At 65.5% G+C, this 457,290-nt stretch carries 419 protein-coding genes, 7 tRNA genes and 5 pseudogenes (2 of these 431 running past the window's edge); 241 read left to right on the top strand and 190 right to left on the bottom strand.

The window, feature by feature from the left end; all coding sequences use genetic code 11:
* The 3 genes from hisN to aroA all read right to left on the bottom strand — a co-directional run.
* On the bottom strand, window positions 1–728 hold the 5' portion of the coding sequence (hisN, locus tag FPY90_RS06635; protein WP_071213118.1) for a histidinol-phosphatase. It extends 73 nt beyond the left edge of the window; the window shows 728 of its 801 coding nt (coding positions 1–728); its start codon is at window positions 726–728; its stop codon lies beyond the left edge, outside the window.
* A 116-nt stretch (window positions 729–844) separates the two neighbouring features.
* The gene (rsgA, locus tag FPY90_RS06630) at window positions 845–1,948 is read right to left on the bottom strand and encodes a ribosome small subunit-dependent GTPase A (protein WP_071213119.1); all 1,104 of its coding nucleotides are present in this window, start codon (window positions 1,946–1,948) and stop codon (window positions 845–847) included.
* A gap of 4 nt (window positions 1,949–1,952) precedes the next feature.
* Window positions 1,953–3,278 (bottom strand): 3-phosphoshikimate 1-carboxyvinyltransferase, encoded by a 1,326-nt coding sequence (gene aroA / locus FPY90_RS06625; protein WP_498684613.1) that lies wholly within the window; start codon window positions 3,276–3,278, stop codon window positions 1,953–1,955.
* A gap of 427 nt (window positions 3,279–3,705) precedes the next feature.
* On the opposite strand from aroA, the gene FPY90_RS06620 reads away from it, so the two are divergent.
* Both FPY90_RS06620 and rsrA read left to right on the top strand, forming a co-directional pair.
* Window positions 3,706–4,359 (top strand): sigma-70 family RNA polymerase sigma factor, encoded by a 654-nt coding sequence (locus FPY90_RS06620; protein WP_498684612.1) that lies wholly within the window; start codon window positions 3,706–3,708, stop codon window positions 4,357–4,359.
* On the top strand, window positions 4,359–4,625 hold the full coding sequence (gene rsrA / locus FPY90_RS06615) for a mycothiol system anti-sigma-R factor (protein ID WP_071213122.1): 267 nt from the start codon (window positions 4,359–4,361) through the stop codon (window positions 4,623–4,625). Before FPY90_RS06620 ends, rsrA begins: the two co-directional genes overlap by 1 nt.
* 164 nt (window positions 4,626–4,789) lie before the next feature.
* Here rsrA and FPY90_RS06610 read toward each other — a convergent pair whose 3' ends face one another.
* From FPY90_RS06610 to FPY90_RS06600, 3 genes are all read right to left on the bottom strand, one after another.
* Entirely contained in the window at window positions 4,790–4,864 is a 75-nt protein-coding gene (locus FPY90_RS06610) for a 50S ribosomal protein bL37 (protein ID WP_370664980.1), read from the bottom strand.
* A 104-nt stretch (window positions 4,865–4,968) separates the two neighbouring features.
* A complete protein-coding gene (locus FPY90_RS06605) occupies window positions 4,969–5,574 on the bottom strand; it encodes a GDSL-type esterase/lipase family protein (protein ID WP_071213123.1) in 606 nt (201 codons plus the stop codon).
* Between the two features lie 143 nt (window positions 5,575–5,717).
* Window positions 5,718–9,497, bottom strand: a complete 3,780-nt coding sequence (locus FPY90_RS06600; protein ID WP_498684608.1) for a multifunctional oxoglutarate decarboxylase/oxoglutarate dehydrogenase thiamine pyrophosphate-binding subunit/dihydrolipoyllysine-residue succinyltransferase subunit — start codon at window positions 9,495–9,497, stop codon at window positions 5,718–5,720.
* Window positions 9,498–9,979: 482 nt separating this feature from the next.
* On the opposite strand from FPY90_RS06600, the gene FPY90_RS06595 reads away from it, so the two are divergent.
* The 6 genes from FPY90_RS06595 (at window position 9,980) to FPY90_RS06570 (ending at window position 15,919) form a co-directional block, all read left to right on the top strand.
* Window positions 9,980–11,359: a hemolysin family protein gene (locus FPY90_RS06595; RefSeq protein ID WP_071213125.1), complete on the top strand. Its 1,380-nt coding sequence runs from the start codon at window positions 9,980–9,982 to the stop codon at window positions 11,357–11,359.
* Window positions 11,356–12,423 carry a hemolysin family protein gene (locus tag FPY90_RS06590; RefSeq protein WP_071213126.1) on the top strand — a complete coding sequence of 356 codons (1,068 nt, stop codon included), beginning with the start codon at window positions 11,356–11,358 and terminating at the stop codon, window positions 12,421–12,423. Before FPY90_RS06595 ends, FPY90_RS06590 begins: the two co-directional genes overlap by 4 nt.
* A gap of 68 nt (window positions 12,424–12,491) precedes the next feature.
* Window positions 12,492–13,451 (top strand): metal ABC transporter solute-binding protein, Zn/Mn family, encoded by a 960-nt coding sequence (locus FPY90_RS06585; protein ID WP_498684606.1) that lies wholly within the window; start codon window positions 12,492–12,494, stop codon window positions 13,449–13,451.
* Complete coding sequence (locus tag FPY90_RS06580) at window positions 13,441–14,304, top strand: metal ABC transporter ATP-binding protein (protein WP_307582853.1); 864 nt, start codon at window positions 13,441–13,443, stop codon at window positions 14,302–14,304. Before FPY90_RS06585 ends, FPY90_RS06580 begins: the two co-directional genes overlap by 11 nt.
* 5 nt (window positions 14,305–14,309) lie before the next feature.
* Window positions 14,310–15,188 (top strand): metal ABC transporter permease, encoded by an 879-nt coding sequence (locus FPY90_RS06575; RefSeq protein ID WP_071213129.1) that lies wholly within the window; start codon window positions 14,310–14,312, stop codon window positions 15,186–15,188.
* A 227-nt stretch (window positions 15,189–15,415) separates the two neighbouring features.
* Window positions 15,416–15,919 carry a cupin domain-containing protein gene (locus FPY90_RS06570; protein ID WP_498684604.1) on the top strand — a complete coding sequence of 168 codons (504 nt, stop codon included), beginning with the start codon at window positions 15,416–15,418 and terminating at the stop codon, window positions 15,917–15,919.
* An 84-nt stretch (window positions 15,920–16,003) separates the two neighbouring features.
* Here the strand turns inward: FPY90_RS06570 and FPY90_RS06565 are convergent, their stop codons facing one another.
* Window positions 16,004–16,441, bottom strand: coding sequence for a Fur family transcriptional regulator (locus FPY90_RS06565; protein WP_071213131.1), 438 nt, complete (start codon window positions 16,439–16,441; stop codon window positions 16,004–16,006).
* Window positions 16,442–16,674: 233 nt separating this feature from the next.
* Here FPY90_RS06565 and FPY90_RS06560 point away from each other — a divergent pair, with 233 nt between their 5' ends.
* A complete protein-coding gene (locus FPY90_RS06560) occupies window positions 16,675–17,355 on the top strand; it encodes an MBL fold metallo-hydrolase (protein ID WP_498684602.1) in 681 nt (226 codons plus the stop codon).
* A gap of 26 nt (window positions 17,356–17,381) precedes the next feature.
* Here FPY90_RS06560 and FPY90_RS06555 read toward each other — a convergent pair whose 3' ends face one another.
* Window positions 17,382–18,404 carry a PLP-dependent cysteine synthase family protein gene (locus FPY90_RS06555; RefSeq protein WP_498685525.1) on the bottom strand — a complete coding sequence of 341 codons (1,023 nt, stop codon included), beginning with the start codon at window positions 18,402–18,404 and terminating at the stop codon, window positions 17,382–17,384.
* Between the two features lie 243 nt (window positions 18,405–18,647).
* Between FPY90_RS06555 and FPY90_RS06550 the strand changes: the two genes are divergently transcribed.
* From FPY90_RS06550 to FPY90_RS06540, 3 genes are all read left to right on the top strand, one after another.
* The gene (locus FPY90_RS06550; RefSeq protein ID WP_083410955.1) at window positions 18,648–19,505 is read left to right on the top strand and encodes a sulfurtransferase; all 858 of its coding nucleotides are present in this window, start codon (window positions 18,648–18,650) and stop codon (window positions 19,503–19,505) included.
* 66 nt (window positions 19,506–19,571) lie between these two features.
* On the top strand, window positions 19,572–20,732 hold the full coding sequence (locus FPY90_RS06545; RefSeq protein WP_498684600.1) for an NAD(P)-dependent alcohol dehydrogenase: 1,161 nt from the start codon (window positions 19,572–19,574) through the stop codon (window positions 20,730–20,732).
* Window positions 20,729–21,157 carry an HIT family protein gene (locus tag FPY90_RS06540; RefSeq protein ID WP_071213134.1) on the top strand — a complete coding sequence of 143 codons (429 nt, stop codon included), beginning with the start codon at window positions 20,729–20,731 and terminating at the stop codon, window positions 21,155–21,157. Before FPY90_RS06545 ends, FPY90_RS06540 begins: the two co-directional genes overlap by 4 nt.
* A 140-nt stretch (window positions 21,158–21,297) precedes the next feature.
* On the opposite strand, the gene hrpA is transcribed toward FPY90_RS06540, so the two are convergent.
* On the bottom strand, window positions 21,298–25,308 hold the full coding sequence (hrpA, locus tag FPY90_RS06535) for an ATP-dependent RNA helicase HrpA (RefSeq protein WP_498684598.1): 4,011 nt from the start codon (window positions 25,306–25,308) through the stop codon (window positions 21,298–21,300).
* 415 nt (window positions 25,309–25,723) lie between these two features.
* Between hrpA and FPY90_RS06530 the strand changes: the two genes are divergently transcribed.
* From FPY90_RS06530 to FPY90_RS06520, 3 genes are all read left to right on the top strand, one after another.
* Window positions 25,724–26,731 (top strand): ABC transporter substrate-binding protein, encoded by a 1,008-nt coding sequence (locus FPY90_RS06530; protein ID WP_498684597.1) that lies wholly within the window; start codon window positions 25,724–25,726, stop codon window positions 26,729–26,731.
* A 96-nt stretch (window positions 26,732–26,827) separates the two neighbouring features.
* Complete coding sequence (locus FPY90_RS06525) at window positions 26,828–27,754, top strand: ABC transporter permease (RefSeq protein ID WP_071213137.1); 927 nt, start codon at window positions 26,828–26,830, stop codon at window positions 27,752–27,754.
* On the top strand, window positions 27,747–28,538 hold the full coding sequence (locus FPY90_RS06520) for an ABC transporter ATP-binding protein (protein ID WP_071213138.1): 792 nt from the start codon (window positions 27,747–27,749) through the stop codon (window positions 28,536–28,538). Before FPY90_RS06525 ends, FPY90_RS06520 begins: the two co-directional genes overlap by 8 nt.
* Before the next feature lie 125 nt (window positions 28,539–28,663).
* On the opposite strand, the gene cls is transcribed toward FPY90_RS06520, so the two are convergent.
* Window positions 28,664–30,172, bottom strand: coding sequence for a cardiolipin synthase (gene cls, locus FPY90_RS06515; protein WP_498684595.1), 1,509 nt, complete (start codon window positions 30,170–30,172; stop codon window positions 28,664–28,666).
* Between the two features lie 162 nt (window positions 30,173–30,334).
* A complete protein-coding gene (locus tag FPY90_RS06510; protein WP_498684594.1) occupies window positions 30,335–31,801 on the bottom strand; it encodes a carboxylesterase/lipase family protein in 1,467 nt (488 codons plus the stop codon).
* A gap of 207 nt (window positions 31,802–32,008) precedes the next feature.
* Between FPY90_RS06510 and FPY90_RS06505 the strand changes: the two genes are divergently transcribed.
* Window positions 32,009–32,383: an iron chaperone gene (locus FPY90_RS06505; protein WP_498684593.1), complete on the top strand. Its 375-nt coding sequence runs from the start codon at window positions 32,009–32,011 to the stop codon at window positions 32,381–32,383.
* Here the strand turns inward: FPY90_RS06505 and FPY90_RS06500 are convergent.
* Window positions 32,380–32,967 carry a M15 family metallopeptidase gene (locus FPY90_RS06500; RefSeq protein ID WP_498684592.1) on the bottom strand — a complete coding sequence of 196 codons (588 nt, stop codon included), beginning with the start codon at window positions 32,965–32,967 and terminating at the stop codon, window positions 32,380–32,382. The genes FPY90_RS06505 and FPY90_RS06500 overlap by 4 nt on opposite strands.
* A 220-nt stretch (window positions 32,968–33,187) precedes the next feature.
* Here FPY90_RS06500 and FPY90_RS06495 point away from each other — a divergent pair, with 220 nt between their 5' ends.
* Window positions 33,188–34,564, top strand: a complete 1,377-nt coding sequence (locus tag FPY90_RS06495; protein ID WP_498684590.1) for a sensor histidine kinase — start codon at window positions 33,188–33,190, stop codon at window positions 34,562–34,564.
* Window positions 34,549–35,226, top strand: coding sequence for a response regulator (locus tag FPY90_RS06490; protein ID WP_071213144.1), 678 nt, complete (start codon window positions 34,549–34,551; stop codon window positions 35,224–35,226). Before FPY90_RS06495 ends, FPY90_RS06490 begins: the two co-directional genes overlap by 16 nt.
* Before the next feature lie 296 nt (window positions 35,227–35,522).
* Here the strand turns inward: FPY90_RS06490 and FPY90_RS06485 are convergent.
* A tRNA-Arg gene (locus tag FPY90_RS06485) sits at window positions 35,523–35,595 on the bottom strand.
* A 195-nt stretch (window positions 35,596–35,790) separates the two neighbouring features.
* On the opposite strand from FPY90_RS06485, the gene argS reads away from it, so the two are divergent.
* The 21 genes from argS to FPY90_RS06380 all read left to right on the top strand — a co-directional run bounded on the left by argS (window position 35,791) and on the right by FPY90_RS06380 (window position 57,543).
* On the top strand, window positions 35,791–37,431 hold the full coding sequence (argS, locus tag FPY90_RS06480) for an arginine--tRNA ligase (protein ID WP_498684588.1): 1,641 nt from the start codon (window positions 35,791–35,793) through the stop codon (window positions 37,429–37,431).
* Window positions 37,432–37,441: 10 nt separating this feature from the next.
* A complete protein-coding gene (gene lysA, locus FPY90_RS06475) occupies window positions 37,442–38,863 on the top strand; it encodes a diaminopimelate decarboxylase (protein WP_498684586.1) in 1,422 nt (473 codons plus the stop codon).
* Between the two features lie 8 nt (window positions 38,864–38,871).
* The gene (locus FPY90_RS06470) at window positions 38,872–40,158 is read left to right on the top strand and encodes a homoserine dehydrogenase (RefSeq protein ID WP_071213147.1); all 1,287 of its coding nucleotides are present in this window, start codon (window positions 38,872–38,874) and stop codon (window positions 40,156–40,158) included.
* On the top strand, window positions 40,159–41,259 hold the full coding sequence (gene thrC / locus FPY90_RS06465; protein WP_498684584.1) for a threonine synthase: 1,101 nt from the start codon (window positions 40,159–40,161) through the stop codon (window positions 41,257–41,259).
* A gap of 35 nt (window positions 41,260–41,294) precedes the next feature.
* Window positions 41,295–42,230 (top strand): homoserine kinase, encoded by a 936-nt coding sequence (thrB, locus tag FPY90_RS06460; protein ID WP_071213149.1) that lies wholly within the window; start codon window positions 41,295–41,297, stop codon window positions 42,228–42,230.
* 345 nt (window positions 42,231–42,575) lie between these two features.
* Complete coding sequence (rho, locus tag FPY90_RS06455; RefSeq protein WP_498684581.1) at window positions 42,576–44,855, top strand: transcription termination factor Rho; 2,280 nt, start codon at window positions 42,576–42,578, stop codon at window positions 44,853–44,855.
* Window positions 44,856–45,005: 150 nt separating this feature from the next.
* Complete coding sequence (gene prfA / locus FPY90_RS06450) at window positions 45,006–46,088, top strand: peptide chain release factor 1 (protein ID WP_071213151.1); 1,083 nt, start codon at window positions 45,006–45,008, stop codon at window positions 46,086–46,088.
* A gap of 9 nt (window positions 46,089–46,097) precedes the next feature.
* Window positions 46,098–46,967, top strand: coding sequence for a peptide chain release factor N(5)-glutamine methyltransferase (prmC, locus tag FPY90_RS06445; protein WP_498684579.1), 870 nt, complete (start codon window positions 46,098–46,100; stop codon window positions 46,965–46,967).
* 21 nt (window positions 46,968–46,988) lie between these two features.
* Window positions 46,989–47,915 carry an L-threonylcarbamoyladenylate synthase gene (locus tag FPY90_RS06440; protein ID WP_498684578.1) on the top strand — a complete coding sequence of 309 codons (927 nt, stop codon included), beginning with the start codon at window positions 46,989–46,991 and terminating at the stop codon, window positions 47,913–47,915.
* Window positions 47,912–49,030, top strand: coding sequence for an MraY family glycosyltransferase (locus FPY90_RS06435; protein ID WP_498684576.1), 1,119 nt, complete (start codon window positions 47,912–47,914; stop codon window positions 49,028–49,030). The genes FPY90_RS06440 and FPY90_RS06435 overlap by 4 nt, the downstream gene beginning before the upstream one ends.
* A gap of 167 nt (window positions 49,031–49,197) precedes the next feature.
* A complete protein-coding gene (locus tag FPY90_RS06430) occupies window positions 49,198–49,695 on the top strand; it encodes a hypothetical protein (RefSeq protein ID WP_498684575.1) in 498 nt (165 codons plus the stop codon).
* Window positions 49,682–49,930 (top strand): hypothetical protein, encoded by a 249-nt coding sequence (locus tag FPY90_RS06425; protein WP_071213155.1) that lies wholly within the window; start codon window positions 49,682–49,684, stop codon window positions 49,928–49,930. Before FPY90_RS06430 ends, FPY90_RS06425 begins: the two co-directional genes overlap by 14 nt.
* Before the next feature lie 78 nt (window positions 49,931–50,008).
* Window positions 50,009–50,815 (top strand): F0F1 ATP synthase subunit A, encoded by an 807-nt coding sequence (atpB, locus tag FPY90_RS06420; protein WP_071213156.1) that lies wholly within the window; start codon window positions 50,009–50,011, stop codon window positions 50,813–50,815.
* Between the two features lie 94 nt (window positions 50,816–50,909).
* Window positions 50,910–51,125 (top strand): ATP synthase subunit C-like protein, encoded by a 216-nt coding sequence (locus FPY90_RS06415; protein WP_071213157.1) that lies wholly within the window; start codon window positions 50,910–50,912, stop codon window positions 51,123–51,125.
* Between the two features lie 74 nt (window positions 51,126–51,199).
* Window positions 51,200–51,754 carry a F0F1 ATP synthase subunit B gene (locus FPY90_RS06410; RefSeq protein ID WP_071213158.1) on the top strand — a complete coding sequence of 185 codons (555 nt, stop codon included), beginning with the start codon at window positions 51,200–51,202 and terminating at the stop codon, window positions 51,752–51,754.
* A complete protein-coding gene (locus FPY90_RS06405) occupies window positions 51,754–52,566 on the top strand; it encodes a F0F1 ATP synthase subunit delta (RefSeq protein ID WP_498684571.1) in 813 nt (270 codons plus the stop codon). The genes FPY90_RS06410 and FPY90_RS06405 overlap by 1 nt, the downstream gene beginning before the upstream one ends.
* A 120-nt stretch (window positions 52,567–52,686) precedes the next feature.
* Window positions 52,687–54,324, top strand: coding sequence for a F0F1 ATP synthase subunit alpha (gene atpA, locus FPY90_RS06400; RefSeq protein ID WP_071213160.1), 1,638 nt, complete (start codon window positions 52,687–52,689; stop codon window positions 54,322–54,324).
* A 78-nt stretch (window positions 54,325–54,402) separates the two neighbouring features.
* Window positions 54,403–55,296 (top strand): F0F1 ATP synthase subunit gamma, encoded by an 894-nt coding sequence (locus tag FPY90_RS06395; RefSeq protein WP_071213161.1) that lies wholly within the window; start codon window positions 54,403–54,405, stop codon window positions 55,294–55,296.
* 57 nt (window positions 55,297–55,353) lie between these two features.
* A complete protein-coding gene (gene atpD / locus FPY90_RS06390; protein WP_071213162.1) occupies window positions 55,354–56,811 on the top strand; it encodes a F0F1 ATP synthase subunit beta in 1,458 nt (485 codons plus the stop codon).
* Between the two features lie 2 nt (window positions 56,812–56,813).
* A complete protein-coding gene (locus FPY90_RS06385) occupies window positions 56,814–57,098 on the top strand; it encodes a F0F1 ATP synthase subunit epsilon (protein WP_498684568.1) in 285 nt (94 codons plus the stop codon).
* 7 nt (window positions 57,099–57,105) lie between these two features.
* Complete coding sequence (locus tag FPY90_RS06380; protein WP_498684567.1) at window positions 57,106–57,543, top strand: DUF2550 domain-containing protein; 438 nt, start codon at window positions 57,106–57,108, stop codon at window positions 57,541–57,543.
* A gap of 147 nt (window positions 57,544–57,690) precedes the next feature.
* On the opposite strand, the gene FPY90_RS06375 is transcribed toward FPY90_RS06380, so the two are convergent.
* From FPY90_RS06375 to nucS, 3 genes are all read right to left on the bottom strand, one after another.
* Complete coding sequence (locus FPY90_RS06375) at window positions 57,691–57,894, bottom strand: cold-shock protein (RefSeq protein WP_068735141.1); 204 nt, start codon at window positions 57,892–57,894, stop codon at window positions 57,691–57,693.
* Between the two features lie 414 nt (window positions 57,895–58,308).
* Window positions 58,309–59,532, bottom strand: coding sequence for an N-acetylglucosamine-6-phosphate deacetylase (locus FPY90_RS06370; protein ID WP_498684565.1), 1,224 nt, complete (start codon window positions 59,530–59,532; stop codon window positions 58,309–58,311).
* A gap of 145 nt (window positions 59,533–59,677) precedes the next feature.
* Window positions 59,678–60,373, bottom strand: a complete 696-nt coding sequence (gene nucS / locus FPY90_RS06365; protein ID WP_498684563.1) for an endonuclease NucS — start codon at window positions 60,371–60,373, stop codon at window positions 59,678–59,680.
* A 104-nt stretch (window positions 60,374–60,477) separates the two neighbouring features.
* Between nucS and FPY90_RS06360 the strand changes: the two genes are divergently transcribed.
* Window positions 60,478–60,828 (top strand): Rv1322 family protein, encoded by a 351-nt coding sequence (locus FPY90_RS06360; protein WP_071213167.1) that lies wholly within the window; start codon window positions 60,478–60,480, stop codon window positions 60,826–60,828.
* Between the two features lie 33 nt (window positions 60,829–60,861).
* On the opposite strand, the gene FPY90_RS06355 is transcribed toward FPY90_RS06360, so the two are convergent.
* On the bottom strand, window positions 60,862–62,187 hold the full coding sequence (locus FPY90_RS06355) for an AI-2E family transporter (RefSeq protein WP_498684562.1): 1,326 nt from the start codon (window positions 62,185–62,187) through the stop codon (window positions 60,862–60,864).
* 225 nt (window positions 62,188–62,412) lie between these two features.
* On the opposite strand from FPY90_RS06355, the gene FPY90_RS06350 reads away from it, so the two are divergent.
* The gene (locus FPY90_RS06350; RefSeq protein WP_498684561.1) at window positions 62,413–64,125 is read left to right on the top strand and encodes a DUF8094 domain-containing protein; all 1,713 of its coding nucleotides are present in this window, start codon (window positions 62,413–62,415) and stop codon (window positions 64,123–64,125) included.
* A 199-nt stretch (window positions 64,126–64,324) separates the two neighbouring features.
* On the opposite strand, the gene FPY90_RS06345 is transcribed toward FPY90_RS06350, so the two are convergent.
* A complete protein-coding gene (locus FPY90_RS06345) occupies window positions 64,325–65,485 on the bottom strand; it encodes a calcium:cation antiporter (RefSeq protein WP_498684558.1) in 1,161 nt (386 codons plus the stop codon).
* 341 nt (window positions 65,486–65,826) lie between these two features.
* Here FPY90_RS06345 and FPY90_RS06340 point away from each other — a divergent pair, with 341 nt between their 5' ends.
* The 5 genes from FPY90_RS06340 (at window position 65,827) to FPY90_RS06320 (ending at window position 71,579) form a co-directional block, all read left to right on the top strand.
* Window positions 65,827–66,744, top strand: a complete 918-nt coding sequence (locus FPY90_RS06340; RefSeq protein WP_498684556.1) for a co-chaperone YbbN — start codon at window positions 65,827–65,829, stop codon at window positions 66,742–66,744.
* Between the two features lie 244 nt (window positions 66,745–66,988).
* Window positions 66,989–67,768 carry an ABC transporter ATP-binding protein gene (locus tag FPY90_RS06335; protein ID WP_071213171.1) on the top strand — a complete coding sequence of 260 codons (780 nt, stop codon included), beginning with the start codon at window positions 66,989–66,991 and terminating at the stop codon, window positions 67,766–67,768.
* Window positions 67,750–69,318 carry a transporter gene (locus FPY90_RS06330; RefSeq protein WP_071213172.1) on the top strand — a complete coding sequence of 523 codons (1,569 nt, stop codon included), beginning with the start codon at window positions 67,750–67,752 and terminating at the stop codon, window positions 69,316–69,318. The genes FPY90_RS06335 and FPY90_RS06330 overlap by 19 nt, the downstream gene beginning before the upstream one ends.
* A 73-nt stretch (window positions 69,319–69,391) precedes the next feature.
* Window positions 69,392–69,688 (top strand): DUF3039 domain-containing protein, encoded by a 297-nt coding sequence (locus FPY90_RS06325; RefSeq protein ID WP_071213173.1) that lies wholly within the window; start codon window positions 69,392–69,394, stop codon window positions 69,686–69,688.
* A 94-nt stretch (window positions 69,689–69,782) separates the two neighbouring features.
* Window positions 69,783–71,579 carry a DEAD/DEAH box helicase gene (locus FPY90_RS06320; RefSeq protein WP_498684550.1) on the top strand — a complete coding sequence of 599 codons (1,797 nt, stop codon included), beginning with the start codon at window positions 69,783–69,785 and terminating at the stop codon, window positions 71,577–71,579.
* A gap of 123 nt (window positions 71,580–71,702) precedes the next feature.
* Here the strand turns inward: FPY90_RS06320 and FPY90_RS06315 are convergent, their stop codons facing one another.
* Window positions 71,703–72,335 carry an isochorismatase family protein gene (locus tag FPY90_RS06315; protein WP_498684549.1) on the bottom strand — a complete coding sequence of 211 codons (633 nt, stop codon included), beginning with the start codon at window positions 72,333–72,335 and terminating at the stop codon, window positions 71,703–71,705.
* Between the two features lie 19 nt (window positions 72,336–72,354).
* On the bottom strand, window positions 72,355–73,668 hold the full coding sequence (locus tag FPY90_RS06310; RefSeq protein ID WP_139194678.1) for a nicotinate phosphoribosyltransferase: 1,314 nt from the start codon (window positions 73,666–73,668) through the stop codon (window positions 72,355–72,357).
* Between the two features lie 311 nt (window positions 73,669–73,979).
* Between FPY90_RS06310 and clpS the strand changes: the two genes are divergently transcribed.
* From clpS to FPY90_RS06275, 7 genes are all read left to right on the top strand, one after another.
* Window positions 73,980–74,276 carry an ATP-dependent Clp protease adapter ClpS gene (gene clpS / locus FPY90_RS06305; protein WP_071213262.1) on the top strand — a complete coding sequence of 99 codons (297 nt, stop codon included), beginning with the start codon at window positions 73,980–73,982 and terminating at the stop codon, window positions 74,274–74,276.
* Between the two features lie 2 nt (window positions 74,277–74,278).
* Window positions 74,279–74,848 (top strand): DUF2017 domain-containing protein, encoded by a 570-nt coding sequence (locus FPY90_RS06300; RefSeq protein ID WP_498684548.1) that lies wholly within the window; start codon window positions 74,279–74,281, stop codon window positions 74,846–74,848.
* A 65-nt stretch (window positions 74,849–74,913) separates the two neighbouring features.
* Window positions 74,914–75,843 carry a glutamate racemase gene (gene murI / locus FPY90_RS06295; protein ID WP_498684547.1) on the top strand — a complete coding sequence of 310 codons (930 nt, stop codon included), beginning with the start codon at window positions 74,914–74,916 and terminating at the stop codon, window positions 75,841–75,843.
* Window positions 75,840–76,751, top strand: a complete 912-nt coding sequence (locus tag FPY90_RS06290; protein WP_498684546.1) for an MBL fold metallo-hydrolase — start codon at window positions 75,840–75,842, stop codon at window positions 76,749–76,751. Before murI ends, FPY90_RS06290 begins: the two co-directional genes overlap by 4 nt.
* 74 nt (window positions 76,752–76,825) lie before the next feature.
* Entirely contained in the window at window positions 76,826–77,575 is a 750-nt protein-coding gene (gene rph / locus FPY90_RS06285; protein WP_498684545.1) for a ribonuclease PH, read from the top strand.
* Window positions 77,576–77,577: 2 nt separating this feature from the next.
* Window positions 77,578–78,213: an RdgB/HAM1 family non-canonical purine NTP pyrophosphatase gene (gene rdgB, locus FPY90_RS06280; RefSeq protein WP_498684543.1), complete on the top strand. Its 636-nt coding sequence runs from the start codon at window positions 77,578–77,580 to the stop codon at window positions 78,211–78,213.
* A 143-nt stretch (window positions 78,214–78,356) separates the two neighbouring features.
* Entirely contained in the window at window positions 78,357–78,866 is a 510-nt protein-coding gene (locus FPY90_RS06275; protein WP_139194679.1) for a hypothetical protein, read from the top strand.
* 106 nt (window positions 78,867–78,972) lie between these two features.
* Here the strand turns inward: FPY90_RS06275 and FPY90_RS06270 are convergent, their stop codons facing one another.
* The 3 genes from FPY90_RS06270 to FPY90_RS06260 all read right to left on the bottom strand — a co-directional run bounded on the left by FPY90_RS06270 (window position 78,973) and on the right by FPY90_RS06260 (window position 80,841).
* Entirely contained in the window at window positions 78,973–79,227 is a 255-nt protein-coding gene (locus FPY90_RS06270; RefSeq protein WP_071213183.1) for a DUF6458 family protein, read from the bottom strand.
* Between the two features lie 130 nt (window positions 79,228–79,357).
* Window positions 79,358–80,116, bottom strand: a complete 759-nt coding sequence (locus tag FPY90_RS06265) for a metallophosphoesterase family protein (protein ID WP_498684540.1) — start codon at window positions 80,114–80,116, stop codon at window positions 79,358–79,360.
* 308 nt (window positions 80,117–80,424) lie between these two features.
* Window positions 80,425–80,841, bottom strand: coding sequence for a DUF4259 domain-containing protein (locus FPY90_RS06260; RefSeq protein ID WP_498684538.1), 417 nt, complete (start codon window positions 80,839–80,841; stop codon window positions 80,425–80,427).
* A gap of 456 nt (window positions 80,842–81,297) precedes the next feature.
* Here FPY90_RS06260 and FPY90_RS06255 point away from each other — a divergent pair, with 456 nt between their 5' ends.
* Both FPY90_RS06255 and FPY90_RS06250 read left to right on the top strand, forming a co-directional pair.
* Window positions 81,298–81,360 (top strand): hypothetical protein, encoded by a 63-nt coding sequence (locus tag FPY90_RS06255; protein ID WP_498685523.1) that lies wholly within the window; start codon window positions 81,298–81,300, stop codon window positions 81,358–81,360.
* Window positions 81,361–81,434: 74 nt separating this feature from the next.
* Entirely contained in the window at window positions 81,435–81,758 is a 324-nt protein-coding gene (locus tag FPY90_RS06250) for a hypothetical protein (protein WP_498684537.1), read from the top strand.
* 358 nt (window positions 81,759–82,116) lie between these two features.
* Here the strand turns inward: FPY90_RS06250 and FPY90_RS06245 are convergent, their stop codons facing one another.
* Window positions 82,117–82,971, bottom strand: a complete 855-nt coding sequence (locus FPY90_RS06245; RefSeq protein ID WP_498684535.1) for a S1 family peptidase — start codon at window positions 82,969–82,971, stop codon at window positions 82,117–82,119.
* A gap of 350 nt (window positions 82,972–83,321) precedes the next feature.
* Complete coding sequence (locus tag FPY90_RS06240) at window positions 83,322–83,591, bottom strand: hypothetical protein (protein ID WP_498684534.1); 270 nt, start codon at window positions 83,589–83,591, stop codon at window positions 83,322–83,324.
* 321 nt (window positions 83,592–83,912) lie between these two features.
* On the opposite strand from FPY90_RS06240, the gene FPY90_RS06235 reads away from it, so the two are divergent.
* The 4 genes from FPY90_RS06235 to FPY90_RS06220 all read left to right on the top strand — a co-directional run bounded on the left by FPY90_RS06235 (window position 83,913) and on the right by FPY90_RS06220 (window position 86,841).
* Complete coding sequence (locus FPY90_RS06235) at window positions 83,913–84,440, top strand: hypothetical protein (protein WP_498684532.1); 528 nt, start codon at window positions 83,913–83,915, stop codon at window positions 84,438–84,440.
* A gap of 226 nt (window positions 84,441–84,666) precedes the next feature.
* On the top strand, window positions 84,667–85,074 hold the full coding sequence (locus tag FPY90_RS06230; protein ID WP_498684531.1) for a hypothetical protein: 408 nt from the start codon (window positions 84,667–84,669) through the stop codon (window positions 85,072–85,074).
* 364 nt (window positions 85,075–85,438) lie between these two features.
* A complete protein-coding gene (locus FPY90_RS06225; RefSeq protein ID WP_498684529.1) occupies window positions 85,439–85,990 on the top strand; it encodes an RNA polymerase sigma factor in 552 nt (183 codons plus the stop codon).
* 5 nt (window positions 85,991–85,995) lie between these two features.
* Window positions 85,996–86,841 carry a hypothetical protein gene (locus FPY90_RS06220; protein ID WP_498684527.1) on the top strand — a complete coding sequence of 282 codons (846 nt, stop codon included), beginning with the start codon at window positions 85,996–85,998 and terminating at the stop codon, window positions 86,839–86,841.
* 733 nt (window positions 86,842–87,574) lie between these two features.
* Here FPY90_RS06220 and FPY90_RS06215 read toward each other — a convergent pair.
* Window positions 87,575–90,367 (bottom strand): aconitate hydratase, encoded by a 2,793-nt coding sequence (locus FPY90_RS06215; protein ID WP_498684525.1) that lies wholly within the window; start codon window positions 90,365–90,367, stop codon window positions 87,575–87,577.
* Window positions 90,368–90,777: 410 nt separating this feature from the next.
* Here FPY90_RS06215 and FPY90_RS06210 point away from each other — a divergent pair, with 410 nt between their 5' ends.
* Window positions 90,778–91,113 carry a cupin domain-containing protein gene (locus tag FPY90_RS06210; RefSeq protein ID WP_071213189.1) on the top strand — a complete coding sequence of 112 codons (336 nt, stop codon included), beginning with the start codon at window positions 90,778–90,780 and terminating at the stop codon, window positions 91,111–91,113.
* A 42-nt stretch (window positions 91,114–91,155) separates the two neighbouring features.
* Here FPY90_RS06210 and FPY90_RS06205 read toward each other — a convergent pair whose 3' ends face one another.
* Entirely contained in the window at window positions 91,156–92,178 is a 1,023-nt protein-coding gene (locus FPY90_RS06205) for a sugar phosphate isomerase/epimerase family protein (RefSeq protein ID WP_498684523.1), read from the bottom strand.
* Window positions 92,179–92,288: 110 nt separating this feature from the next.
* Entirely contained in the window at window positions 92,289–92,957 is a 669-nt protein-coding gene (locus FPY90_RS06200; RefSeq protein WP_498684521.1) for an ROK family protein, read from the bottom strand.
* Window positions 92,958–93,073: 116 nt separating this feature from the next.
* Here FPY90_RS06200 and FPY90_RS06195 point away from each other — a divergent pair, with 116 nt between their 5' ends.
* The 5 genes from FPY90_RS06195 (at window position 93,074) to FPY90_RS06175 (ending at window position 98,494) form a co-directional block, all read left to right on the top strand.
* A complete protein-coding gene (locus FPY90_RS06195) occupies window positions 93,074–93,550 on the top strand; it encodes a hypothetical protein (protein WP_498684520.1) in 477 nt (158 codons plus the stop codon).
* A 77-nt stretch (window positions 93,551–93,627) separates the two neighbouring features.
* The gene (locus FPY90_RS06190; protein ID WP_498684517.1) at window positions 93,628–95,166 is read left to right on the top strand and encodes a sugar ABC transporter ATP-binding protein; all 1,539 of its coding nucleotides are present in this window, start codon (window positions 93,628–93,630) and stop codon (window positions 95,164–95,166) included.
* The gene (locus FPY90_RS06185; RefSeq protein ID WP_498684516.1) at window positions 95,163–96,191 is read left to right on the top strand and encodes an ABC transporter permease; all 1,029 of its coding nucleotides are present in this window, start codon (window positions 95,163–95,165) and stop codon (window positions 96,189–96,191) included. Before FPY90_RS06190 ends, FPY90_RS06185 begins: the two co-directional genes overlap by 4 nt.
* A 47-nt stretch (window positions 96,192–96,238) precedes the next feature.
* Window positions 96,239–97,300, top strand: a complete 1,062-nt coding sequence (locus FPY90_RS06180; RefSeq protein WP_498684514.1) for a substrate-binding domain-containing protein — start codon at window positions 96,239–96,241, stop codon at window positions 97,298–97,300.
* A 54-nt stretch (window positions 97,301–97,354) separates the two neighbouring features.
* Entirely contained in the window at window positions 97,355–98,494 is a 1,140-nt protein-coding gene (locus FPY90_RS06175) for a Gfo/Idh/MocA family protein (protein WP_498684512.1), read from the top strand.
* Between the two features lie 97 nt (window positions 98,495–98,591).
* On the opposite strand, the gene FPY90_RS06170 is transcribed toward FPY90_RS06175, so the two are convergent.
* Window positions 98,592–99,077 (bottom strand): immunity protein CdiI family protein, encoded by a 486-nt coding sequence (locus FPY90_RS06170; RefSeq protein ID WP_498684510.1) that lies wholly within the window; start codon window positions 99,075–99,077, stop codon window positions 98,592–98,594.
* A 166-nt stretch (window positions 99,078–99,243) separates the two neighbouring features.
* Between FPY90_RS06170 and FPY90_RS06165 the strand changes: the two genes are divergently transcribed.
* The 5 genes from FPY90_RS06165 to FPY90_RS06145 all read left to right on the top strand — a co-directional run bounded on the left by FPY90_RS06165 (window position 99,244) and on the right by FPY90_RS06145 (window position 103,341).
* A complete protein-coding gene (locus tag FPY90_RS06165; RefSeq protein ID WP_498684509.1) occupies window positions 99,244–99,945 on the top strand; it encodes a DedA family protein in 702 nt (233 codons plus the stop codon).
* 248 nt (window positions 99,946–100,193) lie between these two features.
* Window positions 100,194–100,586 carry a GntR family transcriptional regulator gene (locus FPY90_RS06160; RefSeq protein WP_498684508.1) on the top strand — a complete coding sequence of 131 codons (393 nt, stop codon included), beginning with the start codon at window positions 100,194–100,196 and terminating at the stop codon, window positions 100,584–100,586.
* Window positions 100,583–101,506 (top strand): ABC transporter ATP-binding protein, encoded by a 924-nt coding sequence (locus FPY90_RS06155; protein WP_498684507.1) that lies wholly within the window; start codon window positions 100,583–100,585, stop codon window positions 101,504–101,506. Before FPY90_RS06160 ends, FPY90_RS06155 begins: the two co-directional genes overlap by 4 nt.
* Complete coding sequence (locus FPY90_RS06150; RefSeq protein WP_498684506.1) at window positions 101,503–102,198, top strand: hypothetical protein; 696 nt, start codon at window positions 101,503–101,505, stop codon at window positions 102,196–102,198. Before FPY90_RS06155 ends, FPY90_RS06150 begins: the two co-directional genes overlap by 4 nt.
* A 144-nt stretch (window positions 102,199–102,342) precedes the next feature.
* Window positions 102,343–103,341 carry a 3'-5' exonuclease gene (locus FPY90_RS06145; protein ID WP_498684505.1) on the top strand — a complete coding sequence of 333 codons (999 nt, stop codon included), beginning with the start codon at window positions 102,343–102,345 and terminating at the stop codon, window positions 103,339–103,341.
* A gap of 65 nt (window positions 103,342–103,406) precedes the next feature.
* On the opposite strand, the gene FPY90_RS06140 is transcribed toward FPY90_RS06145, so the two are convergent.
* Together FPY90_RS06140 and FPY90_RS06135 are read right to left on the bottom strand one after the other, a co-directional pair.
* Window positions 103,407–105,512, bottom strand: coding sequence for a bifunctional lysylphosphatidylglycerol flippase/synthetase MprF (locus tag FPY90_RS06140; protein ID WP_498684504.1), 2,106 nt, complete (start codon window positions 105,510–105,512; stop codon window positions 103,407–103,409).
* Between the two features lie 10 nt (window positions 105,513–105,522).
* Window positions 105,523–106,524, bottom strand: a complete 1,002-nt coding sequence (locus FPY90_RS06135) for an ADP-ribosylglycohydrolase family protein (protein WP_498684502.1) — start codon at window positions 106,522–106,524, stop codon at window positions 105,523–105,525.
* Between the two features lie 79 nt (window positions 106,525–106,603).
* On the opposite strand from FPY90_RS06135, the gene FPY90_RS06130 reads away from it, so the two are divergent.
* The 3 genes from FPY90_RS06130 (at window position 106,604) to FPY90_RS06120 (ending at window position 112,319) form a co-directional block, all read left to right on the top strand.
* The gene (locus tag FPY90_RS06130) at window positions 106,604–107,770 is read left to right on the top strand and encodes an exonuclease SbcCD subunit D (RefSeq protein ID WP_498684500.1); all 1,167 of its coding nucleotides are present in this window, start codon (window positions 106,604–106,606) and stop codon (window positions 107,768–107,770) included.
* Window positions 107,767–110,940, top strand: a complete 3,174-nt coding sequence (locus FPY90_RS06125; protein WP_498684498.1) for an AAA family ATPase — start codon at window positions 107,767–107,769, stop codon at window positions 110,938–110,940. The genes FPY90_RS06130 and FPY90_RS06125 overlap by 4 nt, the downstream gene beginning before the upstream one ends.
* Before the next feature lie 107 nt (window positions 110,941–111,047).
* A complete protein-coding gene (locus FPY90_RS06120) occupies window positions 111,048–112,319 on the top strand; it encodes an MFS transporter (protein WP_498684496.1) in 1,272 nt (423 codons plus the stop codon).
* Between the two features lie 88 nt (window positions 112,320–112,407).
* On the opposite strand, the gene FPY90_RS06115 is transcribed toward FPY90_RS06120, so the two are convergent.
* Window positions 112,408–113,124: an IclR family transcriptional regulator gene (locus FPY90_RS06115; protein WP_071216688.1), complete on the bottom strand. Its 717-nt coding sequence runs from the start codon at window positions 113,122–113,124 to the stop codon at window positions 112,408–112,410.
* Between the two features lie 190 nt (window positions 113,125–113,314).
* Here FPY90_RS06115 and FPY90_RS06110 point away from each other — a divergent pair, with 190 nt between their 5' ends.
* From FPY90_RS06110 to FPY90_RS06100, 3 genes are all read left to right on the top strand, one after another.
* Window positions 113,315–113,854, top strand: coding sequence for a flavin reductase family protein (locus FPY90_RS06110; protein WP_498684494.1), 540 nt, complete (start codon window positions 113,315–113,317; stop codon window positions 113,852–113,854).
* An 81-nt stretch (window positions 113,855–113,935) separates the two neighbouring features.
* Window positions 113,936–115,387: a 4-hydroxyphenylacetate 3-monooxygenase, oxygenase component gene (hpaB, locus tag FPY90_RS06105; RefSeq protein ID WP_498684492.1), complete on the top strand. Its 1,452-nt coding sequence runs from the start codon at window positions 113,936–113,938 to the stop codon at window positions 115,385–115,387.
* Between the two features lie 233 nt (window positions 115,388–115,620).
* Entirely contained in the window at window positions 115,621–116,991 is a 1,371-nt protein-coding gene (locus tag FPY90_RS06100) for an MFS transporter (protein ID WP_071216651.1), read from the top strand.
* Window positions 116,992–117,130: 139 nt separating this feature from the next.
* Here the strand turns inward: FPY90_RS06100 and FPY90_RS06095 are convergent, their stop codons facing one another.
* Entirely contained in the window at window positions 117,131–117,799 is a 669-nt protein-coding gene (locus FPY90_RS06095) for a phosphoribosyltransferase (RefSeq protein ID WP_498684490.1), read from the bottom strand.
* A gap of 101 nt (window positions 117,800–117,900) precedes the next feature.
* On the opposite strand from FPY90_RS06095, the gene FPY90_RS06090 reads away from it, so the two are divergent.
* A complete protein-coding gene (locus FPY90_RS06090) occupies window positions 117,901–118,473 on the top strand; it encodes an META domain-containing protein (protein WP_498684488.1) in 573 nt (190 codons plus the stop codon).
* 72 nt (window positions 118,474–118,545) lie between these two features.
* Here the strand turns inward: FPY90_RS06090 and FPY90_RS06085 are convergent, their stop codons facing one another.
* The gene (locus FPY90_RS06085; protein ID WP_498684487.1) at window positions 118,546–120,180 is read right to left on the bottom strand and encodes an ABC-F family ATP-binding cassette domain-containing protein; all 1,635 of its coding nucleotides are present in this window, start codon (window positions 120,178–120,180) and stop codon (window positions 118,546–118,548) included.
* A gap of 279 nt (window positions 120,181–120,459) precedes the next feature.
* Window positions 120,460–120,726 carry a GlsB/YeaQ/YmgE family stress response membrane protein gene (locus FPY90_RS06080; RefSeq protein ID WP_498684486.1) on the bottom strand — a complete coding sequence of 89 codons (267 nt, stop codon included), beginning with the start codon at window positions 120,724–120,726 and terminating at the stop codon, window positions 120,460–120,462.
* 261 nt (window positions 120,727–120,987) lie between these two features.
* Here FPY90_RS06080 and FPY90_RS06075 point away from each other — a divergent pair, with 261 nt between their 5' ends.
* On the top strand, window positions 120,988–122,460 hold the full coding sequence (locus FPY90_RS06075; RefSeq protein WP_498684484.1) for an MFS transporter: 1,473 nt from the start codon (window positions 120,988–120,990) through the stop codon (window positions 122,458–122,460).
* Between the two features lie 15 nt (window positions 122,461–122,475).
* Here the strand turns inward: FPY90_RS06075 and FPY90_RS06070 are convergent, their stop codons facing one another.
* On the bottom strand, window positions 122,476–123,147 hold the full coding sequence (locus FPY90_RS06070) for a phosphoribosyltransferase (protein WP_498684483.1): 672 nt from the start codon (window positions 123,145–123,147) through the stop codon (window positions 122,476–122,478).
* Window positions 123,148–123,258: 111 nt separating this feature from the next.
* A complete protein-coding gene (locus tag FPY90_RS06065) occupies window positions 123,259–124,086 on the bottom strand; it encodes a GAP family protein (RefSeq protein WP_175475556.1) in 828 nt (275 codons plus the stop codon).
* Window positions 124,087–124,396: 310 nt separating this feature from the next.
* Between FPY90_RS06065 and FPY90_RS06060 the strand changes: the two genes are divergently transcribed.
* From FPY90_RS06060 to FPY90_RS06050, 3 genes are all read left to right on the top strand, one after another.
* Complete coding sequence (locus FPY90_RS06060; RefSeq protein ID WP_498684482.1) at window positions 124,397–125,713, top strand: sensor histidine kinase; 1,317 nt, start codon at window positions 124,397–124,399, stop codon at window positions 125,711–125,713.
* Window positions 125,710–126,423, top strand: coding sequence for a response regulator (locus FPY90_RS06055; protein ID WP_498684480.1), 714 nt, complete (start codon window positions 125,710–125,712; stop codon window positions 126,421–126,423). Before FPY90_RS06060 ends, FPY90_RS06055 begins: the two co-directional genes overlap by 4 nt.
* Before the next feature lie 194 nt (window positions 126,424–126,617).
* Window positions 126,618–127,178 (top strand): dihydrofolate reductase family protein, encoded by a 561-nt coding sequence (locus FPY90_RS06050; RefSeq protein WP_071216644.1) that lies wholly within the window; start codon window positions 126,618–126,620, stop codon window positions 127,176–127,178.
* Window positions 127,179–127,185: 7 nt separating this feature from the next.
* Here FPY90_RS06050 and FPY90_RS06045 read toward each other — a convergent pair whose 3' ends face one another.
* The 6 genes from FPY90_RS06045 to FPY90_RS06020 form a co-directional block, all read right to left on the bottom strand.
* Window positions 127,186–127,923, bottom strand: a complete 738-nt coding sequence (locus FPY90_RS06045; RefSeq protein WP_498684478.1) for a hypothetical protein — start codon at window positions 127,921–127,923, stop codon at window positions 127,186–127,188.
* Window positions 127,924–128,139: 216 nt separating this feature from the next.
* Window positions 128,140–129,249 (bottom strand): 3,4-dihydroxyphenylacetate 2,3-dioxygenase, encoded by a 1,110-nt coding sequence (gene hpaD / locus FPY90_RS06040; protein WP_498684476.1) that lies wholly within the window; start codon window positions 129,247–129,249, stop codon window positions 128,140–128,142.
* Window positions 129,250–129,296: 47 nt separating this feature from the next.
* Window positions 129,297–130,802, bottom strand: coding sequence for a 5-carboxymethyl-2-hydroxymuconate semialdehyde dehydrogenase (gene hpaE, locus FPY90_RS06035; protein ID WP_498684474.1), 1,506 nt, complete (start codon window positions 130,800–130,802; stop codon window positions 129,297–129,299).
* A gap of 52 nt (window positions 130,803–130,854) precedes the next feature.
* Window positions 130,855–131,514, bottom strand: coding sequence for a GntR family transcriptional regulator (locus FPY90_RS06030; protein ID WP_071216640.1), 660 nt, complete (start codon window positions 131,512–131,514; stop codon window positions 130,855–130,857).
* Between the two features lie 7 nt (window positions 131,515–131,521).
* Window positions 131,522–133,027, bottom strand: coding sequence for a fumarylacetoacetate hydrolase family protein (locus FPY90_RS06025; RefSeq protein WP_498684472.1), 1,506 nt, complete (start codon window positions 133,025–133,027; stop codon window positions 131,522–131,524).
* A 234-nt stretch (window positions 133,028–133,261) separates the two neighbouring features.
* Window positions 133,262–134,425, bottom strand: a complete 1,164-nt coding sequence (locus tag FPY90_RS06020; RefSeq protein ID WP_498684470.1) for a glycosyltransferase — start codon at window positions 134,423–134,425, stop codon at window positions 133,262–133,264.
* Window positions 134,426–134,531: 106 nt separating this feature from the next.
* On the opposite strand from FPY90_RS06020, the gene FPY90_RS06015 reads away from it, so the two are divergent.
* Entirely contained in the window at window positions 134,532–135,398 is an 867-nt protein-coding gene (locus FPY90_RS06015) for a glycosyltransferase family 2 protein (RefSeq protein WP_498684468.1), read from the top strand.
* Window positions 135,399–135,406: 8 nt separating this feature from the next.
* Here FPY90_RS06015 and FPY90_RS06010 read toward each other — a convergent pair whose 3' ends face one another.
* The 8 genes from FPY90_RS06010 to FPY90_RS05975 form a co-directional block, all read right to left on the bottom strand.
* Window positions 135,407–136,462, bottom strand: coding sequence for a glycosyltransferase (locus FPY90_RS06010; protein WP_175475555.1), 1,056 nt, complete (start codon window positions 136,460–136,462; stop codon window positions 135,407–135,409).
* A complete protein-coding gene (locus FPY90_RS06005) occupies window positions 136,459–137,568 on the bottom strand; it encodes a glycosyltransferase (protein ID WP_498684466.1) in 1,110 nt (369 codons plus the stop codon). Before FPY90_RS06005 ends, FPY90_RS06010 begins: the two co-directional genes overlap by 4 nt.
* A gap of 1,384 nt (window positions 137,569–138,952) precedes the next feature.
* Window positions 138,953–139,429 (bottom strand): pyridoxamine 5'-phosphate oxidase family protein, encoded by a 477-nt coding sequence (locus FPY90_RS06000; protein WP_071216634.1) that lies wholly within the window; start codon window positions 139,427–139,429, stop codon window positions 138,953–138,955.
* A gap of 343 nt (window positions 139,430–139,772) precedes the next feature.
* Window positions 139,773–140,585: an alpha/beta fold hydrolase gene (locus FPY90_RS05995; protein ID WP_498684464.1), complete on the bottom strand. Its 813-nt coding sequence runs from the start codon at window positions 140,583–140,585 to the stop codon at window positions 139,773–139,775.
* Entirely contained in the window at window positions 140,531–140,986 is a 456-nt protein-coding gene (locus FPY90_RS05990) for an antibiotic biosynthesis monooxygenase family protein (RefSeq protein WP_498684463.1), read from the bottom strand. The genes FPY90_RS05995 and FPY90_RS05990 overlap by 55 nt, the downstream gene beginning before the upstream one ends.
* A gap of 125 nt (window positions 140,987–141,111) precedes the next feature.
* Window positions 141,112–141,558, bottom strand: a complete 447-nt coding sequence (locus tag FPY90_RS05985) for an SRPBCC family protein (protein ID WP_498684462.1) — start codon at window positions 141,556–141,558, stop codon at window positions 141,112–141,114.
* A gap of 27 nt (window positions 141,559–141,585) precedes the next feature.
* Window positions 141,586–142,554, bottom strand: coding sequence for a TIGR03086 family metal-binding protein (locus FPY90_RS05980; protein ID WP_498684461.1), 969 nt, complete (start codon window positions 142,552–142,554; stop codon window positions 141,586–141,588).
* Window positions 142,555–142,575: 21 nt separating this feature from the next.
* Complete coding sequence (locus tag FPY90_RS05975; RefSeq protein WP_071216629.1) at window positions 142,576–142,875, bottom strand: ArsR/SmtB family transcription factor; 300 nt, start codon at window positions 142,873–142,875, stop codon at window positions 142,576–142,578.
* 156 nt (window positions 142,876–143,031) lie between these two features.
* Here FPY90_RS05975 and FPY90_RS05970 point away from each other — a divergent pair, with 156 nt between their 5' ends.
* From FPY90_RS05970 to FPY90_RS05940, 7 genes are all read left to right on the top strand, one after another.
* Window positions 143,032–143,760 carry an NUDIX hydrolase gene (locus FPY90_RS05970; RefSeq protein WP_286135742.1) on the top strand — a complete coding sequence of 243 codons (729 nt, stop codon included), beginning with the start codon at window positions 143,032–143,034 and terminating at the stop codon, window positions 143,758–143,760.
* The gene (nadA, locus tag FPY90_RS05965) at window positions 143,757–145,025 is read left to right on the top strand and encodes a quinolinate synthase NadA (protein WP_498684458.1); all 1,269 of its coding nucleotides are present in this window, start codon (window positions 143,757–143,759) and stop codon (window positions 145,023–145,025) included. The genes FPY90_RS05970 and nadA overlap by 4 nt, the downstream gene beginning before the upstream one ends.
* Window positions 145,022–146,704, top strand: coding sequence for an L-aspartate oxidase (gene nadB / locus FPY90_RS05960; RefSeq protein ID WP_498684454.1), 1,683 nt, complete (start codon window positions 145,022–145,024; stop codon window positions 146,702–146,704). The genes nadA and nadB overlap by 4 nt, the downstream gene beginning before the upstream one ends.
* Window positions 146,697–147,632 (top strand): carboxylating nicotinate-nucleotide diphosphorylase, encoded by a 936-nt coding sequence (gene nadC, locus FPY90_RS05955; protein ID WP_498684451.1) that lies wholly within the window; start codon window positions 146,697–146,699, stop codon window positions 147,630–147,632. The genes nadB and nadC overlap by 8 nt, the downstream gene beginning before the upstream one ends.
* Window positions 147,629–148,774 (top strand): cysteine desulfurase family protein, encoded by a 1,146-nt coding sequence (locus FPY90_RS05950; protein WP_498684450.1) that lies wholly within the window; start codon window positions 147,629–147,631, stop codon window positions 148,772–148,774. Before nadC ends, FPY90_RS05950 begins: the two co-directional genes overlap by 4 nt.
* Window positions 148,775–148,856: 82 nt before the next feature.
* Window positions 148,857–149,360 (top strand): ATP-dependent endonuclease, encoded by a 504-nt coding sequence (locus FPY90_RS05945; RefSeq protein ID WP_498684448.1) that lies wholly within the window; start codon window positions 148,857–148,859, stop codon window positions 149,358–149,360.
* Between the two features lie 532 nt (window positions 149,361–149,892).
* Window positions 149,893–151,251, top strand: coding sequence for a M20/M25/M40 family metallo-hydrolase (locus tag FPY90_RS05940; RefSeq protein WP_498684447.1), 1,359 nt, complete (start codon window positions 149,893–149,895; stop codon window positions 151,249–151,251).
* Between the two features lie 44 nt (window positions 151,252–151,295).
* On the opposite strand, the gene FPY90_RS05935 is transcribed toward FPY90_RS05940, so the two are convergent.
* Both FPY90_RS05935 and FPY90_RS05930 read right to left on the bottom strand, forming a co-directional pair.
* The gene (locus tag FPY90_RS05935; RefSeq protein WP_498684446.1) at window positions 151,296–151,709 is read right to left on the bottom strand and encodes a YybH family protein; all 414 of its coding nucleotides are present in this window, start codon (window positions 151,707–151,709) and stop codon (window positions 151,296–151,298) included.
* A gap of 161 nt (window positions 151,710–151,870) precedes the next feature.
* Window positions 151,871–152,359, bottom strand: coding sequence for a GNAT family N-acetyltransferase (locus FPY90_RS05930; RefSeq protein WP_498684445.1), 489 nt, complete (start codon window positions 152,357–152,359; stop codon window positions 151,871–151,873).
* A gap of 134 nt (window positions 152,360–152,493) precedes the next feature.
* Here FPY90_RS05930 and FPY90_RS05925 point away from each other — a divergent pair, with 134 nt between their 5' ends.
* Window positions 152,494–154,014 carry a sensor histidine kinase gene (locus tag FPY90_RS05925; protein ID WP_498684442.1) on the top strand — a complete coding sequence of 507 codons (1,521 nt, stop codon included), beginning with the start codon at window positions 152,494–152,496 and terminating at the stop codon, window positions 154,012–154,014.
* Between the two features lie 12 nt (window positions 154,015–154,026).
* Here the strand turns inward: FPY90_RS05925 and FPY90_RS05920 are convergent, their stop codons facing one another.
* Window positions 154,027–154,755, bottom strand: a complete 729-nt coding sequence (locus FPY90_RS05920) for a response regulator (RefSeq protein ID WP_498684440.1) — start codon at window positions 154,753–154,755, stop codon at window positions 154,027–154,029.
* Window positions 154,756–154,912: 157 nt separating this feature from the next.
* Window positions 154,913–155,368, bottom strand: a complete 456-nt coding sequence (locus FPY90_RS05915) for an HD domain-containing protein (RefSeq protein ID WP_498684438.1) — start codon at window positions 155,366–155,368, stop codon at window positions 154,913–154,915.
* A gap of 160 nt (window positions 155,369–155,528) precedes the next feature.
* Here FPY90_RS05915 and FPY90_RS05910 point away from each other — a divergent pair, with 160 nt between their 5' ends.
* Complete coding sequence (locus FPY90_RS05910) at window positions 155,529–156,164, top strand: hypothetical protein (protein ID WP_498684436.1); 636 nt, start codon at window positions 155,529–155,531, stop codon at window positions 156,162–156,164.
* A gap of 9 nt (window positions 156,165–156,173) precedes the next feature.
* Here FPY90_RS05910 and FPY90_RS05905 read toward each other — a convergent pair whose 3' ends face one another.
* The 6 genes from FPY90_RS05905 to FPY90_RS05880 form a co-directional block, all read right to left on the bottom strand.
* Complete coding sequence (locus FPY90_RS05905; protein WP_498684434.1) at window positions 156,174–156,725, bottom strand: DUF488 domain-containing protein; 552 nt, start codon at window positions 156,723–156,725, stop codon at window positions 156,174–156,176.
* A 116-nt stretch (window positions 156,726–156,841) separates the two neighbouring features.
* Complete coding sequence (locus tag FPY90_RS05900) at window positions 156,842–157,432, bottom strand: GNAT family N-acetyltransferase (RefSeq protein WP_498684432.1); 591 nt, start codon at window positions 157,430–157,432, stop codon at window positions 156,842–156,844.
* A 38-nt stretch (window positions 157,433–157,470) separates the two neighbouring features.
* Entirely contained in the window at window positions 157,471–158,286 is an 816-nt protein-coding gene (locus FPY90_RS05895) for a carbohydrate ABC transporter permease (RefSeq protein WP_498684430.1), read from the bottom strand.
* Window positions 158,283–159,203, bottom strand: a complete 921-nt coding sequence (locus tag FPY90_RS05890; protein ID WP_498684425.1) for a carbohydrate ABC transporter permease — start codon at window positions 159,201–159,203, stop codon at window positions 158,283–158,285. Before FPY90_RS05890 ends, FPY90_RS05895 begins: the two co-directional genes overlap by 4 nt.
* Entirely contained in the window at window positions 159,178–160,542 is a 1,365-nt protein-coding gene (locus FPY90_RS05885; RefSeq protein ID WP_071216614.1) for an ABC transporter substrate-binding protein, read from the bottom strand. Before FPY90_RS05885 ends, FPY90_RS05890 begins: the two co-directional genes overlap by 26 nt.
* Window positions 160,543–160,629: 87 nt before the next feature.
* Entirely contained in the window at window positions 160,630–161,745 is a 1,116-nt protein-coding gene (locus tag FPY90_RS05880; protein WP_498684422.1) for a PfkB family carbohydrate kinase, read from the bottom strand.
* Between the two features lie 172 nt (window positions 161,746–161,917).
* Here FPY90_RS05880 and FPY90_RS05875 point away from each other — a divergent pair, with 172 nt between their 5' ends.
* Window positions 161,918–162,667, top strand: coding sequence for a DeoR/GlpR family DNA-binding transcription regulator (locus FPY90_RS05875; protein WP_498684419.1), 750 nt, complete (start codon window positions 161,918–161,920; stop codon window positions 162,665–162,667).
* Window positions 162,664–164,016 carry a 6-phospho-beta-glucosidase gene (locus tag FPY90_RS05870; RefSeq protein ID WP_498684417.1) on the top strand — a complete coding sequence of 451 codons (1,353 nt, stop codon included), beginning with the start codon at window positions 162,664–162,666 and terminating at the stop codon, window positions 164,014–164,016. Before FPY90_RS05875 ends, FPY90_RS05870 begins: the two co-directional genes overlap by 4 nt.
* Window positions 164,017–164,243: 227 nt before the next feature.
* Here the strand turns inward: FPY90_RS05870 and FPY90_RS05865 are convergent, their stop codons facing one another.
* The 6 genes from FPY90_RS05865 to FPY90_RS05840 all read right to left on the bottom strand — a co-directional run bounded on the left by FPY90_RS05865 (window position 164,244) and on the right by FPY90_RS05840 (window position 169,676).
* Complete coding sequence (locus FPY90_RS05865) at window positions 164,244–165,326, bottom strand: carboxylate-amine ligase (RefSeq protein WP_498684415.1); 1,083 nt, start codon at window positions 165,324–165,326, stop codon at window positions 164,244–164,246.
* A gap of 13 nt (window positions 165,327–165,339) precedes the next feature.
* Window positions 165,340–165,807 carry a hypothetical protein gene (locus FPY90_RS05860; RefSeq protein ID WP_498684414.1) on the bottom strand — a complete coding sequence of 156 codons (468 nt, stop codon included), beginning with the start codon at window positions 165,805–165,807 and terminating at the stop codon, window positions 165,340–165,342.
* A gap of 164 nt (window positions 165,808–165,971) precedes the next feature.
* Complete coding sequence (locus FPY90_RS05855) at window positions 165,972–167,618, bottom strand: ABC-F family ATP-binding cassette domain-containing protein (RefSeq protein ID WP_498684413.1); 1,647 nt, start codon at window positions 167,616–167,618, stop codon at window positions 165,972–165,974.
* 57 nt (window positions 167,619–167,675) lie between these two features.
* Window positions 167,676–168,653 (bottom strand): D-alanyl-D-alanine carboxypeptidase family protein, encoded by a 978-nt coding sequence (locus tag FPY90_RS05850; protein WP_498684411.1) that lies wholly within the window; start codon window positions 168,651–168,653, stop codon window positions 167,676–167,678.
* An 81-nt stretch (window positions 168,654–168,734) separates the two neighbouring features.
* Window positions 168,735–169,436: a VC0807 family protein gene (locus FPY90_RS05845; RefSeq protein WP_498684409.1), complete on the bottom strand. Its 702-nt coding sequence runs from the start codon at window positions 169,434–169,436 to the stop codon at window positions 168,735–168,737.
* A 30-nt stretch (window positions 169,437–169,466) separates the two neighbouring features.
* Window positions 169,467–169,676 (bottom strand): DUF4287 domain-containing protein, encoded by a 210-nt coding sequence (locus FPY90_RS05840; RefSeq protein WP_498684407.1) that lies wholly within the window; start codon window positions 169,674–169,676, stop codon window positions 169,467–169,469.
* 387 nt (window positions 169,677–170,063) lie between these two features.
* On the opposite strand from FPY90_RS05840, the gene FPY90_RS05835 reads away from it, so the two are divergent.
* Window positions 170,064–170,429 carry an SPW repeat domain-containing protein gene (locus tag FPY90_RS05835; protein ID WP_071216605.1) on the top strand — a complete coding sequence of 122 codons (366 nt, stop codon included), beginning with the start codon at window positions 170,064–170,066 and terminating at the stop codon, window positions 170,427–170,429.
* A gap of 86 nt (window positions 170,430–170,515) precedes the next feature.
* Window positions 170,516–171,028: a GNAT family N-acetyltransferase gene (locus tag FPY90_RS05830; RefSeq protein ID WP_071216604.1), complete on the top strand. Its 513-nt coding sequence runs from the start codon at window positions 170,516–170,518 to the stop codon at window positions 171,026–171,028.
* Between the two features lie 102 nt (window positions 171,029–171,130).
* Here the strand turns inward: FPY90_RS05830 and FPY90_RS05825 are convergent, their stop codons facing one another.
* Both FPY90_RS05825 and FPY90_RS05820 read right to left on the bottom strand, forming a co-directional pair.
* The gene (locus FPY90_RS05825; RefSeq protein WP_071216603.1) at window positions 171,131–171,583 is read right to left on the bottom strand and encodes a MarR family winged helix-turn-helix transcriptional regulator; all 453 of its coding nucleotides are present in this window, start codon (window positions 171,581–171,583) and stop codon (window positions 171,131–171,133) included.
* Window positions 171,576–172,679 (bottom strand): LLM class flavin-dependent oxidoreductase, encoded by a 1,104-nt coding sequence (locus tag FPY90_RS05820; RefSeq protein WP_071216602.1) that lies wholly within the window; start codon window positions 172,677–172,679, stop codon window positions 171,576–171,578. The genes FPY90_RS05825 and FPY90_RS05820 overlap by 8 nt, the downstream gene beginning before the upstream one ends.
* Window positions 172,680–172,826: 147 nt before the next feature.
* On the opposite strand from FPY90_RS05820, the gene FPY90_RS05815 reads away from it, so the two are divergent.
* Window positions 172,827–174,323, top strand: a complete 1,497-nt coding sequence (locus FPY90_RS05815) for an MFS transporter (protein WP_498684405.1) — start codon at window positions 172,827–172,829, stop codon at window positions 174,321–174,323.
* A 105-nt stretch (window positions 174,324–174,428) separates the two neighbouring features.
* On the opposite strand, the gene FPY90_RS05810 is transcribed toward FPY90_RS05815, so the two are convergent.
* Both FPY90_RS05810 and FPY90_RS05805 read right to left on the bottom strand, forming a co-directional pair.
* A complete protein-coding gene (locus FPY90_RS05810) occupies window positions 174,429–176,417 on the bottom strand; it encodes an Rv1352/Rv1906c domain-containing protein (RefSeq protein WP_498684404.1) in 1,989 nt (662 codons plus the stop codon).
* A 273-nt stretch (window positions 176,418–176,690) separates the two neighbouring features.
* On the bottom strand, window positions 176,691–178,619 hold the full coding sequence (locus FPY90_RS05805) for an HNH endonuclease signature motif containing protein (RefSeq protein WP_498684402.1): 1,929 nt from the start codon (window positions 178,617–178,619) through the stop codon (window positions 176,691–176,693).
* A gap of 338 nt (window positions 178,620–178,957) precedes the next feature.
* On the opposite strand from FPY90_RS05805, the gene FPY90_RS05800 reads away from it, so the two are divergent.
* A complete protein-coding gene (locus FPY90_RS05800; protein WP_498684400.1) occupies window positions 178,958–179,878 on the top strand; it encodes an ATP-binding cassette domain-containing protein in 921 nt (306 codons plus the stop codon).
* Complete coding sequence (locus tag FPY90_RS05795; RefSeq protein ID WP_498684398.1) at window positions 179,875–180,717, top strand: ABC transporter permease; 843 nt, start codon at window positions 179,875–179,877, stop codon at window positions 180,715–180,717. Before FPY90_RS05800 ends, FPY90_RS05795 begins: the two co-directional genes overlap by 4 nt.
* Window positions 180,718–180,765: 48 nt before the next feature.
* On the opposite strand, the gene FPY90_RS05790 is transcribed toward FPY90_RS05795, so the two are convergent.
* From FPY90_RS05790 to FPY90_RS05780, 3 genes are all read right to left on the bottom strand, one after another.
* A complete protein-coding gene (locus FPY90_RS05790; RefSeq protein ID WP_498684396.1) occupies window positions 180,766–181,218 on the bottom strand; it encodes a pyridoxamine 5'-phosphate oxidase family protein in 453 nt (150 codons plus the stop codon).
* 399 nt (window positions 181,219–181,617) lie between these two features.
* Window positions 181,618–184,980, bottom strand: coding sequence for an efflux RND transporter permease subunit (locus FPY90_RS05785; protein ID WP_498684394.1), 3,363 nt, complete (start codon window positions 184,978–184,980; stop codon window positions 181,618–181,620).
* A 1,133-nt stretch (window positions 184,981–186,113) separates the two neighbouring features.
* Window positions 186,114–186,584 carry a hypothetical protein gene (locus FPY90_RS05780; protein ID WP_498684392.1) on the bottom strand — a complete coding sequence of 157 codons (471 nt, stop codon included), beginning with the start codon at window positions 186,582–186,584 and terminating at the stop codon, window positions 186,114–186,116.
* Window positions 186,585–186,899: 315 nt separating this feature from the next.
* Between FPY90_RS05780 and FPY90_RS05775 the strand changes: the two genes are divergently transcribed.
* From FPY90_RS05775 to FPY90_RS05765, 3 genes are all read left to right on the top strand, one after another.
* Window positions 186,900–187,901: a helix-turn-helix domain-containing protein gene (locus FPY90_RS05775; RefSeq protein WP_498684390.1), complete on the top strand. Its 1,002-nt coding sequence runs from the start codon at window positions 186,900–186,902 to the stop codon at window positions 187,899–187,901.
* Window positions 187,902–188,107: 206 nt separating this feature from the next.
* Window positions 188,108–188,374 carry a DUF7218 family protein gene (locus FPY90_RS05770; protein WP_071216592.1) on the top strand — a complete coding sequence of 89 codons (267 nt, stop codon included), beginning with the start codon at window positions 188,108–188,110 and terminating at the stop codon, window positions 188,372–188,374.
* 27 nt (window positions 188,375–188,401) lie between these two features.
* Window positions 188,402–188,626: a hypothetical protein gene (locus FPY90_RS05765; RefSeq protein ID WP_498684387.1), complete on the top strand. Its 225-nt coding sequence runs from the start codon at window positions 188,402–188,404 to the stop codon at window positions 188,624–188,626.
* 204 nt (window positions 188,627–188,830) lie between these two features.
* On the opposite strand, the gene FPY90_RS05760 is transcribed toward FPY90_RS05765, so the two are convergent.
* Window positions 188,831–189,913: a carboxylate-amine ligase gene (locus tag FPY90_RS05760; protein WP_498684386.1), complete on the bottom strand. Its 1,083-nt coding sequence runs from the start codon at window positions 189,911–189,913 to the stop codon at window positions 188,831–188,833.
* Window positions 189,914–190,397: 484 nt separating this feature from the next.
* On the opposite strand from FPY90_RS05760, the gene FPY90_RS05755 reads away from it, so the two are divergent.
* Window positions 190,398–191,429, top strand: a complete 1,032-nt coding sequence (locus FPY90_RS05755; RefSeq protein WP_498684385.1) for a helix-turn-helix domain-containing protein — start codon at window positions 190,398–190,400, stop codon at window positions 191,427–191,429.
* A gap of 167 nt (window positions 191,430–191,596) precedes the next feature.
* Here FPY90_RS05755 and FPY90_RS05750 read toward each other — a convergent pair whose 3' ends face one another.
* The 8 genes from FPY90_RS05750 to bcp all read right to left on the bottom strand — a co-directional run bounded on the left by FPY90_RS05750 (window position 191,597) and on the right by bcp (window position 198,489).
* Entirely contained in the window at window positions 191,597–191,782 is a 186-nt protein-coding gene (locus tag FPY90_RS05750; protein WP_071216585.1) for a CsbD family protein, read from the bottom strand.
* Between the two features lie 165 nt (window positions 191,783–191,947).
* On the bottom strand, window positions 191,948–192,538 hold the full coding sequence (locus FPY90_RS05745; RefSeq protein WP_498684384.1) for a hypothetical protein: 591 nt from the start codon (window positions 192,536–192,538) through the stop codon (window positions 191,948–191,950).
* Between the two features lie 78 nt (window positions 192,539–192,616).
* Window positions 192,617–193,249, bottom strand: coding sequence for a PRC-barrel domain-containing protein (locus FPY90_RS05740; RefSeq protein WP_498684383.1), 633 nt, complete (start codon window positions 193,247–193,249; stop codon window positions 192,617–192,619).
* A 451-nt stretch (window positions 193,250–193,700) separates the two neighbouring features.
* A complete protein-coding gene (locus FPY90_RS05735; protein WP_498684382.1) occupies window positions 193,701–194,036 on the bottom strand; it encodes a hypothetical protein in 336 nt (111 codons plus the stop codon).
* A 228-nt stretch (window positions 194,037–194,264) separates the two neighbouring features.
* Window positions 194,265–195,746, bottom strand: a complete 1,482-nt coding sequence (locus FPY90_RS05730; protein WP_498684379.1) for a malate:quinone oxidoreductase — start codon at window positions 195,744–195,746, stop codon at window positions 194,265–194,267.
* Between the two features lie 93 nt (window positions 195,747–195,839).
* The gene (locus tag FPY90_RS05725; RefSeq protein WP_498684378.1) at window positions 195,840–197,681 is read right to left on the bottom strand and encodes an ABC transporter substrate-binding protein; all 1,842 of its coding nucleotides are present in this window, start codon (window positions 197,679–197,681) and stop codon (window positions 195,840–195,842) included.
* Window positions 197,682–197,819: 138 nt separating this feature from the next.
* Window positions 197,820–197,901: transfer RNA gene (locus FPY90_RS05720), tRNA-Leu, on the bottom strand.
* 90 nt (window positions 197,902–197,991) lie between these two features.
* Complete coding sequence (bcp, locus tag FPY90_RS05715) at window positions 197,992–198,489, bottom strand: thioredoxin-dependent thiol peroxidase (protein ID WP_498684376.1); 498 nt, start codon at window positions 198,487–198,489, stop codon at window positions 197,992–197,994.
* A 393-nt stretch (window positions 198,490–198,882) separates the two neighbouring features.
* Here bcp and FPY90_RS05710 point away from each other — a divergent pair, with 393 nt between their 5' ends.
* Both FPY90_RS05710 and FPY90_RS05705 read left to right on the top strand, forming a co-directional pair.
* Window positions 198,883–200,181, top strand: a complete 1,299-nt coding sequence (locus tag FPY90_RS05710; protein ID WP_498684374.1) for an ApeA N-terminal domain 1-containing protein — start codon at window positions 198,883–198,885, stop codon at window positions 200,179–200,181.
* 155 nt (window positions 200,182–200,336) lie between these two features.
* Window positions 200,337–201,119: an HpcH/HpaI aldolase family protein gene (locus FPY90_RS05705; protein ID WP_498684373.1), complete on the top strand. Its 783-nt coding sequence runs from the start codon at window positions 200,337–200,339 to the stop codon at window positions 201,117–201,119.
* A 344-nt stretch (window positions 201,120–201,463) separates the two neighbouring features.
* Here the strand turns inward: FPY90_RS05705 and FPY90_RS05700 are convergent, their stop codons facing one another.
* Together FPY90_RS05700 and FPY90_RS05695 are read right to left on the bottom strand one after the other, a co-directional pair.
* Window positions 201,464–202,933: an AAA family ATPase gene (locus tag FPY90_RS05700; protein ID WP_498684372.1), complete on the bottom strand. Its 1,470-nt coding sequence runs from the start codon at window positions 202,931–202,933 to the stop codon at window positions 201,464–201,466.
* A 95-nt stretch (window positions 202,934–203,028) separates the two neighbouring features.
* Window positions 203,029–203,101: transfer RNA gene (locus tag FPY90_RS05695), tRNA-Lys, on the bottom strand.
* Between the two features lie 234 nt (window positions 203,102–203,335).
* On the opposite strand from FPY90_RS05695, the gene FPY90_RS05690 reads away from it, so the two are divergent.
* Entirely contained in the window at window positions 203,336–203,458 is a 123-nt protein-coding gene (locus FPY90_RS05690) for a hypothetical protein (RefSeq protein ID WP_498684370.1), read from the top strand.
* A 143-nt stretch (window positions 203,459–203,601) separates the two neighbouring features.
* Window positions 203,602–206,169 carry a hypothetical protein gene (locus FPY90_RS05685; protein ID WP_498684368.1) on the top strand — a complete coding sequence of 856 codons (2,568 nt, stop codon included), beginning with the start codon at window positions 203,602–203,604 and terminating at the stop codon, window positions 206,167–206,169.
* Between the two features lie 314 nt (window positions 206,170–206,483).
* On the opposite strand, the gene FPY90_RS05680 is transcribed toward FPY90_RS05685, so the two are convergent.
* The 3 genes from FPY90_RS05680 to FPY90_RS05670 all read right to left on the bottom strand — a co-directional run bounded on the left by FPY90_RS05680 (window position 206,484) and on the right by FPY90_RS05670 (window position 207,704).
* A complete protein-coding gene (locus FPY90_RS05680) occupies window positions 206,484–206,783 on the bottom strand; it encodes an MGMT family protein (RefSeq protein WP_498684366.1) in 300 nt (99 codons plus the stop codon).
* A complete protein-coding gene (locus FPY90_RS05675) occupies window positions 206,780–207,337 on the bottom strand; it encodes a DUF488 domain-containing protein (RefSeq protein WP_498684364.1) in 558 nt (185 codons plus the stop codon). The genes FPY90_RS05680 and FPY90_RS05675 overlap by 4 nt, the downstream gene beginning before the upstream one ends.
* 294 nt (window positions 207,338–207,631) lie before the next feature.
* Window positions 207,632–207,704: transfer RNA gene (locus FPY90_RS05670), tRNA-Lys, on the bottom strand.
* A 244-nt stretch (window positions 207,705–207,948) separates the two neighbouring features.
* Here FPY90_RS05670 and FPY90_RS05665 point away from each other — a divergent pair.
* Both FPY90_RS05665 and FPY90_RS05660 read left to right on the top strand, forming a co-directional pair.
* Complete coding sequence (locus FPY90_RS05665; RefSeq protein WP_307583813.1) at window positions 207,949–208,884, top strand: 2-hydroxyacid dehydrogenase; 936 nt, start codon at window positions 207,949–207,951, stop codon at window positions 208,882–208,884.
* Window positions 208,885–209,125: 241 nt separating this feature from the next.
* Window positions 209,126–211,258, top strand: a complete 2,133-nt coding sequence (locus FPY90_RS05660) for a catalase (RefSeq protein ID WP_498684362.1) — start codon at window positions 209,126–209,128, stop codon at window positions 211,256–211,258.
* 86 nt (window positions 211,259–211,344) lie between these two features.
* Here FPY90_RS05660 and FPY90_RS05655 read toward each other — a convergent pair whose 3' ends face one another.
* Entirely contained in the window at window positions 211,345–211,827 is a 483-nt protein-coding gene (locus FPY90_RS05655; RefSeq protein WP_071216566.1) for a GNAT family N-acetyltransferase, read from the bottom strand.
* 334 nt (window positions 211,828–212,161) lie between these two features.
* Window positions 212,162–212,578 carry a CBS domain-containing protein gene (locus tag FPY90_RS05650; RefSeq protein WP_071216565.1) on the bottom strand — a complete coding sequence of 139 codons (417 nt, stop codon included), beginning with the start codon at window positions 212,576–212,578 and terminating at the stop codon, window positions 212,162–212,164.
* Window positions 212,579–212,982: 404 nt separating this feature from the next.
* On the opposite strand from FPY90_RS05650, the gene FPY90_RS05645 reads away from it, so the two are divergent.
* Complete coding sequence (locus FPY90_RS05645) at window positions 212,983–215,496, top strand: ATP-dependent DNA ligase (protein ID WP_498684361.1); 2,514 nt, start codon at window positions 212,983–212,985, stop codon at window positions 215,494–215,496.
* Between the two features lie 585 nt (window positions 215,497–216,081).
* Here FPY90_RS05645 and FPY90_RS05640 read toward each other — a convergent pair.
* Complete coding sequence (locus FPY90_RS05640) at window positions 216,082–216,384, bottom strand: DUF4193 family protein (protein WP_071216563.1); 303 nt, start codon at window positions 216,382–216,384, stop codon at window positions 216,082–216,084.
* A 204-nt stretch (window positions 216,385–216,588) separates the two neighbouring features.
* A complete protein-coding gene (locus tag FPY90_RS05635; protein WP_498684358.1) occupies window positions 216,589–217,713 on the bottom strand; it encodes a glutamate--cysteine ligase in 1,125 nt (374 codons plus the stop codon).
* Between the two features lie 541 nt (window positions 217,714–218,254).
* Between FPY90_RS05635 and FPY90_RS05630 the strand changes: the two genes are divergently transcribed.
* On the top strand, window positions 218,255–218,899 hold the full coding sequence (locus FPY90_RS05630; protein ID WP_071216560.1) for a carbonic anhydrase: 645 nt from the start codon (window positions 218,255–218,257) through the stop codon (window positions 218,897–218,899).
* Between the two features lie 215 nt (window positions 218,900–219,114).
* Here FPY90_RS05630 and FPY90_RS05625 read toward each other — a convergent pair whose 3' ends face one another.
* From FPY90_RS05625 to FPY90_RS05580, 10 genes are all read right to left on the bottom strand, one after another.
* On the bottom strand, window positions 219,115–220,035 hold the full coding sequence (locus FPY90_RS05625; RefSeq protein WP_083411505.1) for a carbohydrate ABC transporter permease: 921 nt from the start codon (window positions 220,033–220,035) through the stop codon (window positions 219,115–219,117).
* Window positions 220,028–220,957 carry a carbohydrate ABC transporter permease gene (locus FPY90_RS05620; RefSeq protein WP_083411504.1) on the bottom strand — a complete coding sequence of 310 codons (930 nt, stop codon included), beginning with the start codon at window positions 220,955–220,957 and terminating at the stop codon, window positions 220,028–220,030. The genes FPY90_RS05625 and FPY90_RS05620 overlap by 8 nt, the downstream gene beginning before the upstream one ends.
* A gap of 11 nt (window positions 220,958–220,968) precedes the next feature.
* Complete coding sequence (locus tag FPY90_RS05615) at window positions 220,969–222,429, bottom strand: ABC transporter substrate-binding protein (protein ID WP_083411503.1); 1,461 nt, start codon at window positions 222,427–222,429, stop codon at window positions 220,969–220,971.
* Window positions 222,430–222,711: 282 nt separating this feature from the next.
* On the bottom strand, window positions 222,712–223,140 hold the full coding sequence (locus FPY90_RS05610; protein ID WP_071216559.1) for a hypothetical protein: 429 nt from the start codon (window positions 223,138–223,140) through the stop codon (window positions 222,712–222,714).
* A 23-nt stretch (window positions 223,141–223,163) separates the two neighbouring features.
* Window positions 223,164–223,523, bottom strand: coding sequence for a lipopolysaccharide assembly protein LapA domain-containing protein (locus FPY90_RS05605; protein ID WP_071216558.1), 360 nt, complete (start codon window positions 223,521–223,523; stop codon window positions 223,164–223,166).
* Between the two features lie 133 nt (window positions 223,524–223,656).
* Entirely contained in the window at window positions 223,657–224,412 is a 756-nt protein-coding gene (locus tag FPY90_RS05600; protein ID WP_071216556.1) for a glycosyltransferase family 2 protein, read from the bottom strand.
* On the bottom strand, window positions 224,405–225,778 hold the full coding sequence (locus FPY90_RS05595) for a PIG-L family deacetylase (RefSeq protein WP_498684353.1): 1,374 nt from the start codon (window positions 225,776–225,778) through the stop codon (window positions 224,405–224,407). Before FPY90_RS05595 ends, FPY90_RS05600 begins: the two co-directional genes overlap by 8 nt.
* Window positions 225,772–226,839 (bottom strand): acyl-CoA dehydrogenase family protein, encoded by a 1,068-nt coding sequence (locus FPY90_RS05590; protein WP_071216554.1) that lies wholly within the window; start codon window positions 226,837–226,839, stop codon window positions 225,772–225,774. Before FPY90_RS05590 ends, FPY90_RS05595 begins: the two co-directional genes overlap by 7 nt.
* Before the next feature lie 6 nt (window positions 226,840–226,845).
* The gene (locus FPY90_RS05585) at window positions 226,846–227,523 is read right to left on the bottom strand and encodes a DUF6766 family protein (RefSeq protein WP_498684351.1); all 678 of its coding nucleotides are present in this window, start codon (window positions 227,521–227,523) and stop codon (window positions 226,846–226,848) included.
* A 315-nt stretch (window positions 227,524–227,838) separates the two neighbouring features.
* Entirely contained in the window at window positions 227,839–228,099 is a 261-nt protein-coding gene (locus FPY90_RS05580) for a GlsB/YeaQ/YmgE family stress response membrane protein (protein WP_071216551.1), read from the bottom strand.
* A gap of 458 nt (window positions 228,100–228,557) precedes the next feature.
* Here FPY90_RS05580 and FPY90_RS05575 point away from each other — a divergent pair, with 458 nt between their 5' ends.
* From FPY90_RS05575 to FPY90_RS05565, 3 genes are all read left to right on the top strand, one after another.
* Window positions 228,558–229,196: a cysteine hydrolase family protein gene (locus tag FPY90_RS05575; RefSeq protein WP_498684347.1), complete on the top strand. Its 639-nt coding sequence runs from the start codon at window positions 228,558–228,560 to the stop codon at window positions 229,194–229,196.
* A gap of 17 nt (window positions 229,197–229,213) precedes the next feature.
* Window positions 229,214–229,477 carry a hypothetical protein gene (locus FPY90_RS05570; protein WP_498684346.1) on the top strand — a complete coding sequence of 88 codons (264 nt, stop codon included), beginning with the start codon at window positions 229,214–229,216 and terminating at the stop codon, window positions 229,475–229,477.
* 69 nt (window positions 229,478–229,546) lie between these two features.
* Window positions 229,547–229,909, top strand: coding sequence for a hypothetical protein (locus tag FPY90_RS05565; RefSeq protein ID WP_498684344.1), 363 nt, complete (start codon window positions 229,547–229,549; stop codon window positions 229,907–229,909).
* Here the strand turns inward: FPY90_RS05565 and FPY90_RS05560 are convergent.
* The 4 genes from FPY90_RS05560 to FPY90_RS05545 form a co-directional block, all read right to left on the bottom strand.
* Complete coding sequence (locus FPY90_RS05560; protein WP_498684342.1) at window positions 229,906–230,784, bottom strand: transposase; 879 nt, start codon at window positions 230,782–230,784, stop codon at window positions 229,906–229,908. The genes FPY90_RS05565 and FPY90_RS05560 overlap by 4 nt on opposite strands.
* Window positions 230,785–230,887: 103 nt before the next feature.
* Window positions 230,888–231,313, bottom strand: a complete 426-nt coding sequence (locus FPY90_RS05555) for a hypothetical protein (RefSeq protein WP_071216544.1) — start codon at window positions 231,311–231,313, stop codon at window positions 230,888–230,890.
* Between the two features lie 62 nt (window positions 231,314–231,375).
* On the bottom strand, window positions 231,376–231,567 hold the full coding sequence (locus FPY90_RS05550) for a LapA family protein (RefSeq protein WP_498684340.1): 192 nt from the start codon (window positions 231,565–231,567) through the stop codon (window positions 231,376–231,378).
* 498 nt (window positions 231,568–232,065) lie between these two features.
* Window positions 232,066–232,530, bottom strand: coding sequence for a hypothetical protein (locus tag FPY90_RS05545; protein WP_071216543.1), 465 nt, complete (start codon window positions 232,528–232,530; stop codon window positions 232,066–232,068).
* A gap of 118 nt (window positions 232,531–232,648) precedes the next feature.
* On the opposite strand from FPY90_RS05545, the gene ilvD reads away from it, so the two are divergent.
* The 4 genes from ilvD to ilvC all read left to right on the top strand — a co-directional run bounded on the left by ilvD (window position 232,649) and on the right by ilvC (window position 238,102).
* Window positions 232,649–234,352, top strand: coding sequence for a dihydroxy-acid dehydratase (gene ilvD, locus FPY90_RS05540; RefSeq protein WP_498684337.1), 1,704 nt, complete (start codon window positions 232,649–232,651; stop codon window positions 234,350–234,352).
* 282 nt (window positions 234,353–234,634) lie between these two features.
* Complete coding sequence (locus FPY90_RS05535; RefSeq protein ID WP_071216541.1) at window positions 234,635–236,512, top strand: acetolactate synthase large subunit; 1,878 nt, start codon at window positions 234,635–234,637, stop codon at window positions 236,510–236,512.
* A 7-nt stretch (window positions 236,513–236,519) separates the two neighbouring features.
* The gene (ilvN, locus tag FPY90_RS05530; RefSeq protein WP_071216540.1) at window positions 236,520–237,038 is read left to right on the top strand and encodes an acetolactate synthase small subunit; all 519 of its coding nucleotides are present in this window, start codon (window positions 236,520–236,522) and stop codon (window positions 237,036–237,038) included.
* Between the two features lie 41 nt (window positions 237,039–237,079).
* Window positions 237,080–238,102, top strand: a complete 1,023-nt coding sequence (gene ilvC / locus FPY90_RS05525; RefSeq protein ID WP_498684333.1) for a ketol-acid reductoisomerase — start codon at window positions 237,080–237,082, stop codon at window positions 238,100–238,102.
* A 1,000-nt stretch (window positions 238,103–239,102) separates the two neighbouring features.
* Here the strand turns inward: ilvC and FPY90_RS05520 are convergent.
* Entirely contained in the window at window positions 239,103–239,414 is a 312-nt protein-coding gene (locus FPY90_RS05520) for a hypothetical protein (protein ID WP_071216535.1), read from the bottom strand.
* A 480-nt stretch (window positions 239,415–239,894) separates the two neighbouring features.
* Between FPY90_RS05520 and FPY90_RS05515 the strand changes: the two genes are divergently transcribed.
* Complete coding sequence (locus tag FPY90_RS05515; protein WP_498684331.1) at window positions 239,895–240,611, top strand: GAF and ANTAR domain-containing protein; 717 nt, start codon at window positions 239,895–239,897, stop codon at window positions 240,609–240,611.
* Here the strand turns inward: FPY90_RS05515 and FPY90_RS05510 are convergent.
* The 3 genes from FPY90_RS05510 to FPY90_RS05500 form a co-directional block, all read right to left on the bottom strand.
* On the bottom strand, window positions 240,608–240,799 hold the full coding sequence (locus tag FPY90_RS05510; RefSeq protein WP_498684328.1) for a hypothetical protein: 192 nt from the start codon (window positions 240,797–240,799) through the stop codon (window positions 240,608–240,610). The genes FPY90_RS05515 and FPY90_RS05510 overlap by 4 nt on opposite strands.
* Window positions 240,800–241,207: 408 nt before the next feature.
* Window positions 241,208–242,680: a phytoene desaturase family protein gene (locus tag FPY90_RS05505; protein WP_498684326.1), complete on the bottom strand. Its 1,473-nt coding sequence runs from the start codon at window positions 242,678–242,680 to the stop codon at window positions 241,208–241,210.
* 26 nt (window positions 242,681–242,706) lie between these two features.
* The gene (locus FPY90_RS05500) at window positions 242,707–243,210 is read right to left on the bottom strand and encodes a hypothetical protein (RefSeq protein WP_498684324.1); all 504 of its coding nucleotides are present in this window, start codon (window positions 243,208–243,210) and stop codon (window positions 242,707–242,709) included.
* A gap of 352 nt (window positions 243,211–243,562) precedes the next feature.
* Between FPY90_RS05500 and FPY90_RS05495 the strand changes: the two genes are divergently transcribed.
* From FPY90_RS05495 to FPY90_RS05485, 3 genes are all read left to right on the top strand, one after another.
* On the top strand, window positions 243,563–245,719 hold the full coding sequence (locus tag FPY90_RS05495; RefSeq protein WP_498684323.1) for an amylo-alpha-1,6-glucosidase: 2,157 nt from the start codon (window positions 243,563–243,565) through the stop codon (window positions 245,717–245,719).
* Window positions 245,720–245,743: 24 nt separating this feature from the next.
* Window positions 245,744–246,787, top strand: a complete 1,044-nt coding sequence (locus FPY90_RS05490) for a glycosyltransferase family 4 protein (RefSeq protein ID WP_498684321.1) — start codon at window positions 245,744–245,746, stop codon at window positions 246,785–246,787.
* A 92-nt stretch (window positions 246,788–246,879) separates the two neighbouring features.
* Window positions 246,880–247,719 carry an HAD-IIB family hydrolase gene (locus tag FPY90_RS05485; RefSeq protein WP_498684318.1) on the top strand — a complete coding sequence of 280 codons (840 nt, stop codon included), beginning with the start codon at window positions 246,880–246,882 and terminating at the stop codon, window positions 247,717–247,719.
* Window positions 247,720–247,795: 76 nt separating this feature from the next.
* On the opposite strand, the gene FPY90_RS05480 is transcribed toward FPY90_RS05485, so the two are convergent.
* On the bottom strand, window positions 247,796–248,029 hold the full coding sequence (locus FPY90_RS05480; RefSeq protein WP_498684316.1) for a hypothetical protein: 234 nt from the start codon (window positions 248,027–248,029) through the stop codon (window positions 247,796–247,798).
* 313 nt (window positions 248,030–248,342) lie between these two features.
* Here FPY90_RS05480 and FPY90_RS05475 point away from each other — a divergent pair, with 313 nt between their 5' ends.
* The 4 genes from FPY90_RS05475 (at window position 248,343) to FPY90_RS05460 (ending at window position 253,510) form a co-directional block, all read left to right on the top strand.
* The gene (locus FPY90_RS05475) at window positions 248,343–248,840 is read left to right on the top strand and encodes a universal stress protein (protein ID WP_498684315.1); all 498 of its coding nucleotides are present in this window, start codon (window positions 248,343–248,345) and stop codon (window positions 248,838–248,840) included.
* A 189-nt stretch (window positions 248,841–249,029) separates the two neighbouring features.
* The gene (locus FPY90_RS05470) at window positions 249,030–250,061 is read left to right on the top strand and encodes a GTP-binding protein (RefSeq protein ID WP_498684312.1); all 1,032 of its coding nucleotides are present in this window, start codon (window positions 249,030–249,032) and stop codon (window positions 250,059–250,061) included.
* 55 nt (window positions 250,062–250,116) lie between these two features.
* Window positions 250,117–250,239, top strand: coding sequence for a type B 50S ribosomal protein L36 (gene ykgO / locus FPY90_RS05465; protein WP_071216524.1), 123 nt, complete (start codon window positions 250,117–250,119; stop codon window positions 250,237–250,239).
* 367 nt (window positions 250,240–250,606) lie between these two features.
* On the top strand, window positions 250,607–253,510 hold the full coding sequence (locus tag FPY90_RS05460; protein WP_498684310.1) for an SH3 domain-containing protein: 2,904 nt from the start codon (window positions 250,607–250,609) through the stop codon (window positions 253,508–253,510).
* A 57-nt stretch (window positions 253,511–253,567) separates the two neighbouring features.
* Here the strand turns inward: FPY90_RS05460 and FPY90_RS05455 are convergent, their stop codons facing one another.
* Window positions 253,568–253,804: a hypothetical protein gene (locus FPY90_RS05455; protein ID WP_498684308.1), complete on the bottom strand. Its 237-nt coding sequence runs from the start codon at window positions 253,802–253,804 to the stop codon at window positions 253,568–253,570.
* A gap of 216 nt (window positions 253,805–254,020) precedes the next feature.
* On the opposite strand from FPY90_RS05455, the gene FPY90_RS05450 reads away from it, so the two are divergent.
* The 9 genes from FPY90_RS05450 (at window position 254,021) to FPY90_RS05410 (ending at window position 267,214) form a co-directional block, all read left to right on the top strand.
* The gene (locus tag FPY90_RS05450; RefSeq protein WP_498684306.1) at window positions 254,021–255,613 is read left to right on the top strand and encodes an ABC-F family ATP-binding cassette domain-containing protein; all 1,593 of its coding nucleotides are present in this window, start codon (window positions 254,021–254,023) and stop codon (window positions 255,611–255,613) included.
* A gap of 704 nt (window positions 255,614–256,317) precedes the next feature.
* Window positions 256,318–257,913, top strand: a complete 1,596-nt coding sequence (gene serA, locus FPY90_RS05445) for a phosphoglycerate dehydrogenase (protein ID WP_498684305.1) — start codon at window positions 256,318–256,320, stop codon at window positions 257,911–257,913.
* A gap of 309 nt (window positions 257,914–258,222) precedes the next feature.
* Entirely contained in the window at window positions 258,223–259,281 is a 1,059-nt protein-coding gene (locus FPY90_RS05440; RefSeq protein ID WP_498684303.1) for an NYN domain-containing protein, read from the top strand.
* Between the two features lie 47 nt (window positions 259,282–259,328).
* Entirely contained in the window at window positions 259,329–260,879 is a 1,551-nt protein-coding gene (metG, locus tag FPY90_RS05435) for a methionine--tRNA ligase (RefSeq protein WP_498684301.1), read from the top strand.
* 314 nt (window positions 260,880–261,193) lie between these two features.
* Window positions 261,194–262,330 carry a non-hydrolyzing UDP-N-acetylglucosamine 2-epimerase gene (wecB, locus tag FPY90_RS05430; protein WP_498684300.1) on the top strand — a complete coding sequence of 379 codons (1,137 nt, stop codon included), beginning with the start codon at window positions 261,194–261,196 and terminating at the stop codon, window positions 262,328–262,330.
* A 1-nt stretch (window position 262,331) separates the two neighbouring features.
* Window positions 262,332–263,966: a stealth conserved region 3 domain-containing protein gene (locus FPY90_RS05425; protein ID WP_498684299.1), complete on the top strand. Its 1,635-nt coding sequence runs from the start codon at window positions 262,332–262,334 to the stop codon at window positions 263,964–263,966.
* Window positions 263,967–264,145: 179 nt separating this feature from the next.
* Window positions 264,146–265,708 (top strand): stealth family protein, encoded by a 1,563-nt coding sequence (locus FPY90_RS05420; protein WP_498684295.1) that lies wholly within the window; start codon window positions 264,146–264,148, stop codon window positions 265,706–265,708.
* 94 nt (window positions 265,709–265,802) lie between these two features.
* Complete coding sequence (locus FPY90_RS05415) at window positions 265,803–266,390, top strand: SGNH/GDSL hydrolase family protein (protein ID WP_498684293.1); 588 nt, start codon at window positions 265,803–265,805, stop codon at window positions 266,388–266,390.
* Window positions 266,387–267,214 (top strand): hypothetical protein, encoded by an 828-nt coding sequence (locus FPY90_RS05410; RefSeq protein WP_498684292.1) that lies wholly within the window; start codon window positions 266,387–266,389, stop codon window positions 267,212–267,214. Before FPY90_RS05415 ends, FPY90_RS05410 begins: the two co-directional genes overlap by 4 nt.
* A gap of 429 nt (window positions 267,215–267,643) precedes the next feature.
* Here FPY90_RS05410 and FPY90_RS05405 read toward each other — a convergent pair.
* The 4 genes and pseudogenes from FPY90_RS05405 to FPY90_RS05390 form a co-directional block, all read right to left on the bottom strand.
* Window positions 267,644–268,124: pseudogene (locus FPY90_RS05405) on the bottom strand (transposase family protein); the annotation flags it as partial.
* A 785-nt stretch (window positions 268,125–268,909) separates the two neighbouring features.
* A complete protein-coding gene (locus FPY90_RS05400) occupies window positions 268,910–270,130 on the bottom strand; it encodes a Stealth CR1 domain-containing protein (protein ID WP_498684290.1) in 1,221 nt (406 codons plus the stop codon).
* A gap of 433 nt (window positions 270,131–270,563) precedes the next feature.
* Entirely contained in the window at window positions 270,564–271,184 is a 621-nt protein-coding gene (locus FPY90_RS05395; RefSeq protein WP_498685521.1) for a response regulator, read from the bottom strand.
* Window positions 271,185–271,258: 74 nt separating this feature from the next.
* Window positions 271,259–272,446, bottom strand: a complete 1,188-nt coding sequence (locus FPY90_RS05390) for a sensor histidine kinase (RefSeq protein ID WP_498684288.1) — start codon at window positions 272,444–272,446, stop codon at window positions 271,259–271,261.
* 170 nt (window positions 272,447–272,616) lie between these two features.
* Here FPY90_RS05390 and FPY90_RS05385 point away from each other — a divergent pair, with 170 nt between their 5' ends.
* From FPY90_RS05385 to thiL, 12 genes are all read left to right on the top strand, one after another.
* Window positions 272,617–273,675, top strand: a complete 1,059-nt coding sequence (locus FPY90_RS05385) for a 3-isopropylmalate dehydrogenase (protein ID WP_498684286.1) — start codon at window positions 272,617–272,619, stop codon at window positions 273,673–273,675.
* 99 nt (window positions 273,676–273,774) lie between these two features.
* Entirely contained in the window at window positions 273,775–274,869 is a 1,095-nt protein-coding gene (locus tag FPY90_RS05380; protein ID WP_498684285.1) for a branched-chain amino acid aminotransferase, read from the top strand.
* A 95-nt stretch (window positions 274,870–274,964) separates the two neighbouring features.
* Window positions 274,965–276,080, top strand: coding sequence for a UDP-glucose 4-epimerase GalE (galE, locus tag FPY90_RS05375; protein ID WP_498684283.1), 1,116 nt, complete (start codon window positions 274,965–274,967; stop codon window positions 276,078–276,080).
* Between the two features lie 3 nt (window positions 276,081–276,083).
* Window positions 276,084–276,845 (top strand): fumarylacetoacetate hydrolase family protein, encoded by a 762-nt coding sequence (locus tag FPY90_RS05370; RefSeq protein ID WP_498684282.1) that lies wholly within the window; start codon window positions 276,084–276,086, stop codon window positions 276,843–276,845.
* A 222-nt stretch (window positions 276,846–277,067) separates the two neighbouring features.
* The gene (gene gltX, locus FPY90_RS05365) at window positions 277,068–278,573 is read left to right on the top strand and encodes a glutamate--tRNA ligase (protein WP_071215209.1); all 1,506 of its coding nucleotides are present in this window, start codon (window positions 277,068–277,070) and stop codon (window positions 278,571–278,573) included.
* Window positions 278,574–278,592: 19 nt separating this feature from the next.
* The gene (locus tag FPY90_RS05360) at window positions 278,593–279,363 is read left to right on the top strand and encodes an HAD family hydrolase (RefSeq protein ID WP_498684280.1); all 771 of its coding nucleotides are present in this window, start codon (window positions 278,593–278,595) and stop codon (window positions 279,361–279,363) included.
* A gap of 115 nt (window positions 279,364–279,478) precedes the next feature.
* Window positions 279,479–279,550, top strand: a tRNA-Gln gene (locus FPY90_RS05355).
* Between the two features lie 68 nt (window positions 279,551–279,618).
* Window positions 279,619–279,691 (top strand) — tRNA-Glu (locus FPY90_RS05350).
* A 49-nt stretch (window positions 279,692–279,740) separates the two neighbouring features.
* Window positions 279,741–279,816: transfer RNA gene (locus tag FPY90_RS05345), tRNA-Glu, on the top strand.
* A gap of 184 nt (window positions 279,817–280,000) precedes the next feature.
* Entirely contained in the window at window positions 280,001–281,740 is a 1,740-nt protein-coding gene (locus FPY90_RS05340) for a dynamin family protein (protein ID WP_498684277.1), read from the top strand.
* The gene (locus tag FPY90_RS05335; RefSeq protein WP_498684276.1) at window positions 281,737–283,377 is read left to right on the top strand and encodes a GTPase; all 1,641 of its coding nucleotides are present in this window, start codon (window positions 281,737–281,739) and stop codon (window positions 283,375–283,377) included. The genes FPY90_RS05340 and FPY90_RS05335 overlap by 4 nt, the downstream gene beginning before the upstream one ends.
* Window positions 283,349–284,383 carry a thiamine-phosphate kinase gene (gene thiL / locus FPY90_RS05330; protein ID WP_498684274.1) on the top strand — a complete coding sequence of 345 codons (1,035 nt, stop codon included), beginning with the start codon at window positions 283,349–283,351 and terminating at the stop codon, window positions 284,381–284,383. Before FPY90_RS05335 ends, thiL begins: the two co-directional genes overlap by 29 nt.
* 80 nt (window positions 284,384–284,463) lie before the next feature.
* On the opposite strand, the gene FPY90_RS05325 is transcribed toward thiL, so the two are convergent.
* Window positions 284,464–285,183, bottom strand: a complete 720-nt coding sequence (locus tag FPY90_RS05325; RefSeq protein ID WP_498684271.1) for an IclR family transcriptional regulator — start codon at window positions 285,181–285,183, stop codon at window positions 284,464–284,466.
* Window positions 285,184–285,295: 112 nt separating this feature from the next.
* Between FPY90_RS05325 and leuC the strand changes: the two genes are divergently transcribed.
* From leuC to FPY90_RS05295, 6 genes are all read left to right on the top strand, one after another.
* Window positions 285,296–286,753, top strand: a complete 1,458-nt coding sequence (gene leuC / locus FPY90_RS05320) for a 3-isopropylmalate dehydratase large subunit (protein WP_498684269.1) — start codon at window positions 285,296–285,298, stop codon at window positions 286,751–286,753.
* A gap of 9 nt (window positions 286,754–286,762) precedes the next feature.
* Complete coding sequence (gene leuD / locus FPY90_RS05315) at window positions 286,763–287,365, top strand: 3-isopropylmalate dehydratase small subunit (RefSeq protein ID WP_498684268.1); 603 nt, start codon at window positions 286,763–286,765, stop codon at window positions 287,363–287,365.
* Window positions 287,366–287,574: 209 nt separating this feature from the next.
* On the top strand, window positions 287,575–288,903 hold the full coding sequence (murA, locus tag FPY90_RS05310; RefSeq protein ID WP_113763599.1) for a UDP-N-acetylglucosamine 1-carboxyvinyltransferase: 1,329 nt from the start codon (window positions 287,575–287,577) through the stop codon (window positions 288,901–288,903).
* Between the two features lie 19 nt (window positions 288,904–288,922).
* Window positions 288,923–289,690: a lysophospholipid acyltransferase family protein gene (locus tag FPY90_RS05305; RefSeq protein WP_498684265.1), complete on the top strand. Its 768-nt coding sequence runs from the start codon at window positions 288,923–288,925 to the stop codon at window positions 289,688–289,690.
* A complete protein-coding gene (locus tag FPY90_RS05300) occupies window positions 289,691–290,722 on the top strand; it encodes an NAD(P)H-dependent glycerol-3-phosphate dehydrogenase (protein WP_498684262.1) in 1,032 nt (343 codons plus the stop codon).
* Window positions 290,719–291,843, top strand: coding sequence for a D-alanine--D-alanine ligase family protein (locus tag FPY90_RS05295; protein WP_498684261.1), 1,125 nt, complete (start codon window positions 290,719–290,721; stop codon window positions 291,841–291,843). The genes FPY90_RS05300 and FPY90_RS05295 overlap by 4 nt, the downstream gene beginning before the upstream one ends.
* Window positions 291,844–291,924: 81 nt before the next feature.
* Here FPY90_RS05295 and FPY90_RS05290 read toward each other — a convergent pair whose 3' ends face one another.
* Window positions 291,925–292,467, bottom strand: coding sequence for a DUF3515 domain-containing protein (locus tag FPY90_RS05290; RefSeq protein WP_498685519.1), 543 nt, complete (start codon window positions 292,465–292,467; stop codon window positions 291,925–291,927).
* A gap of 74 nt (window positions 292,468–292,541) precedes the next feature.
* Here FPY90_RS05290 and FPY90_RS05285 point away from each other — a divergent pair, with 74 nt between their 5' ends.
* Genes FPY90_RS05285 through rsmD form a run of 4 tightly spaced genes read left to right on the top strand, consistent with a single transcriptional unit; the run spans window position 292,542 to window position 297,383 of the window.
* Window positions 292,542–293,588, top strand: a complete 1,047-nt coding sequence (locus FPY90_RS05285; protein ID WP_498684259.1) for an LCP family protein — start codon at window positions 292,542–292,544, stop codon at window positions 293,586–293,588.
* Between the two features lie 22 nt (window positions 293,589–293,610).
* Entirely contained in the window at window positions 293,611–294,573 is a 963-nt protein-coding gene (locus tag FPY90_RS05280; RefSeq protein ID WP_498684257.1) for a DAK2 domain-containing protein, read from the top strand.
* Window positions 294,563–296,776, top strand: coding sequence for an ATP-dependent DNA helicase RecG (locus FPY90_RS05275; RefSeq protein ID WP_498684255.1), 2,214 nt, complete (start codon window positions 294,563–294,565; stop codon window positions 296,774–296,776). Before FPY90_RS05280 ends, FPY90_RS05275 begins: the two co-directional genes overlap by 11 nt.
* Window positions 296,777–296,783: 7 nt before the next feature.
* Window positions 296,784–297,383 (top strand): 16S rRNA (guanine(966)-N(2))-methyltransferase RsmD, encoded by a 600-nt coding sequence (gene rsmD / locus FPY90_RS05270; RefSeq protein WP_498684254.1) that lies wholly within the window; start codon window positions 296,784–296,786, stop codon window positions 297,381–297,383.
* Here rsmD and FPY90_RS05265 read toward each other — a convergent pair.
* Window positions 297,345–298,124: a spermidine synthase gene (locus FPY90_RS05265; protein ID WP_498684253.1), complete on the bottom strand. Its 780-nt coding sequence runs from the start codon at window positions 298,122–298,124 to the stop codon at window positions 297,345–297,347. The genes rsmD and FPY90_RS05265 overlap by 39 nt on opposite strands.
* Before the next feature lie 2 nt (window positions 298,125–298,126).
* Window positions 298,127–299,338 carry an aminotransferase class I/II-fold pyridoxal phosphate-dependent enzyme gene (locus FPY90_RS05260; RefSeq protein ID WP_498684251.1) on the bottom strand — a complete coding sequence of 404 codons (1,212 nt, stop codon included), beginning with the start codon at window positions 299,336–299,338 and terminating at the stop codon, window positions 298,127–298,129.
* A 117-nt stretch (window positions 299,339–299,455) separates the two neighbouring features.
* Here FPY90_RS05260 and coaD point away from each other — a divergent pair, with 117 nt between their 5' ends.
* The 10 genes from coaD to FPY90_RS05210 all read left to right on the top strand — a co-directional run bounded on the left by coaD (window position 299,456) and on the right by FPY90_RS05210 (window position 308,729).
* Window positions 299,456–299,932 (top strand): pantetheine-phosphate adenylyltransferase, encoded by a 477-nt coding sequence (coaD, locus tag FPY90_RS05255; protein WP_498684250.1) that lies wholly within the window; start codon window positions 299,456–299,458, stop codon window positions 299,930–299,932.
* Between the two features lie 49 nt (window positions 299,933–299,981).
* Window positions 299,982–300,878, top strand: a complete 897-nt coding sequence (galU, locus tag FPY90_RS05250; protein WP_498684248.1) for a UTP--glucose-1-phosphate uridylyltransferase GalU — start codon at window positions 299,982–299,984, stop codon at window positions 300,876–300,878.
* Between the two features lie 140 nt (window positions 300,879–301,018).
* A complete protein-coding gene (locus tag FPY90_RS05245; protein ID WP_498684246.1) occupies window positions 301,019–302,074 on the top strand; it encodes an LCP family protein in 1,056 nt (351 codons plus the stop codon).
* Between the two features lie 110 nt (window positions 302,075–302,184).
* Window positions 302,185–303,054, top strand: coding sequence for an ABC transporter permease (locus FPY90_RS05240; RefSeq protein ID WP_498684243.1), 870 nt, complete (start codon window positions 302,185–302,187; stop codon window positions 303,052–303,054).
* Complete coding sequence (locus tag FPY90_RS05235) at window positions 303,038–303,901, top strand: ABC transporter ATP-binding protein (RefSeq protein ID WP_498684240.1); 864 nt, start codon at window positions 303,038–303,040, stop codon at window positions 303,899–303,901. Before FPY90_RS05240 ends, FPY90_RS05235 begins: the two co-directional genes overlap by 17 nt.
* The gene (locus FPY90_RS05230) at window positions 303,898–304,944 is read left to right on the top strand and encodes a glycosyltransferase family 2 protein (protein WP_498684239.1); all 1,047 of its coding nucleotides are present in this window, start codon (window positions 303,898–303,900) and stop codon (window positions 304,942–304,944) included. The genes FPY90_RS05235 and FPY90_RS05230 overlap by 4 nt, the downstream gene beginning before the upstream one ends.
* A complete protein-coding gene (locus tag FPY90_RS05225; RefSeq protein WP_498684238.1) occupies window positions 304,941–305,765 on the top strand; it encodes a CDP-alcohol phosphatidyltransferase family protein in 825 nt (274 codons plus the stop codon). The genes FPY90_RS05230 and FPY90_RS05225 overlap by 4 nt, the downstream gene beginning before the upstream one ends.
* A gap of 55 nt (window positions 305,766–305,820) precedes the next feature.
* Window positions 305,821–306,663, top strand: coding sequence for a glycosyltransferase family 2 protein (locus FPY90_RS05220; protein WP_498685517.1), 843 nt, complete (start codon window positions 305,821–305,823; stop codon window positions 306,661–306,663).
* Between the two features lie 53 nt (window positions 306,664–306,716).
* On the top strand, window positions 306,717–307,178 hold the full coding sequence (locus FPY90_RS05215; protein WP_498684237.1) for an FAD synthase family protein: 462 nt from the start codon (window positions 306,717–306,719) through the stop codon (window positions 307,176–307,178).
* Window positions 307,179–307,304: 126 nt separating this feature from the next.
* Window positions 307,305–308,729 carry an SDR family NAD(P)-dependent oxidoreductase gene (locus FPY90_RS05210; protein WP_498684236.1) on the top strand — a complete coding sequence of 475 codons (1,425 nt, stop codon included), beginning with the start codon at window positions 307,305–307,307 and terminating at the stop codon, window positions 308,727–308,729.
* Between the two features lie 76 nt (window positions 308,730–308,805).
* Here FPY90_RS05210 and FPY90_RS05205 read toward each other — a convergent pair whose 3' ends face one another.
* The 3 genes from FPY90_RS05205 to FPY90_RS05195 form a co-directional block, all read right to left on the bottom strand.
* Entirely contained in the window at window positions 308,806–310,344 is a 1,539-nt protein-coding gene (locus FPY90_RS05205) for a CDP-glycerol glycerophosphotransferase family protein (protein ID WP_498684235.1), read from the bottom strand.
* Window positions 310,341–313,832 (bottom strand): CDP-glycerol glycerophosphotransferase family protein, encoded by a 3,492-nt coding sequence (locus FPY90_RS05200; RefSeq protein ID WP_498684233.1) that lies wholly within the window; start codon window positions 313,830–313,832, stop codon window positions 310,341–310,343. Before FPY90_RS05200 ends, FPY90_RS05205 begins: the two co-directional genes overlap by 4 nt.
* Before the next feature lie 619 nt (window positions 313,833–314,451).
* Window positions 314,452–315,648 carry a CDP-glycerol glycerophosphotransferase family protein gene (locus FPY90_RS05195; RefSeq protein ID WP_498684231.1) on the bottom strand — a complete coding sequence of 399 codons (1,197 nt, stop codon included), beginning with the start codon at window positions 315,646–315,648 and terminating at the stop codon, window positions 314,452–314,454.
* 215 nt (window positions 315,649–315,863) lie between these two features.
* Between FPY90_RS05195 and FPY90_RS05190 the strand changes: the two genes are divergently transcribed.
* The 4 genes from FPY90_RS05190 to mutM are packed head-to-tail and all read left to right on the top strand — an operon-like array spanning window position 315,864 to window position 318,265.
* The gene (locus tag FPY90_RS05190; RefSeq protein WP_083411287.1) at window positions 315,864–316,427 is read left to right on the top strand and encodes a YceD family protein; all 564 of its coding nucleotides are present in this window, start codon (window positions 315,864–315,866) and stop codon (window positions 316,425–316,427) included.
* Window positions 316,428–316,429: 2 nt separating this feature from the next.
* Window positions 316,430–316,633 (top strand): 50S ribosomal protein L32, encoded by a 204-nt coding sequence (rpmF, locus tag FPY90_RS05185; RefSeq protein WP_007273166.1) that lies wholly within the window; start codon window positions 316,430–316,432, stop codon window positions 316,631–316,633.
* Window positions 316,634–316,642: 9 nt separating this feature from the next.
* Window positions 316,643–317,344 (top strand): ribonuclease III, encoded by a 702-nt coding sequence (gene rnc, locus FPY90_RS05180; RefSeq protein WP_498684229.1) that lies wholly within the window; start codon window positions 316,643–316,645, stop codon window positions 317,342–317,344.
* Window positions 317,345–317,347: 3 nt separating this feature from the next.
* Window positions 317,348–318,265, top strand: coding sequence for a bifunctional DNA-formamidopyrimidine glycosylase/DNA-(apurinic or apyrimidinic site) lyase (gene mutM / locus FPY90_RS05175; protein WP_498684228.1), 918 nt, complete (start codon window positions 317,348–317,350; stop codon window positions 318,263–318,265).
* 26 nt (window positions 318,266–318,291) lie between these two features.
* Here mutM and FPY90_RS05170 read toward each other — a convergent pair whose 3' ends face one another.
* Window positions 318,292–319,110 carry a serine hydrolase domain-containing protein gene (locus FPY90_RS05170; RefSeq protein ID WP_498684226.1) on the bottom strand — a complete coding sequence of 273 codons (819 nt, stop codon included), beginning with the start codon at window positions 319,108–319,110 and terminating at the stop codon, window positions 318,292–318,294.
* Window positions 319,111–319,246: 136 nt separating this feature from the next.
* On the opposite strand from FPY90_RS05170, the gene smc reads away from it, so the two are divergent.
* Window positions 319,247–322,831 (top strand): chromosome segregation protein SMC, encoded by a 3,585-nt coding sequence (gene smc / locus FPY90_RS05165; protein WP_498684224.1) that lies wholly within the window; start codon window positions 319,247–319,249, stop codon window positions 322,829–322,831.
* 52 nt (window positions 322,832–322,883) lie between these two features.
* Here the strand turns inward: smc and FPY90_RS05160 are convergent, their stop codons facing one another.
* A complete protein-coding gene (locus FPY90_RS05160) occupies window positions 322,884–324,092 on the bottom strand; it encodes an MFS transporter (protein ID WP_498684222.1) in 1,209 nt (402 codons plus the stop codon).
* A gap of 99 nt (window positions 324,093–324,191) precedes the next feature.
* On the opposite strand from FPY90_RS05160, the gene ftsY reads away from it, so the two are divergent.
* Entirely contained in the window at window positions 324,192–325,385 is a 1,194-nt protein-coding gene (gene ftsY, locus FPY90_RS05155) for a signal recognition particle-docking protein FtsY (RefSeq protein WP_498684220.1), read from the top strand.
* A 6-nt stretch (window positions 325,386–325,391) separates the two neighbouring features.
* On the top strand, window positions 325,392–327,545 hold the full coding sequence (locus FPY90_RS05150) for an acyltransferase family protein (RefSeq protein WP_498684218.1): 2,154 nt from the start codon (window positions 325,392–325,394) through the stop codon (window positions 327,543–327,545).
* A 1,066-nt stretch (window positions 327,546–328,611) separates the two neighbouring features.
* On the opposite strand, the gene FPY90_RS05145 is transcribed toward FPY90_RS05150, so the two are convergent.
* Entirely contained in the window at window positions 328,612–331,824 is a 3,213-nt protein-coding gene (locus tag FPY90_RS05145; RefSeq protein WP_498684217.1) for a CDP-glycerol glycerophosphotransferase family protein, read from the bottom strand.
* A 237-nt stretch (window positions 331,825–332,061) separates the two neighbouring features.
* Complete coding sequence (locus FPY90_RS05140; RefSeq protein ID WP_498684216.1) at window positions 332,062–333,540, bottom strand: glycosyltransferase; 1,479 nt, start codon at window positions 333,538–333,540, stop codon at window positions 332,062–332,064.
* A gap of 1,358 nt (window positions 333,541–334,898) precedes the next feature.
* Between FPY90_RS05140 and FPY90_RS05135 the strand changes: the two genes are divergently transcribed.
* Together FPY90_RS05135 and FPY90_RS05130 are read left to right on the top strand one after the other, a co-directional pair.
* A complete protein-coding gene (locus FPY90_RS05135) occupies window positions 334,899–336,227 on the top strand; it encodes an ammonium transporter (protein ID WP_498684214.1) in 1,329 nt (442 codons plus the stop codon).
* A complete protein-coding gene (locus FPY90_RS05130) occupies window positions 336,224–336,562 on the top strand; it encodes a P-II family nitrogen regulator (RefSeq protein ID WP_498684213.1) in 339 nt (112 codons plus the stop codon). The genes FPY90_RS05135 and FPY90_RS05130 overlap by 4 nt, the downstream gene beginning before the upstream one ends.
* A gap of 94 nt (window positions 336,563–336,656) precedes the next feature.
* Here the strand turns inward: FPY90_RS05130 and FPY90_RS05125 are convergent, their stop codons facing one another.
* The 11 genes from FPY90_RS05125 to FPY90_RS05075 all read right to left on the bottom strand — a co-directional run bounded on the left by FPY90_RS05125 (window position 336,657) and on the right by FPY90_RS05075 (window position 350,954).
* Window positions 336,657–337,925, bottom strand: coding sequence for a CDP-glycerol glycerophosphotransferase family protein (locus FPY90_RS05125; protein WP_498684210.1), 1,269 nt, complete (start codon window positions 337,923–337,925; stop codon window positions 336,657–336,659).
* Between the two features lie 249 nt (window positions 337,926–338,174).
* Window positions 338,175–339,899, bottom strand: coding sequence for a glycosyltransferase (locus FPY90_RS05120; RefSeq protein WP_498684208.1), 1,725 nt, complete (start codon window positions 339,897–339,899; stop codon window positions 338,175–338,177).
* A gap of 941 nt (window positions 339,900–340,840) precedes the next feature.
* Entirely contained in the window at window positions 340,841–341,671 is an 831-nt protein-coding gene (locus FPY90_RS05115; protein WP_498684206.1) for an SGNH/GDSL hydrolase family protein, read from the bottom strand.
* A gap of 925 nt (window positions 341,672–342,596) precedes the next feature.
* Window positions 342,597–343,625: an NAD-dependent epimerase/dehydratase family protein gene (locus FPY90_RS05110; protein WP_498684205.1), complete on the bottom strand. Its 1,029-nt coding sequence runs from the start codon at window positions 343,623–343,625 to the stop codon at window positions 342,597–342,599.
* Window positions 343,622–346,210 carry an alpha/beta fold hydrolase gene (locus tag FPY90_RS05105; RefSeq protein WP_498684203.1) on the bottom strand — a complete coding sequence of 863 codons (2,589 nt, stop codon included), beginning with the start codon at window positions 346,208–346,210 and terminating at the stop codon, window positions 343,622–343,624. Before FPY90_RS05105 ends, FPY90_RS05110 begins: the two co-directional genes overlap by 4 nt.
* Entirely contained in the window at window positions 346,207–347,232 is a 1,026-nt protein-coding gene (locus tag FPY90_RS05100; protein WP_071215254.1) for a 3-oxoacyl-ACP synthase III, read from the bottom strand. The genes FPY90_RS05105 and FPY90_RS05100 overlap by 4 nt, the downstream gene beginning before the upstream one ends.
* Window positions 347,233–347,545: 313 nt before the next feature.
* On the bottom strand, window positions 347,546–348,304 hold the full coding sequence (locus tag FPY90_RS05095) for a hypothetical protein (protein ID WP_498684202.1): 759 nt from the start codon (window positions 348,302–348,304) through the stop codon (window positions 347,546–347,548).
* 98 nt (window positions 348,305–348,402) lie between these two features.
* Window positions 348,403–349,173, bottom strand: coding sequence for a hypothetical protein (locus FPY90_RS05090; RefSeq protein WP_498684200.1), 771 nt, complete (start codon window positions 349,171–349,173; stop codon window positions 348,403–348,405).
* A gap of 69 nt (window positions 349,174–349,242) precedes the next feature.
* On the bottom strand, window positions 349,243–349,956 hold the full coding sequence (locus FPY90_RS05085) for a hypothetical protein (protein WP_498684198.1): 714 nt from the start codon (window positions 349,954–349,956) through the stop codon (window positions 349,243–349,245).
* Window positions 349,957–350,025: 69 nt separating this feature from the next.
* On the bottom strand, window positions 350,026–350,772 hold the full coding sequence (locus FPY90_RS05080; protein WP_498684197.1) for a hypothetical protein: 747 nt from the start codon (window positions 350,770–350,772) through the stop codon (window positions 350,026–350,028).
* A gap of 47 nt (window positions 350,773–350,819) precedes the next feature.
* Window positions 350,820–350,954, bottom strand: coding sequence for a hypothetical protein (locus FPY90_RS05075; RefSeq protein WP_498684195.1), 135 nt, complete (start codon window positions 350,952–350,954; stop codon window positions 350,820–350,822).
* 374 nt (window positions 350,955–351,328) lie between these two features.
* On the opposite strand from FPY90_RS05075, the gene FPY90_RS05070 reads away from it, so the two are divergent.
* The 5 genes and pseudogenes from FPY90_RS05070 (at window position 351,329) to FPY90_RS05050 (ending at window position 354,758) form a co-directional block, all read left to right on the top strand.
* Window positions 351,329–352,165: a transposase gene (locus tag FPY90_RS05070; RefSeq protein ID WP_498685516.1), complete on the top strand. Its 837-nt coding sequence runs from the start codon at window positions 351,329–351,331 to the stop codon at window positions 352,163–352,165.
* Window positions 352,051–353,037 (top strand): iron-containing redox enzyme family protein, encoded by a 987-nt coding sequence (locus tag FPY90_RS05065; protein ID WP_498684194.1) that lies wholly within the window; start codon window positions 352,051–352,053, stop codon window positions 353,035–353,037. The genes FPY90_RS05070 and FPY90_RS05065 overlap by 115 nt, the downstream gene beginning before the upstream one ends.
* Window positions 353,034–353,150, top strand: a pseudogene (locus FPY90_RS05060) (CDGSH iron-sulfur domain-containing protein); the annotation flags it as partial. The gene FPY90_RS05065 and the pseudogene FPY90_RS05060, both read left to right, overlap by 4 nt.
* A 156-nt stretch (window positions 353,151–353,306) precedes the next feature.
* The gene (locus tag FPY90_RS05055) at window positions 353,307–353,480 is read left to right on the top strand and encodes a hypothetical protein (protein WP_498685648.1); all 174 of its coding nucleotides are present in this window, start codon (window positions 353,307–353,309) and stop codon (window positions 353,478–353,480) included.
* A 195-nt stretch (window positions 353,481–353,675) separates the two neighbouring features.
* The gene (locus tag FPY90_RS05050; protein ID WP_498684192.1) at window positions 353,676–354,758 is read left to right on the top strand and encodes a carboxylate-amine ligase; all 1,083 of its coding nucleotides are present in this window, start codon (window positions 353,676–353,678) and stop codon (window positions 354,756–354,758) included.
* 845 nt (window positions 354,759–355,603) lie between these two features.
* On the opposite strand, the gene FPY90_RS05045 is transcribed toward FPY90_RS05050, so the two are convergent.
* Entirely contained in the window at window positions 355,604–356,047 is a 444-nt protein-coding gene (locus FPY90_RS05045) for a DUF1003 domain-containing protein (protein ID WP_498684189.1), read from the bottom strand.
* A 79-nt stretch (window positions 356,048–356,126) separates the two neighbouring features.
* A complete protein-coding gene (locus tag FPY90_RS05040; protein WP_498684186.1) occupies window positions 356,127–357,545 on the bottom strand; it encodes a glucose-6-phosphate dehydrogenase in 1,419 nt (472 codons plus the stop codon).
* A 115-nt stretch (window positions 357,546–357,660) separates the two neighbouring features.
* On the opposite strand from FPY90_RS05040, the gene ffh reads away from it, so the two are divergent.
* The 6 genes from ffh (at window position 357,661) to FPY90_RS05010 (ending at window position 362,958) form a co-directional block, all read left to right on the top strand.
* Entirely contained in the window at window positions 357,661–359,211 is a 1,551-nt protein-coding gene (gene ffh, locus FPY90_RS05035) for a signal recognition particle protein (RefSeq protein ID WP_071215264.1), read from the top strand.
* Window positions 359,201–360,412, top strand: coding sequence for a hypothetical protein (locus FPY90_RS05030; RefSeq protein WP_498684185.1), 1,212 nt, complete (start codon window positions 359,201–359,203; stop codon window positions 360,410–360,412). The genes ffh and FPY90_RS05030 overlap by 11 nt, the downstream gene beginning before the upstream one ends.
* Before the next feature lie 36 nt (window positions 360,413–360,448).
* Window positions 360,449–361,357, top strand: coding sequence for a hypothetical protein (locus tag FPY90_RS05025; RefSeq protein ID WP_498684183.1), 909 nt, complete (start codon window positions 360,449–360,451; stop codon window positions 361,355–361,357).
* Between the two features lie 67 nt (window positions 361,358–361,424).
* Window positions 361,425–361,763, top strand: a complete 339-nt coding sequence (locus FPY90_RS05020) for a hypothetical protein (RefSeq protein WP_139194870.1) — start codon at window positions 361,425–361,427, stop codon at window positions 361,761–361,763.
* Between the two features lie 189 nt (window positions 361,764–361,952).
* Window positions 361,953–362,738, top strand: a complete 786-nt coding sequence (locus FPY90_RS05015; RefSeq protein WP_498684181.1) for a hypothetical protein — start codon at window positions 361,953–361,955, stop codon at window positions 362,736–362,738.
* Between the two features lie 79 nt (window positions 362,739–362,817).
* The gene (locus tag FPY90_RS05010; RefSeq protein WP_498684179.1) at window positions 362,818–362,958 is read left to right on the top strand and encodes a hypothetical protein; all 141 of its coding nucleotides are present in this window, start codon (window positions 362,818–362,820) and stop codon (window positions 362,956–362,958) included.
* A 573-nt stretch (window positions 362,959–363,531) separates the two neighbouring features.
* Here the strand turns inward: FPY90_RS05010 and FPY90_RS05005 are convergent.
* Window positions 363,532–363,735 (bottom strand): hypothetical protein, encoded by a 204-nt coding sequence (locus FPY90_RS05005; RefSeq protein ID WP_071215268.1) that lies wholly within the window; start codon window positions 363,733–363,735, stop codon window positions 363,532–363,534.
* 737 nt (window positions 363,736–364,472) lie between these two features.
* Between FPY90_RS05005 and FPY90_RS05000 the strand changes: the two genes are divergently transcribed.
* The 4 genes from FPY90_RS05000 (at window position 364,473) to FPY90_RS04985 (ending at window position 367,627) form a co-directional block, all read left to right on the top strand.
* Complete coding sequence (locus FPY90_RS05000; protein ID WP_071215269.1) at window positions 364,473–365,138, top strand: hypothetical protein; 666 nt, start codon at window positions 364,473–364,475, stop codon at window positions 365,136–365,138.
* On the top strand, window positions 365,135–365,593 hold the full coding sequence (locus tag FPY90_RS04995; protein WP_071215270.1) for a phage holin family protein: 459 nt from the start codon (window positions 365,135–365,137) through the stop codon (window positions 365,591–365,593). The genes FPY90_RS05000 and FPY90_RS04995 overlap by 4 nt, the downstream gene beginning before the upstream one ends.
* A complete protein-coding gene (locus tag FPY90_RS04990) occupies window positions 365,590–366,204 on the top strand; it encodes a DUF3618 domain-containing protein (protein WP_071215271.1) in 615 nt (204 codons plus the stop codon). The genes FPY90_RS04995 and FPY90_RS04990 overlap by 4 nt, the downstream gene beginning before the upstream one ends.
* 250 nt (window positions 366,205–366,454) lie before the next feature.
* On the top strand, window positions 366,455–367,627 hold the full coding sequence (locus FPY90_RS04985; protein WP_071215272.1) for an alcohol dehydrogenase catalytic domain-containing protein: 1,173 nt from the start codon (window positions 366,455–366,457) through the stop codon (window positions 367,625–367,627).
* A gap of 86 nt (window positions 367,628–367,713) precedes the next feature.
* Here the strand turns inward: FPY90_RS04985 and FPY90_RS04980 are convergent, their stop codons facing one another.
* From FPY90_RS04980 to FPY90_RS04925, 12 genes and pseudogenes are all read right to left on the bottom strand, one after another.
* A complete protein-coding gene (locus FPY90_RS04980; RefSeq protein ID WP_071215273.1) occupies window positions 367,714–367,923 on the bottom strand; it encodes a hypothetical protein in 210 nt (69 codons plus the stop codon).
* Between the two features lie 341 nt (window positions 367,924–368,264).
* A pseudogene (locus FPY90_RS04975) lies at window positions 368,265–368,661 on the bottom strand (Hsp20/alpha crystallin family protein); the annotation flags it as partial.
* A 258-nt stretch (window positions 368,662–368,919) separates the two neighbouring features.
* Window positions 368,920–370,041 carry a YihY/virulence factor BrkB family protein gene (locus FPY90_RS04970; RefSeq protein ID WP_498684175.1) on the bottom strand — a complete coding sequence of 374 codons (1,122 nt, stop codon included), beginning with the start codon at window positions 370,039–370,041 and terminating at the stop codon, window positions 368,920–368,922.
* 635 nt (window positions 370,042–370,676) lie between these two features.
* The gene (locus FPY90_RS04965) at window positions 370,677–371,669 is read right to left on the bottom strand and encodes a DNA topoisomerase IB (protein WP_498684173.1); all 993 of its coding nucleotides are present in this window, start codon (window positions 371,667–371,669) and stop codon (window positions 370,677–370,679) included.
* On the bottom strand, window positions 371,670–372,647 hold the full coding sequence (ku, locus tag FPY90_RS04960; RefSeq protein ID WP_071215277.1) for a non-homologous end joining protein Ku: 978 nt from the start codon (window positions 372,645–372,647) through the stop codon (window positions 371,670–371,672). It abuts the gene before it with no gap.
* Between the two features lie 80 nt (window positions 372,648–372,727).
* Complete coding sequence (locus tag FPY90_RS04955) at window positions 372,728–374,278, bottom strand: FAD-dependent oxidoreductase (RefSeq protein ID WP_498684170.1); 1,551 nt, start codon at window positions 374,276–374,278, stop codon at window positions 372,728–372,730.
* 19 nt (window positions 374,279–374,297) lie between these two features.
* Window positions 374,298–374,819, bottom strand: coding sequence for an amino acid permease (locus FPY90_RS04950; RefSeq protein ID WP_353615481.1), 522 nt, complete (start codon window positions 374,817–374,819; stop codon window positions 374,298–374,300).
* Window positions 374,820–375,437: 618 nt separating this feature from the next.
* Complete coding sequence (locus FPY90_RS04945; RefSeq protein ID WP_286135423.1) at window positions 375,438–375,596, bottom strand: hypothetical protein; 159 nt, start codon at window positions 375,594–375,596, stop codon at window positions 375,438–375,440.
* 199 nt (window positions 375,597–375,795) lie between these two features.
* Window positions 375,796–375,999: pseudogene (locus FPY90_RS04940) on the bottom strand (MBL fold metallo-hydrolase); the annotation flags it as partial.
* Complete coding sequence (locus FPY90_RS04935) at window positions 375,993–376,181, bottom strand: MBL fold metallo-hydrolase (RefSeq protein ID WP_286135404.1); 189 nt, start codon at window positions 376,179–376,181, stop codon at window positions 375,993–375,995. The pseudogene FPY90_RS04940 and the gene FPY90_RS04935, both read right to left, overlap by 7 nt.
* A gap of 108 nt (window positions 376,182–376,289) precedes the next feature.
* Window positions 376,290–376,757, bottom strand: a complete 468-nt coding sequence (locus FPY90_RS04930) for a DUF4383 domain-containing protein (RefSeq protein ID WP_071215279.1) — start codon at window positions 376,755–376,757, stop codon at window positions 376,290–376,292.
* 202 nt (window positions 376,758–376,959) lie between these two features.
* Window positions 376,960–377,157: a hypothetical protein gene (locus FPY90_RS04925; protein ID WP_498684167.1), complete on the bottom strand. Its 198-nt coding sequence runs from the start codon at window positions 377,155–377,157 to the stop codon at window positions 376,960–376,962.
* A gap of 418 nt (window positions 377,158–377,575) precedes the next feature.
* Here FPY90_RS04925 and FPY90_RS04920 point away from each other — a divergent pair, with 418 nt between their 5' ends.
* From FPY90_RS04920 to FPY90_RS04905, 4 genes are all read left to right on the top strand, one after another.
* Window positions 377,576–378,307, top strand: coding sequence for a GAF domain-containing protein (locus FPY90_RS04920; protein WP_498684166.1), 732 nt, complete (start codon window positions 377,576–377,578; stop codon window positions 378,305–378,307).
* A 17-nt stretch (window positions 378,308–378,324) separates the two neighbouring features.
* Entirely contained in the window at window positions 378,325–378,600 is a 276-nt protein-coding gene (locus tag FPY90_RS04915; protein ID WP_071215281.1) for a hypothetical protein, read from the top strand.
* Complete coding sequence (locus FPY90_RS04910; RefSeq protein WP_498684163.1) at window positions 378,600–379,319, top strand: GAF and ANTAR domain-containing protein; 720 nt, start codon at window positions 378,600–378,602, stop codon at window positions 379,317–379,319. The genes FPY90_RS04915 and FPY90_RS04910 overlap by 1 nt, the downstream gene beginning before the upstream one ends.
* A 73-nt stretch (window positions 379,320–379,392) precedes the next feature.
* Window positions 379,393–380,163 carry an ANTAR domain-containing protein gene (locus FPY90_RS04905; RefSeq protein WP_498684162.1) on the top strand — a complete coding sequence of 257 codons (771 nt, stop codon included), beginning with the start codon at window positions 379,393–379,395 and terminating at the stop codon, window positions 380,161–380,163.
* Here FPY90_RS04905 and FPY90_RS04900 read toward each other — a convergent pair.
* Window positions 380,160–380,462, bottom strand: coding sequence for a hypothetical protein (locus tag FPY90_RS04900; RefSeq protein ID WP_498684160.1), 303 nt, complete (start codon window positions 380,460–380,462; stop codon window positions 380,160–380,162). The two genes, FPY90_RS04905 and FPY90_RS04900, sit on opposite strands and share 4 nt — an antisense overlap.
* Window positions 380,463–381,079: 617 nt before the next feature.
* Between FPY90_RS04900 and FPY90_RS04895 the strand changes: the two genes are divergently transcribed.
* From FPY90_RS04895 to FPY90_RS04850, 10 genes are all read left to right on the top strand, one after another.
* Complete coding sequence (locus FPY90_RS04895; RefSeq protein WP_498684158.1) at window positions 381,080–381,604, top strand: hypothetical protein; 525 nt, start codon at window positions 381,080–381,082, stop codon at window positions 381,602–381,604.
* 208 nt (window positions 381,605–381,812) lie between these two features.
* A complete protein-coding gene (locus tag FPY90_RS04890; RefSeq protein ID WP_498684156.1) occupies window positions 381,813–382,685 on the top strand; it encodes a Rieske (2Fe-2S) protein in 873 nt (290 codons plus the stop codon).
* Between the two features lie 116 nt (window positions 382,686–382,801).
* Window positions 382,802–383,725, top strand: a complete 924-nt coding sequence (locus FPY90_RS04885; RefSeq protein WP_498684153.1) for an SDR family oxidoreductase — start codon at window positions 382,802–382,804, stop codon at window positions 383,723–383,725.
* Between the two features lie 35 nt (window positions 383,726–383,760).
* A complete protein-coding gene (locus FPY90_RS04880) occupies window positions 383,761–384,039 on the top strand; it encodes a DUF6480 family protein (RefSeq protein ID WP_498684152.1) in 279 nt (92 codons plus the stop codon).
* Window positions 384,040–384,248: 209 nt separating this feature from the next.
* Window positions 384,249–384,716 carry a phage holin family protein gene (locus FPY90_RS04875; RefSeq protein WP_498684150.1) on the top strand — a complete coding sequence of 156 codons (468 nt, stop codon included), beginning with the start codon at window positions 384,249–384,251 and terminating at the stop codon, window positions 384,714–384,716.
* Between the two features lie 416 nt (window positions 384,717–385,132).
* Window positions 385,133–385,771 carry a hypothetical protein gene (locus FPY90_RS04870; RefSeq protein WP_498684149.1) on the top strand — a complete coding sequence of 213 codons (639 nt, stop codon included), beginning with the start codon at window positions 385,133–385,135 and terminating at the stop codon, window positions 385,769–385,771.
* A 78-nt stretch (window positions 385,772–385,849) separates the two neighbouring features.
* A complete protein-coding gene (locus FPY90_RS04865) occupies window positions 385,850–386,212 on the top strand; it encodes a hypothetical protein (protein WP_498684148.1) in 363 nt (120 codons plus the stop codon).
* A 73-nt stretch (window positions 386,213–386,285) separates the two neighbouring features.
* A complete protein-coding gene (locus FPY90_RS04860; RefSeq protein WP_498684146.1) occupies window positions 386,286–386,519 on the top strand; it encodes a metallothionein in 234 nt (77 codons plus the stop codon).
* Window positions 386,520–386,793: 274 nt separating this feature from the next.
* Entirely contained in the window at window positions 386,794–387,354 is a 561-nt protein-coding gene (locus FPY90_RS04855) for a Dps family protein (protein WP_498684144.1), read from the top strand.
* Between the two features lie 53 nt (window positions 387,355–387,407).
* Window positions 387,408–387,677, top strand: coding sequence for a GlsB/YeaQ/YmgE family stress response membrane protein (locus tag FPY90_RS04850; RefSeq protein ID WP_071215296.1), 270 nt, complete (start codon window positions 387,408–387,410; stop codon window positions 387,675–387,677).
* On the opposite strand, the gene FPY90_RS04845 is transcribed toward FPY90_RS04850, so the two are convergent.
* Window positions 387,638–388,504 carry a molybdopterin-dependent oxidoreductase gene (locus tag FPY90_RS04845; RefSeq protein WP_498684142.1) on the bottom strand — a complete coding sequence of 289 codons (867 nt, stop codon included), beginning with the start codon at window positions 388,502–388,504 and terminating at the stop codon, window positions 387,638–387,640. The two genes, FPY90_RS04850 and FPY90_RS04845, sit on opposite strands and share 40 nt — an antisense overlap.
* Before the next feature lie 460 nt (window positions 388,505–388,964).
* Here FPY90_RS04845 and FPY90_RS04840 point away from each other — a divergent pair, with 460 nt between their 5' ends.
* From FPY90_RS04840 to FPY90_RS04830, 3 genes are all read left to right on the top strand, one after another.
* On the top strand, window positions 388,965–390,083 hold the full coding sequence (locus tag FPY90_RS04840) for a hypothetical protein (RefSeq protein ID WP_498684140.1): 1,119 nt from the start codon (window positions 388,965–388,967) through the stop codon (window positions 390,081–390,083).
* 84 nt (window positions 390,084–390,167) lie between these two features.
* On the top strand, window positions 390,168–390,419 hold the full coding sequence (locus FPY90_RS04835) for a DUF4235 domain-containing protein (RefSeq protein ID WP_498684137.1): 252 nt from the start codon (window positions 390,168–390,170) through the stop codon (window positions 390,417–390,419).
* A 63-nt stretch (window positions 390,420–390,482) separates the two neighbouring features.
* On the top strand, window positions 390,483–390,701 hold the full coding sequence (locus FPY90_RS04830) for a hypothetical protein (protein WP_498684136.1): 219 nt from the start codon (window positions 390,483–390,485) through the stop codon (window positions 390,699–390,701).
* 118 nt (window positions 390,702–390,819) lie between these two features.
* Here the strand turns inward: FPY90_RS04830 and FPY90_RS04825 are convergent, their stop codons facing one another.
* From FPY90_RS04825 to FPY90_RS04805, 5 genes and pseudogenes are all read right to left on the bottom strand, one after another.
* On the bottom strand, window positions 390,820–391,302 hold the full coding sequence (locus tag FPY90_RS04825; RefSeq protein WP_498684134.1) for a DUF421 domain-containing protein: 483 nt from the start codon (window positions 391,300–391,302) through the stop codon (window positions 390,820–390,822).
* On the bottom strand, window positions 391,302–391,850 hold the full coding sequence (locus FPY90_RS04820; RefSeq protein WP_071215301.1) for a hypothetical protein: 549 nt from the start codon (window positions 391,848–391,850) through the stop codon (window positions 391,302–391,304). The genes FPY90_RS04825 and FPY90_RS04820 overlap by 1 nt, the downstream gene beginning before the upstream one ends.
* A gap of 653 nt (window positions 391,851–392,503) precedes the next feature.
* Window positions 392,504–393,263: pseudogene (gene speB, locus FPY90_RS04815) on the bottom strand (agmatinase).
* Window positions 393,260–394,090, bottom strand: a complete 831-nt coding sequence (locus FPY90_RS04810; protein WP_498684133.1) for an MFS transporter — start codon at window positions 394,088–394,090, stop codon at window positions 393,260–393,262. The pseudogene speB and the gene FPY90_RS04810 overlap by 4 nt, the downstream one beginning before the upstream one ends.
* A 117-nt stretch (window positions 394,091–394,207) precedes the next feature.
* On the bottom strand, window positions 394,208–395,944 hold the full coding sequence (locus FPY90_RS04805; protein ID WP_498684132.1) for an ATP-dependent nuclease: 1,737 nt from the start codon (window positions 395,942–395,944) through the stop codon (window positions 394,208–394,210).
* 763 nt (window positions 395,945–396,707) lie between these two features.
* Here FPY90_RS04805 and FPY90_RS04800 point away from each other — a divergent pair.
* Entirely contained in the window at window positions 396,708–397,577 is an 870-nt protein-coding gene (locus FPY90_RS04800) for a VOC family protein (RefSeq protein WP_498684130.1), read from the top strand.
* A gap of 85 nt (window positions 397,578–397,662) precedes the next feature.
* Here the strand turns inward: FPY90_RS04800 and FPY90_RS04795 are convergent, their stop codons facing one another.
* The gene (locus FPY90_RS04795) at window positions 397,663–397,944 is read right to left on the bottom strand and encodes a helix-turn-helix domain-containing protein (protein ID WP_498684129.1); all 282 of its coding nucleotides are present in this window, start codon (window positions 397,942–397,944) and stop codon (window positions 397,663–397,665) included.
* A gap of 32 nt (window positions 397,945–397,976) precedes the next feature.
* Here FPY90_RS04795 and FPY90_RS04790 point away from each other — a divergent pair, with 32 nt between their 5' ends.
* The 3 genes from FPY90_RS04790 to FPY90_RS04780 all read left to right on the top strand — a co-directional run bounded on the left by FPY90_RS04790 (window position 397,977) and on the right by FPY90_RS04780 (window position 400,491).
* Window positions 397,977–398,552: an isochorismatase family protein gene (locus FPY90_RS04790; protein WP_498685515.1), complete on the top strand. Its 576-nt coding sequence runs from the start codon at window positions 397,977–397,979 to the stop codon at window positions 398,550–398,552.
* Between the two features lie 9 nt (window positions 398,553–398,561).
* Complete coding sequence (locus tag FPY90_RS04785; RefSeq protein ID WP_498684128.1) at window positions 398,562–399,356, top strand: CatB-related O-acetyltransferase; 795 nt, start codon at window positions 398,562–398,564, stop codon at window positions 399,354–399,356.
* Window positions 399,357–399,552: 196 nt separating this feature from the next.
* Window positions 399,553–400,491, top strand: coding sequence for a hypothetical protein (locus FPY90_RS04780; RefSeq protein WP_498684127.1), 939 nt, complete (start codon window positions 399,553–399,555; stop codon window positions 400,489–400,491).
* Here FPY90_RS04780 and FPY90_RS04775 read toward each other — a convergent pair.
* Together FPY90_RS04775 and FPY90_RS04770 are read right to left on the bottom strand one after the other, a co-directional pair.
* Window positions 400,488–400,922 (bottom strand): arsenate-mycothiol transferase ArsC, encoded by a 435-nt coding sequence (locus tag FPY90_RS04775; protein WP_071215317.1) that lies wholly within the window; start codon window positions 400,920–400,922, stop codon window positions 400,488–400,490. The genes FPY90_RS04780 and FPY90_RS04775 overlap by 4 nt on opposite strands.
* Window positions 400,919–401,311 (bottom strand): ArsR/SmtB family transcription factor, encoded by a 393-nt coding sequence (locus FPY90_RS04770; RefSeq protein ID WP_498684125.1) that lies wholly within the window; start codon window positions 401,309–401,311, stop codon window positions 400,919–400,921. Before FPY90_RS04770 ends, FPY90_RS04775 begins: the two co-directional genes overlap by 4 nt.
* A gap of 116 nt (window positions 401,312–401,427) precedes the next feature.
* Here FPY90_RS04770 and arsB point away from each other — a divergent pair, with 116 nt between their 5' ends.
* The 6 genes from arsB to FPY90_RS04740 all read left to right on the top strand — a co-directional run bounded on the left by arsB (window position 401,428) and on the right by FPY90_RS04740 (window position 406,974).
* Window positions 401,428–402,519, top strand: a complete 1,092-nt coding sequence (arsB, locus tag FPY90_RS04765; protein ID WP_071215318.1) for an ACR3 family arsenite efflux transporter — start codon at window positions 401,428–401,430, stop codon at window positions 402,517–402,519.
* Window positions 402,516–402,932, top strand: coding sequence for an arsenate reductase ArsC (locus tag FPY90_RS04760; protein ID WP_071215319.1), 417 nt, complete (start codon window positions 402,516–402,518; stop codon window positions 402,930–402,932). Before arsB ends, FPY90_RS04760 begins: the two co-directional genes overlap by 4 nt.
* A gap of 30 nt (window positions 402,933–402,962) precedes the next feature.
* Complete coding sequence (locus FPY90_RS04755) at window positions 402,963–404,384, top strand: FAD-dependent oxidoreductase (RefSeq protein WP_498684123.1); 1,422 nt, start codon at window positions 402,963–402,965, stop codon at window positions 404,382–404,384.
* Window positions 404,385–404,523: 139 nt separating this feature from the next.
* Window positions 404,524–405,357 (top strand): alpha/beta fold hydrolase, encoded by an 834-nt coding sequence (locus FPY90_RS04750; protein WP_498684121.1) that lies wholly within the window; start codon window positions 404,524–404,526, stop codon window positions 405,355–405,357.
* Window positions 405,358–405,655: 298 nt separating this feature from the next.
* The gene (locus tag FPY90_RS04745) at window positions 405,656–406,804 is read left to right on the top strand and encodes a glycosyltransferase family 2 protein (RefSeq protein ID WP_071215322.1); all 1,149 of its coding nucleotides are present in this window, start codon (window positions 405,656–405,658) and stop codon (window positions 406,802–406,804) included.
* Window positions 406,805–406,833: 29 nt separating this feature from the next.
* Window positions 406,834–406,974, top strand: a complete 141-nt coding sequence (locus FPY90_RS04740) for an LPXTG cell wall anchor domain-containing protein (RefSeq protein ID WP_286135408.1) — start codon at window positions 406,834–406,836, stop codon at window positions 406,972–406,974.
* Window positions 406,975–407,046: 72 nt separating this feature from the next.
* Here the strand turns inward: FPY90_RS04740 and FPY90_RS04735 are convergent, their stop codons facing one another.
* The 4 genes from FPY90_RS04735 to FPY90_RS04720 all read right to left on the bottom strand — a co-directional run bounded on the left by FPY90_RS04735 (window position 407,047) and on the right by FPY90_RS04720 (window position 411,426).
* Window positions 407,047–408,168 carry a hypothetical protein gene (locus FPY90_RS04735; protein ID WP_286135409.1) on the bottom strand — a complete coding sequence of 374 codons (1,122 nt, stop codon included), beginning with the start codon at window positions 408,166–408,168 and terminating at the stop codon, window positions 407,047–407,049.
* A gap of 191 nt (window positions 408,169–408,359) precedes the next feature.
* Entirely contained in the window at window positions 408,360–409,262 is a 903-nt protein-coding gene (locus tag FPY90_RS04730) for a diacylglycerol/lipid kinase family protein (protein ID WP_498684118.1), read from the bottom strand.
* A complete protein-coding gene (locus tag FPY90_RS04725) occupies window positions 409,259–410,833 on the bottom strand; it encodes a glycerol-3-phosphate dehydrogenase/oxidase (protein WP_498684116.1) in 1,575 nt (524 codons plus the stop codon). Before FPY90_RS04725 ends, FPY90_RS04730 begins: the two co-directional genes overlap by 4 nt.
* Window positions 410,830–411,426 (bottom strand): TetR/AcrR family transcriptional regulator, encoded by a 597-nt coding sequence (locus FPY90_RS04720; protein ID WP_498684114.1) that lies wholly within the window; start codon window positions 411,424–411,426, stop codon window positions 410,830–410,832. The genes FPY90_RS04725 and FPY90_RS04720 overlap by 4 nt, the downstream gene beginning before the upstream one ends.
* A 17-nt stretch (window positions 411,427–411,443) precedes the next feature.
* On the opposite strand from FPY90_RS04720, the gene FPY90_RS04715 reads away from it, so the two are divergent.
* The 3 genes from FPY90_RS04715 (at window position 411,444) to FPY90_RS04705 (ending at window position 415,518) form a co-directional block, all read left to right on the top strand.
* Window positions 411,444–413,135, top strand: coding sequence for an FAD-binding oxidoreductase (locus tag FPY90_RS04715; protein WP_071215326.1), 1,692 nt, complete (start codon window positions 411,444–411,446; stop codon window positions 413,133–413,135).
* Complete coding sequence (locus FPY90_RS04710; RefSeq protein ID WP_083411300.1) at window positions 413,132–413,965, top strand: SDR family oxidoreductase; 834 nt, start codon at window positions 413,132–413,134, stop codon at window positions 413,963–413,965. Before FPY90_RS04715 ends, FPY90_RS04710 begins: the two co-directional genes overlap by 4 nt.
* Before the next feature lie 221 nt (window positions 413,966–414,186).
* Window positions 414,187–415,518 (top strand): DUF222 domain-containing protein, encoded by a 1,332-nt coding sequence (locus FPY90_RS04705; RefSeq protein WP_498684113.1) that lies wholly within the window; start codon window positions 414,187–414,189, stop codon window positions 415,516–415,518.
* A 545-nt stretch (window positions 415,519–416,063) separates the two neighbouring features.
* Here the strand turns inward: FPY90_RS04705 and FPY90_RS04700 are convergent.
* The 4 genes from FPY90_RS04700 to FPY90_RS04685 form a co-directional block, all read right to left on the bottom strand.
* A complete protein-coding gene (locus FPY90_RS04700) occupies window positions 416,064–416,813 on the bottom strand; it encodes a DUF4386 domain-containing protein (RefSeq protein ID WP_498684112.1) in 750 nt (249 codons plus the stop codon).
* Between the two features lie 261 nt (window positions 416,814–417,074).
* Window positions 417,075–417,797 (bottom strand): DUF4386 domain-containing protein, encoded by a 723-nt coding sequence (locus FPY90_RS04695; RefSeq protein WP_498684111.1) that lies wholly within the window; start codon window positions 417,795–417,797, stop codon window positions 417,075–417,077.
* 216 nt (window positions 417,798–418,013) lie between these two features.
* Window positions 418,014–418,370: a DUF4389 domain-containing protein gene (locus tag FPY90_RS04690; RefSeq protein WP_498684109.1), complete on the bottom strand. Its 357-nt coding sequence runs from the start codon at window positions 418,368–418,370 to the stop codon at window positions 418,014–418,016.
* Between the two features lie 29 nt (window positions 418,371–418,399).
* On the bottom strand, window positions 418,400–418,732 hold the full coding sequence (locus FPY90_RS04685) for a DUF4389 domain-containing protein (RefSeq protein ID WP_498684107.1): 333 nt from the start codon (window positions 418,730–418,732) through the stop codon (window positions 418,400–418,402).
* Between the two features lie 221 nt (window positions 418,733–418,953).
* Between FPY90_RS04685 and FPY90_RS04680 the strand changes: the two genes are divergently transcribed.
* The 3 genes from FPY90_RS04680 (at window position 418,954) to FPY90_RS04670 (ending at window position 421,395) form a co-directional block, all read left to right on the top strand.
* Window positions 418,954–419,262: a helix-turn-helix transcriptional regulator gene (locus tag FPY90_RS04680; protein WP_498684106.1), complete on the top strand. Its 309-nt coding sequence runs from the start codon at window positions 418,954–418,956 to the stop codon at window positions 419,260–419,262.
* Between the two features lie 665 nt (window positions 419,263–419,927).
* Complete coding sequence (locus FPY90_RS04675; protein ID WP_498684105.1) at window positions 419,928–420,998, top strand: 2,3-butanediol dehydrogenase; 1,071 nt, start codon at window positions 419,928–419,930, stop codon at window positions 420,996–420,998.
* A gap of 55 nt (window positions 420,999–421,053) precedes the next feature.
* Window positions 421,054–421,395, top strand: a complete 342-nt coding sequence (locus FPY90_RS04670) for a DUF5655 domain-containing protein (RefSeq protein ID WP_498684103.1) — start codon at window positions 421,054–421,056, stop codon at window positions 421,393–421,395.
* A 597-nt stretch (window positions 421,396–421,992) separates the two neighbouring features.
* On the opposite strand, the gene FPY90_RS04665 is transcribed toward FPY90_RS04670, so the two are convergent.
* The gene (locus tag FPY90_RS04665) at window positions 421,993–422,394 is read right to left on the bottom strand and encodes a hypothetical protein (protein WP_498684101.1); all 402 of its coding nucleotides are present in this window, start codon (window positions 422,392–422,394) and stop codon (window positions 421,993–421,995) included.
* 35 nt (window positions 422,395–422,429) lie between these two features.
* Window positions 422,430–423,275 carry a hypothetical protein gene (locus tag FPY90_RS04660; protein WP_498684099.1) on the bottom strand — a complete coding sequence of 282 codons (846 nt, stop codon included), beginning with the start codon at window positions 423,273–423,275 and terminating at the stop codon, window positions 422,430–422,432.
* Between the two features lie 494 nt (window positions 423,276–423,769).
* Here FPY90_RS04660 and FPY90_RS04655 point away from each other — a divergent pair, with 494 nt between their 5' ends.
* Window positions 423,770–424,234 carry a hypothetical protein gene (locus FPY90_RS04655; protein ID WP_498684096.1) on the top strand — a complete coding sequence of 155 codons (465 nt, stop codon included), beginning with the start codon at window positions 423,770–423,772 and terminating at the stop codon, window positions 424,232–424,234.
* A gap of 39 nt (window positions 424,235–424,273) precedes the next feature.
* On the top strand, window positions 424,274–425,014 hold the full coding sequence (locus FPY90_RS04650; RefSeq protein WP_498684094.1) for an alpha/beta fold hydrolase: 741 nt from the start codon (window positions 424,274–424,276) through the stop codon (window positions 425,012–425,014).
* Window positions 425,015–425,026: 12 nt separating this feature from the next.
* Here the strand turns inward: FPY90_RS04650 and FPY90_RS04645 are convergent, their stop codons facing one another.
* Window positions 425,027–425,347 carry an AzlD domain-containing protein gene (locus FPY90_RS04645; protein WP_498684092.1) on the bottom strand — a complete coding sequence of 107 codons (321 nt, stop codon included), beginning with the start codon at window positions 425,345–425,347 and terminating at the stop codon, window positions 425,027–425,029.
* Entirely contained in the window at window positions 425,344–426,030 is a 687-nt protein-coding gene (locus tag FPY90_RS04640) for an AzlC family ABC transporter permease (RefSeq protein ID WP_498684091.1), read from the bottom strand. Before FPY90_RS04640 ends, FPY90_RS04645 begins: the two co-directional genes overlap by 4 nt.
* Before the next feature lie 64 nt (window positions 426,031–426,094).
* On the opposite strand from FPY90_RS04640, the gene FPY90_RS04635 reads away from it, so the two are divergent.
* Window positions 426,095–426,670 carry a helix-turn-helix domain-containing protein gene (locus FPY90_RS04635; protein WP_498684090.1) on the top strand — a complete coding sequence of 192 codons (576 nt, stop codon included), beginning with the start codon at window positions 426,095–426,097 and terminating at the stop codon, window positions 426,668–426,670.
* A gap of 112 nt (window positions 426,671–426,782) precedes the next feature.
* Entirely contained in the window at window positions 426,783–427,337 is a 555-nt protein-coding gene (locus FPY90_RS04630) for an isochorismatase family protein (protein ID WP_498684089.1), read from the top strand.
* Between the two features lie 74 nt (window positions 427,338–427,411).
* On the opposite strand, the gene FPY90_RS04625 is transcribed toward FPY90_RS04630, so the two are convergent.
* The gene (locus FPY90_RS04625) at window positions 427,412–428,287 is read right to left on the bottom strand and encodes a class I SAM-dependent methyltransferase (protein ID WP_498684087.1); all 876 of its coding nucleotides are present in this window, start codon (window positions 428,285–428,287) and stop codon (window positions 427,412–427,414) included.
* A 47-nt stretch (window positions 428,288–428,334) separates the two neighbouring features.
* Between FPY90_RS04625 and FPY90_RS04620 the strand changes: the two genes are divergently transcribed.
* The gene (locus FPY90_RS04620) at window positions 428,335–428,922 is read left to right on the top strand and encodes a helix-turn-helix domain-containing protein (RefSeq protein ID WP_498684086.1); all 588 of its coding nucleotides are present in this window, start codon (window positions 428,335–428,337) and stop codon (window positions 428,920–428,922) included.
* Here FPY90_RS04620 and FPY90_RS04615 read toward each other — a convergent pair.
* Complete coding sequence (locus FPY90_RS04615; protein ID WP_498684084.1) at window positions 428,919–429,833, bottom strand: LysR family transcriptional regulator; 915 nt, start codon at window positions 429,831–429,833, stop codon at window positions 428,919–428,921. The genes FPY90_RS04620 and FPY90_RS04615 overlap by 4 nt on opposite strands.
* Before the next feature lie 119 nt (window positions 429,834–429,952).
* Here FPY90_RS04615 and FPY90_RS04610 point away from each other — a divergent pair, with 119 nt between their 5' ends.
* From FPY90_RS04610 to FPY90_RS04600, 3 genes are read left to right on the top strand one after another with little or no spacing between them, the layout of a single operon-like run.
* The gene (locus FPY90_RS04610) at window positions 429,953–431,995 is read left to right on the top strand and encodes an oxidoreductase (protein ID WP_498684083.1); all 2,043 of its coding nucleotides are present in this window, start codon (window positions 429,953–429,955) and stop codon (window positions 431,993–431,995) included.
* A gap of 54 nt (window positions 431,996–432,049) precedes the next feature.
* Complete coding sequence (locus FPY90_RS04605) at window positions 432,050–433,354, top strand: aromatic ring-hydroxylating oxygenase subunit alpha (protein WP_498684080.1); 1,305 nt, start codon at window positions 432,050–432,052, stop codon at window positions 433,352–433,354.
* Window positions 433,351–434,451 (top strand): flavin reductase family protein, encoded by a 1,101-nt coding sequence (locus FPY90_RS04600; protein ID WP_498684078.1) that lies wholly within the window; start codon window positions 433,351–433,353, stop codon window positions 434,449–434,451. The genes FPY90_RS04605 and FPY90_RS04600 overlap by 4 nt, the downstream gene beginning before the upstream one ends.
* Before the next feature lie 21 nt (window positions 434,452–434,472).
* Here FPY90_RS04600 and FPY90_RS04595 read toward each other — a convergent pair whose 3' ends face one another.
* The 3 genes from FPY90_RS04595 to FPY90_RS04585 form a co-directional block, all read right to left on the bottom strand.
* Window positions 434,473–436,098 carry a peptide chain release factor 3 gene (locus FPY90_RS04595; protein WP_498684077.1) on the bottom strand — a complete coding sequence of 542 codons (1,626 nt, stop codon included), beginning with the start codon at window positions 436,096–436,098 and terminating at the stop codon, window positions 434,473–434,475.
* 121 nt (window positions 436,099–436,219) lie between these two features.
* Window positions 436,220–437,584: an MFS transporter gene (locus tag FPY90_RS04590; protein WP_498684075.1), complete on the bottom strand. Its 1,365-nt coding sequence runs from the start codon at window positions 437,582–437,584 to the stop codon at window positions 436,220–436,222.
* A gap of 112 nt (window positions 437,585–437,696) precedes the next feature.
* Window positions 437,697–438,932, bottom strand: a complete 1,236-nt coding sequence (locus FPY90_RS04585; RefSeq protein ID WP_498684074.1) for an MFS transporter — start codon at window positions 438,930–438,932, stop codon at window positions 437,697–437,699.
* Between the two features lie 169 nt (window positions 438,933–439,101).
* On the opposite strand from FPY90_RS04585, the gene FPY90_RS04580 reads away from it, so the two are divergent.
* Entirely contained in the window at window positions 439,102–439,245 is a 144-nt protein-coding gene (locus FPY90_RS04580; RefSeq protein WP_286135414.1) for a hypothetical protein, read from the top strand.
* A 13-nt stretch (window positions 439,246–439,258) separates the two neighbouring features.
* On the opposite strand, the gene FPY90_RS04575 is transcribed toward FPY90_RS04580, so the two are convergent.
* Complete coding sequence (locus tag FPY90_RS04575) at window positions 439,259–440,176, bottom strand: DUF4389 domain-containing protein (RefSeq protein WP_498684072.1); 918 nt, start codon at window positions 440,174–440,176, stop codon at window positions 439,259–439,261.
* Between the two features lie 80 nt (window positions 440,177–440,256).
* Entirely contained in the window at window positions 440,257–441,219 is a 963-nt protein-coding gene (locus FPY90_RS04570) for an NAD(P)-dependent alcohol dehydrogenase (RefSeq protein ID WP_498684071.1), read from the bottom strand.
* Between the two features lie 165 nt (window positions 441,220–441,384).
* Here FPY90_RS04570 and FPY90_RS04565 point away from each other — a divergent pair, with 165 nt between their 5' ends.
* From FPY90_RS04565 to pstS, 3 genes are all read left to right on the top strand, one after another.
* Entirely contained in the window at window positions 441,385–442,095 is a 711-nt protein-coding gene (locus tag FPY90_RS04565; RefSeq protein ID WP_498684069.1) for a TetR/AcrR family transcriptional regulator C-terminal domain-containing protein, read from the top strand.
* Window positions 442,096–442,399: 304 nt separating this feature from the next.
* On the top strand, window positions 442,400–443,869 hold the full coding sequence (locus FPY90_RS04560; RefSeq protein WP_498684067.1) for a 13E12 repeat family protein: 1,470 nt from the start codon (window positions 442,400–442,402) through the stop codon (window positions 443,867–443,869).
* Between the two features lie 149 nt (window positions 443,870–444,018).
* Window positions 444,019–445,149: a phosphate ABC transporter substrate-binding protein PstS gene (gene pstS, locus FPY90_RS04555; RefSeq protein WP_498685513.1), complete on the top strand. Its 1,131-nt coding sequence runs from the start codon at window positions 444,019–444,021 to the stop codon at window positions 445,147–445,149.
* 67 nt (window positions 445,150–445,216) lie between these two features.
* Here the strand turns inward: pstS and FPY90_RS04550 are convergent, their stop codons facing one another.
* From FPY90_RS04550 to FPY90_RS04535, 4 genes are all read right to left on the bottom strand, one after another.
* Complete coding sequence (locus tag FPY90_RS04550; protein ID WP_498684066.1) at window positions 445,217–446,257, bottom strand: hemolysin family protein; 1,041 nt, start codon at window positions 446,255–446,257, stop codon at window positions 445,217–445,219.
* Window positions 446,254–447,573, bottom strand: coding sequence for a hemolysin family protein (locus tag FPY90_RS04545; protein WP_498684064.1), 1,320 nt, complete (start codon window positions 447,571–447,573; stop codon window positions 446,254–446,256). Before FPY90_RS04545 ends, FPY90_RS04550 begins: the two co-directional genes overlap by 4 nt.
* Before the next feature lie 249 nt (window positions 447,574–447,822).
* The gene (locus FPY90_RS04540; protein WP_498685511.1) at window positions 447,823–448,488 is read right to left on the bottom strand and encodes a potassium channel family protein; all 666 of its coding nucleotides are present in this window, start codon (window positions 448,486–448,488) and stop codon (window positions 447,823–447,825) included.
* A gap of 25 nt (window positions 448,489–448,513) precedes the next feature.
* Window positions 448,514–449,881: a TrkH family potassium uptake protein gene (locus FPY90_RS04535; protein WP_498684062.1), complete on the bottom strand. Its 1,368-nt coding sequence runs from the start codon at window positions 449,879–449,881 to the stop codon at window positions 448,514–448,516.
* A gap of 158 nt (window positions 449,882–450,039) precedes the next feature.
* On the opposite strand from FPY90_RS04535, the gene FPY90_RS04530 reads away from it, so the two are divergent.
* Both FPY90_RS04530 and FPY90_RS04525 read left to right on the top strand, forming a co-directional pair.
* Window positions 450,040–451,257: an amidohydrolase gene (locus FPY90_RS04530; RefSeq protein WP_498684061.1), complete on the top strand. Its 1,218-nt coding sequence runs from the start codon at window positions 450,040–450,042 to the stop codon at window positions 451,255–451,257.
* Between the two features lie 154 nt (window positions 451,258–451,411).
* Complete coding sequence (locus FPY90_RS04525; protein ID WP_281070103.1) at window positions 451,412–451,540, top strand: hypothetical protein; 129 nt, start codon at window positions 451,412–451,414, stop codon at window positions 451,538–451,540.
* A 120-nt stretch (window positions 451,541–451,660) separates the two neighbouring features.
* On the opposite strand, the gene FPY90_RS04520 is transcribed toward FPY90_RS04525, so the two are convergent.
* Together FPY90_RS04520 and FPY90_RS04515 are read right to left on the bottom strand one after the other, a co-directional pair.
* On the bottom strand, window positions 451,661–452,545 hold the full coding sequence (locus tag FPY90_RS04520; protein ID WP_498684058.1) for a uracil-DNA glycosylase family protein: 885 nt from the start codon (window positions 452,543–452,545) through the stop codon (window positions 451,661–451,663).
* Between the two features lie 96 nt (window positions 452,546–452,641).
* Window positions 452,642–453,316 carry a uracil-DNA glycosylase family protein gene (locus FPY90_RS04515; RefSeq protein ID WP_498684056.1) on the bottom strand — a complete coding sequence of 225 codons (675 nt, stop codon included), beginning with the start codon at window positions 453,314–453,316 and terminating at the stop codon, window positions 452,642–452,644.
* Between the two features lie 467 nt (window positions 453,317–453,783).
* On the opposite strand from FPY90_RS04515, the gene rpsP reads away from it, so the two are divergent.
* The 4 genes from rpsP (at window position 453,784) to trmD (ending at window position 456,036) form a co-directional block, all read left to right on the top strand.
* Window positions 453,784–454,197: a 30S ribosomal protein S16 gene (rpsP, locus tag FPY90_RS04510; RefSeq protein ID WP_071215357.1), complete on the top strand. Its 414-nt coding sequence runs from the start codon at window positions 453,784–453,786 to the stop codon at window positions 454,195–454,197.
* 3 nt (window positions 454,198–454,200) lie between these two features.
* On the top strand, window positions 454,201–454,440 hold the full coding sequence (locus tag FPY90_RS04505; RefSeq protein WP_071215358.1) for an RNA-binding protein: 240 nt from the start codon (window positions 454,201–454,203) through the stop codon (window positions 454,438–454,440).
* Window positions 454,441–454,678: 238 nt separating this feature from the next.
* Window positions 454,679–455,224 carry a ribosome maturation factor RimM gene (rimM, locus tag FPY90_RS04500; protein ID WP_071215359.1) on the top strand — a complete coding sequence of 182 codons (546 nt, stop codon included), beginning with the start codon at window positions 454,679–454,681 and terminating at the stop codon, window positions 455,222–455,224.
* 5 nt (window positions 455,225–455,229) lie between these two features.
* On the top strand, window positions 455,230–456,036 hold the full coding sequence (gene trmD, locus FPY90_RS04495) for a tRNA (guanosine(37)-N1)-methyltransferase TrmD (RefSeq protein WP_498684054.1): 807 nt from the start codon (window positions 455,230–455,232) through the stop codon (window positions 456,034–456,036).
* A gap of 21 nt (window positions 456,037–456,057) precedes the next feature.
* Here trmD and FPY90_RS04490 read toward each other — a convergent pair whose 3' ends face one another.
* The gene (locus FPY90_RS04490) at window positions 456,058–456,810 is read right to left on the bottom strand and encodes an ankyrin repeat domain-containing protein (RefSeq protein WP_498684052.1); all 753 of its coding nucleotides are present in this window, start codon (window positions 456,808–456,810) and stop codon (window positions 456,058–456,060) included.
* A 95-nt stretch (window positions 456,811–456,905) separates the two neighbouring features.
* Window positions 456,906–457,290, bottom strand: the end of a protein-coding gene (gene thiC, locus FPY90_RS04485; protein ID WP_498685510.1) for a phosphomethylpyrimidine synthase ThiC. The gene runs 1,400 nt beyond the window's last position; the window shows 385 of its 1,785 coding nt (coding positions 1,401–1,785); its start codon lies beyond the right edge, outside the window; its stop codon occupies window positions 456,906–456,908.

The following is a 457,290-nucleotide window of genomic DNA, read 5'->3' as shown; positions in this document are numbered from 1 at the left end:
TTGCAGCCATCGACGCCCTCCACCGAGGTGAAGCGGCCCCCGGCCTCGCGCACGATCGGCACCAGGGCGGCCATGTCGTAGAGGTTCAGTTCCGGCTCGGCGGCCAGGTCCACGGCGCCCTCGGCGACCATGCAGTAGGACCAGAAGTCCCCGTAGGCGCGGGTGCGCCAGAGCGAGTCGGTCAGCTCGATGAAGTTCTCGCGCTGCCCGCGTTCCTTCCAGCCGGTCAGCGAGGAGTAGGACAGCGAGGCGTCCTCGAGCTTGGCCACCGAGGAGACCTTCAGCTTGTGGGCGCTGGCCATGGAGCGGCCGGTGTAGGCGCCCATGTCCTTCGCGGCCCACCAGCGGCGGTTCAGTGCCGGGGCGGAGACCAGCCCGACGACCGGCTCCCCGTCGTCGATCAGCGCGATCAGCGTGGCCCAGACCGGCACCCCGCGCACGAAGTTCTTGGTTCCGTCGATCGGGTCGATGACCCAGTGCCGGTTGGACTTGCCGGTGGTGCCGAATTCCTCGCCGGTGATCGCATCGCGGGGCCGGGCGCGGGAGATGTGCGAGCGGATGGCTTCCTCGGCCGCCTTGTCCGCGTCCGAGACCGGGGTCAGGTCCGGCTTGGTCTCCACCACCAGGTCCACGGCGTTGAAGCGCGAGAGGGTCAGGGCATCGACCGAGTCGGCGATGACGTGGGCCAGTCGCAGGTCATCGTTATAGGTCATCACGTCGGTGTTCATAGGCTTAAACCTATCCCACCGAGCCCCGCCCGCCTCGCAGGATGCCGCCGGGGGCGGCCGCACCTGCGGCGAACGGTCGGTGCCCGGGCCCGGAGGGACGCCCGGGCGGCGCAGGCTCAGGGCGCCCCGAGCTCCTTGGCCTCGGCGGTCTCGTCCTGGCCCAGCAGCCGGCGGTAGGACTCCAGTCGGGCAATGCCCACCGGACCGGCCTCCCCGGAGGCCACCCACGCATCCAGCGCGCACTTCGGCTCGGTGGCCTTGTGCGTGCAGCCGCGGGCGCACCGGTTGGCGACCGGGACAAGGTCGTCGAAGGCGTTGAGGATGTTCTCCGGGTCCACCAGGGCGAGTCCGAAGGAGCGGATGCCGGGGGTGTCGATGATCCAGGAGCCGGCCGGGGCATCGTCGATGCGCAGCGCCAGCGCCGAGGAGGAGGTGTGGCGTCCGCGCCCGGTGACGGCGTTGACGTTGCCGGTGGCGCGCTGGGCGCCGGTGAGCGCGTTGACCAGCGTGGACTTGCCCACGCCCGAGTGCCCGATGACCACCGAGACCTTCGAGGCGAGCATCTCGCGCAGTTCCTCCACCGGGGTGCCGGCCAGCCGGGCCGAGAGCCCGTCGGCGCTTCTGGCGTCGATGCCGGTGGCGGACTCGTCGGTGGTGCGCGAGACCACGATGTCGATGTCAAGGTGCCGGTAGTTCTCCAGGAACGGTTCCGGGTCCCGCACGTCGGCCTTGGTGATGCACAGCAGCGGGTGGATGCCCGCGTCGAAGGCCGCGACGATGGCCCGGTCGATGAACCCTGTCCGCGGCTCCGGGTTGGCCGCGGCCACCACGATCACCAGCTGGTCGACGTTGGCCACCACGACGCGCTCCACCGGGTCGGTGTCGTCCGCGCTGCGGCGCAGCAGGGTGGAACGGTCCTGGATGCGCACCAGCCGGGCCAGGGTGTCAGGCTCCCCGGAGGTGTCTCCGACCAGGGCCACGAAGTCCCCGGGGACCACCGGGTTGCGGCGCAGCTCGCGGGCGCGGGCGGCGATCACGATCCGTTCCTCGGGGGTGTCCTCGTCGAGGATGGCGCGGTAGCGGCCGCGGTCCACCGTGATGATCCGCCCGATCAGCGCATCCTCGTAGGCGGGGCGGTCCTTGGTGCGGGGTCGTGTGCCTTTTTTGTTGGGGCGGATGCGGACATCCGATTCGTCCCAGTCCCGTGTGCTGCGTGTCATGTGCTTAGTGTGCGGCCTTTCCGCTGGCGGCCAGCGTGGTCCAAAGTTCGGGGAAGTCGGGCATGGTCTTGGCGGTGGTCCCGATGTCCAGGACCTTCACCCCGGGCACGGCCAGGCCGATGATGGCCCCGGCGGTTGCCATGCGGTGGTCGGCATAGGTCGCGAACGCCCCGCCGTGCAGCGGGGCCGGTTCGATCAGCAGCCCGTCGTCCAGCTCGGTGGCCCGGCCACCGAGGTTGTTGATCTCGGTCACGAGCGCGGCGAGCCGGTCGGTCTCGTGCCCGCGCAGGTGCGCGATGCCGGTGAGCCTGGAAGGGCCGGTGGCCAGGGCGCAGATGGCCGCCAGCGTCGGGGCGAGCTCGGAGGCGTCCGCGTAGTCGATGCCGGAGATCTGCGCCGGGCCGGTCAGTTCCAGGGTGCCGTCCGCATGGTGCGTCACGCTCGCGCCCATGCGGGTCAGGATGGTGCGCCACTGGTCCCCGACCTGGGTGGTGGAGGCGGGCCAGTGCGGAACGCGGACAGTTCCGCCGGTGACCATGGCGGCGGCCAGGAAGGGCCCGGCGTTGGACAAATCCGGTTCCATGGTGCGCTCGAAGGCGCTGATGCTCCCGGGCTCGACCTTCCAGCTGCGCTCGTCGGGGCGGGTGATCACCACGCCGAGCTCGCGCAGCGTCGCCACGGTCATCTCGATGTGGTCGGGGCTGGCGATGCGGCCCTCGGCGGCAGTGATTTCCAGGCCGTGTTCGGTGCGGGCGGCCACCAGCAGCAGGGCGGAAATGAACTGCGAGGAACCCGAGGCATCGACCGTGATCCGCCCCCCGGCCAGGGACCCGGTGCCGGTGACGGTGGCCGGCAGCAGGCCGGGTTCGCCGTGTTCGGCCAGCGGGACGCCGAGGTCGGACAGCGCGTTGAGCACCGGGGCCATGGGGCGCAGCCGGGCGTGCGGGTCGCCGTCGAAGGTGAAGGAGCCGCGGGCCAGCGCGGCCAGCGGGGGAACAAAGCGCATGACGGTCCCGGCCAGCCCGCAGTCGATGTCGACCTGTCCCATGTCGGCACCCAGGTCCATGGGGGTGATGCGCAGCTCCAGGGTGCCGTCCGCCGCCTGGCGGGTTTCGATGCCGGTGCCCAGGGCGCGCAGGGCGCCGATCATCAGGTCCGAGTCGCGGGAGGCCAGCGCGTTGGAGATGCGCGACGGGCCGTCGGCCAGGGCTGCAAGCAGAAGATACCGGTTGGTCAACGACTTGGACGCCGGAACGATGACGGTTCCGTCAACGGGGAGTTCGGGGTGCGGGGCGTCCCACGCGGTGTCCAGGGTGTCTTGGGTGCTCAACGGCTGCCTCCGGGTCTCGGGTGTGCCGCGGGAGTTGGCCCGCGGCGGGGGATGTGGGTCGGGAATGGGGGTCATGGGCGGTGGCGGCGCCGTTGCCGCCGGCGGTGGATTCGCGCCGGCTGCGCAAAACCACCTGCGAAGGGGCAACACCTGGCACCGTTGCCGCTGGGGCCGTGGGCCGGCGATCGGCGTGCCCTCGTGGCCCCAATTCTAGCCGCAGGCGGGGCCCGGGCGTGGAATAGAGTCGCGGGCTTGCGTGTTACCCCCTGTAAGGCGTGAACCGCGCAACGGGCAAGAACCGCTGGCGTGGTCGGTTGCGCCTGCATCGTACAAGAATTCCTAGGCAAGAGGCGGAGGACATATGGGAGTACTGCAGCTCGAAGCTCCGGCCCCGAGTGCATCGCGGCTACGCGTAGACTTGGCCGTGATGACCGAGAATATACAGGGCACCGACACTGTACCGGTAGCCGATGAGACCGAAGCACAACGCCGCGAGCGCTTCGAGCGCGACGCACTGCAATATGTCGACCAGCTCTATTCCGCGGCCATGCGCATGGCGCGCAACCCCGCGGATGCCGAGGACCTGGTCCAGGAGGCCTACACCAAGGCGTATTCGGCCTTCCACCAGTACAAGCCCGGGACCAACCTGAAGGCCTGGCTGTACCGGATCCTGACCAACACCTACATCAACCTCTACCGCAAGCGCCAGCGCGAGCCGCTGCGCACCGGGACGGACACCGTAGAGGATTGGCAGATGGCCAAGGCCGCCGAGCACACGCCCGCGGGGCTGCGTTCGGCCGAGGTCGAGGCCTTGGACCACCTTCCGGACTCGGACGTGAAAAACGCGCTGCAGTCCATTGCCGAGGAATTTCGGTTGGCGGTGTACTTCGTGGACGTCGAGGGTTTCCCCTACAAGGATGCCGCGGAGATCCTCGGTGTGCCGATCGGCACGGTGATGTCGAGGTTGCACCGGGGACGAAAACAATTGCGAGAATTGCTCGCCGACTATGCGCATGAGCGCGGGATCGGTGCGGCAAAAAGGACTCAAGGGGCACCCACGCCCGGAGCGGAGAAGAAATAATGGGGGACTGCCAGTCATTGGGAGACTGCGACGACAAGCGCATCGTGCGTCTGTACGAGTACCTTGACGGAGCGTTGTCGCTGCAGGACCTCTCGGAGGTCAAGGCCCACCTGGAGCACTGTGCCGAATGCACCGAGGAATACGACCTGGAGTGCATCATCCGCTCCGTCGTGCGACGCAGCTGCCAGGAGATCGCGCCGGACACGCTGAAGTCGAAGATCATCACGCGGATTTCCGAGATCCGGGTCGAATCGGGCCACGCCTAGAAACGCCGGGGCCACGCAGGAACGCCCGCCACCAGGCACGGGGCACGCAAGAGGGCCGGAGTCCGTTTCACCGTCAACTGACGATCAACGGGCTCCGGCCCTCTGGTCTTTCCGGGTGCGGCGTTCCTGCGGTCTGTGCCCGCTGCAACGCCGCCGCGTCCGGCCTAGGTGTTGGGGCGCTTGCCGTGGTTGGCTCCGCCGCGCTTGCGATCCTTACGCTTACGTGCACGTTTGCTCATGTGAGGACTCCTTTGCAATTCCTGGTCCCAAGTTGGACTTTCCCCAGTCTGTCATAGACACCCGGCCGGACCCAAGAATACAAGTACGCCGCGAGAAAAATGTGTCAGCCGGCCCCTGGCTCGGGCAACCCCAGCCAGGAGTACCAGCCGCGGTGCAGCACCAGCCAGGCCATCAGCCCGTAGCCGGCCTGCCCGGGCAGCCCGCCGTTGACCGAGAGGTCGTTGCGCCACTGCGCGTGGTTCTGCAGCGGGGTGAAGGTGTCCACGTAGTGGTGCTTGCGGCGCGTGGCCACGTCGGCATAGACGTGGGAGAGCTCGGCCAGGCGCGCGTTGCGTTCCGGGTCGAGCCCGGGGGCCGGGCCCACGACCAGGGCCTTGATGCTCATTTGCGAGGCGGAGTCCAGGATATTGGCCAGGTTCAGCCGGGAACGGGCCGTGGACAGCCCCAGGTCCAGGTCGCGGTCCGAGAGCGCGATGACCAGGCGGTTGTCGACGTTCTCGCCGAAGCGGCGGGAAGCCTCGTCGAACCAGCGGGTGCTCAGGGCCTCGGTGCCCTCCCCGGGCGCGGCCAGCGTGTAGCTCTCGATGCGGACCTCGGTGTTGGAGGTGCGTGCCAGCACCCGTCCATACCAGCCCAGTGCCCGCGGATCCCCGTGACCGGCCAGGAGCTCGTCGCCGATGGCGGTAAGTCGAATAGTGCGGTATTCCACGAAAGACCTTTCTCAGGGCGCGTACGCACCAACATTAGCAGTCGGTTAAGCGACCTCGGGGCGGGACACCGTCGATGTCCCGCCCCGAGGGCAATTTCCGCGGTCACATCACCCTTTTGGATGCGGACCGCCCGGCGCCGACCCTAGCGGGTGAACGCCTCGGTGATCAGGCGCGCCTGCTGGACCTCGTGGCGCTTGTGCGTGCCGGTGGAGGTCGCCGCCGAGGCCTTGCGCGAGACCAGGCGCACGGCCTTGCCCAGCTCGGCCGGCAGGTTCAGGCCGACAAACGGCCACGGACCCTGGTTGGCGGGCTCGTCCTGCGCCCAGACGACCTCGGCGTTCGGGTACTTGGCCACCTCGGCCGCGATCGCCTCGGCGGGCAGCGGGTAGAGCTGCTCGACGCGCACGATTGCGGTCTTGGTGTCGTTGGCCTTGGTGCGGGCCGCATCCAGGTCGTAGTACAGGCGCCCGGAAACCAGGAGCACGCGGTCCACGTCGGCCGGGTTCAGGCTTGCGGTGTCCGGAATCACTTCCTGGAAGGTGCCGGTGGTGAAGTCCTCCACAGACGAGGCGGCGGCCTTCAGGCGCAGCAGCTGCTTCGGGGTGAAGATGACCAGCGGCTTGCGCGGACGGGCGTAGGCCTGGCGGCGCAACAGGTGGAAGTGGTTGGCACCGGTGGAGGGCTGGGCCACGACCATGTTGTTTTCCGCGCACATCTGCAAGAAGCGCTCGATGCGGGCCGAGGAGTGGTCCGGGCCCTGTCCCTCGTAGCCGTGCGGAAGCATCATGACCAAGCTGGAGCGCTGGCCCCACTTCTGCTCGGCGGAGGAGATGAACTCGTCGATGACGGTCTGGGCGCCGTTGACGAAGTCGCCGAACTGGGCCTCCCAGAGCACCAGGGCGTCCGGGCGCTCGACCGAGTAGCCGTATTCGAAGCCCAGGGCCGCGTATTCGGAAAGCAGCGAGTCGTAGATCCACAGCTTGGCCTGGTCTTCGGCCAGGTTCAGCAGCGGGTACCACTCGTCGCCGTTGAGGCGGTCGTGGAAGACCGCGTGGCGCTGCACGAAGGTGCCGCGTCGCGAGTCCTGGCCCGCCAGGCGGACTGGCACGCCTTCCATGGACAGGGTGCCGAAGGCGGCGATTTCCGCCATGCCCCAGTCGATCCCGCCCTCGCGGCTCATCTTCTCGCGGCGCTCCAGGAGCACCTTGAGCTTCGGGTGGACGGTGAAGTCCTCCGGGATGGCCAGGTGCGCGGCACCGATGTGCGCCAGGGTCTCGGCGGTGATGGCCGTGTCCTTGGCGTCGATCGAGGCTGCCTCGTCCTCGCGCTGGGCCGTGGGCAGCTCCAGGTCGTGGATGGCCGAGGTGCCCGGGGTGATGACCGGGATCGGGGAGGTCTGCGCCGCGTGGGTCTCGGCGAAGACGCGCTCCAGGCGCTGCTGGTAGTCGCGCAGGGCCTGGTCGGCCTCGTCCTGGGTGATGTCGCCGCGGCCGACGAGGGCCTCGGTGTACAGCTTGCGGGTCGAGCGCTTGGCCTCGATGAGGTTGTACATCATCGGCTGGGTCATCGACGGGTCGTCGCCCTCGTTGTGGCCACGGCGGCGGTAGCACACCATGTCGATGACGACGTCCTTGTTGAAGCGCTGGCGGTAGGCGAAGGCCAGCTGCGCCACGTGGACCACGGACTCCGGCTCGTCGCCGTTGACGTGGAACACCGGTGCCTGGACCTGCTTGGCCACGTCGGTGGCGTACACCGAGGAGCGCGAGTCGGTCGGTGCGGTGGTGAAGCCGACCTGGTTGTTCACGATCACGTGGATCGTGCCGCCGGTCTTGTAGCCCTCGAGCTGGGAGAGCGTGAGGGTCTCGCCGACCACGCCCTGGCCCGCGAAGGCCGCGTCGCCGTGCACCAGGATCGGCAGGACGTTGAAGTCCTTGGATCCGGCGCGGTCCTGCTTGGCGCGCACGATGCCCTCGAGCACCGGGTTCACGGCTTCGAGGTGCGAGGGGTTGGCGGCCAGGTAGACCTTGGTCTGGTTGCCCTGGTCCGAGGTGAAGGAACCCTCGGTGCCCAAGTGGTACTTCACGTCGCCCGAGCCCTGGACCGAGCCGGGGGTCGCGGTGCCCTCGAATTCGCGGAAGACCTGTGCGTAGGTCTTGCCGGCGATGTTGGTAAGCACGTTGAGGCGGCCGCGGTGCGCCATGCCGATGGCGACCTCGTCCATGCCGGCGTCCGCGGCGTCGGACAGGATCCCGTCGAGCAGCGGAATCAGGGATTCGCCGCCCTCCAGGGAGAAACGCTTCTGGCCGACGAACTTGGTCTGCAGGAAGGTCTCGAAGGCCTCCGCGGAGTTCAGCTTGGCCAGGATGCGCAGCTGCTCTTCGCGGGTCGGCTTGGTGTACGGGTGCTCCAGCTCGTCCTGGAACCACTTGCGTTCCACCGGATCCTGGATGTGCATGTACTCGATGCCGATGGTGCGGCAGTAGGCGTCGCGCAGCACCCCGAGGATGTCGCGCAGCAGCAGGCGGTCTGCCCCGCCGAAGCCGCCGGTGACCCATTCGCGGTCCAGGTCCCACAGCGTCAGGCCGTAGGTCTGGATGTCCAGGTCCGGGTGGCGGCGCTGCACGTATTCGAGCGGGTTGGTGTCGGCCATCAGGTGGCCGCGCACGCGGTAGGAGTGGATCAGCTGCTGGATGCGGGCGATCTTGTTGACCTGAAGCTCGACGTCGACCTGGTTGTCGACGGCCCAGCGGACCGGCTCGTAGGGGATGCGCAGCGCTTCGAAGATCTCGTCGTAGAAGCCCTGCTCGCCCAGCAGCAGCGACTCGACGAGCTTGAGGAACTCGCCGGAGCCGGCGCCCTGGATGACGCGGTGGTCGTACGTGGAGGTCAGGGTGATGACCTTGCCCACGCCCTGCAAGGCAACGGTGGACTCGGCGGCGCCGCGGAAGGCGGCCGGGTACTCGAGGGCGCCGACGCCCACGATGGTGGCCTGGCCCTTGGAGAGGCGCGGGACCGAGTGCACGGTGCCGATGCCGCCGGGGTTGGTCAGCGAGACGGTGGTGCCGGCGTAGTCGTCGGCGGTGAGCTTGTTGGCGCGTGCGCGCTTGATCAGGCCCTCGTAGGTGTCCCAGAATTCGGAGAAGGACAGGGTTTCGGCGGCCTTGATGTTGGGAACCGCGAGCATGCGCGAGCCATCGGGCTTGGGCATGTCGATGGCGATGCCGAAGTTCACGTGGGCCGGCTGGATCGCCATCGGCTTGCCGTCGATCTCGGCGTAGGTGACGTTCTGCGAGGGGAAGAGCTTCAGGGCACGGATCACGGCGAAGCCGATGATGTGCGTGAAGGAGATCTTGCCGCCACGGGCGCGCTTGAGGTGGTTGTTGATGACCACGCGGTTGTCGATCAGGGCCTTGGCCGGGACTGCACGGACCGTGGTGGCCGTCGGAACGGTCAGGGACTGTTCCATGTTGGTGGCGATGGCCTTGGCCGGGCCGCGCAGCTGGGTGCGCTTCTCTTCGCCCAAAGCCGAGCTTGAGGCGGCCTTGGGCAGCTGCGCCGGGATCGGCTGCGCCTTGGTGGCCGGGGTCGGGTCGGCCGGGACACGCGGGATCGAAGCGGTTGCGGGAGTGGCCGTCGAGGACTCGGACGAGGACGCCGGGGTGTTGCCCGAGACGTCAACGACGCGGGCCTGTGTTGCGGCGCGCGGTGCGGCCGGAGGGGCAGCCGGTGCCGGGGTCGCCGCGACCGGTGCCTCCGCTGCCGGGGGTGCGGCGGCCTGATCCGAATTGAGGGACGCGAAGATGTCCCACCATTTCTTGTCTACCGAGTTCTTGTCCTTGAGGAACTGTTGGTACAGCTCATCGACTAGCCATTCGTTCCCGCCGAACTCTTCGGTGAGTCGGTGGTGCGATTGATCTGGCACGGTATTACGCCTCTTCTCCCTGTATTTCCGTTTGTCCAAGCGCCTTCGAGCGGAAACCCATCCCGAGGGCATAGTTCTAGACCTGCTAAGTAGTCTAGTGACTAATCCGCGCCGGGTGGAAACCAATGAGCCGGTTATCACATGCGTGGCGCGCCGAACGGCGATTCACGCGACCGGGCTCACACCCGACGCCCGCGGTGCCCGATTCGGAGCGCCGGGGGACTGCGCGAGGGGGGTGCCCGACCCGGGGCACCTCGCATGTGCTCAAGTCGCGGTTCGGATACACTGACATTGTTATGGACAGCCACTCTCTGTGCCGGCCAGTCGTGAAATCACGCGGTGCCGGCCACACATGTCATTGCTCGCCCAGTTCGGTCTCCCCATCGGAGCCTTCTTGTTGCCGACGCACACACCCTAGATTTCCGGGCCGCGGCGTTTCCGCCCCCCGATTCCCCTCCGCCCGCGGGGCGGTGAAACACTAGATGGAATGGTTGCTGCTGGCCCTTGGCCTGCTGCTGATCCTGGGCACTGGCTTCTTCGTCGCCGTCGAATTTTCCCTCGTCGCCCTCGACCAGGCCAACGTGCAGGAAGCGGTGGATGCGGGGGACACCAAGGCCATTGCCTTGCTGCACTGCCTCAAGTCGCTCTCCACCCAGCTTTCCTCCTGCCAGCTGGGCATCACCCTGACGACGCTGCTGACCGGCTATGTCATCGAACCCTCGGTGGGCAAGCTGCTCCAGGGCCCGCTGCTGGCCCTCGGGCTCGGGGACTCCGCGGTGCCGGTGTCCCTGGTCGTGGCGATGCTGCTGGCCACGCTGCTGTCGATGGTCATCGGAGAACTGGTCCCGAAGAACCTGGCCATCGCCAAGGCCTTCGACATCGGCCGCGCGCTCGCCCGGCCGCAGTTGATCTTTACCGCCGTCTTCAAGCCGGCCATCGTGCTGCTCAACGGCTTCTCCAACAAGGTCCTGCACCTGTTCGGGCTCGAGGTCAAGGAGGAGATCTCCGGTGCGCGCTCCCCGGCCGAGCTGGTCTCGCTGGTGCGCCGCAGCGCGGAAATGGGCACCCTGGACAAGGATGCGGCGCTCTTCGTTGACCGCACCGTGCGCTTCTCCGAACGCTCGGCCGCCGACGTGATGACCCCGCGCACCCGGATGCAGACCATCGAGCACACCGCCCACGTCCAGGAGGTCATCGAGCTGGCGAAGCAGACCGGGTACTCCCGCTTCCCGGTCACCGACGGCTCCTCGGACGAGATCAAGGGCGTGTGCCACGTCAAGACCATCATTGCCATCCCGCGCGACAAGCGCGCCGGCAAGGAGGTCGGCGAAAACAAGACCCCGGTGATCTTCGTCCCGGAAACCGTGCACCTGGACACGCTGCTGGTGCAGCTGCGCGGCGCAAACCTGCAAATGGCGATCGTGCTTGACGAATATGGCGGAACCGCCGGAATGGTCACCTTGGAAGACCTTATAGAGGAAATCGTCGGCGAAGTCGCCGACGAGCACGACTCCGCGGGCCCCGAACTGCGCCACCTGCCCGACGGCTCCTGGATGATCCCGGGCATGTTCCGCCCGGACCAGCTCAACGAGCTCATCGGCGAGGTCGAGATCCCCGACGACGCCGCCTACGAAACCGTGGGCGGGTTCGTCATGGCCGAACTGGGCCGGATCCCGTTCCTCGGCGACGAGGTCGACACCGAGGGCGGCGCCTTCACCGTCACCGCGCTGGACAAGCGCCGCGTCGCGGAACTGCACTTCGTGCCGCGCCCGCCGCGGCCTTCCAAGGATTCCAGGTCGGCCAGCGCCTCGAGCGCTGCCTCGGCCCCCAGCCCCGACGAAGCAGTGGGGGGACGGGCATGAGCGACTTTTCCGGCTTGCTCTGGTTGGTCCTGCTGTTGCTGGGCAACGCGTTCTTCGTCGCGGCGGAATTCGCCGTGATGTCCGCCCGCCGCTCCCAGATCGAACCGCTGGCCGACGCCGGGGACAAGCGTGCGATCCGTGCCCTGAAGGCCATGGAGCAGGTCTCCATCATGCTCGCGGTGTGCCAGCTGGGCATCACCGTGTGCTCGCTGCTGATCCTGAACGTCGCCGAACCGGCCATCCACCACCTCTTCGTGGTGCCGCTGCAGTTCCTGGGCCTGACCGAGGCGCTGGCCGGGTCCATCGCCTTCCTGCTGGCCCTGTTGATCGTCACCTTCCTGCACGTGACCTTCGGCGAGATGGTGCCGAAGAACATCTCGGTGTCGATGGCCGACAAGGCGGTGCTGCTGCTGGCCGGGCCGCTGTTGTGGCTTTCGGTGGGCGTGCACCCGATCGTGGTCTCGCTGAACTGGATCGCCAACCGCTTCCTGCACCTGATGGGCATCGAACCCAAGAACGAGGTGAACTCCGCGTTCACCGCCGCCGAGGTGGCCTCGATCATCGCCTCCTCGGCGCGCTACGGCACGCTGGAGGCCGACGACGCGATCATGCTGCGCAAGGCGCTGGAGTTCTCCGACCTCACCGCCGCCGGCACCATGGTCGGCCGCGACCAGGTCGTCGCCCTGGAGCAGGGGACCACGGTGCAGGAGTTCGAGCGCACCGTGGGCCGGACCGGCTTCTCGCGCATCGTCATCTCCCGGGACGGGGAATTCGTGGGCTACTGGCACATGAAGGACGTCATGGCGCTGCCCGACGAGCGGTACCGCGAACCGGTCACCGACATCGAGTTGCGCCCCATGGGCGTGGTGGCCGGCGACGCGGAGATCGAGGATGCGATGGAGCAGATGCGTGCCGACGGCAAGCACCTGGCCCGCGTCGTCGACGGAACCGGCGCCACCCTGGGGATCCTGTTCCTCGAGGACGTGCTGGAGCAACTGGTCGGGGAAATCGACGACCAGAACCAGAAGCGCGGCATCCGCCGGGAAAACCGCAGCGCCCAATAATGCGAATGACTCGCAATTGAGATAGTCTGGGTCTGCTGGTTTTCCCCGAAAGGTCCCGTACCCACCGCATGAACACACCACTTCGCGCCCTCGCCGCCGCAGCCTGCCTCCTGCTGCTTTCCGCCTGCGCCTCCGCGCCGGCGGGCCAAGGCGCGCAACCCGGCGGCGAGGCGGTGCTTGAGGTGGTCGCCTCGACCTCGGTGTATGCCGACGTGGCCCGCGCGGTCGGCGGGTCTGACGTGCATGTGGTTGCCCTGGTGGACAAGACCTCCCAGGACCCGCACTCCTACGAGGCCACCGCCCGCGACAAGCTTGCGGTGTCCAAGGCAGACATCGTCATCGCCAACGGCGGGGGATACGACCCGTTCATGGACGCGCTGGCCCAGGGCCTGTCGCTTCCCGGCGGCGCGATGATCCACGCAGTGGACTTCCAGGCCGGGCACGGGGAGGCCGCTGGCGCGGCCGGATCCGCCGCGCAGGACCATGCCGGGCACGACCACGCGGAGGGCAACGAGCATGTCTGGTACGACGTGCACACCGTCGGCGCGCTGGCCCGCGGCCTGGCCGCCGAGTACTCCAAGCTCCTTCCCGCCAAGTCCGCGGAGTTCACCGCCGCGGCCGGCGCCTTCGTGAAGCGCATCGACGCGCTGGCCGGGCGCATCGACGCGTTGCGGGCCACCGCCGAGGGCAAGAAGTTCGCCATGACCGAACCGCTGGGCTTCTACCTGCTCAGCGAGGCCGGGATGGTGGACGGAACCCCCGCCGGCGTCAGCGCCGCGATGGAAGCCGGCGAGGACGTGCCCCCGCTGCTGCTCAAGCAGCTGGCCGAGGGGCTCGAATCGCACGAGTTCGCCGTGCTGGCCCTGAACACCCAGACCTCCGGGCCGCAGACCGAGAAGGTGGCCGCGCTGGCCAAGGCCGCCGGGGTCCCGGTGCTGGATTTGACCGAAACCCTGCCCGATGGGCTCAACTACATCACCTGGATGGAATCGAACGTGCAGCAACTCGAGGTGGCCCTTGGCCGCTAGCCCCAGCCCCGCGCCGGGCGCCCCGGCCAAACCCGCACCCGAACCGGTGGTGCGCCTGCGCGGCGCCTCGCTGCGCTTCGGGAACCGCCTGCTCTGGGACGGACTGGACCTGGACATCGCCCCGGGCGAGTTCCTGGCCGTGCTGGGTCCCAACGGGTCGGGCAAGACCACCATGCTGCGCACCCTGATGGGCCTGCAGGAACTGTCCTCCGGCACCGTCGAGGTCGCCGGCAGGCCCGCGACCCGCGGGTCGCGGCAGGTCGGCACCATTCCGCAGCAGCGATCCTTCGACGACAACACCCCGCTGCGCGCCCGCGACCTGGTCGCCCTGGGCATCGACGGGCACAAGTGGGGGATCCGGCTGGGCCGGGCGAAGATGCGCAAGCGCGTGGACGAGCTGCTGGAGCTGGTCGGAGCCACGTCCTACGCCGAGCGCCCCGTCGGAGTGCTCTCCGGGGGCGAGCAGCAGCGCCTGCGCGCGGCCCAGGCACTGGCCGACGACCCGCGGCTGCTGCTCTGCGACGAGCCGCTGCTCTCGCTGGACTTGCACCACCAGCAGGCCATCTCCTCACTGATCCACCGGCAGGCGTGTGACCACGGCGCCGCGGTGGTCTTCGTGACCCACGAAATCAACCCGATCCTGCAATACGTGGACCGGGTGCTGTACCTGGCCGGCGGGCGCTTCCACGTCGGGACCCCCGAGGAGGTCATGCGCTCCGAGGTGCTCTCGGAGCTCTACGGCAGCCCCATCGAGGTCTTCGAGTCCAACGGCCGCATCGTGGTCGTCGGCATGCCCGAGACCGTCACCCACGCCGACCCGCAGCATCGCGCGCACCCGCTTCAAGGAGCCTAGGAACCATGGACCTATCCGAGATCTGGAGCACCGTCTTCAGCTTCGAAGACTACGCCGAGATCCTGCCGCTGGTCTCCAACTCGCTGATCGCCGGGGCCCTGCTGGGCCTGGTGGGCGGGATGATCGGCATCTTCGTGATGCTGCGCGACATGGCCTTCGCGGTGCACGGCATCGCCGAGCTTTCCTTCGCCGGGGCCGCGTTCGCGCTGCTCATCGGCGCAAACGTGGTCGTCGGATCCCTGGTCGGATCGGTGCTGGCCTCGCTGGTGCTGGGCCTGATGGGCGCCGCGGCCAAGGACCGCAACTCCATCATCGGGGTGCTGATGCCCTTCGGGCTGGGCCTGGGGATCCTGTTCCTGGCGCTCTACCAGGGCCGCAGCGCCAACAAGTTCGGGCTGCTCACCGGGCAGATCGTTGCCGTCGACACCGTCCAGCTGGGCGTGCTGGCGGTATGCTCCCTCATCGTGATGGTGGCGCTGGTGGCCATGTGGCGCCCGCTGACCTTCATTTCCGTGGACCCCGCCGTGGCGGCGGCGCGCGGTGTCCCCGCCGGCCGGCTTTCGGTCGCGTTCATGGTGGTCCTGGGCCTGGCCGTCGCGCTGTCGATCCAGGTGGTCGGCGCACTGCTGGTCCTGGCCCTGCTGATCACCCCGGCCGCGGCGGCCATCCGGGTGACCTCCAACCCCGTGCTCACCGTCAGCCTCTCGGTGGCCTTCGCCATGACGTCGGTGGTGGGCGGCATCCTGCTGGCGTTGGCCGGGTCGCTGCCGATCAGCCCCTACGTCACCACGATCTCGTTCCTGATCTACGTGGTGTGCCGGCTCATCGCCTGGCGCCGGGAGAAGGTGCGGCACTCCGAGAAGATGGCGGCCATGGCCGCCTGAGGCCCTCGCCGGGCCGCGGGCCCGGCGAACCGCCAGGCGAAGGCGTGTGCCCGGTTCCCCCGTTGCGGAGGTCCGGGCACACGCCTTCGCCGTATCCGGTGCCCGGGGCAGCGGGACCGCGGCCAGGGGGCGGGAAAAGGTGTTGACTCCGCGGCCGCGGCACCCCAGTCTTGTCGTGGGATTCGGGTCCCGAATCCGGTGCCACATCAGTGAACGAGGCGAGTCCCGTGGACACGAACAAGGAACTGCAAGCCATCATCCGCCAACCCGGGGAGGGGGAGCGCCGTTGGTTCTCCGGCGGCGGGGTGCACATCTGGAAGGCCACCGAGGCGCAGACCGCGGGCGCCTTCCTGCTCTTTGAGGACCGGTTGGAGAAGGGCAAGGACACGCCTCTGCACACGCATCCGGAGTCGGACGAAACGATGATCGTGCTCAGCGGCGAGATCGTGATGCACCTGGACGGCCGGGAATCGAGGATCGGTGCCGGCGGCCTGGTGATGGCGCCGCGGGGGATGCCGCATGCGTTCAAGGTGACCGAGGAGGGAACGCGGGTGCTGTGCCTGCACACCCCCGGGGTCTGCCAGGCGTTCTACCTGGAGGCCAGCGTGCCGCTGCAAGACGGCGATCCGGGCACCGGCGAGGTCGATTTCGGCAGGGTCATGGAATCCGCACGGCGCAACGGGGGCATCGAGATCCTCGGTCCCTCGCCGTTCGCCGCCCCGGAGGCCTGAGCGGGATCCGGGTCTCCCGGCATGCGGGAACCGCCACGGCACCGGGGGACGTCCCCGGTGGCGCCGGGCCGGCGGGTTGCGGACCTAGCTGGTCCCGGCGGCCTTGCTTGCCGAGCAGGCAGGGCACAGCCCGTAGATCTCCACGGTGTGGGTGGGTTCGGTGAAGCCGTTCTCCTCGGCCACCCGGGCCGCCCACTTCTCCACCGCGGGGGCCTCGACCTCGACGGCCTTGCCGCAGGTCCGGCACACCAGGTGGTGGTGGTGGTGCTCGATGACGCACTGGCGGTACATCGCCTCGCCCTCGTTGTTGCGCAGCACGTCGACCAGGCCGTCCTCCGCCATGGAGAGCAGCAGCCGGTAGACGGTGGCCAGGGAGACCTTGTCGCCCTCGTCGACGAGCCATCGGTGAAGTTCCTGTGCCGTCACGAAGTCATCGACCTGGCCCAGCGCGGCATTCACTGCCAGGCGCTGCTTGGTCACCCGCTGTTCGGTTCCTCGCCGCGTGGTCGCAGGATTCGTCATGTGTTGGAGCACTCCTTGAAAGATGGGCACTGCGTCCGCACGCTGCGCGCCTCGGGCCGGCTGAAGAACAGCACCCGGGGCACGCCCCGATCGGACACCTTGAGTTTACCAGCGGGCCCGCGCGCCGGGTGGTTCCGCGCCCGGCACCGCGGGGCGGTCGGCCATCCACGGGTCCCGCGGCGCGCAGCGCGGGCCCCTATGCATCACCCGCGCCACCTGCCTAGGCTGGGGCCATGGAGATTACCAAGTTCAACCATTCATGCATCCGCGTCAGCTCCGGGGGCAGATCGCTTCTCATCGACCCGGGAACCTTCTCGCCGCTGGAGCGGGCTCTCGAGGGGGCCGAGGCCATCCTGGCCACCCACGTGCACGCCGACCACCTGGATGTGGAAGCCGTGGTGGCGGCCATGGGGCGCGATGCGAAGCTGTCTTTCCGCGGACCGGCGGCACTGGCCGCCAGCGTGCTGGCCGCCGCCACCCAGGCATCGGTTCCCGATGCCGCGGCGCGGATCCACGGGCTCGGGCCGGGCGAGGTCTTCGAGGCCGCGGGGATGGAGATCTCCACGCACGGCGGGATGCACGCGGTGATCCACCATTCGCTGCCGGTCGTGGCCAACATCGGCTACTTCATCGACCGGACGCTCTACCACCCGGGCGACAGCTACCAGGTGCCCGAGGGGATCGCCGTCGAAACGCTGCTGGTCCCGGCCCATGCCCCGTGGGCGAAGATCGGGGAGACCATCGAGTTCCTGGCCATGGTCAACGCGGCGGACAACATCCCGATCCACGACGGCCTGCTCAACGAGCGCGGCCTGTCCCTGGTGGACGGGCACCTGGGCCGGGTCGCCGCGGAGCACGGGTTGGGCTACCGCAGGATCCCCAACGAGACCCCGGTGGTGCTGGGGCAGCGCTGAAGGCGGCGGGCCGGGGCCCCGGGCGGCTACTCCCAGCGCCCGGTTTCCAGCAGGCGTTCGATCCGGCCCGCGTAGGGTTCCGGGTCCAGTCCCGCGGCCTTGAGCCAGCCGGCGTCGTAGTAGGAGGTCGCGTAGCGCTCCCCGTTGTCGCACAGCAGCGAGACGACCGACCCCGTTTCGCCCGCGGCGAGCATGTTCGCCACGACCTGCCAGGCCAGCCAGAGGTTGGTCCCGGTGGAGGGCCCGGCGCACAGGTGCGCGAAGTCCTGCAGGTGGCGCATCGCGGCGACCGAGGCGGCATCGGGCACCGTGGCCATGAAGTCGATGACCCCCGGCACGAAGCTGGGTTCCGGGCGGGCCCGGCCGATGCCCTCGATGCGGCTGGCGGTGCCGGTGGCCGTGCTCGCATCGCCGCCGGAAACCGCGGCCTGCCAGGCCGGCAGGAACGCCGAGCCCTCGGGGTCAGCGACCGCCAGCCGGGTGGCGTGGCGGTGGTAGCGGGCGTAGCGGCCGATGGTCGCCGAGGTGCCGCCGGTTCCGGCGCCCACCACGATCCAGGAGGGCACCGGGTGCTCCTCCATGGCCAGCTGCTGAAAAATCGACTCGGCGATGTTGTTGTTCCCGCGCCAGTCCGTGGCCCGCTCGGCGTAGGTGAACTGGTCCATGTAGTGGCCTCCGGTGGCCGCGGCCAGCCGCTCGGATTCCGCATACACGGCCGAGGGGTCCTGCACCAGGTGGCAGGTGCCCCCGGTGGCCTCGATCAACGCGATCTTCTCCGGGGAGGTTCCCGCGGCCATCACCGCGATGAACGGCAGGCCCAGCAGCTTGGCGTAGTACGCCTCGGAGACCGCGGTGGACCCGGACGAGGCCTCCACGATCGTGGTGCCCTCGGTGATCCACCCGTTGACCAGTCCGTAGAGGAACAGGGAGCGGGCCAGCCGGTGCTTGAGGCTGCCGGTGCGGTGCGTCGACTCGTCCTTCAGATACATCTCGATGCCCCACTCGCGGGGCAGCTCGAGCTTGTGCAGGTGGGTGTCGGCCGAGCGCATCGACTCGGCCTCGATGGTGCGTACCGCCGCATCGACCCAGTCACGGGTTCCGGAGGGGCGGGGCAGCGAAATCAAAGGCGTTGTATCCACCCGAGCAAGCCTACCGAACCGCCGTGTGGCGCGGTGCCCGACGCGCGGCCGGTGGCGGGAGGCGTGGGCAGGCGGGGAACCGGGTGGGAAACTAGGCTGGACCACACGAGGGGCCCGCGGGCCGAAGCCGCAAGCGAAGGGACACCGCCGCACATGGGCGAGGAACGAAAGACATTGATCCAAGCCGGGGAACTGGCCGCACTGCTGGCCTCCGGGGCCGACACCGTGCTGCTGGATGTGCGCTGGGCCCTGGGCGACGCGCATGGCCGGGAACACTACGAGGCCGGGCACATCCCCGGTGCGCTCTTCGTCGACCTGGAAACCGAGCTCTCGGCGCCTCCCGCCCCGGAAGCCGGCCGCCACCCGCTTCCCGAGGTGCACGACTTTGCCGCCACCGCCCGCCGCTGGGGCATCAACGAGGATTCGACCGTGGTGCTCTACGACGGAACCGGCGGATTGGCCGCGGCCCGCGGCTGGTGGCTGCTGCGCCACGCCGGTGCCGCCGACGTTCGGGTGCTGGACGGGGGAGTCCAGGGGTGGGAGGCCGCCGGGCACGGGCTGGAAACCGGAACCAACACCGCGGCCCCGGGCAACGTCCGCCTGGGCTGGGGCCACATGCCGGTGATCGACATCGATGCGGCCGCCGCGTTCCCCGGCCACGGGGTCCTGCTCGATTCCCGCGCCGCGGAGCGCTACCGGGGAGAGCTCGAGCCGATCGACCCGCGCGCCGGGCACATCCCGGGGGCACTCAACCGCCCCACCACCGAGAACCTGGAGGCCGACGGGCACCTGCTGGCACCGGGCCCGCTGGCCGCGGCGCTGGAGGCGCTTGGCGTGCAGCCCGGTGCCGGGGCGCAGGATATTGCGGCATATTGCGGTTCGGGCGTCACCGCCGCGCACCAGGTCCTCGCGTTGGAAACCATCGGCGTGCGCGCGGCGCTCTACCCCGGGTCGTGGTCGCAATACAGTTCCGATGCCGCCCGGCCCGCCGCCACCGGACCCACCCCGTGAGCTGCCGGATCCCGGCGTGAAGCGCGGCCGCTGGCTCCGGGCCCGGGGCAGAGGTAGGTTCGAAGCATGATCGGTCGACCGAAACCCCCGCCCCTTGACACCGCCGCCAGGCTGCACGCGCGTGAACGCACGAAGGTGCCCGCCGCGGCCATGGCCCCGGAGGCGGTGCCGGCGCTGGGCATCGCACAGCCCGGCGGGCCGGTGGTGCCCATGCTGATCCACCGCCGCGAACCCGGTCCGCGCGACGTGGTCATCGAGATCGAATTCTGCGGGCTGTGCCACTCGGACGTGCACACCGGGCGCGGGGAATGGGGCGCCAAGCGCCTGCCGCTGGTCCTCGGGCACGAGATGGTCGGCACCGTCTCGCAGGTCGGCGACGCGGTCGCCGACCTGCCCGTCGGCTCCCGGGTGGGGGTCGGCTGCCTGGTGGACTCCTGCCGCGAATGCGAGGAATGCCGCGCGGGCCTGGAACAGTTCTGCACCAAATCGGTGGCGACCTACGGCGGGCACGACGCCCGCACCGGCGAATACACCCAGGGCGGGTACTCCACGCGCATCGTGGTGGACGCCGGCTACGTGCTGCGGATCCCCGCGGCGCTGGATCCGGCCGCGGCCGCCCCGCTGCTCTGCGCCGGGATCACCACCTACTCGCCGCTGCGCCACCACAACGTGGGGCCCGGCAGCCGCGTGGGGGTCCTGGGCCTGGGCGGGCTGGGGCACATGGCCGTGAAGCTGGCCGTCGCGATGGGCGCCGAGGTCACCGTGCTGACCCGCGGCGACGCCAAGCACGACTCGGCGCTGGCCCTGGGCGCGCACACGGTCATCGACACGCTGGATGCGGCCGCGCTGCGGGGGATCCGCGACACCCTGGACCTGGTCATCGACACGGTCTCTGCCCCGCACGAGGTGGGCCCCTACCTCAAGGCGCTGCGCCGCGACGGCGCGTTGGTCCAGCTGTCGCTGCCCGAGGGCCCGATGCCGGGGTTCGACACCCGGGAGCTGGTCCACAAGCGGCTGAGCTACACCGGGTCGTTGATAGGCTCGATCGCGCAGACCCAGGAAATGCTCGACTTCTGCGCCGAACACCAGGTGGCGTGCGAGATCGAGCTGACCGGGGCGCAGCACATCAACGAGGCGTGGGACCGGATGGTCGCCGCCGACGTGAAATACAGGTTTGTCCTGGACGCCGCCACCTTGCGCGGCAACGACCACATGGAGGGTGCATGAGCACGCTGTTTACCAAGATCATCGACGGCCAGATCCCCGGGCGCTTCATCTGGAAGGACGAGCACTGCGTGGCGTTCCTGACCATCGGGCCGATCACGCACGGGCACACCCTGGTGGTTCCGCGCGAGGAACTCGACAAGTGGACCGAGGCACCGGCCGAACTGATGACGCACCTGGTCGAGGTGGCGGGCAAGATCGGCCGCGCCCAGGTCCGCGCATTCGGGTCCGAGCGCGCGGGGCTGATGATTGCCGGGTTCGAGGTCCCGCACCTGCATGTGCACGTGTGGCCGACCAACTCGCTGGCCGACTTCGACCTGGCACGGGCCGACACCGACCCGGATCCCGCCACGATGGACGCCAACGCCCAGAAGCTGCGGGCGGCGCTGCGCGAAGACGGCCACGGGGACCTGGTTCCCGAGGCCTGAGGCCGCGGCCCGATGTCCGGGGGACCGGCGCCCTGGGCTGGTTCCTGCGGCCGGCACCCGCAACGCAGAAGAGGCTGCCCGGTTCGACCACATGGCCGAACCGGGCAGCCTTTGTCGTGCACCGCTTTGCCGTCCAGCGGCTACTTGGCCGCGGCCAGCCCCTCGCGCATGGCCGTGCGGATCCGCTTGGCGGAGACCGAGTAGGCGGTCCCCAGCTCCTGGGCGAAGAGCGAGACCCGGTACTCCTCGAGCATCCACTTCACCGCGGCCAGTTGCGCCGGGGTGCGGGAACCGGGAACCAGCTGACCCAGGGCCGCGTCGTACTCGTCCTCCAGCGACTGGATGTCCAGGGTCGCGGCGTTGTCCCGCGCCAGGTGCCCGGTGCCGAGCTTTTCCAGGCGCTTTTCGATGGCGGAGATGTAGCGCGGCAGCTGGGCCAGCTGCGCGTAGCCGGTCTTGGCCACGAACCCCGGGTAGACGAGCTGCTCGAGCTGGGACTTCACGTCGTTCAACGCATTGACCAGCGCCAGCGAGGAGGCGGACTTGATGTCCTTGTTGATCCGCCGGGTCCCGGAAAGCACCTTCTCCACGATCGCGGTCACGGTGAAGACCGTGTCGATCAGCTCCGCGCGCACCTTCTCGTACAGGGCGTCGAACGCCGCCTTGGTGAAGGGCAGGGCGGCCGGGACCAGCTTGTCCACCGCGGCCATGGTGCAGTCGCGGATCAAGGCCTCGACGCTGCCGTGCGGGTTCTGCGTGAAGACCAGCTTTTCGGTGTTGTTCAGGTGGTCAAGGACGTACCGGGAGGGCGAGGGGACCTTGAGCAGCAGCAGCCGGATGACCCCGGTGCGGTGGGCGGCCAGTTGCTCGGCCGGGTTGCGGAAGACCGTCAGGCGCACGTCGGTGCCCGTGTCCAGCAGTGCCGGGTATGCGGTGACCTGTTGCCCGGCGACCTCGGTGACGACCTTTTCGGTGATGGTCCCGGCCAGGCCGAGCCCGGTGTCCCAGTCGGTCAGCCCGGTGCGTTCCCACACCGTGGTGGCCACGGCCGTGGCTCCGCCGGGACGCGAGGCGGACTTCTGCCCGCGGCCCTTCTCGTTGCCGGCCGTGCCCCTTGCCTGGCTTGATGCAGCAGCCGGGGCCCGGCCCGTGGAGTTGCCGGAGGCGGCCGTGGAGGGCAGCGCGGCGCCGGGCTTGATGCCCAGCGAGCGGGCCAGGGCCGAGCGGTTGGCCGCCGCCAGGATCTGCTGCAGCACCGCCAGATCCTGGGATTCGTCCAGGATCTTCGCCTCGGCGTCGATGACGGTGAAGGTGAAGCGCAGGTGCGGCGGCAGCGCGTCCCAGTTCCAGGAACCGGGCGGGATGACCACGCCCTTGAGCCGGCGCAGCACCAGCTCCAGGGATTCGGCCAGGTCGTCGGTCTCCGGGTTGAAGTCGGCCTCCAGCGCTGCCACGGCGGTGCGGGCCACGTCGGGGGCCGGGACGAAGTTCTTCCGGATGGCCTTGGGCAGCGACTTGATCAGCGCGGTGACCAGCTCCACGCGCAGCCCCGGGATCAGCCAGCGGAAGCGCACCGGGTCCAGCTGGTTCAGGAAGAGCACCGGCACGCGCACCGAGACGCCGTCGGATTCCCCGGCGCGGGCCGCCGGGTTGTACTCGTAGACCAAATCCAGGTCCAAGGTGCCGTGGCGCCAGGTGCGCGGGTAGGCGGCCTCGTCCAACTCCGTGGCGTCAGCGGCCAGCATGTCCTCCGGGTTGAAGTCCAGCAGGGTCGGGTCCTCGTGCCGGGCGGCCTTCCACCAGCGGTCGAAGTGCCGCTCGGAGAGGACCTCGGGACCCAGGCGGGCATCGTAGAACTCGAAGAGGTCCTCGTCGGACACGCGCAGGTCGCGGCGGCGCATCCGGGTCTCGAGCTCCTCGATGTCCTCGAGCACCCGGCGGTTGCGGGCGAAGAACTTGTGGTGGGTCTTCCAGTCGCCCTCCACCAGCGCGTGGCGGATGAACAGCTCGCGGCAGAGCTCCGGGTCGACCTTCGAGTACTGGATGCGGCGGCGCGGCACGATGGTCAGCCCGAAGAGCGTGAGCTTCTCGTAGCCCATGACCGCGCCGGAGTTCCGGGACCAGTGCGGCTCGGAGTAGCTGCGCTTGAGCAGCTCCCCGGCGACCTCCTCGACCCACTTGGGGTCCAGGCGCGCCACGGTGCGGGCCCAGAGCCGGGAGGTCTCCACCAGCTCGGCGGCCATGACCCACTCGGTGTTCTTGCGCGACAGCGCCGAGCCCGGGAACACGGAGAACCGGGTGCCGCGGGCGCCGACGTATTCGCGCTTGCGTTCGTCCCAGGAGCCCACGTGGCCCAGCAGCCCGGACAGCAGCGAGATGTGGATGGCGTCCTCGTTTGCGGCGGCGTCCACCGGCTCGGGGGAGATGGTGATGCCCAGCGGCTTGGCGAGCTGGCGCAGCTGGGTGAACAGGTCCTGCCATTCGCGCACGCGCAGGTAATTGATGAATTCGTTCTTGCACAGCCGGCGGAAGGCCGAGGAGGAGAGCTCCTTCTGCTTCTCCTGCAGGTAGCGCCAGAGGTTCAGCAGCGAGGAGAAGTCGGACTTCGCGTCGGTGAAGCGCTTGTGCATCTCCGCGGCGCGTTCGCGCTTGCCGGTTTCCTCGCTGGGGCGCTCGCGCGGATCCTGGATGGACAGCGCCGCGGCGAGCACCATGACCTCCTTGGCGCATCCACGGTTCCCGGCCTCCACGATCATCCGGCCCAGGCGCACATCCACCGGCAGCTGCGCCAGCGACTTGCCGATCTTCGTGATGGTGGCCTCGGTGCCGGTGTCCAGGGCGCCGAGCTCGCGCAGCAGCGCCACGCCGTCGTTGATCGACTTGGCATCCGGCGGCTGGACGAAGGGGAAATCGGCGACGTCGCGCGCGGTGCGGACCACGCCCATCGAGCTCATCTGCAGGATCACCGCGGCCAGGTTGGTGCGCAGGATCTCCGGATCGGTGAACTCGGGGCGGGTCTCGAAGTCCTCCTGCGAGTACAGGCGGATGGCGATGCCGTCACTCACGCGCCCGCAGCGGCCCGAGCGCTGGTTGGCGCTGGCCTGCGAAACCCGTTCGATGGGCAGGCGCTGGACCTTGGTGCGGTGGGAGTACCGCGAGATGCGGGCGGTGCCGGTGTCGATCACGTACTTGATGCCCGGAACCGTCAGGGAGGTCTCGGCGACGTTGGTGGCCAGCACGATGCGCCGGTTGCGCCCCGGCTTGAACACCTGGTGCTGTTCGGCCAGCGAGAGCCGGGCAAACAGGGGCAGGATCTCGGTGCCGGCCAGCCGCTTGTTGGTTTGCACGCGGGCCCGCAGCACCTCGGCGGCGTCGCGGATCTCGCGCTCGCCGGGGAAGAAGATCAAGATGTCCCCGGGGGCCTCCTTGGCCAGTTCGTCCACGGCCTCGGCGATCGCGTCCAGCGGGTCGCGGTCCTCGACCTGGGAATCCGGGTCCAGCTCGTCCTCGTCCATCCCGTCGGCCGGGTTCAGCGGGCGGTAGCGCAGTTCGACGGGGAAGGTGCGCCCGGAAACCTCGATGATGGGTGCCGGAACGGGCTCTTCGCCCTGGGGCCCGGGTGCGGCGAAGTGCTCGGCGAAGCGCTGCGGATCGATGGTGGCGGAGGTGATCACGATCTTCAAATCCGGCCGCTTGGGCAGGATCCGGCGCAGGTAGCCCAGCAGGAAGTCGATGTTGAGGCTGCGCTCGTGGGCCTCATCGATGATGATCGCGTTGTACTTCTTGAGCAGCTTGTCGCGCTGGATCTCGGCCAGCAGGATGCCGTCGGTCATGACCTTGACCTTGGTGGAGCGGGAAACCTCGCCGGTGAAGCGGACATGGAAGCCGACTTCGGCGCCGATGGTGGTGCCCAGTTCCTCGGCGATGCGTTCGGCCACGGTGCGGGCGGCCAGGCGGCGGGGCTGGGTGTGCCCGATCATGCCCTTCTCGCCAAGGCCCAGCTCCAGGAGCATCTTGGGCAGCTGGGTGGTCTTGCCGGAGCCGGTTTCTCCGGCGACGATGACCACCTGGTTGCCCTGGATGGCTTTCATGATGTCGTCGCGGCGGGCGGAAACGGGCAGGGCTTCGGGGTAGGAAATCGTCAGGGCCATGATGACCCAAGTCTATGCCAGCGCCACCGGCGATTCCTCCGGCCGCCGACCCGGTGTCCGCGGCGCGCAAAGCGGGCCGCAAACCCCGGGTCGACCGGCCGTGGCGGGGTGTGCGCAGTGTCAAAACACGGCTTTGTCCACGGTACCGTCTGATTCTCAAGTCGCAGGGATACCAATTGTCTGATTTGCGGGGACTTTCCATGAAAGATGCATGATGGCAAGATGAATGGTCGATGGTTTGTCTTGCATTTCATACCAGATGGAAGAAATGTGAGTAGGTTCACATGTAGTATCAAAGGAATTCATGAGGAGAACTTCCTGCCGATCGGCCGAGGTTGGGCTAATCCTGAAAACCCCCTGGTGCGCCCCTGGTGGCGCACCCGGAATGACACTCGCACGTCGTGAAAGGAACACAATGAAATTCATCAAGTCCGTACAGATCGCAGCCGGGGTGGCTGCCACCGCATTGGTGCTCACCGCATGCGGCGGATCCACCACCCCCGAGGCCACCGGCTCCTCCGAAGCCGCCGGCCCGGTCACGATCGGCATCGCCCAGTACGTGTCCCACCCGTCGCTGGACGCCGTGGTCACTGGCTTCAAGAAGGGGATGGCGGACGCCGGCTACACGGGCGACGACAAGGTCAAGTACGACTTCGCCAACGCCCAGGCCGACCAGGCCACCAACACCTCGATCGTGGGCAAGTTCGCCTCCGACCAGGACATGGACCTGGTCCTGGCCATCGCCACCCCCACGGCCCAGGCCGCCGCCCAGTCGATCACCAAGATCCCGGTGCTCTTCTCAGCGGTCACCGACCCGATGGAAGCCAAGCTGGTTTCCAGCCTCGAGGCACCCGGCGCCAACGTCACCGGCACCTCGGACAAGAACCCGGTCAAGGAACAGCTCGAACTGCTCAAGAAGATCAAGCCCGACGCCAAGACCGTGGGCATCGTCTACTCCTCGGGCGAGGTCAACTCCGGCGTCCAGGTCCAGTGGGCCAAGGACGCCGCAGCCGAATTGGGCCTGACCATCGAGGAGAAGGCCATCTCGGCTTCCTCCGAGGTCCAGCAGGCGGCCTCGGGCCTGAACGTCGACGCGTTCTACGTCCCGACCGACAACGCCGTGGTATCGGCACTCGAAGGCCTGCTGCAGACCGCACAGGACAAGAAGATCCCGGTGATCTCCGCCGACGGCGAGTCCGTCAAGCGCGGCGCGACCGCCACCTACGGCCTGAACTACGAGAAGCTCGGCGAGCAGACCGCGGCCATGGCAGTGAAGCTGCTCAAGGGCGAGGCCAAGCCGGAGACCATGCCGGTTGAGACCATCACCAAGGTCGAGCTCTACCTGAACACCACCGCGGCGGAGAAGATCGGCCTGACCTTCCCGGCAGACATGCTCTCCGAAGCAGCGGAAACCTACAAGTAAACACGACCGCAACACGGTCCAACCACCGGTGGCCGGTCGGTCAACCCCGACCGGCCACCGCCATTAGCCCAACACTCGAAACGCAAGGATCCACCCATGATCACCGCGGTTGAACTAGGCCTGATCTACGCGATCATGGCACTCGGGGTCTACCTGACCTTCCGCATACTTGACTTCCCCGACCTGACCGTCGACGGAAGCTTCACCACCGGCGCGGCAGTCGCGTCCATATCGATCGTCAATGGCATCAACCCGTTCATTGCCACGATCCTCGCCTTCTTCATCGGCGGCCTCGCCGGTGTCATCACCGGTCTGCTGCACACCAAGGGCAAGATCGATGGGCTGTTGGCCGGCATCCTGACCATGATCGCCTTGTATTCGATCAACCTGCGCATCATGGGCAAGGCCAACACCCCGCTGTTGGGCGAGGACACCGTCCTGTCCTTCATGCGCGAAAACCAGCTGCTGGGCACCTGGACCTCCGTCGGCCTGATGTTCGCCGGATGCCTGGTCGCCGTGGCGCTCATCGTCTGGTTCCTGCGCACCGACGTCGGGCTGGCCATGCGCGCCACCGGCGACAACGAGGAAATGATCCGGTCCTTCGGGGTGAGCACCGACAACCAGAAGATCCTGGGCCTGGCACTTTCCAACGGCCTGGTCGGCTTCTCCGGCGCCATCATCGCCCAGTTCCAGGGCTTCGCCGACATCGGCATGGGCATCGGCGTGATCCTCATCGGGTTGGCCTCGGTCATCGTGGGCCAGGCCATTTTCGGGCAGAAGTTCATCTGGATCGCGGCCCTGGCCGTGGTCTTCGGCTCGGTCGTCTACCGCCTGGTCATCCAGCTGGCACTGAACGCCGGCCTGGAGGTCAACGACATGAAGCTGATCTCCGCGGTTCTGGTGGTCGTCGCGCTGATCCTTCCGCAGTGGAAGGGCTTCGGGAAGTTCGCCAACCGCATCCGCATCCGCGGCAAGGCCGTGCAGCCCAACGGCGTGAAGGAAGAGGTGGGAACCAATGCTTGAGATCAGGAACCTGAACAAGACCTTCTTCCCCGGAACCGTCAACGAACGCAAGGCGCTGCGCGACATCAACCTGGAACTCACCTCGGGCGAGTTCGTCACGGTGATCGGTTCCAACGGCGCGGGCAAGTCGACCGTGCTGAACATGGTCGGCGGCAAGCTGCAGCCGGACTCCGGGACCGTGCGCATCGGCGGCAAGGAAGTCACCCGGCTTCCGGACCACGCGCGCGCCAAGTACATCGGGCGGGTCTTCCAGGACCCAATGGCCGGCACCGCGCCGAACATGTCCATCGAGGAGAACATGTCCCTGGCCCTGGGCCGGGGCAAGTTCCGCGGGCTGAACCCCGGGGTGAACAAGCGCAAGCGCGAGCTGTTCGTCGAGGAGCTGCGCTCCCTGGAACTCGGGCTGGAGAACCGGCTCAAGGCCAAGGTCGGGCTGCTTTCCGGCGGCCAGCGCCAGGCGCTGAGCCTGCTGATGGCCACGTTCTCCGGTCCCCAGATCCTGCTGCTCGACGAGCACACCGCCGCCCTTGACCCGCAGCGCGCCGCCCTGGTGGCCCGTTTGACCGAGGAAATCGTGGAGCGCCACAAGCTGACCACGTTGATGGTCACGCACAACATGGAGCAGGCACTGCGCCTGGGGTCCCGGCTGATCATGATGCACGACGGGCAGGTCATCCTGGACCTGGACTCGGCGCAGAAGGCGAAGATGACCGTTCCGGACCTGCTGCACGAGTTCGAGAAAATCAAGGGCGCCCAGCTCGACGACCGGACCATGCTGCAGTAGCGGCCCGCCGCGCCGGTTTGGCTGGAAGCAAGCGACGAAGGAGCCGCACGCCCCTGAAGGGGGGAGTGCGGCTCCTTCCTCGTCCCACGCACCCCGGCAGTTCAGGCAGGGGCAGGGATCCGGGGCTACTGCAGGGCGGAGGTGAGCCGGGCCAGGTTGTCCAGCACCGTGGAGCGCAGCGGCTGGCGCATCCATTCCTCAAGCGTCAGCATCCGGCTGACCTCGCGGTACTCGTCCTCGACGGCGCGCAGCCGCGCCACGAATCCGGCATCGCGCACCAGCATCGAGACCTCCATGTTCAGGCTGAAGGACCGCATGTCCATGTTGCTGGAGCCGATCATCGCCACCTCGTCGTCGATGGTGAAGTGCTTGGCGTGCAGGATGTACGGGGCGGGATAGAGGAAGATGCGCACCCCGGCGCGCAGCAGCTGCTCGTAGTAGGACCGTTGCGCGTGGTGGACCAGCGCCTGGTCGCCGATCTCCGAGACGAACAAGTCCACCGGCACCCCGCGCGCCACCGCGGAGCTGATCGCATACAGCAGCGACTCGTCGGGCACGAAGTACGGGGAGGTGATCACGATGCGCTGCTGGGCCGCGTGGATCAGCCCCAGGAAGAGCCGCAGGTTGTTCTCGCGCTCGAACCCCGGGCCCGAGGGCACCACCTGGATGAGCATGGTCCCGGCATCGGCACGGTGGTCGATCAGTGCGCCGCTCACCCGCGAGAGGTTTTCGCCGCCCGAGACCAGCTCGGCCCGGCGCACGCCCTGGAGGATGACCTCGCCGGTCTCGGAGTACCAGTCGGAGATGAACACCGCGTCCAGGGTCGAGACGCCCGGGCCGCGCAGTTCCACGACCAGTTCCTTCCACTTCAGCCCGCGCTTGATGTTCTTCTTCACGTTGTAGTCCCGGGAAATCATGTTCAGCGAGCCCATGTAGCCCACGGTGCCGTCGATGACCAGGATCTTGCGGTGGTTGCGCAGGTCGGGGCGCTGGAACTTGCCCTGCAGCGGCAGCAGCGGGAGCATCAACGTCCAGTTCGCACCCATTGCATCCAGCCGGGCCTTGGTGGCCGCATAGTCCCTCTTGCCGCGCGAGGCCCAGTGGTCGAGCATCACGTTCACCGTCACCCCGCGCTCGATGGCCCGCTCCAGCGCGTCGAAGAAGCCGGCGGTGGTCGCATCGACGCCCAGGATGTAGAACTGCACGTGCACGTAGTCGGTGGCGGAGTCCACGGCGTCGGCCATTGCGGCGATGGTCTGCTCGTAGTCGCCCAGCAGCGTCCCGGAATTGCCAGCCAGCAGCGGCAGGCCCCCGTACGTGGCGTTCATCCGGACCAGCGAGTTGAACCACTCCGGGTTGTTTCCATGGGTGTCCTCGAGGCGCTCCTCCGCGCTGACTGCGCGCATGAACGTGTTGATCTCCTCCTGCACCTCGCGGCGCTTGCGCGGCAGCTTGGGGGAGCCGATCAGCAGGAAGGCGATGACCCCGAAGTAGGGGATCAGGAAGATCGCCAGCAGCCACGCCATCCCGGAGGTCGGGCGCCGGTTCCGCGGCACGAAAATGATCGCCAGGACGCGAATGGCCAAATCGACGACCACCAGCGCGGTCGCCCACCACCAGGCACTTGTAAACATGTATGCAACTTTCCCGAAGCCGGACCGATCGTCCGAACCATGCGTTCCACTAGGTACGCTAGCGGATCAGCGGTTCCCGCGGTGTTCACCCGGCCCCGGAGCCGCCGGCGCGTTGCCAGCAGGTGCCGCGGGGCAGGGCACCGGCGACCCGAATCCGGGGCCTCAGCCCAGGGACTCGGCCTCGTCCTCCCGCGGGGAGAGGACCACCTTGTTGTCCAACCCGTTGAAGGTCTTCACCGGGCGACTCATGTCCCAGGCCGGCCACTCGGCGATCCCCATGGTGGCAAAGCACACCCACGCCTCGTGCATGGCGCTGGCCAGCGCCTGCGGTGCCGAATTCCCCACCAGCCCGATGGCATCGGCCGTGGCCAGGTTGTCAAAGACGAAGGGCAGCTCGGTGCCGTGCGCCGCACCCAGTTCCTCCACGGGGCTGTGCCACGCAAACTCATACACCTGGGTCTGCGCCCCGGCGTAGTGCCGGGCATCGGCCAGCTTGTACATCGGCACCCGCAGGAGCTTGTCGGTGGCCAGCGCACCGAGCAGCTCGCCCGGGCCGGCACCTGGGCGGTTGTGCGCGAAGAGCTTTTGCGCCGCATGCGGGATCCCGGCCTTGCGCCGGGCCAGCGCCAGGTGGACCTTGGTGATCTTTTCCGCCCGGCCGGAGGGCACCAGCCACAGCCGGGCCTCCTCGGCGGTGGTGCCGACCAGCAGCGGGATCTGCTTTCCGGCGCCGGCGACCATTGCCTCCAACGGGTCCTCGGGGACCAGCTGCCCATCGATCGCCAGCGTGTAGGAGGATCCGCCCTCCAGCGGGCCGGCCCCGGTGGAGACCCGCTGGAGGGAGGCCAGCAGCTCGGCGGGGGTGCGGGCAGCGAATTCCTCGCGGGTTGCCCCGATGCCCAGGTCGGTGGCGAGCTTCTGCGTCATCCGCCGGGCCCGGTTCACCGGCTGCGCCGACAACGGGGCACTTTGGATGATGGCCCGGGAGACCAGCGACGCCGCACGCGGGTGGGCCAGCAACGCGGCCACCAGGGAGCCGCCGGCCGAATGCCCCATCACCGTGACCTGTCCCGGGTCCCCGCCGAAGGAGGCGATATTGGCCTTGACCCACTCCAGCGCGGCGATGACATCGGCCAGCCCCAGGTTCAGCGGGGCATCCTCCAGCACCGAGAACCCCTCGGCGCCCAGCCGGTAGTTGGCCGCGACGAAGACCACCGCGTCGCGCGCGAAGGCCGTGCCGTCGTAACCATCCAGGGAGTTGGAGCCGTGCTGCAGCGCCCCGCCGTGGATCCACACCAGCACCGGGCGCAGCGCCGGGGAATGCCTGTCCGGGGCGTACACGTCCACGTTCAGGCACCCGTCCCCGGGAATGTTTTTCGTGGGCAGCAGCCGTCCCAGCGCCCCGGCATATGGGAGCTGCCAGGCGGTGGGTCCGTGGGCGGTCGCGGGCAGGGGGCCGGTCCACGGTTCCGGCAGCGTGGGAAGGGCGAAGCGGTTCTCCCCGACGGGTGCCGCGGCATAGGGGACGCCCAGGAACCGCTGCACGCCACCGACCAGCATTCCCTCCACCGGGCCGCTGGGCGTGGCACGGATCAGTGAGACACCGTGCGGATCATTGCCGACACCCATGGATTCCACCTCGTCATCGCGCCACCACCGCCATGAATCCAGATTAGCGGCGCAACGTCAGCAATGGCAGGGGGTGTTCAGGTTCCGCGGCACCCGCCGCGGCCATGGGGCACAATGGGTGCCAGGGGCAGGCAGGCCCCCCGCCGGGGCCCGTCCGCCGCAAGCAATGCCGCAAGCAACGCCGCACCCGACGCCGCAAGGAGCACCATGGCCAAGATCAGGGGCACGACGCCCGAGGAGTACTTCGCGAACGTCCCGGCCGAACTCCGCCCCAGGGCCATGGAGCTGCACCGGACCCTGGCCCAAGCGCTGCCGCGGGCGCAGGTGCAGATCAAGTGGGGGCAGCCGGCCTACGTCGACGGCACCATCCTGGTCTCCTACGCCGTGTTCGCCAAGCACATCAACCTGTACACCACGCCGAGTTCCCGCGAGGCGCTCGCCGGGGAACTGGCCGGCCACAAGACGGGCAAGGGCTCGATCCAGCTGCCGCACGATGAGCCGCTGCCGATCGGGCTCGTCAAGCGCGTCGCCGCCGCGCGGGCCCAAGAGTACCTGGAGCACGGGGTGTTGTGGATGTCCTAGCGCGCCCCCACGTAGGTCCAGTGCCAGGGTTCGCCGGCCACGGTGTTGACGAATTCGTGGCGTGCGGCATGCGACTCCATCCAGCGCAGCGCCTCACCGGAAAGCGTCATGTCCACGCTGATGCCCAGCCCGTGCTCGCTGGTTCCCTCCGCGGCCGCCGTGCCGCCCTCGGAGAGCAGCCCGTAGCGCTTGATGAGGCCTTCCTGTTCGGCCAGGCTGCGGTAGGCCGAATTCACCTGCACCTCGTGCCCGGCCCGGCGCAGCCCCACGGCCAGCTCGGTGAACGCGGCCGCGGCCTCCGGCGCCAGGTAGCGGCCCGGTCCGATGCGCACCAGCTCATCGAGCGGGATCTGGCCGTTGCCGTACGTGGCACCGAGGCTTGTGCTCTCCGCGGATGCGGCAGCCGGCCGCAGCGCGGACCCGGCCGAGAACCCCGCCTCCGGTTCCGGCTCCGCGAAGGGCTTCAGTGCAAAGGCGATCCCGAGGACGGAAGCGGTGAGCATGGCCAGCGCGGTGAGCACGGCGGCCAGGCGCATGGCCCGGGCCATCGGCGAGGGCGGGAGTTGGGAGGGAAAACTCATCATGACACCAGTCTTCGCGGATCCGGGGCCGTGCGCATCGGGCCGCGGGCCGATTCCCGTCGCGGCGATGCGGTACCTGCGTCTGAGCAGTGCGGTACCTGCGGGTGACCCGCCGCCGCGCGGGGACGTCTAACGTAGTGGGCATGCACAATTGCGTTTCCCGTCGTTCGGCGGCAGCTGCCCCGGCGCGAGCCCGCGCCGGGACCGGGCCGGAGGGCGCCCGGTGAGCGCGCCGGTGGACGCACCCGAACCGGACTACGAACCGATCCGCTGGCGCGGGCGGTGGGGATGGCGCTCCGATGTCACGGCGGCGTTCATGTTCCTGGCCCTGGTGGTGCTCTGCCACGAATTCCTCTTCATGGCCAGGATCTCGGGCAGCTACCTGGCGGACATCGCGCTCTTCGTGCTGGCCGCGGCCGTGGCCATCGGCTGCGCGCGGGTGCTGCCCGGGGTGGCGCTGTCCCTCATCTGGGTGGGGACGCTGCTGCAGATGCTCGGCGGATTCGACGTCGACCTGGCCCAGCTGGCCGCGCTGTACGTGGTGGGGATGGTTGCCCGCTTCGGCACCCGGCTCTGGGTCTTCATGGCCGGGGCCTCGATCGCGGTGGGCTCGGTGCTGGGCACCTTGTACATCGCGCGCGTCGGCTCCTGGGTCTCCGGGCCGCTCTTCGCCGCCATGGACTCCAATGCCTGGCCCGAGCGCAACCAGGTGGTCGCGATCTTCGTGGTGGTCGCCTCGGTGATGACCCTGCCGTGGCTGCTGGGGTTGCTGGTGCGGCTGTTCGCCGGCAAGCAATCCGCCGAGCGCGGCTCCGCCCAGGCCCGCGAGGAGGCAGACAGCGCGCTGGAGCTCGCCCGGCTGCGGGCCGAGAACGCGGCGCTGGCCCGCGACGTGCACGACGTGGTGGGTCATTCACTGGCCGTGATCATCGCGCAGGCCGACTCGATCCGCTTCATCCCGGACCACGACGTCGCCCGCATCCGCGAGACCACCGGCACGATTGCCGACGCGGCTCGCCGATCCCTGGGCGAGGTGCGCCAGGTGCTCTCGCAAACCGCCGAAACCAGGCCCGCGGACACCCGGGCGACGCAAACCCCGCCGTCCGATTCCGGGGCGGCGGCCGCGCGTCCCGGGCACCCGGTGACGCGCAGCCTGGCGCTGGCGACCGCGCAAATGGGGCTGCTGCCCCCGCGGACCTCGGAGATCTCCGCGATCCTGGCGAACGTGCGCGGCACCGGGTACGAGGTGAGCGAGGAAACCCTCGGGGAGCCGGTCCCGCTGCCGGCGGACATCGTTCCGGCCACCCGGCGGATCATCCAGGAGATGCTCGCCAACGCGCTGCACCACGGCTGCTCCACCACCCCGATCTACGTGCGGCACTACTGGGGTGCCACCAGCTACACGCTGAGCGTGACAAACTACTTTGAGTCCTCCGCCGCCTCGGCGCGGACCGGGACCGGGATCGCGGGCATGCGCCAGCGCCTGGCCAGCCTCTCCGGAACCCTGAGCATCGACTCCGAGGACGGGGTCGCCGGCGCCCCCGACCTGTTCACGATCGCCGCAACCTTCCCGATCAACACCGAATGGATGAGCCGTTGACCCACCCCAAGATCCGCGTGGCCCTGGTCGATGACCAGCAGCTCTTCCGCTCCGGCCTGGCCGTGATCATCGGCGCCCAGCCCGACATGGCCGTGGTGGCGCAGGCCGCCGACGGCACCGAGGCGCTGGGGGAGATCGCCGCCCACGGCCCGGACGTGGTGCTGATGGACGTGCAGATGTCGCCCATGGACGGGGTTGAGGCCACCCGCAGGATCTTCGAGGATGTATCCGGGCGCTTCGCCACGGTCCCGAAGGTCATCATGCTGACCACCTTCGACTGGGACGAGCACGCCGCCACCGCGGTCCGCCACGGCGCCAGCGGGTTCCTGCTCAAGGACAGCACCCCGGAGTTCGTCTGCGAATCGATCCGTGCGGTGCACGGCGGTTCCGCCGTGATCGCCCCGCAGTCCCTGGCCGCGCTGCTGCGCGACGAGCCCGAACCGGTGCCCGAGGTCCCGGTGCCGTACCTGGAACTGACCGAGCGGGAGCGCGAGGTCTTCAACGCCGTCGCGCTGGGGCTGACCAACCAGGAGATCTCCGGGCGGCTGTTCCTGAGCGAATCCACGGTCAAGACCCACATCGGGTCGATCCTGCGCAAGCTCGCGCTGCGCGACCGGGTGCAGATCGTGGTGTACTCCTACGAGAACGGCATCTGCCGCTAGCGCCGTGTGCGTTCCCGACGGGCCTCCGGCCCGCTTTGCGCATGCTCCGGCCGCGGCCTGTGGGGCAAGACACGTGGTGCCAATTGGTGGCCGCGGCACCATTGGCTGTAGTCTCATCCGTAGCCAATGCACCTTTTCTCAAAGGAGCGGCGGTTAGGCCCCCGTGGAGATTCGCCGTCACCACGGGGGTCGCTTAATTTAACGTGCGGCCCGCATTTTTCCGTGCGGGCCCGGGTTCCGGGCATGAAAAAAGCCCCCGTCCGCCAGGCTGGCCTGGCAAACGGGAGCTTTCACGGTGCCCTCGAAAGGATTCGAACCTTCGACCTTCCGCTCCGGAGGCGGACGCTCTATCCCCTGAGCTACGAGGGCAATGCCGGAGTGCGAAACTTGCCCGCAAAACGAATTCCGGCTGGGAACGTAGACGAGCTTAGCAGGTGTGAAGCGGGGAATGACAAATCGGCACCCGCGCCGCACTCCGGCGGTGCCCAAAAGCGCCCCTGATGTGTGCGACGTCGCTCCGTCACATCGGCGGCAGCGGCCCGCGGGCGCGGTTATCCTTGAGTGGTGACTCCTGAAGAACTCTCCACAGCCATTTCCGCTTGCCTCCGCGATGCCGTCGCCGCCGGCCAGATTTCCGTCGACGTACCCGAGAGCGTGCGAGTGGAGCGACCCAAGAGCCGCGACCACGGGGACTGGGCCACCAACATCGCCCTGCAGCTGGGCAAGAAGGCGTCCATGAACCCGCGCGACTTCGCCCAGGTCCTGGCCACCCGCCTGGCCGATGCCGACGGGGTCGCCAAGGTCGAGATCGCCGGACCGGGCTTCCTGAACATCACCCTCGAGGCCGGGGCCGCCGGCGAACTGGCCCGGTCAATCGTCGAGGCCGGTGCCGCCTACGGCACCAACGAGGCCCTGGTCGGCCACGAGATCAACATGGAGTTCGTCTCCGCGAACCCCACCGGCCCGCTGCACATCGGCCACACCCGCTGGGCGGCCCTGGGCGACTCGATCGCCCGCGTGCTCAAGGCCAGCGGCGCGTCCGTCACCTCCGAGTACTACATCAACGACGCCGGCAACCAGATGAACATCTTTGCCCTGTCGGTCTACAACCGCCTGCACGGGCTGCCGGTGCCCGAGGGCGGCTACCCGGGCGGGTACATCAAGGAACTCGCCGACGCGGTGGCCGACGCGCACCCGGACATCCGCACCCTGACGCAGGAAGCGGCCCTGCCGATCGTCCGCCACGCCGCCTACGTGGCGCAGATGGCCGACATCAAGGAGACCCTGAACGACTTCGGCGTCGAGTTCGACGTGTTCTTCTCCGAGCAGGAACTGCATGCCGGCGGAGCGGTCGAGGACGCCGTGGCGCGCCTGCGCGAGCAGGGCCACATCGACGACACCGACGGCGCGGTCTGGCTACGCACCACCGACTTCGGCGACGACAAGGACCGCGTGCTGATCCGCGCCAACGGCGAGCCGACCTACTTCGCCGCCGACGCCGCCTACTACCTGTCCAAGAAGGACCGCGGCTTCACCGAGAAGATCTACCTGCTCGGCGCCGACCACCACGGCTACGTCAACCGCCTCAAGGCCATCGCTGCCGCGGCCGGGGACGACCCCAAGGTCAACATCGAGGTGCTGATCGGCCAGCTGATCTCCGTGAACGGCGCCCGCCTGTCCAAGCGCGCCGGCAACATCATCGAGCTGCGCGACTTGATCAACTGGCTCGGCGCCGACGCGCTGCGCTACTCGCTGGGCCGCTACCCGGCCGATTCGCCGATGACCATCGACCCCGAGCTGCTCAAGAAGAACACCAACGACAACCCGGTGTTCTACGTCCAGTACGCCCACGCCCGCTCGCGTGCCGCCAGCCGCAATGCCGTGGAGAAGGGCGTGGAGCGCACCGACTTCGACGCCACGCTGCTGGTCCACGACACCGAAAACGACCTGCTCGCGGCCCTGGGGCAGTTCCCCTCGGTCGTCGCCCAGGCCGCCACGCACCGCGAACCGCACCGCGTGGCCCGCCACCTCGAGCTGCTCGCCGGCGCCTACCACTCCTGGTACGCCGCTTGCCGCGTGACCCCCGTGGGCGACGGCACCGTCGAGCCCATCCACCGCACCCGCCTCTGGCTCAACGACGCCACCACCCAGGTCCTGGCCAACGGCCTTGACCTGCTGGGCGTGTCCGCACCGGAAAAGATGTAAGGACCCCACCATGGCCGTTTCACCACTTGCCCCTTCCTGGCTGTCCTTCCCCGAAGACGCCAACGCGCTGCGCCCCATCGAGTGGGCCGCCGGCGTGGCCCGGGCCCAGGACGGCGAGCTCGCCGTCCAGGGCATCGGCGTCGCCGAGCTGGCCCGCGAGTTCGGCACCCCGCTGTTCGTGCTCGACGAGGACGACTTCCGCGCCCGCGCGGCCGGCTTCAAGCAGGCCTTCGACGCCGCGTTCAAGGACCTGTGCGGCGGGGTCGATGTCTACTACGCCGGCAAGGCGTTCTTGAGCACCGAGGTCGCCCGCTGGGTCACCGCCGAGGGCCTGCGCCTGGACACCTGCTCCGGCGGGGAAATGGCCGTGGCCCGGGTGGCCGGGGTGCCCGCCGCGAACCTGTCGCTGCACGGGAACAACAAGTCCGTCACCGAGATCCGCACCGCACTCGAGGCGGACCTGGGCCGCATCGTCGTGGACTCGCTCGACGAGCTGCAGCGCGTCGCGGACCTGGCCAGGGACACGGGCAAACGCGCCAACGTGATGCTGCGCCTGACCCCGGGCGTGCACGCCAGCACCCACGAATTCATCGCCACGGCCCACGAGGACCAGAAGTTCGGGCTCTCGATGATCCCGGCGGGCGACGACGAATCCCCGGCCGCCGCCGCGGTGCGCTTCGCGCTGGAGCACGCGGAGCTGAACCTGTTGGGCCTGCACGCGCACATCGGCTCGCAGATCTTCGAATCCGAGGGCTTCGCGCTGGCCGCGCAGAAGATGCTCGGCTTCCTGGCACAGGTCAAGAAGGACCACGGCGTCGAGCTGCCCGAGCTGGATTTGGGCGGCGGCTACGGCATCGCCTACACCGAGGCCGACACCCCCAGCAAGCCGGCCGTGCTGGCCGCCGCGATGGCCGAGGTCGTGGGCAGCACCGCCGCCGAGCTGGGCCTGGCGGTCCCGCGGATCTCCATCGAACCTGGCCGCGCCATCGCCGGTTCCTCCACCTTCACCCTCTACGAGGCCGGGGTGCGCAAGAGTGTCCAGGTGGAGACCGCCGACGGCACCCTGGTGCCGCGCCGCTACATCTCGGTGGACGGCGGGATGAGCGACAACGCCCGCCCGGTGCTCTACGACGCGGACTACACCGCGGTGCTCGCCTCCCGTGTGACGGAAAGCGACCCGATTGTTTCCCGCGTGGTTGGCAAACACTGCGAATCCGGTGACATAGTCGTACGGGACGTTTACCTGCCCGAGGATGTTGCCGCAGGCGACCTGCTCGCGGTGCCCGGCACCGGGGCGTACTGCTGGGCATTGGCCAGCAACTACAACTACCTGGGACGCCCGGCCGTGGTGGCGGTGCGCAACGGCGCAGCCCGCGCCATCATCCGCAGGGAAACCGAAGCCGATCTGTTGGCCCGCGACTTGGGAGCATAGTAATAAACGTGAAGACATTGAAGGTGGCCCTGCTGGGCTGCGGCAACGTGGGAGCACAGGTTGCCCGCATCCTGACGGACGACGCGGCGGTGCTGGCCGACCGCGCCGGCGCGAAACTTGAACTGGCGGGCATTGCGGTGCGCAACACCGCCGCCACGCGAGACGTGGTTCTCCCGGCGGACCTGTTCACCACCGACGCCGAGGCGCTGGTCGACGGCGCAGACATCGTCATCGAGCTGCTCGGCGGCCTCGAGCCGGCCGGTGCGCTGATCCGCCGGGCGCTGTCCCGCGGCGCCTCGGTGGTCACCGGCAACAAGGCGCTGCTCGCGGCCCAGGGCGCGGAACTGAACGCCCTGGCCTTCGAATCCGGGGCCCAGCTGCGCTACGAGGCAGCCGTCGCCGGCGCCATCCCGATCCTGCGCCCGATCTCCGACTCCCTCTCCGGGGACCGGATCACCAAGGTGATGGGCATCGTCAACGGCACCACCAACTTCATCCTCGACGCCATGGACACCACCGGTGCCGCGTTCGAGGACGTGCTGGGCCAGGCCCAGGACCTGGGCTACGCCGAGGCCGACCCGACCGCCGATGTCGAGGGGCACGACGCCGCCGCCAAGGCCGCGATCCTCGCCTCCCTGGCCTTCCACACCGACTTCGCCTACGCGGATGTCCACTGCGAGGGCATCACCAAGATCACCGCGGCAGACGTCGCGGCGGCCAAGGACGCCGGCATGGTCATCAAGCTGCTGGCCATCGCCGAACGCGGCGCCAAGGGCATCGGGGTGCGCGTGCACCCGACGCTGCTGCGCCGCACCCACCCGCTGGCCGCCGTCCACGGCGCGTTTAACGCGGTCTTCGTCGAGGCCGAGAATGCCGGGGAGCTGATGTTCTACGGCGCCGGCGCCGGGGGAGCCCCCACCGCCTCGGCCGTGCTGGGCGACACCGTCGCGGTGGCCCGCCGCGTGGTCTCCGGCGGCCCGCTGCCGGCCATCGCCGCGCAGCAAAAGGTGCAGGTCATGGACCTGGCCGACATCGCCACCAGCTACTGGATCGGGCTGCGCGTCACCGACGAGCCCGGTGTGCTGGCCGCGATCGCCGCGATCTTTGCCCAGCACGGTGTTTCCATCGAGACGCTGCGCCAGACCGTGAAGCCGGAAGGCAACGGCGGGGTCGCGGACCTGCGCATCGTCACCCACCGCTCCACCGAATCGGCGCTTGCCGCCACCGTGGCCGCCGTCTCCGCGCTGGCCGCCGTCCAAGAAGTAACCTCTGTCCTGCGAGTTGAAGGAAACTAAGTGGCCCACCAGTGGCGCGGAGTCATCCGCGAATATGCCGAACGCCTGCCCGTCGACGAAAACACCAGGGTCATCACCCTGGGCGAGGGCGGTACGCCCCTGGTGTTCGCCCCGGCCCTGAGCGAGCTCACCGGCTCCGAGGTGTACCTCAAGGTCGAGGGCATGAACCCGACCGGGTCCTTCAAGGACCGCGGCATGACCATGGCGATGACCGCCGCGGTCGCCGCCGGCGCCAAGGCGGTGGTCTGCGCCTCCACCGGCAACACCTCCGCCTCCGCCGCGGCCTACGCCACCCAGGCCGGGCTCAAGTGCGCGGTGCTGGTTCCGGACGGCAAGATCTCCATGGGCAAGATGTCCCAGGCGATCGCGCACGGCGCGGACATCATCCAGATCGACGGAAACTTCGACAACTGCCTCGAGGTCGCCCGCAAGCTGAGCGAAAACTACCCGGTGTTCCTGGTGAACTCGGTGAACCCGGCCCGCATCGAGGGCCAGAAGACCGGCGCCTTCGAGGTCGTGGACTTCCTGGGCGACGCCCCGGACTACCACGTGCTGCCGGTGGGCAACGCGGGCAACATCACCGCGTACTGGAGGGGCTACAAGGAGTACTCCTCCGAGTACACCAACCAGGCCGGCGAGAAGCTCGCACCGGTGTCCACCAAGACCCCGATCATGTGGGGCTTCCAGGCCGCGGGCGCCGCACCCATCGTGCTGGGCCACCCGGTGACCGAGCCGGACACCATCGCCACCGCCATCCGCATCGGCAACCCCGCCTCCTGGCAGCAGGCCGAAGAGGCCCGCGACGAATCCGGCGGAATCATCGACTCGGTGACCGACGAGGAAATCCTCGCCGCGCACCGCTGGCTCTCGAGCCGCGAGGGCGTCTTCGTGGAGCCGGGCTCCGCAGCCGGCGTCGCCGGGCTCATCAAGCACCACGCCGCGGGCGACGTTCCGTCGGGTAAGAAGATCGTCATCACGGTGACCGGCCACGGCCTGAAGGACCCGGACTGGGCCCTGAAGACCGCCGACGGCTCGCCCGTCACCCCGACCAAGGTCGAGTTCGACGTCGTGGCAGTGGCCTCGGCCCTCGGCCTGGCCTAGGCCGAGCACTCCAGAGTAGGGAAAACAAGCACAAGATGGCGCAGATCCAAGCCGGACAATCAATAGCCGTCCACGTGCCGGCCACGAGCGCGAACCTGGGGCCCGGATTCGACGTGCTGGGCCTGGCGCTGGGCGTGTACGACACCCTGGTGGTCCACACCCTTGCCTCACCCGGGGTCAGCGTGGAAGTCACCGGGGAGGGCGCCGACACGTTGCCCACAGACGAATCCCACCTGATCGCCCGGACCATCCTGGAGCGCTGGGAGGAACTCGGCTTCGAGCCGGCCGGCCTGCGCATCGAGGCCACCAACAACATCCCGCACGGCCGCGGCATGGGATCCAGCGCCGCGGCCATGGTCAGTGCGCTGGCCGCCGCCAACGCGCTGCTTCCCGCCGCGTCACAGGTCGGACTGGATGAGGTCTTCCAGGCCGCCTCGCGCTGGGAGGGGCACCCGGACAACGTGGCCCCTGCGGTCTACGGCGGCCTGACGCTGTCCTGGAGCACCGAGGCCGGTTTCGGCACGGTGCAAGGAAAGCTGCACCAAGACATCGTCCCGGTCATCGCGATTCCCGATGTCGAACTGTCCACCGCCACGGCACGCGGGCTGCTGCCGGCGACCGTGCCGCACGCTGTGGCTGCGGCCAACGGGGGACGGGTGGGCCTGCTCATCCACGCCCTGGCCCACGACCCCTCGGTCCTGCTGGTCGGCACCGAGGACTTCCTGCACCAGGGCTTCCGGGCACCGGCCATGGAGCCCAGCGCCGCGCTGATTGCCCGGCTGCGGGCGGCGGGGCATGCGGCCGTGGTCTCCGGCGCCGGACCCACGGTGCTGGTGCTGTGCGCCGGGCAGGCCCAGGCGCAGGAGGCCGCCGCGGCCGTTTCAGCGTTCGCGGCAAGCCACGGCGAAACAACCTGGCGTGTCCGGATTGAGTCAGTACCGCCAACGGGTGTTAGAGTAGAAGTGCTTTAGCACCCGCCTGAAAAGAAACATCCGGATTCCAGTGGATGGTTCATTGCGTTTCGTGCAGCCATCAATTCCTTCCCTCGCCGCGGCGGGCGGATCTTGGGGAATTCGATCACCACAAACCATTTTCGCCGAGGCGAGCAGGCACACCCACACCATCCGATTGAAACCGTCAACCATGTTGGTGATTCGATCCCTTGGTGTGTCTTACGATCGACCGACGCACATGCCCCGTTTTTGCGAGGCTGTGCACGGCCGAACCTTTTCCCGCATCTGACGCGGGAACAAGGGGTAGTCAATAGTTGCGGATCTCTCTGATGAGATCCGCCCGACGAGGGGGAAGGAACCTTCGTGACCGAAACCACCAGCCTTACTGCAGGCGTGGAAGAAAACAACGCATCCAAGGGCGGCGGACTTGCCGGCCTGAAACTTGCACAATTGCAGGTGCTTGCGTCCCAGCTGGGTATCACCGGCGGTTCGCGGATGCGCAAGAACGATCTTGTCACCGCGATCTCGAACCACCAACGTGGCGGTTCCGTGGCCGACCGTGACGCCAAGGCCAAGGCGGAGCCCAAGGCCGACGCCAAGACCGAGGCACCCGCCAAGGCCGACTCCAAGGCCCCCGCCAAGGCAGAGTCGAAGGCACCCGCCAAGACCACCGCGAAGGCCCCGGCCAAGGGCGCCGCCAAGACGGCAAGCAAGCCCGCCGAAACCGAGACCGCCGCGGCCCCGGCCGCCGAGGCCAAGGACGAAGCGCCTGCCCGCCGCACCCGCAGCCGTCGCGCCGATTCCTCCGGAACCGCGGCCCCGGCCGTGGAAACCGCACCGGTCGCCGCCGAGCCGAAGGCCACCGAGGCTCCGGCTTCCGAGGCCAAGGCCGTCGAGGCCCCGGCCAGCGAAGAGCGCGCACCGCGCCGCAACACCCGCAACCGCCGTGCCGAGTCGACCGGCGCTGCAGCAGCCGAGGCCCCGGCCGAGGCAACCGCTGCGCCCGAGCAGGCCGCTGCCGAGTCCACCGACTCCTCCGAGTCGAGCCAGGACACCAACGAGTCACGCAACGACCGCGGCGACCGCCACGAGCGCAACCGCAACCGCCGCGACCGCAACCGCAACCGCCGCGAGTCCAACAACAACAACGACTCCTCCGAGCACGGCGAAAACGCCGAGGCCCACGAGGAGAAGCCGGCCGAGGTTCGCTCCAACGACCGTTCCAACGACCGCTCCAATGACCGGTCGAACGACACCAAGTCGTCCGACCGCTCCGAGGACCGGGCCCGCGAAGGCTCCGAGGACCGTGCGGCCAACCGCCGCGAACGCAACCGCGAACGCAACGAGCGCAACCGCGACCGCAACCGCGACCGGAACGACCGCCAGGACCGCGGCAACGACCGCAACGATCGCAATGACCGTACGGACCGCAACAACCGCCGCGGCCGCAACCGCAACCAGCCCGATGTCGATGACACCGAGTTCAGCGACACGGACGTGCTGCTTCCGGTCGCCGGCATCCTGGACGTGCTGGACAACTACGCGTTCATCCGCACCTCCGGCTACCTCGCCGGCCCGTCGGACGTCTACGTCACCCTGAACCAGGTCAAGAAGTACAACCTGCGCAAGGGCGACGCCGTGGTCGGCGCCATCCGCGCCCCGCGCGAAAACGAGAACGCCAACTCGCGCGCCAAGTTCAACGCCCTGGTCAAGCTCACCGCGATCAACGGCAAGGCCCCGGAGGAGAACACCAACCGCGTCGACTTCTCCAAGCTGACCCCGCTGTACCCGACCGAGCGCCTGCGCCTGGAGACCGACCCGAAGCTGGTCGGCCCGCGCGTCATCGACCTGGTCGCCCCGATCGGCAAGGGCCAGCGCGGCCTGATCGTCTCGCCGCCGAAGGCCGGCAAGACGCTGATCCTGCAGTCCATCGCCAACGCCATCACCATCAACAACCCAGAGGTCCACCTCATGATGGTGCTGGTTGACGAGCGTCCCGAAGAAGTCACCGACATGCAGCGCACGGTCAAGGGCGAGGTCATCGCCTCGACCTTCGACCGCCCGGCGGACGACCACACCACCGTGGCCGAGCTGGCCATCGAGCGCGCCAAGCGCCTGGTGGAAATGGGCATGGACGTCGTGGTCCTGCTGGACTCGATGACCCGCCTGGGCCGTGCCTACAACCTGGCCGCCCCGGCATCCGGGCGCATCCTCTCCGGCGGCGTCGATTCCTCGGCGCTGTACCCGCCCAAGCGCTTCTTCGGTGCTGCCCGCAACATCGAGAACGGCGGCTCGCTGACCATCCTGGCCACCGCGCTGGTGGAGACCGGGTCCAAGATGGACGAGGTCATCTTCGAGGAGTTCAAGGGCACCGGCAACATGGAACTGCGCCTGAGCCGCAAGCTCGCGGACAAGCGCATCTTCCCGGCGGTCGATGTCAACGAGTCGGGCACCCGCCGCGAGGAGAAGCTGCTCTCGCCGGACGAGGTGCGCATCATGTGGCGCCTGCGCCGCGTGCTCTCGGGCCTGGACACCCAGCAGGCGCTGGAGACCCTCACGGGCAAGATCCGCGAGACCTCCTCGAACGCCGAGTTCCTGATGCTCATCAACAAGACCACGCTGGGCTCCAAGAACGACGCCTAGCTGCCCTACACGCCCAGTTTCACCGTGCCCTTCATTTCCGGCGCCGGTGAGGCTGGGCGTTGGTCGTTAACACCGGCATCGGCATCCGCCCCCCCAGATCCTCCTTCGTTCCCTACACTGGGAACCAGTCGTAGTGAAAGAAGTTGAAACATGTTTGAGTCCGTACAGGGCCTTCTCGATGAGCACGCAGCCCTCCAGGCGCAGCTCTCGGACCCCGCCGTCTACCAGGACCAGGCGATGGCCCGAAAGCTTGGGCGCCGCTCGGCCGAACTCAACGGCATCGTCGAGGCGCACAAGCGCTGGAAGCAGGCCACCGAGGACCTCGAGGCGGCCCGCGAGATGGCCGACGAGGACCCCGACTTCGCCGCCGAGGTCGCCGAGCTCGAGGAGAAGCTGCCCGCGCTCGAGGAAAGATTGCGCAGGCTGCTGATCCCGCGCGACCCCAACGACGCGCGCGATGTGATCCTCGAGGTCAAGGGCGGTGAAGGTGGGGACGAGGCCGCGCTGTTCGCCGCGGACCTGCTGCGCATGTACACCCGCTACGCGGAGCACATGGGCTGGAAGACCGAGCTGATCTCCTTCAACGAGTCTGACCTCGGCGGCTACAAGGACGCCCAGATGGCCATCAAGGGCAAGTCGAACGACCCGGCCCAGGGCGTCTACGCGCACCTGAAGTTCGAGGGCGGGGTGCACCGCGTCCAGCGCGTGCCGCAGACCGAGTCCCAGGGCCGCATCCACACCTCGGCCGCCGGCGTGCTGATCCTGCCCGAGGTCGACGAGCCCGAAGAGGTCGATATCCACCCGAACGACCTGAAGGTCGATGTCTACCGCTCCTCGGGACCGGGCGGCCAGTCGGTGAACACCACCGACTCCGCGGTGCGCCTGACCCACATCCCCACCGGCATCGTGGTGGCCATGCAGAACGAGAAGTCGCAGATCCAGAACCGCGAAGCCGCGATGCGCGTGCTGCGTTCGCGCCTGCTGGCCCACCAACAGGCCATCATCGACGCGGAGAACTCCGACATCCGCAAGTCCCAGGTGCGCACCATGGACCGCTCCGAGCGCATCCGCACCTACAACTACCCGGAAAACCGGATCGCGGACCACCGCACCGGCTACAAGGCGTACAACCTCGACCACGTGATGAACGGCGAGCTCGAGCCGCTGATCAACTCCTGCATCGAGATGGACGAGCAGCAGCGCCTGGACGCCATCGGCGGGGACAAGGGCTAGGCGCGGCAGGTGAGCGAACCGGTTTTCGGCAGGCCGCTGGCGCAGGTGCTCGGCGCGGCGACCGCCGCCCTTGAGGCGGCGAAAGTCCCCTCCCCGCGGGTGGACGCCGAGCTGCTGGCAGCCCACGTGCTGGGCATCTCCCGCGGCCGGCTCGCCTCGATGGTGATGATGGGGGAGTGCCTCGGCGCCGGGGACGCCGAGGCGTACGCGCACCTGGTCTCCAGGCGCGCCACCCGCATCCCGCTGCAGCACCTCACCGGGCTCGCCCACTTCCGCTACCTGGAGCTGGCGGTGGGACCCGGTGTGTTCGTGCCGCGCCCCGAGACCGAGTCGGTGGTCCAGCTGGCCATCGACTTCGCCGCCGGCCTGCAGCACCCGCTGCTGGTGGACCTGGGCACCGGCTCCGGGGCCATCGCCGGGTCCCTGGCCCACGAGCTGCCCGGCGCCCGCGTGCATGCGGTGGAGCTGTCCGAGGACGCGTTCGGTTATGCGGCGCGGAACCTCGAACCGCTGGGCGTGCACCTGGTCAAGGGGGATTTGTCCGACGCGTTTGCCGAGCTCGACGGCACCTGCGACGTGGTCGTGTCCAACCCGCCCTACATCCCGGCCAACGCGGTCCCGCGCGAGCCCGAGGCCCGCGACCACGACCCGGCCATGGCGCTGTACGGCGGCGGGGAGGACGGCATGGTCTTGCCCCGGGCCGCCGAGGCCTCCGCCGCACGGCTGCTGCGTCCCGGGGGCTTCTTCGTCATGGAGCACGCCGAGGTCCAGGCCGAGGCCATGGCGGCCATGTTTGCCGCCTCCGGGAACTGGGAGAAGATCCAGACCCATCTGGATCTGACCGGCAGGGACCGGGCCACCAGCGGCGTCCGCCGCTAACACCACCCGAAACATGGAAGAATGAATCACGTGACTTCACGTTTTGATGCCCGCGACAGCCAGGAACTAGAGACTGGACTCGAGGCCGCACGCGCCGCACTGGCCGAAAACCGGTGCATCGTGATGCCCACCGACACCGTCTACGGCATTGCCGCCGACGCCTTCTCCGCACAGGCGGTCGCCACGCTGCTGGCCGCCAAGGGCCGCGGACGCAGCATGCCGCCACCGGTGCTGATCCCGCAGGCCGCGACGCTGGACGGACTGGCCGCCGACATCCCGCACTTCGCCCGCGAGCTGGCCGCGCGGTTCTGGCCCGGCGCGCTGACCCTGATCCTGCATGCCCAGCCGTCGCTGACCTGGGACCTGGGGGAGACCCGGGGGACCGTCGCCCTTCGGGTGCCCGACGACGAAATCGCCCGCGACCTGCTCAAGCTCACCGGCCCGCTCGCCGTCTCCTCGGCCAACCGCACCGGCCAGCCCGCCGCTGACACCGCCGAAGCGGCCTTCGACCAGCTCGGCGAAACCGTCGAGGTGTACCTCGAGGCCGGGCCCCGCCCGGTCTCCGGCGAAGCGCTGGGCTCCACCATCATCGATTGCACGCTGACCCCGCCGCGGGTGGTGCGTGCCGGCGCGTTGGCGCTCGAGCTGCTGCGCGAGGTGGTCCCGGAACTGCTGGACGCCGACGGGCAGCCGGATCCGGCGACCGCCGCCGCGGAAGCGCCGGGGACGGGCCCCGCCGACGAGTCCGAAGCCCCCGAGGCCGGCACCGCCGAAGCGCCCCACGCGGCCGAATCCGCCGACGCCGACACCTCTGCGGCACCCGAGGACTCCACCCGGGCCGCGGCACCCGAGGCAGCGGCCGACTCCGGTGCACCCCTGGACACAACCGCGAAGCAGGCACCGCCCCGGGGCGAGGACGCGGCAGGGGAGTCCGCCCGCGCGTCATGAGAAGCTATCTCCTGCTGATCGGGATCACCTTCATGACCTCGTATCTGCTTACCCCGGTGCTCCGCGTCGCGGGCGTGCGATTCATGCCCAAGGCCCCGGTGCGCGAACGGGACTTCCACCAGAAGCCCACCCCCAAGCTCGGCGGGGTCGCCATTATCGGCGGCCTTTACCTCGGGATCCTGGTTGCCTCGCAGATTCCGTTCTTCGCCGGGATCTTCCGGTCGACAGAATCGATCCAGGGCGTGCTGATCGCCCTGGGCATCATCCTGGTCATGGGGGTTTTTGACGACCTCTTGGACCTGCGCTGGTGGATCAAGCTCATCGGGCAGGTCGCGGTGGGCCTGGTCATCGTCAAGCACGGGATCCTGCTCAAGGCCCTGCCGGTGGGTTCCCTGCAGATCGAATCGCCGATGGTCCAGGTCGTGGTCACGGTGTTGATCATCGTGGGCACGATGAATGCCATCAACTTCGTCGACGGCCTGGACGGACTGGCTGCCGGCATCTCCGCCATCGGGGCGGCAACCTTCTTTGTATACAGCTACCTGCTCGCCACGCGCGTCAGCGCCGAGGACAACGCGAACTTCTCCGCCCTGCTGTGTGCCGTGCTGCTGGGTGCCACGCTGGGCTTCCTGCCGCACAACTTCCAGCCGGCCTCCATCTTCATGGGGGAGACCGGGGTGCTGGCCATCGGGATGCTTTTTGCGGTGGCCACCCTGGCCGTGACCGGGGACGTGCTGGGGGAGGACGCCTTCCGTTTCCGCAACGTCCCGGCCTTCATGCCGGTGATTCTTCCGGTGGCTGTGATCGTGCTGCCGTACGTCGACCTGTTGCTGTCGGTGATTAGGCGAACCGCCAAGCGCAGGTCCCCCTTCAGCGCCGACCGCGGGCACATCCACCACCGCCTGGTCGATCTCGGGCACAGCGCCCGCGCCGTGGTCATCATCCTTTACCTGTGGGCGTTGCTGGTCGCTTCCGGCGTCGTGGTCATCTCCCTGACCAACAGGAATATCGCCATTCCCCTTTATGTTGCGGCCTTTGTTTGCGTGACTTTGGTCACATGGTGGCCACTGCTCAAGCGCGCCCGGGGCAAGGCCCAGACGCCCGGCGCAAACTAGCTGCGCCCGCCGTGCGCCGGTCCGCCAACAACCGGTTCGGACCCCCGTTCTATCTCATGTAGAATTCAAGGGTCGCCTTCACCGGGGACATCCCCCATTCAAGCCTCGATACCAGGCAGGCGCCCGCAGCAAGCGGGCCCTTCTGTATACAAGGGAACTGGAATTACATGATCAAGCCGGAACGCGGTTCCAAGGCCAGCGGTGCATTGGTTGCATCGTCGGCTCCGCGTTCCCCTTGGCTGGGGATCCTCAAGACCTGCGTTGCCTACACCGTTGGTATCGGCGCACTTGCGTCCCTCGCCGCGTGGCCGATCCTTGGCGCACGCGAGGCCGGCTCGCTGGCCTTCGGTTGCGCCTTGATCGTTGTGTTCTTCGGCGTCAGCCTGCTGGTGGCCGAATGGGCCGGGCGCTATCGCAGCACCTGGGCACTGCCGGCGTTCTTGTTCATGTACATCGCCAAGATCCTGGCAATGGGCTTCCTGGTGCTTTTCTCCGGGCTGCCCGATTGGGTGCTTGCGCCCTATTTCATGTGGGGAGCGCTGGGTTCCCTGGTGCTGTGGCAGTTTGGCCAGATCCGCGCCTTCTCCCGGGCACGGCTTCCCATTTTCAATTCCGACGATCCATCGCCGACCCCATCCGCTGGAGGGGAAAATGGACAACCCTGAAACCAGTCCCGTCCAAGGGCCGAAACAGCCTCGCGTCCGCGAGTACGTCAACTACATTGTTGGCGGGCTCATCGCGTGGGGTTTGATAGGCTGGGGTTTGGATCTTTTGCTGGACACCCGCTGGATAGTTTTCCTCGGAGCGCTGCTTGGCGCAACCGCAGGAATGTTTCTGGCTCGCCACCATTTGCGGCATCGACGCCGCGGGTTTTCACCAGACGATGAGATCGACCAATAGAACTTCACACGGTGGGCGGCGCCTTGCGCCGAATCACCGATTTTGCCCCACGACCGAAACTGCAGAGAGGACAGCGCGTTGACCGCGTTTGCGCTTCCGACGGCCACTGAACCTTATGTCCCGCCGTCGATTTCCGACACCCACCTTCCCGAGGTGCTGCCATGGTTAGCCGAGTACGGGACCGGTTTCGGCAAGCAGATGGTCATGATCATCCTCTCGATCATCTTGATCGTGTGGTTCTTCAAGTCGGCCATCAAGAACCCGAAGCTCGTTCCAGGCAAGGTACAGTTCCTGGCTGAAAGCGCCTACGGCTTCGTCCGTAACGGCATCGGCCGCGACATCATCGGCGAAAAGAACTTCGCCCAGTGGGTCCCGCTGTTGTTTGCGACCTTCTTCTTCGTCTTGCTGAACAACCTGTTCGGGGCCATCCCGTTCCTTCAGCTCCCGTCCTTCTCCCACGCCGGTGCAGCATACGCCATGGCCATCATCATCTATGGCACCTGGATCGCTGTCGGGGTGAAGAACCACGGTATCCGCTACTTCAAGCTGGCCGTCGTTCCCTCGGGCGTCCCGGGCTGGATCATGCCGCTGATGGTGCCGTTGGAAATCATTTCCAACTTCATCGTCCGCCCGTTGACCCACTCCTTGCGTCTGATGGCCACCATGCTTGCCGGCCACATGATCGTGATGCTGGCAGCCACCGGCGCCCGCCACCTGATCATGGTCCAGGAGTCCCTGGCCATGAACGCCATCGGCGTTGCGGTCATCGCGGGTTCCGTTGCGATGTACTTCCTCGAACTCTTGATCATGGTCCTGCAGGCGTTTGTCTTCGCCCTGCTGACCGCCATCTACATCCAGGGTGCCCTGGATGCAGACGCCCACTAATTCGGGCTCGCACCAAAAAAACAAAGTTTTCCCCTTCATCAGGGAATGACCTCACAACCTGCCGACAAAGTGTCGGTATCTTGAAAGGAACGAAATGGAACTCCACGGCTCCCTTAACATGATCGGCTACGGCCTGGCTGCAATCGGCTCGGCCATCGGCGTGGGCATGATCTTCGCTGCCTACATCAACGGCGTTGCACGCCAGCCGGAAGCACAGCGCATCCTGCAGCCGATCGCCATGCTGGGCTTCGCCCTTGCAGAAGCACTGGCCATCTTGGGCTTGGTCTTCGCCTTCGTCGTCGGCGCCTAGTTCCCCTCGTAGTGGCCCTGCCACTGTCGCAGGCGCCATTGCAATTGGAACTTAAGAGATAAGGAAGAGTGAGAATGATCAGCAACGAATTGATCCTCGCTGCAGGTGCGGGCGCAAACCCGCTGCTTCCGAACCCGTGGGAAATTCTTGTCACTGCCGCAGGCTTCGCTGTCCTGTTGTTCATCGTGGTCAAGTACATTGCCCCGGCATTCGAGAAGTCCTACCAGGACCGTGTCACGGCCATCGAGGGTGGACTTGAGAAGGCAGAGGCCGCACAGGCCGAAGCCAACGCCACCCTGGAGCAGTACAAGGCACAGCTGCTGGAAGCACGCACCGAAGCCAACCGCATCCGTGAGGAAGCGCGCGAAGAAGGTGCACAGATCCTCGCGGATCTCAAGACCAAGGCCGCCGAAGAGTCCGCTCGAATCACCGAGCAGGCACACCGCCAGATCGAATCCGAGCGCGTCGCAGCAGTTACCTCGCTGCGTGCCGAGGTCGGCACCCTGGCAACCGCTTTGGCCAGCAAGATCGTCGACGACGCTCTTGAGAACGATGACCGCGCTTCCCGCGTGGTCGACAAGTTCCTGGCAGACCTGGAAAACCAGCAGAACGCAGGTGCATCGAACTAATGGCAGGTGTATCGAGCGAGTCACTGTCCGCGGCGCTGGCGTCGTTGGAAACCAAGCTTGCACACGCGTCCTTGGAATTGTCCGCCGAGCTATTTGGAACGGTTGACGTTCTGGATGGCAACGCAGGCCTGCGTCGCGCACTGACTGATCCGGCCCGTGGGGCCTCGGACAAGGCTGGCCTTGTGGCCAAGCTGTTGCACGGGAAGGTGTCGGCGGAAGCCGAAGCCACCGTCGCGTCTCTGGCATCCTCGCGTTGGAGCTCGGCACGAGACATTGGCGATGCATTGGAAACCCTGGCGGCAACTGTCGCCATCGTGGTGACCGAGCGTCAGGGCGGTTCCGCAGGACTGGAGAGGCTCGAAGAAGACCTCTTCGCGTTCATCCGTGTGGTTGGATCCAGTCATGATCTGCAGCGTGCACTCGATGATTCCAAGGCATCGGACGAAGCCAAGGGCGCCCTGGCGCTCAAGCTGGTTCCGAACGCCTCGGATGCATCGGCACTGCTGATCCGCCAGGCCGTCGCTTCGCCGCGCGGGCTCAAGCCCGTTGCACTTCTGGAGCGCTTCGTGGAATTGGTGGCTAAACGCCAGGACCGCTGGATTGCCCAGGTGAGCGTCACCCGTGACCTCACCGCCGAGCAAACAGCGCGCCTGCAGGCAGGCCTGAACAACCTTTACGGCCGGGACTTGAAGATCAATGTCGAGATCGACCCGGCACTAGTTGGCGGCATCCGCATCAAGGTGGGTGACGAGGTTGTTGACGCAACCATCGCCACCCGCGTCGCGGATCTTCGCCGCCAGTTGGCAAGCTAGGCAGCCCCCCACCACAACGGGGGGCCTGCCTTGCAGGCCAGTCACCATAGACTGAATCAAATTTCGGTTGCCGCAAGGATCCATCGCGGCAATCACAACTTAGGAGAGCAGGGACTGCAGATGGCCGAATTGACCATCAACGCCGACGACGTCCGCAATGCCTTGAATGAGTTCGCAGCGTCCTACGAACCGGGCAAAGCTGAGCGCACCGAGGTCGGCCGCGTAACCACGGCAAGTGACGGCATCGCCAAGGTGGAGGGTCTTCCCTCCGTCATGGCCAATGAGCTGCTTCGCTTCGAAGACGGCACTCTGGGCCTGGCCCAGAACCTTGATACCCGCGATATCGGTGTTGTTGTCCTTGGCGACTTCACCGGCATTGCCGAAGGCCAGCGCGTAGAGCGCACCGGCGAAATCCTTTCGGTTCCGGTGGGCGACGCCTTCCTGGGCCGCGTGGTGGACCCGTTGGGCGAGCCGATCGATGACCTTGGCCCGATCGCTTCCACCGCACGTCGTGCGCTGGAAACGCAGGCTCCTGGCGTGACGCAGCGCAAGTCGGTTCACGAACCGCTGCAGACCGGCATGAAGGCCATCGACGCGATGATCCCGATCGGCCGTGGCCAGCGCCAGCTGATCATTGGTGACCGCCAGACCGGCAAGACGGCCCTGGCCGTTGACGCCATCATCAACCAGAAGGCCAACTGGGCTTCGGGCGATACCAACAAGCAGGTCCGCTGCATCTACGTGGCAATCGGTCAGAAGGCTTCGACCATTGCCGCAGTGCGCCAGACTCTCGCCGACAATGGCGCCCTGGAGTACACCACTATCGTGGCCTCCCCGGCATCCGACCCGGCTGGTTTCAAGTACCTGGCACCGTACGCCGGCTCGGCCATTGGCCAGCACTGGATGTACGACGGCAAGCACGTTCTGATCGTCTTTGATGATCTGTCCAAGCAGGCCGAAGCCTACCGCGCCGTATCGCTGCTGCTGCGCCGTCCGCCAGGACGCGAGGCATACCCGGGTGACGTGTTCTACCTGCACTCCCGTCTGCTCGAGCGTTGTGCCAAGCTCTCCGACGAGCTCGGTGCCGGTTCGATGACCGGTCTGCCGATCATCGAGACCAAGGCAAACGACGTCTCGGCATTCATCCCGACCAACGTCATCTCGATCACCGATGGCCAGATCTTCCTGCAGTCGGACCTCTTCAACGCCAACCAGCGTCCGGCCGTCGACGTGGGCATCTCCGTGTCCCGCGTGGGTGGCTCGGCCCAGGTCAAGGCCATGAAGAAGGTTTCCGGTACGTTGAAGCTGGAATTGGCCCAGTACCGTGACATGCAGGCCTTCGCCATGTTTGCCTCGGACCTGGATGCCGCTTCCAAGCAGCAGCTGACCCGTGGCGCGCGTTTGATGGAACTGCTCAAGCAGGGCCAGTACGCACCGTTCCCCGTTGAGGACCAGGTTGTTTCCATCTGGATGGGCACCAAGGGTTACTTGGACGATGTCCCGGTTGAAGACGTTCGCCGCTTCGAGACCGAGTTCCTCGCTCACCTTCGTCACCGCACCAACGCGTTGACCGTGATTGCCGAAACCGGCAAGCTCGAGGACGAGACCGCGCAAACGCTCGAGACGAACATCGTCGAGTTCAAGGCCGGTTTCTTTGGCCAGGGCGACGACAGGCTTGTCGCCGCAGGCAACGAAGAATTCGATGCCTTGTCCGAGGGTTCCGTCGACCAGGAAAAGATCGTCAAGCAAAAGCGCTGACATCACCTTTGAGTAGGGGTTGCCGCGTCGCCACGTGTGGCGCGGCAACCACTGCAAAGGGATAAGGAAAGGACAAACATGGGAGCCCAGATTCGGGTCTACCGCCAGAAGATTGCATCGACGACGTCGATGGGCAAGATCTTCAAGGCGATGGAACTGATCGCCTCTTCCCGTATTGGCAAGGCACGTGCGCGTGTCTCGGCATCGCTGCCGTACGCCAATGCGATTACCCGTGCTGTTACTGCCGTCGCGTCACAGTCCGAGGTCGAGCACCCACTGACCACCGAGCCGGAGTCAATCCGTCGCGCGGCAGTCTTGGTCATGACTTCGGACCGCGGTCTCGCCGGGTCCTACTCCGCCAGCGTCTTGAAGCAGGCAGAGCACCTCGTTGAACTGCTCCATTCAGAAGGCAAGGACGTCAAGACCTATCTGGTCGGCCGCAAGGCCCAGGCGTACTTCGACTTCCGTGGACGGGACTACGCGAAGGTGTGGACCGGTGGAACCGACGCTCCGGAGTTTGCAACCGCACGCGAACTGCGCGAAGTCCTGCTGAAGGACTTTGCCGACGAGTTTGAAGCTGGTGGCGTGGACGAGATCCACGTTGTTTTCACCCAGTTCAAGTCGATGGTCGTTCAGGAGCCGACGGTCATTCGTTTGCTGCCGCTTGAGGTTGTCGAGGAGGAGTCCGAGACTCCTGCCGACGAGCTGTTGCCGCTCTACGAATACGAGCCGGAACCGGAGCAGGTCTTGGATGCACTGCTCCCGCGCTACATCGAGTCACGTATCTTCAACGCAATGTTGCAGGCGGCGGCTTCCGAGCTCGCAGCCCGCCAGCGTGCCATGAAGTCCGCAGGCGACAACGCCAAGGACCTCATCAAGAAGTACACGCGTCTTCGTAACAACGCCCGCCAGGCCGAGGTTACCCAGGAACTTTCCGAAATTGTTGCCGGCGCTGACGCGCTGAACGGCTAACCGGATTTTCCTACCAACACTTACATCCACGCCATCTACACAAGTGAAGTGAGAGAGATGACTGCCCAACTTAACGAGCAGGGTACCGCTGCCTCGACCGGTGCAACCGGTCGCATCGCACGCGTTATCGGCCCGGTTGTCGACGTTGAATTCCCCGCCGACTCCTTGCCTGCAATTTACAACGCTCTTTCCGCTGAGATTACCCTCAACGGCGAGACCAAGACCATCACCTTCGAAACCAGCCAGCACCTCGGTGACTCAATGGTTCGCGCGATCTCCCTGCAGGCCACCGACGGACTTGTCCGCGGTACCTCGGTGGTCGACTCCGGTGCCCCGATTTCCGTACCCGTTGGCGATGTCGTCAAGGGGCACATCTTCAACGTCCTGGGCGAGCCCCTCGACGTGGAAGCCTCGGAACTCGAGATCACCGAGCGCTGGCCGATCCACCGCAAGGCACCTGCTTTTGCAAGCCTTGAGGGCTCGACTGAAATGCTCGAAACCGGCATCAAGTCGATCGACCTTTTGACCCCTTACATCAAGGGCGGCAAGATTGGTCTGTTCGGCGGCGCCGGCGTTGGCAAGACGGTTCTGATCCAGGAAATGATCACCCGTGTGGCCCGCAACTTCGGTGGTACCTCGGTATTCGCCGGTGTTGGCGAGCGCACCCGTGAAGGTAACGACCTCTGGGTCGAAATGGAAGAAGCAAACGTTCTGAAGGACACCGCCTTGGTGTTCGGCCAGATGGATGAGCCGCCAGGCACGCGTCTGCGCGTGGCACTGTCGGCGCTGACCATGGCGGAGTACTTCCGCGATGTGCAGAACCAGGACGTGCTGCTCTTCATCGACAACATCTTCCGCTTCACCCAGGCCGGTTCCGAGGTGTCGACCCTGCTGGGCCGCATGCCTTCGGCCGTGGGTTACCAGCCGAACCTTGCCGACGAGATGGGTCTCCTCCAGGAGCGCATCACCTCGACCAAGGGCCGTTCGATTACCTCGATGCAGGCCGTTTACGTGCCTGCCGATGACTACACCGACCCGGCACCGGCAGCGACCTTCGCCCACTTGGACGCGACCACGGAACTTTCCCGTGAAATCGCTTCCCGTGGCCTGTACCCGGCCATCGATCCGCTGACCTCCACGTCGCGAATCCTTGACCCGCAGTACGTCGGCCAGGCTCACTACGAGACCGCGGTTCGCGTCAAGCAGATCCTTCAGAAGAACAAGGAACTGCAGGACATCATCGCGATCCTCGGCATCGACGAGCTCGGCGAAGAAGACAAGATCGTCGTGGCTCGCGCCCGTCGCATCCAGCAGTTCCTTTCGCAGAACACCTACACCGCAAAGCAGTTCACCGGTGTCGAGGGTTCGACGGTTGCCATCAAGGACACCATCGAGGGCTTCAACGCGATCTGCAACGGCGACGTTGACCACATTGCCGAGCAGGCATTCTTCAACATCGGCGGCATGGACGACGTTGAGCGCCAGTGGGCCGACATCCAGAAGTCGACCCGCTAGTCATGGTCGAACTCCAAGTCGAAATCGTTGCAGCCGACCACTTCGTGTGGTCGGGAGCGGCGAAACTGGTCAAGGGACGCACCAGCAATGGCGAGATCGGGATCCTTCCCGGCCACGTGCCGATGCTGGCCGTCCTGGCTGCCGGGGATCTGGAAATCGTTCCGGTCTCCGGGTCACGGTTCTCGGTCCAGGTTGATGGCGGGTTCTTCTCCGTTGACGCCGACCGCGTGGTGATCGTAGCGGACAACGCCGTCATGGCCGACTCCGTCCCGGCGGGAACTCGATAGTCCTGCCTTGAACGAACTCGGCATTCCTGTACTCATCGTGTTGGCAGCCCTGCTGCTTGTGGTGATGTTCTTGGGTGCCATGGGAGTGCGCCGCATTCAGTTGCGGCGCACTCTTGGCACTTTCGACGCTTCCATCTGCATGTCCTCCGGGAAATGGATGATGGTGATTGCGCGTTATGCTCCTGGAGAGCTTGAGTTCCTCAAGCTCTTTTCGGTCTCCCCGATACCGGTGCATCGATTCCAACGGTCCTCCATCCTGCTCAAGGGCTGGAGAAAACCCGAGGAAGAGGAAAAGCACCTGGTGCAGCCCGGAAGCGTCATCGTGATGATGAGCTATGAAGGCCGAGACGTCTTGATTGCCATGGATTACCAGACCTACAACGGCCTTTCGGCCTGGTTGGAGGCCGGCCCCGTTGCGGGCGTTGGCACCTGGCGGCAAGACTGATCAAGCAAGACAATAGCCTGGGGCGGGATGAATAAATCATCCCGCCCCAGGCTTTTGTATTCTTTTAGCGTTTCCGCCTATCCAACCGGCTGCGCCATGCGAGCCGGGCACGAAAGGGCGGGAAGTTCAAAGAGTCTGTGAAGTCCTTTAGAGACCGACCACGCCGGTGGCCTGCGGCCCCTTGGCGCCCTGTCCAACTTCGAATTCCACGCGCTGGTTCTCTTCCAGCGTGCGGAAACCGTTGGTCTGGATTTCCGAGTAGTGCACGAAAACGTCAGCCTCGGCGCCATCGGGAGTGATGAAGCCGAATCCCTTTTCGGCGTTAAACCACTTCACGGTTCCCTGAGCCATGTATATCTCCTCATTTAGTGCGAAAATCTGGCCGCTGCACCGTGCAACGGCCATGGGTGGTACTCAAGTGAGAAGATCACTGGCGTGGGTTTAACCCCGCCGCAGTCACTTCACACCCGCAGCACTGCTTTGGCGGGTATGACTAACCAACACAAAGACTGAGTCAAGCATCACACAATGGTGTGACTTGGGTCAATACCTTGGACTCAGATGGCAAGCAAAGAGTTCATACGGGCTCGCGCGGACCGGAGCCGTGATAAGGACTGCCGGCGGAGAGCGGTGCCGTCGTTCCGGGGGAGTCGCGGGGTCTTGGGGGGCTGCAAGGCTCGGCCGGAGGGCACGGCTGGTGCGGCAGCGGGCCGAACCCGGCAACCACCGGGCCCGGCGGATGCCGCGTGGGGAAGGGGTGGACCGTCAGAGCAGGTATTTGCCGTTGCGGACAACCTGCTGCAGCACCAGGTCCGCGTCCAGGACCAGCAGGTCCGCCGCAAAACCCTGGTGGAGCCGACCGGCCTCGTCGATCAGGCCCAGCACGCTCGCCGGCACCTTGGTGGCGGAAACGAGGGCGTCGCGCAGATCCACCCCTGCGGCCACCGTGAAGCGCAGGACGTCAAGCATGCTGGCGGTACCCCCGGCCAGCGATCCGTTCGATGCCAGGCGGGCTTCCCCGTTGGACACCATGACTTCTGCCGGGCCCAGCTCGTAGGTGCCGTCCGCCAGTCCGGTGGCTGCCATCGAGTCCGTGACCAGCGCGATGGACTCGGCCCCCACCAGGTTGAACATGGCACGGACCATGTCCGGGTCGAGGTGCACGCCGTCGGCGATGAGCTCGACGATGATCTTGCCCTGGGCAGCCATTTCCAGGCAGGCAGCGACCGGACCGGGTGCCCGGTGGTGCATCGGCGGCATCCCGTTGAACAGGTGGGTGACGGTGGGGCGCTCGGTGAAGCCGTCGACACCGGCGCTGGCCAGTTCCTCGCGGGCCAGGGCCAGCGAGGCGGCGGTGGTGGACGCATCGGCATCGGTGTGTCCCAGGGAGGGGACAACTCCCTGGGAGACCAGCTGCTCGAGGAGCGCGTCGGCCCCGGGAAGTTCCGGCGCGTAGGTCATGGTGCGCAGCTGGCCGGCCGAGGCGTCGATCAGTTCATCGACGAAGTCCGGTTCCGGGTCGGAGAGGAATGCCGGGTCCTGGGCGCCGCAGCGCACGGTGGACAGGAACGGCCCCTCCGCATGGATCCCGGCGATGTCCCCGCGCTGGGCGAACTCGGACAGCACGGTGGCGGAGGCCAGCATGTCGGCGCGCGATGCGGTGACCAGCGATGCCAAGAATGAGGTGGTGCCCGAGCGGTGCAGGTGCTCGATGGCGGTGGCGATCTTCTCGCGGTCCCCGGAGGGGAAATCGCCGCCGGCCGCGCCGTGGCAATGCAGGTCGATCAGGCCGGGGATGATGATGGTTCCCTCGGGGCTTTCACGCAGCTCAAAGGCGCCGGCTTCGTCGAAGAAGGAGAACTCGCGCACGTCGCCGGCGAACGCAATCCGGTTGCCCTCCACGGCGATGATGCCCTTGGTGATGTCCCTGCCGGGGGACACCAGTCGTCCGGTCAATGCGTAACGGTCGGGTGAGTCGGTGGAAGTCATGGACCCATTCTAGGTCCGAGCGCCCGCGTACCGGGGTAGCCGCGGCACAAGGTTGCGCCTCCCGCCTGTCGGGCCGGGCCAAGCCGGTCCGGCGCCGCCGAGGGATGTGGTCCCGAAGGCGGGGTCAAGCGGTGCCGCTGGGTCCCTAGAAGAGCCGCGCTGCCACGTCGTCGACGCCGCGCATCGCGTCGTAGTCCAACACCAGGCAATCGATGCCGCGGTCGGTGGCCAGCGTGCGGGCCTGTGGCTTGATCTTCTGGGCGGCGAAGATGCCGCGCACCGGCTTGAGCAGCGGGTCGCGGTTGAGCAGCTCGAGGTAGCGGGTGAGCTGTTCGACGCCGTCGATGTCGCCATTGCGCTTGAGCTCGATGGCCACGGTGGCGCCGCCGGCGTCGCGTGCCAGGATGTCCACGGGGCCGATGGCTGTCATGTACTCGCGGCGGATCAGCGTGTAGCCGACGCCGACGGTCTCGATCTGCTCGGCCAGCAGGCGCTGCAGGTCGGCCTCGGCCCCGTCCTTGATCAGCCCGGGGTCGATCCCGAGGTTGTGCTCGGTGTCGTGGATGATCTCCTTGATGTGGACCACCAGGCGGTCGTCGGACTTCTGGTGGGCGACGTGCCAGAGTTCGATGTCTCCCTCGGCGGCCTGTTCCTCGTCGGGCTCGACGACCCGCATCACCGCCGGAGGGCTCATCCAGTTCAGCGGCTTGTAGCTGCCGCCGTCGGAATGCACCAGCACGGAGCCGTCGGCCTTGACCATCAACAGACGGGTCGCCAGGGGGAGGTGGGCCCGAAGGCGGCCCTCGTAATCAACTGAACACTTGGCAATCACTAAACGCACAACAGGCACTCTACCGGGTTTCGCCGCGTCCCCGGGCCCGGCTGCGGCGGGCCGCGGGTGCGCCGCGGGCACGGCCCGCCACGGAACTGGGGCAGAATTGGACCATGGCCCGCTCGAATCGACCTTCTCGTTCCTCCACGCCCGCACCCCGTTCCGGCCGGGTCAACAAGTGGACCCGACCCGAGGCCGCGGGCGACGACGCCTGGCTGGAAAAGGCGCGCTACGGGGTCCAGCGCCTGCAGGACGCGCCGGACGGGCAATGGCACGTGCGGCGGATTTCGGCCGTCGGCGCGTCCAAGACCTACAAGTGCCCGGGTTGCGGGCGCTTCATCTCCCCGGGGACCGAGCACCTGGTGGCGTGGCGGGCGGACCACTGGTCCGGCGACGACGCCTCGGCCGCGGCGCGGCGCCATTGGCACCCCAAGTGCTGGGAATCACGCTCCTACCGGTACTAGGCCGGCGCCGGCGGCCGGCGGGCCCGGAAGACCCTAGCGGTTGTCCTGGCGGGCGATGAAGACCTCGCGCAGGATCAGCATGATCGCCGCGGCCAGGGGAATCGCCATCAGTGCGCCGATGACCCCCAGCAGCGAGCCGCCGGCGATCACCGAGATCACTGCCACCGCCCCGGGGACCGAGACGGCCTTCTGCATCACGCGCGGGGAGACGAAGTACGCCTCGATCTGCAGGTACCCGAAGTAGCAGATCGCGTAGATGGCGGTGGTCTGCCACCCCAGGGTCAGCGAGATCAGGGACACCAGGATTCCTGCGATCACCGCGCCGACCAGCGGGATGAACGCCAGCATGGCAACGAGCAGGGTCAGCAGCGCGGCAAAGGGCACCCCGAGGATGCTCATCAGGATCAGTGCAACGGTGGCATTGAGCAGTGCCACGAACGCCTGGCCCATGACGTAGTTGCCCACCGACCGGGTGATGGTGTCGCCCAGCTCCTCGACCCGTGCCCGGCGCGAGCGCGGGGCCATGCGGTAGAAGAAGGACTTCATCGCCGGCAGCGAGGCCAGGAAGTAGATGGCCAGCACCAGCACGATCAGCACGCCGAACATGCCCTGGGCGATGACGCTGCCCACGCCCAGCACGCCGCCGAAGATCCCGCCCACGGCACCGGTGTCGGAGAAGAACTTCCCGATCTCCTGGCTGATTCGGTCCGAGACGTGGTACTGCGCATCGAGGGTGACAAAAAGCTCGGACTTCAGGAAGTCGTCGACCAGCTTTGGGGCGCGCTCGATGAACTGGGCCGTCTGCGAGGTGAGTGTGGGGATGATGCTGCCGATGAACCCGGCGGCCACGCCCAGCAGGGCCAGCATCGTGACCAGCACCCCGACGGTCCGCGAGGTCCCGTGCGACACCAGGAAGCGCACGACCGGGTCCAGTCCCAGGGCAATGAACAGGGCGATGGCGATCCAGATGACCAGCGAACCCACGTTGGTCAGCAGGAAGAAGCCCAGCAGGGCCAGTCCCACGCCGACCGTGAACAGGAATCCGAAGGCGATCGGGTTGGTGGCCGGGGAAACATCCGCCCCCGGAATGCCCGTGCCTGCCTCGTGCTTCGGCTCGGGGGGGAAACCGAAGTTCGCCGGCGGCTTGATCCGGGCATCGAGCGTCTGCTGCGCGGTGCCCAGCAGACGGCGCCACCACCGCCGCGGGCCCGCCGGCGGTGCCTGAATCGGGGTGTCGTCCCGGGAAACGTCCCCGGTGCCCGGGGTTCCCGGGGATTGGGGGCCGTCGGCTCCGGGCGCGGTCCCGTGGCCGCCGGTTGCTTCCGGAGGCACTGCGTCGTCCCCGTCTTGAGTAGTCACAACCCCGAGCTTAATACCCGGGGCGGGTTCTTGTCGGCATTGGGCCCCGATGTCGGATGCGGCAAATGGTGGCCGATGCCTCACCGGTGCGCAGCGTGGTGCTACCCACATCAAGGAACCCGGATGCGGAACAACTCGTTAGACTTATGGCGTGCCACCCTTAGTCCACGACGCGGGGCGGCAGCCCGAGGCCGAATCTCGACTCCCCATCCGTTAGGTGTAATTGTGCGAAAGATCTTATCAGCGATCGCTATCATTCTTGGGCTTGCAGCCCTGGTGGTGGGGATCGGCCAGCGTACCGTCTGGGCCCCGCCCGAGACGCTGACCGCCCACCTTGCCGAAGCCCCTGCGGCTGCGCCGGTGACGTTGCTCGAATCCGGCATCGGAACCGTTGCCGGGCACCCCACGGAGATCACCATCAAGGCCGAGGGCAAGTTCAGCGCCTCCCTGGTGCGATCCGCCGATGCACAGGCGTGGGTCGGCAAGGCCGCACACACCACCATCTCCGGCATCAACACCGCCGACACCGTGCTTGAATCCACGTCGGAAACCGGCGAGGCCGAGGTCCCGAATCCGGCCGGCGCGGACCTGTTCCAGGCCACCGAGAACGCCGACAAGACCATGACCTACCGCTGGACGGACCCCGACGAGGGCTCCTGGACGCTGCTGCTGGCAGCCGACGGCAAGGCCGCTGCACCCACCGACATCTCGGTGACCTGGCCCGGCGACACCGCCACCCCCTACTCCATGCCGCTGATCATCATCGGAGCCCTGCTGCTGGTCGCCGGGATTGCGCTGGCCGCCGTGCGCGCCACGCCGCGCGGGGGCTCCACCGGCGGAGGACGCCGCGCCGCCGACCGTGCCGGTGCCCCGCAGACCGGTTCGCTCCCGACCACGCCCCCGGGGAAGAGCGGGCCGAACACCGTGGCCAAGGTCGTTGCGACCGCCTCGATCCTGGCCCTGGCGCTGGTTCCCTCCGTGCCGGCGCTGGCCGCAAGCCCGTCGTCCTCCCCGGCCGAGGGCACCGTCCAGGACGCCGAGAAGGTCTTCCCGGTGGTGCTGCAGGCCCAGCTCGAGCGCATCCTTTCCGAGGTTTCCAGCTCCGTGGCCAAGGCCGACAAGTCCAAGAACGCCAAGGACCTCGAGGACCGCACCACCGGCGCCCTGAAGACGCTGCGCGGCCAGAACTACAAGCTCCGCAACGACAAGGTCAAGCTCGACGGCCCCTCGGCCATCGACACCACCGTCATCCGCTCGGCCGCCGTGCCGACCGACGACGGTGCCCACTTCCCGCGTTCGCTGATGGTCGTCACCGCGAAGGACTCCGGCGCTTCCACCATCCCCACCGCCATCACGCTGACCCAGGCGGGGCCGCGGGACAACTACAAGGTCGCCTTCGCCACCCCGATGCTGCCCGGTTCGACGTTCCCCGGGATCGCCGTGGGGGACCAGTCCGTGAAGCTGCTCAAGGACAACGCCGAGGGCCTGGAAATGACCCCGAAGTCGGCGCTTGAGCGCCTGGCCGGGCTCATGGACAACGAGAAGTCCAAGGACGCGGACAAGTTCGCCAAGAACGCGTTCCTGACGCTCAACGCCAAGGACCAGAACGCTCTGGTCAAGGCCAACAAGGACGCCAAGATCACCTTCAAGCGCCAGGTGAACGCCAAGGACACCGTCGTGTTGGCGACCCCGGACGGAGGGGCGCTGGTCTCGGGCAACTTCACCGCCACGACCACCGCGAAGCCCAAGGAAACCGGCGGCACCATCGGCCTGGACGACACCACCGCCACGATCGTCGACGCAAAGGAAACCAAGAAGGGCATCGAGATCACCTACGGCGAGCCGATGCTCATCTACATCCCGGCCGCCGACTCCAAGGACAAGGTCTCGGTGGTCGCCGCCGAGGTCATCACCAAGGGGGCGAAACTGCTGAAGTAGCCACAAGCCCCCTTCGGCGGGGGAGCGGGGGGACCTGTGGGTCCCTCCATGCAAGGCGCGGTGCCACCGGCACGGGGTAACGGATCCCGTGCTAGGCGGCACCGCGCCTTTTTGCGTGCCGGCGTCCGTCGCCCCCGGATTGCCGGACCCTTCCGGCCCCGGCCCGGTGAACCAGGACGCGGGAGCCGGCGGGGGCGCCTTAGGAGAATACGGCGATGCCGTAGACGGCAAAGAGCACCAGGTGCGCGGCCCCGTGCATCGCGGTGACCTGCTTGGCCGCAAAGGTCGACACCGACAGCAGCAACGTCACGCCCAGCAGCATGAGGTTGACCGGGGTTTCGGCCAGCACGACCGCCTGGCCGGTGAGCAAGCCGATGACCAGGACCGCGGGAATGGTCAGGCCGACCGTGGAGACCAGGGCCCCGTGGCAGAGGTTGCTGACCCGCTGGATCTCCCCGTTCAGGGCCGCGCGCACCGAGGTGATCGACTCGGGCAGGAAGACGATCATGGCGATGAGGATGCCCGACAGGGCCACCGGCGCACCGACCCGGCCCAGCCCGTCGTCCAGCAGCGTGGCCATGTCGTGCGAGAGCAGCACGATCGGCAGGACCGTGACGACCAGCAGGCCCAGTCGCAGCCCGAGCTCGGTGCGGTGCCCGGCAATGACGGCGGTGATCGATTGGCGCTCCGCCGCGGGGCCCGCGGCGGCCGGCGAGTCGGCGGGCGGGGCCGCGCGCGGATCGACTTCCCGGAAGTCATCGGCCTGACGGCCCATCTGCCGGACCAGGAAGAAGCCGTACAGGCCCAGGGCCAGCACGATGATGGGGATTTCCTGCCCCCGGGTGTAGGCGCCGGCCTTCCCGATCAGTGCCGGCAGGACGAAGGCCAGCGAGGCCAGGACGATGAGCATCCCCAGGTAGGCGGAGGTGCCGGTGCGGTTGTGCCCCAGCCCGCCGTGCTCGAGGCCCCCGGCCAGCAGGGAGAGCCCGATCACGGCGTTGAGGATGATCATCGACACCGCCATCACCGAGTCCCGGGCGATGGTGGCGTGCTCGCCGGGCCCGAGCATCACGGCGGAAATCAGCACCACCTCGATCAGCACGATCGAAAGCGTCAGGACCAGGGACCCGTAGGGATCGCCCAGCCGGCGGGCCAGGTGTTCGGCCTCGTGGACCACCCCGAAGGAGCACAGCAGGATGACGCCGATGATCAGGACCAGCGCGCCGACCAGCAGCGGCGCGGAAACAGGCGGTTCCAGCAGGGGGCCGGCCAGGAGCAGGCCGAGGACGGCGCCCCAGCCGACGGCGAGGCGCACGATGGCGGGGCGTGTGAGGATGGAGCGTGCAGTGGGGGAAACCACGGGATGGACCCTATTCCACGGGGCCGTCCCCGTGTTCGATCGATCGAACGGGCCGTCCCGTCCGCAACTGGGCTGCCACGCTGCCGTCGGGATGTGCCTGGAGGCAGGGATCGGTGCAGCGGGAGATTTCCAATCACTAGGATATGCCACCGGCGCGGCCCGGGTGGATTTGGCGTGGCCCGCCCCCTCCGCGCCCTCCCCGCGGGGCGCCGGAGCCGGTCCCGGCATCGTCCCGCGCCCCCGCCCCCGGGACCCGCCGCGCCGGTGTGCTTGTCAGCGGGAAGCGGACGGGTTTTCCACCCGGGCGCCAAGCGGCCTAAAGTAGAGGAATGACCACCAGCATGCCTGAACCCACTGCACCCTCCTCGCGCGGCGCCATTGATCTGGCAGCCTTCAAGACGCCCCACCCGGAGCCGGTCACCGGCACGGCGGACGCCGGCGCCCCGACCTGGGTGCGCTCCGTCAACCAGGAACTCTTCCCGGAAATCGTTGCGCTCTCGCAACAGGTTCCGGTGATCGTCTCGCTGGGCAGCCCGCGTTCCCCGGCCTCGGTCCAGCTCGATGCGACACTCGCCTCGCTGGTCGACGCGAAGGGCGGAACGCTCGCGCTGGCCACCGTGGACGCGGAGGCCGAGCCCGCCATCGCCCAGGCCTTCCAGGTCACGCAGGTGCCCGCGGTCATCGCGCTGGTCAACGGCCAGCCGGTGCCGCTGTTCCAGGGCAGCGCCGACGTCCAGCAGATCCAGTCGCTGATCGAGGAATTGCTGGGCCTGGGTGTCCAGCACGGCGTCGCCGGGACCATCGCGCCGCTGGGCACCACCGCTGCCGCAACCGCGCCGGCCCCGCTGCCGCCGCTGCACCAGGCGGCGCTGGACGCCATCGAATCCGGCGACCTGCCGACGGCGGAAAACGCCTACAAGCAGGCGCTGAACGAGAAGCCCAACGACAACGACGCGGCCATCGGCCTGAACCAGGTGCGCCTGCTGATGCGCACCCAGGACAAGGACCTGGCCGCGGTGCGTGCCGCAGGGGCAGCGAACCCCGACGACCTGGCCGCGCAGCTGGACGTTGCCGACATGGACCTGATTGGCGGGCACGTCGAGGACGCCTTCTCCCGGCTGGTGGGCTTCATCGGCCGACACGCGGGCGAGGAGAAGGAGGCCGCCCGGGCCCGCTTGGTCGAGCTGTACTCGGTGGTCGGGGTGGCCGACGAGCGCGTGGTTGCCTCGCGCCAGAAGCTGGCCCGCGTCCTGTTCTAGGATCCCTTGCCGAGCCGGTCCCGCGCGCTGCCGCCCGCGGACCCGGCTCGGCGAGCAGGGAGTGTCTTTCGCGAACCCGTCCGGGTCCGCGGTGGGCACTCCCTTTTTCGTCCCGCCGGCCAGCAGGGCAGCGGGCCCCGGCGGGCGAAATTCCAGGCCCGTCATCCCCGGGGGCGGCACCTTCGGCGGGATTAGTCCGCAGGGATGACGGCAAAACCACGTGCCGACTGCTAATTTCGATTCCATGAGCAACTCCACTGCGGAACCCGGCACCCCGGCCCTGTCGATCCGATCGCTGGGCAAGCGCTTCGGCGACAAGGTCGCGGTCAACGGCATCTCCCTCGACGTCCCCGCCGGGTCGTTCTTCGGCCTGGTCGGGCCCAACGGCGCCGGCAAGACCACCACGCTGTCCATGGCCACCGGACTGCTGCGCCCCGACGCCGGACAGGCATGGCTGGCCGGCATCGACGTCTGGGCCGAACCGCTGAAGGCCAAGGCCGCCATGGGCGTGCTGGCCGACGGGGTGCGGCTCTTCGACCGGCTCTCCGGGCGCCAGCTGGTCACCTACTCCGGCCTGCTGCGCGGCATGGACCGCGACACGGTCGCCGAGCGCACCGAGGACCTGCTGCGCGTGCTTGACCTGCAGGACGCCGGGGCCAAGCTGGTCGTGGACTACTCCGCGGGCATGACCAAGAAGATCGCCCTGGCCACGGCGCTGATCCACTCCCCGCGGGTGCTGGTGCTCGACGAGCCCTTCGAGGCCGTGGACCCGGTCTCCGCGGCCAACATCCGCGAGATCCTTGCGGACTACGTCGCCCACGGCGGCACCGTGATCGTCTCCTCGCACGTCATGGACCTGGTCCAGCGCATGTGCAGCCACGTGGCTGTCATCGCCGAGGGCAACCTGCTGGCCGCCGGCACCGTGGATGCGGTGCGCGGCGGCGTCTCCCTGGAGGAACGCTTCGTGCAATTGGTCGGCGGGCGCGGGAACAGCGAGGGCCTGTCATGGTTGCACACCTCCTGAGGTTGAAGCTGGCGCTGCTGCGCAACTCCTTCCGGCGCAGCCCCTGGCAGCTGGTGGGCGTGTGCATCGGCGGCCTCTACGGGCTGGGCATGGTCGTCTTCGCCGTCGCCGGCACGGCCCTGCTGGCCGACGCGGACACCGCGCTGGCCAACACCATCCTCATCTGCGCGGTCTCGCTGATCACCCTGGGCTGGGCGATCGTGCCGCTGGTGGCCTTCGGCGTCGATCTGACCCTGGACCCGGCACGCTTCACCACCTTCACGATCTCCCGGCCCAAGCTGGCCACGGGCCTGCTGCTCTCGGGCTTCATCGGCGTCCCGGGGCTGCTGACGCTGCTGCTGCTCGGCGGGCAGCTCCTGGCCTGGCGCCGCGATCCGTTGGCCCTGCTCGCGGCGCTGGCCGGGGGCGTGGCCGGCGCCTTGATGTGCCTGGCCCTGGCGCGGCTGACCACCACCTCGATGGCCCGGCTGACCGGTTCGCGGCGCTTCCGCGACGTCGCCGGGATCATCGCGATCATCCCGCTGATCCTGCTGGGCCCGATCATCGGCACCGCGGCCGAGGGCATCGAATCGGTGCTGGACTGGCTGCCGCGCCTGGCCGCGGTGCTGGGCTTCACCCCGCTGGGCGTCTTCGCCGCGCTTCCCGGGGACCTGGCCGCCGGGGCCTGGGGGCTGGGCGCGGCGCGCCTGGTCCTGGGACTGGCGTACCTGGGCGCGGTGCTCTGGGCGTGGGAGCGCGGGCTGCACAAGTCCATGGAAAACCCGCTGGCGCCGCACACCGGCTCCAAGCCCGTGGGCATGGGCGCCTTCGGCATCTTCCCGGCCACCCCGCGCGGCGCGGTGGCCGCCCGCGCCCTGACCTATTGGCTCAAGGACCCCCGCTACGCCGCCTCCATCGTGGTCGTCCCGCTGATGCCGGTGTTGATCTGGTTCACCTCCACCAACTCCGGGAACCCGCAGCTGATGCTGGTGCTGGGGCCGCTGCTGGGGATCCTGATGGCGTTCGCGATCTCCGCCGACGTCTCCTACGACTCCACCGCGTTCTCGCTGCACGTGCTCACCGGGGTGCGCGGGGTGGACGACCGGGCCGGGCGCGTGCTGGCCTGCGCCGTGTTCGCGCTGCCGGTGACGCTGCTGGCCGCGATCCTGCCGCCGGTGTTCCTGGGCCGCACGGACCTGCTGCCGGCGATCCTGGGGATCTCGCTGTGCGGGCTGCTGTCCGGGTTCGGCGTGGCCTCGGTGGCCTCGGCACGCTTCACCTACGCGGTCCCGCTGCCGGGGGAGAGCCCGTTCAAGACGCCACCGGGTGCCGGGGCGCGGATGGCCGTGGTGCAATTGGCGACGTTCGCGATCATGTCCGTGCTGCTGCTGCCGGCCCTGGGTCTGCTGGTGGCCCAGGTGCTCACGCACCACGCGCTCTTCGGCTGGCTCGCCCTGGCGGTGGGCGTGGTGGAGGGCGCGGTGCTGCTGGTGGCCGGAATCCGCCTCGGCGGGCGCTGGCTCGACGCCCGGGCCCCGGAGCTGATGCAGGCGGTCGCGGCCAACCGCTGATGTGCCCCACGCGATGCGCCGCGGACCCCCGGGTTCGACCGACCCGGGGGATTAGCTTGTTAGACTGGAGGACATGAGCATGCCCCTTGATCCGTTCCGCAATGATCCCCGCACCACCTCCGGCGGCGGTGCCACCACCATCGAGCGCACCGAAGCGGCCCAGGAAGTCGAGGCCGGGGACCACGAACGCTTTGCGCACTATGTGCGCAAGGAAAAGATCATGGAGTCGGCGCTCTCCGGGGACCCCGTGATCGCCCTGTGCGGGAAGGTCTGGATTCCTGGCCGCGACCCGCAGAAGTTCCCCGTGTGCCCCGAGTGCAAGGAAATCTACGAGGGCCTCACCGGCGGCGGCGACAAGGGCAAGAAGTAGTTCCTTCCACGCAACACGTCTTGACCCGAACCCGCCCGGGCGCGCCGGCACGCGCCCTGGCAGGGAAGATTTTTAGCGCCGTGGAGGTGTATGCATGACCGATACCTTGTTCTCACTTGCAGACAAGCTGCCCATGGAGGACCGGCTTCCTCCCGCCTACCCGGAACGGGCGGCCTGGGGCACCGGACCGAAGCTGCGTGCGTGGCAGGCCGAGGCGCTGGACAAGTACTTCACCGACAACCCGCGCGACTTCATGGCCGTGGCAACGCCCGGCGCCGGCAAGACCACCTTCGCGCTGCGCCTGGCCAAGGTGCTGGTCGACGCGAAGACCATCAACCGCATCATCGTGGTCGCCCCCACCGACCACCTCAAGAAGCAGTGGGCCGACGCCGCGGGGCGCGTGGGCCTGGCCCTTGACCCGAACTTCAAGAACTCCGACGGACGCCACGGCGCTGACTACATCGGCGTCGTGGTCACCTACGCCCAGGTCGCCTCCAAGCCGATGCTGCACCGGGCCAAGGTCGAGGCGGCCCGCACCCTGGTGATCCTCGACGAGATCCACCACGGCGGCGACGCCCTGTCCTGGGGAGACGGCATCCGCGAGGCCTTCGAGCCCGCGCTGCGCCGCCTGGCGCTGACCGGAACCCCCTTCCGTTCCGACACCGCCGCGATCCCCTTCGTCGAATACGCCGAGGGTCCCGACGGCATCCGCCGCTCGAAGGCCGACTACACCTACGGCTACGGCCAGGCGCTGCGCGACCACGTGGTGCGCCCGGTGCTGTTCATGGCCTACTCCGGGAACATGCGCTGGAAGACCAGCGGCGGCGAGGAGATGGAGGCCCAGCTCGGCGAGGGCTTCACCAAGGACATCACCGCCCACGCCTGGCGCACGGCGCTGGATGCGGCAGGAGACTGGATCCCCTCGGTGCTCCAGGCCGCCGACAAGCGGCTGACCCAGGTCCGCCGTACCGTCCCCGACGCCGGCGCCCTGGTGATCGCCACCGACCACGAGGACGCGCGCGGCTACGCCGAGCAGCTGGAGAAGATCTGCGGCGAGAAGGTCACCGTGATCCTCTCCGACGATGCCGGCGCCTCGAAGAAGATCGACGAGTTCTCCGCCGGGGACTCGCGCTGGATGGTCGCGGTGCGCATGGTGTCCGAGGGCGTGGACGTGCCCCGGCTTTGCGTGGGCGTCTACGCCACCTCGACCTCCACCCCGCTGTTCTTCGCCCAGGCCATCGGCCGCTACGTGCGCAGCCGAAAGCGCGGGGAGGTCGCCTCGATCTTCCTGCCCTCGGTGCCGGTGCTCATGGCCCTGGCCAACGAGATGGAGACCGAGCGGGACCACGCGCTGGACCGCCCGGAGAAGCACTTCCAGGACCCGGACTACAACCCCGAGGACGAGCTGGTCGCCGCGGCCAACCGCGAGGAAAAGGCCAGCGACGAGCTGAACAAGCAGAAGTTCGAGGCGCTGAACTCCGACGCCTCCTTCGACCGGGTGCTCTTTGACGGCGGCGAGTTCGGCACCGGCGGCGCCGTGGGCTCGGAGGAGGAACAGGACTTCCTGGGCATCCCGGGGCTGCTGGACGCCGACCAGGTGGGCGTGCTGCTGCGCCAGCGCCAGGCCGAGCAGGTTTCGCGGCGCAAGGTGCGCAAGGCGCACGAGGAGAGCGCCGAGGCCCCGGTCATGGACCACCGGGCGCTGATGGAGATGCGCTCGACGCTCTCGAAGAACGTCTCGGCGTGGAGCGCGCGCACCGGGACCCCGCACGGGGTCATCCACACCAAGCTGCGCGAGGTCTGCGGCGGGCCCGCGGTGGCCCAGGCCAACGCCGAGCAGCTGCAGACGCGGCTGGACAAGCTGCAGGGCTGGTTCATCGGCAAGAAGTAGCCGCCCGCCTCCCCGCCGCCGTGCGGGGGACATGCGGCGCGGGGAACGACAAAGGCGCGGTGCCTGGCTTGGGAGCAGTTCGCATCCCGGGCAGGCACCGCGCCTCCTTGGGCAGGGGGCCGGTCAGCCGAGGGTCAGCACGGTCACTCCCGCGGCCCGCAGCTGCTCGAAGACCGCGTCGTTGTTCTGCGGGTGCACCGCTGCGGTGAGCGGGGCGATGACGGTGGTCTCGAAACCCTGGGTGCGGGCGTCCAGCGCCGTGGCCCGCACGCAGTGGTCGGTGGCGATCCCTGCCACGTCCAGGGACGTGATGCCCCGCTCGCGCAGCCAGTCGCCCAGCAACGGCCCGGACTCGTCCTCCACCGCCGCACCCTCGAGGGCCATCCGGCCCTCGAAGCCGGAATAGGCCGCGGTGAAGCGGCCCTTGCGGAACGCCGCGTCCAGGTGGGCCGTGGCCGGGGCGAGGTTGGGGTGCAACGCAGCCCCGGCGGTTTCCGCCACGCAGTGCACGGGCCAGGAGTCGATGTAGTCGGGTGCCTCGGAAAAGTGGCTTCCCGGGTCGATGTGCCAGTCCTGGGTGGCGACGAGCACCGCGTAGCTCTCGTGCCGCGCGGCCACCAGCTCGGCGATGGCCGTTGCCACCGCGGCCCCGCCGGCCACGGCCAGCGAGCCACCCTCGCAAAAGTCGTTCTGCACATCGACGATGATCAGGGCACGCGTCGAGGCGTTTTCCGGTGTGCTGCTTGGTTCGCTCATGGTGTGCTTCTCCTCGTGGTCAGTTTTCGTCGATGAAACGTGTGGGGATCACCGGTTCGCCGCGCTGCAGCCGCCGCGAGCTGCCGGGCATCTCCAGGATCGAGTCGCGGTGGCGCTTCGCGGCGCGGCGCACCCCGGCGGCGCCGGTGAAGGCCTCGTCGATCCGGCCCCCGGCCACGAATTGTTCCAGCAGCGGGCGGTCGTTGGCATCCGTTGCGGGCACCTCGCCCACGCCGATGAGTTCCTCGGTGGCCCGGCCGCGCTCGTTGAGCCGGCGCACCGCGTACTTGCGCCCGCCCACCGAGACCTTGTTCTTCGCGGCCTTGGCGACGTCGACGTAGTTTCCGGCGTCGTCGTGGCGCGAGACCAGCTTGTAGACCATCGAGGCGGTCGGGTGCCCGGAGCCGGTGACCAGCGAGGTGCCCACCCCGTAGGCGTCCACCGGGGCCGACTGGAGGGCGGCGATGGCGTATTCGTCGAGGTCGGAGGTGACCATGATGCGGGTGTTCTCGTTGCCCAGGTCATCGAGCAGCACGCGGACCCAGCGGGCCTGTTCGACCAGGTCCCCGGAATCCAGGCGCACGGCGCCCAGGCCCGGGCCGGCCACCTCCACGGCGGTGCGCACGCCCTGCTCCACGTCGTAGGTGTCGACCAGCAGGGCCGTGCCCACGCCCATCGAGGCGACCTGCGCCTCGAAGGCGGCGCGCTCGGTGTCGTGCAGCAGCGTGAAGGAGTGGGCGGCGGTGCCCACGGTCTTGATCCCGTAGCGGTGCCCGGCCTCGAGGTTGGAGGTCGAGTCGAACCCGGCGATGATCGCCGCGCGTGCCGCGGCGACGGCGGATTCCTCGTGGGTGCGCCGCGAGCCCATCTCGATGCAGGGGCGGGAGCCGGCCGAGGCGATCATGCGCGAGGCGGCGGAGGCAATGGCGGAGTCGTGGTTCAGCGCGGAGAGGATGAAGGTCTCCAGCACGCAGGCCTCGGCGAACGTCGACTCGACGATCATCACCGGCGAGTAGGGGAAGTAGATTTCCCCCTCGGCGTAGCCGTGGATGTTTCCGCTGAACTTGAAGTCCTCCAGGTACTTGATCGTGGCGGCGTCCACGACCTTGGTGTCGGAGAGGAAACGCAGCTGCTCGTCGCCGAAGCGGAACTCCTTGATGCCTTCCAGGATGCGGCCGGTGCCGGCCAGCACGCCGTAGCGCCGGCCCTCGGGCAGACGGCGGGCGAAGGCCTCGAAGACGCTGGGGCGGTGCGCGGCACCGGAGTGCAGGGAGGCCTGCAGCATCGTCAATTCGTAGTGGTCGGTGAACAGTGAGGTGGGCTGCTGCCACATGGCCGTTGGGCTCCTCGCGATGGGTATCGGGGGTGATGAAAGCGTGCTCGGGCGGTTCGCACCGGCGTCGGGAGCCTGGTCCCGGGGCCCGTCCCGCCGCAGGTGGCGGCGGAATGGGCCGGCAACGGCGGTGCAAACGTTAGTAGATACTCTAGACCCGGCATCGGCCCGTTGCCGCCTTCGGGTCGGCCCGGCGCGCTCCGGGGCGTGGGGCTTGGCGCCCGGGGCAGGGGGGAAGGGCCCGGCACGCGCCGGCACCGATCCGGTTCGCTTCGGTGGCGCACCGTCGTAGAATGGGAGGTATGCCAACCATGACTGCGATGCCCGATGTGCTTGAGCACGTGGAGCAGGCACAAGCACACGAACTGGACCAGCCCTACCTCCTGATCATCTGGAACGACCCGGTCAACCTGATGAGCTACGTCAGCTACGTCTTCCGCTCCTACTTCGGGTACCCCGAGGCGAAGGCGGAGAAGCTGATGATGCAGGTCCACCAGGAGGGACGCAGCGTCGTCGCCACCGGGAACCGCGAAAAGATCGAGGCCGACGTGTCCGCGATGCATGGCTTCGGCCTGTGGGCCACCCTGTCGAAGGCGGACGCAGCCTAACCGTGGCACGAGCATTCAAGAGCACCCTGCGCGGTATTTCCGCCTCCCTGGAAGCCGCCGAGCGCAAGTTGCTCCGCGGCCTGTTTCAGGACGTCATCACCCTGCTCGAGCCGGAGCGCGCCGCGGACGAGGATCCGCTGTGGGCCATGGTCGGGCTGGACCCCCACGCGCACCGCGCGGACTTCGCGCCCCCGTCCGACCCCGCCACCAAGCGGCTGCTGCCGGACGCGGATCCGGACGACGCAGCCGCGTCGCTGGAATTCCGCAGGCTCTCCGAGCGCGGGATCCGCGAACGCAAGATCGGGGCGCTGCGCGAGGCCGCACTGCTGATGGAATCCGGAACCATCCTGCTGTCCGACGAAACCGCACCGCGCTTCGCCGCCGCGGTCAACGACGTGCGCCTGGTGCTGGCGCAGCGGCTGGGCCTGGCGACCGAGGAAGACGCCGAGCGGATCCACGCGCAGGACGACTGGTCGAAGGCCGAAACCGTCGACGAATACCTGGCACTGGTCTACAACTTCGTCACCTGGCTGCAGGAATCCCTGATGCAGGCCATGCTCAAGTCCTTGTGAGCTGGGATACAGTGTGTCGCGCGTGCTGGCCGTTCGCGCGCAAAACCACGTAGGCTTCGTACACCATGACAAGTGCGTCCTCCAGCGATAAGCGACCATCCGAGCGGCCCCGGGCAAACGCCCCGTTGGGGATCTTCGACTCCGGGGTCGGCGGCCTGACCGTTTCACGCGCCATCATTGACCAGCTTCCCGGGGAATCGACGATGTACGTCGGGGACACCGCGAACTCGCCCTACGGCCCGCTTCCCATTGCCGAGGTCCGCGCCAATGCGCTGGGGGTGATGGACGAACTGGTCGACGCCGGGGTCAAGCTGCTGGTCATCGCCTGCAACTCCGCCTCCGCCGCGGTGCTGCGCGACGCCCGCGAACGCTACACCGCCCGCTACGGCATCCCCGTGGTCGAGGTCATCCAGCCCGCGGTCCGCCGCGCCGTCTCCGCCACCCGCAACGGCAGGATCGGGGTCATCGGCACCCTGGCCACGGTCGGCTCGCGCGCCTACGAGGACGCCTTCGCCGCGGCCCCGCACTACTCCATCACCTCGGTGGCCTGCCCGCGCTTCGTCGAGTTCGTCGAAAACGGCATCACCACCGGCAAGGAGCTGATGGACACCGCCGAGGAATACCTGGCCCCGCTCAAGGCCGCCGGCGTGGACACGCTGGTGCTGGGCTGCACGCACTACCCGCTGCTCACCGGGGTGATTTCCTACGTCATGGGCGAGGACGTCACCCTCGTCTCCAGCGCCGAGGAGACCGCGAAGGACGTCTACCGCGCGCTGGTGGGCCACGACCTGGCGCGCACCGCCGACGCGGCCCCCACCCACCAGTTCCTCGCCACCGGCGATGCGGCAAATTTTGAGATCCTGGCCCGACGCTTCCTGGGCCCCGAGGTCCTCGCGGTCGAGCAGGTCCACAACGTGGCCGCCCACTACCCGACCGGCTCCATTGCGATGGTTACCCCGCAGATGGTGGCCCTTTCGAAAGCGAGTGCCTCATGAAGCTGACCATCATCGGCTGCACCGGCTCGTTCCCCGGCCCGGGGTCGCCAGCCTCCTGCTACCTGGTCACCGCGTTCGACGGGACCCGCGACTGGAAGATCCTGCTGGATTTGGGCTCCGGCGCGCTGGGCGTGCTGCAGCGCTACGTCGACATCAAGGACCTGGACGGGATCTTCATCTCCCACCTGCACCCGGACCACTGCATGGATCTGTGCGGCATGCACGTGGCGATCCGCTGGGACCCCAACGGCTGGGGCCGCGAGCGGATGCTGGTGCACGGCCCGGCGGCCACCGCCGACCGGATGGCCACCGCCTACGGGCTGCCGCTGGAGGAGGGCATGCACCCGGACTACGACTTCCAGCACTGGAAGTCCCGCCAGCCGGTGAAGATCGGCCCGTTCTCCATCACCCCCTACCCGGTGCTGCACCCCATCGAGGAGTCCTACGCGCTGCGCGTGGAGGCCACCGAGCCGGTCGCCGACGGGTCGCCGCAAACCAGCGTGCTGACCTATTCGGGCGACACCGACTCCTGCCCCGAACTCATCGAGGCGGCGCAGGGAGCTGACATGTTCCTCTGCGAGGCAGCCTTCGAGGAGGGCCGCGACGACGGGATCACCGGCGTGCACCTGACCGGCAAGCGGGCCGGCCAGGCCGCCACCGATGCCGGGGTCGAGCGCCTGCTGCTGACCCACATCCCGGTGTGGACCGACATCAACACCGTGGTCAACGAGGCCAAGGAGACCTACGACGGCGGGATCGCCGTGGCGGTCTCCGGGGTCACCTACGGGGTGTTCTCCGGCTCGCAGCTGGGCACCCCGAAGTCGCTGCCCACCGCGCCGGTGTCCATCGTGCGCTCGGCGCCGAACCGGGAGTGGCCCGGGACCAAGACCAGGAACCCGCGCAGGTAGCCGCGAGGCGGCGGGCGCGCTCCGCTGCCGCGGGCGTGCCCGGCCCCGGCCACGCGCCGACTAGACTTGAAGCCATGACTTCAGCATCCACCACAGCAGCAGTGCGCGCCGACGGGCGCGGCGTCGACCAACTCCGTGAGATCACCATTACCCGTGGCTGGTCCAAGCAGGCCGAGGGCTCGGCCCTGATCGAATTCGGCAACACCAAGGTGCTGTGCACCGCCTCCTTCACCGAGGGCGTGCCGCGCTGGCTCAAGGGCCAGGGCACCGGCTGGGTCACCGCCGAGTACGCGATGCTGCCGCGGGCCACCAACACCCGCAACGGCCGCGAGTCGGTCAAGGGCAAGATCGGCGGGCGCACCCACGAGATCTCCCGGCTGATCGGCCGCTCGCTGCGCGCGGTCATCGACACCAAGGCGCTGGGCGAGAACACCATCGTGCTTGACTGCGACGTGCTCCAGGCCGACGGCGGCACCCGCACCGCGGCGATCACCGGCGCCTACGTCGCGCTGGCCGAGGCCATCGAGTGGGCCAAGGAGAACAAGCTGGTGAAGAAGAACGCGACCGTGCTCACCGACTCGGTGGCCGCGATCTCCGTGGGCATCATCGACGGTGTCCCGATGCTCGATTTGCCCTACGAGGAGGACGTGCGCGCCGAGACCGACATGAACGTCGTGGTCACCGGCACCGGCGACTTCGTCGAGGTGCAGGGCACCGCCGAGGGCGTGCCGTTCAAGCGCGCCGAACTCGACTCCCTGCTTGACCTCGCCCTGGTGGGCACCACGGAGCTGACCCGTATCCAGTCCGAAACCCTGGGGCTCTGAGTATGGGTGCCGCCCCGCGTTTGGTGCTGGCCACCCACAACCAGGGCAAGCTGCGCGAGTTGCGCGAGCTGCTGCGCGGGCAGGTGCCGGGCCTGGACGTGGACACCCAGGTCGTCGATGCCGGTGCCGTCGGCGCCCCGGATGTCGTTGAGGACCAGGTGACTTTCGAGGGCAACGCCCTGCTCAAGGCCCGCGCGGTGTGCGAGGCCACCGGCCTGGTCGCCATCGCCGACGACTCCGGGCTGGCTGTCGACGTGCTCGGCGGGGCCCCGGGGATCTTCTCGGCACGCTGGTCCGGGAAGCACGGCGACGACGAGGCCAACATCGACCTGCTGCTGGCCCAGCTCGGCGACATTGCCGAGGATCACCGCGGCGCCTCCTTCGTGTGCGCCGCGGCCCTGGCGACCCCGGGCGGCCACGTCGCGGTGGAGCTGGGGCACCTGGCCGGCACGCTGCTGCACGAACGCCGCGGGAGCGGCGGCTTCGGCTACGACCCGATCCTGCGCCCCGAGGGCCACGAAATCTCCGTGGCGGAGCTGACGGCCGAGGAAAAGAACGCGATCAGCCACCGCGGGCGCGCGTTCCGCGGCCTGCTGCCGCAGATCATCAAGGCACTGGCGGAGCAGGACACGAAGTAGGGTCCGGGCCCGGCCTGGGCCCGCACCCACCACCGGCCGGCAGCGATGACGCCCGGGATTGAAGCACAACAAACGTACACAGAGGGAACGGAGCAGGGGTGGACACCTTTATCAAGGGGCCGTCAAAGCGGGATGTTGCGGGCATGAAGGCCGCCTTCGCACTGGTGGAGAGCGAGGAGGTGGTCTCCGTGTTGTTCAAGAACGCGCGTTACGGCAACTTCCTGGTCACCGGGGCGGCACACCTGACAGTGCTCGACGACCTGATGGTCGGCGGGTTGAACGCCGCGGCCGCGGCGAAGGCGGCCAAGTCCGCGGACGGCGAGCCGCTGCGGCAGCGCCAACCGGATGCGGGGGTCAGGGCCTTTCCCGCGGTCTTCGAGGGTGACTTCGAGCCGACCCCGATTGCGGCCGGGAAGATCGCGCACGGCGATCTGGTGGTTGCGGCATTCACCCAGGCGCCCTATGGCGACTTCGTGGTCACCGGCGTGGCCACCGCCGCGGAAGGGGATGCCGCCTACCTCATGGTCGGGCCGTGGATCCTGCATTCGGCCGACGGACCCGCACCGCGGATGAACGAAGTCCAGCTGGTGGCCGCTGCCGGCGACCACATCGCTCCGGTTCCGCCGCGCCGCGGACAGGTGGATTTCGAATAGTCCTATTGGTTCCTTCGACATGGCCAGAGAAACGACCCCGCCGGCGGCTCCGCACAGGAACCGCGCACGGGGTCGTTTCCTGATTACAAGGGCGGTGCGGCGGCGCCTAGAGGTTGGTGTCGTCGACCTCGCGGGTGGTCTTGGTGATCCCGTCGGCCCCGCCGCCGTTCACGGTCCGGCGCGTGGCAACCGTACGGCGACGGCGGAAGGCGAAGACAAGCCCCAGCACAAAGACCAGGACTCCGGCTCCCATCAAGAGGTTCCCGACCAGCGGCAGATCCAGCCAGTCCACCTCGACGTTCAGTGCGAAGCGAATCACCGCACCAATGACAAAAAGAAAAATTCCGGCGCCGATACTCATGATGTTTCCGCCTTCCCGGGCGATTCCACAAAGATGTACGTCTTCATCCGTGATTCCAGCTTACCGTTTTCCCCCGGCCACGCCACCGATTGTGCACGCATAGCGGGCCGGTGGTTGCTGCGGCCCCGCCCTAAGGGGTACGCCCGTCGCGCGGGCCGAACACCGCCAGTGCCTCCGCGTCGCTCGCGGCCGAACGGATGAAGAACTCGGCCCATTTCCGGCGCCCCGGGTACGTCGAACCCGCGACCACCTGGGCGATGGTCTCCTCGACGTCGATGATGCTCCGGTGCAGGGACACGGCGCCTTCGCTCAGCAGCGCCCAGTTGCCGCCCGACCGGCCATAGGGCATGCCCACGCTGCCGGGGTTGATCACCAGGCGGCGGTCGACCAGCCGCACGAAGGGCATGTGCGTGTGCCCGCAGACCACGGTCCGGACCTCGTCGGGCAGCTCGGCGAAGGCCTCGGCCCAGCGCTCCAGCCGGGTGTCCACCAGTACGACCTCCTCGTCGTCGCGCGGGGTGCCGTGGCAGAACACCACGGGGCCAAAGCTCTCAAGCTCGAGGGTGACCGGATGCGGCAGCTGCTCCAGCATCGTGATGTGCTTCGGGCCCAGCTGGGCGGCCGCCCACGGGACGACGTCGTCCGGAACCTCGATCGAAGCGCCCCGGGCGACGGCCGCCAGCTCGCGGTCGGCATTGCCGCGCACCAGCACGGCCCGCTGCCCCAGGGCCGCCAGCCGGTCCAGGACCGCGACGGGTTGCGGTCCGGCGGCGTGGTCCCCGGTGACGACGATGAGGTCGGCGGCCGCCACCGCGGGCTCGGCCAGGATCGCCTCGAGCACCGGAAGCACCCCATGGATGTCGGACAAGACCGCAACGGAACGGATCATTCCTCGAGTATGCCCAGGTTCTCAGGCCCTGCGCAATGGGTTCCGGAGCCGGCGCCGGTGGTCCGGGTTGCCGCTTGCGCGCGCAGGAATGCAGCTTCCGCGGCGTGGTTGGTGAAACGTGGGAAGCAGGGGGGCGATCTTACCAGGGATGTCCCAGAGGGGTGATTGCCATGTCGTTTTCCGGAGGCGGCGGTCCCGGGTTCGAAGCGTTTTGCCCGGCCAAGGCATCCGCTACGGGAATCCCAACCGGGACAAAGGGAAAGGCTTGTTCTTGGGCGCATGGGGGGAGTTGCCCGAGGTAGTGGTGATTATGAGAGCCGCGTGCGCCAGCGGGAGAGCTCCGTGGTGAAGTCTTCCCATTGGCCCGATTCCGACCAGAGTTCACCCAGCTCGTTGTCCTCAGGGTCCTTCATGCGGTCCAGCACTGCCGCGGCCTTGGCGGCAAGGTGTTCGGGCAGGGGGTCCGTGCTGCGTGGCCAGGGCTGGGGGGCGTAGTTTTCATCCTCAGCCAGCAGCTCCGGTTCACTCCACGCGACAACCAGTGCGGCGGCCGCCAATCCCGTGGCCCCGTCCGAGCCCTCCACCTCGCCTGAGGAGCGAAGGACCGTGTCCAGGGCCTCCTCGATCACCGATGCGACCTCGGTTGCGGTGTTCGCCTCATCGAATTCGTACCCAAAGTCGGCGGCGTCGTCATTCCCGAAGACCGATACATCCCATGCGCCCATGTGCAGTGCTCCCTAGTTGATCCCCCCGCCGACGGACTGCCGGCTTAGGTGAGATTCTTGCATACCACCTCCGTCAACACGAGCCGAAAACGCGCGGGCCCTTCGGCTCGTTGGTGGTCATCAGCCGCGCCGCTCCAGACTCTCAGGCATCCGGGCCGTCGACACCGTAGGGGTCCGCGAGTGGTCTTGCACAACGGGCAAGGTCATTCACCGTGTCCGGTGTAGCCGTTTCAATCCTCTTCGTCCCGGTGTTGGTCCTCCGAGCCCGGAAGCAATCTATGTTCCGGAGCGTGGAAGAAGCACGCCCAATCCGCCGGCTTGTCATCCCATGCTTCGACGAGTCATTTGGTTGGACTGGAACTAAAACCGATCCACTCCGCAACGCGCTGGGCTTCTTGACCGGAAACGCTGAACAAGACCCCGCGCAGCGGTTGGCCAAATCCCGACACAAGATCAATGGAGAATCAGTTCTACTGCCACTTCGATGTTGTGAGCTTGCGTGCGCCAAATAAGGAATAATGCGGCTTGGACTCAAAGTTGCCCGACCGGGGCTGCTGGTGCTTCGTCAGGAACAGCTGTAACTAGGAGTGCAAATGTCAAAAAGTATCAAGAAGATTCTGGCGGTCCTCAGCGGCTTGACCCTGCTGGGGCTAAATGTTGCGGTCGTGGCATTTTTCGTTCTCTGGCAAATCGCGGACAGCTCAGCCATCGATCGAATGGAGACATCCGCCGGTATCGATCCCGCCCAGATGCTTCCGGATGCTAATTTGATGTGGATGGCAGCTCATGCCTCATTCATCATGCTGATGATTGCTGATGTGCTGGCTATCCTGTTCGTCGTGATGCTGGTGAAATCACGCAAGTCCTCCGACTCGACGCTTGGCGTACCTTCCCGAGAGTCCGTATTGAAGCGCTGATTCAGGTAAGCAGACAGCGAGGAACTCCGTGGAATTCGCATCCGCGGAGTTCCTCGCCATCTGTGTATTGGCCTTCAGCGCTGCTGCACCGGAATTTTTCAAGTCACGCGGTACCAGGATGAGTTAGGCAGCAGTTAAGTGGCTTCCCTTCGGGTCGACGCAGAAAACGGAAAATATCGTAGGCCAGGGGTGAGATGAGCCAGGTGGCCACTGGACTGCAGCTGGCGAGTGGAAGCCACCCAGAGCCAGTCCGTAGGGGAACCCTCACCAGACAGGTTGGGTCAATGACCAAGACATTCGCCTCGTGCTGGTGTGGCCAGAAAATCAGGCTTCTCCCATGCCCTGCGCAGCGGGGCAGTTACAGGTAAGGGGCCAGCCAATCCTGCACCACGGGGATGTCCACCCGCTGATACCCACCGAGGTAACGGCAGTTCGAGGTATAGGTGTAACTGGTCACTGCCACGAGATAGCCGTTGAGGAAGACAGGACCACCGGAGTCTCCGAAGCAGGTCCCGCCACCGCCGCGGTTATCGTTGGGGTTGCCTTGAAGCTGGAGGATCTGCGGAGTGAGCTTCTGTCCAGGAGATGTGGTGTAGCGGCGGATCAACGGGTAGGACATCGGCTGCGGCTTCTGCGGACCGGTCTCCGGCTTGCGCACCTCGGTGCCGTAGCCGACGACCTCGAAGATCGTCCGGTTCAAAACGGGCTGCCCGAACCGGTCCAGGTAATTCACCGGAGTGAGCGCTGCCGGGGCGATGTTGGTGACCGGCTCATCGAGCACGATGATTCCCACGTCGTTCCAGTTGGCCATATCCGTGAAATCCGAATATTCGGGATGCGCTATCGGTGTTCCCCACAGATAACCGGCCGCTTCGAGGTCTGCAGGGGTGTAGCCGATTCCCGGATCCGCTGCCGCGGGTAACGGACTCGGTGGTTCCTCCGCGATCACTGATTCGAAGGTCACCAGCGTCACCCCGGCGGTTCCCTCGGTGCAGTGCGCCGCTGTGATCAGCACAGTCGGTGAAATCAGGGTCGCCGAGCAGCGATACCGCAGGCCGTCCGCCATGTCGTAGAAAACGATCAGGCCGACGTTGGGGTGATTGCTGCCGTCCGGCTGGCCGCCCGTGACGGCCGGTGCCGGCAACGCACCGCCCATGACGAGCGCGAGAGTTGCCGCCACGACAAGCGCCAACCTTCTGAGGGGATGTTTCATCATCTTGGCCTTTCCATCGAGTAACTGGACGTTTCAATTGACGGGCTGGCCTTAAGAAGAGCACAGATCATCGCGTTTGGCGAGACTTTGACAGCCCGCTGCAGTCGGGAAACCACGAAGCGCGCATCTTCGTAGCCGAATCCGTTTCTTCGTCCCGCAATCGGTTTGTCCGGCTCGGAATTTCGGAGCGTTCCGCTAGGGGTCGCCAAACGGGCAAGTCAATCGTTGACCCGTGGAATCTTCCGAAGGCGACTGCGCTGAGTGTCCGAAGTCCGCTGCACAGATCTGGTGCGCCCGTAAGCCGAGCCTCCTGCTGGAGGAGCGGGGCGTACGAAACGAAACCTGTTTGACTAGATCTCAAGGCATCCCTGCAGCGATGTGAGACTGGTCGTTTGTGGGCAATCCTGGTGCATCCACATCGTCGACCCATATCTGTCGAACTCACCATCGGTGAATACTTCCACCCCTGGAACGCCTGTTGAAGTGCGATAGAAATCCACAATCGGATCCCCTTCGATGGTGAGAGAGACGACGGCGAGCTCCGCATCCAGACGGCCTATTGCGGAATCCACGCAGTCGACCGCATCAGCAGGAATCCGTTCGCCCTGATCGAGCGTCACCTGTCCGCACGATTTTCGGCGTACATCGTCTCGGAATCCAACTGGTGCTCGCTCTGACTGGCGAGCCGCGTTGAAAAGGTCCTGAGGCAGCTTCTGATCGCCCGGAAACGACCTGACACACCCAGAAACTGCCAGCGTCCCAATGAGGAGGCCAGCGAAGGCGATTCGAGGTCTCATTTGCAGAATCTCCCACATCGTCAGCCTCGGGGTGCCCACCGTCATCACATCGTGATGTAGGCGGGCTGCCTGGCGCAGATGAAATCATGCGTGGGCGCCGTTAGAGGAACGCTATGTGCGAATCGCCCACTATAAGCTGAACGTGTGCATGACTTAGACACTCGTCCCGATGGCGGTTCGCTTGAAGTTGCGGTTGGTGGGCTTTCTCGGTGTGACCTTATCGCCGCACTCAGCTTGCAGCAGATACAGCTCAACGTCCATGCACAGATTTTGCTCGACGATGCGGTGTTTTGCGATGCCAATACGCAACTCGTTATTAGCGTGGTTGAACGCAGCGTGAGTGATTTAGGCTTGCCAGATGGCGGAACACTTTCGCAAGTATTCGACGCGGCTCAAACGCACGGATTGAAACTTTGTCCTCCGACCGCTGGCCCATATCTACGTCTAGCGATGGCCAAACAGGAATCGTCTACAGACCTCCTGATGAGTCGAGGCCATGCACCCGATGGTTCTTACACAGTGGCCGCCCCGACGCTTAGCGACGACGATGAGTATCCAAAAGGTTTCTACCTCCGTGCAGTAAAAGGGCAGCTTTGGCTACGCGGTTACCGTTGCGATGACCTGCATCTTTGGTCTCCCGATGATCGATTCATTTTTCAATTACATCCGTAGTTACGCGACTTTCGGTTCAGTGTTCAGATCCGAAGATGGCGGCACTGCGCTGGCACGTCCGTAAGGGGAAGGTTAACGGACACGAACTCACGGGTGGCAGGGCCCCGCGTATGTATAGCCGATGCCTCTGCGGAACGAAAGGGGTTCCGAAGCAGCGCTGCGGTCCCGAAGCCATCAACCGCCGTCAAAGCCTGTTGAACACTGACCATTGAAATAGGCTTAGGCGATGACGAGGCCAATTGCGTTCCTAAAAATGATCGCCCTGCTTCTGGGGATTGCCTTTTTGGCGGTGGGCATATCGGCAGGACTCGCCGTGATCGTGGCCAAGGAAAACCCCGAGCCGCTGAGGCATACGGGCACATTGATTTCCGCTGTGTCGCTAAGCGAGGAAGAAAAAATGCAGTGGATCGTGAACCGCATCGAAAAGGTTGAAACGGTCGAATCTGTTGGAACTCGGGAAATCGTGGACCAGGACTATACCGATATCAGGGTCTCCGTGCTGACGACGGTTCCACACGATGACGGCACTTCCCAGGAGGTCAAGCGCATCTGCTGGGAGGCGCGAAACCTCTGGCTTTCTTTGGCGCCCCGCAGCATCACCTGCACGATATCGACTCGGCCCGCCGCACCCTGATCGCCCGCGCGGTTTCCACCGCGATGCCCCGGAAACCCCACGAATCCAGGATGCGATTGCGATTAGCTGAAATTCGTTTCTTGGGTTCAACGCGCACGTTCCGCAAGCTGGACGCTCTACGGGACGGCAAAGCGCCAGAGTAAATCTGCAGACGAGGTAAGGGATATCATCGATACCGATTCTCGGACCGTGGTGAGGTCCGGCTATATTGACCAGTGGGATTCCTGGGCTTGCAGCGTGCGCCGGCTTCGGGAATGAGCGGTTTCGTCAACGGTCCGTGGCCCGCTCATGGGCATGGACCGGGTCCACAAAAATTGGATCCCGTCTCGGGGTAACAACGCTGGCCGGACGGACATGTATAGGTATGAGCACCCCAGAAACGAAGCAGGACCGGGAGGCACGGTTCTCCAGATTGTATGAACTGGCCTATACCGATGTTCTGCGGTTTATCCAACGCCGGGCCGGTCCAGACCACGCTGAGGACATCGTCCATGAGGCTTTCCTGGTCGCATGGCGGCGCTTGGACGACCTTCCGGCCAAGCCCGGCGACGCCAGGGCCTGGCTGTTTGCAACCGCGCGCAACTGCCTGCTCAACAACCAACGCGGACAGATGCGCCAAGGAGCACTGGCGGTCCGGGTCGCGGCCCAGACACCGACCTTCACTGACGCCGAAGCCGACCTGACGCACCAACGCATCGACCTGGCCGCGGCCTGGCAACGACTGCGCCCCGAAGACCAAGAAGTCCTGGCCCTTGCCATTTGGGAAGACCTTCCCTCGCCGCAGGCGGGCCAGGTGCTCGGGATATCTTCGGCGGCCTACCGCATCCGGCTTCATCGTGCGCGCAAATCGTTGCGCCGCGAACTCGACGCATCTCCCTTCCCGGCACCTCTCGCCGAACCCCTCATGACGGAGTGACTGACATGGATAAGAACAAGTACGCGGAACTAGACGCATTTCGACTCCTCGATTCTGCGCCCCAAGGCGATTTGGACGAGGCCGGACAGATCAGGGCAAATGCAAGATTGCAGCAAATTCTCGCGAGCGATCCGGAAACCGGGAATGCCCCGATCGGTGCTATCGGCAAACGCCGATCCAGACGTGCACGTCGGATGGCGGCCCCACTTGCCCTGGCCGCGGTGGCTGCCATCACCGCAACCGTGGTGCTCCTACCGGGGGCGGGTGGCAACGATGCGGCGTATGCGTCATGGAACGCTGTGCCGGGTTCCATCAGTAGCCCCGATAGGGCCGTGGCCGATGCGGCCTGCCGTGGCCGCCTGGACCTGGCCTCCCCGCAATTGGACCTTGCCGAACGACGGGGTGAATGGGTGGTCTTGCTGTACACCACTACAGAACACATGGCAGGTATGTGCTTGGCCCACCTGCCTGTCGGGGCCGCGAAAGCCAACGACATTGATGTCAGCCAAGGTGGCGGCGACCAGGGTTTCCTCCCGGTTGCCGGGGAATTCTCCGAGGGAAGCATGGCGGAGTTTCGCGGTGGCAGCATCTTCGGGTTCGGTGATCGCCCCGAGATTGCCCTGACCCACGGGAACGTGGGGGAGGACGTGGCCGCCATAACGATTACGACCCCCGACGGCCAATTGGTCGAAGCCACCATACAGGACGGCCGATACGCCGCTTGGTGGCCGGGAAGGGCCTTTGGCGACGAGGTGGAGGGCAACGGCGGACCCGCTCCGGCGATTTCCTACATCATCACTCTGAAGGACCAGACGGTGATCAAGGATGCAACCCCCAGGATGCCGTCGTAGAGTCACCGGTGACAGTGTGGGCGCGACGAGCAACTCGGCATTATTGTGGAAGCCTCGTCGCGCCTGTTACCTCTGGCATTGCTTCGCTTTGGGCATCAGAAAGAGCGTCTCATTGCCACGGGGGCAGTCGTTTCCCGTAAGGGGGGTATCCGGAAAAGGCTTCTGCAGCGTTCCGTAAGGGGGTCCCCAAACGGGCAAATCGAACGTTGACCTGCATTGTTGGAATCACTCAATTTCTGGTGTTCCGTATACCCTACCCGAGAAAAAGCCCGGTGATGGCGGGGGCTAAACGATACACCCAAAACCATGATCGGACGTCCGATTGGATACCCGCTCGTTTCCCACCAATGACCAAGACCGCACAACCCGAAAAAATACATTGGTTGCCTTGCACGCGACACCGGGGGGCTCCCCAAGCCACCTATATAGGTGGGGGTCGATCTTTTTTGCCAGGATCCCCGACGCCGACTGCTCGATGGCTTGGGAAACCGCGCGTTGCACCGGGATGGATTCCGGGCAGTCGTCGTTGCGCTGTGGCAGGACGTCCTTCCATTTGTCGAACCCGTCTGCCGTGGCCCGTGCGTGGGCCTCCCGGCTCGCCGAGCAGCCCGCGTGCAGCGAAGCCGGCATGCGGCGGACGGGGGAGTCGGCGGGTTCTTACGGCCGGCCGGATGGTGCCAGGGGCGCGGGCGGGCATCCTTCGCGATGAAGGAAGCCCGCCCGAAGATACCGCTCAGGCGTCGAGCAGCTGGCGCAACACGTATTGCAGGATGCCGCCGTGGCGGTAGTATGCCTCCTCGGCCGGGGTGTCGATGCGCACGGCCATGGTGATCTCACGGGCGGCGTCGCCGTCCTGGACGGTCACGGAGACCTCGCCGGGCAGCTTCTCGGTGCCCGCCAGCCCGGCGATCGAGTAGACTTCCTCGCCGGTCAGGCCCAGGGAGTCGGCGGTTTCCCCGTCGCGGAACTGCAGCGGAAGCACGCCCATGCCGATCAGGTTGGAGCGGTGGATCCGCTCGTAGGAGGTGGCCAGCACGGCCTTGACCCCCAGCAGCAGCGTGCCCTTGGCCGCCCAGTCCCGGGAGGAACCGGAGCCGTAGTCGGATCCGGCCAGCACCACCAACGGGGTGCCCTCGGCCAGGTAGGCGCTCGAGGCATCGAAGATGGTCGTGGTCTCGGTGCCCGGCAGATGCCGGGTGAAGCCGCCCTCGACGCCCGGGACCAACTTGTTGCGCAGGCGCACGTTGGCGAAGGTGCCGCGGATCATCACGTGGTGGTTGCCGCGCCGCGAGCCGTAGGAGTTGAAGTCCGCCGGGGCCACGCCCTTTTCCTGCAGGTACTTCCCGGCAGGGGAGTCCTTGCGGATCGCGCCGGCCGGGGAGATGTGGTCGGTGGTGACCGAATCGCCCAGGTTCACCAGCACCCGGGCGCCGGAGATGTCCTTGATGGGCTCGGGCTCCGGGCCCACCCCGTCGAAGTACGGCGGGGACTGCACATAGGTGGAGGACTCGTCCCAGGCGAATTGGTCACCCTCCGGGATGTGCATGGAGCGCCAGTTCTCGTCCCCGTGGTAGACGTCCGCGTACCCCTTGGTGAACATGGAGGCCTCGAGGTTCGCGTCGACGACCTCCTTGATTTCCGCGCTCGTGGGCCAGATGTCACGCAGGTACACCGGGTTGCCCTCGGTGTCCTCGCCGAGGGAGTCGTTGAGCAGATCCACGTGCATCGAGCCGGCCAGCGCGTAGGCGATGACCAGCGGCGGGGAGGCCAGGAAGTTCATTTTCACCTCCCCGTGGATCCGGCCCTCGAAGTTCCTGTTGCCCGAGAGCACCGAGGCGACCGAGAGGTCGTGGGAGTTCACCGCCTCGCTGATTTCCGGGATCAGCGGGCCGGAGTTGCCGATGCAGGTGGTGCAGCCGTAGCCGACCAGGTTGAAGCCCAGGGTTTCCAGGTAGGGGGTCAGCCCGGAGCGGTTGTAGTAGTCGGTGACCACGCGGGAGCCCGGGGCCAGGGTGGTCTTGACCCACGGCCTGGAGCGCAGCCCCTTCTCGACCGCCTTCTTCGCCAGCAGCGCCGCCCCGAGCATCACCGTGGGGTTGGAGGTGTTGGTGCAGGAGGTGATGGCCGCGATGACGACCGAGCCGTGGTCAAGGGTCTCGGAGTTGCCCCCGAGGTGGATCTTGGTGGGCTTGGACGGCCAGGTGATGGCCGGTTCCTCGTCGGCGTAGTTGTGCGGCGGCTCGTCGCGTTCGATCCGGGTGCTGATCGCCACCGGGTCGCTGGCGGGGAAGGATTCGGCCGAGGCGTCGTCCAGCCCTCCGGCGATGGCCTCCTCATGGGTGTCACCGGCCAGCAGCCGGCGCACCGCGCCCTGGGCCGCGGCCAGCGGGATGCGGTCCTGCGGGCGCTTGGGCCCTGCCAGCGAGGGCACCACGGTGCCCAGGTCCAGTTCGACGACCTGGCTGAAGTCCGGCACGTGCTCTGGATCGTGCCAGAGCCCCTGTTCCTTGGCGTAGGCCTCGACCAGCTTGACCTGGTGCTCGGCACGTCCGGTGAGCCGCAGGTAGTCAAGGGTCTCGGCGTCGATGGGGAACAGTGCACCGGTGGAGCCGTATTCGGGGGACATGTTCCCCAGCGTGGCGCGGGTGGCCAGCGGGACGTTGGCGACCCCGGGGCCGAAGAAGTCCACGAACTTGCCCACCACGCGGATCTTGCGCAGCAGCTCCGCGACGGTGAGCACCAGGTCGGTGGCGGTGGTGCCCTCGGCCAGTTCGCCGGTGAGCTTGAGCCCGACGACCTGCGGGATCAGCAGGCTCATGGGCTGGCCGAGCATCGCGGCCTCGGCCTCGATGCCGCCCACGCCCCAGCCCAGCACGCCCAGGCCGTTGACCATCGGGGTGTGCGAGTCGGTGCCCACCAACGTATCCGGGTAGGCGGCGGTGCCGTCGGGTCCCTCGCGGGTGAACACCACGCGGGAGAGGTATTCGAGGTTGACCTGGTGGCAGATCCCGGTGTCCGGTGGGACCACCAGGAAGTCGTCGAAGGAGTGTTGGGCCCAGCGCAGCAGCTGGTAGCGCTCCTGGTTGCGGGCGAACTCATAGTCGGCGTTGACGGAAAAGGCGTCGGAGCGGGCGAAGACGTCGGCGATTACCGAGTGGTCGATGACCAGCTCGGCCGGGATCAGCGGATTGACCTTTTTCGCGTCCCCGCCCAGGGCGGTCATCGCGTCGCGCATGGCGACCAGGTCCACCACGCAGGGCACCCCGGTGAAGTCCTGCATCAGCACCCGGGCCGGGGTGTACTGGATTTCGTTTGCCGCCTCGGCGGCCGGGTCCCAGGAAGCCAGCGCGTTGATCTGGTCCTTGGTGACCAGCCGTCCGTCCTCGTTGCGCAGCAGGTTTTCGAGCAGCACCTTGAGGCTGTAGGGCAGGCGTGCGGAGTTTTCGACGGCGTCGATGCGGTGGATCTGGTAGCTTTGCCCGTCGACGTCAAGGGTTGAGCGGGAATTGAAGGAGTTGCTGGACATGGAAGCGCGGTCCTCTCGGGAATGCCGCCGGCCGCCGTGCCGGAGGCCGGGTGCTGTGTGCTCGGTGGATGATGCCGGGTGCGTGCCTTGTTCCCTCGCCACCTCCAATCCCTGCATCGTGCCCGGAACATGCACCGGTGTCGGTCCGGGCCCCGACGCCGGGTTGCGCGGCACGAGGGGCCCGGGGGCACCGTGGGCCGACCCGCTCGCCGTGCCGTTGTTTGTGGTTCGCCGTGCCGCTGGAAATACGCGGCGGTTGCTTTCAACCTACCTCCGAAGCGGGGAATTGGCCATGGATCGCCGGGCCGGGCCGGGCCAGGCGCGCAGGGCGTTCCGGAAATGTTTCCTTGACCGGCCCGGGTCGCCCGGGCCATCCTTGGGCAGGAGAGATTGCCGGGGGAAGAAGGAACATGAAAAAGTTTTCGTTGACGGCCATCGCGCGCACCCAGATGCAGACCGCGGCCACGGTCTCGAGCGGGCGGGCGGCCAGCACCGTGTTCGGCGGGCACGAGCATACGCTGCGCCAGACGGTCATCGGCCTGGCCGCCGGCACCGAGCTGAAGGAGCACATCAATCCGGGGGAGGCGACGGTCATGGTGCTCAGCGGCCGGATCCGCCTGAACTCGGGAGGCGAGTCCTGGGAGGCGCGGACCGGGGACCTGCTGGCGATGCCCCCGGGCTATTCGCAGATCACCGCGCTGGAGGAATCGGGGCTGTTGCTCAGCGTCGCCAAGACCGACCGATAGGCCGGCGCGGGCGGCGCGCCCACCGGGGCGCCCCGGGACCGGCTAGCCCTGGTTGCTGAAGGCCGCGTCGAAGGAGGCCTCGGGCAGCTTCCACAGCAGCGAACGGACGAATTCCACGGCCTGGCCGGCCCCGTGCAGCCGGTCCATGCCGGCGTCCTCCCATTCGATGGAGATCGGCCCGGTGTAGCCGATCGACTTCAGCGCCCGGAACGCGTCCTCCCACGGCACGTCCCCGTGCCCGGTGGAGACGAAGTCCCAGCCGCGGCGCGGGTCTCCCCACGGCAGGTGCGAGCCCAGCACCCCGGCCCGCCCGTTGGGGGTGCGCATCCGGGTGTCCTTGCAGTCCACGTGGTAGATCCGTTCCTTGAAGTCCCAGATGAACCCGACCGGGTCGATATTCTGCCACATCATGTGGCTGGGGTCCCAGTTGAAGCCGAAGGCCTCCCGGTGCCCGATGGCCTCCAAGGCGCGGACGGAGGAGTGGTAGTCGTAGGCGATCTCCGAGGGGTGTACCTCGTGGGCGAAGCGCACACCCTGCTCGTCGAACACGTCCAGGATCGGGTTCCAGCGGTCGGCGAAGTCCTGGTAGCCGGCGTCGATGACCGAGGCGGGGACCGGCGGGAACTGCGCCACGTACGGCCAGATCTTTGACCCGGTGAATCCCACGACGGTGTCGACCCCGAGCTTGCGGGCGACCCGGGCGGCACGTTTCATGTCCTCGGCGGCGCGTTGGCGCACCCCCTCCGGATCCCCGTCGCCCCACGTGTAGTCGCGCACCAGCGCCTGGTGGCGGAAGTCGATGGGGTCGTCGCACACCGCCTGGCCGGTGAGGTGGTTGGAGATCGCGTAGACCGCCAGCCCGTGGCGCTGCAGGATCTCCAGCCGCGACCGGGCGTAGGCGTCATCCTCGTCGGCCCGCTTCAGGTCCAGGTGGTCGCCGGAGGCCGCGATCTCCAGGCCGTCGTAGCCCCAGGCGGCGGCATGCTCCGCCACCTGTTCGAAGGGCAGGTCGGCCCATTGGCCGGTGAACAGGGTGACGGGGTGGGTTGAACCGGTGGCGGTCATGTCGGTGATCTCCTGTGGCCTGGCCGTTTCCGGCCCCTGGGTGGTGGGTATGGTTCGGTGCGGCGGGTGGTTTCGGGTGGTTCCGGTGCCCGGTGCCCGGGGCGCTGCGGCTACCGCGCCGCGGCGGTGGGCTGCGGGGCCCCGTGCTGCTGGACCAGTTCGTCGACGGCGGCGGCCGAGAGCACGTGCTGGACCACCAGCATGCTCGCCCCGCGCACCCCGGCCATTTCCCGTGCGGCCGATCCGACGATGACCAGGTGCTGGGTGGCCAGCGGGGTGGAGCGGAAGTAGACCAGCTCGCGGACCCCGGCGATCACGTGTTCGCCGGCGTTGGCCAGCCGCCCGCCCAGCACGATCACCGAGGGGTTGAGCAGGTTCACGCACATCGCCAGGACGGAGCCGATGTCGCGCCCGGCCTGGCGCAGCACCGCGATGGCCGCGGTGTTGTTCGCCTCGGCCAGCTTCCCGACCTCCGAGGCGGTGGCCACCTCGATGCCGTAGCCGGCCAGGTTCCTGGCCACGGCCGGGCCACCGGCCAGTGCCTCGAGGCAGCCGGTGTTGCCGCAGCGGCACGGGGTGTTCGCGCCTCCCGGGACCTGGACGTGCCCCAGGTCGCCGGCGGAGCCCTGGGCACCGCGCTGCAGCTCGCCGCCGCTGATGATCCCGACGCCGATGCCGGTGGCGGCCTTGACGAAGATCAGGTTTTCGGTGTCCGGCCAGCTGAAGGACTGCTCGCCCAGGGCCATGATGTTCACGTCGTTGTCCACCAGCACCGGCACGTCGAAGGTGCTGGTGGATGGTGCCGGGGATGTCGTAGTCGTTCCAGCCGGGCATGATCGGGGGCTTGGTGGGCCGGCCGGTGGAATGCTCGACGGGGCCCGGGACGCCGATGGCGATGCCCGAGAGCGTCGCGGCGTCGCGTCCGTTGCGCTTCAGCAAGTCGCTGAAGCAGCGCACCACCCAGTCGAGCACCGGCACCGGGCCGGCAGTGATGTCGACGTCGGCGCGCAGGTGGTCGATGACGTTTCCGGCCAGGTCCGTCAGCGCGACGATGCCGTGGGCCGCACCAAGGTCGGCGGCCAGCACGGAGCGCGAGTCCGGGGCGAAGGCGAAGGTGGAGGGCGGGCGCCCGCCGGAGGAAACGGCGGGGCCGACGGCGCCGATGAGCCCGATGTCCAGCAGTGCGTCGACGCGTGCGGCGATCGTGGAACGGGAGAGGCCGGTGAGGCCGGCCAGCTCCGAACGGGTGCGGGGGCGCCCGTCGCGCAGATACTGGAACAGCTCTCCGGCACCCGTGCCGGGGATGGGTGGCTTGGGGGGAATCATCGACAATGCCATGGGACAAGTGAAGCATATCGGGCAGAAGATGTAGTCGCGGAAGCGACTAATGACGAATGTCTGGCAACTTTTGCTCGACAATAATCATAAGTCCGTGTAACGTCCATCACTATGAGCGACGACGAAGCCACAGGCACCGCCCCGCAGGGTGCGCACCTGCTCGAAATGCGGGGGATCGAAAAGCGGTTCCCGGGCATCATCGCCCTGCAGGACGTCTCTTTCGAGGTGTCCGCGGGCGAGGTCCACTGCCTGCTGGGACAAAACGGAGCCGGCAAGTCCACGCTGATCAAGGTGCTCGCCGGAGCCCACCAGCCCAACGAGGGCCAGATCCTGCTCGACGGCATGGAGGTGGGCTTCTCCAGCCCGGACGATGCGATCAAGGCCGGCATCGGCACCATGTACCAGGAGCTCGACCTGGTCGAATCCCTCACCGTGGCCGAGAACATCTTCCTGGGCCACGAGAAATCCCGCGGCGGCTTCAGCTCGCGCCGGGCCGAGCAGCTCGAGGCCGCGCGCCTGCTGGCCAGCCTCGGGCACCCGGAGATCTCACCCCTTCTCGAGGCCGGCGCACTCTCCGCGGCCGGCCAGCAGATCGTCTCCATGGCCCGGGCCCTGTCCCGGGAGGTGCGGCTGATCATCATGGACGAGCCCTCGGCGGTCCTGGACTCCGAGGAGGTGCGCAACCTCTTCGACACCGTCCGCAGGCTCACCGCCAGCGGCGTCGCGGTCATCTACATCTCGCACCGGCTCGAGGAGATCCGCGTGATCGGGGACCGCATCACCGTCCTGAAGGACGGCCGGGCCGTGGCCTCGAACCTCCCGGTGTCCGAAACCCCGAACGTCGAGCTCATCAAGCTCATGACCGGCCGCTCGATCACCAGCGTCTTCCCGCCGGTGGCGGCACCCGCGCCGGATGCCACCGAAATCCTCGCCGTCACCGACCTGGTCGTGGCCCCGGGGCACGACCCGATCTCCTTCTCCGTGCGCGCCGGGGAGGTGCTGGGGCTCGCCGGGCTGGTCGGCTCGGGCCGCTCGGAGATCCTGGGCGCCATCTACGGCACCACCAAGCCAGCCTCCGGAACCGTCGCCATCGACGGCAAGAGGCTGCGCCCCGGCTCGACGGTCTCGGCGGTGAACGCCGGCATGGGGCTGTGCCCCGAGGAGCGCAAGAGCCAGGCGCTGCTGCTCGATGACACGCTGGTCGCCAACTTCACCCTGGCCAGCATCGGGCGCTACGCCACCGCCGGGTTCACCAGCCAGCGGCGCGAATACCAGGCCAGCATGGAGCAGGTGCGGAACCTGGAACTGCGCCCGGCCGACCCCGCCCGCGAGGCCCGCACGCTCTCGGGCGGCAACCAGCAAAAGGTCGTGCTCGGGCGCTGGCTCTCCCACGGCTGCCGTGTGCTGCTGCTGGACGAACCCTCCCGCGGCGTCGACGTCGGGGCGCGCAGCGAAATCTACAACCTCATCGCCGGGCTTTCCCGCGCCGGCATCGCCATCGTCGTGGTCTCCAGCGAACTCGAGGAAGTCCTCGGGCTGTCCCACGAGGTGCTGGTCGTGTCCGAGAACCGGATCGTGCACCGGGCACCGGCCAGTGAATTGAGCGAACACCAGATTCTTGACCTCGTGATGGAAGGGACCACACTATGAGCACCTCGGCCCGAACCGAGCTGAAACCGGCGCCAAGCCTGCCTCCGCGGCGCAGCGCGATGAAATGGCTGCTGGATGCGGGCCTGCGCCGGAACATGGGGCTGATCCTGGCCCTGGTCCTGCTCGCGGTGCTGGGCACCGTCACCGCGGGGGACAGGTTCGCCGACTCCAACAACGTGATGACCATCGTGCGTCTGGCCGCGGTCACCGGAGTGGTCAGCATCGGCGCCACGTTCGTGATCACCATCGCCGGCATCGACCTGTCGGTCGGCGCGATCCTGGCGCTCTCGGCGGTCTGGGCGACGACCCTCTCCGGGCAGGCCTTCGCCGATTCCACCTCCTGGATCTTCATGGCGCTGACCGCCATGGGGGTGGGCGCCGCCGCGGGGCTGGTCAACGGCATCCTCATCGCCTACGGCAAGGTCGTCTCCTTCATCACCACGCTGGCCATGATGGCCGCGGCCCGCGGGCTGGCGGAGATCATCTCCGACAAGAAGACCCAGATCATCACCGTCGAGCCATTCCTCGAGGCGGTGGGCGGAAACCTCTTCGGGCTCCCGGTCATCGTGCTGGTCTTCATCCTCGTGGCGATCGGCGGGTGGGTGCTGCTGAACCGCACCACCTTCGGCCGGCGCACCTTCGCCATCGGAGGCAACCCGGAGGCCGCACGCCTGGCCGGCATCAAGGTCGAACGCCACACCATGGCCATCTACGCGCTCGCCGGGCTCTGCGCCGGCATCGGCGCGTTCATGCTCATGGCCCGCACCACCACCGGCAGCGCCACCCACGGCACCGGGCTGGAACTCGACGTGATCGCCGCGGTGGTCATCGGCGGCACCCTGCTCACCGGCGGCCGCGGCTCGATCTTCGGCACCGTGCTCGGCGTGCTGATCTTCTCCACGCTGACCAACATCTTCGCCCTGAACAACCTCTCGCTCTCGGTCCAGCTCGTCGCCAAAGGCGCCATCATCGTGATCGCCGTGCTGATCCAGCGCCAGCTGGCTGCCCGGCAGTCCCGCACCTGACCCGCACCACCCACACCCGCACCACACGCCGTTTCAAAGGAGAAGCAATGTTCAAGCCCACCGCAAGCCCGAAGAAGATGCTCGGGGCCGCAGCCCTGCTGGCCACCTCGGCGTTCATGCTCACCGCATGCGTCTCCAACGCCCCGGCCGAGTCCGCGCCCACCACCGGCGCCCCGGCCGCCGCAGCCGCCGCCGGCTCCAACGCCGAGGAAGGCAAGAAGGTCACCATCGGCTTCTCCGTTCCGGCGGCCGACCACGGCTTCATGGCCGCGATGACCGACCTGGCGGTGGAAACCGCCAAGGAATACCCGGACGTGGAGCTGAAGGTCGCCGAGGGCACCAACGACGTCAGCGTGCAGATCAGCCAGGTCGAGACCATGATCAACGACAAGGTCGACGCCATCGTGCTGCTGCCCTTCGACGGCGCCGCGCTGACCCAGGTGGCGCAGAAGGCCATGGACGCGGGCATCCCGGTCATCAATGTCGACCGCGAATTCAGCACCGCCCAGTCCTCCCGCGTCACCGTGCTGGGCGACAACTACGGCGTGGGCGTCTCGGCCGGGGACTTCATCTGCAAGGAGCTCGACGGCAAGAAGGACGCCAAGATCGGCGAGATCCCCGGCATCGACTCGCTGCCGCTGACCCAGGACCGCAGCCGCGGCTTCAAGGACGCGCTGAAAAAGTGCGGGCTGGAGGTCTCCAACAGGGTGCCCGCGGAATTCACCGTGGAATCCGGCGAGAAGGCCGCCTCCAACCTCTTGCAGGCCGCCCCGCAGCTCGACGCCATCTGGAACCACGACGACGACCAAGGCGTCGGGGTGCTGGCAGCCATCAAGGCCGCGGACCGCGACGAGTTCTTTATGGTCGGCAACGGCGGCTCGGCCAACATGATGCGCGAGATCCAGTCCGGCGACTCGGTGGTGAAGGCCACCACCGTCTACCCGGCCTACCAGGCGGCCGACGGCGTGCGCGTGGCCCGGCTCGTGGCCCAGGACAAGGCCCTCGGCGACCTGCTGGACATCGAGATCCCGCGCGAGATCGTGCTGTACGCGGCAGTGGTGACCAAGGAGAACGTCGAGAAGTACCTGCCGACGGCCTTCGAGTCCTAGGCACCGACGCAACACCGCACCACACACCGGCAGCACCGCACCTAGGAGTAATTGATGTCCAGAACCAGCCCGGCCCTCGGCGTGGCGGTGATCGGCCACTCGTTCATGGGCAAGGCCCATTCGCAGGCCTGGCGCAATGTCAACGCGACGTTCGAGACCCCGGAAGTGGCCATGCGCGTGCTGGTCGGGCGCAATGCCGCATCGCTCGAGGAGTCGGCACGGCGCTACGGATGGGAGGAATCAAGCACCGACTGGCGCGCGAGCATCCTGCGCGACGACGTGGACATCGTCGACATCTGCACCCCCGGGGCGCTGCACGCGCAGATCGCGCTCTTCGCCCTGGAACACGGAAAGCACGTGCTGGTGGAAAAGCCCTTGGCCAACACCGTGGCCGAGGCGCAGGCGATGGCCGGGGCGGCCGCCGCCGCGGCCGCCTCGGGGGTGGTCTCGATGCTCGGGTTCAACTACCGCCGGGTCCCGGCCCTCGCACTGGCCCGGGACCTGGTGGCTGCGGGCCGGCTCGGCGAGCTGCGCCAGCTGAACATCCGCTACTACCAGGACTGGCTGGTCGACGAGGCCGCGCCCATGAGCTGGCGGCTGCGCAGGGAAGAAGCCGGGTCCGGCGCCCTGGGGGACCTGGGCTCCCACGCGGTGGACCAGGTCCGCTTCCTGACCGGGGCGAATGTCAGCTCGGTCTCCGCCACCAGCCGGACCTTCGTCACCCGGCGCCCCGGCACCGCGGGGACGGAGGACGTCACGGTCGACGACGCGACCTGGTCGACGCTGGAACTGGACAACGGGGCGGTGGCCACGGTGGAGGCCACGCGCATGGCCACCGGGCGCAAGAACTCCTTCAGGATCGAGGCCTACGGCTCGCGCGGCTCCCTGGCCTTCGACCTGGAATCGCTGAACCACCTGCAGGTCTGCGACGCCGATGCCCCGACCGGCGAGCAGGGGTTCAAATCCATCCTGGTCACCGAGCCGGAACACCCCTATCTCGCGGGCTGGTGGCCGACCGGCCACGTGCTGGGCTGGGCCGACACCTTCATCCACGAGGTCCGTGACCTGCTGCTGGCCATCGAGGGCGGCACCCCTGCCTCCCCGTCCTTCGCCGACGGGCTCGAGGTCCAGCGCGTGCTGGCCGCGATCGAGGCCAGCGCCGCGGCCGACAGCGCCAGGATCCCCGTGTCTTGAAGCCCGCGGTTCCGGCGGCGAGACCGGGGCACGCGGATGGGAGTACGCCCGGCTAGTGTTCCGGGTTCCACCGGTCACCGGTGCGTGGGGCCTGCTTCTAGCCCCGGCGTTCACAGGGCTCGAGTTCCGTGCCGGACTGCGGGGCGACGGCTCGCAACCCTCCGTCCTCGGCCACGGAGGCACGTTCGAGGGCCCGGGCCTGCTCGGCTTCGCACAGCGCGGCGAAACAGGCGGCCGACGCCGGATTCGCGGCGTCCATCGGGCTATGGAAGTAGCGCGGCCTGGACCATTTCTCGTAACTGCGGAATTCGACGGCAAAACCGCTGCCCACTTCCGCGGCCAGGAGCCCGGCCAGTCGGTTGCCTTCAGCGGTGTAGGCCCGTGCGTGCGCCTTGGTGCGGAAGGCCTGGTCCTCGTCGAGGGATTCGTAGTACGCGAGCTCCCAGGCGCGCAACGCGGCCACGAGCTGCGCACCGAGTGCCGTGTCGGAGTAGTCGAGGGGTTCACCGAGCCACAGGACGGTGTCGGCGTGGTCCGGAAAAAGTCGAATGACCGGTGGACGGTTCGTGCGTTGGAGTGCCATCGGGCCAGCCTAACAAGTCTGCCGGCTCCGGAAGGTGCACCCTCCGTGAACGCCTGCGCGGACAGCTCCGGGGAGGCCCTTGCGCTGGTCCGCCACGTGAGGCATTGGACACATCGGGGCGTTGACCCCAGCGATTCTTCAGGGCCTTAAGAGACACTGAAACACAATGACTACCTTGATTGCGCTACAGGCCGCGACCGCCGACCCCTCCGGCGGAAGCCTGATCACCCGATTCGCCGACTGGGCGGTGCACCTGATGGAGGTCATCGGGGCGCCCGGCGCCGCGCTGGCCATCGCGCTGGAGAACCTCTTCCCGCCGCTGCCCTCCGAGGTCATCCTGCCTTTGGCCGGATTCACCGCCAGCCGCGGGTCCTTCACGCTGTTCGAGGCGTTGCTGTGGACCACGATCGGGTCGATCTTCGGTGCCTACGCGCTGTACTGGGTCGGCCGGGCGCTGGGCCGGGCGCGCACCCGGGCGATCTTCGGCTGGCTGCCGTTGGTGGACCTGGACGACGTGGACAAGGTCGAGGGCTGGTTTGACCGCAACGGATCCAAGGCCGTGTTCTTCGGCCGGATGATCCCGATCTTCCGCTCGCTGATCTCCATCCCCGCCGGCGTGACCAAGATGAACCAGGCCAAGTTCCTGGGCCTGACCGCGGCCGGGTCGCTGATCTGGAACTCCATCTTCGTGCTCTCCGGGTTCTACCTGGGCGAGAACTGGCACGTGGTGGAGGCCTACGCCGACGTCTTCCAGAAGCTCGTGATCGTGGTGGTCGCGGCGCTCGTCGTGCTCTGGGCCGTGCTGAAGATCCGCAAGTCGAGGGCGAAAAAGGCCGCGGCGCTGCAGGATGCGGACGCCGCCGAGTAGCAGCACCGCCCCACCGAGCCCCGGGCCCGGTCGCATGTCCCTGGAACCCCGAAAGGAATGCCAGGGACGTGCGGCCGGGCTTTTTGCTGCCCGGCGGGAGGCGGCGCGCGATGTCGCCCGCGTTTGGGCAGGTGGCCCGATTCCTGTTGACAACCGGTTCCCGCCGCCCTAGGTTAGTTACATGAGTAATGAACCACTGAACCAATCAGGCTCGTGGGATCGTTGCGTGTCAAGAAAGGCTGGTCGTCGTGAGCGCCATTGATGATTCGCGGCCGATCTTCATCCAGATCGCGGAACTGGTCGAGTCCGAGATTGTCGCCGGCACGATGGCCGAGGAAACGCAGGTCCCCTCGACCAACGAGTTCGCGGCCTACTACCGCATCAATCCGGCCACCGCGGCCAAGGGCGTGAACCTCTTGGTTGAGCGGGGAATCCTGTACAAGAAACGAGGCATCGGCATGTTCGTCTCCAGCGGCGCCCGCGAGAAATTGCTCCAGATCCGGCGCAGCGCCTTCCAAGTCCAATACATCCAGCCGCTGGCCCGCGAGGCGAGGAAACTCGGCATCGACGGGGACCAGCTCAGCGACATGGTCCGCCAATCACTGGCTGCGGCTGCAGCCGAAGGGAGTGTCATCCAATGAGGCACCCATCCGAGCCCGCCATCGAGGTGCGGAACCTGAAAAAGTCCTTCCGCGACGTCACCGCCCTTGACGGCGTCACGCTGGCCCTGGAGCCGGACCGCATCTACGGCCTGCTCGGGCGCAACGGGGCGGGCAAGACCACCCTCATGTCCATCCTCACCGGCCAGGGATTCCCCAGCAGCGGGGAGGTGCTGATCCACGGGACCGACCCCTACGAGAACGACGGGACACTCGCGCGGATCTGCTTCATCCGCGAATCCCAGAAGTACCCCGAGGACTTCACGCCCGCGCAGGCTTTCAAGGCCGCTGCGCTGTTCTTCGCGCACTGGGACCAGGAGCTGGCCGACGGTCTCGTGGCGGACTTCGCGCTGCCGCTGACGCGAAGGATCAAGAAGCTCTCGCGCGGGCAGCTCTCGGCCGTGGGCGTCATCATCGGCATGGCCTCGCGGGCGGAAATCACGGTCTTCGACGAACCCTACCTGGGGCTCGACGCGGTGGCCCGGCAGATCTTCTACGACCGCCTGGTCGAGGACTTCGCCCGGCACCCGCGCACCATCGTGCTCTCCTCCCACCTGATCGACGAGATCGCGAACCTGTTGGAGCATGTGGTGGTGATCGACAAGGGCCGGATCCTGCTCGACGAGGACGCCGATTCGCTGCGCGGTTCGGCCGTGGCGGTGACCGGGAACCGGGAGGCCGTCGAGGGCTTCATCGGCGGCTACCGCGTGCTGCACCGCGATGCGCTCGGCTCCCTGGCCTCGGTCACCATCCAGGGCAGGCTGGGGCAGACACAGCGCTCGATGGCCGCCGAGCTCGGGCTCGAGCTGTCCCCGGTGCCGCTGCAGCAATTGGTCGTGCGCACCACCATGGCCGCCCAGGCCGAAACCCCCCTCGAGAACCACCAGGAGGCCCTGAAATGAACCGCGTCATCAAGGTTGCGCGCATGCAGCTGATCAACAAATGGACGTTCCTGGGGATCCCGATGGCGATCCTGCTCGGATCGACCCTGCTGACCTTCGCCATTTGGGCGATGCTGCCTCCCGGTGCCCGGGAAGGGACCCTGTATTCCGGGTCCGGCCAGGCGGTCATGTGGTACTTTCTGGCGCTGGGCATCCAGTCGCTGACCTACACCTTCCCGTTCTCGCAGGCCATGAGCGTGTCCAGGAGGACCTTCTACCTGGGCACGCTGGGGCTGTTTGCCGCGATCGCGATGGCCTACTCGATCCTCTATTACCTGCTGGGGCTGGTGGAAAAGGCCACCGGCGGCTGGGGCTTCAACGGCCAGCTCTTCGCGCTGGACTGGATTGCCGGCAACCACCCCGTCATCCAGGTCCTGTTCTACTTCGTGGCGATGGTGCTGCTGTTCATGATCGGGTTCTGGGGCGCCACGGTGTACCTGCGCTGGAAGGCCACCGGCCTGCTGGTTGCGGGCATCGGGGTGGCGGCGCTGCTGCTGGGCGTGCTCGCGGCGGTGGGCCTGAACGACGCCTGGCCCCAGGTGGGAGCCTGGTTCGCCGCCATGCAGGTGCTGGGCCTGTCGATCGTGCTGGGCCTGGTGTGCGTGGCGCTGGCCGGCGGCTCCTACCTGACGCTGCGCCGGGCCACGACCTAGGCGAGGCGCACCGTGCGAACCCCGGCGGGACAAGGGCTGCGACCCTTCTCGCCGGGGTTCGCCGTGCCGTGTGCGGTGTCATTCGCGCCACATGCCCGGGTCGCGGTGCCCGAGGTGCGGGGGATCGACGGTATCCTTTGGTGCGTGGCCCTGGACTTTACATCGATCGACTTTGAAACCGCCAACGGATTCCGTGGCTCCGCCTGCAGCGTCGGGCTCAGCCGGGTGCGCAACGGCACCATCGTCGAGGAGGCCTCCTGGCTGATGCGCCCGCCGGAGGGATTCGACCACTTCGATCCGCGCAACGTGATGATCCACCGCATCACCGCGGACATGGTCGCCGAGGCCCCGCGCTTCGGGGAACTGTTCACCCCGATGGCCAACTTCATCGGCACCGACACCCTCGTGGCGCACAACGCCGCCTTCGACCTCGGCGTGATCCGCTCCGCGCTGGAGGTCTCCGAACTGGCCGGCCCGGCCTTCGACTACGCCTGCACCGTGAAGATGTCCCGGCGCACCTACGAGCTCTCCTCCTACTCGCTGCCCTTCGTGGCCGAGGAGGCCGGCTCGCCGATGGAAAACCACCACGACGCGCTGGCCGACGCCCGGGCCTGCGCCAACATCATGATCGACATCGCCCGCCGCCAGGACGCCGGGGATGTGGCCGCGGCCGCCGAGGCGCTGAAGGTGAAGATGGGCTTCGCCCCGGCCTACGTGCCCGGCGACCAACTGTCCAAGGCCACCCGCGACGCCCGGGGCTGGGCCGCCAGCGGGAACCGCGTGCCGGTGCAGCCCGAGTGGGCCGCGTGGCCGCAGGAGGGCGAGGACCGCACCGCAAACCCGCAGGCCGACCCGGCGCACCCGCTGTACGGGGAGATGGTGGTGTTCACCGGGAACCTGCGCATCTCGCGGCAAGTCGCCAAGGACCGCTCCGCCGAGCGCGGGGCGAACACCGCCAGCCGGGTCACCCGCGCCACCACGGTGCTGGTGGTCGGCGACGGCTTCGTGCCCGAGGACCTGTCCACCGGCCGGCTCACCGGCAAGGCCAAGCGGGTGCTGCGCCTGCAGGAGGCCGGGCAGCGCGTGGCGATCCTGTCCGAGGGCGAATTCCTGCAGCTGATCGACGGCTTCGACGCCGCCTGAGCCGGCCGGCTCCGCGCGCGTGCGTGTCCTCGCGCGCGGGCGCGCGCGCGAGTGGCCGCCGCTGCCTAGCGCCTTCCGCGCAGCACGCGCAGCGCGCCGAACCCCTCGCGCGCCAGCTGCCCCACGCTGGCCTCGGGCAGGTATGCCCGGGCCAGCGCCCCGGCGATCCGCGGCAGATCCGACTCGTCGCGGTACACCAGGTACATCGGCACGATGCGCGGGGAAAACTTCGCCTTGAACGCGTGCAGGGACCCGAACCCGTAGACCGGTTCCAGGGCCCTGGCCAGCGCGGCGAGCACCCGGTCCACCGGTTCGGTCCCCGCGCCGTGCACGGCATGGGCCAGCGGCGCCCCGGACAGCGAGGCGAAGGCGGCTCCCTCGGCGGAAAACGTGCGCAGCGAGGAGGCGATGAGGAACTCCATGACCGGCCCGAACCCGCCCTCGCGCCGGCGCATCAGATCCAGCGTCCACCCGACCACGGTTCCCCCGGCGCCATGCACCGGCAGCCAGGAGAGGAATCCCTGGACGGTGCCGTCGGGATCCTGCGCCAGGGCCACGCGCACCGCCGGGTCCGCGGCCTCGGCCAGGGTGCCCAGGGTGAAGCGCATCGGCGGCAGCGACTTGTCCCCGGCCCAGGACTCGGAGATCTCCTCCAGCGCAGCGCGCACCGGCTCCGGCTCGTCGATCAGCGCCGTCAGCCGGAAGGACACCTGTTCGCGGGCCGCGCGGTTCAGCGCCGTGCGCACATCGGACCACGCCTTGCCGGCGAATTCCAGGTGCGCCAGCTCGATGACGGTGTCCTCGGCGATCTGCATGCTGCGGAAGGCATCGACCGGCGCCGCCGGGGCCGCGGTGACCGAGAAGAAGCAGGGGACCAGCCCGGCTCCCTCGGCCGCCCGGGCGAAGTCGAGCATCGCCGCATCCCGGTCGGCGGCCGGGCCCACCGGGTCGCCCAGGGCGATCGCGCAGCCGGCATGCACCTGGTAGGCCAGCAGCGATCCGCCCGGGGATCGGCGGTGCGCGTTCCCCTCCCAGGTCCCCATCCAGGACAGCGTGCCCCCGCCGTGGCGCTTGAGCTCGGTGACCACCTCGGGGCGGGAGATCGGTTCGGCATGCGCATCGGCCGGCAGCTTCCGCACGGGCCGCAGGCCAAAGGCCCGCCAGCAGACCACCAGGTAGCCGAGCATCAGCACCCACAGCCCGGCCAGGGCGGCGGCCAGCGAGGCCAGGTGCGCCTGGGGCAGCTGCGGGCCCATGGTCACCACCAGGGTGATCCCCAGGGCGCCGCGCAGCACGTTGAGCACCGCCAGCACCAGGGCGCCGACCAGGGCGATGCGCCGCCCGTTGCGCAGCCCGCGGGCCAGGGCGATGGCCAGCGCCGCGTCGATGAGCACCGCGATGTGCCCGCCGCCGGCCCGGGTGGGCCCGAAGGGTCCGTGCGTGGGCACCACGAGGGTCAGGATCTGGACGAAGACCAGGCCCAGCAGGCCCGCCCAGGCGATGAAGCGCTGCTCGCGCACATTGGGCCGGGACATGCTGCGGTGCTTGAGGATCAGCACCAGCAGGATCGCGGCACTGTGTTCCAGGTCGGAGATCTCTCCCACCAGCGTGGTGCCCAGCACCGCGAAGGCCAGCAGCAAGAATTGCCAGCGGCCGCGCCATGGCTGGCGCACGTGGCAGGCCGCGAGGGCCAGGCAGGCGAACATGCCCCCGGAGGGCCCGGCGTCGACGTCGTTGGCCAGCGCATCGATCCACTCGGAGCCCAGGTCGCGGAAGAGCAGCAGGACGGCGGCGGTCAGCAGGACCGAGGCGATGTGGCCGCCGAAGAATGCCAGCACCGCGGTGCGCGTGCCTCGGGTGGCTTCGAGCCAGCCCACGGACAGCGGGATCAGCAGCAGCACGCTGAGGTAGGCCACGGGTTCGGCCAGGAAGAACATGCCGCTGAGCGTGGTCAGCCAGTTCCCGGAGCTGAAGGAGGGCAGCCCGTAGGACAAGGCGGCGAACCATGCCCGGTGCGAGATGTCTTCGAGCAGGGCGCCGGTCGCGATCCCGCCGCCCAGCACCACCAGCCACAGCACCGCGGTGAACGGGGCCGCGGCGATGGCCCCGCGCACCGCGCGCAGCATCGAGCCCCACCGGGTGGGGGCGGCTGCCGGGTGCGCGGTCGGCATCGGTGTTCCGCTACTGCCCGGCGGTCAGGGCCATCCAGCGCTCGTGCATGGCGTCGAGGACCGGGTCGATCTCCGAGGCCGGGCGGTGGGCCACCGCATCGGTGCCCAGCACCGCTGCCAACAGCGTGGTGGCAAACGCGGCGGTCTCCACGTCGGGCTCCTCGCCCAGGGCCTCGAAGAGCGCGTCGTAGGCGGCCTTCGGTGCGGTGTGTGCCAGCGCGTTGCGCACGTACGTGACGGCCCGGAAGAGCCCGGCCCCGGCGGTGTTCACCGGTTCCCGGTCCGGCGTTTCGCCGGCCGTCGCTTCGTCGCTGTGCCGCTCGGCGGAGTCCGACGCGTTGGCGTCCGCCTCGGTGCCCTGCGCCTCGTCGTCGGCGGGTTCCTCGAGGGCGAATTCCTGCACCAGGGCCGCCCAGCGGTCCACGGAACTGGTCCCGGATTCCAGGGCGGCGCGCACCACCAGGGCCGCGGCCCCGGCAGCCCGGTGGGCGGCGGGCGACCCGTGGGTCAGTGCCGCGGCGTCGGTGGCGATCTTGGCCGTGGTGGCCTCATCGACCCGCGGCAGCAACGCCACGAACGCGGCGCGGGTGAGCACCCCGGTGGTGTCGGCCTGCGGGAAGAGCGGGCGGCCCACCGAGGCCATGTCGCGGTTGTCCAGGGCCAACAGGTTCTGCGAGTCGCCCGTGGCCAGGGCCGGGGAGCCGGCGAAGGCCTCATCGATCCAGCGCGGCTGCGGCTCGGGTGCGCCCTCGGGGAAGGACTTGTTCACCAGCTTGTACCAGCGCAGCGCGGCCAGCCACATGCACGCGGCCTCGTCGGAGGCCACGCCGTCGTGGGCCCATTCCAGGGCCTCGAGCAGCCCGTCGAGCAGGTACAGGGCCAGGGTCTCGGTTTCGCCGGGCTCCTGCGCATCGCGGGCATGGGCCGCGCCGTCGGCCGCGGCCAGCAGGACCCCGAAGACACGGTCGGAAAAATCGGCGGGAAGCGCGTACTGATCAGTTGATTCACTCACGGAAGCAAGTCTAGTGGTTTTGCACCGGCGGGCCGGGCCGAATACCAACTCGTGGCCGCCGCTGGCTACTGTGGAACCCATGCGTATCTTGCACACCTCCGACTGGCACCTGGGCCGCTCCTTCCACCAGGCCTCGCTGCTTGGGGCCCAACGTGAATTCGTCGACCGGCTCGTGGCGACCATCGAGGCCGAGGCGGTCGATGTGCTGCTGGTGTCCGGGGACGTCTACGACCGGGCGCTGCCCTCGGTGGACGCGGTGAAGCTCTTCGACGACACCCTGGTGCGGCTGCGCGACACCGGGGTGCGCATGGTCGTCACCAGCGGGAACCACGACTCGGCGCTGCGCCTGGGCTTCGGCTCGGCGCTGCTGGAACATGCCGGGCTGCACCTGCGCACCCGGGTCGCGGACATCGCCAAGCCCGCGGTGTTCGCCGGCGACGGGTTTGAGGTGGCCGTCTACGGGCTGCCCTACCTGGAGCCGCGCATGGTCGCCGAGTCCCTGTCGGTCACCGAGCCCGGGCACCCGCCGGTGGTTTCCGCCGCCCTCGAACGGGTCCGCGCGGACCTGGCCGAACGCCAGGAAGCCGCAAGCGTCCCGGTGCACGGGATCGTGCTGGCGCACGTCTTTGCCGCCGGGGGCGCCGGATCGGATTCGGAGCGCGAGCTGAGCATCGGCGGGCTGGACATCGTGCCCACCTCCTTCTTCTCCGACTTCGCCTACGCGGCCCTGGGCCACCTGCACGGTCGGCAGACCCTGGGGCACAACGTGCGCTATTCCGGTTCCCCGATCCCCTACTCGTTCTCCGAGGCCGGGCACTCCAAGGGCGCCTGGCTGCTGGAGCTGGGCCCTAAGGGGCTGGGGGAGGTGCGCGGCATCGACTGGCCCGCATCCAAGGAGCTGCGCATCCTCAGGGGCAAGATCGATGAGCTGCTCACCGAGCCGGCCTACGCCTCGGCGCAGGACGCCTGGTGCCAGATCACCCTGACCGACACCCACCGGCCCGCCGGTGCCATGGAGCGGCTGCGCGGCCGCTTCCCGGACACCCTGGTGCTGAACTTCGAACCCGAGGACAGGGCGGAGGATCCGCACCACTCCTATGCGCAGCGGCTGGCCGCCGCCACCTCCCCGGTCCAGGTCTGTGCCGGATTCGTCGACCACGTGCGGATGCGGCCCCTGAGCGAGGCCGAGGAAGAACTGGTGGTCTCCGTGCTGGACCAGGTCAAGAGCGAAAAGGTGCAGGCATGAGGGTGCATTCGCTGCAGCTGCAGGCCTTTGGCCCCTTCGCCAAGCGCGCCACCATCGACTTCGACGCGCTCTCCGAGGCCGGGATCTTCCTGCTCAACGGGGAGACCGGCGCCGGGAAGACCAGCGTGCTGGACGGGATCTGCTACGCGCTCTACGGCTCGCTGCCCGGGGTGCGGACCGGGTCCAAGTCGCTGCGCAGCGACCACGCGGCCCCCGATGCGGTGCCGGAGGTCATCTGCGAGTTCTCCACCGGCGGGAGGCGCTTCGAGGTCACCCGCTCCCCGGCGTGGGAACGGCCCTCGGCCCGCAGCAAGAACGGCTTCACCACCGCCCAGGCCCAGTCCCGGCTGCGCGAACGCATCGACGGGACCTGGGTGGAGAAATCCACCCGCAACGACGAGGTCGGGCAGCTGCTCACCGAGGTGCTGGGGCTGGACCGGGAGCAGTTCACCAAGGTCGCGATGCTGCCCCAGGGCGCCTTTGCCGCGTTCCTGCGCGCCAAGGACAAGGACCGCGAGGACCTTTTGCGCTCGCTCTTTGACACCAGCGAGTACGCGGCGACCGAGCGGATCCTGGGCGAGCGGCTCACCGCCGCCCGCGCCGAGGCCGAGGAGGCAGCGCGCGCCCGCACCACCACGCTCCAGGCGCTGGTGGCCGACGCCGAGACCACGCTGTTCGCGGGTGTCCACGACGCCGAAACCGGGAAAACCGTCGAGGACCACGGGCAGGACCCCGGGGAAGGCACGGCACCGGATGCCGGGCTGCCGCCCGAGGCCCGCGAACACCTGCAGGCCGGGGAAGACGCGGAGCTAGGCGCCGTGCTGCGCGAACGCGTCGCCACCACCCGCACCGCGCTGGGCGAGGCGCGGGCCTCGGCCGAGGCTGCGCTCGCCGCGGCCCACAAAGCCCGGACCGCACTGGATGAGCGGGCCACCCGGCACCGCCAGCTGGCCGAGCTGTCAATCCTGCGCGCATCCCACGAGGACCGCGCCGAAGAGATTTCCGCACTCGGGGCGCTGCTGGAGGCCGACGCCCGCGCCGTAGGCCTGCGCCCGTACCACCAGCAGCTGCTCGACGCCCGGAGCAAGACCGAGAAGGCCCAGCACCGGCTGGCCGACGCGGTGTCCGCGATCGAATCCGGCGAGGCCCGGACGGCACTGGATGCCCGGGACCCCGTCATCGAAACCCTGCTCGCCGCCGCGCACAGCGAGGAGCCAGAAGCCCAGTCGCTCGAGGCCCTGGGCGGGCATGCCGGCGACGCGGCCAAGGACTCCCGTGCCGCTGCGGCCCTGATCGAGGCCGCGCTGCCCGAGGAAGCCGAACTGGCCCAGGCACGCCGGGACATCGACACCCTGCAGGAGGACATCGAGGCCGGCACCCTCAAGCAGGCGGAGCGTTCCACCCGCATCCAGGCACTCGGGGACCAGCTCCCGGTCCTGCGCACCCGGAACGCGGAACTGGCCGCGCTCGCCGAATCCGCACCGGGCCTGGAATCCGCGGTCCGGCTTGCCACCGAACGCCGTGACGCCGTCGCCGCACGCACCGAGGCGGAAAAGGCGCAGGTCACCGCGCACAGCGCCTGGAACAAGGCACGCACCTCAACCCTTGAGGCGCGGGAGCGGGTCGCCGCACTGGTCGCGCTGCGGCTGGAGCAGTCGGCCGCGGCACTGGCCTGGGAACTGGTCGACGGGGAACCCTGCCTGGTGTGCGGATCGACCACGCACCCGGAACCGGCCATCCTGCCAGAGGGCGAACTGATCGGGGCCCAGGACATCGAGGCGGCCCAGGCGCTGCTGGCCACGGCGGAAAAGACCGAGGAGAAACACCGCACGGCGCTGAAGCAGGCGGACACCGCCCTGGATGTCGGCCGCGGCAAGATCGGCGAGCTCTCGACCCAGGAGGCGGAGGCCGAGCTGAAGACGGCCACCGACGCGCACGCCCAGGCGTTGGCCTCGACGGGAGAATCCGCCGCCGCGGCCCGGGCGCTGGAAACGGCCGAAACCGAACTCGAAGCCCTGAAAGCGGCACTGGCCTCGGCCGCCACCGCACTTGAGGTCGCGGCCGCCAGGAAGCAGGCCGAGGAGGCGAAGGCCACCAATCTCGCCGCACGGCTGGCCAAGCTGGGCAGGGACGGCCAGTCCCTCACCGAACGCCACCTGGCCCTGTCCGCAGCCGCGAAGTCCCTGGAAACGGTGGCCGGCGCGGTGCAGGTGCGCCTCGACGCGGGCACCGCCCTGGAGGATGCGCGGCTCCTGTGGGCGGGCAAGCTGGCCGAGATCGGCGCGGCGGACACCGCCGCCTGGAAGGAGCTGCAGCTGGACGATGCCAGGAGATCCACCGAGCAGGCACGGGTGCGCGAGCACAACGACGCGGCCGTGCGCATCAAGACCCTGGCCGAGGCGCCGGGGATCGAGCTGGCCCGCACCGAGGCCGCCGAAGGCATCGGCGCCCCGGACGAGGATGACATCGAGGCCGCCGGCCAGGCCATGGCCCGGGGCGCGGCGGCACGCGACGGCCTGCTGGCCCGCGAGGCGGTGCTCGCCAGCTACGCCGCACGCCTGGAAACCGCCCTTGAACGCCTGGCCGCGCTGGCCGTGGAGGCCGGACCGGTCGTCGAACGCTTCGAGACGCTCAAGGGCATCGCCGACCTGGCCCGCGGCGCGGGGGAGAACCGGCTGAAGATGACGCTGAGCACCTACGTGCTGGCGGCCCGGCTGGAGTCGGTGGCGCTGGCGGCGACCGAGCGGTTGCTGGCGATGACCGGCGAACGGTACTCGCTGGTCCACGACGACACCCCGCGGGGCAACAACAAGTCCGGGCTGGGCCTGCAGATCCTTGATTCCTGGACCGGGGTGCGGCGCGACACCCAGACGCTCTCGGGCGGGGAGTCGTTCATGGCCTCGCTGTCCCTGGCCCTGGGGCTGGCCGACGTGATCCAGCACCAGAGCGGCGGCATCGACATCGAGACGCTCTTCGTCGACGAGGGCTTCGGCTCCCTGGATGCCGAGACGCTCGAGGAGGTCATGGACGCGCTGGAGAACCTGCGCAGCGGCGGACGGGTCATCGGGGTCGTCTCGCACGTTGCGGACATGAAGCAGCGCATCACCACCCAGCTCAATGTGCACAAGTCACGCACGGGTTCCACGGTGTCGATGCAGGCGGGGGTGTGACCGGGACCCTTGCGGCGCTCCGCTAGACTGGTTGGTGTTTGTCAAGGGTTTTGTGTAGCGGGAGGCAGGGACGGTACACGCGTGTATGTGGAGTGCCCGTCATCACCATGAGTAATTCCGTTTCCAGGAAAAAAACGCCCCAGCCCTCGCCCTATGCGGCGCTTCCGCCGCTGGTCGGCTGGGCCTTCTTCCCCCTGGGCTTCTTTGCCCGCCTGCCGCTGGCCATGCTGACCATCGGCTCCATGACCCTGCTGATCGATTCGACCGGCTCCTACGCCGCCGGCGGCATGGCCGCCGCCATGGTCGGGATCGGCTCGGCCGTGGGAGGGCCGACCATCGGCTACCTCTCGGACCGATTCGGCCAGCGCCGCGTGCTGGTCCCGGTGGCGGTGGCCCAGACCATCTTGATCACCGCGCTGCTCTGGTTCGGGGGTGCCGGTCCGCTGGCGCCGCTGGGCGTCATAGTGCTGCTGGCCATCCTGGCCGGTGCCACCGGCCCGCAGGTTGGCCCGCTGGCCCGTGTGCGCTGGATGGCGCTGACCCGCAAGCGCGACACCGGGGGACGCGAGCTCTCCGCCGCACTGAGCTACGAGTCGATGGTCGACGAGCTGGGCTTCGTGCTCGGCCCGGCGGCCGTGGGCCTGTTCGCCGCGCTGGTCGCACCCTGGCTGCCGCTGGCCATCGCCGCGGTCCTGACCATCGTGCTGGTCCCGCTTTTCGCGGTGCACCGCACCGAAAAGGCCGTGCTGCCCGCGGCGCGGAACGCCGTGAAGGTGAAGCTCAGCGCCAACCAGGTCACCGGGATTTCCTTCGCCGTGGCCGGCATGATCGGCATGGGGACCTTCTTCGGCGCGAGTGCCGCCGGAACCCTGGCCTTTGCCGGGGCGCTGGGCAACGCGAACATCGGCGGGCTGCTGTACGCCGCGGTCGGGTTCACCTCCGCGATCGCCGCGCTCTCGGTGGCCTTCTGGCCCAGCGGATGGCCGCAAGCCAGCCGCTGGCTCGCCGCGGCGATCTTCATGGTCCCGGCAGCGCTGGCCCTGCAGCTTCCCGGGGACCTTGCCCCGATGATTGCCGCACTGCTGATCGTGGGCATCCCCGTGGGCCCGGTGCTGGTCACGATCTTCACCCTCGGCGGGGAAATCGCCCCGCGCGAGCGCCTGTCCACGGTCATGACGCTGCTGTCCTCGGGGATCGTGGTGGGCACCGCCATCGGCAACTCGCTGGCCGGGCTGCTGGCCGATTCCCACGGCTATGCCGGAGCCTACGCGGTGGCCGCCGGGGCCGCCGGGTTGATCCTGGCCGCCGGCATCGCCATGGCGATCCTGCGCCAGCGCCAGCGCCGCATCATGATGTCCGGCAACGGCCCGCGCGCCTGACCGCACCGGCCCGGAAACCTCGAGCGGGCGCCGGCACCACGGATTTTTCCGGGTGCCGGCGCCCGCTTTTTCGCGTGCTGGGAACTTCCTAGGCCAGTTCGGCCTCGATCGCCAGCGCCGCGGCCTTCATCCTCTCGCCGATGGCAGCGACCTCGCTGGTGTTCGACCCGGTGCTGTAGACCACCGCAACGGCCGCCGGAAGCCGGCCCGGCACGTTGATGGGCGCGGCCACCGAGGACAGGCCGGGGATCACCTCGTCGATGCTGGTGGCGTATCCCTGGGCACGGGCGACGGCGGCGTTGTCCCGGTACGGCGTCTCGTGGTTGAGTTCGTTCCACTGCTCCGCGGTGAGCGTGGACTGCATGGCGATGCCCGGCGCCCCGTGCCCGAAGGGGTGCCGGGTTCCCGGGTGCTGCACCACCGTGGCGTGCACGTGGCGCGGCTCGACCGTCACCAGCGTGGTGCAGTCCGGCTGGTCCCACACGGCGATGAACGCACACATCTTCAACTCATTGGCCAGCACCGTCAGCTCGGGCAGCGCCGCGCTTTGCAGGTCGCGCTGCACCCCGCGGGCCAGTACCGCAAGCCCGGGGGCCCCGTGCACCCGCCCGGACTCGTCGCGGGTGACCAGGCGGTGGGATTCCAGGGTGCGCAGGATCCGGTAGGCAATCGAGCGGTGCACACCCATGTCGGCCGCGAGTTCCGCAATGGTCCGCGGTCCGTCGGCCTCGGCCAGGATCTCGAGCATGCGGATGCCGCGGGACAGGGTTTGCGATGCCGGGGCGGGGGCGCTGGTGGCAGTCATGGGTTTGGTGGCCATCCTCTGGGGAATCGTGCTGATGTGGCGTGCCGGTTGCTTCCGGGGGTTGTTGGCCAACCGGTGCTGGGCTATGGTGCAAATAGAGTTCTTTATTGGAACTATACGTTCGATATTAGAACATTTCCTCCTCCGTTGCGAGGAACCGAACGGCTGGAAATGGATCCGGGAGCACGCCATGATCGTTCCGCGCAGCAGGGGAGCCGCAGAGGGCGGACTCCCGCGCAGGATCGATGCCTCAACATTGCCACATTTCCGCGGCAGTCTCGGGCGTTTTGCCACCGGCGTCGCCATCGTGACCTTCGACGGGGCAACCCGCCGGCACGGGATCACCGTCAATTCCTTCACTTCCGTCTCCATGGACCCGCCGCTGGTGCTGGTGTCCATCGCCCGCAAGTCCAGGGCCCACGACGAACTGGCCAACACGCCGTTCACCGTGAACATCCTGGGTGCCGAGCAAAAGGCGCTGGCCCTGCACTTCGCCGGCCGCCCGAGCCACGAGCCGGTCTGGGTCGAGGGGGAGACCGCCCCGCGTCTGGCCGGGGTGCTCGCCTATTTCTCCTGCACCCCGTGGGCCGCCTACGACGGCGGGGACCACACCCTGTACCTGGGCGAGGTCCAGGACTTCAACTACCGCCGCGGCGACGCCTTGGCCTTCGCCAACTCCGCCTTCACCACCATCCCCGAAAGCCAACTCGGCGTCGAGGAGCTGCTCTAGGTCCGCGCCCGCCGCATGTCCCTTCCCGCACACCGCCGCCACATCCGAAGAAAGCCCACCACGCAAAAAGAGGTCCTCACCATGGGAATCCGAACCGGCCAACAGTTCCTGGACAAGCTCGATGCGATGTCCCCGCACCTGGTGATCGACGGGGAGGTGGTGTCGAAGAACCTCACGCAGCACCCCGCCTTCAAGAACCTGGCGCAGACCTACGCCCGGCTCTTTGACATGCAGCACGACCCGGCGTACCAGGACGCCCTCACCTGCATCTCGCCCACCACCGGAGAGAGGGTCAATGCCTCCTTCCTGATTCCGCGCACCCCGGAGGACCTGGCCCAACGCCGGGCCGCCACCAACACCTGGGCGCAGTACTCCCATGGATTCCTGGGCCGCACCGCCGACTACATGAACTCCGCGCTCACCGCCCTGGCCAGCGCCAAGACCTTCTTCGCGAAGGGCGACCCGGTCTACGGGGAACGCATCGAGGCGTACTACGAGTTCGCGCGCGAAAACGACCTGCTGGCCACGCACACGCTGATCCCGCCCCAGGTCAACCGCTCGGTTTCGGGATCCGAGCAAATGGGCGGTCAGCTCACCGCCCGCATCGTGGAGGAACGCTCCGACGGGGTGATCATCAACGGGGCCAGGATGCTGGCCACCGTCGCCCCGATCGCCGACGAGCTTTTGGTCTTCCCCTCCACGGTGCTGCGCGGAACCCCGGAGGACGCCCCGTACTCCTTCGCCGTGGCGGTGCCCAACGACGCCCCGCGGCTGCGCTACCTCTGCCGCACCGGGTTGCACAACGGGGGAAACATGCACGACGAGCCGCTGGCCGCACGCTTCGACGAGATCGACGCGGTGGTGGTCTTCGATGACGTGTTCGTCCCCAACGACCGGATCTTCATGCTCGGGCACCCGGAGCTGTGCAACGCGTGGTACACCGACACCGGCGCCGGCGCGCTGATGACCCACCAGGTCGTCACCCGCACCGTGGCCAAGTCCGAATTCTTCCTCGGCCTGGCCTCGGAGATCGGCGCGGCCATCGGCATCGACGGCTTCGCGCACATCCAGGAGGACCTGGCCGAGCTGATCCGCAACGTGGAAATCGGCAAGGCGCTGGTGGTGGCCGCCGAGGCGCAGGCAGCCATGAGCGTCGACGGGGTGCTGCTGCCGCATTGGGAGACGCTGAACGCGGCACGGAACTGGTACCCGAAGGTCTCCCAGCGCTACCCGGAGATCATCCGCAAGATGTGCGCCTCGGGGCTGATGGCGCTGCCGGGGCAGGCGGACCTGGAGGTGGCGGGCGAGGACATCGCCAAGTACCTGCAGGGCAAGTCGCTGACCGGGCCCGAGCGCATCGCGCTGTTCAAGCTCGCCTACGACGCCTCGATCACCGGGTTCGCCGGGCGCCAGTCGCTCTACGAGTACTTTTTCTTCGGGGACCCGGTCCGGATGGCAGGGGCCATGGTCAACGGCTACGACCGCGAGCCGGTGCGGGCCAGGGTGCGCGAATTCCTGGCCCGCGACCACTGATTCCTGAACGGATTCCCCTGGCCGGTCGCCCCGTTGCGATGCCGTGCTCCTGTGCGGTGCAGGCACCGGCCCGCCACGGAGCCGGTGCCGGAGGAGGTGCGCGGACGAACCCCGGCAGGTGGGACGTGAGTGAACTCACGATCATGGGTTACCATGGTCACAGCCGCTTACCGTCCGAACGGTCGGTATAACCACACTCACACCGCGCCTAGCGCCAACCGCTGGAGATCCCCATGGCCCGCACCTCCCTGGCTGCAAGCAAGAAACGTTCCGAGGAACGCCGCGTCCTTGCCGGCACGCTGGTCGGCACCACCATCGAGTGGTACGACTTCTTCATCTTTGCCCAGCTCACCGCCACCCTCCTGAGCCCGCTGTTCCTCGAACCCCTGAGCAAGTCGAACCCGGGCTTCGGGCAGATCCTGGCCTTCGCCATGATCGGCATCTCCTTCCTCTTCCGCCCGCTGGGCGCCATCGTGGCCGGCCACCTGGGGGACAAGTACGGGCGCAAGCGCATCCTGGTCGCCACCCTGATCATGATGGGGGCGGCCACCGCGCTGATCGGCATGCTGCCGACCTACGCGCAGATCGGCGTGGCGGCCCCGCTGCTGCTGGTGCTGCTGCGCATCGTCCAGGGCTTCTCCGCCGGCGGGGAATGGGGAGGCGCGGCACTGATGGCCGTCGAGCACGCCCCGAAGAACAAGCGCGGCTACTTCGGCGCCTACCCGCAGATCGGCGTCCCGATCGGCATGATCCTGGCCACCGGCATGCTCTACATCCTGCGCACCTCGATGACCCCCGAACAGTTCGGCGCCTGGGGCTGGCGCATCCCCTTCCTGCTCTCGGTCGTGCTGATCGTGGTCGGCTACCTGATCCGCAAGGCCGTCGAGGAATCCCCGGTCTTCAAGCAGCTGGCGCTGCGCAAGGCATCCGAGCACACCCCGCTGAAGCAGCTGTTCCAGACCAACACCAAGGAAGTCATCCAGGCCGCGCTGATCTTCATCTCCAACAACGCCGCCGGCTACCTGGTCATCGCGTTCTTCATCTCCTACACCACCAAGGTCCTGGGCATGCCGGTCGCACCGGTGCTGCTGGCCACCACCATCGGTGCCGTCGGCTGGCTGATCTTCACCCTGGTCGGCGGCTGGCTCTCCGACCACCTGGGACGCCGGAACACCTTCGTGATCGGCTACGGCATCGTCTTTGTCTGGATGATCCCGATGTTCATGCTCATCGACACCGGATCCATCTTCCTTTACGGGCTCTCGGTCTTCGTGCTGACCACCGGGCTGGGGCTGTCCTACGGACCGCAGTCGGCCATGTACGCCGAAATGTTCCCGGCGCACATCCGATACTCGGGCATCTCCATCGGCTACGCCCTGGGTGCAATCCTTGGCGGTGCCTTCGCGGCGACCGTCGCCCAGATCCTGCTGGAGGAAACCGGCAAGTCGATCTCCATCGCCATCTACATCATGGTGCTGACCGTCATCTCGGTCGCCGCGGTGCTGTGGGTCGGGGAAACCAAGGGCAACAACCTGCACGTCGAGGACGTGGACCCGGAACTGCAGGCCACCCACGACGCGGCGCAGCGCGACCAGCTCACCTAGACCGCGACCGGTGCGCCGTCCGCGCACCGCGCAAGCGACGAACAAGCAAGGGGTCCAGCGGCTCCCGGTCCCCGGTATGGGGAGCGGGAGCAACTGGGCCCCTTGCTGCTTGCGCCCGGGCACCGCGCGGCGTTGCCGGCTAGAGGTGCGGGACCAGGGCCAGGATCTCGTAGTCGGCCAGCGAGTCGAAGCGCGAGTAGAAGGCGCTGACGGAGTGGAAGACCCGCGGGGTGATGGCGCAGATGAATTCGTCGACCAGCGGCTGGACCGCCTTGTGTGCCGGGGCCGGGGCCACCGGGACGGCCACCACGATGCGTCCTGCCTTGGCTTCGCGCATCAGCTCCACCGCGGCGAGCATGGTCGCCCCGCTGGCCATCCCGTCGTCGACCAGGATCACGGTGCGACCGGCCACCGGCAGCACGGACTGGCCCACCAGGCGGGCCCGCAGCTCGTCCAGCTCCTTGCGGGCGTCGGTTTCGACCTCGTCCAGGATCTCCTTCTCGAAGCGCAGCTGCGCCGAGTCCCAGACCCCTTCGATGTACTTCAGCGAGGTGTGCTCCCCGTAGGCGGCCAGCGCGGCAAAGGCGATGTCGGTGCGTTCGGGCATCACCAGGCGGCGCACCGCCAGGGCATCGAGCGGCAGCCCCAGCCGCGCGGCGATTTCCGCGGCCACCGGGACCCCGCCGCGCAGCAGGCCGAGCACCAGCGCGTTCGGGTCCCGGGAATGCCGCTGCAGGTCGACCGCCAGGAATTCGCCGGCGGCCGTGCGGTCCGCGAAGCGGTTGGGGGCAATGTGTTCGGGTGTCATGTCTCTTAGTGTGCACCAGTGCGGGCCCCGGAGGCACCGCAGCCACGATCCCGCGGCCGCATTGCGGGCCAAACACCTGATATTGCGGCTAGCATGTGGGCATGAAGCGATCTCCGGCCCTCGTCCTGGCCGCGGCGTTCGCCCTGGCCCTGGCCGGGTGCGGGGCCGAGCCCGGCGCATCGACCCTCGAAAGCCCAGCGCCCGGTGGGTCCCTGCACCTGGAGATCATCGAACCCACCGACGCCAACGGCGGGCCGCGGGCCATGCCGACCAGCGCGGTGCCCGCACCGACCCCTACGCCGCCAACACCTTTGCCGGAGTCGGGAGCCTGGGTGCCGACGATCGCCGTGCCGATGCCGTACCCAAGCGGCCCGGCCGCCGCCGCGGTCACGGAGCAGTGGGGCGGGGCGACCGAGGGGTCCCCGGTGCTGTGGTTCTCCGACACCGGACGCTTCAACGGCAACGACGGGTGCAATTCGCTTGCAGGATCCTGGGTGGTGGACGGGGCGCGCATCGAGCTGAATGACGAGATCATGACCCTGGTGGCCTGTCTTGGGATGGATACCTGGCTGTCTTCGGCCGCGGTGGTGCAGGTGAAGGGCGACATCCTCCACGTCACCAACGCCGACGGGCGGGAGATCGGCACGCTGCCGCGCCTCAACGTCGCCCACTGACCCTTGCGATGCGGGCCGGGAGGTGCGAGGGGGCATCGACCAGGCCGGTTCCGGCGATTGCCGATTCACCGGCTACGGCACGACCTTCCCGTTTTCCAGGTGGATCCGGCGCCCGTCGAATGCGGAGCGCAGCGCCCGGTCGTGGCTGACCATCACGACGGTGCCGGCGAAGGCCTCCAGTGCCTGCTCCAGGTCGTCGGCCAGGGCGGGGGACAGGTGGTTGGTCGGCTCATCGAGCAGCAGCAATTCCGCCGGCCGGGCAAAGAGCCGCGCCACGTCGAGCCGGCGCCGCTGGCCCAGCGACATGGCCCCCACGCGCGCGACCAGTTCCCCGGGCCGGAACAGGCCCAGGGACAGCAATTGCCCCAGGTCCTCGTCGAGATCCCGCCCCGAACCCTGGCAGAAGGCCTGGGCAGCCAGCCAGTGCGCGGGGAACTCGGTGGGCTGCTGGCGCAGGTATCCCACCGCCTGGTTGACCGAGCAGGTTCCGGAGGTCGGCTCCAGCACCCCGGCGATCACCTCGAGCAGCGTGGATTTCCCGGCGCCGTTGGGACCGGTGACCAGGACCCGTTCCCCGGCGCGAACCTGCAGCAGGTCGATGCCCAGGCGTCCGGGAACACGCACATCGGCCAGCTCCAGCACCATGGGACGGAGCTCGTCCCCGTGGCTGGCGGCGTGAACCGGGCCGGGGGTGAACCGCAGGGGCTCGACGGGAACCGCGGCCTCGTTGGCCCGCAGCCGGGCCACGCGGGTCTTGGCCCGGCGCAAGGCCCCGGAGGAACCGTGCGAGCGGTCGCGGGCCCGAAACGCCCCGTGGCCGAATCCGGGCTTCTCGGCCTTCCGCGGGATCGCGGCCACGGAGGTCCCGGAGTGCTGCCCCAGGCGCGCGGCCTGCGCCAGGTCTTCCTCCCACTGCTCCCGGGACAAGACGACGGCCCGGCGCTCGGCGGCCTTGGCCCGAAGGTATCCGTCGTAGCCGTCGGCGTGGCGGGTGGGCACACCGCCGTCGAGCTCAAGGATCGCCTCGGCGATCCGCCCCAGGAACAGGCGGTCGTGCGTGCAGAACACCACCGTGCCGCGATGGGTGGACAGGCGCTGCTCCAGCCAGTGCAGGCCCGCCGCGTCCAGGTTGTTGGTGGGTTCGTCGAGCAGCAGCACCTCGGGGTTGGCCGCCAACGTGGCCGCCAGCGACAACCGCGACTGCTCCCCGCCGGAAAGCGTGGACATCGGCCGCTTGCCCGGGAGCCGGCCCAGGCCCAGCCGGTGCGCCGAGGCGGCCAGGCGGCGTGCGGCACCGGCACCGTCGCGGGCCTCGTGCTCTGCTGCCAGGCGCGCGTAATCCTCCAGGGCCGCGGGCAGCCGGTCCTCGCGTGCGCGCGCTAGGGCCTCGGCCGCGGCGGAGATCTTGGCTTCGAGCTCGCGCACCGGGGCCAGGGTATGGGACGTGAAGTCCGCGACGCTCCATCCCGGTTCGACGCGGGGTTGCTGCGGCAGGTAGGCGATTCCGCCGGCGGCCTGCCGGATGGCCGTCCCGCGATCCGGGGTGAGCTCGCCGGCCAGCAGGCGCAGCAACGTGGTCTTGCCGGCGCCGTTCTCGCCGATCAGGCCCAGCCGTTCGCCGGGGCGCACGGCAAGGTCCAGCTCGCGGAACACGGTCCGCGCGGGGAAGGAAAAGGCGATCCCGTGCAGGGAAAGTTGGGTTTTCATGATGGTGTCCCAGGTATTTGCGCGCAGTTGCCGGTTGCGGGCCTGGACCGCTGCGCTTGCTGTCATCGGGGTTAGGGTGCGCGGGCGCGGATGCCAGGACCGCCGGTACGGCGATGGACAGGGCAGGGGTTGCGCACCGGGCGGCCCGGCGGACGCGCCCCATGGGGGCAAGCGCCGGGAGGCGAACCGATTACAGGTAGACAACCATCATGGGCCAAACCATAGCAACGGATGGCGCGGGCTGTCGAGCAGTGCGAGAGAGGCAGGCACCTGCCGGGACTAGCGGTCCAGGCGCCGTTGGCGGATGGCGCCGTAGACCCCGGCGACAATCACCGCGCCAACGATGGCCAGGACCCAGGTGCGCAGGTTGAGGAGCCCGCCGAGCCCGGTGTGGAAGACGAGGCTGCCGATCCAGCCGCCGACGATGGCGCCGGCCACCCCCAGGGCCAGCGAGGTGAACCAGCCGCCGTTGACGCGCCCGGGCATGATGTTCTTGACCAGGGCGCCGACGATAAGGCCCAGGATGATCCAACCAACCAGCCCCATCGGGTGCTCCTTCGAGACATTGGGCGCCCGGGTCCCGGGCCGTCCGTGCGGACGGCGCACAACCCCGGACGAGCAACAATTTACGGCGCAAGCCGCCGGTACGCAATGCGCGGCGGGCGGCGAATCCGCGCGGGAGTCCGCACCACGCCACCCGCAACCGGGCCGGCGCCGGGGCCCGGCATCAATCCCAGCTGTGGCGTGGGTCTTTGGCGCCGGTGCCGGCAGCGCGTATGAATAGAGGGAGAAGCGAAGGAGGACACGATGCGCGGCGAGGTGCCGGAAGCTCAGAGCCACGTGCCGGACCCCGGGCGCTGGCGGATCCTGGCGGTCCTGCTGGTCACCATGTTCATGTCGCTCGTGGGGGTGTCCATCGTCAACGTCGTGCTCCCGGCGATCCAGGCGGGCCTCGGCGCCTCGCAATCGGACATCCAATGGGTGCTGGCCGGTTACGCGCTGACCTTCGGGGTCGTGCTGGTGGCCGCCGGGCGCGCCGGGGACGTCTATGGCCGCGGCGCCCTGTTCATCGCCGGGGTCGCGATCTTCACCCTGTCCTCGGTGGCCGCCGGGCTGGCACCGGATCCGCTGAGCCTGAACATCGCCCGGTTCATCCAGGGCGTGGGATCGGGGCTGGTCAACCCGCAGGTGCTGGGCATGATCCAGCAATACTTCCGCGGCCCCGAGCGGGGGCGGGCCTACGGCGCCATGGGCACCGTGGTCGGCTTCTCGGTGGCGATCGGCCCGCTGCTTGGCGGGGCGCTGATCGCGCTGCTGGGTCCGGATGCCGGATGGCGGGCGACCTTCCTGGTCAACGTCCCGGTCGGGGCGCTGGCCATCGTGCTGGCGCTGCGCTGGTTCCCGCGGCCGATGTTCACCCAGGCCGCACGCCCGGAACCGCAACCCGCACCCGGTGCCGGGCGCCGCAGCCGGCGGGCCACCGACCTGGACCCGGTAGGCAGCACGCTGCTGGGACTCGGAGTGCTGGGAATGCTGCTGCCCTTCGTGCAGGGACGCGAGAGCGCCTGGGTGTGGTGGCTGCTGCCCGGCGGGCTGGCCGTGGTCGCCGGATGGGTGCTGTGGGAACGGAGCTACGCGGCCCGCGGGTACGCCCCGATGGTCGACCTGGACCTGTTCCGCATCGGCTCCTTCACCTTCGGCACGCTGATCGCCGGCTTGTACTTCGTGGGGATCTCCAGCGTGTGGGTGCTGGTGGCCATCTACGTCCAGGACGGTCAGGGGTTCACGGCGCTGGATGCCGGGCTGCTCGGGTTGCCGGCGGCACTGTGCGCGGCGGCCAGCTCGCACCTGGCCGGGCTGCGGGTAATGGAATACGGGCGCAAGATCGTGATCCTCGGGATCCTGTGCGCGCTTCTCGGACTGCTTTCCAGCATCGTGGTCATCGAGCTGCACGCGAGCGGGCGCGTGGGGCTGTGGTGGCTGCTGGGCACGCTCGCGTTCGTGGGCATCGCCCAGGGCGCGATCATCGCCCCGAACCAGGCCCTGACGATGCTCGAGGTGCCCGCCGAGCACTCCGGCAGCGCCGGGGGAGTGATGCAGACCTCCCAGCGCATCGGCACGGCCGTGGGCATCGCCATGATGACCGCCATCTTCTTCGCCACGCTGTCCGCCACGGCCTGGGACACGGCCATGAGCGTGGGCCTGGCCTCGATTGCCGCGGTGGTGCTGATCACGCTGCTGGTGGCGCTCGCCGACCAGCGCCGGCGCACCCGGGGGTAGCCGCCGGCCGGACGGCTACGCGTCGGGGTTCCGCGAACCGCGCAGCAGCGCCGCCACGGTCTCCTCCTGGACCTGGGAGAAGTCCTCGTAGTGGCTGCCGACGGCGGAGAAATCGCGCGGGGAGTGGAGGACGACGATCGCCGATGCCCCTTCCATGGCGTGCGCCCGCTCCCGCGGTGCCACCGGGACCGCGACGACGACCTGGTCCGCCCCGCACCGGGTGACCACGTCCAGGGACGCGTGCATTGTGGCACCGGTGGCCAGGCCGTCGTCGCACAGCACCACGGTGCGCCCGGCCAGCGGCGGCGCGAAGTCGGCGAAACGCGCGGCCAGCACCTCCAGCTCGGCTGCAGCCCTCTCTTCCACGGCCCGAAGCCCGGCGGTCCCGGCCGAGGCCAGCGCGTGGTGGTGGACCGAGGGCACCAGGTAGCGTCCGGCCACCCGGCGGTAGGTGGCGATGGCGCCGAAGGCTACCTCCTCATGGCCCGGGACCCCGAGCTTGCGCACGGCCAGCGCGCCGAGCTCGGCGCCCAGCCTGTGGGCCAGCGGCGCGGCGACCGGCAACCCGCCGCGCAGCAACCCGAGCACCACGGTGTCGGCACCCAGGCCCTGGGCGGCCAGGACCTCGCCGAGCAGCTCGCCGGCCTGCGCCCGGTCGTGGAACTTCACCGCTGCATGCCTGCCCATGCCTCCAGTGTGCCCGTGTTCGGGGCCGGGGTGAATACCGGACAGCTCAGCCGGCCGCCCGATCCGGCGCCGCCGACGGCCGGGGCATGCCCGGATGCCAGGGGAATCCGGTCACTTGAAGGGGTTCCACCCGGCGGTGGGAAACAGGAACGCCAACGAGGACCGCATCATCAGGAACCCGAGGATGCCCACAACCCACGGCAGCCACTGAGAGGACGACTTGGCCAGCCACGCCGAGAGCCGCCCCAGCGGGCCCTGCACCCTCGGTCCGGCAACCGCCCGGATGCCGATGACCACCGCTGCCGGAAGCAGCATCACCAGGCAGTAGAGCACCAGCAGCCCGGATTGCGCCGGCAGGGGGTACGGACTTTGGGTCAGCAGTCCGATGGCCCCCAGATAGGGAAGCATGGTGGGCAGTTCCAGGAGCCCGGCGGTGACGCCCAGCCCCGCAATGCCCCACGGGCTGGCCAATGCCGCGTCCAGCCGACGTGCCCAGCGGCCCTCGGAGCCCGGCCCGGCCTGGTGTGCGGCGCCCCGCGCGGGAGCCGGTGCGCGGCCGGTTTCGGCGGCCGGGCGGCCCGCACCCGCACCCGCAGGCACGGCCCCGGATGCCGCCGTGGCCTTGTCCGGGTTCTTCCTGAAGGACCAGGCGAGCATCCCGGCGCCAAGCAGCAGCACCGCCCACCGGAAGGTCGAGGAGCCCAGCAGCGCGCCGGTGAATTCCTTGCTGACCAGGTCCACGCCGCCGAGCAGCAGCAGCCCGACGGCCAGGTAGAAGCTCCCCACAACGCCCAGGTAGCCCAGTGCCGGGCGCAGGTTTCCGCGCGACTTCGCCCGCAGCACCAGCCACACCGGGATCACCAGGGTGCCGATGCTGGTGGCATCGATCAGGGCCAGCACGGCCAGGGAGGCGAACAATCCGGTGGTTCCAAGCATCATGCTTCCAGCTTCCCCCGGGCACCGGTGCATGGGCGTCGCTCCATGGGAGCATCCGGGGTCATCCCTTCGTAGGACACCGGGTGCCGACGCCAGGGCGCCGCGTCGCGCATCCGCCATATCCGCTGCCCCCGCTGCCCCGGGCCTCGCGCGCGCGATGCCTGCCGCCACACCGGGTTTGCGGCGCGTCGCCCCCGGGTCTCGGTCTCGCGCGGGCGCGCGCGAGACGCCCGGAACGCCAGCGACGGACCCGGCAGGGGTACTACGTAGTGTCGCCCTTGGTAAAAGCGCCCCGACGTACCACGATGAAAGGGTGCTAGACGATGAGAACGCCACCGCGACGCCCGGGCCCGGCCGCCGCGCACGGGTGCGACCCCAGGACCTGGCCCTGGCGCTGGGCTATGCCGGAGTCACCTGGCTGTTGCACGCGCTGGCCATGAACAACGAGGGGGCCTGGGGGCTGCACCGGTACAACGGGTGGTGGCCGCTGCCCCTGGCCATCGGCTGCCTGGCCGTCGCACTGAGGCAACGCCAGGTCCTGGCCGCCTCGGCCACCATGGCGGCGGCCGGGATCGGGCTGTTGCTGGTGGGCAGCAGCGGCGGGTTCTTCCTGGTCTTCGAGTCCGTCTTCACGCTGGTGCTCTTCGGCGGGGCCAGGGTTTCGCGGGCCGCCGAGCACGGCTCGCTGGTCCTCACGGCGTTGCTGACCATCGTGATGTACTTCGTGACCGGTTCCGCCGCGATCAGCGTGACCCTCGCCCTGGTTGCGGCGATGGTCCTGGTGATGCCGGCGCAATGGGCGGGAAACATCCGCCACGCCCGGGAGCTGGCGGCCAGCGAGGCCCGCACCGCGGCGGCCAGGGCGGAGGCCGCGGAGGCGCGCTCGGCGGCGCAGGCGGCCGAACACGAACGGATGCTGGTGGCCGAGCGCACCACCATGGCCCGCGAGGTCCACGACGTGCTCTCCGCCCGGCTCGCCGCGATTGCGCTGCAAAGCGGTGCGGCGCTGAACTCCCCGCAGAACCCGGAGCTGGCCGCCCGCGCCATGGACGCCATCCGTACACAGAGCGTCAACGGGATCGAGGAGCTGAACACCATGATCCGCTTGCTGCACCGCGGCACCCCGCTCGCGCCGGCCGGGTCGCTGGGCGATGTCCCGGCCCTGGTCCGGACCTACAGCGGCGCGGGGCTCCGCGTCGCCTACCGCAACGAGCTGCCCGGAAGGGGAAGCACCCTGGATGCCGTGACGCAGGCAACCATCTACCGCAGCGTCAACGAGTCCCTGGTCAACTTCGCCAAGCATGCCCCGGACGGCGAACTCGCGCTCTCGCTGGTGCCCCGCGACGGGTCGGTGCTGTTCTCGGCCTCCAACCCGGCGGCCGCCGGGCACCCGGGCGATGGCGGGGCCGCCGGCGTCCACGGCACGGGCACGGGCACCGGGCTGCAGGGCATGCGGGCCCGAAGCGCCGAGCTGGGCGGCTCGTTCCGGATCTCGACGGCCAACGACACCTTCGCAATCTTCATGCTGCTGCCGATGGGCCACCGCCCGCCGGCAGCGGCCGCGGCGCCCGGGATAGCGGATAGGCCCCTCGGCCACGCACCTGCCCACCTCAACGAAGGAACCACGTGAGCGCACACCAGGGGCCGGTTCCCGGCCACGAACCCCGCGAGGCCCCGCCCCGGCCAACGATCACCGTGCTGCTGGCCGACGACCACGCCGCGGTCCGGCTCGGCATGCGCATGGTCGTGGAATCGGCACCGGGTTTCACCGTCGTCGGCGAGGCCGGGAACGGTGCCACGGCGGTGTCGATGGCCCGCGCCCTGCGCCCGGACGTGGTGCTCATGGACCTGCGCATGCCCGTCATGGACGGGGTTGCGGCCACCGGGCGGATCGTGGCCGAGTCGCTGTCCAAGGTCCTGGTGCTCACCACGTTCGACCACGACGAGTACCTCTTTGGCGCGCTGGCCGCGGGCGCCCAGGGTTTCCTGCTCAAGAGCGCGTCCCCGTCCTCCATCATCGCCGCCATGCACGCGGTGCTCGGCGGCGACCAGGTGCTGGCCCCGGAGGTCACCGCCAAGATCGTGCACGCGGCGCTCGAGGCGGCGCCCGCGCCCGCGCCGCAGTTCCCGGGCATCGACCCCCGCCTGGTGCTGACCGGGCGGGAACTGCAGGTCCTGCGGGAACTCGGTGCGGGCCTCACCAACCACCGGATCGGGCGGAACCTGGGCATCGGCGAGACCACCGTGAAGACGCATGTCTCACGGCTCATGGGCAAGCTGGGAGTCTCATCCAGGGTCCAGGCCGCCCTGGTCGCGCACCGTGCGTTCGCACAGGAATAGGAGTCCGCACGGAGCAGCCGGGCCCGATCCAACCATCACCCGCGGCGCATCGCGCTGTCCGCGTGCGGGACTGGTTGCCCCGCCGCGGTCCGCCGGTGACTTCACGGCCGGCGGGGAGTAGCCTGAACCCGATGCGCCGCAGGACCCCCGTCCGCCGTTCGGGGACACCCGGGGCGCTCGGGAAGGGTAGCACCATGGCCAAGCTGATCTACGCATACCTCGCCTCGCTGGATGGCTACGTCGCCGACACAACGGGGGACTTCGGCTGGGCCTACCCGGGCGAAGAGGTCATGGACTTCATCAACGCCAAAGAGCGCGACGTGGGCACCTACCTTTACGGGCGCACCATGTACGAAATGATGGCCGGCTGGGAAACCGACCCCGGCTATGCCGCCGGGTCGCCCGGGGACGCGGAATTCGCCAGGCTCTGGCAGGCCGCCGACAAGGTCGTCTTCTCGCGCACCCTTGAAGCGGCAAGCACGAAGCGCACGCGGATCGAGCGCAGCTTCGATGCCGGTTCGGTGCGGGCCTTGAAGGAAAGCGCGGCAAAGGACCTGAACGTCTCCGGCGCGACGATCGCGGCCGAGGCGTGGCGCGCGGGGCTCATCGACGAGTGCCAGGTCTATGTGGCCCCGATGCTCGTCGGGGGAGGGAAGCCGATGTTCCCCGATGGGATCCGCCAACCGCTGGAACTGCTCGAGGAACGCCGCTTCGCCAACGGCATGGTCTTCATGCGCCACCGGGTGCTGCACTAGCCGGCTGCTATCCCCGGCCGAAGAAGCGTTGGAAAAAGCCCGCCTTGCGGCTTTCCGACACTTCTGGTTCATGCTCGATAGGGTCAACGTCCAAATACCCGGTCTCTAGGAGTTCCAGTTCGATTTGAAGCTCAGCCTCGGGAGTCGTGGGAGCCTGCCTTGCATGGTGCTCAAGCCGCTCGAAATAGTGGATCGAGCGTGCCCTGACAGGTGCTTCTTCAGAGATCTTCAGTAGCCCGATTTTCGAGGAGAGAAAGAGCCCTTGCTCAAATTCCTCGCCCATCACGTCTATCGAGTCTTCGTACATCAGATGATCAGAAAGGATTGGCAGAGTTGCATTGGGATCGGTTTTCCAGACGCCTGACAGACGATGCCGACCATTGACCAGGTTATCCAGCCATGGATCTCCTTGAGAGGCTTCGGCGTCGCTAAACCAAGACGTGACGATCTTGCGTTCAACCTCGCTCAGCTCCAACCTGTCATCGGCAACCAGCTCAAATTGGCCTTCGTCCTCGTCATCTTGCCTATGGAACTCTTGACGGGCCAGCTTTCCACCTAGCTCTTGGATTATTTCCCCCACGGCACCCCAGCGGATGGTGTCACGATCCGCATGGCGTTGACCTCCGTCTGCCTCGTCAGGGTCCACGAACCAGGGCATCTCCGACACGCGGGCGAACCAGAACCGTTCCGGATGCTGAAGCTGAATTCGGATCTCGTGGGATCGGCCTAAGCCTGAAGTCGTCATAGGCCGACAGTCTACGAGCTGACCACCGGTCCACCAGGACTCCTACCGAGGCTTTCCCATTCCTCAAGATCCACCCAATCGGCCGCCCGGACAGCGGCGGGATCCTTCGAACGCCAAAGGGGCCGGCGCGCACGCCCCATCGCCAGGATGGTGCATGCACGCCGGCCCCCGATCGGACGCGAAGGTCCGGTTATGCGGCGGGTTGCCGGGTGCCGGCTAGAGCTGGTGGCCCATCTTGAAGCCGACTTCCTCGCCCGGGTCGCCGGTCAGCGCGTCGCCCGGTGCGCGGGTGTAGGAGAAGCCGTCGGCCCCCACGGTCACAGCCATCTCCGAGGAATCGGTGCGCTTGATGACTTCCTGCGGGTTGCCGTCCAGGTCCAGGACCAGGGAGGCCTCGGTGTACCAGGACGGGACCACGGGGTTGCCCCACCAGTCGCGGCGCTGGTTGTCGTGCACGTCCCAGGTGATCACCGGGTTGTCCGGGTCCCCGGTGTAGTAGTCCTGGGTGTAGATCTCGATGCGGTGGTCATCGGGGTCCAGGATGTAGAGGTAGAACGCGTTGGAGACGCCGTGGCGGCCCGGTCCGCGCTCGATGCGGTCGGACATGCGCAGCGCGCCCATCTTGTCGCAGATCTGGATGATGTTGTGCTTCTCGTGGGTGGAGAATGCCACGTGGTGCAGGCGCGGTCCGTCGCCGCCGGTCAGGGCGGTGTCGTGCACGGTGCCCTTGCGGTGCATCCAGGCGGCGTAGGTGGTGCCCTCCTCGTCCTGGATGTCCTCGGTGACCCGGAAGCCCAGGTCCTCCAGGTAGGCGCGGCCGCGCGGGACGTCAGGGACGACCTGGTTGAAGTGGTCCAGGCGGACCAGCTCGCCGGCCGAGTAGATGTCGTAGCGCTGGTGCAGGCGCTCGACGTGGTCGGTCTCGAAGAAGAACTCGTACGGGAAGCCCATCGGGTCCTCGACGCGGACCGAATCGCCGATGCCCTTCACGAAGCCCTCGGTGCGGCGTTCGGTGCGGCAGCCCAGTTCCTTGTAGTACGCCTCGGCGGCATCCACGTCGGCGTTGGAGCGCACGCGGAAGGCCATGGCCTTCAGTGCGGCGACCGGTCCCTGGGTCAGCACCAGGTTGTGGTGGATGAACTCCTCGAAGGAGCGCAGGTAGATCTGGTTCTCGTCTTCCTCGGTGACGTGCAGTCCCAGCACATCGACGTAGAACTTGCGCGATGCGGCCAGGTCGGTGACGACGAGTTCGGCGTAGGCGCAGCGCAGGATGTCCGGGGCCGGAACCGAGGGGGTGGGAATGGGGTTTGCTGGGGTCTTGGTCATGACGGGTTCGCTCCTTCGCGAATAAAGCTGGAAAGTTGTGGAAGTGCCTAGGCGCCGAACTTGGGGGTGTGGACCTCACCGAGGGTGATGTGCACGGCCTGCTGGTCGGTGTAGAAGTCGATCGAGCGGTAGCCGCCCTCGTGGCCCAGGCCCGAGGCCTTCACGCCACCGAACGGGCTGCGCAGGTCGCGCACGTTGTGGCTGTTGAGCCAGACCATGCCGGCCTCGACATCCTGCGCGAAGTTGTGCGCGCGCTTGAGGTCGTTGGTCCACACGTAGGCGGCCAGCCCGTACTTGGTGTTGTTGGCCAGGGCCAGGGCCTCCTCGTCGGTGTCGAACGGGGTGATCGCCACGACGGGGCCGAAGATCTCCTCCTGGAAGATCCGGGCGTCCGGGGCGACGTCCACGAACACGGTCGGGGCGACGTAGGAGCCGTTTTCCTGGCCCTCGGGCAGGTTCTCCGGGCGGCCGCCGCCGGCCACGACGCGGGCCTCGGTCTTGCCGATCTCCACGTAGCTCATGACCTTGTCGTAGTGCTCGGGGTGGACCAGCGCGCCGACCTGGGTTTCGGGATCGTGCGGGTCCCCGACCTTGATGTTCTTGGCACGCGCGGCGTAGGCCTCGATGAACTTCTCGTAGATCGGGCGTTCGACCAGGATGCGGCTTCCGGCGGTGCAGCGCTCGCCGTTCAGCGAGAAGACGCCGAAGAGGGTCGAGTCGATGGCCGCGTCGAAGTCCGCGTCGGCGAAGACGATGGCCGGGGACTTGCCGCCCAGCTCCATGCTCATGCCCTTGAGGTTCTCGGCGCAGTTGCGGAAGATCAGCTGGCCGGTGGAGGACTCCCCGGTGAAGGAAATCAGCGGCACGTCCGGGTGCTTGACCAGCGCGTCGCCGGCTTCCTCGCCGATGCCGTTGACCAGGTTGAAGACGCCGGCCGGCAGGCCGGCCTCCTCGAAGATGGTGGCCCACAACGAGGCGGACAGCGGGGTGAACTCGGCCGGCTTGAGCACCACGGTGCAGCCGGAGGCGATGGACGGGGCGAGCTTCCAGGACTCGAGCATGAACGGGGTGTTCCACGGGGTGATCAACCCGGCGACGCCGATCGGCTTGCGGTTCACGTAGTTCAGCTGCGATCCGGGGACCTTCAACGCGGTGTCGTGCTGGGCGACGATGAGGTCGGCGAAGAAGCGGAAGTTCTCCGCGGCGCGCTGCGCCTGGCCGCGGGCCTGGGTGATCGGCAGGCCGGTGTCGAAGGTTTCCATCTCGGCCAGGCGGTCTTCCTGGGCGACGACGGCGTCGGCGATCTTGTACAGCACCTTGGCACGGGCCCGGGGGCTCATGGTCGGCCACGGGCCGTTCTTGAACGCCTCGGTGGCCGCGTTGACGGCTGCATCGATGTCGGCCTTCTGGCCGGCGGCTGCCGTGGCGTAGGTCGTGTTGGTCACCGGGTCCAGGACCTCGAAGGTCTCCCCGCCGATGGAGTCGACGAACTTGCCGCCGATGTAGTGCTGGATGGTCGTGGGAAGGTTCTCGGGAACGAAGTGCTTGCTCATTTACTGGCTCCTTGTGGGGGATTGCGGGGGAAGGTGGTGTGCTGCGGAAGTGCTAGAGCGGGGAGGCCGGGAGGTTGGCCGCCGCGAGGTAGGCGTTCAGGGTGGTGGTCCGGTGGGCCCGGGCCGCCTGCTCGATCTGCGCGGCCGGGGCATTGGCCTCGATCAAATCCAGCAGGTTTGCATGTTCCTTCACCGATTCCCGGGCGCGGCCCGGGATGTGGGTGAAGGAGGAGGAGCGCATCGCGGCCAGGCGGTTCCAGCCGCGCTGCACCAGTTCCAGGATGTGCGGGTTGGGGCAATTGCGGTAGAGCACCTGGTGGAATTCGTTGTTCAGTTCGGTGAAGCGCACCGCATCGAAGTCGACCAACAGGTCGGCCATGGCCTGGTTGATGGACCGGGCCGCGGCCAGCTGGTCGGCGTCGATGAACGGGGCGCTCAGCGCGGTGGCTGCGCCCTCGATGATCGCCAGGGTCTGCATGGTGTGCAGGTAGAGCGTCATGTCGGCCGCGGCCACCATGGCCCCGACGTTGCGTTCGAAGGTCACCAGGCCCTCGGCCTCCAGGCGGCGGATGGCCTCGCGGACCGGGACCACCGAACAGCCAAGCTCGGCGGCGATGGCGCCCAGCACCAGCCGGTAGCCGGGGGTGAAGGTTCCCTCGGTGATCTTCTCGTGCAGCAGCCGGTAGGCCGACTCTGACTTGCTCGGGGCCATCGCCGGCCTAGATTTCCGGTTCGCCGTCGGCGACCCACTGGTTGTACTTGGCCTTCCAGGACGCGTTCATCGGGAACAGGCCCTCGATCTTGCTGCCCTTGGACACGTTCAGGAAGACGAAGGTGTCCTGGCGTTCGGATTCGACGACCTCCTCGGCGATCTCGGCGGCCAGGTGCGGCGGGATGACCAGGATGCCGTCGGCGTCGGCGATCACGATGTCCCCGGGCACGATGGTGGTCCCTCCGCAGCCCACGGCCACGTCGGTGTCCCACGGCACGTGCTTGCGCCCCAGGACCGCCGGGTGCGCCCCGTTGTGGAAGGTGGGGATGTCCAGGGCCGCGACGGCGTCCAGGTCGCGGACCCCGCCGTCGGTGATGATGGCCTCGGCGCCGGCCACCTGGGTGCGCATGGCCAGGATGTCGCCCAGGGTGCCGGAGCCCTTCTCGCCGCGGGCCTCCATGACCAGTATCTCGCCCGGGCCGATGTCGTCGATGACGCGCTTCTGCGCGTTGTAGCCGCCGCCGTGGGTCTTGAAGAGGTCCTCGCGGTTCGGTACGTAGCGCAGCGTGCGGGCGGTGCCGATGACCTTCCTCATGCCCTTGGTGGCCTGCAGACCGTCGACCGAGACGTTGTTCAGCCCGCGCTTGCGCAGGGCGCCGGAGATGGTGGCGGTGGCCACCGACATGAGCTTTTCCTTGACGTCGTCGGTCAGCGCCTGCTTGCCGGTGACCGGCAGCTCGATGCCCGCGCCGGCGGCGGTGCCGAAGGCGTCGATGCGGTCCGCGTCGGTGATCTTGGGCTGGTTGCCGAAGGCCGCGAAGTCGGCGGTGCCTTCCACGACGGTGGTGGCCAGGCGCCCGGTGGACAGGCCGGCGGCCTCGTCGTCGACCTGCACCTCGACCAGGTCGCCCGGGACGATCACGGAGGATCCGGCCGGGGTGCCGGTGAGGATCACGTCCCCTGCCTTCAGCGTCATCTGCTGGGAGAGGTCCGCGACGATCTGCGCGAAGGAGAAGATGAGTTCTTCGGTCGTGGCGTCCTGGGCGAGCTCGCCGTTGACCCAGGTGCGGATGCGCAGGGCCGCCGGGTTCACGGCCGCCGCAGGAAGCAGCACCGGGCCCATCGGGGTGTAGCCGTCGCCGGACTTGGAGCGGATGTTCGATCCCTTGTCGGCGTACTTCATGTCGTACACGCCCAGGTCGTTGGAGGCGGTCACGGACCCGACGTGGGACCAGGCGTCCTCGACCGAGACGCGGCGCGCATCGGTGCCGATGACCAGCGCGATCTCGCCCTCGAAGGCGAGCAGCTCGGTGCCGGCAGGACGCTCGACGGTGGACCCGGAGGCTGCCAGTGAGGAGGAAGCCTTCATGAAGTAGGACGGGAAGGCCGGGGTGCGGCCGCGCTGGGCGGCACGCGAGGAGTAGGAAAGATGTACAGCAAGAACCTTGCCGGCCGCCTCGAAGATGGACTGGTCGACCTGCACCGGTTCGGTGGTGGTGGCGTCGCTGCTCACGGTTTCCTCCTGTTGTGTATGAAATCGTATACGATCTAGTGTGATGGAGATCTCCGCGATTGTCAACACGTGTAGCGCGAGACGGTCGGTCCCGCCCGGTCGGGCGGAGGAAAAGCGGATACACCGCGCGAACGCGGAAGGCCCGTGGCGGTTCCCGCCCCGTCGACGACGTCCACCCGGGTGGGGCAGGGGCCTGCGGACCCAGCCTTCCCCGGTCGGCGGCACCATGGGGATTCATCGCGCCGGAGGGATACCGGCGACGAGCGTTTCGTAGATTTCGCGGTGGGCCCGCGCGATCCCGAGGCGCTGCCTGCGGCGCCCCGCCGCGTCAAGTCCCGGCAGTCCCCGACGCAGCAACAATGTCCGGACCGCCTCAAGAAGCGAATCTTCATCCACCCCGCCGGGGGCCAGCCGGAACGTGGCAACCGAGGCATCTTGGCCGGAATAGTGCCCGCAGTCGGGCACCGCGACGGGCGTGCCCACGTCCAGTGCCGCTTCGAGCCAGCCCGAGTGGGTGCCGAAGCGGTAAGGCAGGACACAGGCATCCAGCGATGCGAGGTAGGCGAAGAGCTCCGGCTCGCTGAAGTACTCGTGGGTCTGCAGCTCCCAGAGTCCCGACTTCGCGCCGGCGTGCAACTTATTCGCCAGCGCCGGCCGGTATTCGGCGTGGCCCGGATCCAGGGGCTGCGCGTGGATATTGACCTGGAGCCCGGCGGAGGGGATCTTCCCCACGACTCGCGCCAGTGGATCAAGGATTCCCGTGTCCATGTTGGGCCGCAAGCCCTTGAAGTGCACGCCGATCCGCTTCATAGACCCGGCGGGCCGTGTTTCGGCCCGCCGTTGGCGTGCGGCACGGATCCGTTCCATGGACGCGCAGTCCACGACGTGCGGATGCGGGAGCACCTGGGCATCGACGGCCCAGCGCCGGCGGATCTCCGCCGCCGCGGCCTCGGTCAGCGTGATCAGCTTGTCCGCCGCCGGAATCAGCACATCGAGCAGCTCCAGGTGCGCGGCTGGGTCGGGCTGGTGCGGGTTGACGAGATCGTGCACCGTGTAAACTAGGGGCTTGCTGAGGCGGCGCAACTCGGAGACCAGGTCACGCAGCCGTGCCGGGGTTGCAGCGTCAAAGCCGAAATGAATGTGCATCAAGTCAAAGGCGTCATGGTTGGCCCGCACCCAGTCGGCCGAAAGCATGGCAGGAGGCCACCACCCGGATTGAACGGATCGCACGCCGGTTTCGGGCGGAGGATCGGGCAGCCGGAGCACCTGCGGCGAGGCCGAGGCCTCTGGGTCCTCAAGATGGCGAATATAGATCTGGTTACTCGGGATGGATGCGACCCTGACAGGTCCGGTGATGCGTGCGCGGTTCAAGTATTCCTCCCGGGAGTTGGCGAACATGGGCGGGGTGCCCGAGGGCCCATTGGACGTGGACGTATGCTGGTGCAGTACGGCGGACGGCAGCCGGTGCCTTCCCGGCACGACCGCGGGAAGTGGAGGAGGATGGATGGAATCTCGGAGCTTTTCGGTTCTCGTGATCGCCCACGGGAGGGCAGGACACTTGCGCAACCTGCTGGCTGGCGTGGAACGCTCGGCCGAGCTCCCTGGCGAAGTGGTCCTCGTCTACATGAATGAGCCGAATCCGGCCCCTGTTTCGTGCTGCGTGCCGTTGCGCATCCACCATGTTTCCTCGCGTCCGGGCGAAGCGGGCCTGCCGCTGGCACGGGCCCGCAACACGGCCGCACGTGCGGCGGCTGGCCCGAATCTGGTGTTCCTGGACGTGGACTGCATCCCGTCGGCCACGCTGTTCACAGCACTGCTCGATGCCATCGACGCGGGACCGGCGCTGGCCATGGCGACCCCCCGGTATCTTACGGCTGCGCTCCGCGACGGTGCCGGTGACGATGATGCAGCATTGCTTGCCGCTTCCGTCCCGCACCATGCCCGGTGGGACCTGGCGGCGAGCGGGACCGGCTGGCGCCACGAGATGTTCTGGTCGCTGGGCTTTTCCATCGAGTCCGAGCAATTTTTCCACTTGGGCGGATTTGACGAGGGCTATTCCGGTTACGGTGCCGAGGACACCGATTTCGCCTTCAAGGCGCGCGAGCGCCTGGTACCCGTGAGATTTGTGCCCGAACCGCTGTTCCACCAGCACCACGGGGTGCACAAGCCGCCGTTGAACCACTTCGAGGCCATCATTGCCAATGCCCGAAAGTTTTACGCACGTTGGGGCACCTGGCCCATGGAAGGCTGGTTGGGAGCATTTGCCGAGAGGGGATTGATTCAGTGGGACCCCGCCGGCTCCGGGATCGGGGTCCAGCGGATGCCGACCACAGCGGAAGTCGCGGCAACCCGCAGCAACGATCCCTACTGAATCCTGGATCATGTCCCTGCCGTTTCGAGGCAAGCGGCGAGCATCGACTCCAACGCCTCGGAGAAGCATGAGGGGGTGACCAACAAGGTGCTGGCCAATGTCGCGGGATCCGTGCCGACCGCCCGTTCCAGCAGATCCGGCCAATCGACGGTGGTCTCCCATGATCCGAGTACCGGTACTCCCGCTTTCTCCTCAAGCGCCCGGGCAAAATGAAGTTGCTCGCCGTGGGGCCGGTCCTCGGGGACCAACAGCACCGGGCGCCCGCTCGCGGCGGCTGCCACGACTGCGTTGTGGCCCGCCGAGCTAATGACCAAGTCCGCTTCGCTCATCGTCCGAGTCGGATCGGACAGGACCCCGTGCAGTCGGAGGTTAGGCGGCAGCGGGGTCCCGTCCTGGTCCACCGCACCGGCAACCTCCCATTGCCAACCACTGGATGCGGCAGCCGCGTCCGCCAACTGCCGCAGCGGAATCGAGGACGCCAGCGATGTCTGCACCACCACGCGACGGCGGCGGGATCGAGCGGCACGGGGAACCGTTGGCGCAGGCATGGATCCCGGCGCGCCCAGGTAGTGGCTCTTCTCGCCGAAGTCCCTTAAGTGGGCGGGGTCCTCGAGAGCTGCCGGAAAATACCCAAAGATTCCGTCGGAGACCTCATAGGCAAGTCGATGCGCAGGGTCGGTGCGGTCCCCTGGCATTCGCCGGAAGGCTACGGGGTAGCCGCTGAGCCTGGCAAACAAGGCGACTTCCACGGAGACATCCACCATGACCACGTCCGGGGCAAACCGCGCCCAGGCCTGGTTCAACATGGTGAAGCGCCGTTGGATGCCAGGCCCGACCGGGGCATAGTGCAGGGCGTCCCCGGAACGCATCTTTCCGTGCTTCTGCAGAGGACCTGCATCCGCGGGCAATGCCACGTATTCCAGGTCCCCTGACAACAGATCAAGCCGGCGCTCGCCGGTGCTGGCGACCTGCAATTCCATTCCGCCCAGTTCCGCCAGGCGCTGTGCATGACGCAAGTGCCCGGTGCCATGGTGGTGGGCGTAGTAAGAGACCTTGTACTTCACGAGAGCCGCCCCGGGGTGCATTGCGGCATGGGCACAACTGAACGCAAGTGCCCTTCATAAGCGTCGATCATCGAGTCCAACGAAAAAGAGCGCACACTGGCGCGTACCTTCCCACGGTCCAGTTCCCGGGCCCCGAGGACGGCCCTGGCCAGGGATCCGGCGTCGGGGCCCGTGGCAAGGACACCGGAGTGCCTGTTGATGATTTCGGTCATCGCGCCGAACGGAAGCGCGGCAACCGGGGTGCCGCAAGCGATCGCCTCCAGGGTGGTGAGTCCAAAGGGTTCCTCCCACAATGGCGAGGAAATGAACACCTGGGCCGACGCAATCATGGCGCCCAGTTCCCCTTGATCCAGATGCCCGAGATAGATGATGTCTGCGTCCAGTTCCGGTTCGACCAATGCACTGAAGTAGTCTCGGTCCTGGATCGGGCCGGCGATCTTCAGCTTCATGTTGGTTGCACGGGCAGCGGCGATGGCCAAGTGGGTACCCTTTTCCGGCGTGATGCGCCCGGTCCAAGCAGCGGTGCCGCGCAGTGGGCCAGCACCGGCCCGCCAGCTATCCAGCGTGATGCCGTTGTGGACCACGTCGACCTCAGGCAACCATTGGCGCCAGGCGCTGGCGTTGGCATGCGAGACGGTGACGTGGCGGTGCGCCGAGTCCGGACTCCAGCCCGGGGCACCGAATATCTCGGCCAGGCGGGGCAAGACCGGGGTGTGCAGGACATGCAAGGTCGGTACCCCGGCGAGTTCCCGGTGGGGTACGGGGCTGAGGGAATTATTCAACACTGCATCAAATCGTTCTCCGCGGATACGCCTGACGGCCCGGGCCATGGCGCTATCGAGGACGAGGTGTTGCCGGTCGCGCCCATCGCTGTCGGGGTAGCCGTCCACCGCATAGGAACGCGCGAGCACGGGTTCGACCCGGCATGTGGCTTCGCTGCCCTGTTTTGCAAAGAGCGTGACATCATGTCCGCGAGCAGCGAGTCCGTCGACCAGATGGGCGGTGTGGGATTCCATGCCGCCGGCAAATGGCGGGACCACCGGGTGGTGCAAGTGCGCCAGGACCGCGATCCGAAGGCGGTCGTCTGCGGGGAGGGCTCGGATCATGTACGCATCCGCATGGAAAGCTATCTCCTTCGTCAGGGCGCTGGCAGGTGGGCGCCTTCCGCCTATGTATCGGGAAGTGTGGTGTTCTGTCAGGATATGGTCAGAAGTTCGGTCTCGGATAGCTTTTTGCAACCCCAGGAAGAATCCGCGGGGTGCGACCGCCCATTCCCCGGCGCAGGGCAGACCGGGCAGCGGGCGGGGCCAACGTGAAAGGAAGCAACATGCCCGGCCGATCCCTTCGGATTCGCTACCACTCGAGACGCTCCGTGACGGGGTTCGGCACGCCATGTCGCCGCCGCAGGGCACACGCAGTGCCCGGCATGGCGGCGATGGCCCAGCAGCGTGAGGAACACGGCGGCGAATCGGAAGCCTGCCGCAAGTCGTAGAGCTCCGCACAGGCCGGGCGGCAGAAACGGCTGGAGTGGCTACCGGAGCCAGGACCGGACAAAGACCGCGCTGATCACGTCACTGAGGAATTCCGGGGGTTCCCCGGCAACCAAGGAGGAACGACATTCCAACCACACCACAAAACGCCGGTACCGAACATGCGGACGATTATTCCGAGGTCGTCTTGGGATCACATACCGATGGGTAGTCCCATGGGGACCCCCAACGGTCCGGCGAAGCCGGGAATGGTCGACCCGTTCCGGGGCCCCGAATGCTTCAGCGCCCAATTTCCTGACGAGGCGGAAGCCGGGTCGGGGATCGGCAATGTTCCGACTATCGGCGCATCCGGTCCGGGGTCGGGTCGCGACCGGGGCAGTCCGAGCTTGGCCGCGCCCGCTGTCGATCCTGAAGCGGACGGTACTGGATTGGAGGCGCCGCCAGAGGGCCAGGACCACTTCGACGCAGGTATACCCAACCATCTCGCAATCGGACCGAAAAACCGGCGTTGGCTTGGTCTCGGTGCCCGATGCGGGACAACGCCGCTGCGCCGTGCCGCAACACGGCGAACCCGAGCAGGATGCCAGAGACCGTGAAGCCGAAGCCGACCCGTTGAACCTACGGCCGAAAGATCTGGAACGCTCAGGCATCTACGATGGTCCGGCCAGGCACACCGGGTCGGCAACGACCAAACCTGGAAGCTGAATTCGAAATCGCTGGACATGAGAATATCCCACGGCCAAGAAATCAGGTTTCGAGCCGGAGGTCGAGCAGACCTCGGCGCCCGGGGAAGCAGCAGGGGACAAACCCCCGCAATGCCGGGACCATGGGTACGAGGCGTAGCGTCGCACCGCGCGCAGTCGCGGGTGTTCCCGTGGCTTGATTCGTCCCCGGCGGGATGCCACGACATCATGCACCGCAAACGCGTGCCGGGTCCCTGGCTTCCGGAAAGCCAGGGACCCGGCACGTCACGTTGGTGGAGCCAGAGCCAGAGCCTGAGCTAGAGCTCGACCGTGGCGGAGTCGCCGGGGGCGCTGCCCTTGCCGGTGACCTTTTGCTTGACCCAGCTGGCCACAACACTTGCCGCACCGCCGGGGTTTTCCCAGTACTCCGCGGAATCCGATTCGACATGGAGCAACACGGTGTTCGGTGAATCGACACCGTCGGGGGCGAAGGTCTCGACCATCGAATTCCACAACTCGCGCTTCTTCTCGACTTCCTGAACCACTGTCGCCCGGCCGCTGACAGACACCCACTTCTTTGCGCCCGCAAAGGAGACGTTGACGCTGTGGTTGGCCTTGACCTCTCCGACGATCTCGGAGCTAACGGTGGAGAAAAACCAGAGGTCCCCGTTCCCGTCCACCTCCGTAACCGTGAGTGGACGGCTAAGCAGCGCGTCCCTTCCGTGCGTGGTGAACATGCCGATCCGCACGTCCTTGATGATCTCGAGAACCTTTTCTACCTCTTCGTTGGCCATGCTGTAGCTCCTTTGATATCTGGGTTTGCCCCACGCTACCGGTTATCTGTCGAGATGGAAGGAATTGGCAAACATCGGCCAGCGACTTGCTTCGGCGTGAGGGGTTAGGTCCGGATGCAGGTTCGGGCGATTACCGCTTCCTCGGGGCACCATCTACGACGGCCCGATGAAAAGCGCCGTCGCGCGGTGGCCGATGCACCCTGGCCGGTCCAGGAATGGGTCCGCGACATCCGCGCGCGACGGATGACGTTGCCGCCGTGGGTCCTGTGGAACACCGGGGCCCTGGTCCGTGCAACACCACGGCCATGCCGAAGCAGGGGCGCCGTGCCCTCGTCGTTCCCGATCAGTCGGCCAGGAACGATACGGCCGCGTTTCTGAATTCCCGGCTGGTCACCGCGTTGGCATGGTCGCGTCCGGCCAGCCAGAGCACGGACTTCTCGGTGTTGCGGGCTGCCAGCAGCTCGGTCAGCCGCGGCATCGTCGTGGCCAGCGCGTCCCCGTCCCCGGCCACCAGCAGCGTGGGCATGGCGGGGACCATCTGCTCGGGGGAGAAGGGCTCGGTCTTGATGGCCTGGATCATGCTCATGAGCGAGAACATGTCGTTGGATTCCACGGTCATCGACATGCGCAGCAGATCCGCCGTCGACTCGTCGGCGATCGAGGTGCCGTCGGCCAGGAATTGCTGTGCGGCGTCCAGGTCGAAGGCGGCCAGCGGGTCGATGCTCGCCGGCCCGCCGAGCACCAACCGGTTGACCAGCTGCGGCTGGGTGCCCCCGAATTCCCAGGCCAGGCGCGCGCCCAGGGAATAGCCGACCACGTCGACGCCGCTGAGCGGGTCGTTGTCCGACAGGGTTTTCGCCCCGTGGTCCATCAACAGCTGCAGCAAATCCGCGCGCATGCGGCTGGGCGTGTAGGCATCCAGGTCCTCGGGCGCCGGGGAGGTGCCGTGGCCGGGAAGATCGACGGCCAGCACCTTGCGGCCGGCCTCGGTCAGCGAGCGGATCCACCCGGATTTCACCCAGTTCAACTCGCTGGAGGAGGCAAAGCCGTGCAGCAGCACGACGGGTCGCAGCGCCGAGGCGGTGCCGGGTTCGTAAACCGTCAGGCCCAGGGCGTTGGCGGTGCCTTCGACGAGGTGCTCGTGTGTGGATTCCATGTGGCAGATCCTTTCAGATCCGTAAGGGCTTGGCGAATGCCCGGGCCGTGGGCGGGGCGTGTGTCCGGGGCGCTGCCGCCTTGCGGGGCGGGGTGCGGGGCGGTGGTTGCCGGTTCAACGGCCTGAAAGTGTTCGACCACCGGGAATGGCTCGTAGAAGCGATGCAGCAGGGCCTTCCAGTGGCCGTAGTTCCTCGAGCCGCGGAAGCCCACGGTGTGCGCCTCGACGGATGCCCAGGAGACCAGCAGCAGGAAATGGTTGGGCGTCTCGATGCTGCGGGACAGCTGCAGGCCGCCGAAGCCCTCGGTGGCGGAAATCAACGGGCGGGCCTGCTCGAAGGCTGCCATGAATTCGTCCTCCATGCCGGCGATGACCGGCAGCAATGCGTGTTCGGTGATCATGCATCCCAGTGTGCACCACCCCGGCACGCCGAGGCGAAATAGTGCCGCGGCCCCTCTCGTCCGCGGCACTGTGCCGCTGCACCCAATGGGGCGGGGGAGCCTGGGTGGGCGCAGCGGTTCGCGGGTCAGCCGTCGGCTGCTCCGGCCTCGAGCAGGGCCTTGAGCTTGCGCAGGTCCTTGCCCATGGCCCGGCGCATCATCGGCGCCATCAGGAATCCGGCAACCTTCGAAAACCCGGCGGGTTCGCCGGTATTGGCCAGGACCATGCGCGTTGCCGTTCCCACGTCGTCCCACGTGTAGGTGGTCTTCATGGGGAAGGGGCCCTGGGCGGTGCGCATGACCAGCCTGCTGCCGGGCACCCAGCCGGTGAACTTGTAGGTGTATTTCAGCTCCCGCCCCAGGAAGCGGGCGCCGAAGTCCGCGAGCGTGCCCACGCCCAGCGGCGGGCCGCCCCGGTGGTCGGCCGAGCCGATGTTCGCGTACCACGACGGGGCGTTGGAAGGATCGGCCGCATACCCGGCCACGACTGCTCGCGGCCGCTGGATCACGATCTCGCACCTGGGATCGACCATCTTGCCTCCTTGGGCCGCGGACGCGCCTCAGCGGGCCGCGATGTTCCGGCCGGTGAAGGCCACCAGGCGTTCGAGGCTGGCGGCGGATTCGTCGACCAGGGTCTCCTCGGCAAAGCTGTTGCCGCGCATCTTGGGGCCGATGGTGTTCCGGGCGAGCCCCAGCACGTAGTCGGACAGCCCCGGGTGGACCTCCAGCGACCGGCCGGTGGCCGTGGCCAGGTCCCAGGCATGCACCAGGAACTCGAGGTTCAGGATGTTCGCGACGACCGGGGCCGGAAGCTGGGCGAAGCCCATGTCGATGGTGCCCTCCAGCCCGCGCCTGGTGAGGGCCTCGAGCGTCGCCTGCGCGGCGTCGGCCACGCGGGCCTCGGCGGGGGCGGAGGGGTCGTCGAGCAGCTGCAGGCCCAGCGCCTTGCCGATGCCGTGCACCGAACCGACCAAGTGGTCCAGCAGCTGCGTGACGCTGAAGTTCTCGCAGGGCGTCGGCAGCCCGTTGTCGGCGGGCTTGAGCTGGTGCAGCACCCGCTGGACAACGGCCAGGGTTGCCTCGGCGCTGCTGAGCTCGTTGAGCGGATCCGGGATCGCGGCCCAGTCGTCGGCCCCGGCGTCTCCGTCGGTGGCCAGGCGGACCAGGCGCTCGAGGAAGTGGTTCCAGCCCTCGGTGTGCCCGGCAACTTCCCCGGCGGCCAGCCCCTCATGCATGAGGGCGAGCCGGGTGCCGCCGTCGGCAGGCTCCAGGGTGATGGTGACGGTCGAGGCCGCGGAATCGCTGCCTTCCCAGCCCCAGTCGAAGACCAGGTGCTTGCCGGGGTCGACCTCCTTGATGGTTCCGGCCGCCCAGTGGCCCGGCGTGACGGTCCAGCGGTATTCGCCGCCGGCGCGCAGGTCCATGCGCGCCGCGACCACTTGCCAGCGGCGGAGCCGGTCCGGGCGGGTCACCAGCTCGAAGGCGGCCTCGGGATCGATGGGGAGGAACACTGATTTTTCAATGGACATGGGAGTCTCCTAGGGGTGTGTTCATGATTGCGGTCCCGTGGCCTCGTCGACCAGCAGCTCGAGCTCCGAGGTCCAGAAGGACTCCAGCGATCGGCGCAGTGTGGCCATCCCGGACGGGTCGAGGCGGTAGAACCGGTTGCGGCCGTCCTTGCGGGCGGTGACCAGCCCGACTTCTGCCAGCAGCAATAGGTGTTGGGAGATGGCCGAGCGGGTCACGGGGAAGCGTTCGGCCAGTTCGGTGACGGTGTGTTCCCCGTTGGCCAGGATGTGGAGCAGGGCGCGCCGGGTGGGTTCGGCAGCGGTTTCCAGGACGTCGGGCACACAAGATACGTTAGTCGCCACTAACGCATTGCGCAAGGGGTCTGGGCGGTGGTTCGACATGCCGGAAACCTTTCGCGTCACAGGGCTTGTGAACGGGAGGGCCGGGCCGTATTCTTAGTTCTGGTCAAGATGACACTAACTAGGAAGGTGGATCGGTTGCCGTTTTCGAATGTGGCCGAGCGCCGCGAACAACCACCGGCACTGGCCGTGTCCACGGTGATCTTCTCGCTGCGCGACGACGAGCGGACCGGGCGCAAGGGCCTGTGGCTGCCCCTGGTGCGCCGCACCCGCGAACCCTTCCGCGGCCAGTGGGCACTGCCCGGCGGCCCGCTGGGGCCACGCGACTCGCTGCTCGACGCCGCGGCGAACAACCTGCGCGACACCACCGGACTGATCCCGCGCTACCTCGAACAGCTCTACGCCTTCGGGGACCTTGACCGCTCGCCCACCCGCCGGGTGGTTTCCATCGTCTACTGGGCGCTGGTCCGCGAGGACGACCCCCACGACACCGCCACCTCGGTGCTGCTCGATGACCCCAACGTCGCCTGGTTCCGCGCGGAGGACCCCGAGGTGCTGGGCAACCTGGCCTTCGACCACCGGCACATCATCGAATACGCACTCTGGCGGCTGCGCAACAAGGTCGAATACGGTTCCATCGCCCACCGCCTGCTCGGCGAGCGCTTCACCCTCGCCCAGGTCCGCGAGGTCTACGAGGCGGTGCTGGACAAGGCACTGGACCCGGCGAACTTCCGCCGGACCCTGCGCAGCACCCCCGACATCGAGGAAACCGACGAATTCCTCTCCGGCGGCAAGCACCGCCCCCCGCGCCTCTATCGCTACACCGGCTCAACCACCCACCCCCTTGAGAGCGAGAACATCTCATGAGCAGCATCAACGCCACCCTGCAGACCCTGAAGCTCGTTTCCCCCGAAGCAAGCTGCAACACCGACCTGACCAAGGGCCCCTGGCTCTTCGACACCGGGGAGGCCGACTACGGGCCGGGCTCCTCGCAGGAGGACGTGGCCCCGGCCGACACCCCGCGGCAGGGCGAGATCCCGGCCGAGTACCGCGAAGCCTCCGACGCGGAACTGACCGCCCGGATCCTGGCCGCCAAGGAAACCCTGGGAGACGAGCTGGTGGTCCTGGGCCACCACTACCAGCGCGACGAGGTCGTGGCCTTCGCCGACTTCGTGGGGGACTCCTTCCAGTTGGCCAACGCGGCGCTGACCCGCGAGCAGGCCAAGTACATCGTCTTCTGCGGCGTGCACTTCATGGCCGAGACCGCCGACATTCTCTCCACCAAGGAGCAGGCGGTGATCCTGCCGAACCTGGCCGCGGGCTGCTCGATGGCCGACATGGCCGACGAGTCCTCCGTGGAGGAGTGCTGGGAACAGCTCATGGACCTCTACGCGGACGAGGACTCCTCCGACGGGCTGGCCCCGGTCATCCCGGTGACCTACATGAACTCCTCCGCCGCGCTGAAGGCCTTCGTCGGCAAGCACGGCGGGATTGTGTGCACCTCCTCGAACGCCGCCACGGTGCTTCGGTGGGCGTTCGAGCGCGGACGCCGCGTGCTCTTCTTCCCCGACCAGCACCTGGGCCGCAACACCGCCAAGGCCATGGGCATACCGCTGGAGGCGATGCCGATGTGGAACCCGCGCAAGCCGCTGGGCGGTTCCGACGAGGCCACCCTGCACGATGCCAAGGTCATCCTGTGGCACGGCTTCTGCTCGGTGCACAAGCGCTTCACCGTCGCGCAGATCGAGCGCGCCCGGGCCGAGCACCCCGGCGTGCAGATCCTGGCGCACCCCGAGTGCCCGATGCCGGTGGTCGACGCCGCCGATGCGGCAGGGTCCACCGACTACATCCAAAAGGCCGTCGCCGCGGCCCCGGCCGGTTCGGTCTTCGGCATTGCCACCGAGATCAACATGGTCAACCGGCTGGCCGCGCAGCACCCCGAGCACACCGTCTTCTGCCTGGACCCGGTGATCTGCCCGTGCTCCACGATGTACCGCATCCACCCGGGCTACCTCGCCTGGGTGCTCGAGTCCCTGGTGGACGGGGTCGTGCTGAACCGGATCGACGTGCCCGCGGACGTGGCGGCCGACGCCAAGGTCGCCCTGGAACGGATGCTGGCGGCACGGCCGTGAACGCCACCGACCTGGTGGTCGTCGGCTCCGGGGTCGCCGGGCTCTACGCCGCGCTGACCGCCGCGGTCCGCGGGCTGGATGCCACCCTGCTGACCAAGGACGCGCTGGCGGACTCCAACTCCTGGTACGCCCAGGGGGGATTGAGCGCCGTGGGTCCGGCCGGGGCCGCGGCGGGGGATTCGATCGCCAGCCACATCGCCGACACGCTTACCGCCGGGGCGCACTTGAACGACGCGAATGCCGTGGCGATCATGTGCTCCACCGCCTGGGGCCACGTCACCCGGCTCATCGAGGCCGGTGCGCACTTCGACACCGATGCCTCCGGCGCCTTCGCCCTGGGATTGGAGGCCGCGCACGCCCACCCGCGGATCCTGCACGCCGGCGGGGACGCCACCGGCAAGGGGCTGGCCGGCGCGCTGATCGCCGCCTGCCGCGTCCAGCAGGCGGCCGGCCGGCTGGTAATCCGCGAACACGCCTTCGTCACCGAGCTGCTCACCGAGGCCAACCCGTTGGCCCGTGCCCAGCGGGACCCGGCCGCGACGGTCACCGGGGTGCGGGTGCTCGGGCCCGACGGGCAACACGAGGACCTCTTCGCCAAGGCCGTGCTGCTGGCCACCGGCGGGGCCGGGCAGCTCTTTGCCGCGACCACCAACCCGTTGGGCGCCACCGGAGACGGGGCCGCCCTGGCCTACCGGGCCGGCGCGGCGCTGGCCGATGCCGAATTCATCCAGTTCCACCCGACCCTGGTGTCCCCGGGCGGCTTCATGGTCTCCGAGGCGGTGCGCGGCGAGGGCGCGGTGCTCATCGACGGCCACGGCGAACGCTTCATGTCGAAGGTCCACCCGGATGCCGAACTGGCGCCCCGCGACGTGGTGGCCCGCGCCATCCACGCCGTGCGCGCCAACGGCGGCACCGTTCACCTGGATGCCCGCGGCGTGGAGGCCACCCACGGGCCCGGGTTCCTGGCCCGGCGCTTCCCGTCCATCACCGCCGAACTGGCCAAGCTGGGCTGGGACCTGGCCGCCGAACCGGTGCCCGTCACCCCGGCCGCCCACTACTGGATGGGCGGGATCCTCACCAACGACACCGGCGCCACCACGCTGCCCGGGCTCTACGCCGCCGGGGAGGCCGCCTGCACCGGGGTGCACGGCGCCAACCGGCTGGCCTCCAACTCGCTGCTCGAGGGCCTGGTCTTCGCCTGGCGCACCGTGGCGAACCTGCCGGCCAACCCGCCGGGCGCCGCCGCGGCAAGCAGCGCGGACACCAGCAGCGCGCTCATGAACGTGATCGTGACCCAGCCCGCCGCCGCCGGGGATGCCGACGACGCGGACGCGCGCGCGCGAGGCGAAGCACGCCGGGAAATGGAACTGTCCGCGCTGCAGGCCCTGGCCCAGGCGCACCTGGGTGTCGAACGCACCGCGCAGGGCCTGCGCACCGCGCTGGCCCAACTCGCACGCTGGCGCGTCACAACCCATGACCGCGCCTCCCACGAGCGGGCCAACCTGCTTGACCTCGCCAAACTCATCGCCACCGCCGCGCTGAACCGGGAAAACTCCCTCGGCGCGCACTACCGCTCCGACGCCCCCGAGGCGCCGCAGCCGCTCAACGGGCACCTGCCCCGCTACGCCCAGGTGCCGGCCACCACGAACCTGAACCTAAGGATCTCCTCCCTTGTCTGACTTCACCAGCACCGCCACGGCCACAGTCGCCCCGGCCCGCCCCGCCACCCTTCTTCCGGTCCCAGCCCGCGCCATCGAGAAGATCGTGCTCGCCGCCCTGGAGGAGGACAACCCGCGCGGGGACGTGACCGGCAACGTGCTGATCCCCGAAGGCACCACCGCCACCGCCGCGGTCATCGCCCGCGAACCGGGCATCTGCGCCGGGCTTCAGACCTTCATCGCGGCCATGAAGCTCACCGACCCCGCCCTGGAACTGCGCCCGGCGCTCGCCGACGGGGACGCCTTCACCACCGGCGACACCCTGGTCACCGTGTCCGGCCCGGCCCGCGGGCTGTTGGCCGGGGAACGCGTGGGGCTGAACCTGCTCCAGCGCCTGAGCGGCATCGCCACCGCCACCGCGGCCTTCGTGGAGGCGGCCGCGGGCACCAACGCGCGCATCGTGGACACCCGCAAGACCACCCCGGGGCTGCGCGTGCTTGAACGCTACGCGGTGCGCTGCGGCGGCGGGCACAACCACCGCGACAACCTCTCCGAGGCCGTCATGGCCAAGGACAACCACCTGGCGCTGCTGGGCACCGGCTCCGAGCTGACCGCCGCGCTGCGCGCCGCCCGGGCCAACCTCGGGCACACCGTGCACTTCGAGGTGGAAATCGACTCGCTGGACCAGCTCGACGCGGTGCTGGCCGCCGGGGTCGACACCATCATGCTTGACAACTTCTCCGTCGCGGACCTGGCCGCCGGGGTGCGCCGGATCGCCGGCGCCGCGCTGGTCGAGGCCTCGGGCAACGTGAAGCTGGAGACCGTGGCGGCCATCGCCGCCACCGGGGTCGATGTGATTTCCTCCGGCGCGCTGACCCACTCGGTGCGCGCCCTGGACCTCGGCCTGGACATCGCCATCGATCGCGGCCGCGGGGCGGACACCCCGTGATCTACCTCGATGCGGCGGCCACCACGCCCGTGCGCCAGGACGTCCTGGACGTCATTATCCCGCTGCTGACCAGCGACTACGGCAATCCCTCCAGCACCCACTCGATGGGCCAGACCGCCGCGCGCGCGTTGGACTACGCCCGGGGAACCGCGGCCAAGGTGCTCGGGGTGCGCACCGGGGACGTGGTCTTCACTTCCGGCGGCACCGAGTCCAACAACCTGGCCATCAAGGGCCTGGCGCTCGGAAACCCGCGCGGGCGCCACCTCATCCATTCCGCCATCGAGCACCCCGCCGTGGCCGAGGCCTGCGCCTACCTGGTCAAGCACCACGGGTTCGAGCTCGACGTGGCCCCGGTCGACGGCCTCGGGATCCTGGACCTGGACGCGTTCGCCAAGCTGCTGCGCCCGGACACCACGCTGGTCTCGGTGATGGCGGTGAACAACGAGGTCGGCACCGTCCAGCCGGTCGCCGAGGCGGCAGCGGCCGCCCGCGCGGTCGGGGCCCTGGTGCATTGCGACGGGGTGCAGGCCGCCGGCTGGCTGGACATGGCCGAGATTGCCGCGCATGTCGATGCGCTGAGCATCTCCGGGCACAAGATCGGCGGGCTCAAGGGCGCCGGGCTGCTGATGGTCCGCGGCAAGCTGGCCCTGGAGCCGTTGATCCACGGCGGCGGGCAGGAACGCGAACGCCGCTCCGGGACCGAAAACGTGGCCGGGGCCGTGGCCACCGCCACCGCACTGTCCCTGGCCGCCGAGGCCAACGCCACCGGGACCGCGCAGGGCCACGGCAGGCACCTCATCGACACCGTGCTGGGCGGGCTGAACACCGACGGGCGGATCCGCGCCCGGCTCACCGGGGATCCGGAGCGCCGCGTGCCCGGCATCGTCTCCTTCGTGTTCCCCGAAACCGGCGGCGAGACGGTGCTGCTGGAACTCGAGCGCCGCGGGGTGGTGTGCTCCTCCGGGTCGGCCTGCGCCGCCGGGTCCACCGATCCCTCGCACGTTTTGCTGGCCATGGGGTACGACGAGGACACCGCGCACACCGCGGTGCGGCTGAGCTTCACCCGCACCGTGAAGGAAGCGGAAATCGCCACCGCCGCCCGCGCCGTGGTGGCGGCGGTCAAGGCCATAGCCGGCCGGTAGCTCCCGGACCCGGCGGACCGTGGGTTCGCGATCCCGGCCGGATCCCTTGGGCCGGGGACTCCCTTCGTGATTTCATGGCCCCATGTCGATTGTGCTGGTTGAAGGCGACTCCGACGCCGTCGCCGTGCGGACCCTGGCCGGGAGGCTCGGCCTGCCCACCCCGCGCGTGCTGCCCGTCGGCGGGTCCAAGGGCGCCCGCCGCGCGGCAGGTCAGCTGGACGGGCAGCGGCTGCTTGGCCTGGTGGATGCGGCCGAGCGGCGCGACTTCGAGCGGGTGCTTGCCACCGTGTTCGTCTGCGACCCGGACCTGGAAGCCGAATTCGTCCGCGCCCTGGGCATCGAGGGAATCGAAGCGGTGATCGCCGGGCAGGGCGAACTCGAATCCTTCCGCCGCCTGCAGGCCCAGCCCAACCTGTCCGACAAGCCCGTCGAACACCAGCTGGCCCGGTTCTTCGGCGGCCGCAGCGGCAACAAGGTGCGCTACGCCCGGCTGCTGGCCGAGGCGGTGCCCCTGGACGCGATTCCCGCCCCGCTGGCCGGTCTGCTTGCCGCGCTCGACGACGGGGATCCGGCTGCCGGAGCCTGATGGGCGGCAATTTCCCTTCCCCCAGGCTTGCGGGGGACGGGGAACCTCTCCTTGACGCCCTTCACAACCTTGGGGTTGTGCGATAAACATGGATGCCTGGAAGAAGACGCGAGCGCAGCAGCCCCGATGACACCGGCGGCCATCACGGCCAGGGCACAGGTCCTGGCGCGCGAACACCGGTTGATGCGCGCGGAACTGGTTGATCCGGCGTCCGGCGGGACTGTCGCAGGGTGAGGTCGCCGAGCGCATGGGGGGTTACGCAGCAGGCAGTTTCAAAGTTCGAGTCGTACGATGCCGACCCCAAGCTATCGACCCTCCGGCGCTACGCCAATGCGGTGGGAGCGCTTCTCGGGCACCGGGTTGAGCGGGACCACGGGCAGTCCGAAGCGCTGGCCGGTGATGCTTGCGCGCGCGTGAGCGCGCGAGGCAACGCCGGTTCCGCCGACCAGCCGTAACCGATCCTGAAAGACGCCTGCGGGCGCACGGCTGTGGACAGGTAGACTGCCCGGCGTCGCGGCATAGACTATCAAGCATGTCGCCCACCTCACATCCGGCAGAAATCCCCGGCCAGGCCGCGCAGCAGGTGGCGGCCAAGTTGGCGCAGCTGGTCTCCTGCCGGACGGTGTCGCATCCGGACCGCGACGACGAGGACCGGGCCGAATTCACCAAGCACGCCCACCTGCTCAGCGGACTCTTCGGGTACATCGCCGGTGCTGTCGAGAAGCGCACGCTGGGGATCACCGGGCAGCTGTGGCACTGGCGGGGCACCGAAAGCAGCAAGCCCGTGGTGCTGATGGCCCACCAGGACGTGGTCCCGGTTCAAGGCGAAGCGGACTGGGAGCACCCGCCCTTCGCCGGGGTCATTGCGCAGGGGCGCGTCCACGGACGCGGCACCCTGGATGACAAGGGTGACCTGGCCTGCATCCTGCAGGCGGCCGACGACCTGGCCGCCGCGGGCTTCGTCCCGGGGCAGGACGTGTACTTCTTCTTCGGGGACTGCGAGGAGATCTCCGGGCCCACCGCCATGGAGGCCGTGGACTTCCTCACCGCGGCCGGGGTGCGACCTTGGATGGTCCTGGACGAGGGCGGTGCGGTGGCCCACCAGGCGTTCCCGGGGATCGACGCCCCGGCCGGGGTGATCGGGGTGAGCGAGAAGGGGATCCTTGACCTGCTGCTGGAAGCCGAGGACTCCGGCGGGCATGCCTCAGCTCCTCCCCGCTTTGGGGCCGTGCAGCGCATCGCCCGGGCCGTGGGCAGGCTGCAGGCCAAGCAGTTCCCTGCGGCCCTGCACCCGGTCACCCAGGAGACCTTCCGCCGCCTGGCCGCCACCGCCCCCGGGATCACCGGCACCTTGCTGAAGCTGGCGTCCCGCCCCGGGCGGCTTGCCGGCGAGGTTCTGGCACGTGCCGGGGCGGAACCGGCAGCCATGGTGCGCACCACCGTCGCCGCCACCCGGCTCGAGGGAAGCGACGGCATCAACGTGCTGGCGCGGCGGGCCGCGGTGGGGTTGAACATCCGCATCAACGTCACCGAATCGGTGGAGTCGGTGATTGCCGGGGTGCGCAGGCGCGTGCGGGATGCGAAGATTTCCTTCACGGTGCTGGGAGCCACCGAGCCCTCGCCGATCTCACCGACGGACTCCGATGGCTTCGCCCTGCTGGAATCGGCGCTCGGCCATTCGCATCCCGAGGCGCGCCCGGTCCCGTACATCATGATGGCGGCCACCGATGCGCGCCGCTTCACCGGAATCTGCGAGCAGGTCTACCGCTTCGCGCCGCTGGGCATGGACAAGGCCCAGCGCGGGGCCATCCACGGTGCCAACGAATCGGTGGAGGTCGCCGAGCTGGGAAAGGCCGTGCGGTTCTACACCTTCCTGATCCGGTCGCTGTAGCTCTCTGAGCTCCGGATGCTGCAAGGGGGGGCGCGCGGGGATGCTCAGGGGCCGTCGGCAGTCGGGGGCGCGGTGTCCGCGTGCCGGTGCACGACCTTCCACTGGCCGTCCTCGCGGCGGTAGACCTGGGTCACGCGCAACGCGTAGGCGCTGGGTTCGCCGTTGATGTGGGTCGAGGTGATTTCCCGATGCACCGTGTAGGCCAAATCGCCGCTAACATCCGCCGCGATCAGCTCGATGTCGCCGGACACGGAACTGGAGAAGCTGTCGGCCAGCTTCAGGAAGACCTCCCGTGCCGCTTCGGGATCCAGGGCTTCGAGCCAGGCACCGAAGAGCGTGACCGGCTCGCGGTCCGACCACGTCGTGAACCTGCCGCTCGAATCCCCGTTGTGCAGCGCGTCCTCGGCCCGGCGCCACGTCGTGTTGAACCACTGCAGGAAGTCATTGTGCTCGTCCATGACAGTGGTATACACCCAAGGCCCGGGCCAGGGAAGAGCACGGCCGAAGCGGATCGATCCGAGGTTGCCCGCACGCCGCGGCAGCCCCGAAGGCGTCACGCAATACACTGGATTCGAAACTATGTTCTGGTCCGGTTCGGGCAGCGCCGGAGGCGGGGTGGCTAGAGGGCCCGATGCATCACGTTCAGGCCCACCAGTCCGTGGACCGGGTGGTTGAAGGCCTGCGGGATCACGGCCAGGACCTTGAAGCCCAGCGACTCCCAGAGCCGGATGGCATGGATGTTGGTGGAAACCACGGCATTGAACTGCATGGCCGTGAAACCCTGCCCTGAAGCCGCCTCGAGGACATGGGTCGCCAGGGCCCGGCCCAGCCCCCGCCCGGAGGCGTGCGAGGCGACCATGAAGCCGGCGTTTGCCACGTGGGAACCGGCGGCGGGCTGGTTCGGGTGCAGCTCCGCGGTGCCGGCCACCGCGCCGTCGTCGTCAATCGCCACGAACACCGTCCCGCCGGACTTGCCCATCCACCACGCACGGCACTGCTCTTCGGTCGCATCCACGGGCCAGCAGTAGGTCCCGCCCTGGCGCACGACCTCCTCGATGACGGGCCACAGGCCCGGCCAGTCTTCCTGCGTGGCAACACGAATATCCATCCAGCCAATCTATTCCAGATTCCCCTGTCACCGGCCACGCCCGCGCGGGTAGTGTGGCGCATAGCGGGAGGGAAGGCGGGGAATGCCGCCGGCGACGGGGGAACCAGGCAGGGAACCGGGAAGGGGCGGGGCAGATGTCCAAGCGCAGCGACGCCCGGGTGCGCGAACTGCTCGCCTCCATGGCCTCCATCGCCAGCGACCTCTCCGTCACCGCCATCACCCACCGCGTGCTGGACGAGGCGATGAAGATCTTCGGCGCCACCTCCGGGGTGCTGGAACTGACCAACGCCTCCCACCAGCAGGGGCACCTGGCCAAGGGCAAGGACGCCGCAAGCCTTCTCGAGGCCGCGGGCAAGGACGAGGCCAAGCGCCTGCGCCTGGCGTTGAAGAGCCGCCAACAACACTTCGCCCGCCTCACCCTGGGGCCCAAGCACGGCAAGGACCGCTACTCCCGGGCCGACCGGGAACTGGGGGAGGCGCTCGCCGGAAGCGCCGGGGTGGCCCTGGAGAACGCCCAGCTCTACCAGGACGCCGCGGACCGCGCCCGATGGCTGGCGGCCTCCGCCCGCATCGGCACCCTGCTGGGCGGCGAATCCCGGCACCACACCCAGGGCCTGAACGACGTCGCCGAACTGGCCCGCCGCGAATCCCGGTCCAAGTACGCGCTGCTGCTGACCCCCATCACCGGCCAGGAACCCGAGAACACCGGATACCGGATTGCCGGGATCAGCGAACACGTCCACCCGCACCTGGCCGGACGGGTGCTGCTGCAGGTGGGCGTGCGCCACCAGCTGGTGCTGCGCAACAGCCAGCCGCTGCTGCTGGCGGCCCCCGAGGCCATCCTCCCGCTGGGCGAACTGGCCGACGGGGAAGCCACCCTGGTCGCCGAGCTGCTGGCACGCGGCATCCACTACGGGCTGCTGGTCATGGTCAGGGAACACGGGGCGCCGGGCTACCGCCCCGTCGAGGCCCAGATGGCAGGGATCTTCGCCGCCAACATTGCCCAGGGGCTCGGCCTGGTCCAGATGCACCACCTGCGCGAGGAGGTGCTGCTCTACCTGGAACGCGAACGCATCGCCCGGGACCTGCACGACATCGTCATCCAACGCATCTTCGCCGCGGGCCTGGGCATCAGCGCCCTGCGCAAGCAACTGCCCACCCCCGCCGCCCGGGAGCGGGCCACCGGGCTGGCCGGGGAACTGGACACCACCATTGCCGAGCTGCGCGCCACGATCTACTCGTTGCGTGCCGACGCGGGGGAGACCGAGACCCCCAGCTCGCGGATCCTGCGCGCCATCCGGCTGGCCTCCGAACCGCTGGAGTTCACCCCGGTGCTGCGCCTGGGGGACGAAGTTGACGCCTTGACCGACGAAACCACGCTCACCCACCTGCTGGCGGTCATCACCGAGGCCCTGAGCAACGTGGTCCGCCATGCCCGGGCCCGCGCCGTCGAACTCACGGTGGAACGCACCGACGGAACCTTGGCCCTGACGCTGCGCGACGACGGGGCCGGCTTCGTCCCCGGCGGACCCGAAAGCGGGCTGGCGAACATGCGCCAGCGCGCCGGGGAACTGGGCGGAACCCTGGAGATCGACTCGACCCCGGGGGAAGGCACCATGCTGCACTGGGTCGTGCCGATGCCCGCCGAAGACTAGGCGCCCTGCGGGCTAGGTGCCTCCGTCGTTGGGCCCCGGCAGCGGATGGGTCACGAACACCGCCGCCTGCGTGCGCGACTCGAACCCCAGCTTCGCCAGCATCGAGGAGACGTAGTTTTTCACGGTCTTTTCCGCCAGGCGCATGCGCTCGCCGATCTGCCGGTTGCTCAGCCCCTCGCCGACCAGTTCCAGCACGCGGCGTTCCTGGACGGTCAGCTGGTTCATCCGCGGGTCAGGGTTTTCGTGGGTGATCAGCCCCGAGACGATGCGCTGCTTCAGGCCCGGGGTGAACAGCGATTCCCCGCGGGCGGCCCTGCGCAGCGCACGGATCAGGTCGTTGCCGGCGATCTGCTTGAGCACGTAGCCCACGGCCCCGGCCAGCACCGCCCCGCGCAGTGCCTGCTCGTCGTCGTAGCTGGTCAGGATCAGGCAGTTCAGCGATCCGTCGATGGAGCGCACGTCCCGGCAGACCTCGATGCCGGTGCCGTCGGGCAGCCGGGCGTCGAGCACCGAGACGTCCGGGCGCAGCGCGGGGATCTGCTTGCGGGCATCACGGGCCGTCCCCGAGGTGCCCACGACCTCGAAGCCCTCGCCCTCCAGCAGCTCGCGCAGGCCGCGGCGCACCAGTTCGTGGTCATCGAGGATGAAGACACGGATGGGGGTCGCGGGCTCCGGGCCGGTGGCGGGCTCGGGGCCGGTGGCCTGCCCCGGGGCGTTCCCCGTTGCCGCTGCGTGGTCCATGACGGTCCCTCCCGATCCCGTGGGTGCGTGCCGGTGCCCCTGCACCCTTCCATTCTTGGCCGCCGAACCGGCTTCGGACAAGGGGCCAAAGGCCCGTGGTGGATTCCGGTTGGCGGCAGGAACCTGCCCGGGGGACACCGGTCGGAGTCCCAGGGGGCTAGGCGGGCTGCGGGAATCCGAGCAGGGCCCGGACGCGGGCGTACTTCGCGGCCAGGCGGACACGGAGTTGCTCGGGCAAGAGCGCGGTGCGGGCCGGGTCGGTGTTGTCCTCGATGTCGGCGCGCTTGACCAGCATCCCGACGGGGTTGGCGCGCACCCGTGCGCAGTAGTCCTCCAGCGTTTCGCCCTCGGTCTTGGTGACGGCGCGGACCGCCTCGATCACAGGAGCCGGGATGCCTGCTTCCAGCAGGTCCCCGGCGGTGACGTCGCAGTCCTCGAGCACGTCGTGCAGCCAGGCCGCGGCCACCGCGGTGTCGTCCCCGCCGTGGCTGGCAACGCCGGCGGCCACGCGCGCGGGGTGGGTGATGTAGTCGACGCCGGACTTGTCGAGCTGTCCGGCGTGGGCGCGGCGGGCGATGTCTTCGGCAACCTGCACGAATGCGTGGCTGGTCATGGGGTTCTCCTCTATTGGATGCTGGAATGCTCCGGCTCCCAGCGTAACGAGGACCGGTGACGGTTGGTCCACCCGGCAGTGCGAGGTGCGGGTGGAGCCGGCGGTGCGCATACGCGCCGCTGTCCCGGAACGGGCACGGGAATGCGGAACAATGGATGTCGTGAGACGAAAACGACGCAAGAGGAGCCGCTCGGCCGGCAGGGCGCTGAAGCGCCAGCGCAAGAAGTTGACGCCGCGCCAGCGGTGGGGCGTGTTCCTGTGGACGATCGGACTCCTCCCTGCCCATGTCGGGTTGTTGCTGGTGATCGGCGGCCTCATCTACCTGCCCTCCGCCGCCTCCGCCCAGCGTGCAGACGTCGAAGTGCGCCAAAACGGGGCCCCGGCCACCGGGGAAGTCGTTCAGATCGGGCGCGCGTCCGCGCTCAGCAGCGGACGCAGCAGCGGGAGCACGACCTACTACCCGGTGACCGAGCAGGAAATCCGCGGTGTGCAATCGAGAACCGAATGGAAGCACTACGACTCGACGGACAGCGGGCTCTGGGTCGTGGGGCAGCAGCTGCCCCTGCTGTACGACATGGGCGGTTCCACGCGCATGGTCATCGACACCCCCGAGGCCACGGCGCTCCTGGGGCGGAAGGTCAGCTCATTCCAACGCGCGATGCTCATCGGCGCCCCGGCATCGGTGGTCGGGTTCGCCGTGGTCTACACGGACCGGCGCATGAATCCCGATGCCCGCGAAAAGCGGGCCCGGGCCCGGGCCCTGCGGAGCAAGCAGCTGCGGCGCCGAACCCCCTGACGTTCCCGGCTAGGGGGTGCCCTCTCCCGGGTCCTGCGCGGTCGGCGGGTAGGTGATGGCGGTGCCCTCGACGCGGGCGAAGGAGGTCAGCGTGTGCGCGGTGGACTTGGTCCTGGAGAAGATGTCCAGCACCTCGACGCCGCGCACCAGCAGCGCGTCGCCGACCAGCGAGCGGTGGCAGCGCCACGGCACCGCCTCGGCGCACATGATGGCCGTGCCCTCGCCCCGGGCCAGATCGAGCAGGTCCTCGATGGCCGCGGCGAACTCCTCGGTCTGCATGTAGTCGGCGTAGCCGCGGAAGGAGTCGTTGCGCCATGCGCCGTTGACGCTGTCCCGATGTGTGGGGCGCAGCCCGCCGAGGTCCTTGGCGCGGTGGTAGCCGATGCCTCCGCCGGCCAGGGACGCGGCCAACTCGTCGCCGTTGAACTGGGGGTTGTGCCGGGACTTGGGGATGGTGCGGATGTCGATAACCCGGGTGATGCCGTGGGCCCGGAGGATCTCGATGAATTCATCGATGGCGTGCGTGGAATGCCCGATCGTGTGAATGCGGGTGGTGCCCATAATGTGTTCCCCTTTCTCGCGGTCGGGATCCGCAGCGCGCCAGCGGCACCCTGGTTTTCATCGTAGGCGATGTGGCGGCCCAAGCCCACGGCCGAAGCCCGCCGGGCATCGGGGGATCACGTCATGGGCATGGCTTCTTGCGGCCCGGGTTCCAAAGCCAGCCACTGATCGCGGGTGATGGCGTATTCGACGTCGCCGAGCTCGTCCCCGTCGATGTGCACCGGCCAGTCGGCGGTGAAGTGGCGCACCAAATCCATCCCGCATTTTTCCATGACCAGCCGCGAGGCGGTGTTCACCGCCATGGTGTTGGCATGGATGCGGGTGACCGAGGGAACGGAGAAGCCGTGGGCGATCAGCGCACGGGCGCCCTCGGTGGCCAACCCGCGGCCCCAGAATTCGTGCTTGAGCCGGTAACCGAGCTCGGGGTCCGTGGCCGGGAACCCGAGCTCGGGGCGCAGGTGGAACCAGCCGGTGAAAGCGCCGGTGCCGCGCAGCTGGGCCACCCAGAACCCGAAGTCCGGACCAGCCCGGTGGTAGGCCAGGTAGGCGGGGATGTGCTCGGAAGTGATCTCCTCCCGCGGGGTGGGAACGCCGTTGGAGATGTAGCGCATGACCCGCGGGTCCGAGTCCAGCTCGACCAGCAGCCCTGCATCGTCGGCGGTAAATTCGCGCAACACCAGCCGCGCGGTCTGCAGCAGGATCCTCATGCACCCATTGTGCGCCGGTTGTGCCCTATGGGCGCCGGTTATTCCTTGACGGCTCCCTCGAGCATGCCCTTGATGAAGTGGCGCTGCATCAGGAAGTAGAGCACGACCACGGGCAGCGCGACCATCACCGCGGCGGCGGCCAGCAGCGCGGTGCCCTGGGTGTACTGGCCCTGGAAGAAGGCCAGGCCCAGCGGCGCGGTGCGGAATTCCCCGGAGGGGGACATGACCAGCGGGATCAGGAACTCGTTCCAGGTCCACATGAACATCAGCACCACCATGGTGGTGATCGCCGGGCGGCCCATGGGCACCAGGATGGAGAAAAGGATCCGGCCCTTCGAGGCCCCGTCCACGCGTGCCGCATCCATGATCGAGGGGTTCACGGACTTGAAGTAGGCGCGCATCCAGTAGGTGCCGAACGCCACGGACTGGGCGACCTGCGGCAGCGCCACGGCCCAGACGGTGTCGGTGAGCCCGAAGGTGCGCAGGTCGAAGAACAGCGGCACGATGATGGCCTCGGCCGGCACCATGATGCCCAGCAGGAAGAGGTAGAACAAGGCCTGTTCGCCGCGGAACCTCATGGTCCCGAAGGCGTAGCCGGAGAGGATCGAGAGCACCACGGCCAGGGACACCACGACCACCGCCACCAGCACCGAGGTGCCCATGTACTGCCCGAAGCGCCCCTCCACCCAGGCGGTGGCGAAGTTCTCGGGGTGGAAGGCCCCCTCGCGGGCGGCCGACGCGTTGGCCGGGCCGAACGCGGCGGCCAGGATGGAGGCCACCGGGGTGAGCACGACCAGCGAGAAGCCGATGAGGATCGCGTAGTTCAGCGTCCGCTCGGTGGCCGAGACCCTCATGCTCCGCGCTCCGAGACCCGGTTCACGGCCAGGGTGACCAGGAAGATGATGATGGTCAGGGTGACGCCGATGGCCGCGGCGGAGCCGACCTGACCGGTCTCGAAGGCCCGCCGGTAGACCTCGTAGCTGGGCACGGTGGTGGAGGAGCCGGGTCCGCCGGAGGTGGTCATGTAGATCAAATCGAAGGTCTTCAGCGAGGCGACGATGGTCAGCGTGAGGGCCACGGTGAGTTCGGCGCGCACCGAGGGGACGATGATGTAGAGGAACTCGCGCACCGCGCCGGCGCCGTCCAGCCGGGCGGCCTCGAACAGCTCGGTCGGGATGCGGGCCATGCCGGCCAGCAGCAGCACCGTGACCAGGCCGGTGGACACCCAGGAGCCAATCAGGCCGACGGCGGGCAGCGAGAAGACGTAGTCCCCGAGCCACGCGCGCGTGAGCCCGTCCAGCCCGATGGAGCGCAGCCCGGAGTTCAGCAGACCGTCGGGCGCGTAGATCTGCTTGAAGGCCACCGAGACCACGACCATCGCGATGACCTGGGGCAGGAACACCAGGGTGCGGAAGAGGGCCAGCCCGCGGGCCTTGGCCCGGGTCAGCACCGCGGCCAGCACCAGCCCGAGCCCGCACGGCAGCACCGCGTAGAAGAAGATGAAGGCGCCGGCATGGCCGAAGGCGGCGCGCAGCCGGGCATCGGCCAGGATGCCGGTGTAGTTCCCCGCGCCGACGAAGGTCGCCAGGGTCAGCCCGTCCCAGTCGTAGAGCGAGAGGTGCACGGCGCGGGCCAGCGGGTAGAGCATGAACGCCGCGTAGATGATGAAGGCCGGGGCGATGAAGAGGTAGGGGGTGATGGCGTGCCCCTGGCGGGCCGTGTGCCGGCCAGGGGCGCCGCTGGTGCTACTTGCCCTGGGTAAAGCCCGCATAGTCCGCTTCCATGGCCTCGGTGAAGGCCTTCGCGTCGATCCGGCCGTCCAGCAGGCCCTGCAGCGAGTCGCCGAGGGTGTCGCCCATGGTCGGGGTCGCGTAGTCCAGGTACGGCAGCAGCACCCCGTCGGTGGTGACGGACTCGAATGCGGTGTACACGTCCTTGAGCACGCCCGATGCCGGGGCGTGCGCCGCGGTGTCGAGCACCGGCAGGTTCCCGGTGTCGGCCAGGACCTTCATCGCGTCCTCGTTGGTGATGAAGTCGATGTAGGCCGCGGCCAGGTCCGCGTTTTTGGTCTTGGCGGTCACGGTGAACGGCAGTCCGGTGCCGCCGGTGGTGTGCGCGCCTTCCCCTGCGGTGGCCGGCGGGGCGAAGAACCCGACGTCCTCGCCCATGGCGTCGGCCAGGTCCGCGGCCATCCAGGAGCCTCCCATCAGGAACACTCCCTCGCCCTTGGCCAGCTTCTGCCAGGCGGCATCGTACTCGGTGCCGTTGACGCCCTTGTTGAAGTAGCCCTTGGCGCTCCAGTCGGCCAGTTCCGCCGCCGCGGCCTGGTTCTCCGGGGTGGTCCAGGAGGCGCCGGCGTTGCCGAAGCCGAGTTTCTCGATCTGTTCCGCGGGCACCTTGGCGCCCTGGATGGGGCCGAAGACGTGCCCGGCGGGCCACTTTTCGATGTTGCCCAGCAGCAGCGGGGTCTCGCCCTTCTCCTTGGCGGTGGCGATGGCCGTTTCGAAGGCGGCCCAGTCGGCCGGGACCTCCAGGCCCAGGGATTCGAGCTTCTTCTTGGAGTAGAAGACGCCCACGACCTCTCCGACCTGCGGCAGCCCGTAGGTCGAGCCGGAGCCGAAGGTGGTGCCGTCGGTGGAGTACTGCGAGTACTTCAGCACCGAGGCCGGGTAGCGATCGGTCCAGCCGTAGGCCTTGGCCCAGTCATCCAGCGGCAGCAGCTGCCCGGCCTTGACGAACGCGCCCATGGTGTTGCGGGCGTTGTTGGCCTGGACCACGTCGGGGGCGTCGGTGCCGGACAAAGCCAGACGCAGGGTCTTGCCCAGGTCCTCGAAGGACTGGGAGTTGCGCTTGATGGTGATGTTCGGGTACTTGGCCTCGAAGGCGTCGTTGAGCTTGGTCATCTGCTCGTTCTGCCCGCCGCGGACCTCCTGGTCCCAGACGGTGAGGGTTTGCTCGCCCATCTTGGCTACGTCCGTCTCGATGGTCGCGCCGCTTTGCGGGGCCGACGGGGCCGGGGCCTCGGAGCCGGGGGCGCAGGCCGAAAGCAGCAGGGCGAGGGCGGCCGTGGCGGCCAGCGCCAGCGTGCGGGTTTTGCCTCTCGGTGACATGGTGTGTGTCCTTTCATGCAAGGTGCGGTGGAAATCGGTGTGCGGCCGGCTGCGGCGGAAGGCGGCGGCCGCGGGTGGAAGCGGGGTTCAGCGCGAGGGCGGCAGCGGCCCGTGCCCGTGCGGGCGGTAGTGGGCCTCGGCCTCGGTGAGCAGCCCGAAGGTGGCCTCGGCGCGGCGCACGGCATTGGGCTTGTGCTGCGGCAGCACCTCGTCGAGGAAGCCGTAGCGCTTGGCGACGTCGGCGCATTCGGCGTTTTCCCGGGCGCGCAGCTTCGTCGATTCCCACCAATCGGCGATGTCGCCCCAGCCCGGGGAGGCCAGGGAGCCGCCAAAGTGCTTCACGGCCAGGGCCGAACAGAGCGTGGAGAAGAGCAGCCGCCGTTCCAGCGGCCAGCCGGCCAGGGTGCCCAGCACGATGCCGGCCGAGAACACGTCCCCGGCGCCGGTCGGGTCGATGGCCGCCACGCGCAGGCTGGGCACGCTGGCCTGTTCCCCGGTGGAGGAGTCGATGGCGATGGCACCGTCCACGCCCCGGGTGATGACCACCAGGGGTGCGCGGGAGGAAAGCGCCTTGAGCGCGGCGTCGGGCGAGTCGGTGCGGGAGTAGGCCATGGCCTCGACGTGGTTGGGCAGGAACCCGTGGCAGAGTTCCAGGTCGTTGAGCGTGGAGGTGTCCCACTTTTCGGTCGGGTCCCAGCCGACCGCGGCGAAAACCTTGCCCTGCTTCGGGTGCGTGGCGATCCACCACGGTTCCTCGTGCCCCGGCATGGCCAGTTCGGCGATCATGGCCTTGGAGGTGGGCGGGGTGCCGATGAGCTCGGCGGCGCCGATGGGCATCGGGTGGCCGTGGGTGATCATGGAGCGGTCCCCGCCGCGGGCCAGGGAGACGGTGAGCGCCGAGTGCCAGCCCTCGAAGATGCGCGAGCGGCTCAGGTCGATGCCCTCCTGCTCCTCCAGCAGCGACCACGACCAGGCGCCGTAGGCGTCGTCCCCGAAGCCGGCCGACAGCCCGGTGCTCAGGCCCAGCCGGGCGGCGGCCACCGCGAGGTTGGCGATGCCTCCGGGCACCGACCCCATGCCCTCGGCCCAGACCTCGGTGCCGGGCTGCGGGGCGGTGGGCAGGCCGGTGAAGATGATGTCGAAAAAGAGCGAGCCGGTGAGGAACAGGTCGAGTTCGGTGCCGGGCTCGGATGCGGTGTTCACCTGTGGGTTCCTCTTGCTTGCGCCGCCAGCGGCGGTCCGGGACGCGCGCCGGTTTCCCGGTGGCATGCGGGCGCGCGGCGCACCCTTGATTGGACGTTAGCACGCACCAGGGGGTGGTACAAGTGATTGAAAATGCTCGGTTCTGCTCATTGGTGACTGTTAGTCTGGGGGCATGCTGATAAGTGCGAGGCAGGGCTCGATCCTGCGCCGGATCCAGGAGGCCGGGGACGTCTCGGTCCAGGAACTGGCCAACGACCTGGGGGTGAGCCCGTCGACCATCAGGCGGGACCTGAACCTGCTCTCCGCCGAGGGGCACCTGCGCCGGGTCCACGGGGGCGGGTCGCTGGACTCGGACAAGATCGACTTCCGCGAGGTGCTGGCCAGAAGCTCGCCGGCCAAGGAAAAGATCGCCAACCGCGCCGCCGAGCTCGTCGAGGACGGAGACGTGGTGCTGCTGGACATCGGCACGACCACCGCGATGCTGGCCCGGGCACTGCGCGGGCGCAGGATCACGGTCATCACCTCCAGCCTGGCGGTGCTCGACGAGCTGCGCACCGACCCCGAGGTGGAACTGGTCATCCTCGGCGGGGTGCTGCGCCGCTCCTACCATTCGCTCGTGGGCTCGCTGACCCTGGCGTCGCTGGCCAACATCCGGGCGAGCATCAGCTTCCTGGGCTGCAGCGGCATCAGGGAAGACACCACGGTGCAGGACACCACCGGCATCGAGGTGCCGGTCAAGCAGGCCATCTTGGACTCCAGCGCGAAGATCGTGCTGCTGGCCGACGAGACCAAGTTCCCCGGGGTGGGTGTCCGCGACGTCTGCAACGCCGCACGGATCACCACGCTGGTGACCAGCCGGGGTGCCGATCAGCGCACCCTCGAAGAATTCAGGAAATCAGGAAGCGAAGTGGTTCTGGCATGAAACTGACCATCATCGGCGGGGGCGGATTCAGGGTTCCGCAGATCTTCGAGGCGCTGTCGGCCGGGAACGAGGCCGTGCGCATCACGCAGCTGTGCCTCTTCGACTCCGACCCGGTGCGGGTGGCGGCCATCGAGGCCGTGCTGGCGCAGCTGGCCCCCTCCCTGCCCGCGCCCCCGACGGTCACCACCGCCGCCTCGCTGGACGAGGCTGTCACCGGGGCCAGGTTCATCTTCTCCGCCATGCGCATCGGCGGGACCGAGGGACGGATCCAGGACGAGCGCGTCGCGCTGGAAATGGGCGTGCTCGGCCAGGAAACCACCGGGCCCGGCGGCCTGGCCTACGCCCTGCGCACCCTGCCGCACGCCCGTGACCTGGCCGAACGCGTGGCCAGGCACGCACCGGAGGCAACCGTCATCAACTTCACCAACCCCGCCGGCATCGTCACCGAGGCGATGCGCGAAGCGCTGGGGGACCGGGTCGTGGGGATCTGCGACACCCCCATCGGGTTGATGCGCCGGGCCGTGGCCGCCATCGGCTCCACCCCGGAGCAGGTGGACTTCGACTACGTGGGGCTGAACCACCTGGGCTGGCTGCGCGCGCTGCGCGTGGACGGGGTGGACAGGCTCCCTGCGCTGCTGGCCGACGACGCGGCGCTGGAGGGGATCGAGGAGGCCCGGCTGATGGGCCCGGAGTGGGTCCGGGCGCTGGGCGCGATCCCCAACGAGTACCTGTACTACTACTACTTCCAGCGCGAGGCCACCGCGCGGCTGCGCGGCCCGGAACCCACCCGCGGGGAATTCCTGCACCGCCAGCAGTCCGGCTTCTACACGGATGCCGCCGCGCACCCGGAGCGCGCGCTGAAGTCCTGGCTGGCCACCAAGCACGAGCGCGAGGCCAGCTACATGGCCGAGAGCCGGCCCGAGGACCAGCGCACCAACCGGGAGGCCGCGGACATCGAGGGCGGGGGCTACCAGCAGGTCGCCCTTGACCTGATGGCGGCGCTGCTGGGCGGGACGCCGGCCACCATGATCCTGAACGTCGCCAACCGCGGGGTGGTTCCCCAGCTTCCCGACGACGCGGTGATCGAGGTGCCGTGCACCGTCAGCGCCGCCGGCATCGTGCCCAAGGCCATCGCGCCGGTGACCGGGGAGATGCTCGGGCTGCTGCAGCAGGTCAAGGCCGTGGAGCGGCTGGTCATCGCCGCATCGCGCGAAAGGAGCGAGACGCTGGCCTGGCGGGCGCTGGCCGCCCACCCGCTGGTGGACTCGATCTCCGTCGCGCGGCAATTGCTGCAGAACTACCGGGAACGGATCCCGGGGGTGGCCGAAGCACTGTCCGGCGGGGCCTGAGCCCCGGGCAGGGCTTCAGTCGCATGGAGCGGATACACGCGCCCGCGCGAGGACCGCGAGGGCGCGTTTGCCGGCCGGCATCCCGGCCGATGACCAAGATCGTGGGTCGCCTTCACGCACGGAAAAGGAATCTTCGCCGGGAACCAAGCCGAAACCCCATCCGATAGCCTGGCGGGCGGCGAGAACCACCGGGAGGCCTCGCGTGCGCGCGGGCCTGCGGGACGGGTTCAGTCCAGGAGCCGGGCCCCGGCCTCGGAAATCAGCGCATCGAACCCGCCGGCACGGAAGAAGCGCCGCTGGGCAGCCGCCCCGTTGCCCTCGCCGGCGATGCGCGCCAGCCCGGCACCCACGACGTCGGTGTCGCCGCTGGCCTCCAGTTCCGGGCCGATGTAGTCCAGCAGGGCCTCCAGACGCCGGTCCAGGCTGCACTTGGATCCTGCGGCCAGGTCGTAGTGGTTTCCCCGGGTCCCGAACTTCGCCGCCTGCCACTGGGCGATGTCCAGCGCCTCGGGTGCGGGATCCGGGATGCGGGCGGGGCTGTGGATTCCGGCGGACACCAGGGCGCGCATCACCAGCGCCAGCACCACGACGTCGGAGGCACACAGCTGGGCGTCGGCCACCCGGATCTCCACGGTCGGGAAGCGGGTCGAAAGGCGCGCGCCCCAGCCGATGTGCCCGGCATCCAGCACCACGTCGGAGGCCAGCAGGTACTCCATGCGCGCCAGGTAGTCCCGGGCATCGGCGAAGCGCGGGGGGATGCCGTGCACCGACCAGCGCAGGTACTGGATGGTGCGCCAGGAGGCGAAGCCGCTGTCGGCGCCGCGCCAGAACGGCGAGTTGGCACCCAGCGCCGTGAGCAGCGGCAGCCACGGGCGCAGGGAGTTCATGGCCTGGACACCGGCCTCGAGGTCCTCGATGCCCACGTGCACATGCGTGCCGCTGACATACTGGTCCGCGGCGATGCCGGGACAGAACCGGTTGATCGCGTGGTAGCGGTCCGAGGCGTGGACGGCCGCCGGGCCCGCGGGGATCCGCGGCGGGGTACCCAGCCCGACCAGCTGCAGCCCGGCTTCGTGGGCCACCTTGGACAGGCCGCGGCGGGCGCCGGCCACCGCATCGAGCACCTCGGCGCCCGTGGTGCAGACCGGGGTGCTGCTTTCCACCTGGCAGGCCAGGAACTCCGGGTGTGTGAGGGTGCCGCCGCCGACCACGGCCATGAGTTCGTTGTGGACGTGGCGACGGGGCACCGCCGGTTGCCCGGTGGCGGGGTTGATGAGGAAGAATTCCTGCTCGATTCCGAAGGTGCGCACCGCGGGCACCGTGCTACTCGAGGGCGCCGCTGAACCGGTCGGTGGACCGGTCGAGGTGGAAGGCGGCGACCGGCGCGGCACCATCAAGGCCGGGAACCTGCGTGCGCGCGTCCCGGGACACCTTGGTGCCGGCCCCGGATTCCGGCGCGGGCCCGGGGTAACTGACGTAGCGGGGGTTCTCGGAGGCCAACCGCACGGCTCGACGGTCATCGGGCACCTGGGTGGTGAGCATGCCGTAGAACGACTCGCATTTCCCACACCAGAACTCGACGTCCCAGCAGGGAGGCTGGACTCGCCGCCGGTCCAGCAGCAGCTCGACGTGCTCGTAGACCAGGTAGTCGCCGGAGCCACAGGAACCACAGGTGGGTGCCTCGTTGGCCGGCACCCGGGAGGGGTGCACCGTCAGCTCAAGCGCGGGAGGGTTGTCCGGCGCGGAGCGCAGCATGGACTGGGAGGTGCGTTTGCCAAAGGACTTCTTCATGGGAGCACTTTCGACGAACCGGCCTGAAGGGGGTGGGCAACGTCATCGCGTGCCCAAACCATCTTGCTCCGCGGCGCCGCACCGGCACAATAGGCCGCCGGTTTCATCGAGCGTCCTGCCATGAAGTTCCATGGCAGGACGTTGGGAAATCTGCAACGGAAACTTTAGGAATTGATGCCGATGCGCACCTTCCCGGCGTCGACCTCCCAGCGGGCATCGAGCCGGACGTTGTCCAGCAGCCGGCGGTCGTGGGTCACCAGCAGCAGCGCGCCATCGTAGGATTCCAGGGCCTCTTCGAGCTGCTCGATGGCCGGCAAATCCAGGTGGTTGGTCGGCTCGTCCAGCACGAGCAGGTTGACCCCGCGGGCCTGCAGCAGGGCCAGGCCCGACCGGGTGCGTTCGCCGGGGGACAGGTCGCGGACCAGCGAGGCGCTCTGGTGCGCCTTGAGCCCGAACTTGGCCAGCAGCGTGCGGGCCTCGGCCGGGTTCATCTCGGGAACCGCGAGCTCAAACGCATCGCCCAGCGCGGCGTCCTCGGGCAGCTGGCTGCGCGCCTGGTCGATCTCGCCGATCGCCACCGAAGACCCCAGCGAGGCCGAGCCGGCATCCGGGGCCAGGTGCCCCAGCAGCAGGTTCAGCAGCGTTGACTTGCCCGCGCCGTTGGGTCCGGTGATGCCGATCCGCTCCCCGGCGTTGACCTGGGCGGAGACCGGGCCGAAGGTGAAGTCCCCGCGGGTGACGGTTGCCTCGTTGAGCGTGGAGACAACGGAGGAGGAACGCGGTGCGGCGGCGATCTCGAATTGCAGCACCCATTCCTTGCGCGGCTCGGCGACCTCGTCCAGGCGCTTGATGCGCGATTCCATCTGGCGGACCTTCTGCGCCTGCTTCTCCGAGGACTCGTTGGAGGCCTTGCGCCGGAGCTTGTCGTTGTCCGGGTTTTTCTTCATGGCGTTGCGCACGCCCTGCGAGGACCATTCGCGCTGGGTTCGGGCGCGGGAGACAAGATCCGCCTTCTTGTCGGCGAACTCGTCATAGGCCTCGCGGGCGTGCCGGCGGTTGATGGCCCGCTCTTCCAGGTAGGAGTCGTATCCGCCGTCGTAGACAGCGACCTGGTTCTGCGCCAGGTCGAGCTCGACGATGCGGGTCACGCAGCGGGCCAGGAATTCGCGGTCGTGGGAGACCAGCACCACGCCGGTGCGCAGCGAGGAGACGAAGGATTCGAGGCGTTCAAGCCCGGCCAGGTCCAGGTCGTTGGTCGGCTCGTCGAGCAGCACCAAGTCGAAGCGGCTCAGCAGCAGCGCGGCCAGGGCCACGCGGGCAACCTGCCCGCCGGACAGCGCGGTCATCAGTGTGTCGGTGGGCAGGGTGAGGCCCAGCTCGGCCAGCGTGGCCGGGGCGCGGTCCTCGAGGTCCGCGGCGCCGGAGGCCATCCAGTGGTCGAAGGCCGCCGCATAGGCGTCGTCGGCACCCGGAGCCCCGGAACCCAATGCCTCGGCGGTGGATTCCATGGCGTGCGTGGCCGCGGCGCAGCCGGTGCGCCGGGCCAGGTAGGCATCGATGGTTTCACCGGCGATGCGCTCGTGTTCCTGCGGCAGCCAGCCGATGAATGCGCCGTCCGGCGCGGAGGAGACGGTGCCGCCCAGCGGCTCGTCGACCCCGGCGAGCAGCCGCAGCAGCGTGGACTTGCCGGCGCCGTTGGCCCCCACCACCCCGATGACGTCCCCGGGGGAGACGGTGAAGCTGAGGGAGGAGAAAAGGGTTCGGTGGGCGTGGCCGCCGGCAAGGTCCTTGGCCACGAGTGTTGCAGTCATTGTTCCAGTTTAGATTCCCCGGGCGCACTCCCGGTCATCGGGTCGCGGCAGGGGCGTTCAGCGCAGGTACCGCAAGCTCATCCACCCGGTCGCGCCCCGGTGCGTCGCCTGGACCCAGGGCCCGGATTTCTTGCCGGTCAGCCGAACCATCGAGCCCCTGGGGACGGTCTTGATGATGGTGGTTCCGGTGGACGGTCCGCGGCGCAGGTTCAGGTTCGCGGTGGTCGTCTTGGTGCCCTTCACTGTTCCGGATTTGGGTGCCGAAGGCTTGGAAGCGGTGGATTTGGGCGCCTGGGCCACGTCGTAGAAGTGCTCGAGGGTCTTGGACTTGGACCCAGCCATGGCCTTGGCCTGGGCGGTGCCGACGTAGCGGAAGTGCCACGGCTCGTAGGCGTAGCCGGTGGTCGATTCCATCCCCTTGGGGTAGCGGAGGATGAAGCCGTGCCTCGGGGCGTTCTTGGCCATCCACTTGCCGACCTTGGTGGTGGCGAAGCAGGCTTGCAGGGCGCATGCACGGTTGCGGTTTCCCACGTCGATGGCCAGCCCGGTCTGGTGCTCGGAGGTGCCGGGCTTGGCCGCGATGCGCTGGGCGTAGGCCGGGCCGTAGGCGCGGGTGTATTTCTCGAGTAGTCCCTTTTGCACTGCATAGGATCGATATCCGGAGGTGAGCCTGATGTCCACCCCGTCGCGGCGGGCCGCGGCAACCAGCTTCTTGTAGGACTTGGAGGCCTGTGGCTGCAGGCGGATCCCCGTGCCCGGCACCTCGGTGAGCCTTGGCACGTACTTGCGGGGGACCAGCGGGTATTTCTTGTTGACCAGGACATCGGCCCTGGCTGGGTCCCGCGGGGGCTTGGGCTTGGTGGCCAACAGTGCCGTGGGGGTCAATGCCGGTGTGGCTTCATGCTGCGGTCGCGCCACCTGGTGCATGGGGGTTGGCGTGGCCAGCGCGGGCGGGGCCGCCAACGGGGAGATGGCCAATGCCAGTGCGAAGGCCGCGGCGCCGAATGCGACCGGGCGGTGGTGCCGTTTGCTCATGTGGGCGAACTCCGTTGGCTGGGTGGTGGGTTTCCGAATCGGAACCGGGCCGCGGACGGGCAAGGAATCGATTGGCCCATCCTAGCCATCTGCCGGGGCAAAGAGAATGGAGCGGGGATTGAGCATTCCCGAGGAGATGTAGAAGACGTTGCTCAGCAGGATCAGGACGAGGTTTGTCGCCAGGTACATTGCGGTGGTCGCCGCGGGTACCGCGTCGGGTTCCAGCGAGTAGGCCAGGATCACGCGCAGCACCGCGTCAAGCAGGAATCCGCACCCCCACATGATTGTGGAGATGCGCCACATCCGCCGGAAACGCGGTGCTTGCTCCCAATGCGTTTCCCAGCCCCCGGGCCAGTGAAAGCGGCCCTCGAGGACGGGCTTGGTCAAGGTGTAGACCAGGGGCCGTGCACCCCGCAGCGTGGAGATGAACCAGATGCCGGTTCCGGCGGTGATCAGCGCGTCGCGGGCCAGCAGGAATTGCGGGCTGCCCGGGACGAACGCCAGAACGACCGCGGCCACGGAGGCGAGGGAAAAGTAGGTGGCTATCACGTGCTTCTTCGGGCCGCGCCGGGCGAGCGAGCCCAGGGCCGGCAGTCCGGTGGCCACCGCGACAACCACCAGGGACACGTAGATGGACAACCCGGCATGGCGCAGGAGGTAGAACAACAACGGGGGTGCCGCAATGGCCGAGACCATGCCCAGGAAACCGCGCAAGCGGCCCGCGGCCCGACGAACGGCGTCCGGGGCACGCTTGCCGGTTTCCTTGCGTTGCCTTCGTGTCATTTCGGGACTGCCACCGAGGGCGGCTTATGTCTATGGCTGGTGTTCGGCGCGGTAGACGTGGACCAGGGCATTGGCATGACCGTGGCCGATCCCGTGTTCGGTCTTGAGCCAGTTCACCTGCTCCAGGTGCTTTTGGTCCGCCACCTGGTCCAGGAGTTCCATCCAGTGGCCAATGGGGTGGCCGTACTTTGACTCGATCGACGGGAAATAGGATTTGGGGCCCTTGACGGATTCGCTCATGCTTTCCATCAAACACAGCCGGGCGGGACGCCGCAAGGGTGGGTGCGTGCCTCACCCAAAGTGCTCGCGAAACACTACTGGTGCCTCACCTGGATTTGCTCGCGAAATTTCCGGTCGTCGAATGGGTACCGGGTTGGCGCCCGCATGCCTCACCACAAGTGCTCGCGACCGGTGGGAGGGGCACCGCCCTGGCTGTCGTTCTCGGCACCGTGACTTTGGACCCTACCCGAGGACGGGCGCTACGGGCACGATGGGATTACAGCCGAAGGGACAGCGCGGCAGGAAGGTTGGGGCCAGCTGAACCGTCGGTACGGCAAGGGCATCCTGTGCGATTGCGGAACATCCGCGATCGGGGGGGTGCGTAGAAGACAAAAGGAGATCTGGACCATGAAGCGATGGACTGCATGGCAGAATTGGCTCGCCGTGGCTGCTGGCCTTTACACCGTCTTGGCCATGACGTGGACTACGGCTGTGGGATCCTCGGATGCCTACATGCTGACCGGCGGCATCGTCTTGATTGTCATCGGTGTAATCAACTTGGCGGCCCCGGGCATGCCCGTGGCCGAATGGGTGCAGCTGGTTGTGGCCGCGCTCGTTGTCGCATCTCCCTGGATGGGCAGCTTCGCCTCGGGTATGCCGGGCGTGGCATGGAATACCTGGATCCCGGGAATTGTGGCACTGATTGCCTCGATCATGGCAATTCAGCCCGCGATGAAGGTCTACCACGAGCATCACCCAATCGGCTCGCACTAGACAACCAAAATTCAAGGGCCCGGTCGTTGACCGGGCCCTTGGCCTGCTCCGGAAAGTGATCGTGTGCGGAAAGCTAGGCTGGGGAGATGAAGATTCGAAGCGAGGTTCCGGCCGATCGTCAGACTATCCGTCAACTGACCGTTCGGGCATTCGCCGACCCGGACTCGCATAGGGAGCCCGGGGAAGCCGTATTGCTCTCCGAGCTCTACTCCTGCGACGGATACCTGCCCGAGTATTCCGTGGTGGCTGAGATCAACGGCCACTTGGTGGGCCACGCGATTGCCACCCGCGGGTGGCTCGATGGCGACATCCCCCTGCTGGGCATTGGGCCGGTGTCGGTTGAACCCGGCCACCAAAGGCAAGGCGTGGGCACGGCGCTGCTGGACGAAATCCGGAACCGCGCGGCCAAGCATGGAGAGCGGGCGATCGTGCTGTTGGGGAACCCGGAGTACTACGGTCGATTTGGCTACGGGCCAGCCATTCCCGCTGGCATCATCCCCTCGGACCCGTCCTGGGGTGACTACTTCATGGTGCTGAATCTGTCGGACATGCCGCTGCCAAAGGGCAACTTCCGATACGCCGAACCGTTCGGGGTCTGAGCGGCCCCGCCGAGTTGATCCCTGGCACAGGCAGGGGCCCGCCGGCCAGGGAATAAGATCCTTGGTTGGCGGGCCCCTGCTTCGTGCCTGGGGATTCGGTGGTTAGCGCGCTTCCATGTGCAGGCGCAGCTTGGTCGTCAGCTCCGCCAGCGTTGCGAACTCTTCGGCCGTCAGCGCGGTGCCGATCAGGGCGTGGATGCCTTTGACGTGCTCGCGGCCGATGGCCTTCTGCAATCGGGTGCCCTCGTCCGTGAGCGTAAAGAGCACCGCCCGCTGGTCGGTGGGATCCGGCTTGCGGGTGACCAGACCCTTGGCCTCGAGGCGCTCGGCCATGCGGCTGAGGCTTGGCTGGGAGATCAGCAGGTGCTGGTTCAGGTCCTTGAGGCGGCTGGTTCCAGCCTCGCAGCGCGAGAGGTTGAAGAGCACGTCGTATTCGCGGGTGCTGATTTCCTTGAACTCCGGCAGCTTCTGGATCTCGCGCATCACCGTGACCTGCGCCCGGAACAGCGCCTCCCAAGCGGCGTTGGAGGTGCGCAGCGAGGCCGGGCTAGGCATTGTCACTCCCGGCGGCCAGCTTCGCGTCGCGGGCGGCGACGCGGTTGGCGTGGGTCGGCGAATCCGGGTGGTCGGCCGGCTTGCGGCTGGCCAGTTCCTTGCGCAGCGTCGGCAGCACCTCTTCGCCGAAGAGGTCAAGCTGCTCCAGGACGGTCTTGACCGGCAGGCCCGCGTGGTCGACCAGGAAGAGCTGGCGGTGGTAGTTGCCGAAGGCCTCCTGGAAGGTGAGGGTCTTGTCGATCATTTCCTGCGGCGATCCCACGGTGAGCGGGGTCTGGTCGGTGAAGTCCTCCATGGAAGGCCCGTGGCCGTAGACCGGGGCGTTGTTGAAGTACGGGCGGAATTCGTTCTTGGCATCCTGGGAGTTCTTGCGGATGAAGAACTGTCCGCCCAGGCCCACCATGGCCTGGTCGGCGCGGCCGTGGCCGTAGTGCTCGTAGCGCTCGCGGTAGAGGTTGATCAGCTGGATGTAGTGTTCCTTGGGCCAGAAGATGTTGTTGGCGAAGAAGCCGTCGCCGTAGTACGCGGCGATCTCGGCGATCTGCGGGGTGCGGATCGAGCCGTGCCAGACAAAGGGTGCCACGCCGTCGAGCGGGCGCGGGGTCGAGGTGAAGTTCTGCAGCGGGGTGCGGAACTTGCCCTCCCAGTTCACCGTGTCCTCGTCCCAGAGGCGGCGCAGCAGGTTGTAGTTTTCGATGGTCAGGTTCACCGAGTCCTGCATGTTCTTCCCGAACCACGGGTAGACCGGGGCGGTGTTGCCGCGGCCCAGCACCAGGTCCACGCGGCCGTCGGCCAGGTGCTGGAGCATCGCGAAGTCCTCGGCGATCTTCACCGGGTCGTTGGTGGTGATCAGCGTGGTGGCGGTGGAGAGGATGATCTTCTCGGTCTGCGCCGCGATGTAGGCCAGGGTTGTGGTCGGGGAGGACGAGAAGAACGGGCGGTTGTGGTGCTCGCCGATGGCGACGACATCCATGCCGACCTCTTCGGTCTTCTTGGCGATGGCCACGATGTCCTTGATGCGCTGGGCCTCGGACGGGGTCTTGCCGGTGGTGGGGTCGCGGGTGATGTCGCTGACCGAGAAAATTCCGAACTGCATGGTTGCCTCCTGTGTGCTGGTCTCTGGTATCCATTGTGCCAGAGTTGCATGCGTTTGCATGTAATAGCGCGTGCCGCAGCGGAATAATTCCCCGGTACCCGCGTGAGGTGCCTCACCTCCGGTGCGGCTTCGCGATAGGCTCCCGCTATGGACACCCCGCTTTCCGCCCACGAGGACCCGGCCAGGGCGCAACCGGTGCGCTGGAGCGCGGTGGCGGGGATCGTCGGGTTCCTGGCCATCGTCGAACTGACCAGCGGGATCCTGCAGGGCTATTACACGCCGCTGATGACCGATATCGCCCGCCACCTGGGGATCCACGACGCGGACGTGAACTGGTTCGAGGCCGCCCAGCTGATGGTCTCCGCGCTGGCCGTGCCGCTGCTTGCCTCGCTGGGGGACATCTTCGGGCACAAGAAGATGCTCTTGCTCTCGGCCGTCGTCACCGCGATTGCCTCCTGGGCCGTGGTGTTCTCCGGTTCCTTCACCACCTTCCTCGTCGCGTGGGCGCTTCAGGGCTTCTACGCGGTGTGGCTCCCGCTGGAAATCGCGATCGTCTTCTCCCGCGCCCGAAAGCTCGGCGTGCCCGGGCCGATGACCAGGCGCGCCGCGGGCCTGCTGGTCGGCGCGCTGGAGGTCGGGGTGATCGGCGGGGCGCTGGCCGGCGGCGCACTGATCGGGGTGTTCGACGGGAACATCGCACTGACCCTGGCCGTCCCCGCCGTCGCCACCACCGCGTGCATCTTCGCGGTGGCCTTCGGGGTGCCCGACGACGGGGACCGCAACGGGGCCAGGATCGACGGCGGGGGCTTCACCTACCTGGCCGTGGGACTGCTGCTGCTCACCAGCGGCCTGAGCTTCCTGCGCATCAACGGGCCTTCCAGCCCGCTGGTGTGGGCGTGCCTGGTGCTGGGGCTGGCGGTGCTCTACGTGTTCTACCGCCACGAGAACAAGCAGAAGGACCCGCTGATCGACTTCAAGGTGCTCTTCGCCCGGGCGATGTGGCCGGTGCAGCTGACGGCAGGGCTCTTCGGGGTCTCGGTGTTGGGAGCCCAGATCCCGATGAGCACCTTCGCCCGCACCGACCCGGTCGTGAACGGCTACGGCCTGGGGCTGAGCGCCTCCGGGGTCTCGGTCATCATCGGTGCCTACGTGTTGGCGCTGCTGATCGGCGCGCTGCTCTTCCCCGTCGTGGCCCGCTGGGCCGGGACCCGGATGACGCTGGTTGCTGCCAGTGCCCTGGTCGGGATCGGATACCTGCTCTTCCTGCCGTTGCACGATTCGCTGGCGCAGGTGCTGGCGAACATGATGGTGGCGGGGATCGGCTCCGGGGCCTTGGTCGCGGCACTGCCGGCTGCGGCGGCGGCCGCAGCGCCATTCAACCGGACCGGCATGGCCACCGGGTTAACCAACGCGATCAAGACCGTTGGCGGGTCCTTCGCCTCGGCAATCTTCGGGCTGGCCTTGATCGGACAGGTTGCCGGGGCTGCCTCGGACGGGGCGAGCGAGAACTTCGCCGCGCCGCTGGCCGGCTACATGATCGTGTGGGCGATCTGCGGCGGCACAGCCATCGGCTGTGCGCTGGTGCTCTTTGCGGTTCCGCGCGATGCGCTGGAGGACGTCCGATCGGACCGGGGCGCGGCGTAGTGGCATGAGGTGAGGTGAAGAGCGAAAGGCGACGGGGTGCCTAGGGAATCGAGTGATTCCGTGGCACCCCGTGGCTTCAATGCTTGGTCGGTCTAGAATTTCGAATTAGCGCGTCAGCGTCCCGCAGCCGGAAACCTCGAAGCCCTTGGCGGACGCCGGAACATCGATGACCAGGCGTCCTGCCGTGAAATCATTGTTGACCAGGTCCCCGAAGTCTCCGGTGAAATCCCGATAGGTGGCCCAATAGCAGGAGGACGTGCCCTTCCCGAAGTATCGGCCCGGCTTGATGTCGATGCCCACGCGGTACGAACCGTCCTTGGTGATCTTCGAAGCCTTGGTGCCGGAGGATGGCACCGTGGTCCATTTGCCGCAGCCGCTGGTCTTGAAGCCCTTGTCGCCGGAAACGATACGCACGTAGGTGTTGGCGGTGCCGAAATAGTTGGCCTTGATCTGCGAGAAGCTGCCGCTAAAGCCGCTGCTGCGCTCCCAATAGCAGCCCTTGCCCGATCCAGTGGCCTTGTAGAGGCCGGGCTTCACGTCCTTGCCCACGCGATAGGTGCCGTTGTCTGGCATCACGGTCTTGAGCGGAACCGGGATCGTGACAGCAGCACTGGTGGCGGACTTGTTGTCGTGGCCCTTCTTCTTGGCGGTGACCTTGACACTGATCTTTTTTCCGTTGTCCGACGACGTGAGCTTGTACGAGGACTTGGTGGCCTTGGAAATGGACTTGCCGTTGCGCAGCCACTGGTAGGAGTACGAGGTCGGCTTCGGCGAGTACGATCCCGTGCTGGCCTTCAGGGTCTTGCCGGCCTTCTTGGTGCCGGAGACCTTGGGTGTGGACTTCACTGCAAAGGTTGGCTTTCCGATCTTCACGGTGTTCGAGTTCACGTTCAGCTTGGAGTAGCCGGCGCGGGTGAACGACATGCGCACCTGGTACTTGGCCCCGATGTCCTTGGACGAGAGCTTGTGGCTCTTCTTCGTCGCCTTGGAGACCTTCTTGCCGTTCTTGTACCACTGGTAGGCGGCCTTGGCGCCGGCGGGTGCCTTGACCGAGGCCGAGATGGTGCTGCCCGATCGTGCCGTGCCGAAAATGGTCAGCTTGGATCCGGTCTTCAGGGTTCCGGCGGTGACCTTGCGCGCCGGCGAGGTGCGCTCCGTGGTGGGGTAGCCGCTGCGCTTGGCCGTGACGCGGACCTTGAGCGACTTGTTCACGTCGGTCGAGGTCGTGGCGAAGGTGGACTTCGTCGCGCCCTTGATGGCCGCGTTGTTGCGGTACCACTGGTAGCCAAACGTCGGAGCAGGGGACCACTTGCCGGTGGAGACCTTCAGCGTGTTGCCCACGCGAGTGGTGCCGGTGACCGACGGGGTGGGTGCCGCGGTGAACCTTGCGGCGGCGATGGAGCTTTCGGCGGAGAACTTCTCAACGGTGGTGACACCGGCGGCCGTGGCGCGGGTGCGCACCTTGATCCTCCGGCCGGCGTCTGTGGCCGCCAAAGTGTAGGTCTGCTTGGTTGCCCCGGGGATCGGGGTGCCGTTGCTGAACCACTGGTAGGCGATCGACGCCTTGGGTGCCCAGGAGCCGGCCGAGGCGGTGAGCTTGTTGCCTACCGTCGTCGTGCCGGAGATCGTGGGGGCCGGTGCCTTGGTGAACGCGTTGGCCTTGACGATGCCCAGGTCGAACTCGTCAACCCAAGAATTGCCAAGAACGTCATCCATGTGGACGCGCACGACCAGGTGTTTGCCGATGGCGGAGACAGGAACGACAAATGGGCTGCCACCGATCATATCCGTACCGAATTCTTCACCCTCCGACCGCTGGACGGGTTGCTTGACGTCGCCGAGTAGCCATTCGATGACGCTGGACCACGCATTGAGCCAGCCGTCGGCGTCCGGCATGATGGACATTCCCGCGGTGACGGTACTGGGCTTGGGGTACGTCGCCGGGTATTCCTTCACCGGTGGCTGGACCGGATCCTCTTCATAGCATCCGCCCTCTTCAGGCGAGATGTCGCAGTAGCCACTGTCACCTATTGGCAGGGCCGTGGCCGGCAACGCCGATGCGGTCAGCGATACTGCGACGGCGGCAGCGGCCAAGAAGCCGAAGATTCGGTGTCGTATTTTTGCGCGTGAAGTCAGGTCCCCACGCTGCGCGAGTGTTTGGTGCATTTTTCCCCCGGTGAAGTTTTCAAAAAAGTGGGCGCTCCATCAATTCGTCGGTGCGCCAGCGAGCTCAATACAGACTATGCGCAGCGGCAGGTTTTCAGCTCTCCGTGGCGCCTTGGGGTACCAAGATGACATACGTACAAGTCACGGAGCTGTTGTGGAAGGCAGCTTGCTTGCCCGCCGAGGGATGTGGGGAAATGCCGTTCAGAAGAGTGGAGGCTGTTCGCCCTGCCAGTGCTTGTTGCGGCGGGGAAGCTGTTCGGGGTCCTCGAACGGGGCAAGCTTCACCCACGGGACGCCGTCCTTCATGACGACCTCGAAGTCGCCCTTGTCGGCGCCGCGGTGCTCGGAGGGGCAGAACATGCCCAAGTTCCACACGCTCGTGGTTCCGCCCTCGGACCACGGTTTGATGTGGTGGTAGTCGCAGTGTTCGGGCGGCACGACGCAGGCGGGCTTGAGGCAGCCGCGGTCGCGGGCACGGATCGCCTGTTTCATGGACTCGGGTGGATAGCGTCGCTCGCGCCCATAGTCCAGGATCTGGCCCTCGCCGCCGAGCGTGATGGGGATGAACCCGAACTCTGCGAGTCGTTTGCGCACCTCGGCGACCGAGATCTCCAGGCCGTGTGCGCTCCATCCGGCGCCTCGGGCCAGCCCCAGCAGGACTTCCAGGGTGATGTAGACGAAGAGCTTTGCCGTGGGCAATCCGGTGGCGCCGTTGGCCGAGGTCCTTGGAGTGCGCATCAAATTCAGCAGGGTTTGCAGGTGCCGTTGGGCCGGGGTCGGTTCCTCGAGGTCCGTGCCGGTGCCGGTTTCCAACGGCGGCGGATCGTCGAAGCTTTCCGCGTCGGGCGGGTGGTCGAACCAATCGGGTCCGTCCGCGGGTTCCGGTGGCAGGAACAAGGAATCCTGGGTGGGGTCGGGGTCCGTGGCCGGGAACGGTGGAGAACCGGGTGCCGGTTCAGGGTTGGAACCGGGGTTGTCAGGGGTTGACGGGGTGCCGTTTGCGGTGGGAGAGGCGCCGTCGGTTTCGACCGGCGTAGCACCTGTCCCTGCCTCGCAATCGGGGTCAGTGGCTGTGGAGGACGTTGCGCCGTCCGCGCTGCCTGTATCCCCATTGTCCGTAGTGCCGGTTCCTTCATCGTCTGTGCTGTCGGCAGGAGTGCTGCCGGGCTGGGCGGTGGAGGGGCCGGTGGCGGGTCCGCGGCCCGGGACCTTGGCGGCCGCGGCGATGGCCTGGCGGTTTCCGGCCAGGGTGCGGGCATTGTCGGACTCGGCGAAATGCGAGAGAAAGAGCTCAGCGTCGGCATTGAGCATGCAGGCGGTGAAATAGGTGAAGTGCCGGGTGCGCTTGGTGACGGAGATGCCGGTCTTGTTGCGGATTTCCTTGGGCGTGGGGGCGGAGTCGGCGCCATCGAGCTCGTCGCTGATCTTGTCGAAGAGCTTGGTGGTGTTCTTCGCGTCGCCCTCGGCCAGGGATTCGGCCACGCGGGTCTCGATCTGCTCGGCGAATTGTGCGGCGTCGGGTCGGGACTCGATGGCGGGGCGCAGCTTCTCCAGCTTGCGCGCCGCGGCGGCAACGGTGCTCGGCGCGCTCTTGCCGGTGGCAAGCTGCTGCGCCAGCTGCGGGTAGCGGGGGCCGCGCGGCATGCCATGCTCATCAACGCCCGGCAGCAGGTCATCGCCCGCTTGCATGCGGTTGAGGGCCTCGAAGTAGTCGATGCCTGCCATGCCGGCGAGGCAGTCGGCCGGTGTCTTGAACTGCAGCTTGCCGGTGGGAACCGTGCGCGGGTCTTCGGGCAGCTGCGCTTCTCCGGCCATGAAGGCGGTGGGATCTTCGGCGATGGCGCGCAGCTCGGTGAGGGTGTTGGCGGGCAACTCGTGCACCAAGGATTGCCGGGCCAGCTGCGCGGTCTTGAGCTGCGCGACGGCGATGGCGTGCTTGGCCTGCTCAATGGTCATGGCGGTGAGCAGAGCCCGGGTGGGGGAAGCTGGACGGGAGGCGATCCGGGCGACGAGGGCGTCGATCTGGTGGATGTCCTCGATCAATGCGCGCAGTTCATCGTCCGGGGTCGGTGAGTACCCCGGATAGTCGCTGTGTCCAGCGAGGTTGGCGATGAAGGCGTCTGTTTGCATGCCTCCAGTGTGCGGGGCTCGGGAGTGCGATGGGGGCCGGGCCGGGAAATTGTGGATAACCGGGGGTTGGGTGATTCCGGGAGTGCCTTGACGGCGGGTTCCGGCGGGGGCGGGTCCCCGGTGGGCCACGAGGTCGCACGCGTGCGCGTGTGTTCGCGTGGGCGCGGCGCATGCCAAGGGGGCGGTTCGTGCGGGGTCTGGTCGAGGAAAAACCAGGGGCGTCTCGGGGCGGACCCTGAGGGATTTTGCTGGGAATGGCGCGGGGCCGGGCCTAGCGTGGAAGGCAGGGAAAAGCACGCGGAGAAACGGGCGGGAAACTGCCCAGGAAGGAGGGAATCGTGATCACGCTGGAGAACCTGGGCATGGACTTCGGATCGGTCAGGGCCGTGGATTCGCTGAGCGTTACGGTGGCGCCGGGGAAGGTCACCGGGTTCCTGGGTCCCAACGGAGCGGGGAAAACCACCACCATGCGGATGCTGCTGGGCCTCGATGCCCCGAGTTCCGGCCGGGCGCTGGTCAACGGGGTGCGCTATGCGCAGCTGGCCGCTCCGCTGCGCACCGTCGGTGCGCTGCTCGAGCCGCGCACCGGGCACCGCGGGCAACGTGCGGATTCGCACCTGCGGGGACTGGCGCGCAGCAACCGGATCCCGGTGGCCCGCGTGGATGCGGTGCTGCAGGAAGTGGGGCTGGGGGAGGCCGGGCGCCGGCGCATCGGCACCTATTCGCTGGGCATGCGCCAGCGCCTGGGCATTGCCGCGGCGTTGCTGGGCGAGCCGGAGGTGCTGGTGTTCGACGAACCGGTCAACGGTCTGGACGCCGACGGGGTCGCGTGGATCCGCGACCTGATGCGGGCCAAGGCGGCAGCCGGGGCGACGGTGTTCGTCTCCAGCCACCTGATGAGCGAGATGCAGTCCACCGCCGACCACCTGGTGGTGATCGGGCGCGGGAAGCTGCTGGCCGACCAGTCGATGGACGCGGTGCTGGCCGCCAGCGCGCAGACGGCCGTCGTCGTCTCATCCCCGCAGGCCGGGGTGCTGGCGGCGGGGTTGGAGCGGGCCGGGTACCTGGTGGCGGTGGCGGGGCCGGACTCGCTGCGGGTCACCGGTGCCACGACGCAGGAGGTCGGCGGCGTCGCCCATTCATTGGGCGTGCGGATCAACGAACTGGGCCTGCGGCGGGCGTCGCTGGAACAGGCCTACACGGAGCTGACGGCCCAGTCCCTGGACTACGTGCCGACACGGATCGGGGAGGAACCATGAGCGGGACGAAGGCAACACAGGTGGACAGCATGAAGCAGGCCGCGAGGGCCGGGGCAGGCGGTGCGCGCACGGTGGAGGCGGGGCCAAGGCCCGGTTTCCGGGCGGCTATGGCGTTCGAGTTCACAAAGCTGTGGGCGGTGCGTTCCACCCGCACCACGCTGGCTGTGGCCCTGGCCGCGCAGCTGGCGATGGCGTGGCTGATCGGTTTCTCCGCGTGGGCCAGCGGGGTCAACGGCTACGAGTCGGCGATGCCCGCGCCGTTCATGGCGCTGGCCTGTTTGCAGCTGGCGCAGCTGATCATCGCCACGCTCGCCGCCCTGGCGATCACCTCGGAGTATTCGAACGGGACGATCATTTCCTCGCTGCAGGCCGTGCCGGTGCGCTCCCGGCTGCTCGGTGCCAAGGCCGCGGTGCTGGGCATCGTCGGCCTGGGAAGCGGCGTGGTGCTGGTGGGGTCCGGGACGCTGGTGGCGGCGCTGGCGGCAGGGACCTATGGCGCCTTCACGGTGTCCGACCTGCTGCTCGCGCTGGCCGGCGGCGGGGCGTACCTGGGGATGCTCGCGCTGGTGATGCTGGGCATCGGGGCGCTGCTGCGCAGCACCGCCGGGGCGATCACCGGCGCGTTCGTGCTGCTCTTCGGGCTGCCGCAGCTCCTGCCGTTGTTCGCCGTCGACTGGGTGCAACGCGTCGTGGTCTACCTGCCGACGACGGCCGGGCAGGTGCTGGGCACCGGGGCGGTGGAACCCTACGGCTCGGCGACGGCGATCGCCGTGCTGGTGGCCTGGGCCGGTGTGCTGCTGGGTGCCGGGATGTGGGTTTTCACGCGCCGGGACGCCTGAGCCAAGGGGACGGGCATCGACCCGGGCATCGACTCCGGTCGCGGCGGCTTAGCCGTGGCGCATGTGCTTCCACCAGGTCAGCGGGTCGGCGACCTTGAAGCGCCGGCCCGTCATCGAGGTCGGGACGATGCGCACGAACTGGTCCTTGGGGCCGGACTCCCACGGGAAGAGCATCAGGTTGAAGGAGTCCAGGGTCTCCTCGATGCCGCCGAAGAGCTCGGCCTTGCCCTGGATCATGACCGACCAAGCGACGCCTGTCTCCTGGTTGACGCCGTCGGCCTGGAATGCGACCTGGGGCTGGGCACGCAGCGTCTCGAGCTTGGTGCCCTCCCCGGTGCGGAACACCACGGTCCCGTGGTCGACGGTGAAATTGACCGGGAAGATCTGCGGCATGTCATCGTGGCTGACGGCCAGATGGCCGAGTGAAACCGCCCGCAGCAGTTCCAGGCACTGGTTCGATTCGAGTGCTTCGACGTCCGTGTGGGTCTGGTTCTCTTCCATGGATTGAGCGTACGTCGGCGCGCGCCATGTGGCCAGAGCTGGACTGCGCCTCTCGGGGGCCCTGCCCGGCCGGGCGCCCGGAATGGATGGACCCGGTTGCGTCGGGGCCGATACCGAGACGGTTTTTCGTGGGTTGCCGGCGCGAACATCGTGCGCCCCTGCCTGCAGGGTTTCCGATGTTGGCCGGTAGGGCCACAGCGTCTTCCCGAGCGGTCCCGACATCTCCGAGGATACGCTTCGCGCGCGGGTGCGCGCACGCGCACGCGAGAAACTCCGGGGTGGAGTGGTGTTGGGGAATCCGGCCGCCGCGCGTGGATGGGGAAAAGTTGCCAGGAAAATACGCGGGGAGGCCGGAACCAATGGTTCCGGCCTCCCCGCGTTTGGCCCGTGGTGCCCGCGCTAGGAGTCCTTGGGCTTGTGCTTGAGCTCGCCCTCGATTTCCTTGCGTTCCCGGCGGGTCAGCGGAATCGATCCGGTGGCCGGGTTGATCAGCACCCCGGGTGCCGGTGCCGGTGCCGGTGCCGTGGGATCGGTGGGTGCCGGCGCCGGGATGGCTCCCGCGCCCGGCCCCGAGATCGGGGTCGAGGTCACCTTGGGGGCAGCCTGCGCCGCGGGCACCTCCATGCGGGCACCCACCAGCGCCGTGACCTCCTCGGTGACCGGGTGGGCACCGTGCCTATCGGCCCGGCGCGCGGCGGCACGCTCCTTGGCGCCCTCCACCAGGTGGTAGAGCACCGGAACCAGGATCAGCGTCAGCGCGGTGGAGGAGACCAGCCCGCCGATGACCACCACGGCCAGCGGCTTGGAGATGAACCCGCCGCCGCCGGTCAGGCCCAGGGCCATCGGCACCAGGGCGAAGATCGTGGCCAACGCCGTCATCAGGATCGGGCGCAGGCGCTGCCTGGCTCCGTGGTAGATCGCGTCCTGCAGGGTCATGGCCGGATGGCCGTCGCGCGGCAGGCGGTACTGGTTGATCAAATCGATCAGCACGATCGCGTTGGTGACCACGATGCCCACCAGCATCAGCATGCCGATCAGCGAGGGCAGGCCCAGCGGGACATTGGTGAGCAGCAGCAGCCCGATGGCGCCGGTGGCGGCGAACGGGATGGAAACCAGCAGGATCAGTGGCTGGATGAGCGACTTGAAGGTCGCGACCATCACCACGTAGACGATGGCGATTGCGGCCAGCAGCGCCAGGTAGAGCTGGGCGAAGGACTCGGCCTGCTCGGTGGCGGCCCCGCCCAGCTCGGCGGTGGCGCCCTCGGGCAGGGCGAGTGCGTCGAGCCGCTTGGCGACCTCCGCGGAGACCGAGCCGAGGTCGTTCTCGCCCGGGGTGATCGAGACCGTGGCGATCCGCTCCCCGTTCGAGGAGGTGATGGTGGCCGGGGACTCGGAGCGCTCGACCTTCGCCACGTCGCCCAGTCGCACCGTTCCGGTGGCGGTGGGCAGCTTGAGGTCGCGCAGCTGGTTCAGGTTGGTCAGGTCGGTTCCCTCACCGATGCTCACCGGGTAGTCGGTGTAGCCCACGCGCACGGTGCCGGCGGGTACGGGGGAGAGCGTGCCGGCGGTGAGCGCGCCGATCTGCGCCTCGGAGAGCCCGGCGGCCGCGGCCTTGGTCCGGTTGATGGACACGGAGACCTGCGGGCGGGCGGTGGACAGGTTGTCGCTGAGATCGGTGGCACCCTCGATGCCGGCCATGGCCTCGCGGGTGGCCTCGGTGGCCTCGGTGAGGATCTCGGGGGTGGGAGCGCCGACCTGCACGGTGACGGCGGAGGATCCGCCCATGCCGCCCTCGGAGGCGGAAATGGAGATCTCGGAGTCCTTGGCCAGGGGCTTGACCGCGGCGCGGGCCGCGTCCTGGATCGCTTCCTGGTCGGCATCGGCATCGGTCATCACGGTGAAGGAGGCCGAGTCGGTGCCGCCGGCCAGGAATGCGGCGAACCCGCCCGAGGGGGTGCCGGCGGTCAGCTGCACGTCGACCACGGAATCGAGGTTGCGCAGGGCCTTCTCGACGGGGGCGGCGGCCTTCATGGTGGTATCCAGCGAGGATCCGGCCGGAAGCTTCTGCGTGACCGAGAAGGTGTTTTGCCCGGTGCCGCCCAGCAGGTTGGTGGGCACCAGCGGGACCATGATGACGGTCAGACCCAGCAACGTCACGGAGGCGACAAGCGTGATCACCGGGTGCCTCTGGGTGCCCTTGAGGACGGGGGAGTAGCCGCGCTGCAGCCAGGAAGCCGCTTCCTTCTTCTCCGCCTTCGCGCGCGCGGCGGCGAGGTCCGCGGCGCCGGGCCGGGTGTGGCCCAGGAACCAGTAGGCCAGCACCGGGACGATGGTCAGGGAGACCAGCAGCGAGGCGAGCAGCGCGATGGTCACGGTCAGCGCGAAAGGCCGGAACAGCTCCCCGGCCATGCCGCCAACCAAGGCCACGGGCAGGAACACCGCCACGGTGGTCAGCGTCGCGGCCGTCACGGCGGTGGCGACCTCGCGCACCGCGGTGAGGATGGCCTTGGACTTTTCCTCGCCGTAGGCCAGGTGCCGCTTGATGTTTTCGATGACCACGATGGAGTCGTCGACCACGCGGCCGATGGAGATGGTCAGCGCGCCCAGGGTCAGCATGTTCAGCGAGTAGCCGCCCATGCGCAGCCCGATGAAGGTGACCAACAGGGACAGCGGGATGGAGATCGCGGTGACCAGGGTGGAGCGCACCGAAAGCAGGAAGATGAGGATCACCACGACGGCGAAGCCCAGGCCCAGCAGGCCCTCGACGGTGAGGTCGTGGATGGACTGCTCGATGAACGGGGCCTGGTCGAAGACCGTGGTGAACTTCGCGTCCGCGCCCAGCTGCTCGGCCAGGGCCGGCAGCGCGGCGGCCACGGCGTGGGAGATGCCCACGGTGTCCCCGGCGGGCTTCTTGGTCACCGACACGGCCAGGGTCTCGACCCCGTTGGTGCGGGTGATGGAGGTCGCGGTGTCATCGACCATCTTCACCTCGGCCAGCTGGGAGAGGTCGTACACCCCGGAGGCCCCGCGCACCGGCAGGGACTTGACGGCGTTCAGCGAGTCGACCAGCGAGCCGGAGGTGACCGGCAGGTCCAGGCCTTCGGTGTCCAGCCGGCCCACGGGCATCAGCCCGGAGCCTTCCTCGATGACGGTCTTCAGGTCGTTGACGCCCAGGCGCTCGGAGGCCAGCGTGGCGGCGTCCGGCAGCACGGCGATGTGCTGGGAGGTGCCGCCCGAGACGTCCGCGGTGCGCACGCCGTCGATCTTGGAGAGCTTGGGCAGCACCAGGCGCTCGACGTCGGAGCGCAGCGAGTTCAGGTCCTTGCCGCCGGAGACGGCCAGGTAGACGATGGGGAAGTCGGAGATGGAGCCGGCGAACGCGGAGGGTTCCACGTCCTCGGGCAGCGTGGCCTTGGCGTTGGAGATGGCCTTGTCGACCTGGGCGCGGGCGCGGTCCAGGTCGGTGCCGTAGGCGAAGGACAGCGAGATCGTGGTGAAGCCGGTCTGCGAGGTCGAGGAGGAGGACTCCAGGCCCTCGACGGCCTGCAGCGCGCCCTCCAGCGGCTGGGCCACCTGCTTGTCGATGACCTCCGGGGATGCGCCGGACTGGGATGCCACCACGGAGATCCGCGGGAACTCGAGCGCGGGAATGAGTTCCTGCTTGAGTTGCCCCATGGTGATCACGCCGAAGACCGCCACAAACACGGTGATCAGTGCGATGAGGGCACGGTTGCCCAGGGAAAGTGCGGCCAGCCGATGCATCTGCCATCCTAGAAAGATTGTCTTGTTCGCTATTGCTCCGCAACCCACTCTAGTTGGCGCCGGAGGCCGCCGGGTCCATCCAAAGGCGTACCTTGCCCCGGGAGGGCACCGGGTGTCAAAAGGGTGTACTTGGCGTGCGCGTCCGTGCAACGATGGGCCAACGGCCCGCAGCTGCCGCCGCCGTCCGGGACCGGCCCGCCGCCGGGAACCCGCGGCACGAACGAGCGTCAACTCCCACCAGCAGAGGAGAAAGCATGTTCCAGAATTCCCCCGATGGATCCAGCCCCCGGATGGTGCCGGTCAGCGACTCCACCATGCCGCCCGAACACGCCCCGTCCCCGGAACCGCCGCCGGGCCCGCCGCCCGGGCCGGATCCGGACTATCCGCCCGCACCGCCGTCGACCCCGGAGCCTGAACCGGATCCCGGGCCGTACCCGGTTCCCCCTGGCCCCGGGCCCGATCCGTATCCGCCGGGCCCGGTTCCGGACCCCGCCCCGTTCCCGAACCCGGTGCCGGGCCCGGATCCGATGCCCCATCCGGATCCGACCACCAGGCCTCCGGGCTGAGCAAACTGCGCGTGGGTCCGCTCCCCTTGCGGAGCGGACCCACGCGCAGGTCTTGGTGTGTACCTTCGCGGGTGCCGGGAATCCCCCGATTCGAGTATTCTTTCCCGGCACCCGTGAAGGGGGCATGGCTGGTTCATGTTCCCGGCGGTGGCCCACCGTGGTTGGCGCGGACGGCCAGGGAACATGCTCTTGGCTAGGTGGCGGCCTGCCGGGTTGCCGCGGCCGGAGTCCCGGCTCCCGGGCCCGAGCCCAGGCGCCGGTCTCCGCGGGGCGCAGGCCCGGCCCGGCCGCGGGGCCGCCGGCGCTCTAGGTGCTGGACCGGTCGCGGATCGTTGACGGGAACCCCCATTGCCGTCAACGATCCGCCGCGCACACCGGGAACGGCCTTGTCGACCGATGCGAATCCTGCCTGGGCCATGGGCCGTCCCTCCTGCTTGGTGTGCTACCCGAGAGGTTACCGAAGCGGCAGGTCAGGCGGGAGTGGATGGCGGGTTTCGGGGAGGGATTTCTTGGGACGCTGCCCGGGGTGTTGGGAAAATCCAGACAGGCGCCGCTTCGCGCTTCGGGTTACGGCGCCTCTCCGGTGCGCAGGTCGATGGTGGCGACATGGATGCCGCCGACGTAGACGTTCAGGTCCCCGCCGGCCGCCGGGGCCTCTGTGCCAAGGCTCGCGCCGGAGATCTCGAGGCGAAATCCCGGGGCACGGGGCGCCGGGAAATCGAGCATCCGGTACATGCCGTCGCTGGATTCGGCTTCCGGGGCCGGGGACATGGTCAACGTGCCCAGCCGATCCAGGTAGCCCTGGTCGATGCACAGCGTGAGCGGTTCGTTGATTCCTGCGGTCGAGCGGATTTCGATGGCCAGCGTGGCCGGGCCGCCGGGAAGGTCGGAGCCGTGGGTGTGCACGGTGACCGAGTAGCCGCTGCCCCGGCTGGCCTCCATGCCGCCCAGCCCGTCGATCCCGGGGAGCTCCGGATCCAGCGGGGTCGAGTCGGGCAGTTCGGGCTCCTGCGCCGGAGCTCCGGGGAACGTGTCCATTGTGCTTCCTCTCGTTCCCGCCCGCGGGGGCTTCGATGCGGTTGGTGGGTGGATTCCCTCCCTGCCACCGTCTCGCTCCGCGCCCCGGGCGTCAAGTGCCCGCGACGCCGAAAACTTGGTCCGGATTCCGTTCCGGAGTGGATGGGCCGGCGGGGTGCAGGGGGACGTAGGGGTGGTGGCCTTCCTTTACACGCCGCTGGTGGGTGGTGGATGCTGTCCCTAGTGCCGCAACGGCAGTTCCGCCGGCCACGGACCGAGGCCGCGGGCCGCAGGACGAATGCATGAGGGGTGTGAAGACTTGTGGATGGGATCCGCTTGCGCGTCCAGGACGCCATGCAGTCGCACAACGACGGCCTGACGCAGGCGAAGGTCGCCCGGCAAATCGGCATGAGCCGCGATGCGCTCAGCCGTTCCCTGAGCGGGCAACGCAACTTCAGCGCCACCGAGCTGGCGAAACTTTCCAAGGTGCTCAAGGTGTCGCTGAGCTGGCTGATCACCGGGGATCCGCGCCCCGAGGGCGCCACTGGCCGGGACGGACAGGGCGCGGGCTGGAAGCACGATTCCGTGGCGGAGACCGTGGCTTTCCCCGCCGGGGCGTATCGGGAGGTGGGGCTGGGCACCGGGACGGTGCCGCATCTTGAGCCCGGCCTGGACCCCGAGGAGGGTGCGGCGCGGGTTGCGAGGGTGCTGGATGAGGCCCTGGGGCAGGCGTTCGTGCATGACCTGCCCGCGGCCATTGAACAGGCCTACGGGATCGGGGTGTTCGTGGCCGCCGAGGGACCGGCGTTCGACGCCCGGGCCATGCGGACGGACGAGGTCACCTACATCATGGTGCGAGGCACCGGGGCCTGGTACCAGGCGAACCTGGCGCTGGCCCGCGAGCTGGGCGCGCTGCTGGGCGGGCGGCACGAAGGCATCGGCATCCGCACGCAGGCCGAGGACGGCTGGGCCCTCGACTTCGCGTTGGCGCTGCTGCTGCCCGCCGCCCGGTTGAGGTCGATCGACTGGAACAGGCAGACCCCGCGCGAGCTGGCCGGGTTCCTGTGGGAGTCCGGGGCCTCGGCCAAGGCGTTGGCGCACCGGCTCGACGCATTGGGCATCGCCCGCGGCCCGGCGATGGTGCATGCCGACGAGGGAACCTTGCAGCTGCTGGTCTGGCAGGATCCCGAGTGCCTGAGCCACCACCGGGCAAGGGCGTATCGCGCCCCGCGGATTCCGGCGGACCTGTTCGGCGCGCACCTTTCGGGCATGCGCCGCGGCGTGGTCGACGGGTCATCGCTGGCCTGGATGCTCGACACGCCGCTGGCGGAACTCTGAGCTCCCGGCCCGTTGCCAAAAGGTTGGAAACCGGCGGCGCGGGCAGTAGCGTGGCACACACGGACACGGGCGTCCGGTGCGCATTCAGGCAATGCGGAACCGGTGTCGCGCCCGGGCCCGCAGCAAGGTGCCGGCCCGCCTGCGGCCTCGTGCGCGAGGCCGCAGGGCCCCGGACCGGCACAAACCATCGGGAGGGGAGGAACACCATGCCCAGGGACAAGACTCCGCAGATCAAGGACGACGAACTCTACGAGAAGCTGCGCGATGAAGGGAACTCGAAGCAGAAGTCCGCACGGATCGCCAACGCCGCCGCCAAGGACGGCCGTTCGGCGGTGGGAGAGCGGGGCGGGGAATCCGGAAAATACGAGGATTGGACCGTTCCGGAATTGAAGAACCGGGCCAAGGAAATCGGCCTGCACGGGTATTCGAAGCAGACGAAGGACGAACTGATCGAGTCCCTGCGCAATTCGTGAGGGCGGGGCACGGAAGGAGGAACCCACATGGTCGATTCGAAGCCCGGGCGGCAACCCCCTGAACAGCCCGGGGGATACAAGAGACTCGACAGTTTCGATCCGTTGCGGGACGCGGAGACCCTGCTGGCCGACGAGGAAACCCAGGATGCCTCCACCCCTGTTCCGGGGGATGCCGCCGGCGACCAAGCCGCCGGGCAGGACCCTGCGGCGGCACCAGGCACGGAGGAAGACCAGAACCAGGGCGAGCGCTGAACCGCGGGCCGCGGCCGGCGGCCACGCCTGTGCCATCGGAGCCGGGGGGCCCACAGCAACCAGTCGCGGCCCCGAACCCCCGCAGGTGCGCAGCTACCCCCGCAGGTGCGCAGCGCAGGTGGCGGCGGGGAAGCCACCGGCAAGGCGTTGCCATTCAACGAGTTGTTGTTCCACTACGTCGTTGAGCAAGGTCATTCAACAAGTTCATTCCACCATGAGTGCGGCCGCACGGCCGACCACGCCTTCCAGGCCGCCGAAGGCGAGGCTGTTTCGCTGGAGCCGCGCACCATTGCCATCGGCCAGCAGGCGGCCGAACGCCGTTTCCACCTCCTCCTTGTCCCCGTTTTCCTCCAGGGCATCGCCGATGCGCCGCAGCAGGGCCCCCACCATTTGCTCGGGGGACACCGACCGCCCGGACTCGGGGTCCAGCTGGCTTCCGTCCAGGCCGTGTTTGGCTCCCTGCCAGTAGGCGAGATCGAGCATTTCGCTGCGCAACCCGGATTCGGGCAGAGGCTGGTGGACGCATGTTTCCACCAGTGCCCTGAGGGCCAGGGCCAGGGCCACCGAATCCGCGGCCCTCAGTTGAGCATCGGCGACGCGGATCTCGATGGTTGGATAGTTTTGGGAGAGGCGCGCCGCCCAGCCGATGTGGCCGGCATCCAGGACCACGTCGGATCCCAGGACCTGGGAAAGGAACCTGTAGTAGTCCTCGGGATCGGCGAAGTGGGGCTGGATCCCCTGGACCGACCACATCCGGTAGTGGATGCTGCGCCAGGAGGCAAAACCGGTGTCCATGCCCCGCCAATATGGAGAGTTCGCACCGATCGCCACCAGCATGGGCAGCCACCTGCGCACGCCGTTCAACGCCAGGACCCCGGCCTCCGAATCCGCGATCGACACATGCACGTGCATGCCCGAGACATATTGCTGGCTGCTGATTCCAGGCAGGTAGCGGTGTATCTGCCGGTACCTGTCCACCGGGGCGATGGTTGCCGGGCCTTCGGGTATCAGGGGAGCGGCGCCCACCGAAACCGCCACCAGGTTGCTGGCGGACGCGGTGGTCGCCAGGTTCCGGCGGAACCCGCGCAATGAGGCCAGTGCCTCGTCGGATGCGGAACACACCGGTGTCGCCATTTCCACTTGGCAGTCCAACAGCTCATGTTGCGGTGTGCTGGCCCCGGCCCGGATCGACATCAACCGCTCCCGGGTGCCTTCGTCGGGAACGGCAGGAAGTCTCGAGGCGGGATCCAGCAGGAAGAATTCCTCTTCGATGCCAAAGGTGCTCATGGGCTATGCCTTTCCTTGAAACGAGGCGTGAAGCCGCTGTCCGCCGTCGGCCCCCGCGTGGCAAAGGGACCTGGGGCACGACGGGGCCCGGCGGGCCCGCGCCGGCCCGTCGGCGCCGTGGATGCAGCCTATGCGCCGCATCGATCAATGACACCGGGGGGCGGAGACGGGCCGGTGCTCCTGGCGCCAAAGGTGGTTCATGCTGTTCTCCTTCGTCGGGACCGCCGGCACCCATATGGCCAATGCCGGGCCGGATCTCTCCGGCATGGTGCTACTGTGCCGCGTCCCGGTGGCACCGTCAAGGATTCCGACACCCACCTGCCCGATCCCGGGACCGACGTTGCCGGCGCAAAGCGGCAGGAGGGGAAAATGCCTTTACATGGAGGCCCTGGTGCGGCAATGCTGTGCATGGGACGTGAGCGGTGCGTGCACCAAGGTGGCCGCTCTGCCGGGAAACCATCCAGGATTGGGGAAGGCAGGGGCAATGGAACAAATCCGTCTGCGGGTCATGGATGCCATCAGGTCGAACGACGGGGGTCTGAACCAGGCGGCGATTGCCCGGCAGGCTTCCATGACGCAGGATGGCTTGAGCCGGTCGTTGAGTGGACAGCGGAATTTCAGCGCGGGGGAGCTGGCCGCGTTGGCCAAGATCCTGCGGGTTTCGTTGCAGTGGCTGGTGACGGGCGACCCGCGAGGCACCGGGCACGAGCCGGCGGATTGGGACCGCGGAAGTCCGCCCATCGGCACCGAACGCCCGGACCGGGTGGCCGAGACGGTGGCGTTTCCGGCAGGGGCCTACCGTGAGGTCGGGCTGTCCACCCCGTCGGTGCCCGCCGTCGAACCGGGAACGCCGCCGGAGGTCGCAGCTGCCGAGGCGGTTCGCGGGCTTGCCGCGAATTCGCCGGGCCCCTTCATCTACGATCTTCCCGCTGCGATCGAGCACACCTACGGCATCGGGGTGTTCGTGGTGGGCGAGGGCCCGGCCTTCGACGCCCGGGCCATGGCCACCAGCAAGGTGACGTATGTGGTGGTGCGCGGCACGGGTGCGTGGTACCAGGCCAACCTGGTGCTGGCGCGCGAGCTGGGGGAACTGGTCGGGGGCAGGCAGTCGGACATCGGACGCCGCCGGCCCTCCTCGGATAACTGGTCCACCGACTTCGCCTTTTCCCTCCTGCTGCCGGAAGCGGCGCTGCGCTCGATCGACTGGAACAGGCAGACCCCCCGGGAGCTGGCCGACTTCCTGTGGGAAGCGGGGGTCTCGGCCAAGGCGCTGACCCAGCGGCTGGAGTCCCTGGACATCCAACCGGGGCCGGCACTGGTGCATGCGGACGAAGGAACCCTGCAATTGCTGGTGTGGCAGAACCCCCGGTGCCTCAGCCATCCCCGGGCACGGGCCTACCGGGCGCCGCGCATCCCCTACGACCTTTTCAACGCCCACCTGAAGGGCATGCGCGAGGGCCACGTGGACGGCACCTCCTTGGCCTGGATGCTGGACACGCCGCTGTCGGAACTCTAGGTACGCCGGCCAGATGGGCCGTGTGGTGCACCGACGCCGTTGACCGGGGCCGCGTGCCTCGGGTGGCTGCAGTGCTCGGGTGGCTGCAGTGGAAGGGAACCGCAGGTGTCCGGACGGCAAGGGGAGCCGGCCCGTCACCGGGCCGACTCCCTGCCGTTCGCCGTGGCCTACTCGCGATTGATGTCCTTGGCTGCGTCCTTGGCCCGTTCTGCGGCCTGCTTCGCCTTGGCCACCGCCTGGTCCTTCAAGCCCTCGGCCTGCATTTCTTCGTTGTCGGTCGCGTCACCGGTCTTTTCCTTAATCTTGCCGGCGGCTTCCTTGGCCTTGTTGCTGATCTTGTCTCCGAGTCCCATGGGGATTCCTCCTTGCTGTGGTTCAACGGTGCATTGCCGGGCCGCTTAATGCGTGCACCGGTATGGTCCCGCACATCCCGGGTTCAGTGGTGGGGCCTTTCGTACCCCTCCCTTCCTGGGGTGGCGGAATTCGTGGCGGCCGGAGCCGATTTCGGCTCGGCCGGACTAGAGACTTCTGTCGATGCGGCGGTGGTAGCGCATGCCCGCGTGTCCGCCCAGGACGGCGGCAACCAGCGGGATCACCAAGGCGATGGCGAGCACGATCCACCCCAGCAACCCCATGTTCCATTGCTGCGGAACCAATGGGCTGCCGTTGAGCTGGCGCCAGGCGTCGAAGTTGATGTCGGGAGCCATCGTCAGGGCGGCCACCACGATTGCGGCGACTATGGCCCAGACCCATACAGCCACGCCCTGGCGGCCACCATGGAAGCGGGCCATGCGTCCCGCCACGTAGCCGCCGCAGAAGTAGGCGATGAACAGCACCAAGACCAAGGCCGCTGCGGAAATCCACGCCGCCGCGTCCGGGTTGCGTGCCATGTTTTCGGCCGCGGAGCCCAAGTCGTTCTTCGTGGCAAGTCCGACGCCGGCACCGAACGCGGTGAGGAGCGCTGTCAGCAGCACGCTCATCCCCATCGCAACGACCCAGCCAAAGAAGGTGCTTCCGACCTTGACGCCACCGAATTCCTGGCTCTCGCGGGAGAGCCGTTCATTGCTGCGGTAGTCGGCGGTGCTTGATCCGGATCCTGTGGTTTCCATCGAACGACCTCTTTCTCAAGTGAAAACGGACAATGGCTGGTGGTTGCGCTCTCGCCGGTTGTTGCGGCGGGTGCGCGCTCAGGGGTCCATGCGGTGCAGGGGGCCCGGGCCCCTCGCCTCGGGTCCCTCTTCGGTTGTCGTGCGCGGTCCCTCTGCCAGCTGCTCTTCCTCGACCCTGGCCTTCGTGTTCCGGGCATTGTCCCTGGTCCCTTGGAAATCTGCGTCGCCAGGTGAACCGGGCCCTGCCCCGCGGCCGGGGTCCTCCACGTTTTCCTCCCGGCGGGTCGCATCCGCGGAATCGTACCGGCGGATGCGGGAGGTCGTTGGCTCCCGGTGCCCCCGGACCAGGTCCGGCTCTGCTTGCCCGGCGTCCACGGCGCGACCCTGGCCAAGGCCTGCCTGGGAATAGTATTCAAAGAGCCGGTCTTCGTCTTCGGGGCTCAGATGGCCGGTTGGGCCGATGTCCGGAGCGTCCTTGACGAAATGCTTGGTGTATTTGACGTAGAGGTTGCCATTGGTGATTTCCGCATCGGTGAGCGGAACGAAGTTCTCCTTCGAGCCGAAAAGCCCGGTGTTGACGGTGGCAAAGTGCGGAAGATCGGTTCCGTCGTCAAGATAGATCTGACCGAGCGTGCCAATCTTTTCGCCGTCGGAACCAAACACGTTCGTCTTGGATTCCAGCAAGGGCTTGAAGTTTTCGTGTTGCAACATGGTGTTTTCCCTTCCTTGCAGGCTCCGGAGGAACTTGGCGCCTGACCCGGCACCGGGCTGGCCCCTCCAGCGGTGTGCCCCTGGGCTGCGCAGCTGCCGGTACCTCCTGGCCGGTCCGCTGGTGTGCGGCGGCCGGCGGAGGCATCCGAGCCATCCGTGGCCTCCTTCCGGTCCCGGCACCGTGCCCCGGCACCGCTGCAGCAGCGTCGGTTCGACCGGTAGTTCCTGACAATAGCCAAACACCGTTGCCGATCCGGTTCAAGGAAGTGTCAAGCCGTTGGGGGCAAGCCGGCGTATCGGGCGGACGAGTATCGCGAAAATACCAAGACTCGGTGCCGCAGCCCTTCGGAAACGCATGATTGCACGGGCCGGCCCGGCGCCAGCCCGGGACGACGGGGACCAAGGCGCGGTGCATGGGCGGCTTGCGGGTGATGCCGGGTGTTGGCGGGCGCTACGAACCGTTGCCGGGATCCATGGCCGCATAGTATTCATCGAGCATGGATTTGGCCTCGTCGCCAAGCTCCGCGGCGGGATCGATGTTCGGGGCGTGCTTGATGACGTCCTTGGGGTAGCGGACCTGGAGATGTCCGTCGGTGAACACCGCGCCGTTGAGGGAAACCAAGGCTTCCTCGGAGCCAAACAACCCCAGGTGGACGCTGACGAAGTCCGCATCCCCGGTGCGCACATCCATGAAGATGTTCCCCAGCGTGCCGACCTTCTCCCGCCCCGGCCCGTAGACGGTGCTCTTGGCCTTCTTCAAAGCGTTCAGGTAGCCGTGTCCCAGCATGACGTGGTCCTTACCGGATGGTCCTTCCGGGTGCTGTTCACCGACGGACCGGATTGGCTGCCTGCCGTCGTGTCGGTCCCCGTGTGGCGGCGCAACGTCGGCGGGCAGAAGCACCGGGCATCCACAACAAGCAAAGCACCCGGGCACGTGCCGTTCAAGGGAATTGCACGACGGACAAGGACGGCCCGGACTCCCTTGCGGGAATCCGGGCCGGAGCGTGCACGGGCCTTATGCCAGCTTGAGCAGCCTGTCGGTTTCGGCGCGCACCTCTGCGTAGAGCGAGGGGTTCTCGTTGAGCTTCACGCCGTAGGACGGGATGATCTCCTTGAGCTTGGACTCCCAGCCGGAGAACTGCTTGGGGAAGCAGCGGCCCAACAGGCCGATCATGATCGGGGTCGCGGTCGAGGCACCCGGCGAGGCGCCGAGCAGGCCCGAGATGGTGCCGTCGGCGGAGGTGATGACCTCGGTGCCGAACTGCAGCACGCCGCCCTTTTTGGCGTCCTTCTTGATGACCTGCACGCGCTGTCCGGCGGTGATCAGTTCCCACTTCTCGCCCGTGGCCTCGGGCAGGTACTCGCGCAGCGCGTCGTCCTTCTTGGACCGGGACTTGAGCACTTCCTTGATCAAGTACATGGTCAGGTCCAGATTGTCCTTGCCCACGGCGAGCATCGGCAGGATGTTGTGCGCGCGGATGGAAAGCGGCAGGTCCAGCAGCGAGGAGGTCTTGAGGAAATTGGTGGAGAATCCGGCGTAGGGGCCGAACATCAGCGAGCGCTTGCCGTCGACGAAGCGGGTGTCCAGGTGCGGCACGCTCATCGGCGGGGCGCCGACCGAGGCCTGGCCGTAGACCTTGGCGTGGTGCTGGTCGATGATCGCGTCGTCGGTGCAGCGCAGGAACTGGCCGGAGACCGGGAAGCCGCCGAAGCCCTTGATTTCCTCGATGCCGGCCTTCTGCAGCAGGCCCAGGGCGCCGCCGCCGGCGCCGACGAAGACGAACTTGGCCTTGACGGTGCGGGCGGCCTTGGTGGCGTTGTTGCGGACCGTGACGGTCCAGCCGGCGCCGTCGCGCTTGATGCCCTTGACGCGGTGGCCGTAGTTGACCTCGGCGCCCTTGGCGGCGAGGTCGTCGGTCATCTGGCGGGTGAGCGAACCGAAGTCCACGTCGGTGCCGGAGGTGACGCGGGAAGCTGCCACGCGCTGGGACTCGTCGCGGCCGTTGGCCACCAGCGGGGTCCAGGACTTGATGGTGTCCAGGTCCTCGGTGTGCTCGATCTCGTTGAACAGCGTGTTCGGCTTCAGGGCCTCATAGCGTGTCTTGAGGTACTTGGCGTTGTCCTCGCCGATGACGAAGCTCATGTGCGGCAGCGGATTGATGAAGCTGGACGGATCGCCGACCTGCTTGTTCTTCACCAAGTGGGAGAAGAACTGGCGCGTGACCTGGAACTGCTCGTTGATGCCGATGGCCTTGGCCGGGTCGACGGTGCCGTCGGGGCCCGCGGCGGTGTAGTTCAGCTCGCACAGGGCCGAGTGGCCGGTGCCGGCGTTGTTCCAGGGTGAGGAGGACTCGAGGCCGGCCTGGTCCAGGTTCTCGAAAAGTCCAATGCTCCACCCCGGCTCCAGCTGCTTGATCAGGGTACCGAGCGTTGCGCTCATGACACCGGCGCCGATGAGGACGACGTCGAATGATTGGCTGGTGGATTCAGAAGGCACGAGGGGTTCTCCATTGAAAGTTCTTCTAGACTCTACGCAAGGCTAGCTTGATGCGGGGGTCTGGATGAAATTGGTGGCTTGACACCAGTGGTATTAAGTGTTGAGTTTCACATCCGAGAAGACTTCATCCAGCACCGGGGAAGAAGGATAGTTCTTCACGGTGTCGTTGAAGGCCAGCCCGGAGATCGGGAAGGCCAGCGGCAGGGCCGGCAGGTCCCGGGCCAGGGTGTTGGACAAATCCTCGTAGGCGGCCACGCGTTCCTCGCCGGCGGGCATGGAGCGGGCCAGCAGCACCTGGGCGGTGAGGATGGGGGAGTCGTAGTCGAATTGCCGGTTGTTCGAGGCGAACAGCGCGCCCATGAAGTCGTCCGGGTCCCGGTAGCCGCCGTTGAAGCCCAGCAGGTGCAGCCCCGGGATGTTCCCCGAGCGGACCTTGGACACGTAGCCGTCCGTCCAGTCGATGGGCACCGGCCGGATCTTGATGCCGACCAGGGCCAGCTGCCGGGAGAGCTCGGCATAGATGAGCTCGGGCAGCGGCAGGTAGGCCCGGGAGATGTTCAGCGGGTACAGGAACGGGATGGGGGTCCCGTCGTAGCCGCAGGATTCGAGCAGCTCCTTGGCGCGCTTGGCGTCGGGCCCGTAGTACGTGTCGGAGGTCTTGATGCCCAGCGAGGCCGGCAAAAAGCCGCGGGCCTCCTTGGTGCCGGAGATGAAGAACTGCTCGATGATCCTGTTCCGGTCGATGCCGTGGGCGATCGCGCGGCGGAACTCGTCCTTGGCCAGCCACTCGTTGGACCGGTTCATGCCCAGGTAGGTGACCGAATACGGGTCGCGCTGCACGATCAGCTTGCCCTCGCGCACCAGCTCGCGCAGGCCCGTGACGGTGACCATGTCGAAGCCGTCGATTTCCTTCCGGCCCAGCGCGCCCAGGCGCCCGGCCGGCGTGCTGATCTCCTGGAAGACCACGATCGTGGGGGCGGTGGTGTTGGCCGCGACGGCGTCGGCGTCCCAGTAGTCGGGGAAGGAGCGCAGCGTGATGGCCCCGTCCTTCCAGGCCATGAACTTGTAGGGCCCGGTGCCCACCGGTTGCGCGGAGAGCGCCGAGTCCGTCCGCCCGGACTCCGGCGCGGTGGCCAGTGCCCGGGGCGAGGCGATGGCCAGGCCCGGCAGCGTGAGTGCCTCGATGAGCCCGGTGATGGGCTTGCGCAGCGTGAGCACCACGGTGTGGGTGTCGGCGGCCTTGATGGATCCGAAGTAGCTGGCTGTCCCGCCTGTGTTGGCGCCCACGAAGGGGTCGTCCTTGAGTTGCTTGCGCAGCGACTCGAGCAGTTCGAGCTGGGCGGCGTGGTGGGCAGCCTGCTGCGGGTCGACAATTTCCTCGCCGTTGGCATCGAGCGTCGGCTCGGGCTTGGGGATGGTCTTGGGCAGCACCGGCAGCTGGTCGTTGTGCCGGAAGACCTGGGTGAAGCCCTGGTCGGAGTTGGCGCGCACGTCGGCGGGCAGGGCCACCCAGTGTTCGAAGTTGGTGACCACGGCCGCCGCGTTGAAGTCGGTGCCGTCGTGGAACTTGACCCCGTGGCGCAGGACGAATGTGTATTGGAGCCTATCGGGGCTGACGATCCAGTCGGTGGCCAGCAGCGGGATCGGGGCGCCGGTCTCGCGGTCTACCCCGATGAGCCCCTCGTAGATCTGGCGGGTGACGCGGAAGGTCTCGTTGTCCCCGGAGATTGACGGGTCCAGGGTCACCGGGTCGGCGGCGGAGCCGAAGTGGAAGGTACGGATGGCCGGTTCGGAACTGGCGGTGGGGCTGGGGGGTGCTGGGGTTTCCTTCGGGACGCAACCGGCCAGGGCCAGGGCGCCAAGCCCCAGGCCCCCGGCCAGGAAGGCGCGGCGGCTGGCGCTCGGTGGTTGAAGGCTGTGCGGCTGGCTTGGCACCAAAGACTCCTCGTCAGTGTTTTGGGCTCCACGGTCGTGGCTGGCCGCTGCAGGTTGTTAACGAGCAGGGCCCCCGAAATCATCCGGGGGCCCTGCGCGATGCCGCTGGTCCCCGAGGGGAGGTCTGCGGCTCAGGAGTGCGAGCGGGGGGACTTGAACCCCCACGTCCGAAGACACTGGAACCTAAATCCAGCGCGTCTACCAATTCCGCCACGCTCGCAAGGCAGCGAACCGCTTTCGAAGTTCGGCAGGAATCAGTCTAGCGGAGATTTTCGGCCCGATTTATCGCTTTTGGGCTGAGGGCGAAACTTTATTTGGGGTCGATTCCCAAATCACGACGCAATTTCGCCACGTGCCCGGTGGCGCGCACGTTGTACTGAGCCACCTCAACGATTCCGTTCTCGTCAACCACGATCGTGGAGCGGATCAGGCCCTCGTAGGTGCGGCCGTAGTTCTTCTTCTCGCCCCAGGCGCCGTAGGCCGCGGCCACGGCGTGGTCCTCGTCGGCCAGCAGCGGGAAGGTCAGCTCTTCCTTCTCGGTGAACTTGGCCAGCTTGGCCGGGGCATCGGGGGAGATACCCACGACCTGGTAGCCGGCGGAGGCCAGGGATTCGAGGGAATCACGGAAGTCGCAGGCCTGCTTGGTGCAGCCCGGGGTGGAGGCGGCCGGGTAGAAGTACACGATGGTCTTCTTCCCGCGCAGCGAGGACAGGGTCAGTTCCTGGCCGCGGGCATCGATCAGGGTGAAGTCCGGGGCGGCGTCGCCGGCGGACAGGCGGACGGCTTCGGCGGTGGTGTTATCACTCATCGGTGTGGGTGCTCCCTAGGCATGGGGGCCGGAGTCCTCGGGGCATTGGCATGCCCGACGGAAACCGACGGGGTGGATGGAGGTCTGCCTACGAGCCTATCGAACGTACACACCGATTGCGTTGTCTTGTTGCAAGTGAATGTTTTTACGAACGGGAAACATGAAATGTTCGGATGTTGTGTGTTTCAATTTCAGGCGTTGAGAATTTCACCGGTCTTTCCATCAGGCCTCGATGCAACAGGGGCCAAAAGGAGGGGAGCCACTACTCATTCCTGTTGGTTCGAAGGGATGCATTGACAAAACGATGTTCTCATTCTGGTGGCACTGTAACGTGTCAGGTCAGCTGAGAGTGGAAGTCAAAGCGGGGGACATTGCAACTTCTATAATCACAGCATGGCCAATGAACTCAGTATCGGTACCCGTCGGATGGGCAGCCTGATCGACTTTGATAAGAACACTCATCCAGTCAATGTTGTCTTAGAACGCGATGAGCGCGGCATCAGCATCGTCGTTCCCTGGCCGAGCCTCGATGACCCATATGCAAAGTGGTTTGTACGGGATTCTCATTCAAAAGTTTACGAGCGGAAAGTCCCCAAGAGGCTACTATTTTCTGATTCATATGGCGAGGTCATGCTCGTTGACTGTTGGCCGCGGGGCTACCACCACAACTTAGATTCTGGATCTGGCCGGGTTTGGGCAAAATACGCCATTATCGGGGTTGACGACGATATTGATTTCTTGGTTGTGCATGGGATTCGGTCAGAAGTGTCAGGCCTGCGGCAATGGCTCGGCGTTAGCAGTCTCAGTGAAGATTTCGACAGGAAAGCCGGAGTATTCACCCTCAAAGCAAAAGCCGCGGAGCCGGTGCGGATTGGTGCTGAACTTACTTTGAACCCGAGTTGGAAGACTGAACGGGCTCAGGACGACGAAAGCATTACCGTTCGAGATATCGTCTACTGCGAAAGCCGTATGGAAAAGCCGACAACGTGGCACGACTCTTTGGGTATGCATCTTGGGCTTCGTGATCTCTTGATGCTGTCAAGATGGGTGGAAGAGACATGTGAAGTCGTTAGCGTTTTGCGTTTGGATGACCCAATTCGGACTTTGGATGGCAAAACGCATGGAGAGCAGTGGCGGACAGTAATTCCCGCCGAAGCCAACGATAGTGAGGCCACGAAGCCGTCGGGGTATCGACCGCACTTGATCCAGTTCGATGAGATTGGGCAAAATGGACTCGAGAAATGGCTCCAACTGCGCGAAGAATTTGGACGCGCACTGGATCCTATTATTTCCGATCGATTTCTCAAGGGAGTTGGAGCGGTTACACATATGGCTGAAGTTGGGCCCGGGCTTGAAGCTCTTGGATTCCTGCTCCTCCTACGAGACGGACTCAGTGAGGCAGCCGCAGGTAAGGCGAGTTTGCGCCGCAGGTTTGAACGCATTCATGAAGATGTGAGTGAAGCGATCCCCTTCGATGGCCTCGACTGGATCAATGGAACGGTTAGTGCGTACAACGGTATAAAGCATGCGAATCGAGAACTACCAACGGAACTCGAATTGCTAAATCGTTGGAGGGAAAGCCTTCTGACCGTTCGAGTTTGGGTTGCAACGGAGTTGGGCGTGAACGCGTCGGATATTTTGGAACGTCTCAGATACGATCCACAGACATCTGCCTTCGTCCAGCTAAACTAGGGCGGCCCAGTGTTAGGCAGTCGAGGCGGACTGGACCTAGTAACAATCGGGAGCAAACTCAAAAATGTTCCCTAGCTTGGGATTTCTTGCGTGATTGGCGGACGACGCCGACAAAGCCTTTCAGTCGTCAAACAAATGCCCAAGGAGTCCTCTCTATGCGCACGAACATCATCAAGCAGTCCCTTCTCGCCCGAGCCCCCAGCACCGGCGCGTGGCTCACCCTGGGTTCCCCGGCCGTGGCCGAGGTCATGGCTCACTGCGGTTTTGATTGGCTGGTCATCGACCTCGAGCATGCCCCCAGCAACCCGGCAAGCGCCACCGAGCAGCTGCGAGCCCTGGGTGCCGCACGCGACGCCGGTGCCAGGGCTGAGGCGCTGATCCGCATTGCCGAGCTCGGCGCGATGCTAGTCAAGCGCGCCATGGACATTGGCTGCCAGAGCATCGTGGTTCCCAACGTCAACACCGCCGAGCACGCCGAACTCGCGGTGCGCTCCATGCGCTTCCCGGACGGTGGAAACGGAGGCATCCGCGCGGTTGCCGGGCTGGTGCGCGGCGGGACCTTCGGGCTTGACCCCGAATACGTCAACGGCTCCAACGCCCAGGCGTGCACCATCGTGCAGATTGAGTCGGCCGAGGCGCTGGGGAACGTCGAGGCGATTGCAGCCGTCGACGGGGTTGATTGCCTGTTCATCGGCACCGCGGACCTCTCGGCCCGCATGGGCCTGCTCGGGCAGCCGACCCACCCGGCGGTGCGCGAGGCGATCGCCAGGATCATTGCCGCGGCACGCGCTGAAAGCAAGGCCGTGGGTGCCTTCGCCGTCAGCGTCGAAGATGCGCGTTGGTATCGCGAGCAGGGTGCCGAGTTCATTGCCCTGCATTCGGATGTCGCGTGGCTGGCCCGTGGTTCCATGGGGGCCCTGGCGGAGTTGGACGCCTGAGGGGTCCGACAGCACGGCTTGGCATTTGGGAGTGTGAGCCCTACCGATAGTGATTGAAAACATTCAATCACTAACGGTAGGGCTCTTTCCATGTCGAAGTAAAACCGCCAGGCAGCGTCACCGGGCTTCGCCCTGCCCGAGGCACTCGTCGCCAAGCGCGTGGCGTTTGCGGCATCGGGTGCCGCCGGGACGCCTGAAGACCAGCTGTCCCGCATCCATCGCACCGGCTCGACCAACCGGGTGGGCTCGCGCTCCGCGCGCACGCGTGCCGCCATTCGCAACGACGGCTGGTGACGGACTCGGTCAGCGGATGATGGTGCCGCCGCGGAAGGGGCTTCAGGGAATCAGGACCAGCCCATGGATGCGGGTCCGTGGCCTCCCGGAGCGATCCCGGGCCCGGCTCCAAAGTATCCGTGGCTCGATTCGGGATCCGGCTCCGATCCGTTCTCCCCGGTCCCTCCCAGCAGGCTGCGGGTCAACGACGCGGCATCCGACATGAGCTCGGTGGCGGCCGCCGAGAGATGCGCATCTGAAGGCTCCTCGCCGGCAATTGCAGCAAGCAGGATGGCGCGGCGGGTCAGTTCCTTGGCAAATGAGGCGGTGGTCCCCTCGATCTGCTCGGCGACGTCCTTGATGGTGCGTGCCGAGGGGTTGAGCCTGGATCCGTAGAGTTCCAGCAGCGCGCGCCGGGCCGCGCTATCGGGCCTCGGCACCGACACGGCAAGGTCGACGCGTCCGGGACGCTGCACCAGGGCCTCCTCGAGCAGCTCAACCCGGTTGGTGGTGAGCAGGAACGCCACATCCGCATCGGTATCCAGCCCGTCCATGGCATCGAGCACCTCGAAGAGCAGTGGCTGGGGCCCATGGCCGAAGCTCCTGTCCTCGGCAACGAGGTCGCAGTCCTCGAGCACCACGATGGCCGGCTGCAGGGCACGTGCCATTCGCGCGGCCTCGCTGACGAAGGCAAGGGTGTTGCCCGAGAGCAGGATGACGGTGTGCCGTGCCGCCGCCGAGGCCAGGTAGCGCACCGTGTGCGTCTTGCCGGTGCCCGGAGGACCGTAGAGCAGTACTCCGCGTTTCAGGTGAGCCCCGTGTGCCAGGAGCTTCTCGCGGTGCTCGCCGACGCCCAGGACCTGTGCCTCGATCCGCTCGAGGGTCCCCGGCGGCAGCACCACGTCCCCGGCCGCCACGTTGGCCCGGCGGTGGAAGGTGATCCCCGCGGCGGAAGAGGAATAGTCGTTGGCGGTGAAGGAAATGACGTGGCCGCGGAAGATGCTGTTTTCGCGAAGGGACGTCTTGAAGTGCTTGAGGAACTCATCCACCGCATCCGGGCTGGCGCCGAGGACTTCCACGGTGGCGAGTTCGCGGCCGTACTGGGGATTGGCTTGCCGCATCAGCACCGCCAGGGGGGTTCCGGCGCGGGTGAAAAGGAAGAGTCCGAAGGAGACGATTCGGCGTTCCTCGTCCGGGCCGACCGAAACTGTCTCGTAGTCCGGCTCGCCGAGCCACCCGGCATGCATGCCGTTGCTGGAGACCAGGTCCGAAAGGTCCATGTGGTGGCGCTGCTGGCCGGTCAGTCCGTGGATCCGTGCGCCGGGGTCGGCTTCAACCAGATCGTTCAGGATTCCCGAGGCGTCCGCCAGCCGATGTGCGGGAAAGGATTCGACCACCACGGGCAGTCGCCCCGGCTCCGTGCCGAGGTGCGCCGCGACAGCCGGCAGCAGCGGGGTGCCGCCGGTGACGTCGGAGGCCATGGAGGCCAGGGTCGTGAGCTTGGAAAAATCGCGAAGGAAGGATGCCAGCTGTTCGTCCATGAGCGGAGCCTATCAGCGGGCTCCCATGATTTGGGCGACGTCAGCGGGAAAACGAAAGACCCGACCTGTCGAAACAGATCGGGTCTTTCTCACCGTGCACCCCTCGGGACTTGAACCCGAAACCCATTGATTAAGAGTCAATTGCTCTGCCAATTGAGCTAGAGGTGCTTAGTCGCTTCGGTCAGCGCCCCGTGCGGAGCCCGTCCTTGCGACGCAGACAATCATAACCAGAAAGTGCCGTGGAAATAAAATCAGTGATTCCATGAACGCGCGGCATGCCAAATACCTTGATTTCATGCGGATTTCAGCGTCTTTCCAGGTGTGAAACTTGATGCTTTGGCGTCTTCGGGGAAGAAAAGCATTTTGTGATGGTGGGCACAATTCACGATTCGGGCCGCTTTCGTGACTGAACAGCTCGAACGCGTCGCATCCGAGGTGTTGTCCGAGGCCGCGTTTTTCGCCCACGAGACCGTAATATTGCACCCCGTCATCTCATTTCTGGCCTTCATCATTGTCCGTGAATAATTCGTTACTAGTCAGCCGGTGAAAGTGCCGGGAATTGTAGTAATGTTCGTGACGGTCGGCCTGGGGATAGTGCTCGTGCGGGCCAACCGACTCGCAGGAACAGTACGGGGCAACGGCCTCTTGGGGGAATCATCTTGAGAAGAATGACAGCAATTTTGATGGCGATGCTCGTCGGTTTGGCGGGGGTTCTTGCCGCCGGCGGCCCGGCCGCCGCCGTGACGGGCTCGTTGAGCCTGAGTGTCCAGTCGGCTTCGCCCGGCGACAGCTGGGTGCAAATGACGGTCACGGCAGAAGGGGTGATCGGCAAAAAGGTCACCCTGCAGATGCAGTCGGGGACAACATGGAAAACGGTTCAGACTTCGGATTGGACGGTGGATTTCGACGGTGAAGAAATCGTGTTCGATCACGATTTCACCGATTCCGGTTCCAAGACCTTCCGGGCAGCCCTCAGCTCCGGGACCACTGCCTCTAGGACAATCACTGTCGCATCACCGATTCCGGCGCCCCATTTGAAGCTGACCGCCACGGCTCCAGGCCCCGGCGAAGCAATTGTTTCGTTCAACGTGCTCGGCAACGGGTTGGAAGGACATCAGGCTCGGCTTCAGGTGCTGCGCGGGTCCACGTGGGCGACCGTCGCCACGAGCGAACAGTTCTACGGCCACTTTGACGAGGAGGTCAACCTCGAGCACGAGCTAACTTCTTCAGGAAAGTTCACCTACCGCGCAGTCGCCTTTCAGGGCACCACAGCCAAGCCGGTTTCAAACATCGTGACGGTCACCTCGTCGATCCCGGTGCCCAGCCTCAAATTGACGGTGCAGCAGCCAACCAAGTGGGACACTTCTGCAAGCTTTAATGTCCAGGGTCGAGGGCTGGCAGGGAAGAACGTCAGCCTTCAGGTGCTCCAAGGCACAGCGTGGAAAACGGTGGCGACAACTGGAGCGTTCGACAACCACTTTGATTCCCAAGAGGAATTGACCCACGATGTGACCGCTCCAGGAAAGTTCACTTACCGTGTGGTGGCTCTCGCCGGGAGCAAGGTCGCAGCAGTTTCCAATAACGTGGTCGTCCTCTCGTCGATTCCGGTGCCAACACTGAAGCTCGCATCCGCTCCCCGCAAGACGTGGGAGAACCAAGCCACGTTCACCGTGGTTGGGTCGGGCCTGCTGGGGCAGGCCCCGGTCCTTCAGCGGCTCGTCGGCAAGACCTGGACAAAGGTTGAAGTCGGGGCAAGGTTTGGTGACCACTACGCGGAAGCCATGGAAATGCCCTACAAGCTCACCGGCAACGGCACCCATTCCTTCCGGGTCGCCGTCCTGTCCGGCACGAGCGTGAAACACACATCGCCGATCCTGAAGCTCGCCTATGATGCGCCAACAAAACCTCGGCTCCAGCTTGTCATCCCCGACAAGAACATCAATGTGGCTGTCGTCAAGGTGACCGACGGACGCGGACTGACCGTCAGGCTGAAGCAGGTTGCCGGCAAGGACGTGACGCTGTGGCAGGCTTCGAAGCCCGCCACAGCCAGCAGCTACACGCTGCGCATCCCGTTCAAACTTGCCAAGACCGCGAACATTGAACTTCGGGCCGAAGGCGCCAAGCCCGGCCAGGGAACCGCGTACTCGTCTGCGGCGGGGTACCGCGCCCTCGCCGGCACGGGGCCGTCGAAGCCCTTCGTCAGCCTTCATGCCAGCGGGCAGCAGCACAACCCCAAGAAGACGTTGAAAATTCAAGGCGACCTGCCCGAGGGCAGCGTTCTATCCGTCCAGGCGCTGAAGGGCAAGACCTGGAAGCAGGTATGGACGCGCAAGATCGCCGTCGAGGGGTATTCCGCCAACGCCAGCTTCACCATTGGGAAGGAAGGAACCGTTGCCCTGCGCGCGGTAGTCACTCGAGCCGGAAAAATCCAGGCGACTTCCAAGGCAACGACCGCGAAGTACGCGAGGAAGACCACCAAGGGCTACCTGGGTGGATGGGGGAACCTGTTCCAGGATGCCGAGGGGCACATTGCCGCCGGAGATCGGCGTTCGGATTCGGTGCAACTCAGCTACATCCTCTCCACAAGGACCGCCTACCTCCAGCAATACCGCGGCGGCAAATGGAAGAACGTGCAGAAGATCATCCTGAAAAAGGGCAAGTATGGCGATGCCACCGGCCGTTTCACGACTCCGAAGGAATCGGCAACCGTCTCCGTCAAGTACCGGGTCCGGGTGTCCGAGACTGCCTACGAAAAGGCCTGGACCAGCCCGTCCACGAAGATCAAGCACATGAACCCGAAGCACTACAAGGGATACATCAAGACTGCCCATGACTACATGAAGCGTTACTGCCCGAACCAGGTAGTGGTCTATGCCCCGAAGAAGTACGGGGGACAGCTGAACTACTCCAGCACCGCTTGGTACCCGTCCTACCGCATTGAAATGTCCCCGAACTATTCCAAGGGCGGCGGCATGAAATTCGTGGCCCTGCACGAATGCGCCCACATCCGGACATTCAAACTCGCGGTCAAGCTTCACGGGGTAAACGGCATGGGGAAAATGGAGGCCCGGCTGAACAAGATCTATGGCCGGAACAATGGCGGCGGCACCGAGCAGGTGGCCGACTGCATGGCCAAGGCCATGGGCGGAGACATCAGGAACGCCGGCTACACCAAAAAATGCTCCGGGAATCGCGGGACCGCCGCCAAGAGAATCCTTGCCGGCAAGATGCCGTAGCCAGGGGGTGCCGTGAGGCCCGGAGCGGTGTGCTGGAGCCCGAGGCGACCCGGGGCCGGCGCGGCCAAAGGGAAACCCGTCACGTACCGACCGGAGGGTCGAGGCCACCGGCACTGCCCGGTACCCCGGGGAGGCCGTTTCATCCTCGGCCCAGAAGATCCGGCAACAGGCCGGTTCTGGATTGAAGCCGGCCCTGAAACCGCGCAAAACGCGGTCTGCACCCACGCGACGGGCCGAATCCCGAGCGGCTTTCGATCCCGCCGGGGGATCGGCAGCACCGTCGACACCGCGTCGAGAACGCCTTGCCGCTGCGCCTATTCCTGACCGGGGATTCCACCGCCGCGGATCTTCCCGATGTCGACGCGACCGTCGCGGAACGGGACGCCTTCGGCCTCCAGCAACGCCCGCGCGCCTCCGTCGTGGCAGGTCGCCGGCGTGCCGTCGGCATACACCACCCGCCACCACGGCACATCCTCGTCGAGCCGGGCAACCAGGCGGCCGGCCTGGCGCGGACCGACGCCCGCCAAGCGTCCGATCTCGCCGTAGCTTGCCACGGTTCCCGCAGGGATCGACACCACGATTGCGCGGACAACCTCCACCGGTTCCATGCTCATTCCCCTTCGGGTGAGGGATAGGTGATCTTCCCGTCGTGCACCTGGGCAAAGGCCGTCAGCTTCGCGTGCCGGGTGGAGCTGGGCGACATGATGTCCAGGACTTCGGCCCCCGCAACGATCAACGCATCGGTGACCAGTCGGCGGTGGCAGCGCCACGGGACCGCTTCGCTGCACATGATTGCCGGCACCGAGTGCCTCGCGACGGCCAGGAGTTCAGCGAGCCCGGCGGCGAAAGCGTCGGTGGACATGTAATCGGCATAGTCTCGGAAGGCCTTGACCTTCCACCCGTCGTTGGGGGTTTCCGCGCCGGCGGGTGTGTGCCGGCGCCCGCCCAGATCCCTGATCCAGTGGTAGCCGATGCCGACAGGCAGTTCCGCTTCGATCGATGCCTGGTTCCACTGCGGGAACTTCCTCGAGTTCGGAAACGAACGCACGTCCACCAGTTCGGTGACGCCGTTTGAACGCAGCATCTGCACCACGTCGTCAAACTCCCGGGTTGAATGGCCTATCGTCATCACCCGGGGGGCCGCCTGCCCCATGCTCTTCGTTCCCATTGTTGCCACCCTGTCGCCGGTCGTCCCGGAAGCGTCCTTCAAGGCAGCGTCGCATGCCGTCGGCGTCGGCGCAACCGTTGTGCGCCAGTGCCGAGGGCAGCCTCCCATCCGTGTTGCGGGGCGCGCAATGGGTGCAACGGGCTTTGCGGGACAGTGGCCGGCCCGGAAAAGCCCCGTCATCCGGCGGGCAGGGGAGTGCGGCCCACGCCGTGTCGCGTGCTGCGGATGCCTCGTGCGGGTTCCGGGAAAAGCAGAAGGCCCGGTTCGCTATGGCTAACCGGGCCTTCGTGACTGTGCACCCCTCGGGACTTGAACCCGAAACCCATTGATTAAGAGTCAATTGCTCTGCCAATTGAGCTAGAGGTGCGGCTGTTGTTTCGCTGGAAGTTCGTGGCTCCCGCGCTCTGCAACGACATGAAACTCTACCAGCTTGACGGCCGAATGCAAACCGAAACGGTAGTTTGCGATTGACGTCACAAACATCGACTTGAGTTGGGACGTTGCAGGGTTCCGGATGTCGGCGGCGGTGCCGCGTCATATGCGCACGCATTTATGTCCATGCAGCGTTTCATCCTTGGGTCGGCCCCCGGCGGCGACCTACGCTGATGGACATGAACCCGATTCGCGTTGTGAGCTTTCCCAGTACCCAACTCCTCGAGGCCGTTGGCCCGTTGCCCGCAGGCATCGTGGCCGGCGTCTGGGACATCGAAGGGGAGCCCGCGGGGGTGAAGCTGGAGGAGATCGACGTCGCGATTTTTCCCTACATGGCGAACTTCTCGATGCTGCAGGGAATCGGGCGGGCCAGGAACCTGAAGCTGGTCCAGACGCAGACCACCGGATACGACGGCGTGCACGACCTGGTCGGTCCCGGCGTTTCCGTCGCCACCGCGGCCGGCGTGCATGCGGCCTCGACGGCCGAACTGGCCGTGGGCCTGGCCATCGCCTCGCTGCGCGGCATCGGGGAGTCGGTGCGCGACCAGGCCGCCAACAGATGGAACCCGGCGCGCTGGCCCGGGCTGGCCGACCGCAAGGTCGCCATCGTGGGCGTCGGGGGAATCGGCGAGGAAATCCGCAAGCGGCTCGATCCATTTGAAGTCGAGTTGAGCCGCTTCGGCACCCGTGCCCGCACCGACGAGCACGGGGAAATCCTGGCGGTCGGCAACCTGCTGGACCACGCCAAGGACATCGAGGTGCTGATCCTGATCGTTCCGCACAACGCGAGCACCCACCACCTGGTTGACGCCGAGCTGCTGGCCGCCCTGCCCGATGGTGCGGTCATCGTGAATGTCGCCCGCGGCCCGGTCGTGGACACCGATGCATTGGTCGCCGAGCTGCAGACCGGACGGCTGCGCTGTGCCTCGGATGTTTTTGATCCCGAGCCGCTTCCGGCCGACCACCCGATCTGGCAGTTGCCCAATGCCCTGGTCGTGCCGCACAACGGCGGGAACACCGAGGCGTTCCTGCCGCGCATGACCGCGTTGCTCAAGCGGCAGCTGGTCGCGTGGGCCACGGGAACGACGCCGGAAAACCTGGTCCAGGCCCCGTAGGGCCGCCCTCCCTCCGGGCGTCGGGATGCCGACGGCGGGGACGGGGCCCGCGGCCCGCTTCATCCGGCGGGGCCTGCGTGGTGCACTTCCCTTGACTCGGGCCGGGTGCACGGGCCTACGGTGGATGTGTCGCGACCGCCGCCAGGGTGCCGAACACGAGGTGCTTGCAGTGGCACCGGCGCAATGCCCATGTTCCATCGACCGTGTCCCCCGCGGGCACCGAGCGAAAGCGAGTCCTGGCATGAACAGCCCCAACCCCAAGCCCGTCGTTCCCCAACCCCTCCAGGCCGGCAAGGCCAACGCGAACGCAAACCCCGACCACCCGCAGGGCAGCGACCTGACCACCAGCCAAGGCGCACCGCTGCGCGACACCGACCACTCGCTGAAGGCCGGCCCGCGCGGCCCGATCCTGCTCCAGGACCACCACCTGCGGGAGAAGATCACGCACTTCGACCACGAACGGATCCCCGAACGCGTGGTCCATGCCCGCGGCGCCGGCGCCCACGGGGTGTTCACCAGCTACGGCACCGGCTCGCGCATCTGCAGCGCAGGTTTCCTCGCCGAGGGGGCCACCACCCCGGTCTTCGTGCGCTTCTCCACCGTCGCCGGGTCGCGCGGCTCGGCCGACACCGTCCGCGACACCCGTGGCTTCGCCACCAAGTTCTACACCTCCGAGGGCGTCTTCGACCTGGTCGGCAACAACATCCCGGTCTTCTTCATCCAGGACGGCATCAAGTTCCCCGACGTGGTCCACGCGGTCAAGCCACACCCGGACCTGGAAATTCCCCAGGCGCAATCGGCCCATGACACGTTCTGGGACTTCGTCTCGCTGCACACCCAGGCCCAGGCGCACACCATGTGGTTCATGAGCGACCGGGGGATCCCGCGCTCCTTCAGGATGATGGAGGGCTTCGGGGTGCACACCTTCAGGATGAGCGGCCCGGACGGGTCGACCTCGTTGGTGAAGTTCCACTGGAAGCCACGGCTGGGCGTGCATTCGCTGGTCTGGGAAGAAGCGATGCTGGCAAACGGCGCGGATCCCGACTTCCACCGCCGCGATTTGGCCGAGGCCATCAAGGCCGGGGCCTTCCCCGAATGGGAGCTGGGCGTGCAGGTGTTCGAGGACAACGAGGAACAGATGTTCCAAGGCATCGACCTGCTCGATCCGACCAAATTCGTGCCCGAGGAGCTGGCACCGGTGATGACAGTGGGCAAGATGGTGCTGGACCGCAACCCGTCCAACTACTTCGCGGAGACCGAGCAGGTGGCCTTCCACCCGGGGCACCTGGTGCCGGGCATCGACGTGACCAACGACCCGCTGCTGCAGGTGCGCCTCTTCTCCTACATCGACACCCAGCTCACCCGCCTCGGCGGACCGAACTTCTCACAGCTGCCCATCAACCTTCCCCATGCCCCGGTCAACGACATGCTGCGGGACGGCATGCACCAGGGCTACATCCACGAGGGGATCGCGCCCTACCACCCGAATTCGCTGGACGGGGGCTGCCCGTTCATGGCCGGAGAGGGATCCAACACGTCGCTGCCCTTCATCGACGTGCCCGAACGCGTCGCCGAATCCGTCAAGGAACGCGCCAATCCGGTGTCCTTCGACGACCACTTCTCCCAGCCGCGGATGTTTTACCGGAGCCTGTCGACGCTTGAACAGCTCCATGTCCAGCAGGCCTACGCCTTTGAGCTGGGCAAGTGCGCCAGCGAGGCGGTGCGGACCCGCCAGCTCCAGGCCCTGGCCAATATCGATGCGCAGCTCTGCGCCGCCGTGGCCCGGGAACTGGGGCTCCCCGCAGCGGAAGCGGACACCGAAGTGCAGGACGCGGAGTTGTGCCCGTCGGTCTCGCAGATCGGGAAAAGCTGGCCGGTGGACGGCCGCGTCGTGGGGATCGTGGTCGGCCACGCAACCGAGGCCGCGGTGGTCGAACGGCTGGTCGCCGAGACCAACCTGGCGGGCATGACCCCGCTGCTGGTGGCCCCCATCGGCGGCTCGCTGGCCGACGGGTCGCCGGTGGACCGGACGCTGCTCACGGCCCGGTCCATCGAGTTCGATGCATTGGTCGTTGCCGAGGCGCTGGCTCCGGCACCCGGGGCACGGGTGGACCGGGACACCAAGGCGGGTGCCGTGGTGCCTCCGGAGGCCGCCGGCCTGGATCCGCGGCTGGTGCTGCTGCTGCAGGAGGCCTACCGCCAGTCCAAGGCCATCGTGGCGGTGGGGCAGGCGGCAAAGGTGCTCGAACGGTCGGGGTTGCCCGCCTCGGACTTCGGCGTGGCCACGGCCGCAGTGGAGGAGGCGATAGCGGGGGTGGCCGAACTGCTGGCCGGACACCGCGCGTGGGCCCGGTTCGACACGTCCACTTCCTGAGGGCCATCGCCTCGGCGGCGGAGAGCCATTGCAGAGGGCCGGCACCGGAGCGATTCCGGGGCCGGCCCTCTGCATGGGTGCTGTCCTCAGGTGCCTTGCAGCGGCGCCCCGTTGCAGAACGCCGACTGCGTCCGAAGCTGTCCCTGTGCGGGGACCCCGGACCAGACGGCTACCCGCGTTCCTTCGCCCTGGTGCTTGGCGGTGCTGCGCCGCTTCGGGGAACCGGTGTAGCGGACCCGGTCCATGGGCCGGTGCGGCACCGTCGAGCGAACCAGCAAACGGTCCTGCCACAGCTCCGGCACGAGACAGGAATACTCCGGTCGTTCAAGCATGAAGATACGCATTGCCGGACAGAACGGCATAATGGCAAGACGCCGCCGTAGGACGTCTTCGAGGATGTGCAGGAGCAGGTACTCGATGACTTCTTCGGACTTGTACCGGCGCTTGAGTTGGGTGTAGTGCAACCACAACTCTTGGCCGCGCATGCTGTACTGAACGAATCCGGCCAGGTCGCCGCGCTCGTAGAGTTGGTAGCGACGCAGTTTCTGGTTGTTTTCAATGACCCGCATGCGGATCACCGCCCAATGTAGTTGCCGGGATGGCAGGCTGGAACCCCGCGACGTGCGGTCGGAGTTCGTTTTTTCCCCATTGGAGATGGGAGACGGGGGCACATGATGATGGGCCAAGGTGCAGCTTCATGGAATGCTCCATTCAAGATAACCATGGCCCGCTGCTGAACCGATTTCAGCGTATCGACAAGTCTGGAAGGCGACAAGGACTCATTGTTCCGAGTCGGCTTCCGCGGGGAAGACAACCAAAGCGCCTTGGCAAAAAGCCAAGAAAGGGGCGCGACAAGGCACGCAGTGGGTACCCTGTCCCGCCCCTTCGAAGATTCTCCGGGGGTTAGTCGAAGGAGATGAACTTGACCAAGTCGCCGACCCTGTCCTCGGGATAGTTCTTGGCGATATCCCCTTGGCTGAGCATGCCGACCAATGTGTGGCCGTCAATCACGGGCAGCCTGCGAATCTGGTGCTCTTGCATGGTCCTGATTGCTTCCTCGACGCTGTCGTCGGCCCCGATGGTGACAGGTTTCCCTTCGCCGAGCTCACCTGCCCGGGTGTTCCGCGGGTCCCCGCCCTGGGCCAGGCACTTGGTGACGATGTCGCGGTCCGAGACAACGCCCTTGAGCCGGTTGTCCTCCCCACAAATGGGCAGCGATCCGACGTCGAGTTGGAGCATCTTTCGTGCCGCTTCATCGAGGGTTTCATTCTCGCCGATGCATTCGGCCGAGCCGGTCATGATTTCGCGTGCGGTTGTCATGGTTCCTCCTGCGTGGCTTGGATTGGATTTGCCTGCCTCGGGTCCGCATTCGCCCCAGGCCTTCGGGGGTCCGGCCGGCAGGGCGGGCCGGGTTTCCTTCCCCCTGCCCGGTGGGCGGATGCAGCGCATGAATCCCGGACCGGCCCCGGAGGGATGGTTTGCTCCTCCTGCGGGGACCGGGTCCGGTCGGAAACCTCCGGCGTTTCCCACGCTACGGACGGGCCACAGCGCTGTCCAGTGATTTGCACGCCACGGCGAGAACAGGCTGGCGATGCGCCTACGGCCGGGAACCCCCGGTGCCAAACCGGGCGGCAGAGCCACCAACGATGAGGTGCCGGGATGACAAACACTGGTCTTCGGCCCCGGGCCGCGGCACAGTGGTAGAGAACCGAAGGGAGGCACCCATGGCACCGAGGAATTCCGAGGAAACGGTATCGATTGCAGGACGGGTGCTGCGGGTCAGCAATCTCAGCAAGGTTCTATACCCGGAGACGGGGACCACCAAGGGTGAGGTGCTGGACTACTACGCCCGAGTTGCGCCGGCGCTCGTTCCCCTGGCGGCCCGGCGGCCGGCGACCCGCAAACGCTGGGTCAACGGGGTCGGAACCCAGGAAAAGCCGGGCAAGGTGTTTTTCCGCAAGGATCTTGAGGACTCGGCCCCGGACTGGATCCCGCGGGGAACCATCAAGCACAAGGACCACGAGAACATCTATCCGCTGGTGGACGATGCGGCGGTGCTCACGTGGCTGGGACAGCTGGCGGCACTGGAGATCCATGTGCCCCAGTGGCGTTTCGACAGGGAGATGGCCCCGGCGAATCCCGACCGCATGGTGCTGGACCTGGACCCGGGTCCGGGCGTCGATCTGGCCCAATGCGCCGTTGTTGCGTTGCTGTGCCGCGAGGTGCTCTCCGGCATGGGACTTGAGGCCTATGCCGTGACGTCCGGCTCCAAGGGGATCCACCTGTATGCCGGCCTCGATGGAACCCATACCTCGGACCAGATCTCACAGGTTGCCCGCGAGCTGGCTCGACACCTCCAGCAGGATCATCCGGAACTGGTCGTGGCGGAGATGAAGAAGTCCTTGCGCGAGGGCAAGGTGTTCATTGACTGGAGCCAAAACAACGCGGCCAAGACCACCATCTGCCCGTATTCGCTGCGCGGACGAACGCGGCCAATGGTTGCCGCACCACGCACCTGGGCGGAGATCGGGGAGCCGGGCCTTCGCCAACTCGACTTCCACGAGGTGCTCGAACGCGTGGAAGCGGGACTCGATCCGATTTCGACGCTGGGCCGGGCGGTGCCCCCGACATCCGATCGGCTGGAGACCTACCGGTCCAAGCGGGACGCGGCATCCACTCCGGAACCAATTCCCGAACCGGCCGCATCGGCGCGTGCTTCCGGGGGCGAGGTGGGCTTTGTGATCCAGGAACACCACGCCCGGGCCCTGCACTGGGACTTCCGGCTGGAGCACGACGGCGTCCTGGTTTCCTGGGCGGTACCCAAGGGCCCGCCCCTTCAGAGCGGTGTCAGCCGCCTGGCGGTGATGACCGAAGACCACCCGCTGGACTACGGAGAATTCGAGGGGACGATCCCCGCTGGCCAATACGGTGCCGGGACCGTGGAGATCTGGGACAGCGGTTCCTGCCGGATCGAGAAGTGGAACGAGGGCGCAGAGGTCATCGCCGAGCTGCGGGGGAGACCGGACGGAGGGCTCGGCGGAGTGGCCCGACGCTATGCGCTGATCCATGCCCCGCGCATGGGCAACGAGAAGAACTGGCTGCTGCAACTCATGAAGGAGCAACCCCGCGAGAACGGCACCGGCCACGACGCAGATGCAGGCCGTGGAACGACCAGGCACGCCGAGAAATCGCCCAGCGCAGCCAAATCTTCCTCGCAGTCCCCGGAGCGCGCGAAACAGGACCTGCCGCGCGCCATGTTGGCCACCGCCGGAAAACCCGGTGAGCTCGATGAAGACGAGGCCTGGGCCTACGAAATGAAGTGGGACGGGTACCGGACCGTGGCCGGCGTCGCGGACCGGCAGGTCACTTTGCACAGCCGAAACGGCAACGATCTGACCGCCCAGTACCCGGAGCTGCAGGAGCTTGCCGACCGGGCTCCGGAGGGTGCGGTCCTGGACGGGGAGATCGTGGCATTGGACAGCAACGGCCGACCGGATTTCGGCCTGCTGCAGACCAGGAGCGAAGCCGGAAAGAAGAACGGTGGAGGTGCCAAGGCACCCATGGCCGAGGTGCACCTGATGCTGTTCGACGCGCTTCGGCTGCCGGCCATGGATGGGAAGCGGGGCAAGGCCGGGGACCGCCCAGGCACGGTGGAGGATTTGATGTCCCAGCCCTACGTCGAGCGGCGGCGACGGCTGGCCGAACAGGTCGCCGAAGGCAAACACATCCATGTACCCCCTGTCCACGATGGAACGTTGGAAGAGGCAATGGAATCCAGTGCCGAGTTGGGCCTGGAAGGCGTGGTGGCCAAGCAAGCGTCCTCGACCTACCGCCCGGGCAAGCGCAGCAAAAGCTGGGTCAAGTTCAAGAACGAACTGCACCAGGAGGTGGTGGTCATTGGCTGGCGGCAGGGCAACGGCGCACGCAGCGACACCCTTGGCTCGTTGCTGCTGGCGGTGAATGAAGATGGTGCGTTGCACTATGCCGGGCGAGTGGGAACCGGGTTTTCCGCCGACGAACTGCGTCGAATCCGTAGTGAACTCGAGCCACACCGGCGCAACACCCCTGCTGCCAAGGATGTGCCCGGCATCGACCGCGCCGATGCCATCTGGGTCTCACCCAAGTTGGTCGGCGAGGTCCGGTACACCGAACGCACCCGGGACAAGAGGTTGCGCCACCCGGTGTGGCGCGGGTGGCGCATGGACAAGGAACCAGCAGCGGTGCGATGGGAAGCTTGAACCGGTGGCTGCGGAGCCCTTGAAATTGGTTGCGGCAGTGTCCTCGATGAAGTAGGACTGGCCCAGGAAGAACTTTCGTGGCCTCGGGCAGGACGGCGGGCGTACTGGCCGCGACGACGAGGTCCCGGTGCGGGTTTCCCGCAGAGCCGTATTGGTTTGACCATGGCCTTGAACCCGCCAGGAACGATGGAGGTACTGAGCCGCAACCAACCGGTGAACCGACCAGCGTCGCGGCGACGGCCGCCACGGGCGCGCTGAAGACTCATCGCTCCTGCAAACAACGGCGATTGGCTCCGACGTGTGTTCGTCCGTCCCGAGTTGGCCCGGGACACGGCAGACTCAGCGGTGCGATGGGTGTGGCCTAGAACTGTTTTCGGGCGACGCGGCTCCTTCCGGTTCGGTCACGTCGTCGAGCCCGGGCGTCGGGCCGGAGGAACCCTGCAGGTTCTTGGGGTTCGCGTCCGTCATGCGGCCTCCCGCGCGGAACCCATGCGTGTTCGCCCGGGCTTGGATGGGCACGAAGAATCCGTGGTGCCGCAGCAGCCCGGCGGCGCTGGTCGGTTCGTCGCTGCGAACCAGGGGTTCCTAGAGCTCCGCACAATCCCGGCAGATCATCACGCCGTCCACGACCTTGGCAACCTGGCTTCGGTGTCGAACGGCAAAACATTCCCCGCACACGAACTCATCCGAGGCCTGGGGAACGACCTCCACCACGAGCTCGTCGAGCACGATTGCGCCCGGGGGCTCAGTTCCTTCGGAAAGGTCCGCTTCCTCCAACTCGGCCTGGACCCTCTTGGCATCGGGCGCATCCATTTGCCTGACGGCTTTCAAGGTGCGCTCGGACGCCTCGGCCACATCGGGGCGGCTTTCGTCGTAGTCCTGGCTCATGATCGATCCTCTTCGCTTTTCCGGGTTGGCCGAAATGCCAGACGCCGCCGGACGGTGGAACAAGCACGGGTACCGGACCAGGCCACTGCATCGCGCCGTCCTGAAACGGCTTCTGCGGCAATGATTGTCCGCTCAACTGCGGCAGGCATGACGTTGTGCACGGGGATCCCCTTGCCGACGGAGCACGGCATGTCTTGCCGGACCTCAGGAAATGAGTGTCTGTGTCCGTTCGGCGGCATCGAAGACGGTGTCCCGAAGGTTTTCATTGGCTTGGAAGGCCCTTCGTTGGCGATCGGCACCCGTTCCGGTGCGCTTGATCCTCTGGATCGCTTCCAGGACGTAGCGGAGGTCGCCATATTCCTCCAGGACCGGGCGTGTGTGGCTCAACAAGGCCGCAAGGGCTGCATCCACGGGGCAGAGGCGATTTTCGAGCGGGTGGAGCAGCGATCCCTGCAGACCGAGGCGGCTCGCCCTCCAGGAGGCCAGCCGCAGCACCTCGGTGGGGCAGGGCAGCGGAGGTTTGCCGCTCTGCCATTCCCTGCTGGCGCTTTCCACCAAGGCCCGGACCAGGGCGGCGATGGCAGCCCCGTCGCCGGCCTCGAGGCAGACATCCGCGATGCGGACTTCAACGGTCGGGTGCCGGGAAGAGAGCCGGGCATCGAAGTACACCATGCCCTCGTCGAGCATCACGTCGCATTGGAGGAGGATTCCAACGATGTGCCGATATGCATCCGCCGAACCAAAAATGTCCGTGGGGCCGGCCGTCGGCCAGCGCCGCCAGGCCTGGTACCTGAAGCTTGCATATCCGCTGTCCGCCCCCTGCCAATAAGGCGAGTTGCTGCTCAACGCCAAGAGCAGGGGAAGCCACACGCGGATCCGGTCAAGCACCGCCACGGATTCCTCGTCCGACATCACCGAGACGTGGACATGGAACCCGCAGGTGAGTTGCTCCTTGAGGGTGATGCCGAACTTTCCTTCCATGGCGAGATAACGGGGCAACGGCACCAGGCTGGAGGCTGCCCGCATCGGGTATGTTCCCAGCGCCACGGCACGGCACCCGGACAAGCCCGCCAAACGGTCGGCTTCCTGCCGTCCCTTCACCATGGCTGCCAACAATGCCGACAGATCGCCGAAGGGAGCGGAGACCAATTCAACCTGTTCCTGCTTCAGTTCGTGGGCCAGCGAGGCGGCATCGACGTCTTGGGCGTCATGGCCCCCGAAATGGGTGGAGGTGCCGGAGGAACGCAGCACGTCTGCCGCCGTCGGGGCAAGCATCCCGGTGGCGGCATCGATGAGCAGCAGCTCTTCCTCGACCCCGAAGTTGCGCATGGCCCTAGTTTTCCCGAACGCGGCCGCGATGAAAACAGTTTCGCATAGGGTGGAGGGATGAATCGGTGAATTGGTCTCGGCGTCTCACCATCTCGAGATGGACGGACCGAGACCAGGAAAGACGAACACGGGACTTGGGAGTGTGCCCAACGATGCCGACAGGTCCCGTAACGGTCGTCGGATGACACCAGGCGAAACCACCGACTAGATGCCCCTTCCGTGTGGACGGTTGCCGGGGAGCGACCTCCAACTGCGTCCGGCCTGGTCCACCGCCTTGGAGACTACCCGCACGGCGGTTGGCGCCAAGCACCGGAACATGATGGTCCAACACAGGCAAGGTAAATTGCGCGTCCAGCGTTCGGGGAACAGTCCAGGGTGGTGCATGGCGTGATAAACCTGATTGAGGAGTCACTTAACATCGACGGGTTTCGGCGTCGGCCCAGCGGCCATCTGCCGGGACATGCGGGGCACCCCCGGTGGCGCCGGCGTGGTGCTCATGACTACTGGTCACGCCGCCAACTTGCTACGAAAGGAACACCCTATGGCAGACAAAGAAAACGACACGTCCCATCCGAACACCCCGGCCTTGGCATGGACCACCCTGATGGAGGGAAACAAGCGGTTTGTTGAGAACATCGCTTCCCATCCCAACCAAGATGCGGTCCGTCGTACTTCCCTGACGAGCGGGCAGCATCCGTTCGTGACGATCTTTGGTTGCTCAGATTCCCGTCTGGCCGCGGAGATCATCTTTGACATGGGTCTGGGCGACGCCTTTGTGGTCCGCACCGCTGGCCACGTCATTGACAACACGGCCTTGGGATCGATCGAGTTCGGTGAGGAGTACCTGAAGGTGCCGCTCATTGTGGTGTTGGGCCATGACAGCTGCGGTGCCGTCACCGCCACCCAGGCGGCCGTGGAGACGGGCAGCATGCCGGCCGGGCATGTCCGGGGCATCGTTGAACTCATCACCCCGTCCGTGCTCGCGGCCTTGCGGGAGGACAGCGCCAGTGACATCGATTCCATGGTGACCGAGCACGTGAAGCAGACAGCCGCCCGCCTGCTGGAAGAATCCCCGATCATCGCCGCCGGCGTGTCCAGCGGAAAAACGGCTGTCGTGGGGCTGACGTACCACCTCAACGACGGCCGCGCGGAACTCGTATACGACAGCGGCCCCATCGCTGCCTGAGCCGGCCGCAGCGCCAGCCGGCATGGCGGCGGCACCTCGGACCGCCGCCATGCATCCGCAGCCACACCACCGTGAAGGTGCCAGATGTCAGTCGAGGGTGCTGTCCGGTCGGGGCGGCACCCGTCCGTAGCGGAAGCTGGTGTTGATGCATTTTCGGTGCCTCTTCGACCAGGTATCGGCAGCCGTGTGGATCGCGTTGCCGCTGGAAACCCCGTTCAGCCCTTGAGGCCGGTGGTGGCTACACCCTCTATGAAGTGCCGCTGGCCGATGAAGAACATCACGATCATCGGCAACGTGGTGATCACGCTGGCCGTGACAATCAATTCCCAGTGCCAGTTGCCGGCGAAGCCGAACTGGTCCACCATGGCCTTGAGCCCGCGGGGGACCGTGAACGTGCTCGAATCCCGCAGGTAGATCAGCGGACGCATCAGGTCCGTCCACGCCGCCTGGGCCTCAAAGAGCAGGGTGACGATCAGGGCCGGCTTGCACAGCGGCAGGGCAAAATGGCGGAAGAGCTGCCAGTCGTTGGCGCCGTCGGTGCGGGCCGCCTCGAAGATCTGTCGGGGCACCCCGAGGAAGAACTGGCGCAGCAGGAAGATGTAGAAGGCCGAGCCGAACAAGTTCCCGGCCCACAGCGGGGTGAGCGTGCCTACCTGCCCCAACGCGTTCCAGATCAGGAACGTGGGGATCAACGTGACGGCCCCGGGCAACATCATCGTGGCCAGCACCAGGAAGAACAGCGCATTGCGGCCGCGGAAGCGGTAGTAGGCAAAACCCCAAGCCACCATGGAGCTGCTCAGCGTCACCGCCACGGCCGCCAGCACGGTGACCAGCACGGTGTTGCCCATCCACAGCGCCAACGGCGCCGCGTTCCAGATTTCCACATAGTTTGCCAAGGTGGGGGTTTGCGGGAACAGCCGGTTGTCGAAGACCTCGGACTGCGGCTTGAACGATGCCGAAACAAGCCAGACCAGCGGGTAGACGAATACCGCCGTGGCCGCCAGGAGCGCAAGCCACAGCAGGAGTTTGAGCGGCGAGCGTCTCTTGGGCCGCGTCCTGCTCAACTCCGGGACGGGAACCGGCCCGGGGTCCGGCTCGACGGCAGGGACTGGCTTCAGGATCGGGGTGCTAGCCACCGTCTTCTCCTTCGTAGAAAACCAGCTTGCGTCCCACGACGTACTGGATCGCGGTGATGACCATGATGATGGCGAAGAGCAGCCAAGCCATGGCCGAGGCGAAGCCCATGTTCAGGTATTCGAACGCCTGCCGGAAGAGGTAGATGACGTAGAACAGAGCGGCATCGTTGCTGTAGGTCCCGTTTCCTGCCCCGAAGTACGCGGTGTAGGCCTCGGTGAAAGACTGCAGTGCCGCAATGGTGTTGACAATGACCAGGAAGAACAACGTGCCCGAGATCATCGGCACGGTCACGGACGTGAAGCGGCGCAACGGACCGGCACCGTCCACCAAGGCCGCGTCGTAGAGGTCCCGGGGCACGTTGTTCAACGCCGCCAGCAGGATGATGGTGGACCCGCCCAGGGTCCACAGGCTCATCAGCACAAGCCCAGGCTTGATCCAGGTGCTGTCGGTGGTCCAATCCGGCCCCGGGATACCGACGAAGCCCAGCACCGCATTGACCAGCCCGTTGTGCCCGTTGAAAAGCAGCAGCAACAAGATGCCCACGGCCACCGGGGGCGTCATGTTGGGCAAATAGAACACGGTGCGAAAGAAGCCGGTGGCACGCCTGGCCCGCATCAGCAGCATGGCCAGCAGCAGCGCGATGCCGATGTGCAGCGGCACCGACAATGCCGCATAGAACATCGTGTTGCGCAACGAGAGCAGCACCCGGGGGTCCTCCCCGAGCTGGCGGTAGTTTTCCAGTCCCACGAAGTTCGGGTCGTTGAGCACGTCGTAGTCGGTCAGCGAGAGGTACCCGCTGTAGAGGATCGGCCACAGCGTGAAGACCAGGAAGCCGAGGATCCACGGGGAGATGAACAGCAGCGCATTCCGGGTCTGGCGCCGGTTGCGCTTGCGCAGCCTATAGGTTCTTGCGGTGTCCACCGACTGCCCCGCTATCCGGCGCTGCCGTCGGCGTCGGCCTTTTCCAGCGTTGACCACGCCTTGTCCAGGGCCGCCTGGGCCTCCTTCTGGGCAGTGGCCATGGATTCGGCCGGGGAGGCCTTGGAGTTGAGCACGCGGTTGACCCCGTCCAGCCAGGCCTGCTTGAACTGGGCGTCCGCCGGGTTGGCCGGCAATGAGAACGACGCTTCGTTGGCCTCGTAGGAGGCCTGCACCGCTTCCTTCCACGGGCTTTCCAGGGCGGTGGAGGAGTCGACGTACTTGGCCTTGATTTGTTCATCGGCATTCTGGTTGGCGGTGAACAGGCCGGTGAACGGCTTCTTTTCCTTCTGGCGCGCCGTGGCCCGGGCCTCGGCTGCGGCCATCCACGAGGCGGTCTCGGAGATGGTCTTGATGTAGCGGCAGGCGGCCTGCGGATTCTTTCCGGCCGCCGGAATCGCCCAGGCGGATCCCGAGCCGAAGCTCAAGGGTTGCCCGGAGGTGGTCTTGAAGGTGTCAAAGGCCATGGGGGCCTGGGCAGAGACGTCGTTGAGGATGTTGACGTACCACTGTTCCATGGGCATGGCCCCCAGCACCCCGGTGGCGAACTGGTTGCCCTTGCCGAAGAAGTCGGCCGAATCGCGGAATGCCTTCACCGAGCCGAAGCCTCCCTGGTCGGTGTAGATGCCGACGCCGAATTCCAGGGCCGCCACGACCTTCGGGTCGTCGAGCTGGGCTTTCTTTCCGTCGGCGGAGATCATGTCCGCACCGTTGGCCTTGGCCCACAGCGGCAGGAACTCGGGCAGCTTCGAGTCGAAGCCGATGACCGAGGGCTTGGATCCCTTCTGCTGCGCCAGCTTCTTGTTGGCCTCGGTGACCTTGCTCCAGTCCGATCCGTCCACATCGGTGGTGTCCAGTCCCGCTTTTTCCAACAGCGTGCGGTTGGCCATGACGATCTGGACCTGGTTGAACTCCGGGATGCCGTAGATGTGTCCGCCGAAGGTGACCTGGTCGAGGGCGGGCTTGCGGAAGTCGTTGAGGGAGATCGCCTCCCCGGTGATGCAGGTGTCGATCGGCATGATGGCCTTGCGGGCGGCGAAGGTGCCCAGCTGGTCGCGGTTGGCATAGATCAAATCCGGGGCATCCCCTGCCGCCACCGCCGAGAGGAATTGCTGGACATCCAGCTCGCCCTCCACGGCCTTGACGGTCGCCGGGGCGATGGCCTTGCCCGCGAGGTCCGCACGGGTGCGGGCGACTTCGTCGGCGTCGGCGTTGTAGCCCATGATGTTGAGCACCCCGCTGAGCTCGGCGCCGGCCGGGAACGGATCCGGACCCTGCGGCGTGACGTTGGGCTGGGTGCCGGTGGCACAGCCGACCAGAAGCATCGAGCCGGCTGCGGCCACCGCCACGGCAGTCCTGCTGCGGCGGGCCAGCCCTGGCGCGAGGGACGGGGGGCACGAATCCTTGAAGTACATGGTTCCTCCTCATTGCCGGTCCGGTGCGGGTGCAGCGCCGGCTGGCCGGCCCTGGGGTCCGCTATGAATTGCTTCGATGGCCGAAGCGATTGGTGCATGAACCCAACGCTAAGACGGGCCACCGAGGCTGTCCATGGTTTTGCACCTCGTGCCGCAGGGGGCAGCCTGGCACGGACCGAACACGGTCCCGTGGCCGGGGTGGAGGTGCCCGGGGGGCCAGAAGGCAGGGCCAAGCCTTGGCGCTGGCCCAACGACAAGGGGCCCCGGGAAATACGAGCCGGATCAGGTGCCCAGGTCGGGATCCACGGGCCGGGTGTGGGAGGCGGGGTTCGGGCCGGCCGGGCCGGGGTTCCGGCCGTGCGGTCCGACAGCCTTGCGGAGCACCACCGCCGCCGCCAGGCCGATCAGGGCCACGATGCCCAGGACTGCAAGCGTGCCCGATCCGCGGGCCCGCTTGGTCCCGATCCTGCGCTGTGCCGTGACCAGGGCCTGCTCCACGGACTTGCGGGCGCGCCGGGCGGCCTTGCGGTTTCCGGTGACGGTGGCGACCACTTCCTCGGAGGCACGGGCCAGTCCCGCGGGGTCGAGTTTGTCCACCGCGTGGCGCACCGAGTCCTCCAAATGCGCCGGATATTCCTGCTTTGCCTTCTTGGCCCATTGCCCCAGCTGGGCCCGGACGGTCTTCATCTGTTTGTCGAGCTCATGCATCATGGGCCCCTTTCTCTTCGGTTTGGCTATTTTGCGTGCCGTTCCAGGCGCCGGGAGGCGGCCCCGGCACGGCTGCGCAGCTGGATGATGCGCACCGCGGCGACGATGGCCACGACCACGGCGCCTCCCACGGCGGCCAGCAGCATCGAGATGCCCAAGGCCATCTGCCCCTGGAATCCGAGGAAGTAGATGGTGGCCTGCGCCTGGTTTTGCATCATGAAGATCACCAAGAGGATCAGCACCGCGATGCCGACGATGGTGAAGGCCCACACGACCGCGGCCCGCGTGCTGGCCTTGGCGTCCTTGGGATCCTTGGCTGGCGGGGTGCGGGCAGGCGGCCGGGGCACCGGGTCGGGTTCCGGCGTGGACGTGGGTTGTTCGACCATGGGACACCTCCAATTTCGTGTCGCGGGGAAACCGCCACAGGGGCGGTCCCAGGCGCTGGACCGGGACGTTCCGTCCGGTGTTGCCAACCTATGCGCTTCGACCACGTGGGGCAAGGCTCTGCACCCGTGCGGCTCAGGGGCCGGGCCTGCCGACGTGCGACAGGACTCCGGGGTCCAGTGCCCGCAGGTAATCGGCAAAACCGGCCTCCAGCCGGCCCCGCAGGCGCCCGGAGGTGACGGCGTGCAGCCGGGCGGTGGCCCGGATCCGCGCACCGCTGGCGCGCAGCTTGTGGACCAACAATGCGTCTTCGTGCACCGGCACCGGATCGAAGCCGCCGACAGACACGTAGGCCGAGGCCCGGACCCCGAGGTTCGCCCCGTGGACGTGCCCGTGGCCTTCGGTCCGGACATGGGACTGCTGCCACAATCCAAAGAGGTGTTCCCCCAGTTCCGCCCGGTCCGGTTCCACCGTCCCGGTGACCACGTCGACGCCGGATTCGGCCAATTCCAGCTGCCCGGTCAGCCAATGCCGCGGCACCCGGGTATCTGCGTCCGTGCAGGCGATCCAGGTATGCGCGAGCCCGCTGCGGCCCGCCGCGGATGGTCCGCCCAATGCCTGCGCCACGCCGGCGGCCCGGGTGGCTCCCACGGAACCACAATCCACGGCAAGCACCTCGACGCGGCGATCCCGGGCAACGGCGGCCTCGGCGATTGCCCCCGAGCCATCGCGGCAGCCGTCCAGGACCAGCGTGAGCCCCACCCGGAGGCCGGGACGTGCGTCGCCCACCTGGTTCATGGCTGCCTGCAGGTGCCGCAGGCAGCCGCCGAGCAACGCCTCCTCGTTGCGCACCGGCACGACGATGGCCAGCCTCCGGATCACGTCACTCATCGCCGTCGCCGGGCCTTTCGAGGACTTCCAAAATGAAGTCGGTTTCGCGATGCAGCAGCTTGGGTTCCAGGCCCAGGTCCCGGGCGGCGGCATGCACCCCGTCGCCATCCAGGGGCCATCCCTCCACCGGATGCAACCAGTGGCACAGCAGCAGCTGCCCGCCGGGGGACATGGACTCGCGGCAGCGCAGCAGCAACTGGTCCAATTCGTCGGCGGCCAGGAAGTACCCGATCTCCGAGACCACCACGAGGTCCTGGGAGGCCGGTTCGATCGCGGGCCACTGGTGCGGCAGCACCGCCCGGAGCAGGGAAACGTGGGGCTGGTCCGCCACACGCTGCGCGGCGTCCCGCAGGGCCACCTCGCTGGCGTCCAACGCCAGCAGCGACCGGGCCCGCGGTGCCAGCTCGCGGGTCAGCACCCCGATGGAACAACCCAGTTCCAGCACCGTTCCGTACCGCCGGCGCGGCAAGGACGCCAGGGTGATGGCACGCTTGCGTTCCTCGTACTCGCTGCCCAGGTAGTGCCACGGATCGGGGCGCCGGGTGTAGAGCGCGTCAAAGACCTGAACCGCCGTTCCGGAGTCCCGCAGCCCCGCCGGCGTGTACCGGTAGGTTTCGGCGGGGCGGGTGAAATGCCGCAGGAAGGGGCCATGCAGCAGGGCCGCGTCCTGCGGCGCGGCAGAGAGCGGGGCGACCTGCGAGCGGTGGGATTCCATCGCTGCGGCCTTGGCCGCCGCGGTCTGCGGATCCAGGGCCAGGGAATGCCAGCGGGTCCAGGCCGGATTGCCGTCGGGCCGTGCCCAGTGCCAGAACCAGATCGGGTATTCGAGCAGTCCCAGCCCGAGTTCCTGGGCCAGCCGCGCGGCCAGGGACCCGAGTGCATCGTGGTCCCCGTGGCCGTCGTGGCGGTAGGGCGCCACCAGGATCGCGCCCGGCCCCGGGCCGGCGGCCCGCACTGCTGCCTCCACCGCCGGGATGTCCTTGGCCAGCGCGCCGTCCGGCAGCCCGAGCAACTCGAAGGTGGCGGCCGCGCCCGCGTCGCCGGCCGGGCCCAGCGACGCGAGTGCCTCTTCGAGTTCGGCGGCCCGGATGCGGGCCAGCCGCTCCGGGGGATGGCCCGGGGATCCCGGATGCGAGGCCTCGCCTGCGGTCGCCACGATGACGTGCACCCGGGCACCGGCGGCCAGTGCCAGGCGGATCAGGCCCCCCGCTCCCAGCGTTTCGTCGTCGGGGTGCGCCGAGAGGATGAGCACCATGGGTGCGCGTCCAGGCTCGGCCTCCGCCGGAAGGGGCGGCAGTTCGCCCACGCCTGCTTCGACCCACATTGCCTCCGGGGTGCCCGGATCGGTGTGGCTGAAGTTCACCATCGGCCAGTGCCTCCGTTCGCGTCTTCGAGCAGCAGTCCGCCCAACGCCGCATCGTCGCGGGAAGAGTGGTGTTGCCTGATGTAGATGCCAAGGTCCGCGACCCTGCGCGCATGGTCCCGGTCGAAGCCGAGCGGGGCCGGGCCCAGGGCTCGGCCGGCCAGCACCAGCAGGCGTTCGCAGGTTTCGGCGATGTGGCCCCGGACGCGTTGGGCGGTTTCCCACGTCAGGGTGCCGTCATCGGCATCCCGCGCGGCTTCGCGCAGCAGGGCAGCGCCGGCGGCCAGGAGCCGGTCCGCCTCGCCCAGCCATGCACGGGCCAGCTGGTCCGGTTCACGCCCCTGCGCGGAGCGAAAGAGGGTGCGGTAGATGCCCACGGCGCCGCCGAACCAGCAGGCGGCTACGCCCGCGCCGCCGACCGCGAATCCGGGCCGGTCGAGGTACCAGTTGGTGGCGCCCACCGGGTGGGCCCGGGCACCCGAGAAATCCACCGGCTCGCTGGGAATCCTGCCCAGCCCGTGGCTCTCCCAGGAACCCGCATGCGCGGTGACCCCCGCTTGGCGCAGGTCCACGGCGAAGGCCCGTCGTCCGCCGTCGACGTGGGCCGTCACCACCGCGTGGTCGAGGGTTCCGGCCAGGGAACACCAGGGCTTGCGGCCATCGAGTGTCCACGCGGCCCCGGGTGCTTTTTGCCGTGCGGTGGCGGGTTTGTTCGGGCCGCCCTCGGCGGCAAACACACCCCAGGTGGTTCCCGGTTGCCAGCCGATGCCGGCCTGCGACAGGATGGCGGCGGCATCCAGGTGCGGTTCCACGGTCCTGGCTGCGGCAAGGTCCGCGCCGGCGAGCGTGGCGAGGAATTCCCACAGGGCGGTGGTCCGGCCCGATCCCGGGGTCGGCGGTGCCTGCCGGGAGTCGGCCAGGGCCGCAAGGATCGGTGCAGGATCCCCTTGGCAACGGCGCGAGGCCATGAGCAATTGCGTTTCCACGTCCCAACCCAGGTGGGATGAAGACCCGACCGTGGGTTTCGCTGCGGGGGAGAAGTTCACGTGCCGCACATCGGCCATTGCTTCCTATTCCCCTTCCGTGGAGGTCTCGGCGTGCGGGGTTCCGACGGGCTTGGATTCCGCGGAGCCGCGTTGCCGCAGGTAGATGGACAGGGCGACCATGCTGCCGACCGCCAGGAACTCGGACTGCCAGTTCTGGAGCGTGCGGTCCCAGAAGTCCGCGCTGAAAACGTACTGGATCCACTCGACGGGCGGCTGTCCGTGGTCGAGCTGGTCCGCGTTGTAGACCACGGTGCCGGCAACCGACTGCAGCCACCAGGACGCAAGGAACACCGTGCCCATGACCAGCAACAAGGAATTGGAATACAGCTTGAGCCGCCATCCGCCGACCTTGGCCCATTTCGGCGAGTTCGGTTTGGCGAATCGACCGACCAGTTGGCTTTCGTCGGTGCCCACGCCCTCGTCGCCGGGCATTTTGGACTCCGGGGACCCGCGCTGGATCAGCCAAATGGTGGCGAGGATGAACAGGAAGAACTGCAGGTACTCGGACTGCCAGTTTTCGGCGACGTCGACGACGAAGTTGCTCGAGGTCACGAATTCCCAGTATCCCGCCGGGGAAGACCCGTGGGCGATCTGGTTCTCGTTGTACACCCCAAGTCCCGCGAAGGACTGTCCCACCAGTGCACCGAGGAAAAGGACCGCGAAAGTGATACTGAGCATTTGGGATCGTAGTGCTTTGCGCATTGCCGTTCACCTCCCGGAGAAGCCGATGATGATCATGAGTAACAATCCGACGCCTATCATTCCAAGCCACAAGCTAAATTGAGTTCTCATGAGGCGAGCGTATGACCTGTGGCGGCCCGCGTAAAGGGAAATGCGCAGGGGACGGGTGGCAGGGGAATTTTGTCCGGCTCTGCCCCGGCGCCAGCCAAGGGACGGCGGGGTGCCGTGAAAGCGCATGGAGGCGGTCTCCCGCCCGGCAACGAACCCCCGTGCAGGCAGGGGAGACGGAAAAGGGGTGCCCCGGCCGAAGCCGGGGCACCCCCATTTGTGCAGCGATCAGGCCCGCTTGCGCGTCAAAAGCCCCCAAATAACGAGAACGATCAACGCTCCGCCGATGGCCAGCAACCATGTTGACAGGTCCCAGAACTCATTGATTCCGACACCAAAGATTGCCGATCCGATCCATCCGCCGAGAACGGCGCCGACGATTCCGAGCAACAGGGTGGCAATCCAGCCGCCACCCTGTTCGCCTGGTTTGATGGCCTTTGCAATAGCGCCGGCAATCAGTCCAAGAACTATCCAACCAATGAAACCCATAACTATTCTCCGTTCGGATGAAGGTTCAGTTTCAGCATCATTTGTGGCGATGCACGTTTCGACCCTACATTGAAAAAAGTAGTGATGGGTAGCCTCTTTGCAATGTTTGTACTTGGCATTCCACAATGCCAAGCCCATTGATCACCGCACGGCCCGCGGCGGAACACCATCCGAATGCCCGCGCTGGGGCGCCCTGCGGGGACGAGCAGCCGCGCGTGCCTCGAAAGTGCCAAGAGCCGGAGGACGCTGCCACGGCCCATGGAAATGCCCCCCGGTGCCAGCGGCCGCGGAGGAAGGTTTCGGCCGATACGCGGAATCGGCGGACCACGGGCGGGCTGCACTGTTGGCCGGCGGCAGGCGGCGTGCTGTCGAATCGTTGCGCCCTCGCGGTGCCCCGCCTAGGGTGGAGAAAGGCCCGCATGGTCCGGGTCCCGCGCCAGCAAGGATCGGAGGAGTCAATGAGCGATGTCCCACAGCTTTCCGAACGTGTGGCCCTATTGGTCGTAGACATGCAGAACGCCTTCTTCGAGGACCCTGGACTGGCCGCGCACCGCGGGTCCCTGCTGCGCCATTGCAACGTCCTGACGGCACTTGCCCGTTCCAGGGGCATGCCGATCCTGAACATCCGGACCGAGCACAGGAGGGACAAGTCCACGTGGACGTTGAACATGCTCGATGACGACCAAGGTTTCCTGTTTGAGGGCAGCGAGCAGGCCCGGAACCTGGCCGACCTTGACGTTTCCGGAGCGGTGGAGGTCGTCAAGCGACGCGACAGCGCCTTTTGGGACACCGGCCTCGTCGGGCTGCTGACGGACCTGGGAGTCGAAGAGGTGGTCATTGCCGGTGTTGCCACCCACACCTGCATTGCCTCGACCGCCGCAGATGCCTACGCCGCGGACCTGCGCGCATGGCTGGTTTCCGATGCAATAGCCTCGGCGGACCCGGACTTCGCCAGCGCGACGCTGGGGCTGTTGCAGTCCGAGTACCGGCAGAAAGTTGTCAAAACCCGCGCCCTCGCGTCCGGGGGCCCGGCACAGCCCCCGGTGGAAAAAGCTGCGCCCTCCGGCGCTGGCAAGGCCGGGGAACACATCCACTGAATAGATCGGAGCAAGTGATGGAGAACGAATCCGCAAACACGGGCACCAGGCCATTCTTCAGGCGCCGCGGCGCGGTGCTGATGGTCACCGGCCTCATTCTAATGATTGTCTTCGGGCTGTTCATCTGGATTGGCCGCGATCCGGGCGAGGGCTACGCCACGCCCATGTGGGTCGGCGTGTTCATCGGGCTGGGCATGGCCGGCTACGGGCTGTACCGGGCCCTGAAGGGGCCTGGCATGCTGGACTTTCCGCACGGCGGGACCAATAGCGGGTCTGGCTGAGAGCCGGATCCCACCCGCAGCGGCGAAGCCCGCTCCGCACACCCATCGCACTCACGGAAGGAAAGCGCCATGTCAATGAACACACCCGAACACGAATCACGCACCGATCCCGAATCCGAAGGAAACCCGCTGGACGGCAGGGACGGGCAGCCGGTGGAGGAGGGCTCCTCCGACGATCCACGGACCCTTCGGAGCATGGATCCGCTGCACGACGCACAGCGCGAAGTCGACGAGCCCGCGGGGCACGAAGCCCGGGCCGCGGAAGAATCGCCGGTGAGCGAGGAGGACCGTTCCAGGGCGCAGGCGGACCTGGAAGGCACAGCCGGCGCCCGTGTGGACGAACCCACGGACGTGGCCGGCCAGGAATCCGGGGGCCTTGATGCCTTGGGGCGCCCGCTGCCGGAGGATTACCCGGAGGACGAGGGGACCTAACCGCGTGAACGGCCTGGGCACCGTCCGGCCTCGCAGCAACCCGAAGGAGAGAACGCATGGGTGCGAAATTCCGCGTGGGGGACCACGTGAGCTGGAATTCCGAGGCCGGGCGCGTCCGGGGGACGATCAGAAAGATCCACACCCAGGACGTCGAATACAAGGGACATTGGCATCGGTGCAGCGAGGCGGATCCCCAATACGAGATTCAATCCGACAAGACCGACCACGTGGCGATGCACAAGGGGCAGGCCCTGCGGAAAATTGCTTCGGATTGATGCCCCGGTGAGGCGCACCCGGCCAAGGGCAGCAGCTCCGGCCGAGGCGCCCCGTTTTTGGGGAGGACACGTGGTGACGGCCTGTGGCAGGGCACTGGCGGGGCCGGTGGCGCGGTATTCGTCAACATCCACCAGCTCCCTGCGGGCCTCGGCGTCATCCCACGCGCAGACAGGCTTCCCGGCGTTCGCATAGTTTTCAAACCGGTCCAGCACGACCCGCAGCCCGGCTTCCAACTCCTTGTCGGCGGCACACGACAGGCCCCGGATCCCCGAGTGCAGCAGCGTCACGGTGTCTGTCGTGGCGACCGCGTTATGCAAGGGCGTCGGATCCCGGACGCGTTTGCGGCCCGCCGGCCCGGCGGACTTCGCCGCCTCCAGGGTGACCTCGAAGATCCGGTCCGGGAACTGGGACGCAGCCAGCCGGGACCGCATGTCCACCAGCACCGTATGCACAAACCCCGGGTAGTCATAGGGCAGGCCACCGGCGGCGTACATCCAGCCGGTGTCAAAGGTGACGCGGTCCTTCGCGACGCGTTTCTCGCAGAAGGAGGCCGTGGTGCGCAGCAGGTCGACGTGCCCCTGCATCAGGCCCAACGTCATCCTTCATTCCTGGGCCAGGGGAATCTTCCGACGCCAAATTTCCCAAATCAGGCACGCCGGCTCGGACACGGCCACGCCATCAGACGAAAAACACCAACCTCCTCTAAATATTGAAGTCGGGATCGGCCGTGGCTTCCTCGGACGGTGTCGGCCGCGGTCCCCGGTAAGCCACCGGCTCGCTTCCGTGCGATGCCCGTCGTACCGCCACCGCAACAAGGATGCCGATGGCGGCGAGGATGCCCAGGCATGCCAAGGCCTTGACCTTCGCCCGATGCCGGGTTCCGGCCTTGCGCTTGGCATTGACCAGCGACCTCTCGATCACCTTGCGAGCGCGGCGGGCCGTCTTTCGGTTGCCTGTCACGGTGGCAATCACCTCCTCCGAGGCGTGGGCGAGCGCGGCGGGATCCAGCCGGTCCACGGCGCTGCGCACCGAATGCTCCAGCTGTTCCGGGTAGTCCTTCTTCGCCTTTTGCGCCCAGAGCGCCAAGTGGTTCTGGATGGATTTCATTTGCTTTTCGAGGTCGGTCACGTCAATTCCTTTCCTTGCGGCAGGTTGCCTTGGTTCTCGGGGACGGGCTGTCGGTCCAGGCTCTAGGGGCCGTTCTTGGCACGGGCCTTGTTGGCAGTGCGGGCGCGGGACCGCAACTGGATGATGCGCACCGCACCGACGATCGCGACCACCAAGGCACCGCCGACAGCGGCAATGAGCATGGCAACGCCGAGGGCCAGCTGGCCCTGGAATCCCAGGAAATAGACGGTGACTCGATCCTGGTTCTGCACCATGAAAATTATCAAAAGAATCAGCACCAAGACGGCGACCACCGTGGATGTCCAAATGACCGCTGCTCGTGTTCCGCCTGCAGGAGCTACAGGGGCGGGGGAGGGGGCGGGCCCGGTGGAGGCCTCGGGCTCCAATGGTTCTTCGCCCATGTTCTTCCCCAATTCTCTTGCGGTTTTTCCGCCACGATCGGGTGGTGCAAAACCTGGTGGGAACAAAGATCTATGGAACAAACCTATGCTTCCGGGGCGGACGAAACAAGGGCACACAAATGCACTGCGGCCGCTGGCGAGGCGGGCGAGGAAAGTTGCCGGCTGCGCCTTTTCGAGGGTGCGCCAGGCGTGGTCGTGGATGGCGCCCGCGGGGGATCGGGCGGGCGGATTTGCCGGTGCAGGTGCCCGGAGAAGGCTCGGCAAGCGGGTGTCGGCAGGGAAAACAAATGCCCTGGCTTCCGCAATCGCGGAGGCCAAGGCATCGATCGATGGGTTGCCTGATGTTCGAAACTACTCCTGGGCTTCGACCGTGGGGTCAAGGCGGTCCATGAAGCCATTCATGAAGTCGGCGAAGTCGGCCGCGTCGTCGTCCTGGCCCAGCAGGCCGCAGGCCGCGGCACCCTCGGCTCCCGGGATGTTCAGCGACAACCGGGCCGGGACATTGAAGCGATAGACCCGGCCGGTGCTGGTGCCCACCTCGTAGCCGCCGTCGCGCACCAGGGCCACGTGGGAGACATTGGTGTTGTTCACCGACACCGCGCGCTCGGAGGGCCGCAGGTTCCGGGGGTTTAGCGGGCACAAGATGAGTTCGGCGGGCTCCCGGCGGAAGCCGATCACCTTGAGTCCCGCGGAGCCGGAAGTGCCCGCCGCCGCCACCAGGTTGTAGCTGCCGAAGTTGGGGATTTGAGCATCGAAGGCCTCGTGCAAAAGTTGCTTGAGGACATCGTCACTGGATTCAACGTTGAGTGTCTCCATGTCACCCACTCTAGCCAATCGGATGTTTCGAACACATGTCTCGTATTCGCGGGGCGAAATATGTCGGGTTGCCGTCACGGGTTCGGTCTCGGTGCCTGCCAGCCCTAGAATCAAGGGCATGAGCCAGGACACAACCCCAGATATCAAGCCCCGCAGCAGGGTCGTCACGGACGGCATACACGCGGCCCCGGCCCGTGGCATGCTGCGTGCGGTGGGCATGGGCGATGACGACTTCGCCAAGCCGCAGATCGGAGTCGCGAGTTCGTGGAACGAAATCACCCCCTGCAACCTGTCGCTTAACCGCCTGGCCCAGGGCGCCAAGGAAGGCGTCCACGCCGGTGGCGGCTTCCCCATGCAATTCGGCACCATCTCCGTCTCCGACGGCATCTCGATGGGCCACGAGGGCATGCACTTCTCGCTGGTCTCGCGCGAGGTCATCGCCGACTCCGTCGAGGTCGTCATGCAGGCCGAGCGCATCGACGGCTCGGTGCTGCTGGCCGGTTGCGACAAGTCCCTGCCCGGCATGCTGATGGCCGCCGCCCGCCTGGACTTGGCTTCGGTGTTCCTCTATGCGGGCTCCATCATGCCCGGCTGGGTCAAGCTGGAGGACGGCAGCGAAAAGGAAGTCACCCTGATCGACGCCTTCGAGGCCGTGGGCGCCTGCGCCGCCGGCAAGATGAGCGAAGAAGACCTCACCCGCATCGAAAAGGCGATCTGCCCCGGCGAGGGCGCCTGTGGCGGCATGTACACCGCCAATACCATGGCCTGCATCGGCGAGGCCCTGGGCATGTCCCTGCCCGGCTCCGCCGCCCCGCCCTCGGCCGACCGCCGCCGCGACATGTTCGCCCGCGCCTCGGGTGAGGCAGTGGTGAACCTTTTGCGCGAGGGCATCACGGCCCGCGACATCATGACCAAGAAGGCCTTCGAGAACGCGATCGCCGTGACCATGGCCTTCGGCGGCTCCACCAACGCAGTGCTGCACCTGCTGGCCATCGCCCGCGAGGCCGAGGTCGACCTGACCCTTGCGGACTTCAACCGCATCGGCGACAAGATCCCGCACCTGGGGGACCTGAAGCCCTTTGGCCGCTACGTCATGACCGACGTGGACAAGATCGGCGGCGTGCCGGTCATCATGAAGGCCCTGCTGGATGCCGGCCTGCTGCACGGGGACTGCCTGACGGTCACCGGCAAGACCGTTGCCGAAAACCTCGCGGAGATCAACCCGCCGGACATCGACGGCAAGATCCTGCGCGCGCTGGACAACCCGATCCACAAGACCGGCGGCATTACGGTGCTGCACGGCACGATGGCACCGGAGGGTGCCGTCGTGAAGTCCGCTGGCTTCGACGCCGACGTCTTCGAGGGAACCTCGCGGGTCTTCGACCGCGAGCAGGGCGCCCTGGCGGCACTCGATGCGGGGGAGATCCACGCCGGGGACGTGGTGGTCATTCGCTACGAGGGCCCCAAGGGCGGACCGGGCATGCGCGAGATGCTTGCCATCACAGGCGCCATCAAGGGCGCCGGCCTGGGCAAGGACGTGCTGCTGCTCACCGACGGACGCTTCTCCGGCGGCACCACCGGGTTGTGCATCGGCCACGTGGCTCCCGAGGCCGTCGACGGCGGGCCGATCGCGTTCGTCAAGGACGGCGACAAGATCCGCGTGGACATCGCGGCCCGCTCCTTCGACCTTTTGGTCGAGGACACGGAGCTCGAGGCGCGCAAGGTGGGCTGGGAGCCGTTGCCGGCCAAGTTCACCACCGGCGTGCTGGCCAAGTACGCCAAGCTGGTCAAGTCAGCCTCGACCGGAGCATACTGTGGCTAGGAAATAAGCCTTGGAACGATGGGTGGACCCCGACAAGGCGTCCACCCATCGGACACCTATCTCAAATAGTGAGATTAGGGGTGTTGGTGTTTGACTCCGGATGCGGCGGCGACCAAACTGGATGCATGCACAACCGCACCGTACTACTAGTTATCAAGCGCTGAGCTTGAGTCCCTCCACAACCTGGAGGGCTTCGGTGACGCGCAAACCCCATTCGCCGCAAGGTGCCTTTGGGGTTTTTTTATGTGCAGGGTTAGAAGAGATAGAGAAGGATATATCCCCATGAGTAACGGAACCACCGCCAGCCCCTCGCTGCCGGCCAAGCCCGCCAACCGTAGCAAGGATGCCGCTGTCTCTTCCGTCGTGGAAGCATCGAGCCTGGTCCAGGGCCCGAACAACATCATTGCTCCCACCGAGATGCTTGGCTCACAAGCCATTGTGCGCTCACTGGAAGAATTGGGCGTCAAGGACGTCTTCGGGTTGCCGGGCGGGGCCATCATGCCCACCTACGACTCGCTCATGGACTCGACCAAGATCAACCACATCCTGGTCCGCCACGAACAGGGCTCGGGCCACGCGGCCCAGGGCTACGCCATGGTCACCGGCGAGGTCGGCGTCTGCATCGCCACCTCCGGACCGGGCGCCACCAACCTGGTCACCTCCATTGCCGACGCGCACATGGACTCGGTCCCCATGGTTGCCATCACCGGCCAGGTGCACAGCGCCTTCATCGGCTCGGACGCCTTCCAGGAGGCGGACATCGTGGGCATCACCATGCCCATCACCAAGCACTCCTTCCTGGTCACCAAGGCCGAGGACATCCCCAGGACCCTCGCCTCGGCATTCCATATCGCCTCCACGGGCCGCCCCGGCCCGGTGCTGGTGGACATCACCAAGGACGCCCAGCAGTCCAAGATGACGTTCTCCTGGCCGCCGAAGATCGATTTGCCCGGCTACAAGACCGTGGTGCGCGGGCACAACAAGCAGGTCCGCGAGGCGGCCAAGCTGATCGCCGCCTCCTCCCGCCCGGTCTTCTACGTCGGCGGCGGCGTCATCAAGGCGCACGCCGCGGCCGAGCTGAAGGAGTTCGCCGAGCTGGTCGGCGCCCCGGTTGTCACCACCCTGCAGGCCCGCGGCGCGTTCCCGGACTCGCACGAACTGCACGTGGGCATGCCCGGCATGCACGGCTCGGTCTCCGCGGTCACCGCGCTGCAGCAGTCGGATTTGTTGATCACCCTCGGCGCCCGCTTCGACGACCGGGTCACCGGCGTGCTGCACACCTTCGCGCCCAACGCGAAGGTCATCCACGCGGACATCGACCCGGCGGAGATCTCCAAGAACCGCACCGCGGACATCCCGATCGTCGGTTCGGTCAAGGAGATCATCCCGGAGCTCACCGAGGCCTGCCGCACCCGCTTCACCGAGGGCGGCGCCCCGGACCTGTCGGCCTGGTGGAACACCATCGGCCGGTTGCGCGAGACCTACCCGATCGGCTTCACCCCGACCCAGGACGGTCTCTCCGCCCCGCAGCACGTGATCCAGCGGATCGGCGAGCTCACCGGCCCCGACGCCGTGTACGTCGCGGGCGTGGGCCAGCACCAGATGTGGGCCGCGCAGTTCATCAAGTACGAGCGCCCCGCCTCCTGGCTGAACTCCGGGGGACTGGGCACCATGGGCTACTCGGTGCCGGCGGCCATGGGCGCGAAGGTCGGCAACCCCGACCGCGTGGTCTGGGCCATCGACGGCGACGGCTGCTTCCAGATGACCAACCAGGAACTGGCCACCTGCGTGATCAACAACATCCCGATCAAGGTCGCGATCATCAACAACTCCAGTTTGGGCATGGTCCGCCAGTGGCAGACCCTGTTCTACGACTCGCGCTACTCCAACACCGACCTGAACACCGGTGCCGGCACCGCACGTGTCCCGGACTTCGTGAAGCTCGCCGACGCCTATGGTTGTGTTGGCCTGCGCTGCGAACGCGACGAGGACATCGACGCGACCATCCAGCAGGCCCTGGCCATCAACGACCGCCCGGTCGTCATCGACTTCGTGGTCTCCCGCGACTCGATGGTCTGGCCGATGGTCCCCACCGGCGTGAGCAACGACCTGATCCAGATTGCTCGCGGCATGACGCCCGAGTGGGAAGAAGAGGACTAGAAATCCCATGGCACGACACACTCTTTCCGTACTCGTCGAAGACGTCCCGGGCGTGCTGACGCGCGTGGCAAGCCTTTTTGCCCGCCGCGCCTTCAACATCCACTCGCTGGCCGTTGGCCCCACGGAGATCAACGGGATTTCCCGGATCACCGTGGTCGTCGACGCCGAGGGCGACCTGCTCGAGCAGGTCACCAAGCAGCTGAACAAACTCATCAACGTCATCAAGATCGTTGAATTGATGCCCGAGGCTTCGGTGCAGCGTGACCATATCCTGGTCAAGGTGCGCGCCGATGCGGCCACCCGCCTGCAGGTCACCCAGGCCGCAGACCTCTTCCGTGCCTCCGTGGTGGACGTGTCAACCGACTCGCTCATCATCGAGGCCACCGGCAACGCCGAGAAGATCCACGCGCTGCTGGCGGTGCTGGAGCCCTTCGGCATCCGCGAGATCGTCCAGGCGGGCACCCTTGCCGTCGGGCGCGGCTCCAAATCGATGTCGGACCGCGCCCTGCGCTCCGTCTCTGCCTGATACGCATAAAATCTTTACACTGATACCAAGGAGACACCACAGTGACTGACATGTACTACGACGACGATGTTGACCTCTCGATCATCCAGGGCCGCACCGTCGCCATCATCGGCTACGGCTCCCAGGGCCACGCCCACGCACTGAACCTGCGCGACTCCGGCGTGGACGTGCGCGTCGGCCTGAAGGCCGGCTCCAAGTCGATCGCCAAGGCCGAGGCCGAGGGCCTGCGCGTCGTGACCGTCGCCGAGGCAGTGGCCGAAGCCGACCTGATCATGATCCTGACCCCGGACCAGGTCCAGCGCCACGTCTACAAGGACGACATCGAAGCGAACCTGCAGCCGGGCGACGCCCTGTTCTTCGGCCACGGCTTCAACATCCGCTACGGCTACATCGCCCCGCCGGCCAACGTCGACGTCGCCCTGGTCGCCCCGAAGGCACCGGGCCACACCGTGCGCCGCGAATTCGAAGCCGGCCGCGGCATCCCGGATTTGATCGCCGTGGAGCAGGACTTCACCGGCGGCGCCAAGGCGCTGGCACTGTCCTACGCCAAGGCCATCGGCGGCACCCGCGCCGGCGTCATCGAGACCACCTTCACCGAAGAGACCGAAACCGACCTCTTCGGCGAGCAGGCTGTCCTGTGCGGCGGCGCCTCGCAGCTGATCCAGTACGGCTTCGAGACCCTGACCGAAGCCGGCTACAAGCCGGAAATCGCCTACTTCGAGGTGCTGCACGAGCTCAAGCTCATCGTGGACCTGATGTGGGAGGGCGGCATCGCCAAGCAGCGCTGGAGCGTTTCGGACACCGCCGAGTACGGCGACTACGTCTCGGGCCCGCGCGTGATCACCCCGGAGGTCAAGGAGAACATGAAGGCCGTTCTCGCCGACATCCAGAACGGCAACTTCGCCAAGCGCTTCATCGAGGACCAGGATGCCGGCGCGCCGGAGTTCATGGCACTGCGCAAGAAGGGCGAAGAGCACCCGATCGAAGAGACCGGCCGCGAACTGCGCCAGCTCTTCTCCTGGAAGACCACCGACGACTACACCGAAGGCTCGGTCGCACGCTAAGGCCAGCCGAACCCATCGGTGGCTGGGGCCCAGTGCCCCGGTTGGCCGCACGGCGATGCCCGTCCCGACGAAAGTCGGGGCGGGTTTTGTCATCGGCGGAGGAGCGGAACACGGCCGGATGCTCCTCGGGCACCAATTGCCTGTAGCCAATTGGCCGGAAGGCCGGCACGGGATTACTCACATCGTCACGACCCGCTCCAGCATCCACCTCCAAACCCCACCGTGGCCAATGGCCCGCTTTGGGCCCACTCAACTTCTTGCGGGCCGTAACGATGACCGCACAGGCGGCACGGCACTGGGACGAACTCCACCGAAGACGTGTCGAATCGCCGTGAACATCGGGCGGCAACTTCTCACGGGAAGGAGGTTCCATGGGTCGCCCGCGCAGCAGGTCGCGGACCGGGCGGGCGCGGCCGCGCGATCCTGGGCAAGGTCGAGCATGGAGAGCAAGGAGTTGGCTTCGAGTCGTTTATTGATATTGCGGGGTGCTGGGATTGTCGTTTCAGCTCAACCTCGCATTCGACCACTATGAAACCGGCAGTCTCGTGCCCGCGCCGTCGAGCAGTTACCGCAGGGGCCGGCGATGAGCGCGCCGATCCCCGTCGATGTCGACCTGCCTGATGGGACCGGGGACGTGGGCAGTTCCTTCACCACTGTGCGGCGACGGACAGCGCCAACGACATTTGCGTCCCCCAATGCCTATTCGGCCACGCCCGGGGCCGCTAGGCTCCGGGCCTTCCGCTGGATTCCGGTGCCCATGATGCTCAGGGACGTCCAAGTGCGTTACCCGATCCAGCGCCCGGTGAAGATGCCGGATCCCCGAGGTTCCTGGGGCTGCGCATGCACGGTGAACAGCGCCCGATCGATGCGCCCGGCCGAGAGTTGCGCTAGCTCATGCCCAGGAAGACCGGCGAGGACTACACCGGGGGCTCTGCCGCACGCCAAGCCGCGCCGAAGCGATGGCGCCGAGCCGGTTTGGTGCGGCGCCGGCTCGGCGTGCTCAAGGCGTGGGCGGATCCTGGTGGCGATGCAAGGGAACCCTGCGGTAGTGTTCCTCCGAGGAATCCTCGCTCCGCCACGTCATTTCCAAAAATGGCGGGGAGGTTGCCCAGCCCACGCTGTCCTTGATCCGGTAGAGGCCGATGAATTCGCCATCGGGCAACTTCTCGGCCTTGAAGCTCCAGTCAGGATTGTCATCCACCGTGACCTGACCTGTCGTGCGCAGGTCAACATCAAACACCGCACGCCCGGTCCGGTTGGTGACATGCGCGGTCAGCGAATCGATCCAATCGACTTCCAGGTTCTGTGTCATGGATTAATCGTAGACCGATACTTCGTGGCAGTCTCTGCTTTTGCAACGCGCCCGGTGCACGGGTGGATTTTCGTATCTCGCGGGGTGCGTTCGGAGCTGCGGAAAGGATCCGGCCGTCGTGTTCCAACCGCCCGCCGCCGCTGGTGTGCGACACACCCCTGCTGCAGTGCACGTCCTGCGCTGCGGCCCATGGCCCGGCTTCCTCCGCAGGCGCACTCGGGACGGCGAAAAGCCGCTTGAAACACGGCCACGCAACGGTCTTGCGGGAATCCCGGAAACCGGGGGACCCGGACCGCAGGCACGCACGAACTTTGCCTTGTAAGTGGACGAAAAACCCGTATTCTGGGGATAGCAGGGGGCTGGGCCGACGGGGTTGGCCCAGGCGACCATCGGGCGGCTTCAATTTGATAGTGTTTTCACATCGTCGAGGGAAAGCCGAAACCGAGTCGATATGAGGGGCAATGCTTGAAAGGTTGACTGATGATCGCGGTAAACGAATACCTCAGGGATCTCCTGGTCGAAACATACGACCTTGAATCGTTTCTAAACGCATTAGCTCATGTCAGCGCCGACGAATTGTCTGTACCCGGGGCGCCGGTGCACGTCGGCATCACCCTGCGCAGGCACAAGCGGGTGGGAACGGTGGCAAGCAACAGCGCCTTGGCCCAGACCCTCGATGAGGTGCAGTACGACTTTGGTGAAGGTCCGTGCCTGACCGCGTGCAGCGAACACCGCACCATCAGTGTCCCCGACATCTCCGCCGATGGCCGCTGGCCCGGGTACTTCGCGGAGATCCACAACGCCGGGGTGCGTTCCATGCTGGCCGTCCCCTTGACATTGAATTCCGAGGACACCGCGGCAATCAACCTCTACTCGATGAGAACCCACGCGTTCGACGACCAGGCCATTCTGCAGGCGGAATCCCATGCCGAGCATGCCTCGGCACTGCTGAACCTAGCGGTGACGATGGCCAAGCTCCGGGACAACGAGGAAAACCTGAAGCTGGCGCTGGCGTCGCGGACCGCGATCGATCTGGCGGTGGGCATCATCATGGGCCAAAACAAGTGCAGCCAGGATCGGGCCGTCGAAATCCTGAAATCGGCCTCCAGCTCGCGGAACATCAAGCTTCGCCACGTGGCTGAGGCGGTCATCGCCTCCACCACCAGCGCAGCGGTGTCCACGCACTTCGAAGGCTAGGGAGGGACGGTCGCCGGGGCTCGGCGCCCGGCGCTGGGTCCCTCCTCGCGGCTCTCGGCATGCGTAATATCCGGCAACCCGAGCACCGGGATGTTGACCGGATCCTGCAGCTTCCAATCCAGGGCAGTGGCCGCGGCCGTCGCCTCGTTCAGCAGCGCCGTGTCCGACGTCGGATCATGGGGGACCACGAGTGCGACCGTGTCCGGCCCCTAGTCGATGCCCCGGCATTCCAGCGGGCTGGCGCGAGCCACCGGCCCGCGCCAGCCCGGGTAGGTGGCTGTCCTCGGCGGCCGACATCGCCTTCTCCTTCCCCGCGTTTTCAAGGCTCGTCGGTCTCGGAATAGTGTTCGATCCCGGAGAGCTTGGCGGTTCCCCCTCGGCGCACCGCCAGCACGCGGGCGACGGTGCGGTCCGGCGCGGTTGTTGGCCCCGTTGCAGGGAAGGGTGATGGCGGGGCTTTCGATCCGCGGCGTTATGCCGGTCGGGCCCCTGCCGCCACCTCACGCTTGCCCTCCTACAGCGCGTTGGCCAGAGCCGCCCGCTGGCGCCCAGGTGATTCGGCTGTCGCAGCATCCGGCCCCGGGCGGTGCGCTGCGTTACCGGGAACCGGGCCGCGGCTCCGCGGCCGGGCTCCGGGTGGGAAGCACCGCGACGCCCCAATCCCGCAGCACCGCGCGGGCGGCATGCCAGCCGGCCATCCCGTGCACCCCGCCGCCCGGGGGCGTGGAAGAGGAACAGATGTAGAGCCCCGGCGCCCCGGCATGGTACGGACGCAGCGTCGGGGCCGGCCGCAGCAGCTGCTGGGTGCCGCGCAGCGAGCCGCCGCCGATGTCCCCGCCGACGAGGTTCGGGTTCCAGTCCTCCAACGCGCGCGGCGGAGTTTCCACGCGCCCGATCACCCGCTCCCCGAAGCCCGGGGCGAAGCGTTCGATCTGCCGGTCGACCAGCGCCCCGGCCTGGGCGGTGCAGCCGTTGGGAACGTGCGCGTAGCTCCAGATGACCTGGCGGCCCTCGGCCGCCCGGGATTCGTCCACCGCCGAGGGCTGGGCGAGCATCACGAAGGGGCGCCCGGGCAGCCGGCCGCTGCCCACTTCGTGTTCGGCGGCCGTCACCTCGGCAAGGTTGCCGCACACGTGCACGGTTCCGGCGTGCGCGGTGCGCTCGTCGCGCCACGGGATCGGGCCGTCGAGCAGGTAGTCGACCTTGTAGGCGCCGGGCCCGTACTTCCAGCGGCGCAGGTGTTCGGCGTAGCGCCCGCCGATGCCGGTTCCGGAAAGTTGCAGGAGCTGCCGCGGGGTCACATCCAGCAGGATCGCGTCGCTGGCCGGGAGCTCGCGCAGGTCCCGCACCGGCGAATTGGTGTGCACCTGGACTCCGGCCAGGGCCAGGTGCTGCATCAGTGCGTTGATGATTGCCTGGGTGCCGCCGCGTGCCACCGGCCAGCCCAGGGACTGGCCCAGGCCGCCGAAGAGCACCGCGAAGCCGGCGGTGAACGGGTGGCCCAGCGGCAGCATGGAGTGGGCGGCCGATCCGGCGAAGAGGGCGCGGGCGGCCTCGGTGCGGAAGACCAGCCGTGCCAACGGCCCGGCTGGCCACAGCGCGCGGGCACCGAAGCCGGCCATCAGTGCGGGGTGCGGAGGCATGCGCAGCAGCGGGCCGGTGGCGTTGGCAAGAGACTCGAGCGGATGCCCGGCCACCGCCCGGTGCAGCAGCCGCCACGCGTTCGCGTCCTCGCCCAGGGTCGCGGAGGTGTCCTCCAGGTCCGGGTGCAGCAGCGCGCTGGGTCCGGACTCCAGCGGATGGGCCATGGGGTAGCGGTGGTGCAGCCAGCGCAGGCCGTGGCTTTCCAGTCCCAGGTGGCGGAAGGCGGGGCTGCCGATGCCAAAGGGATGGGCCGCGGCACCCAAATCCACGGTGGTTCCCGGCCCCAGGGCGTCGGCGGAGCGCGCTGCCCCGCCCACGTGTGGCCCCTGTTCATAGATGGTGACCTGGGCACCGTGCTCGGCCAGCCGGGCCGCGGCGGCCAGGCCGTTGGGCCCGGCGCCGACGATGATTGCTGATCGTGTCATGGGGACGGGGATTCCTTTCCGCACGCCTATCCGGCGAAGAAGCGTTCCTCCCAGGTGGCCTCGATGATTTCCTTGACCTGGGTGATCTGGTCGTTGGCGCGCACCTTGAGGTCGCCCAGCAGGGCGGTGTCGAAGCGGTGGTCCTTGCCGGCCACCAGCTGCAGCGTGTCCCACATGGCCAGCTTGGCGTTGAGCATGCCGATGAGCACGTCGAGTTCCACCTGCGCCAGGCCGGCCTTGCGCTTGCGCAGCAGGTTCACCGGGTTCACCCGACCCACGGCGCGCACCGCATGGCTGAGGGTGAGCTTCAGCGGGTGCCCGCCGTAGCCGAGCCGGTGGACCATGTTTTGCAGGTCCTCTTGGTCTGCCATCACCTGGCGGGCCAGCGAGAGCAGCATCGGTTCCTGCGCCGTGCCCTTCCAGGTGTCGGCCGCGGCGCGGAAGGCGTTGACCCCGCCCTCGGATCCCAGCAGGTGCTGGTTGAGGTAGTTGGACAGCGTCTGGTGGCTGACGCCCCGGAAATCGTTCATGGATGCTCCTGGAATCGTGCGCCGGATGGGACCGGGATCGTGCCGTACCGGCGGGGTCCGCTGCTGCTGCCCAGCCTACGGCCAAGGCCGCCGGCATGGAAGGAAAACAACGTACCAGGGTGGTGCCCGCGAACCCGCGCAAAGTTCTTCCCCGGACGCGGCCGCCGGATTAGGCTGTGAAGTGAGGTCAAGCAGCGGGCCGCAGCGTGCACGATCGATGGACATTGATGATGCATTCCCACAGGCACACCCCTGCACCAAACGCGGCCATTGCCGCCAATCGGCTGAAGGCACCGTTCCCCACCGGCCGCGGCGCACGGCATCGCGGGGGCAAAAGTCGGAGTGGAAGAACATGACCAGCGCCTGGACCTCCGGTGTCGGCGCCCGGTCGGCGGGTCCCGGGGCCGTCACCATCCTGAATGGAACCACGTTCGCGTTGGCGGCCGCCAACGGGGACATGGACGGCACCCGACCGCACGGGTTCTTCTTCCGCGACACCCGGTTTGTCTCCGGCTGGCGGCTGCGGGTCAACGGCAAGGACGTGGAGCCCCTGGCCGGCACCGCGATTGAGCCCTACCGGGCGATGTTCGTGGGCAGGGTGGGCGGCAACGCCCTGGAATCCGAAAGCCATGTGATTGTCGAACGCCACCGCAGCCTCGACGGGGGCATGGTCGAGCGCATCGTGGTGCACAACTACTCCAATGAAACCTTCGCCGTCACCGTGCAGCTGGAGGTCAGTGCCGACTTCGCCGACCTCTTCGACGTCAAGGCCGGGATCCGCCGCGCGGGCGACGGCTCGATGTCGCACCACGGAAAGGACGGGCTGGAATTCAGCGGGACCGCCGGCGACCACCGGCTTCTGGTCCGCATCCGCGATTACCAGGCCGTCGCGGCGCCCGGGGGGCTTGAGTACCGCATCGCGCTGCCGCCGCAGGGCGAATGGGTGACGGAGGTGGCCATCGAACCGTCCATCGACGGACGTGGCTCGGAGCAGGATGCGCGCATGGGGCAGGCAGCCGGGGCCGCCAGTTTTCCGGCGGTGCGCCAGCGCGAGTGGAAGGAACAAGTGCCTTCCGTTGAGGTCGCACACTACGAGGTGGGCCGGGCGCTGCTGACCGGGCGGCGGGATTTGGGCTCGCTTCGCATCTTCGACGCCGCGCACGATGGCCGTGTGGTGGTGGCCGCAGGGGCGCCGTGGTTCATGGCGCTCTTCGGGCGCGATTCCCTGCTGGCCTCGTTCCTCTCGCTCTCCGTGGACTCCTCGCTGGCACTGGGAACCATCCAGGCGCTGGCCGAACTCCAGGGCACGGGGACCAACCCGCAGACCGAGGAAGAGCCGGGCAAGATCCTGCACGAGGTGCGCCTGGGATCCTCGCAGTCCCCGGAACTGGGCAGCTCGGGCGCGTACTTCGGCTCGGTCGATTCCACGCCGCTGTTTGTCACCGTGGCCGGCGAGCTGACCCGGTGGGGAGTCGGTGGCCAGACGCTGCACCGGCTGCTGCCCGCCATCGACGCGGCGCTGGGCTGGATCGAGCGCACGTGCGCGAAGGACCCCCACGGATTCCTGGCCTACCGGCGTTCCACCCCCACGGGCCTGGCCAACCAGGGCTGGAAGGATTCCTGGGACGGGGTCACCTTTGCCGACGGCCGGGTCGCCGAAGCCCCGCTGGCCCTGTGCGAGGTCCAGGGCTACGTCTACACCGCTTACCTGGCCCGCGCGCTGATCGCCCAGCAAGCGGGCGACGAGGAAACGACGCAGCACTATGCCGCCAAGGCCCGGCGGCTCAAGGACCGGTTCAACGAGAAGTTCTGGATGGCCGACCGCGGCTACTTCGCCCTGGCCATCGACGGGGACGGGCGCCAGGTGGACTCCTGCGCCTCGAACATGGGCCACAGCCTGTGGAGCGGAATCGTGGACCATGACAAGGCGCCGCAGGTGGCCAGGACGCTGATGTCCCCGGAGATGTTCACCGGGTGGGGCGTGCGCACGCTCTCGAGCCGGATGAAGGCCTACAACCCGGCCAGCTACCACAACGGATCGGTGTGGCCGCATGAGAATGCGCTCATCGCGGGCGGGTTGATGCGCTATGGATTCGTTGCCGAATCCCAGCGCGTGGCGACGTCCCTGATGGAGGCCGCCGCGTTCCACGACGGGCGATTGCCCGAGCTCTTCTGCGGCCTGGACCGCTCCAGCCATCCGGTGCCCGTGCCCTACCCCACCTCATGCTCCCCACAGGCGTGGGCGGCCGCGGCGCCCATGCACCTGCTGCGCGTCATGCTGCGCCTGGATCCGGTGCTGACCGAGGGGAAGCTCTACCTGGACCCGGTGCTGCCCGCCGAGTGGGGCAAGGTGCACCTGCGCAACATCACCGTGGGGGATAACAAGATCAACCTCACCGCCAACGGCACCCGGTTCCACCTCGAGGGAGTCAAGGAGGACCTGGAAGTGCGGCGCGGCCGGCGCGGGCCGTTGGCGGACATGCTCGATGTCATGCCCGGCACGGCCTGAGCCGGGACGGAAAGGGGAACAACCATGCGCATTGGACTTATCGCCCCGCCGTGGCTCACCGTGCCGCCGGCAGGCTACGGCGGCACCGAAGCGGTCGTGGGCCTGCTGGCGCGCGGACTGGCGGAGCTGGGGCACGAGGTGTTGCTGGCCGCGGCGGCGGGCAGCACCAGCCCGGTGGCCCAGGTGGCCGGAAGCCTGCCGCCCGAGCCCCGGCACCTGGGCAGGGGCCAGGACGAATTGCGGCACGTGCTCAACGCCTACGCGCAGTTGGGTGCGGTGGACATCATTCACGACCACACGTTGTCGGGCCCGCTGCTGCGTCTGGCGGGGCACCGGATCCCCGTGGTGTCCACGGCCCACAACGCCATGGACGACCGCTTCCTGCCCGTCTATTCCGCCGTGGCCCAATGCGCATCGCTGGTGGCGATCTCCCGGCACCAGTCCATGACGGCGACGGGGGTGGCGGTGTCCGGCGTCATCCACCACGGCATCGATGCCACGCAGATCCCGGTGGGTGCCGGGAGCGGCGGCTATGCCTGCTTCCTGGGCCGCATGCACCCGAACAAGGGCGTGTTGACCGCCATCAGGGTGGCACGCCGCGCCGGGGTGCCCCTGCGCATTGCGGCGAAGATGCGCAGCGCGGGGGAGCAGGAGTACTTCCAGCAGGTCATCCGGTCCGAGCTTGGCGGAACCATCGAGTACGTGGGCGAGCTGGGGGCCGCGGAAAAGTTCGCCCTGCTGGGCGACGCCTTTGCACTGCTCAATCCGTTGCAGTGGGACGAGCCCTTCGGCATGGTCATGATCGAGGCCATGGCCACCGGCACCCCAGTGCTCAGCACGTTGCGCGGCGCTGCCCCGGAGATCGTGGTTGACGGAGTCACCGGCTTTCTGCGTGAGACGCCCAAGGCACTGGCCGCAGCCCTGCCCGGGTGCGCACAGCTGGACCGCGGGAACTGCCGCCGGGCGACGGAAACCACCTTCGGGATCCGCCGCATGGTCGGCGAACACGTGGCGTTCTATGAAAAATGCCTGGCAGGTGCCCTGGCATCGCGTGCGGTCCCGGCCTGATGGGCGGACCCGGGTCCGCGGTGGAAGGCGCCGGGCATCCTCCGGACCCAAGCGTTCATCTGGCACCGGTAGACTCGGTGAGCATGCACGCCATGTCCCAAACACCCGTAAAAACCATCCACGCCGTCTTCCTCGATGTCGACGGCACCTATGCCGATTACGGGGTGGTCCCGGAAGCCCATGCGCAAGCGGTCCGCGCGGCACGCGCGGCCGGGCACAAGGTCCTGCTCTGCACCGGCCGTCCCCTCTCCATGCTTCCGGCACACATCCTGGAGGCCGGATTCGACGGACTGGTGGCCAGCGCCGGCGCGTACGTGGAGGTGGGCGGAGAAATCCTCATGGACCGCCGGTTCCCGGACGAGATGGCGGCACGGACCCTTGCGGCCCTCGACGCCCATGACGCGGTTTACGTCCTGGAATCCCCGGAATCACTCCACGTCCCTCGCGCCGCGGAACAGCGGCTGCGGGAAATCATCGAGGCGCACTTCAGCCAACGCCCCGACGGCCGGGCCGCCGGCTCCTCGGCAATCCTGGGTTCCCTGGCGCCGATCCCCGAGCTGCCGTCCTTCGCGAAGATCTCTGTGTTCGAGGCACCGCTCTCGGTGGGAAGCATTGCGGCCGAGATCGGCGAGGATGTCGCCGTGGTCGAGAACTCCATCGCCGACGAAGGGCGCCACACGGGGGAGCTGTTCCGGCGCGGCATCAGCAAGGCCGACGGCGTCGCCGTGGCCATCGGCCACCTGGGAATCAGCCAGGCGGACACCATCGCCTTCGGCGACGGGGAAAACGACCTGGAAATGGTGGCCTTCGCGGGGCTTGGGGTGGCCATCGAGGGCTCGCATCCCGGGCTGCTGGAGCTGGCCGACCGCACGGCGCTTCCGCCGAATCGCGACGGGATCGCCTCGGCTTTTGCGGAGCTGGGGCTGATTTGAAATTGCTTTGATGCCCAGAGGCCAAGGATCGCCCGACCGCGAGGTCGGGCGATCCTTGGCTTAAGCGGTTACTTCGTTATTGCGGAATGCATCCATCGCTCCGCTGGATCCAGCGAACATGAGGGCGATCCGAACCATCATCAAGGTACTGCCAGGTAGTGTCGGTCGTCGAGATGACCGGGGCGGTGGGAACCGCCGAAGCGGCAAAGGACGGAATGGGTGCGGCAAACGCCCCGCCGAGCACGGCGAGCAGTACGGCCGAGGCAAGGCCCCGTTTGTACCGGACCACCGGAATCTGGGTCTGGGTCATGTCTTCCTTCATGTGGGGATGCGAGAGCCATGCGCGCCCGGGCAAGATCCGCCGTTGGGCAAATGCTGCCGATTACGGGCCCCGGGACAATGCCGGTGCACGCATGGAATCCCAACGTATCGATGGTGCATGTCGCTCTGTCCGCGTTCACATGGACGGGCGGCAAGCCCCGAGTGACTGGTGGTTCGTGGCACCGGACAAAAGCGGGCGGTCGGCGGGAAGGTCGAGGCCAGTTGCTGTTCCTCTCCCGAGACTATGGGCGGAAAATACCAAATAGGTAGAGGTTGGATTGCAACGACGCAAGGAGGCCGAGATGGACAAGGAAATGCCGAACGTCGGGGGAGTGGGCCCGATCGTCGTCGGGGTGCTGCCGAAGCAGCCACGGCGCGTGGTGCTCGAGGCGAGGACGCTGGCGGAGGGACTGGGGGCGCCGTTGGTCTTTGCCTATGTGGAGATCAACAGCTACCTGGTCGAATGGGAACTGAAGGAGGACATCCGCGGCAACTCGCTGCACCCCCAGGACATCGACGAGGACATGACCGAGGACGCACGCGACATCCTGCGGATACTGGACAGCGCCATGGCCGGTTCAAAGATTTCCTGGTCACTCCGCGTGCTGGCGGGGGACCCCGGCAAGGCCCTGGCACGGCTCGGCAGCGAGCTGCATGCGCGCATGATCGTGGTCGGAACCCGGCACCATGGTGTTGGCGCCAGGCTGTCGGAACTGCTCAACGGAACGACCGCGCACCGCGTGATCGCCCACCAGACGCTGCCGGTCGTGGTGGTCCCGGTGCACCACGAACCACATTGATGCAACGGTCCTTCGACGAGGCGGAACGTTCGTGTCCATGGTGCGACTTGCCCAAGGGGCCAACCGGAAACAGGATCGCGGCTGCCCGCAAGTTGCTAATGAGAATCATTATTAGTTACTGTGGTCGGTGTGACTCTCATACTTGTAACTTCGCTTGAAGCCCACGTCCGCGACAAGGCACTGGACGCATTGCTGGCGACCAGCCCCGAAGCCATCGTGGTTCGCCACGACTTGCTTGAGGGCGAACGGGTGCTGCGTCGTGTTTCCCGCGGTGCGGTCGAAGTCGACCGCACCGAAATTGCGCTGGAGCATGGCTGCCTCACCTGCACCGTGAGGCTGGACGTGGTGCCCACGGTGACCCGAGTCCTCGACGCCGCACCCAGGGACGTTTTCGTGGGGCTGCCGCCAAGCGTGAACGCGGGCATGGTGCTGGAAATTCTCGGTCCGCTGTTGGCCGCGCGCGGGACAAACATCGATTCGGTCTGTCTCGCATTGGACCCGGCCGCGCTTGAAGACCAGATGTGGGACTCCCGCACCCTCTGGCAGGCGGGGCTCAGTAGCGTGCAAGACGATGAGCGGACCGCAGGGGAATTTCTCGTCAAGGAAATCGCCTTTGCCGACACCGCGCTGTTGCTCGAGGGGTTCTTCGCCCACCTCTTTGAGGCCGAGGCGCCCGGCTGCCAATCCGGAGGCGACTTGTTCCATCGCGGAGCCCAGCTGCTTGAGGAGCTGGGACCGCACCTGGCCGTGATCCACCCCGACCAAGGTCTTGCACTCAATGCCCATGAGCCGGAGGCTGCTCGCCGGCGTTCGACACCCGGAAACGTCCATGTCCGCATTGCCGGCACTTCCAAGGAGAAGATGGCCAAGGACGGCCCATTCACAACTATTGAACTGCTGGCTGGGCGTCCATTGCACCCGGGGCGGCTCAAGGAAGCGCTGGGCTGGCTAGCCGAGGGATGCGTGTGGTTGCGAGGCACGCTGTGGATCGGCAATTCACCGGAAACCAAGGTGGTGCTTGGCGGCGCCGGTCCGTTCGTTTGGATCGAAAACCAGGGGACATGGGGTGTGGAAACGGCGCGCACGCATGTGGCTCTGACAAGCGACAGCAACGACATCGCTGAATTGGCGGCGCTCCTTCACTCCTGCGAGCTCACCGATGCCGAAATCCTGGGGTCACCGGATTTCGAGGATGCCCTCCGGCTCACCGACCTGGCCTGACGCCAACGCGTTAGCCTCCAACCTTTTTGCTGCAACACCTACCAAAGGAAAAAGAATGAAAGTGCGCAATTCCATCCGCTCGCTGAAGAAGATCCCCGGCGCCCAGGTCGTTCGACGCCGTGGCAAGGTCTTTGTCATCAACAAGAAGAACCCCCGCATGAAAGCCCGACAGGGCTGACGCGATTCGCCATGGGCGCGCTGCCGGTACGACTTTGAAGCACGTACACGCAGCGCGCCCATTCCATTTTGGACAAGCCATAATGTTTCTGGAGCCTGGATGTGCCGCGGGCAGTGGCTTCACTTATCAACTTTCCTGCTCCGCTGGGAATGGTTTGGCAGAGATCGAGCCACCGGCAAAGCGGGCCGCTGATGGCCGGTGAATTGCCGCGCCGCTTGACCACGAAGACACTGTGCGGCGCATGTTGTAGGAAAGGACGGAGATTTTCATGGAAATCAACCCGGACATGACGTTTTTGGGTACTGTTATGCCTTGATCGTCATCCCTTTTTCAGGAGCCCACATTGCAGCGTAAACACCTTGGAGTAGTGCTGGCCCTTGCCGTTGCGCTGGTTGGCGGGCCAACCAGCATCGCCACCGCACAGCCGCTTGCGCCGATCGCGTCGGTCGGCATCAACACCGCCAAGGCGAAACCGGTCAAGCTGACCACGGCAAACCTGAATCTCCGCAAGACCACCAATGTGAAATCGGCCTCGCTTCTGGTGATTCCTAAGAACACCAGGCTGACAATCCTCAATACCAGTGGCATCTGGAACCAGGTCACTTACAAATCGAAAACCGGCTGGGTATCGGGTAACTTCCTCAAGCCTGTCGCGGCGGCCACGGCGAAGGTTTACAACTACACCAAGGCCTTCACCACGGTGAAGGCGAAGGCAACCGCAAACTCGGCCAACGCGGTCTCGATCCACCGCCAGACCAAGGTGGAGGTCGTTGGCAAGACCGGGTCTTGGACCAAGATCAGGGTGTTGGGCAAGACCGGATTCGTCCCGTCCAGTGGCCTCAGCGCATCGAATCCCGCGGCCATTTACCGCTGGGTGAACGGCAAGCAGCCGGTCTTCCAGGGCACGAAGACCACCAGCAAGAAGCTAGGCACACTGTCGAACAACACCAGGATCCAGTGGCTGCGGACCTCGGGTTCCTGGCAGCAGGTGCGCACCAGCGCTGGCATCGGCTGGATGCAGTCGATCAAGCTCTCGAATGCGGCAATCAAGCCACCCGCGAAGCCCAAGGTCTACAACTACACCAAGGCCTTCACCACGGTGAAGGCCAAGGCGGCGGCAAGCTCGTCCAGCGTGCTCTCGATCCACCGCCAGACCAAGGTGGAGGTGCTTGGCAAGACCGGGTCTTGGAACAAGGTCAAGGTGTCGGGGAAGACCGGTTTCGTTCCCGCAAACGCACTGAGCACGACGAACCCCGCGGCCATATATCGCTGGGTGAACGGCAAGCAGCCGGTCTTCCAGTCCACCATGACCACCAGCAAGAAGATTGGCACGCTCTCAAACAACACCAGGATCCAATGGTTGCGGACCTCGGGGTCCTGGCAGCAGGTGCGCACCAGCGCCGGCATTGGTTGGATGCAATCAAGCAAGCTTGCCACCAAGGCGATCAAGGCCCCGGCGAAGCCCAAGGTCTACAACTACACCAAGGCATTCACCACGGTGAAGGCCAAGGCGGCCGCCTCGTCGGCCAACCTCGTGACGATCCACCGCCAGACCAAGGTCGAGGTGCTCGGCAACTCCGGTTCCTGGACCAAAGTCGTCGTGTCGGGAAAGACGGGTTTCGTTCCGTCCAGTGCCCTCAGCGCATCGAACCCCGCAGCCATTTACCGGTGGGTAAACGGCAACCAGCCAGTCTTCCAGAGCACGAAGACCTCCAGCAAGAAGCTTGGCACACTGGCAAACAACACCAGGATCACCTGGCTGCGTACCTCCGGGTCCTGGCAGCAAGTCCGCACCAGCGCCGGCATTGGCTGGATGCCGTCGAGCACGCTCTCGAATGCGGCAATCAAGCCACCCGCGAAGCCCAAGGTCTACAACTACGTCAACGTGTACACCACGGTGAAGAGTGCGGCTTCTGCTTCCTCTGCGAATCTGGTCACGATCCACCGTCAGACCAAGGTCGAGGTGCTCGGCAGGTCCGGTTCCTGGACCAAGATCGTTGTCTCGGGGAAGACCGGTTTTGTCCCGTCATCCACGCTGAGCAAGGCCAGCCCCGCGGTGATCTATCGTTGGGTCAACGGCAGCCAGCGAGCCTACGCAGGCACGAGCACCAGCAGCAAGGCAATCATCGCGATGCCGATGAACACGAAGGTGCAGTGGTTGCGCACTTCGGGTGCGTGGCAGCAGGTGAGGACCAGCGCCGGCATTGGCTGGATGGAATCCAAGGGCTTGTCCACGAAGGTGAACCAGGTTCTGCCCTCCAAGCCACCGGTGACCTTCAACGTCACGCGCTGGGCCACAGCCAATGTCAATCTCCGCTCGGGACCCGGAACCAACCACCGAGTTATTGAAGTGGTTTCCAAGGGGGATCGGGTCATGCTCGGCACATCCTCCGGCGGCTGGGCCAATATCGAGGTGGGTGGACGAACAGGTTGGGTGAGCGCCGACTACCTGGCAACCGCGGCACCCAAGCCCCCTGCCCCCAAACCCGATGAAACCACCTTCACCTCCCCGCGCTGGACCACCGCAAACCTGAACCTGCGCTCGGGCGCCGGAACCAACCATGGCGCCATCGGAGTCGTCCCCGTAGGGGAGAGGGTGCTCCTTGGTCGCTCCTCGGGTGTCTGGGCCAACGTCAAGACCAGCAAGGGGACGGGTTGGGTGAGCACGCTTTACCTCGCCACCTCGGCCCCGCCAACGAAGCCTGTCACCCAATACCGCTGGGCCACCGGAACCGTCAACGTACGCTTGGGCAGTTCCCCCGTGTATCCGACGCTTGGCACGATCAAGCCCGGGGAAAAGGTGCCCTACTTGGAATCCCGAGACAAATGGGCGCGAGTGATTTCGCGCCACGGTACCGGCTGGATCTCTGAGGCGTACCTGACCAAGACACCGTTGGCTCCGCTGCAGCCGGAGACAGTGGCTATCATGAATGCGGTCGAGGCTAGGTTCGGGGACTATGTCTCGTCCTACGGCGGCGTCCGCCCGGGTTCCGCTGGCCACAGCCAGGGCCTGGCCACGGACATCATGATCAAGAACTACAAGACCGCCCAGGGCGTCAGGAACGGCGACGAGATTGCCGACTTCCTGATCGCCAACCGGGTATCCTTGCGCGTCAGCTACCTGATCTGGCAGGACAAGATCTGGCTGGGACCGGCAAAAGGCTGGGAAGAATACTCGAAGTCGGGCAAATACGGCCAACAGTTCACCAATAACTGGAACGACACAACCAGACACCTGGACCACATCCATGCCGAGACGTATGCCAAGTAGCGGTAGCTGGTCGGTGCCCGACAGATAATCTTTGGAAGGCAGAGTAAAGAATCCGGGTCATCCCGCGCGGGTGTTGAGTTCGCGCAGGATGGCCGAGCGGATCAGGCGCTTGCGGATCTCGAGGCTGATCGGCCGCCCGGCCATGTGCATGCCGTAGGCGATCTTCTCGACCTTGCGCTCGGCGCGTCCGATGATGTTGTCGATCTCGCTGGCGGGCAGGGACTCGATGTAGTCCCAGATGAGCTGTTCGTGGGCAGAACTGTCGCGTGAACCGGTGAATTCGTTTGCAGACACGGCACGCCTCCTGCTTCCAGTGTGGCATTGGAAGCAGGAACGCGCCATCATGTTGAGCCGCTGGGGGAGGAGCTCGAAGGGAGCCAACGACCAAGCCTTGTAGAATCGTTGTTGGTGTTTAGCGGTATTGGCTCGTGTCCATTTCACCGAGCGGTCTCCGCATGGGGAACGTGCCCGCTATTCCACCACCGATGCTATTGATAGGACCACACCAGCATGAGCTTGATCCGGCTAAACGATGTCAGCGTTCGATTCGAAAACAACCAAATCCTGCGCGAGGCATTCTTCAAGCTCGAGGCCGGGGACCGGGTCGGCCTGATCGGGCGAAACGGCTCGGGCAAGTCGACCCTGCTGAAGCTGGTGCTGGACCAGGTATCGCCGGACACCGGGACGGTGGCCGTGGAACTGGGAACCAAGATCGGCTACTTCTCCCAGTTCTCGGAACTCAACTGTGGAGCCACCATCTCAGAGGTGCTCAACGAGCTCTTTGGCGAGGTCAAGGCCATCGAAGCGGAACTTGCCGAGATCGATGAGGCCATTGCCGCCGATCCCAAGGCCGACGAGATGGAACGTTTGATCCATCGCCAGTCGGAGCTCTTTGAATCCATGGATCGATTGGATGGCTGGGACTACCCACGCACCATCGACACCGTGCTCACCAAACTCGGCTTTGACGAAGCCCACCGCACCTGTCCCATTGACTCCCTGTCCGGCGGCTGGCGCAACCGTGCCGCGCTGGCGAAGATCCTGCTCGAGGACCCCGATGTGCTCCTGCTGGACGAGCCGACCAACTTCCTTGATGTTGCCGGCGTTGAATGGCTGGAGAACTGGTTCAAGTCCTTCCAAGGTGCGGCGATCATCGTCTCGCACGACCGCAAGTTCCTGGACTCGGTGGTCACCCGGATCGTTGAGGTCGAGAACTTCCACCTCCACGAGTACCCGGGAAACTTTGCCCAGTACGTGGTGGCCAAGCAGTTCAAGCTCAAGACGCTCGAATCGCAGTTCGTCCACGAGTCAGAGCTTCTGGCCTTCGAGGCCGAAGGTATCTCGGACCGCCGCGAGGCGGCCAAGGCCGCCAGCAAGGGGCTGGACAACAAGCTTTCGAAGATCAAGAAGTCGCGGGCCCCGCGCCCGGTGGACAAGATCATCACTGAGATCTACGGCGGCCTGCACATCAAGGACACCCTCTGCCGGGTGGAGGGCCTGTCCAAGTCCTACGGGGACAAGACGCTCTTCACCGATCTCAGCTTCGAGGTGCGTCGCGGCAACCGCCTGGTGATCCTCGGTGCCAACGGCAGTGGCAAGTCCACGCTGCTGCGCGTGCTGACGGAGGAGGAAAAGCAGGATTCGGGTTATGTCACCTGGACCAAGGGCGCCGCGGTCGTTTCCTACAACCAGATCCTTGAGGAACTGGATAACGAGGACACCGTGACCCACGCGGTCAACGCCATGCCCAATTCCTTGGCCTTCACCGCCACCAAGAAATCGGTCAACCGCTTCCTGGCCATGTTCCAGTTCTCCGAGGCCGATCTGAAGAACCGCATTGGCAACCTCTCGGGAGGCCAGCGTTCCCGGGTGGCTATGGCCATGTGCCTGCTCTCGGGAGCCTCGGTGCTGGTCCTGGATGAGCCCACGAACCACCTGGACATGTCGAGCACGCAGGTCATGGAACGGGCGCTGCTTCACTTCCCGGGTGCCGTGGTTGTCGTCAGCCACGACCGGTTCTTCAGCGAGAAAATTGCCAACCGCTACCTGGTGTTTGGCGCCGAGAACGCGAAGCCGGGAGAGGTCGCGGTCCGCGGGGCCTAATCAGCTCTCCGGAGCCGTTGACAGTCCCGCCTGAGGTCGCTTCGAAGGGCCCCGGCTCGGAGGCCGTCACATGCCGGTAATTCTTGAGCGTGATCCCGGAGAGGATCGTGGCCATGCCATCGAGGCTCGTTGCCGCAGTTGCCATGCATCAGGACGTAGGCCCCGAAAGTGGCGTCGTGTATGAGACGGGGCGGGATCTTCTTGGAAGCACGACTGATGTGGCCGAGAGAGGTCGTTTCCGTCGTGTTGCAAAGATCGGTGGACCTCAAGAATCCGGCGGGGGCGATGGGATATGAATACGCTAGTCGGCTGAACTCTGTGAAATCTTGACAGGGGCAGGAATCAGCTGCTGAGAGCCCTTGCAAGCGTGCGCCGATTTTCGGGCAACGCGCAACGGAATGCAGCAAGGCTCCGTGTCCTTCAAAGGTTGCTCAGGAAGCGTAGACCACGCTCGGTGCAGACAGGTGCATCGATCCCATTCCGGGAGGATGGGGAAAGAACACTTTTGGCATTTTTGTCGTAGAGGCCACGAACTTCCAAGGAAACCAAATACCTGTGAAGATATTCACAAAACACTGATGCGGTCCCGTAACATCGGACAGTGGAGCCGGGTATATGACCTGACGGGCGATATTCTGGGCATTCTGGTCCGGTCGATCCCGGACCATGCATCCAGCCCACTGAAATAGCAAAGGTGCCACCCCGTGTCTGTAAACAAGCCAGTCGTCCTTTTGGCCGAAGAACTCTCGCCCGCAACCATTGCGGCCTTGGGTCCCGATTTCGAGATTCGGCAGACAGACGGTGCAGACCGCTCCCGGCTGTTGGCTGCGATTGCTGACGTGGATGCCATCCTCGTGCGCTCCGCCACCCAGGTCGATGCAGAGGCTATTGCCGCAGCCAAGAACCTGAAAATCATTGCACGAGCCGGGGTCGGCCTGGACAACGTTGACATCAAGGCCGCCACCCAGGCCGGTGTCATGGTCGTGAACGCTCCGACCTCCAACATCATTTCCGCCGCGGAGCTGACCGTGGGGCACATCGTGTCCCTGGCCCGCCGCATTCCGGCGGCCAACGCCTCACTGAAGGCCGGTGCCTGGAAGCGCAGCTCCTACACTGGCGTCGAGCTTTTTGAGAAGAAGGCCGGCATCATTGGCCTGGGCCGCATTGGCGCCTTGGTGGCCGCACGCCTACAGGGCTTTGGCATGGAAATCCTTGCCTACGATCCCTACATCACCCCGGCACGCGCCCAGCAGCTCGGCGTCACCCTGGTGGAGCTGGATGAACTTCTGGCCCAGTCCGACTTCGTCACCATCCACATGCCCAAGACCCCGGAAACTATTGGCATGCTTGGCAAGGATGCTTTTGCCAAGATGAAGAACTCCGCTTATGTGATCAATGTGGCCCGCGGTGGCCTCGTTGATCAGGAAGCGCTCTACACGGCGTTGAAGAACGAGGAAATTGCCGGAGCCGGCATTGACGTCTTCGTCCAGGAGCCCAGCACGGATCTTCCGTTCTTTGAATTCGAGAATGTCACGGTCACCCCGCACCTGGGTGCTTCGACCGATGAAGCCCAAGAGAAGGCGGGCGTCTCCGTGGCCAAGTCCGTTCGCCTGGCCCTGGCCGGCGAGCTGGTTCCGGACGCGGTCAACGTTGCCGGTGGTGTCATTGATGAAAACGTTCGCCCGGGTATCCCGCTGATCGAGAAGCTGGGTCGCATCTTCAATGCGCTGACCGTTGGGTCCCTGACCAGCATCGACGTTGTCGTTGCCGGCGAGATCGCCTCCCTGGATGTAAAGGCACTGGAACTTTCGGCACTCAAGGGTGTCTTCATGGATGTTGTCTCCGACCAGGTCTCCTACGTAAACGCCCCGGTGCTGGCGGAACAGCGCGGCGTGGCCACCCGATTGGTGACCACCCCGGATTCGCCTGAATACCGCAACCTGCTCACTGTCAAGGGCGCTTCCACCGAAGGCACTCAGCTTTCGGTCGCTGGTACCCTCACCGGACCGAAGCAGATCGAGAAGCTCGTTGGCATCAACGGCTACGAAATCGAAATCCCGATCACCGACCACATGATCGTGCTGCGCTATGCAGACCGCCCGGGTGTCATTGGTACCTTGGGCAACGTCCTGGGTGAGCAGGGCGTGAACATTGCTGGCATGCAGGTTGCCCGCAAGGAAGAGCGCGGCGAGGCCGTTGCGGTCTTGGCCATCGATTCCTCGCTGCCATCCGGTGTGCTGGACATTGTCCGTGCGGCCATTGGCGCCACTGTGGCCCGCGAGATCAACCTCGAGGACTAATCTCGACCAGGGACAAACAAGTAGAGCGCCTCGCACGCCGTCGGCAGTCTTCCTGGAATTGTTCGGGAATGACTGCCGGTGGGCATGCGGGGCATTTTTGTTGCTTGGGTTTCGGCCCGGTCACGGACGACCGAGAGCACGAATCATGAACGTCAACTGATGGGTTGAACTCGTACACGTTCAGGCAGTTGGTTCATGCGCTTGTGTGCGAAGTGGTTCATAAGGATGTTTTCTGGGAAGTCACTAGCAAATTCTCAGGTGGCCTGCGCGTTTCTCAAGCAGATCCTTCGCACAGCATAGGATTGAAGGATGACGTCTCAAAGTGCCATTTTCGTGGATGCCAGCTTCTTACTAGCTATCGGGGGACACCGTGCCTCTGGAACAACATTACGTGCAGCCTTTACGGTTAACTTTGAAGCGCTGATCGAGGGAATCCTCAAAACAGCCAAGGAATTTAGTGGTCTGGAGAACCTACGAATCTATTGGTATGACGCTGCGAAGGATGCAATCTTTACCGATCAGCACAAGCGCATAGGCCTGATACCCGGAGTAAAGGTTCGGTTGGGGCGTATTTCGTTTAATGGCGAGCAAAAAGGTGTTGACCTCAAGTTGGGCCTTGACTTGGTCGGTATTGCCCGTAACCGCGCAGCGTCCGTTGCCTTCTTGGTGTCTGGCGATGATGATCTGGCTGAGGCAGTCGAAGAAGCACAAGACTTGGGCATGAAGGTCGTACTTATTGGAGTGGAGAAGGCTGACCATCGGCTGGGCGTTGCCTCAGTGGCCGAACATCTCGCCTTGCGGGTAGACAGCATCATTACATTGCCCGAGCAACTCATCGAGACAGCGTTCGTGAAGGCAGTGTCGTGGGATCCGGAACATGCCACCCAGACGGCCAACATAGCCAACGCACCAGAGACTATCAAAGTAGTGGAGACGGGCACTGAATCGCTGCCAATGCGTCCCAAGCCAGGAGCGCCAAAACCACCCACACCCGCACTGTTGAACCAGCGTCCGAAACTCCAAACCCCTGTAAAAGCACCGGCGTCAACAGCACCTGCTGATTACCAGCTTGTCTACAGCTCAACGCAACAGACCTCTGGGTTTACCGGAGCAGCAGGCGCTGTCGACTCAAGCGCCATGGATGTCGCTGCCGAAGTTGGCAGCAGCGTTGCCAAGAACTGGCATGCAAGTACCAACCTTGCCGAACTGAAAGACCTGCTCTCTGACCGTCCCCTGTTACCGGCAGAGATCGACAGGGTGCTGCTCAAGGACTGCGCGCAACGTATCGGGGAGTGGAAGACCGACCTGCAAGATATCCGCCGAGCCCTGCGCATAGCCTTCTGGCAACAGCTCGACCAGCTCACATAGGGGTCTTCGATGGGCGGTTTGAAGCCAAACTACGGTAGATTTTTAGGGTGACTTCTGAGCAGACCCCGTTTTTCATCACCACCGCCATCTCCTACCCGAACGGCGTGCCCCACATCGGGCATGCCTACGAGGTAATTGCCACCGACGCCATGGCACGTTTCAAGCGCCTTGACGGCTATGACGTGTTCTTCATGACAGGCACGGACGAGCATGGGCAGAAGATGCTGCAGACCGCAGAACGCGAGGGGATCACCCCTCGAGAACTGGCGCAGCGCAACTCAGACGCCTTCCAGGCGATGAATGACGAGCTGGGCATCAGCTACGACAGATTCATTCGCACCACGGATTCGGACCACTATGCAGCTGCGCAGGCTATCTGGAAGCGCATGGAAGCCAATGGCGATATCTACCTGGATAAGTACGCGGGTTGGTACTCTGTGCGTGACGAAGCCTTCCACGCCGAGGAAGATACTGAGGTCCGTGAGGACGGAGTCCGTTACTCCAAGGAAACCGATACTGAGGTCCTTTGGACAGAAGAGGAATCCTACTTCTTCCGCCTCTCTGCGTACCAGAACAAGCTGTTAGAACTTTACAAGTCGCAGCCGGACTTCGGCGCTCCGCAGTCGCGCTTCAACGAGGTCATCCGCTTCGTTGAACGCGGCTTAGATGATCTGTCGATCTCACGCACCACATTCGATTGGGGTGTCCCAGTTCCAGGCAGCAAGGACCACGTCATGTATGTGTGGGTTGATGCGTTGACGAACTACCTGACCGGCACCGGATTCCCCGACACTGAATCCGAATCGTTCAAGAAGTATTGGCCGGCTGATGTCCATGTGATTGGCAAGGACATCTCCCGCTTCCACGCCATCTATTGGCCAGCGTTTCTGATGTCGGCGAAGTTGCCATTGCCCAAGCGAGTGATGATCCATGGTTTTCTCCACAACAACGGCGTAAAAATGTCGAAGTCCTTGGGCAACGTAGTCGCCCCTGCAGACTTCATCTCTCAGTACGGATTGGATCAAGTCCGTTACTTCTTCCTGCGCGAGGTTCCCTTCGGCGCCGATGGCAGTTACAGCCACGACACGATTGTTGGCCGAATGAATTCGGACCTAGCCAACAACCTCGGCAACCTTGCCCAGCGTTCCCTTTCTATGGTGGCGAAGAATTGCGGAGGGGTGGTTCCCACCCCAGGAAAATTCACGGATGCAGACCAGAAGATCCTCGTTGAGGCAGACAGGCTACTGGAGATTTGTCGAGACTCGTTCGCTCGTCAGGAGTTCAGCAAGGCACTTGAAGCTATCTGGACTGTCTTAGGAGATACCAACGCCTACTTTGCAGAGCAAGAACCGTGGGTACTCCGAAAAACGGATATAGCACGCATGGAAACTGTCCTCTACGTGACACTTGAGGTGCTGAGACTGGTCGCGTTGCTGGTGCAGCCAGTCATCCCGACGGCCGCATCGGCATTACTCGCAGTTCTAGGGCAGAAGGATGGTTCACAGCGAGAATTTGTGTCGTTCGAAACAAGGCTCGTCGCGGGAACGAAGCTATTGCCACCAACACCAATATTTCCAAAGTACGAAACGACAGATTAACGCAATTAAGTAAGATCTTTCTAAGATCTCGAACTACGATTTGCCTTTTGTGCAATATTTGGCCAATTTAATGCACAAAAATTCTCAATATATGGAGACGACTCCACAGCCGGACTGTTGTAGCCGGGGTACAACTCCAAGATCGATGCGACACCCGTTTCATACGAATTGTAAGTCGCTGTACAATCGATGGAGGAAGCCTAAAATGGTCACGCTCAGCACTCGAGGATAGCTCCGGACCGCGCACAATTCCACAAAGCGGAATCGAGACTAAGTATCTTATTGGCACGTTTGCCCTCACCAAAGGAATCAAGATGAAGAAAGCAATGGTAGTGTTCGGAACACGACCTGAGGCAATCAAGATGGCCCCGGTAGTTCGGGAGCTTCTTAGCGAAGACTCGACGTATCGGCCCGTCGTTGTCGTGACTGGGCAGCACCGCGAGCTTCTTCACCAGGCATTAGAGATGCTGGAGATAGAACCCGACATTGATCTGAGCCTAATGAAGCCAAACCAAAGCCTTGCTGAGTTTGCTTCCACAGCATTGTCGTCCCTTTCTGACGTTATCAAATCAGAAAATCCAGACCTGATCCTAGTTCACGGGGACACCTCAACATCCTTTATAGGCGCGTTAGCCGCCTACTATAATCAAGTTCCTGTTGGGCACGTCGAAGCCGGACTTCGCACCGATTCGATCAAATCACCGTGGCCCGAAGAAGGTAATCGCCGCCTCATTGGGAGACTAACAAAATTTCACTTCGCGCCCACCAGCCGTTCCGCAGAAAACCTGCTTAAGGAAAACATAGATCAGAATACGATCTTTGTGACTGGAAACACAGTTGTAGACTCCCTGTTGTGGGTCAAGAATAAGTTGGACACCTCGCCAACATTTAAAGAAGAATTCGCCACTCGTCATCCATACATTGAAGTTGATGAAGAAATCGTGTTGGTCACAAACCACCGACGAGAGAATTTCGGCGATGGCATGAGAAATGTGTACAACGCCGTCAAAAGGCTCGCCGTTGAATATCCTTTGAAGCAATTTATTTTCCCAATGCACCTGAATCCGAATGCGCGCAGGCCAGCTGAGGAAATATTGTCAGAGTCCGCGAATGTACATTTGATTGCTCCGCTTGACTATCAAGACTTCGTTTACATGTTGGCTACAGCAAGTCTCATTATTACTGATTCTGGGGGAGTTCAAGAAGAAGCACCATCGTTTGGAACCCATGTTCTCGTTACCCGACAATCCACGGAACGTCCAGAGGGTATTGAAGCCGGCGTCGCAGTCTTAGTTGGAACGGATGAAGACGAGATCGTGGAACAAGCCAACAAGATATTGAAGAAAACTACCAAGCGGAGCCCTATCGACGGCATCCTGAATCCTTACGGAGACGGCACTGCAGCTCGTCAGATCATTCGGGCTCTCAACGACCACTCGCATGGAAACTAAAATGCCAAAAATTTTCCCGATCACCTACTCAAGGTATAGCCGAGCGCTGGCCAGGCGACTGAGCCCTGCCGATTTTGCCCCAGTCGCCTATGCGAAGCCTTCTTCTTCAAAAAAGACCGCTGTCAAAAAAGCAAGTCCGCCTATCAAAACTGAGTACGTATCATTACCTCGGCGGGTTCCCACTCCTGAAGCTTTTTCCCCTCGAGTTGAATCATTCGGTTATCCAGAACTGCTTTCCGGTATCGAGAATTATACGACTTATTGGTATTTGGATGATCAATCAACTGGCGTCCTTCGGGTTATTTCCCCCAGCAAGGATTCACATTCCTTGCTCAACTCCGTATTGGCGACAGCCTATGAGAATGGTTTCGAGGTCCAAGTTGTTAACCTGAGGACAGGAGAGCGAATCGCTGCAAACGTCAGGAAATGCCACGAGCTTCTGAGACTACATCGTCGTCTGAACTTACGCCTCGTTGACCAGCGAAGTAGTTCAAAAGACTTGAAAATAAGCGTTGAGTCTTGGTCGAAAACTCCAGAAGGCCACCTTTCAAGTCCACAGAACAATGCAACATTGTCCCGGATATGGAAGGGAACTCTAGATAACCAACTGTCAAAGTTGGCTGAGGTCGATGGAATACAGAATATAGCCACGGATCTGAATTCTCTGTTGCCGGCTCGTGTTGCGGATGAAGTCGACTTTGATATCGACTGGGTATTCTCGTGGGTAAATGGCGACGATCCAGATTGGAAGGAACTGTTCAACCAATGGGCTCCGGACGTTGACACTGATGCCGTCGATAAGTCTAGATTCGAAACTCGGGATGATCTAAAGTATGCCCTTCGTTCGCTCGAAGAGTATGCGCCCTGGGTCCGCACTATCCATGTTTTGACAAATTGCAAGGCACCTGAGTGGTTAGATTTAAATAACTCTAAAATTCACTGGGTAGATCATTCTGAAGTTTTTGAAGACGAGTTCCTGCCAACCTTCAGTTCACACGCAATTGAAACAGTTCTCCACAAAATTCCGAACCTAAGCGACCATTTCGTCTATTCTAATGACGATTTTTTCTTGATGAAACCTGCGAGAAAGTCTGATTTCTTCTATTCGAATGGAATCGCTCGTTTACGTCTTGAAAATTATGGAATGGTGAACGGTCCAACAACTGTGGGTGAACCAGATTATCTAAATGCTGCGCGAAATTCAGCAAGTTTGCTCGTCCGAGAGTTTGGGGCCCACCCAGTAAGGCTTCATACTCACTCTCCGCAGTCTATGAACAAGAACGTTCTCTCTGAAATGGAAAACAAATTCCAATCAGAATTCCTAGAAACTCGAGCTAATAAATTTAGACATAGCACGGATATAGCGGTGACAGGATTTTTGTATCACCATTTTGCGTATCTAACCGGTCGGGCCGTTCCAGACGGTGGTAACACTAGGCTCATTCAGCAGAATCACAATTTTGTGCATCTTTTCAACACACTGCTCCAAGAAAAAAATACTGGGAAGTTGTCCAAATTCCTGTCTGTGTGCGTCAACGATGGGCGTGGCAGCGCTGACAATCCAGCGTGGGGTAAATCTGCATTAGCGTTTGTCAATGGGTATTTCCCTGATCCTAGTCAATTTGAACACCACTAATTAGAACTAGCCAATACATTCACGCAAATGGCTGGCCTTAACCAAATAGACTAATCTGGTTAAGACCAGCCATTTGCGTTCAAAATATAATTCAGAGTTGAATCCTACGCTTATAGAAGGACCATGAATTGCAAATCCTAAGCGATGCGCGAAACATAATTAGAAAATTTTTGATTCGAATGATCAAGATTCGAAGCTATCTGGCAGTTTTTTCTCAGCTAGTGCTGAAACCAGCACTATATCTGGAAAGGCGTCCACGTATCCTCGCGGGACTGCCAGTCATGGCACGCGTAGATTTCGATTTGATACTGCCCACTCAGCGCTTGAATACTTTTGGGCAAATTTGCGAACTCTTCAACGACAACCGGCTTCAATACTGGGTACTTCCCACAGATACGTCAGAGCCGTTCGTTATTTCGATCAAATTGGAAGAAAGAGCAAGGGCTCTCCGAATTCTCCGAGAATCTAAGTCTTTCGTAGGCTGGTATCTTTCCAAGATCAACACGCGAAATGTGATGTCGCCGGCGGTTTCGTCGGTCGACCGGATAAAGGAAAACGAATTAAACGCAGTGCGGATGTGGGAATATGTATTCGCGAGTCAGGATTCCGGTTTCCGCGCTTCGGAGGCACAAGGAGTCGACTTGTACTTCTGGGCCTCCGATGACAAAGATGTGTATTCTAGTCCCGTCTGGCGACCAAATGCGACCCCACTAAGTTCGCAGGATATAGAACGGTTGGATTCTGACAAAGTTCCAGTAGCCTGGTCTGAGATTTCTCATTTGTCCACTGTAAAATTCCCCATTGACGTAGTTTTTACCTGGGTGGACGGGGACGACCCTACTTGGATCAAAGAACGGTCAAGAGCTTTAGGGGAACATGATTCATCTTTTGAGACTGAGCGCGCCAGAGGTGCCTCGAGGTTTGAGAGCCACGACGAACTGCGTTATGCATTACGGGGAATCGAACAATATGCTCCTTGGGTTAATTGTATTTGGATCGTTACGTCTGGGCATTACCCTAAATGGTTAGATCTGAACCATCCTCGTATCAAATTAGTCGCGCATGAGGATATCTGGCCGAGTAAGGCGGGTCTTCCAACTTTTAATTCTCACGCTATTGAAACTTGTTTACATCGTATAGATGGCTTGAGCGAACACTTCATCTATTTCAATGATGACATGTTTATCGCCAGACCAATTAGCCAAAATATGTTTTTTCACACCAATGGGTTGAGTAAGATATTTCCTTCGAAAGCCCTCGTAGATTATTTCGATAATAGACCAGGAGAAATTGCTTCGACTACGGCTTCTCGAAATGCTCGAGACCTATTGCTTCAAAAATTTGGAATTTCTCATACCCAAAAATTTTACCACACGGGAGCTTCCCTTCGGCGCTCATTAATGATGGAACTAGAAAGAAGTTTCGGCGCTTCGATAGAATTGACCAGAGAATCTCAATTCAGATCCATTCTAGATGTCGCGATGGCGGGATCACTTTATCTAAACTATGCCCTAATTCGGGGAGTTGGTGTAGTTTCCTCAATTCGCTACGAATATGTCGACCCAGCCACGAATCAGGGCCGTGAACGTATGCTGAAGATTTTGAAATCTCGTTGTTTTGACACCTTTTGTATCAATGATGGCTCTAGCAAGGAAACAGCAAAGGAACGCTTAGTGACCAAAATTGTGATCAGAAATTTTTTGGAGACATATTTTCCCGTGAAGTCAAGTTTTGAAAAATAGATCGTTCTTTTCCGCTTTATTGGTAGTTCTTTTATCCTTAGGCTTATCTGGATGTTCGGGACTGAGAAGCCAGGGACTGCGCGCTGAGGATAGGATGAGTCCCCAAGCCATCGCGCTCTTTATTGGAGATTCTTACACTCATGGAGTAGGGGCGACGACTGAGGAGAACCGATGGTCCGCATTAGTTGCGAAGGAGTTTGGGTGGGTAGAGGTAAATCAGGCATATCCCGGGGCAGGCTATACAAAGCGCCCACGGAAGTGCGAGGTCGACGTGTGCCCTTATTATGGGGCCACTATTGAGGCTGTAGCGGATACAATAGCGCCTGACTTTGTCGTGATCGCGGGTGGTCAGAACGACTTCAAGAACTTTGAGGCAGATGAATCATACGTCGCCGATTCCGTTCGTCGGACCTTCGCTTTGGCGGCAGAGAAGTTTCCGAGCTCTCAGTTGATCAGTGTCGGTCCGTCGTCGCCGGCCCGAATCACAAGAGGAAATTTGAGATTCGAAGACTATGTCAGAATTTCAAGTCAAGACTTCGGGGCTGTTCACGTAGACTTGATGACACCAAATGTTGTTGACCCCAGCTTCCTTGACGCTGATCGGGTGCATGTGAACGTGCGTGGGCATGCAGCCATTGCAAACCGAATTATTACTACTTTAAGGAATGCGGGACACTTATGAGTATTTCAAATTTAGAACCCGGTAAATATAAGAACATGAGTTATGAATATGTTGATAATGGGTCATCTGTTCTAATTATTCTTTTTCAGTCGGCTGGTAGAATAACTAATGACGTGTTTCCTATGATCTTGGACGGCTCGCTAGCGCCAGAGGATGTGCGCCGTATGCATGATTTCCTCAATTGGCGTAAAATGCCGTCCGCCTACCCGGGAGCTGATTATCTTTTTGTAAAGGACTATTATTCGCGAAGCTATGGGTGGTACACCATGGATGAGGGCAGGTCAATTCACCACTCCATCAATTTAGATCTGGATCAATTTATTTCGGAGAAGCCTTATGAGCGGGTGATCGCCTTTGGGAGCAGTAAAGGTGGCACGGCTGCACTTTTATATGGAATGTTAAACAGACACATCACTCATGTTCTTTCTCTGGTTCCGCAAATTGAAATTGGTCGATATTGGCGCAAATATTTCAAAGATTATATGCAACTTATTCTTGGAAGCAATAATCCAGAAACAAAAGAGTTGTATCTTAACGAACTAATGTACAGTGATGAGATTAAAATTCATACACAAGATACCATATTTTATACCTATACTGGAATTAAGGATGATCAATTCGCGCAAATAGTAAAATTTCATAATAGTTGGATTGGCGATTCGAAACATTCTCTTATTGTAAACACTTCAAATCAGCGTCACACTCCTTTGGTGACGGAGAACCTTGACTTTATTTACGACTGTCTTCAATCATTTGTTGAATATAGACCTATTGTCAACAAAAGTTTGATTCGTACGGGGAATGAATCGTATCTGTTAGTTTGACAAGTGGTCTGGACCATGCGGACCAGCCGTACTTGTCTTAGGCGGCACCTAAGAAACCCGGAGAAGATTGTACGAGCCACCTAAGCTCGTCTCGCTTCCTTGTCGCTCCCGAGTCACCTTGGCCAACTGACCAGGCTCCAGAGCACTGGTCCGCGATGACGATATTAGTATTGATGTTGATTGCGATGCTTAATTGCGAACGAGATCCTTCTTTCGGTGTCGTCGAATCGGGTTCCGGCCGCTCCCGGCTCGCCTTGGCATGGATACCGGAGCCGAACCGCTGGTCCGAGCCGTCCGCGGGTACGCTATGCAGCACACCATCGGGGGAGAGCAGTAGCGGCATTACGTGAGCTGGAGCTGGTCGCTGGCACGTATGCCGACTGACCGACCGCGTTTACGGGCCACCAAATGCCAAAGGCTGCCAAATAGCCGGTATTCGAAGGCGTCGAGCTGCCACAGGGACATGGCGGTGGACCGCACGAAGGGGACGAAGGAGGATTTGGGGCGTTTCCTGGGCGATGCGTCGACCTGCCCGACGCTGGCAAGCACTCGGCGATGGTTGCAACCGAGGGAACTTTGCCGCCGGGGAAGCCGTCCTGGAGGGCTGCCTCGTAGTGGATCGAGCGCGGGCCGTAATCCCAACCATCCGTCTTGAGCCGCTTGCGGATCTTGACGACCTCTTTGGTGACCTCGGGGCCATACTGCCTGGAGGGGTGCTTCGGGGCGCGGGACCGGGGATGCAAAGCGGCCGTGGATTCGCTCAGCTGGCTGCCCGTGTGCGGATCTTGTAGAACACGCTGCGGGAGACCTTGACCGACTTGCAGAACTCGGTCACGTTCAAGGCATGCGGCTGGGTCGGATCGTCATTGATGATCGCGGCTCGGGCCTGAGGTGAAAGGGCGTTTGTCATGGCAGCGAGTCTGTCAGCGCCGCCTGCCAGCAAAGTCCACGATGTGTTGAGACATCGTGTCTCCGATGTCATGAGATCGTGTGTCCACGATGTTTTGATACAGGACACACGAAGCCGCGAGACTACCTGCCCACCAAGTGATGACGTTTGGTGTCCACGATGTTGCGAGGTTACACACCAACAAGCCGGAACAGAAGTACCCACTGGCGCTATTTGGCAGCTACCGAAAATGGCTTGAGGAACAGGCCGCCGTTAGAAGTTGACAAGCATAGGAGCATCAGCACTGTGAGGGTTCACGCCCCTGAGGGTGGACAATCTTCTAATCAAGCTACCGTGGTGGGCCGGACTGGCGCCGGCCGACCACCCGCAAGAGCAGACAAGTCCGGATCAAGCCACCGCGAGGGGCAGGTGTGTAAAGAGTCATGCTCTCGGGGTAGACCGGCCGGCTCCTATCCTGCCAGCCAGTCCCAGACCAGCTACTGACAAGCCTCACGCACGAACGGTGGTGCTGAACCGCAAGACTGGGTGGTGCTCAAAGCGGTCAAATACTCCCGGCGGCTCCCGCCCGGGGAGGTACTGGCTTTCAACGGAAATATTGTTGGCTCTGAAAGGCAATATCTGGTGGTTCTAAAACCTCCGGATATTCACCAGCCCGACACGATCGCTTGGAATGGTCTGAAGTCTTCAGCCTGTAAGAAGATTCAAAGACGCGCTCGGGAATTTCCCATGGCCGACAACTCCCGATGCCATTCATAGCGCGAGAGTCAGACGATACACTCTAGGTACTACAATTCAGCTTGAGATTTCCAAGGGAAATAATTCTCAAGGAAATTCCGGATCATGTCTGTTTCGGATTGGTCGCGGGTGGCCTTTGATGAAACTTGATTTAGGCAAAATATCGTCGGGTTGTCCCATAGAAGAAGCCGTGAGAGTTCTACATCCACCCGAGCAGAGCTAATGTCAACATATCTATATCCTATTTCCCCGGGGACAGCTGTTCCAACGATTGCACCGAAATGATGCGCAAGATTAGAGGGAACCGATATATCTGTGCGGTGTCTGAATTTATTTCTGGTTGTCTGCTCCAGGTATTTTCCGAAATGATGCGCCACTTTTTGGAGTGTACTGAGTCGCTGCGCATGGGCGGTATGTTTGAATTTCTTTGTTGCCAGGTATCCAAATTTTTGTTCCAGCAAACGCTTGTTGTTGTGGGCCGCCCAATTGCTTGGTAAATCGGTGACTGAAGGGTCATCGGGAACTCGGTTATCACTTTCGAAATATTTACTTTTCCCTGTAGAGGTAAAAAATGTTTCCGGAGTGCACCAATCTGATAAAAATACATCATCATTAAAGTAGAGAAAGTGTTCATTCAAGCCCGGGATTCTATGTATATTGGCTTCGATTGCATGTGAGTTAAATGTTGGTAAATCAGACGGATTTTGAAAAATTTCTGCATGAGTTACTAGAGATATTTTTGGATTATTTAGGTCCAGCCACGCCGGAACTTGCCCGTTCGTAACAATGTAAATATGATTTATCCACGGAGCAAACATCTCGATCGAACGTAGTGAGTACTTTAACTCTTCCCTGTCTCGAAAGCGGACCATATCCGACGATGTTCGGGGACTCGTCGAGCCATACCGAGCTAGCGCATCTGAGTAGTCTTCCTTCCACTCGGGATCTTCCCCGTCGACCCATGTGTAGACGACATCTATCGGCAGGTTCAGGGTAGATCCGAAAGAATTTGTTCGATTTGATTCTGGATCGCTAATAGGAACACTGATGGCCCTTGCGAGATTTTTGCGTAGTGAATGCGCAAAAAGCGAAAGTTGAAGGTTTTCATTGGGTGCAGGCAATCCCAGTATCATGTCACTTGCTTTAAAGATTTCCGTAACATCATTGATGGAGCGTTGAAGGATCTGGAATCCATTACGGCCAAGGTCTGTCTGCTCCACAAAGTCGAAACCGGTCGCTTCTAGGACTGAGCGGATATGTTCTGCCGTCATCGTCCGGATGTCCTCTATGGTCTGGGCCTGTTGAAGTAGCGGTACGCTCTTTCGCGCGGTGAGCGTCCGTAGACGATTTAGTAGTGCATATGACGAATGCACTATTTTCCACGCCGGCGATGGAAGCGTCGACGCGATGCGCCCTTTCCATCCGTTGACTATGATTTTCTTTCCGTCCGATCAAGCTCGATCTCTCAGATACGAGTGTCCTGCAACTCTTGACGAACAGACAGGATCACCGTGAAATATTATCATCGTTCGAATTAAGATGGCGGTCGTTGTAAACATCACGATGTCGAGGTGAGAGAAAGGCTGCCAGAGCTCATCAATTAAAAGAGCTGGGATGCCGCGTCCTTGTCCACACTCGCGTACTCCATGCAGGGGGTCTCGAAAGTTCAAGTTACGCTTGACCACGATCACTCTGGCTCTAGGTTTAGGGTGTCACTATGCCGGTCTCGTAGGCGATGACAACTGCCTGCACACGGTCCCTTGCGCTCAACTTGGCCAGGATGTGCCCTACATGTGTCTTGATCGTTGCTTCCGACAAGTACAACTCCGCCGCAATCTCCGGATTGGAATTGCCGTTGGCGATGAGCCCAAAAACCTCGCGTTCACGCGGGGTCAATGATTCCACGGCCTTGACGTGCGCGCTGTCCGGGAGGGTCGAGCGCCGCAGCATGGGGGCTACATGGTCCAGAAGTCTGCGCGTCGTTGACGGCGCGATAACTGCATCTCCGCGGAAGACCGTGCGAATCGATTCGAGGAGTTCCTCGGGAGGAGCGTCCTTGAGGAGGAATCCACTGGCTCCGGCCTGGATGGCGGAGAGCGCATACTCGTCGAGGTCAAAGGTGGTCAGTACGATGACCTTCAGGCCCGGGGCACCCTTGGCTTGCTTTGCAAGCAAGTACTCCGTGGTCTCTATCCCGTTCATCTCAGGCATGCGCACGTCCATGAGGATGACATCCGCGCCAGCCAAGGTAGGCGAAGCAATGGCTTCACGGCCGTTAGAGGCCTCGGCAACGACTTCGAGATCGGATTGGGAGTTGATCAGCATCCGGAAGCCACTTCGAACCAATAGCTGGTCATCGACGAGTGCAACCCGAATGGGGTTTTCTTTGGGCAAGATTTCTAGTCCTCGGTGTAGGGGATAAATACGTCAACGTGAAATCCGCCGCCGGACTTTGGCTCGGCTCGCACACGGCCATCGTAGAGGGCGACCCGTTCAGCCATGCCGAGCAGTCCCTGTCCGGCGTCCGATGTGCTGAGGGCTCCGGCTCCGCGGCCGTTGTCAGAAATGAACAGCTGCAACCCCTTGCTATTCCAGACGAGGTTCACGGCGGCCGAGGTCGAAGGTCCGGCATGTTTCAATACATTGGTCAGTGCCTCCTGCAGCGCCCTGTACGCAGTGAGTTCTGCGCCTGCAGGCAGCGCACGCCGGGAAGTTCCTTCTTGCGTGTAGCTAATCTCGAGTCCGCTCTTTCGTGTGGTTTCCAGCAGCTCGGGAACATCCACGAGTGTTGGGAGCGGCCTCGTTGAAGCTTCATCGCCGCCGCGCAGCACACCCAGCAGTCTGCGCATCTCTTGTAGCGAGCTTCGTCCGGTCTGGGCGATCGTGGCAAGGGTTTCCCTGGCAATCTCCGGGTCGTGTTCACTCGCGTAGCGTGCACCATCGGATTGGGTGATGATCACCGAAAGGGAGTGGGCAACAATGTCATGCATTTCCCGAGCTATGTGGTTGCGTTCGTCGGCGGCAGCCAACGCACGTTCCTGTTCCCGCTCGGTCTCGAGCCTCCGGGTGCGGTCCTCGAGTGTTTGCAAGGTAAGTCGTCGTGTACGGGCCAAATCCCCAAACGTCCAGGCAACCAGAACCACGAGTCCTAGGCCAATGAAGTTCAGAACCATGCCTTCAAGCGAATTTCCGCCGGCCCAGACTCCTACCCGGACACTGGCCAGCAGAGCTCCAACGAATCCCGCTGCCAGCCCGGAGAATGATTCCCACCGTTTGCCGAAAGCTGCCAATGTATAGACCGTAATTGGCACGGCAATCTGGGAAGGCAACAATTCGCTTGTGACCACGACCTGGATCAGATGCGCGATGACGATGATTCCGGCGGCCGGCGCGGGCCGCCTTCGCCGCCAGATGAGCGGAAGCGTCTGCAACGAACCCAAGACGAACATCGTCCAACCGTTGCCTGAAACGCCCAGCATGATGCCGGCAAGGAATCCGAAGACGAGCCAGATTCCGAGGCCAAAGATGAGGTCAACCTTGTTTGGATTCTCTCGAATCCACTTGTCTATGGTGCGGTGTGGCGTCATCGGTTCCTGCGTTGGCAACTGGAGGGGTTAGCTTCGTCCTCAAGCCTACGGGGCAAACGCCGGGTGTGCCTCATGCCTCGGCATGAAATGTGGCTCTGTCCAGCCACGAGCTGTTCATATTTTGAGACAGGTTGCTCACATAGTGATACAACTCGATAAACTCATGTGTCATGAGCGAATCCTTGAATATTGCTGTCATTGCAGGCGATGGCATTGGTCCAGAAGTAATTGCCGAGGCCGTGAAGGTCCTGAAGAAGGCCACGGAGAGCACCAACGTGCAACTGGTGCTGACCGACTACCAACTCGGTGCCGAGCACTGGCTCGAAACGGGGGAGACCCTGCCCGAGGAAACCCTGGCAGCGCTGCGCACCCATGATGCAATCCTGTTTGGCGCCGTTGGTGCGGCACCCGGGGATACCCGTATTCCTTCAGGCCTGATTGAACGCGAGCTGCTGCTCAAGCTGCGCTTCAGCCTGGACCACTTTGTGAACTTGCGTCCGTCCAAGCTGTACCCCGGCGTCCCGAGCCCTTTGGCTGAACCCGGTGAAATCGACTTCATCGTTGTTCGCGAAGGAACTGAAGGTCCCTACGTAGGCAATGGCGGCGTACTCCGTGCCGGAACGCCCCATGAAATTGCCACAGAGGTATCCATCAACACCGCGCACGGCGTGGAGCGCGTTGTACGCGACGCATTCCGCCGCGCCAATGATCGCTCGCGCAAGCACGTGACTTTGGTCCACAAGCACAACGTCCTGGTCTACGCCGGTCACTTGTGGCGCCGCACCGTCGAAGCAGTCGCTCAGGAATTCCCGAACGTCACCCACGATTACCTGCACGTGGATGCCGCAACGATCTTCATGACCACCAACCCCTCGCGTTTCGATGTCATTGTCACCGACAACCTCTTCGGTGACATCCTCACCGACCAGGCCGGCGCGATCACCGGCGGCATTGGCCTGGCCGCTTCGGGAAACATCAATATGGACCGCACCGCACCGTCAATGTTCGAGCCGGTGCATGGTTCGGCGCCGGACATCGCCGGCCAGCAGAAGGCCGACCCTACGGCGGCGATCCTTTCGGCAGCTCTCTTGCTTGACCATGTTGGCCTGTCGGAGGCCGCCCGCCGAGTGGAAGAAGCCGTGGAAAGCGACATTGCATCACGTGATGAAATGACCGACCCGCGCACCACGGCCGAGATTGGCGATGCAATCCTCGCTGCACTGGCTTAAGCTGGAGCGTAGGTTCACTTAGGAACCAATTCTTAGGGTGGCAAGCCCTTATGGGCTTGCCACCGCAACACCCTGTCGAAGAGGAAGCCTGACGGCATCATGGAATTCACCGAAGTTCTCTCAACACACCGTAAAAGCGATCAGGAACGTGCCGATATCCTGGCCAACCCAGGTTTTGGGGATTTCTTCACCGACCACACCACTGTCATCGACTGGGAGGCCAACGAAGAAGGCAAGGACGGTACATGGAGCAATGCACGCATTGAACCGTACGGTCCCATCGCCATGGACCCTGCGGCATCGGTCCTGCACTACGGCCAAGAGATCTTTGAAGGACTGAAGGCGTACCGCCACGCAGACGGAAGCGTCTGGACGTTCCGTCCGCATGCAAACGCCGCGCGACTCAACCGTTCGGCCGAACGGTTGGCGCTTCCTAGGCTTGATGAAGAAGTCTTCGTCGAGTCGTTGCGACGTCTGGTCAAGGCAGATATCCAGTGGGTCCCCTCGGGAGACGGTGAGGCTCTTTACCTGCGCCCATTCATGATCGCCACCGAAGCCTTCCTGGGTGTTCGTGCGGCTCGCCAGGTTTCCTACCGCGTCATCGCATCCCCTGCAGGAAACTACTTCGGCGGCGAATTGAAGCCGGTGGGCATCTGGGTATCCCACAACTACGCCCGTGCCGGTCGCGGCGGCACGGGAGCAGCCAAGTGCGGCGGCAACTACGCAGCATCCCTGATTGCCCAACTTGAAGCCGAAGAGAACGGTTGCAAGCAGGTGTTGTTCCTGGATCCATTCAACGACGAGGCAGTGGAAGAGCTGGGCGGCATGAACGTCTTCTTCGTCATGAAGGGCGGCAAGCTTGTCACGCCACGACTGACCGGAACCATCCTGGAAGGCGTCACGCGCTCCTCCATCATCCAATTGGCCAAGGACCGCGGCCTTGAAGTTGAAGAACGCACGATCACCCTCGGAGAATGGCGCGAGGGAATTGCCAGTGGCGACATCGAGGAAGTGTTCGCCTGTGGCACCGCAGCCGTCATCACGCCGATCGGTGTGCTGAAGAACGGTGACGAGCACATCGGTGATCCCGATGCACCCGCCGGTGCAGTGACGATGGCATTGCGCACCGAATTGCTTGGCATCCAGACCGGTGCCATCGAAGACCGCCACGGCTGGCTGGAACAGCTCGCGTAATCGCAAGACATTTGAATGGGTGGGATTCGAATAGAATCCCACCCATTCTGTCTATGTGGCGTAAAGACGGTTCAAAGTTTCATAGAATGAATGCCATGCGCATATTGGTCACCGGCGGTGCCGGCTACATCGGATCACACACAGTGCTACTCCTTCTGGAAGAGGGGCACGAGGTCCATGTCTACGACAACCTGAGCAATTCATCACCCGAGGCATTGCGACGTGTTGCGGAACTCACCGGCCACGACGCGCAGCTGCACATCGGCGACCTGCTGGACGAGCGCCGCCTGCAGGACGTTTTTGACACGGCGAAGCCCGAGGCAGTCATCCATTTTGCCGGACTCAAGGCGGTCGGGGAGTCGGTATCGAAGCCGCTGGTGTACTACCGCAACAACGTCACCGGCACCTTGAACCTGCTCGAAGCCATGGACGCCAACGACGTCCGGACACTGGTCTTCAGCTCCTCGGCCACCGTCTACGGCGACACGGTTGAACTGCCGATCAACGAATCCACCGCGTTGTCCGCCACCAACCCGTACGGACGCACCAAGCTTCACATCGAGTACATGCTTGATGACCTTGCTGCCTCCGATCCACGGTGGGCCATTGCCAAGCTGCGCTACTTCAACCCGGTTGGCTCGCACGAATCGGGCCGGATCGGTGAGGACCCGCAGGGAATCCCCAACAACCTCATGCCATACATTGCCCAGGTTGCGGTGGGGATCCGGGAGAAGGTCAGCGTGTTCGGCGGAGACTACCCGACCCCCGACGGCACCGGCGTGCGCGACTACATCCACGTCGTGGACCTAGGCGCCGGCCACCTGGCAGCGCTGGAATACCTGCAGGATCACGGTGGCCTGCACACGTGGAACCTGGGTACCGGCAATGGGTCCTCCGTGCTGGAGGTCATCCAGGCCTTTGCCCGGACCTCCGAGCGGGATATTCCGTACGAGATTGTCGACCGCCGTCCAGGGGACGTTGCCGCCAGCTACGCCGATCCGACGTTGGCCCGCGAGGAAATTGGCTGGAAGGCGGAACGTGGTCTCGAGCAAATGGTCGAGGACATGTGGCGGTGGCAATCCGGGAACCCCAACGGTTACCCGGAGGAAGCACCGGACGATCTCGACGAAGACGAAGTACAGGAAGACACTGGGGCCAAGTCGTCCGAGACGAAAAGCCATCCTGACGTCGACGACACCACTAAGCTGTAACCCATGCGTATAGCTCGTTTTGTCGTTGACAGTGACCCCATGTACGGCGTCGTGGAAGATGACGAGGTCATCGTCATTGCCGGAGACCCGTTCTTCCAAGGAATCAAGCCAACCGGTGCCAAGCACAAGCTTGAAGACGTCCGCCTGCTTGCCCCGATCATTCCCCGCTCCAAGGTCGTGTGCTTCGGGCGCACCTATGCTGACCATGCCGCCGAGCTCGGCAACTCCGTGCCCGCCGAGCCCTTGATGTTCCTGAAGCCGAACACCGCGGTGGTCGGCTCCGGCGATCCCATCACCTTGCCGAGCTTCTCCGAGGAAATTTCCTATGAGGGTGAGCTTGCAGTGGTCATCGGACGCATCTGCAAGGACGTCCCGGCCGAGAAAGCCCAGGACGTGATCTTTGGCTATACCATTGCCAATGACCTCACCGCACGCGATGCCCAGCGCACCGACGGACAGTGGGCGCGAGCCAAGGGCTGGGACGGATCCTGCCCGCTGGGTCCGTGGATCCAGACCGATCTGGACCACGACGACACACAGCTGACCACCCGCCTGGACGGGAAAGTCGTTCAGGACGGCAACACCTCAGGAATGGTGTGGGGGATCAATGACCTGGTGGCTTATGCCTCTGCCGCCTTTACCTTGCTGCCCGGTGACGTGATCCTCACTGGCACACCGGCAGGCGTCGGTCTGGTCACCGAAGGACAGCGCGTTGAAGTCGAGATCGAGGGAATCGGTACGCTGAGCAACACGTTCCGCCGCTAATAGTCTTTTGGGTGGATTTCAGGAATTCGTTTCCTGATTTTGAATACGTGCGGTTTGGCATTACTGTTTTCCAGTCGGCTTCTTTTTTGCCATCGAAGCTGACACCACACTGTGATTGGCCCCGGTAATTCGGGGCCAATTGCTCTTAAGCGACTGATTTAGCCTCGCAACCGCTGCGTGCTGGCCGGTTGATTTCCTGTCCCGGCATAGAATGGTCACATCATGACTGATGTATCCCTCATTCCCACCGTGACCGATGAAACCCCCGTCCGCGTACGCTTCTGCCCGTCTCCGACCGGCACACCGCACGTAGGCCTGATTCGCACCGCCCTGTTCAACTGGGCCTATGCGCGCCACACCGGCGGAAAGATGATCTTCCGCATCGAAGACACCGACGCCAAGCGAGACTCCGAAGAGAGCTACCACCAATTGCTTGATGCGTTGGATTGGCTTGGGATCACCTGGGATGAGGGTGTCAACGTCGGGGGACCGCACGAGCCATACCGCCAGTCCCAGCGCGGCGACATCTACCAAGATGTCATTGCCAAGCTGCGCGCCGGCGGCCACGTCTATGAATCCTTCTCCACTCCCGAAGAGGTCGAGGAACGCCACAAGGCAGCAAGCCGCGATCCGAAACTGGGCTACGACGGCTACGACCGCGACCTGAGCGAGGAGCAGATCGCTGCATTCCGCGCCGAGGGCCGCGAGCCGGTGCTGCGCGTGCGCATGCCGGATGAGGATCTGACCTTCACGGACTTGGTCCGCGGGGAGATCACCTTCAAAGCCGGCTCGGTTCCGGACTTCGTGGTGGTCCGCGCCAACGGACAGCCGCTCTACACACTGGTCAACCCGGTCGATGACGCGCTGATGGGCATCACCCACGTGCTCCGTGGCGAGGACCTGCTTTCCTCCACCCCGCGCCAGATCGCCTTGTACCGTGCCTTGATTGCCATTGATGTGGCGAAGTACATGCCGCTCTTTGGCCACTTGCCTTACGTGATGGGCCAGGGAAACAAGAAGCTTTCGAAGCGCGACCCCGAATCCAGCCTCTTCCTTCACCGGGACCGCGGCTTCATTCCGGAGGGCCTGCTGAACTACCTGTCGTTGCTGGGCTGGTCGCTGAGCGCGGATGAGGACATCTTCACGCGGGACCAGCTCATCGAGGCGTTCGACGTCCACGACGTGCTGTCGAACCCGGCCCGCTTTGACATCAAGAAGGCCGAGGCCATCAACGGCACCCACGTGCGCATGCTGGAGCCGGAAGACTTCCGCGCCCGTTTGGTTCCCTACCTGCAGGCCCACGGCTTGGTGGGGGAGACGCTCACCGATCGCCAGAACGAGATCCTTGCCGAGGCGGCACCCCTTGTCCAAGAGCGCATCACGCTCCTGGGCGAGGCGCCGGAAATGCTCGAGTTCCTGTTCAGGGAGGATTCGTCCATTGAACCGGCAGCCGACGCCTTGAAGGGTCTCCCGGAGAACACCGCCGAGGTTCTTGACGCCGGCCTGGCCGCGTTGGAGGCTGCACCCGAGTGGAGCGCCGAGACCATCCAAGACGTCTTGAAATCCGCCTTGGTCGAGGGGCTTGGCATCAAGCCTCGCCACGCCTTTGGACCCATCCGCACCGCGGTGTCGGGCAAACGCATCTCCCCGCCGCTCTTTGAATCCATGGTGATCCTAGGCAAGGAATCATCCCTGAGCCGCGTACGCGCATTCCGGGCCACCCGGTAACCAGGAGCAAACAAGAATCGTGCATAACGCGACCAACGCCCTCAACCCAACTCACGGAGCATCCTCCGCGGCCCGGGTTGAGGGCGTTCTTTTTGACATTGACGACACCCTGGTGGACCTGAACTCCGCCTCGATCAAGGGCTTTCACCAGCTCACAGCAGAAGACTTCCGGGATATTCCAGCCGCACTGCGCGAGCATGCGGCCCGGGACTATGCGGATGACGGTGCCGGGGCCTACGAGCGCTACATGGCCGGGGAACTGACATTCCTTGGCCAGCGCGCCGAACGCATCCGCCGGGCCTATGGACTCGTGGGCGTGGAAGCGCCACCGGCCGAAGCCATCGCAGTGTGGAGCGCCCGCTATGAGGACGTGGTCCAAAGCATGTGGGCACCGTTCCCCGATGTCCATGACTGCCTGGATGCGCTGGATGCGCTTTCCATTCCCTACGGAGCCGTCAGCAACAACGTGGAGGACTACCAGCGCAACAAGCTGTTGCTGGCAGGTCTCGAGCGCATCGCGGTGCTCGTGGGTTCAGACACCGCCGGTGCGCCAAAGCCGGATCCACGTCCGTTCCATGCCGGGTGCAGGCTCTTGGGAACCAGTATCGACGCCACGCTGTATGTGGGCGACAACCCGGTCAACGACGTGCAGGGTGCCAAGGCAGCGGGACTGCAGGGAATCCTGTTGGATCGTGCGGCAGATCACAAATACGGGCCTGCCGGAATTCTGCAAAATCTCGGATCCCTGGCGTCGCTAATCCGCGGAAATCCGGGGTTTTTGGGTGCCTAGGCACCTAGTGAGCCCCCGATTTGTACTTTCTGCGGATCCGCCGGTATAGTTATTTCTCGTGCTGAGGCGCAGGAAAGCTTCCGAAAAGGAAAGCCGGAGAGCGAATCAAGCGCTGTGGGGTATGGTGTAATTGGCAACACACTGGTTTCTGGTACCAACATTCTAGGTTCGAGTCCTGGTACCCCAGCGTCACGGTCTTCGCGAAAGCGGAGACCGGTCTGCTTGGGGGATGAAAGTCCTCCAAGCAGAGCATACGGCCCCATCGTATAGCGGCCTAGTACGCTGCCCTCTCACGGCGGTAACGCGGGTTCGAATCCCGCTGGGGTCACGATTCAATTGAATCGGACGGCAACAGTCCTAAAACGTTGCAGCTATGCGGCCCCATCGTATAGCGGCCTAGTACGCTGCCCTCTCACGGCGGTAACGCGGGTTCGAATCCCGCTGGGGTCACCAGCGCAAAGGTTCCAAACCAAGGTTTGGAACCCTTTGTATTTAACCGGTAGTTTCTGATTTTTCCCGGCTAACTCCACACAGCTTGCGGATAAAGAGCCCAAGTCTTTGGCATGATGTAGTGGTGACTACTAGTAATGGCTCCGGACCCGAAGGTTCGCCACACGTCTCTGCAGTTCCAGCAGACATGGAAGCCATCAATCTGCTCACCGACGTGCGTACCGATCTATCGGGCAACATCCTTCCTTTGGACATTGTGGGTGTTGCCCAGATCCGTGAAAACGCCCGCACCGCAGTTGAACAGCTCGACGACTACATCCTGCCGCGCTACCGCAGCCTGGATGCACCGTTGCTCGCCGTTGTTGGCGGATCCACCGGTGCCGGAAAATCCACGCTCGTCAACGCGATTGTGGGCCACCCGGTGACCCGCGCCGGCGCGATCCGGCCAACGACACGCCAGCCCATACTTCTGCACCACGAGCTGGACCGCCCCTGGCTGGAAAACGACAGGATCCTTCCCGGCCTGCGCCGCATCACCGGAACCACCCTCAGCCGCAACCAATCGATTCCGGCGAGCCACGCCGGCGCCACCCCGGACGCCGCCCTGACCGATTCAATCATCCTGCTCCAGGATGATGCCGTCCCGCGAGGCCTGGCGATCTTGGACGCCCCGGACGTGGACTCCATCTCGGATGAAAACCGCCGCCTCGCCGGTCAGCTGCTGGCCGCGGCAGACCTATGGATCTTTGTCACCACTGCCAACAGGTACGCGGACGCCGTTCCCTGGAAACTTCTCTCGGAGGCGGCAGGTCGCAATGTCACCGTCGCCGTCGTCCTGGACCGGGTTCCTGCCGGAGTCGAGGACGAGATCGCCAATGACCTGCGTGGCATGCTCCAGCGAGAAGGACTCGGCGGGGCCGAGCTTTTTGTGGTTCCGGAGCTCAATCTGGACGAGATGGACATGCTGCCGGGTATCGCCGTTGCGCCGCTGAAGGCGTGGCTGGGCGAACTGGCGGATAACAGCGAATCGCGCGCCGCCATAGCCCGCCAGACCCTTGCCGGGGTTCTTGGTAAGCTTGCCGACCGCGGGGACGTCATTGCCGTGGCCATGGGGGAACAGGATGCCAGCGGCAGCAGGCTGGCCCAATACGCGGAGGAAGCCTTTGCCCAGGCCCACGCCGGAATCCTCGCCAGCGTTCAAGACGGAACCTTGCTGCGCGGAGAGGTCCTGGCGCGCTGGCAAGACTTTGTGGGAACCGGTGAATTCTTCCGATCCCTTGAATCTGGAATCGGCAGGTTGAGGGATCGGATCGGTGCCTTTTTCACCGGCAAGCCCAAACCCGTCGACAATGTCGAGGCCGCCATCGAAAGCGGCCTGCATGCCGTCGTCGTCGACCAGGCCGCCAAGGCGAGTGAAACCACCGAGGAACGCTGGAGAGCCGACCCCGCTGGCCAGGGGCTGGTCGGCACCGCCAATCTCGGAGCCCTCTCCGCGGGCTTCTCCGACAGGGTTGCCGAGCAGGTGCGAGCCTGGCAGGGAGACCTGTTGGGCATCATCCGCACCGAGGGCGCCAACAAGCGCATGACCGCTCGCATGGTGTCCTTTGGCGTCAACGGGGTTGCCGTTGCGCTCATGGTTGTGGTATTTGCGTCCACCGCTGGGCTGACCGGGCTGGAAGTCGGTATTGCGGGCGGGTCGGCAGTGGTCGGGCAAAAACTTCTCGAGGCAATCTTTGGGGAGGACGCCGTGCGCAGGCTTACCAAGCGTGCCAAGGATTCCCTGGCGGCCCGGTGCACCGATCTTCTCGAGACGGAGAAGGAACGTTTCCTTGTCCGTTTACAAGGTATTCCCAGCACCGAGGACGCCAAACGAATGAAACAGAATTCGGCTGCCATACGCCGACTGGCCCGGGAGCAAGGTGCATGAGCCGCCGCCGTCAAACCACGACCACCAGCCCGCTCGAGCTTCGGCTAGAAGCTCTCAAGGAAGCCACGGAGTTGGGGGCCGACCGCATCGACGTTGCGGTGAGTGAAGCTTCCTGGAAGATGCTCGAACGCGCATCAACGCGCAGGACACTTTCCGCGGAACACACAGTGGTCGGATTTTTTGGAGCCACCGGCAGCGGAAAGTCTTCATTGTTCAATGCCGTCGCCGGACAAGACCTCGCGAAGACGGCAGCAACCAGGCCAACCACAAGCCAGCCACTGGCCGGAATCTGGGGCCGCACCGGTTCCGATCCGCTGCTTGATTGGTTGGGCGTTCAGGAACGCCATGTGCTTGACTCACCCTTGCGCCTGGAAAAGAAGGGCTTCTTTGGATCGGAAAAGGAAGCAAGCGGGCTGATCCTCCTTGACCTGCCGGACTTCGATTCCACGGTCGCAGCAAACCGCGAAATTGCCAGCAAGCTTGCCGGGCAGGTCGACGTGTTGATATGGGTCCTTGATCCACAGAAATATGCGGATGCCGCAGTTCACCACGACTTCATCCGACCGCTGGCAACCCACGGTTCGGTCACCCTGGTGGTGCTGAACCAGATCGACAAGCTCAGGGACAATGAGCGTCAACCAGTGATGGATTCCTTGCGCTCGATACTCCTGGCAGACGGCCTGGCCAACCCAAGGTTGCTGGGGGTCTCGGCGCTGACCGGCGAAGGCCTGGACCCATTGCGCCAGGAAATTGCCCGAGTGGTCACTGAACGCGGGGCCACCACACGCCGGCTAACCGCCGACGTGGCGGGCATTGCCGAGCGGATGGGCGAAGGCTCTTCCATGAAAGAGCTCGCTCTTCCTTCGGAACCCGCGAAGAAGTCGCTCACGGGCGAACTGGCAGCAGCAGCCGGGGTCGACACCGTGGTGAATGCCGTGCGAAGCTCGTATCGTCTTGATGCCCACAAGAAAACCGGCTGGCCACCAACCCGGTGGCTGGCAAAGGTTCGTCCGGATCCGCTGCGCCGGCTCAACCTAAAGAGCACGGAAGTGAATCCGAAGCTCAACCGCACCTCCTTGCCGGCCCCCGGCGCCGCGCAAAAGGCTCAAGCCGATACCGCGGTCCGCCGCTATGCAGACCAAGCCGGTGAAGGTGCACCCGAGGCCTGGCAGGGTTCAATCCGGCGTGCGGCGCGAGCGGGCCAGGAAACCCTGCCCGATGAATTGGATCAAGCCATTGCCAACACCGATATCGGTGCAACGAAGGGCGCCTGGTGGTGGCCGGTGGTCTCCGTCATCCAATGGATTTCGCTTGTCACTGCCCTGGCCGGAGCGCTCTGGCTGGGGGCGTTGTTCGCTTCGCAATACTTCCAATTCACTGTGCCCGAGGTTCCCAAGATAGAAGGGTTCCCCGTCCCCACGCTCATGGTCGTCATCGGCATACTATTGGGAATCGTCCTGGGGCTCGCCACGGGACTGGTTGCCCGGATCGGGGCGGCGGGGCGTGCCCGAAAGGCCCGAAAAGCTCTCCAAGCCTCCGTGGCAAAAGTCGCGAGCCGAGCGGTCATTGAACCAGTCGGCGCTGAAATCACTAGACACAATCTTTTTATTGGAGCATTGGAACGTGCCAGAAACTAATGTACTAACCGTCGGAAGTCTTGGGGAAAGCGGACTGTTGGCAAGGATCCTGCCTCGCCTCAAAGGTGCACCTGCCCTGCTCGGACCGGGAGACGACGCCGCACTGATCTCGGCACCTGATGGCAAGTTCGTGATCACGGTAGACACCCTGGTGGAGAACCAGGATTTCCGGTTGCGCTGGCCCAGCGGATTTGAAAGCAGCGGCTTTGACATTGGATGGAAGTCGGCTGCCCAAAACCTGTCGGACGTGAATGCCATGGGGGCATTTGCCACGTCCGCGGTGATTTCCCTGACACTGCCCCATGAAACACCGGCATCCTGGGTGGAAGACCTAGCGGAGGGATTCAGCGCGGCCGTTCGCGACCTTGGCGCCAGCCATTGTTCAATTGCCGGGGGAGACCTCGGCCGGGGGAGCGAGCTATCCATCACGGCGGCCCTCACGGGAAGCCTTGCGACCGAAAAGCCGGTGTTGCGCAGCGGCGCAAGGCCGGGTGATGTGGTGGCGGTCAACGGCGTCTTGGGAGTTGCCGCCGCAGGCCTATCACTGCTTGAGTCCCAGGTCTCCCACCTCGAGTGGACCGAAGCCGATCGCGTGCTGGTCTTTGGCCAGCGTTGTCCGGCACCGCCATTGGCCGCCGGCCCGGAAGCTGCCCGTGCCGGAGCGACCGCCATGATGGACATCTCGGACGGCTTGATCAAGGACGGGCGTCGGATGGCGATTGCCAGTGGCGTGGATCTTGATTTCAACACCCAGACAATGGTCAAAGACCTTCATCGCCTGGCTCCCGCTTCCGAGCGCCTTAAAAGGAATCCCATGGATTGGGTGCTCGGGGGAGGAGAAGACCACGGACTACTGGCCACGTTCCCGAGTGCCGAGAATCTGCCGAAGGGTTTCCGGGTGGTAGGCACGGTCAAGAAAAGCGCTGGTGGCATCAACGGGCCCTTGGTCTTGCTTGATGGCAAGCAAACTCAATCCCCCCAGGGATTTGACCACTTCGACGGCTGAGCGGGCAGGCCTCGTAAATCTCCCAATGACGTACATGCCCAGGCATTAAGGTACAGCCCTCTTGCAGACGGGCATCGTTGCTAATCGCCGGTCTTGCGAAGTGCGTCACTCAGGGCATTGGCCGTCTGGACCACCACTTCCTGGTGCGCCCGGCCCGGTTGGCGGGAAAGACGTTCGATCGGTCCGGACATGGAAACCGCGGCGATGACACGACCCGAAGGCCCTCGGACGGGCGCCGAGACCGAAGCCACTCCGGGCTCACGCTCACCGAGACTTTGGGCCCAACCGCGGCGCCGGACTCCGGCAAGAATGGTAGGGGTGAACCGGGCTCCGTGCAGCCCATCCAACAAACGTTCGTGGTCCTCCCACGCGAGCAGGACCTGGGCGGCAGAACCGGCTTTCATGGAAAGCTGGGTTCCTACGGGAATGGTGTCCCGCAAGCCAACGGGACGTTCGGCTGAGGCCACACACACGCGGTAGTCTCCCTGCCGGCGGAACACCTGGGTGCTTTCGCCTGTGGAGTCGCGCAATTGGAGCAGCAGCGGGCCGGCCGCGGCTATCAGGCGGTCCTCACCGGCCGCCGAGGCCAGCTCGACGAGACGACCGCCCAGCACGAACCTGCCGTGGATGTCCTTGCCCACCAACCGGTGGTGGACCAAGGCTTGTGCCAGGCGGTGCACGGTGGGCCTCGAAATATTGGTCAGTGATACGAGCTGGGCCAGGGAGGTGGGCCCCGCTTCAAGGGCATTGAGGATGAGGGCCGCTTTGTCGATGACGCCAACGCCACTTGATGTGTCCATAGTTTGATATTGCAGTCTCACTATTTGAGATGCAAGTCCGTGTAGTGGATATTACGAGGGTTGCGATGGAACAGTTGAGACATAGGATTTTAATCAAGTGAGGGAGTCGGTCATGGCCGCACACCAGGCAGCACAGACGCTGGCCGAAAAAGTATGGAACGCGCACGTGGTGCGCAAGGGAGACGGGGCAGGCGCTGCGCGCCAGCCCGACCTGATCTATATCGACCTGCACCTGGTTCACGAGGTGACTTCCCCGCAGGCATTCGAGGGCCTTCGCCTCGCCGGGCGCCCGTTGCGCCGACCCGACCTGACGATCGCCACCGAGGACCACAACACCCCGACGCTGGACATTGACAAGCCGATTGCCGACCTGACCAGCCGCACGCAGATCGAGACCCTGCGCAAGAACTGCGCCGAGTTCGGCGTGCGCCTGCACTCCCTCGGTGACAAGGAACAAGGCATTGTCCACGTGGTCGGACCCCAGCTGGGCCTGACCCAGCCGGGAATGACGGTCGTCTGTGGCGACTCGCACACCTCGACCCATGGTGCCTTTGGTGCCCTGGCGTTCGGCATCGGAACCTCCGAGGTCGAGCACGTGATGGCGACCCAGTCGTTGTCCTTGAAGCCTTTCAAGACCATGTCGATCAACGTCGAGGGAACACTGAAGCCGGGTGTGACCGCTAAGGACATCATTCTGGCCGTGATCGCCAAAATTGGCACCGGCGGCGGACAAGGCTATGTCCTGGAATACCGGGGTTCGGCCATTCGTGCGCTTTCCATGGACGCCCGCATGACCATTTGCAACATGTCGATCGAGGCGGGCGCCCGCGCCGGTATGATCGCACCGGATGCAACCACCTATGAATATCTCAAGGGCCGCCCGCACGCACCGCAGGGTGCCGACTGGGACTCCGCCGTGGCCGAATGGGACACGCTGGCAACCGATGAGGGTGCAAGCTTTGACGCCGAGGTGTTCCTGGATGCCGATACCTTGGAGCCCTTCGTCACGTGGGGCACCAACCCGGGCCAGGGAGTCTCACTTTCGGAGACCGTGCCGGCCCCCGAAGACTTCGAGGACGAGAATGCCCGTGCGGCCTGCGAGCGTGCGCTGGAGTACATGGACCTGAAGGCCGGGACGCCCATGAAGGAGATCCGGGTGGACACCGTCTTCCTGGGTTCCTGCACCAACAGCCGGATGGAAGACCTCCGTGCGGCCGCCGCGATCATTCAGGGTCGGGAAAAGGACCCCGAGATCCGGATGATCGTGGTCCCGGGTTCCGCGCGTGTTCGCCTCGAGGCCGAGGCCGAGGGCCTGGACAAGATCTTCAAGGACTTTGGTGCCGAATGGCGTTTTGCCGGATGCTCCATGTGCTTGGGCATGAACCCGGACCAGCTCGCGGAGGGGGAGCGTTGCGCTTCCACGTCCAACCGCAACTTCGAGGGTCGCCAGGGCAAGGGGGGCCGCACCCACTTGGTCTCCCCGCTTGTCGCCGCGGCCACTGCCATCCGGGGGACCTTGTCCTCGCCGTCCGACTTGGATGCCCCTGCCGCGTCCGCAAAAGCAGCCTAAGGATTCATCATGGAGAAAATCACCACCCATACCGGAATCGGCGTCCCGCTGCGCCAAAGCAATGTTGATACCGACCAAATCATCCCGGCGGTCTACCTCAAGCGCATCACACGCACCGGTTTTGAGGACGCCCTGTTTGCCGGCTGGCGCAAGGACTCTGCCTTCATCCTGAACCAGGAGCCGTTCTCCAAGGGCTCCGTCCTGGTGGCCGGCCCCGACTTCGGCACCGGGTCTTCCCGCGAACATGCGGTGTGGGCCCTGAAGGACTACGGCTTCAAGGCAGTCCTTTCGTCGCGCTTCGCTGATATCTTCCGCGGAAACTCCGGCAAACAGGGATTGGTAGCCGCCGAGGTTGCCCAGAGCGACATCGAATTGATCTGGAAGGAAATCGAGAACCATCCCGGCACCGAGGTCACGGTTGACCTCGAGGCACGTACGGTCACGTGCGGATCGATCATTGCCCCGTTCGCCATTGACGATTACACCCGCTGGCGCCTGATGGAGGGGCTCGATGATATCGGCCTGACCCTCCAGCATGAGGAAGAGGTTACGGCCTTTGAAGCCCAGCGTCCGGCCTTCAAGCCAACTACCTTGCCGGCACGTTACTCCTGAGTATTAGCTCACCGCGTAACCGGCTCTCATGTTCCGCTCATAGTCGCTGATCACCGGCGGAATGCGGTGGATCCGGCAGGTCTGACGCCCTGAGACGCGACCGGCGTTACACCTTCCATGCAGCCCCCGGCAATGTCGGGGGCTGTATGCTTGCTTAGTCTTACCTTCGGTTTCGAAGGCCAAACAATTGTGGTGAGGTTCTTAAGTTCATGGCGAAAGTCCTAACGATTCATGGTGGCGTGCCACTCAAGGGAAAAGTGACCGTCAGGGGTGCCAAGAACCTGGTTCCCAAAGCCATGGTCGCGGCTCTTTTGGGGGATTCACCCTCTGTCTTGCGCAACGTCCCGGAAATCAAGGACGTTGCCGTTGTCACCAGCCTTCTGAAGATCCACGGTGTCACCGTGACCAAGGACGAGGCCACGGGCGACCTGACCATGGACCCCAGCGGGACCAAGACCGCCACGAGCAATGAGATCGATACCCATGCTGGGGACTCCCGCATCCCAATCCTCTTCTGCGGCCCCCTGCTGCACAGCCTGGGCGAGGCACTGATCCCCAACCTCGGTGGTTGCAAGATCGGCGACCGCCCCATCGATTTCCACCTTGATGTGCTTCGCCACTTCGGAGCCGAGATCGACAAGGCCGGCCCGCTGGGCACGAGCATCCGGGCACCGCACGGGCTGACCGGTGCCAAGATCTCCCTGCCATACCCGAGCGTTGGCGCCACCGAACAGGTGCTGCTGACCGCCGTGCGCGCCAAGGGCACCACCGAGGTCGAAAACGCGGCCATTGAGCCGGAAATCCTTGACCTCATCTCCTTGCTCCAAAAAATGGGCGCCATCATCACGGTCGGCCGCGACCGCGTCATTCGCATCATCGGTGTCGAACGCCTCAGTGGCTACAACCACAAGGCACTGCCCGATCGCAACGAGTCCGCCTCCTGGGCATCCGCCGCATTGGTCACCAAGGGCGACATCTACGTCGAAGGCGCAGCGCAGCGCGACCTGACCGCCTTCCTTCACACCTACCGCCAGATCGGTGGCGAGTTCGAGGTCACCGATGGCGGAATCCGCTTCTTCCACCCGGGCGGGGAGCTCAAGCCGCTCATCCTGGAAACAGACGTGCACCCGGGCTTCATGACCGACTGGCAGCAACCCCTCGTTGTGGCGCTGACCCAGGCCACCGGCGTTTCGATCATCCACGAAACCGTGTATGAGAACCGTTTCGGCTTCACCAACGCCTTGGTGGAAATGGGCGCCCGCGTCCAACTGCACAGCGAATGCCTCGGCGCGATCCCGTGCCGTTTCGGCCAGCGCAACTTCCAGCACTCCGCCGTGATCACCGGGCCGACCCCGCTGGTTGGCGCTGACATTGACATCCCGGACCTGCGGGGCGGATTCTCGCACCTGATTGCCGCGCTCGCTGCCGAAGGCACGAGCCACGTCACCGGGATCGAACTGATCAACCGCGGGTACGAAAAGTTCATGGACAAGCTCACTGACTTGGGTGCGCGCGTCGAGATGAATGAAATCGCCTGATCCGCATAGGCTGACTTGCATGAAAGAATCTCGCGGTACAAAAACCGCGTTTGCAATAGCGGCCGGAATCGTTCGGCCGGTCATGAACCTCATGATCAGCCGAACGTGGCGGGACTTCGACAAGCTCCCCGAAGGCGGGTTCATCTTGTGCCCGAACCACGTCACGGAAATCGATCCGCTGGTCGTGGGCCACGCGATCTACAGCTCCAAGCGCTACCCGCGGTACCTGGCCAAGGAATCCTTGTTCAAGGTGCCGGTGCTCGGCACGATCCTGCGCAACACCGGACAGGTTCCCGTGGCCCGCACCTCCGCAGGAGCATCCCAGTCGCTGAAGGCCGCACGTGAGGTACTTGATGCCCACGGCGTCATCGTCATTTACGCCGAGGGCACCTTGACCCGGGATCCGGACCTGTGGCCCATGCGTGGGCACACCGGTGCTGCGCGGCTGGCCCTGCAGACCGGTGCTCCCGTTATTCCGATGGCGCACTGGGGTGCCCAGGAATTGTTCCCCCGCTATGCCAAGGGTCTGAAGCTCTTTCCCCGCAAGCGGGTAACGGTCATGGCCGGGGATCCTGTCGACCTTGACGACTTGCGGGATGTCCCCTTGACCCGAACAGTCCTCCTCGAGGCCACCGAACGGATCATGCGAGCCATTGCCAAGGATGTGGGCGTCTTGCGTGGCCAGAATCCACCGGAGGTCCTTTGGGATCCGGCGGACCACGGCCAGGCCGCCCAGGGCCGCAATTTCGACAACGGGGCCCCGACGAACGAAACAAAGGACAAATAGATGAGGCCCGCACCAAGCAAGATTGCCGTCATGGGCGCCGGAAGCTGGGGGACCACCTTTGCCAAGGTGCTTGCCGACTCCGGAGCCGATGCAGGCACTGAGGTCATGATTTGGGCCCGTCGCGACGAGGTGGCGGCTGAGATCAATACGCGCCACACCAACTCCCGCTACCTGCGCGAAACGAAGCTCCCCGGCAACATCACCTCGTCATCCAGCACCGCCGAGGTCCTTGCGCGCGCCGAACTGGTGGTCCTGGCAGTCCCGGCCCAAAGCCTGCGCGAGCAACTGCGTTCCTTCAAGGAATTCCTGGAACCCGACGCGGTGCTCATGTCCCTGATGAAGGGCCTTGAACGCGACACCGATGCCCGCATGAGCGAAGTGATCTCCGCCGAGGTGGAAATTTCCCCTGAACAAATCGCGGTCCTTTCGGGACCCAACCTGGCCATGGAAATCGCACGCAAGCAGCCAACAGCCTCGGTTGTGGCCTGCACCGACATCGAGACGGCCACGTGGATAGCCACGCTCTGCTCCACTGACTACTTCCGCCCATACACCAACACCGACGTCATTGGCGTTGAAATCGGGGGCATTGCCAAGAACGTCATTGCCTTGGCCGTAGGCATCTGCGACGGACTGGGCATGGGCGACAACACCAAGTCCTCAATCATTACCCGTGGCCTTGCCGAGACCACGCGCCTCGCCTTGGCGCTTGGTGGAAGCTATGAAACCCTTTCCGGCCTTGCCGGCCTGGGTGACCTGGTCGCTACCTGCTCATCCTCGCTCTCGCGCAACAACACCGCGGGCCGGCTATTGGGCCAGGGCCTTTACCTGGACGAGGTCAACGACCGCATGTCGCAGACCGCCGAAGGCATCAAGTCGGGGCGGGCCGTGTTGGACCTCGCGACGCGCCACGACGTAGAAGTACCCATTACCGAGGCCGTGGTCATGGTTCTGGAAGGCACGCTGAGCGTGGAGAACATGGGAGCACGCCTGCTGGGGCGTCAATTAAAGTCTGAAGGTGAACTCAAATGAGTCAAGTGAACAACCACAAGCCCCGGGTGATGCTGCTCTTTGGCGGTCGCTCATCCGAACACCCGGTCAGCTGCGTCACCGCCGCCGGCGTTCTTGAAGCCATCGACCGCGACAAGTACGAGGTCGTGCCAGTGGGCATCACCCGCGAGGGAGCCTGGACCCTGGTGGACCAGGACGTCACCACCTGGTCGCTGGCCAACAGCCAGAAGCCCGAGGTGACCGCAGGCAACGAGGTCCTGCGCCTGACGGGCGAGCCGGGAAGCCACGAACTGCTCGCCTCGGATGCAGCGCACGCCGTGCGCAGCCTTGGCGACATTGACTTGGTGTTCCCTTTGCTACATGGCCCATTCGGCGAGGACGGATCCTTGCAGGGAATGCTGGAAATGGTGGACGTTCCCTATGTGGGTTCGGGTATTGCCGCCAGTGCCATTGGCATGGACAAGCATTTCATGAAGGTGGTCTTTGAGGCCGCCGGATTCGCGGTAGGACCCTACGTTGTCATCCATGACAAGCAATGGGAACGCGACCAAGCTGCCTGCCTGGAATCGGTCAATGAGCTGGAATACCCGCTATTCGTCAAACCGGCCCGTGCAGGTTCGTCCGTGGGCATCAGCCGGGTGGACACTCCTGATGGACTTGTTGCAGCCATCGAGGCGGCTCGCATACACGATCCAAAGGTGATTGTGGAAGCGGGCATCGTAGGTCGCGAAATCGAGTGCGGCGTCCTTGAGGGACGAGGCTCTCTGCCGCCACGTGCATCGATGCCCGGGGAGATCGTGGTGGACAACTCCGGCCACACCTTCTACGACTTTGACGCCAAATACGTTGACGGGGCTGCCGCTCAACTCAGCTGCCCCGCGGTCCTTGATGCGGCAGCCACAGAGGAAGTGCGTCGTCTTGCAGCCGACGCGTTCGACGCCGTGAATGCCGAGGGCCTGTCGCGTGTCGACTTCTTCTACACGCCGGATGGCACGTGGATCATCAACGAGATCAACACCATGCCCGGCTTCACCCCGTCTAGCATGTACCCGCACATGTGGTCCAAAACCGGGTTGGGATACGCGGAACTCATTGACGAATTGATCCACCTCGGACTGAACCGCAAGACTGGTCTTCGCTAAGAACCGTGCCGAATGAATATGGGGTGTTTAACCAAGTAGACCTTGGCTAAACACCCCTCTTTTCATGTTCCAGCAACTTTGCTAGGGGACGTCCACGGTCTTGCTCACAGTCGAGCACGTGCGCGCCGCAGGAATCTTTGACGCTGCTGACGATAGGGTCGCCAGAACCGTGCTTGACGGAATCACGTTGGGATCGAACACCAATTCGGTGGCCGGGATCCTCCCGTAGGTGGTCAAGGTCCACGCCTCGTCGCCTTCCTTGGCCAACCAGTCAACCCCGTTCACGCTGACGCATGGATCGGTTGACGGGGGCGGGGGAGTGACCCCGCAACGCAGCACCAACTGGGCAGGGTCGCCCCACACTGCGGTGGCTTGGCTATTGGTCTGGCGCTTTTGCTGGTCCGAGATCTCCGGCGGAAGCACCACCATCATTTCGGCACACAACGGGTTGCCGGCATCGTCCGCGGGCTGGACGTTGGCAATGGAAGCGCAACCGGAAAGGACAAGGAATCCCGCGAGCGAGGCGACCGTAACGGTGGCAAACCGAACTCCACGGGTCTTTCTGGCTGTATATTTTCTGGGAGCCGACTGTGAGTTATGGGAATCTTGGCTACTAAAAATCAATCTGGGCACTTAAACAGCCTACCGGTCGTGGGACATGACTAGGATGTAAAGGAGTATTTGCTAGAGAGGCATGGATGACACATCTGAACGGGTCCTTCGAGGACACAGGCTACGAATCACCAAAGAAGAAGAAACGCACCGGTCTAATGATATTGTTGGGTGCCGTGTCTTTGGTGCTCATTGCACTTCTCGTAGCCGGGGGGTACCTGTTCTCGCTTGCTCGCAGCTTTGACAACAACACCACCAAGCTCACGGACGTATTTCCAGAGGAAACCCTGCGCCCGCAAAAGGCGGAGGCCGCCAAGGACGCGGTCAACATCCTGCTCCTGGGCAATGACACCCGCGCCAAGGACCAGGGCGAAGAGAACTTTGCCTCGCTGCCCAACGGCGGCCGTTCTGACACCATGATGCTCGTCCACATACCGGCGAACCGCGAAGGTGTCTACGTCACTTCGATCATGCGCGACACCTGGTTGGACATTCCGGGGCACGGCAAGGCGAAAGTGAATGCCGCCTTTGCCTATGGCGGAGTGGCGCTGGCCGTGCAAACACTTGAGGGCTTGTTGGACACACGTATTGACCACGTGGCTTCTATTGACTTCGAAGGGTTCAAGGGACTTACCGACGCGCTCGGCGGAGTCCAGATCAACAACCCGATCGCTTTCAGCCCACGAACCTCCAAGGGCATGACGTTCCCCAAGGGAGTGCAGACCCTTGATGGCGACCAAGCACTGGCATTCGTCCGTGAACGCTACGCGTTCAAGGATGGCGACTACCAGCGCGTGCGCAACCAGCAGCTTTACGTCAAGGCGGTCATGAGCACCTTGATGTCCAAGGAAACTTTGACGGATCCCGCGAAGATCTCCGAGACGGTCAAGGAATTCGCGCCATATGTTGCAGTCGACGAGACCCTCGATGCAGTCAAGGTTGCCAAGCTGGGAACCACCATGGCCAACGTGCGTTCCAGCGACATGCACTTCTTCACGCTCCCCAACAAGGGAACGGGACGTTCCGCCGATGGCCAGTCCATCGTCATTCCCGACATGGCAGTGATTTCGGACTTTGCAGACGCCTTGAAGCAGGACAAGGTGGGACAATTTGTAGAGGACAACGGTCTCTAAGGATCCAGTGATCACTCACACCATGAACCAAAAAATCCATGCCAATTCAAAGGCCATATCAACGTGGCTTGAACGAATGGTCAAGAGCCTGGGAAACCATAGCGACCGCCTGAATGCGATCAATATCTTCCCGGTCGCGGACGGGGACACCGGCAGCAATCTCTACCTGACCGCACGCAGCGCCCACGACGCGATTTCCAAGCTGGAAACCGAAAACATTGGTGAGCTTCTGACCATGGCATCGCGCGCTGCCATGGAATCGGCACGCGGAAACTCGGGAACGCTGCTTGCAGTCTTCCTGGCCGGCCTGGCAGAACCCCTTTGCGGAGTGGAACGAATGACAGCCCCTGCGCTGGCCACCGCACTGGAGCGCGGCAAAGTCAGGGCATGGTCTGCCCTGAGCGACCCGGTTTCCGGAACCATGCTCTCGGTCATGGAGGTCGTCGCCACCACCGCCCGGTCCACCCACCGCGCCAGCGAATTGGAGCCGGAAAGCAAGGCCGCGCTCGTTGAACTGCTCGATGCCCTCTGCGTCGCGGCGGAGGCGGCCGTGGTGGCCACGGAGAACGAGCTCGGGGCACTGCACAAGGCCAAGATCGTTGACGCCGGCGCCGTGGGCATGCTGATCATCCTGGATGAACTTCGCGGTTCCCTTCTTGGACACTTCATCGACCCCGATGAATACTCGAACCTGCACGGCTACGACATCCAGGACCCCCACATCCACCAGGATGTCTCCCCGGAAACCGGCGTAGAGGTCATGTGCACCATCAGCCTCGATGCCTTGGGCGCGGCCACCTTGCGCGGGCAGCTGGACACCATCGGCGACTCCGTCATCATGAGCCCGGTCAACCCCACCGAAGACGGATACCGCTGGCGGGTCCACGTGCACGTACCCGAAGCCGAGAGCGCCCTTGAAGTCATCCGAAGCCTGGGCACTCCGGTCAACGTCTCGGTGACCGACCTTTGCACGCATGACGGATGACCAAGACTTCACCAGCAATACGCCACTAGACTCCGTCCTTGGCGTTGCTTCCGCACGCAAGGTGGAAACCGCGTTCGGATACACCACGGTCGGTCAGCTGCTGGGACATTTCCCCCGTCGTTACATGGAAATCGGGGAGCTATCCAGGATTTCGGCACTTCCCGTCGGGGAGGACGTCACGATTGTCGCCGAAGTGAAATCGGTGAACCAGCGGCGCATGCACTCGCGGTCAGGATTCCTGCTTGAAGTTGTCGTCAGCGACGCTTTGGGACCCGAACAGTCGACCTTGCGGATGACCTTTTTCAACGGATACGAAGCCAAGCGTGACCTGCAGGTCGGTTCCACCGCCATGTTCAGCGGCAAGGTGACCATCTACCGCAACCACCTGGAACTCACCCACCCCGAATACTCCTTGCTCGACACGGCAGAAGAAGCCGATCCACGGCCCATTCCCATTTACCCGGCCACCGCCAAGTTCCCGAACAAGAAGATCCGGGAGACCATGGAGCTCGTGCTTTCCCGCGTCCGACCGGAGATTTTCGAGGAATTCATTCCAAAACAGGTCCTGGAATCCCAACGAATCCCGGGCAGGGCCACGGCCTTTGAAAACATCCACAGACCACAGACCGTTGCCCAAGGTTATGCGGCCAGAAAACGCTTTGCCTTCGAGGAAGCCTTCTTGCTCCAGCTCGCGCTGGCCCAACGCCGCGCCCACCGGATGCAACAGCCGGCAATTGCCCGGCACGGAGCCCCGGCAGGCCTGCTGGAAGCCTTCGACAACTCTCTTCCCTTCACCCTCACCGACGGCCAGGTGTTGGCTGGCATGGAAATCGCGGAAGATCTCGTCCGCGGCCACCCCATGAATCGTCTCTTGCAGGGGGAAGTCGGCTCGGGCAAGACACTGGTGGCGCTGCGGGCGATGCTGCAGGTCATTGACTCCGGCGGGCAAACCGCCTTGCTTGCACCCACCGAAGTGCTCGCACAACAGCACTACCAATCGATCAGGAAATTGCTTGGCTCCCTGGGCGCTGGAGGTGAACTTGGATCGGATCCCCGCGCTACCCGTGTGGACGTGTTGACCGGATCGGCCGGGACCGCCGACCGCAAACGCGTGCTGCTTGGTGCCGCTTCGGGAGAAACAGGAATCCTGGTGGGCACACACGCACTGCTCTCGGACGCGGTTGGTTTCGTGGACCTTGGCCTGGTGGTTGTTGACGAGCAACACCGCTTTGGTGTCGAGCAACGTGACGTTTTGCGATCAAAGGCGGACACACCGCCCCACATGCTGGTCATGACGGCCACCCCGATCCCGCGCACCGTGGCCATGACCGTCTTTGGCGACCTTGAAGTCAGCCTGATGAAAACCCTGCCCCCGGGCAGGGCACCCATTGCAACGCATCTGGTTCCACTCCAAGTGCCACGGATGCAGGAACGGCTTTTTGCCCGCATCGCAGAGGAAACAACCAAGGGCCACCAGGTGTACGTGGTGTGTCCGCGCATCAGCGAGAAGGCCGTCGAGGACGATTTCCTGCCGATGCCCGTTGAACTCGGTGCCAACGACGCGAGCTCGGATGCCAGCGCGAAGCCGGCATCGATGACCGTCGAGAAGATGCTGGACATACTGACCAACATGCCAATCTTTGCGAACACCGATATCCGCGCCATACACGGGCGCATGGCCAGCGACGAAAAAGCCGAGGCCATGAATGCCTTTGACAGCGGCCGCGCCTCCATTCTGGTCTCGACCACGGTGATCGAAGTCGGGGTGGACGTGCACAACGCCACACTCATGGTGATCATCGATGCGGAGAATTTCGGGATCTCGCAATTGCACCAATTGCGTGGACGCGTCGGGCGAGGCGGCCTACCAGGCACCTGCCTGATGACCACGTGGCTGGACGCGGAGCATCCCTCGGTGGTGCGGCTGCGGGCGGTTGAATCCACCACAGATGGATTCCTCCTGGCCGAGTCGGACCTGAACGAACGCCGTGAAGGCGACATCCTGGGGGCGAGTCAGTCCGGCTCCCGGTCCACGCTCAAGGTCCTGCGCGTCATGAAGGACGCCAAGCTCATCTCCCGGGCTCGAGATGCCGCCGAGGCCATCGTGGACGGCGGCGGCGGGCTCGGCTCCTATCCCGGGTTGCAGGCCGCCGTTGAGGAATGGGTAGACGAAGACATGCAAGCATTCCTGGAAAGGGGATAGATCCACCATGAGTCGTATTGTGGCCGGCGCCGCCGGAGGCACACCACTGAAGAGCGTGCCGGGGGACTCCACCCGGCCGACCACCGATCGCGTCAAGGAAGCGTTGTTTTCCCGGCTTGAGAGCTACGACGTGCTGGCCAATGCCAGGGTCCTTGACCTATACGCGGGCGCCGGGTCACTGGGCGTCGAAGCAGCAAGCCGCGGGGCCCGCTCCGTCTTGCTCGTGGAGCTTGCGCCCAAGGCAGTCGCCGTATGCCAGGCCAACGCCGGACTCGTCAACAAGGCCCTGCGCAATGACCTGGTCAGCGTCCGCCGCGGCTCGGTCGATTCGGTCCTGGATTCTTTTGCGCCGGTACCCGGAGGCAGCACAGGAAAGACCTGGGACTTGGTGTTCATGGATCCGCCCTACCCGCTGACAAACGAAGAGCTTGCCAAGACCCTGGAAAAGGTATCACTGGTGCTCGACGTCGGGGCAACCGTGGTGGTGGAACGCTCGGCCCGATCCGCCGAGCCCACTTGGCCCGCGGGCCTGGAGAAGTTCGACGACAAGAAATACGGCGAAACCCGGTTATGGTTTGCCGAACCCATCCAGGTCGCTGCCGAATAGCACCGTTCCCGGGTGCGGGCCCGCGGCCCGCAACCGATCCACCATGGCCATGTCGATTTTTGATTGGCTGCCGGCCAGAATCATGTTTCCCGGATACTTTCGGGAAAAGATCTCGGTCGGGGCGCTGGCGATGAGCGTTTGAAAGACCTGTGACATGGCCTGGATCTGGGAGTCGGCAAAGGAAAATGGCGGATCGTCGCCCACGTTCACCAGCACGATCCCGCCGGGCCGAAGCAACGCGTTCATCTCGGAATAGAAGCCGGGAACGGTCAAATGATGCGGTGCCCCGGAGCCGCTGAAGATATCCAAGACGATGATGTCGAATTTCTCATCGGCCAATTCCTCGGTCAGTACCCGCCGAGCGTCCCCAATAATCGTTTTGAGATTCTTGGGGTCACCCATGGGGAGGGCCTCCAGGACAAAGTCGAGTAGTTCACGTTCGAGGTCTACGGCTACCTGCTGGCTTCGTGGGCGCTTTTTCTCGATGTAGCGTGCCAAGGTCAGTGCGCCGGCCCCGAGATGAAGGACCCGCATTGGGGCTCCGGGCGCGGCCTGCTCGTCCACATGGTTGGCTAGTCGTCGAAGGTACTCGTAGAAGATCTGCTCGGGGTGATCCACATTGACGTGGGATTGTTCCGCGCCGCCCAAGGTCAGGACCCATGCTCCTGTAACGAAGGCGTCCTCCTCCAAGGTGGCGTGGGCCCTGAGGTTGCTGAGCCAGCGGCTGGCACGTTGCACCATGTTCAGCCACCCAGCTTTGTCGTGAGCTGGGACAGCCGCCGGGAGGCCTCGATGAGAAGCTCTGGTTTCTTGCAGAAGGCAAACCGCATCAGAGTGCGCGTGCGCTCCGCGCCCTCTTCGTGGCAGAAGACGGACAACGGGATGCCTGCGACACCGATCTTTTCGGGCATTTGGCGCGCCAGCTCCAATGCGTTGTGAAAACCGAGGGGTGCCACGTCGGCGACGATGAAGTAGGTTCCTTTCGGACGGAAAACCGTCATTCCAGCCGATTGAAGGCCCTTGGCCAGTATCTCGCTGCGCTCACCAAGATCATGGGCGAAGTCCGTAAAGAAGCTGGTCTCGCTGGCGAGCGCCTCGGCAACTGCCGGTTGGAATGCCGTGCCGGAGGAATAGCTAAGGAACTGCTTGACCGTTCGTACGGCCGCAACAAGATCGGCAGGTCCGGTGGCCCAGCCGACCTTCCAACCGGTAAAGGAAAAGGTCTTGCCCACCGATGAAATGGTGATGGTGCGATCCCAGGCCCCAGGAAGGGTGGCGATAGGGACATGGGTAAAACCAAAAGTGAGATGCTCGTAGACCTCATCCGAGACGATGAGGCAATCGTGCTGTTTGGCCAAGGCAACGATCTCGGCGAGCAGCTCCCGGCCAAAGGCGGCACCGGTGGGATTATGTGGGTTGTTCAACACCACCATCCGTGTGCGCGCGTTGAACGCCTTGCGGAGTTCCGTGAGGTCCGGCTGGAAATCCGGCGCGTTTAGCGCGACAGTCTTGTGGACTCCGCCAGCCAAGCCGATGGTTGCACCGTAGGAGTCGTAGTACGGCTCAAAGGTGATTGCCTCGTCTCCGGGCTTCACGAAAGCCAGAATGGCAGCGGCGATCGCTTCGGTGGCACCAGTGGTGACGACCACTTCGTCCTCGGGGTTGACGTCCAATTCGTAGAAGCGTTTTTGGTGATCCGAGATGGCCGTGCGGAGGGGGAGTATTCCAGATCCTGGGGCATATTGGTTAAGGTTTCCCGAAATACCGTGGGCTGCTTTGTCCTTGAAGAGGCTAGGCCCGTCGGTGTCGGGGAATCCTTGTCCCAGGTTGATGGCCTGGTGCTTCGCAGCAAGGGTGGTGATCTCCTCGAAGATGGTGACACCAAGAGCGCCGTTGGGGGAGAGAAGGTTGGCGCCTGCAGCCATGCGCTGCCAAGGGAATTCGAATGAGGACATGCCCCCATTATCCCGTCATCGACCGGCTCCGTGGGCAATCCATCGGGAAACGACACGTTGTGTCATCAAACCATCGGAAGCAACTGTGCCCATAGCCCAGTTGATAGATTGCAAGGTATGCGTCGAGCCGTCTGCCCCGGGTCCTTTGACCCCATCCACAATGGTCATGTTGAGATCATTGCCCGTGCCAGCAACCTCTTTGACGAGGTCATCGTGGCGGTGTCAACCAACTATGCCAAGAAATATCTTTTCGAACCCGAGGAACGCCTCGAAATGGTTCGGGAAACCATTGGGGGACTGCGCGGTGTCAGTGTTGAGCCCATGGGTGACGGACTGCTCGCCGACTTTTGCAAGCTGCATGGGGCCGATGCGATCGTCAAGGGACTTCGGTCCACTGTTGACTACCAGTATGAAACCCCCATGGCGGTCATGAACCGCCACCTGACCGGTGTGGAAACAGTGTTTCTGGCCGCCGATAATCGCTACACGCATTTGTCCTCCTCCCTGTTGAAGGAAGTCCAATCTCTTGGGGGGGACGTTGCGGACTACTTGCCGAGAACTGTGCTCAAGAGGCTGCGAAGCAGCTCGCAATAGGTCTAAAGCGTTTCGATGTTTGTGCATTGAATGACGTAAAGTCGAAGGCATGACTCAAAGTAGGCGTGTAATTAAGGCCGTTATTCCTGCGGCAGGTTTGGGGACGCGTTTCCTTCCTGCGACCAAGGCAATGCCCAAGGAAATGCTGCCCGTCGTTGACCAGCCAGCCATTCAATACGTTGTTGCCGAGGCATCAAAGGCCGGACTTACCGATGTACTGATGATCACTGGGCGAAACAAGCGGGCGCTGGAAGATCACTTTGACCGGGTCCCTTCCCTCGAAGCGACCCTCGAGGCCAAGGGCGACACCGAGAAATTGCAGCTGGTGCAGGGCGCCACGGCTCTGGGAGATATCCACTACATCCGACAGCGTGACCCGAAGGGTCTCGGACACGCCGTGCTCTGCGCCAAACAGCATGTTGGAGACGAGGCCTTCGCTGTCCTGCTCGGTGATGACCTCATTGACGAACGGGACGAGCTTCTCTCGATCATGATCGACGTGCAGGAGAAGACCGGTGGTTCGGTTATCGCGCTTATGGAAGTGGATCCAGCACAGATTAGCGCTTACGGTTGCGCTGATGTCTCGGCCGTAAACGGCGAAGATTACGTCAAGGTCAACGGGTTGGTGGAAAAGCCCGCAGTTGAGGATGCCCCGTCAAACCTCGCGGTCATCGGACGTTACGTCCTTCACCCGCGTGTTTTCGATGTTTTGGAAGAGACCAAGCCTGGGCGCGGAAATGAAATCCAGTTGACCGATGCGCTAGAAACCTTGGCTGTTGCAGAAGGCCCGGGTAGTGGCGTTCACGCCGTCGTCTTCCGGGGCCGGCGATATGACACTGGCGACAAGCTGAGCTACCTTCAGGCTGTGATTTCTTTGGCAACGGAGCGGCCGGACATCGGTCCGGAACTCCTTCCATGGCTCAAGGAATTCGTCGCCGGGCGCTAGGATTCTTTTAGTTGGCAAGGCTAACTCAGCATCCTCACAGGGGTGTTGGTTAGCCTTGCTTTGGTTGTGCGAAAGTTGTCGACCGAAACATTGCCTCGAGTCGTCCAAGGCTTCTCGTTCCGGTTTTATGGAGACTTTGATTGACTGACAATAGAGAATTTAAGGGCGGTTACCTACCGCGGCGGCTGGCTCGTCGAAAAAAACGTACCGGCCTGGTCGTGCTTTTGAGCGCGATCGCCGTGGTGGTCGTGGCGGCGGTTGTGGCCAGCACGTATCTGGGTAGTCTTGCCCAAACATTCAACAACAAGACGCAGGTAATTGCAGAGGCCTTCCCCGACGAGGAATTGCGCCCGATCAAGAACCCCGATGATGGTTCCTTGAATTTCCTGTTGCTGGGCGTCGACCACGGCGCGGACGGCACTGAGACGTCGGACTTGCTTCAGGGCGGTGGAACGGATCAGCGGTCAGACTCGATGATGCTGATGCACATTCCGGAGGACCGCAAGGGCGTATACGTGATGTCAATCGTGCGGGATCTCTACACCGACATCCCCGGGTATGGGCGGCAAAAGATCAATGCATCAATGGCACTGGGTGGAGTCCCTCTTGTGGTTCAAACAATCGAAGGCATGCTAGATACCAAAATCGACCATGTAGCCATGATTGATTTCGACGGCTTCAAGGAACTCACAACCGCACTTGGCGGAGTCACCGTTCACAATGACATCGAGTTCTACTCGACAGACAACAAAAAGTACTTTTACCCTGTCGGTGATGTCGTGCTTAAGGGCAATCAGGCACTGAGGTTCGTCCGCGAACGAAAGCCCTTCGTCGACGGCGATTACCAACGCGTGAAAAACCAGCAGAAGTTCATCAAGGCCGTCATCAATGAGTTGCTCTCCAAGAACACGCTGACAAATCCGGCGACGATCTATGAGGTCATCGACAAGATCTCCCCGTATCTTTCGCTGGATGATGGTTTTGATGCAGCAACGGCCGCCGGACTGGGACTTCAGTTGAAGGACTTGCGAGCATCTGGAATCCAAATGTTCACGTTGCCAACAGCCGGAAGCAGTATGTCTCCTGGCGGGGAGTCGATCGAACTTCGTGATGAAAAAGCCATCGAGGAAATAGGCAAGGCGCTTCGAACCGACACCTTCAAGGCCTATTTGGACAGTGCAAATTTAGAGCATTGAGAAGTGATGCATAGATCACACATCGTGATAAGCGTCGATGCCAATCGGTCTTCAGCATGTGCATCTACTAGACTTCAAGAGGTTCGCCGGCCAAAGCCGACGGGAATACCGTGATCAACGAGGTAACGAAAACTATGACAGCTGCCGAATATGCGGCGCAGTACGGCCTGAACAGGGTTGGTGCTCGTCCGAGCCTGGTGAGCTATCTGAAGCAGGCGTGGGCCAGACGCGACTTTGCGTTTGAGCTGGCCAGAAGTCGACTCCATGCATCAAACCAGCGCAATCGATTGGGCATGCTCTGGGTTGTCATCAAGCCGACAATGAACGCGCTTATGTACGGGGCCATTTTTGGGCTCCTGCAAGCAAGCAAGCCGCACGACTTCCCGGTCTATGTTGTCATCGGCGTCTTCCTCTTTGAATTCTTCACCGGTTCTGTCAACTCAGGAGCGAAATCGATCACGGGCAATGCAGCCTTGGTTCAGTCTCTTTCCTTCCCCCGAATCACTTTGCCCATCGCATCGGTAATTCAACAGTTCCTGACGCTGGTGCCGATGCTAGGTGTCATGTTCATTTACTGCATGATCCTAGGAACAACTCCAAAGCTGAGCTGGCTAATGATCATTCCATTGCTGATCATCTTCACCATGTTCAATACAGGCATGGCCCTTGTCTGTGCCAGGCTCACCGTGCATGTTCGCGACTTCACCCAAATCCTCCCGTTGATCACCAGAATTCTCTTCTACACCTCAGGCGTACTGTTCGGAGTCGACCGCATCTTGAATGCATTCCCGGTCCTGGTGCGTATGTTTGACTTCCATCCGCTCTACCAAGCGTTGCAAATTGCCCGCGGTTCCATCATGAACGGTGTGGAATATCCGTCGTTCTACTGGATCGTTTTGTCAGTCTGGGCAGTCGTTGCCCTTGTTGGAGGCACCATCTATTTCTGGGCTGCCGAGGAGCGCTATGGTCGAGTTGACTAGTTTCGATGATCTGATCAATCCCCGGCTGCACGGCAGGTTCGAGCCTGAGCCCGTCTACGATGTGCCGGCCGATTCCCCATCTTCCAATCAATCGATGGAATTTGACGAGACACGTACCCCCGTCGTCATTGTCGATAACCTTCACGTCAAGTACCAGGTCTATTCGAGTGGCAAATCTGCGGGTGCAGCGGGGGCCAAACGCCTTCTGCAATCTTCAACTCGTGGCATCCGAGAAGTCCATGCCGTCAAGGGTGTCTCTTTCGTGGCCTACGAAAATGAATCCATTGGCGTGATTGGCTCGAACGGTTCAGGCAAATCAACGCTGATGCGTACCATTACGGGTCTCACCACGCCCGCAGAGGGATCGGTCTATGCTTCCTCGCGTCCAAATATGCTGGGCGTTGGCGCGGCATTGATTCCTGACCTCTCCGGTGACAAGAACATCATGCTTGGCGGCCTGGCGCTCGGTTACAATCGCCAGGAAATCAATGAGATGCGCGAAGACATCACCAAGTTCGCGGAACTCGAGGAATTCATTGACCTGCCCATGCGCACCTACAGCTCCGGCATGTCGGCCCGACTGAAGTTTGCCATCGCTGCCTCCAAGCAGCACGACATCCTCATCGTTGATGAGGCGTTGGCGGTTGGTGACGCCCGCTTCCGCAAGCGAAGCGAGGCCAAGATCCGAGAAATCCGGGAGAACGCAGGAACCATATTCTTGGTCTCCCATTCGATGAACTCCATCCTGGATACCTGCAACAGGGTGATCTGGATTGAGAAGGGCGTCTTGATGATGGACGGGGACTCCAAGACCGTTGTCGATGCCTACAAGGCGAAGAAGAAGTGACTGCTACAAAGATTTTGGGCGTTTCCTATGTAATGCCGGTTCTCAATGAAGCCGATTACCTGCGCGATGCCGTGGCCAGCATCCTTGACCAGGACTATGCCGGCGAGAAGGAGATTGTTCTCGCCCTAGGGCCCAGCGTTGATTCGACGGATGATGTCGCCGCAAACTTGGCTACAGAGGATGCAAGGGTCAAGCTTGTCCTGAATCCTCAGGGTCGCACACCTATTGGGTTGAACCTAGCTATCGCTGCTTCAAAATATCCGATCGTGGTGCGCGTGGATGCCCACAGCGAATTGGCACCCGGATACACTGCGCGCGGCATCGAAACCCTCTTCCGTGTTGACGCACACGATGTAGGTGGGCTCATGGATGCACGGGGCAAGAACCCTCTGCAACGGGCTGTTGCCGCCGCTTACCACTCCCCCTGGGGACTGGGCGGGGCCGCCTACCACAGCGGCGCTCCGGAAGGGCCCGCCGAGTCGGCCTACCTTGGCATCTTTCGACGCGAGGTCTTCGAGGAGGTCGGCTACTACGACGAGTCACTTCACCGCGCCCAGGACTGGGAGCTTTGCCTGCGCATCCGCCAGGCCGGATACAAGGTCTGGTTCGATCCCGAACTCGAGACCGGGTACTACCCTCGCGACAACTACAAGACCCTTGCTGCCCAGTCATACGCTTCCGGTGTGTGGCGGGGCGAACTGTCACGTCGTTACCCCGATGGAAAATCCATCCGTCACGATCTTCCGCCAGTCATGGTTCTCGGGACCACCCTGGGTGCCATTGCCTGGATCATTGACCCTTGGCTGACTGCCGAGGCGCCTACAGCTGTGCGGATCGCACTGAACCTGCTCAAGCTCGCGCCGGTGGGATATGCCGCGCTTGTGGTCTATGCAACCATGACCGGTAAGCGCACCACCCTGAAGGAAAGACTTTTGATGCTCGGTGTTTTCCCGTCCATCCATTTCCCATGGGCGGTTGGTTTCGTCAAGGGCCGTATCCTTGGCGCCCAAGGCACTTTGGACCGGGGCCGGGTGCGTTCATGAACAACGAGACCATCCGGCCCAGCAACCCGACGCTCGAGCAGCTGCGCGCGGTCTGCCAGCCTCCCGAAGTCCGTGCCCGGCGCAACGCCGAGCACTGGACCGCGGAACTCTACCTGCGCCACATCTCCATCTACTTGACCGCCATCCTCGTCCGTACACGCATCAGCGCCAACGGAGTCACCGGGATCATGATCCTGGCAGGATGGCTGATGTCGGCAGCGCTGCTGATCCCCGGCGTGTGGGGGCCGCTATTGGCGGTGGTCCTGTCGCAGGTGCAGCTCTATTTCGACTGCAGCGATGGCGAGGTGGCTCGATGGCGGGGTACACAGTCGCCGCGCGGCATCTTCATCGACATGGTGGGTCACCACACCACCGAGGCACTGATTCCCATTGCCTTGGGCTACCGGGTATTTCTTGAGCTGCAAACCCAAGGCGCCGATGCAGCACAGGCATGGCCGACGCTCTTTATCGCGGCGGTCCTTTCGGTGTTCCTGGTGTTGAACCGCTCGCAGAGCCTCATGGTCCATGCAGCACGAAGCATGGCCGGGCTGGGCAAGCTGCCTGACACTGCCGAGGCGCGTGCGGTGTCGCAGACCAGCCTGGTTGGTAAGCTTCGCTCTGCTTCGCGCTTCTTGCCTTTCCACAAGATGCTCCACGCAGTGGAACTTAGCCTTCTCATCCTCGTCCTGTCGATCGTCTCGGCCATCGTGGGCATTCCCGGCATCGCCGAAAAGTGGATGCTCTGGATACTTATGCCAGCAGTGATCCTTGTAAACTTCGGGCACTTTGTCGCGACCATGGCTTCATCGCGGTTGCGGTGATCCATTGAATCAGTCAGCAGAAAACTTGCCTTCCGTTGGCGTCGTTGTGCTCACCATGGGAAATCGTCCCGAAGAGTTGGACCGGGCACTCCAGAGCCTGCTTAGACAACGCGATGTTGCGCTCGACGTAGTTGTTGTGGGAAACGGGTGGGATCCAGTGGGATTGCCATCCAACGTGAAGGCGCATTTCCTTGAGGAAAACTTGGGAATCCCCGCCGGAAGAAATGCGGGAGTCCCGCTGGTTTCGGGGGAGTACCTGTGCTTCCTCGACGACGACTCTTGGTTTCTCGATCACGATTTCCTGCATGAGGCCATTTCCCGATTCAAGCGGCACTCAAAAATGGGATTGCTTCAACCAAGGATCACGGACCCCGGACGAGACGATGATCCCACTCGGTGGATTCCGCGATTGAACAAGCGAACTGCCGAGGTCTCCAGTCGCGTCTTCCATGTGGGTGAAACCTGCTTGATGATGCCACGCTATATTTTCGAGGAAACCGGGGGATGGGCAGGCGGATTCTGGTACGCCCACGAAGGAATCGAGCTTGCTTGGCGGGTCTGGGACACAGGCCACCACGTTTGGTACGCCGGAGACATGAGGATCGGCCATCCTGTCGTCGATCCACGCCGACACGAGGACTTTTACCGGCTCAATGCTCGAAACCGAGTCTGGTTAGCCAAACGTAATCTTCACTGGCCCTTCAGCTGGTTGTATGTTTCCAGTTGGGCGCTGCTTGAGACTGCACGGTTGCGCAAGGAACCCGGTGCTGTGCGCCAATACTTCGGTGGATGGCTCGCCGGATGGCGCGAGGACCCTTGGTATTCAACACCACGCCCTAAACTTAAATGGTCGACTCATCTAAGGATGCTGTTGGCCGGCCGACCACCTGTTATCTAAGACTTTCGCGCTTGGCGCTTCCTGGCACATCAATGCAGTTATTGGAGCTGAACATGACAAAGACCGTCCTGACCTATGGCACTTTCGATCTTTTCCACATTGGACACCTGAACATCCTCAAGCGCCTGAAGGAAAAAGGCGATCGGTTGATCGTCGGCGTATCCACGGATGAATTCAATGCGATCAAGGGCAAGAAACCGATTGTCCCCTTTGAACAGCGAATCGAGATCGTAAGGTCCATCCAATACGTTGACGAGGCAATCCCGGAAGACAACTGGGACCAAAAACGTCTGGATATTGCCAAGTACGACGTCGACGTTTTCGGTATCGGTGAGGACTGGAAGGGCAAATTTGACGACCTGGAAGACAAGGTCGAGGTCGTGTATCTTCCGCGGACATCCGGTATATCCACCACCGAACTCAAACGCGTTCTGAGCGCCTTCGATGAACGGCACGTTGCTAAGCTCAAGGACACCTTGGATAGCCTGAGCCAGATCGTGAAGGAACTCAGCTAGGAAGCCCATGGCTGGGCAAATGCCGCGCAGCCATCACAATTAGAAGCAATGCCGCTTCGGTGCCGACTGATAATCTTGGTTGGGCTGTATTCGGCTCATTGAACGTCGAGAGGTACCAACAAACCCATGCGCAATATTGGTGTGATCCTGGCAGGTGGAGTAGGCGAACGAGTCGGCCTCGATATTCCCAAGCAACTCATTAAGATTGCTGGTAGGCCCATCATCGAACATACACTGGCCATATTTCAGGAAAGTGATTGCATCGATGAAATCGTTGTGATGATGAAGCCCGGCTACCTGGATCGGGTACGTGAAATCGTGAAGTCCAACGGCTTCTCAAAAGTCACTCGCGTGCTGGAAGGCTCGGGCACCCGAAACGACACAACGCAGGCAGCATTGGCCGCTCTTGGCGACGAAGAGTGCAACGTTATTTTGCACGATGCTGTTCGACCACTTCTGTCCCAGCGTGTGTTGACAGACGTCGTGGCAGCCTTGGATGAGTATCAAGCCGTTGACGTTGCCATTCCTTCGGCCGATACCATTATCGAGGTCGTCCAGGGCACAGGATCTCTACCTGAAATCAGCAACGTTCCTCCGCGAGCCGCACTGCGCCGAGGTCAAACGCCCCAGGCCTTCAGGCTCACAACGTTGCGCAACGCCTACGTTGGAGCCAACGAGGACCCGAAATTCGCGGCCACCGATGACTGCAGCGTGGTGTTGAAGTATTCGCCAGCCGTGCCGATCGGCGTGGTCCAAGGCGAAGAACGCAACATGAAGGTCACCGAACCGATAGACATCTACATCGCTGACAAGCTTTTCCAGCTCTACAACGACGACGGCCGTCGCATCCTCGAGGATACGACGCTTACTGCGGCCTTAAGCGGCAAGGTCATGGTCGTGTTTGGTGGTTCCTACGGTATCGGTCACGATGTCGCCCAGATGGCTGAGATGCACGGTTGCATTGTGCGGAGTTTCTCGCGCTCGTCTACCAAGACCCATGTGGATCGCCGCGACGATGTGGTTAAGGCACGGGAATCGGTTCTGGCCGAACTTGGCCGTGTTGACTTCGTGGTGAATACCGCAGGGGTTTTGCCCCGCGGTCTTCTGTGCGAGGAAAGCGATGAGTCGATTTATCAAGCCACAGAGATCAACTATCTTGGCCCCGTCTTCATTGCGCAGACCTTCCACGATGCCCTGGCCGAGTCGCAGGGATCCCTTCTGCTGTTCACCTCCAGCTCATACACCCGTGGGCGTTCGGGCTACAGCCTTTACAGCTCGGCAAAGGCCGCCACCGTCAACCTCACCCAAGCGTTGGCGGACGAATGGGCGCATGAGGGAATCCGCGTCAACTGCGTGAATCCTGAACGCACGGCGACGCCCATGCGCACCAAGGCATTTGGCGCGGAGGATCCGGGCACTTTGCTTGAATCAGTGACCGTAGCGAGGGCTTCCCTTGAGACGCTGGTGGGCAGCCGTACGGGCCACGTGATTGACGTTCGGCGTGACGATCCATTGTCGCCGGCTTCATTCCTCGCCCACGAAGAAATCTAGGCATCTTCGACCAGACACGCGCCGAATAGACGGATGGCTGGCCCCCCGTGGGGGCCAGCCATCCGTCTATTCCCTGTCAAGCTCTGCTTCGACCGTCGGGTAGGGCCGGAGCTTCTTGTTGGTACGACTTTGAGGCCATGCGGGCCAAGATTGCCTCAATGGCGAAGTCAAAACTATTGGCTGTTGTGTCCGATACATAGTACTCGGCCAGTTCTTGCCGTTTTGCGGACATGGAATCGGACTCAAACATCTGCTGCCATCCCGGAGAATCGGGGGAGGAAGCCAGATAGGCGCTTGCCGAGGTCGGGAATAGGCGTCGGTACTCCGCCATGTCATCAGTTTCCGTGAGGATCGCCATCGGCTTGTGGGTCGGTAAGTAGTCGACGACGATGCTGGAAATATCCGTTGCCAAGGCATCAGACTCGTTGAAAAGCTCGTACAAGGATTTCATCGACGCCTGCCGTGAACCCACATGCTTCGAGCCGTTTCTCTGCAAGAGGGCGTCTATGACCGCAACATGCTTCGCATCTAATCCGCGGTCGAGGCTGAACGGATGCGGGCGAAAAATAATCCGCAAGCCCCTGGCCAGGCAGTCCTGGATGAACGGTTCGGCGCGATCCAGGGAACTAAGCGAAGAAGCCATGTTGTAGCCCGACCATGTGGGCGCGTAGAGCATCGTCTTGATGTGCCGCGCTTCAAGCTCGGGTATCAGCTCGGCCAACTGGGGCCGGCCCACCAACACGGCTTGGCCGCGATCGAGTGAGACGTTTGCAGCGGCGTACCTGTCGATGGCAGCCCAACCCGAGACAAATATCGAATCGTACATGCGATGCACCGGATGGGCGGATATTTCCTTGTCCGAATCACCGTGCCCCAGGTAAACATGATGGAGCGATCTGTAGTTGACCAGCGTCGAGTTGCTGCCAACGGAGTTCACGTAGAACACGATTTGCGCGCCGCTGTGCATTGCCATGTCGAGGTCGGCGTTTTCGCGGCAGGTCACGATCGGGGTACCGGCCGGCAGCGCCCCGGCAAGGGTATCTGCGGCGCTCGGATCCCGGGTGACGATCAGGACGTTTGGCAGCACGGCCTGAATGGTGGGAAGCCATTGCCGAATCTGGTACGTGCCGCCGTCGCTGCGACCGGTGTAGATGATGCCGTCGGGTGCCAGTTTGGCGATTGCTGCCTTGAGTTCGTTCTTCCGGGAAGATATACCCCGAAGGCCGAGCAGGATCCTTACACCGAGAACTAGCGTCAGCAGCGTGGAGGCAAACGCTGCTGCCAAATGCAGCAGGGATGAGTCCTCCCAAAAGAGGACCACCGCGCCCAAGAGGCTGAGGACGCCAATGCCAATGGTCAAGTATCGAGCCATCTGATGGAAATCGGGGACCTTGGACAGGCCCAGCCCGTGGGCCACCGGGATGCCGGGGAATGATGACAGGACACGCAGGCCAGGTACAGGTGCCAATGCCACGAACCACAGGCAGAATGCCAGAATTGTTTGTGGAATAGATTGATGCACGGTCCAGAACACGAAGCACTGGAGTGCGGCCAAAGGCAGTGTGTACAACAATCCCAAGAGGGTTGCGCCGAGGGCATGCTTCAGTGTTTTCATTGGACCAACACTCCTGGGCTGGACGCTATCCTCTGGCGGGCGGTATCCAGGAATGCGTCGGCGTAACCGTTCGATTCGAATGGGCCCAGGTAGTATTTCTTGACCGCCGCACGCACCGGGAACAACGGATCGTCGCCCAGCAGCTTGTCCAACACCTCGTTGTAGTTTTCCATCGAGCCCTCTAGGACGTAGCCGCTGGTGGTGGCAGGCATCGTTTCATGCAAACCGGCTTCGTCGGTGGTCACCGCGACCACCGCGAACGGCTTGGTGGAATACAAGAAATCCGAGACCATGGCGGAGACATCAGAAATCATGGCGTCGCAGGCGTTGAAGCACTCAACGAAGGACATCTCCTTTTCAGCGGCCGCCCCAAAGACATGCTGGCGACCTGACACCTCGGCATCCGCGCGCAGCAGGTCTATGACTTGGCGGATCATGCGTCGAGCATCGGGGAAGTTGTAATTGAACGGGTGGGCACGGAAGATGACCGTGCAACCGCGCTCCAGCAGACCGGCGACGATTTGTTCGCCCATGGGCAGTGAATAGACCGCCGAATCCGCGTACGGACCACGCCAGGTGGGGGCATAGAGGACTGTCTGAGGTGCGACACCAACGGTGCCCTGCGCAATGTCCTCGACCTGGGGACGACCCACCACGGAAAACTTTTCCAGCGGAATGTGTACGCCGTGGCGGGCATAGCGGTCAATGCCGGCCTGTCCTGCGGAGAAGATTTCATCGTAGATTGCGTGGACCGGGTTGAAGCATGCCGGTTTTTCCGAGTCGCCATGGTTAAGCCAAATATGGTGAAGTTCGCGCCGCTCGATCAGGTGGGTGTTCTTCACGGCATTGTTGACGTAGAAGGCAGTGGTCAGCCCCGGGACCAACACGGTCTCCACCGAGGCCAGGGTGCGCCGATAGATGACCGGCGCCGCAGTGACCTTGGCCGCGGCACGCATCATTTTCAGGTCGCGGGTCACCACGATATAGGGAACCCCGATGCGGTCCAGGTACGGAACCCACATCCCAAGCTGGTAGGAAACCCCGATATTGGATCCGAAGTAGACAACGAAGCGGGGTGCGACTTCGGCCAGCAGCTCGGGCAGCTGAGCCTCGAGCACCTGGTTGATGTAGCGGCGGCGCAATCCGGCGATCAGAACAAAGGCGGTGACGCCGAAGGAGAGAATGCCGAAGACAAGGTAAAGGTAGCCAAGATCGGGAGCGAGGTACGTTGCAACGATCATGGCCAAGAGCATAAGGCTGCCACCCATCGCGGCCCAGCCGCGTGCGAAGGGCAACGGCTTTGCCTTTTCGGTGCCCGGGAGGTTGCGAGATTGCAGGCCGTCGGCCCGCCACACCGCCACGGCTTGGCCTTCCAATGCGACACCGAGGAACACCAGGGCCGCGCCGATGGCCGAAGCCACGCTGTGACCGTATCCCAGCAACCCGATGGACAATGTGGCGGCAACCGTTGCCCGGGCCGGTGCGAAGGCGCCCAAAGCCTGGTTCATCCGGGTTTGGCTTCGGAAGCCACGCCTGTTGACGTACACGCAGAACGCGATCGCCAAGGTAGCCGGGATAATGAACCACGGGCTGGAAATATCGGTGACGGCTGCCGCGGTCAGGGCCAGGGCAGCCAGGATGTTCGGCAGGACCTGCTTGGCGACGCGCATCAGTGCGTTCTTGAGCCGGCGTTGCTTGGCCCTCGCCCTGCGGCCGGCCGCTTCGGTTTCGATGTCGGTGACAGCGATTTCATCGTCGGTTTCCGGAGCCTCGTCGGGCAGGCTGTCGGAATCTTCCGCTCCGGAGGCCGCCTCGTCCTCGTCCTCGGCGAATTCCGCCGGTTCGTCACCTGAAGCTGCGCCGAGTTCGATGGTGCGCGAGGCGGCTTGGATGAACCCCTGGGCGTATTCCTCCTGCGGGAAGTCACCCAGGTAATCGGTGCGCAGTTCCAGGCGTTGGTTGTACATGGGGTCGCTGCCGAGCATCGAGATGATCGCTTCGTCCATGCCCTCCAGCGAAGAATCAAAGACGTAGGCCGCACGGGCAATCGGGAACTCCGAGGCAAATTCAGCAATCGGCACGTTGACCGCGACCATGGCAAACGGCTTGGCCGAGTAGAGGTAATCCGAAACGACGCTAGAGACGTCCGAAACCATGGCATCGGAGGCATTCATGCAGCCGATGATGTCGAGATCGGATTCGGCTTCCGCACCCCAAAGGTGCTTGCGGCCAGTGCTTGCCGCATCTGCGGCCAGCATCTCCTGGACACGGGCGATGATCGCCGCGTCCTCCTCGAAGTGGTAGCTGAAGGGGTGGGGACGGAAGATCACTGTGCTGCCGGTGCGAAGCAGCGACTCGACGATTCCGGTAGCAACCGGGATGGAGTGGAGGAATGTCTCGTCCACGTGTCCGCGCCAGGTCGGGGCGTAGAGGACCGTGGCGTACTCTGGCACGCCCCGTGGCGCCACCTTGACGAACTCGAGCTGCGGGCGTCCAACGATCTCGAATTTTCCGGCATCGACGACCACGCCGTGATCGCCGTAGCGCCTGGTGGCGGCCGGTCCTGCCGCGTAGATCTTGTCGTACATGGCATGGGTCGGATTGTACGAGGGGGCCTTGTCCGAATCCCCGTGCCCCAGATAGACATGGGTCAGCTGGTTGTAGCGCACCATCGCGCCGTTGCCGGAGGATGCGTTGACATAGAACACTGTGGTCAGGGACGGGACGATCAAGTCATCCAGTCCGGCCAGGCGCTTGCGCATGATCACCGGTGCATCTGTGATCTGCGCCAGGGCCAGACTGGGGGTCTCTGCGCGGGTGATGACAATGAATTTCTTGCCGGTGCGCTGCAGGTACGGCAACCACATGGCGACCTGGTAGGAGGCGTCGTCGGGCCGGGCTGTGTAGATGGCGAATTCGGGTGCGTAGTCAGCGACCAAGTCGTTGATGGACTTCTCGGTCCGGTTGTTCGCCCTGCGACGGCGAATCACACTGACGGCACGGATCCCGGCGAGACAGACGACCAGCATGCCGCCGAGCATCCACCACAGTGCTGACAGCGAGGTGGTGGCAACGACCACACCAAGGCCCAGGAAGAGCAGTTGGCCGAAGATGATGGACTTGTTCATCCGCAGCACCCTGGTTGCCGGCTCGGTTCCCGGGAGGTTGAGGACGGCGTGGCCGCCTCCAAGGCCGATGCGGCGCAGCAGTTGCTCCCCGGCGATGGACACCAGTCCAACGACGATGGCCAGGGCGGCAAACACGATTTCCGTGACGGACTCCGCACGCGAGGCGGTCAAGGCACCGACGAGCGTCAGGAAACCCACACGCACCGGGGTGAACTTGGCCAACGCCGGTATCGGCGAGAACTTCGGGATCAACAAGATCAGGGCGCAGACGGCCAGCCAGGAAGAAAACAACAGCCAGTTCCATGAATGGTCCGCGGAGTCCCTGAGCAGGGTGAAGGAGGTCGTGGCAAGCAATGCCACGACCAGGCTGATTGCCAAAATGGACCTCAACCGAAATACGGTCTGCTTACGCGCCAGGGAAGTGTTCACCGATGGGCTAGACAATGTGGGTGGTTCCTAAACTGCTTGTTCCTTCCCTGGAGCAATTGCTGCGAACCAGGGTTGTGGTGTTAATAAGCGTCTCATGCCCGGACAGGCGAACAGCTGAATGGCGGGCATCGCTGTTGGTGCACGACACAACATGCGCATACTCGCGCTGCTATTGAAATCTCGATCAATGAAGCGTCAAGGGAATCGAATCTGCTTCCAAGTAGCGGCCCTTCGCTGCACACACGCAAGCGAACGGCAGGAGCTTGACCGGCGAATCGCTGGTGCGCAACGAGTGGGACTCGGGCTCCCCTGAGTGCGACCAATGTTCGGGAAGGATCTTCAACTTAGACCTATTTGCCGGCCTCCGTGGCTGCGTATCATTCAAGGACTACAACCGTAAATTATCGAAAAATTTTAGGATGCTCGAATAGCAGTCGCCGTCAGGCAGCTGTGCATGGGTCGTTCGTTTGGCCATGCTTACAGCATATCGGGCATTCTACGACCGACCCGATGTGGCAGGCCGAAGGGAATTGAGCATTACTCTCAACGGCTAACAAAGAAGCTGAAGCGAAGCGGAGATGAAACGTTCGGTGCCGGTGCCCAGATCTTCGGAGCCAAAGACACGGCTCCGGAAATTTCGCTGGGTTTCCGTCAGCTCGCTTGAGGCCAGCCGCAGCATTTGCTCGAGGGGTTGTTCGGGCAGTGCACGCCAGTGGCTCGTTGATTGCAGCATTTCCGAATCTCGGGTTAACGAATCCGGGATTGCGGCAGGTACCAGGATCAATGTGCGCTTGCTAAGCCCGATGGCGTCCATGGCCATGGCGGACACATCGGTGACTACGAGGTCCGCCTGATTGATGGAATCGACGGGATTGATGTTCTCATCGAGCAGGGGGGATTGAAGCGAGTGAGGGTGGGAACGCAGCTTGATTGCGTCACGGAGCTTCCTGTGCGCCGATCGATGTTCCTGTGACAACGAGCCGAGCTTGGGGTGCGGGCGATAAACAAGCCGAAAACGGGGATCCTCTAGAACCAGGCTTGCCAGGTTTGCTCCCAACTGGGCCAGGGAGCCGTACGCCATGGTGGGGCTGTCGCCTTCCCACGTCGGTGCGTACAGAATCGATATGGGCTTCCCCTCGGCTGGTGCAGCGGGAACCTTGGCCGCCGCGGTGTCAAGCTGCGGGCGGCCAATGTGAACGAGCTTCGTTGCATCGAATCGTGGGATCGTGGAGACGAGCCGGTCTTCGGAAGCCTGGCCGGCAATGAAGCAGTAGTCGTAGGCCTTGAGCTGATTGGAAGTCATCGACGACTTCTCGCTTTCACCATGGCTCAAGTGGACGTGTATTGGGCCGTTGAGCCGCAAAGTTGTGAAATTGGCTTGGTTGTTGTTGACGTAGAAGATCACATCCACCATTTGATTTGCCACGAATCCCTCCAACGCCGCGGATGATGTGGCCAACACTATTGGCATGTCCGTAAGTTTCCGTAGCTGAAGTGCTGTCAGTGAGTTGGCTACGAGCAGGGCAACTGGGCCAGCTGCCCGGGAAAGCTCCGACAGCGGCTGAATCCACTGCTCGAGTTGGTACAAGCCCTGGGGGGCATCCGAGAAATACGCCACGAAGGGGATCTTGGCAGGCATAGGTGCTTGCAATGCCAATGATTTGCGCACCGTGGGTTCGGCCGCTGCCGAGCGAATCCGGGATACCACTGGCAGGAGGGCCGACTTGAGAGTGCTGACTTGACGCATTCAAGTAGCATAGACGTTTGGCCTTTGAGGTTTTGGAGCCGCGTGGTGCGCGAGTGTGGGTTGTGTTACAAAGTGCCGCGGGCATGGCTGGTTCGTTTGGGATCTCATGTTCGATCAGGCTAAGATGTAATGTCGGTCTATGTTCTACAGGAGTCATCATTAGCGAAAAGCGTTCAGATCGTTCGTCGTCACACGGCATCGATCGCAGTTCGCCCTTGGTTTTTCTAACCAAGGATCTCGGGCGCAGCCCGGGAAACATGACGACCCTTGATGAGGTGGTCGCCGCACCGGCTGAAATCGGTGTTGCACTCATCGGAGTCCGTGAAGGGTCAGAGATTGACCTTGATCTGAGATTCGAAGCCGTGCACGAGGGTATTCTGGTTTCCGGAATCGCCACCGTCGAAATCGACGGTGAATGCGGCCGGTGCTTGGAAGCCATCGCGTATGACTTCGATGCCGACATTCAAGAACTTTTCTACTACGAGGGCTTACACGAGTTCACCGAAGAAGAAGAGCTTGACCAGTACCAGGTTGTAGATGATCGCATCGATCTCGAACCTGTGCTCCGGAATGCAGTGGTGACCGCGCTGCCGTTCCAACCGGTATGCCGGGAAGACTGTGCAGGGCTTTGCTCCGAATGTGGAAAAAGCCTGAATGAGGATCCTGAGCATCACCATGAGGTCTTGGATCCTCGTTGGGCAGCGCTTGCCGGGCTGACCGACATCGTCGCAGAGGACGCGACACAGAGTACACATTCAGTCGAGAGAGAAGAGAAGTAGCCGTGGCTGTCCCGAAGAGGAAGATGTCCCGCTCAAACACTCGCGCCCGTCGCGCCCAGTGGAAGGCAACCGCGCCTACCCTGGTGAAGACCATGGAAAATGGTCGCGTCACCTACAGCCTGCCGCACCAGGCAAAGGTTGTCACGGATTCCGCAGGCACCGAGCTGTTCCTTGAATACAAGGGTCGCAAGGTCGCAGACGCGTAAGTCTGTCTGATGCCTTCAACAGAAGAGCTTTTGAAGCGTCTCGGGGTCAATATTGACCCCGAGACGCTTCGTCTTGCCCTCACACACCGTTCTTACGCCTACGAGCATGGTGGCATCCCCACCAACGAACGCCTCGAGTTCCTGGGGGATTCGGTCCTCGGCTATGCCGTCACCGACCATCTCTACAAGAACTACCCGGACCTGCCCGAAGGCGATCTGGCCAAGCGTCGCTCCGCAGTGGTCAGTACCCGTGCCCTGGCGGGTATAGCCCGTTCCCTGGGCGTGGGGGAGTTCATCCTTCTGGGCCAAGGCGAGATTCTTACCAATGGCAAGGACAAGTCGTCCATACTTGCCGACACCATGGAATCACTCATCGGCGCCACGTTCCTGAACCACGGCATTGAAGTTGCCCGACAAATGGTCATGCGCCTGATCCTGCCGCTGCTGCACGACGTGGACGTCTTGGGCGCCGGCACCGACTGGAAGACGGCCATCCAAGAGATTGCCGCAGCCAAAAAGTTGGGCAATATCGAGTACCGGGTCACGGGTTCCGGCCCTGACCACCAACGCACGTACCAAGCAGTGCTGCACATCGGCGGAACTGCCTACGGCGCCGGAACCGGACCTTCAAAGAAGGAAGCCGAACAGGAATCCGCAGCAGTGTCGTGGAAGATGGTTCGCCCACATGACGATTCCACCGAAGCCAAATAGGCAATGCCAGAGCTGCCTGAAGTAGAGGTGGTGCGGCGCGGCCTGGATGACTGGGTCGTTGGCCGCACCATCGAATCGGTCCAGGTCGTCGATCCACGCTCCGTTCGACGACACGTGGACGGTCCATCCAACTTCGCCGCGACCCTCACCCACGCACGCATCGCAGCTGCCGTGCGCCGTGGAAAGTTCCTCTGGATGCCGTTGGAGGGCTTGTCCATCCCCAGTGCCTTGGTGGCGCATCTGGGCATGAGCGGACAGCTTCTGGTGGAGGAACCCGCCGCGCCGGATGAAAAGCATCTCAAGGTGCGCCTCGAACTCTCTGGAGAGTCCAACAAGCCCGGCCAGTTGCGCTTCATTGACCAAAGGATCTTTGGTGGCATGTTTCTCTCGCCCATGGTGCAAACCGGTGACCAATTCCCCGGTGGAGTGGGGTCCGAGGATCCTTTTATCCCGGAGGCTGCCGCACACATCGCTCGGGATGTGCTGGACCCGGCGTCCAATCCAGAGACGCTCCATCAAGCCCTGCGCAAGAAAAACACACAGCTCAAGCGGGCCATACTCGACCAACAGGTGATCTCCGGTGTCGGCAACATCTACGCCGACGAGGCGCTGTGGGCCGCCAAGCTCCATGGGCTGCGCTCCACGGCAACGATCCGCCGCCCGGACGTTGCCAGGCTTCATGCCGCGCTTGTCGACGTCATGGGCAGGGCCCTGGACGCGGGCGGCACCAGCTTCGACGCGCTCTACGTCAATGTCAACGGAGCTTCCGGATATTTTGACAGGTCTTTGAATGCCTATGGTCGCGAAGGTAAGGAGTGCTTGCGCTGTGCCGAGCAGGACCTTGTGTCGCTGATTCGTCGCGACCCGTTCATGGGGCGATCTTCCTACAGCTGCCCTCGGTGCCAGCGCAAACCCCGCTAGACTGACCGCCCAGCGGGGCTGAATCTCTACCGACCCCTGATCTCGGAGACAACCGCGTCGTTGAACGGTGTCCACGCCTCGACGGCCCACGGACCGAAGGGCTTGTCCGACAACGTCACGCAGGCGGCGTCCAACGCTGGATCCACCCACAGGAACGTGCCGGCCTGGCCAAAGTGTCCGTAGGTCGCAGGTGAATTGAGCAGACCGGTCCAGTGCGGGGACTTCGCGGAACGTATCTCGAAACCCAGCCCCCAGGTATTGTCCTTTTGGCGCCCGTAACCCGGCAGGATCCCGGAAAGGCCTGGGAACACCACGTGTGTGGCTTGGGAATGGGTTTGCACGTCCAAGAGTGTGGGACTGTGCAATTCGGTTGCGAATTGCACCAGGTCGCCCAGTGTGGAGATGCCATCCGCGGCTGCGCTGCCGTCCAGGGAGGTTGAATCCATGCCCAGGGGCTGCAGGACCGCCTCACCCAGATAGTCGGCGAAGCTCATTTCCGTGGCCTGTTCCAGGGTCTCTGCAAGCACCTCGAAGCCGACATTCGAATACAGCCGTCGAGCGCCGGGGGCAAAGCGCACCTCGCGTTCGGCAAAGTCGTAGCCGGAGGTGTGTGCCAAGAGATGCTTGACCGTGGACCCCTCGGGGCCGGCCGGGGTGTCAAGCTCGAAGGCACCCTCTTCCAAGGCCACCAGAAACGCATAGGAACTGAGCAACTTGGTCACCGAGGCCAGCGCATAGCGATGATCCGCATCGCCATGCGATCCCAAGATCGTTCCGTCCGCGGCAACAACGGCGGAGGCCGCGTGTGTCGAAGGCCATGAATCAATGGCCAAAAGACTCTTCAAGGGGTCAGCTCCTAACATTCGTGATGAAAATACCTGCATGCCGGGCTTGACCTACGCCATCGAGTCGGAGCGACTCGATAGGATGGAAGGCAGCCCACCGACCACTTTAGCCACCAAATACCCAGGACGCCCCCACGTGCATTTGAAAACACTCACCGTTCGCGGATTCAAGTCGTTCGCCTCGGCGACGACCTTTGAATTCGAACCGGGTGTCACCGCAGTGGTGGGACCCAACGGTTCGGGCAAATCAAACGTTGTGGACGCATTGGCCTGGGTCATGGGGGAGCAGGGCGCCAAGACGCTGCGCGGCGGCAAGATGGAAGACGTCATTTTCGCCGGGACCTCCGGCCGGGCGCCGTTGGGGCGCGCACACGTTTCGCTGACCATCGACAACAGCGACGGCGCGCTGCCGATTGAGTACGCGGAAGTTACGATCTCCCGGACGCTGTTCCGGGCAGGCGGCTCCGAGTACGCCATCAACGGCAATTCCTGCCGCCTGCTGGACATCCAGGAGCTCCTGTCCGATTCCGGCTTGGGCCGCGAAATGCACGTGATTGTCGGCCAGGGGCAGCTGGACCGGATCCTGCATGCCACACCCGAGGACCGTCGCGGTTTCATCGAGGAAGCGGCCGGCGTGCTCAAGCACCGGCGGCGCAAGGAAAAAACCGTACGCAAACTCGACGCCATGCAGGGGAACCTGAACCGGCTCGAGGACCTCACCGGTGAAATCCGCCGCCAGCTCACCCCCTTGGGAAAACAAGCCAAGATTGCCCGCCGCGCACAGGCCGTCCAATTCGAGGTTCGCGATGCGAAATCACGGCTCCTGGCCGATGACCTGGTAGCCCTGCGGATGGCCCTGGAAAAAGACATCGCTGATGAGGCCAGCCAGCGAGCTGCCCAGCAGGTGGTCCAGGGACGGCTCGAGGAATCCAGGGCAGAACTGGCCAGCCTGGAGGTGGCCGCCGCACATGCCACCCCGGCACTGAACAAGGCCCGGGACCTCTGGTTCGGGCTGACGTCCACCCGAGAGCGCTTCAGGTCCCTGGGCGCGCTGTCGGCCGAACGCTCCCGCCTGCTGGGTACCGACGGCCCCGAATTCGACCCAAGCCGCGATCCCGACAGGTTGGAGTCGCAGGCCGAACGCCTCGGCGACGAACTCGAGGAATTGGAAGAAAACCTGGAGATGCGCCAGGAACTTCTGGAAGAAGCACTCGAAGCCAAGACGGAAGCCGAGGAAGCCGCCCACGCGGAGCAACAACGGCTCACCAACGAATTGCGCACGGCCGCCGACCGCCGCGAAGGATTGGCGCGGCTGGCCGGACAGATCGGTGCATCCCGCAGCAAGGCCGAAGCCACCGAGGGTGAGCTGGGCCGCCTCAGGCAGTCCCTGGCGGGCTGGGCCGAGCGCCGGGAGGGAACGGCGAACGAGTTTGCCGCCCTCGAACAACAGGCCGCCTCCGTCCAAAGCGGTGAGGAGGACCTCGATACGGCCTATGAGAATGCAGCCGACCGCCACGAGGCCCTGGTGGCCAAGATGGATGCCCAGCGGGCGGCCGAGCAGGAACTCACCACGACGCTGGGTGCCTTGCGAGGAAGGCTTGAGGCGCTGCGCATGGGGGCAGTCCGCAAGGACGCCTCCGAAGAAATCCTTGCCGGTGGGCACAAAGGTTTGATGGGCCGTCTATCTCAATACCTCGAGGTCGAAAACGGCTATGAAGTCGCCGTTGCCGCAGCCTTGGGCCCGGTTGCCGAAGCCATCGCCGTGGAGGAACTTGACCACGCCTTGGCAATCCTTGGGGACCTGCGGGAAACCGACGGCGGCCGGGTGCACTTGGTCAACGGCAACCTTGATGCAGCAACACGGCCCAACGCCGCAGCTCCCCTTGGAACGCACGTGCTTGAGGTCATCGGAACCCCCGGGACGCTGGCAGGTACGCTGGCTCACGTGCTGCACTCCACAGTGGTCGTGGCCGACCTGCCCGAAGCCCGGCAGCTGCTGGAGCACGACCCACACTTGACGGCCGTGACACTGGCCGGAGACATCCTTACCTCGGGCACGGCCAGCGGCGGAACGACAGCCGCGCCCTCATTGATTGAACAGAATGCCGCCATCATTGAAACCGAGGCCGAACTGGCCGTGATTGACGAGAAGCTTTCAGCCATGCGCCTCGAAGCCGCGGAGCTCACCACCCAGCTCATGGCAGCGGAGGAAGCCGCGGATGCGGCGCTGAGCCGGCTGCACGATTCCGATGCCAGGATCTCCGCCGTGGCGCAGCGCATGGAACATCTTGGTTCCTTGCTGCGCCAGGGCCACGGCGAGCGTGAACGCCTCGAACAACAGATCGCCGTGGCGCAGGAAAAGCTCGAAGTGGAGGAGGAAAAACTCGCCGAACTTGTCGAACGCCTGGACATGGCCCAGGAAGCACCCGAGGACCACGAACCCGAAACGGACCAACGCGACGTACTTGCTGCGGCCGCCTCCGCAGCCCGGCAGAAGGAACTCGACGCCCGGCTGGCCCTGCGCAGTGCGGAGGAACGCGCCAACGCACTCCGTGGCCGCGTCGAGTCGCTGAAGCGGGCGGCCGAGACCGAACGCCGGGCACGTGCCGAGGCACAGCGCCGCGCCGAGATTCGCCGAAGCCAGGCATCAGCTGCCCGAGAAGTCTCGGCCAAGGTCGAGCGAGTCATTTCTTTCATGGACGTGTCGATCGATCTTGCCGACAGGGAACGCGAGCAGCTCCAGCAGCGGCGCGAAGAACTGGAATCAGAGTTGTCGGTGGTCCGCGAGCGGGTGGACAAGCTGGGCCACGAATTGGCCGAACTGACCAACTCGGTGCACCGTGATGAAATGGCACGCGCCGAACAGCGCCTGCGCATTGAAACGCTCGAGAACCGGTCCATTGAGGAACTCGGGCTCACGAGTGAACACCTCGTTGAAAACTTTGGGCCACATTTGCCGGTGCCCCAGCCACCCCCCGAAGACGACAAATGGGCAGCCCTTCGCCAGGAAGTCGACGACGAGGGCAACTCGATTCCTGAAGGAATTGCCTTTGACCGTGTCGAGCAGGAAAAACGGTTGAAGAAAGCCGAAAGGGACCTCGCGGCCCTGGGTCGGGTCAATCCGTTGGCCTTGGAAGAGTTTGCTGCGCTCGAGGAACGGCACACGTTCCTGACCTCGCAGTTGGAGGACTTGAAGAACAGTCGCAAGGACCTGTTGGACATCATCAAGGACGTTGACGAGCGGGTCGAGCGGGTCTTCACCGAGGCCTACAACGACACCGCGGCACAATTCGAGCGGGTCTTCGGCCGTCTCTTTCCAGGGGGAGATGGACGCCTCGTCCTTACCGACCCGGACAACATGCTCACCACCGGCATCGAGGTTGAAGCACGCCCCGCAGGCAAGAAGATCAAACGCCTCTCCCTGCTTTCGGGTGGGGAGAGGTCCCTGACGGCGGTTGCCTTGCTGGTAGCCATCTTCAAGGCCCGGCCATCACCCTTCTACGTTATGGACGAGGTGGAAGCGGCACTGGACGACACCAACCTGGGTCGGCTGATCACGATCTTTGAGGAGTTGCGCGAGTCAAGCCAGCTCATTGTGATCACCCACCAGAAGCGCACCATGGAAGTCGCGGATGCGCTGTACGGGGTGACCATGCGTGGAGATGGAGTTTCCATGGTGATCAGCCAACGCGTAGAGCGCGAGGAGGCCCAAAGCGCATAGCTTTGCCAATTTCTTTGCCGGGAGATCCTGCAATGGAGGAAGCGCGCATTAACTAGGGCATTGGTGAGTCCTGGGTGGAGGTTTCACGTTTCTCCTTGACCAGCAACCAAGCCAGGACACCGAAGAAGCCCAAGGCGCCGCTGACGGTAAAGGCCCACCCGAAGCCCACCTGATCGGCAATGAGGCCCGCAAGGATCGGGCCAATGATGGAACCAAAGTCGGTGGCCATCTGGAATGTAGCCAAGACCTTGCCTCCATTTCGACCTTGACCCACCACATCGGCTATCGCTGCTTGTTGGGCCGGCCCCATGAGGCCGGTGCCGATGCCGCCAATGACCGATAGGGCAATGAACCACGGGATGTTGTCCACCCAACCTATTGCGGCCGTGGACAGCGATGCGATAGACAGTCCCACAAGAATCGGGAGTCGTCGCCCGTAGGTGTCCGTGAGCCTACCGGCAACGGTCAACGCCGCACCGTTTCCCACGGCAAAGATGGCCAGCGCCAGGCCAGCCAGCAAGGTTCCCTTTGAAGCAAACGCGGCGACGGCAAAGAGCGGGATCAAGGACATCCGGACGCCAAAGGCCATCCAGCCATTGGTGAACCCAGACACCAGAGCGGCCCTGAAAGCGGCAGTGCCCCAGGCCTCGGACAACGGGATTCGTTCAACAACAACGGCTTCCTCGGTTGCGCTCTTCTCGGTGGCCCCACGCGAATGCGACAGGGAGAAGTACACAATTGCTGCGGCAACAATGAGCGCACCGCCGTAGATGAAAAACGGGATCCGGAAACCCATGCCGGCCGCAAAGGAGCCAAGCACGGGCCCTGCGACATTGCCCAGCAGGAATGAGCCGGAATACAGCCCGGCGATCCGGCCCCTGATCTCCCGCGGAGACATCCGGGCAATCAGGGCCATGGCGGAGACCGTGAACATGGTCGATCCCAGACCGCCCAATCCGCGGAAGATCAGCAGTTGGGTGTACGACTGCGCAAAGCCGCACAGGATCGTCGAAGCGGCGACAACCAATACACCTGTGACATAGACGGTGGGTTCCCCCAGCCGATCGGTCAGCTTCCCGCTGACGGGCGCGAAGATCAGCCGGGCGAAAGCGAAGATGCTGACAATGACGCTGGCAGCGGCAACACCGACGTTAAAGCTGGTGGCAAATTGGGGAAGGATCGGGGCAATGAGCCCGAAGCCCAAGGCAACAACAAAGGCGGCCGCGACAAGGACACGGATTTCTCGGGGGACCGACGGCAATTTCCGTAAATCCGGATTAACCGGTTTTTCAGGGAAATCGGAGGTCGAAGCATTCTTAGGCATAGGTAAGACCAGTTTAGTCTGTGAGAAGCTAGGACGGTGTCAGAACAACTTAACTTGATCATTGTCCTCGTTGCAGTGGTTGCCGTCATCGGTATTGGTGCTGCCTTCTTCCTTGTGCGTGGCCGTAAGGCACCCAAGGGAACGTACACCGGTCCGCGCGACGCCAACGACCCAGCGCCCACGCTCACCACGGATGCACCATCCATCGAGGCCCCGGAGGCAACGGCCCCGGCCGATGCCGATGCCGCGGCTATCGACGTTGTCGACGAAACCGCCGGCAAGGTGCTCGTCCCCACCGATGTCCCCGAACCGGTCCAGGGGCGTCTGGCGCGGCTGCGCGCCCGCCTGAGCAAGTCCAACAACGTCCTGGGCAAGGGCCTGCTCGCCCTTTTGAGCCAGGACAAGATCGACGAAGACGTCTGGGACGAAATCGAAGAGACCTTGCTCTTGGCAGATTTGGGCACCGAACCGACCCTTGAGCTCGTCGACGCATTGCGCGAACGCGTCAAGGTTGAAGGCAGCCGTGACCCGCAGCGGGTCCACGACATGCTCCGTGAGGAGCTCATCAAGCTGGTCGACCCCACCATGGACCGCAACTTCATCCCGGTTCGCCATGCTGACCGCCCGAACGTGATCATGGTGGTTGGTGTCAACGGCGTCGGCAAGACCACCACCATCGGCAAGATGGCCCGCGTGTTGGTTGCCGAGAACAAGGACGTCATCCTCGGTGCAGCAGACACCTTCCGTGCCGCTGCAGCCGAACAGCTGGCCACCTGGGGCGACCGCGTGGGTGTACCCACCGTCAAGTCCGACGTCGACGGAGCCGACCCGGCATCCGTTGCCTTCGAGGCAGTGACCGCGGGCATCGAGCAGGAGGTCGACATTGTCATGATCGACACCGCCGGCCGCCTGCAGAACAAGGTCGGCCTGATGGATGAGCTTGGCAAGATCAAACGAGTCATCGAAAAGAAGGCAACCGTTGACGAGGTCCTTTTGGTCCTGGACGCGACCACCGGGCAGAACGGCCTGAACCAGGCCAAGGTCTTCTCCGAGGTCGTCAACGTCACCGGCATCGTCCTCACGAAGCTCGACGGCACCGCCAAGGGCGGCATTGTTGTGGCCATCCAGCGGCAGCTCGGTGTTCCGGTCAAGCTGGTGGGCCTGGGCGAAGGTCCGGACGATCTGGCACCGTTTGATGCCGAAGCGTTCGTCGACGCATTACTGGACTAAGGGCCGATGATTCAAGATACGAAATTGACCGCGCAGGTCAAAGGCCGGCATTTTGGCGACCCGCGTGGCCAAGGCCTCGAAGCTGTGCCCGGCGCAGCCCACAAAGGTGGCAAGCCCAAGGTCTTTCGCGGTGATATCCAAGGGCTGCGGGCGATTGCAGTCTCCTTGGTTGTTATCTACCATTTGTGGCCACAGCGGCTGACCGGCGGCTTCATTGGCGTAGACGTTTTCTTCGTGATCTCCGGTTTCCTGATCACGTCGCACCTAATGAAACGTCCGCCAAAGACGTGGAACGACTTGGTGACATTCTGGTTGAGGCGAGTCAAACGCCTGCTGCCTGCGTCATTCCTTGTGTTGGGCGTGACGCTCGCAGCGATTCCCCTCGTCGCCCCCGTTACCGTGTGGAAGGAATGGGCGACCCAAGTTGTAGCCTCGACTTTCTACATCCAGAACTGGCGTCTGGCCTCCACCAGCGTGGATTACCTGGCGGCCGATAACGCCGTCTCAGCGGTCCAACATTTTTGGTCCTTGTCCGTTGAAGAACAGTTTTACCTGTTCTGGCCTGTCATTGTTGCGGCACTGGTGGGGCTCGCCTTCATGCTTCGAAAGAACCGCACGCTGGTCGTGGCGACTGGCATCGGGTTGATCATTGTTGGCTCGCTCGTCTTTTCCGCGGTGTCGACGGTAACTGAACCCGGCATCGCATACTTCTCCACTTTTACCCGGGCATGGGAACTGGCCGCCGGAGCATTGGTTGCGGTGATTGTGCCCGCCACGGCTGCGCTGCGACGCTCGAAGCTTGGCGGATTCCTTGCTTGGATCGGATTGCTCGCGATTGCCTATGCAGGTGTGACCTACAGTGGTGCCACGGCCTTCCCGGGCTATGCGGCGGCCCTGCCCGTGTTCGGAACAGCGTTGGTTATCTGGGCGAACGCCTCGCATACGTTTTCTCCCAACGGCCTTCTTAGCCATCCAGCGGCACGTTTCCTCGGTGACCACTCGTACTCGATTTACTTGTGGCACTGGCCGCTCATCGTCTTTCTCCCGTTCTACAGCGGTGAGCTTGGGATTTTGGATAAGGTAGTCGTTGTTGCTGCAACCCTCCTACTTTCAATCCTCTCCAAGCGATACGTGGAAGACCGTTTCCGCGCCTATTTGGACACAAGCAAAATCCTCACGGGAGGACGATTCCTGCTCGTTGGAACCTTGGTCCTTGGTCTGCTTGGAACTGCCATGATCAATGTCGGCAGCAGCAGTGAAGAAACTGGTTCCAAGCTGTCTACGGAGATCCAGCGGGTTCAGTCACAAGTTGGCATTGACTGCTTTGGCGCCGCAGCCATGGTGAATTCCTGCACGAATACCGGCCTGTCACCGATGGTGCCCTCGCCTGCTGCGGCCAAGAATGACAAGTCCCAGGCTTACGCAGACAAATGCTGGTCAAACGGCGACTTCAGTGATCGACCGATCTGCACATACGGCACCGGCAAGACACAAGTAGCTCTGACGGGAAATTCACACGCCGGGCAATGGCTGCCAGCGCTCACCGAGATCGCCGACCGGCAGGGATGGACCATCACCACGTACTTGGCCTCCAGCTGCGCACCGACCGATGCGCCAACCGCATTCAACACACCTGCAAAAATCGAAGGGTGCCTTGACTATGGCCGGTGGGTCCAGGATAAAACGGAATCCGGTCAGTATGACCTCATCATCACGTCCGATAGGCAGAGCCTTCCGGTGGAAGGCTACGAACTGGAGAACACTGAACAGGCGGCTATCGATGGGTACGCAAGCTATCTAGCTCGCTGGGCCAAAGCGGATACGCCAATAGTGGTTATCCGTGACACACCGTTCCCCGCCCACACCGTCAGTAATGTGCCGGACTGCCTGGCAAGCAGCGATGATCCGTTGCAGGAATGTTCTGGAACTCCAAAATCGTGGAAGTCTTTGGATCCGCTTGCGACAGCGGCCCAGGAGAACAACTTTCCGTTCGTGCACACGATTAACATGACTGAATTCTTTTGCAACCAGGATGTCTGCCCCGCTGTGATTGGGTCCGTCGTCCCGTACTTCGATGGTTCGCACCTGACTGCCACATTTGCCCGGACGCTCTCGGAACCCTTGGAGAAAAGAATCACTGACGCGGTACCGAATCTTTAGACGTCGGAGTAAGGACAGTTGACAATGGCGGCTACGGACTATGCGTAGCCGCCATTGTCTTGGTCAAGGACGGCTAAGAAATATGACTGGTGCTCGCCGCTACCCAACGGGTTGATCATCTTGCGGAGACCGACTCGAGTCGGTCAGAAGGGAACTGGGTCGATAGATGGGGTTTTCGGTGGCATGTGTGTTGGGAAAAGAAAATTTGGGCGTTGGTGTGAATATTTGCTGCTGTGGTAACCAGCAATATTGCGAGTGGGGACCATCCCGGGAAAACAGGAATATTCTCCCTGGGAGCCACCAATGGCGTTGGTGGGAGCCGCCTTGCCGTCGACAGGTGGCCGTTCCCGTGCCGTGAGCCGGCCGGGCCACAGGTGGAGCGATTACCCGGGACAACCCGATGGACGTTGCGAGGCTCTGGAAGAGCATGGCCGGTTCAGTCCTGCCGGCGCGGGGCGGCCATTGCCGGAACCCGCCACCGAAAAGCGCCTGCGCGCGCTGCGTGGGCACAGGCCAGGCCGCTGCGACCGGGCGGCGTTCCGCGAGCGGTGCCATAAGGCCGGCCCCGGCGCCCGCGGCCCGGCGCTTCGTCCACGACGACGCGGCCACGGACCGGATCTTCCCAACACCGTCCGGACCGATGTTGGAAGTTGGAACATGCGAGAGAAGATCGGCACCGCCCAGCATCGGTGGATACGCTGGGGCAGGTGGCTCCCATCCGGGCAGCTGCTGGCCCCCGACGGCAATATCGCTGGCCCCCAAGCACGATAATGGGTGGCCCCCAAAGCGTCGAATACTCAGGTGTCCTCGAAGTAGCAGGGTCCGGTGTCCACGATGTGACAATTTTCCACAAAATAATGACCTACACCCGCTACCGAACGCCCTTTCCGAAGAATGTGGGAAACAACGATTCAATAGCGTGATGTCACGACCGTCATGGCCAGAGCGATCAAACCAAAATACCAGGCCGGGCAAAAGCTCAAAGCATTCCAGCGCCGGACTTTGGATGGCCTTGGCCCAGCCATCCGGCCTGCTTCGTTAGCAGTCCGGACGGGCAAGAATATGGCTATAGGTGCTGCGACGTTGCATGTTCAGTCATGTCGGTGATGAGGTTGTCGTACCAACCTGCGACTGGAAGCGCCTCTGTGACGTCAACGGCATCCGTCCCACGCCTGACATCTTCAAGAGTCCGGTCCAGGAAGAGGACTCGGTTTCTGGCATTGTCTCGCGACGATGCCAGCATAGCTCTTCCGACGAGATCGTCGGAGGCTATTTGGAAGACCTCATCAAACTTGGCGGTTCCGATCGTGCGGCGGAACTCGCGTTCGAAGGCCCGGCGGAAGATGCCTTCCTGCTCCGCATTGGCCCAACTGTGGGCCTTGTTGAAGGTGTTGATGACCCATCGTTCCTCAACGGATGCCAAGAATTCGCCGGAGCGAACCAAGCGCTGGACGTGACCAGGCAACCGGTCGACGTTTGCCCGGCGTGCAGGAGAATGCTGGATTGCTGTCCGGTCGAATTGCACGATGACCCTGAAACGTGATGGATCGAGCTTGGACACGAAGTCCAGGACTGCCTCGGTGGTCGCACCTGGCGCAAAGTTGTGGCGAAACAAGATCAGTTCACGATTCGTTTGCGGGAGATCCACAACGAACTCGACATCGTCTTCCATTAGGAAGGCCACGGCGCGTTGTGCGGCGTTTCCCTGTTCGCGCGGGGCAAACTCCTCGACGGCCCGGTCGTACTGCTCTGTATTCTGGATGCCGGAATCCGCCGCTCGGTCTAGGCACTCGCCAAGTTCGACAATGGTGCGCGCGATTTCACCAGGCATTTTGGATAATTCGAAATAGAGTCCCCGTTCCGAAAGATACTCGTCCAGGTCATATGCGTAGAAGACGATTGGGCGACGTGCGGGAAGGAAATCAAAGAAGATACTTGAATAGTCAGTAATGAGCACATCAGTGATTCCGAGGACATCATAGGAATCTATATCGGCCGGAACCAGTGTCACGTCCAGGTCGACGCCTTTGAGTAGAGCCTCTGTCAGGCGGTGTGCACGGAAGACTACGTGTGCGTTCCGCTTGGACAATGTGCTGAGATCACTGATGAGCTTGTCACGGTCAAAATGCTTGCTGTCCCGGGAACCACGCCACGTAGGTGCATAGAAGATGACCTGTCGTCCGTCGTCGGCAAGACCCAGTCGGTTGAACAGTTCACTCCTCCGGGCCGGAGAAATCGACATCATTCGATCGATCCGCGGTGTGCCCAGCCGGGCAACCTTGCCGGTGAACAGCCCCTCGACGTCGTGTCCCCGGATGAGGCTTTCATGGGTGTGATTGTTCGGTGCCAGGATGTGGGTCGCCTGTATGAAGTTCCGGGCAACGTTTCCATGTTGCATGAACCCTCCGGTGATGTCCTTGCCCAGTGCTTTGAGCGGTGTCCCGTGCCACGTGTTCAGATATCGTTGTCCCTCACGTCTCACGAAGTAGTGGAGAAACGTCACGTTGGACACGAGGTACTTGGCCGTAGCCAAACTTCTCCGGTAGAGGTCCGAGCCGTGCCTGACAAGACTAACCCGAGGGTCGTTGGTGACGTCGTCCGGAATCATGGTCTTTGCGCCAATGATCCACACGAATCTCATGTGGGAGTAGCGGTGGTCTGAGCGGAGCTCACGATAGATGGCGGCGGGATTGCAATCGACCCTGTTGCCTTGGTAGCTTTCGAAAAGTACAGTGTTTTCCTCAAGTGCCAAGGACTGAGAGTACTCCACGTACTGCATGGCCTTTTCTTGCCATTCCTTTTTGAAGTAGCTGTGACTACCGATGCTGACTGGACCCCTGAACTTTTGGGTATCGCGGAAGCTCTCGATCGCCTCGGCAGTGTAACCCGCTGCGAGCTGTGCCAGAGCCAAGCGGAAATACCATCGAGGCTTGTGGATTGATTGCTGCCGGACTGCGGCTTGCAGTGCGGTGGCGGCAATGTCGAACTGCTTTTGCCTAAGGAAGGCTGAACCTCGTTCGTAGAGATGCTTTGGATCGTGTGTTGTCAATGCGTGCTGGAGATTCTTGGCGAGCAGTTCCGATTCGTATGCGGATATGTCGTACTCTTCGCTGGATGAGCCAGGTTCGATCCATAGGAGAGCTTCGTCCTCCGGGTAGAGCCGAATGAATGCGGCAATGGCGCCCGCAGTGTCACCCGCTGCGTTCAGTGCTGAAGCCTGACGGTAAAGCCAGTCAGTTTGTGGGCCTTTGGTGAGCCGCACGGCAACCGCATAGGCCTCGGCCGCTTCGGTGAAACGGCACAACCGCTCTAGCGCAGTAGCATATCGAAAATGGCGTGCAGCGGACTCTGGTTCGAAGATCAGTGCCCGGTAATGAAAGGTTGCCGCACTGGACCAATTTTGCAGACGTTCATGAGCAACGCCGAGGCGATAGTTAAGGTCCGAATGCGATGGTTTCATCTTCAAGCGGTGTTCGTATAGCTTGGCTGCCGGACCCCAAAGGCCTTTGGATTGGAAGAATGCTCCGGGCTCGACATCCTTGTCCACGGCTGCACCCTTGAGGGCAAGGCCCTTGGTTACTGTCGCCTCGATCGCTTCAGGTTGATCGCACCGAAGCATCGCCAAGGCCTGGTGGAATAAAATGGAATGATCGTCAGGATCGAGGTGTGCCGCCTGCGAGAAGTATTTTACTGCTAATTTCTCCCGACCCAACTGTAGTTCGGTAAGGCCGCAATGGTACGGCCAAATGGCATTCTTCGGATCGTCACCCATTGCCTTTGTCAAAAATGCGAGGCGCTTCCAAGGTTCACCGGTGGCCAGGAGCGTCTTGGTCGTACCGTCGAGCTCCTCAATGGCCGATTCGATCGCGCTTAACTTCTTCGGCGCTGCTACGGCGATCTGGGTGGTGTCCTTGGCGTTTTTCTCGGCGCGTGTGAGGCGTTTGCTGAGCCCTACATTTCCGGGATCCGCCTGCAGCGCCGTTGAGTAGACCCGCACAGCATCTATATGACGGCCAACTCGCTCATAAAGGGCTCCCAGTCGGATCTGGCGAGCAGGGTCGTTTCCGGCCATAGCGATGGATCGCTCGGTCGATTCGAGGGCCTCTCGATATTTCTTTAGTTGAAACTGGGCATTGCCCAAGTAGTAAAACGCATCGGCCGTCGGTGTCACCGCGGCGCCTTGTTCAAATAGTTTCGCGGCTTTGGACCATTGGCCTTTTCGCGCTTGGAGTCTGCCTTGTTGGATATAGAAGTTCCAGATGATTTGACGACGAAGCAAGACAATTACCTAACATTAATATGCGAAACGGCAACCATCCGGGCAACGGGAGCCATCATCTAGCTTAACTGAAAGCTGACTGTGCCCAGGATGCTGGGCATTAGCTCCCCAGATCCTGTAGTCCCCGAGCGATTCTTAACCAGTGAAAGGTATCGACGGCTGCCTGAGCATCCCACGAAATCGTTATTTCAAACCGGGACGCACCATTTGAATGCGTCCCGGTTTGGTGCATCAAGTTCAACCAATCATCGTCGAAATAAGCTCTTGCCATCGGCGGGCAGAGCTCGCCGATGAATGTTCGGTACTGATCTTGTTCCGTGCTCGGATCCCCATATTCTTCGCCAATTCGGGTTCCAACATTAGAGACGTGATTCTTTGGGCCAGCAATTCCACGTTGCCTTCTTCAACGAGATAACCGTCCTCGCCATCGGTGATGAAGTCAGCTGGACCGTATTTGCAGTCATAGGCGACGACGGGGGTTTGCATCGTCATCGATTCGGCAACCGTATACGGCAGACCTTCGCTGTAAGAAGAAAGGATTGAAAGTGCAGATCCTTCGAACTCGGCAAGCGCCTCATTGGTGTATCCGCGCAGGAAGACGTTGTTTTCGAGTCCAAGTTCTGTGATCAAGGCCTTAAGTTTGTTGACGATCTTCCCCTTGTCAGCGGGGAGCCCCTCACCAAAGATGTTCAGCGTTGCATCCGGGATCCGGTCCACAACGGAGCGGAAGGCCTGAATAGAATCGTCGATGCCTTTGCCGGCTGTAATGCGGGCCAGGATGACTGCCTGGTGCTCGTTCTTCTCAAGATTGCGCAATGGCCAAAGGTTGATGGCATTGGGTATTGTCCAGACACGTTTGGTTAGGCCGAATTCATAAGCGATGTCCTTGGCCTGACGGTGGGTCAGGGCGACAAGACCGTCAAATTTGTCGAGTTTCGAGAAGTAGGGCTCGTATCGCGGACGTAGCTCACCGTCGGCATCCCTGTGGTTCGTGTGAAGTACCACAAAGTTAGCAGCGTTGTCTGACTTGAGATTTAGAAGCTGCGGGGGAACGTAAGTTCCGTCGCCGAGCACTAACACCTTTTGCTGGCAACTGTTGACAAGACGGCGTAACCAATCAAGGCGCCATGCCCAGACGCTGGAATAGCGGGTCACCTTGGTGCTGCTTCGCTCGAAGGTGTATACGCTTAGTGGTTTGTTGTCCTCAGGCTCGTACCAGCGAACGAGATAACAGAATCCGTCCACCGTGAAGTATCGTTCTCTGTTCTTCTTGCCCCGCACGTACCCGATTTCACGATGAAGCATTCCTGCGACGTCGAACTCTTCCCGCCTAGATATTTCCTTGTCTTCATTGAAATGATCAATGTGGGTCAGCTTGCCCGTGCTTGGATTCCAGTTCTTGTTTTTCTTGTAGATCCCATCAGACGTGAAATATCGTGCGTAGTTACGCGTTGTGAATTCGTCGTCTTGGATAAGGAATCCGTCTTCAGCAAGGGCATGAACGGTGGGGTCGGCCGCCGTAAGAGGGTCGAGGGTATTGGCATCTTTCAGCGAATAATAGGGCGACAGGACCTCAACGCCGTAGTGTAGCCGTCCCGATGCTTGATGGCGTGCGGCGGTGGTCCGCATTTCCGCGTCGTAGTCGTACGCTACGATCTTGCATCGATGTCCGGCCTCCGCCAGCTGGGCTGTCCGGTTCATGATTGCTGTAGTCATTCCTCCGGGCCCGAACTTTGGAAAGACGCAGAACACGTCTCGCGATTCGTAATGCATAGGATATGACCTTCCGTATTTTCTACCGACCGCCACGTGGGCGCAAATTTCACCTTGATGGCAGTACCAAGCATAACCAGCATTTCGTAGAAGCTCAGCTAGGCCTTGAGCCTGCGGTCGTTGCGCGCAGAAGGAGTACTTCTGGTCCCGGTGAACGTCCATGGATGTTCTAAGGCGACCAATTGACGCAACATCGTGCACACCACCTATTGGGCCGCAAATGCCAAAAATTTGTTGATCGAGCTCGTCAACATGTGGTTGCACGCGTGAGCGGTTGTGCTGCTATCTATGTACTCTGCGGATGGCGCGATTTCCAGCGTTGGACGGGGGATGGATAAATCCACTGCAGGTGCATTCACAATGGTTGTGAAGGGATGAACAGGGCTGTGCCCATTCATACGACGGATTCCACCAGCACAGGCCCTGCGGATTCCCTCCGCCATAGGCCGAGACATTGCCAATTGGTACGACCAAGTCGGCGCATGAATGTTACGAATTCCGCAACTCCAGCGTTGCGAGCCGAGCCAATTCAGTGGGCGAGGCGCCCGCGTGGGTAAGAACCTTAACGCTCACCACACTTACTATCTGATCCATACGTTTTGCGTTTCGGCGACTGGCAGACACCTCCGTCACCAGGGCCTCGGCGCGTTCGGCGATCACCATGGCTACATCGCGCCCAGTGTGGCCGGGAACAAGGGCATGAAAAACTGTTCCACATTGCGCCCGGAGCGCCTGCCCACAACTGGGAACGACAACGACCGGTCAGTGACTCCGAAACGCCTCCGCCGTTTCGGTGTGTGAACAGCACGGTTCCAGCTCCACGCCGCACTGCGGACACCAATGGAGCCCTTGACGCAGATTAGAATCGAAAGCGGTGCCTGCCTACCCGCCGAGATCACGGGCGTGATTGTTTAGCTACAGAACGAACCCATGTGGGCATTTGAATCTGCTCATGATCCGTGGCCTCAATTTCGGTTCGCGTCAGCTTGTCTGGGTCAATTATTCAAAATCGAACCGTCCACCAAGGCGCCTCATACCAGGAGAAAGCTTGAACATTCATCGTCAAAGGGCATAACGCTCAACTGTCTGTTTAGACTGACGTTGCGGTACCTCTGTGGCTGCCTTTCCCATGCCACTACGAAGCCCGGAAACAAGCACGCAATGTGCAAGACACGAGCCTTTTACTTCAAGAGCGATTCGGTAACCCCCGCGAAACGGTTGGTCGAATCGCACGTAACACCGTCAAGGAATTCTTGAATCAGGCGAGAAAGACTCGCGAGCGATTCAGGGAGGCGTTAGACATGGAGCTAACAACGACTCAGGTATGGATGATGGTGTGTGCCGCGCTCGTCCTGCTGATGACCCCGGCACTGGCATTCTTCTACGGCGGGATGACCCGGGCCAAAAGCGTACTGAACATGATGATGATGAGCTTCTCGGCCATCGCCCTGGTCACCGTGGTGTGGGTGCTCTGGGGAAACTCCATGTCGGGCGGCGGCGCAAACATTGGCGGCCTCATGGGAAATCCGGCGGACGGGTTCGGGATGGGATCGATGCTCGGCACCGATGGCTTCATTGCTGCCGGTTACGGAGCGACCTTCGCGATCATCACCGTTGCACTGATTTCCGGAGCCGTGGCGGACCGCGCAAAATTCAGTGCCTGGATGGTGTTCGTTCCCGTCTGGGTGACCGTGGTCTACGCGCCGATCGCCTTCTGGGTCTGGGGCGGCGGCATCCTCGGAGCCGACGGCGCCATCGGCTCGGTGGTGGGCGAGGCCATTGACTTTGCCGGAGGCACCGTGGTGCACATCAATGCCGGCGTTGCCGGACTGATCTTGGCGCTCATCCTTGGCAAGCGCCGCGGTTTCGGGAAGGATCCGAGCCAGCGTCCCCACAACATCCCCTTCGTCATGCTTGGTGCGGCCCTGCTTTGGTTCGGTTGGTTTGGATTCAACGGCGGCGCCGCCAGCACCGCTGAGGAAGCCGGATTGATCTGGGTGAACACCCTGGCAGCCCCCGCCGCAGCATTGCTGGGCTGGATCCTGGTCGAGCGCCTTCGCGACGGCCACAGCACATCCTTGGGCGCTGCCTCTGGCATCGTGGCCGGGCTGGTGGCCATCACCCCGGCCTGCGCCAACATCACTCCTGTTGCAGCCATTGGATTGGGCATTGTTGCCGGCGTCGCCTCGGCCCTGGCCGTGGGTCTGAAGTACCGCTGGGGCTACGATGATTCCCTTGACGTGGTGGGTGTTCACCTGGTCTCCGGCATCATTGGAACCGTGGCCCTGGGCTTCATTGCCCTTCCTGTTGACGGCGTGGGTGGCGGACTCTTCTACGGCGGGGGATTCGGCCAGCTCTGGGCCCAGATCGTAGCCTGCCTGGTGGTCATGTCCTTCACCGCCATCATGACCGCCATCATCGGCCTGGCCATTCACAAGACCATGGGCTTCCGCATCACCACCGAGCACGAAATCGCCGGCATCGACCTGATGCAGCACGCCGAGACCGGCTACGAGTTCGGCGGCCTGGGTACCGGCGGGACCTTCGTCCCGCACCCGGCCACCTCGGCACACCTGAAGTCCGCCGCCGCCAAGGATGCGGATCGAGTCAAGGAAGAGGTCAACGCATGAAACTCGTGACAGCCATCATCCGGCCTGAAAAGACGGACCAGATCCGGGAGGCACTCGAGTCCTACGGGGTCCAGGGCATGACCATCAGCCAAGCCAGCGGTTACGGTCGGCAGCGCGGACACACGCAGGTCTACCGGGGCGCTGAGTACACTGTCGACCTCCTTCCCAAGGTCCGCCTCGAAATCTTGGTGGAGGAGGACTCCTGCGACGACATCCTGGATGTCTTGATCTCCACGGCAAACACCGGTAGCGCCGGCGACGGGAAGATCTGGGTCACCCACGTGGAGGAAGTGATCAGGGTTCGCACCGGTGAGCGCGGCCTGGCCGCGGTGTAACCCGACAAATACGGCAATGCGGGTTGGTCCATTCTGAACGAATGGACCAACCCGCATTACTGCGTTTCTGCCGGCTTGAACGGCGCGGAGCGTGTCATTCGTCGGCGGAGTCTGGGGAGTCCTCGGAGTCCAAGGCGCTGCCGCGGAGCTCGTAAGACTCCAGCTGCTGTTCACGGCCCTTGATCAGCCCGTCGACCGCCGCGATGAAGTCCGTTGTTGAGGAACCTCGCTGGCGATCCCCAAAATAAAACGCACGCATCTGCAGGCGTTCCTCACTCGGAGCCGCGTTGAGATGCGTGGCCATTGAGGCCAGCAAGGAACCTTGGGTTGAATCGCTGATCACCGGGCAGGCCCTGCTGACGGGAACTTCCCGATTCAGCTTCTCCAAGTCGTTTCGCCGATCGGTAAGAATCAACGGCTTCTCTGGGTGTAGATACAGGAAGTCCAGGCCCACGCTCGAAACATCGGTGACCAACGCGTCAATGTCTTCGAAGAGCGCCAGGATGTTCTGGGCTTCAGCAATCACGTGTTGGGCACCGGCGGTGTTGTGTTCTTCGAGGATTTCATTGATCCGCGTGTGTGCACGTGCGACTGCGGCTGTCGTCGAGGTCAGGATGCGTGGATGGGGCTTGTAGATGACTCGCATGTCAGGGAGGGCCACCAATGCTTCGATGATGCTCTCGCCAAAGAGATCCATTGAGGTGTAGTTGTTTGCATCGTTCTCACCCTCCCACGTGGGTGCATACATGACCGTCTTGCCCGTGAATGCGGGAAGCTCGGACTCAAAACGCGAGTCCAACTGTGGCCTGCCAACGCTGAGAAGCTTGTCCAGATCGAAATCCAGTAGGACGGCCTTGTGGCGTTCCACGGCGGCCGGGCCGGCAACAAAGATCTTGTCGTAGGCCTTCGCCTGGTTCGAGACCATGGAAAGCTTGTCGCTCTCGCCATGGTTGACATGGACGTGTACCGGTCTGGAGGCGGTCAGGGACTGGAAGTTCGCCACACCGTTGTTGACATAGAGGCAAAGCTTGAAATCATTGAAGTTGTAGAAGTTCACGAGGTCGTCCAAACGGCGGACGTAGATCTTGGGGAGGTCGGTCAACTTCCGGAAATGGCGCATCGTGGGCACCTTCCGGAAGACGAGCACGACACGGTGGTGCTCGTGGAGCTGCTCCAAGGTGGGGATCCACTGTTCAAGTTGGTACGCCTTGTTGACCACGTCGCTGAAATAGACGACGACGTCTCCGGCCACCGGAATATGGTCCAATTCGTGATTGGCAACGGTTGCCGTGCCCAGGCCAAGCCATCGTCTGGTCTTAATTCCCGGTTTGGAACTGATCGCTGCCTTGAGCTGTTGGCTCAACCAATCCTTCATCGTGCCGGTCACCTGCTTCCGTCATTTCATGCCCGTTCTCCGGCCGCCGTAACGACCGGCGAGAAGCGGGGAAACCCGATATGTTCGTTGCCCTTAAAGCTGGCAGCGCAACCTGTGCGCTTGATGAGGATTACCTTGATGGAACCAATCCTCCGGCACAGAAGGGCGTATTGATAGTGCGTGGCTGTTGGCCGCGGTCCACGGATCCCGGCGCGCGAGGACGGGAAATCCCCACGGCTATTTGATGCTCAGGTTTCCGTAGGCCGTGAAATAGGGCACAGATGCCGGCTTGGGCGTGGCACCGAGGCGGATGGTGCGTTTCAGACCGCCAACGTCAAGGACGGCGTTGATGTCCAACGCATCGGATCCCGGAAGCTGGGCGCGCAGGGAGGCTGGAATCCTGAAACCGAAGATGCCGTCCGATTCGTTGTACGGTTCGAACGTCTTTCCCTGGCCGGCGTCGGTTCCCCGTTCGGTGACCACGAGCATGAGGCCCCCGAGATGCCCGGAGCCGGTGTTGACGGCCACCTCCAGATCGGTGTCGCCGTCCGGATGGAAGCGCAGCCCGGCCAGCCGGACCGTGGCAGCCGCGAGGACCTCGCGGTCTTTCTTGTTCACTCGGGCCATCTCAAGGGCTTCCTTCCAGTGGGTGAAGATTTGCTCGCTGCTGTATTGCCTAGCAGATTCAAACGCCTGGTCTGACATCCCGGCGCACAGCGCATCGTCAGCCAGGAGCCGTCCCAAGGCCATGGCTGCGGCTTCCTGGTCGCCAAACGGGACTATGAACCCGTTGCGTCCATCCTGTATGACATCCCTGGGGCCGAAGTCCACGTCGTACGCGACCGGGACGCAGCCATGGGCCTGGGCCTCGAGGATCGCCAGCGATTGGCCTTCGAACCTGCTGCACAGCAGGAGGACACGTGCCTTGGACAGTCGCCGGGCCACGTCGTGGACGTGCCCGTGGAAGCTCACCAGATGACCGATGCCGAGCCGGCGGACCTGCTCTTCCAGGACGGGGCGTTGGTCCCCGTCTCCGATCAGGTCCAGGTGGACAGGAACGTTCGCAACGGACACGGCGTTGACGATGTCAATGACCGCACCGATGTTCTTGCCCTTGGTGAACCGCCCCACGTGGACCACCGTTCCCGGATCCCGGGCTTCGAAAGCCGGCAACGTGTCCGGCCCATCCACGGGGTTGCTGATCACCACGGTGTTGGAGCCGTTGCCGAACCTCCGCACAAAGGCGGTGCGCTGTGATTCGGTCAGGAAGGTGATCCCGTCCCAGGCGTCGCGGTTGTCGATGATCTTCCGGTGGGCGGGGGAGAGCTTGCCGGTCAGCGTGTCCTGACCGGCTGCGACATGGGTGCTGTGGAAGTTGACGAACTTCAGTGCGGTGGGATGCTGCCATGCGAAGAGGAACCCGGCGGAGAACTTGCTGTCAATGATTACATCGGCATTGCTTCGATCCACCAATTCGGTCAGCCAATGCCGGTATAGCCGTGCGGCACTGGTGAATTCGAGCTGGACGGTTCCGTCGGCGGCCAGAAGCTGCAGTGTCCTGACTGTCTGGTCGGGATCGTGCGGGGCCGGGAGCGTGGCGTCCACCAGGTACACGCTGCCGTCGCGCCGGTGGTATTCACGCTTGGACAGCTTGTCGTTGCCGGCGGAAGTGTAATCAACGCAAAACAGCGACCCGTCCAACGACCGGTCGAGCCGCGCGGCCTCGGTCCAGGGAATCCCGGTCCCGCGCAACTTCAGCCCGCGACCCGTCTCCGTGGCCGGTGGCTGCTCCGCATAGTATTCATGGAGATTGAGGAGGGGCACCTCGGGGTGAAGCTTTCCGTTGGCCGTCAACGCGGTGCGAATGGCGTCGAGCTCCGGGTTGGCGTCAAAGGTCACCACGGCGCTGGGAACGCCGCCCTCGTGGAAGAGCCCGGCACGCTTCAGGCACATGGCTGTCATGCCGCCGAAACCCTGCTCTACAGCCCACGTGACCATGAGCGCGGCCCTTGGTGCCCGGTGGGGCTGTGGCGGCTGGCTCACCACGTGGCCCGAAGGGCCTGAGGCTTCATGGAATGGCATCGACGGGTTCTCCTTGGGTCGGGGAAGCGGCTTCGGGGGAGTTGCCTTCGTCCACCGTAACGCCTCATCCTTGGCACTGACCAAGAATGGATACCCGCCTTGTCTTGGAAAAACTGCTCGTCCTTGCGCAGGCATCGGAGCTTGAGAGGCCGTGAGTCTTCCCTGGACAACGCCGCACCGTACCGATGTCCGATCCAATATTCGACCTGATCACCCAGCAGCGCAACGCCAACAATGATCGCAATCAACAGGAGCAGGGGGTATTCCCAGCAGTTCGTGGGCCACACCGGCGGTGAACACCAAGGAATCGCCGCTGAGAAAGGGGTATCGGACACCGGAATCGACAATGACGATCACCGCAACGAAACCCAAAATCCAGGATCCAGCGTCCTCCGGGAGTGTGAGTGGATTGGCAAGGTCCGTGCTGCTGATTCCGAGGGGGAGCAAGAACAGCAGTGATTTCGGCGAAATCCTCGGTTGGGGCATTTCCGGGCAGGTAACGGCCAGGACCACGCCTCAAGAAGCATGCCCCCGCAGCACCGGTTCGTACCGTTTCAGCTCGGTGAAGCCGGGCGACCTCGCAGCCGGACTCGACGCCGCACGCAGCCGATTCCACCCCGAATCGGAGCTGCTGCGCGGTAAACCATTCTTGGCCGCCGCTCCAGTGTCGCCTAGATCAATGCACCGCGTGGTTCTCGATTCCCCGCCGGCGGACGGCCGCGCAATGCTGACGGTCTTCCCGCCCCGCCCCCGCCGCTGGCCGAGGGCCGAGCGCACGCCCTCCACCTGCGCCGGGCCCCCCGCCTGCGCAGGGCCCACGATCATCGCTGGGGGTCGACCGCCTGGGCGTTGGCAGGCACCGTGGCCGGCAGCGTCGCGGTGGTGTCCTTCTGGCCCAGGTGAAGCGTGGCCAGGCGCGTGGCCAATACCCCGGCGAGCAAATCGTGTCCGTCCTGGGTCAGGTGCACGTCGTCGGCCAGGTGGCTCACCAGGCCGTACCGTGCCAACCAATCCCTGGCTCCCACGAAGGCGATGTGGTTGCTGCGGGCGTAGTTCCCCAGCAGGCGATCCACCTCCGCGCGCCGGGAGCCGGCCGGTGACCGGACACCGGAGAGGGTCCCGATCATCAGCATCCGCGATGTCGGGTAACGGTGCTGAAGTGCTTGGACGGTTGCGTCGGCCCCCTGCAGGATCCGGGCATCGGTGGCCCCGGTCCTGGCATCGTTGCCGCCGCCTTCGATGACCACCAATGCGGGCGCCCCGGATGGAAGAGCCCATCGGCCTTGGTTGAGCGAGGTGGGGTAGTTCGGCGATCCGGACCCGTTCGATGTGACGAACCCGATTCCTCCGGCGCCCACGAACTGCACGTCGTATCCGGAGGCCCGCAACGCGGTTTGGGTCCACGTCCGATGCCCGGGAACGTTCGCGGCTCCGGCCGATTGCGAGTCGCCGACCAGCAACGCGGTTTTGGCTGTGGATGCGGGGCCCGCGCGGTGCGGCACCAGCTCTGCATTGCCGGCGGTGCTCGCGGTGCCCACCGCCGGGGGCGTCGAAAGCACCGGCGGCGGTGAGGCTCCAAGCAACAAGGCGAGGGAAATGCACGCGGCCACGGCCAAGGCGCCGAGACGTTCCGGGAAGCCGGTTCGCGCCATGGCGTGCTCGCAATCGCTCGGTTTCGTGCCGTTTCTCCCCGTGGAGTTGGGGGCCAAGCGGCAGACCGGTGTGGTCTTGCTACAAGGATGCGCCCGATCGGCTGCAATGTTGCCGAGAATCGCCGGGCGTTACCCCGATGTCTTTTCCGTGCCGGTGATGCAAAGGTTTCCAGGGCGAATGAGGGACAGCCCCCGGTGGCCTGGTCCCCGATGCATGCGCTGGACACCCCTGAGGACCCGAAGTTGCCCAGCCACTCCGGCGTGGCACCCACTACGGTGGGCGATAGGCCCTGGAGCGGGATGGAAATCATGAATTCGGCCCGGATATCCTTGCGCTTCCCGCGGGGTCCGGGGAGTGCCGGAAGACGCCGTTGCGCCAAGTGCGGGTGGCCATGGAAGGCCCGGAGAAGAACCGTTCCTTGTCACCGCGCGGCGCAAATCAATCCTGTGTCCCGCCGCGACGGGTCGCGAACATTGCCCGGTCCTTTCGTGTTCGGCATTATGGGCCGAGCCGGTCACCCGGCAAGGCCAAGAACGTCGCGACTCCCGGCACCGGCACTGCGCCTCGCAGCCGACAATCCCCGCTTTAATGGCCGTTGCTCTGCTGGGCGAATCACGGCAAGGTACCGTGCGCGGTGGCCAAGCACATGGCTGCGGCCAGCGCAACGATCGCCTCTTCGTAGTCGATTTACCTGGCTGGGTGGAAAATGCCCGAGAGCACCACCAGCATGCCGCGCAGCGGGCGTGGGGCAACGCAGAACAACCCGATGCCGGCCGGGAGCGCGACCACGTTGGAGGCCATGCCCGGGGAATTGTCCCGTCGGTTTGATTGCCGTGTTTTCCATGGAGAGCGGCATCCCAGGAAACGATGGCCTCAACGGCGAGGCGCAGCCCCAAGTAGCCGGTGGTGCGGCGTTCTGCCGGGTTAGCTAGCCTGCCCGGGTCCGGTTCCGCCATAGTGGGAGGCGAGCCGATCCAGCCCTTCGTCAATGCCCACGCTGGGCTCCCAGTCCAGCACCGCGCGGGTTTCGCGCTGGTCGAACCAGTGCGCGGTGGAGAGCTGTTCGGCCAGGAACCTGGTCATGGGCGGCTCGTCGCGAACCAGGTTCCGCGACCCGGCCGCGATCCACAAGCGCTCAATGACCGAGCCCGCACCTCTCGCCAGCCAGCCTGGGACGCTGGTCCGCGGCGCGGGAACGCCTCCGGCATTGCAGATCCCGGCGATCAGCTCGCCCACGGGGCGCGGTTCGCCGTTGGTGACCACCAGGGAGCGCCCGTGGGCGTGTCCCATGCGCTCGAGCCCGCGCACGATGGCAGCGGCGGCATTGTCGATGTAGGTGGTGTCGATCAGCGCGGCACCCTGGTCCAGCAGCGGAAGCCTGCCGCCGGCGGCCCGCTCGATCACCCGTTCCACCAGCTGGGTGTCGCCCGGGCCCCAGACCACGTGCGGCCTGATGGCCGTGACCCGGAATTCAGGTGAGTCCTGGGCGAGCGCGCTGAGCTCGGCAGCAGCCTTGGACCGTGCGTAGTTCCCGCGGGCACGGTCCGGATCGGCAACCCCGGCCCCGGCTCCGGCCAGCGGCTCGCCGAAGTGGGCGACCGAGGGGGAGGAGACAAACACGAAGTCCCGGGCTCCGGCGTCCCTGGCCGCTTCGAGCAGGGTGTTGGTTCCGGTGATGTTGGTGGCCACGAAGTCGTGCCAGGACCCGGTGAAGGAGACCTTGGCCGCCAGGTGGATGACGGCGTCCATGCCGTCCACGGCACGGCGCACCGCGGCCGGGTCGGTCAGCGAGCCCAGCACCTCGTCGGTGCCCGCCGCGGAGGCCCGGCGCTGGAAGGTGCGCACCTGGTGCCCCTTGGTCCGCAGCAGCGCTGCCACGGCCCCGCCGAGCAGCCCGCTGGCGCCGGTGACCAGCACGCGGCGCGGGGCCACGGGATTCGGCTCGGCGCTCATGGGTTGCGGATCCTTCCACCGGCCAAGGTGCCGGTGGCCCATGCGGCCAGTGCGGCCCGGTCGATCTTGGAATTGTGCCGGATGTCGGTGGGCAGCTCCGGGACCACCAGTACCGCGGAGACCTTGGTCCCGGTGCGGGCGACCGCGGCACGCACGGCCTGGGCCAGGGCCTCGGGTGCGGGGGCCGCGCGGCGGGCCGGCGGCACGGTCTCCATGACCACCACGGAGGCCTGGGTCCCCGCGGGGCCCACGCCGACCAGTGCGGCGCGTCCGGCGCCGGTCACGGACTCGGCGGCCTGTTCGGCCGCCACCGGGGTCTTGGGCCCGGTGGGGGTGTTGAGCACGTGGCCCAGCCGTCCCTCGACCCAGAGTCGTCCGGCGTCATCGAGGTGCCCCACGTCCCCGGTGCGGTGCCAACCGGGGATCGAGGTGCTCAAGCGCTCGGTGATCCAGAGCCTGTCGTAGCGGTCCTTCACGTGCGGGGCACGGACCAGGATCTCACCGGTGAGGTTGGGCGTGGTTTCCGGTGTGTCGCCGGCGGTTCCGTTGGCGTCCAGGGGCGCAATGGCAACCTGCGCCCCGGCGACCGGGGTGCCGACGCAGACCCCGTTGCCCGATCCTGCGGCACGGATGGACTCCAGGTCGATGTCGGTGACCGGAAGGGCCTCGGTCATCCCGTAGGGGGTGTGCACCCGGGCCTTGGGGACCAGGTCCTGGACCTTGGCGAGCAGGGGTTCGGGGATCGGGGCGCCGGCCGAAAGCATCAGCGAGATGCCTTCCAAGACCAGGCGCTGGGACGCGTCCAGGGAATCCCGGGTTTCCAGGACATTGGCCAGGGCGGCGGGGGAGGCAAACACCGTGGTGGCATCCACGGCCGCTGCGGCATCCGCCAGGGCGCCGGCGGTGAGCGTGCGCGGTGCTGTGACGTCCATGTCCGGGGTCACCGAGGTGGCACCCAGTGCCGGGCCGAGCAGCGCGAACGGGGCGAACCCGGCCACCAGGGCCGAGCCCGCCTTCAGGTCGTAGGTCTCGCGCAGGGTGTCCCGCATCGCTGCCAGCTGCCGGTGGGTGTACACGACGCCCTTGGCCGGCCCGGTGGAGCCTGAGGTGAAGAGCACCGCGGCGTCCGCGTCCGGGTCCGCCTCGGCGAAGTCCGTGCCCGTTGGTGTTGCGTGGCTGCCTGCCTCGAGCAGCTCGGGGATCGTGTGTGCCACCCCGAGCAGCTTGCGCTTGGCGGTTGGCATGTCCGATACGGCGATCCGGGTTCCGGGCCAGCCCAGGAACCTGGCGCCGGTCAGCGCCCGGTCGATTCCTATGAGGTAGCTCGGTCCTGCCCCGCGGATGGCCCGTCCCAGTCCCTGGGTGCCCAGTCCGGCATCGGCCACGACAATGACTGCGCCTAGGCGCAGGCAGGCATAGATCAGCGAGGTCAGCTCGATTCCCGGGGGCACCAGCAGGTTCACCCGGTCCCCGGGCTTGACCCCGATCCCGGCCAGGCCGCCGGCCAGGGCATTGACCCGTTGGCCCAGCTGCGACCAGGACAGGGATTTGGGAGGGTTGATGTCAACGACCGCGGTGGTGCTGTCTTCGGTGCGCTCGTCGAGTTCGGCCAGCATGGGCCGGTAAGCGGCCAGGGCCTGCGCGCGGTGGGCGGCTTTTGATTCGGTGTTGTGGCCGAGCCAGTCAAAGACCGGGGTGGCGATGTCGCGGTCCTCGGGCAGCAGGTGGCCGGCTCCCTCGAAGCGGTGGACCGCGGCGTGGGGGAGTCGGCCCACCAGATCGCGCAGGTAGCGGTCGGAGAAGACCGGGTCCTTCGGGCCCCAGAGCAGCAGGGCGGGGACCTCCAGGGATTTGATGCCCTCGGCGATTGCTTCGAGCGCGGGTCGGCTGGGGTGGTCCTCGGTGAAGGGGATGTCGGCCACGAAGTTGCCCACCCCGGTGCGCCGGTTGGCGTTTGCGTAGGGGGCCATGAAGGCCTTGCGGACCTCCGGCTGCAGGGCCGGGTGGGCCAGCGAGTGGGTGGTGCGCAGGAACGCATCGGTGGATTTGGTCCCCCAGCCGTGCACCGCCGGGTGGGAAGCCAATCGCAGGGCGGCGGGAAGCTCGAAGCCGGCCGGGTGCACGGCGGTGTTGGTGAGCACCACGTTGGCCAGCTGCTCCCGGTGTCCCAGGGCCCAGCCCAGGGAGATGAGTCCTCCCCAGTCGTGTCCCACCGTGGTGACCGGGCCGCTGATCCCCAGCGTGGTGGTCAGGTCGCCCAGGTCGTTGACCCGGTCCGCGAGCCGGCGGAACACGCCGGTGCGGGCGGAGAACCCCATGTCCAGCTGGTCTACCGCCACCACGCGCCAGGGCAGCTCGTGGGCGGAGACGTGGTTCAGCAGGCCGCGCCAGAGGTAGGACCAGGTGGGGTTGCCGTGCACGCACAGCAGGGTGCCCACCGGTTCGATGCCCTTGTCCCTGAGCTCGGAGTCGTTGTCCAGCAGGTGCCACTGGTGGCTGGTGCCCGGTGCATCCGCCGCCGAGGTGGAGGGAACCTGGACGCGGCGGGAGAACCGGCGATAGACGCCGGGGAAGATCTCGGTCACCAGGCAAGCTCCATCATGGCGGTGTTCAGGCCCGAGCCGACACCCATGCACAACACCCGGTCACCGGGCTTCAACGTCTTGGCTTCCTGGGAAAGGGTCATCGGCAGCGAGGCCGGCCCGACATTGCCCCACTTGGGGAACGTGATCGGCACCCGGTCCCGGACCAGGCCCACGGCCTTGATAATGGCATTGGTATAGGAATTGGATACCTGGTGGGTCACATAGCGATCCATCGACCGCCAGTTCCAGCCGGCTTGGTGCGCCTCGTCCCAGGCGTTGACCACCAGTTCCAGTCCGTTGTCCAGCAGTCCCTTGGTGTCGGTGTACATGCCGTTCAGGCCGCCAACACACAGTTCGTGGTGTTCGGTCCCGGCGCGGGAGACGCCGCCCACGATCCGGTGGGCACCGGGATGTGCGTCGGCCGGGCCGATCACCGCGGCGGCGGCACCCGAGCCCAGAGTGAGGGTGGCGAACTGGTTCAGGTAGTCCTCGCGGGTCGAATCCTCGGCGTTGAGCCGGGCAAAGGTGGTTTCCTGGGTGGTCTGGGCGTCCTCGCCCGCCACCACCAGCGCGTACTTGATCTGCCCGGAATCGATCATGTTCGCGGCCAGGGTCATGCCGTTGACAAAGCCGAGGCAAGCATTGGTGATGTCAAAGTTCATCGCCGAGGAAGGCAGGCCGAGATCGTTGTGCACCTTCGAGGCAACCGAGGGCTCGAGGTTGCGCCGGGTCACCGAGGTGTTGATCAGCAGGCCGATCTGGCCCGCCTCGATGCCGGCCTCGGCCATGGCCTTTCCGCCGGCCTCCACCGCTGCGTCGTCGAAGCTGGTGCCCTCGGACCACCAGCGGCGTTCCACGACACCGGAGACGCGTTCAAGCAGTTTCTTGGACAGGCGCAACCGCTTGAGGCTGGGGGCCAGGCGTTCGTCGAATTCGGCCGAACTCAGGACCCTGGGGGCCTGCACGCTGGTGACGGCCAAAAGGGCCGCGTTGTCGTGCCTAAACGTTGCATTGCCGTTCAAAATCTAGCCTTTGTGTCGGGGCTGTCGTGCCGGTGCCGGCCGCGCAGAAAATGGTCGTCGGGGTCATCAGGGAATCCAACGATAAAGGTTGTCCTCCTCCTACCGTATTCCCTGCCGGGCCCTGCGCCACACACGGGCGCGCCCTTTGTTGTATGCGGCGCCCAACGGAAGGGGCCTCCCTGTGGCCGGGAGGCATGCGCAATCAGGCCGGAATCCGGGGGCTGGAATCGGCAGTTCGTTCGTCGGAAGGCCGGTGCCGGTTTCCCTAAGAGCCAAGCGCGAAGCGGGCCAGGGCGCAAGGAACTGCGGGTGGCTAAGCGGCAGGCAACGTGCGCCGCGCAAGGAACAGCGCACCCACCGCCATGGCCACCGCCGAGGCTGCGGTCGACACCGCCATCACCGTCTCGGCCCACCGGGCGTCATAGGCCTTGAGCGCAATCAGTGGCGAGACCACGTAGATGGCCGCGAGGTAGCCCGCGAAGCCGGTGCCGAGCAGGAACAGGCATGCGGTGCCGGCGGCCGGCAGCCTGACGCGCCACAGGGCAGCAAGGATCAGCGGAGACACCATCCCGGCCAGGAGCACGCCCCAGGACAGCCCAGTGGCATCCGGCATCCCGGACGCGGCTCCGGCGAGGCCGGAGATGAGCGCATGGGACCCGATCACGGCGAAGGAGGCCGCGAAGAGGACGGCAAGCAGTGCCTCGCATGTGGCAGCGGCGATCCCGACGAGCCTGAGGTGGTCCACCGTTGGATCCGGCAAGAACATGACGCCGGCGGCCATGGCCAGGACCCCGATCGCCTGCAGCAGCATTGCGAGACCGAACAGCTGCGCGGTCGTGCCCAGTGGGACCCAGTTCTCCACGGGAAAGTAGTAGTCGTAGCGGTGGTTCTCGATCAACAGGCCCCTGGGTCCGCGGGTGCCGGCTGGGACCACCCAGCGTTGCAGCACCGCGGCCAGCTGCATGAGGCAGGAGACCAGGAACAGGGCGGCGGCAATGGACAGCCACAGGATCCTGGCCCTGCGAAAACGCAGGGCTTTGAGGCGCGTTCCCGATGGCTTGCTGCCCGACATGGCCCAACCGTAGCAACGTGCCCGCACGAGTCAATGGCTGCGCTGGTTTCCGCCGCCGGGCGAGGCTGGCCGGGGCCCGGATCAATCCGATTCGTACACTACGCGGGCTCCACGCGGGCGGCCGCGCGCCGAACCACGTCCCTGGCGCCGAAGGCCATGGCCACCGCCGCGGCGGCGGTGGATGCCGCGACCACCGTCTCGGTGAAGCGGGCGGTGTCGTGGGACATGCCAAAGAAAATCGGTGCCACCATGTAGGTGGCCAAGAGGTAGCCCGCCATGGTTGACCCGATCAGGAACACGCACGCAATCCCGGCCGCCGGCAACCTGTATCCCCAGAACAGGGCCAAGGCCACCAGCCCGATCAGCGCGACCAAGAGCATCGACCAGAACACCCCCGGTCCGATCTCCAGCCCGGTAGCCGTCCCGTTGACCCCGGCGACCAAGACCAATCCGCCATGGAGCGTGAAGGCGGCCGCCACCAGGAGCACCAAAACGACTTCGACCACGGCGATGCCAACGGTGGCGGTCCGGCCGAACACCTTTGACGCGGCCGGCAGCAGCATGACCCCCAGAGCCATCGCCAGCAGGCCGAGCACCTGGATGAGCAAACCCGCCCCGAGGAGCTGGGCGGCGTTGCCGATGGGCTCCCAGCCCTCAAAAGGCAGGAAGTAGTCATAGGCGTGGTCTTCGACCGATCGGTCAGCCGGCCCCTGGGGGCCGCTGAAGGTCACCCAGCGCTGCAACGAGGCGATCAGCTGCAACGTAAAGGACACCAGGAGCAGCACCGTGGCGGCGAGCATGAATAGGAACGATGTCTTGCGGAAGCGCACTTCCCGGGCATGCCCACCGGTTTCGCTTAACCCCGACATGGCCCAACCGTAGCAATTTGCCTGCAGGAGTCAATGGTTGCCCGGGCAGCCGGCCGAGGGCCCCGGTGCTCAGTCGGTGCGGCTGGCCCTGCGCACCTGCGAACCGACTGCCAAAAGCATCGAGATGCCGGCCGCGGCGGTGGTTGCAATGACCACCATTTCGGTGACCGGGAAGAACCCGTCGCCGGCAAACGCGTAGAGCAGGGGAGTGATGACGCTGGAGGCCACGAAATCGCCCAGCACGGTGGAGCCGAGCAGGAACAGGCACCCGATCATGGCCGGCAGCGAGCTGCCCCGCCACCAGATGGCCGCGGCCACCAGGCCGACCAAGGAGAGAAGAAACATCATCCGCACCGGCAACTCTGGATCCATCATGAGGGTCTGGATGCCGGTGGAACCCTGGTCCCCGGCGAGCATTGCGTGGATTCCGAATGAGACGGCCACGAGGACCACTGCCACCGACCCGGCAACCACTGCCTTGCGTTTTTGCGCCACCCGCGGCAGTGCCAGCACCCCCGCGGCCATCGCCAGCATCCCGAGCACCTTGAGCCAGTTGGCCACACTGTACAGCCGAGCCGTGGCGGCGAACTGATCCTGCGGGTCGACCCCCGGCCCGTCGCCGGACAGCTCGCCGTTGAAGACCTCCCAGCCCTGGATCGAGGCCCGCTGCTGGATGACGGCCGAGGCGAGAAACAGCAAGGCGGCTCCGAGCAGGAGCGTGAACGAAACAGTGTGGAAGCCGACGCTCCGCGTGACCCGGGACGAATCGTTGATGGCCGACATGGCCCCACCCTAGCCAGCGCACCGCCGAAGTCAATGGCAGCGGACCTGCGCCGGTGCGTGGGCTTGGTTTTATCCCGCGCGCCGGTAGCGGCGCACCACGGTGCCGGCTGCGAAGACCATGGCCAGGGCGGCCGCGGCGCTCGTGCCGGCGACCACGCTTTCGAGCCAGGGGGTCGTGTCATGAGAGACGTAGCCGGCGATCATGGCAGCGACCGTGAAATTGGCGATCGCAGCACCGAACATGTTTGAACCCACCAGGAACACGCACGCCACCGATGCCGCCCTCGACATGCAGGACCACAGCCACGCCAGGGCTGCCAGGCCGCCGAATCCGCACCAGACCATGAGCGGGGCCAACACCCGCGAGTGCTGCAGATCGGAGGGCGCACCGTTGATCCCCGAGATCAGGGCATGGGCACCCATGACCGCGAACGCGGCGGCAACCAAGATCCCGAGCACAGGCTCGGCGACGATGCCGATCCGGTTGGGTGCCACGCGAGGCACGGCCAGCACGCCCAGGGCCATGGCCAGGACGCCCACGGCCTGGAGCAGCGTGGCCGCCCCGAAGAGCTCGGCCGCGGTCCCGATCGTCTCCCAGGGATCTGCGGGGAAGCTGTAGTCCAATTCGTGGTCTTCGACCGTGAGCTCGTTGCCGGGACGTTGCCCGCGCAGCACCACCCAGCGTTGGATCGAAGCCAGGTGCTGCAGCACCGCCGAGGCCATGAACAGCAAGGCGGCCGCAAGGAACCCGAAGACCGAGGCCCGGGGGAGGCGAACGGCCAGTTCGGACTGGCCTGTTTTGCTGGTGGCCGACATGGCACCACAGTAGCTGTGCCGCGCGGCAAGTCAATGGTGGTGGTGGTTCACCGGCCCGAGGTGCCCGGTCCGGTTCCGGGGCTGCCCAGGTGCTCCAGCTCGGTGCGCCGCTCCTCGACCATGGCCGATTCCACGGGCATGAGCGGAGAGACCAGTTCAAGGACCACCGGCTCATGGTTCATGGCAGCATCTCCCGCCAACGCGTCGGCAATCCCCGAAGTGACCTGCCCGAACACTTCGGTTCGAAGAGCACCGAGTGGAAGGGCCATCGCCGGTACGCCGCCGACTCCACCGGGAACATCGGCTCCTGGAACACCGTGCTGGCGGTCCTGCCGGGCCAGGCCGAGAGTCGCGGACTGCTCGACCGGGGCGTGTCGGTGGACTCCACGATCAACCGTGCCCACCAGCACCGCACCAGCCCCCGCGCCGCACAGGGGAGCGTGTCGATTGACAAAAAGGTGCTCGGCGAGCCACCTGACGCGCCATCGGCACGTCCCGCAGCGGGCCGGGGACCAAGATCCACTGTCTGGTGGAGGGGAAGCAGCGCCGGTTGGTGATGCCGATTGGACCCGGGCAGGCCGGCGATTTCGCGATGTTCGAAAACCTCCTGGACGCCCTGAGGGCCAAAGCCCCCTGGCCGCTCTGGACCCGTCCGAAGAAGACCCTGGCCGACAAGGCCTATTCCTCGAAGGGCAACCGGGAACACCTCCGGGACCGCGGCATCCCATGCACGATCCCCGAAAAGGACGACCGGAAGCCCAACCGGAAGCGCATGAACCCGGCCCGCGGGCGGCCGGCGGCCTGCGAGGCGGGAGGGCTCAAGCGGCGCAAAGCAAGTCGAGCGCAGCTTCAACGCCCTGAGGCAGTGGCACGGCATGGCCACCCGGTGCGCCTTGCTAGCCCCGACCTATCGCTGAGCCGTCGACCTCCGCGCCGTGCCCATCCGGAGAGCCGCCCCCCCAAAAAATCGCCATGGGGGACACGTCCTGGTGCGTCTCGAAGTCGTGCCTCACGACATGGATGGTCCGCCTTCCGGCCGGAACCGGCCTTGCCCACCGGCGGTGCTGCAGGCCGCCTGTCGACGGATGCCAAAATCCTTGTCGGCCAGGAATCGGTGAATTACGGTTGGTGGGGGACGAAACCCTGCAGACGGCAACGAGGACCATGGCAGCCCAACTCAAGCGCAGCTGCCTGGCCGGATTTCCAACTGCACCAATTCACGAACGGAGCATCATGCGAGTACTTCCCACGGAACGTGGACCGCTCAGTTCCGCCCTGTTGGCGACACTCATCCGCACGGACCTGCCCCCGGACCTGGGCCACCTCGGGGAAACGCTTCAGGAGGCCTTCGGAGCCGATGCCGACATCCTGTTCAACGAGGACCTCCAGCTGACCCTGTTTGTCCTGTACGAACTGCACTACTCGGGCTTCGATTCCATCCGCGAGGACTGGGAATGGCATCCGCCGCTGCTCGCCCTGCGCAAGCGGATCGAAGAACGCTTCGAGCAACGCCTGAAGGACGCCGTGGGAGAAGTTCCCCACCCGGCCCCGAACGCGCAGGCGGTTGCCGACGCGCTATTCGAGATGACCCGGGCGGCGACGGGCCCCTCGGTCTCTTCATTTGTGGCACGCCAGGCAACCCTGGAACAGGCGCGCGAATTCCTCATCCACAAATCCATCTACCAGCTCAAGGAGGCCGATCCGCACACCTGGGCGATTCCCCGGCTGACCGGACGGGCAAAGTCGGCGCTGGTGGAGATCCAGGCCGACGAATACGGCGGCGGGGTCCCCGGCCGAACGCATGCAGAGCTGTTTGCCCGGACCATGGAGGGCTTGGGACTCGAGCACGACTTCGGGAGCTACATCGAGGCCATCCCGGCCATCACGCTGGCTTCGGTCAACGCCATCTCCCTCTTCGGGCTCCACCGGCGCCACCGCGGCGCGACCTGCGGCCACCTCGCGATCTACGAGATGACGTCTTCGTTGCCCAACGCCAAGTACGCCCGCGGATTCCGGCGCCTCGGATTCGACTCGCCCGTCACCGACTACTTCGATGAACACGTGGAGGCGGATGCCGTCCACGAGCAGATCGCCGGAAGGGACCTCGCCGGCGGACTCATCGAAGCGGACCCCCGGATGATGCAGGACGTGTTCTTCGGTGCGGCGACCGTCATCCTGCTCGACACGTTGGCCGGGACCTGGCAGATGAACGCCTGGCAGTCGGGAACCAGCTCCCTGCGCGCCCAACTCCAGGGCGCATCGTGAGCGGTTCCGGGCCGACCAGCATCACCGTGTGTCCGCGTGGCCCGCTGATCGTGCGGGGCAGCTTCGACATCCTCGACGGAGACAACCAACCGGTCGATCCGCGGCGCGGGACCGTGGCACTATGCCGATGCGGCGGGTCGAAGATCAAGCCGTTTTGCGACGGCACGCACAAGCTGCTTCGCTTCGACGAGCCCCAGCAGCAGAACGCCGGCCGGGATGGCGGCACTCCACCGAATCCTTCACAACACAACAACAAGGAGCAAGACACCATGAATGAAAACCAGGAACCCACCAACGACGTTTCGGATGAAGCCAAGGACAGGGACACCCGTAAGGACCACGTCTCGGACCCGGCACTGTCCACCGACACGGGACATGACTGGACCGACGAAGGCGGAGCCACCGCATCCGGACCGGCTCTCGACGCCGACGCCAGCGAGTAGAACTTCGGCACCAAGTCCGTTGATTCCTGGTCCCGGGCGTCGTACCTCGCCCGGGACCACGCAAGCCCGGCAACCCCCGAGGGGATGCCGGCAGCCCTGGCCCGCCACGACGACCCGAACCATCGTCCCGCCACCCGTTGGCCGGCCCCGCCGCAAGCACCATGCCTCATCCACAGATCGCGCGGGAGGACCCCCATGAGCACGTTCGGCATCGAAGAAGAGTTCTTCCTGCTCAACCCGGACACCGGGATGCCCGGCGTTCCGGATCCCGTCGCCTCCGCCGCACTGATGGACATCCGGGCCGGGGGGAATTCCACCCAGTCCGAGCTGTTGGCCTGCCAGGTGGAGACCGCCACGCCGATCTGCAGTGACGGACCGGCGGCCCTTGCCTCGTTGCGCGAGTACCGCAAGGAACTGGCCCGCACTGCCCAGGAGCTGGGCCTGCTGCCCGTCGGACTCGGAGCGGCACCGGTGGTCCCCACCGGTCCGGCGGTCATCGCCGACCAGGAACGCTACCGCAGCCTGCACGAGTACCTGCCGGGAATCAGCTCGGAGCAATACGTGTCGGGTCTGCATGTCCACGTCTCGGTACCCGATGCGGATGCCGGTGTCCTGGCCCTGAACGCCCTGCGGCCCTGGCTGCCGCTCCTGCTGGCGATCGGATCGAACTCCCCCTGGTGGCACGGTGCCGACACCGGCTTCGCTTCCTGGCGCAGCATCCATTACCGGCGGTGGTCGGTGCAGGGCATCCAGCCGCATTTTGCCGACGGGCATGAGTACCGGACCCGGTTGGACACGTTGTTGGCTTCCGAGGTGGTCGTGGACGAGGGCCACATCGGCTGGGCCGCACGCCTGTCCAGCCGGTACCCCACCGTTGAGGTCAGGATCGCGGACGCGCAGCTGCGCGCCGAGGACTCGGTGTTGCTGGCACTGCTGGTGCGCGCACTGGTCGACACGAGCCTGCGTGCCCCCGCAACGGGCAGGCCGCTGTTGCCCGAGGTCCTGGACCTCGCCTTCTGGCAGGCAGCCAAGCACGGCATGGTCGGCAACCAGGTGGACCCCGGCAGCGGGCGGACCTTGGGGACCGGCCGGTTGCTTCAGGCATTGCTGCAGCTCATCGGCGAGGCGTTGTCCCTGAACGGTGACACGGATTTTGTCCACGGGGGCCTGGAACGCCTGGCACGGCACGGCAACGGTGCCCAGCGCCAGCGCAACAGCTTCCAGCGCGGAGGCCTTGTCCAGGTGGTCGGCGATGCCGGTGAGGAGCTGACGGCCTGAGCCGTTGGCCGGTGCGCAGGGGCCCGGCGGTGCCCGGGCACCGCCGGGCGACCCCGGGCGCGGAGGTGCCTTTTTACCGGAAGCAAGGCCCCGTTGATGGCCACGGTCACCTGCAGGTTGCCCAGGTGCCGTGTCCCCGAGGCAAACAGGGCATCGTGCACTTTGTCCGGGTCCTGGTCCGCGCATGCAATTAGCCGCGTGGTTCCGCGGGGCGGGGGCGCTAGCTCGCCCCGCTCAAGTCCCGGTTTTCGTCCGGGCGCCAGGCCCTGCCTGTTTTTGTGCCACCGGACATCGTCGCCCACCCGCCGGCATCAACAGGAATCGGGTCCAAGGTCCGGTCAAGCCGCCGACAAGCGCGAAAACAAGCGAGCCTGACGTACCGGCGGACCTGCTGATCCCGTCCGGCTCGATCTGGCAGGACCGACCGGTGGATCCCCGGTACGCCGTCCTCGTCGATGGGGAACCGATCTCCCCGATGATGAGAGATTCCACGGGCAGGGCGGGGAGATCGGCCCATGGACCACCGGGTCGTGGTCGAGGGCGGCATCCATCGCTACCGTGTCAGCTTCGCCTGCCGAGACCTGCCCGAACACCTCGGTTCGGGGAGGACCGTGCAAGCGCCGCCGCCGCGTGCCCGCCGCCGCGTGCCCGCCGTCGGCACCGGGGAGGCCGCGCCGGCTATCTTGCCGGGCCACGGCAGCGCGTAGCGCGTGGTCAACCGAGAGCTATGGTGGACTCCACGATCAGCTGTGCCCACCATCACCCGACCAACCTCCTGCCGCCCGCGGGAAACCACCATCGGGAGATCTCCTGGCTGTGCCGCGCGGCGAGTCAATGGCGGCGGTTCACCGGCACGGGGCGCCCGGGGTCGTTCCGGGCCTGCCCAGGCGCTGCAGCTCGGTGCGCAGCTCCTCGATCATGGCCAGCTGCGCCCGGTTCATCTCCATCAACAGGTCCAGGTCCCGCTTCGAGCCCATGTCCGTGTCCAGGTCGTGCTGGGCCATGGCCGCGGCGATCGCGTCCTGGCGCTTGGCCGCGATCAGTAAGATGGCGCCCTGGAGCCCCGCCAGCATGCTCAAAAACAAGTTCAGCAGGATGTAAGGGTAGGGATCCCAGACCTGGCCGGGGCGGATGAGGCTGTTGGCCGCCACCCAGAGCAGCATGAACAACACGAAGCTGCCCACGAACGGCCAGCTGCCCATGGAATTGCGCAGCACGTCGGCCGAGCGCTGGCCCAGGGTCAGCGATTCCCGGTGCTGCTGATGCCACGTTTTCTGGTGTGTACCCATGGCATCAGAGTAATGCCCGGTCGGCACCTCGGTTCGGCATTCCTTGCATGGCCTGCCCAGGCTTCGCGGGCGCCTACGGCTACAGCGTGCAGTTGGTGTCCCAGCCCGACGGTCCGTTGCCCCCGGCCGGGTACTCGTCCAGGTCCACCATGTCATCGGCCCACGCGGTGAGGATCGGGTCCACGATCCGCCAGCATTCCTCCGCGGTGTCCCCGCGCACCGACAGCGTCGGGTCCCCGGAAAGCACCCCGAGCAGCACTTCGCCGTAGGGGAGCAGATCCGGGGAGTTCAGTTCCGCCGCCAGGGTCACGTGGTCCAGGGTGTACAGGTCCCCGGGGCCGTTGACGTCCAAATCCAGCGAGAGGGTGTCGGGGCCGAACCCGATCCGCAGCTTGGTGGGCTTGTCGGTGCCCTTGAAGCCGGTGGGCAGGTGGGAGACCGGGCGGAAGGTGATGATCGCTTCCTTCCGGGCGGTGCCCAGCGCCTTGCCGGCGCGCAGGATGAACGGGACTCCGGCCCAGCGCGAGTTGTTGATGTGCAGCGTGACCTCGGCCAGCGTCTCGGTCTTCAGCGCCGGCTCCACGCCCTTCTCGGCCGCGTAGTCCGGCACCGGGCGCCCCTTGGAGGTGCCGGCGGTGTACCGGGCCCGGCGGGTGAACTTCCGCGGATCCCCGGCCAGGGCCGTGGCACGCAGCACCGAGCCCAGGTGGTCGCGCACGTCGCGCTCCTTCAGGGTGGCCGGGGCATTCATGGTCAGCAGGCCCAGGATCTGCAGCAGGTGCGACTGGATCATGTCGCGCAGCGCCCCCGCCCCGTCGTAGTACCCGGCACGGTCCTCCAGGGCGAGCTCCTCGTCGTAGAAGATCTCGATCTTCTCCACGTGCTCGGAGGTGAACAGCGGCTCGAGCAGCCGGTTGGCGAAGCGCAGGCCCAGGATGTTGAACACCGTGCCCTTGCCCAGGAAGTGGTCGACCCGGTGGATGTTCTCCTCCGGCACCAGGCGGATCAGCGTGCGGTTCAGGCCCTGGGCGGATTGCTGGTTGGACCCGAAGGGCTTTTCCATGACCAGGAGCGTGGTTTCGGGCAGTTGCCCTGGTTCCAGCACCTCGCAGGCCTTCTGGCTCACGGCCGGGGGCAGTGCGAAGTACAGGGCCACCGGGCCATCGAGCGTCTCGACCAGGTTGGCCAGCTCGTTGGGCTTGGTGACATCGAGCTCGGTGAAGGAGGTGTGCTTGGCGATCTTCGCCAGTTCCTCCCGGCCCGCCTCGGTGGCGTGCTCCATGGCGGCCTCGCAGGCTTCGGTGACGCGCTGCTGCCATTTTTCCTGGCTGTAGCCCGGGCCCCCGGCCCCGGCCAGGTGCAGCCCGGTGGCGCGGCCCGAGCCGATCAGCCGGGCCAGGCCCGGAAGCAGCAGCCTTCCGGTCAGGTCCCCGGAGGCTCCGAGGATCAACAATGTGCTTACGTGGGTGCCGCCGTGATGGCCTGTTTCAATGCTCACTCCTCTACATTGCCACGTGTTGCCCAAAACGCTCAGTCTTTCTTGGTAATCTTGGATGTTGAGTCCAGCGGGTTAGACCGCGCCTGAATCCCACAACGAAAGAAGTGCACGGCACGTGTTCAATTCACTCTCCGACCGCCTGACATCCACCTTCAAGAACCTGCGCGGCAAGGGCAGGCTGTCCGAGGCCGACATCGACGGCACCGTACGCGAGATCCGCCGTGCCCTGCTGGACGCCGACGTCGCCGTTCCGGTGGTCCGCGCCTTCGTGGCGCAGGTCAAGGAACGCGCCCTGGGCGAAGAGGTCTCGGCCTCGCTGAACCCGGGCCAGCAGATCGTCAAGATCGTCAACGAGGAACTCGTGGGCATCCTCGGCGGGGAGACCCGCCGGCTGAACCTGGCCAAGAACCCGCCGACCGTGATCATGCTCGCTGGCCTCCAGGGCGCCGGCAAGACCACGCTGGCCGGCAAGCTGGCCAAGCACCTCAAGGCCCAGGGCCACACCCCGCTGCTGGTCGCCTGCGACCTCCAGCGCCCCAACGCCGTCAAGCAGCTCCAGGTCAACGGCGAACGTGCCGGGGTGCCGGTGTACGCACCGCACCCGGGCGTCTCCTCCGAGTTCGAGTCCGCCACCGGCGACCCGGTCGCGGTGGCCCGCGACGGCGTGGCCGAAGCCCGCACCAAGCTCCACGACGTGGTCATCGTCGACACCGCCGGCCGGCTGGGCATCGACGCCGAGATGATGGCGCAGGCAGCGGACATCCGCGCCGCGGTCAACCCGGACGAGGTCCTGTTCGTCATCGACGCGATGATCGGCCAGGACGCGGTCAACACCGCCCAGGCGTTCAACGACGGCGTCGGCGTCACCGGCGTGGTGCTGACCAAGCTCGACGGCGACGCCCGCGGCGGCGCGGCCCTCTCGGTGGCCTCGGTGACCGGCAAGCCGGTCATGTACGCCTCCACCGGCGAAAACCTGGACGACTTCGAGATCTTCCACCCGGACCGCATGGCCTCGCGGATCTTGGACATGGGCGACATCCTCACCCTGATCGAGCAGGCCGAGCAGAACTGGGACAAGGGCGAAGCCGAGCGGATGGCGAAGAAGTTCGCCGACCGCGAGGACTTCACCCTCGATGACTTCCTGGCCCAGATGGCCCAGATCCGCAAGATGGGCTCGATGAAGAAGATCCTGGGCATGATGCCCGGGTCGCAGATCTCCCGCCAGCAGCTCGAGCAGTTCGACGAGTCGCAGATGGACCGCATCGAGGCCATCGTCCGCTCGATGACCCCGCACGAGCGCGTGGCCCCGAAGATCATCAACGGCTCGCGCCGCGCCCGCATCGCCAAGGGCTCGGGCGTGCACGTCTCCGAGGTCAACTCGATGCTCGAGCGCTTCGGCGAGGCGCAGAAGATGATGAAGAAGCTGGCCTCCGGCGGAGCGATCCCGGGCATGCCCGGCGGGCGCGGCGGGGCCAAGAAGGGTGCCAAGGGCGGGAAGAAGAAGCCGGCGAAGTTCGGCAACCCGGCCAAGGCCGCCCAGCTAGCCGCGGCCGAGGCCAACAAGCCCAAGGCACCGGCCGGTGCCGCCTTCGGCGCCGGGCCCAAGGACTTCGACCCGTCGGAACTGAACCTGCCCAAGGGGTTTGAGAAGTTCCTTGGCAAGTAGCCCCCACCCCGGGCCGGGAGGCGAGAGCCCGCAGTGGCTGATCGCCTCCATGGCCCTGATCTTCGACGAGCCCACCGGGAGCGATGCACACCGGCGGATCTCCGAGACGCTGCGCGCCAGGCAGTCCATTGCGCTGCTGGCCGAGCCGGTCTCCTGGGGTGAGCTCTGCGTGATCGAGATGGTCCTGGCGGTGAACGCCGAGGGGTTCATCGTCATGGCCGATGCGGACGGCAACACCAGCTTCGGGCAGCAGATCGAGGGATTTGCCATTGCCCTGAAGCGGGGGACCGGGGCCCGCTGGGCCGACTTCGACGGGGTGGATGCCGAAAGCGGCGAACCCATCGACGACGCGGCCCTCGAGTACCCCACCGGCGGGCGCTCGGTGCTGCTGGGTTCCTTCAAGGGCTCGGAGGTCGCGCTCTTTGCCGGGGCGACCAAGACCGCCTGGCACCACTTCTCCACCGAACACGGCGACGTGGCGGTGCACGAGGGCTACATGCCCGAGATCATGCTCTCCCGCGCCACCTTCCCCGCCATCATGCTTTCCCGCCTGGGCCCGCGCTTTTCCATGGTCTTCTGGTTCGAGGGACAAAATCGCAAGCTCCACGGCTACCCGGGCTTCGGCCACGGCTGGTCGGTGGCAGCGGCCCCGGTGCTGGACACCGTGCCCGGAACCGATTCCGCAGAGGTCGCCGACTTCCTGTCCCGCGAATGGCTGGCCCCGGACCTGGAGTCCATCGCCGAGCTGACCGAATACGGCATCGGCGAGGACGTGATCGCCCAGCTCAACGACGCCCTGGGCGGCAGCGGGTCGGTGGACAAGTTGCGCACCGTGCTGAAGATCTTTGGCCGCGATGAATCCCTGGCCGACTACGTCGAGGAAGGCACGCTGCCGGACACCGCCGTGCTGGTGGAGCCCAAGTCCCTGGGGTCCACGATTGCCAGCGGCATGAGCGCCGACGCGCGCGAGTCCACCGGGTGGCGCAAGTTCTTCAACGTGCTGGCCTGGCGCCCGCGCACCCAGGTCATCTGGGGCGTCATGGAGGCTCTGGTTGCCCTGGCCCTGGTGATGCTCACCGACTGGCAGCAGCCGTGGCTGCCGTTCTGGGCGGTGGCGCTCATTGCCGCGTTCTGGGGCATCGATGCGTTGACGAACCTGGTCATCGGCGGCTGGCGGTTGTGGGGCAAACGCAAGGCATAGGGCCAATCTGACTGTGCTTCACGTTAGTCTCGGGCCATGGACATCACCAATGGCTTGACGCTCAGCAAGGCCGTGAAGGACAAAAGTACGCCCCTATGGCAATTCCTCGACCAGAGGTTCCCGAACACCGCCCCCATCCGCCGGGAATACAAGGTTCGCGTCGGGGAGATCATCGTCGACTCGATGGGGGCCCACGCCGGCACCGTTGGAACTGCGATGGACCTGGCTGTGCGTCTAATGTTGGAACCAACGGACGTGCCGCAGTCGGCGCGATTCCTTTTGCGAGCGGACAAAAATTACACAGGCACAGTGGATGAGCTGGCTTCGATCGCCGGTTCGTCTGTACACGCCGGGGAGCGGGGAGCCGAAAGCTTTGCCCGGGCCGTATGGGGGCTGGCCTTGTGCGCAACGGTCCACCGGGTTGGCATGGCTGCTCCGTCGGTTGTGTTTGAACTACTGGGCTCCAAATCATTCAACGTGTCTTCCATGATGTCCCAGGCACCGGAAGTTGCCGTCCGGGAAATGACGGCGTTGTGTGGCCTGGCTGGCCGGAACCTGCTTCCTGCCTTGAAGACGCCCTTCCACCTTGGTCCCGAATTTGACGCGTCGCGTCGAAGCGGGGGAGCCGACGATCGCTTAATCGCTGCCGAAGCGGACCTGATCTGCAATGGATTGTTGATCGACATCAAGACCCGGCTGGGAACCAAGAACGCCAAGAGCGGCACTCGGAGCGACTCGTTGGGCATTGATGAAATCTACCAATTGCTGGCCTACGCTTTGCTCGATCGCTCCGACTCGTACAAAATCAACTCCGTGGGCATCTACTCGGCCAGATACGGTGCCTTGGTCAGCTGGTCCTTGGAACATGTCACCACGACGTTGGCCGGTGGGTCGTTTGATTTCGTGGAGGCCAGAGAACAGCTTTGGGAAATGCTTCGGGCCTAACCGCGCCGCGAGAAGTTTCGCCAGCAGAGGTAAAGCCACGCCTCCGTCACCGATCTTGAAAGGATATATGGAGTTGTCGACTCTCGTCGGAAAAAATCCGGATTCCAGCGACGGCGAAGTGCTTTTGCGGCTACTCCTGGAATCGCAAAGTTGGGCCCATCGGAGGGTTGATTCGCTTCGCATGAGTGCCGATGGCCGGACTCGTCGTCATGTATCCGTAGACGTCACTGTCCCCGAGGATGCTCAGATCCAAGGCAGCAAAGGCCGCATTGTCGTTCCACTGGCTGTGCTGAACAAGGGAACTAAAACCCGGCTGGATGCTCGATTTGAGGGGAAATCACTACCGATTCTTGGACGCAAGGACAACTCCAAGCTCGCTGTGGAGATGCTTTGCTCGGCGATCTGAAACCTCAAGAACTTTTCTCCAAGCGATGAATCCAGGGCTGTCGAGGTTATTTCAAGTGTTGTCCATTGCAACGAGCAAGCACGGGTCGAAGAACTCAGCAAGTATAAAATTTGGGCCGCGAGCGAGCAGATCGAGGTTCCGCAGGAGCTTGATCTGCTGATCAGACTGCTGGCCGGAAACTATCTGTTTATGGTCGAAGTCGATGAGTCGATGGTAGGTGTTCGGTGCACCCTGAAATATGCTTTCGACCAAGACGTCCAAGCACGTTCACCGGAGCACTTCATCGAGGCGGATTTCAGCCAGCTCGTTCCGGACTATGGGTTCAGCGCGAGCCAGCACTTTGAACTGGAGGTACCTTCGAGTCTGACCATCGTCTCATTGGACTTCGTCGAGTTCGACTTCGCCGGGTCTTCTACAAAGATTGATCACCTTGAATTGAGGAGCCGCAGTGAGCCACCTTTTATCGCCCACTCTGTTCTTGAACCGGGACATAGATTTTACAACGGTCTCGTGATTGCGCGGCTGACTCCGGCCAAGGCCGGGCTGCTTAGCTTTACAAAATCGGCACTTGTCTTCACATCATTCCTCGTGCTCATTGCAACACTGGTTCGGATATTTAGCGACGTGGTCCTGGCAAAGGCGGCCGTTATTCCCTCGCCATCGGCATCCATACTCTTAATCGGTCCGGCATTGCTCTTGTCATGGATCAGTAGGCAGGTAGAGCACCCGTATGAGGGGCATTTGCTTAAGCCTCTCAGATGGATCTTGTACTTGTGCACGACAGTTCTGGTGCTCATGGCGATTCTTGCAGCAATTCCCGTAGCCCAACCGGTGTGGCACGGGGCTTGGATCTTAGTTTTCGGCTCGGTACTTGCGGCCTGGTTTGTCTTCGCATGGTATTTTCTGGGGGAGACGATAAAAGGCCACGTTTCACGGATAAGATGGAACAGCAACAGGGAGGTAGATCATGGCTAAGTCGGTACGGAGCGTCGCAAAACGAAGCAGTCGATTCGTAGAAGATGCCCGAGCTGGGCGTGTGAAACTTGATGTAGTCATGAAGAACGTTGACTATGAAATCGTATCTGGCGGCGGATCGATTATTGGCGAGTACCCCTATACCGGTACCGAAGAAGAAGCCACGAAGGCCATCCGAAAAATCGTGGCTGGGGCCTCCACCAGGCAGAAGCTCGCGTAAGTGCCATATTCGGAAAGTCTGGTCGATTGGGGCAACTGAAACACCGCCCCTGATTTTGAAGCCCAGCACATCAATCGGACTTTGCCTCGGAGAAGTCGGCCGAACAAGCGGCTTGCTCGGGCTCAAAGGGCGAAGTTCCCGAAAGTTCATAATTGATGGGCATCAGGCACGTTCAGGCAGTTGCATGTGCGTGGAATCGGTCTTCCTGGAACTTCCGTTAAGGGCAATAAAAGGTGCCCACGGACGTCCAGCAAAATTCCGCCGCCCCTGCCGCCCCCAGCGCTGGCAGTGGCATCAACATGGCGACCGGAACTCTAGTTCGACGTAGGCGGAATCGCAGTCCCGGTCAGTTCGCTGCTTTTGGCTTAGTCCCCCAGCAAGACGCAGGGGACCGGAGCTCGAGTAGTGCCGAGCGGACGGGTTCCTTCTGGGTCACGCTGACGGGCGTGGTGCCACGGGGCCGGGAAAGTTCTTCAGCGTGCTGGCGTGGCGTCCGCGCACCAAGGGTGGCGATGCGTTGACGAACCTTGTTGTCGGCGGCTGGCGGTTGGCCCGAAGGCGGACCTCCGGTCGTTAGCGCGCGCTGCCGCGCATATCCACCGGCAACCCGATTCCAGGTTCCTCCGGCACCATGGCGGAAGCGATATCCGTTGCGCTGATTCCGTGTTTCAGGGCCGTGGCGCTGATAGCTTCAAAGGCATCCTGGCGTTGGCGCAACAGCAGCAGTGCCGCTGCCACGTCCTGGGCGGCCGCGCGAACCAGGTCCAAATCACCCATTGCTTGCCCGTCGTTCCGAAGTTCGCCTAATTGCCCTTGCCCCCAATGATCCGTGTGCCACATCCGTGGCGGGGTTCTTGCTGCCCTTGTTCACAGTCAAGCATTCGGGCAGCCACGGAGCAAGGATTTGTGCGGCCACCGGCACCCGAGCCAGGGACCAGGCAAGGAAAAACGGCAATTGGCCGGTGCTGGTGTCAAAAAGGTTGTGCAGCCGCGCCGATATTGGTTTGCTACTTATACAACCCGATTTCCCCAAGCAGGCGATCGGAGTTGCAATTTGGTTGGGTGTCCCGGGCCGCGGTCCGGGACTCTGCGGGGGTCATGGCCCGCGGGGAACCCGTTCGATATCGAAGCAAATTCATTTGACCGCACCGGATCCCCGGAACCGGTGCGAGGCACAAAGCGGGTCCGCCAAGCAAACCGCGGGACGCACTTTCCGACGAATACGGCTCGCCCAATGGCGGCGGGCATGGATCAACTGGAGGTCACCAATGAGTGAGAACGATCTTAACGCTGCCTATCGGCCCAAAGACAACATCGAGAGGGACCGGGACGCAGCTGACGACAGGGGACTGGAACCGGATGTGCACACGCATCCCGGCGTTCCTGTCGAACCGATTGGGCCACTGGAACCTGCCGGCCCTCCGGCACCGGTGAGCCCGCAGGATTCGGGCTCGTTCGCTGCGGCGGGCACTGAGATGCCGTTGGCACCGCCGCCGGCCACAACAGAAACCCCCATGGAGGGCGAATCCGGCATGGGGGCGCAAGCCAAGGAGGAAACCCGGGCGCTGGCTCGCGAGGGCGTGGATTCCGCCAAGCACGTGGGCCAGACGGCCAAGCGCGAGGCCGAAGAGGTCCTGGACCAGGCCAAGGAGCAGGCATCCAACCTGTTTTCCGAGCTTGGATCGGACATCCGCGAACAAGCGGGAACCCAACAGCAAAAGATTTCGGCCAACCTGCGCCAGATCAGCGGGGACCTGCGCAACATGCTCGCGTCCTCCGATGCCTCGGGCAGCGCGTCGATGTTGGTCGACCAAGCCGCAAAGCACAGCGGGAACGCGGCGGACTGGCTTGAACAGCGGGAGCCCGGTGACCTGCTTGACGAGGTCAAGGGCTTCGCACGCCGACGGCCCGGGGCCTTTTTGGGCATCGCGCTGGGTGCGGGTCTTCTCGCCGGGCGCATCACCCGCAATGCCGGAAGCGGGCCGGACCAGAGCCGGAAAAACGCCGTTGAAACCCCCGGATTCCCGGAGGCCGCCCAACCGCGAACGGCCAGCCCGCTGCCGCCGACGGTGAACCCAACCATCGGTGAAGGCGCGGTGGGCGGCACCGGGAGCAACCCGGGTGTCGGCTACAACCCGTCGGCGGTGCACGGCACCGAGCAGGGGTACACCGGGCCATGAGCGAATATCCAACAACGGCATCGGGAGCCCACAGCACCGACATTCCCCCTGGGCAGGCGAAGGGAGTCCCGACCTCGGATGCTTCCCTCGGAGAACTGTTCAGCGACCTGAGCCAGAACGTCTCGGAGCTGGTGCGCCAGGAAGCGGAGCTGGCCAAGGCCGAGCTGCGCCAGACCGCACGTTCGACGGGCAAGGTGGCGGGGCTGTATGCAGGCGCCGGCGTGGCCGGCCACTTCGTACTGCTCTTCCTCTCGCTTGCGGCAATGGTCGGACTAGCCTCCTGGATGGGCTATGGCTGGTCCGCGGTGGTGATCGCGGTGATCTGGGCGATCATTGCCGCCATCATGGCCACGCTGGGCAAGAAGCATTTCAAGGAGGTCAAGGGCATGCCCAAGACGGCCGAAACCATTAAGGACATTCCGCCAACATTCAACCCCCAGGAGGAAACCCCATGAACCGGAATCCGGAAGAGATTCGTGAGGACATCGAACGTACCCGCGGCAACCTTGGCGAGGACGTTGACGCGATTGCCGACAAGGTCATGCCCTCGAACATTGCCCATCGGCAGAGCGAGAAGATCAAGGGCTCCGTGCGCCGGGCCAAGGAAGCTGTCATGGGCTCCGTGGATCAGGCCGGCTCGGCCGTCCCGGAGGCCTTGCACGAGGCACCGCGCGCCATGGCCTCCCAGACCCGCGGAAACCCGCTGGCCGCCGGGCTGATCGCCTTCGGCGCAGGATTGCTGATTTCCTCCCTGGTCCCCGGGAGCGAGAAGGAACGCGACATGGTCCACACACTCAAGGACAAGGCGGAGCCGGTGACAACCGAGATCTCCGAGGCCGCCAAGGACATCGCACAGGACATGAAGCAACCTGCGGCCGAGGCCATGGAAAGCCTCAAGGACTCGGCCAGGGAATCGGCGCAAACGGTCAAGGAGGAGGCCTCGGACGAGGCCAGCTACCTGCAGGACGAGGCCAGCGGCGCCGCGGCGAACGTGAAGGATTCCGGGGGCCAGACCGGGCCCGGCGTCCCACCGGGCGATCCGGCTCACCGTACCGGCGGTATTTAGGAACGCCACGCACCACGCGGAGGGGCCGGGATTTTCCCGGCTCCTCCGTCATCTGGGGATGCTGACCGGCGCCATCCCCGTCCACCCCCGATCGACCGAACGCTGGAGGAACGATGAAGGCCTGCGAGACGTGCGGAAACGCCTCCGGTAACACCTTCACCATGACCCGCGACGGCGAAACCAATATGTTTGACAGGTTCGAATGGGCCATACATGGCCCATCCCATCCACCACGCCACCGGAGGAAACCATGAAGGCATTGACCTGGCAGGGAAAACGCAAGATTGAATATTCCGAGGTGCCCGATCCGCGCATCGAAGACCCGGGGGACATCATCATCAAGGTGAGCTCCACCGCGATCTGCGGATCCGACCTGCACCTCTATGAAATGATGGGCCCGTTCATGCATGCCGGAGACATCGTCGGGCATGAGCCCATGGGCATCGTCCAAGAAGTCGGATCCGCGGTCCGGCGCGTGAAGGTCGGGGACCGGGTCGTCATCCCCTTCAACATCTCCTGCGGCCACTGCTGGATGTGTGAGCGCGGACTGCAGTCCCAGTGTGAAACGACGCAAGTGCGCTCCCAGAACAAGGGCGCGGCGTTCTTCGGCTACTCGGAACTCTATGGCCAGGTTCCCGGGGGACAGGCGGAGTACCTTAGGGTCCCGCATGGCGATTACGGGGCCATCGTGGTGGGCAGCGAACTACCCGATCACCGCTACCTCTTCCTTTCCGACATCCTGCCCACCGCGTGGCAGGGCGTTGCATACGCGGACGTGCCCAAGAACGGGACCCTGGCGGTTTTCGGGCTCGGGCCCGTCGGCCAGCTGGCAGCGCGCATCGGCACGCACCTGGGCCACCGGGTGATCGGGGTGGACCCGGTGCCCGAACGGCGCACCATGGCCCAGCGCCACGGCATTGAAACCATGGAGTTCGACAAGGACATCGCCGAAAGGCTGCGCGAAGCCACACAACGCGGACCCGACGCCGTGCTGGACGCGGTCGGGATGGAAGCCCATGGCTCGCCCGGCGCACAGTTGTTGCAGCAGGCCACCGGCCTGCTGCCGGACAAGGTGGCGCAACTGGCGATGGAAAACGTCTCGGTGGACCGCACCGCCGTGCTGCATGCGGCGGTGCGCACGGTGCGCCGCGGCGGCACGATTTCGCTCAGCGGTGTCTATGCGGGGGCCGCCACTCCCATGCCAATGCTGGAGATGTTCGACAAGCAGATCCAGCTTCGCCAAGGCCAATGCAATGTGCGTCACTGGACCGCACAGCTGCTGCCGATCGCCGAGGATCCGGGGGACCCGCTGGGCCTGGATGACCTGGTGACCCATACCGCGCCGCTGTCCCGGGGCCCGGAGCTCTACGAGACATTCCAGAAGAAGCAGGATGGCTGCATCAAGGTGGTCCTTGAGCCGTAGGGAATCGCAGTGGGCGGGGCCGGGGACGAAAACAGGCCCCCAGCCCCAACTCGTTAACGAGTCGGGGCCTGGATGGCCGAAGCGGATCAGGCGGCGAGCATCGGACGCTCTCCGGCGAGCTCACGGTCGTCGCGAAGCAGGGACGGTTCGCTGGCCACATTCACCTTCTTCTCGGGGATCCCGTGGTCGAGAGCGGTCTGGACGATGGCATCCAAAGCTGCCATGCGCTCCTGCAGAAGGACACGCGCGGAGGCCACGTCCTCCGCGGCTGCGTGGATCAAATCCAGTTCATGCACGTCAAGAACCTTTCGTTGTCGTTGACATTATATAATTTGAATCCTAATAGGTTTGAAATTATCGTTCAAGCAAATCGGCGCACGGCAGGTTGCGGGTGGTGGGAAACCGCGAAGCCCCCTGGCTGAGAGGACCTGCAGGACTGCCCGGTTTCGCCCGAACACGGATGGTGCCTACACCTCTTCCTCTCCAGTGGGGAAGAGGACACCAGCGGCGATGCCCATCGGCACGAGCCAGTCATTGACCCCCACTGAAAAGGACCTCGGCCCCGGCCGGGCTGCTGCGGGGTCCGCCGGGCGGCTCCCTGCCGGGATCCGCGCTCAGGCGTTGATTTCGTGCTGTTCGCTGTTTTCGCCGTATCGGCGATCTTGCGCGGCTTGGCCCGCTCAGCGACCGGGATGCGCAAGGTCAGCACCCCGCCGTCATAGGCGGCCCCTATGCGTCCGGTATCGAGGTTCTCGCCAAGGACCCCTTGCGGTTGTAGCGCCCGCGGGAGCGTAGTCCGCGAGGATCTCGGCGCTCTCGGCCAGCGGCTCACGTTCTGCCTGGTCGGTGGCCACATCACGTTCAACGTCCAGGTCCATGGAATTCGGGCTGACGCCGGGCAGGTCGAATTCCACGTGGAAGACATCGCCATCCCGTCGCGCATCCATCGGCATGGGGGCCGGCCGGGCAGTGCACCCCGGTAGTTGCTGGGCGAGCCGGTCGAGGTCCCGAAACGGATCGGTGCGCATCAACATGGTTTTCACTCCTTGTCGGTAACGTTGTCCGTTGCATCCGCCGCCACGGTCTCGGCGGGTGCAGCATTTTTATGGCATTGCCACCGAGGTGATGCAATAAACTGTCGTGGAATTTCTTCGGGGAACGTTTCAGCGGGACCGACCCTGCAAATAGCGCCTTGACCACCAGGCGCGGCTACACGGTAGGAGCCAGGCGAAGCGCAGGGAGGCTGTCCGCCCAGATCCGCCCGGCGGCCTCGAGCCGCTGAAACGGCCTTTCTACCGCTCGTCCTTGGCATCCCTGCCCTGTTCGGGATCGGCGGCTTCGGCTTCCAGGCGCAAGTCCCTTCCGTCCCGGATGTCCTTGTCTTCCTGCTTCCGCAGTTTTTCGCTGGCCTTGGTGTCGCGCGGGGGCAGCTGGAGGGACTCCTCGGCCTCGATGCCGCCTTGCAGTTCGCGTCCGCGTTCGGTTTCGCTGTCGAAGATGGCACCAAAGAGCAAGGAGAGGTTGGCAATCCAGATCCAGAGCAACATCACGATGACCCCGCCGATGGCACCGTAGGTCTTGTTGTAGTTGCCGAAGTGTGAGACGTAGAAGAAGAATCCGAGGGTGGCGATCGCCATGACGACCAGGGCGATCACGGAACCCGGGCTCAACCAACGGAATTTGGGCTGCTTGACGTTCGGGGTGCCGTAGTAAAGCACGGCAATCAGTACCACTGCGAAAATGACCAGGACCGGCCACTTGGCAATGTTCCAGACCATCACCGCCGTCTCACCAAGCCCGACCGCATCGCCGATGTTCCGGGCAAGCGGTCCGGAGACGACAAGCAGAACGGCCATGACCACGGCGATCAACAGCAGGACCAGCGTCAGAAGCAGCATCAACGGCTTCAACTTGTAGAAGGGGCGCCCCTCTTGCACATCGTAGATCTGGTTGACCGCGCGCCCGAAGGCACCGACATAACCCGACGCGCTCCACAGGGCACCAAGCAGACCGGCGATCAACGCGAATCCCGCCGATGGGGCGCTGGCCAACTGCCCGATGGGCTGTCGCAGCGTATTTGCGACCTCGGGACTCGCGACGCCCTCCACGATCCGCATCATTGTTTGGGTCGTGGACTGGGCCTGTCCCACCAGACCGAGCAGCGAAACCAAGGCCAAGAGGGCGGGAAAGAGCGAAAGCATGGCGAAGTAGGTCAGTGCGGCGGCAAGGTCGGTGCACTTCTCACGGGAGAATTCGCGGATGGAGCGCTTGAAGATGTACTTCCAGGATGCGCCACCGAGCTCGGTGGGTGCATCCGGCTTCCGTTCGTCATCGGGCGCCGGAGCCGACCGGCCCTTTTGGGCTGTACCGGTGGCGGTTCGGCTCGCGCTTCTGGATTCATTTCGACTGGACATGCCAACACCTCAACAATTGATGGTCTTCCGCGGTCGGTTTCCCCCCTCGCCCAAAGTTAAGCACGCACCATGACACGGGGCAAGGATTTGCACACGCCTCTTAGGGCGGTCCTGATCGGGTCCTCATCACACGGGCGGATACCGCCCGCTCGGGTGATCCGTGCGTCTGCGGTGCCTTTTCTTCCGTCCCGCCAAGGCTGTCCCGATCCCTTTGGGCCGGATCCACGGCAGGGTTGCCGGGGTGAACACCGTTCCGGCCAACGGGCCGTCCTGGACGGCCAAGACCATGGACACGCACCTGGTCCGGGAGCAAGGGAACGAGGCATCCATCGGTTGCATTGCCGGGCAGCGGGAACGGGTTTCCACCTGCCCAGCCCGCAGACGATGGAAGGTAGGCCGTGTCTTCCCGCACCGCCGTGGACGGCCCATCCTCCGATGCACGCCAATGGCCGAACCGGCTTGCGGCCCGCAGAACGAGTCGATGGGTCGCCGCGTGGTCCGAAGCCCGCAGAACTGCTCGCACTTTCCGCACCAGCATTCGAAGTCCCGGACCGGAGGCGCTGAACCACGTCGCCGCCAAGGACGAACCATTCGCCCCGGAACGTGTTCGGTGCCGAGTCAGCCATGCAACCGGCTCACTCGGGTTCCTCCCCGTCGCCCTCCATCAGCAGGGCGAGCACTGCGCGGTCGGGTTGGCGCCGCGGATCGGCCACGACGCCGCGCTCAAAAAGATCGATGAGCCGCGGGTTCACATATGACCCGCGGGCGACGGCCGGGGTGTTGTGCAGCCACTGGGCCGCCTCGTCGATGGCCGCAGTCACTGCCTCCGGGGAGGTGGCACCGGCGCGCAGGGAACGGGCCAGTGACAGCGCGGCCACGACGGTGCCCTGCCAGGTGCGGAAATCCTTGGCGGTAAAGCCGTGCCCCGCCACCTCGCCGAGGTACGCATTGACCTCGCCGTCCGAAACGGGCTTCCATTCCTTGCGCCGCCCCACAGGCACCGCATGGCAAATAGCCGGGCCCGAACGGGGGGTGTGCGGCAGGGCGGCAAAGTACGCGGCCAGCAGCTTGTCCGTGAGCGCGACGTCCCAGTCACCCGCGGACTTGCCGCGGAACCTCAGGTGGACCGTGTCGCCCTCCAGGCTCAAGTGGCGCTTGAGCAGCGTGGTGGCGCCAAAAGAACCATTCTCCTGGGCATAGGCGGCGCCCCCGACCCGAAGCCCGGCGCGGTCCATCAGGCGTACCGCGGCAGCCAGTGCGCGCAATCTGGGGTCACGCTCTTGCTTGAGGTCGCGGGTGACGCCTCGACGGATCGTGGGCAGGCGCTGGGCGAAGGCCAGGGAACGAATGAACTTCTCGTGTTCGCGCATTTGCCGCCACCGGGGGTGGTAGATGTATTGCAGCCGCCCGGCGGCGTCCACGCCGGTGGCCTGGATGTGGGCCGAGGGGGCGGAGGCGATCCACACCTGGGTCCAGGCCGGGGGGATGGCCAGCGCGTTGATGCGCTCGAGCAGGCGATCGGAATGGATCCTGCGGCCGTTGGCCGAGACGTAGCTGAATCCGCGTCCGGCGACCCGGCGGCGGATGCCCTTGGTGCCGGGCTGGACCCGTTCCAGCTCCTGGTCCATCTAGGCTCCCTTGCGGGTCTTTGTCCGGGCTGCAGTGGACTCGGAGGCCTTCGTCTTGGTGGGCGTTTTCTTCTTGGCCGGGGCCTTCTTCTTGGTGGAAGACTTCTTTTGAGCGGCCGTCTCAGCACGCTTCGAATCAGGGGTGCTCCTGGTGACCGAGCTCTTGCCCGCCGCCGGTTTGGCGGAGGTTCGCTTGTTGGCGATGCTGCGCTTGAGCGCCTCCATCAGGTCGATCACGCCCCCCTCTTCCCCCATGTCCGAGGTGTCGCCGGTCCCGAAGGTGGCCTCGGTGTCCAGTGCGTCGCCTTGCTTGAGCTTTTCGCGAATCAGCGTGCGCAACTGCACCTGGTAGTCGTCCTCGAATTCCTCCGGGGTGAAGTCGGTGGTGAATTGCTTGACCAGGGCAGCGGACATCTTCATCTCCTGCGGACTGATCTTGCTGGCGGTGCGGGCGGAAGCGAAGTCCGCCTCGCGCACCTCATCGGCCCACAGCATCCCCTGCAGGACCAGCACGTCCCCGCGCACCCGCAGGATGCCCAGGCGGGTCTTTTGCCGCAAGGCAAACTTCACCACCGCCGTCAGTTCCGTTTCCTCGAGGGTCTGGCGCAGCAAGACGTAGGCCTTGGGCGATTTCGAATCCGGGGCGAGGTAGTAGCTGCGCTCCAACATGATCGGGTCGATCTGATCGTTGGGAACAAACTGGACGACGTCGATTTCCCGGCTTTTCTCCGCGGGAAGGGCTTCCAAGTCCTCGTCGCTGAGCACAACGGTGCGTTCCCCGTCGTCAAAGGCCTTGTCGATGCGTTCGTAGGGGATCTTCTTCCCGCATTTCTCGCACTTGCGCTGGTAACGGATCCGTCCGCCGTCCGCGTCGTGCACCTGGTGCAGGTCCACATCGTGGTCCTCGGTGGCGCCGTAGGCCTTGACCGGCACATTGACCAGTCCAAACGCGATGGATCCACTCCATATTGCTCTCATGGACCCAGTCAAGCACCCGTGCCCGGCCTTGGCCAGAGAATGCGCGCCGGGCCGGGCATCGGTACACAGTCGCCTACGGGTCAGTCCGCCGGCTTCAGGTCCTCGGTCGCCGGGCCCTCAATGAGGAAGCCGGTCGGTGTGAAGCGCGACCCGTGCAGCGGGCAGTCCCAGGATGCTTCCTCGTCGTTCCAGGTGAGGATGCCACCGAGGTGGGTGCATACCGCCGATACCCGGCAGGTCCGCCCCTCGACGGTGGAGACCGCCACCGGGTGCAGTCCCTCGCGAACGACACTGCCGCGGTGTGGTGCAGGGGGATCTCCTTTTTCGCGGGGGGCAGTCTCGGCGGTCGGGGGGTCTTCCAGCCTTTCTTCTTTTCCCTTGCCGCTTTCGGTGAGCGCGTGGGCCCATCCCGAGAGCAGGTCCCTGGCGACCCCGGCGTTGAATTTTCCGGTCTCCGCCAAGGCCTTGGGTCCGGAGACGCGGTGGCCCAGCACCTCGGCCCACGGCATCCGGCCTCCCAGGATCGAGGCGGAGAGCCGCAGCGCCGCCGCCACGGAATTGGTCATGCCCCATTTGTTGTATCCGGTCGCCACCATGATCTTGCCGCCGGAGCGCGGCATGGTCCCGACGAACGGCACGGAGTTGACCGAGCGATAGTCCTGCGCCGACCAGGCATGGGTGCGCTCGCCGAGCGAGAAATGCCCACGGGCCCAGCGATCGAGGTCGCGTGCGGCTTCCCGCGGCGCCCCCGCGCCGACCGGATGGCCGTTGCCGCCCACGAGCAGCACCTCGCGACCATCGTGGCTGGCCGTGCGCAGGGAACGGGATGGGAAATCGATGGACAGGTACATGCCTTGAGGAAACGGCGACGCGCCCGGGGAACCGGTGTAGGCGGCGACGTAGGATCTGGAAGGTTCCAGCTTCGCAAAATAGCCGCCGCGGTCCAACACCGGGGTTCCGGTGGCCAGGATGAGGGTGTCGGCGCCGAGCTGGCCCCGCGAGGTGGCGATTTCCAGGGGTGCCGAGTTTGTCGAGTCCTTCAGGCGCGTGTCCTCAAAGATCCTGGCACCCCGGCCGCGCAGGTCGGCGCAGAGCGCCGTGATCACGGCAATGGGGTCGATCTGGGTTTGGCCGGCCAGGGTGAGGGCAGCGGCAACGCCAAAAGGCAGGCCGGTCTCCGGCCCCTCGATCATCCGCACCTCCAGACCCGCCCCATGGCTGACTGCGGCCTCTTGTTCCAGCGTGTCACGGTGCTTGGCCTCGACGGCATAGGTGAAGGCGTCCCGGGACTCGTGGGGGACCGAGTGCTCGGCCAGGTACTGGCGCAGCCACGCCTGGCCCTCGAGGTTCCCCTCGACGTAGGCGCGCACGACCTCGGCAGAAGAATTCTTGCGGATCTGCTGCAGGGTGGTGCCTTGCAGGAGGCTGAGCTTGGCGGTGGTGTTCCCGCTGGTCCCGGCACCCACGAACCGGGATTCAAGGACGGCAACCCGCTGCCCTGCCCGGCTGAGCAGCAATGCGGTGACCAATCCGGTCAGGCCGGCACCGGCCACGACGGTATCGAAGCGGGCGCCGGGTTCGAAGGGATCGGTTGGTATTCCTGGTTTCGGATCCAGCCAGATTGATTCCACGGTTTTCTCCTCGGTGCATCTAGTGTGGTTCGATGTCATCGACGGCTCGCGGAACGGCATCGATGGCCCAATTCCCCGACCGCCTTTCGGTCCGTTCGTTGTCTTGGTTCGCTGTGGTCCGGGAGCCGGCGCCGGTCAGGACGAGCACCAGGAGCAGGCCCGAGACCTGGATGGCCGTCATGAGCACGTTGGCCCGAACCGACTCCTTGATGCCACGTGCATTCAGCAGTGCCACCACGAGCAGGAACACGATGGCGGCGGGGAGTGCCGGTACGTCCAGGAACGGTTTGAGGTAGTCCCCGGCGAAGGCAATACTCAGCCCGGCGGCACTGCTGCCCCCTGCAGCGAGCATGGAGAAACCCACGAGAGAGGAAATCCAGGGCCAATTGAAGTCACGTTCCGCAAAGACCGCCGCGTCACCGGCTTTTGGATACCTTGCCACGAGCCCGGCGTAGGAGTCGGCGGTCAGCATCGCCAGCACCAGCGCAATGGCCAGCGGAATCCAAAGTGCTCCTCCGACTTCACCGGCGATCTCGCACACCAAGGCAGAGATGCCGACCGAGCCCGTCGCCCAGGATGAAGAAGGTCGCCCAGGATGAAGAAGTACAGCAGTCGATCGGTGATACCTTGTTTCAACTTTGATTGCGGAAGGTCTCCTTGCTCTGCCATGGTGCCACCCTATGTCGCGGCTCATCGGGCTGGAAGGAAAATGCGTGCCATGCCTTGCATCCAATGGCGGTGTTCCGGGAGGATCCGCTGCATGCGGGACCTCGGTCTTCGGGTCGGTACCCGGCGTCGAAGCGTTCGTGGCCCCGCCCCATGGCAATACCGGGCGATCCCGGCGAAGCGCTTGCGGTGCTTTTCGCCCGGGCGCTTGCAATGGCACAACTGCCTGGCGACGCAGTCGGCCGGCGGCCGCGACCACAGGTCTCCGGAGCCAGGGGATCGACCCAAAGCCCGGGCAGTTCAATGCCGCTTTCGGCGCGCGGAAACGGCTAGGTCGTGGCTCGACGGAAATACTGGGAGAGTCGTTGACCAATGCTTCCAATTCCGTCAGCGCCTCCAGGATTGGTATCTCCATTGCGCCCTGCCTCACATCGGGGGTGGATGGATACGGGCCCAAACAGCGGGGGAGCTGCAGTGGAACCGCTGGCCCGCATCAAACTACCGGCAGGCTGCGGGCGTGGGCCACAGCGACGGCAATGTCGCCGTGGTATGGGTCGCCGTGGCCGGGAAGGAAGGTTTGCGCGCCGGTGTCCGCCAGCAGCGCCAGTGAGTGCAATGATTCGTCGGTGTCCGCGGTTGCTGCGGCCGCCACGATCCTGGGCCGGTCTTGGCCGTGTACGGGTCCAGTGTGACCAGTGCGTCCCCGGTGACGACCGTGTTGCGTTCGGGGAAATGCAAGGCACAGTGCCCGTTGGTGTGTCCCGGGACGTGGATGACATGGGGGATCCGGGCAGGAATGGTGCGGGCCCGGGGTCCAGGGCGTGGTAGTTGGTGACGCCCTTGACGTTCAAGGCGCCGGCCGCCGCCATCTGTGCCAGGATCGGGATGGCCCGCGGGTATTTGAAGGGATAGACCCAGCGTGCCTTCTCATGCGCATACCGGTAGGGGTGGGCGGGTATGTGTGCGTCCTGCGGTTGGATCCACAGCGGTGTCCCGTAGTGGCGTTGCAGGCGGGCGGTGGTGCCCAAATGGTCGAGGTGGGCGTGCGTCAGCACCAGCGCCTCGGCACTTTCCGGGGCGCTAGCCCAAGGCCACGGAGGGCATCGACGAGCATGTCCCAAACCGCCGGAAGCCCGGCATCGACAACCATGAACCGCTCGTCCTGCTGAACGATGTAGCAATTGACATTGGCGTGGCGAACCATGTGGATGCCTTCGGCCACATTATTTTGGATCATGCGAGCCTCAACTCCTTGACGTCTTTTCGATGTCCCCGTGCCTTGGTGTCGGGGGTGGAGGGAAGGCAGCGGCGGAACACATCCGCCGCCACCTTCGCGGGACGGGATCTAGCGGAGTCCAGCGTCCCGGTTCCCGCGGTTTGGGCGGCTGAGCATCAGCCCGAGTGCCACCATCCCGATACCCAGGACGAGGTGCAGCCAGTTGTCGGCATTGTTGAGCGGGATGAAGTTCGCCGCGCTGTCATGGTCAATGAGCAGTCCGTAGATCCACAGGGCCAGGTAGATGATGCCTCCCACGAGCAGGTAGGCCTTCGCCAGGCGGGCGGACCTGGCCATGGAAAGCCCGGCGACGCCGAAAATCAGGTGGACGGCGTTGTGGAGGTAGGAAACCTGGAAAACCCCGAGCAACAGTGCCCCGGAATGGTGTCCGGCGCCCGCGAGCTGGTCATAGTTGCTGGTGATGCCCGGGATGAATCCCAGGATGCCAAAGAGCAGGAAGACCGCTCCGACGACCATTGCCGCCTTCTCGACGGCGCTTCTGTCTTCAGCTTGTCCCGTGTTCTCGTACGTGGCCATGATTTGCTCCCTACTTGATGGCTTGCGTTTGCGGGTTTGAGGAAATTCCGGGGGGATCCAGGCCGCGCGGTCCTTCTGCGGGGCCAGCGGCATTGTTTGGGGTCCCCGCCGGAGTCGGTGGCCCAGCTGTGGCTGGCCTTCCAGGTGTACGAAGCGAACGGTCCGGCCGAACGCTCCTGAGCGGCCGCCCGGCCCCGATGCGTCAACGCCTTGCGTCGCCCACGGGGTTCCGGATCCCGGTGGGGGAGAAGCCGCCGGCCGCGGCGACGTCGACGGCCGGGATCCCTCGATCCAGGGCATCGCGGTTGATGGCCTCCAGGGTATCCAGCCGTTGGCGCAGCAGCGAACGGGCCGCGGCAACGTCTTGCGCGGCTGCACGGATCAGCTCCAGCTCATGCAAGGGATCCGCCGTTCGCCGGTGACTTCATGGTCTTGGTTCCTTTCGGTGTCGTGGCCTGGCAACCGGCTCGTGGTGCGCCGACGGGAAGGCCGGGCATGTGGGGTGTCCGGTGCAACGAGGGAATCACGAATTCCCATTCGGACCGTCCGGCCCGGATTTCCGTAAGAATGATCGAGGGACACGCGGGCCACTGCCTGGTCCCGGCGACGCGTCGTCACGGGGCCATCTTCCCGTACATCCAAAGTCAAGCATCCCCTCCATGGCCGATCAAGGATTTAGCAAACCCTGCAGGATGCACCGCCGGAAAGGTCTGCACGCCGGCCGCGAAAAGCCCACGGAACCCTGCGCTTTTGGAGGCACAAATGTGTAGGCTTGAAGGAGGACGCCCGTTCTTCGTCCTCCAGTGAAAGGTGTGCTCATGGTCCAGGTCGAGAGGTCCCTCCCGCTTGCCCAGGAGCTGGCCGCGGTTGCCGCAAGCGCCGCGGGCCTGTTGCTGACCGAGAACACAGTCGCCGAAACGTTGAAACTCATCACCTCGGTGGCGAAGTCGATTGTCCCCTATGCCGCAGGTTCCGGGGTGACCCTGATAGACGCCAACGCCCGGAAGACCAGCGCCGCGGCCTCCGACGAAGTCGTCGAGCGGGCCGATGCCCTGCAATACGAACTCGAGCAGGGCCCGTGCCTCTCCGCCTGGGCGAGCGGGGAAACCATCGTCGTCCAGGACATCGCCAAGGACGAGCGATGGTCCGACTGGTCTGCCGCCGTGGCGCCGCTGGGTGTCGCTTCATCCATCAGCGTTCCGCTGGTCTACGCCTCGGAATCCTTTGGCGCGGTGAAGGTCTACGCGACCGAGCCCCAGGCCTTCACCGAACGCTCCCGCGCGGTCCTTGAACTGCTGGCCCGGCAGGCTGCCGTCCTGCTCAAGCACGCCACCACCGCGGAGCAGGCCAAGAAGCTCAGCGAGGATCTGCGCAGAACCTTGCATTCACGCGACGTCATCGGCATGGCCAAGGGCATTCTTATGGAACGCCACGGGCTCGACGCCGATGCGGCTACGCGCCACCTGATGAAGCAGGCGGTCTCCGAGGGCCGAACCCTGGGGGAGATTGCGGCAGGGCTAGTCGAGGCAGCCGGCCGGCAAGGCTCCTGACGACAGGGGGATTGGCCATGGAAATTGACGACGACGACCTGCAACTCAAGCAATTGCGCCAGGCCCTGCCGCTGGCCGGCCTGAGCGTGGGGGAACTGTGGCTGCGCTATTTCGGCATTGGCGGCTCGGCCGGCCAGTTCGAGATCGAGGCCTACCTTTACGCCGCGCACTCCCTGCCGACGCTGGAACGCGACCTGGTGGCCCACGCCATCAACGAACGGTTCATGGACCTCGGCCTGGACGTGCGGGTTCCCTATTCCGCGGATATCGATCCGGGCCAGCAGGAGAGCTGATGGGCAGGCAGGGAAACGATTCGCGGCACCAGGAGGAGCTCCAGGACCTGTTGCTCGACAGCCGGGGATTCACCGAATTCATGCTGGAACTGGTGCTGATCGCCGCCTCCGGGATGGGCGGGGGAGAACCGGTGCTGTGCTCCATCACGGTGGAGCGCGAAGGCTTTCCGCTCACGGTGGCCAGCAGCGCCGCCGCGGCCATGGCCCTGGACGAACGCCAGTATGCCGTTGGCGACGGCCCCTGCCTGACGGCGCTGCGTCAGCAGCGCAAGGTCCATATCCAGGACCTTGGCGCGGCGCAGGATTGGGAAGGCTACGCGCAGGAAATCTCCTCCAGCGGCGTGCGTTCGATCCTTGCCGTCCCCGTGGAAGCCGGCAGCGGCACCCAGGCGGCACTGAATTGCTATGCCCGCGATCCGGCAGACATGGACGAGGACTTCGTCGCCGCCGTCGAGGCGTTTGCCGAATCGATCTCGCGCATCCTGCGCCTGGCCTTGCGGTTCCACCTGCCCGCATTCGCCGGGGCCGACCTGGACGCGGAACTGCGCGTCCGCGCCCTGGTGGATGCGGCCGTTGCGGTGATCATGGCCAGGGACAAGTGTGGTCGGTCGGAGGCCTTTTCCCGGCTTGGCCGCTCGGCCTTCGAGGGCGGGGTGCGCCTCAAGGAACGGGCAATCCAGGTGCTGCGCGAGGCGCGGCGGGCCCAGGGGATTGAATAGGCTAGGGTACATGGTGGCAAGGCAGGGACACCGTCTTGGGTGGACTGCGACCGGCCCGGGAAAGAGGACACCAATGGGCAGCGATCCGGCCGAAATCGACCTCATGCATCGGGCGGCCACGGGGAACCAAGCACCCCTGGATGCCAAGGATCCCCAGTTGCCGGAGGATCCCGGCCTCCCCGGGTTCCTGGCCAGTCTCTGTGCCCTTTCCGCTGTGCTCGGCTCGATCGGGGAGCGGGAGCTGGAATGCTCGATCACGTTGGTGCGCAGAGACCTCGAACCGCTGCACGCCGGCAGCAGCGCGCGCGCCACCGAACTTGGCAGCTTGTTTTCCGGCAGCCTGCCCACGCCATGGACGCAGGACCCGCACGGCGCCGCGCTGCTGGTGGTCCAGGACGCCGCCCGCGAATCCGGCTGGCCCGAGGGCGCACGCAGGCTGCGTGCCGAAGGCATCCAGGCAGCACTTGCCGTGCCCATGCTGCTGGATGGAGGGGACCTGGCCGTGTGCGTGTTCTATTCACCCGTTGCCGAGGTCTTTGGCCACGGGGTCGTCCTGGGTGCCACACACCACGTGTCACGGATCCGGAACGCGCTGCTGCTGGCCTTGCGGCATCCCGCCGGGAACCCTGCGACTCCCGGCGAGCTCCACTGTGCCCTGGCCTCCCGCTCCGACGTCGACCTGGCCGTGGGCGCTGTCGCCCGGGCGCAGCACTGTTCGCTGGAGGAGGCATTGGCAGCACTCGTCCGTGCCGCGTCACACGGCGACAGGAAACTGCACGCCGTGGCCGCCGAGCACCTGCAGGAGGCGAAGTCGATTACCGCAGGCAGCGGGTCCGGGTGCTAGGCGCCCAAGAGCCAGATGCCTGTGCCGTAGCCGCGCAGCAATGTTGAATACGGGAGCGCCGGTGGCGTGGAGGTGCGAAAGCCTTGGTACTCCTCGCACTTGCCGCACCAGCATTCAACATCCCACTGCGCCGGGCCCGGGCCGTGTCGCGGCACCGGCTTGACTTCCTCGTAGACCAGGTACTGGTCGCTATGGCACGTGCCGCAAATCGCCGGGGAGCCCTGTTGCCGCGGGGCAATGATCGCTGCGGTGGTTCTTTCGGCGCCGCGCGGCGCCGGTCTTTCATGTGGGGTTGTCATGAGCCCGATCCTCGAAATTCCGAAAAGTTGCCAACGGATGACGTGTTTCCCGGGGTCTGGAGAAACCACGCGTGGCCGGCGAACGCGTCGCCGGCCCATCGATAAATTGATTATGCACAAAGCCCCAAACCAAAGACAAGGAATTCGACACGCGCGGGCGCGTTCCATGGAGGATCGCAGACGACGCACCGCGTTTTCTCGATGCCCGGCGGTGGCCCGCCCTTGGCAGCCCGAGGCCGCTTTCTGTGTCCGTGTTTCCGTGCCTGGCTTAGGCTTCCCAACCCTCGGAATACCTCACGTACACGTGCGGGGTCCGGGTAACCAGGTCGACGAAGTCGGCCAGCGAGTTGAGCACCTTCAGCCCGGCCATTGCCCGCCTTCTGGCCCGCCGTGTGGTGCTTTTCCGTTCCTATGGGAAACGTGCCACCGGTAGCCATGCCGCACTTCTTGCCGTGAATCCGGCGGCGGCCCGGACCCTTCCGGGGGTGCCGTCCGTAGCCCGACTCCAACGGCCCCTGGGGGCGGTGCAAAAAGCTTGCCGCCGGGCAGCGGCGTCGTTAAGTTGGGTCGTGTCATCCCGCTTGGACAGGGGTCGAAGCTTGAAAAGGAGAAGAACCATGGCCGACGAAGACACCTCCGGACAGTTCGAAGACGGGTCCGAGGAGCAGACGGAGAACCGGATGGAAGACCGCTCGGGCGCCGCAGGCGGCCCGGAGGTCACCGAGGATCCGGAATCCGGGCAGTTTGTCGCGGGCAGTGGCGAATCCGGCGGCGATGTGAGCACCGGCGGCTACGGCGGTAGCCAGGCCTCGGGTGGTTCGCAGGCCACTGCCTTCGATTCGGGGCTCCAGGCCGGAGCCGGCGGCGAAGCGGGCACCGGCGCCTTTGCCGGCGGCCAGGGCGCCGACAAGGAGCAAACCAGCGCCTTCGATTCGGAGGGCCAGTCGGGCTTCCGCAACGACCCGGATGACGGGTCCGAGCGTCTGGGAGCGTCTGACCAAAGCCCCCTCGCCGGGGACACCGGCACCGGCGGCTTTGACGCGGGACGCGAGGCCGAGCGAACCGAATCCGGTGAAACCGGCGACCGGCAGCGCCCGGACGCCGAGGACACCGAGGACGCATTCGAACGCGGGAACGACTGAACGCCCGCAGGCACCCGCCGGCCGCCGGAGGTGAATGGACCGGTGGCCGGCGGGCCCCGGGGGAGTCGGGGGAGGACGCCACCACCTCGATCATGATCGAGGCGATCGGCGCCCTGGCCATTGCGCTGAACACCATGCCCGCCGGGCCCCGCAGCGGATTCACCATGCTCAAAAAAGCGCAGGCCCCCGACACCGAAGGAGCAGGACCATGAAAATCCTCAAGCCGCTGAAGGCCGTTGACCGGCTCGAACGGCTCGAATCCCTCGATCCGGCCACCGGGGTGCTGCAGCGCGCGGTGCACCGGGTGCTGGCCGCACGCGGCGCGGCGGATGTGCTGCACGGGGTCCCGCTGGGGCACCCCGCCCACCCCTTCCTCGTCCAGCTGCCCACCGGGGCCTTCGCCGCGGCCGTGCTGCTGGACGCGGTGCCCGGGGCCGAACGCGCGGCGAAAACGCTGCTGGCCGCGGGACTGGTCGCCGTGCCGCCGGCCGTGGCCACCGGCCTGGCTGATTGGTCGGCCGGACACCCGCAGCAGCTGCGCGTGGGGCTCATCCATGCCGGGGGCAACACGCTGGCCACCTCGTGCTTCGCGCTCTCGCTCGCGGCCCGGATCCGCAACACCGGCACCGGACGAGCCTGGGCGCTGGCCGGTCTGGCGTTCATGGGCGCGGCCGGCTTCCTCGGCGGGCACCTGTCCTTCAGACTTGCCTCCGGGGCCAACCACGTCGAGGCGCTCCCGCACCTGGTCCCGGCCGGCTGGAACCACCTGGCCCTGCTCGAACAGATCCCCGAAGGGCGGCTGGAGGGCCGGATGCTCGGGCGTGTGCCGCTGCTGGTGTGGCGGCAGGGCCAGGGCGCCTCGGTGATTTCCGGCGAGTGTCCGCACCTGTCTGGCCCGCTGCAGGAGGGCACGGTGCACGGGAGGGGAGCCGAGGCCTGCGTGAGGTGCCCCTGGCACGGCAGCGAGTTCTCCCTGTCCACCGGGGCGGTCGTCCACGGTCCGGCGACCGCGCCGGCGGCCGCGTTCGAAACCAGGGTTGCCGACGGCATGCTGCAGGTGCGCCTGCCCGGCGCAGGCTAGGAAACGCGGCCCGGGGATCCGGGCCGGGTTGCAAATTCATTGATCGGGGCGCCCCACTTGTCCTAGCGTGGGGCGTGGAAGCAACATCGCCCACACCGACCACCTGGAGGATTCCCATGGATGAGCGCGACCCCGGCGCCTTTGACCCCGAGGTGCAGCTTTCACTGGACAACCCGGTGAACCGCCACCCGAAGATCTCGCCGCCGAAACAGGACCAGCCCGAACCGGGCCTGGATGCAAAGCTGGAACCGGCGGCCGACCACGGGGAGGACTCCTACGTCGGCACCGGGCGGCTCAAGGGCCGCAAGGCCCTGGTCACCGGAGGGGACTCGGGCATCGGCGCCGCGGTGGCCATCGCCTTCGCCAAGGAAGGTGCGGACGTGGCCATCGCCTACCTGCCCGCGGAGGAGCAGGACGCCCGCCGGGTCATCTCGGTGATCGAGGACCAGGGCCGCGTCGGCATCGGGCTGGTCGGCGACCTGCTGGATCCGGAATACCGCAATTCGCTGGCGGACAACGCTGCACGGATGCTCGGCGGGCTGGACATCTTGGTGAACAACGCCGGGAAGCAGATCGCCGTGGCCAGGCTCGAGGACCTTGACGACGAACAGCTGATGCAGACCTTCCAGGTCAACATCCTGGCCATGTTCAGCATCACCCGCGCGGCGCTGCGGCACCTGCCCGAGGGCGCCAGCATCATCAACACCACCTCGGTCCAGGCCTACGATCCCTCGCCCACGCTACTGGACTACGCCTCGACCAAGGCGGCGATCAACGCCTTCACCAAGGGGCTGGCGGTGCAATTGGCACCGCGCGGGATCCGCGTGAACGCCGTGGCCCCGGGCCCGATCTGGACCCCGCTGCAGGTCTCGGACGGGCAGCCCAAGGACGCCCTGCCCGAATTCGGGCACAACGTGCCGCTGGGCCGTGCCGGCCAACCCGTGGAGCTGGCCCCGGCCTACGTCTTTTTGGCATCGGCCGAGTCCAGCTACGTGGTGGGGGAGACCCTGAATGTCAACGGCGGCAAGTCGACGCCCTGAGCGCCCCGGAACGCCAAACGCCAAAGGAGCATGCGATGGAGAACGAACAGCAGCCGCCGGTCCAGCGGGACGAAGGCGATCCGCTGGACCTGGAACCCGACGATCCCGAATGGAGCGACAACCCGCGGAAACCCGGGGCCGTAAGTGAAAGCGGCGACGAACCTCCTGCCGCAGAGGCGGAGGCGGACGCAACGTCCAACCCCGACCCCCTCGAACAGGTGATCACGGGCCTGGAGCCCGGTGGCGGGGTCCCTCCCGGGGAAACACCCCCGGGCGAGGGGTCCATGAGCATGGACCAGGGCCACGAGGAATGACCCCGACTCCGGCGCACGCCGGCACCCAAGGCTCCGGGCCCGCCGCCGGCCGTTGATCCGCTGGAACCACCAGGTCCACCGGGAGGAACACCATGATCGAAGAAGTTTTCACTGCCCCGGCACGGCGTGCCCGGGGGCCTTCACCCACGCGCTTGCGGCGCTGCACGCCGGCCGGGAACCATGCCCCGGTCCCCGACGGGCCATGACCCATGGAGAAGGAACAACCACGGGCCGATCTCCGGGGCACGGTTGCGCCCTCCGGCGAACAGCCGCTGGAACCCGCTGCGCGGACGGCGATTTTCACGGCACTGGGCGGCACCCTGGCTACGCTGCTCAGCCAGGAAATCAAGCTGGCCAAGGTCGAGGCCAGCGTCTCTGCGGGCCTGGCCCGCAGGGGCGCCGGATACACCGGCGCCTCGGCCATCGCGGGGCACCTCGTGTTGCTGGCCCTTTCGCTGGGCGCCGCCGCGGCCCTCGCGCTCTTGACGGGGCACGGGACCGCGGCGCTGGTTGTCGCAGGTGCATGGATCGTCGCGGAGTTCACCCTCGTGGTGCTGGCCAGGAAGAAGCCGGCGCGGGCCAGGGGAACGCCCGGTGCCGCCCGGCGCGAGAACGGATCCGGCTCCGCCGATGCGGGCACCCGGCAGCCGGGCGACACGTCCGGGGACGGCGGCTGAAGGACCGAGGACCCTGCCCGGGGTGGCGGGGACGGCTTGTGCTCCGCCACCGCGGAGAGCGTTGCCGACCTGCAGCCTGAAGAAGGCACCCGGTCCGCACGCCGGACTTGCCGGCCGGCGATGTCAAAAACCTTGTGCCCGGGCGGCACTCTTGCTTTGCTCTTATTGGAGGGACTTTCCGGGGAACCTGAAAGGTCCGCAACGCGGAACCACGCAAGCCGGAGCACCCATCGTCTCGGCGAGGGGTGTGCCCACGCTGGCCGGAACGACGCGGGAAACCGGGAATCACCAAGCTGGATCGAGGTATGAAGCGGCAGGGCACAATCGCCCGGCGGGTGTCCAAGGCGATCCACGGACCCCCGGGGTTTACAGGCCGTCGGCGACCATCGCCGACGCCAACCGATCGGAGGAAAACCTTGAGCGAGAACGACTTCAGTGCGGCCTATCCTCCCGAGGTGCCCAAAGGCCGCGAATCCGAACGGCCCGCCGCCGACATGCAGCAGGACGGCTCAACCGTCGCCGTGCCGCCGGCACCCACGGCACCCACGGCGCCCGAGACCGGATCCCGGCGGATCGAAGCACCTCGGGTGCCGCACGGCCGGGGTCTCGGCACCGCAACGCACCCGACACGGGAGGCCGGGACGCATGCCTCCGGCGTGCTTGACGAACTCGGCCGCGGAATGCATGAAAACGCTGCTGTCGGGCAGCGGAGGGCCGCAGCGAACCTGCGGCGGATCGGCGATGATCTTGCCTGGATGGTCAAGGACCAGCCGCCCGGAGGAACCGCGTCGGCGCTGGTCGAGCAGGCCGCGTGGGCCAGCGAGAGCCTGGCCGATTGGCTTGACGAACGCGAACCGCGCGACCTGCTGTCCGCGGGACAGCAATTCGCCCGGCGTCGCCCCGTCGCCTTCCTGGGTATCGCGGTGGGCGCAGGCGTGCTGCTTGGGAGGCTGGCAGGCCACGTGGCCGCGGACGCCTCCGCAACCACGGACGCGGCACGCACAGTGCCGGGGCAACCCGTGAACCCGCTCCGGCAAGAGCGCCGGGAACCATGAACGCAACGGCGGGTCGGGGCTCGCGGAGGCCCTTGCCCGGCACACCTCCCTCTTCGAGGTCTTGACAAAGGAACCAAGATGAACGTCGAAACGCACAACAACAGCCACGGATTCGAAGGTGGCTTCGCGGGCGCGAACAGTGCCAACGGGCACCGGCCGTTGATGGTCGATCCGTCGGAAAGCCTGCCCAGGCCGCCTCAAAGAATCAGGGGAACCATTTACAGCGTCCGCCGCCCGCCCGTGGAGCGGACCGACAGGGCGGCGGCCCGGAGCGCACCGCAGCCGGCCGGCCGGGGTTCCCTGGGAAATCCGGTGGCCGCCGGGCTGCTGGTCTTCGGGGCGGGATTGCTGCTGGGCACGGCCGCGGGCAGGGGCGTCTTCACCGGCCGGCGCGCGGCGGTCCCCGGGACCGTTCGCGGCATCGGGCGTCGGCAGCGCTGACGCCAACGAATCCTGCAACCGGGCGGGCCAACGGCAACCCACGACATGTACCAACCAATGGAAGGAAAGTTCGATGGCGATCTGCGACATGTGCGGCAACGACTATGACAAGACGTTTACGGTGATCCGCGGAGAGGACACCCGGACCTTTGACAGTTTCGAATGCGCCATCAACATGATGGCGCCACACTGTTCACACTGCGGCTGCCTGATACTGGGCCACGGGGTGGAAAACGGCACGGGCATGTACTGCTGCGCCCACTGCGCACGGGAGTCCGGTTTCGACCAGGCCACCGACAGGGCATGAACCTGCCCCGACACGGGCCGTGCAGCGAACCCAAAACAGGGCTGCCGGCCGCCATGGCTTCCGGCCCGGAGCCCCACCCGGAGGGTTCGGGGAACTGCTGCCCCGGCAGCACCGGCGAACCGCGTCGTGTTCCACCCGGCTGCACCAGCCGGAGCGAAGCGGCGGAACCGGAGTGCATGACAAATCCATGGACGCCACACACCTCAGCCGCTAACGTGGTGGAACGAAGCCGGGGCCGTGGCGGCCCGATCTAAACCAACAAAGGGGTTTTAACATGGCAGCGAAGAACACTGCACGGACCGGCTTCACGGTTCCGGGGCTTTCACTTGAGGACGGCCGGAAGATCGCCACGATCCTTCAAGGGAGGCTGCACTCGCTCAACGACCTGCAGCTCACCTTGAAGCATGCGCACTGGAACGTTGTCGGTCGCGACTTCATCGGCGTGCACAAGATGCTCGATCCGCAGATCCTGCTGGTCAGGGCGATGATCGATGAGGTTGCCGAACGCATTGCCACGTTGGGCACGGCGCCGAACGGACTTCCCGGGGCACTGGTCAAGGAAAGGGACTGGGACGACTATTCCCTCGGACGGGCCCAGACCGCCGAGCACCTGGCGGCGTTGGACCTTGTCTACAACGGCGTGATTTCCAGCCACCGGGACGCCATCGAGAAAACCGGAGAGCTTGATCCGGTCACCCAGGACATGCTCATCACCCAGTGCGCGCAGCTCGAACTCTTCCAATGGTTCATGCGTGCCCACCTGGAAGACCCCAGCGGTGTGCTTGAGACCGCCGGCGCGGAAACCGAAAAGACCGCGGCAAGGAAAACAAGGTAGCTGCGCCGCGGCGTTCCTGCCGCTGCGCCCAATGAATGGAAAGAGGAGAAATCATGGGTTTCATCGGATGGATCATTCTTGGATTGATCGTTGGCGCCATCGTCAAGATGGTTCTCCCCGGACGGGTGGGCGGCGGCTGGATCACCAGTCTGGTCCTCGGCGTCGTCGGGGCCATCTTGGGCGGCTGGATCGGGGACGCGCTCTTCAATGACGGTGAAATGAGTTTCTGGAGCCTCGGTTCCTGGCTGCTGGCCATTCTGGGCGGGCTCATCGTTGCCGGCGTCTACGGGGCCATCACCGGAAGGAACAGGACCGCCAGCTGATTTGCCGAATTCCGGTCAACGCACGTCTGTGGCCCCGGTCCTTTGACCGGGGCCACAGACGTGGTCGGGGCGCACCCCCATGGGGGAGTGCAGCCAGCCGCATCCACACCTTCGAAGGGTCGTGGGGACACCGCCATTCCCGACGCTTCTGGTTTGCATCGATCAGGACCAGGTGACGCGGGCGATGCCAGCGGCTCTCGGACCACGCTGTGCCCGGACGCGGCCACCCGGTCAAGAGTGAAAGCATATTGGGCATTCACCCCGTCCGCGCCAAGGCTTTCCTTCAGCGCCGCGGCCGCGGCGGCGGTGCACAACCGGGTGTTGCCGTGCATGTGCGGGGTGCCGATGCCGGCCTTGCCGATGATGCCCAACGCATAGTATTCCTCCAGGAACAACTGGCCACTGGTGTAGAACGCGTGTCTCAGGGGCCCCTTGTCCCGCAGCAAGGATCGGCTGGCATCAACGATCCGCGACATGGCGGTTTCCCAGTCGGTTTCCACCAGTTCCCCGCCCTCGCACACCAGCGGCCGGGTCAGCCGATCTGGATTCGCCACCCCTTGCCAACCGGCAAGCAGCCCCTTGGGGCCAAGCCGCCCGTGGTTCACCGCGTCGTTGGAGCGGCCGCGCACGCCGACCATTTTCCCGTCCCGGACCGCGATGTCCAATCCGCACCCGTTGGAACACAGCAGGCAGGCCGACTGCACCCAGGCTTGGACGTCCTGATCGGCAACGCTTTCCGCCAGCAGCGAGTCCACTCGCACCGGCCACGGGGAGCCCGGGGCATAGGGCGTCCGGGAGCCCCAGACATCGGTGATTCTGTCGCTCATTTCGATATCCCTTGCAGCCTAGCGTTCGGGTCATGGCGGACACAATGTGGCCAGACTATACGCGGGCACGGGGCCCAACAAGGAAATTGCACACCGGCCCGCCTTGCGGCTCCGGACCCGTTCAGCGACGAAGGCGGCCATGGCATTCGGGGCCCTTGGGAACCGCCTCCCGGCGCGCGAGATCGCGCCCGGTTTGCCCCGGCCCGCGGCCGGCAACCGGGCCACGCATGTCCGGGTGCACCGGGGTGGTGCCGGGCTGCGCGGGCATGCAGAAGCCTTGGCGGCACGGAGCCGGAACAGTAGCGTGGGTTCCACGAATAATCCATGGGTGGAACCCGTACGGCAACAGGATCCCGGGAGGCACGACTTGTCATCGACACCGCGCAGGACGGACGACGGGAAGGCAGGAGGCAGCGTGCCGGAGGTGCCGGAGCGGCGTCGGCCGAGGCAAGCCAGCAGCATGCCCGGCGAAGCCGAGCGGAGAACCGTGATCGGGTTGATCGCCGATCCGGGGCTTCCGATATCCTTGGCCTTGGGACTGCGCGACTCCCTGCCCGGGCTGCTGGAAAGCGCGCTGGACCCGGAAACGGATTGGGAAGTGGACGTCAAGGAATTCTCGCTGCCGCTGGCCAAGCAGGGCGAAGTGGAGTTGAACGCCCACTCGCAGCAGCTGCGCGAGGCGAACCAGTGGGACTACCTGGTGTACCTCACCGACCTGCCGAAGTTTGAGGACGGCGAACCCCTCGCCTCCAGCTTCAATGCAGGGTACGGGGCGGCGGTGATCGTGCTGCCGACGCTGGGCTTCGTGCGCCGCAAGCGCCTGGTCCGGGCAGTGGTACAGGTCCTGGCATCACTGCACGGGGTTGGCGACCCATACCTCCGCGAGGACGGACGGGTCGATCTCAAGAGCGATCCGCTGTTGGTTGAACGCCGCATCGAGGCCCCGGAGGTCGATGACGATGCCTTCGAAACCGCCAAGGGTGCCAGGGGCCGACTGCTGCTGCTCGTGGGCATGGTCAGAAGCAATCGGCCTTGGCATTTGGTGCCCCGGTTGTCCTCTGCCATGGCCGCGGCCCTGGCCACCGGCGCTTTCGGGGTCTTCTACACGAGCATCTGGTCAATGGCCGACTTCCTTTCGCCGCAACGCCTGGCAACCATCAGCCTGCTTTCGATCCTGATCATGGGTTCTTGGCTGGTGCTGCACAACGGGTTGTGGGAATCGCCGCTCGGGGCCAGCCATGCGCAGAAGCGGGTGGTGTACAACGTGGCCACGCTGATGACGATCTTCACCGCGATCCTGTTGATGTATCTGGCGCTTTTCGTGATCATCCTTGCCGGCTCCCTGGTCATCATCGATGCCCGTTTCCTTGCGGCCGAACTCGGGCACCCGGTGGGGTTCGGGGAGTACGTGAACCTTTCATGGATGTCGGCGTCCCTGGGCACGGTCGCCGGGGCCGTCGGCTCGAGCCTGGACGACGAGGAAGCGGTTCGAAAGGCCACCTTCAGCCAGCGGGAATATGAGCGCCGGAAGATCAGGCTGGATAAGGACGAACACAATGCGGCCGCCGAGGATGACTAGGAGCGTGCGGGCGACCGGCCCGCGGAAGTTCCATCACCGTGCCGCATGGATTTTGACCAAGGAACACACCGAAGGAGAACAACCGTGAAATTACCAGTGAAGATACTTGGAGTGGCGGCCTCGATCGTGGCCGGACTGCTCGGAGCCAAGCTTGTGGGCAGCATCTGGAAGGGGGCCACCGGAGAAAATCCTCCGACCCTTGCCAATCCGGACGTTCAGCAACGGGCCACCATCGGCAAGGTCCTGGCCTTCGCCGCAGTCTCCGGTGCGAGCGCCTCGATCATCCAGGCCGTCACCAAACGTTGGGCCGGGAAGCTGGCCGACAAAGGCAGCTAGCGCTCCACCGCCATCAGGCATGCAGCGCGCTACGGAAACCACACCACGGAAAGGGGAACCACCATGAAAGAAGACGGATTTGAAGAGCGCGGCCGACCGGGGAAAGGCAGGTCGGGGCCCAAAGGCAACAAGGCGACCGAAAAATCCGCCAACCGGGCCACGGACGAAGTGCCGTCTTCCGAGGAAGAAATCAAGCCGGGGCTGAACCAAGACATCTCCACGGATGGCCAATTCTCCTCCGAGCCGCCGGAGGAAGCGGGAGGGTCTGCGGCGCAGCGGTAGAGTCGCCGGCGGTCCCGCTCGCCCGGGAGAGGAGGGGGCCGCCGGTTTCACGCGCCTCCGGCGGTTGCGCCGGCGTCGGGTGCGAAAAAACCCACGCGGGGCTTGGACGGCGATATGCTCAGCCGGGTTCGGGCTCTTCCGGGGATCCATCCGAGGCCGCGTGGTCCTTGGCAAAGAACGAAATCCTGCCGTTGGGTTCGAGCACTGCCAAGTCGATGTCGGAGAAGTTCCGAAATCCCTGGCCGCGCGCGGCGGACATGAGGTCGTTCAAGCCCATCCGTTCGGCACGCAACGCCTTGGTGTCCGGGCGACCGTCGTGCAAGATGACCACCGGTGCCCCGTGGACCAGTCGGCTCAATTTGGGCCAACGCGCGTTTGCCCAACCCAACAGGACGGTCAGCAATGCCATGGTGCCAACGGCCATGATGCCCCCGGCCACGGAATGGTCTTCCTGGGTGATGCCCTGCTGCACGAGATCGCCCATGGTGATGAACAGCAGTAGTTCGAACGAGCTGAGTTCGCCCAGCGTGGAGCGCCCCACTGACCGGGTAATGAGCCAAAGCACGATGAAAGTCACTGCAGCCCGAAGCACGATTTCCATTAGTACGCCTTCCAGAGCTTCAATTTCGTGGATGCCACCAGTTTTCCGTCGATGTAGACATGGGCATTCCCGCTTGCCAGCAGGACGCTGTCCTCGCTGACGGTTCCGTCAATGTCCAAGCGGAAGGCGTTTTCCTGCGGTGCATCGTAGTCGAGCACGAGCATGCTTCCGTCGCTGCTTTCCCCATCCGGAGCCGGGGAAATGCTGTACGTAGAAAAGGTATCAAGATAGTCCTGGTCGATTTTGACGGTGACCGGGCCGGAGATCTTCTCCGCGGTGCGCAATGTGAAGGTTATCTTCGCATCCATCCCGGCCCTGCTGGTTCGGGGCGCGGTGACAGTGAGTTCGTGGCCCGGGGCAACGCTCGTGGAGGTGGTTTCCATGCCGAAGACATTGCTGAGGGCTGCCAGGACAAACAGCGCCACGAGCGTCAAAAAGACCCGACGGCCAAGGCGGCCGGCCTTGTCATAGTCGGAATCAACCACATCGGAAAGTGTTGAGCCGTCGAGTGGATCCGCGCTTTCCGAGGGCTCGAAGTCCTTGTCCATGACTCATCCTAACCATGCCCCCACGATTGTGAAGATCAATGTGGAGGGGGTTGTTGCCGGCGGCCTCAGGGGAACCCCGTCCGACCGCGGATGTCCCCGTGGAATGTTCCACGAAGGCGCGCGTACGCAATCGCGAATCCAGGCGGCACCGTGCCGACCCCGATGTCGCGGTGTCGTGGAACATTGTCGGTCATGGAATCGGGCAGGATGCCATAGCACTGGGCTGGGCAAGCCGGCGTAGGCCAGGCGAGACTGTCGATGATCTCTTAACATGTTTAAGTTGAGGCAGTCGATTCCGGCTGGTTTCACATAGGGGCAACCATCTACTCGGTGGCGCAATCAACGGCGGTCAGTTTGGGTGTGCTGATCGTCAATCTGCGCATGGCCCTTGAATTGAAACCACCGGCTGACGGCCACTGACATCGACCAGTGGCGGCATCGCGCGCAACGTTTGAGGAAGTGGAAAAGGGCCTCTGGTGACAGGGCGTTGAGCGGCCGTTCGGGACGCTATGCTGATGGTCCTCGGCTTCCCGGGCCATCTTCGGGTCCCGAGCCGCTCCGGCTTCCTCGCCAAGTTGCCTTCGGCGCATAAGTGGTCTGGCCCGGCCAACGAATAGGCCGTGGCCGGACCGCATGGGGGTCTGGTTCGTTTTCTAGACTGCCGGGACCTCTAGACGGTAGTCGTTCTCGTTGGGCCGCAGACTGCCGGAGTTGACCATCAGGCCCATCATGTCGAAGACCACGGTCGCCGCGGCCAGCGAGGTGATGTCCGTGTGGTCGTAGGCCGGGGCGACCTCCACCACGTCGGCGCCGACGATATTGATGCCGTTGAGCCCGCGTAGCAGGCGCAGCAGCTCGCGGGAGTGCAGGCCGCCCATTTCGGGGGGTCCGGTGCCCGGAGCGAAGGCCGGGTCCAAGACATCGATGTCGACCGAGAGGTAGACAGGGGTGTTGCCCAGGCGCTCGCGCACCTTGGCGATGGCCGCCGGCACTCCAATGTCGTCGATGTCGGTGCGGCGGATAATCTGGAAGCCGAATTCGTGGTCCCGCAGGAAGTCGTCCTGGTCATAGACCGGGCCGCGGATGCCCACGTGCATCGACTTGTCCTCGATCAGCAGGCCCTCCTCGAATGCCCTGCGGAACATGGTCCCGTGGGTGATCGGCTCGTCGAAGTAGGTGTCCCAGGTGTCCAGATGGGCGTCGAAGTGCAGCAGGGCCACCGGACCGTGGACCTTGTTGACGGCCCGCAGCATCGGCAGGGCAATGGTGTGGTCCCCGCCGACGGCGATGATCCTCTTGTCCTTGGCCATGGGCTTGCTCCTCGATCTGCGGGAGTCTGGCGAAGGTGCCCAATCCGGCGAACCGGGGGACCTTTGTGGCTTCGACGGGGCCTATAGGCTGGTGCTTGCTTATACGAGGGTTCCTTCTGCTCTCGTTTCTTCGGTCGTTCCGTTGGTCTTGGTTTTCTTCTTCTTGTTGCTGCCGCTGGAGATGTCTGCCAGCGAGCGGTTGGCGGTCTCCGGGGCCAGGATGAATGTGGCCACGAGTCCGATCAGGGAAATCCCGGCGCCGATCAGCAGGGCGCCCAAGGCGCCGAAGCTGATGATGGCCACCGGCATGAGATAGGTGCTTGCAGCGGAGCCCACGCGGCTGATCGCGGTGCCGAAGCCGACCACGGTGGCCCGGATGTCGGTAGGGAACAGCTCGTTGGGGTACACGACCTCCAGGAAGGTGAAGGCACCCGACGCCAGGGCGGTGAACAGCGTTTTCGGGCCAACCCCGGGGACGAAGGCCGGGGCCGCCAGCGCCACCACGATGATGCCGAGGGTCCACAACAGCAGCTTGCGCCGTCCGATGCGTTCGACCAGCCACAGGCCCGGGATGCCGCCGACGACAAACAGCAGGGAGATCAGCAGGGAACCGCCGTAGAGGTTCGCGTCCCTGCCCAGGCCGAAGGAGGCGAGCAGTTCCGGGGCGAAGGCGTAGACCGCGAAGAGCGGGATCACCTGGGCAGTCCAGAAGATGGAGACGAAAAGCGTGCGGCGCCAGAACTTCTTGTTGAAGATGTCGATGAAGGTTGCCGCGCGCTTGCCGCTGGCTTCGTCCTCGCCGAGGGAATCCACGTCGTAGTCGTTGCCGTAGACCTTTTTGATCACGGTGCGGGCCTCGTCGACCCGGCCGCGGGAGAGCAGCCACCGCGGGGACTCCGGGGTGCCCAGGCGGAAGAGTAGGGTGATCACGGCAAAGATCCCGGGGCTGGCAAGCATCCAGCGCCAGGCGTCCGGACCGAAGCCGCGCATCGCACGACGGAGAAATCATAAGTTCCAGTTGGAGTTTTCTCAAAAATATCCGAAAACCTATGATGTAAGTTCCGACTCGATATCTTTTAGAAGCTGAATCATTTCCCAATCAAGGTTATCGAAAGTTATAACAGAGGCCAGGTTGCGAGCAGTCAGCACTGGAAACTTTGTTTCTTGAGTTCTCCTGTTCCACATGGTGATTAGGTCTTTAGGAGGAACCATCGACATTCGCTGCTCCAAGCTATCTTCCCATTTTGACGTGAATGATCTCAGTAACGTTGAGATTTTTGTAGACTCGTCTAGACGTGAATCTAGTGCGGGCGAAGCGTGCGTTGTGTATTGCCCGAATACGTCTTCGCGAAATGACTCTGTCAAAAAGTCTAACTCGGCACGAACGACTGCTTTTTCAAGACCTGTGTACTCGTGGATGATATCAAGTGAAATTAGATAACTTTCGAGTTCCTTTTTCTTCCAAATATGAGCTTTTACATTCGCCGCCAGTAGCTCTTTTTCAAGATCACTACATTCGGCATCTTGTCGATAGTCCCTATCTAGTATCAGTCTGATATTCACCGCGGAGCCCATGTATTTAGACGACAACCAGCCAAACGATTCCACGCTCGGCCATCGAGTGAACCCGCCAATTGGGATTATGGCAAGGTTTTTCTCCATTGAAAAAGCATTGAAGTCTAATCGCTCGGCAATAACACGTAGTATCTTCATGTCGTTGCCCTCTAAAAAGAGGGCGTTCTTCGACTTCAGCGCACGTGCCATGGACAGATTGAATGAGCTACCGAGGCCATCTGCGATTAGACCCAAGCCATTTTCTGGCGAAATTCGAACAGCGTTGGAAGCACTTCGCTCGACCCAGAGAAGGGATGATGGCACGGCTTCGGATGCTACTTCCGCTGCGTGTGACGACATGACAATCTGCTGATTAGTTGCTTCGACTACGCGTACTAATCGACGTTGTAGATCGGGATGAAGAAAAACATCTGGTTCATCTAAAAGAATTGTGGAGCAGTCCTTGGCCCGCCAAAGATGGAATAGCAATTGAAGCCATATTTGAATTCCATCCCCAGCCCAGAATATTTCCTTTTCTGTTCGACTAGTTCCGTCCATATAGTATGCGTCAAGCCAGGTGTCGCCATCGGTTGTTCGGGATGTAAGTACCAATCCGGTAATTTCTGGTGTATTTTTCAGCAGAAAATCTATTAATTCGTCATACTCTACACTATTCGATGTTTTGGATAAAGTTAAATGATTTCTGAAATGTCGACTTGACAACCGTGTTTCGATATGACTTTTTAAGTGTGTTTTACTTAGCGTTTTTTCGTTTCGCTCCAGGGGCGTAAGCGTCGGTACTATACCGATGACTGGCACGAGTTTTTTCGCTGCGGCAGCCGTTTGGACATGGCTGCCTTTGTGCTCAAGCCAGAAGAACGGCGGGTCGTCCACTGGCCAAACTATCTTTATTGTAGCCCCGGAATGGTATCGTAGTTCCAATCGTGATTCGGAACCCTCAATGAACTCATGTCTAATATTTTCTAGATTGAATGAATCTGTTCGTATCTTGCCCAGATAGTACCCGTTTACGGTCTTTTCGCCCGTTGAGAAATATTCGGAAGGTCCATTTCGGGTGGTGAACCTGGCGGCCTCATTGCAAAGCCTTATTGCTGAAATAAGCGTGGTTTTCCCGGCATTGTTCGGCCCTAGGAGCAGCGCGCTCCCATTGAATGTTGCCGAGAAGGACTTGAAACCTTTGAACATTTTTAATTTTAATGATTTTATCATTTAGATCTTCCGTCATAAAGTTATAGAAGGATACTTTAGCTTCGCGCACAATTCAGCTCAGTAGAGAATTTGCTTTTTCTTTAATGTCGCGGCCTGGCTTGGGTGAGTTTTGCGCGCTGTTTTGGTGAGTTCCTGCTGACTGTTACCTGAAGCCTGTCGCCAATATATGGCAGGGGGTCGTAGTCTATCTATTGATTCCTAGGTCTACTCTTATGAAGATTTTGTTGCCATCGTATGGATGGCTCATTTTTCTTGTAATGGCAAGTGGGTGCTTTTCTGAAATTGTATGTATCGTTTCTGGGCAATTATCGACCTTCGTTAAAGTCGGCCTCAATGATAAATCCAGCGCTTCGCTTGAAGTCTATATCTCCAGCTGGCCGCATTGGTCCAGCGGCTCGCGCTTGTTGGCGCTTTGGGGGTCGAGCGAAGCTTGATGGGTCATGGGGGCAGGGGTGTCGATCGACTGAGGGGTGTCCGTCGCGGTCAGGGTGACCTGATGTCGACTGAGCGGTTTTGACGCATGCGTACATATTCGGTCTAGGGCGCGAGCCGGATCATTACTCCTGGCAGGCCGGTTGCGGGTCCTGGCGCCGGGGGTGGGGTGCGTCGGATGTGGGATTTGGGCAACGTCTCGCCGGATGCCGGGGAGTTGCCAGGAGCGGCCTGGTGGTGTCAGTGGGCACTCTTTAGTTGTAGCTTCAAGTAAAATGTGTAATACTTGAAGCAAGAACAATCCACCGCCTCATTCCAAGGAGTCACCACCATGGGCATCACCACACAAGACCAGCTGTCCGCCGAACTGGCCATGGGCACCGTCATGCTCAAGGTCGGCGACATGAAGAAGATGAGCAACTACTACCAGAAGGCCCTGGGCCTTGAGGTGCTCTCCGAGGGGCCGGCCGGAACTGGGCTGGGCCGCCGCGGACTCGAGCTGGTCCACCTTTCCGACGGCAAGGGCCTGGACCTCCCAAACCGCGGCGAGGCAGGGCTGTTCCACACCGCGCTGCTCTTCGACACCCAGTCGGACCTGGCCGCCACCGTGCTCTCCGCAGCACAGTTCGACGGCTCGCTGTTCACCGGCAGCTCCGACCACCTGGTCTCGGAGGCCTTCTACTTCAACGACCCCGAGGGCAACGGCATCGAGCTCTACTGGGACCGCCCGCGCGAGACCTGGACCTGGAACGGTGACACCGTGGCCATGGACACCCTCCACCTCGATCCCAACAACTACCTCAACAAGCACGTCAACGAGGCGGCCGTGAGCGGACTGGTGCAGGCCAACGCCGGCATCGGCCACGTCCACCTGCAGGTCGGCGATGTCGCCACCGCCGAGCAGTTCTACGTCGACATCCTGGGCTTCGCCAAGACCACCAACTTCCACGGCCAGGCACTCTTCGTCTCTGCCGGAGGCTACCACCACCACATGGCCATGAACGTGTGGAACTCCCGCGGCGCGGGCCCGCGCAAGGACACCCTGGGCCTGGGCGAGGTCGTCATTACCGTGCCCAACGCCGACGAGGTCGGCGCGCTGGCCGACCGTCTCAAGGTTGCAGGGATCTCCAGCCACCACACCGGCGCCGAGCTGCGCTTCGAGGATCCGTGGCGCAACCAGCTGCGCGTGTCCGTCGGCTAGCAACAACGGTTCCCTTGCAGGGCGGGCCGGGGATGTCGCGTTTTCGCGACGTCCCCGGCCCGCCCTGCGTGGTCCCGGCGCATCGTCAGGTTCCGTGGGTCGACCTCCGGCCGGGCTGCAGCCTCGGTGCCACGTGCCCCATGGTCGCCCGGTAGGTGCTGGGCGGGAGGTTGAAGTGTGCGGTGAAATGCTGGCGCAAGTGTTCGCCGCCGCCGAACCCCGAAAGGTGCGCAATGCGCTCGATGGTGAGCGCCGTGGTTTCCAACAGGGCCCTGGCTTCCTGGAGCCGGATGAGAGTGACCCATCGGCCCGGCGCCAGCCCCATGGTTTCCTTGAAGCGCCGGTGAAAGGTCCGGGTGGGGTCCATCCTGGGGACGCTCCGCCAACTTCTCCGAGGCCCTGGCAAATATTGCCGCGCTTGGGCAGGCGTGGGAGGCGCGCGGCCTGCCCGTGGTGAAGGTCCGCCATGACAGCGCCCATCCGCTATCGACCTTGCGCGCCGGCTCCCTGGGCAACCGGTTCATGGCCGAGGTGCTCGAGCTGCGCGAGGACCTGCTGGTCACCAAGACGGTGAACTCGTCGTTTCTCGGGACGCCGGACCTGGCACGCTGGCTGCGCTCCCGCTCCCTGGGGACGATTGTCGTGGCGGGAATCCAGACGAACCTGTGCGTGGAAACGACCGCGCGGATGGGCGGAAACCTGGGATTCGAGGTGTTGGTACCCCTGGATGCAACAACCACCTTCGATCTGGAGGGGCCGGCTCTCGCAGGCGGTCCGCCCCTTCGTCTCACGGCGGAGGAACTCATGACCGCAACGGCGGTGAACCTCCACGGGGACGGCTTTGCCAGGGTCACCGACACCGCGGACATACTCAAGCACCTGGCCGGCAAACCCGTGCGGGAAGCGGCACCGGCAACACCGACGGCCATGGTCTTGCCAGCAAACGCCAACGAAACCGCAGGGTTCGGTGGCTAGGGTCGTACGATGCAATTACGCCTTAGTGAACTTCGCCCGCACCTGGTTTCGAGCCGGATATTCCTGATGGGTCCCGGGGCCAAGACGATCGAGACGACCGGGGCCAGCTACGGCGAGGACAGCCTGATCAAGTTCGATCCTGACCTGAGATTGGAGCCCTACGCCACCTATTGGGCGGGAAGCGGCCGGCACCTGGTGGGCCTGGGTTCCTTCTCCTACACCCACTCGCGGCTGCCGCTCTCGACGCAGGTGGGCCGCTACACCTCCATCGCCAAGGGCGTGAAGGTCATGGGGGCGATGCATCCGCACGAATGGGCCTCCACCAGCCCGGTTTTCTACAACCGCCGGCTTATGATGGAAACCTTCGAACGGGACCGGGGAGAAACTCCCGCCTACCGGAAGTTCGACTATGCACCCGACCCCGTGGTGGTCGGCAACGACGTGTGGATCGGGGAGAACGTCACGCTGGGCCACGGCGTGCACATCGGCGATGGGGCAGTGGTTGCCTCCAACTCGGTGGTCACCCGCGATGTGCCGCCCTACGCGGTGGTCGCCGGGGTGCCCGCCAAGACCATCCGGCAACGCTTCGATGAACAGACCGCCAACGATTTGGCGCGCAGCGCCTGGTGGGACTATTCGCCGACCGCCTTGAACCAGCTCGATGTCCGCAATCCCGCGGAGTTCGCCCGCGGCGCCATCGGCCTCATCGAGGCCGGGGCCATCGAGCCCTACCGCCCGGCCGTCCTCACCGGCCGCGAGCTGGCCGCGGCCGTCGCCTCCTCGTTCGACCACGCCGCATCCTGAGCGTTTCACGGACAGGGCACGCTGGAATTGCTCCGATTGCCATCCATCGCCCGCCGATTCGGGCAGCCGCACGACACGGAAATGACGGGCGAATGCGTGGTTCCACGGATGCGCCAACGCCGCCGACGGCGCACCATGAATCCAGGAGTCGATGACCGGCACCATGCACTCGTGGTTCGGTCCGAACGGAGGAATCATGCAAACGGGAAATCCACTTGGCGGTGTCGCCGGGACCGGCTACCTTGCCCTCGCCGCGGGGGTGATCGGTGTGGCAACCGCAGCGGCGCTGGGAATGATGTATGGCACGGAAATCTCGAGGCCCGGCCCGAAGATCTTTGGGCCGGCCAGCGACCTGCTGGGCGGGCTGTCCAACCTGTGCGTTGCCGGCGTGTTCATCCGCCTGCAGCGCGCCGTGTCCGACTCCCGCCGTGCGATCCCGGGCATGGCCGTCGTCGTGGTGTTGTTGGCGGCGGGTGCTGTTTCCTCGTTCCTGCTCGTGGCGGGCGTGCTCGACTTCGTACCCGCCACGATCGCGGCGATAGTGGCGCTCGCGGCGCAGGCCCTGTGGTTGGTGGCCATCTGCACGCGGTTGCGCCGTGGTGGCGCCATCCCACCCCGGCTGGGGCGCGGCGGCAAGGCCGTCGGTGCCGGCTTCCTCGCCGGGTGCTTCATCGTCGCTGCCGGCCTGCTGGCACCGGCAGGGTGGCCGCAGTGGACGGTTTTTGCCGTCGGCGGTGTGGTCGGGCTCACCGGCTGGGTCGGCATGCCCGTATGGTTCGTCCTTCTCGGGCGGCATCTGGTCGCTAGGTGTACGTGCGGCCGGCCCCCTGGCCCCTGCGCCCGGCGGGCCCCGAACCGCGTAGCGCCGACGGGGGTGTCCACGGGCGGCGCCCCGCTTCCGGAGTATCCTCACCGGGCGCACCGGCCCGTTGGTCCTTGTCTCGACCGATGGATACCGAAATCGCCTGCATTCCGTACAAGCGCAACTCCCTCGGGCGGGTTCCGTCGCCTTAAAAGGTGCTCCGGGATGCGCATCTCAAGACGCAGCGCGCCGCCCGGACGTGGCAGGCGTCCCGGGCGGCACGTTGTCGGCCTGCCCGGGGGGGTCCGGGCCAAGCGAGGCGCGAGGGTCTAGCGGGAATCCAGAAGGCGGTGCTTGAGTTCCTTGATGCGTGCGTGGATGTCATCGCGGATAAGTTCCATGCGCTCCCGGCCCTCGATCCCGCGCAGGGAAGGCTCGTCGGTTTCCCAGACCTCGACCTGGACGCCGTCAACGGCCGGAACGTTGGCCTCGGTGCCCAGGACCACCACGTGCCCGGCGGCCCGCATGTTCTCTTCGGTCAACGCCTTGGGCTTTTCATTGCCGATGTCGACGCCGACCTCCAACAGGACCTCGGCCGTGAGCGGGTTGATGGCTGTTCCGGGCTTGGTGCCGGCAGAGGTGGCGGTGATGTCGTCGCCCGCCTCGAGTTTCATGAGGCCAGCGGCCATCTGCGATTTCCCGCCGTTCTTGACGCACACGAACAGGACGGCGGGGCGCCCGGGCCGCGATGGCGCGGAGCTCATCGGCTGGCCTTCGGGCTGAGCGTTGCCGCCAGCGAGTCCAGCGCGCCGGGGACCAACGAGTAGTACGCCCAGACGCCGCGCTTTTCGCGGGTCAGCAGCCCGGCCTCCACCATGATCTTCAGGTGGTGGGAGACCGTGGGCTGGCCCAGGTTCAACGGCTCGGACAAGTCGCAGACACAGGTCTCGGCCTCCGGAGAGGAGGAGACGATCGAGAGGATGCGCAGCCGGTTGGGGTCGGCGAGCGCCTTGAAGCGCGCCGCCAGGGCCTCGGCCTCGCCGGCCAGCAATGACTCCTGCCCGTGGGAAGGAACGCAGCACGGGGCTTCGGTTTCCTGCACGGGATCCGCGGGGGACTCCCGACGCCTGGGGGCGGCAACCGGTGTGGGCATGTGCCTATCCTCGCTTTCCTGGGCTCCCGGACGGGAGATTGACAATCGTCGATATATGCAAGGATACTCGATACATCGACACTCGTCGATGCCTATGCCTTTTGGAGTGAACCCGCGTGACGCCCAATGCCCCGCCCGCCGAGACCCGGCACCTGAGCGCCAAGCTCTCCACCCTGGACCGCTACCTGGCCGTCTGGATCCTGGCGGCCATGGCCCTCGGGCTGGTGCTGGGCCGGGTCATTCCCTCGCTGGGCGCGGCCCTGGACTCCATCCAGGTCGCCGGCATCTCCCTGCCCATCGCCCTCGGGCTGCTGGTGATGATGTACCCGGTGCTGGCCAAGGTCCGCTACAACGAGACCGGCGCCGTGCTCAGCGACAAAAAACTCATGGTCACCTCGCTGGTGATCAACTGGGTGCTAGCCCCGGCCTTCATGTTCGTGCTCGCCTGGATCTTCCTGGCCGACCTGCCCGAGTACCGCACGGGGCTGATCATCGTCGGGCTCGCCCGCTGCATCGCCATGGTCTTCATCTGGAACGACCTGGCCTGCGGGGACCGCGAGGCCGCCGCCGTGCTGGTCGCCATCAACTCCGTCTTCCAGGTCTTCGCCTTCGGCGCCCTGGGCTGGTTCTACCTCCAGCTACTCCCGTCCTGGCTGGGACTGCCCACCACCAGCGCCGAATTCTCCATCTGGACCATTACGCTTTCGGTCCTCGTGTTCCTGGGCATCCCGCTGGTGGCCGGGTACCTCACCCGGACCTTCGGCGAGAAGGCCAGGGGCCGCGAATGGTACGAGGACAGGTTCCTGCCGAAGATCGGCCCCTGGGCGCTCTACGGCCTGCTGTTCACCATCGTGCTGCTCTTCGCCCTGCAGGGCGACAACATCATCGCCAAGCCCCTGGACGTCGTGCGCATCGCGCTGCCGCTGCTGGTCTACTTCCTGGTGGTCTTCGGCGCCTCGATGCTCATCGGCCGCGCCCTGCGCATGGGCTATGCCCGCACCACCACGCTGGCGTTCACCGCGGCCAGCAACAACTTCGAACTGGCCATCGCCGTGGCCATCGCGACCTTCGGGGTCACCAGCGGCCAGGCCCTGGCCGGGGTCGTCGGGCCGTTGATCGAGGTGCCGCTGCTGGTGGCCCTGGTCTACGTCGCGCTGTGGTCCCGCAAGTTCTTCGACTCCTTCAACCCCGCAAAGGTGCAAGCATGAACACCGCCGCCAAGCCCTCCGTCCTGTTTGTCTGCGTCCACAACGCCGGACGCTCCCAAATGGCCGCGGCCTTCCTGGCCAACCTTTCGGCCGGGCAGATCGAGGTCCGCTCCGCAGGCTCCGCCCCGGCGGACACCGTGAACCCTGCCGCAGTCGCGGCCATGGGCGAGGTGGGCATCGACATGGCGGGCGAAACCCCGAAGATCCTCACCACCGAGGCCGTGAAGGAATCGGACGTGGTCATCACCATGGGCTGCGGGGACACCTGCCCGATCTTCCCGGGCAAGCGCTACGAGGACTGGGTGCTGGAGGATCCCGCGGGCCGGGGCGTTGAAGCCGTGCGCCCGATCCGCGACGAGATCCGCGCGCGCATCGAGACCCTGATCTCCGAACTGCTGCCCGCCACCAGGTAACAACCCCTCGACTCCCAGGAGCGGAAGACCATGAACCAGAGCCACCCGATCATCGTCATCGGCGCCGGACCCATCGGGCTGGCCGCCGCGGCGCACCTGCTCGAACGCGGCCAGGACGTGCGCGTCCTCGAGGCCGGAAGCGGTGCCGGTGCCGCCATCCGCAGCTGGGGGCACATCCGGCTCTTCTCCACCTGGCGCTGGAACATCGACGCCGCCGCCCGCCGGCTGCTCGAAACACCCACCAACGGCTACGCCGGCGGCTGGGAAGCACCTCGCGAAACCCGCCTCCCAACGGGTTCCGAGATGGTGGCCGAGTACCTCGAGCCGCTGGCGGCCCACCCTGCTATGGCCCCGCGCATCAGCTACGGGCACCGGGTCACCCGGGTCACCCGCGTCCGGCCGGATGGCAACTCCGTGGACAAGGCCCGGTCGCAGGCCCGGGCGGAGTCCGCCTTCCTGCTGCGCACCGCGACCGCCCGGGGACTTGTGGACATCCAGGCCCGGGCCGTCATCGACGCCTCGGGCACCTGGGGGACCCCGAGCCCGGTCGGCCGCTGCGGCATCGAGGCCATCGGCGAGGCGGACGCCCGGGCCATGGGCATCGTCACCTCCCCGCTGCCGGATCCGCTGGGAGCCGGCAGCGAACACTTTGCCGGAAAGACCGTTCTGGTGCTCGGTGCCGGGCATTCGGCGGCCAACACCCTGATCAGCCTGGGCCGGTTGCGCCAGCACCACCCCGACACCCGCATCCTGTGGGGCCTGCGCGGGGCGGCCAACCCGATCCGCCTGTACGGGGGAGGACCGGCGGACCAGTTGCCGGCCCGCGGACAACTGGGCACTTCGCTGCGCCGCTTCGTGGAGAACGGCGACATCACCATCGTCGAAAACCTCGCCGTCACCACCCTGGAACGCGGGGAGAAACTCGGCGTGGTTCTAGCCGATGGCCGTCGGCTGGAGGTGGACCTGCTGGTCCCGGCCACCGGCTTCCGCCCCGAGCTGGGAATGCTCTCGGAGCTGCGCCTGGACATGGACCAGGTTGTGGAGGCCCCGCGCCAGCTTGGCCCGCTGATCGATCCGGAGTTCCATAGCTGCGGCACCGTTTCCGCCCACGGCGCGTCCGTGCTGGCCCACCCGGAAACCGACTTCTACATCGCCGGGATGAAGAGCTACGGCCGGGCCCCGACCTTCCTGCTGGCCACCGGCTATGAACAGGTCCGCTCCATTGCCGCCGCCCTGGCCGGGGACCGCGCGGCCGCCCAGGCCGTGGAACTGGAGCTGCCGGACACCGGGGTGTGTTCCACCGACCTGGCCGGCTCCTGCGACGCACCGGCAGCCGGCGCCCCCGGGCCTGTGGCCGGGTCCTGCTGCGGCACCCCCGAACCGGTAAAGATCGGCTTCGCCACCGGCACCCTGCACGGCCACACCGAGATGCTCGTCGAGCAGGAGCTTTAGGCACGCCCACCCCAGGGGTCCTGGAGGGGAACGGCGGGTGGCGCGGCGGCGTCCTTGCCAAGCAGCACCCCGCCTGCATAGCGTGGAAAGCAGTGCGGCGTTGCGCCGCGCGCCCTGGCACGGTGAAAGGAAGATCCCCATGGGAACCATCAGCGTAGGAACCGAGAACAGCAAGCCGATCGAACTCCACTACGAGGACCACGGCAGCGGCCAGCCGGTGGTGCTGATCCACGGCTATCCGCTGGATGGCACCTCGTGGGAGAAGCAGACCGCTGCCCTTCTGGAGGCCGGCTACCGGGTCATCACCTATGACCGCCGCGGCTTCGGCAAGAGTTCCAAGCCCACCGACGGCTACGACTACGACACCTTTGCCGCCGACCTGCACGCCGTGATGGAAGCCATTGACGTGTACGACGCGGTGCTGGTGGGCTTCTCCATGGGCACCGGGGAGGTGGCCCGCTACCTGGCGAACCACGGCTCGGCGCGGGTGGCCAAGGCGGTGTTCCTCGGTTCCCTGGAACCGTTCCTGCTGCAGACCGCGGACAACCCCGAGGGACTGCCCGCCTCGACCTTCGAACCCCTGCTCGAGGCCGCGAAGGCCGACCGCTACGCTTTTTTCACCGAGTTCTTCAAGAACTTCTTCAACACCGATCAGTTCCTGGGCAACCGGCTGAGCCCGGAGGCGCTGGAAGCCAACAAGCATGTGGCCTATGCGGCCTCGCCCTTTGCCTCGGTCGCCGCCCAGCCGACCTGGCTGACCGACTTCCGCGAGGATGTTGCCGCGATCAAGGTGCCGACGCTGATCGTGCACGGCACCGCGGACCGGATCCTGCCGATCGAAAACACCGCACGCCGCTTCGCCAAGGCCCTTCCCGCCGCGCAGTTCCACGAGATCGAAGGGGCGCCGCACGGCATGCTCTGGACCCATGCCGAGGAGGTCAACCGGATCCTGCTGGCCTTCCTGAAGGGCTAGGACCCTTTACCGACTCGCATTCTTGTCTTGTCCTCCCGCCCGGCGATGCCCTACACCGGGCAGTTCCATGGCCCGCGGCGCGGCTTCCCAACACCCGTTTGGTCTCCCTGCCCGCGACGGAAGCCGACCCGAAGGTCCGATCCGGCGGCGGGATGCCGTGGACCGGCCACCAGGCGGTTTTCTTGCACCATTCCTGTTGCAGTCCTGTTCCTTTTGTGCGGGTTCCTTGTCCGTAGGTTGAGATTCAACTGCAACAGTGGGGCAAGGGCAGGGAAACACGACCAAGGGCAGGAATCCGATGCGCAACGACCGCACCATGGGGGCAGGCAGCGATCCGACCGCGCCGCGGGGTCCCGCCGCGGAACCCGCCCGGGGAACCCATCGGGCCGACGGCGGCACGGTGACCGTGCTGGTCCCCGCACACAACGAAGCCGGGGCCATAATCGAGACCCTGCACTCGCTCGGGCAGCAAACCCGCCGGCCGGACCGGGTCATCGTCATTGCCGACAACTGCACCGATGCCACGGAGCAGCTGGCCCTGGCCCAGGGGGCCGAAGTCATCCGCACGCACGGGAACACGGACAAGAAGGCCGGCGCGCTGAACTTCGCACTGGGCAGCTTGCTCGAATCGGCCGACGGGGACGAGCTGGTCTTGGTCCAGGATGCGGACTCGCAGTTGGCGGGGGACTTCATCGAAAACGCCGTCCGCCACCTCGGTGCGGACTCCACGCTTGGCGCGGTCGGCGGGGTGTTCAGCGGAGGCCCGGGAGGCGGCTTCGTCGGCCACCTGCAACGCAACGAGTACGCCAGGTACGCCAGGGACGTGAAAAGGCTCCACGGCAGATGCCTCGTCGTGACGGGAACCGCGGCGCTTTTCCGGGTGCGGACCCTTCGGGGCGTCTCGGTGGCGCGAACCCGGGGCGCGCTGCCGGCCGGCAACGGCCGCGGCGGGGTCTATGACACCTCGGTGCTGACCGAAGACAACGAACTGTCCTTCGCGCTGCTCACCCTGGGACACACCATCCTGTCCCCGGCCGACTGCACCCTGGTCACCGAGGTCATGCCGACCTGGCACGAGCTGTGGGCCCAACGCCTGCGCTGGAAGCGGGGTGCTGTTGAAAATTGCGTGCAGTACGGCTGGACCAAGGTCACCCGTCCCTACTGGGGCCGGCAGTTCCTGTCCATGCTTGGCGTCCTGGTCACCCTGGCCTATGCCGGGGCGATTGCCTACGCCGTGGGATCGGGAGCCGGCCTGCACATCCATGCCATTTGGATGGCGGTGACCGCCGTGTTCGTGCTTGAACGCGTCGTGACCCTGCGGCCGCGGGGATGGAAATACATGCTGTTGGCGGCCACCATGTACGAAATGGTCATTGACCTGTTCCTGCAGGCCGCCCACGCCAAGGCATTCGCCGATGCACTGTTCAACACCAAGAAGGTCTGGTAGCCAAGATGTACAACAATCCAATGATCCCCATGGCAGCAAGCGCAGGATCGGCGGCCCTGGCCATGACCGGAGCGGGCGAGGCCTTCTGGTACGCCCTGGCGGGCTTCGCGCTGCTGGCCCTCGGCCTGGCGATCAAGCGCATCGTCCCGGTGCGCGCGCTGAAGTCCTAGCCCGGATTCTGCTCTGAAGGTTGCGGGGGACCGGTGGCCAACCGGCCATCGGCCGCCCCGCAACATCCCCGCTCAGGCCACCGGCGCGGTCGCGGCCGAGTACCTCGAGACCGTCGTGTAGCCGGTCTTGGTGCCGGTGACCCGGACCTTGATGGTGTCGCCCGCATCTATCGCGGCGAGCGTGTAGGTCTTGACCGTCGCCCCGGGGATGGCGGCACCCGAGCGGTACCACTGGTACTTCAGCGTGGTGCCGGTGGTCCAGGTGCCGGGGTTCGCGCTCAGCGTGTTGCCGGTGGCCAGGGTGCCACTGATGGTCGGAGTCGGTGCGGTGAGCGTGCCCGGGGCCGCGAAGGAGAAATCGCGGATGACCACCGACTCGGGCGCGACATGCAGCGGGTCTCCGCCGCCGCCTCCGGTGACCCACAGGTTGAAGTGGATGGCTTCGTTGGCCGGAACCGGGACCGTGGCGCCCTGCATCACGGTCCGCTTGAGCAGCGTCCCGGCGAATCCGGTCCCGGCGAAGGTCTCGAAGGTCAGCTTGGATGGCTCCCAGATCAGCCGGTGGGTCAGCACGGCGGTGGTCGTCGTGGGAAAGGTGATCGTGCTGTTGCCCTCGCCCGGCGGCAGCAGGGCATCGAACCAGTAGCCGTGTCCCTGGGTCACCGGCCAGTTCTCGCCGTAGGCGGCGCCGCCGCCCCAGGCCGAGGCCTCGCACAGGTCGATTTCGTTGTATCCCGGCGAGGCCTCGGGGTCGTAGGTGAACAGGCACCCCCACACGACCTCCTTTTGCAGCGCGCTGACGTTCTTGGCAACGGTGGTGCTGTAGGTTCCGTACCCGAACCCCTGCCGGGTGGACTGGATTTCGGCACCCGCCGGGGCCGCGCCGGTGGGGTTGGACAACCTCAGGGTGACATACCCGTTGGCGTCGGGGTTGCCGACATTTGCCGGGTCGAACATCCGGTTGAATTGGGGGGCCCCGCCCCAGAACCGTTTCTGCCAGTTGAAGCCCTTCCATTCGAAGCTGCCGGCCGGCCCGGGATCCTCCGCCAGGGGCGCGATCACGGCGGCCTGGGCGGGCATCGGGCCCACCGCCAGGCACAGCCCCGCCGCGACCAGGAGGGAGAAGGTTCGCAGGATCCGGGGGAACCTGGCGGGGATTCGTGCCGGGACAAGCGCAATGGCGGTTCGTTTCATGGCAAGACCTTCGCTGTTCGGTGACCCGGGGACCACCATGGCCCCGTGGCTGGACACCGGGCCCCACCCGATGTGCCTGAAAGGCTAGGCACATGCCCGCTCCCGTCGCCGCACGTCCCACCCAAGGCATGCAACTGAATGATTATCGGGCATGACCCGTGGATTTGGATAGTGGCAGGTGGTCCGGCGCCTCAGCCAAACACCGGGGAATCGGCGGGCACCAGGACGCTGACCGCGCGCGGTGCGATGGAGATGGTGGCCGGCAGCGGGCCGACGTTTTCCCCGTCGGCATAGATGTTCAGCGGCTTGCTGGCGCTGATGGTGATCTCGCGGCCGCGGCTGAACGTGATGTTCCCCTGGCTCAGGTGCGTGCCGCGGTAGGAACGCAGGAAGGTCAGGGCCACGCCCAGGATGCCGGCCTGGCCCAGGGACACCACGTCCAGCAGGCCGTCGTCGACCTTGGCCAGCGGGCAGATGTGCAGCCCTCCGCCGTATTGGCCGACGTTTCCCACTGCGACAAACCAGCCCGGAACGGTGTGCTGCACCCCGTCCACGTCCAGGGTGAAGGTGACGTTGCGCCATTGAAGGAACGCCTTCAGCCCGCCGTAGAGGTACACGAAGGGTCCGAGGTTGATCCGGGCGCCGTTGCCGTATTCGTTGGCCAGCCCGTCGAAGCCGGCATTCGCGACCCCGAAGTAGGCGCGGCCGTTGACCAGCCCCAGGTCCAATTGCCGCACCACCAGCCGCGGCAGCCGGCGCACGGCCGTGGCCGGGTCGAGGTCCAGCCCGAGGCGGCGGATCGTGTCGTTGCCCCGGCCCCCGGCCAGCGGGAGCAGGATGGCGCCGGACTCCCTGGCCCCGGCCGCAGCGGCGCCCAGGAACCCGTCCCCGCCCAGCACCGCCACCAGGGTTCCGGCCGCGGCCGCGCGCGCCCGGTCGGTGGCCTCCTGCAGGCTTTCGGTGATGCGGACGACCGGGGTGAATCCGGCCGCGTGCAGGGCGGCGGCCGTTTGTTCCCAGTGTTTCAGGCCGCGTCCGCGGCCCGAGGTCGGATTGACCAGCAGCAGGGCCGGCTCGGACGAGGGCGCCTTCATGCGCCCGGTCCTTCCACGGACGGGGTGCCGGCTGCCAGCGCCAGGATCTCGGCGGCGCGGCCGGAGGCCCGGGCCGCGTCCGCGGGCACCAGGGAGAGCCGGGTGCGGCGCTCCAGCAGGTCTTCGACGCCCGTTGCCCCCTCGGCGCGGATGGCGAAGAGCAGTTCAGCGCCGGTGATCCCGGTGCCCTCGAAGAGCGGTTCGGCCAGCAGCGGGTGTTCCCCGGCGAGGGCGTGCACCGCCGGCGCCTCCGTGCCGTACTTGGCCACCAGCCGTGCCGGCGCGTCCAGCGAGGCCAATGCGCTGCGGTGTGCGGCGCCGACCAGCGGCAGCCGCCTGGTCCGGCTCGGCGTGGAGACCCCGAGCCGGGCCGCTGCGACGTCCACCGCGTCCTGCGCCATGCGGCGGTAGGTGGTCAGCTTCCCGCCCACCACGGTGATCGGCTCCCCGGGAACATCCTTCACCAGGTGCCGGCGGGAAATGTCCGCGGTGCCGCCGGACCCGCTGGCCGGCGCGGAGCGCACCAGCGGACGCAGCCCGGCAAAGGAGCCGATCACGTCCGTGCGGGCCAGCGGGGGATCGAGCACCCGGTTGACGACACCGAGCAGGAAATCAATGTCGTGCTCCGGCACGGCGGGACGGTGGCCGTCGGCGTCGCGGTCCTCCTGGTCGGTCAGCCCGATGTACACCGTGCCCTCCGGCTGGGGCAGCACAAAGACGTACCGGCCGAAGTGCCCGGGGACCGCCACGCTGTGGGCGGCATGCGGGTTGCCCAGGCGTGCGGCGCGCACCACCAGGTGGGTGCCGCGGCTCGGAACCAGCTCCAGGCCGGCATCGAAATCGGCCGCCCAGACGCCGGCGGCGTTGATGACGCTCCGAGCCCGGATGGCCAGGGATTCGCCGGTCCGGGTGTCGATTGCCTCCACGGAGCCGGCGGTGATCGCGGTCGCCTTGGCATCGCGCAGCACATGGGCGCCGAGCCCGGCGGCGGTGCGCAGCACGGCCAGCACCAGCCGCGCATCGTCGATGACCTGCCCGTCCCAGTAGAGCAGGCCGCGGCGCAACCCTGGCGTGTCCAGGGCCGGCGCCATGGCCGCAACGGCCTGCTTCGAGAGCAGCTGGGGGCGCGGCAGGATGGAGGAATGCAGGCCCGAGGTGCGGCGCAGCGCGTCGTAGAGCAGCACGCCGGCCCCCGCCGCGGCGGTCTGGGCGCGCCGGGCGCCGGTGGTGTCGGGGATGATGAAGCCCAGCGGGCGGATCAGGTGCGGGGCGATGTGCTGCATCAGCCAGCGCCGCTCCACCGCCGATTCCCAGGCGACGGGCAGGTCTCCGCGAGCCAGGTAGCGCAGCCCGCCGTGGACGAGCTTGGAGCTGTAGCCGCTGGTGCCGGAGCCGAAGTCGCGGGATTCGAGCAATGCCACGGACAACCCGCGGCTGGCCGCATCCAGCGCCACGCCGGCCCCGGTGATCCCGCCGCCGATGACGGCCACGTCCACTTCGTGCCCGGCCAGATGCTCCAGCGAGCGCTGCCGGGTGGCGTCGTTGATCCAGGTCGGATCCTGCCTGCTCATCGGGTGCCGCCCGGCTGCGGGGTCAGGTGCCGCACGAGCATCTTCTCGAGCTCCTTCAGCGTCGGGTCGAAGGTGCCGCTCTTGCGCAGCAGCCGCGCCGAGAGCGCCACGCCCTGCAGGGCGAGCAGCAGCGTGGCGGCGGTGGCCTCGCCCGCCTCGATGCTGTGGTCGGCCTGCCCCGCGGCGAGCAGCGATTCGAGCTGGTCCAGGATCAGCTGCTGGCTGGCGCCGAACCTGTCGGTGACGTAGGGGATGAGGAATTCGGGGTCGCGCTCGGCAATCGATTCCAGCAGCTCCGAGGTGGCGAAGACCCGCACGGACGCGATGGCGAAGTGCACCAGCTGTTCGCGCCCGGTGCCGGCGGGGGAGGCCGAGCGGACATCCGCGGCGGCGGTGCGGAACTCCCGGGTCAGGGTGGCCAGGACGGCGTTTTCCACCGAGCCCATCCGGCGGTAGAAGGTCATGCGGGAGACCCCCGCCCGTTCGGCAATGTCGTTCGCGGTGGTGCGCCGCACCCCGTGGCGGACCACCGAGGCGCGCGTGGCCAGCAGGAGGCCCTCGTCGGCGGGGCTGCTGGTACGTTGTGACGTCATGTGTCACACTGTATCGCATGGTGACCCAGAACACAGTGACGATTCCCCGCTCGGTTTGGTACGGCTGGGGAGACCCGGCCCGGGCCAAGCCGCTGGCCGCCGGCGGCCTCGAATACCTGCGCGCCACCCTCGGGCTTCGGCACGTGGACGCCACGCATCCGCCCGTCGACTTCGCGGACATCGAATTGGACACCTCCGCCCTGGGCGAGGAAGTGCTGGCCGAATTGCGCGGGATCTGCGGGGTCGACCACGTCTCGACCGAACGCACCGAACGCATCCTGCACTCCGGCGGAAAGAGCACGCCCGACCTGCTGCGCATCCGTGGCGGCGACGCGCGGCAGGCGCCCGACGCGGTCCTCTTCCCCGGCAGCGCCGACCAGGTGCGCCGGATCCTGGAACTATGCGTGCGGCGGCGCCTGGCCGTGGTCGCCTTCGGCGGGGGCACCTCGGTCGTCGGGGGAGTCGAACCGGAACACGGCCCCTTCTCCGGGGTGCTCACCCTCGACATGCGGCGCATGGACAAGCTGCTGCACCTCGACGCGCTCTCGCGCACCGCCACCTTCGAGGCCGGGATCCGCGGACCGGCCATCGAGGCGGACCTGGAGCCGCTGGGGTTCACCCTCGGCCACTTCCCGCAAAGCCACCAGGAGGCAACCCTCGGCGGCTATGTCGCCACGCGCTCCGCCGGCCAGGCCTCCACCGGGTACGGCCGCTCCGACGACCTGGTCAAGGCCGTCCATCTCGAGACGCCCGCCGGCCCGATGGACGTCGGCTCGACGGCACCGGGGACAGCCGCCGGGCCCAGGCTCCTGGACCTCGTCGTGGGATCCGAGGGCACCCTGGGCGTCATCACCTCCGCCACGGTGCTCATCCACCCGCTGCCCGAATCCAGGAGCCACGGCGCCTGGTCCTTCGAATCCTTCGACGCCGGGGCCGCAGCCCTGCGGCGGCTGCGCCACGAGGGCGTCCGCGGGGACATGCCCCACGTGTGCAGGCTCAGCGACACCGACCAGACTGCGGCCACGTTCAAGCTCGGCGGCCCCAAGACCGCCGCCATGTCCAGGTACCTCGGGCTGCGCGGCCAGCACGCACCCGCGCTCGCCCTGTTCGTCTGGGAGGGTTCCAAGCGCGAAACCGCCGCCCGCAAGCGGCGCAGCGCACGGATCCTGCGCGCCGCCGGGGGGATTTACGTCGGACCCCTACCGGCCCGGGCCTGGGAGCGCGGGCGCTTTTCCGGGCCCTACCTGCGCGACGAGCTGCTGACCCGCGGCGTGCTGGTCGAGACCCTGGAAACCGCCGCCACCTGGACCAGGCTCGAGGCCACCTACGCCGCGGTGCGCGGCGCCATCCTCGACGCCCTGGCGGAAGGCGGGGGAACCGGGTACGTGCAGGCCCACATCTCCCACGTCTACCCGGACGGCGCCTCGCTCTACTTCACGTTCCTGGCCGGGCTGGAGGAGGACGGGCCGGCGCAAAACGCCCGCGTGAAAAAAGCCGCCTCCCAGGCCATCGTCGCGGCCGGGGCCACCATCACCCACCACCACGCGGTGGGCATCGACCACGCACCGTACCTCGAGGCGGAAATCGGCGCCCTGGGCATCGCGGTGCTGGCCGGCATCAAGGAAACCCTTGACCCTTCGGGCATCATGAACCCCGGAAAACTCATCCCCGCACCCCAGAACGCGACAACAACCCAGGAGAAGCCATGAACCCCGTCATCGACACACTGGCCGGATCGACCGTGCTCATCACCGGGGCGGCCATGGGCATGGGCAAGATGTATGCCCAGCTCGCCGTCCGCGACCATGCCAGCCACGTGATCCTCTGGGACATCAACGCGGCGGAGCTCGAGCGCACGGCCGCCGAGCTGCGCGCCGGCGGCAGCCAGATCCACACCATGGTGGTGGACGTGTCCCGGCTCGAATCCATCGAGGAAGCCGCCGAGGCGGTGCGCTCCGGCGTCGGGGCCCCGGACATCCTGATCAACAACGCCGGCATCGTGCGCGGCAAGTACTTCTGGGAACACGACCAGCGCTCCGACATCGCCGCGACCATGAACATCAACACCCTCGCGCTGATGCACATCACCCGCGAATTCCTGCCCGAAATGATCTCCCGCGGTCGAACCTCGCGGATCGTGAACGTGGCCTCTGCCGCCGGGCTGCTGGCCAACCCGAAGATGAGCGTCTACTCCTCCTCCAAGTGGGCGGTGATCGGCTGGAGCGATTCGCTGCGCCTGGAACTGGTGCAGGCCGGGCACCGGCACATCAAGGTGACCACCTTCTGTCCCTCCTACATCAAGACCGGCATGTTCGCCGGCGCCCGCGGGCCGCTGCTGACCCCGCTGCTGGAGCCGGGCCCGGTGACCGAGAGGGTCTGGCGGGCCATGAAGGACGGTCAGCCGATGCTGATGATGCCCTGGACCGTGAAGCTGAGCACTGCGCTGCGCGGGGTGCTGCCGATTGCCGCCTGGGACGTCGTCGCAGGGCGCGTGTTCGGGGTGTACAAGTCCATGGAGCACTTCACCGGGCGCAAATAGCATCCAGCTCGGGGAGAATGGAGACCTGCCGGTAGTGAGTAGAATATTTATACGAAAAATGTGAAACAACTATTTTCTACTTCGGGTAATCGTTCTATACTGGTTATATGGCCAGGAAGTCATCGGGCGGTACTCTTTCAGCCGGAAACACCAGAGATGGTTCCGGCACTGGACTGGGGTATGCGGACCTCAAGGCCCAAGGCGTCGACTTGGATGCGGTGGTGGCTGACTATGTTGCCAGCAACGGCGCCGCCGGAATCAGGTGCGTGGCTTCCGGCCTGAACCGCATGGACATCCCTGCAGACCACTTCGACACCGTGGAAAACATCGCCGCGATGGAGGCCGCGAAGAGCGCGATCTTCGCGCAACAGGCCGACCACGCCGTGGCCTACGAAGATTCCCTGTCGGCCGCCCGGAAAAGGCGTAACCTCCGCGAAAAAAACCCGGGTTGGGGAGCCTCCAAGGAAGTCGCGCTGGCCATGCGCATCTCGCCAAAGGGCGGGACCCAATTCATGAACAGCTCCAGGATGATGGGGGCGGACCTGCCCTTGACCCGACAGGGACTGCGGGACGGCAAGGTGACTTGGGCGCAGGCCCAGATCGTGATCAGTGGAACCCGGAACCTGGAACTCGCCAACCGGCAACTGGTCGACAGGTTGCTCTGGGAAGAAACGCACAACTGCTTCGAGCAGGGAACGGCAAAGCTGGCTGACATCGTTGCCTACTGGGCGAAGATCCTGGAGCCCAAGACCGAGGAGGATCTCGAGGCGAAAGCCTGGAAAAACCGCTGCATCGGTGGTTACCAGATCAACGCCCACGAGGTCATGATCAGCGGGACACTGCCGTTATCCCTGGGGATTGCCGTTCTCCAAGTGCTTGCCGGAGAAGCGGAAAAGGCCCAGAGGGAACCCGGGGAAGAACGAAGTGCCGGGCAGATCCAGGCCGACGCCTTCTACGAGCTCATGACCGGGCTCAAGGTCGCCGGAGGCGTCCCACTTGAAATTCTGCTGGTGATGGACGCCGCCGTTTTGACCGGGGAGAGCAACGAGCCCGTGCTGATACCGGGCTACGGATTTATCAGCGCGAACCGAGCCAGGAAAATGGTTGCGGCAGGTCCCGAGGACGAACTGGCGATCTGGGTCAGGGGCCTGTTCATTGAAAGCCGGACCGGGCAGCTGGTGGCAATGGAATCCAGGGCGCGGCGCTTTGGCGGAAACCTGAAGAAGCTCATCAAGGTGCGTGACCAATATTGCCGCACCCCCTATTGCAACGGAAAGATCCGCGACATCGACCATGTGGTGCAGGTCCGGAAGAACGGGAAAACCACCGAGGACAATTCCTCGGGTCGCTGCTTCAGTTGCAACCAGACCAAGGAAGCACCTGACTGGGACGAACATCCGACTCCCGGGGATCGGCACAGCTTCAACATCACCACACCCAGCAGCCACACCTATATTTCGAAAGCACCGCCCCTTCCGGGCATGAAAACCGGGCTGCATCGAAGCAACGTATCCGAGGATGGCCTTCCCGGCACGGGGCCGCCGGGCGGCTGATGGACCCGCGAAAAGATCCATCCAATTCAAGACCAGCAGGACACCACCAAACCCCGCAGGGGGAGCTTGGTCGTGTCCTGCTGTTGTTTGGGGAAAACCGGCAGGTTCTTCAGGCGATGGAGGAAAACGAGGAAGGCTGCCGGGGCAGGCAGGGAGCCAGCGGACGAATCCATTTCTTCAGTCGGCAAAGTGGACGCAAAGTGCGGCAAGCGGAACGAAGCCATCGGCTTTCGCGGAAAGCCCAGTGTCCAGCACGATCGATGCGTCGGCTTCGTCCAGCGGTCCGGTTTCCACAGCGGCCAGCCGCGGCCCGCGTGCGGCGGTACGGAATGGATGGGGTGCGACGAGCTCGTGGCAAGGCAATCGCTTTGACGACGACCAGAACGACCCTTCATCGGCTCCCGTCACGGAGGGCCCTGCAGCGAATTCTTGCACTCAAGCCCCAGCAGGGACGGTGGGCGTGTCATGTCCCACTGCTCGCATCCAAAGCTCGTTGGCGCGTCTGTCAGAGAGTTTGCTTGAAGGGCAATGCGCGCGACCGGGGATCACTTCACCTTGGGTAGCGGCGCCGGGAGGGGCATCACCGGCCCAACCGGTGTCCCGGAACGCATGGACAGGTTCTTGAAGCCCTTGGCAATCAGCCAGACGCCGATGAAGACTTCCCAGAGGCCTCCCGGCATGGCGTGGACGGACATCAAGTCGAAGCCCAAGACCTCCAGGGCGGATCCGCCCAGGATGATCGCGTAACCGGCGAGACCCCAAATGGCCAGGGCCCGCGGAAGAAGGTCTGCCTTGTAGAAGACCCAACACACAATCAGCCCGGCAATGCCCAGTGTAAACATAGCAATGCTGTAGGCGTAGAGCTGCATCTGCATGAACACGGCGCTCAGGCTTTGCAGGGAAACTTCGGATGTTGCCGCCTCCTTGGCCAGGGGAACCTGGGCAAGGATCACCATGACCATGATGGCAATAAAAGTGGCATCGATGATCCTGAAGCCGAGGTAGCCAACGGCCATCCGCTCGCTGTGCTGGCGCAGGATGGGGAACATCAGGATTCCGTGGGCGATGTCTCCGGCCACGGTCAGCAACCAGCACAGTGCTGCAACGGCCAGCAGCATGCTGTTTTGCGAAATCGAGGCGAATCGATCCGGCGCGGAAAGGATGGATAGGATCAGGATATTTCCGGAAATGCCGATCACCATCCCCGCGATGTAGATGGTTCCCACGATCTTGGCGGTGGTTCGGTATGATCCGGTGTCGGGCCTTCCGGCATCGATCAGGGTCTGGTTTTCCATGAGCTTTGTCCTTAGTCAAAGTGAAGGGATTGGTGGTTCGGTGGGGGTGTCTCGGGGTGCCTGCCCGGCCGCCCAGGCCGGGCATGGTCTTTTGCTTCGGTTCTGGGGATTTTCATGCTCCGGATCAAGTAGGTGGTGCGGCATCCGGACCTTGGCACGCACGAAGCCGACGAGATTAAGGCCGCCTGCAATTTTCGCCAAGTTTTCGGATGATTCCATGGGTGGAAGCCACCGACGAAGACCGCTTCGCCCTGCGGGTGCTTATGGTTGTTCGGTTGCGGGGATGTCGGGGTGGTGGATCAATGGACCGTTGTCGGTGAACGGGCTCGGCTTGAAGCCCTTCACCACCAGCCAGATGCCCAGCGACAGTTCGAACACGGCGACGGGCAGGGCCGCCAGCGCGGAGAACGCGGACACCTGGGGGTAGGCGCCGAAAAAGACTGCGATGTCGGAGGCCAGGAGCAGCGGGGCACCAATGAACGCGATGATCGGCAGGACGCGGGGCACCAGCTGCGACTTGTACAACACATAGCCGAGGAACAGGTCGCAGGCCACGGGCATCAGGCTCCCTGAAAGCAAGAACGTCCAATTGTAGGTTGCAGCCAAGCCCTGGCCGATGATGGCCAGCGAGGCGGGGTCCGTGCCGGGGGAGCCGGCCACGTCGTTTCGCAAGGTGATGATCGAGAGCATGCTGACGACGCTGACGAGGAGGAGGCAGGTTTCCACAAGTCGGGCTGCCACGAAACCCAGGGCGGCGGTTTGGCTGATTCGTTTGGCGACCGGGTATAGCACCACGGCGGTGCCTATGCCTGCCAGGGCGACGATGACCTCGGAGAGCGCGCCCAGTTGCACCCCGGTGGTGCTTCCGGCGCCCAGGATGAAGGCGCCTGCATCTTCCTTCACCGCCGCGTAGAGCGCGAGGGTCGGGATGGAGACGAACGTGAGCAGGTACAGGACCCCAGCGGTCAAGGAGATCCGCCTCATTGGAAGCATTCGACCTCGGGGTGCGGGTCGTGTGGATGTTGTGTGGGTGTGGGCGTTGGTGGCCATGTTGTGCTCCCTGGAAATGGGGTGGGCCGTGGGTGGGTCGGTGGAAGTCGTGCCGGAGGCAGGATGTTGCGGTGTAGTGGATGAACAGTGGTGCCTGGCGGCGCCACGGCGTCAGGCTGGAAGGCGCGCCGTGGAGACCGGTCGGGGTTTTTAGCTCGCCGGGAGAGGATCCGGTCCGAACTTGATGTGGGCGCCGAGTGCGGGAGGCTCATGGCCGCCGAGATCAAGGCGCAAGGGCGGGTATTGGTCGGTCATCAGGGCGGCATATGCGCCAACGCGAAACACCCAGCGGTTCATGCCCATGACGAGGTCGAAGACGCCGCGGGGGTAGCGTCCGGTGAACAGCAGGACGAGGCCGGCGATGCATACCAGCAGTCCGATAAGGCCGCTTCCGTATGCCCATGCATCGTTGTCGCGCACCTGGCTGTAGCCGGCGAAAGCGGCACCGGTGAATACGCCGATGATGAGGTAATGCGGCAGTGCCAGCAGCCACCACTTCACCAGCACGAGCCCGCGTGAGAGTTGCTGCGGATACTCTACCCGCAGCCGAGCCGGGTAATCGGGATCGTCGGCCAGGGTGAATGGGGGGGGTATTTGTCCGTGCCGAGCGCACTATATGAGTAGTATCCGACCCTCCACGTCCAGCGCAGTACGCCGGTGTTGAAGTCGAAGATTGCCCGCGGGTAGCGGGCGGTGAACAGGATCGCGAAGAACGCGACCACGGAGAGCGCGAAGAAGGCGATCCATAGGAAGAGCAGCACAATGACGTGAGGGACCACCAGGACCCATTTGACGAGCCAGAGCCAGCGGCTCAGTTGGGAGGATGCTTCGCTTTCCAGGACAAGCGGGTACGTGGGCTGGCGCTCCATGAGAATTCCTTCCATGAGCGGTGATGCCAGCTCTCAAACGCAGTGATTCGGGCGTCGTGGCTGCGGGCGGAACCTCCGCCATGAAGCCGACGCGGACGTCCAGGTCCGACGGTCATCGTTCGTCTGCGACTCCGGAGAGATCCCGGAATCGTGCCGGCAGCGGGTCCGTCCGGCCGACACAAGCAACGATAAGCTGATGCAGATGACATGTCAAGGAATACATGTCATTTAAAACAGGTATAGTGAGCATTATGAGTGAATGGGGATTTCTGACAAACCACATGCATGCGCTTTATTGTGTCGCCAGGCATCCAGGAATCCGTATCCGCGAGATCGCCGAATGCGTAGGAGTCCAGGAGCGGGCAGCGCACCGGCTCGTGTCGGATTTGGTGGAGGGCGGCTACCTGACCCGCAGCCGCGTCGGAAGCCGAAACCTTTACGAGCTGCATCCGAACCAGCCGATGCGCAGGGAAGGGCTGGATGAGGTTGCGGTCGGAGAGATCCTCGACGTGCTCCTTCGTCGGGATTGAAACGGGAGGCCGGCTGCGCCAGCATTCGACCGCGCAAACCCAAATCAACTGCACTGCGCAGTGCGTTTCCACGCCACGTGGAGACCCTTCACGAAGCATCCCGCAGAGGTTGGCAAGACTCGTGGGATGGTGCTTCCTTGCCCAGTGGAGGTCCAACTCAAAGATTCCTTGGGTGTGGAGCTTCCCCTGAAGCAAATCGTTGAAGCGGATGATCGTTTTGAGCAGAGAAGTTCAGCAGGCACGTTCTGCTGGGACAGCGGAATGGCGCGGGATTCCTCTGCTGTCCATATGGCACGGCTGTTCGTGGCTCGGACTCGGCGGCCCTACAGGTTCCCTGCGCGAGTCGAAGCCGCACATGGGGAATGGTAACGGCCGAGGTGATCGTCTGTCAATGGCTGTTTGCCGGGAACGTCCATGGATGGACTTCATGGTGTTTGGGTGCCTCGAGGGAAAGCCTCGACTCCGGACTCCACCGCAAGGTTGGGCTTGCCTCGATCTTTCTTCCGGCTGTCCACCGAGGGATCTTCGGCCCAATCTAGCCATCGGAGGTTGCTCGGATGTAGCGTCGAGAACGAACGGATTCCATGCACGGATCATCCACTTCGCCTGCGTGGTGTCCGTACGGGCGCGTGCCCCGCGTCCGGTCGTTCGAGAAAGGATTCGCCGTGAAAGCTGCACGCTTCTACGCACAAAAAGACATCCGCATCGAAGAGATCCCCGAGCCCGAGCTCCGCCCCGGTGCGGTGGCCATCGACGTCGCATGGTGCGGCATCTGCGGCACCGACCTGCACGAGTACCTCGAGGGCCCCATCTTCATCCCCTCCCCGGGCCACCCGCACCCGCTGTCCCACGAGGAAGCCCCGGTGACCCTGGGGCACGAATTCTCCGGAACCATCACCGCGCTGGGCGAGGGCGTGATGGACCTTGCCGTGGGCCAAAACGTCGTGGTCGAGCCGTACTTCACCTGCGGGCAATGTGCCTCCTGCCAGGCGGGAAACTACCACCTGTGCGTCAAGATGGGCTTCATCGGGCTGGCCGGCGGCGGCGGGGGACTGGGCGAGAAGATCGTCGTCGACGCGCGTTGGGTCCACCCCATCGGGGATATCCCGCTGGATGAGGCGGCGCTGATCGAGCCCCTGTCGGTGGGGCACCACGCGGTGGTGCGCAGCGGCGTGCACCAGGGCCAGGTCGCGCTCGTGGGCGGCGCCGGGCCCATCGGCCTGCTGACCGCAGCGGTGCTCAAGGGCATGGGCGTGACGGTGATCGTCAGCGAGCTTTCGGCTGCGCGCAAGGACAAGGCCCGCGACAGCGGGGTCGCCGACCACGTGCTGGATCCGAGCACCGAGGACGTCAAGGCCCGGGTCCTGGAGATCACCAACGGCCTCGGGGTCGACGTGGCCTTCGAATGCGCCGGGGTCAACGCGGTGCTCGACACCCTGCTCGATGCCCTTAAGTCCACCGGTGTGCTGGTCAACGTCTCCATCTGGGGCCACCCGGCGACGGTGGACATGCAGAAGATCGTGCTCAAGGAAATCGACGTGCGCGGCACCATCGCCTACGTGCGCGACCACGCCGAGGTCATCGAGCTGGTCGGCAGCGGCAAGATCGACCTCAAGCCCTTCATCACCGGGAAGATCGCCCTGGAGAACCTGATCGACAAGGGCTTCGACACGCTGATCAACCACAACGAGACGGCCGTAAAGATCCTCGTCTCGCCCAGCGGCAAGGGGATCTGAGCCGCCTCGGTCGGAGACGATCGTGACTTCGGGGATGCGGTCGTATGATGGCTGGATGGCCCGCACTGCAAGGGAACGCATGACCGGCGACCCGACCTCATCCACCATCTACGACGTGCTCATGGAACGGATCTCCGCATTGCCGGGATGCGAGATCCAGGAGAACGCCTCCTCGTTCCATGTGGCGCGTGGGCGCGCCTTTCTTGGCATCCATCCCCGCCGCGGCGGGATCCTGGTCAACATCGTTCTCACCCGGCAGCTCGAATCCCCGCGGGTGTTCCGTGCCGGGCGTGTTTCCGCGAACCGGTGGCACAACGAGATCATCCTGCTGGACGCCGCGGCGCTCGATTCGGAGCTGCTCGGCTGGATCCGCGAAGCATACGACCTCACCGCCTGAGGCCGCGGGGCCGGCGCACCATGTGGCCAGGAGATCGAGGCCAGTGGCACGATTCCCTCCGACCTCGCGGCGAGTTCCGGGTCGAGCGCCACGAGCGCATCGGCCTGCAACAACAGGTCCAGGGCCGCGGAACGGATCGAGTTCGGTGCGACGCGTTGTTGGTCCGGATTCGGCTGGTATTCATTGTTGGCAAGATGCAACAGCGCCGCCGGGTCGATCACGAATCGCTTCATGTGCCCATGGTGGTGCGGGACGGACCCATGGGGCGGTCCGTGGCGAATGGCAGTTGGACCCGCCAATGGGAGGACGTCGCTCGCGGGGTCTTCCGTGGACGCCGGAGCCAGGTCGTAGGCCACGCTGCCTTCGACCGTGTCCCCGGTGAAATTCGCGTGCACCCAAGCGCGGATCAGCAGTGCCTTGTGCGATCCGCCATTGGGGTGCAGGGAAAGGTGTCCATCGATCCAGTAGTGGTTCCGCCCGGCGGCAACAACCTGCTGGAACTGTTCCGGGGGTCGCCGACGGAGCGGTGCCGTTGATGGGTGGGAATTTGCTGCAATCCACCCGTGAATCGTGCGTGTGATCCGTGGGCGGAGTGGTTCAGCCGGAGAAGAGCGCGGGGAACGGAGCCAGCGGCAATACGCCAGCAGCCTGCGCGGCGAGCCGCGGCTCCAGCGCCACCAAGGCGTCAGCTTGCAGCACGCCGACCGCGAGGTACTCGGCATCCCCGAGCGAATCCCACCCATGCGTCCGCGCCAGCTTCCAGGCCGTGCCCCGCGAGACCCTGTCGCCCAGGGTTCGGATCTTCACCGCGGTCATGGCCTCGTGCAAGGCCAGCGCCTCGGCTTCGTCCAGCGTCCCCGCCCTCACCTCGGCCAAGAGCAGCCCGAGTGCGGCGGTGCGGACCGCGTGGGGTGCGACAAGCCTGTGGTCCGGGTGCACCGTGGTGTCCGCCCGCACGATGGCCAGCAGTGCGGGCGGGTCGATCGCGAAGCGGGTCATGGGCCCACGGTACGCCCCGGGCATGCCGCCTGTCGCTAGGCCTCGGGAGTGAAAACGACCTCGGAAGCCAGCGGCCACCCGGTAATCGATTCGAACGGATCGTCGTCGTCGGTGTTGGCCGTGACCAGTTGCTCATGCTGCACGTCGATGAGCAGGGTGTCGAGCGTGCCGTCATGCACCTGCAGGCTCACGCGCATCGGATGCCCGTCCGGGGTGGTGAAATCCGCGTGCACCGGGAAGATGAAATTGCGCGGCACGGTGCGATCCGCGTCCTGGGGCACCACGAAGGACAGGGAACAGGTGAACTCTTCGGGGCCGGCCCAGTACTGCTCCCTGGCTCCGGCCAATTGCTCGCGCAGCTGGGCGGCGCCGAAGTCTTCGGTGGCGCCCAGCATTCCGGTGAGAACCTCGCGAAGCTCCACGCTGATCTCGCGTTCCGCGGGCCCGGCGTCGGCGTCGTAGTCGAGGGGCTCGGCCTCCCGCCCCGGCGCCTCGAGCAGCACCAGGGCCGCGGTGAGGATGCCGGAGCCCACGGCCATGAGCGGGCGCGGGTTGCCGATGCCGCGGCGCAGCAGTCCCTGGTGGATCTTGCTGTCCAGGGCGAAGCTGTAGTGCGTGGCGATGGCCCCCAGCGCACCCAGGCCCAGGGAAAGAGATCCGCGCAGCACGTTGCCGGGCTTGTATTCCGCGCTGCCAGAGCTTCCGACCCATGCCACTGCCGCATAGGCGGCCCCGGACCCTCCGACCAGGCTCCTGCGGGTGCAGGACTTGAAACGGGCGGGATCGATGAGCGTCAGGGCCCCGCTGGCCGCACCACTGACCAGGGCGGTCACGATGCGGGCACGGGGGCTCTTCTTGGCTGCGTCAAGGGAAGAAGTCATGGTTCCAGCCTACTGGTCCATTCAGAGGCGACGGGTCTGGTCAGCCGATGTTTAGGAGACCTGGGCAGGGGTTGCCGAAAGGCCCGCCTAGGTGTGGCGCGTGTGAAGAGCGGCCTGCGCGGCGCCGCGTGGACCACCGCCGGTCCGCCGAGCAGCTGGCACCGGAGCAGGGCGCGGGGCTCTATGGGGCCGAGGTCGCCTGCGCCGTGCCGGCCAGGGCTGAGGAAGCCGTGGCGGGCCTCAATACGCATCTAAGATGCCGTCCCGGTGGATGCCCCGGACTACACCGGGCTGCGTTGCTACGCACCCGGCGGCAAGAGCCCGAAGCCCTGCTGAGCGAAGACCAAATGACCAATGGCCGCCCATGGGTGGGACACCGCGCGACGGTGTTCCGCCCACGGGCGGGTTGCGTGCCATGTCCCGGGGCCGGATTCGTTGCTAGACTCCGCGCCAAGTGGCTGCACATCGGAAGTTTCGGGAAACGGGGATAAGACATGGGCACGTTCGAGGATGAGCTGACGCCGGATCTCGCCGCGGTGGCCGGGCCATTCGCGGCCGCCGCGGCACCGTTCGACAGGAATCCCGGTGGCGAGTCGGATGGCGATCATCACGCGGAATTCCTTGAGGTGGCAGGATTCCTGGTGGGTGTGGTGGGGCTGCTGGTGTCTTTGATCAGCGTGTACACCTCGGGGGTCGAGGCCCGGCGCAAACGCGTCCCGGATTTCCAGAAGCTGCTCGACGGGCTGGTTGCCGGTACCACCAGCCCCGAAGAAGCCCTCGCCACGTTGGGCCGCTGGAAGCCGGAACTCACCCCGGCCGAAGTGGCCGAGCAATGGAAAAGCGGGAACATCACCCGCTACAAGACGGTTTTGGGACTGCTGGGGTACCCGCCAGCGGTGGTGGATAAGATCCTGCAGGCCAGCTTCGGGGCCATTGCGGAGTTGGCACACAAACCCTGAGCACGGAATCCTCGGCGTCCTGCCGATAGGGTTGCCTGGATGATCACCAACAGTTTTGGTCCCGCAACGGGCAAGCCGGTGCTGCTTCTCCATGGCGGGGGAGTTGCCGGGTGGATGTGGACATCGCTGTGCCGGAGCCTGGAAACCAGGCACCGGGTCCTGGTGCCAGACCTGCCCGGACACGGCGAAAGCTCCTCCGAGCCTTACGTGTCCCACGCTGCCACCATCGAGGCGCTGGCCAACATGCTCGTCACAGGGAACAAGCGCCCGGTGGCCGTCATCGGTTTCTCCCTGGGTGCGCAGCTGGCCATCGAACTGGCAGCAATGCACCCGGAACTGGTGGACCGGGTCATGGTGGTAAGTGCCCAGGCCAAGCCGCTGCCCCTGGTCACACCCACGCTCGCACTTCTCGGGCTGGCCGCCCCGCTGGCCCGCAGGCGCTGGTTTGCCCGGCTGCAGGCCAGGGAACTGTTCATCCCGGAGGACCTGATGGAGGCATATATTGCCACCAGCGCGGGCATCGGCAGGGAAACGCTGCTCGCCGCGGTGGAGGCAAACCTGCGCTTTATGCTGCCGGAAAAGTTCTCGGATTTTCCCGGCAGGGCCATCGTGCTAGCCGGGGCACGTGAGCGTGCCGTGATGCGGGACTCTGCCCTGGCCATCCATGCGGAGCTGCCCGGCAGTGAACTCGAATTGGTTCCAGGCTGTGGGCACGGGATCCCGTTGCAGCGCCCGGACTGGTTCAACGCCCGCGCCTTGGCATGGCTTTCACGCCCCTGAGCCCTGGATGCCTCAGGGGACGCCGAGCAGGCGCAGGCCGCCGGTGACCAGCACCGCGGTCAGCAGGACCACTACCAGGGGTGCCCGGAGCACCACGGCGATTCCCGCCGCCCCGATCCCGGCAACGCGGGCGAAGCCGCCGAAGTCCTGGCCGGCAATCCCCAGCGACGTCACCACGACGCCGATCAGCAGGGCAATGACGCAGCGATCGATCCAGTTTTCCGTTTCCTGCGACAACTGGAACCTGGAACGCAGCAGGACCCCGCCCAGCCGCATGGCGTAGGTTCCGCCGGCCAGCGCGAGCATGCACCACAGGAACACCTGGACACTCATGCCGAAACCCGCGTCCGGCGCTTGCTGGCCAGGTACACGACCGCCACCCCGAGCAGTGCCATGACCGGGGCCAGGCCCGCGGGAACAAACGGGGAAGCCGCCAGGGTGAAGATCGCCCCGATGATCGCGGCCAGCAAGGTGGTCTTGTTGCGCAGCGGCTTGGCCGCCATGCACAGCAGCAGCGCGGGGAATGCGGCGTCCAGGCCAAGCGCCGTGGGGGAGACCACGGAGCCCAGCCACGCGCCGAGTGCTGCGCCTCCCGGCCAGGCCACAAGGATTCCCAGGCCGACCAGCCAAAAGGTGGCCCGCTGTTTTTCCTTTTCTTCCCTGCCCAGGGCCATGGCCACCGATTCGTCGTTGACCAGGTGTGCCCCCAGGACGGTCCGCCACCCGGAGCGCAGGAACTTGCCGGCTCCCACGGCATAGGCGAGGTTCCGCGAGTTGACCATGAGTCCGGCCAAGACGGCAACAACGGGCGATCCGCCGTTCCCGATGACATTGATGAACAGCAACTCCGAGGCCGCGCCCAGCACCGTGCCGGCCAGCAGGACCACCTGCCAGAAGTCCAGCCCCGTCTCCCGGCCCAGGGCGCCATAGGAAATGCCGACGACTCCGACCGACAGCGAGACCATCACCGACTCGTGGACGGTAGACCGTCCGATTGTTCGAAATATAGAACGCATGGGTTCAGTGTGGCGACAAGCCTGTCGTTCGTCAAGGTGAACAAGTGGCCGCTATGATGATCGCATGGCCAAGACCACGTCCAACCCCGAATCATCCCTGCCCATGGAACGCGTGGCCGTCGCGCTGCGCCGGGAACGCGAGCGCGCGGGCCTGAGCCTCTCGGAGGTGGCGCGGCGCGCGGGCATCGGCAAGTCCACGCTCTCGCAGCTGGAATCGGGCGCGGGCAATCCCAGCGTGGAAACCATGTGGGCCCTGAGCACCGCATTCGGTGTCCCGCTCTCCGTGTTGCTCGATCCGCCCCGCCCCGAAGTGACCGTTATCCGGGCCGGCGAGGGCCCGCGCCTGGCCTCGGGATCCGCAGACTACGCGGCCGCACTCCTGGCACCCAGCCCGCCGAACGCACGCCGGGACATCTACCTGATCACCGCCGAGCCCGGAGCCGTCAAGCATTCCGAGCCGCACGCCCCGGGCACCGTCGAGCACATCATCCTGTCCGCGGGCCGGGCCACGAACACCGTCGCCGGCAACGCCACGGAACTCGGCCCGGGCGACTACATGAGCTACCCCGGCGACCAAGCCCACGACTTCGAGGCTCTCGAAAAGGGAACGTTCGCGGTCTTTGTTGTCGAGACCCGGTAGCGCCCCGGAGGCGAGTTAAGCTGCCCCGCGCCGGCCATTCCAAATCGCGGGTGCATCGGCGTAGGTTGGTTCGTGGAAAAGCACCGGCACATCCTTCAAGGGGGAGACGATCATGAGCACATTCTCGGACCGGGACCGCACCGCACTGATGGTGATCGACGTCCAGAACAATGTCGTGGCAGACGCCTATCGGCGTGAGGAAACCATCGGCAACATCAATGAACTCGTGAAGCGGGCCAGGGAGTCCGGTGCGCCGGTGGTGTGGGTGCAGCACTCCGACGAGGAAATGGAAGTGGGCAGTGCCGACTGGGAAATCGTCCCGGAGCTCTCGCCCGCCGCCGAAGACCCGGTCGTCCAGAAGATCTACGGGGATTCCTTCGAGGGCACCAACCTGGAAGAAGTGCTCGCCTCGGCCGGCGTCGGCCGGCTGTTCGTCTCGGGTGCCGAGTCGGATGCGTGCATCCGCTCCACGGTCCACGGCGCCTTCACCCGAGGCTACGACGTCACCCTGGTTTCGGACGCACACACCACCAGCGACATGACCGAATGGGGAGCGCCGGCGCCCGAGGTCGCGATCTCCCACATCAACCTCTACTGGCAGTTCCAGGGAGCCCCCGGCCGCACCGCAGCCGTAGTCTCCACTCAGGAGGTCGACTTCCGGTCCTGACCGTCCCCAACCGCTGGACCCGAAGCGACGGGGATCCCGGTGGATAGCGAGCCCGGGAGCCCTGCGAGTCGTTCCTACCTGGCGATTCGTGCGGCCCACACCGTGCGGCTGCCGCGCATCGACAGGTCGGTGCGGGCGAGCACCGAGCGCGGGTCCCTGTCATCCAGCAGCACTTCCAGGGCGTGGAGGTCCGCCGTCTCCAAGTCGTCCTTGAGGGAGTCGCGCATCCGGGACAGCCACCGGTGGGCGGCGCGCGCCACCAACTTCTGGTCTTCTTCGATCGCGTAGCCGAAGGTTCGCTGGTCGACGACCTCCATCCCAGCCTCCCGGATCGGGCCGGCCCAGTCCGGGTGGGCGTTCCACTTGGCGCTGCCCGCCGCCGCATGGCAGCGTTCCTCCAGGCCCGGGGCGCCGAACCCCAGGTCCCGGGGCAGGTAGCGGGGGAAGGCGTCCATCTCCACGACCACCAGCAGCCCGTCGGCCGACAGCGTGCCGGCGATCCGCTCGTACACGCTGGCCGGCTCGCTCATGTGGTGCATGGAGGATGCTGCCCACACCAGGTCGATGTCCGTCAGTTCCGGCCACGCCGCGTCCAGGTCCACCTGAAGGGTCGAGACCCGCTCCTCCAGCCCAAGCGACTTCGCCTTCCCCGCCAGGCGCCCGAGCATGAACTCGGACTGGTCCAGGGCAACAACCCCGGCCTCGGGGAAGGTGCGCGCCAGTCCGAGCGTACCGGTGCCCGTGCCGGCGCCCAGGTCCAGGATGGTGCTCGGGCCTGGCTGGTGCCCGGCGGTCCAGGCAAAGATCTCCTTTAGGTGGTCCCTGAGCAGCTGGGCGTCCAGGTCGAGCATTTCCGCCATGCCCTGTTCGTCCGAGTGCTGGTGGTCGTGGTGGTTGCCGTGGTTCCCGCCATGGTGGTGGCCGTGTTCCGGGGAATGCTGTGTCGTCATGGTTCCAGCCTAACCAGCGAATGCGCGATTGGCATACACTCTTGCGTATGACGCAAGAAGATATTTCCATGGACACCGTGATCCGCCAACGCCTCAAGGGACTGCGGCTGGCCAAGGGCTGGTCGCTGGATTCCCTGGCGGCCCGCTGCTTCCTGAGCCCCTCCACGCTCAGTCGCATCGAGACCGGACACCGCAGGATCGCGCTTGACCAACTCGTACCGCTGGCCAAGGCGCTGGGCACCACTCTTGACCAGCTGGTCGAGCCGACCAGCGACGAGGACGTGGTGATCCGGCCCCAGCCCGAACACCAACCCGGGCTCACCACCTGGCTGCTCTCGCGCGAACACTTGGCCAACGGGACCACGGTGGCCAAGATGCGCATCACCCCGGAGCGGTCCCTGAAGGACATCGGGCTGTCCGTGCACCCGGGCCGCGAATGGTTCACCGTCCTGTCCGGCACCGTCTCACTGGTGCTGGGGGAGCGCGCCATTCTGGTCCACGAGGGACAAGCCGCCGAATTCTCCACCATGGTCCCGCACCGCATCGGGGCGCACGAGGGCCCGGTGGAGATCCTGACGATCTTCGACCACGGAGGGGAGCGGGCCCACATGCACCACGACCACGCTTCGGACTAAGCCAGGCCGGGGACTGCGGCCGCGGTGCGCGTGAGCACCTCCAGGGCCTCGGCCAGCACCGGCTGGGAGTCGCTGCCGCGGCGCACCACGGTGCGGATGTGCCTCGAGGGGGCGGGATCCCCGCGCAGCGGCACCCGCACGATCGGGTAGCCGGAGGGAAGCCGTGCCAGCCGCGGGACCAGGCAGACCCCGAACCCGGCCGCCACCAGTGCCGCGGCGGTGTCCCATTCCGCCGCCTCGTGGGCCACCGTCGGGGTGAAGCCCGCTTCCGCGCAGGAGTTGAACACCAGTTGCCGGTGCGGGCGGCCGAGCCGGTCCACGATCCACTGCTGGTCCGCGGTTTCCCCGAGTCCCACGTCGGGCCGGGAAGCCAGCGGATGGCCGGCCGGAACCAGCAACTCCAGCGGGTCGTCGAGCAGGAAGTGGGTTTCGAAGCGGCTGTCGGCACTCGACGGGGCGGCCTCGGTGGAAACGATCACTGCCAGGTCGGCGTCGTCCGCCAGCAACAGGTCCAGGCATTCCGCCGGGTCCGCCTCGATGATCCGCACCTCCAATGCCGGCCGGCTGGCCCGCAGCGCCGTGACCACCGCCGGCAGCAGGGCCGCGGCCGCGGTGGAGAAACCGCAGATCCGCAGCGAGCCCGCATAGCTGCCGGATTCGGCGGCCAGCAGCCCGCGGATGTGTTCCCAGCTGGAGAACAGCGCATCGACGTGGCTGAGCAGGATGCGCGCCGCCGGGGTCAGCCGGACCCCGCGTCCCTGCGGGACCAGCAGCACCACGTCGAGGTCCTCGGCCAGGGTGCGCAGCTGGTGGGAGACGGCCGAGGGCGTGAAGTGCAGGGCCTTGGCGGTGGCGGTGACGGTCCCGTGGGCGGCAAGCATGCGCAGCACGTGGAGCCTCGGATCGATCATGCACGAAGATTACACGTTATTGTGCGATTCCGTTTGCTGGTCTTCAGCAATGGCCCGGTCCACACTTGAGGCAACGGGTCCCCGGGACCGGGCACCCGGTGAACGAAAGGGCCTGGCGCATGAAACTCACGGACCCGCTGCTCGAGCCGTTTGCGCTGCGGCACCTGGTGCTGCGCAACCGGATCGTGAGCACCTCGCACGAGCCGGCCTACGCGGAGAACTCGATGCCGACCGACCGCTACCGGGCCTACCACGTGGAGCGCGCCAAGGGCGGTGCGGCACTGCTGATGATCGGCGGATCCGCGGTGGTTTCCCCCGACAGCCCGCCCTCCTTCGGGAACCTCCAACTGCACCGCGACGAGATCTCCGCCTGGCTGCGCAAGCTCACCGCCGAAATCCACGAGGCGGGGGCCGCGGTGATGTGCCAGATCACCCACCTGGGCCGGCGCACCAGCAACTACGCCGGGGACTGGCTCCCGGTCCCGTACCCCTCGGCCATGCGCGAGCCGGCCCACCGCGCTTTCCCCAAGGTCGCCGAGGAATGGGACCTGCACCGGATCGCCGCCGACTACGCCGCCGCTGCGGTGCGCTGCCGGGACGCCGGCATGGACGGGGTCGAGATCCAGTCCTACGGGCACTTCATGGATGCCTTCCTGTCCCCGGCCACCAACGACCGCACCGACGCCTGGGGCGGCAGCTTCGAGAACCGCATCGCCTTCCCGCTGCTGGTGATCCGCGCCGTGCGCGAGGCCGTGGGCCCGGAGTTCATCCTGGGCATCCGCATGTCCATGGACGAGGACAAGGAGCACGGGCTGGGACGCACCGAGGCCATGGCCGCGCTGCACCGCTACGTCGAGGCCGGCATCGACTTCCTGTCCGTGATCAAGGGGTCCATCGAATCCGACGCCGCCCTGGCCAAGGTGATCCCGTCCATGGGTTCGGCTTCCGCCCCGTTCCTGGACTTCGCCGCATCCATCAGGGCCGAGGCCGGGATCCCGGTCATGCACGCCTCGAAGATCGCCGACATCGCCACCGCCCGCCACGCAGTCTCCCACGGGCTGCTGGACCTGGTCGGGATGACCCGGGCCCAGATCGCCGACCCGCACCTGGTCGCCAAGCTGGCCGCCGGGCAGGAGGAACGGATCCGGCCCTGCGTGGGGGCGAACTACTGCCTGGATTCCATCTACGCCTCCGGGGATGCCAAGTGCATCCACAACCCCGCCACCGGGCGCGAGCTGAAGCTGCCGCACACCGTGCCGCCGGCCGCCGCACCCTCGAAGGTCGCCGTGGTCATCGGCGCCGGGCCGGCCGGCCTGGAATGCGCCCGCGTGCTGGGCGAACGCGGGCACCGGGTCGTGGTGTTCGAGGCCGCGGACGCCCCCGGCGGGCAGGTGCTCATCGCCGCCTCCACGCCCCGGCGGCGGGACCTGCTGGGCATCATCGACTGGCGCGTCTCCGAGGCGCTGCTGGCCGGGGTCGAGATCCGCTACGGGGTCTACGCCGAGGCCGACACCGTGCTGGCCGAAAACCCGGACGTGGTCCTGGTGGCCACCGGCGGGATGCCCAACCACGACTTCCTCACCCGAGGCGGGGACCTGACCGCCGATTGCTGGGACGTGCTCGGGCACCTGGCCTCCGTCCCCGAAACAGTGCTGGTCTATGACGACAACGGGGCAGAGCCGGGCATGGACGCCGCCGAGAAACTCGCGGCCGCCGGAGCGAAGGTGGAAATCGTCACCCCCGAGCGCATGCTCGCCCCCGATGTCGGGGCCATGAACTCCCCGGCCTACCTGCGGGCCTTCTCCGAACACGGGGTCGCCACCACCCTGGCGCACCGGCTGCGCTCGGTCGTGCGCGAGCCGGACGGAAAATTCACCGCGGTGCTCTACAGCGAATACTCGGGCCTCGAAACCACCCGCACCGTGGACCTGGTGGTCACCGAGCACGGCACCCTGCCCAACACCGAGCTGTACTTCGAGCTGCTGCCCGATTCGACCAACGCCGGGGAAATCGACTACCCGGCGCTGCTGGCCGAGACCCCGCAGCCCGCCGGGAAGAACCCGCAGGGCCGCTTCGCGCTCTACCGCGTCGGCGACGCGGTGGCCAGCCGGAACATCCACGCGGCCATCTACGACGCCCTGCGATTGTGCCTGCCCATGTAAATAGACCCGCTCGCTTTGCCCAGACCCAGCCACCTCACCACGAAAGGAACCGCCATGACCACGACCACGACACCGGTCCACCACCTGCCGCCCTCGCACACCCCCTCCGCCGGGATCACCGAACTGGTTGCCCGGCGGATCCCGGGGCTGAGCCTCGAGGCCCCGTTCTACACCTCGCCCGAGGTACTTGAGATGGACATCTCCGAGATCTTCGCCAAGCACTGGATCTTCGTGGCCACCGACGCCGAGATCCCCGAACCGGGGGACTACCTCACCATCTCGGTGGGCCCGCACTCGGTGATCCTGCTGCGCGACGACGACGAGGAAATCTCCGCGCTGCACAACGTCTGCCGGCACCGCGGGGCCAGGATCCTTTCCGACCCGTCCGGCTCCGTCGGCAACCTGGTCTGCGGCTACCACCACTGGACCTACGGATCCGACGGGGCCCTGCTGCACGCCGACTCCCAGCCCGCCGACTTCGACAAAACCCGTTTCGGGCTGCGCAAGGTGGCCGTGCAGTCCGTGGCCGGGCTGGTGTTCATCTGCCTCTCCACCGACCCGCCGGAAGACTTCGCCACCTATGCGGGCCGGATCGAGCCCTACCTGGCCCCGCACCAGCTGCGCCGCACCAAGGTCGCCGCGCAAGAGGACCTGGTGGAGCACGGGAACTGGAAGCTGGTGATGGAGAACAACCGGGAGTGCTACCACTGCGACGGGCACCCCGAACTCTCCTGCTCGCTGTTCCCCACCTACGGATACGACCCGGACGGGCTGCCGCCGCGGCTGCGTCCCGCCTACGACCGCTACCTCGCCGCGGAGGCCGACCTGCACCGGCGCAGCGAGGCACACAACCTTCCCTACGCGCAGATCCAGGAGCTGCGCGCCCCGGGCACCGGATTCCGGATCCAGCGCGAACCCATGGACGGGGCGGGCGAGTCCTTCAGCCCCGACGGGAGCCTGCTGTGCCGCAAGCTGCTGGGGGAGCTCACCGAGCCCAGGCTCGGGCGGCTGTCCATGCACCTGCAGCCCAACGCCTGGTTCCACGTGCTCTCCGACCACGCGGTTACCTTCTCGGTGCTGCCGCTTTCCCCGGACAAGACGCTGCTGCGCACCACCTGGCTGGTCCACGAGGACGCGGTGGAGGGGGAAGACTACGACCTGGAGGCACTGAAACGGGTGTGGCAACGCACCAACGAGCAGGACTGCAGCTTCGTCCAGCGAGCCCAGCTCGGGGTCACCAGCCCCGCCTACCTCCAGGGGCCCTACGCCCCGAACGAATACCAGGTCGAGGACTTCATTTCCTGGTACATCGACCGCCTGCGCGCTGGCCTCGGCATGGGCATGGAGGTGCAGCCATGACGCAGGAACTCCAGGTCCTGCCGGCTTCCCTGCCGGCGGCACCCGCCGACCGAACCCTGCGCTGCACGGCCGTCCGCCAGGAGACCGCGGAGGCCAGGACCTTCACCTTCGAGCCCGAGGCTGGGGAGGGCTTCGGCTGGCTGCCGGGGCAGTACCTCACGTTCTCGCTGGACACGCCCCACGGGCAGCTGGCGCGCTGCTACACCATCAGCTCCATCCCGCGGGACGGGCTGGAGATCACGGTCAAGGCCCTGCCCGGGGGACCGGCCTCGAGCTGGCTGCACGACTCGCTGGCCCCCGGCACGGTCATCGAGGCCCACGGTCCGCTGGGCGGCTTCACCCCGCCCGCGCTCGCCGGCGGGCTGCCGGACACTGCGCCCGGCTACCTGTTCCTGGCGGCGGGCTCGGGGATCACCCCGCTGATGTCCATCACCCGGGCCCTGCTGGATTCCGGCGCCCCGGTGGACGCGGTGCTGCTCTACAGCGCGCACGGCCCGGCCGAGGTCATCTTCCACCGCGAGCTGCGCTCGATCCCGGAGGCCAGCGGCATCCGCGTGGAAACGATCCTCAGCACCGGCTCCATCCCCACCCTGGGCGCCCCGCGCGCGCCGGGGCGGCTGGATGCGGAGCTGCTGCTCGAACTGGTGCCCGATGTGCGCGGGCGCGAGGTCTTCGCCTGCGGCCCGCCGGAATACCTGGAGGCGGTCCGCGGGATGCTGGAAGCTGCGGGCTGCGACGCCTCGGCGCTCACGGTGGAAAGCTTCGACATCGCCGACCACGCCCCGGCGGCATCCTCCGGGGCGCCGCTGTCGACCGCCGCCGCGGCCGGCGCACAGGTGTTCAGCGTCGAGTTCGTGCAAAGCGGGCGCACCATCGACTGCGCCGCGGACGGGTTCATCCTCGACGCCGCGCTGGCCGCGGGCATCCCCCTGCCCTCCTCGTGCACACTGGGGATGTGCGGCACCTGCAAGTCCACCCTGCTTGGGGGCACGGTGGAGATGAACCACGCCGGCGGGATCAGGCCCCGGGAAATCGCCGCGGGCAAGATCCTGATCTGCTGCTCGAAGCCGACCGGCGACCTGGTGATCGACGCCTAGCCGGCTTCGCAACTGCCCCTGCTATTTGGCTTCGTCGTCGGTGATGCCGAAGAGCTCGGGGCTGTCGGTCATGGTGCGACCGAGCTTCCACTGGTTCCTGAAGAGCCCCACGGGATTCCCGTTCGACCGGTAGACGACCTCGATGGCGGCGGCCTTGGCGGTCTTTTCCGGCTCCGGGCCGAACAGGTCCCTGGCCATTTCGTAGGGCAACGTCTCGTCGATTGCGGCCGGGGCGCCGAACTCGCGCTTCAAGCGATCCAGGGCCACCTCGAACTGCAGGACTCCAACCGCCGCGAAGATCGGCGACTGGCTCGTCCCGAAGCCGCGGTAGAGAACCTGGATGGTGCCTTCTTCTTCCAGGTGGGAGATTCCCCGGGCGAAGGCCTTGGAACGGCCTGCATCCAGGCTGCGCACCACGCGGAAGTGCTCGGCGTTGAAGTGCGGCAAGCGCGGAAAGGAAACTGCCGAACCGGCATGCACCGTGTCGCCGATCCGCAATCCGCTGGCGTTGCTGAAGCCCACCACGTCTCCGGGCCACGATTCATCCGCTGAATCGCGGTCCCTGCCGCTCATGTGGTGGGTGTACTTGGAGGAGACGGGCTTTGCCGTGGATTCGTTGAGCAGGGCCATGCCCCGTCGGAACGTCCCGGAGCACACCCGGATAAAGGCGAGCTTGTCGTGGTGGGCTGGGTTCATCCCCGACTGCATCTTGAAGACGAATCCGGAGAAATCCGAATCGAGGGGACGCAGGGTGCCGGACGAATCCGGGCGCGGACCCGGCGCGGGCGCCCGGTCCACCAGGAAATCCAAGAGCGGGGCGACCCCGAAGTTTGATGCGGCGGCAGCGAAAAGCACCGGCGTGGACCGGCCGGCCAAGAAATCTTCCCTGTCGAAGCCGCCATTGAGGGAGAGAGCAATGTCGCAGTCTTCGCGGGCGGCATCCCACGCGTCTCCGGCGTCCAGGGCGGCTTCCTCGGGGCTCAGCTCGTCGGCCTGTGCGAGACTGGCGCCCGCATTGGTGCGAGACAAGCGCGTGTAGGTTCCGCTTTCAGGGTTGTACAGGCCACGGAAGTCGCCCGCGATGCCCACGGGCCAGTTCAAGGGCACCGGCATGCGGCCGGTGGCTTCCTGGACCTCATCGAGCAGCTGCAGCGTTTCCTGTCCGGGCCGGTCCCATTTGTTGAACACGGTGATTACCGGCAGCCCGAGTTCCTTGCAGACGGCAAAGAGCTTCAGGGTCTGGGTTTCCATTCCCCGTGAGGAATCGACAAGCATGATGGCGCAGTCCACGGCCGTCAGCACGCGGTAGGTGTCCTCGGAGAAGTCCGCGTGCCCCGGGGTGTCGAGCAGGTTGAAAATCACGTTGCCGTGTTCGAACCGCAACGCGGTGGAGCTGATGGAGATGCCGCGTTCGCGTTCCATGGTGCCCCAGTCGGACATGCTTGCCGCGCGTCCCTGCTTGCCGTGCGTCACACCTGCCTCCGTGATGACCCGCGCATGCAGGGCCAACGCCTCGGTCAACGTCGACTTGCCGGCGTCCGGGTGCGCAATGATGGCAAAGGTCCGGCGCCTGCGGGCCTGGTGGAACACGTCATTGCCGTCGGTGTTGGGTGGGGAATCGAAATCAGTGAAAGTGCTGGGAACCATCCCTAGAATCTACACTCGCGCGAGGGTTGCGCTAAGCCAGGAGGCTTGGCCGTGGACTGCCCGGGCCCGAACCTGTGCCGGGAACAGGCCTCGCGGCGGCCGGTGGAATCCCCCGGGGCACTCAGGGGTCGTACATGGGACCGGGGGTTTCGTCGGTTTTCAGGGGCTTGATTTCCTCGTCCGGCAGGTAGAGGTTGGTGCCGGTGCGGTCCTTGAGGGTGATCGTGGCGACCAGCGAGACCGCGACGAGCAGGAACAGGTAGGTCGACACCGCGATCGTGGAGTTGAAGGCTCCCACCAGGGCGGTGGCGATGGTGGGAGCAAAGGCCCCGCCGAGCACCGCGCCCAGGGCGTAGCTGATGGAGGAGCCGCTGAGCCGGATGCGGGCGGGGAACAGCTCGGCGTACAGGGCCGGCAGCGGGCCGTAGGACAGCCCCATCACCGCGCCGAAAACGACCAGGGCGATGACCACCAGCGGCATCTTCCCGGTGTCGATGAGCAGGAACAGCGGGTACAGCCAGATGAGCATGGCGATCCAGCCGATGATGTACATCTTGCGCCGGCCGATGCGGTCCGAGAGCACCCCGGAGACCCAGGTGGAAGCCAGCCAGGCCACCGATCCGATGGTGATGATGTTCAGGAGGGTGCCGGCGTCCAGGCCCAGGCGCTTGGTGGCGTAGCCGAGGATGAAGCCGCCGGTGAGCATGTAGCCGGCGGCGTTGTTGCCCATGAAGATGAATGTTGCCTGGACGACCTTGCCGGGGTGGTGGCGGAAGAGGGTGGCCAGCGGGGCCGTCTCGGTCTGCTTCGTGGCCTCCAGCTCGTGGAAGACCGGGGACTCCTCGACCCGGGTGCGGATGTAGTGGCCGACCAGGATCAGCACGAAGCTCAGCAGGAACGGCACCCGCCAGCCCCAGGCCAGGAACTGTTCCTCGGTCAGTGCCGCGGCGAAGATGGCGGTGACCCCGGCGGCCAGCAGCATCCCGGCGGGAACGCCCAGCTGCGGGAAGGCCCCGAACCTGCCGCGGCGGTCGGCAGGTGCGTGTTCAACGGCCATCAGCGCAGCACCGCCCCACTCCCCGCCGGCGGAGAAGCCCTGGATCACGCGCAGCAGCACCAGCAGGATCGGTGCCCACACCCCGATGGTGGCGTAGGTCGGCAGCACGCCGATCAGGGTGGTGCCCGCGCCCATCAGGATCAGGGTGATGATCAGCACCACCCGGCGCCCGTAGCGGTCCCCGACCCGGCCCATCACCACGGCCCCGAAGGGCCGGAACAGGAAGCTGATGCCCACGGTGGCAAAGGAGACCACCGAGGCCACCGTGCCCTCGAGCTCCGAGAAGAACAGCGGTGCCAGGACCAGGGCGGCGGCGTTGGCATAGATGAAATAGTCGTACCACTCGACCGTCGTGCCGATCATGGTGGCCCCTGCCACCCTGCGCTGTTCGGGGCTCATCCGCCGGGAGGTCGATGCTGTGCTGCCCATGGGAATTCCTTCCTCCGGAGGCGAGGAGCCCGGGGCCGGCCGGCCGCAGTGCAGTTCGCCCGATGCCCACATTGTAGGTCTTCCACCGCACCCGGGGCGAGGGAAAACAGGCTTAACCTGCCGCTTCCCGGTCCTTGCGGCGCCGACGCAGCACCAGGTATCCGGCGAGCGCCACGCACAGCGCGTAGGTCCAGGCCACCGCGCCCCAGCCCAGCGCGAATCCGCCGGGGGAGCCGATCAGCGCGCCCATGGCCAGGGGGCCGACGGTGAATCCGCCGAATTGCCCGGCGGTGACCATTCCGGTGGCCATGCCGATGGTGGAGGCCGGGACGCTGCGCACCACCGCCGCCATCAGCACGACCGAGACCCCCAGGGCCGAGGCCCCGTGCAGGGCCACGGCGCACCAGAGCAGAGCGGCGGAACCGGTGGCCCCGGCGGCCAGGAACACCCCGGCCCCGGCGAGTGCGAGGGTCGCCAGCAGCAGCAACAGCGGGGGAGCGGCCATGCCGCCGGACATCATCTTGCCCCAGCCCACGCGGGCCGCCACGCCGATCGCTCCGGCGGCCGCTGCCGCCAGGCCGCCCAGCACCAGGCTGAAATCCAGTTCGCGCACCGCATACAGGGACAGGTAAACGTTGGTGGCCTGCACGCCCATGCCGTTGACGAAGCCGAAGGTGGCCAGAGCGTAGATCAGGAACCTGGTGTTCGGCGGCGGCGCCGGGACCGGGGCGGACCCCGCCGGAAGCGGGCCGATGCGGACGGGGGCCTGGGGCAGCAGCGGCACCGAGGCGACCACGCGCACCGCGACCACGCCCAGCGCCCCGGCCACCACGGCGCCCACGGCGTTGGCCCCGTGCCATCCGATCCAGGCGGCCAGGGCCGGGAAGGCCAGGGAGGCCACCAGCTGGCTGACCTGGACGCCGGATTGCTTGATGCCGATCCAGCCGATGCGCTTGTCCTCCGGGACGCGTTGGGCCAGGATGCGGTTGGTGACCCCGTTGGGGAAGGACTGGGCGAGCCCGGAGAGGCCCGCGGCGACCAGCAGCAGCACGTAGCCTCCGGGGATCGCGGCCAGGGCCAGGGCCGCGGCGGCCAGGGCGAAGACCAGCACCAGCAGCCGGGTGTCGGGCTGGCGGTCCGTGAAGCGGCCGAAGGCCGCGTTGCCCACGGCCCCCGCGGCGAAGCAGACGGTGGCCAGCAGGCCGAATTGCGCCTCGGTGATGCCCAGGTCGGTGATCACCAGGTCGCTGATGGCGCTCAGCCCGTAGTTCAGGATCGGGCCGGCGGCCACCGCGGCCAGCAGGGCTGCCAGCAGCAACTTCCCGGGGCGCCCGGCGCGTGCCTGCATTCGGCTCTCCTGATGTCAAGATGTGGTTTCCGGGTTGGCTCCGGGTCGAAGACCAGTGTTTCACAACTGCCCTCTGGCTCCGGCACCGCGTGACCCCCGTTGTCTGCCATGTGGCGTGGCTGGGGTCTGGCCCCGAACGCTTCCGCACGTGTCAGGGAACAACTGTCTGGTGATTCAGTCGATCTCCTCCGGGCTGACCCTGGTGAACCTGGATTCCTCCTTGCGCTACATGATCACCGGGGCGGTGCTGCTGCTGGCCGTGGTCATCGACTCGCTCTCCCGGCGTTCCCGCCGGGCCGCCGGGCGCGCGTAGCCGCGCCCGCACCTCAGGCGCGCGGCGCGGGCACCGGTTCCACGGCACCCTGGTCCAGGCGGAAGGGTGGATACGCATCGGTCATCAGGGCCGTGTACGCCGCGGTGCGCAGCGCCCAGCGGTTCAGCCCCACCAGCAGGTTGAAGATTCCCTGGCGGTACACACCGGTGAACAGCAGGATCACCGCGGCGATGAGCACCAGCGCGGCGGCCAGTGAAATGCCCCGGGTCTCGTTTGACCAGGAATCGTCGGCCCAGGTGCCTCCGGTCATTGCGGCCACGATGAGCAGGTGCGGCAGCGCGAACAGCCAGGATTTCACCAGCACCTGCCAGTGCGAGAGCCGCTCCGGGTAGGCGACGTCGAAGCGGGCGGGGTAGGTGCCGCGGGCCAGGGTGAAGGGCGGGTAGGCGTCGGTGCCCAGCACGCCGTAGGCGTAGAAGGAAACCCGCCAGTTCCAGCGCAGCACCCCGACGGAGAACTGGAACCAGGAAGCCGGATACTTCCCGGTCAGCAGGATCACCAGGCCGGCGGCGAACGTCACCACCGGGAACGCAACCCACAGCAGCGCCAGCACCACCACGTGCGGGATGGCCAGGAACCACTTGACCAGCCACTTCCAGCGCGAGAGCCCCGGGTCCAGTTGCCCGGAGACTTCCGTGGGCAGCGCCGCGGATGTTTCGTTGACCTGCGGGGCGCCGGCGGCGATGCTGCGGCCCAGTCCGGCGGCCCCCACGAGGATGGCCAGGAGGCCCAGTGCCGTCCCGGCGGCCAGGGCCGCGAATTCCGGGCCGGTGTCTGGGAAGCCCGGGACGGCGATTGAACCGAGGGATGCTACGGTGAGCAGCACCCCGATGACGAGCAGGGCCATGTGGAGTCCGGACATGTGTCCGGTGGAAGGGGCCTGGGGTGCGGATGCTGGCTGGGTGGTCATGGTGTTCGGCTTTCACGAAGCGGTGCTGAGACGGGGGACGCGGAATTCCGCGGGCGGGAACGAAGGTGGGTTGGCGTGCCTTAGTTGGTGATGGAGATCTTGCCCCGGGCCTTGCCGGCCACGAGGTGTTCCATGGCCGCCCGTGCCCGTTCCAGCGGGTAAGACACTTCGAGGTGCGGGCGCACCGCGCCCGATTCCAGGAACGGGGACAGCTCCTCCAGGTCGGTGGCGCGCTGGGCGGAGGCCAGCATCACCAGGCGCTGGCGGATGAATGGCGAGAGCGCCACGGCCCTGAACTGGCGGTTCATGCCCAGCCACTTTCCGGCGCCCTCGCCGCCGACAACCACCGCGGTGCCCGTGGCTGTCAGCGCCCTGCGCAGCCGGCGCAGGCTCGGGTTTCCTCCGGTGTCAACGATCAGGTCGTAGCGCTGCGAAAACTCGGTAAAATCCTGGCGCGTGTAGTCCACCGAGTGCTCGGCCCCCAGGGCCAGGACGAGGTCCTGCTTCGCGGTGGAGGCCACGCCGGTGACCTCGGCGCCAAGCGCCTTGGCCAGCTGGACCGCATAGCTTCCCACCCCGCCCGAGGCGCCGGTGACCAGGACGCGCTGGCCCGCGGCGACACGGCCCAGGCGCAGGGCCTGGAGCGCGGTGGCACCCGACACCGGGACCACGGCGGCCTGGCGGAAGTCGAGGCTTGCAGGCTTGAGGGCCAGCCGGTCTTCCTTGGCCACCGCATATTCGGCGAACGTTGCGCGCCCGAAGCCATAGACCGCATCCCCGACGGCGAAGCGGGTGATGGTCGCTCCGACCGCGGCCACCGTGCCGGCCAGGTCAAGGCCCGGCACCGGGTTCCTGGGCCTGCGCAGGCCCACGGCCAGGCGTGCCAGCAGCGGGGTGCCGGTCATCAGGTGCCAGGTGCCGCGGTCCAAGCCGGCGGCATGGACCCGCACGAGCACCTCGTTGTCCCGCGGAACGGGTACGGGGATGTCTGCCGAATGGAGGACCTTCGCGTCCCCGTACCGGTCCTGGATGACGGCCCGCATTGTTGCTTGGGGCTCCGTCCCGCCCGTCGCCTCGGATGCCTGCGGTGGTACTTGCCCTTCGCCGTTCATGGCGATTCCTTCCGGGGTGCAAGGCTTCACGAATTGTTGCCTTACTTAGTAAGTTACTTTAGCTTACATAGTACGAAAATGCGATAGGATCGGGACATGACGGCCGAGGAAATTTCTGAAGAGCCCTTGCCACGTACTCCGCTAAGCCGGGAACGCGTGCTGGGAAGCGCCGTTGCGATTGCCGACGCGGACGGGATCGGGGCGCTGACCATGAGATCACTGGCCAGGGAGCTCGGGGTGAAGCCCATGTCGCTCTACTACTACGTGGCCAACAAGGGCGAGATCCTGGACGCCATCATCGACATGGTGTTTGCCGAGATCGATGTCCCATCCGTCGTGGGGGACTGGAAACGGGAGATGCGCCGGCGCGCCGGCGCGGTGCGCCAGGCGCTGGGCCGCCACACCTGGGCCATCGGCCTGCTGGAGTCGCGCACTGCCCCCGGCCCGGCGACGCTGCGCCACCACGATGCGACGCTCGGGGTCCTGCGAACCGCCGGATTCTCGGTGAAGGCCGCGGCGCACGCCTACGCATTGCTGGACAGCTACACCTACGGCTTCGCCCTGCAGGAGGCCGCGCTTCCCTTCAGCGGGCGCGACACCGCGGCAAGCGTCACCGATCCGATCGTGCAGCTGTTCTCCGCCGGCGACTATCCGCACCTCATGGAAATAGCCACCGAACACGTGCTGCAACCGGGCTACGACTTGGGTGATGAATTCGAGATCGGTCTCGAGCTGATCCTCGATGCCCTGCAGCGCTGGATCCCCGAAACCGGGGGTGGACCGGAGACCTCGGCGCGTACCGGGTGAACCGGCCCGCACCCGGCCTTGGCACGTCACGTACCCGGCCCGGATATGGATGCCATCGGGCCGCATCTCCTTGGTTTCCGCAAGCCGACGCCTCCCTGGAACCTGCCCTCGCCACAGACACAAGCGAACAAGACTGCTGGCATCCGTGCTCTGCCTGCCCGGCGATCCCAAGTTCGACCGTTGCGGCGCCAATGCCGCCGCGGGCGCATGCCGTCCCATTGGGATGAAAACGTGCGGACGTGCCCCGGCCGGAGAGGGAGGAGCCGATTCCCAAAATGTCTGTGGGGCTTTCTAGAATGGAGTCATGGCAACGTCGTCATCGACTTCGGGATTCGGCAGCATCGAAGATGCTGACCTCGACGATGAGCTGTTCGCGGACCTGGAAGCTGACCTCGAGTCCGTGGACCTGAGCTACGGGGCCCTGCTCGGCAGGGGCCTGGACATGAACGCCTTGCTCGCCGACTTCTTCGCCTGCACCGGAGTGGACGGCATCCGCACCGTGACCCAAGCCGTCGCCGACGTACCGCTGGAGCTCTCCCCGTACGAGGCGATCGAGGGCGTCGGGGCCCTGGAAGACCTGAAATCCTGCGCCAACGCGGTGCAAGCGGAAATCGCCTGCGCCCACGAGGCAGCTGTCACCACCGACCGCACGCGCCGCGGCGTGCTGGAAAAGAACCCGCAGCAAGGCATCGGCGCAGACGTCGCCATAGCCCGGCACGAAGCGCCGCGCTCCGGAACCCGGGAGCTGAACTATTCCCGGATGCTCTGCCAATCGCTGCCCTTCACCAAGGCCGGCCTCAAATTCGGTGTCATCAACGACGCCGAAGCCCGCATCATCTACCGCGTGCTGAAGGACCTCGACGAAGACGCCCGGACGGAGCTCGACGCCCGCCTCTTCATGGAAACCCACACCTGCTTCGGCCTGGGCAGCAAGAAGCTCGAAGCGATGCTCCGCCACTGGGCCCTTGCCTACCAAAACCAGGTCGAGGCCGACCTCGAAGCCAAGGCCGCCAAGGACCGCTACGTGAGCGTCTACCCCATCGACTCACACCGGACGAAGATTATCGGCATCGTGCCCACCGAGGTCGGGGCCGCCATTGCACAGGTGCTGGCCCGGGAAATCGCCAGTGCGCACGCAGCAGGGGACACGCGCAACGCAGCACAGATCGCCGCCGACACCGTCCTGGAAGGCCTGACCGGCGTCAAGGACTTCACCAACATCCCGGTGACCCTCGAACTGGTCATGACCGACCGGACGCTGATGCAGGGACACCCGGAACCGGCTTTCCTGCAGGGCTACGGCGTCATCTCCGCGAAGAAGGCACGTGAACTCTTCGCCGGCAACCCGGAAACCCCGCTGGGAACCTGGGTTCGCCGGCTGTACACGGCACCGGGGACCGGTGACCTCATCGCCATGGACCGCAAGGCCAGACTCTTCACCGGCAGCCTCAAGCGGTTCATCACCACCCGCGACCAGTTCTGCCGCACCCCCTACTGCACCGGCAGGGTCCAACACCTTGACCACGTGGTCCAAGCCGCCCTCGGCGGAGAAACCTGCGCGGAAAACGACGGTGCACGGTGCGCCTGGTGCAACGCCACCAAGGAATCGCCCGACTGGTCCGAAATCCCGGTGCCTGGGGACCGGCACAGCATCAGGGTCACCACCTCCAGCGGACACTCCTATACTTCCAGCGCGCCGCGAATGCCCGGCACCGAAAACTATGCCGTGCACCCCGTGGGGCCGCCCGCAGCCCCGCCGCCGCGGCGGCAGTAGGCCGCCAAAACCGCCAGACAACACCTCCGCCACCGAATCGAAACCCCTTCTCGATTCGGGGACCGGACCGTGTGCGCGCTATGGTCGTCTAGGTCCATTTCGTGCATCGTCCCCAGGAGGAATCCTTGCCGCACCAGGCCCACCAACCGATGGCCAGCTTTCACGTCCTGAGAGCGGCGCCCCAGCGGCGGATCGCGCTGATGCTGGGCCTTGGCCTGCTGCTGACCGGCTGCGGTGCCGACTACCCGCTGGGCGACGCCCAACGCCAGGCCGCCGAAAACAACACCTCGCATCTTTCCGGCACGCTCACCGGCGGCGGGTCAAGCGCACAGAACTCCGCTATGAACGCCTGGATCGGCGGATTCGCCACCCAGCATCCCAAGGTGCAGGTCCAATACGCCTCGGTGGGATCCGGAGCCGGACGCGCAGGCCTGCTGGCCGGGGCCACGCTATTTGCCGGCTCCGACGCCTACCTCAAGGAATCCGAGGTGGCTCGCTCGCAGCAAACCTGCGGACCAGAGGGCGCGATCAACATCCCCGTGTATATCTCGCCGATATCGATCGCCTTCAATCTGCCCGGTATCAAGGAACTGGACTTCGACGCGGCAACCATCGCAAAGATCTTCTCCGGCACCATCACCTCCTGGCAGGACCCGGCGATCAAGGCCCTGAACCCGGATGCGTCGCTGCCCGATGTCCCGATGACCGTGGTCGCCCGCTCGGACGACTCGGGAACCACCGAGAACTTCACCGACTACCTGCATGCCGCCGCCCCCGAGAGCTGGACGCACGATCCGTCCGGGTCCTGGCCCGGCGGGCTGGGCACCGAGCAGGCCCAGGGAAATTCCGGGGTCGTCACCACGGTGGCCCGGACCGAGGGTGCGGTGACCTACGCCGATGACTCGCTGGTCGACGCGACCCTGGGCAAGGGCACGCTGAAGGTCGGTGACTCCTTCGTTCCGGTCAGCGGCAAGGCCGCGGCCATCGCGGTGAGCGCCTCGCACCGGGTGCCAGGGCGCCACGGCAACGACATCGCCCTGGAACTGGACCGCACCACCACCAAGCCCGGTGCCTACCCGCTGGTGCTGGTCTCCTACTTCATCGTGTGCAGCGGCTACACCGATCCCAACTCCCTGGAACTGGTCAAGGCCTTCGGCCACTACATCGTCAGCGACGAGGGCCAAAAGGTCGCCGCCGACTCGGCCAAGAGCGCACCGATGCCCGAGGACCTGGCCGCCGAGGCCGCCGCGGCGATCGATTCGATCACGCTGCGCCCATAGCATTTCCGTTCAACGGCAGCGGCCCGCCCCATGGGGCGGGCCGCTGACGTTTGCCGGTTTTGCGGCATCAGGCGCTGGTGGCGTCCTGCACCTCGCCGACCAGTTCCTCGATGATGTCCTCCAGGAACAGCACGCCGGTGGTGGAGCCGGCGGCGTCCAGCACGCGGGCCACGTGGGAACCGCTGCGGCGCATGGCCGCCAGCGCATCCTCCAGCTCGCTGCCGCCGAAGACCGAGGCCAGGGACCGGATCCGCTTGGCCGGGACCGGCTGGGCAAAGGCCTCCGGGACGGTCAGGTCCATGACGTCCTTCAGGTGCAGGTACCCGGAGGGCTCCCCGTCGCCGTCCACCAGGATGTAGCGGGAGTATCCGTGCGTGGCGACCGCGTGCTGGATGTCGGCCGGGGAGGAATCCTGCGGCAACACCACCATCGCCCCGATCGGCACCTCGACGTCGGATACCTTCTTGGAGGTGAACTCGAAGGCCTTGCCGAGGGTTCCGCTGGCATCCAAGAGCACCCCGTCGCGCGTGGACTGCTCCACGATGCCGGCGACTTCCTCGAGCGTGAACGCGCTGGTGGCCTCGTCCTTGGGCTCGACGCGGAAGAGCCGCAGCACACAGTTCGCGATGCCGTTCAGGCTCCAGATCACCGGCTTGACGATCCGGGCCACCATCACCAGCGGGGGAGCCAGCAGCAGGGCCGCGCGCGTGGGCACCGAGAAGGAGATGTTCTTCGGGACCATCTCGCCGATGACCACGTGCAGGAAGGTGACCAGCAGCAGGGCCGTGACGAAGGCGATCACGCCGATGGCCTCGGCCGAGAGCGTGGTGAACCCCAGCGGGATTTCCAGCAGGTGGTGGATCGCCGGTTCGGACACGTTCAGGATCACCAGCGAGCACACGGTGATGCCCAGCTGGCTGGTGGCCAGCATCAGCGTCGCGTGCTCCATGGCCCACAGCGTGGTCTTCGCGGCCTTGGAGCCGGCCTCGGCCTTCGGCTCGATCTGCGAGCGGCGGGCGGAGATCACGGCGAACTCGGCGCCGACGAAGAACGCGTTGATCACCAGCAGCACCACCAGCCAGATGATTCCGGGCAGGTACTCGTTCATCGGGTCTGCTCCTGGGTGGATTCGGCCGGGTCGGGGGTGAACTTCAGGCGCTGGACGGCGGTGCCCACGACGCGTTCGACCCGCAGCGAGCCGGCGTCGATGCGCACCTCGAGACCGGGTTCCGGGACCCTGTCCAGTTGCTGGGCGACGAAGCCGGCCAGCGTGTCGTAGTCCTCGTGCTCGGGCACCAAGACGCCCGTGCGCTCAAGCAGCTCGTCGGGACGCAGCGAGGCATCGAAGGTGATCGCCCCTGCGGTCCGCAGCACGCCGACGCGGGCGCGGTCGTGTTCGTCCTCCAGTTCGCCGACGAGTTCCTCCACGAGGTCCTCGAGGGTGACGATGCCGGCGGTTCCGCCGTGTTCGTCGGAGACGATCGCCACCTGCAGGCCGTGGGTGCGCAGCTTGCCCAGCAGCGAGTCGACGCCCATGGACTCGGGCACCATCAGCGGGCTGGCCATCAGTTCGGTTGCGGCGGTGGTGGCGCGCCGGGCAAGCGGCAGGGCGAAGGCGGCCTTGAGGTGCACCACCCCCAGGATCTCGTCGCGATCCCGCCCGATCACCGGGAAGCGGGAGAACCCGGTGGCCACCGCGGCCTCGAGGATGTCACCGGCGGTGGCGGAGGCTTCGACGGGCACCATGCGCACGCGCGGGGTCATCACGTCACCGGCCGTTCGCTCGGAGAAGCGCAGCGTGCGGTGCAGCAGTGTCGCGTGGTCCTGTTCCAGGGCTCCCTCCAGGGCGGAGCGGCGCACGAGGGAGGTGAGTTCCTCGGCGCTGCGGGCCCCGGAGAGTTCTTCCTTCGGCTCGATGCCGAAGGAGCGGATGATGGTGTTGGCGGTGTTGTTGAACAGCAGGATCACCGGCTTGAACACCGCGGTAAAGGCGGCCTGGAAGGGCACCACCAACTTGGCGGTGGCCAGCGGCACGGCCAGGGCAAAGTTCTTGGGCACCAGCTCGCCGATCACCATGGAGAACACCGTGGCCAGGAAAACCCCGACGACAGTGCCTATGCCCGGGACCAGTGTCTCGGCGACGCCCGCGGTCAGCAGCGGGCCGCGCAGCAGGGAGCTGATCGCCGGTTCGAAGGTGTAGCCGGTCAGCAGCGTGGTCAGGGTGATACCCAACTGCGCGCTGGAGAGGTGGGTCGAGGTGATCTTCAGGGCCTTGATGGTGGTTCCCAGGCGCTTCTCGCCGCGCTCGGCGCGCGCCTCGAGGTCGTGCCGATCAAGGTTCACCAAGGCGAATTCGGAGGCAACGAACAAGCCGGTGCCAACGGTGAGCAGCAGACCGATGCCGATCATGATCCACTCATTCATGTGGGCGCCCCTCTCCGCCAGGTGCCGGAATCGAACCGGCAGTCAGTGGGAGGGGCCAGGGCATGTGTGAAGGGGGGTCGTCCATAGTGCTTTCAACTCTAGCGGAACGCACGCTGCCGGGATTTCCCGCCGGTCCCCGCCCAGTGGCGCCGCACAGCGCCGCAGGTGCCCCGGGCCCCGGATTTCCGCGGGAACCCAAGGGCGCCGTGGCCCATCCGGCGGCCCCAGGGTTCACGGCAATTTCCCAGCCTAAAGCAGGGTGGCGAAGCGCTCGGCCGCGGAGGTCGCACCGGCCACGATGATCTCGTCGCCCTCGTGCAGCACCGTGGAGGTGGTGGTGTAGTCCCATTCCTGGCCCGGCCGCTTGGCCGCCACGATGGTGACATGGTGCTTGGACCGGATGCCGGTGTCCCCGAGCGGGCGGCCCACCGCCTCCTTCGGCGGGCGGGTCTTGACCATCGCGAACCCGTCCTCGAACTCGACGTAGTCGAGCATCGCGCCGCGAACCAGGTGCGCCACCCGCCGGCCCATGTCCTGCTCGGGGCGGATCACGTGCTTGACGCCCAGCTGCTCCAGGATCTGACCGTGCGCGGCGCTGACCGCCTTGGCCCAGATGGTGGGCTTGTTGAAGCGCAGCAGCGCCGAGGTGGTCAGGATGCTGGCCTCCAGGTCGCTGCCGATGCCGACCACGGCGCGGTCGAACTCGTGCACCGAAAGCTGGCGCAGCGCCTCCTCCTTGGTGGAGTCGGCGCGAACCACGTGGGTGAGCCGCCCGTTGAACGACTGGACGATGTCCTCGTCGTTGTCGATGCCCAGCACCTCGGTGCCGGCCGCGGCCAGCTCCAGGGCCAGCGCCCCGCCGAAGCGACCCAGGCCGATGACGACCACCGAGTTGGCCTCGGCAATGCGCTCCATGGACTTGGGCGTGAACAAGTGGTGCTTAGCCAATGAGTGGCCTCTCTTTCGGGAATTCATACATCACGGGTCGAGTGCGCAACGCCAGCGCCGAGGCCAGGGTGACCGGCCCCAGGCGCCCGATGAACATCAGGAACACCAGCAGCAGCTGGCCGGCCGGCGGCAGCGAGGCGGTGATGCCGGTGGACAGCCCGACGGTGGCGAAGGCGGAGATCGTTTCGAACAGCAGCCGGTCCAGGCCGAAGTCGGTCATCAGCATCAGCGCCATGGTCGAGCCGATGACCAGGGCCACGGCCAGCAGCACGAGGGTGATGGCCTGGCGGTGGACCGAACGCGAGAGCCGCTTGCCAAAGACGTTCACGGCCGTGCCGCCCTGGATCTCGGTGAGCAGGATGAAGAACAGCACGGCGAACGTGGTGATCTTCAGCCCGCCCGCGGTGCCGGCCGGTCCGCCGCCGATGAACATCAAGATGTCCATGCCCAGCCAGGTGGCCGGATCCATCTGCCCGAAGTCCAGCGAGTTGAAGCCCGCGGTGCGGGTCATGACCGATTGGAAGAATCCGGCCAGCATCTTGTCGGCGGTGGACAGCAGACCCAGGGTCTTGGGGTTGGTCCATTCCAGGGCGCAGATGAAGGCGGTGCCGCCGGCCAGCAGCGTCACCGTGCCGCCCAGGACCAGCTTGGTGTTCATGGTCCAGTGCAGCGGCCGGCGGTAGTGCCTCCGAAGCTCGAAAAGCACCGGAAAACCCAGTCCGCCAACGATGATGGCGGCGGCGATCGGCAGGCAGATCCAGGGATCTCCCACGAAACCCATCAAGTTGTCGCTGAACAGCGCAAACCCGGCATTGTTGAAGGCCGAGATCGAGTGGAAGAAACCCAGCCAGATGGAATGTCCCCACGGGTTGCCCAGGCCCACGGCAAAGCGCAGCGTCAACAGGACCGCGATCACCAGCTCGGTGCCAGCGGTGATGCGCAGGACCCCCAGCAGCACCGAACGCACGTCGCCGAAGCCGGCGCTCTTGGTTTCTGCCGCCGTCTGGATCCGCGACTTCAGCCCCAGCCGCCTAGCCATCAGCACCCCGAGCAGCGAGGCGAAGGACATGATGCCAAAGCCGCCGAGCTGGATCAGCACGAGGATCACGACCTGCCCGAACCGCGTCCAGTAGGTCGCGGTGTCAACGACCGCCAAACCTGTCACGCAGACGGCGGAGGTGGCGGTGAACAGGGCCTCGAGGAAGTTGGCCCCGCCCGGTCCGGTCTTGGCCATGGGCAGCATCAGGATCGCCGTTCCGGCGGCGACGGCCAGACCGAAACCCAGGGCTATGGCCTGGGCCGGATGCCTGGGGAGCAGTGCCCTAACCAGGGGCCTGTATTTCATAGCTGGGACACGCATGGATCCCAGAATAAGCGCTGCCGGACCAAAACCTTGGTTTGGTGCCGGGACGCCCCAAATCCGCGCAGGCGGCACCGGCGCCCCGAAGCATCGGAACCCAGGCCGCGACACGTCGAAACCATGGCACTGAGGGGTGTTGGAGTCCTAGACTCGGGCCCATGGCCATTGACCTCGAGCACCTGTACCGCGACCTGCACGCCAACCCCGAACTCTCCTTCCAGGAACACCGCACCGCCGGCATCGTCGCCGGGCACCTGGCCGAGCTCGGTCTCAAGGTCCACAGCGGCATCGGCGGCACCGGCGTTGTCGGCGTGCTGGCCAACGGGCCCGGCCCCATCGTGCTGCTGCGCGCGGACATGGACGGGCTGCCGGTGCTCGAGGCCACCGGGCTGGACTATGCCAGCACCGCGGTGGCCACCGGCACCGACGACCACTTGGTCCCGGTCATGCACGCCTGCGGCCACGACGTGCACGTCACCTGCCTGCTGGGCGCCGTGGAAATGCTTGTCGCCCAGCGGGGAACCTGGTCCGGGACCGTGCTGGCGCTCTTCCAGCCCGCCGAGGAATCCGGTGGTGGCGCCCAAGCCATGGTCGATGACGGGCTCTACGCGACGGTGCCGAAACCCGACGTCGTGCTCGGCCAGCACGTCGCTCCGTTCCCTTCCGGATGGCTCGGGTTGCGCCCGGGAGTCGCCATGGCCTCGGCCGATTCGCTGACCATCACGCTGCACGGCTCCGGCGGGCACGGCTCGCGCCCGGAGACCACCGTGGACCCGGTGCTGCTGGCCGCGGCCACCACCATGCGCCTGCAGGGCATCGTCTCGCGGGAGCTTGCCGACGCCGACCAGGCGGTGCTGACGGTCGGCCAGATCCATGCCGGCACCAAGAACAACATTATTGCCTCGCACGCCACCCTGGGGCTGAGCATCAGGACCTTCGATGAATCGGTGCGCACCAAGGTGCTCAGCTCCATCGAACGCGTGGTGCGCGGCGAGGCCATGGCCTCCGGGTCGCCCTCGGAGCCCGTGGTCAGCCTGGAAGAGCATTTCCCGCTGACAGTCAACGACACCGCGGCGTCGGCGCGGGTTGCCGCGGTGCTGTCCCGGCGGTTTGGCGCGGAGCATGTCATGGATCCGGGCCCGGTCGCGGGCAGCGAGGATGTCGGCATCCTGGCCACTGCTGCCGGGGCGCCGCTGGTGTATTGGTTCTTGGGCGGGGCCGACCCAAGCCTCTTCAAGGACTTTGCCGCAACCGGAAGGATGCCGGAGGACATTCCCTCGAACCATTCACCGCGGTTTGCCCCGCAAGTCCAACCGACGCTGGGCGTGGGAGTCGATGCCCTGGTCGCTGCAGCACGTGCGTGGCTGGCCGAATAGCCACGGGGCCCGGAGGCGATCCATGGCAAGGTGCCGTGAGCGGAATCCGGCGGGTCCAGCCAAATGCACAGCAATACAGGCTAGGGTTTGCCTGTAGGGGTACTTTCCCCTAAATTTTGGGATTGCCGAGCAATCCCAGCTAGGACGGCACAACATGTCGAAGTCACCGCGCAAGGCAGAAGCCAAGAAACCCTCGAAATCCATCAAGGAAAAGCGCGCCGAAAAGCGCACCAAGACTGCGGGGGAAACGATCCTTGACCCCGTGCGCAAGGTTTCGAAATAACCGCCATGCGGTGTGGCTGATCTAAATGGCCACCTCGAAAACACGTGAAAATGCCTGTTCGGCGGAAGGAAAACCTTCGCCGAACAGGCATTTTTGTGTCTGCAGCCGTTGCGTGCGTTCCTAGCGGAGGCCGGAACCTCGGTAGACGCGCACCCAGGTGTCGGGGGTGACGCCCAGCGCGCGGCGCTGGCCGGCGACCTCCACGGTCAGGGTCACCCGCCACTCGGGGCTCGGCTGGAAGGCCTTGAGCAGGGGACCGTGCAGCGTCTGGTTGCCGTCGCTGACCTCGATCACGCGCTTCAGGTGCTCGGGACCAAGATCCGCAGCACGCACCATCGATTCGCGGCGGGGGCCGGCCGGACCACGGGGGACCTTCACGATCGTGCGGGCCTCGCGCATGGCCTCGGAGCGTCGGGCAATGCGCTGCTCGCGCTGGGCCGTGGTGCCACTCAGGGAGAGCGGGGCGGGCGAGAAGCTGGGAATGGCCGTGATCCGCGTGACTGCCTGCGGGTATTTCTTGGTCAGCTTCGCCCAGAACTCCTCCGGGCCCTTGCCCATGAGGATGACCGCGCGCAGGTTGGGAACCAGCCGCAGCAACCTGCCCATGGGTTCGAGCCCGGCATTCGTCTCCGCGCCGGTCAAGCGTCCGGCAGCACCCTCGGCCCGGTACCACGGGTAGGCGTGCCAGAGCACAACTTCCTTGGTGTCGATTTCCGACTCGGCCAGCAAGGTGGCCAGTGCCTCGGCCGATGCATCGTCAGCCTCGGTGGAGAGAATGTCCTCGCCGTCCTCGGCTCGATTGGCAGCATCGGGGGCGGGCATCAGGCACAGGATGGTGGCGTCGGTGCCGCCATGGAGGGGCGCGAAGAACGGGACGGATCCGGTGTTTCCGGGCGATTCGGCGCGCAGGTCCTGGACGAGGGAATTGAGGGGTGCAACGTGTTCGGCCCACAACTCCGATTCCTGCGAGTTCCTGAATTCGGGGTCGATCATTTTGCGGGGCATGAAGGTTTCTCTCATGTAACTTTTGAGGGGTTTAGCCACAAGCATGGCACGGGCCGAAGCCGATTCCGCACCCCGGGCGACACGAGGTATCAAGCGTCACTGGGTTGTTCGCGCCGAACCATTGGATTCCGGGAGCGCCAAACCACCCGCCCTGCCCTCGCGAAGCCGGCCGGCAATCCCCGCCCAGACGCGTTTCTGTTCCTGCCGGTCCACGGTCCGCTTGGCACCCAGCGGATGAAGGGATCGGACGATGTGCAGCTCGGGGAACGTGGAATGGATTTGCGGAAGCACCGCATCCGCTGCGTCTTGGGCCTTCTTCCCCAGGAGCAACAGCATCTCCAGGTCCGTCATCAGCCCCATGACCTCCAGAAGCGCCAGGCCGCCCTCGGCCGACTGCTCGGGCGTCAGGTCCCGCTTGGGGTCGCTGCGCGGCCATGGGTACCCGTTCCACTGGCAAAAGTCCGTCGGATGGATGCCGAACTCGGTCATCAAGTGGCGTTGCCGGTCCGCGGCCCGGTCCGGGTTCCTGATGCACATGAAGGTGGTTTCGTCGCGCGGTTCACCCGCGTCGTTCAGGACGATTAGTGCCGGTGCGTGGATCCCGCCGTGCCACGGGGCGGCCAGCGGCAGTCGGACCCCGCCCTTGGCATCGCCGAGCCGCACGATCAACTCGTTGAGGGGAGCCACATGCGCAGCGTGCAGTCCCGCCGCCTGCTCGTCCCAGAACGGGTCGCCGGGCTGGGCGCGCTTCCAGTTGTCGGCCAGTGCCATCGATTCCCTTTGCTTCGCATTCGCCCCGGGATGTCGAAGCACTCCCGGCTGGATACCGAAATATATCAAGGGAAGGGTGCCGATCACTTTTTGCCCGGGGAATCATCGACAGGCCCCACGCCTCGGGTCGGCGGGTATTCCTTGTCGCCGTCGTTCCGGAACGCCCATGCCCGGGCGGGGTCGCCGGGTCCGTGCGGGTGGCACGCATCGCGAATGACAGCAGCATTCGACGTCGATGCTTGCCTGTCCGGGCGGTGGTTTTTGTGCGATGCGACACGCAGCCAAGGAAAAGTGGTGGCCGGTCCATTGCGGCCAAAACTTTCTGGCATAATGGACAGGTACTCGATTTGAAGTGGCCCCTCTCTCCGCCTTGAATCCTGTCCTTTTGAAGATCTGCGGTATGGCCCGCCCCACGGGTGCAGAAACAGGACTTCGCACATGTTGAGAAAACAGGAGTGACCACTACCGTGGCCGTTAAAATTCGTCTGAAGCGTTTCGGCAAGATTCGCGCACCTTACTACCGTATCGTCGTCATGGATGCTCGCGCCAAGCGCGACGGCCGTGCCATCGAAGAAATCGGCAAGTACCACCCGACCGAAGAGCCTTCGTTCATCGAGGTCAAGTCCGAGCGTGCTCAGTACTGGCTCTCCGTCGGCGCACAGCCGACCGAGCAGGTTGCCGCTCTCTTGAAGATCACCGGTGACTGGCAGAAGTTCAAGGGCATCGAAGGCCAGGAAGGCACCTTGCGCGTCAAGGAAGCCAAGCCGGCATTCGTTGTTCCGGAGAAGGGCTCGGTCATCTTGCCCGAGGCCATCACCAAGAAGGCTGAAAAGCCTGCTGCCGAGGCCGAGGTCGAGGCAGAAGCAACCGAGGCTGAGTAACCAGTGCTCGTTGAGGCGCTGGATCACCTGGTACGTGGCATCGTAGACACCCCCGAAGACGTGCAGGTTGCGTTGAAGGCAAATCGTCGCGGTGACATCCTTGAGGTGCGCGTGCACCCCGAGGATCTCGGTCGGGTCATTGGCCGCCAGGGTCGCACCGCCAAGGCGCTGCGCACCGTGGTTGCAGCACTGGCGGAGGAACCGATCCGCGTTGACGTAGTCGACACGGACCGACGCCGGTAGCCAGCCTCACCACACATTTTTTGTGTACCTTTGGTCCCACGATCCATGACGGATCGTGGGACCAAAGTGGCTTAACGGCCATGGTGCGACGCCGCCGTTGGCGGCACGGAGCCGGCAAGGCCCAACTCGCACGTAAGATTGAACCTAGAAAAGTGCCGGGGATGAAAGTCCCGCCAAGGCACGCCCCCTTGCCGGAGACCTCCGGCCACCCATTGATTTGTATTCAAGGAGAAAACGCATGCGCCTCCAGGTCGCCCGCATTGGCAAACCACACGGCATCCGCGGAGAGGTGACCGTCCAGGTGCTCACCGATGCGCCGGAAGACAGGTTTGTTCCCGGTGCGGTCTTCGAGGTCGAGCACCCCAGCATCAAGCAGCTCACCGTCGAGGGAGCGCGCTGGAACAAGGAAATCCTGTTGCTGGCCTTCGAGGAGTTGCTTGACCGCAACACCGCCGAGACGGTGCGCGGGGCCAAGCTGTTCATCGACACCGAAGAGGTCGAGGACGATTCCGAGGGCTGGTACGAGCACGAGCTGGTGGACCTCGAGGCCCGCGTGGATGACAAGGTCGTCGGCAAGGTCACCGCACTGCGCACCGGCAACGTGCAGGACCTGCTGGTCGTCGAATCCATCGAAGGCGACGAGATCTACGTGCCGTTCGTCGAGGACATCGTCCCCGAGGTCAACATCGAGGGCGGCTACATCATGCTGACCCCGCCGGCCGGCCTCTTCGAGGTCAACCGCGAGGACGGCTCGGGCGAGAACGCAGCAGGCAAGGAAGCCTAGGCACGATGCGCATTGATGTTGTCTCCATCTTCCCGGAGTACCTTGCCGCCCTTGATTTGTCGCTGATCGGCAAGGCCCGGCGGGAGAAGCTGCTGGATCTGAACGTGCACGACCTGCGCGACTACACCCACGACCGCCACCGCACCGTTGATGACACCCCCTACGGCGGCGGCGCCGGCATGGTCATGAAACCGGAGCCCTGGGGAGCCGCGCTGGCGCGCATCGCCACCGAATCCCCGGTCTCCAACGCGCTGGGCGACAAGCCGATCCTGATCGTCCCCTCGCCGGCCGGCGCGGTCTTCGACCAGGAGATGGCCTACGAACTGGCCGGGGCGCAGCACCTGGCCTTTGCCTGCGGCAGGTACGAGGGCATAGACGAGCGGGTCCTGGAATTTGCCTCCGAGGCCTTCGACGTGCGCCCGGTGTCCATCGGCGACTACGTGCTCAACGGGGGAGAGGTCGCGGTGCTGGCGATGGTCGAGGCCATTGGCCGGCTGATCCCCGGGGTCATCGGAAACCCGGAGTCGCTGGTCGAGGAATCGCACTCCGACGGACTGCTGGAGTACCCGGTGTACACCAAGCCCGGCACCTGGGAGGGCCGCGAGGTTCCCGAGGTGCTGCTTTCGGGCAACCACGGCAAGATCGCACGCTTTCGCCGCAACAAGCAGCTGGAGCGCACCGCCACCCGGCGCCCGGACCTGATCGTGCAGCTGGATGCCTCCACGCTGAACCGGCACGACCGCGACACCCTGTGGCACAACGGTTTTGCCATCGTCGAGGGTCGCATCGTCCCGAAGGACGAGCTCGGCTAGCAGCCTTCAGATTCGCCACCCCTAGCGCGGTAGCTGGGCATCTTCCAGGAGCCCGGCCACCGCGCTTTGCCGTAGCCGGAGGGCGTGTTCGAGTGCCGTGGTGCCGCTGGAATCCGCGATGGAGGTGTCTGCGCCCGCCGCGATGAGCAGCCGCACCACCTCCTGGTGCGCGGTGCCGCCGTCGCCCAGGATGACCGCCTCGAGCAGGCACGTCCACCCCAGGTCGTTCACGTGGTCGACGTCCGTTCCTGCCTCGATGAGCAGGCGGACCGTTTCGACATGGGCGTGCTCGCAGGCCGGAATGAGCGCGGTGCCCCCGTAGCGGTTGGTGCTCCTGACGTCGGCGCCGTGCTGCAGGGTGAATTCCAGGATCCCGAGGAATCCCTCCGCCCCGGCATAGAGGAACGCCGAGTCCGAGTTGCCGTCCCGGGCATTGACGTCGGCACCCCGCAGGATCAGTTCCCTCGCCGCTTCCAGCGCGTTGGCCCGCGTGGCGGTGACCAGCACCGGACGGCCATCGGCGTCGCGGAAATCCGGCGAGACCCCGGCATCGAGCAGTTGCCGCACCTGGTCGGCGTCATTGGCCCGGGCCGCGACAAGCAGTGCCTGTCCGGACGTGGACCCGTCGGCGGTTGCGGCTGCCGACGCGGTGGATGGATCGGGCGTCGAGGTCGTTGCGGGCCCGGAGGGTGCGGTTGCGCAGGCGGCCAGCGACAGCAGCGCCGCGGCCAGGGTCACGGCCATCGGGAAGCGGGATGAGCGGCGCACGGACATGGGCCCATCCTAGCGCGAGGGGGTGGCGAGTCGTGAAGCGCCGGCCCGGGCCTTGCAGGGGAGCCCGGGCCCGGCGCTAGACCGGCAGCAGGCCGCTACGCCCTGGCGGGCATCCCGGGCTCGGGCAGGTAGACCTTGCCGCCGGAGGCCAGGAACTCCTGGCTCTTATCCCGCATCCCGCTGACCATTTCCGCGATGGCCGCCTGCGAGTCGGCCGAGCCGTATTCGTCGCGGATGTCCTGGCTGATCCGCATGGAACAGAACTTCGGCCCGCACATGGAACAGAAATGCGCGGTCTTCGCCGGCTCGGCCGGCAGCGTCTCGTCGTGGAAGGACTCGGCGGTGACCGGGTCCAGCGACAGGGCGAACTGGTCGCGCCAGCGGAACTCGAAGCGCGCCTTGGACAGGGCGTCGTCCCGCTCGGAGGCTCCCGGGTGCCCCTTGGCCAGGTCCGCTGCATGGGCGGCGATCTTGTAGGTG

The organism is Arthrobacter sp. C2, from assembly GCA_024207135.1.
Classification (GTDB): Bacteria; Actinomycetota; Actinomycetes; order Actinomycetales; family Micrococcaceae; genus Paeniglutamicibacter.
Note: the sequence above shows the minus strand (reverse complement) of the source record. Positions and strands in the feature narration are given on the sequence as shown.

Bases quoted from the DNA above. Each gene is read 5' to 3' on its own strand.
- rsgA (WP_071213119.1), bottom strand. From the start codon at position 1,948: ATGACACGCAGCACACGGGACTGGGACGAATCGGATGTCCGCATCCGC.
- FPY90_RS06620 (WP_498684612.1), top strand. From the start codon at position 3,706: ATGACCGAGAATATACAGGGCACCGACACTGTACCGGTAGCCGATGAG.
- rsrA (WP_071213122.1), top strand. From the start codon at position 4,359: ATGGGGGACTGCCAGTCATTGGGAGACTGCGACGACAAGCGCATCGTG.
- FPY90_RS06595 (WP_071213125.1), top strand. From the start codon at position 9,980: ATGGAATGGTTGCTGCTGGCCCTTGGCCTGCTGCTGATCCTGGGCACT.
- FPY90_RS06590 (WP_071213126.1), top strand. From the start codon at position 11,356: ATGAGCGACTTTTCCGGCTTGCTCTGGTTGGTCCTGCTGTTGCTGGGC.
- FPY90_RS06585 (WP_498684606.1), top strand. From the start codon at position 12,492: ATGAACACACCACTTCGCGCCCTCGCCGCCGCAGCCTGCCTCCTGCTG.
- FPY90_RS06575 (WP_071213129.1), top strand. From the start codon at position 14,310: ATGGACCTATCCGAGATCTGGAGCACCGTCTTCAGCTTCGAAGACTAC.
- FPY90_RS06565 (WP_071213131.1), bottom strand. From the start codon at position 16,441: ATGACGAATCCTGCGACCACGCGGCGAGGAACCGAACAGCGGGTGACC.
- FPY90_RS06560 (WP_498684602.1), top strand. From the start codon at position 16,675: ATGGAGATTACCAAGTTCAACCATTCATGCATCCGCGTCAGCTCCGGG.
- FPY90_RS06555 (WP_498685525.1), bottom strand. From the start codon at position 18,404: ATGCGCTCGGCCGACACCCACCTGCACAAGCTCGAGCTGCCCCGCGAG.
- FPY90_RS06550 (WP_083410955.1), top strand. From the start codon at position 18,648: ATGGGCGAGGAACGAAAGACATTGATCCAAGCCGGGGAACTGGCCGCA.
- FPY90_RS06545 (WP_498684600.1), top strand. From the start codon at position 19,572: ATGATCGGTCGACCGAAACCCCCGCCCCTTGACACCGCCGCCAGGCTG.
- FPY90_RS06540 (WP_071213134.1), top strand. From the start codon at position 20,729: ATGAGCACGCTGTTTACCAAGATCATCGACGGCCAGATCCCCGGGCGC.
- hrpA (WP_498684598.1), bottom strand. From the start codon at position 25,308: ATGGCCCTGACGATTTCCTACCCCGAAGCCCTGCCCGTTTCCGCCCGC.
- FPY90_RS06530 (WP_498684597.1), top strand. From the start codon at position 25,724: ATGAAATTCATCAAGTCCGTACAGATCGCAGCCGGGGTGGCTGCCACC.
- FPY90_RS06525 (WP_071213137.1), top strand. From the start codon at position 26,828: ATGATCACCGCGGTTGAACTAGGCCTGATCTACGCGATCATGGCACTC.
- FPY90_RS06520 (WP_071213138.1), top strand. From the start codon at position 27,747: ATGCTTGAGATCAGGAACCTGAACAAGACCTTCTTCCCCGGAACCGTC.
- cls (WP_498684595.1), bottom strand. From the start codon at position 30,172: ATGTTTACAAGTGCCTGGTGGTGGGCGACCGCGCTGGTGGTCGTCGAT.
- FPY90_RS06510 (WP_498684594.1), bottom strand. From the start codon at position 31,801: ATGGGTGTCGGCAATGATCCGCACGGTGTCTCACTGATCCGTGCCACG.
- FPY90_RS06505 (WP_498684593.1), top strand. From the start codon at position 32,009: ATGGCCAAGATCAGGGGCACGACGCCCGAGGAGTACTTCGCGAACGTC.
- FPY90_RS06500 (WP_498684592.1), bottom strand. From the start codon at position 32,967: ATGATGAGTTTTCCCTCCCAACTCCCGCCCTCGCCGATGGCCCGGGCC.
- FPY90_RS06490 (WP_071213144.1), top strand. From the start codon at position 34,549: ATGGATGAGCCGTTGACCCACCCCAAGATCCGCGTGGCCCTGGTCGAT.
- lysA (WP_498684586.1), top strand. From the start codon at position 37,442: ATGGCCGTTTCACCACTTGCCCCTTCCTGGCTGTCCTTCCCCGAAGAC.
- thrB (WP_071213149.1), top strand. From the start codon at position 41,295: ATGGCGCAGATCCAAGCCGGACAATCAATAGCCGTCCACGTGCCGGCC.
- prfA (WP_071213151.1), top strand. From the start codon at position 45,006: ATGTTTGAGTCCGTACAGGGCCTTCTCGATGAGCACGCAGCCCTCCAG.
- FPY90_RS06440 (WP_498684578.1), top strand. From the start codon at position 46,989: ATGAATCACGTGACTTCACGTTTTGATGCCCGCGACAGCCAGGAACTA.
- FPY90_RS06435 (WP_498684576.1), top strand. From the start codon at position 47,912: ATGAGAAGCTATCTCCTGCTGATCGGGATCACCTTCATGACCTCGTAT.
- FPY90_RS06430 (WP_498684575.1), top strand. From the start codon at position 49,198: ATGATCAAGCCGGAACGCGGTTCCAAGGCCAGCGGTGCATTGGTTGCA.
- FPY90_RS06425 (WP_071213155.1), top strand. From the start codon at position 49,682: ATGGACAACCCTGAAACCAGTCCCGTCCAAGGGCCGAAACAGCCTCGC.
- FPY90_RS06415 (WP_071213157.1), top strand. From the start codon at position 50,910: ATGGAACTCCACGGCTCCCTTAACATGATCGGCTACGGCCTGGCTGCA.
- FPY90_RS06410 (WP_071213158.1), top strand. From the start codon at position 51,200: ATGATCAGCAACGAATTGATCCTCGCTGCAGGTGCGGGCGCAAACCCG.
- FPY90_RS06405 (WP_498684571.1), top strand. From the start codon at position 51,754: ATGGCAGGTGTATCGAGCGAGTCACTGTCCGCGGCGCTGGCGTCGTTG.
- atpA (WP_071213160.1), top strand. From the start codon at position 52,687: ATGGCCGAATTGACCATCAACGCCGACGACGTCCGCAATGCCTTGAAT.
- FPY90_RS06395 (WP_071213161.1), top strand. From the start codon at position 54,403: ATGGGAGCCCAGATTCGGGTCTACCGCCAGAAGATTGCATCGACGACG.
- atpD (WP_071213162.1), top strand. From the start codon at position 55,354: ATGACTGCCCAACTTAACGAGCAGGGTACCGCTGCCTCGACCGGTGCA.
- FPY90_RS06385 (WP_498684568.1), top strand. From the start codon at position 56,814: ATGGTCGAACTCCAAGTCGAAATCGTTGCAGCCGACCACTTCGTGTGG.
- FPY90_RS06375 (WP_068735141.1), bottom strand. From the start codon at position 57,894: ATGGCTCAGGGAACCGTGAAGTGGTTTAACGCCGAAAAGGGATTCGGC.
- FPY90_RS06370 (WP_498684565.1), bottom strand. From the start codon at position 59,532: ATGACTTCCACCGACTCACCCGACCGTTACGCATTGACCGGACGACTG.
- FPY90_RS06360 (WP_071213167.1), top strand. From the start codon at position 60,478: ATGGCCCGCTCGAATCGACCTTCTCGTTCCTCCACGCCCGCACCCCGT.
- FPY90_RS06340 (WP_498684556.1), top strand. From the start codon at position 65,827: ATGCCTGAACCCACTGCACCCTCCTCGCGCGGCGCCATTGATCTGGCA.
- FPY90_RS06335 (WP_071213171.1), top strand. From the start codon at position 66,989: ATGAGCAACTCCACTGCGGAACCCGGCACCCCGGCCCTGTCGATCCGA.
- FPY90_RS06330 (WP_071213172.1), top strand. From the start codon at position 67,750: ATGGTTGCACACCTCCTGAGGTTGAAGCTGGCGCTGCTGCGCAACTCC.
- FPY90_RS06325 (WP_071213173.1), top strand. From the start codon at position 69,392: ATGAGCATGCCCCTTGATCCGTTCCGCAATGATCCCCGCACCACCTCC.
- FPY90_RS06320 (WP_498684550.1), top strand. From the start codon at position 69,783: ATGACCGATACCTTGTTCTCACTTGCAGACAAGCTGCCCATGGAGGAC.
- FPY90_RS06315 (WP_498684549.1), bottom strand. From the start codon at position 72,335: ATGAGCGAACCAAGCAGCACACCGGAAAACGCCTCGACGCGTGCCCTG.
- FPY90_RS06310 (WP_139194678.1), bottom strand. From the start codon at position 73,668: ATGTGGCAGCAGCCCACCTCACTGTTCACCGACCACTACGAATTGACG.
- clpS (WP_071213262.1), top strand. From the start codon at position 73,980: ATGACTGCGATGCCCGATGTGCTTGAGCACGTGGAGCAGGCACAAGCA.
- murI (WP_498684547.1), top strand. From the start codon at position 74,914: ATGACAAGTGCGTCCTCCAGCGATAAGCGACCATCCGAGCGGCCCCGG.
- FPY90_RS06290 (WP_498684546.1), top strand. From the start codon at position 75,840: ATGAAGCTGACCATCATCGGCTGCACCGGCTCGTTCCCCGGCCCGGGG.
- rph (WP_498684545.1), top strand. From the start codon at position 76,826: ATGACTTCAGCATCCACCACAGCAGCAGTGCGCGCCGACGGGCGCGGC.
- rdgB (WP_498684543.1), top strand. From the start codon at position 77,578: ATGGGTGCCGCCCCGCGTTTGGTGCTGGCCACCCACAACCAGGGCAAG.
- FPY90_RS06275 (WP_139194679.1), top strand. From the start codon at position 78,357: ATGAAGGCCGCCTTCGCACTGGTGGAGAGCGAGGAGGTGGTCTCCGTG.
- FPY90_RS06270 (WP_071213183.1), bottom strand. From the start codon at position 79,227: ATGAGTATCGGCGCCGGAATTTTTCTTTTTGTCATTGGTGCGGTGATT.
- FPY90_RS06265 (WP_498684540.1), bottom strand. From the start codon at position 80,116: ATGATCCGTTCCGTTGCGGTCTTGTCCGACATCCATGGGGTGCTTCCG.
- FPY90_RS06260 (WP_498684538.1), bottom strand. From the start codon at position 80,841: ATGGGCGCATGGGATGTATCGGTCTTCGGGAATGACGACGCCGCCGAC.
- FPY90_RS06250 (WP_498684537.1), top strand. From the start codon at position 81,435: ATGTCAAAAAGTATCAAGAAGATTCTGGCGGTCCTCAGCGGCTTGACC.
- FPY90_RS06245 (WP_498684535.1), bottom strand. From the start codon at position 82,971: ATGAAACATCCCCTCAGAAGGTTGGCGCTTGTCGTGGCGGCAACTCTC.
- FPY90_RS06230 (WP_498684531.1), top strand. From the start codon at position 84,667: ATGACGAGGCCAATTGCGTTCCTAAAAATGATCGCCCTGCTTCTGGGG.
- FPY90_RS06225 (WP_498684529.1), top strand. From the start codon at position 85,439: ATGAGCACCCCAGAAACGAAGCAGGACCGGGAGGCACGGTTCTCCAGA.
- FPY90_RS06220 (WP_498684527.1), top strand. From the start codon at position 85,996: ATGGATAAGAACAAGTACGCGGAACTAGACGCATTTCGACTCCTCGAT.
- FPY90_RS06215 (WP_498684525.1), bottom strand. From the start codon at position 90,367: ATGTCCAGCAACTCCTTCAATTCCCGCTCAACCCTTGACGTCGACGGG.
- FPY90_RS06210 (WP_071213189.1), top strand. From the start codon at position 90,778: ATGAAAAAGTTTTCGTTGACGGCCATCGCGCGCACCCAGATGCAGACC.
- FPY90_RS06205 (WP_498684523.1), bottom strand. From the start codon at position 92,178: ATGACCGCCACCGGTTCAACCCACCCCGTCACCCTGTTCACCGGCCAA.
- FPY90_RS06195 (WP_498684520.1), top strand. From the start codon at position 93,074: ATGCCCGAGAGCGTCGCGGCGTCGCGTCCGTTGCGCTTCAGCAAGTCG.
- FPY90_RS06190 (WP_498684517.1), top strand. From the start codon at position 93,628: ATGAGCGACGACGAAGCCACAGGCACCGCCCCGCAGGGTGCGCACCTG.
- FPY90_RS06185 (WP_498684516.1), top strand. From the start codon at position 95,163: ATGAGCACCTCGGCCCGAACCGAGCTGAAACCGGCGCCAAGCCTGCCT.
- FPY90_RS06180 (WP_498684514.1), top strand. From the start codon at position 96,239: ATGTTCAAGCCCACCGCAAGCCCGAAGAAGATGCTCGGGGCCGCAGCC.
- FPY90_RS06175 (WP_498684512.1), top strand. From the start codon at position 97,355: ATGTCCAGAACCAGCCCGGCCCTCGGCGTGGCGGTGATCGGCCACTCG.
- FPY90_RS06170 (WP_498684510.1), bottom strand. From the start codon at position 99,077: ATGGCACTCCAACGCACGAACCGTCCACCGGTCATTCGACTTTTTCCG.
- FPY90_RS06165 (WP_498684509.1), top strand. From the start codon at position 99,244: ATGACTACCTTGATTGCGCTACAGGCCGCGACCGCCGACCCCTCCGGC.
- FPY90_RS06155 (WP_498684507.1), top strand. From the start codon at position 100,583: ATGAGGCACCCATCCGAGCCCGCCATCGAGGTGCGGAACCTGAAAAAG.
- FPY90_RS06150 (WP_498684506.1), top strand. From the start codon at position 101,503: ATGAACCGCGTCATCAAGGTTGCGCGCATGCAGCTGATCAACAAATGG.
- FPY90_RS06140 (WP_498684504.1), bottom strand. From the start codon at position 105,512: ATGCCGACCGCGCACCCGGCAGCCGCCCCCACCCGGTGGGGCTCGATG.
- FPY90_RS06130 (WP_498684500.1), top strand. From the start codon at position 106,604: ATGCGTATCTTGCACACCTCCGACTGGCACCTGGGCCGCTCCTTCCAC.
- FPY90_RS06125 (WP_498684498.1), top strand. From the start codon at position 107,767: ATGAGGGTGCATTCGCTGCAGCTGCAGGCCTTTGGCCCCTTCGCCAAG.
- FPY90_RS06120 (WP_498684496.1), top strand. From the start codon at position 111,048: ATGAGTAATTCCGTTTCCAGGAAAAAAACGCCCCAGCCCTCGCCCTAT.
- FPY90_RS06115 (WP_071216688.1), bottom strand. From the start codon at position 113,124: ATGACTGCCACCAGCGCCCCCGCCCCGGCATCGCAAACCCTGTCCCGC.
- FPY90_RS06110 (WP_498684494.1), top strand. From the start codon at position 113,315: ATGATCGTTCCGCGCAGCAGGGGAGCCGCAGAGGGCGGACTCCCGCGC.
- hpaB (WP_498684492.1), top strand. From the start codon at position 113,936: ATGGGAATCCGAACCGGCCAACAGTTCCTGGACAAGCTCGATGCGATG.
- FPY90_RS06100 (WP_071216651.1), top strand. From the start codon at position 115,621: ATGGCCCGCACCTCCCTGGCTGCAAGCAAGAAACGTTCCGAGGAACGC.
- FPY90_RS06095 (WP_498684490.1), bottom strand. From the start codon at position 117,799: ATGACACCCGAACACATTGCCCCCAACCGCTTCGCGGACCGCACGGCC.
- FPY90_RS06090 (WP_498684488.1), top strand. From the start codon at position 117,901: ATGAAGCGATCTCCGGCCCTCGTCCTGGCCGCGGCGTTCGCCCTGGCC.
- FPY90_RS06085 (WP_498684487.1), bottom strand. From the start codon at position 120,180: ATGAAAACCCAACTTTCCCTGCACGGGATCGCCTTTTCCTTCCCCGCG.
- FPY90_RS06080 (WP_498684486.1), bottom strand. From the start codon at position 120,726: ATGGGGCTGGTTGGTTGGATCATCCTGGGCCTTATCGTCGGCGCCCTG.
- FPY90_RS06075 (WP_498684484.1), top strand. From the start codon at position 120,988: ATGCGCGGCGAGGTGCCGGAAGCTCAGAGCCACGTGCCGGACCCCGGG.
- FPY90_RS06070 (WP_498684483.1), bottom strand. From the start codon at position 123,147: ATGGGCAGGCATGCAGCGGTGAAGTTCCACGACCGGGCGCAGGCCGGC.
- FPY90_RS06065 (WP_175475556.1), bottom strand. From the start codon at position 124,086: ATGATGCTTGGAACCACCGGATTGTTCGCCTCCCTGGCCGTGCTGGCC.
- FPY90_RS06050 (WP_071216644.1), top strand. From the start codon at position 126,618: ATGGCCAAGCTGATCTACGCATACCTCGCCTCGCTGGATGGCTACGTC.
- FPY90_RS06045 (WP_498684478.1), bottom strand. From the start codon at position 127,923: ATGACGACTTCAGGCTTAGGCCGATCCCACGAGATCCGAATTCAGCTT.
- hpaD (WP_498684476.1), bottom strand. From the start codon at position 129,249: ATGACCAAGACCCCAGCAAACCCCATTCCCACCCCCTCGGTTCCGGCC.
- hpaE (WP_498684474.1), bottom strand. From the start codon at position 130,802: ATGAGCAAGCACTTCGTTCCCGAGAACCTTCCCACGACCATCCAGCAC.
- FPY90_RS06030 (WP_071216640.1), bottom strand. From the start codon at position 131,514: ATGGCCCCGAGCAAGTCAGAGTCGGCCTACCGGCTGCTGCACGAGAAG.
- FPY90_RS06020 (WP_498684470.1), bottom strand. From the start codon at position 134,425: ATGTTCGCCAACTCCCGGGAGGAATACTTGAACCGCGCACGCATCACC.
- FPY90_RS06015 (WP_498684468.1), top strand. From the start codon at position 134,532: ATGGAATCTCGGAGCTTTTCGGTTCTCGTGATCGCCCACGGGAGGGCA.
- FPY90_RS06005 (WP_498684466.1), bottom strand. From the start codon at position 137,568: ATGATCCGAGCCCTCCCCGCAGACGACCGCCTTCGGATCGCGGTCCTG.
- FPY90_RS06000 (WP_071216634.1), bottom strand. From the start codon at position 139,429: ATGGCCAACGAAGAGGTAGAAAAGGTTCTCGAGATCATCAAGGACGTG.
- FPY90_RS05995 (WP_498684464.1), bottom strand. From the start codon at position 140,585: ATGGAATCCACACACGAGCACCTCGTCGAAGGCACCGCCAACGCCCTG.
- FPY90_RS05990 (WP_498684463.1), bottom strand. From the start codon at position 140,986: ATGATCACCGAACACGCATTGCTGCCGGTCATCGCCGGCATGGAGGAC.
- FPY90_RS05985 (WP_498684462.1), bottom strand. From the start codon at position 141,558: ATGGTCGATCCCAGGTGCGAGATCGTGATCCAGCGGCCGCGAGCAGTC.
- FPY90_RS05980 (WP_498684461.1), bottom strand. From the start codon at position 142,554: ATGTCCATTGAAAAATCAGTGTTCCTCCCCATCGATCCCGAGGCCGCC.
- nadA (WP_498684458.1), top strand. From the start codon at position 143,757: ATGAGCAGCATCAACGCCACCCTGCAGACCCTGAAGCTCGTTTCCCCC.
- FPY90_RS05945 (WP_498684448.1), top strand. From the start codon at position 148,857: ATGTCGATTGTGCTGGTTGAAGGCGACTCCGACGCCGTCGCCGTGCGG.
- FPY90_RS05940 (WP_498684447.1), top strand. From the start codon at position 149,893: ATGTCGCCCACCTCACATCCGGCAGAAATCCCCGGCCAGGCCGCGCAG.
- FPY90_RS05935 (WP_498684446.1), bottom strand. From the start codon at position 151,709: ATGGACGAGCACAATGACTTCCTGCAGTGGTTCAACACGACGTGGCGC.
- FPY90_RS05930 (WP_498684445.1), bottom strand. From the start codon at position 152,359: ATGGATATTCGTGTTGCCACGCAGGAAGACTGGCCGGGCCTGTGGCCC.
- FPY90_RS05925 (WP_498684442.1), top strand. From the start codon at position 152,494: ATGTCCAAGCGCAGCGACGCCCGGGTGCGCGAACTGCTCGCCTCCATG.
- FPY90_RS05920 (WP_498684440.1), bottom strand. From the start codon at position 154,755: ATGGACCACGCAGCGGCAACGGGGAACGCCCCGGGGCAGGCCACCGGC.
- FPY90_RS05915 (WP_498684438.1), bottom strand. From the start codon at position 155,368: ATGACCAGCCACGCATTCGTGCAGGTTGCCGAAGACATCGCCCGCCGC.
- FPY90_RS05905 (WP_498684434.1), bottom strand. From the start codon at position 156,725: ATGGGCACCACCCGCATTCACACGATCGGGCATTCCACGCACGCCATC.
- FPY90_RS05900 (WP_498684432.1), bottom strand. From the start codon at position 157,432: ATGAGGATCCTGCTGCAGACCGCGCGGCTGGTGTTGCGCGAATTTACC.
- FPY90_RS05895 (WP_498684430.1), bottom strand. From the start codon at position 158,286: ATGAGGGTCTCGGCCACCGAGCGGACGCTGAACTACGCGATCCTCATC.
- FPY90_RS05890 (WP_498684425.1), bottom strand. From the start codon at position 159,203: ATGCGGGCTTTACCCAGGGCAAGTAGCACCAGCGGCGCCCCTGGCCGG.
- FPY90_RS05885 (WP_071216614.1), bottom strand. From the start codon at position 160,542: ATGTCACCGAGAGGCAAAACCCGCACGCTGGCGCTGGCCGCCACGGCC.
- FPY90_RS05875 (WP_498684419.1), top strand. From the start codon at position 161,918: ATGCTGATAAGTGCGAGGCAGGGCTCGATCCTGCGCCGGATCCAGGAG.
- FPY90_RS05870 (WP_498684417.1), top strand. From the start codon at position 162,664: ATGAAACTGACCATCATCGGCGGGGGCGGATTCAGGGTTCCGCAGATC.
- FPY90_RS05860 (WP_498684414.1), bottom strand. From the start codon at position 165,807: ATGAAGAAGTCCTTTGGCAAACGCACCTCCCAGTCCATGCTGCGCTCC.
- FPY90_RS05855 (WP_498684413.1), bottom strand. From the start codon at position 167,618: ATGACTGCAACACTCGTGGCCAAGGACCTTGCCGGCGGCCACGCCCAC.
- FPY90_RS05850 (WP_498684411.1), bottom strand. From the start codon at position 168,653: ATGAGCAAACGGCACCACCGCCCGGTCGCATTCGGCGCCGCGGCCTTC.
- FPY90_RS05845 (WP_498684409.1), bottom strand. From the start codon at position 169,436: ATGACACGAAGGCAACGCAAGGAAACCGGCAAGCGTGCCCCGGACGCC.
- FPY90_RS05840 (WP_498684407.1), bottom strand. From the start codon at position 169,676: ATGAGCGAATCCGTCAAGGGCCCCAAATCCTATTTCCCGTCGATCGAG.
- FPY90_RS05835 (WP_071216605.1), top strand. From the start codon at position 170,064: ATGAAGCGATGGACTGCATGGCAGAATTGGCTCGCCGTGGCTGCTGGC.
- FPY90_RS05830 (WP_071216604.1), top strand. From the start codon at position 170,516: ATGAAGATTCGAAGCGAGGTTCCGGCCGATCGTCAGACTATCCGTCAA.
- FPY90_RS05825 (WP_071216603.1), bottom strand. From the start codon at position 171,583: ATGCCTAGCCCGGCCTCGCTGCGCACCTCCAACGCCGCTTGGGAGGCG.
- FPY90_RS05820 (WP_071216602.1), bottom strand. From the start codon at position 172,679: ATGCAGTTCGGAATTTTCTCGGTCAGCGACATCACCCGCGACCCCACC.
- FPY90_RS05815 (WP_498684405.1), top strand. From the start codon at position 172,827: ATGGACACCCCGCTTTCCGCCCACGAGGACCCGGCCAGGGCGCAACCG.
- FPY90_RS05805 (WP_498684402.1), bottom strand. From the start codon at position 178,619: ATGCAAACAGACGCCTTCATCGCCAACCTCGCTGGACACAGCGACTAT.
- FPY90_RS05795 (WP_498684398.1), top strand. From the start codon at position 179,875: ATGAGCGGGACGAAGGCAACACAGGTGGACAGCATGAAGCAGGCCGCG.
- FPY90_RS05790 (WP_498684396.1), bottom strand. From the start codon at position 181,218: ATGGAAGAGAACCAGACCCACACGGACGTCGAAGCACTCGAATCGAAC.
- FPY90_RS05785 (WP_498684394.1), bottom strand. From the start codon at position 184,980: ATGCATCGGCTGGCCGCACTTTCCCTGGGCAACCGTGCCCTCATCGCA.
- FPY90_RS05780 (WP_498684392.1), bottom strand. From the start codon at position 186,584: ATGGACACGTTCCCCGGAGCTCCGGCGCAGGAGCCCGAACTGCCCGAC.
- FPY90_RS05770 (WP_071216592.1), top strand. From the start codon at position 188,108: ATGCCCAGGGACAAGACTCCGCAGATCAAGGACGACGAACTCTACGAG.
- FPY90_RS05765 (WP_498684387.1), top strand. From the start codon at position 188,402: ATGGTCGATTCGAAGCCCGGGCGGCAACCCCCTGAACAGCCCGGGGGA.
- FPY90_RS05760 (WP_498684386.1), bottom strand. From the start codon at position 189,913: ATGAGCACCTTTGGCATCGAAGAGGAATTCTTCCTGCTGGATCCCGCC.
- FPY90_RS05755 (WP_498684385.1), top strand. From the start codon at position 190,398: ATGGAACAAATCCGTCTGCGGGTCATGGATGCCATCAGGTCGAACGAC.
- FPY90_RS05750 (WP_071216585.1), bottom strand. From the start codon at position 191,782: ATGGGACTCGGAGACAAGATCAGCAACAAGGCCAAGGAAGCCGCCGGC.
- FPY90_RS05745 (WP_498684384.1), bottom strand. From the start codon at position 192,538: ATGGAAACCACAGGATCCGGATCAAGCACCGCCGACTACCGCAGCAAT.
- FPY90_RS05740 (WP_498684383.1), bottom strand. From the start codon at position 193,249: ATGTTGCAACACGAAAACTTCAAGCCCTTGCTGGAATCCAAGACGAAC.
- FPY90_RS05735 (WP_498684382.1), bottom strand. From the start codon at position 194,036: ATGCTGGGACACGGCTACCTGAACGCTTTGAAGAAGGCCAAGAGCACC.
- bcp (WP_498684376.1), bottom strand. From the start codon at position 198,489: ATGAGTGATAACACCACCGCCGAAGCCGTCCGCCTGTCCGCCGGCGAC.
- FPY90_RS05710 (WP_498684374.1), top strand. From the start codon at position 198,883: ATGGCCAATGAACTCAGTATCGGTACCCGTCGGATGGGCAGCCTGATC.
- FPY90_RS05705 (WP_498684373.1), top strand. From the start codon at position 200,337: ATGCGCACGAACATCATCAAGCAGTCCCTTCTCGCCCGAGCCCCCAGC.
- FPY90_RS05700 (WP_498684372.1), bottom strand. From the start codon at position 202,933: ATGGACGAACAGCTGGCATCCTTCCTTCGCGATTTTTCCAAGCTCACG.
- FPY90_RS05685 (WP_498684368.1), top strand. From the start codon at position 203,602: ATGACAGCAATTTTGATGGCGATGCTCGTCGGTTTGGCGGGGGTTCTT.
- FPY90_RS05680 (WP_498684366.1), bottom strand. From the start codon at position 206,783: ATGAGCATGGAACCGGTGGAGGTTGTCCGCGCAATCGTGGTGTCGATC.
- FPY90_RS05675 (WP_498684364.1), bottom strand. From the start codon at position 207,337: ATGGGAACGAAGAGCATGGGGCAGGCGGCCCCCCGGGTGATGACGATA.
- FPY90_RS05665 (WP_307583813.1), top strand. From the start codon at position 207,949: ATGAACCCGATTCGCGTTGTGAGCTTTCCCAGTACCCAACTCCTCGAG.
- FPY90_RS05660 (WP_498684362.1), top strand. From the start codon at position 209,126: ATGAACAGCCCCAACCCCAAGCCCGTCGTTCCCCAACCCCTCCAGGCC.
- FPY90_RS05655 (WP_071216566.1), bottom strand. From the start codon at position 211,827: ATGCGGGTCATTGAAAACAACCAGAAACTGCGTCGCTACCAACTCTAC.
- FPY90_RS05650 (WP_071216565.1), bottom strand. From the start codon at position 212,578: ATGACAACCGCACGCGAAATCATGACCGGCTCGGCCGAATGCATCGGC.
- FPY90_RS05645 (WP_498684361.1), top strand. From the start codon at position 212,983: ATGGCACCGAGGAATTCCGAGGAAACGGTATCGATTGCAGGACGGGTG.
- FPY90_RS05640 (WP_071216563.1), bottom strand. From the start codon at position 216,384: ATGAGCCAGGACTACGACGAAAGCCGCCCCGATGTGGCCGAGGCGTCC.
- FPY90_RS05635 (WP_498684358.1), bottom strand. From the start codon at position 217,713: ATGCGCAACTTCGGGGTCGAGGAAGAGCTGCTGCTCATCGATGCCGCC.
- FPY90_RS05630 (WP_071216560.1), top strand. From the start codon at position 218,255: ATGGCAGACAAAGAAAACGACACGTCCCATCCGAACACCCCGGCCTTG.
- FPY90_RS05615 (WP_083411503.1), bottom strand. From the start codon at position 222,429: ATGTACTTCAAGGATTCGTGCCCCCCGTCCCTCGCGCCAGGGCTGGCC.
- FPY90_RS05610 (WP_071216559.1), bottom strand. From the start codon at position 223,140: ATGATGCATGAGCTCGACAAACAGATGAAGACCGTCCGGGCCCAGCTG.
- FPY90_RS05605 (WP_071216558.1), bottom strand. From the start codon at position 223,523: ATGGTCGAACAACCCACGTCCACGCCGGAACCCGACCCGGTGCCCCGG.
- FPY90_RS05600 (WP_071216556.1), bottom strand. From the start codon at position 224,412: ATGAGTGACGTGATCCGGAGGCTGGCCATCGTCGTGCCGGTGCGCAAC.
- FPY90_RS05595 (WP_498684353.1), bottom strand. From the start codon at position 225,778: ATGGTGAACTTCAGCCACACCGATCCGGGCACCCCGGAGGCAATGTGG.
- FPY90_RS05590 (WP_071216554.1), bottom strand. From the start codon at position 226,839: ATGGCCGATGTGCGGCACGTGAACTTCTCCCCCGCAGCGAAACCCACG.
- FPY90_RS05585 (WP_498684351.1), bottom strand. From the start codon at position 227,523: ATGCGCAAAGCACTACGATCCCAAATGCTCAGTATCACTTTCGCGGTC.
- FPY90_RS05580 (WP_071216551.1), bottom strand. From the start codon at position 228,099: ATGGGTTTCATTGGTTGGATAGTTCTTGGACTGATTGCCGGCGCTATT.
- FPY90_RS05575 (WP_498684347.1), top strand. From the start codon at position 228,558: ATGAGCGATGTCCCACAGCTTTCCGAACGTGTGGCCCTATTGGTCGTA.
- FPY90_RS05570 (WP_498684346.1), top strand. From the start codon at position 229,214: ATGGAGAACGAATCCGCAAACACGGGCACCAGGCCATTCTTCAGGCGC.
- FPY90_RS05565 (WP_498684344.1), top strand. From the start codon at position 229,547: ATGTCAATGAACACACCCGAACACGAATCACGCACCGATCCCGAATCC.
- FPY90_RS05560 (WP_498684342.1), bottom strand. From the start codon at position 230,784: ATGACGTTGGGCCTGATGCAGGGGCACGTCGACCTGCTGCGCACCACG.
- FPY90_RS05550 (WP_498684340.1), bottom strand. From the start codon at position 231,567: ATGGTGCAGAACCAGGATCGAGTCACCGTCTATTTCCTGGGATTCCAG.
- FPY90_RS05545 (WP_071216543.1), bottom strand. From the start codon at position 232,530: ATGGAGACACTCAACGTTGAATCCAGTGACGATGTCCTCAAGCAACTT.
- ilvD (WP_498684337.1), top strand. From the start codon at position 232,649: ATGAGCCAGGACACAACCCCAGATATCAAGCCCCGCAGCAGGGTCGTC.
- FPY90_RS05535 (WP_071216541.1), top strand. From the start codon at position 234,635: ATGAGTAACGGAACCACCGCCAGCCCCTCGCTGCCGGCCAAGCCCGCC.
- ilvN (WP_071216540.1), top strand. From the start codon at position 236,520: ATGGCACGACACACTCTTTCCGTACTCGTCGAAGACGTCCCGGGCGTG.
- FPY90_RS05520 (WP_071216535.1), bottom strand. From the start codon at position 239,414: ATGACACAGAACCTGGAAGTCGATTGGATCGATTCGCTGACCGCGCAT.
- FPY90_RS05515 (WP_498684331.1), top strand. From the start codon at position 239,895: ATGATCGCGGTAAACGAATACCTCAGGGATCTCCTGGTCGAAACATAC.
- FPY90_RS05505 (WP_498684326.1), bottom strand. From the start codon at position 242,680: ATGACACGATCAGCAATCATCGTCGGCGCCGGGCCCAACGGCCTGGCC.
- FPY90_RS05500 (WP_498684324.1), bottom strand. From the start codon at position 243,210: ATGAACGATTTCCGGGGCGTCAGCCACCAGACGCTGTCCAACTACCTC.
- FPY90_RS05495 (WP_498684323.1), top strand. From the start codon at position 243,563: ATGACCAGCGCCTGGACCTCCGGTGTCGGCGCCCGGTCGGCGGGTCCC.
- FPY90_RS05490 (WP_498684321.1), top strand. From the start codon at position 245,744: ATGCGCATTGGACTTATCGCCCCGCCGTGGCTCACCGTGCCGCCGGCA.
- FPY90_RS05485 (WP_498684318.1), top strand. From the start codon at position 246,880: ATGTCCCAAACACCCGTAAAAACCATCCACGCCGTCTTCCTCGATGTC.
- FPY90_RS05480 (WP_498684316.1), bottom strand. From the start codon at position 248,029: ATGACCCAGACCCAGATTCCGGTGGTCCGGTACAAACGGGGCCTTGCC.
- FPY90_RS05475 (WP_498684315.1), top strand. From the start codon at position 248,343: ATGGACAAGGAAATGCCGAACGTCGGGGGAGTGGGCCCGATCGTCGTC.
- ykgO (WP_071216524.1), top strand. From the start codon at position 250,117: ATGAAAGTGCGCAATTCCATCCGCTCGCTGAAGAAGATCCCCGGCGCC.
- FPY90_RS05450 (WP_498684306.1), top strand. From the start codon at position 254,021: ATGAGCTTGATCCGGCTAAACGATGTCAGCGTTCGATTCGAAAACAAC.
- FPY90_RS05440 (WP_498684303.1), top strand. From the start codon at position 258,223: ATGACGTCTCAAAGTGCCATTTTCGTGGATGCCAGCTTCTTACTAGCT.
- wecB (WP_498684300.1), top strand. From the start codon at position 261,194: ATGAAGAAAGCAATGGTAGTGTTCGGAACACGACCTGAGGCAATCAAG.
- FPY90_RS05425 (WP_498684299.1), top strand. From the start codon at position 262,332: ATGCCAAAAATTTTCCCGATCACCTACTCAAGGTATAGCCGAGCGCTG.
- FPY90_RS05420 (WP_498684295.1), top strand. From the start codon at position 264,146: ATGATCAAGATTCGAAGCTATCTGGCAGTTTTTTCTCAGCTAGTGCTG.
- FPY90_RS05415 (WP_498684293.1), top strand. From the start codon at position 265,803: ATGAGTCCCCAAGCCATCGCGCTCTTTATTGGAGATTCTTACACTCAT.
- FPY90_RS05410 (WP_498684292.1), top strand. From the start codon at position 266,387: ATGAGTATTTCAAATTTAGAACCCGGTAAATATAAGAACATGAGTTAT.
- FPY90_RS05400 (WP_498684290.1), bottom strand. From the start codon at position 270,130: ATGACGGCAGAACATATCCGCTCAGTCCTAGAAGCGACCGGTTTCGAC.
- FPY90_RS05395 (WP_498685521.1), bottom strand. From the start codon at position 271,184: ATGCTGATCAACTCCCAATCCGATCTCGAAGTCGTTGCCGAGGCCTCT.
- FPY90_RS05390 (WP_498684288.1), bottom strand. From the start codon at position 272,446: ATGACGCCACACCGCACCATAGACAAGTGGATTCGAGAGAATCCAAAC.
- FPY90_RS05385 (WP_498684286.1), top strand. From the start codon at position 272,617: ATGAGCGAATCCTTGAATATTGCTGTCATTGCAGGCGATGGCATTGGT.
- FPY90_RS05380 (WP_498684285.1), top strand. From the start codon at position 273,775: ATGGAATTCACCGAAGTTCTCTCAACACACCGTAAAAGCGATCAGGAA.
- galE (WP_498684283.1), top strand. From the start codon at position 274,965: ATGCGCATATTGGTCACCGGCGGTGCCGGCTACATCGGATCACACACA.
- FPY90_RS05370 (WP_498684282.1), top strand. From the start codon at position 276,084: ATGCGTATAGCTCGTTTTGTCGTTGACAGTGACCCCATGTACGGCGTC.
- gltX (WP_071215209.1), top strand. From the start codon at position 277,068: ATGACTGATGTATCCCTCATTCCCACCGTGACCGATGAAACCCCCGTC.
- FPY90_RS05340 (WP_498684277.1), top strand. From the start codon at position 280,001: ATGGAAGCCATCAATCTGCTCACCGACGTGCGTACCGATCTATCGGGC.
- FPY90_RS05335 (WP_498684276.1), top strand. From the start codon at position 281,737: ATGAGCCGCCGCCGTCAAACCACGACCACCAGCCCGCTCGAGCTTCGG.
- FPY90_RS05325 (WP_498684271.1), bottom strand. From the start codon at position 285,183: ATGGACACATCAAGTGGCGTTGGCGTCATCGACAAAGCGGCCCTCATC.
- leuC (WP_498684269.1), top strand. From the start codon at position 285,296: ATGGCCGCACACCAGGCAGCACAGACGCTGGCCGAAAAAGTATGGAAC.
- leuD (WP_498684268.1), top strand. From the start codon at position 286,763: ATGGAGAAAATCACCACCCATACCGGAATCGGCGTCCCGCTGCGCCAA.
- murA (WP_113763599.1), top strand. From the start codon at position 287,575: ATGGCGAAAGTCCTAACGATTCATGGTGGCGTGCCACTCAAGGGAAAA.
- FPY90_RS05305 (WP_498684265.1), top strand. From the start codon at position 288,923: ATGAAAGAATCTCGCGGTACAAAAACCGCGTTTGCAATAGCGGCCGGA.
- FPY90_RS05300 (WP_498684262.1), top strand. From the start codon at position 289,691: ATGAGGCCCGCACCAAGCAAGATTGCCGTCATGGGCGCCGGAAGCTGG.
- FPY90_RS05295 (WP_498684261.1), top strand. From the start codon at position 290,719: ATGAGTCAAGTGAACAACCACAAGCCCCGGGTGATGCTGCTCTTTGGC.
- FPY90_RS05285 (WP_498684259.1), top strand. From the start codon at position 292,542: ATGACACATCTGAACGGGTCCTTCGAGGACACAGGCTACGAATCACCA.
- FPY90_RS05280 (WP_498684257.1), top strand. From the start codon at position 293,611: ATGAACCAAAAAATCCATGCCAATTCAAAGGCCATATCAACGTGGCTT.
- FPY90_RS05275 (WP_498684255.1), top strand. From the start codon at position 294,563: ATGACGGATGACCAAGACTTCACCAGCAATACGCCACTAGACTCCGTC.
- rsmD (WP_498684254.1), top strand. From the start codon at position 296,784: ATGAGTCGTATTGTGGCCGGCGCCGCCGGAGGCACACCACTGAAGAGC.
- FPY90_RS05265 (WP_498684253.1), bottom strand. From the start codon at position 298,124: ATGGTGCAACGTGCCAGCCGCTGGCTCAGCAACCTCAGGGCCCACGCC.
- FPY90_RS05260 (WP_498684251.1), bottom strand. From the start codon at position 299,338: ATGTCCTCATTCGAATTCCCTTGGCAGCGCATGGCTGCAGGCGCCAAC.
- coaD (WP_498684250.1), top strand. From the start codon at position 299,456: ATGCGTCGAGCCGTCTGCCCCGGGTCCTTTGACCCCATCCACAATGGT.
- galU (WP_498684248.1), top strand. From the start codon at position 299,982: ATGACTCAAAGTAGGCGTGTAATTAAGGCCGTTATTCCTGCGGCAGGT.
- FPY90_RS05235 (WP_498684240.1), top strand. From the start codon at position 303,038: ATGGTCGAGTTGACTAGTTTCGATGATCTGATCAATCCCCGGCTGCAC.
- FPY90_RS05225 (WP_498684238.1), top strand. From the start codon at position 304,941: ATGAACAACGAGACCATCCGGCCCAGCAACCCGACGCTCGAGCAGCTG.
- FPY90_RS05220 (WP_498685517.1), top strand. From the start codon at position 305,821: ATGGGAAATCGTCCCGAAGAGTTGGACCGGGCACTCCAGAGCCTGCTT.
- FPY90_RS05215 (WP_498684237.1), top strand. From the start codon at position 306,717: ATGACAAAGACCGTCCTGACCTATGGCACTTTCGATCTTTTCCACATT.
- FPY90_RS05210 (WP_498684236.1), top strand. From the start codon at position 307,305: ATGCGCAATATTGGTGTGATCCTGGCAGGTGGAGTAGGCGAACGAGTC.
- FPY90_RS05205 (WP_498684235.1), bottom strand. From the start codon at position 310,344: ATGAAAACACTGAAGCATGCCCTCGGCGCAACCCTCTTGGGATTGTTG.
- FPY90_RS05195 (WP_498684231.1), bottom strand. From the start codon at position 315,648: ATGCGTCAAGTCAGCACTCTCAAGTCGGCCCTCCTGCCAGTGGTATCC.
- rnc (WP_498684229.1), top strand. From the start codon at position 316,643: ATGCCTTCAACAGAAGAGCTTTTGAAGCGTCTCGGGGTCAATATTGAC.
- mutM (WP_498684228.1), top strand. From the start codon at position 317,348: ATGCCAGAGCTGCCTGAAGTAGAGGTGGTGCGGCGCGGCCTGGATGAC.
- FPY90_RS05150 (WP_498684218.1), top strand. From the start codon at position 325,392: ATGATTCAAGATACGAAATTGACCGCGCAGGTCAAAGGCCGGCATTTT.
- FPY90_RS05140 (WP_498684216.1), bottom strand. From the start codon at position 333,540: ATGACTACAGCAATCATGAACCGGACAGCCCAGCTGGCGGAGGCCGGA.
- FPY90_RS05135 (WP_498684214.1), top strand. From the start codon at position 334,899: ATGGAGCTAACAACGACTCAGGTATGGATGATGGTGTGTGCCGCGCTC.
- FPY90_RS05130 (WP_498684213.1), top strand. From the start codon at position 336,224: ATGAAACTCGTGACAGCCATCATCCGGCCTGAAAAGACGGACCAGATC.
- FPY90_RS05120 (WP_498684208.1), bottom strand. From the start codon at position 339,899: ATGACAGCCATGTGCCTGAAGCGTGCCGGGCTCTTCCACGAGGGCGGC.
- FPY90_RS05115 (WP_498684206.1), bottom strand. From the start codon at position 341,671: ATGGCGCGAACCGGCTTCCCGGAACGTCTCGGCGCCTTGGCCGTGGCC.
- FPY90_RS05110 (WP_498684205.1), bottom strand. From the start codon at position 343,625: ATGAGCGCCGAGCCGAATCCCGTGGCCCCGCGCCGCGTGCTGGTCACC.
- FPY90_RS05095 (WP_498684202.1), bottom strand. From the start codon at position 348,304: ATGTCGGGCAGCAAGCCATCGGGAACGCGCCTCAAAGCCCTGCGTTTT.
- FPY90_RS05090 (WP_498684200.1), bottom strand. From the start codon at position 349,173: ATGTCGGGGTTAAGCGAAACCGGTGGGCATGCCCGGGAAGTGCGCTTC.
- FPY90_RS05085 (WP_498684198.1), bottom strand. From the start codon at position 349,956: ATGTCGGCCATCAACGATTCGTCCCGGGTCACGCGGAGCGTCGGCTTC.
- FPY90_RS05080 (WP_498684197.1), bottom strand. From the start codon at position 350,772: ATGTCGGCCACCAGCAAAACAGGCCAGTCCGAACTGGCCGTTCGCCTC.
- FPY90_RS05075 (WP_498684195.1), bottom strand. From the start codon at position 350,954: ATGAACCATGAGCCGGTGGTCCTTGAACTGGTCTCTCCGCTCATGCCC.
- FPY90_RS05070 (WP_498685516.1), top strand. From the start codon at position 351,329: ATGCCGATTGGACCCGGGCAGGCCGGCGATTTCGCGATGTTCGAAAAC.
- FPY90_RS05055 (WP_498685648.1), top strand. From the start codon at position 353,307: ATGAATGAAAACCAGGAACCCACCAACGACGTTTCGGATGAAGCCAAG.
- FPY90_RS05050 (WP_498684192.1), top strand. From the start codon at position 353,676: ATGAGCACGTTCGGCATCGAAGAAGAGTTCTTCCTGCTCAACCCGGAC.
- FPY90_RS05045 (WP_498684189.1), bottom strand. From the start codon at position 356,047: ATGGGTACACACCAGAAAACGTGGCATCAGCAGCACCGGGAATCGCTG.
- FPY90_RS05025 (WP_498684183.1), top strand. From the start codon at position 360,449: ATGGACATCACCAATGGCTTGACGCTCAGCAAGGCCGTGAAGGACAAA.
- FPY90_RS05020 (WP_139194870.1), top strand. From the start codon at position 361,425: ATGGAGTTGTCGACTCTCGTCGGAAAAAATCCGGATTCCAGCGACGGC.
- FPY90_RS05015 (WP_498684181.1), top strand. From the start codon at position 361,953: ATGGTCGAAGTCGATGAGTCGATGGTAGGTGTTCGGTGCACCCTGAAA.
- FPY90_RS05010 (WP_498684179.1), top strand. From the start codon at position 362,818: ATGAAGAACGTTGACTATGAAATCGTATCTGGCGGCGGATCGATTATT.
- FPY90_RS05005 (WP_071215268.1), bottom strand. From the start codon at position 363,735: ATGGGTGATTTGGACCTGGTTCGCGCGGCCGCCCAGGACGTGGCAGCG.
- FPY90_RS05000 (WP_071215269.1), top strand. From the start codon at position 364,473: ATGGAGGGCGAATCCGGCATGGGGGCGCAAGCCAAGGAGGAAACCCGG.
- FPY90_RS04995 (WP_071215270.1), top strand. From the start codon at position 365,135: ATGAGCGAATATCCAACAACGGCATCGGGAGCCCACAGCACCGACATT.
- FPY90_RS04990 (WP_071215271.1), top strand. From the start codon at position 365,590: ATGAACCGGAATCCGGAAGAGATTCGTGAGGACATCGAACGTACCCGC.
- FPY90_RS04985 (WP_071215272.1), top strand. From the start codon at position 366,455: ATGAAGGCATTGACCTGGCAGGGAAAACGCAAGATTGAATATTCCGAG.
- FPY90_RS04970 (WP_498684175.1), bottom strand. From the start codon at position 370,041: ATGTCCAGTCGAAATGAATCCAGAAGCGCGAGCCGAACCGCCACCGGT.
- FPY90_RS04965 (WP_498684173.1), bottom strand. From the start codon at position 371,669: ATGGACCAGGAGCTGGAACGGGTCCAGCCCGGCACCAAGGGCATCCGC.
- ku (WP_071215277.1), bottom strand. From the start codon at position 372,647: ATGAGAGCAATATGGAGTGGATCCATCGCGTTTGGACTGGTCAATGTG.
- FPY90_RS04935 (WP_286135404.1), bottom strand. From the start codon at position 376,181: ATGATCCAAAATAATGTGGCCGAAGGCATCCACATGGTTCGCCACGCC.
- FPY90_RS04930 (WP_071215279.1), bottom strand. From the start codon at position 376,757: ATGGCCACGTACGAGAACACGGGACAAGCTGAAGACAGAAGCGCCGTC.
- FPY90_RS04920 (WP_498684166.1), top strand. From the start codon at position 377,576: ATGGTCCAGGTCGAGAGGTCCCTCCCGCTTGCCCAGGAGCTGGCCGCG.
- FPY90_RS04915 (WP_071215281.1), top strand. From the start codon at position 378,325: ATGGAAATTGACGACGACGACCTGCAACTCAAGCAATTGCGCCAGGCC.
- FPY90_RS04910 (WP_498684163.1), top strand. From the start codon at position 378,600: ATGGGCAGGCAGGGAAACGATTCGCGGCACCAGGAGGAGCTCCAGGAC.
- FPY90_RS04905 (WP_498684162.1), top strand. From the start codon at position 379,393: ATGGGCAGCGATCCGGCCGAAATCGACCTCATGCATCGGGCGGCCACG.
- FPY90_RS04900 (WP_498684160.1), bottom strand. From the start codon at position 380,462: ATGACAACCCCACATGAAAGACCGGCGCCGCGCGGCGCCGAAAGAACC.
- FPY90_RS04895 (WP_498684158.1), top strand. From the start codon at position 381,080: ATGGCCGACGAAGACACCTCCGGACAGTTCGAAGACGGGTCCGAGGAG.
- FPY90_RS04890 (WP_498684156.1), top strand. From the start codon at position 381,813: ATGAAAATCCTCAAGCCGCTGAAGGCCGTTGACCGGCTCGAACGGCTC.
- FPY90_RS04885 (WP_498684153.1), top strand. From the start codon at position 382,802: ATGGATGAGCGCGACCCCGGCGCCTTTGACCCCGAGGTGCAGCTTTCA.
- FPY90_RS04880 (WP_498684152.1), top strand. From the start codon at position 383,761: ATGGAGAACGAACAGCAGCCGCCGGTCCAGCGGGACGAAGGCGATCCG.
- FPY90_RS04875 (WP_498684150.1), top strand. From the start codon at position 384,249: ATGGAGAAGGAACAACCACGGGCCGATCTCCGGGGCACGGTTGCGCCC.
- FPY90_RS04865 (WP_498684148.1), top strand. From the start codon at position 385,850: ATGAACGTCGAAACGCACAACAACAGCCACGGATTCGAAGGTGGCTTC.
- FPY90_RS04860 (WP_498684146.1), top strand. From the start codon at position 386,286: ATGGCGATCTGCGACATGTGCGGCAACGACTATGACAAGACGTTTACG.
- FPY90_RS04855 (WP_498684144.1), top strand. From the start codon at position 386,794: ATGGCAGCGAAGAACACTGCACGGACCGGCTTCACGGTTCCGGGGCTT.
- FPY90_RS04850 (WP_071215296.1), top strand. From the start codon at position 387,408: ATGGGTTTCATCGGATGGATCATTCTTGGATTGATCGTTGGCGCCATC.
- FPY90_RS04845 (WP_498684142.1), bottom strand. From the start codon at position 388,504: ATGAGCGACAGAATCACCGATGTCTGGGGCTCCCGGACGCCCTATGCC.
- FPY90_RS04840 (WP_498684140.1), top strand. From the start codon at position 388,965: ATGCCCGGCGAAGCCGAGCGGAGAACCGTGATCGGGTTGATCGCCGAT.
- FPY90_RS04830 (WP_498684136.1), top strand. From the start codon at position 390,483: ATGAAAGAAGACGGATTTGAAGAGCGCGGCCGACCGGGGAAAGGCAGG.
- FPY90_RS04825 (WP_498684134.1), bottom strand. From the start codon at position 391,302: ATGGAAATCGTGCTTCGGGCTGCAGTGACTTTCATCGTGCTTTGGCTC.
- FPY90_RS04820 (WP_071215301.1), bottom strand. From the start codon at position 391,850: ATGGACAAGGACTTCGAGCCCTCGGAAAGCGCGGATCCACTCGACGGC.
- FPY90_RS04805 (WP_498684132.1), bottom strand. From the start codon at position 395,944: ATGATAAAATCATTAAAATTAAAAATGTTCAAAGGTTTCAAGTCCTTC.
- FPY90_RS04800 (WP_498684130.1), top strand. From the start codon at position 396,708: ATGGGCATCACCACACAAGACCAGCTGTCCGCCGAACTGGCCATGGGC.
- FPY90_RS04795 (WP_498684129.1), bottom strand. From the start codon at position 397,944: ATGGACCCCACCCGGACCTTTCACCGGCGCTTCAAGGAAACCATGGGG.
- FPY90_RS04785 (WP_498684128.1), top strand. From the start codon at position 398,562: ATGCAATTACGCCTTAGTGAACTTCGCCCGCACCTGGTTTCGAGCCGG.
- FPY90_RS04780 (WP_498684127.1), top strand. From the start codon at position 399,553: ATGCAAACGGGAAATCCACTTGGCGGTGTCGCCGGGACCGGCTACCTT.
- FPY90_RS04775 (WP_071215317.1), bottom strand. From the start codon at position 400,922: ATGAGCTCCGCGCCATCGCGGCCCGGGCGCCCCGCCGTCCTGTTCGTG.
- FPY90_RS04770 (WP_498684125.1), bottom strand. From the start codon at position 401,311: ATGCCCACACCGGTTGCCGCCCCCAGGCGTCGGGAGTCCCCCGCGGAT.
- FPY90_RS04760 (WP_071215319.1), top strand. From the start codon at position 402,516: ATGAACACCGCCGCCAAGCCCTCCGTCCTGTTTGTCTGCGTCCACAAC.
- FPY90_RS04755 (WP_498684123.1), top strand. From the start codon at position 402,963: ATGAACCAGAGCCACCCGATCATCGTCATCGGCGCCGGACCCATCGGG.
- FPY90_RS04750 (WP_498684121.1), top strand. From the start codon at position 404,524: ATGGGAACCATCAGCGTAGGAACCGAGAACAGCAAGCCGATCGAACTC.
- FPY90_RS04745 (WP_071215322.1), top strand. From the start codon at position 405,656: ATGCGCAACGACCGCACCATGGGGGCAGGCAGCGATCCGACCGCGCCG.
- FPY90_RS04740 (WP_286135408.1), top strand. From the start codon at position 406,834: ATGGCAGCAAGCGCAGGATCGGCGGCCCTGGCCATGACCGGAGCGGGC.
- FPY90_RS04735 (WP_286135409.1), bottom strand. From the start codon at position 408,168: ATGAAACGAACCGCCATTGCGCTTGTCCCGGCACGAATCCCCGCCAGG.
- FPY90_RS04730 (WP_498684118.1), bottom strand. From the start codon at position 409,262: ATGAAGGCGCCCTCGTCCGAGCCGGCCCTGCTGCTGGTCAATCCGACC.
- FPY90_RS04725 (WP_498684116.1), bottom strand. From the start codon at position 410,833: ATGAGCAGGCAGGATCCGACCTGGATCAACGACGCCACCCGGCAGCGC.
- FPY90_RS04720 (WP_498684114.1), bottom strand. From the start codon at position 411,426: ATGACGTCACAACGTACCAGCAGCCCCGCCGACGAGGGCCTCCTGCTG.
- FPY90_RS04715 (WP_071215326.1), top strand. From the start codon at position 411,444: ATGGTGACCCAGAACACAGTGACGATTCCCCGCTCGGTTTGGTACGGC.
- FPY90_RS04710 (WP_083411300.1), top strand. From the start codon at position 413,132: ATGAACCCCGTCATCGACACACTGGCCGGATCGACCGTGCTCATCACC.
- FPY90_RS04700 (WP_498684112.1), bottom strand. From the start codon at position 416,813: ATGGAAAACCAGACCCTGATCGATGCCGGAAGGCCCGACACCGGATCA.
- FPY90_RS04695 (WP_498684111.1), bottom strand. From the start codon at position 417,797: ATGAGGCGGATCTCCTTGACCGCTGGGGTCCTGTACCTGCTCACGTTC.
- FPY90_RS04685 (WP_498684107.1), bottom strand. From the start codon at position 418,732: ATGGAGCGCCAGCCCACGTACCCGCTTGTCCTGGAAAGCGAAGCATCC.
- FPY90_RS04680 (WP_498684106.1), top strand. From the start codon at position 418,954: ATGTCATTTAAAACAGGTATAGTGAGCATTATGAGTGAATGGGGATTT.
- FPY90_RS04670 (WP_498684103.1), top strand. From the start codon at position 421,054: ATGGCCCGCACTGCAAGGGAACGCATGACCGGCGACCCGACCTCATCC.
- FPY90_RS04665 (WP_498684101.1), bottom strand. From the start codon at position 422,394: ATGACCCGCTTCGCGATCGACCCGCCCGCACTGCTGGCCATCGTGCGG.
- FPY90_RS04660 (WP_498684099.1), bottom strand. From the start codon at position 423,275: ATGACTTCTTCCCTTGACGCAGCCAAGAAGAGCCCCCGTGCCCGCATC.
- FPY90_RS04655 (WP_498684096.1), top strand. From the start codon at position 423,770: ATGGGCACGTTCGAGGATGAGCTGACGCCGGATCTCGCCGCGGTGGCC.
- FPY90_RS04650 (WP_498684094.1), top strand. From the start codon at position 424,274: ATGATCACCAACAGTTTTGGTCCCGCAACGGGCAAGCCGGTGCTGCTT.
- FPY90_RS04645 (WP_498684092.1), bottom strand. From the start codon at position 425,347: ATGAGTGTCCAGGTGTTCCTGTGGTGCATGCTCGCGCTGGCCGGCGGA.
- FPY90_RS04640 (WP_498684091.1), bottom strand. From the start codon at position 426,030: ATGCGTTCTATATTTCGAACAATCGGACGGTCTACCGTCCACGAGTCG.
- FPY90_RS04635 (WP_498684090.1), top strand. From the start codon at position 426,095: ATGGCCAAGACCACGTCCAACCCCGAATCATCCCTGCCCATGGAACGC.
- FPY90_RS04630 (WP_498684089.1), top strand. From the start codon at position 426,783: ATGAGCACATTCTCGGACCGGGACCGCACCGCACTGATGGTGATCGAC.
- FPY90_RS04625 (WP_498684087.1), bottom strand. From the start codon at position 428,287: ATGACGACACAGCATTCCCCGGAACACGGCCACCACCATGGCGGGAAC.
- FPY90_RS04620 (WP_498684086.1), top strand. From the start codon at position 428,335: ATGACGCAAGAAGATATTTCCATGGACACCGTGATCCGCCAACGCCTC.
- FPY90_RS04615 (WP_498684084.1), bottom strand. From the start codon at position 429,833: ATGATCGATCCGAGGCTCCACGTGCTGCGCATGCTTGCCGCCCACGGG.
- FPY90_RS04610 (WP_498684083.1), top strand. From the start codon at position 429,953: ATGAAACTCACGGACCCGCTGCTCGAGCCGTTTGCGCTGCGGCACCTG.
- FPY90_RS04605 (WP_498684080.1), top strand. From the start codon at position 432,050: ATGACCACGACCACGACACCGGTCCACCACCTGCCGCCCTCGCACACC.
- FPY90_RS04600 (WP_498684078.1), top strand. From the start codon at position 433,351: ATGACGCAGGAACTCCAGGTCCTGCCGGCTTCCCTGCCGGCGGCACCC.
- FPY90_RS04595 (WP_498684077.1), bottom strand. From the start codon at position 436,098: ATGGTTCCCAGCACTTTCACTGATTTCGATTCCCCACCCAACACCGAC.
- FPY90_RS04590 (WP_498684075.1), bottom strand. From the start codon at position 437,584: ATGGGCAGCACAGCATCGACCTCCCGGCGGATGAGCCCCGAACAGCGC.
- FPY90_RS04585 (WP_498684074.1), bottom strand. From the start codon at position 438,932: ATGCAGGCACGCGCCGGGCGCCCCGGGAAGTTGCTGCTGGCAGCCCTG.
- FPY90_RS04575 (WP_498684072.1), bottom strand. From the start codon at position 440,176: ATGACCACCCAGCCAGCATCCGCACCCCAGGCCCCTTCCACCGGACAC.
- FPY90_RS04570 (WP_498684071.1), bottom strand. From the start codon at position 441,219: ATGCGGGCCGTCATCCAGGACCGGTACGGGGACGCGAAGGTCCTCCAT.
- FPY90_RS04565 (WP_498684069.1), top strand. From the start codon at position 441,385: ATGACGGCCGAGGAAATTTCTGAAGAGCCCTTGCCACGTACTCCGCTA.
- FPY90_RS04560 (WP_498684067.1), top strand. From the start codon at position 442,400: ATGGCAACGTCGTCATCGACTTCGGGATTCGGCAGCATCGAAGATGCT.
- pstS (WP_498685513.1), top strand. From the start codon at position 444,019: ATGGCCAGCTTTCACGTCCTGAGAGCGGCGCCCCAGCGGCGGATCGCG.
- FPY90_RS04550 (WP_498684066.1), bottom strand. From the start codon at position 446,257: ATGAACGAGTACCTGCCCGGAATCATCTGGCTGGTGGTGCTGCTGGTG.
- FPY90_RS04545 (WP_498684064.1), bottom strand. From the start codon at position 447,573: ATGAATGAGTGGATCATGATCGGCATCGGTCTGCTGCTCACCGTTGGC.
- FPY90_RS04540 (WP_498685511.1), bottom strand. From the start codon at position 448,488: ATGGAGCGCATTGCCGAGGCCAACTCGGTGGTCGTCATCGGCCTGGGT.
- FPY90_RS04535 (WP_498684062.1), bottom strand. From the start codon at position 449,881: ATGCGTGTCCCAGCTATGAAATACAGGCCCCTGGTTAGGGCACTGCTC.
- FPY90_RS04530 (WP_498684061.1), top strand. From the start codon at position 450,040: ATGGCCATTGACCTCGAGCACCTGTACCGCGACCTGCACGCCAACCCC.
- FPY90_RS04525 (WP_281070103.1), top strand. From the start codon at position 451,412: ATGTCGAAGTCACCGCGCAAGGCAGAAGCCAAGAAACCCTCGAAATCC.
- FPY90_RS04520 (WP_498684058.1), bottom strand. From the start codon at position 452,545: ATGCCCCGCAAAATGATCGACCCCGAATTCAGGAACTCGCAGGAATCG.
- FPY90_RS04515 (WP_498684056.1), bottom strand. From the start codon at position 453,316: ATGGCACTGGCCGACAACTGGAAGCGCGCCCAGCCCGGCGACCCGTTC.
- rimM (WP_071215359.1), top strand. From the start codon at position 454,679: ATGCGCCTCCAGGTCGCCCGCATTGGCAAACCACACGGCATCCGCGGA.
- trmD (WP_498684054.1), top strand. From the start codon at position 455,230: ATGCGCATTGATGTTGTCTCCATCTTCCCGGAGTACCTTGCCGCCCTT.
- FPY90_RS04490 (WP_498684052.1), bottom strand. From the start codon at position 456,810: ATGTCCGTGCGCCGCTCATCCCGCTTCCCGATGGCCGTGACCCTGGCC.